The 461373-nt window shown below is 72.0% G+C and carries 386 protein-coding genes, 3 tRNA genes, 3 rRNA genes, 2 pseudogenes and 2 riboswitches (1 of these 396 cut by a window edge); of the genes and pseudogenes, 157 read left to right on the forward strand and 237 right to left on the reverse strand.

Annotated elements, in window-relative coordinates:
* A protein-coding gene (locus tag BJ982_RS34380; protein WP_239123199.1) for an ATP-dependent helicase crosses the window boundary here: on the forward strand, nucleotides 1–1969 show its 3' end. It extends 2936 nt beyond the left edge of the window; only the last 1969 of its 4905 coding nucleotides appear in the window; its start codon lies off the left edge, out of view; the stop codon is at nucleotides 1967–1969.
* A gap of 136 nt (nucleotides 1970–2105) precedes the next feature.
* On the opposite strand, the gene BJ982_RS34385 is transcribed toward BJ982_RS34380, so the two are convergent.
* Both BJ982_RS34385 and BJ982_RS34390 read right to left on the reverse strand, forming a co-directional pair.
* A complete protein-coding gene (locus tag BJ982_RS34385; RefSeq protein WP_203959244.1) occupies nucleotides 2106–2795 on the reverse strand; it encodes a M15 family metallopeptidase in 690 nt (229 codons plus the stop codon).
* A 309-nt stretch (nucleotides 2796–3104) separates the two neighbouring features.
* Entirely contained in the window at nucleotides 3105–4295 is a 1191-nt protein-coding gene (locus BJ982_RS34390; RefSeq protein WP_184887059.1) for an ROK family transcriptional regulator, read from the reverse strand.
* Between the two features lie 215 nt (nucleotides 4296–4510).
* Between BJ982_RS34390 and BJ982_RS34395 the strand changes: the two genes are divergently transcribed.
* From BJ982_RS34395 to BJ982_RS34410, 4 genes are read left to right on the forward strand one after another with little or no spacing between them, the layout of a single operon-like run.
* Entirely contained in the window at nucleotides 4511–5851 is a 1341-nt protein-coding gene (locus BJ982_RS34395; RefSeq protein ID WP_184887061.1) for a sugar ABC transporter substrate-binding protein, read from the forward strand.
* Nucleotides 5852–5853: 2 nt separating this feature from the next.
* On the forward strand, nucleotides 5854–6867 hold the full coding sequence (locus BJ982_RS34400) for a carbohydrate ABC transporter permease (RefSeq protein WP_184887063.1): 1014 nt from the start codon (nucleotides 5854–5856) through the stop codon (nucleotides 6865–6867).
* Nucleotides 6867–7718: a carbohydrate ABC transporter permease gene (locus BJ982_RS34405; protein WP_184887065.1), complete on the forward strand. Its 852-nt coding sequence runs from the start codon at nucleotides 6867–6869 to the stop codon at nucleotides 7716–7718. Before BJ982_RS34400 ends, BJ982_RS34405 begins: the two co-directional genes overlap by 1 nt.
* A gap of 47 nt (nucleotides 7719–7765) precedes the next feature.
* Entirely contained in the window at nucleotides 7766–9247 is a 1482-nt protein-coding gene (locus BJ982_RS34410) for a glycoside hydrolase family 3 protein (protein WP_184887067.1), read from the forward strand.
* A 72-nt stretch (nucleotides 9248–9319) separates the two neighbouring features.
* Here the strand turns inward: BJ982_RS34410 and BJ982_RS34415 are convergent, their stop codons facing one another.
* Nucleotides 9320–10993 (reverse strand): PstS family phosphate ABC transporter substrate-binding protein, encoded by a 1674-nt coding sequence (locus BJ982_RS34415; protein WP_184887069.1) that lies wholly within the window; start codon nucleotides 10991–10993, stop codon nucleotides 9320–9322.
* A 164-nt stretch (nucleotides 10994–11157) separates the two neighbouring features.
* On the reverse strand, nucleotides 11158–12336 hold the full coding sequence (locus BJ982_RS34420; RefSeq protein ID WP_184887071.1) for an ROK family transcriptional regulator: 1179 nt from the start codon (nucleotides 12334–12336) through the stop codon (nucleotides 11158–11160).
* Nucleotides 12337–12547: 211 nt separating this feature from the next.
* On the opposite strand from BJ982_RS34420, the gene BJ982_RS34425 reads away from it, so the two are divergent.
* Genes BJ982_RS34425 through BJ982_RS34435 form a run of 3 tightly spaced genes read left to right on the forward strand, consistent with a single transcriptional unit; the run spans nucleotide 12548 to nucleotide 15733 of the window.
* On the forward strand, nucleotides 12548–14464 hold the full coding sequence (locus tag BJ982_RS34425) for an endonuclease/exonuclease/phosphatase family protein (RefSeq protein ID WP_184887073.1): 1917 nt from the start codon (nucleotides 12548–12550) through the stop codon (nucleotides 14462–14464).
* Nucleotides 14465–14484: 20 nt separating this feature from the next.
* A complete protein-coding gene (locus BJ982_RS34430; RefSeq protein ID WP_184887075.1) occupies nucleotides 14485–14934 on the forward strand; it encodes an RrF2 family transcriptional regulator in 450 nt (149 codons plus the stop codon).
* 7 nt (nucleotides 14935–14941) lie between these two features.
* Nucleotides 14942–15733, forward strand: coding sequence for a DNA-formamidopyrimidine glycosylase family protein (locus BJ982_RS34435; protein WP_184887077.1), 792 nt, complete (start codon nucleotides 14942–14944; stop codon nucleotides 15731–15733).
* 74 nt (nucleotides 15734–15807) lie between these two features.
* Here the strand turns inward: BJ982_RS34435 and BJ982_RS34440 are convergent, their stop codons facing one another.
* The 6 genes from BJ982_RS34440 to BJ982_RS34465 all read right to left on the reverse strand — a co-directional run bounded on the left by BJ982_RS34440 (nucleotide 15808) and on the right by BJ982_RS34465 (nucleotide 22457).
* Entirely contained in the window at nucleotides 15808–16173 is a 366-nt protein-coding gene (locus tag BJ982_RS34440) for a helix-turn-helix domain-containing protein (RefSeq protein WP_184613236.1), read from the reverse strand.
* Nucleotides 16174–16426: 253 nt separating this feature from the next.
* Nucleotides 16427–16924, reverse strand: coding sequence for a CinA family protein (locus BJ982_RS34445; protein WP_184887086.1), 498 nt, complete (start codon nucleotides 16922–16924; stop codon nucleotides 16427–16429).
* A complete protein-coding gene (pgsA, locus tag BJ982_RS34450; RefSeq protein ID WP_184887088.1) occupies nucleotides 16921–17526 on the reverse strand; it encodes a CDP-diacylglycerol--glycerol-3-phosphate 3-phosphatidyltransferase in 606 nt (201 codons plus the stop codon). Before pgsA ends, BJ982_RS34445 begins: the two co-directional genes overlap by 4 nt.
* Nucleotides 17523–18932 (reverse strand): 30S ribosomal protein S12 methylthiotransferase RimO, encoded by a 1410-nt coding sequence (gene rimO / locus BJ982_RS34455; protein ID WP_184887090.1) that lies wholly within the window; start codon nucleotides 18930–18932, stop codon nucleotides 17523–17525. The genes pgsA and rimO overlap by 4 nt, the downstream gene beginning before the upstream one ends.
* 118 nt (nucleotides 18933–19050) lie before the next feature.
* Complete coding sequence (locus BJ982_RS34460; protein ID WP_184887092.1) at nucleotides 19051–19788, reverse strand: helix-turn-helix domain-containing protein; 738 nt, start codon at nucleotides 19786–19788, stop codon at nucleotides 19051–19053.
* A 98-nt stretch (nucleotides 19789–19886) separates the two neighbouring features.
* Entirely contained in the window at nucleotides 19887–22457 is a 2571-nt protein-coding gene (locus BJ982_RS34465) for an FtsK/SpoIIIE family DNA translocase (protein WP_184887094.1), read from the reverse strand.
* A gap of 214 nt (nucleotides 22458–22671) precedes the next feature.
* Between BJ982_RS34465 and BJ982_RS34470 the strand changes: the two genes are divergently transcribed.
* Nucleotides 22672–23613, forward strand: a complete 942-nt coding sequence (locus BJ982_RS34470) for a PfkB family carbohydrate kinase (protein WP_184889756.1) — start codon at nucleotides 22672–22674, stop codon at nucleotides 23611–23613.
* A gap of 51 nt (nucleotides 23614–23664) precedes the next feature.
* Here BJ982_RS34470 and BJ982_RS40755 read toward each other — a convergent pair whose 3' ends face one another.
* The 6 genes from BJ982_RS40755 to dapA form a co-directional block, all read right to left on the reverse strand.
* Nucleotides 23665–24429, reverse strand: a complete 765-nt coding sequence (locus BJ982_RS40755; RefSeq protein ID WP_184887096.1) for an IclR family transcriptional regulator — start codon at nucleotides 24427–24429, stop codon at nucleotides 23665–23667.
* A 43-nt stretch (nucleotides 24430–24472) separates the two neighbouring features.
* Nucleotides 24473–25255: an IclR family transcriptional regulator gene (locus BJ982_RS34480; RefSeq protein WP_184887098.1), complete on the reverse strand. Its 783-nt coding sequence runs from the start codon at nucleotides 25253–25255 to the stop codon at nucleotides 24473–24475.
* Between the two features lie 62 nt (nucleotides 25256–25317).
* A complete protein-coding gene (locus BJ982_RS34485) occupies nucleotides 25318–26085 on the reverse strand; it encodes an NAD-dependent epimerase/dehydratase family protein (RefSeq protein ID WP_184887100.1) in 768 nt (255 codons plus the stop codon).
* Nucleotides 26086–26150: 65 nt separating this feature from the next.
* Nucleotides 26151–26753 (reverse strand): DUF402 domain-containing protein, encoded by a 603-nt coding sequence (locus tag BJ982_RS34490; RefSeq protein ID WP_184887102.1) that lies wholly within the window; start codon nucleotides 26751–26753, stop codon nucleotides 26151–26153.
* Between the two features lie 49 nt (nucleotides 26754–26802).
* A complete protein-coding gene (locus BJ982_RS34495; protein WP_184887104.1) occupies nucleotides 26803–28488 on the reverse strand; it encodes a ribonuclease J in 1686 nt (561 codons plus the stop codon).
* Nucleotides 28489–28699: 211 nt separating this feature from the next.
* The gene (gene dapA / locus BJ982_RS34500) at nucleotides 28700–29614 is read right to left on the reverse strand and encodes a 4-hydroxy-tetrahydrodipicolinate synthase (RefSeq protein WP_184887106.1); all 915 of its coding nucleotides are present in this window, start codon (nucleotides 29612–29614) and stop codon (nucleotides 28700–28702) included.
* Between the two features lie 448 nt (nucleotides 29615–30062).
* Between dapA and BJ982_RS34505 the strand changes: the two genes are divergently transcribed.
* Entirely contained in the window at nucleotides 30063–30803 is a 741-nt protein-coding gene (locus BJ982_RS34505; RefSeq protein WP_184887108.1) for a GntR family transcriptional regulator, read from the forward strand.
* Between the two features lie 95 nt (nucleotides 30804–30898).
* Here BJ982_RS34505 and BJ982_RS34510 read toward each other — a convergent pair whose 3' ends face one another.
* Nucleotides 30899–31744: a DMT family transporter gene (locus tag BJ982_RS34510; RefSeq protein WP_239123197.1), complete on the reverse strand. Its 846-nt coding sequence runs from the start codon at nucleotides 31742–31744 to the stop codon at nucleotides 30899–30901.
* Between the two features lie 235 nt (nucleotides 31745–31979).
* Between BJ982_RS34510 and BJ982_RS34515 the strand changes: the two genes are divergently transcribed.
* From BJ982_RS34515 to BJ982_RS34530, 4 genes are all read left to right on the forward strand, one after another.
* Nucleotides 31980–33398 (forward strand): aminotransferase-like domain-containing protein, encoded by a 1419-nt coding sequence (locus BJ982_RS34515; protein WP_184887112.1) that lies wholly within the window; start codon nucleotides 31980–31982, stop codon nucleotides 33396–33398.
* A 38-nt stretch (nucleotides 33399–33436) separates the two neighbouring features.
* Nucleotides 33437–33982: a CGNR zinc finger domain-containing protein gene (locus tag BJ982_RS34520; RefSeq protein ID WP_184887114.1), complete on the forward strand. Its 546-nt coding sequence runs from the start codon at nucleotides 33437–33439 to the stop codon at nucleotides 33980–33982.
* Between the two features lie 69 nt (nucleotides 33983–34051).
* The gene (locus BJ982_RS34525; protein ID WP_184887116.1) at nucleotides 34052–34627 is read left to right on the forward strand and encodes a GNAT family N-acetyltransferase; all 576 of its coding nucleotides are present in this window, start codon (nucleotides 34052–34054) and stop codon (nucleotides 34625–34627) included.
* 122 nt (nucleotides 34628–34749) lie between these two features.
* Nucleotides 34750–35625: a 1,4-dihydroxy-2-naphthoate polyprenyltransferase gene (locus tag BJ982_RS34530; RefSeq protein ID WP_184887118.1), complete on the forward strand. Its 876-nt coding sequence runs from the start codon at nucleotides 34750–34752 to the stop codon at nucleotides 35623–35625.
* 13 nt (nucleotides 35626–35638) lie between these two features.
* Here the strand turns inward: BJ982_RS34530 and dapB are convergent, their stop codons facing one another.
* The 6 genes from dapB to BJ982_RS34560 all read right to left on the reverse strand — a co-directional run bounded on the left by dapB (nucleotide 35639) and on the right by BJ982_RS34560 (nucleotide 43027).
* Nucleotides 35639–36376 (reverse strand): 4-hydroxy-tetrahydrodipicolinate reductase, encoded by a 738-nt coding sequence (gene dapB, locus BJ982_RS34535; protein WP_184887120.1) that lies wholly within the window; start codon nucleotides 36374–36376, stop codon nucleotides 35639–35641.
* 64 nt (nucleotides 36377–36440) lie between these two features.
* Nucleotides 36441–37751, reverse strand: a complete 1311-nt coding sequence (locus tag BJ982_RS34540; protein WP_184887122.1) for a M16 family metallopeptidase — start codon at nucleotides 37749–37751, stop codon at nucleotides 36441–36443.
* Entirely contained in the window at nucleotides 37748–40072 is a 2325-nt protein-coding gene (locus BJ982_RS34545; protein WP_184887124.1) for a polyribonucleotide nucleotidyltransferase, read from the reverse strand. The genes BJ982_RS34540 and BJ982_RS34545 overlap by 4 nt, the downstream gene beginning before the upstream one ends.
* Nucleotides 40073–40514: 442 nt before the next feature.
* Nucleotides 40515–40784 carry a 30S ribosomal protein S15 gene (gene rpsO / locus BJ982_RS34550; protein WP_184887126.1) on the reverse strand — a complete coding sequence of 90 codons (270 nt, stop codon included), beginning with the start codon at nucleotides 40782–40784 and terminating at the stop codon, nucleotides 40515–40517.
* 172 nt (nucleotides 40785–40956) lie between these two features.
* Nucleotides 40957–41907: a bifunctional riboflavin kinase/FAD synthetase gene (locus BJ982_RS34555; RefSeq protein ID WP_184887128.1), complete on the reverse strand. Its 951-nt coding sequence runs from the start codon at nucleotides 41905–41907 to the stop codon at nucleotides 40957–40959.
* Between the two features lie 163 nt (nucleotides 41908–42070).
* A complete protein-coding gene (locus BJ982_RS34560; RefSeq protein WP_184887131.1) occupies nucleotides 42071–43027 on the reverse strand; it encodes a LysR family transcriptional regulator in 957 nt (318 codons plus the stop codon).
* 290 nt (nucleotides 43028–43317) lie between these two features.
* Here BJ982_RS34560 and BJ982_RS34565 point away from each other — a divergent pair, with 290 nt between their 5' ends.
* Entirely contained in the window at nucleotides 43318–45840 is a 2523-nt protein-coding gene (locus BJ982_RS34565) for a collagenase (protein ID WP_239123192.1), read from the forward strand.
* 86 nt (nucleotides 45841–45926) lie between these two features.
* On the opposite strand, the gene truB is transcribed toward BJ982_RS34565, so the two are convergent.
* From truB to rimP, 8 genes are all read right to left on the reverse strand, one after another.
* Nucleotides 45927–46820 (reverse strand): tRNA pseudouridine(55) synthase TruB, encoded by an 894-nt coding sequence (gene truB / locus BJ982_RS34570; protein ID WP_184887134.1) that lies wholly within the window; start codon nucleotides 46818–46820, stop codon nucleotides 45927–45929.
* Entirely contained in the window at nucleotides 46817–47836 is a 1020-nt protein-coding gene (locus BJ982_RS34575) for a DHH family phosphoesterase (RefSeq protein WP_184887136.1), read from the reverse strand. Before BJ982_RS34575 ends, truB begins: the two co-directional genes overlap by 4 nt.
* Nucleotides 47833–48321 carry a 30S ribosome-binding factor RbfA gene (gene rbfA, locus BJ982_RS34580; RefSeq protein WP_184889760.1) on the reverse strand — a complete coding sequence of 163 codons (489 nt, stop codon included), beginning with the start codon at nucleotides 48319–48321 and terminating at the stop codon, nucleotides 47833–47835. Before rbfA ends, BJ982_RS34575 begins: the two co-directional genes overlap by 4 nt.
* 66 nt (nucleotides 48322–48387) lie before the next feature.
* The gene (locus BJ982_RS34585; protein ID WP_184887138.1) at nucleotides 48388–48687 is read right to left on the reverse strand and encodes a DUF503 domain-containing protein; all 300 of its coding nucleotides are present in this window, start codon (nucleotides 48685–48687) and stop codon (nucleotides 48388–48390) included.
* Nucleotides 48688–48788: 101 nt separating this feature from the next.
* Nucleotides 48789–51992: a translation initiation factor IF-2 gene (infB, locus tag BJ982_RS34590; protein WP_184887139.1), complete on the reverse strand. Its 3204-nt coding sequence runs from the start codon at nucleotides 51990–51992 to the stop codon at nucleotides 48789–48791.
* 151 nt (nucleotides 51993–52143) lie between these two features.
* Entirely contained in the window at nucleotides 52144–52473 is a 330-nt protein-coding gene (locus tag BJ982_RS34595) for a YlxR family protein (RefSeq protein ID WP_311772294.1), read from the reverse strand.
* Nucleotides 52421–53440: a transcription termination factor NusA gene (gene nusA / locus BJ982_RS34600; protein ID WP_203959240.1), complete on the reverse strand. Its 1020-nt coding sequence runs from the start codon at nucleotides 53438–53440 to the stop codon at nucleotides 52421–52423. The genes BJ982_RS34595 and nusA overlap by 53 nt, the downstream gene beginning before the upstream one ends.
* 23 nt (nucleotides 53441–53463) lie before the next feature.
* Nucleotides 53464–54039 (reverse strand): ribosome maturation factor RimP, encoded by a 576-nt coding sequence (gene rimP, locus BJ982_RS34605; protein WP_184887144.1) that lies wholly within the window; start codon nucleotides 54037–54039, stop codon nucleotides 53464–53466.
* 181 nt (nucleotides 54040–54220) lie between these two features.
* Here rimP and BJ982_RS40045 point away from each other — a divergent pair, with 181 nt between their 5' ends.
* From BJ982_RS40045 to BJ982_RS34615, 3 genes are all read left to right on the forward strand, one after another.
* Complete coding sequence (locus BJ982_RS40045; RefSeq protein WP_203959239.1) at nucleotides 54221–54775, forward strand: hypothetical protein; 555 nt, start codon at nucleotides 54221–54223, stop codon at nucleotides 54773–54775.
* The gene (locus BJ982_RS40050; RefSeq protein WP_203959238.1) at nucleotides 54772–55251 is read left to right on the forward strand and encodes a ferritin-like domain-containing protein; all 480 of its coding nucleotides are present in this window, start codon (nucleotides 54772–54774) and stop codon (nucleotides 55249–55251) included. Before BJ982_RS40045 ends, BJ982_RS40050 begins: the two co-directional genes overlap by 4 nt.
* Nucleotides 55252–55330: 79 nt before the next feature.
* Nucleotides 55331–55522: a DUF4236 domain-containing protein gene (locus BJ982_RS34615; protein ID WP_184887146.1), complete on the forward strand. Its 192-nt coding sequence runs from the start codon at nucleotides 55331–55333 to the stop codon at nucleotides 55520–55522.
* 14 nt (nucleotides 55523–55536) lie between these two features.
* Here BJ982_RS34615 and BJ982_RS34620 read toward each other — a convergent pair whose 3' ends face one another.
* Nucleotides 55537–57279, reverse strand: a complete 1743-nt coding sequence (locus BJ982_RS34620; RefSeq protein WP_184887148.1) for a proline--tRNA ligase — start codon at nucleotides 57277–57279, stop codon at nucleotides 55537–55539.
* A gap of 297 nt (nucleotides 57280–57576) precedes the next feature.
* On the opposite strand from BJ982_RS34620, the gene BJ982_RS34625 reads away from it, so the two are divergent.
* The gene (locus BJ982_RS34625; RefSeq protein WP_184887150.1) at nucleotides 57577–58917 is read left to right on the forward strand and encodes an FAD-dependent oxidoreductase; all 1341 of its coding nucleotides are present in this window, start codon (nucleotides 57577–57579) and stop codon (nucleotides 58915–58917) included.
* Between the two features lie 53 nt (nucleotides 58918–58970).
* On the opposite strand, the gene BJ982_RS34630 is transcribed toward BJ982_RS34625, so the two are convergent.
* The 4 genes from BJ982_RS34630 to BJ982_RS34645 all read right to left on the reverse strand — a co-directional run bounded on the left by BJ982_RS34630 (nucleotide 58971) and on the right by BJ982_RS34645 (nucleotide 62633).
* Nucleotides 58971–60158 (reverse strand): DUF6986 family protein, encoded by a 1188-nt coding sequence (locus tag BJ982_RS34630; protein WP_184887152.1) that lies wholly within the window; start codon nucleotides 60156–60158, stop codon nucleotides 58971–58973.
* A gap of 1 nt (nucleotide 60159) precedes the next feature.
* Nucleotides 60160–60840, reverse strand: a complete 681-nt coding sequence (locus BJ982_RS34635) for a copper homeostasis protein CutC (RefSeq protein WP_184887154.1) — start codon at nucleotides 60838–60840, stop codon at nucleotides 60160–60162.
* 160 nt (nucleotides 60841–61000) lie between these two features.
* Nucleotides 61001–61639, reverse strand: coding sequence for a GNAT family N-acetyltransferase (locus BJ982_RS40760; RefSeq protein ID WP_184887155.1), 639 nt, complete (start codon nucleotides 61637–61639; stop codon nucleotides 61001–61003).
* A gap of 244 nt (nucleotides 61640–61883) precedes the next feature.
* Entirely contained in the window at nucleotides 61884–62633 is a 750-nt protein-coding gene (locus tag BJ982_RS34645) for a GntR family transcriptional regulator (RefSeq protein ID WP_184887157.1), read from the reverse strand.
* Between the two features lie 149 nt (nucleotides 62634–62782).
* Here BJ982_RS34645 and BJ982_RS34650 point away from each other — a divergent pair, with 149 nt between their 5' ends.
* Both BJ982_RS34650 and BJ982_RS34655 read left to right on the forward strand, forming a co-directional pair.
* Nucleotides 62783–63121 carry a hypothetical protein gene (locus BJ982_RS34650; protein ID WP_184887159.1) on the forward strand — a complete coding sequence of 113 codons (339 nt, stop codon included), beginning with the start codon at nucleotides 62783–62785 and terminating at the stop codon, nucleotides 63119–63121.
* Between the two features lie 683 nt (nucleotides 63122–63804).
* The gene (locus BJ982_RS34655) at nucleotides 63805–64440 is read left to right on the forward strand and encodes a flavin reductase family protein (protein WP_184887161.1); all 636 of its coding nucleotides are present in this window, start codon (nucleotides 63805–63807) and stop codon (nucleotides 64438–64440) included.
* Nucleotides 64441–64444: 4 nt separating this feature from the next.
* Here the strand turns inward: BJ982_RS34655 and BJ982_RS34660 are convergent, their stop codons facing one another.
* Nucleotides 64445–65284 carry an ATP-grasp domain-containing protein gene (locus tag BJ982_RS34660; RefSeq protein ID WP_239123187.1) on the reverse strand — a complete coding sequence of 280 codons (840 nt, stop codon included), beginning with the start codon at nucleotides 65282–65284 and terminating at the stop codon, nucleotides 64445–64447.
* A gap of 188 nt (nucleotides 65285–65472) precedes the next feature.
* Here BJ982_RS34660 and BJ982_RS34665 point away from each other — a divergent pair, with 188 nt between their 5' ends.
* The gene (locus BJ982_RS34665) at nucleotides 65473–65883 is read left to right on the forward strand and encodes a hypothetical protein (RefSeq protein WP_239123185.1); all 411 of its coding nucleotides are present in this window, start codon (nucleotides 65473–65475) and stop codon (nucleotides 65881–65883) included.
* 9 nt (nucleotides 65884–65892) lie between these two features.
* Here the strand turns inward: BJ982_RS34665 and BJ982_RS34670 are convergent, their stop codons facing one another.
* The 8 genes from BJ982_RS34670 to BJ982_RS34705 all read right to left on the reverse strand — a co-directional run bounded on the left by BJ982_RS34670 (nucleotide 65893) and on the right by BJ982_RS34705 (nucleotide 75029).
* Nucleotides 65893–66831, reverse strand: a complete 939-nt coding sequence (locus tag BJ982_RS34670) for a hypothetical protein (RefSeq protein ID WP_184887165.1) — start codon at nucleotides 66829–66831, stop codon at nucleotides 65893–65895.
* Entirely contained in the window at nucleotides 66828–67736 is a 909-nt protein-coding gene (locus BJ982_RS34675; RefSeq protein ID WP_184887166.1) for a hypothetical protein, read from the reverse strand. The genes BJ982_RS34670 and BJ982_RS34675 overlap by 4 nt, the downstream gene beginning before the upstream one ends.
* Nucleotides 67737–67776: 40 nt before the next feature.
* The gene (locus BJ982_RS34680; RefSeq protein ID WP_184887168.1) at nucleotides 67777–68112 is read right to left on the reverse strand and encodes a PadR family transcriptional regulator; all 336 of its coding nucleotides are present in this window, start codon (nucleotides 68110–68112) and stop codon (nucleotides 67777–67779) included.
* Between the two features lie 33 nt (nucleotides 68113–68145).
* A complete protein-coding gene (locus BJ982_RS34685; RefSeq protein ID WP_184887170.1) occupies nucleotides 68146–69354 on the reverse strand; it encodes an alginate O-acetyltransferase AlgX-related protein in 1209 nt (402 codons plus the stop codon).
* A gap of 2 nt (nucleotides 69355–69356) precedes the next feature.
* Entirely contained in the window at nucleotides 69357–70799 is a 1443-nt protein-coding gene (locus BJ982_RS34690) for an MBOAT family O-acyltransferase (protein ID WP_184887173.1), read from the reverse strand.
* Nucleotides 70800–70919: 120 nt separating this feature from the next.
* The gene (locus BJ982_RS34695) at nucleotides 70920–71834 is read right to left on the reverse strand and encodes an SDR family oxidoreductase (RefSeq protein ID WP_184887175.1); all 915 of its coding nucleotides are present in this window, start codon (nucleotides 71832–71834) and stop codon (nucleotides 70920–70922) included.
* Nucleotides 71835–71973: 139 nt separating this feature from the next.
* A complete protein-coding gene (locus BJ982_RS34700; RefSeq protein WP_184887177.1) occupies nucleotides 71974–73653 on the reverse strand; it encodes a glycoside hydrolase family 3 protein in 1680 nt (559 codons plus the stop codon).
* A 260-nt stretch (nucleotides 73654–73913) separates the two neighbouring features.
* Nucleotides 73914–75029, reverse strand: coding sequence for an acetyl-CoA C-acyltransferase (locus BJ982_RS34705; protein ID WP_184887179.1), 1116 nt, complete (start codon nucleotides 75027–75029; stop codon nucleotides 73914–73916).
* 139 nt (nucleotides 75030–75168) lie between these two features.
* On the opposite strand from BJ982_RS34705, the gene BJ982_RS34710 reads away from it, so the two are divergent.
* The 4 genes from BJ982_RS34710 (at nucleotide 75169) to BJ982_RS34725 (ending at nucleotide 78309) form a co-directional block, all read left to right on the forward strand.
* Entirely contained in the window at nucleotides 75169–75879 is a 711-nt protein-coding gene (locus BJ982_RS34710) for a TetR/AcrR family transcriptional regulator (protein WP_239123184.1), read from the forward strand.
* Nucleotides 75876–76559, forward strand: coding sequence for a DNA alkylation repair protein (locus tag BJ982_RS34715; protein WP_184887183.1), 684 nt, complete (start codon nucleotides 75876–75878; stop codon nucleotides 76557–76559). Before BJ982_RS34710 ends, BJ982_RS34715 begins: the two co-directional genes overlap by 4 nt.
* A 216-nt stretch (nucleotides 76560–76775) precedes the next feature.
* The gene (locus BJ982_RS34720; RefSeq protein WP_184887186.1) at nucleotides 76776–77588 is read left to right on the forward strand and encodes an SAM-dependent methyltransferase; all 813 of its coding nucleotides are present in this window, start codon (nucleotides 76776–76778) and stop codon (nucleotides 77586–77588) included.
* A gap of 88 nt (nucleotides 77589–77676) precedes the next feature.
* On the forward strand, nucleotides 77677–78309 hold the full coding sequence (locus BJ982_RS34725) for a MerR family transcriptional regulator (protein ID WP_184887189.1): 633 nt from the start codon (nucleotides 77677–77679) through the stop codon (nucleotides 78307–78309).
* A 28-nt stretch (nucleotides 78310–78337) separates the two neighbouring features.
* Here BJ982_RS34725 and BJ982_RS34730 read toward each other — a convergent pair whose 3' ends face one another.
* A complete protein-coding gene (locus BJ982_RS34730) occupies nucleotides 78338–79627 on the reverse strand; it encodes an amidohydrolase family protein (RefSeq protein ID WP_184887191.1) in 1290 nt (429 codons plus the stop codon).
* 61 nt (nucleotides 79628–79688) lie between these two features.
* On the opposite strand from BJ982_RS34730, the gene BJ982_RS34735 reads away from it, so the two are divergent.
* The 4 genes from BJ982_RS34735 to BJ982_RS34750 all read left to right on the forward strand — a co-directional run bounded on the left by BJ982_RS34735 (nucleotide 79689) and on the right by BJ982_RS34750 (nucleotide 84975).
* Nucleotides 79689–80234, forward strand: coding sequence for a MarR family winged helix-turn-helix transcriptional regulator (locus BJ982_RS34735; protein ID WP_203959236.1), 546 nt, complete (start codon nucleotides 79689–79691; stop codon nucleotides 80232–80234).
* Between the two features lie 92 nt (nucleotides 80235–80326).
* Nucleotides 80327–81589: a serine hydrolase domain-containing protein gene (locus BJ982_RS34740; protein WP_184887193.1), complete on the forward strand. Its 1263-nt coding sequence runs from the start codon at nucleotides 80327–80329 to the stop codon at nucleotides 81587–81589.
* Nucleotides 81590–81813: 224 nt separating this feature from the next.
* Nucleotides 81814–84483: a serine/threonine-protein kinase gene (locus tag BJ982_RS38745; RefSeq protein WP_203959235.1), complete on the forward strand. Its 2670-nt coding sequence runs from the start codon at nucleotides 81814–81816 to the stop codon at nucleotides 84481–84483.
* 201 nt (nucleotides 84484–84684) lie between these two features.
* A complete protein-coding gene (locus tag BJ982_RS34750; protein ID WP_239123231.1) occupies nucleotides 84685–84975 on the forward strand; it encodes a VOC family protein in 291 nt (96 codons plus the stop codon).
* 47 nt (nucleotides 84976–85022) lie between these two features.
* Here the strand turns inward: BJ982_RS34750 and BJ982_RS40055 are convergent.
* Nucleotides 85023–85391: pseudogene (locus BJ982_RS40055) on the reverse strand (ATP-binding protein); the annotation flags it as partial.
* A 301-nt stretch (nucleotides 85392–85692) separates the two neighbouring features.
* On the opposite strand from BJ982_RS40055, the gene BJ982_RS34755 reads away from it, so the two are divergent.
* Nucleotides 85693–87288, forward strand: a complete 1596-nt coding sequence (locus BJ982_RS34755; protein WP_184887197.1) for an NsdA family TPR-like regulatory protein — start codon at nucleotides 85693–85695, stop codon at nucleotides 87286–87288.
* Nucleotides 87289–87384: 96 nt separating this feature from the next.
* On the opposite strand, the gene BJ982_RS34760 is transcribed toward BJ982_RS34755, so the two are convergent.
* A complete protein-coding gene (locus BJ982_RS34760) occupies nucleotides 87385–89184 on the reverse strand; it encodes a phosphatidylglycerol lysyltransferase domain-containing protein (protein ID WP_311772295.1) in 1800 nt (599 codons plus the stop codon).
* A 177-nt stretch (nucleotides 89185–89361) separates the two neighbouring features.
* Here BJ982_RS34760 and BJ982_RS34765 point away from each other — a divergent pair, with 177 nt between their 5' ends.
* The 4 genes from BJ982_RS34765 to BJ982_RS34780 all read left to right on the forward strand — a co-directional run bounded on the left by BJ982_RS34765 (nucleotide 89362) and on the right by BJ982_RS34780 (nucleotide 95985).
* Nucleotides 89362–90552, forward strand: a complete 1191-nt coding sequence (locus tag BJ982_RS34765) for an alpha/beta hydrolase (RefSeq protein WP_184887201.1) — start codon at nucleotides 89362–89364, stop codon at nucleotides 90550–90552.
* 338 nt (nucleotides 90553–90890) lie between these two features.
* Nucleotides 90891–91595 carry a CHAP domain-containing protein gene (locus BJ982_RS34770; protein WP_184887203.1) on the forward strand — a complete coding sequence of 235 codons (705 nt, stop codon included), beginning with the start codon at nucleotides 90891–90893 and terminating at the stop codon, nucleotides 91593–91595.
* A gap of 167 nt (nucleotides 91596–91762) precedes the next feature.
* Nucleotides 91763–94390 (forward strand): ATP-binding protein, encoded by a 2628-nt coding sequence (locus BJ982_RS40765; RefSeq protein ID WP_184887205.1) that lies wholly within the window; start codon nucleotides 91763–91765, stop codon nucleotides 94388–94390.
* 212 nt (nucleotides 94391–94602) lie between these two features.
* Nucleotides 94603–95985 carry an alkyl sulfatase dimerization domain-containing protein gene (locus BJ982_RS34780; RefSeq protein ID WP_184887207.1) on the forward strand — a complete coding sequence of 461 codons (1383 nt, stop codon included), beginning with the start codon at nucleotides 94603–94605 and terminating at the stop codon, nucleotides 95983–95985.
* On the opposite strand, the gene BJ982_RS34785 is transcribed toward BJ982_RS34780, so the two are convergent.
* From BJ982_RS34785 to dxr, 8 genes are all read right to left on the reverse strand, one after another.
* Nucleotides 95967–96791, reverse strand: coding sequence for an LLM class F420-dependent oxidoreductase (locus BJ982_RS34785; RefSeq protein ID WP_184887209.1), 825 nt, complete (start codon nucleotides 96789–96791; stop codon nucleotides 95967–95969). The genes BJ982_RS34780 and BJ982_RS34785 overlap by 19 nt on opposite strands.
* A gap of 96 nt (nucleotides 96792–96887) precedes the next feature.
* Entirely contained in the window at nucleotides 96888–97274 is a 387-nt protein-coding gene (locus BJ982_RS34790) for a DUF3037 domain-containing protein (protein WP_184887211.1), read from the reverse strand.
* On the reverse strand, nucleotides 97271–98023 hold the full coding sequence (locus BJ982_RS34795) for a HipA family kinase (RefSeq protein WP_184887214.1): 753 nt from the start codon (nucleotides 98021–98023) through the stop codon (nucleotides 97271–97273). The genes BJ982_RS34790 and BJ982_RS34795 overlap by 4 nt, the downstream gene beginning before the upstream one ends.
* A gap of 71 nt (nucleotides 98024–98094) precedes the next feature.
* Entirely contained in the window at nucleotides 98095–98937 is an 843-nt protein-coding gene (locus BJ982_RS34800; RefSeq protein WP_184889767.1) for a GNAT family N-acetyltransferase, read from the reverse strand.
* 47 nt (nucleotides 98938–98984) lie between these two features.
* Complete coding sequence (locus BJ982_RS34805; protein WP_184887216.1) at nucleotides 98985–100571, reverse strand: alpha/beta hydrolase; 1587 nt, start codon at nucleotides 100569–100571, stop codon at nucleotides 98985–98987.
* Nucleotides 100572–100724: 153 nt separating this feature from the next.
* A complete protein-coding gene (locus tag BJ982_RS34810) occupies nucleotides 100725–101828 on the reverse strand; it encodes a PP2C family protein-serine/threonine phosphatase (protein WP_203959234.1) in 1104 nt (367 codons plus the stop codon).
* Between the two features lie 108 nt (nucleotides 101829–101936).
* Complete coding sequence (gene ispG, locus BJ982_RS34815; RefSeq protein WP_184887218.1) at nucleotides 101937–103106, reverse strand: flavodoxin-dependent (E)-4-hydroxy-3-methylbut-2-enyl-diphosphate synthase; 1170 nt, start codon at nucleotides 103104–103106, stop codon at nucleotides 101937–101939.
* Nucleotides 103107–103282: 176 nt separating this feature from the next.
* On the reverse strand, nucleotides 103283–104512 hold the full coding sequence (gene dxr, locus BJ982_RS34820) for a 1-deoxy-D-xylulose-5-phosphate reductoisomerase (protein WP_184887220.1): 1230 nt from the start codon (nucleotides 104510–104512) through the stop codon (nucleotides 103283–103285).
* A gap of 186 nt (nucleotides 104513–104698) precedes the next feature.
* Between dxr and BJ982_RS34825 the strand changes: the two genes are divergently transcribed.
* The gene (locus tag BJ982_RS34825; RefSeq protein WP_239123183.1) at nucleotides 104699–105871 is read left to right on the forward strand and encodes a trypsin-like serine peptidase; all 1173 of its coding nucleotides are present in this window, start codon (nucleotides 104699–104701) and stop codon (nucleotides 105869–105871) included.
* Nucleotides 105872–105922: 51 nt separating this feature from the next.
* Nucleotides 105923–106978 (forward strand): trypsin-like serine peptidase, encoded by a 1056-nt coding sequence (locus tag BJ982_RS34830; protein WP_184887222.1) that lies wholly within the window; start codon nucleotides 105923–105925, stop codon nucleotides 106976–106978.
* Nucleotides 106979–107022: 44 nt separating this feature from the next.
* On the opposite strand, the gene BJ982_RS34835 is transcribed toward BJ982_RS34830, so the two are convergent.
* Nucleotides 107023–108450, reverse strand: a complete 1428-nt coding sequence (locus BJ982_RS34835) for an aldehyde dehydrogenase family protein (RefSeq protein ID WP_184887224.1) — start codon at nucleotides 108448–108450, stop codon at nucleotides 107023–107025.
* Nucleotides 108451–108676: 226 nt separating this feature from the next.
* On the opposite strand from BJ982_RS34835, the gene BJ982_RS34840 reads away from it, so the two are divergent.
* A complete protein-coding gene (locus BJ982_RS34840; RefSeq protein ID WP_184887226.1) occupies nucleotides 108677–109321 on the forward strand; it encodes a TetR/AcrR family transcriptional regulator in 645 nt (214 codons plus the stop codon).
* Here the strand turns inward: BJ982_RS34840 and BJ982_RS34845 are convergent.
* On the reverse strand, nucleotides 109291–110784 hold the full coding sequence (locus tag BJ982_RS34845) for a PucR family transcriptional regulator (RefSeq protein ID WP_239123226.1): 1494 nt from the start codon (nucleotides 110782–110784) through the stop codon (nucleotides 109291–109293). The genes BJ982_RS34840 and BJ982_RS34845 overlap by 31 nt on opposite strands.
* Nucleotides 110785–110935: 151 nt before the next feature.
* Here BJ982_RS34845 and gabT point away from each other — a divergent pair, with 151 nt between their 5' ends.
* Both gabT and BJ982_RS34855 read left to right on the forward strand, forming a co-directional pair.
* Complete coding sequence (gabT, locus tag BJ982_RS34850; protein WP_184887230.1) at nucleotides 110936–112318, forward strand: 4-aminobutyrate--2-oxoglutarate transaminase; 1383 nt, start codon at nucleotides 110936–110938, stop codon at nucleotides 112316–112318.
* A 168-nt stretch (nucleotides 112319–112486) separates the two neighbouring features.
* Complete coding sequence (locus tag BJ982_RS34855; protein ID WP_184887231.1) at nucleotides 112487–112744, forward strand: hypothetical protein; 258 nt, start codon at nucleotides 112487–112489, stop codon at nucleotides 112742–112744.
* Between the two features lie 9 nt (nucleotides 112745–112753).
* On the opposite strand, the gene BJ982_RS34860 is transcribed toward BJ982_RS34855, so the two are convergent.
* From BJ982_RS34860 to BJ982_RS34880, 5 genes are all read right to left on the reverse strand, one after another.
* Nucleotides 112754–114007: a saccharopine dehydrogenase family protein gene (locus BJ982_RS34860; protein ID WP_184887234.1), complete on the reverse strand. Its 1254-nt coding sequence runs from the start codon at nucleotides 114005–114007 to the stop codon at nucleotides 112754–112756.
* Nucleotides 114008–114271: 264 nt separating this feature from the next.
* Nucleotides 114272–115546 carry an extracellular solute-binding protein gene (locus BJ982_RS34865; RefSeq protein ID WP_184887236.1) on the reverse strand — a complete coding sequence of 425 codons (1275 nt, stop codon included), beginning with the start codon at nucleotides 115544–115546 and terminating at the stop codon, nucleotides 114272–114274.
* 110 nt (nucleotides 115547–115656) lie between these two features.
* Nucleotides 115657–117174 carry a CoA-acylating methylmalonate-semialdehyde dehydrogenase gene (locus tag BJ982_RS34870; protein ID WP_239123182.1) on the reverse strand — a complete coding sequence of 506 codons (1518 nt, stop codon included), beginning with the start codon at nucleotides 117172–117174 and terminating at the stop codon, nucleotides 115657–115659.
* Complete coding sequence (locus tag BJ982_RS34875) at nucleotides 117171–118469, reverse strand: aspartate aminotransferase family protein (RefSeq protein ID WP_184887238.1); 1299 nt, start codon at nucleotides 118467–118469, stop codon at nucleotides 117171–117173. The genes BJ982_RS34870 and BJ982_RS34875 overlap by 4 nt, the downstream gene beginning before the upstream one ends.
* A 135-nt stretch (nucleotides 118470–118604) precedes the next feature.
* Entirely contained in the window at nucleotides 118605–120095 is a 1491-nt protein-coding gene (locus tag BJ982_RS34880) for an MFS transporter (RefSeq protein WP_239123181.1), read from the reverse strand.
* A gap of 70 nt (nucleotides 120096–120165) precedes the next feature.
* Between BJ982_RS34880 and BJ982_RS34885 the strand changes: the two genes are divergently transcribed.
* From BJ982_RS34885 to BJ982_RS41060, 5 genes and pseudogenes are all read left to right on the forward strand, one after another.
* A complete protein-coding gene (locus BJ982_RS34885) occupies nucleotides 120166–120966 on the forward strand; it encodes a TetR/AcrR family transcriptional regulator (RefSeq protein ID WP_184887240.1) in 801 nt (266 codons plus the stop codon).
* Nucleotides 120967–121098: 132 nt separating this feature from the next.
* Nucleotides 121099–122709: a PucR family transcriptional regulator gene (locus tag BJ982_RS34890; RefSeq protein WP_184887242.1), complete on the forward strand. Its 1611-nt coding sequence runs from the start codon at nucleotides 121099–121101 to the stop codon at nucleotides 122707–122709.
* Nucleotides 122706–123809, forward strand: a complete 1104-nt coding sequence (locus tag BJ982_RS34895) for a DmpA family aminopeptidase (protein WP_203959233.1) — start codon at nucleotides 122706–122708, stop codon at nucleotides 123807–123809. The genes BJ982_RS34890 and BJ982_RS34895 overlap by 4 nt, the downstream gene beginning before the upstream one ends.
* A 359-nt stretch (nucleotides 123810–124168) precedes the next feature.
* A complete protein-coding gene (locus BJ982_RS34900) occupies nucleotides 124169–125665 on the forward strand; it encodes a phosphodiester glycosidase family protein (protein ID WP_184887244.1) in 1497 nt (498 codons plus the stop codon).
* A 100-nt stretch (nucleotides 125666–125765) separates the two neighbouring features.
* Nucleotides 125766–125882: pseudogene (locus tag BJ982_RS41060) on the forward strand (hypothetical protein); the annotation flags it as partial.
* A 1596-nt stretch (nucleotides 125883–127478) separates the two neighbouring features.
* Here the strand turns inward: BJ982_RS41060 and rrf are convergent.
* From rrf to BJ982_RS34920, 3 genes are all read right to left on the reverse strand, one after another.
* A 5S ribosomal RNA gene (gene rrf / locus BJ982_RS34910) occupies nucleotides 127479–127595 on the reverse strand.
* Between the two features lie 146 nt (nucleotides 127596–127741).
* A 23S ribosomal RNA gene (locus tag BJ982_RS34915) occupies nucleotides 127742–130880 on the reverse strand.
* A gap of 485 nt (nucleotides 130881–131365) precedes the next feature.
* Nucleotides 131366–132885, reverse strand: a 16S ribosomal RNA gene (locus BJ982_RS34920).
* The 16S, 23S and 5S rRNA genes sit together here, the layout of an rRNA operon.
* A gap of 726 nt (nucleotides 132886–133611) precedes the next feature.
* On the opposite strand from BJ982_RS34920, the gene BJ982_RS34925 reads away from it, so the two are divergent.
* Both BJ982_RS34925 and BJ982_RS34930 read left to right on the forward strand, forming a co-directional pair.
* Entirely contained in the window at nucleotides 133612–134550 is a 939-nt protein-coding gene (locus tag BJ982_RS34925; RefSeq protein ID WP_311772296.1) for an AI-2E family transporter, read from the forward strand.
* Nucleotides 134551–134572: 22 nt separating this feature from the next.
* Nucleotides 134573–135241 (forward strand): helix-turn-helix transcriptional regulator, encoded by a 669-nt coding sequence (locus tag BJ982_RS34930; protein ID WP_184887248.1) that lies wholly within the window; start codon nucleotides 134573–134575, stop codon nucleotides 135239–135241.
* Between the two features lie 22 nt (nucleotides 135242–135263).
* On the opposite strand, the gene BJ982_RS34935 is transcribed toward BJ982_RS34930, so the two are convergent.
* From BJ982_RS34935 to BJ982_RS34950, 4 genes are all read right to left on the reverse strand, one after another.
* Nucleotides 135264–136508 carry a glycosyltransferase family protein gene (locus BJ982_RS34935; protein ID WP_184887250.1) on the reverse strand — a complete coding sequence of 415 codons (1245 nt, stop codon included), beginning with the start codon at nucleotides 136506–136508 and terminating at the stop codon, nucleotides 135264–135266.
* Nucleotides 136509–136641: 133 nt separating this feature from the next.
* Nucleotides 136642–138753 carry a fibronectin type III domain-containing protein gene (locus BJ982_RS40770; protein WP_311772297.1) on the reverse strand — a complete coding sequence of 704 codons (2112 nt, stop codon included), beginning with the start codon at nucleotides 138751–138753 and terminating at the stop codon, nucleotides 136642–136644.
* 14 nt (nucleotides 138754–138767) lie between these two features.
* Nucleotides 138768–140117, reverse strand: a complete 1350-nt coding sequence (locus BJ982_RS34945; protein ID WP_184887252.1) for a cellulose binding domain-containing protein — start codon at nucleotides 140115–140117, stop codon at nucleotides 138768–138770.
* Nucleotides 140118–140398: 281 nt separating this feature from the next.
* Complete coding sequence (locus BJ982_RS34950; RefSeq protein WP_203958870.1) at nucleotides 140399–141730, reverse strand: cellulose binding domain-containing protein; 1332 nt, start codon at nucleotides 141728–141730, stop codon at nucleotides 140399–140401.
* A 485-nt stretch (nucleotides 141731–142215) separates the two neighbouring features.
* Between BJ982_RS34950 and BJ982_RS34955 the strand changes: the two genes are divergently transcribed.
* On the forward strand, nucleotides 142216–143427 hold the full coding sequence (locus BJ982_RS34955; protein WP_184887256.1) for a serine hydrolase domain-containing protein: 1212 nt from the start codon (nucleotides 142216–142218) through the stop codon (nucleotides 143425–143427).
* A 104-nt stretch (nucleotides 143428–143531) separates the two neighbouring features.
* Nucleotides 143532–144182 (forward strand): leucine efflux protein LeuE, encoded by a 651-nt coding sequence (gene leuE, locus BJ982_RS34960; protein WP_184889781.1) that lies wholly within the window; start codon nucleotides 143532–143534, stop codon nucleotides 144180–144182.
* 24 nt (nucleotides 144183–144206) lie between these two features.
* On the opposite strand, the gene BJ982_RS34965 is transcribed toward leuE, so the two are convergent.
* The gene (locus tag BJ982_RS34965) at nucleotides 144207–144521 is read right to left on the reverse strand and encodes a luciferase domain-containing protein (protein ID WP_184887258.1); all 315 of its coding nucleotides are present in this window, start codon (nucleotides 144519–144521) and stop codon (nucleotides 144207–144209) included.
* 319 nt (nucleotides 144522–144840) lie between these two features.
* Between BJ982_RS34965 and BJ982_RS34970 the strand changes: the two genes are divergently transcribed.
* From BJ982_RS34970 to BJ982_RS34980, 3 genes are all read left to right on the forward strand, one after another.
* A complete protein-coding gene (locus tag BJ982_RS34970; protein WP_184887260.1) occupies nucleotides 144841–145494 on the forward strand; it encodes a VC0807 family protein in 654 nt (217 codons plus the stop codon).
* 110 nt (nucleotides 145495–145604) lie between these two features.
* Nucleotides 145605–146255, forward strand: coding sequence for a DedA family protein (locus BJ982_RS34975; protein WP_184887262.1), 651 nt, complete (start codon nucleotides 145605–145607; stop codon nucleotides 146253–146255).
* A gap of 142 nt (nucleotides 146256–146397) precedes the next feature.
* Nucleotides 146398–149043, forward strand: a complete 2646-nt coding sequence (locus BJ982_RS34980) for a PEP/pyruvate-binding domain-containing protein (protein WP_184887264.1) — start codon at nucleotides 146398–146400, stop codon at nucleotides 149041–149043.
* Between the two features lie 46 nt (nucleotides 149044–149089).
* Here BJ982_RS34980 and BJ982_RS34985 read toward each other — a convergent pair whose 3' ends face one another.
* Nucleotides 149090–149998, reverse strand: coding sequence for a TIGR03564 family F420-dependent LLM class oxidoreductase (locus BJ982_RS34985; RefSeq protein WP_184887266.1), 909 nt, complete (start codon nucleotides 149996–149998; stop codon nucleotides 149090–149092).
* A gap of 163 nt (nucleotides 149999–150161) precedes the next feature.
* Here BJ982_RS34985 and BJ982_RS34990 point away from each other — a divergent pair, with 163 nt between their 5' ends.
* From BJ982_RS34990 to BJ982_RS35000, 3 genes are all read left to right on the forward strand, one after another.
* The gene (locus BJ982_RS34990) at nucleotides 150162–152267 is read left to right on the forward strand and encodes a hypothetical protein (protein ID WP_184887268.1); all 2106 of its coding nucleotides are present in this window, start codon (nucleotides 150162–150164) and stop codon (nucleotides 152265–152267) included.
* A 96-nt stretch (nucleotides 152268–152363) separates the two neighbouring features.
* Nucleotides 152364–152440 (forward strand) — tRNA-Met (locus BJ982_RS34995).
* 136 nt (nucleotides 152441–152576) lie between these two features.
* Nucleotides 152577–154064 (forward strand): FAD-dependent monooxygenase, encoded by a 1488-nt coding sequence (locus BJ982_RS35000; RefSeq protein WP_184887270.1) that lies wholly within the window; start codon nucleotides 152577–152579, stop codon nucleotides 154062–154064.
* A gap of 43 nt (nucleotides 154065–154107) precedes the next feature.
* Here the strand turns inward: BJ982_RS35000 and BJ982_RS35005 are convergent, their stop codons facing one another.
* From BJ982_RS35005 to BJ982_RS35050, 10 genes are all read right to left on the reverse strand, one after another.
* The gene (locus BJ982_RS35005; RefSeq protein ID WP_184887272.1) at nucleotides 154108–155040 is read right to left on the reverse strand and encodes a ribonuclease Z; all 933 of its coding nucleotides are present in this window, start codon (nucleotides 155038–155040) and stop codon (nucleotides 154108–154110) included.
* Nucleotides 155041–155089: 49 nt separating this feature from the next.
* A complete protein-coding gene (locus BJ982_RS35010) occupies nucleotides 155090–156850 on the reverse strand; it encodes a S9 family peptidase (protein ID WP_184887274.1) in 1761 nt (586 codons plus the stop codon).
* Entirely contained in the window at nucleotides 156820–158649 is a 1830-nt protein-coding gene (locus BJ982_RS35015) for an N-acetylglutaminylglutamine amidotransferase (RefSeq protein WP_184887276.1), read from the reverse strand. Before BJ982_RS35015 ends, BJ982_RS35010 begins: the two co-directional genes overlap by 31 nt.
* Nucleotides 158649–161168: a carboxylate--amine ligase/circularly permuted type 2 ATP-grasp protein gene (locus BJ982_RS35020; protein ID WP_184887278.1), complete on the reverse strand. Its 2520-nt coding sequence runs from the start codon at nucleotides 161166–161168 to the stop codon at nucleotides 158649–158651. Before BJ982_RS35020 ends, BJ982_RS35015 begins: the two co-directional genes overlap by 1 nt.
* A gap of 146 nt (nucleotides 161169–161314) precedes the next feature.
* On the reverse strand, nucleotides 161315–162709 hold the full coding sequence (locus BJ982_RS35025; RefSeq protein WP_184887281.1) for an NAD(P)/FAD-dependent oxidoreductase: 1395 nt from the start codon (nucleotides 162707–162709) through the stop codon (nucleotides 161315–161317).
* Between the two features lie 82 nt (nucleotides 162710–162791).
* Complete coding sequence (locus BJ982_RS35030; RefSeq protein WP_184887283.1) at nucleotides 162792–163649, reverse strand: ABC transporter permease; 858 nt, start codon at nucleotides 163647–163649, stop codon at nucleotides 162792–162794.
* Nucleotides 163646–164500 carry an ABC transporter permease gene (locus tag BJ982_RS35035; protein WP_184887285.1) on the reverse strand — a complete coding sequence of 285 codons (855 nt, stop codon included), beginning with the start codon at nucleotides 164498–164500 and terminating at the stop codon, nucleotides 163646–163648. Before BJ982_RS35035 ends, BJ982_RS35030 begins: the two co-directional genes overlap by 4 nt.
* A gap of 4 nt (nucleotides 164501–164504) precedes the next feature.
* Nucleotides 164505–165767, reverse strand: a complete 1263-nt coding sequence (locus tag BJ982_RS35040) for an ABC transporter substrate-binding protein (RefSeq protein ID WP_184887287.1) — start codon at nucleotides 165765–165767, stop codon at nucleotides 164505–164507.
* The gene (locus BJ982_RS35045; RefSeq protein ID WP_184887289.1) at nucleotides 165748–166926 is read right to left on the reverse strand and encodes an ABC transporter ATP-binding protein; all 1179 of its coding nucleotides are present in this window, start codon (nucleotides 166924–166926) and stop codon (nucleotides 165748–165750) included. Before BJ982_RS35045 ends, BJ982_RS35040 begins: the two co-directional genes overlap by 20 nt.
* A 59-nt stretch (nucleotides 166927–166985) precedes the next feature.
* On the reverse strand, nucleotides 166986–168419 hold the full coding sequence (locus BJ982_RS35050; protein ID WP_184887290.1) for a gamma-aminobutyraldehyde dehydrogenase: 1434 nt from the start codon (nucleotides 168417–168419) through the stop codon (nucleotides 166986–166988).
* Nucleotides 168420–168634: 215 nt separating this feature from the next.
* Between BJ982_RS35050 and BJ982_RS35055 the strand changes: the two genes are divergently transcribed.
* Entirely contained in the window at nucleotides 168635–169138 is a 504-nt protein-coding gene (locus tag BJ982_RS35055; protein ID WP_184887292.1) for an Lrp/AsnC family transcriptional regulator, read from the forward strand.
* Here the strand turns inward: BJ982_RS35055 and BJ982_RS40775 are convergent.
* A complete protein-coding gene (locus BJ982_RS40775) occupies nucleotides 169117–169839 on the reverse strand; it encodes a DivIVA domain-containing protein (protein ID WP_184887294.1) in 723 nt (240 codons plus the stop codon). The two genes, BJ982_RS35055 and BJ982_RS40775, sit on opposite strands and share 22 nt — an antisense overlap.
* A 128-nt stretch (nucleotides 169840–169967) precedes the next feature.
* Between BJ982_RS40775 and BJ982_RS35065 the strand changes: the two genes are divergently transcribed.
* The 3 genes from BJ982_RS35065 to BJ982_RS35075 all read left to right on the forward strand — a co-directional run bounded on the left by BJ982_RS35065 (nucleotide 169968) and on the right by BJ982_RS35075 (nucleotide 172485).
* The gene (locus tag BJ982_RS35065; protein WP_184887296.1) at nucleotides 169968–170813 is read left to right on the forward strand and encodes an ABC transporter ATP-binding protein; all 846 of its coding nucleotides are present in this window, start codon (nucleotides 169968–169970) and stop codon (nucleotides 170811–170813) included.
* A 50-nt stretch (nucleotides 170814–170863) separates the two neighbouring features.
* Entirely contained in the window at nucleotides 170864–171547 is a 684-nt protein-coding gene (locus tag BJ982_RS35070) for a hypothetical protein (RefSeq protein WP_184887298.1), read from the forward strand.
* A 131-nt stretch (nucleotides 171548–171678) separates the two neighbouring features.
* A complete protein-coding gene (locus BJ982_RS35075) occupies nucleotides 171679–172485 on the forward strand; it encodes a methyltransferase domain-containing protein (RefSeq protein WP_184887300.1) in 807 nt (268 codons plus the stop codon).
* Between the two features lie 9 nt (nucleotides 172486–172494).
* Here the strand turns inward: BJ982_RS35075 and rlmN are convergent, their stop codons facing one another.
* Nucleotides 172495–173598 (reverse strand): dual-specificity RNA methyltransferase RlmN, encoded by a 1104-nt coding sequence (gene rlmN / locus BJ982_RS35080; RefSeq protein WP_184887302.1) that lies wholly within the window; start codon nucleotides 173596–173598, stop codon nucleotides 172495–172497.
* Between the two features lie 107 nt (nucleotides 173599–173705).
* On the opposite strand from rlmN, the gene BJ982_RS35085 reads away from it, so the two are divergent.
* A complete protein-coding gene (locus BJ982_RS35085) occupies nucleotides 173706–174743 on the forward strand; it encodes a suppressor of fused domain protein (RefSeq protein ID WP_239122746.1) in 1038 nt (345 codons plus the stop codon).
* 9 nt (nucleotides 174744–174752) lie between these two features.
* Here the strand turns inward: BJ982_RS35085 and BJ982_RS35090 are convergent, their stop codons facing one another.
* The 6 genes from BJ982_RS35090 to BJ982_RS40780 form a co-directional block, all read right to left on the reverse strand.
* A complete protein-coding gene (locus BJ982_RS35090) occupies nucleotides 174753–175826 on the reverse strand; it encodes a phosphatidate cytidylyltransferase (RefSeq protein ID WP_239122745.1) in 1074 nt (357 codons plus the stop codon).
* 231 nt (nucleotides 175827–176057) lie between these two features.
* On the reverse strand, nucleotides 176058–176615 hold the full coding sequence (gene frr, locus BJ982_RS35095; protein WP_184887304.1) for a ribosome recycling factor: 558 nt from the start codon (nucleotides 176613–176615) through the stop codon (nucleotides 176058–176060).
* Nucleotides 176616–176624: 9 nt separating this feature from the next.
* Nucleotides 176625–177323: a UMP kinase gene (gene pyrH, locus BJ982_RS35100; RefSeq protein ID WP_221482426.1), complete on the reverse strand. Its 699-nt coding sequence runs from the start codon at nucleotides 177321–177323 to the stop codon at nucleotides 176625–176627.
* 138 nt (nucleotides 177324–177461) lie between these two features.
* Nucleotides 177462–178295 carry a translation elongation factor Ts gene (tsf, locus tag BJ982_RS35105; RefSeq protein ID WP_184887308.1) on the reverse strand — a complete coding sequence of 278 codons (834 nt, stop codon included), beginning with the start codon at nucleotides 178293–178295 and terminating at the stop codon, nucleotides 177462–177464.
* Nucleotides 178296–178415: 120 nt separating this feature from the next.
* Nucleotides 178416–179390, reverse strand: coding sequence for a 30S ribosomal protein S2 (gene rpsB / locus BJ982_RS35110; protein ID WP_184887310.1), 975 nt, complete (start codon nucleotides 179388–179390; stop codon nucleotides 178416–178418).
* 343 nt (nucleotides 179391–179733) lie between these two features.
* Entirely contained in the window at nucleotides 179734–181533 is a 1800-nt protein-coding gene (locus tag BJ982_RS40780) for a CoA transferase (protein ID WP_311772299.1), read from the reverse strand.
* A 612-nt stretch (nucleotides 181534–182145) separates the two neighbouring features.
* On the opposite strand from BJ982_RS40780, the gene BJ982_RS35120 reads away from it, so the two are divergent.
* A complete protein-coding gene (locus BJ982_RS35120; RefSeq protein ID WP_203958868.1) occupies nucleotides 182146–182508 on the forward strand; it encodes a M23 family metallopeptidase in 363 nt (120 codons plus the stop codon).
* Between the two features lie 56 nt (nucleotides 182509–182564).
* Here the strand turns inward: BJ982_RS35120 and BJ982_RS35125 are convergent, their stop codons facing one another.
* Nucleotides 182565–183011 carry a nitroreductase/quinone reductase family protein gene (locus BJ982_RS35125; protein ID WP_184887312.1) on the reverse strand — a complete coding sequence of 149 codons (447 nt, stop codon included), beginning with the start codon at nucleotides 183009–183011 and terminating at the stop codon, nucleotides 182565–182567.
* 335 nt (nucleotides 183012–183346) lie between these two features.
* Between BJ982_RS35125 and BJ982_RS35130 the strand changes: the two genes are divergently transcribed.
* From BJ982_RS35130 to dprA, 3 genes are all read left to right on the forward strand, one after another.
* Nucleotides 183347–183700, forward strand: coding sequence for a YraN family protein (locus tag BJ982_RS35130; RefSeq protein ID WP_184887314.1), 354 nt, complete (start codon nucleotides 183347–183349; stop codon nucleotides 183698–183700).
* Nucleotides 183701–185242: a YifB family Mg chelatase-like AAA ATPase gene (locus tag BJ982_RS35135; protein WP_184887316.1), complete on the forward strand. Its 1542-nt coding sequence runs from the start codon at nucleotides 183701–183703 to the stop codon at nucleotides 185240–185242.
* A gap of 554 nt (nucleotides 185243–185796) precedes the next feature.
* Nucleotides 185797–186954, forward strand: a complete 1158-nt coding sequence (dprA, locus tag BJ982_RS35140) for a DNA-processing protein DprA (RefSeq protein ID WP_260413906.1) — start codon at nucleotides 185797–185799, stop codon at nucleotides 186952–186954.
* 587 nt (nucleotides 186955–187541) lie between these two features.
* Here dprA and BJ982_RS35145 read toward each other — a convergent pair.
* From BJ982_RS35145 to BJ982_RS35210, 14 genes are all read right to left on the reverse strand, one after another.
* Nucleotides 187542–187865, reverse strand: a complete 324-nt coding sequence (locus BJ982_RS35145; RefSeq protein ID WP_012888569.1) for a DUF2469 domain-containing protein — start codon at nucleotides 187863–187865, stop codon at nucleotides 187542–187544.
* Between the two features lie 39 nt (nucleotides 187866–187904).
* Complete coding sequence (locus BJ982_RS35150) at nucleotides 187905–188600, reverse strand: ribonuclease HII (protein WP_184887318.1); 696 nt, start codon at nucleotides 188598–188600, stop codon at nucleotides 187905–187907.
* Nucleotides 188601–188841: 241 nt separating this feature from the next.
* Complete coding sequence (gene lepB, locus BJ982_RS35155; protein WP_239122744.1) at nucleotides 188842–189369, reverse strand: signal peptidase I; 528 nt, start codon at nucleotides 189367–189369, stop codon at nucleotides 188842–188844.
* Nucleotides 189370–190424: 1055 nt separating this feature from the next.
* A complete protein-coding gene (gene lepB, locus BJ982_RS35160; protein WP_184887320.1) occupies nucleotides 190425–191309 on the reverse strand; it encodes a signal peptidase I in 885 nt (294 codons plus the stop codon).
* Nucleotides 191310–191498: 189 nt separating this feature from the next.
* Nucleotides 191499–191864 (reverse strand): 50S ribosomal protein L19, encoded by a 366-nt coding sequence (gene rplS / locus BJ982_RS35165; RefSeq protein WP_184887322.1) that lies wholly within the window; start codon nucleotides 191862–191864, stop codon nucleotides 191499–191501.
* A 166-nt stretch (nucleotides 191865–192030) separates the two neighbouring features.
* The gene (trmD, locus tag BJ982_RS35170; protein WP_184889796.1) at nucleotides 192031–192816 is read right to left on the reverse strand and encodes a tRNA (guanosine(37)-N1)-methyltransferase TrmD; all 786 of its coding nucleotides are present in this window, start codon (nucleotides 192814–192816) and stop codon (nucleotides 192031–192033) included.
* Nucleotides 192817–192839: 23 nt separating this feature from the next.
* Complete coding sequence (rimM, locus tag BJ982_RS35175; RefSeq protein WP_184887324.1) at nucleotides 192840–193355, reverse strand: ribosome maturation factor RimM; 516 nt, start codon at nucleotides 193353–193355, stop codon at nucleotides 192840–192842.
* A gap of 106 nt (nucleotides 193356–193461) precedes the next feature.
* The gene (locus BJ982_RS35180; RefSeq protein ID WP_184887326.1) at nucleotides 193462–193704 is read right to left on the reverse strand and encodes an RNA-binding protein; all 243 of its coding nucleotides are present in this window, start codon (nucleotides 193702–193704) and stop codon (nucleotides 193462–193464) included.
* A gap of 1 nt (nucleotide 193705) precedes the next feature.
* On the reverse strand, nucleotides 193706–194170 hold the full coding sequence (rpsP, locus tag BJ982_RS35185) for a 30S ribosomal protein S16 (RefSeq protein ID WP_184887328.1): 465 nt from the start codon (nucleotides 194168–194170) through the stop codon (nucleotides 193706–193708).
* A gap of 306 nt (nucleotides 194171–194476) precedes the next feature.
* Nucleotides 194477–196030 carry a signal recognition particle protein gene (gene ffh / locus BJ982_RS35190; protein ID WP_184887330.1) on the reverse strand — a complete coding sequence of 518 codons (1554 nt, stop codon included), beginning with the start codon at nucleotides 196028–196030 and terminating at the stop codon, nucleotides 194477–194479.
* 118 nt (nucleotides 196031–196148) lie between these two features.
* Nucleotides 196149–196742 carry a GTP-binding protein gene (locus tag BJ982_RS35195; RefSeq protein ID WP_184887332.1) on the reverse strand — a complete coding sequence of 198 codons (594 nt, stop codon included), beginning with the start codon at nucleotides 196740–196742 and terminating at the stop codon, nucleotides 196149–196151.
* On the reverse strand, nucleotides 196723–197106 hold the full coding sequence (locus BJ982_RS35200; protein WP_184887334.1) for a DUF742 domain-containing protein: 384 nt from the start codon (nucleotides 197104–197106) through the stop codon (nucleotides 196723–196725). Before BJ982_RS35200 ends, BJ982_RS35195 begins: the two co-directional genes overlap by 20 nt.
* A 5-nt stretch (nucleotides 197107–197111) precedes the next feature.
* Nucleotides 197112–197534, reverse strand: a complete 423-nt coding sequence (locus BJ982_RS35205) for a roadblock/LC7 domain-containing protein (protein WP_184887336.1) — start codon at nucleotides 197532–197534, stop codon at nucleotides 197112–197114.
* The gene (locus BJ982_RS35210) at nucleotides 197531–200650 is read right to left on the reverse strand and encodes a nitrate- and nitrite sensing domain-containing protein (protein ID WP_184887338.1); all 3120 of its coding nucleotides are present in this window, start codon (nucleotides 200648–200650) and stop codon (nucleotides 197531–197533) included. The genes BJ982_RS35205 and BJ982_RS35210 overlap by 4 nt, the downstream gene beginning before the upstream one ends.
* A 434-nt stretch (nucleotides 200651–201084) precedes the next feature.
* Between BJ982_RS35210 and BJ982_RS35215 the strand changes: the two genes are divergently transcribed.
* Genes BJ982_RS35215 through BJ982_RS35235 form a run of 5 tightly spaced genes read left to right on the forward strand, consistent with a single transcriptional unit; the run spans nucleotide 201085 to nucleotide 205523 of the window.
* Entirely contained in the window at nucleotides 201085–202065 is a 981-nt protein-coding gene (locus tag BJ982_RS35215) for an ABC transporter substrate-binding protein (protein WP_239122743.1), read from the forward strand.
* On the forward strand, nucleotides 202062–202835 hold the full coding sequence (locus tag BJ982_RS35220) for an ABC transporter permease (RefSeq protein WP_184887340.1): 774 nt from the start codon (nucleotides 202062–202064) through the stop codon (nucleotides 202833–202835). The genes BJ982_RS35215 and BJ982_RS35220 overlap by 4 nt, the downstream gene beginning before the upstream one ends.
* Nucleotides 202832–203671 carry an ABC transporter permease gene (locus BJ982_RS35225; protein ID WP_184887342.1) on the forward strand — a complete coding sequence of 280 codons (840 nt, stop codon included), beginning with the start codon at nucleotides 202832–202834 and terminating at the stop codon, nucleotides 203669–203671. The genes BJ982_RS35220 and BJ982_RS35225 overlap by 4 nt, the downstream gene beginning before the upstream one ends.
* Nucleotides 203672–203680: 9 nt before the next feature.
* Nucleotides 203681–204463 (forward strand): ABC transporter ATP-binding protein, encoded by a 783-nt coding sequence (locus BJ982_RS35230; RefSeq protein ID WP_184887344.1) that lies wholly within the window; start codon nucleotides 203681–203683, stop codon nucleotides 204461–204463.
* Between the two features lie 52 nt (nucleotides 204464–204515).
* A complete protein-coding gene (locus BJ982_RS35235) occupies nucleotides 204516–205523 on the forward strand; it encodes a methyltransferase (protein WP_184887346.1) in 1008 nt (335 codons plus the stop codon).
* Nucleotides 205524–205557: 34 nt separating this feature from the next.
* On the opposite strand, the gene BJ982_RS35240 is transcribed toward BJ982_RS35235, so the two are convergent.
* From BJ982_RS35240 to BJ982_RS35310, 15 genes are all read right to left on the reverse strand, one after another.
* A complete protein-coding gene (locus BJ982_RS35240) occupies nucleotides 205558–206124 on the reverse strand; it encodes a GTP-binding protein (RefSeq protein ID WP_184607702.1) in 567 nt (188 codons plus the stop codon).
* 10 nt (nucleotides 206125–206134) lie between these two features.
* Nucleotides 206135–206602 carry a DUF742 domain-containing protein gene (locus tag BJ982_RS35245; protein WP_184887348.1) on the reverse strand — a complete coding sequence of 156 codons (468 nt, stop codon included), beginning with the start codon at nucleotides 206600–206602 and terminating at the stop codon, nucleotides 206135–206137.
* Between the two features lie 23 nt (nucleotides 206603–206625).
* The gene (locus tag BJ982_RS35250) at nucleotides 206626–207048 is read right to left on the reverse strand and encodes a roadblock/LC7 domain-containing protein (protein WP_184607704.1); all 423 of its coding nucleotides are present in this window, start codon (nucleotides 207046–207048) and stop codon (nucleotides 206626–206628) included.
* Nucleotides 207045–210179, reverse strand: coding sequence for a sensor histidine kinase (locus tag BJ982_RS40785; protein ID WP_184887350.1), 3135 nt, complete (start codon nucleotides 210177–210179; stop codon nucleotides 207045–207047). The genes BJ982_RS35250 and BJ982_RS40785 overlap by 4 nt, the downstream gene beginning before the upstream one ends.
* Before the next feature lie 702 nt (nucleotides 210180–210881).
* Nucleotides 210882–211472 carry a GTP-binding protein gene (locus BJ982_RS35260; RefSeq protein ID WP_184887352.1) on the reverse strand — a complete coding sequence of 197 codons (591 nt, stop codon included), beginning with the start codon at nucleotides 211470–211472 and terminating at the stop codon, nucleotides 210882–210884.
* Nucleotides 211453–211812: a DUF742 domain-containing protein gene (locus BJ982_RS35265; protein ID WP_184887354.1), complete on the reverse strand. Its 360-nt coding sequence runs from the start codon at nucleotides 211810–211812 to the stop codon at nucleotides 211453–211455. The genes BJ982_RS35260 and BJ982_RS35265 overlap by 20 nt, the downstream gene beginning before the upstream one ends.
* Nucleotides 211812–212234, reverse strand: coding sequence for a roadblock/LC7 domain-containing protein (locus BJ982_RS35270; protein ID WP_184887356.1), 423 nt, complete (start codon nucleotides 212232–212234; stop codon nucleotides 211812–211814). Before BJ982_RS35270 ends, BJ982_RS35265 begins: the two co-directional genes overlap by 1 nt.
* Entirely contained in the window at nucleotides 212231–215518 is a 3288-nt protein-coding gene (locus BJ982_RS40790) for a sensor histidine kinase (protein WP_184887358.1), read from the reverse strand. The genes BJ982_RS35270 and BJ982_RS40790 overlap by 4 nt, the downstream gene beginning before the upstream one ends.
* 332 nt (nucleotides 215519–215850) lie before the next feature.
* Nucleotides 215851–218190 (reverse strand): [protein-PII] uridylyltransferase, encoded by a 2340-nt coding sequence (locus BJ982_RS35280; protein WP_184889800.1) that lies wholly within the window; start codon nucleotides 218188–218190, stop codon nucleotides 215851–215853.
* A gap of 7 nt (nucleotides 218191–218197) precedes the next feature.
* Nucleotides 218198–218536 (reverse strand): P-II family nitrogen regulator, encoded by a 339-nt coding sequence (locus tag BJ982_RS35285; RefSeq protein ID WP_184887360.1) that lies wholly within the window; start codon nucleotides 218534–218536, stop codon nucleotides 218198–218200.
* Nucleotides 218533–219858, reverse strand: a complete 1326-nt coding sequence (locus tag BJ982_RS35290) for an ammonium transporter (protein ID WP_184887362.1) — start codon at nucleotides 219856–219858, stop codon at nucleotides 218533–218535. The genes BJ982_RS35285 and BJ982_RS35290 overlap by 4 nt, the downstream gene beginning before the upstream one ends.
* Nucleotides 219859–220203: 345 nt before the next feature.
* Complete coding sequence (locus BJ982_RS35295) at nucleotides 220204–221139, reverse strand: sigma-70 family RNA polymerase sigma factor (protein WP_239122740.1); 936 nt, start codon at nucleotides 221137–221139, stop codon at nucleotides 220204–220206.
* Between the two features lie 258 nt (nucleotides 221140–221397).
* Nucleotides 221398–222747: a formimidoylglutamate deiminase gene (locus BJ982_RS35300; RefSeq protein WP_184887366.1), complete on the reverse strand. Its 1350-nt coding sequence runs from the start codon at nucleotides 222745–222747 to the stop codon at nucleotides 221398–221400.
* 62 nt (nucleotides 222748–222809) lie between these two features.
* Complete coding sequence (locus tag BJ982_RS35305; RefSeq protein ID WP_184887368.1) at nucleotides 222810–223508, reverse strand: SDR family oxidoreductase; 699 nt, start codon at nucleotides 223506–223508, stop codon at nucleotides 222810–222812.
* Between the two features lie 55 nt (nucleotides 223509–223563).
* Nucleotides 223564–224445 (reverse strand): MurR/RpiR family transcriptional regulator, encoded by an 882-nt coding sequence (locus tag BJ982_RS35310; RefSeq protein ID WP_184887370.1) that lies wholly within the window; start codon nucleotides 224443–224445, stop codon nucleotides 223564–223566.
* Between the two features lie 458 nt (nucleotides 224446–224903).
* Here BJ982_RS35310 and BJ982_RS35315 point away from each other — a divergent pair, with 458 nt between their 5' ends.
* The 4 genes from BJ982_RS35315 (at nucleotide 224904) to BJ982_RS35330 (ending at nucleotide 229914) form a co-directional block, all read left to right on the forward strand.
* The gene (locus tag BJ982_RS35315) at nucleotides 224904–226295 is read left to right on the forward strand and encodes a DUF4331 domain-containing protein (RefSeq protein ID WP_184887372.1); all 1392 of its coding nucleotides are present in this window, start codon (nucleotides 224904–224906) and stop codon (nucleotides 226293–226295) included.
* 91 nt (nucleotides 226296–226386) lie between these two features.
* A complete protein-coding gene (locus BJ982_RS35320; protein ID WP_184887374.1) occupies nucleotides 226387–227700 on the forward strand; it encodes a tetratricopeptide repeat protein in 1314 nt (437 codons plus the stop codon).
* A complete protein-coding gene (locus BJ982_RS35325) occupies nucleotides 227697–229226 on the forward strand; it encodes a nickel/cobalt transporter (RefSeq protein ID WP_203958866.1) in 1530 nt (509 codons plus the stop codon). Before BJ982_RS35320 ends, BJ982_RS35325 begins: the two co-directional genes overlap by 4 nt.
* Nucleotides 229227–229257: 31 nt before the next feature.
* On the forward strand, nucleotides 229258–229914 hold the full coding sequence (locus BJ982_RS35330; RefSeq protein WP_184887376.1) for an alpha/beta hydrolase: 657 nt from the start codon (nucleotides 229258–229260) through the stop codon (nucleotides 229912–229914).
* Between the two features lie 6 nt (nucleotides 229915–229920).
* Here the strand turns inward: BJ982_RS35330 and BJ982_RS35335 are convergent, their stop codons facing one another.
* The 3 genes from BJ982_RS35335 to BJ982_RS35345 are packed head-to-tail and all read right to left on the reverse strand — an operon-like array spanning nucleotide 229921 to nucleotide 231751.
* Nucleotides 229921–230112 (reverse strand): CsbD family protein, encoded by a 192-nt coding sequence (locus BJ982_RS35335; RefSeq protein WP_184887378.1) that lies wholly within the window; start codon nucleotides 230110–230112, stop codon nucleotides 229921–229923.
* A 16-nt stretch (nucleotides 230113–230128) separates the two neighbouring features.
* Entirely contained in the window at nucleotides 230129–230995 is an 867-nt protein-coding gene (locus BJ982_RS35340; RefSeq protein ID WP_239122739.1) for a hypothetical protein, read from the reverse strand.
* 33 nt (nucleotides 230996–231028) lie between these two features.
* Nucleotides 231029–231751, reverse strand: coding sequence for a FadR/GntR family transcriptional regulator (locus BJ982_RS35345; RefSeq protein ID WP_184887380.1), 723 nt, complete (start codon nucleotides 231749–231751; stop codon nucleotides 231029–231031).
* Nucleotides 231752–231895: 144 nt separating this feature from the next.
* Here BJ982_RS35345 and BJ982_RS35350 point away from each other — a divergent pair, with 144 nt between their 5' ends.
* The 7 genes from BJ982_RS35350 to BJ982_RS35380 all read left to right on the forward strand — a co-directional run bounded on the left by BJ982_RS35350 (nucleotide 231896) and on the right by BJ982_RS35380 (nucleotide 239356).
* Nucleotides 231896–233239 (forward strand): glutamine synthetase family protein, encoded by a 1344-nt coding sequence (locus BJ982_RS35350; RefSeq protein WP_184889804.1) that lies wholly within the window; start codon nucleotides 231896–231898, stop codon nucleotides 233237–233239.
* A 2-nt stretch (nucleotides 233240–233241) separates the two neighbouring features.
* Nucleotides 233242–234585 (forward strand): aldehyde dehydrogenase family protein, encoded by a 1344-nt coding sequence (locus BJ982_RS35355; protein WP_184887382.1) that lies wholly within the window; start codon nucleotides 233242–233244, stop codon nucleotides 234583–234585.
* A gap of 28 nt (nucleotides 234586–234613) precedes the next feature.
* Entirely contained in the window at nucleotides 234614–235378 is a 765-nt protein-coding gene (locus tag BJ982_RS35360; protein WP_184887384.1) for a 3-oxoacyl-ACP reductase, read from the forward strand.
* A 9-nt stretch (nucleotides 235379–235387) separates the two neighbouring features.
* Nucleotides 235388–236083, forward strand: coding sequence for a gamma-glutamyl-gamma-aminobutyrate hydrolase family protein (locus BJ982_RS35365; protein WP_184887386.1), 696 nt, complete (start codon nucleotides 235388–235390; stop codon nucleotides 236081–236083).
* A gap of 74 nt (nucleotides 236084–236157) precedes the next feature.
* Nucleotides 236158–236255: riboswitch (glycine riboswitch) on the forward strand.
* Nucleotides 236256–236356, forward strand: a riboswitch (glycine riboswitch). It begins immediately after the preceding riboswitch.
* A 33-nt stretch (nucleotides 236357–236389) separates the two neighbouring features.
* Nucleotides 236390–237481 (forward strand): glycine cleavage system aminomethyltransferase GcvT, encoded by a 1092-nt coding sequence (gene gcvT / locus BJ982_RS35370; RefSeq protein WP_184887388.1) that lies wholly within the window; start codon nucleotides 236390–236392, stop codon nucleotides 237479–237481.
* The gene (gene gcvH, locus BJ982_RS35375) at nucleotides 237478–237867 is read left to right on the forward strand and encodes a glycine cleavage system protein GcvH (RefSeq protein ID WP_184887390.1); all 390 of its coding nucleotides are present in this window, start codon (nucleotides 237478–237480) and stop codon (nucleotides 237865–237867) included. Before gcvT ends, gcvH begins: the two co-directional genes overlap by 4 nt.
* Nucleotides 237868–237979: 112 nt before the next feature.
* On the forward strand, nucleotides 237980–239356 hold the full coding sequence (locus BJ982_RS35380; protein ID WP_184887392.1) for an L-serine ammonia-lyase: 1377 nt from the start codon (nucleotides 237980–237982) through the stop codon (nucleotides 239354–239356).
* Nucleotides 239357–239393: 37 nt separating this feature from the next.
* Here BJ982_RS35380 and BJ982_RS35385 read toward each other — a convergent pair whose 3' ends face one another.
* Nucleotides 239394–240692, reverse strand: a complete 1299-nt coding sequence (locus BJ982_RS35385; RefSeq protein WP_373869600.1) for an MFS transporter — start codon at nucleotides 240690–240692, stop codon at nucleotides 239394–239396.
* A gap of 216 nt (nucleotides 240693–240908) precedes the next feature.
* Here BJ982_RS35385 and BJ982_RS35390 point away from each other — a divergent pair, with 216 nt between their 5' ends.
* A complete protein-coding gene (locus BJ982_RS35390; protein WP_239122737.1) occupies nucleotides 240909–241970 on the forward strand; it encodes a LysR family transcriptional regulator in 1062 nt (353 codons plus the stop codon).
* Between the two features lie 53 nt (nucleotides 241971–242023).
* Here BJ982_RS35390 and BJ982_RS35395 read toward each other — a convergent pair whose 3' ends face one another.
* The 4 genes from BJ982_RS35395 to BJ982_RS35410 all read right to left on the reverse strand — a co-directional run bounded on the left by BJ982_RS35395 (nucleotide 242024) and on the right by BJ982_RS35410 (nucleotide 247989).
* Nucleotides 242024–242215 (reverse strand): DUF397 domain-containing protein, encoded by a 192-nt coding sequence (locus BJ982_RS35395; RefSeq protein WP_184887396.1) that lies wholly within the window; start codon nucleotides 242213–242215, stop codon nucleotides 242024–242026.
* Nucleotide 242216: 1 nt separating this feature from the next.
* A complete protein-coding gene (locus BJ982_RS35400; RefSeq protein ID WP_311772301.1) occupies nucleotides 242217–243161 on the reverse strand; it encodes a helix-turn-helix domain-containing protein in 945 nt (314 codons plus the stop codon).
* A gap of 1749 nt (nucleotides 243162–244910) precedes the next feature.
* Nucleotides 244911–246344 (reverse strand): MFS transporter, encoded by a 1434-nt coding sequence (locus BJ982_RS35405; RefSeq protein ID WP_203958865.1) that lies wholly within the window; start codon nucleotides 246342–246344, stop codon nucleotides 244911–244913.
* Nucleotides 246345–246459: 115 nt separating this feature from the next.
* Nucleotides 246460–247989 (reverse strand): FAD-dependent monooxygenase, encoded by a 1530-nt coding sequence (locus tag BJ982_RS35410; protein WP_184887400.1) that lies wholly within the window; start codon nucleotides 247987–247989, stop codon nucleotides 246460–246462.
* A gap of 482 nt (nucleotides 247990–248471) precedes the next feature.
* Here BJ982_RS35410 and BJ982_RS35415 point away from each other — a divergent pair, with 482 nt between their 5' ends.
* Nucleotides 248472–249059 (forward strand): TetR/AcrR family transcriptional regulator, encoded by a 588-nt coding sequence (locus BJ982_RS35415; RefSeq protein WP_239122736.1) that lies wholly within the window; start codon nucleotides 248472–248474, stop codon nucleotides 249057–249059.
* 51 nt (nucleotides 249060–249110) lie between these two features.
* Here BJ982_RS35415 and BJ982_RS35420 read toward each other — a convergent pair whose 3' ends face one another.
* On the reverse strand, nucleotides 249111–249746 hold the full coding sequence (locus BJ982_RS35420) for a hypothetical protein (protein WP_184887402.1): 636 nt from the start codon (nucleotides 249744–249746) through the stop codon (nucleotides 249111–249113).
* A 403-nt stretch (nucleotides 249747–250149) separates the two neighbouring features.
* On the opposite strand from BJ982_RS35420, the gene BJ982_RS35425 reads away from it, so the two are divergent.
* Both BJ982_RS35425 and BJ982_RS35430 read left to right on the forward strand, forming a co-directional pair.
* Nucleotides 250150–251580, forward strand: coding sequence for a hypothetical protein (locus tag BJ982_RS35425; protein ID WP_184887404.1), 1431 nt, complete (start codon nucleotides 250150–250152; stop codon nucleotides 251578–251580).
* A 42-nt stretch (nucleotides 251581–251622) separates the two neighbouring features.
* Nucleotides 251623–252810: an amino acid deaminase/aldolase gene (locus tag BJ982_RS35430; protein ID WP_184887406.1), complete on the forward strand. Its 1188-nt coding sequence runs from the start codon at nucleotides 251623–251625 to the stop codon at nucleotides 252808–252810.
* Between the two features lie 82 nt (nucleotides 252811–252892).
* On the opposite strand, the gene BJ982_RS35435 is transcribed toward BJ982_RS35430, so the two are convergent.
* Both BJ982_RS35435 and BJ982_RS35445 read right to left on the reverse strand, forming a co-directional pair.
* Nucleotides 252893–254542 carry an NtaA/DmoA family FMN-dependent monooxygenase gene (locus BJ982_RS35435; RefSeq protein WP_239122735.1) on the reverse strand — a complete coding sequence of 550 codons (1650 nt, stop codon included), beginning with the start codon at nucleotides 254540–254542 and terminating at the stop codon, nucleotides 252893–252895.
* Between the two features lie 348 nt (nucleotides 254543–254890).
* A complete protein-coding gene (locus tag BJ982_RS35445; protein WP_184887408.1) occupies nucleotides 254891–255220 on the reverse strand; it encodes a DUF3618 domain-containing protein in 330 nt (109 codons plus the stop codon).
* Nucleotides 255221–255355: 135 nt separating this feature from the next.
* On the opposite strand from BJ982_RS35445, the gene bcp reads away from it, so the two are divergent.
* From bcp to BJ982_RS35475, 6 genes are all read left to right on the forward strand, one after another.
* A complete protein-coding gene (bcp, locus tag BJ982_RS35450; RefSeq protein ID WP_184887410.1) occupies nucleotides 255356–255829 on the forward strand; it encodes a thioredoxin-dependent thiol peroxidase in 474 nt (157 codons plus the stop codon).
* Between the two features lie 54 nt (nucleotides 255830–255883).
* Nucleotides 255884–255957: transfer RNA gene (locus tag BJ982_RS35455), tRNA-Leu, on the forward strand.
* A 334-nt stretch (nucleotides 255958–256291) separates the two neighbouring features.
* Nucleotides 256292–257473 carry a sensor histidine kinase gene (locus tag BJ982_RS35460; protein ID WP_184887412.1) on the forward strand — a complete coding sequence of 394 codons (1182 nt, stop codon included), beginning with the start codon at nucleotides 256292–256294 and terminating at the stop codon, nucleotides 257471–257473.
* Nucleotides 257473–258174: a response regulator transcription factor gene (locus BJ982_RS35465; protein WP_203958864.1), complete on the forward strand. Its 702-nt coding sequence runs from the start codon at nucleotides 257473–257475 to the stop codon at nucleotides 258172–258174. The genes BJ982_RS35460 and BJ982_RS35465 overlap by 1 nt, the downstream gene beginning before the upstream one ends.
* 206 nt (nucleotides 258175–258380) lie before the next feature.
* Nucleotides 258381–259142, forward strand: a complete 762-nt coding sequence (locus tag BJ982_RS35470) for an ABC transporter ATP-binding protein (RefSeq protein WP_203958863.1) — start codon at nucleotides 258381–258383, stop codon at nucleotides 259140–259142.
* 1 nt (nucleotide 259143) lies between these two features.
* Nucleotides 259144–261669 (forward strand): ABC transporter permease, encoded by a 2526-nt coding sequence (locus BJ982_RS35475; RefSeq protein ID WP_184887415.1) that lies wholly within the window; start codon nucleotides 259144–259146, stop codon nucleotides 261667–261669.
* Nucleotides 261670–261743: 74 nt separating this feature from the next.
* Here the strand turns inward: BJ982_RS35475 and BJ982_RS35480 are convergent, their stop codons facing one another.
* From BJ982_RS35480 to BJ982_RS35515, 8 genes are all read right to left on the reverse strand, one after another.
* Nucleotides 261744–262028, reverse strand: a complete 285-nt coding sequence (locus BJ982_RS35480) for an SUKH-4 family immunity protein (protein ID WP_311772302.1) — start codon at nucleotides 262026–262028, stop codon at nucleotides 261744–261746.
* 131 nt (nucleotides 262029–262159) lie between these two features.
* Entirely contained in the window at nucleotides 262160–262744 is a 585-nt protein-coding gene (locus BJ982_RS40105) for a toxin glutamine deamidase domain-containing protein (protein WP_239122734.1), read from the reverse strand.
* A gap of 1489 nt (nucleotides 262745–264233) precedes the next feature.
* On the reverse strand, nucleotides 264234–266030 hold the full coding sequence (locus BJ982_RS35490) for a molybdopterin-dependent oxidoreductase (protein ID WP_239122733.1): 1797 nt from the start codon (nucleotides 266028–266030) through the stop codon (nucleotides 264234–264236).
* Nucleotides 266031–266261: 231 nt separating this feature from the next.
* Nucleotides 266262–266897: an RdgB/HAM1 family non-canonical purine NTP pyrophosphatase gene (rdgB, locus tag BJ982_RS35495; RefSeq protein ID WP_184887419.1), complete on the reverse strand. Its 636-nt coding sequence runs from the start codon at nucleotides 266895–266897 to the stop codon at nucleotides 266262–266264.
* Nucleotides 266898–266946: 49 nt separating this feature from the next.
* Entirely contained in the window at nucleotides 266947–267663 is a 717-nt protein-coding gene (gene rph / locus BJ982_RS35500; protein WP_184887421.1) for a ribonuclease PH, read from the reverse strand.
* 5 nt (nucleotides 267664–267668) lie between these two features.
* Entirely contained in the window at nucleotides 267669–268421 is a 753-nt protein-coding gene (locus BJ982_RS35505) for an MBL fold metallo-hydrolase (RefSeq protein ID WP_184887424.1), read from the reverse strand.
* A 64-nt stretch (nucleotides 268422–268485) separates the two neighbouring features.
* On the reverse strand, nucleotides 268486–269403 hold the full coding sequence (murI, locus tag BJ982_RS35510) for a glutamate racemase (RefSeq protein ID WP_184887426.1): 918 nt from the start codon (nucleotides 269401–269403) through the stop codon (nucleotides 268486–268488).
* An 84-nt stretch (nucleotides 269404–269487) separates the two neighbouring features.
* Nucleotides 269488–270288, reverse strand: coding sequence for a thioesterase family protein (locus tag BJ982_RS35515; protein ID WP_184887428.1), 801 nt, complete (start codon nucleotides 270286–270288; stop codon nucleotides 269488–269490).
* A 255-nt stretch (nucleotides 270289–270543) separates the two neighbouring features.
* Here BJ982_RS35515 and BJ982_RS35520 point away from each other — a divergent pair, with 255 nt between their 5' ends.
* Nucleotides 270544–272331 (forward strand): DUF3352 domain-containing protein, encoded by a 1788-nt coding sequence (locus BJ982_RS35520; RefSeq protein WP_239122732.1) that lies wholly within the window; start codon nucleotides 270544–270546, stop codon nucleotides 272329–272331.
* A 161-nt stretch (nucleotides 272332–272492) separates the two neighbouring features.
* On the opposite strand, the gene BJ982_RS35525 is transcribed toward BJ982_RS35520, so the two are convergent.
* The 5 genes from BJ982_RS35525 to clpS all read right to left on the reverse strand — a co-directional run bounded on the left by BJ982_RS35525 (nucleotide 272493) and on the right by clpS (nucleotide 275249).
* Nucleotides 272493–273440, reverse strand: coding sequence for a PLP-dependent cysteine synthase family protein (locus BJ982_RS35525; protein ID WP_184887432.1), 948 nt, complete (start codon nucleotides 273438–273440; stop codon nucleotides 272493–272495).
* A gap of 2 nt (nucleotides 273441–273442) precedes the next feature.
* Complete coding sequence (locus BJ982_RS35530) at nucleotides 273443–273721, reverse strand: MoaD/ThiS family protein (RefSeq protein WP_184887434.1); 279 nt, start codon at nucleotides 273719–273721, stop codon at nucleotides 273443–273445.
* Between the two features lie 293 nt (nucleotides 273722–274014).
* Nucleotides 274015–274425 carry a M67 family metallopeptidase gene (locus BJ982_RS35535; RefSeq protein ID WP_184887436.1) on the reverse strand — a complete coding sequence of 137 codons (411 nt, stop codon included), beginning with the start codon at nucleotides 274423–274425 and terminating at the stop codon, nucleotides 274015–274017.
* A gap of 9 nt (nucleotides 274426–274434) precedes the next feature.
* Complete coding sequence (locus BJ982_RS35540; protein WP_184887438.1) at nucleotides 274435–274962, reverse strand: DUF2017 domain-containing protein; 528 nt, start codon at nucleotides 274960–274962, stop codon at nucleotides 274435–274437.
* Nucleotides 274959–275249, reverse strand: a complete 291-nt coding sequence (clpS, locus tag BJ982_RS35545) for an ATP-dependent Clp protease adapter ClpS (RefSeq protein ID WP_184887440.1) — start codon at nucleotides 275247–275249, stop codon at nucleotides 274959–274961. Before clpS ends, BJ982_RS35540 begins: the two co-directional genes overlap by 4 nt.
* Before the next feature lie 45 nt (nucleotides 275250–275294).
* Between clpS and BJ982_RS35550 the strand changes: the two genes are divergently transcribed.
* Together BJ982_RS35550 and BJ982_RS35555 are read left to right on the forward strand one after the other, a co-directional pair.
* Nucleotides 275295–276581, forward strand: coding sequence for a nicotinate phosphoribosyltransferase (locus BJ982_RS35550; protein WP_184887442.1), 1287 nt, complete (start codon nucleotides 275295–275297; stop codon nucleotides 276579–276581).
* A gap of 109 nt (nucleotides 276582–276690) precedes the next feature.
* On the forward strand, nucleotides 276691–277266 hold the full coding sequence (locus tag BJ982_RS35555; RefSeq protein ID WP_184887444.1) for an isochorismatase family protein: 576 nt from the start codon (nucleotides 276691–276693) through the stop codon (nucleotides 277264–277266).
* 53 nt (nucleotides 277267–277319) lie between these two features.
* On the opposite strand, the gene BJ982_RS35560 is transcribed toward BJ982_RS35555, so the two are convergent.
* From BJ982_RS35560 to BJ982_RS35580, 5 genes are all read right to left on the reverse strand, one after another.
* On the reverse strand, nucleotides 277320–279077 hold the full coding sequence (locus BJ982_RS35560) for a DEAD/DEAH box helicase (RefSeq protein ID WP_184887446.1): 1758 nt from the start codon (nucleotides 279075–279077) through the stop codon (nucleotides 277320–277322).
* 202 nt (nucleotides 279078–279279) lie between these two features.
* Nucleotides 279280–279969, reverse strand: a complete 690-nt coding sequence (locus tag BJ982_RS35565; RefSeq protein ID WP_184887448.1) for a hypothetical protein — start codon at nucleotides 279967–279969, stop codon at nucleotides 279280–279282.
* A gap of 91 nt (nucleotides 279970–280060) precedes the next feature.
* A complete protein-coding gene (locus BJ982_RS35570) occupies nucleotides 280061–280939 on the reverse strand; it encodes a zinc metalloprotease (RefSeq protein ID WP_239122731.1) in 879 nt (292 codons plus the stop codon).
* A 147-nt stretch (nucleotides 280940–281086) separates the two neighbouring features.
* On the reverse strand, nucleotides 281087–281338 hold the full coding sequence (locus tag BJ982_RS35575; protein WP_184887452.1) for a DUF3039 domain-containing protein: 252 nt from the start codon (nucleotides 281336–281338) through the stop codon (nucleotides 281087–281089).
* A gap of 69 nt (nucleotides 281339–281407) precedes the next feature.
* Entirely contained in the window at nucleotides 281408–282979 is a 1572-nt protein-coding gene (locus BJ982_RS35580) for a DHA2 family efflux MFS transporter permease subunit (protein WP_184887454.1), read from the reverse strand.
* 137 nt (nucleotides 282980–283116) lie between these two features.
* Here BJ982_RS35580 and BJ982_RS35585 point away from each other — a divergent pair, with 137 nt between their 5' ends.
* Nucleotides 283117–283779, forward strand: a complete 663-nt coding sequence (locus tag BJ982_RS35585; RefSeq protein ID WP_184887456.1) for a TetR/AcrR family transcriptional regulator — start codon at nucleotides 283117–283119, stop codon at nucleotides 283777–283779.
* Here the strand turns inward: BJ982_RS35585 and BJ982_RS35590 are convergent.
* On the reverse strand, nucleotides 283722–284300 hold the full coding sequence (locus BJ982_RS35590; RefSeq protein WP_184887458.1) for a YqgE/AlgH family protein: 579 nt from the start codon (nucleotides 284298–284300) through the stop codon (nucleotides 283722–283724). The genes BJ982_RS35585 and BJ982_RS35590 overlap by 58 nt on opposite strands.
* A gap of 184 nt (nucleotides 284301–284484) precedes the next feature.
* On the opposite strand from BJ982_RS35590, the gene BJ982_RS35595 reads away from it, so the two are divergent.
* Nucleotides 284485–285174 (forward strand): hypothetical protein, encoded by a 690-nt coding sequence (locus tag BJ982_RS35595; RefSeq protein WP_184887460.1) that lies wholly within the window; start codon nucleotides 284485–284487, stop codon nucleotides 285172–285174.
* Between the two features lie 24 nt (nucleotides 285175–285198).
* Here the strand turns inward: BJ982_RS35595 and BJ982_RS35600 are convergent, their stop codons facing one another.
* Both BJ982_RS35600 and BJ982_RS35605 read right to left on the reverse strand, forming a co-directional pair.
* Complete coding sequence (locus tag BJ982_RS35600) at nucleotides 285199–286608, reverse strand: NAD-dependent malic enzyme (RefSeq protein WP_184887462.1); 1410 nt, start codon at nucleotides 286606–286608, stop codon at nucleotides 285199–285201.
* 181 nt (nucleotides 286609–286789) lie between these two features.
* Nucleotides 286790–287740 (reverse strand): tetratricopeptide repeat protein, encoded by a 951-nt coding sequence (locus tag BJ982_RS35605; RefSeq protein WP_184887464.1) that lies wholly within the window; start codon nucleotides 287738–287740, stop codon nucleotides 286790–286792.
* A gap of 178 nt (nucleotides 287741–287918) precedes the next feature.
* On the opposite strand from BJ982_RS35605, the gene BJ982_RS35610 reads away from it, so the two are divergent.
* Nucleotides 287919–289640, forward strand: a complete 1722-nt coding sequence (locus BJ982_RS35610; RefSeq protein ID WP_239122730.1) for a S8 family serine peptidase — start codon at nucleotides 287919–287921, stop codon at nucleotides 289638–289640.
* Between the two features lie 35 nt (nucleotides 289641–289675).
* On the opposite strand, the gene BJ982_RS35615 is transcribed toward BJ982_RS35610, so the two are convergent.
* A complete protein-coding gene (locus BJ982_RS35615; protein ID WP_184887468.1) occupies nucleotides 289676–290239 on the reverse strand; it encodes a MarR family winged helix-turn-helix transcriptional regulator in 564 nt (187 codons plus the stop codon).
* 339 nt (nucleotides 290240–290578) lie between these two features.
* On the opposite strand from BJ982_RS35615, the gene BJ982_RS35620 reads away from it, so the two are divergent.
* The 3 genes from BJ982_RS35620 (at nucleotide 290579) to BJ982_RS38750 (ending at nucleotide 294137) form a co-directional block, all read left to right on the forward strand.
* The gene (locus tag BJ982_RS35620) at nucleotides 290579–291943 is read left to right on the forward strand and encodes a hypothetical protein (RefSeq protein WP_184887470.1); all 1365 of its coding nucleotides are present in this window, start codon (nucleotides 290579–290581) and stop codon (nucleotides 291941–291943) included.
* Nucleotides 291944–292115: 172 nt separating this feature from the next.
* Entirely contained in the window at nucleotides 292116–292805 is a 690-nt protein-coding gene (locus tag BJ982_RS35625; RefSeq protein WP_239122729.1) for a DUF4230 domain-containing protein, read from the forward strand.
* A 399-nt stretch (nucleotides 292806–293204) separates the two neighbouring features.
* Entirely contained in the window at nucleotides 293205–294137 is a 933-nt protein-coding gene (locus BJ982_RS38750; protein ID WP_203958862.1) for a helix-turn-helix domain-containing protein, read from the forward strand.
* A gap of 9 nt (nucleotides 294138–294146) precedes the next feature.
* Here BJ982_RS38750 and BJ982_RS35635 read toward each other — a convergent pair whose 3' ends face one another.
* Entirely contained in the window at nucleotides 294147–295334 is a 1188-nt protein-coding gene (locus tag BJ982_RS35635) for an acetyl-CoA C-acetyltransferase (RefSeq protein WP_184889823.1), read from the reverse strand.
* 154 nt (nucleotides 295335–295488) lie between these two features.
* Between BJ982_RS35635 and mce the strand changes: the two genes are divergently transcribed.
* The 3 genes from mce (at nucleotide 295489) to BJ982_RS35650 (ending at nucleotide 298874) form a co-directional block, all read left to right on the forward strand.
* Complete coding sequence (mce, locus tag BJ982_RS35640) at nucleotides 295489–295917, forward strand: methylmalonyl-CoA epimerase (protein WP_184887472.1); 429 nt, start codon at nucleotides 295489–295491, stop codon at nucleotides 295915–295917.
* A gap of 275 nt (nucleotides 295918–296192) precedes the next feature.
* The gene (locus BJ982_RS35645) at nucleotides 296193–297485 is read left to right on the forward strand and encodes a DivIVA domain-containing protein (protein WP_184887474.1); all 1293 of its coding nucleotides are present in this window, start codon (nucleotides 296193–296195) and stop codon (nucleotides 297483–297485) included.
* A 117-nt stretch (nucleotides 297486–297602) separates the two neighbouring features.
* The gene (locus BJ982_RS35650) at nucleotides 297603–298874 is read left to right on the forward strand and encodes an AI-2E family transporter (protein ID WP_184887476.1); all 1272 of its coding nucleotides are present in this window, start codon (nucleotides 297603–297605) and stop codon (nucleotides 298872–298874) included.
* 6 nt (nucleotides 298875–298880) lie between these two features.
* On the opposite strand, the gene BJ982_RS35655 is transcribed toward BJ982_RS35650, so the two are convergent.
* From BJ982_RS35655 to BJ982_RS35670, 4 genes are all read right to left on the reverse strand, one after another.
* Complete coding sequence (locus tag BJ982_RS35655; RefSeq protein WP_184887478.1) at nucleotides 298881–299639, reverse strand: SDR family NAD(P)-dependent oxidoreductase; 759 nt, start codon at nucleotides 299637–299639, stop codon at nucleotides 298881–298883.
* Between the two features lie 67 nt (nucleotides 299640–299706).
* Entirely contained in the window at nucleotides 299707–300411 is a 705-nt protein-coding gene (locus tag BJ982_RS35660; RefSeq protein WP_184887480.1) for an alpha/beta hydrolase, read from the reverse strand.
* Nucleotides 300412–300465: 54 nt separating this feature from the next.
* Entirely contained in the window at nucleotides 300466–300786 is a 321-nt protein-coding gene (locus BJ982_RS35665; RefSeq protein WP_184887482.1) for an Rv1322 family protein, read from the reverse strand.
* Nucleotides 300787–300822: 36 nt separating this feature from the next.
* Entirely contained in the window at nucleotides 300823–302298 is a 1476-nt protein-coding gene (locus BJ982_RS35670; protein ID WP_184887485.1) for a 3-hydroxyacyl-CoA dehydrogenase family protein, read from the reverse strand.
* A 127-nt stretch (nucleotides 302299–302425) separates the two neighbouring features.
* On the opposite strand from BJ982_RS35670, the gene nucS reads away from it, so the two are divergent.
* The 8 genes from nucS to BJ982_RS35710 all read left to right on the forward strand — a co-directional run bounded on the left by nucS (nucleotide 302426) and on the right by BJ982_RS35710 (nucleotide 310862).
* On the forward strand, nucleotides 302426–303085 hold the full coding sequence (nucS, locus tag BJ982_RS35675; protein ID WP_184887486.1) for an endonuclease NucS: 660 nt from the start codon (nucleotides 302426–302428) through the stop codon (nucleotides 303083–303085).
* A 396-nt stretch (nucleotides 303086–303481) separates the two neighbouring features.
* A complete protein-coding gene (locus BJ982_RS35680) occupies nucleotides 303482–304837 on the forward strand; it encodes a glycosyltransferase family 4 protein (RefSeq protein ID WP_239122728.1) in 1356 nt (451 codons plus the stop codon).
* Between the two features lie 93 nt (nucleotides 304838–304930).
* A complete protein-coding gene (locus BJ982_RS35685) occupies nucleotides 304931–305785 on the forward strand; it encodes an ABC transporter ATP-binding protein (protein ID WP_184887488.1) in 855 nt (284 codons plus the stop codon).
* Between the two features lie 57 nt (nucleotides 305786–305842).
* On the forward strand, nucleotides 305843–306694 hold the full coding sequence (locus tag BJ982_RS35690) for an ABC transporter permease (RefSeq protein WP_184887490.1): 852 nt from the start codon (nucleotides 305843–305845) through the stop codon (nucleotides 306692–306694).
* Nucleotides 306652–307935 (forward strand): sensor histidine kinase, encoded by a 1284-nt coding sequence (locus BJ982_RS35695; protein ID WP_184887492.1) that lies wholly within the window; start codon nucleotides 306652–306654, stop codon nucleotides 307933–307935. Before BJ982_RS35690 ends, BJ982_RS35695 begins: the two co-directional genes overlap by 43 nt.
* Complete coding sequence (locus BJ982_RS35700; protein ID WP_184887494.1) at nucleotides 307932–308549, forward strand: response regulator; 618 nt, start codon at nucleotides 307932–307934, stop codon at nucleotides 308547–308549. The genes BJ982_RS35695 and BJ982_RS35700 overlap by 4 nt, the downstream gene beginning before the upstream one ends.
* A 141-nt stretch (nucleotides 308550–308690) precedes the next feature.
* Nucleotides 308691–310178, forward strand: a complete 1488-nt coding sequence (locus tag BJ982_RS35705; RefSeq protein ID WP_184887496.1) for an aldehyde dehydrogenase family protein — start codon at nucleotides 308691–308693, stop codon at nucleotides 310176–310178.
* Between the two features lie 147 nt (nucleotides 310179–310325).
* Nucleotides 310326–310862 carry a TetR/AcrR family transcriptional regulator gene (locus BJ982_RS35710; protein WP_239122727.1) on the forward strand — a complete coding sequence of 179 codons (537 nt, stop codon included), beginning with the start codon at nucleotides 310326–310328 and terminating at the stop codon, nucleotides 310860–310862.
* Between the two features lie 25 nt (nucleotides 310863–310887).
* On the opposite strand, the gene BJ982_RS35715 is transcribed toward BJ982_RS35710, so the two are convergent.
* A complete protein-coding gene (locus BJ982_RS35715) occupies nucleotides 310888–311205 on the reverse strand; it encodes an STAS domain-containing protein (RefSeq protein ID WP_184887498.1) in 318 nt (105 codons plus the stop codon).
* A gap of 160 nt (nucleotides 311206–311365) precedes the next feature.
* Between BJ982_RS35715 and BJ982_RS35720 the strand changes: the two genes are divergently transcribed.
* Nucleotides 311366–311956, forward strand: a complete 591-nt coding sequence (locus tag BJ982_RS35720; RefSeq protein ID WP_184887500.1) for a cob(I)yrinic acid a,c-diamide adenosyltransferase — start codon at nucleotides 311366–311368, stop codon at nucleotides 311954–311956.
* Here the strand turns inward: BJ982_RS35720 and BJ982_RS35725 are convergent.
* The 23 genes from BJ982_RS35725 to thrC all read right to left on the reverse strand — a co-directional run bounded on the left by BJ982_RS35725 (nucleotide 311953) and on the right by thrC (nucleotide 335501).
* Nucleotides 311953–312339: a DUF2550 domain-containing protein gene (locus BJ982_RS35725; RefSeq protein WP_184607793.1), complete on the reverse strand. Its 387-nt coding sequence runs from the start codon at nucleotides 312337–312339 to the stop codon at nucleotides 311953–311955. The two genes, BJ982_RS35720 and BJ982_RS35725, sit on opposite strands and share 4 nt — an antisense overlap.
* 33 nt (nucleotides 312340–312372) lie before the next feature.
* Nucleotides 312373–312774 carry a F0F1 ATP synthase subunit epsilon gene (locus BJ982_RS35730; protein WP_184887502.1) on the reverse strand — a complete coding sequence of 134 codons (402 nt, stop codon included), beginning with the start codon at nucleotides 312772–312774 and terminating at the stop codon, nucleotides 312373–312375.
* 52 nt (nucleotides 312775–312826) lie between these two features.
* Nucleotides 312827–314254: a F0F1 ATP synthase subunit beta gene (gene atpD, locus BJ982_RS35735; RefSeq protein WP_184887505.1), complete on the reverse strand. Its 1428-nt coding sequence runs from the start codon at nucleotides 314252–314254 to the stop codon at nucleotides 312827–312829.
* A 9-nt stretch (nucleotides 314255–314263) separates the two neighbouring features.
* Nucleotides 314264–315166, reverse strand: coding sequence for a F0F1 ATP synthase subunit gamma (locus BJ982_RS35740; RefSeq protein WP_184887507.1), 903 nt, complete (start codon nucleotides 315164–315166; stop codon nucleotides 314264–314266).
* 3 nt (nucleotides 315167–315169) lie between these two features.
* Nucleotides 315170–316822, reverse strand: coding sequence for a F0F1 ATP synthase subunit alpha (gene atpA, locus BJ982_RS35745; RefSeq protein WP_184887510.1), 1653 nt, complete (start codon nucleotides 316820–316822; stop codon nucleotides 315170–315172).
* 40 nt (nucleotides 316823–316862) lie between these two features.
* Complete coding sequence (locus tag BJ982_RS35750) at nucleotides 316863–317672, reverse strand: F0F1 ATP synthase subunit delta (protein ID WP_184887512.1); 810 nt, start codon at nucleotides 317670–317672, stop codon at nucleotides 316863–316865.
* Nucleotides 317672–318211 carry a F0F1 ATP synthase subunit B gene (locus BJ982_RS35755; RefSeq protein ID WP_307784617.1) on the reverse strand — a complete coding sequence of 180 codons (540 nt, stop codon included), beginning with the start codon at nucleotides 318209–318211 and terminating at the stop codon, nucleotides 317672–317674. Before BJ982_RS35755 ends, BJ982_RS35750 begins: the two co-directional genes overlap by 1 nt.
* Nucleotides 318212–318241: 30 nt before the next feature.
* The gene (gene atpE / locus BJ982_RS35760; RefSeq protein WP_184887515.1) at nucleotides 318242–318469 is read right to left on the reverse strand and encodes an ATP synthase F0 subunit C; all 228 of its coding nucleotides are present in this window, start codon (nucleotides 318467–318469) and stop codon (nucleotides 318242–318244) included.
* A 64-nt stretch (nucleotides 318470–318533) separates the two neighbouring features.
* Nucleotides 318534–319325: a F0F1 ATP synthase subunit A gene (atpB, locus tag BJ982_RS35765; RefSeq protein ID WP_184887517.1), complete on the reverse strand. Its 792-nt coding sequence runs from the start codon at nucleotides 319323–319325 to the stop codon at nucleotides 318534–318536.
* 283 nt (nucleotides 319326–319608) lie between these two features.
* Entirely contained in the window at nucleotides 319609–320040 is a 432-nt protein-coding gene (locus BJ982_RS35770) for a Cg1360 family ATP-synthase-associated protein (protein WP_184887519.1), read from the reverse strand.
* Between the two features lie 138 nt (nucleotides 320041–320178).
* Nucleotides 320179–321399 carry a glycosyltransferase family 4 protein gene (locus BJ982_RS35775; protein ID WP_184887521.1) on the reverse strand — a complete coding sequence of 407 codons (1221 nt, stop codon included), beginning with the start codon at nucleotides 321397–321399 and terminating at the stop codon, nucleotides 320179–320181.
* Nucleotides 321400–321459: 60 nt separating this feature from the next.
* Complete coding sequence (gene glyA / locus BJ982_RS35780; RefSeq protein WP_184887523.1) at nucleotides 321460–322776, reverse strand: serine hydroxymethyltransferase; 1317 nt, start codon at nucleotides 322774–322776, stop codon at nucleotides 321460–321462.
* A gap of 103 nt (nucleotides 322777–322879) precedes the next feature.
* A complete protein-coding gene (locus tag BJ982_RS35785) occupies nucleotides 322880–323260 on the reverse strand; it encodes a hypothetical protein (protein ID WP_184607805.1) in 381 nt (126 codons plus the stop codon).
* Nucleotides 323261–323275: 15 nt separating this feature from the next.
* Nucleotides 323276–324838, reverse strand: coding sequence for a hypothetical protein (locus BJ982_RS35790; RefSeq protein ID WP_184887525.1), 1563 nt, complete (start codon nucleotides 324836–324838; stop codon nucleotides 323276–323278).
* Nucleotides 324839–324998: 160 nt separating this feature from the next.
* The gene (locus tag BJ982_RS35795; RefSeq protein ID WP_184887527.1) at nucleotides 324999–325802 is read right to left on the reverse strand and encodes an L-threonylcarbamoyladenylate synthase; all 804 of its coding nucleotides are present in this window, start codon (nucleotides 325800–325802) and stop codon (nucleotides 324999–325001) included.
* A 90-nt stretch (nucleotides 325803–325892) separates the two neighbouring features.
* Nucleotides 325893–326747 (reverse strand): peptide chain release factor N(5)-glutamine methyltransferase, encoded by an 855-nt coding sequence (gene prmC / locus BJ982_RS35800; protein ID WP_184887529.1) that lies wholly within the window; start codon nucleotides 326745–326747, stop codon nucleotides 325893–325895.
* 64 nt (nucleotides 326748–326811) lie between these two features.
* Nucleotides 326812–327864, reverse strand: coding sequence for a peptide chain release factor 1 (prfA, locus tag BJ982_RS35805; protein ID WP_184887531.1), 1053 nt, complete (start codon nucleotides 327862–327864; stop codon nucleotides 326812–326814).
* Nucleotides 327865–327986: 122 nt separating this feature from the next.
* Nucleotides 327987–328205 carry a 50S ribosomal protein L31 gene (rpmE, locus tag BJ982_RS35810; protein ID WP_184607810.1) on the reverse strand — a complete coding sequence of 73 codons (219 nt, stop codon included), beginning with the start codon at nucleotides 328203–328205 and terminating at the stop codon, nucleotides 327987–327989.
* Between the two features lie 302 nt (nucleotides 328206–328507).
* Entirely contained in the window at nucleotides 328508–329149 is a 642-nt protein-coding gene (locus BJ982_RS35815) for a response regulator transcription factor (protein ID WP_184889830.1), read from the reverse strand.
* A gap of 14 nt (nucleotides 329150–329163) precedes the next feature.
* A complete protein-coding gene (locus tag BJ982_RS35820) occupies nucleotides 329164–330456 on the reverse strand; it encodes a sensor histidine kinase (protein WP_203958861.1) in 1293 nt (430 codons plus the stop codon).
* Nucleotides 330457–330673: 217 nt separating this feature from the next.
* On the reverse strand, nucleotides 330674–332653 hold the full coding sequence (rho, locus tag BJ982_RS35825) for a transcription termination factor Rho (RefSeq protein ID WP_184887533.1): 1980 nt from the start codon (nucleotides 332651–332653) through the stop codon (nucleotides 330674–330676).
* Between the two features lie 451 nt (nucleotides 332654–333104).
* Nucleotides 333105–334037 carry a homoserine kinase gene (gene thrB, locus BJ982_RS35830; RefSeq protein WP_184887535.1) on the reverse strand — a complete coding sequence of 311 codons (933 nt, stop codon included), beginning with the start codon at nucleotides 334035–334037 and terminating at the stop codon, nucleotides 333105–333107.
* 405 nt (nucleotides 334038–334442) lie between these two features.
* Nucleotides 334443–335501: a threonine synthase gene (gene thrC / locus BJ982_RS35835; protein WP_184887537.1), complete on the reverse strand. Its 1059-nt coding sequence runs from the start codon at nucleotides 335499–335501 to the stop codon at nucleotides 334443–334445.
* Between the two features lie 398 nt (nucleotides 335502–335899).
* Here thrC and BJ982_RS35840 point away from each other — a divergent pair, with 398 nt between their 5' ends.
* Nucleotides 335900–337489 carry a glycosyltransferase family 2 protein gene (locus BJ982_RS35840; protein ID WP_239122724.1) on the forward strand — a complete coding sequence of 530 codons (1590 nt, stop codon included), beginning with the start codon at nucleotides 335900–335902 and terminating at the stop codon, nucleotides 337487–337489.
* A 27-nt stretch (nucleotides 337490–337516) separates the two neighbouring features.
* Here BJ982_RS35840 and BJ982_RS35845 read toward each other — a convergent pair whose 3' ends face one another.
* The 10 genes from BJ982_RS35845 to BJ982_RS35890 all read right to left on the reverse strand — a co-directional run bounded on the left by BJ982_RS35845 (nucleotide 337517) and on the right by BJ982_RS35890 (nucleotide 347769).
* Nucleotides 337517–339259: a glycosyltransferase family 2 protein gene (locus tag BJ982_RS35845; protein WP_239122723.1), complete on the reverse strand. Its 1743-nt coding sequence runs from the start codon at nucleotides 339257–339259 to the stop codon at nucleotides 337517–337519.
* Nucleotides 339256–340386, reverse strand: coding sequence for a glycosyltransferase (locus BJ982_RS35850; protein ID WP_184887541.1), 1131 nt, complete (start codon nucleotides 340384–340386; stop codon nucleotides 339256–339258). The genes BJ982_RS35845 and BJ982_RS35850 overlap by 4 nt, the downstream gene beginning before the upstream one ends.
* Before the next feature lie 68 nt (nucleotides 340387–340454).
* Nucleotides 340455–341741 (reverse strand): homoserine dehydrogenase, encoded by a 1287-nt coding sequence (locus BJ982_RS35855; RefSeq protein ID WP_184889836.1) that lies wholly within the window; start codon nucleotides 341739–341741, stop codon nucleotides 340455–340457.
* 77 nt (nucleotides 341742–341818) lie between these two features.
* Nucleotides 341819–343201: a diaminopimelate decarboxylase gene (gene lysA, locus BJ982_RS35860; protein ID WP_184887543.1), complete on the reverse strand. Its 1383-nt coding sequence runs from the start codon at nucleotides 343199–343201 to the stop codon at nucleotides 341819–341821.
* Nucleotides 343202–343328: 127 nt separating this feature from the next.
* Nucleotides 343329–344006 (reverse strand): DALR anticodon-binding domain-containing protein, encoded by a 678-nt coding sequence (locus BJ982_RS35865; protein ID WP_275411663.1) that lies wholly within the window; start codon nucleotides 344004–344006, stop codon nucleotides 343329–343331.
* A 791-nt stretch (nucleotides 344007–344797) separates the two neighbouring features.
* Nucleotides 344798–345001: a DUF397 domain-containing protein gene (locus tag BJ982_RS35870; RefSeq protein WP_184887547.1), complete on the reverse strand. Its 204-nt coding sequence runs from the start codon at nucleotides 344999–345001 to the stop codon at nucleotides 344798–344800.
* Entirely contained in the window at nucleotides 345001–345288 is a 288-nt protein-coding gene (locus BJ982_RS35875; RefSeq protein ID WP_184887549.1) for a DUF397 domain-containing protein, read from the reverse strand. The genes BJ982_RS35870 and BJ982_RS35875 overlap by 1 nt, the downstream gene beginning before the upstream one ends.
* A gap of 40 nt (nucleotides 345289–345328) precedes the next feature.
* Nucleotides 345329–345853: a DUF397 domain-containing protein gene (locus BJ982_RS40110; protein WP_260414747.1), complete on the reverse strand. Its 525-nt coding sequence runs from the start codon at nucleotides 345851–345853 to the stop codon at nucleotides 345329–345331.
* A 15-nt stretch (nucleotides 345854–345868) separates the two neighbouring features.
* A complete protein-coding gene (locus tag BJ982_RS35885) occupies nucleotides 345869–346777 on the reverse strand; it encodes a helix-turn-helix domain-containing protein (protein WP_239122722.1) in 909 nt (302 codons plus the stop codon).
* A 41-nt stretch (nucleotides 346778–346818) separates the two neighbouring features.
* Entirely contained in the window at nucleotides 346819–347769 is a 951-nt protein-coding gene (locus BJ982_RS35890) for a GlxA family transcriptional regulator (protein WP_184887554.1), read from the reverse strand.
* Nucleotides 347770–347840: 71 nt separating this feature from the next.
* Here BJ982_RS35890 and BJ982_RS35895 point away from each other — a divergent pair, with 71 nt between their 5' ends.
* A complete protein-coding gene (locus BJ982_RS35895; protein WP_184887556.1) occupies nucleotides 347841–348173 on the forward strand; it encodes a cupin domain-containing protein in 333 nt (110 codons plus the stop codon).
* 72 nt (nucleotides 348174–348245) lie between these two features.
* On the opposite strand, the gene BJ982_RS35900 is transcribed toward BJ982_RS35895, so the two are convergent.
* Both BJ982_RS35900 and BJ982_RS35905 read right to left on the reverse strand, forming a co-directional pair.
* On the reverse strand, nucleotides 348246–348788 hold the full coding sequence (locus tag BJ982_RS35900) for an AAA family ATPase (RefSeq protein WP_203958859.1): 543 nt from the start codon (nucleotides 348786–348788) through the stop codon (nucleotides 348246–348248).
* 5 nt (nucleotides 348789–348793) lie between these two features.
* Nucleotides 348794–350821 (reverse strand): hypothetical protein, encoded by a 2028-nt coding sequence (locus BJ982_RS35905; protein WP_184887558.1) that lies wholly within the window; start codon nucleotides 350819–350821, stop codon nucleotides 348794–348796.
* Between the two features lie 236 nt (nucleotides 350822–351057).
* Here BJ982_RS35905 and BJ982_RS35910 point away from each other — a divergent pair, with 236 nt between their 5' ends.
* Entirely contained in the window at nucleotides 351058–352968 is a 1911-nt protein-coding gene (locus BJ982_RS35910) for an asparagine synthetase B family protein (RefSeq protein ID WP_184887560.1), read from the forward strand.
* A gap of 338 nt (nucleotides 352969–353306) precedes the next feature.
* Nucleotides 353307–354995: a maltose alpha-D-glucosyltransferase gene (treS, locus tag BJ982_RS35915; protein ID WP_184887562.1), complete on the forward strand. Its 1689-nt coding sequence runs from the start codon at nucleotides 353307–353309 to the stop codon at nucleotides 354993–354995.
* Nucleotides 354996–355019: 24 nt separating this feature from the next.
* Here the strand turns inward: treS and BJ982_RS35920 are convergent, their stop codons facing one another.
* The 3 genes from BJ982_RS35920 to BJ982_RS35930 all read right to left on the reverse strand — a co-directional run bounded on the left by BJ982_RS35920 (nucleotide 355020) and on the right by BJ982_RS35930 (nucleotide 358748).
* The gene (locus BJ982_RS35920; RefSeq protein ID WP_239122721.1) at nucleotides 355020–357200 is read right to left on the reverse strand and encodes an FtsX-like permease family protein; all 2181 of its coding nucleotides are present in this window, start codon (nucleotides 357198–357200) and stop codon (nucleotides 355020–355022) included.
* A 226-nt stretch (nucleotides 357201–357426) separates the two neighbouring features.
* Entirely contained in the window at nucleotides 357427–358227 is an 801-nt protein-coding gene (locus tag BJ982_RS35925) for an ABC transporter ATP-binding protein (protein WP_239122720.1), read from the reverse strand.
* 14 nt (nucleotides 358228–358241) lie between these two features.
* Nucleotides 358242–358748, reverse strand: coding sequence for a PadR family transcriptional regulator (locus BJ982_RS35930; RefSeq protein WP_184887564.1), 507 nt, complete (start codon nucleotides 358746–358748; stop codon nucleotides 358242–358244).
* 132 nt (nucleotides 358749–358880) lie between these two features.
* On the opposite strand from BJ982_RS35930, the gene BJ982_RS35935 reads away from it, so the two are divergent.
* From BJ982_RS35935 to BJ982_RS35955, 5 genes are all read left to right on the forward strand, one after another.
* Nucleotides 358881–360140 (forward strand): ABC transporter substrate-binding protein, encoded by a 1260-nt coding sequence (locus tag BJ982_RS35935; RefSeq protein WP_184887566.1) that lies wholly within the window; start codon nucleotides 358881–358883, stop codon nucleotides 360138–360140.
* 99 nt (nucleotides 360141–360239) lie between these two features.
* Nucleotides 360240–361571, forward strand: coding sequence for an ABC transporter substrate-binding protein (locus BJ982_RS35940; RefSeq protein ID WP_184887568.1), 1332 nt, complete (start codon nucleotides 360240–360242; stop codon nucleotides 361569–361571).
* An 11-nt stretch (nucleotides 361572–361582) separates the two neighbouring features.
* Complete coding sequence (locus tag BJ982_RS35945; RefSeq protein ID WP_184887570.1) at nucleotides 361583–363046, forward strand: carbohydrate ABC transporter permease; 1464 nt, start codon at nucleotides 361583–361585, stop codon at nucleotides 363044–363046.
* Nucleotides 363043–363948 carry a carbohydrate ABC transporter permease gene (locus tag BJ982_RS35950; protein WP_184887571.1) on the forward strand — a complete coding sequence of 302 codons (906 nt, stop codon included), beginning with the start codon at nucleotides 363043–363045 and terminating at the stop codon, nucleotides 363946–363948. Before BJ982_RS35945 ends, BJ982_RS35950 begins: the two co-directional genes overlap by 4 nt.
* A 123-nt stretch (nucleotides 363949–364071) precedes the next feature.
* Entirely contained in the window at nucleotides 364072–364749 is a 678-nt protein-coding gene (locus BJ982_RS35955) for a uracil-DNA glycosylase (protein ID WP_184887573.1), read from the forward strand.
* Between the two features lie 92 nt (nucleotides 364750–364841).
* On the opposite strand, the gene pgm is transcribed toward BJ982_RS35955, so the two are convergent.
* Entirely contained in the window at nucleotides 364842–366491 is a 1650-nt protein-coding gene (pgm, locus tag BJ982_RS35960; protein ID WP_184887575.1) for a phosphoglucomutase (alpha-D-glucose-1,6-bisphosphate-dependent), read from the reverse strand.
* A 230-nt stretch (nucleotides 366492–366721) separates the two neighbouring features.
* Between pgm and BJ982_RS35965 the strand changes: the two genes are divergently transcribed.
* The gene (locus tag BJ982_RS35965; RefSeq protein WP_260413917.1) at nucleotides 366722–367495 is read left to right on the forward strand and encodes an SAM-dependent methyltransferase; all 774 of its coding nucleotides are present in this window, start codon (nucleotides 366722–366724) and stop codon (nucleotides 367493–367495) included.
* A 23-nt stretch (nucleotides 367496–367518) separates the two neighbouring features.
* Here the strand turns inward: BJ982_RS35965 and BJ982_RS35970 are convergent, their stop codons facing one another.
* Complete coding sequence (locus BJ982_RS35970) at nucleotides 367519–367812, reverse strand: MTH1187 family thiamine-binding protein (RefSeq protein ID WP_184887578.1); 294 nt, start codon at nucleotides 367810–367812, stop codon at nucleotides 367519–367521.
* The gene (locus BJ982_RS35975) at nucleotides 367813–369093 is read right to left on the reverse strand and encodes a cryptochrome/photolyase family protein (protein WP_239122719.1); all 1281 of its coding nucleotides are present in this window, start codon (nucleotides 369091–369093) and stop codon (nucleotides 367813–367815) included.
* 237 nt (nucleotides 369094–369330) lie between these two features.
* Here BJ982_RS35975 and BJ982_RS35980 point away from each other — a divergent pair, with 237 nt between their 5' ends.
* Complete coding sequence (locus BJ982_RS35980; protein WP_239122718.1) at nucleotides 369331–370302, forward strand: MerR family transcriptional regulator; 972 nt, start codon at nucleotides 369331–369333, stop codon at nucleotides 370300–370302.
* A 39-nt stretch (nucleotides 370303–370341) separates the two neighbouring features.
* Here BJ982_RS35980 and BJ982_RS35985 read toward each other — a convergent pair whose 3' ends face one another.
* The 6 genes from BJ982_RS35985 to BJ982_RS36010 form a co-directional block, all read right to left on the reverse strand.
* Nucleotides 370342–370866 carry an RNA polymerase sigma factor gene (locus tag BJ982_RS35985; RefSeq protein ID WP_184887585.1) on the reverse strand — a complete coding sequence of 175 codons (525 nt, stop codon included), beginning with the start codon at nucleotides 370864–370866 and terminating at the stop codon, nucleotides 370342–370344.
* A gap of 217 nt (nucleotides 370867–371083) precedes the next feature.
* Nucleotides 371084–372814: a malto-oligosyltrehalose trehalohydrolase gene (gene treZ, locus BJ982_RS35990; protein WP_184887586.1), complete on the reverse strand. Its 1731-nt coding sequence runs from the start codon at nucleotides 372812–372814 to the stop codon at nucleotides 371084–371086.
* A 53-nt stretch (nucleotides 372815–372867) separates the two neighbouring features.
* The gene (treY, locus tag BJ982_RS35995; RefSeq protein WP_239122717.1) at nucleotides 372868–375093 is read right to left on the reverse strand and encodes a malto-oligosyltrehalose synthase; all 2226 of its coding nucleotides are present in this window, start codon (nucleotides 375091–375093) and stop codon (nucleotides 372868–372870) included.
* Between the two features lie 70 nt (nucleotides 375094–375163).
* The gene (glgX, locus tag BJ982_RS36000) at nucleotides 375164–377269 is read right to left on the reverse strand and encodes a glycogen debranching protein GlgX (protein ID WP_184887588.1); all 2106 of its coding nucleotides are present in this window, start codon (nucleotides 377267–377269) and stop codon (nucleotides 375164–375166) included.
* 133 nt (nucleotides 377270–377402) lie between these two features.
* Entirely contained in the window at nucleotides 377403–378722 is a 1320-nt protein-coding gene (locus BJ982_RS36005) for a family 8 glycosyl hydrolase (protein ID WP_184887590.1), read from the reverse strand.
* 221 nt (nucleotides 378723–378943) lie between these two features.
* Nucleotides 378944–379252, reverse strand: a complete 309-nt coding sequence (locus BJ982_RS36010; RefSeq protein ID WP_184887592.1) for a hypothetical protein — start codon at nucleotides 379250–379252, stop codon at nucleotides 378944–378946.
* A 412-nt stretch (nucleotides 379253–379664) separates the two neighbouring features.
* On the opposite strand from BJ982_RS36010, the gene BJ982_RS36015 reads away from it, so the two are divergent.
* The 7 genes from BJ982_RS36015 to BJ982_RS36045 all read left to right on the forward strand — a co-directional run bounded on the left by BJ982_RS36015 (nucleotide 379665) and on the right by BJ982_RS36045 (nucleotide 387767).
* The gene (locus BJ982_RS36015; protein ID WP_184887594.1) at nucleotides 379665–380507 is read left to right on the forward strand and encodes a helix-turn-helix domain-containing protein; all 843 of its coding nucleotides are present in this window, start codon (nucleotides 379665–379667) and stop codon (nucleotides 380505–380507) included.
* Between the two features lie 138 nt (nucleotides 380508–380645).
* Nucleotides 380646–380885, forward strand: coding sequence for a DUF397 domain-containing protein (locus BJ982_RS36020; protein ID WP_184887596.1), 240 nt, complete (start codon nucleotides 380646–380648; stop codon nucleotides 380883–380885).
* Between the two features lie 202 nt (nucleotides 380886–381087).
* Nucleotides 381088–381519 (forward strand): large conductance mechanosensitive channel protein MscL, encoded by a 432-nt coding sequence (gene mscL, locus BJ982_RS36025; RefSeq protein ID WP_184887598.1) that lies wholly within the window; start codon nucleotides 381088–381090, stop codon nucleotides 381517–381519.
* 265 nt (nucleotides 381520–381784) lie between these two features.
* Nucleotides 381785–383827, forward strand: coding sequence for a PQQ-dependent sugar dehydrogenase (locus BJ982_RS36030; protein ID WP_184887600.1), 2043 nt, complete (start codon nucleotides 381785–381787; stop codon nucleotides 383825–383827).
* A gap of 78 nt (nucleotides 383828–383905) precedes the next feature.
* Nucleotides 383906–384970 carry an LLM class flavin-dependent oxidoreductase gene (locus BJ982_RS36035; protein WP_184887602.1) on the forward strand — a complete coding sequence of 355 codons (1065 nt, stop codon included), beginning with the start codon at nucleotides 383906–383908 and terminating at the stop codon, nucleotides 384968–384970.
* 160 nt (nucleotides 384971–385130) lie between these two features.
* Nucleotides 385131–386099, forward strand: coding sequence for a serine/threonine-protein kinase (locus BJ982_RS36040; RefSeq protein WP_184887604.1), 969 nt, complete (start codon nucleotides 385131–385133; stop codon nucleotides 386097–386099).
* Between the two features lie 312 nt (nucleotides 386100–386411).
* Nucleotides 386412–387767 carry an ice-binding family protein gene (locus BJ982_RS36045; RefSeq protein WP_184887606.1) on the forward strand — a complete coding sequence of 452 codons (1356 nt, stop codon included), beginning with the start codon at nucleotides 386412–386414 and terminating at the stop codon, nucleotides 387765–387767.
* A gap of 120 nt (nucleotides 387768–387887) precedes the next feature.
* On the opposite strand, the gene BJ982_RS36050 is transcribed toward BJ982_RS36045, so the two are convergent.
* Together BJ982_RS36050 and BJ982_RS36055 are read right to left on the reverse strand one after the other, a co-directional pair.
* Entirely contained in the window at nucleotides 387888–388229 is a 342-nt protein-coding gene (locus BJ982_RS36050; RefSeq protein ID WP_184887608.1) for a DUF6158 family protein, read from the reverse strand.
* A 68-nt stretch (nucleotides 388230–388297) separates the two neighbouring features.
* Nucleotides 388298–389713, reverse strand: a complete 1416-nt coding sequence (locus BJ982_RS36055; protein WP_184887610.1) for a hypothetical protein — start codon at nucleotides 389711–389713, stop codon at nucleotides 388298–388300.
* Nucleotides 389714–389997: 284 nt separating this feature from the next.
* Here BJ982_RS36055 and BJ982_RS36060 point away from each other — a divergent pair, with 284 nt between their 5' ends.
* Nucleotides 389998–390564, forward strand: coding sequence for a C40 family peptidase (locus BJ982_RS36060; RefSeq protein WP_275411662.1), 567 nt, complete (start codon nucleotides 389998–390000; stop codon nucleotides 390562–390564).
* A gap of 6 nt (nucleotides 390565–390570) precedes the next feature.
* On the opposite strand, the gene BJ982_RS36065 is transcribed toward BJ982_RS36060, so the two are convergent.
* Entirely contained in the window at nucleotides 390571–394950 is a 4380-nt protein-coding gene (locus BJ982_RS36065; RefSeq protein WP_239122716.1) for a cation-translocating P-type ATPase, read from the reverse strand.
* Nucleotides 394951–395245: 295 nt separating this feature from the next.
* Between BJ982_RS36065 and BJ982_RS36070 the strand changes: the two genes are divergently transcribed.
* Nucleotides 395246–396919 carry a RecQ family ATP-dependent DNA helicase gene (locus BJ982_RS36070; RefSeq protein ID WP_184887616.1) on the forward strand — a complete coding sequence of 558 codons (1674 nt, stop codon included), beginning with the start codon at nucleotides 395246–395248 and terminating at the stop codon, nucleotides 396917–396919.
* Between the two features lie 43 nt (nucleotides 396920–396962).
* On the opposite strand, the gene BJ982_RS36075 is transcribed toward BJ982_RS36070, so the two are convergent.
* From BJ982_RS36075 to BJ982_RS36095, 5 genes are all read right to left on the reverse strand, one after another.
* Nucleotides 396963–397631 (reverse strand): response regulator, encoded by a 669-nt coding sequence (locus BJ982_RS36075; RefSeq protein ID WP_184887618.1) that lies wholly within the window; start codon nucleotides 397629–397631, stop codon nucleotides 396963–396965.
* Nucleotides 397632–397775: 144 nt separating this feature from the next.
* Nucleotides 397776–398504, reverse strand: a complete 729-nt coding sequence (locus BJ982_RS36080) for a phosphatase PAP2 family protein (protein WP_184887620.1) — start codon at nucleotides 398502–398504, stop codon at nucleotides 397776–397778.
* Nucleotides 398488–399279, reverse strand: a complete 792-nt coding sequence (locus BJ982_RS36085; protein ID WP_239122715.1) for a phosphatase PAP2 family protein — start codon at nucleotides 399277–399279, stop codon at nucleotides 398488–398490. The genes BJ982_RS36080 and BJ982_RS36085 overlap by 17 nt, the downstream gene beginning before the upstream one ends.
* 117 nt (nucleotides 399280–399396) lie before the next feature.
* Nucleotides 399397–400422 (reverse strand): YihY/virulence factor BrkB family protein, encoded by a 1026-nt coding sequence (locus BJ982_RS36090; protein ID WP_184887624.1) that lies wholly within the window; start codon nucleotides 400420–400422, stop codon nucleotides 399397–399399.
* 142 nt (nucleotides 400423–400564) lie between these two features.
* On the reverse strand, nucleotides 400565–401302 hold the full coding sequence (locus tag BJ982_RS36095) for a PP2C family protein-serine/threonine phosphatase (RefSeq protein WP_184887626.1): 738 nt from the start codon (nucleotides 401300–401302) through the stop codon (nucleotides 400565–400567).
* Between the two features lie 126 nt (nucleotides 401303–401428).
* On the opposite strand from BJ982_RS36095, the gene BJ982_RS36100 reads away from it, so the two are divergent.
* Together BJ982_RS36100 and BJ982_RS36105 are read left to right on the forward strand one after the other, a co-directional pair.
* Complete coding sequence (locus BJ982_RS36100; protein WP_239122714.1) at nucleotides 401429–403540, forward strand: N-6 DNA methylase; 2112 nt, start codon at nucleotides 401429–401431, stop codon at nucleotides 403538–403540.
* 39 nt (nucleotides 403541–403579) lie between these two features.
* Nucleotides 403580–404473 carry a serine/threonine-protein kinase gene (locus tag BJ982_RS36105; protein ID WP_184887628.1) on the forward strand — a complete coding sequence of 298 codons (894 nt, stop codon included), beginning with the start codon at nucleotides 403580–403582 and terminating at the stop codon, nucleotides 404471–404473.
* A 28-nt stretch (nucleotides 404474–404501) separates the two neighbouring features.
* Here the strand turns inward: BJ982_RS36105 and BJ982_RS36110 are convergent, their stop codons facing one another.
* The 4 genes from BJ982_RS36110 to BJ982_RS36125 form a co-directional block, all read right to left on the reverse strand.
* Nucleotides 404502–404933 (reverse strand): PIN domain-containing protein, encoded by a 432-nt coding sequence (locus tag BJ982_RS36110; RefSeq protein WP_184887630.1) that lies wholly within the window; start codon nucleotides 404931–404933, stop codon nucleotides 404502–404504.
* The gene (locus tag BJ982_RS36115) at nucleotides 404926–405195 is read right to left on the reverse strand and encodes a hypothetical protein (RefSeq protein ID WP_184887632.1); all 270 of its coding nucleotides are present in this window, start codon (nucleotides 405193–405195) and stop codon (nucleotides 404926–404928) included. The genes BJ982_RS36110 and BJ982_RS36115 overlap by 8 nt, the downstream gene beginning before the upstream one ends.
* A 101-nt stretch (nucleotides 405196–405296) precedes the next feature.
* On the reverse strand, nucleotides 405297–405827 hold the full coding sequence (locus BJ982_RS36120; protein WP_184887634.1) for a MarR family winged helix-turn-helix transcriptional regulator: 531 nt from the start codon (nucleotides 405825–405827) through the stop codon (nucleotides 405297–405299).
* 29 nt (nucleotides 405828–405856) lie between these two features.
* Nucleotides 405857–406402 carry an NADPH-dependent FMN reductase gene (locus BJ982_RS36125; RefSeq protein ID WP_184887636.1) on the reverse strand — a complete coding sequence of 182 codons (546 nt, stop codon included), beginning with the start codon at nucleotides 406400–406402 and terminating at the stop codon, nucleotides 405857–405859.
* Nucleotides 406403–406679: 277 nt separating this feature from the next.
* On the opposite strand from BJ982_RS36125, the gene BJ982_RS36130 reads away from it, so the two are divergent.
* Complete coding sequence (locus tag BJ982_RS36130) at nucleotides 406680–407747, forward strand: FUSC family protein (RefSeq protein ID WP_239122713.1); 1068 nt, start codon at nucleotides 406680–406682, stop codon at nucleotides 407745–407747.
* Between the two features lie 90 nt (nucleotides 407748–407837).
* On the opposite strand, the gene BJ982_RS36135 is transcribed toward BJ982_RS36130, so the two are convergent.
* Nucleotides 407838–409424 (reverse strand): N-acyl-D-amino-acid deacylase family protein, encoded by a 1587-nt coding sequence (locus BJ982_RS36135; protein WP_184889848.1) that lies wholly within the window; start codon nucleotides 409422–409424, stop codon nucleotides 407838–407840.
* A gap of 88 nt (nucleotides 409425–409512) precedes the next feature.
* A complete protein-coding gene (locus BJ982_RS36140; RefSeq protein ID WP_184887641.1) occupies nucleotides 409513–410775 on the reverse strand; it encodes an alanine racemase in 1263 nt (420 codons plus the stop codon).
* Nucleotides 410776–410889: 114 nt separating this feature from the next.
* Here BJ982_RS36140 and BJ982_RS36145 point away from each other — a divergent pair, with 114 nt between their 5' ends.
* Both BJ982_RS36145 and BJ982_RS36150 read left to right on the forward strand, forming a co-directional pair.
* Nucleotides 410890–411291, forward strand: a complete 402-nt coding sequence (locus BJ982_RS36145) for a RidA family protein (protein WP_184607864.1) — start codon at nucleotides 410890–410892, stop codon at nucleotides 411289–411291.
* 77 nt (nucleotides 411292–411368) lie between these two features.
* Nucleotides 411369–412322, forward strand: a complete 954-nt coding sequence (locus BJ982_RS36150; RefSeq protein WP_184887643.1) for an LLM class F420-dependent oxidoreductase — start codon at nucleotides 411369–411371, stop codon at nucleotides 412320–412322.
* 232 nt (nucleotides 412323–412554) lie between these two features.
* Here the strand turns inward: BJ982_RS36150 and BJ982_RS36155 are convergent, their stop codons facing one another.
* From BJ982_RS36155 to BJ982_RS36175, 5 genes are all read right to left on the reverse strand, one after another.
* Nucleotides 412555–413070 (reverse strand): GNAT family N-acetyltransferase, encoded by a 516-nt coding sequence (locus tag BJ982_RS36155; RefSeq protein ID WP_184887645.1) that lies wholly within the window; start codon nucleotides 413068–413070, stop codon nucleotides 412555–412557.
* Nucleotides 413071–413115: 45 nt separating this feature from the next.
* On the reverse strand, nucleotides 413116–414237 hold the full coding sequence (locus BJ982_RS36160) for a hypothetical protein (protein WP_203958858.1): 1122 nt from the start codon (nucleotides 414235–414237) through the stop codon (nucleotides 413116–413118).
* A 58-nt stretch (nucleotides 414238–414295) separates the two neighbouring features.
* Nucleotides 414296–414952, reverse strand: coding sequence for a response regulator (locus BJ982_RS36165; RefSeq protein WP_184887650.1), 657 nt, complete (start codon nucleotides 414950–414952; stop codon nucleotides 414296–414298).
* Nucleotides 414940–416202: a sensor histidine kinase gene (locus tag BJ982_RS36170; protein WP_184887652.1), complete on the reverse strand. Its 1263-nt coding sequence runs from the start codon at nucleotides 416200–416202 to the stop codon at nucleotides 414940–414942. The genes BJ982_RS36165 and BJ982_RS36170 overlap by 13 nt, the downstream gene beginning before the upstream one ends.
* Nucleotides 416203–416268: 66 nt before the next feature.
* Nucleotides 416269–416874 (reverse strand): helix-turn-helix domain-containing protein, encoded by a 606-nt coding sequence (locus tag BJ982_RS36175; RefSeq protein WP_184887654.1) that lies wholly within the window; start codon nucleotides 416872–416874, stop codon nucleotides 416269–416271.
* Nucleotides 416875–416954: 80 nt separating this feature from the next.
* On the opposite strand from BJ982_RS36175, the gene BJ982_RS36180 reads away from it, so the two are divergent.
* The 5 genes from BJ982_RS36180 (at nucleotide 416955) to BJ982_RS36200 (ending at nucleotide 423716) form a co-directional block, all read left to right on the forward strand.
* A complete protein-coding gene (locus tag BJ982_RS36180; protein ID WP_184887656.1) occupies nucleotides 416955–417923 on the forward strand; it encodes an NAD(P)/FAD-dependent oxidoreductase in 969 nt (322 codons plus the stop codon).
* Nucleotides 417924–418142: 219 nt separating this feature from the next.
* Nucleotides 418143–419642, forward strand: coding sequence for an AAA family ATPase (locus BJ982_RS36185; RefSeq protein ID WP_184887658.1), 1500 nt, complete (start codon nucleotides 418143–418145; stop codon nucleotides 419640–419642).
* Nucleotides 419643–419882: 240 nt separating this feature from the next.
* On the forward strand, nucleotides 419883–421124 hold the full coding sequence (locus BJ982_RS36190; protein WP_184887660.1) for a glycosyltransferase 87 family protein: 1242 nt from the start codon (nucleotides 419883–419885) through the stop codon (nucleotides 421122–421124).
* 164 nt (nucleotides 421125–421288) lie between these two features.
* A complete protein-coding gene (locus BJ982_RS36195) occupies nucleotides 421289–422173 on the forward strand; it encodes a decaprenyl-phosphate phosphoribosyltransferase (RefSeq protein WP_203958856.1) in 885 nt (294 codons plus the stop codon).
* Nucleotides 422166–423716 (forward strand): DUF2079 domain-containing protein, encoded by a 1551-nt coding sequence (locus tag BJ982_RS36200; RefSeq protein WP_239122712.1) that lies wholly within the window; start codon nucleotides 422166–422168, stop codon nucleotides 423714–423716. Before BJ982_RS36195 ends, BJ982_RS36200 begins: the two co-directional genes overlap by 8 nt.
* A gap of 13 nt (nucleotides 423717–423729) precedes the next feature.
* On the opposite strand, the gene BJ982_RS36205 is transcribed toward BJ982_RS36200, so the two are convergent.
* On the reverse strand, nucleotides 423730–423906 hold the full coding sequence (locus tag BJ982_RS36205; RefSeq protein WP_184887664.1) for a hypothetical protein: 177 nt from the start codon (nucleotides 423904–423906) through the stop codon (nucleotides 423730–423732).
* 277 nt (nucleotides 423907–424183) lie between these two features.
* Here BJ982_RS36205 and BJ982_RS36210 point away from each other — a divergent pair, with 277 nt between their 5' ends.
* The 3 genes from BJ982_RS36210 (at nucleotide 424184) to BJ982_RS36220 (ending at nucleotide 425254) form a co-directional block, all read left to right on the forward strand.
* Nucleotides 424184–424414, forward strand: a complete 231-nt coding sequence (locus BJ982_RS36210) for a hypothetical protein (protein ID WP_184887666.1) — start codon at nucleotides 424184–424186, stop codon at nucleotides 424412–424414.
* A 6-nt stretch (nucleotides 424415–424420) separates the two neighbouring features.
* A complete protein-coding gene (locus tag BJ982_RS36215) occupies nucleotides 424421–424696 on the forward strand; it encodes a hypothetical protein (RefSeq protein ID WP_184887667.1) in 276 nt (91 codons plus the stop codon).
* A gap of 144 nt (nucleotides 424697–424840) precedes the next feature.
* Nucleotides 424841–425254, forward strand: a complete 414-nt coding sequence (locus tag BJ982_RS36220) for a VOC family protein (protein WP_184887669.1) — start codon at nucleotides 424841–424843, stop codon at nucleotides 425252–425254.
* Nucleotides 425255–425267: 13 nt separating this feature from the next.
* Here BJ982_RS36220 and BJ982_RS36225 read toward each other — a convergent pair whose 3' ends face one another.
* A complete protein-coding gene (locus BJ982_RS36225) occupies nucleotides 425268–426587 on the reverse strand; it encodes a pentapeptide repeat-containing protein (RefSeq protein ID WP_184887671.1) in 1320 nt (439 codons plus the stop codon).
* 971 nt (nucleotides 426588–427558) lie between these two features.
* Between BJ982_RS36225 and BJ982_RS36230 the strand changes: the two genes are divergently transcribed.
* The 3 genes from BJ982_RS36230 (at nucleotide 427559) to BJ982_RS36240 (ending at nucleotide 430533) form a co-directional block, all read left to right on the forward strand.
* On the forward strand, nucleotides 427559–428416 hold the full coding sequence (locus tag BJ982_RS36230) for a hypothetical protein (protein ID WP_184887673.1): 858 nt from the start codon (nucleotides 427559–427561) through the stop codon (nucleotides 428414–428416).
* 406 nt (nucleotides 428417–428822) lie between these two features.
* Nucleotides 428823–430034 (forward strand): pyroglutamyl-peptidase I, encoded by a 1212-nt coding sequence (locus BJ982_RS36235; protein WP_239122711.1) that lies wholly within the window; start codon nucleotides 428823–428825, stop codon nucleotides 430032–430034.
* A 37-nt stretch (nucleotides 430035–430071) separates the two neighbouring features.
* Nucleotides 430072–430533, forward strand: coding sequence for an NUDIX domain-containing protein (locus BJ982_RS36240; protein ID WP_184887677.1), 462 nt, complete (start codon nucleotides 430072–430074; stop codon nucleotides 430531–430533).
* Between the two features lie 132 nt (nucleotides 430534–430665).
* Here the strand turns inward: BJ982_RS36240 and BJ982_RS36245 are convergent, their stop codons facing one another.
* A complete protein-coding gene (locus tag BJ982_RS36245) occupies nucleotides 430666–430866 on the reverse strand; it encodes a hypothetical protein (RefSeq protein WP_184887679.1) in 201 nt (66 codons plus the stop codon).
* A gap of 184 nt (nucleotides 430867–431050) precedes the next feature.
* Here BJ982_RS36245 and BJ982_RS36250 point away from each other — a divergent pair, with 184 nt between their 5' ends.
* The 4 genes from BJ982_RS36250 to BJ982_RS36265 are packed head-to-tail and all read left to right on the forward strand — an operon-like array spanning nucleotide 431051 to nucleotide 438991.
* The gene (locus tag BJ982_RS36250; RefSeq protein ID WP_184887681.1) at nucleotides 431051–432649 is read left to right on the forward strand and encodes a hypothetical protein; all 1599 of its coding nucleotides are present in this window, start codon (nucleotides 431051–431053) and stop codon (nucleotides 432647–432649) included.
* Nucleotides 432646–433422: a hypothetical protein gene (locus BJ982_RS36255; RefSeq protein ID WP_184887683.1), complete on the forward strand. Its 777-nt coding sequence runs from the start codon at nucleotides 432646–432648 to the stop codon at nucleotides 433420–433422. The genes BJ982_RS36250 and BJ982_RS36255 overlap by 4 nt, the downstream gene beginning before the upstream one ends.
* Nucleotides 433419–437864: a coiled-coil domain-containing protein gene (locus BJ982_RS36260; protein ID WP_184887685.1), complete on the forward strand. Its 4446-nt coding sequence runs from the start codon at nucleotides 433419–433421 to the stop codon at nucleotides 437862–437864. Before BJ982_RS36255 ends, BJ982_RS36260 begins: the two co-directional genes overlap by 4 nt.
* Nucleotides 437861–438991: a Wadjet anti-phage system protein JetD domain-containing protein gene (locus tag BJ982_RS36265; RefSeq protein WP_184887687.1), complete on the forward strand. Its 1131-nt coding sequence runs from the start codon at nucleotides 437861–437863 to the stop codon at nucleotides 438989–438991. The genes BJ982_RS36260 and BJ982_RS36265 overlap by 4 nt, the downstream gene beginning before the upstream one ends.
* A gap of 384 nt (nucleotides 438992–439375) precedes the next feature.
* Here the strand turns inward: BJ982_RS36265 and BJ982_RS36270 are convergent, their stop codons facing one another.
* Nucleotides 439376–439870, reverse strand: coding sequence for an NUDIX domain-containing protein (locus tag BJ982_RS36270; protein ID WP_184887689.1), 495 nt, complete (start codon nucleotides 439868–439870; stop codon nucleotides 439376–439378).
* Between the two features lie 223 nt (nucleotides 439871–440093).
* Between BJ982_RS36270 and BJ982_RS36275 the strand changes: the two genes are divergently transcribed.
* Nucleotides 440094–440393 (forward strand): hypothetical protein, encoded by a 300-nt coding sequence (locus BJ982_RS36275; protein ID WP_221482431.1) that lies wholly within the window; start codon nucleotides 440094–440096, stop codon nucleotides 440391–440393.
* 217 nt (nucleotides 440394–440610) lie between these two features.
* On the opposite strand, the gene BJ982_RS36280 is transcribed toward BJ982_RS36275, so the two are convergent.
* A tRNA-Arg gene (locus BJ982_RS36280) sits at nucleotides 440611–440685 on the reverse strand.
* A gap of 125 nt (nucleotides 440686–440810) precedes the next feature.
* Nucleotides 440811–441188 carry a C40 family peptidase gene (locus BJ982_RS40795; protein WP_239122710.1) on the reverse strand — a complete coding sequence of 126 codons (378 nt, stop codon included), beginning with the start codon at nucleotides 441186–441188 and terminating at the stop codon, nucleotides 440811–440813.
* 1176 nt (nucleotides 441189–442364) lie between these two features.
* Between BJ982_RS40795 and BJ982_RS36290 the strand changes: the two genes are divergently transcribed.
* The gene (locus tag BJ982_RS36290; protein ID WP_239122709.1) at nucleotides 442365–442760 is read left to right on the forward strand and encodes a response regulator transcription factor; all 396 of its coding nucleotides are present in this window, start codon (nucleotides 442365–442367) and stop codon (nucleotides 442758–442760) included.
* Nucleotides 442761–442771: 11 nt separating this feature from the next.
* On the opposite strand, the gene BJ982_RS40800 is transcribed toward BJ982_RS36290, so the two are convergent.
* The gene (locus BJ982_RS40800; protein ID WP_275411661.1) at nucleotides 442772–445918 is read right to left on the reverse strand and encodes a helix-turn-helix transcriptional regulator; all 3147 of its coding nucleotides are present in this window, start codon (nucleotides 445916–445918) and stop codon (nucleotides 442772–442774) included.
* 145 nt (nucleotides 445919–446063) lie between these two features.
* Between BJ982_RS40800 and BJ982_RS36305 the strand changes: the two genes are divergently transcribed.
* Both BJ982_RS36305 and BJ982_RS36310 read left to right on the forward strand, forming a co-directional pair.
* A complete protein-coding gene (locus BJ982_RS36305) occupies nucleotides 446064–446690 on the forward strand; it encodes a LysE family translocator (protein ID WP_184887691.1) in 627 nt (208 codons plus the stop codon).
* Nucleotides 446691–446822: 132 nt separating this feature from the next.
* Nucleotides 446823–450710, forward strand: a complete 3888-nt coding sequence (locus BJ982_RS36310; protein WP_184887692.1) for a CHAT domain-containing tetratricopeptide repeat protein — start codon at nucleotides 446823–446825, stop codon at nucleotides 450708–450710.
* Between the two features lie 39 nt (nucleotides 450711–450749).
* On the opposite strand, the gene BJ982_RS36315 is transcribed toward BJ982_RS36310, so the two are convergent.
* Genes BJ982_RS36315 through BJ982_RS36325 form a run of 3 tightly spaced genes read right to left on the reverse strand, consistent with a single transcriptional unit; the run spans nucleotide 450750 to nucleotide 455984 of the window.
* On the reverse strand, nucleotides 450750–451967 hold the full coding sequence (locus BJ982_RS36315) for a hypothetical protein (protein ID WP_184887694.1): 1218 nt from the start codon (nucleotides 451965–451967) through the stop codon (nucleotides 450750–450752).
* Nucleotides 451968–452001: 34 nt separating this feature from the next.
* A complete protein-coding gene (locus BJ982_RS36320; protein ID WP_184887696.1) occupies nucleotides 452002–455304 on the reverse strand; it encodes a DUF4153 domain-containing protein in 3303 nt (1100 codons plus the stop codon).
* Complete coding sequence (locus tag BJ982_RS36325) at nucleotides 455301–455984, reverse strand: response regulator transcription factor (RefSeq protein ID WP_184887698.1); 684 nt, start codon at nucleotides 455982–455984, stop codon at nucleotides 455301–455303. Before BJ982_RS36325 ends, BJ982_RS36320 begins: the two co-directional genes overlap by 4 nt.
* Before the next feature lie 82 nt (nucleotides 455985–456066).
* Here BJ982_RS36325 and BJ982_RS36330 point away from each other — a divergent pair, with 82 nt between their 5' ends.
* Nucleotides 456067–456960: an arylamine N-acetyltransferase family protein gene (locus BJ982_RS36330; protein ID WP_239122708.1), complete on the forward strand. Its 894-nt coding sequence runs from the start codon at nucleotides 456067–456069 to the stop codon at nucleotides 456958–456960.
* Nucleotides 456961–456966: 6 nt separating this feature from the next.
* On the opposite strand, the gene BJ982_RS36335 is transcribed toward BJ982_RS36330, so the two are convergent.
* Nucleotides 456967–458628, reverse strand: a complete 1662-nt coding sequence (locus BJ982_RS36335; RefSeq protein ID WP_239122707.1) for a class I adenylate-forming enzyme family protein — start codon at nucleotides 458626–458628, stop codon at nucleotides 456967–456969.
* Nucleotides 458629–458716: 88 nt separating this feature from the next.
* Nucleotides 458717–459784: a winged helix-turn-helix transcriptional regulator gene (locus BJ982_RS36340; protein ID WP_184887700.1), complete on the reverse strand. Its 1068-nt coding sequence runs from the start codon at nucleotides 459782–459784 to the stop codon at nucleotides 458717–458719.
* A gap of 99 nt (nucleotides 459785–459883) precedes the next feature.
* Between BJ982_RS36340 and BJ982_RS36345 the strand changes: the two genes are divergently transcribed.
* Nucleotides 459884–461320, forward strand: coding sequence for a carotenoid oxygenase family protein (locus tag BJ982_RS36345; RefSeq protein ID WP_203958853.1), 1437 nt, complete (start codon nucleotides 459884–459886; stop codon nucleotides 461318–461320).
* Nucleotides 461321–461373: the final 53 nt, after the last annotated feature.

A 461373-nucleotide genomic window follows, 5' to 3' on the forward strand; every position in this document is an offset into this window, starting at 1 on the left:
GAGTGATCTGGAGGTCGCGCGGCGCGCGATCCGGGTGCGGGTCGCCGGGGTCGAGCAGTGGGCCGCCGTCGAAGACTCGGCCCGGTTGCGGGACGCCCTGGGCGTGCCGCTGCCGGTGGGCGTGCCGCACGCCTTCCTCGAACCTGTGGCCGATCCGCTCGCCGACCTGCTGGCCCGGCACGCCCGCACGCGCGGTCCCTTCCTCGCGGCCACGGCGGCGGCGCGGTTCGGCCTCGGCGTCGCGGTCGTGGCCGACGGGCTGCGGCGGCTCGCGGCGTCCGGCCGGGTGGTGGCGGGTGAGTTCCGGCCGGGCGGCTGGGGCGAGGAGTGGTGCGACGCGGGCGTGCTGCGGCTGCTGCGGCGCCGTTCCCTGGCCCGGCTCCGCAAAGAGGTCGAACCGGTCCCGCCCGAGGCACTCGGGGTGTTCGGGCCCGCCTGGCACGGCGTCACCGACGGGCGCGCCGCCCGGGGCATGGACGCCCTCGTGCACGCCATCGAGCAGCTTCAGGGCGCCGCCGTGCCGGCCTCCGCGCTGGAGACCCTCGTGCTGCCGAGCCGGGTGCCCGGGTACGAGCCGGCCCTGCTGGACGAGCTGACCGCGTCCGGCGAGGTCATCTGGTCGGGGCAGGGGTCGCTGCCGGGCGGGGACGGCTGGGTGGCCCTGTTCTTCGCCGACACCGCCCCGCTGCTGCTGCCGCCTCCCGCCGAGATCACGCTCACTCCCCTGCACGAGAAGGTGCTGGAGGTCCTGGGCGGGGGCGGGGCGCTGTTCTTCCGCGACCTGTCGAGCCGGGTGGGGTCCATGGACGACACCGCGCTCGCGGGCGCGCTGTGGGATCTGGTCTGGTCGGGGCGGGTCTCGGGGGACACGCTGGCGCCGCTGCGGGCGGCGCTCGGGTCCGGGCGGCCCGCCCACCGGGCGACGTCCACGCGCCGGCGCAGGGCCGTGCTGCCGACCCGGTCCGGGCCTCCGACGGTCAGCGGGCGCTGGTGGCTGCTGCCCGAGCCGTCCGCGGATCCGACCCAGCGTGCCCACGCGCGGGCCGAGGTCCTCCTGGAGCGGCACGGCGTGGTCACCAAGGGCGCGGTCGCGGCCGAGCGCCTCACCGAGGGGTTCGCCTCGGTGTACCCGGTCCTGCGCGCGTTCGAAGAGACGGGGCGCTGCCGTCGCGGCTACTTCGTCGAGGGCCTGGGCGGCGCCCAGTTCGCCCTCCCCGGCGCCGTCGACCGCCTCCGCGCCCTGGCCACCACCCTCACCACCCCCCCGCACCGCACCCACCCCGACCAGCCCTCCACCTCCCACGCCTCCCCCGAGGCCGACCGGACCGCCGACTCCGGACGGCCGGCGACCTGGTCGTCCGCCGGCTCACCGCCGTTTCCGGACCCCGGTGCCGCGCTGGCCCGGTACGCCGAGTTCAACCAGACGAGTCCGCCGAGCCCACACGCGCGACATGGCGATGCCGACGCGCGGCGTTCACGGGAACACCCGGATGCGCGAGACCCCGGAGAACACTCCGGCGAGCACCCCGACATGCGGCGTTCCGGTGAGCAACCTGGCGGCCGGGGCACTGGGAAGCCGGTTGACGCGCGGCGGTCTGGGGAGCGGCGGGCGGTGGTGTTGGCGGCGACCGATCCTGCCAACCCGTACGGCGCGGCGCTGGCGTGGCCGGAGCACCCGGGCGAGGTGGGTCACAAGCCGGGGCGCAAGGCGGGCGCGCTGGTGGTCGTCGTGGACGGCCGTCTGGTGCTCTACGTCGAGCGCGGCGGCAAGACCCTGCTGTCCTTCGCCGATGACGAACGCCTGCGCCCTGCCGTCGACGCCCTTGCGCTGGCCGTACGCGACGGCGCCCTCGGCAAGCTCACCGTCGAGAAGGCCGACGGCACGGCGATCATCGACTCTCCCCTCGCCACCGCCCTGGAAGCCGCCGGCTTCCACCCGACCCCCCGCGGCCTCCGCCTCCGCGCCTGACCCTGGTGACGACGGGTCGTGGCGCAGGACCGCCCACCCGACAGGCCGTCGCACAACGCGGCCTCGCCCGGTCGGCCCGCGGTGCGAGATCACGGCCGTCGGGCGACACTCGCCGCGGTTCGTCCCGTCAGGAACTTCAGCGGGACGGAAGGGGCAGGGGGCCGTAGAGGGCGGCGGGGGCGTTGGTGGTGTGGGACCAGTAGCGGTCGCCGTAGGACCAGTGCCACCACTCGGTGGGGTAGTTGACCAGGCCGGCGGCCTCCAGCGCGGCGGCGAGGATCTTGCGGTGGTCGCGTGCCTCGGTGGAGATGCCGGCGGCGGAGGTGTAGCAGGCGCCGTCGCTCTCCTCGGGGGTGGCGTTGACGCGGGTGCCCATGTCGAGAGGCCCGCCGTCCTCGGTGACGAGGGTCAGATCGACGGCGGCCCCGGCTGTGTGCGGGGCGACCTCGATCGGGGAGACGTACCGGCTGGCGGCCGCACGCAACTCGGCGGCGGACATGTGCGGAAACGCGGCCCGCAGTTCCTCCGTGTAGTCGTCGAAGATCCGCTGCTGCAGCGCGGGTGGCCGGTATCCCTCGACCACGAGCAGCCGGTAACCCGGCGGAAGCGCCCGCTGCGCGTCCACCAGGCGGGCCACGACCCCCTCCCGCAGGTAGGCGTGGGCATCGTCCGGAAGACCCTCGCGCGCGGCCGTGTACGCGCCGTCCGGATCGGCCAGCGTCCCGTCCACGGCCAGAACGCCCCGCACATCGACGAGCGGCTCGCCGTTCTCCTGGACGCCGATCGAGGTCACGCGACGGTCAGAGATCAGCACAATGTCATGCACGACGAGCAAGTCTCCCATAGCCCTTTCCCCATACTTCGACCAGAAAGGGTCGACAACCGCCCCACACTCCCACCAGCCGATGGCCATCCCATCCGCACCCACCACCGTCAACACGGAAACGGGGTCCAGCGCAGCGGAAGCGGCCCCTCCCGAACCTGGAAGGCTGGACCGCGGCGTCCCGGGGGGACGGGCTCTGGCGGAAGCGTGACCCGGGGCTCGGTGCGGGCGTGACTCCAGCGTTGGGAGGGCTTGGGCCCGGGGCTCGGTGGAGGCGTGGCCCCGGGGCTCGGTGGGGGTGGACTTGCGGGGTCAGGCGTCGATGGTGTTGGAGAAGACTTCTTCTCTTGCCTGTTCCAGGGCGGCGGTTACGGCGCCGCGGAGGACGGGGTTTCCTTTCACCTCGGTGACGGTGACGCGGGGGCGGCTGGGGCAGATCTCGGCGACGGCCTTTTCGATGCGGTCGGCCAGCGCACGGCCGCCGGCGCGGCCGACGTCGCCGCTGAGCACGACGAGGCCGGGGTCGAGGACCACGGTGACGGCCGCGACGCCGATGGCTAGCCGGCGGGCGAGCTCGTCGAGGAAGTCCTCCTGTCCCGAGGAGACGGCCCCGAAGACGATGTCGGCGGCCGAGGTCTGCGCGGGGCGGGGCCGGGACCCGGGCAGGCCGTGGTAGGTGGCGAGGCCGGTGACGGCCCCGGTGCCGACCAGGCGCTGGAAAGAGCCCGACTGCGGCTCGTTGACGTCTATGGGCAGTGGCTCGCCGGGTACGGGGAGCCAGCCGATCTCGCCGGCCCCGCCGGTGAAGCCTCGGTGCAGCCGGGAGCCGAGCATGACGCCGAGTCCCTGGCCGATTCCAGCCCACAGCAGGACGAAGTCATCGACGCCGCGCGCGGCGCCGTAGGCGTGCTCGGCGAGCGCGGCCAGGTTCACGTCGTTCTCGATCATCACCGATGATCCGAACGTGGCCCGGAGATCGGCCAGCACTCCGGCGTGCCACGAGGGCAGGTCGAAGGAGAACCGGACGTCTCCGGTGCGGGGGTCGACCACGCCGCGCGTCCCGATGACCAGCGCGCGCAGCCGGGACAGGCTGACGTTCGCGTAGTCGCACACGCGGCGCACCGCGTTGTGGACGGTCTTCACGGGTTCACCGCCCTCGCCGGGGTCCACGGTCACCTCGGCGATGATCTCGCCGGTGATGTCCGCGACTCCTGCGGTGACGCTTTCCGGTAGGACCTCCAGCCCCGCGACGTAAGCGCTTGACGGGACCACCGCGTACAGCGCGGCGTTGGGTCCGCGGCCGCCGGGGCGTTCCCCCGAGACGGTCACGAGCCCCCGGTGCTCCAGCCGCGCGAGCAGCTGGCCGGAGGTCACTTTGGAAAGTCCCGTGTACTCCCCGAGTTCGGCCCGGGTCAGCGGGCCTTTGGACAAGAGGAGCTCCAGCGCGGCGCGGTCGTTGAGCTGACGCAGCAGCCGGGGTGTCCCGGGGTGTCGTCTGGGCATGGGGTCGGGCCCCTCTCGTCACGATCCGCTAACGGGCGTTTCTTTTAAGAAAGTTTCTTGTTAGTTTAGCGGCAGTCACCCCGCAGGCAAGCGATCAGGCCTCGGGATGTCCAGCGCAGAGCACGAAATATCGCCTTCACCAGGGACACGTCCAGCGACGTGTGCCTTTAGATGAGCGCGAGCCCGACGCGAAAAAGCCGGGAAGGAGATCCAACGTGAAATTCGGAAAGATCGCTGCCGCGACGGCCACGACCGCCGTTCTAGCCATTGGAGTCGCCGCGTGTGGTGGCAGCGAGGAGCCCGCGCAGTCGCAGGCCCCGCAGGCGTCCGCCTCCGCGTCGTCGGGCCCGAAGTTCGCCGGTCAGAAGCTGACCGTGTGGCGGCTCGGCACGGCCAACGACGTCCAGACGAAGTACATGACCGACCTGAACGCCAAGTTCAAGGAGCAGACGGGCGCGGACGTCGTCACCCAGTACATCCCCTGGCCTGACGCCCAGAAGAAGTGGACGGCCGCGCTCGCGGGCGGCGAGGGCCCCGACGTGACCGAGTTCGGCAATGACCAGGTCGCCGCGTGGGTGGCCCAGGACGCGCTGACGGACATCACCGAGGTCGTCAAGTCCGCTCCGGACTTCCAGCAGATCCCGCAGAACCTCTGGGGTTACGAGACCATCGACGGCAAGATCTATGCCGCGCCGTGGGGGGGCGGCACCCGCGCCGTCCTGTACCGCAAGGACTGGTTCGACGAGCTCGGCATCCAGCCGCCCAAGACCTGGGACGAGCTGGTGGCCGCGGGCAAGAAGATCGTGGAGAAGAAGGGCAAGGACGTCGACGGCTTCGCCTTCAACGGCGGCTCCGACGCCAACATGTCCCTCTCGCCGTTCGTCTGGTCCGCGGGCGGCGACTTCGCCGTCTCCGAGGGCGGCAAGTGGGTCGGCAAGCTCACCGAGCCCGCCTTCAAGGAAGGCTTCCAGTTCTACACCGACCTGGTCGCCAAGAACGCCCTGTCGGGCAAGGGCCGCCTCAGCGACGACTCGGCGGACATCGCCCAGCGCTTCGCCGCCGGCAAGGTCGGCATGTACGTGACCGGTGGCTGGGACATCACCACCATCAAGGAACAGAGCAAGGGCAAGGTCAGCGAGGACAAGATGGCGTTCTTCTCGCTGCCGAACAAGGAGGGCACGGGCCCGGCCCCGGCGTTCCAGGGCGGCAACGACATCGCCGTCTGGAAGGACGCCAAGAACCCCGAGCTCGCGGCCGAGTACGTGAAGCTGGCCGCCGGCAAGGAGTTCGGCACCCGCTACGCCAAGGACGGCGGCCTGCTGCCGCTGTACCCCGAGGCCCTCGCCGAGTACGCGAGCGACCCGATCCAGGCGCCGTTCGCGGAGACCTTCAAGGTCGCCAAGGGCTTCCCGGCCGACCCGAACTGGGCCGAGGCCAATGACACCAAGGCCGTGCTGCAGAACGCGGCGCGCTCGGTCATCGAGGGCAAGAAGGACGTCGACAAGGCCCTGGCCGACGCGAACTCCGAGCTCGAGACGATCCTGAACCAGTCGTAACGATGGCGCAGACGTCAACCATCGCCCGGGGCGGAGGAGAATCCTCCGCCCCGGCGCGGCGCCGTTCTCCGAAGGCGCCGCGCCGGGGCCGCGGACTGCCCGACTGGGCCGTCCCTTACGCGTTCCTGCTGCCGGGGCTGCTGGTCATCGCGGTGCTGCTGCTGTACCCGCTGTACCAGATGATCGACATGTCCTTCCACAAGGTGGGACTGCGGCAGATCCGGCCCAACCCCCAGCCCGCCGAGTTCGTGGGCCTGCAGAACTACACGGACGTGTTCAAGTCCGAGTTGTTCTGGACCTCGCTGCGCAACACCGTGGTCTTCGCCGCGGTCACCGTCGCGCTCACCCTCCTGCTGGGTACGCTGGTCGGGCTGCTGCTGCACAGGCTCGGCAAGAAGATGTCGACCTTCCTGGTCATCGGCATCATGGCCGCCTGGGCGACCCCGCCCACGGCCACGGCCATGATCTGGAAATGGCTGTTCGACTCCGACGCCGGCGTGGCGAACTGGATGCTGAACCAGCTTCCCGACTGGCTCTCGAACGCGCTGTTCGGCCGGTCGGACTGGTCGGGCCAGCCCTGGCTCAACGACGCCATCACCATCTACACGGTGCTGGTCGTGGCGGTGGTCTGGGCCTCGTTCCCGTTCATCGCGGTCTCGGTGCTGGCGGGCCTCAAGGCGATTCCCTCAGAGCTGTACGAGGCCGCCCGCGTGGACGGCTCGTCGCCGTTCCGGACGTTCAGAAAGATCACCTTCCCGCTGCTGAAGCCGATCTTCTCCGTCCTGCTCGTGCTGTCCATCATCTGGGACTTCAAGGTCTTCACGCACCTGTACGTGCTGGCCGGCGGCACGACGAACAGAGACGCGTTCAACCTGCCGATCTGGGCCTACACCGAGGCGTTCAGCGCGCCTCCGAAGATGGGCTTCGGCGCCGCCATCTCGGTCGTCCTGACCGTGATCATGCTCATCATCACGGCCGTGTACGTGCGGCAGATCGTGCGGACGGAGGAGCTGTGATGAACCCCCAGAGCACGAAGCGGATCAAGGCGGGCGGCCTGAACGCGGCCGCGATCGTGATCTTCCTGTTCGCGGTGTTCCCCGTCTACTGGATGGTCGCCACCGCGTTCAAGCCCAACGACGAGATCTTCACGACCCGGTTCATCCCCTTCCCTCTCGCGCCCACCATGGAGCACGTCTCCCGGGTGCTGACCAAGGGCGTGGCCGGTCACTCCATCTGGCAGTACCTGTTCAACAGCGCCGTCGTCGCCCTCGGCACGGTACTGATCGGCGCGATCTTCGCCCTGCTCGCGGCCACCGCCGTGGCGCGCTTCCGCTTCCGGTTCCGCACCAGCTTCCTCATCCTGCTGCTGGTCGTGCAGATGGTGCCGGCGGAGGCGCTGACGATCCCGCTCTTCCTCATGATCAAGCGTCTCGGCATGTACGACCAGCTCGTCGGCCTGATCATCCTGAACATGGGCTTCACGCTGCCGTTCGCGATCTGGATGCTGCGCACCTTCGTCGCCGCGGTGCCCAAGGAACTGGAGGAGGCGGCCGCCATCGACGGCGCCAGCCGCTTCGTCACCTTCTGGAAGGTGCTCTTCCCGCTGGTGGCGCCGGGTCTCGTGGCGACCAGCATCTTCTCGTTCATCACCGCGTGGAACGAGTTCGTCTTCGCGCTGACCCTGATCAACGACCAGGGCAAGTACACGATGCCCGTGGCGTTGCAGTACTTCAGCAGCCAGCGGTCGACGGACTGGGGTGGCATCATGGCCGCCTCGACGCTGATGACCATCCCGGTCATCGTCTTCTTCCTGTTCGTGCAGCGGCGCATGGTCTCCGGACTGGTCGCGGGCGCCGTCAAGGGCTGAGATCCCGAGCCCTTCCCATCTACTGAGCTAAGGAGTCGAATACCGCCATGTCTGAGTTCTCCGCGGGCGCGTCCTCGCAGAGCGAGTTCTCTGTGGACGGCGATCGAGGTCTGGAACGCCTCGCGGCCGGAACGCTGCTCGCGGCCTTCCCCGGCACCACCGCTCCCGACTGGATCCTCCGTGAACTCGCCGACGGCCTCGGCGGGGTCACGCTGTTCGGATTCAACGTCGAGGCGCCCGAGCAACTGGCCGCCCTGTCCCGGCAACTCCGCGACGCGGGCGACCCGGTCATCTCCCTGGACGAGGAAGGAGGCGACGTCACCCGGCTCGCCTATCACGTCGGCAGCCCTTACCCGGGCAACGCGGCGCTCGGCGCCGTCGACGACGTCGAGCTGACCCGCCGGGTGTACCGCGCGATCGGCGACGACCTCGCACGCTGCGGTGTCAATCTGGACATGGCACCCGACGCGGACGTCAACACCGCCGACGACAACCCGGTCATCGGCACCCGTTCGTTCGGGTCCGACACCGACCTGGTGTCGCGGCACACCGTGGCCGCCATCGCGGGCCTGCAGCAGGCGTGCGTGGCGGCCTGCGTCAAGCACTTCCCGGGGCACGGCGCGACCCGGCAGGACTCCCACCTGGAGATCCCCGTGGTCGACGTGCCCCGCGAGGTTCTCTGGGAGCGCGAGCTGGCGCCGTTCAGGGCCGCGATCGCGGCGGGCACGAAGTCGATCATGACTGCCCACGTGCGCGTTCCCTTCCTGACCGGACCGGACCCCGCCACGCTCTCGGCCTCCGCGCTGACCGAGCTCCTCAGGGGCGAGCTCGGGTTCGACGGCGTCGTGATCACCGACGCCCTCGACATGCACGCGATCACCAAGAGTGTGGGCCTGGCCGGCGGCGCGGTCCTCTCGCTGGCCGCCGGGTCCGACCTTCTCTGCCTCGGCCCGCTGCCGACCCGCGAGGACATCCAGGAGGTCAAGGCCGGGATCGTGCGGGCCGTCCGCGAAGGACGGCTGCCGCTCGCGCGCCTGGAGGAGGCCGCCGAGCGCACCGCGCGCCTGCGCTCCTGGTTCACCCAGCCCCCCGAGGAGCCGAGGGACGGCAACGTGATCGGCCTGACCGCCGCCCGCCGCGCGGTCAAGGTGTCCGGCACGGCCGCCCCGCTGGTCAACCCGTTCGTGGTCGAGGTCGACACCCCGCCCACGATCGCCGTCGGCGACGTCCCGTGGGGGTTCGCCCCCTGGCTGCCGGACGCCGAGATCGCCCGGGTCAAGCCCGACGGCGCCGACGCGACCACTCTGCTGGAACGAGCCATCGGCCGTTCGCTCGTCATCGTGGTCAAGGACGCCCACCGCCACCAGGCGAGCCAGGACATCGTCTCGGCGCTGATCGCCGGGCGTCCGGACGCGACCGTCGTCGAGATGGGCCTGCCGATCTGGCGCCCGCCGGCGGCGACCTACATCGCGACCTACGGCGCGGCCCGCGCCAACGCCCAGGCCGCCGCGGAGCTGTTCACCGGCTGACGCGGCCCACCGGCCCGGCCCCGGCGCACATCGGGAGAGGTGAGCGCCGGGGCCGTTCCATGCGCGTCACGTTCACCGCGCGTCGCACAACCGCGCCGTGCAGGGAAAGAATCCGGCGGCACCGACCCGCGTCCCGGCGAGCGCGTTCTCCCCGACGAACTTCAGGAAGCCGTGCTTCAGCGAGCCGGGCTCGGGCGTCTCGCGCGAGTACAGGTACTCCACCGTCCAGAAGGGGTAGCCGGCCGGATCGGAGGGGTCGAAGTTCTGCCCGTCCAGGCTCAGCCCCTGAACGACGGTGTCGCCGCCGCTCTCCTGGCGGAGTGTCCTCAGCACGGACACGTCGGCGTAGCCGATCGCCCCGGGGGTGTTCTTGATCTCCTGGACGACCTTGACGTTCTCGTCGCGCTCGCACCGGATGACGCCGGTCTTCGCCGAACGCCTGTTCTTGCAGTCGTCCGAGGTCAGCGGCGGCTCGGAGCGGCCGCCGAGCACGTACCGCTCGAAGGTCCTGCGGGTGCCGGACTCCCCGCCGCGTCCCACGATCGAGATGGGCAGCGACGCGCGACCGCCGTTGGCCTGACGCCAGGCGGGCACCTGGTTCCAGTCGGTCCAGTCGCCCTTGTAGATCTTGCGGAGGTCCTCGACGCTCAGCGTGGTCAGGCCGACGCCGATGTTCACCACCACCTGGAACACCACGACCGCGATCTTCTGGGTGTACGGCGTCCGGCCCCTGAACTCGCCCATGCCGTCGGCCAGCGCGACCAGCCCGTCGGGCCCGTCCAGGCGGCGGAGTGCCTCGATGGAGCCGTTGGGGACGGTCGTGATCCGCGCGCCGGGGCAGTCCCGCTTGTAGGCGGCCGCGATCGCCGCCATGGTCGGCATGAACGCGCTGGAGCCCTCGATCCGCAGCTCGCCGGACGCGCAGGCGACCACCGTCTCCGGCTGCCGGGGCTGCTGGGCGATCTGGCTCAGCACGAGCACGACGGTCAGCACGCCGGCCAGCGCGCCGGTGACCCGGGGCAGGGTGACGCGGCGCCGCTCCCCCTCGTCCTTGATCAGGCCCGTCTCCTTGAGCCTGCCGCCGTGGCGCAGGCTCTTGGTGACCTCGTCGCTCCTGCTCTCGACCGGCTCACGCAGGACGACGACCAGCTTGGCCATCTGCCCGCGCCCCAGGGACATGCCGTCCAGCCAGACGCCGTACCAGCGGGGCTCCCCCGCGTCCTGCCCGGACGGGGCCCGCAGCAGGCGGCTCATCCTCTCGGTGAGCCGTCCCCGCACGGCGAGGAGGTTGTCGCGGCCGGTCCTCGTGTCCCCCGCGGCGAAGAAGCGCAGGCTGTTGCGCAGCTCCTCCCGCAGATCAGGGGTGCTGGCCTCGGAGATCCTGGCATTCCACACCACCCGCCCGCCGAAGGTGAACGACAGGGGCTTCTGGAAGTCGTCGGGCTCGATGTCGTAGCTGCCGCTGTTGCGGATGCGGATGACCACGACGCTCATCCGGTCCAGCAGGCGCACGACCTGGCGGAGCTGCCGGGGCCCGGAGTCGCTGGGGTCGGCGCCGTCGTGCAACCGTTCCGGCCCGATGCCGATCTTCGAGTTGTACAGCACCCGGAAGCCGAGCCGTTTGCGCCGGACTATCAGGCGGTCGAGGAACGGGGCGGCGACCAGCAGGACGATGCCGAACACCACCGGGCCCGCGCCGCCGAGGAAGTCGACCAGTCGCCCCAGCGCGTCCACCAGGTACCCCATTCCTCGTTACCTGGTTCAATTCTGGTCACAGCACGGCATACACCTCGGCCGATGGCGATCAGTTCACGCGGAGTTCGCCCGCCCGTCACCCGGCGACCTCCCGGCGGCCGCGCGCCGGCCGCCGGGCTCGAACGATCCACGGCACGGCCGGCGCGAGCCGCCGGTCAGGAGGCGAAGAGCTCCTCGCGGGCCTGGTCCAGCGCGGCCAGGATGGCACCGCGCAGCACCGGCCGGACCTTGACCTCGCTCACCACGACCTCGGGGCGGATCGGGCAGATGCGGGCCACCGCCTCCTCGACGCGGTAGGTGAGCGCGGCGCCGCCCGCCCGGCCGACCTCGCCGTTCAGCACGACCAGCGAGGGGTCGAGCACGACGCACACCGAGGCGACGCCGAGCGCCAGGCGGTGCGCCAGATCGTCCAGGAACGCCGAGCCGGCCTCCCCGCCCTCCACGGCCGCGCGGACGGCCTCGGCGCCGGCACGGCCGGGGAAGCCCTGCCGCTCGGCGAGGTCCGCCACCGCCTCCGCGCTGATCAGCGACTGCAGACCGCCCGCCAGCGACGGCAGCCGCCCCGGCAGGGCCTTGACGTCCCCGGCGAGGGGCACGCCCGGCACCGGCAGGTAGCCGATCTCGCCCGCGGTGCCCGAGCGGCCGCGGTGCAGCCTGCCGCCGAGGACGACGGCCAGGCCGACGCCGCGCTCCACCCAGAGCAGGACGAAGTCGTCGACGTTCTTGGCCGCGCCCTCGGACCGCTCGGCGATCGCGGCGAGGTTCACGTCGTTCTCGATCGTGACGGGCCGCCGCAGGTCGCGGGCGAGCGCCTGGTGGCTGCCCTCGTGCCAGCCGGGCAGGTCGAAGGAGAACCGCACGTCACCGCTGCGCGGGTCCACGACACCGGGCGTGCCGATGACGATGCCCTTGAGGCGGGACAGGGCCACCTTGCCCGAACGGCAGGCCTTCACGACCGCGTTGTGGACGAGCGCCACCGGATCGTCGTGGCCATTGGGGGACACCGTCACCTCGGCGACGATTTCCCCGTTGATATCGGCGATCGCGGTCGTCACCGAATCGGGCCCCACATCAAGTCCTGCCACATAGGCAGAAGATGGGATCACTCCGTAAAGGGCCGCATTGGGCCCCCGGTTGCCGGCTTGTTCGCCGACGACCTCCACCAGGCCGCGCTCTTCGAGCCTGGAGAGTGTCTGTGAGGCGGTGACCTTCGACAGACCGGTCATGTCGCCGATCTGTCCCCTGGTCAGCGGGCCCGAGGAGAGCAGCAGCTCCAGCGCGGCCCGGTCGTTGATCTCCCGTAGCAACCTGGGCACGCCAGGACGTCGCTCCATCGCATGCTTTCTTTGTCGTCGGTCCCCGTTGCGTTAATCACAATCCGGTCGACCGGTGTGACACAACCATTCGTCAGTAAAGCTTCCTGCCAGTTTAGCGGCACCGCAGGTGGGGGGCCGCTCGGCCGCGCACCGTCTCCTTCATACCCCACTCTTGCCCCACCGCTCAATTGCCCTCAGGATCACCTATGTCCTTACCGAGGAGCGTTCCATGGCGGAAGCCCCCACCCGATCCCCCTCCGAGACCGCCCTTCCGGGCGCGTTCTCGCCCCTCCTCCGCCGGCACGCGCCCGCCGCCGTGGCGGTCCTCGGCGTGCTGCTTCTGGCCGACCACCTGCGCGTCCTGCTCCCCTCTCTGATCACGCTGTTCGGCCGGGCGGGCGAGACCCCGCCGGAGCGCATGGGCCTGTTCGCGCTCCTGTGGTTCGTCCTCCCGTTCGCCGCGGTCCCGGCCGCCCGGGCCCTGGGCGCGCGGCGGGTCCTCGCGGGCGCCGGGGTGCTGCTGGCCGCCGCCCGGTTGGCGCTCCAGGCCACGGACGGGGGCGCGCCCCAGTTGTACGTGTCGGGGGCGGGCGTCGCCATCGGGATCGCCTTCCTGTACGGCTGCGCGCGGACGCTGCCCCGCGAGGTGGTCCCCGCGGCGCTCGCCGGGGGCCTGGCCGCCTCGACGATCGTCCACCTGCTGCTCGGCCAGATGGACCTGGCGTGGCGCGGGGGCCCGCTCCCCTGGTCGGGTGTCATTCTGGCCTGCGCGGCGCTCCTGGGGTGCCTGTGGGCCCTTCCAGGGCGAAAGGAGGAGCCCGCCCCCGCGAGGCTCTGGTTCGTCTTCGGGCCCGCCCTGGTGCTGACGGGCATGTACCTGGGGACGGCCGGCCTGGCCGACCCGCCCGCGCAGGGCGGGTCCGCGGGGTGGAACGCCGCGGTGGTGAGCGCGATGCTCGCCGTCTGCCAGATCGGGATGGCGTCGCTCGCCGCGCGCCCGCCCGCGCGCTGGTGGGTCCCCGTCGCCCTGCTGCCCCTGTCGGCGGGCCTCGCGATCGTCACCGAGACCGCGGCCCCGGCCGCGCTGACCGCGCTCGCCCTCGGCGCCTGCCTGGGACTCGCGGGGCTGCCCGCCGCCGCCTCGCCGGGCAGGAGCGGCCTGGCCGCGATCGGCGGCATGCTCGTGTTCCTGGTGGCCGTGTTCGCGTACTACGCGGCCTACGACGCCGACCTCGGCTTCCCCAACCGCCTGGTGCCCGGCGCACTGGCCGTCCTGGTCGCCGTCGTGGCCGGGGCCGCCGCCAAGGGCCGGCGGGTGCTCGCGCGGCCACCGCGCGGACGCGGGCCGGTGGTCCTGGCGCTGGCCGTCGCGGCGGCCACGGCCGTGGCGGCGTGGCGGCCCACCCCGCAGGTGCGCACCACGGCCGGACCCGAGTTCACGCTGATCACCTACAACATCCGCATGGGGTTCGGGCTCACGGGAACCCTGGACCTCGACGCGATCGCCGCCTGGGCGCGGACCAGAAACCCCGACGTGGTGCTGCTCAGCGAGGTCGACCGGGGCTGGCTGCTCAACGGCGGCCACGACGGGCTGGCGCGCGTCGCCGCGGGGCTCGGCATGACCTACCGCTTCGCGCCCGCGGCCGACGGCCTGTGGGGCGACGCGATCCTGACGTCGTTGCCGCTGCGCGGGGCCGAGTCCTTCCCGCTCGCCCGCCATGGCCACCCGACCGGCGCGCAGGCGCAGGCCGCGGTGGTCGTCGTGGGCGGCGCCGAGGTGGGCATCCTGAACACCCACCTACAGGCGCCCGCCGGGCAGGCGCCCGAGGCGGCCGCGCTGGCGCGGCGGCTCGCCGAGGGCGCCATCCCGGCGGGGGTCCCCGCCCGGCCCCGGCCCGTGCTGCTCGCCGGCGACCTCAACACCACCCCCGCCGACCCGGAGATGGCCGTGCTGGAGGGCGCGGGGCTCACCGACCCCCTGACGGCACTCGGGGACCCCCCTACCTCCCCGGCCGACGACCCGGTGGAACGGATCGATCACGTACTGCTCGGACGAGGGTTGAGCGTTGTCACGGCAGAGGTTCCCCGCGTACCTTTCTCAGATCATCTGCCTGTTGTGGTGCGGTTGCGCCTAACCACGCTTTAGCAGGCGGGATAATCGACAACATGCGTCTTTCTGCCCGTGTCGACTACGCCCTCCGCGCCGCCGCCGAGCTGGCCGCCTCCGGCAGCGGTCCCACCACCGTGGGCGAGCTCGCCAAGGAACAGGAAATGCCCCCCAAGTATCTGGAGAACATCCTGCTCCAGATGCGCAGGGCCGGACTGGTGCGCGGCCAGCGAGGCCCCGAGGGCGGGTACGTCCTGGCCCGGCCCGCGGCCGAGATCTCACTCGCCGACGTGATCCGCGCCGTGGACGGTCCCCTGGCCAACGTCCGGGGCGAGCGCCCCGAGCACGTCGGCTACCGCGGGGCCGCCCGCTCCCTCCAGCAGGTCTGGATCGCCCTGCGCGCGAGCGAGCGCGCGATCCTGGAGGAGGTCACCTTGGACCAGATCGCCACCGACACCCTGCCCACCCGCGTGATGGAGCTGGCCGCGGACCCCGCGGCCTGGGACTGACCGCTCCATGCCCGAGGGCGACGCCGTCTACCGCACCGGCGCCCGGCTGCGTGCCGCCCTCGACGGACGGGTGCTCACCCGCTCGGACTTCCGCGTGCCCCGGCACGCCACCGCCGACCTGGCGGGCCGTGCCGTCCTCACCACGCTGACCCGCGGGAAACACCTGCTCACACGGGTGGAGGGCGGGCTCACCGTGCACACTCACCTTCGCATGGACGGAAGCTGGCGCGTCCAGGCCGAGGGAACCCCCGTGCGCGCGGGCGACGTCGTCCGCCTCGTCCTCGCCAACGCCCGCTGGCAGGCCGTCGGGATCAAGCTCGGCGTGGTCGACCTGCTGCCCACCGAACGGGAGGACCGGGTCGTGGGCCACCTCGGGCCCGATCTGCTGTCCCCCGCCTGGGACGCCGCGCACGCCGCGACGGCCGCGGGGAACATCGCGGCGCGGCCGGAGGTGACGATCGGTGAGGCGCTGCTGGACCAGCGCAACGTGGCGGGCCTCGGCACCATCTGGCGCGCCGAGACGCTCTATCTGTCCGGGGTCTCCCCGTTCACTCCCGCGGGGGACGTGCCGGACCTGGTGAAGATGATGACGCTCGCCCATCGGCTGCTGGAGGCGAGCAAGGACGACCCGGGAGGCCCGATGACGACGGGCGATCCGCGCCCGGGGAGGCGCCTGTGGGCGTACGGGCGGGCCGGGAGACCGTGCCCGCGCTGCGGAGGACGGATCGTGGGCGGAGAGCTCGGGGCACAGCCGTACGAAAGACTGGTGTTCTACTGCCCCACCTGCCAGCCGCGGTGAGCGGGCGGCGCGCGGGACGACACGGGCCGTCGCGGGACGACCCGCGGGCAGGACCGGAACGGCAGGCCGGGGACCTACGCGGCGACCATGTCCTTGACCTCGGGGAAGCCTTCGAACTCGGGGCCCGAGATCGTGGTGGAGACGGTCTCGGAGATGGGAAGACGCTCGTGCTCGGGCACGTCGGCCAGCACCGGCGCGTGTTGCAGTTCGGCCAGCGCGAACTGGTCGGACACCTCGCGGAGCACCTGCGAAAGAGGCACGCCCAAGGCGCCGCAGATCGACGCGAGCAGCTCCGAGGACGCTTCCTTCTGGCCGCGCTCAACCTCGGACAGGTAGCCCAGTGAGACACGTGCCAGGGTGGAGACCTCTCGCAGGGTGCGTGCCTGCCGCACCCGCAGCCGCCGCAGCACGTCACCGAGCAGCTGACGCAGCAGGACCATCTGTCGCTCCCTCCCGGGCGCAGGGGTCTTCACGACACTCCGCGCGGTCGGTTCGTATCGCCCGTTCTTCGGATGCGCTTCGTACATGCTCCTCGCCGTCATCACTGGTTCGCTCGGCGCCTTCACCGGGCGCGCGCCGGACCTGCTCCTCGCCGTTGGGTCGCGGACCTCACTCACAGCTCCACCGTACCCGCATCGGCCAACACGGCGGCAGACCGTCGGGAGCATGTTCGCTGGTGACGTAACGCGGTAATCATCCGGAATGTTCCCCCACTTCGGGCTCCAGCACACCTCTCAGGAGATCCAAACCCTCCCGCACGGTACCTTTACGGATCTCTTCCCTGGATCCGGAAAGAAGCACCTCACGCCGCCAAAAAGCCTGATCCGGTCCGGCCACAGCGATATAGACCGTGCCGACCGGTTTGCCGTCCTGGGGATCCGGGCCGGCCACGCCGGTCACCGCCAGCCCGTAGGTCGCCCCGGCGAGCCGCCGCACCCCGGCCGCCATGGCCGCGGCGACCTCCGGGTGCACGGCACCCTCCCGATCGAGTAGATCTTCCGGTACCCCCAGCAACCGGGCCTTCAGGTCGGTCGCGTAGGCGATCACCCCGCCCCTGAACGCGGCAGACGCGCCGGCCGGCGTGGTCAGCGCGGCGCCGATCAGCCCGCCGGTCAGGGACTCGGCGACCGCGGCCGTGGCCCTCCTGCGCACCAGGAGGGCCAGCACCCCGGCCGCCAGGGGCGTGCTCACCCGCCGCGCGCCTTCTGGGCCACCCTCCGCAGCCGCACGGCCCTGATCACGTAGTCCACGCCGGTGACCACCGTCACGGCCAGGGCCGGGCCCATCACCGCCCACCGCAGCGGCCCGGGCACCCCCGGCAGGATGTAGAGCGCGATGGCGGCGATCTGCAGGACGGTCTTGACCTTGCCGCCGTAGCTCGCCGGGATGATGCCGTGCCGGATCACCGCGAACCGCAGCCCCGTGACCCCGGCCTCCCTGACCAGGATCGCGCCGGTGACCCACCAGGGCACCTCGGCGAGCAGGGACAGCGTGACCAGCGCGGCGCCGATCAGCGCCTTGTCGGCGATGGGATCGGCGATCTTGCCGAAGTCGGTGATCAGCCCGTAGCGCCGGGCCAGCCAGCCGTCGAGCTGGTCGGTCAGCGACGCCAGCAGGAACACCACCAGCGCCGTCCACCGCCAGCCCGTGCCGTCCACGAACATGCAGACGACGAAGAAGGGGACGACCACGAGCCGGAGCACGGTCAGCACGTTCGCGACGTTCCACGGGCTGACGTACCGAGCCACAGGGGTAGCGATCGGCTCGGCGCCGGTCTCCGGCCGTTGCGTCATGGCGAGGCCTTGATGCGGGCGATCAGGTCGACCCCCTCGGCGTCGACGACCGTGGCGCGCACGATCTGGCCGGGGACCAGCCCGATGCCCTGGACGGTCACCGAGCCGTCCACCTCGGGGCCCTGGTGGGCGGCGCGGCCCTCGTAGCCGCCGTCGCCGAGATCGTCCTCGATGAGGACCTCGACCTCGGTGCCGATGCGTTCCTCCGCGCGCTGGGCGGCCAGCTCGTCCGCGAGGGCGGACAACTCGGCGACGCGGGCGTCGACGACGTCCTGGTCGAGCTTGCCCGGGAACCCGGCGGCCTCGGTGCCCTGCTCGTCGGAGTAGCCGAACACGCCCGCGACGTCCAGCCGCGCCTCCTGCAGGAAGGCGGTCAGCTCGGCGAACTCGCCCTCGGTCTCGCCGGGGAACCCGACGATGAAGTTGGAGCGCACCCCGGCCTCCGGGGCGTGCGACCGGATGGTCTCCAGGAGGTCCAGGAAGCGGCGCGGGTCGCCGAAGCGGCGCATGCGGCGCAGGACGGTGCCGCTGGCGTGCTGGAAGGACAGGTCGAAGTACGGGGCCACACCCGGCGTGCCCGCGATGACCTCAAGGAGGCCCGGGCGCAGCTCGGCGGGCTGCAGGTAGTTCACCCTGACCCGCTCGACGCCCTCGGTGGCCGCCAGCCGCGGCAGCAGCTTCTCCAGGGCGCGAAGGTCGCCGAGGTCCTTGCCGTAGGAGGTGGAGTTCTCGCTGACCAGCACGAGCTCCTTGACCCCGCGCGCGGCGAGCCACTCGGCCTCGGCCAGCAGTTCCTCCGGCCGGCGCGAGACGTAGGCGCCGCGGAAGGCCGGGATGGCGCAGAAGGCGCAGCGCCGGTCGCACCCGGAGGCGAGCTTCAGCGGGGCCATGGGGCCGCCGGAGAGCCGCTTGCGCAGCGCGCGCGGCCCGGTGGCGGGCGCGAGGCCCTCGGGAAGGGTCTCGCCGTGGCCCGGGACGGCCGTGGCGCCCGCGGAGCGCTCGACCGGGGTGATCGGCAGGAGCAGGCGGCGGTCGCGGGGCGTGTGCGGCGTGAGCGCCCGGCCCGCGACGACGTCGTCCAGGCGCGCGCCGATGTCGGTGTAGTCGTCGAAGGAGATGACCGCGGAGGCCTCGGGCAGGGCCTCCGCCAGTTCCTTGCCGTAGCGCTCGGCCATGCACCCCGCGGCCACCACCTTGGCCCCGGAGTCGGCCGCGGCCAGCAGGGTGTTGATCGAGTCCTGCTTCGCCGAGTCGATGAAGCCACAGGTGTTGACGACGACGACGTCGGGATCGTCGTCGTCGAGGCTCCACCCGGCGGCCTCCATGCGCGCGGCGAGCTCCTCGGAGTCGACGTCGTTGCGCGCGCAGCCCAGTGTGATCAGCGATGCGGTTCGGCGGGAAGACATGATGGGCTCTACGGTATCGGGAGTTGGCCTCCTCCGGCGCACTCACCCCGCTCTCACGCGGGCACGACGGCCCCGCGCGGCCGGTGTGGGCGCCCCGGCCGCGCGGGAACGGTCCCGCTCAGCGCGCACCCGGCTCCTCGGGACCGAACGACTTGTGGACGAGCTGGCCGACCTTCCCCGGCACGCCGATGTGCTTGCCGTTGACCGCCAGGTCGACGCCGCCCGCGTTGCCGATCGTCACCCGGACCTCCTTGCGCGCCTTCCAGGTCGAGGTGCGCCCGGCGGGCAGGGTGCCGCGGAACATCTGCTTGCCCTTGCTGTCGCTGACCTCCAGCCAGGACGGCTTGGTGGCCTTGACCTGCAGCGTGACCAGATCGCTCGCCGGTTCGGCGGCCTTGGCGGCCGTCGAGGGCTTGGACGAGGGGGCGGGGGCCTTGGGGACGCCGGCCTTGGGGTCGGGGGCGACGGGGTCGCCGGCGCCGCTCATCACGCGGGCGACGCCGAAGACCGCGACGATGGCGAGGGCGATCGCCATCGCGGTCGACCAGTTGGGGCTGCGGCGCTCGCGGAGTTTGATCGAATTTTCGGCCTGGAAGACGGCCGCCGCGCGCACGGGCCGGGGAACGCCGCCGTGTTCCTCGTCGAACTGGTGCACGATCGCGTCGGGATCGAGCCCGAGGGTCTTGGCGATGTTGCGGACGTGACCCCGGGCGTAGAAGTCGCCTCCGCAGAGCGAGAAGTCGTCCCGCTCGATGGCATAGATGACCGTCTCTCTGATCCGCGTGCGGCCGCTCAGCTGAGCGACCGTCATGCCCGCCGCGTGACGTGCCGCGGCCAGCGTCACTCCAATGCTCATACGTCCCCCTCGCCGTGCACTGCGCTACGCGCCCGTATTCCGACGATGCGTAGTCATTCATATTCAACCAGTAACCGAGGGGATCGGTGGCGGAGGGGTCACTCTCCCCGCAAGTCGGCGAGCAGCCCGGGCAGTTCGTCCGGCTTGACGAGCACCTCGCGGGCCTTGGAGCCCTCGCTCGGGCCGACGACGCTCCTGCTCTCCAGCAGGTCCATCAGGCGCCCGGCCTTGGCGAAGCCCACGCGCAGCTTGCGCTGGAGCATGGAGGTGGAGCCGAACTGGGTGGTGACGATCAGCTCGGCGGCCTGGATCAGCAGGTCGAGGTCGTCGCCGATCTCCTCGTCGATCTCGCGCTTGGCGGTGGCCGCCGCCGAGACGTCGTCGCGGTACTCGGCCTGCATCTGCGACTTGCAGTGCGTGACGACCTCGTGGATCTCCTTCTCGGAGACGAAGGCGTTCTGCAGGCGCATCGGCTTGCTGGCGCCCATGGGCAGGAACAGCGCGTCGCCCTGGCCGACGAGCTTCTCGGCGCCCGGCTGGTCCAGGATGACCCGCGAGTCGGCCAGCGAGGAGGTGGCGAAGGCGAGCCGCGAGGGCACGTTGGCCTTGATCAGGCCGGTGACGACGTCCACCGAGGGGCGCTGGGTGGCGATGACCAGGTGGATGCCCGCGGCCCTGGCGAGCTGGGTGATGCGGACGATCGAGTCCTCGACGTCGCGGGGGGCGACCATCATGAGGTCGGCGAGCTCGTCGATGATCACCAGCAGATAGGGGTACGGCTGGTAGACCCGCTCGCTGCCCGGCGGGGGCACCAGCTTGCCGGCCCGCACCGCCTTGTTGAACTCGTCCACGTGCCGGAAGCCGCTGGCCGCCAGGTCGTCGTATCGGCGGTCCATCTCGCCGACGACCCATTCGAGGGCTTCGGCGGCCTTCTTGGGGTTGGTGATGATCGGGGTGATCAGGTGAGGGATGCCCTCGTAGGAGGACAGCTCGACCCGCTTGGGGTCGACGAGGACCATGCGCACCTCGTCGGGGGTGGCCCGCATCAGGATCGAGGAGATCAGCCCGTTGACGCAGACCGACTTTCCCGCGCCGGTGGCGCCCGCGATGAGCAGGTGGGGCATCTTGGCGAGGTTGGCCACGATGGTGCGGCCCTCGACGTCCTTGCCGAGGCCCACGATCATCGGGTGGTGGTCGGCCTGGGCGACCTGGGAGCGCAGCACGTCGCCGAGGCTGACCAGGTCCTTGTCGGTGTTCGGGATCTCGACGCCGATCGCGGACTTGCCCGGGATCGGGGACAGGATGCGGACGTCGGCCGACTTGACCGCGTAGGCGATGTTCTTGGTGAGCGCGGTGACCTTCTCGACCTTGACCGCCGGCCCGAGCTCGATCTCGTAGCGGGTGACCGTCGGGCCGCGGGTGAAGCCGATCACCTGGGCGTCGATGGAGAACTGTTCGAGGACGCTGGTGAGCGCGTTGACGACGATCGTGTTGGCCTTGGTCTGCGGCTTGGGCGGGGTGCCCTGGCGCAGCGTGCCGACGTCGGGAAGGACGTAGGGGCCCGCCTGCGGGGACAGCACGAGCTGCTCGACCTTGCGCGGCGCGGGCGAGGGGTGCGGGGGCTCGGGGGCCGGCCGCGGCGGCTCCTCCTCCGCGACCTGCTCGTCGATCTGCTCGTCGACGAGGCCGGGGACGATCTCCGGGGAGTGGTCCTCCCGGCCGGGCCTGGCGCCGGGCGCGTCGGCGACCACGGGAGTGTCGTACGGCTTGACGTGATCGCCGCCCTCCGTGCCCTCGGCTCCCTTCGCGTCCTGGGCCGTCTTGCGCGGGCGGCGGGCGGGCTTGCCGGTCTCGCCCGCGGGCTTGCCGCCATCGGCCGGGGACTTCTGGAACAGCATGTGCCGGATCTCGGCGAGCCGCTCGGGCACGCGGTGCACCGGCGTGGCCGTGATCACGAGGACGCCGAACCCGGACAGCAACAGCAGCAGCGGGATGGTCACGAAGGCGGGAAGGATGCTGGAGGGCGGCGCCGAGACGATGAACCCGATCATGCCGCCCGCCGCGGACACCTTGTCCATGCCGTCGGTCTTGGCCGGCCCGGAGGGGTAGGGGGTGGCGTGCGCGACGTGGATGACGCCGAGCAGGCCGGCGAGCAGCGCCGTCCAGCCGATGATCATGCGGTTGGTGTCGGCGTTCTGGTCGGGGTGCCTGAGCAGGCGCCAGGCCACCAGCGCGAGCAGGATCGGCACCGACCAGGCCAGCGAGCCGACCGCGCCGCGCAGGACGGCGTCCACGACCGAGGCGACGGTGCCCTGGGTGGAGCGCCAGGTCATCGCGGCGAGGGCGATGGCCGAGCCGAGGACGGCGAGGCCGAGCCCGTCGCGGCGGTGGGCCGGGTCGAGCTCGCGTGCCTGGTCGCCGAAGGCGCGCGCGGCGGTGCCGATGCCGTTGGCGATGAGCAGCCACACGCCGATGAAGAGCTTCCCGATGACGACGAAGACCCAGCTGATCGGATCCGGCGGCGAGGAGGCGGGACGGCGCGCCTGACGGCTCGGCGTGCGCCCCCCTGTGGCCCGCGCACCCTGTGGCCGCTTGCCGGAGGCCGGGCGGGACGACGTGGACCGCTTCGCCGACCCTTTTGGGGTGCTTTTCGACGTACGGGTGGCCATGCTACCGAGGGTACGCATGAGGCGGGCGCACGCCCGGGAGGCGCGCCGCAGACATCAACGTTCTATGTATTGACGCTCAATTCCATGTAACGGAATGGTAGAGAGCCCGATGGCGCACCGCCTCTGGCGGCGACCCCGCCCCACCGGCTTCGTTTGCATAACGTAGAATCTAGTTTCATTACATGAAACCTAGAGGAGTCCGTTCGTGGATGTGATGGTGGTCGGAGAGCCGCTCGCCGAGTTCTCGGCGCCCGCTCCGCTGACCGAGGCGGACACCTTCCGGCTGTCCTTCTCCGGCGACGCGCTCAACGCCGCCGTCGCCGCCGCCGCGACCGGCGCGCACGTCGCCCTGGTGACGCTGGTGGGCGACGACGAGTTCGGGGAACGGCTCATCGCCTTCGCCGCGTCCCGCGGGGTGGACACGCGCTGGATGCGCAAGGGCCACGGCTCCACCGGCGCCTACGCCGTCGGCGCCGACCCGAGCGGCGAGCGCGCGTTCGCGTACATGCGCTCCGGCAGCGCCGCCTCGCGCATGGGACCCGCCGACGTGGCACGCGCGCCGCTCGCCGAGACCGCCGTCCTGCTGGTCAGCGGCGTCACCGCCGCCCTGTCGGAGTCGTGCGCCGCGGCCGTGCTGCACGCCGCGCGCGCCGTGGACGCCGCCGGGGGCCGGGTCGTCTACGACCCCAACTACCGGGCACGGCTCACCGGCGCCGAGGAGGCCGCGGCGGCGCTGGCGGCCATCGCCCCCGCGACGGCGCTGGTGACCCCTTCCTGTCCCGGCGACAGCCTCCCCCTGCTCGGCACCGGCGACCCGGAGGAGACGGCCCGCGCCTGCCTGGAGCGCGGCGCGCGGGCCGTGGCCGTCACCCGTGGGGCCCACGGGGTGCTGCTCGCCGGCGGCGGCGCGGAACCGGAGCGGATCCCCGCCGTCCCCCCGGCCGCGATCGTCGACCAGACCGGGGCGGGCGACGCGTTCGCGGGCACGGTCGCCGCACGACTCGCCCTCGGGGCCTCCCTGCGCGACGCCGTGCGCGCCGGGACGGCCGCCGCCGCCGTCAACCTGGAGGGCCAGGGCGGCACCGGCCGCGTGGCGACACCCCGGGAGATCGAGCGCCTGCTGGCCGTCGCGACGCCCGGCCCGGTCGCGCCCTGACCTGACCGCCCTGACCCGGCCCGCCCTGACCCGCACAGACCTGCCCGCGGGTCAGCGGGCCCGTGCCGCGGCGGGGGCGCCGAGGGCGGTCGAGACCTCGCGGGCCGCGGCGACCACCTCGGGGGCGAGCCGTTCCAGCGCGTCCCGGTCCATGTCCATCGCCAGCGTGGAGATCGAGATGCCGCCCAGCACGCGGCCGGTGTGGTCGAACACCGCCGCGCCGACGCAGCGGACGCCGGGCTCGTTCTCCTCGTCGTCCACCGCGTACCCGAGCTTCCTGACCTTCCCCAGGTGGGCGAGCAGCTCGTCCACGCCGGTCAGCGTGGCCGGCGTGGACCGGGCCAGGCCCGTGCGCGCGGCGAGGGCGCGCACCTCGTCGTCGCCCAGCTCGGCCAGGACCGCCTTGCCGATCGCCGTGCAGTGCAGCCGCAGGCTCATGCCGACGCGCGAGGGCATCTGGTACGGCCTGCGGCCCTCCAGCTTCTCGACGTAGACGGCCTCGTCACCGCCGAGGATGCCGAAGTGGGTGGTGTAGCCGGTGCGGTCGTGCAGCGCGCGCAGGGCGGCCGACGCCTGCCGCGAAGGGTCGAACCGGCTCATCACCTTGCCGGCCAGGGTGAGGATGCGCGGCCCCGGCTCGTACCCGCCGGCGCCGTCCGGCCGGGCGAACCCCCACTCGACCAGCGACTGCAGGATGCGGTGGACGGTCGACTTGGACACTCCCGTCGCCGCCGCGATGTCGGTGACGCGGTGGTGCTCGGCGATCGCCTCCAGCACCGCCAGCGCCTTGTCGATGGAGCTGCCTTCCCTGACCACGTGCTGAGCCTACTAACAGCGGCCGCCGCCGGGAGCTGCCCGCTCAGCGCGCGCGCACGGCTCCGCGGGCGGCCAGCTCGATGCGGTCGCGCGCCTCCAGCAGGCAGGCGGCGATCTCCTTGTCCCTGCCCGTGGTCAGCCGGGGCACGGGCACCGACACGCTCACCGCGTCGCGGGGCGGCCGCGCGACGTCCAGTGCCACGCCGAAGCAGCGCAGGCCCTCGACGCTCTCCTCGCGGTCCACCGCGTACCCCCGCCTGCGGATCCGCCGCAGGTCGGCCGCGAGCCTGTCCCGGTCGGCGATGGCGTGCCGGGTCGGGCGGGGAAGCTCGGCGGGCAGCAGGCGCGCGACCTCCCCCTCCTCGCGCGCGGCGAGGATCGCCTTGCCGAGCGAGGTGGTGCTGGCGGGCAGCCTGGCGCCGATCCGGGTGAAGGGCCGCAGGGAGTGGCGGGAGGCCCGGGTGGCGAGGTAGACGACGTCGGAGCGGTCCAGCCGGCCCAGGTGGACGGTCTCGCCGGTGGCCTCGGCGAGCCAGTCGAGCGCGTCGCGGGCGAGCTGGACCACCGGGTCGCCGTCGATGTAGGTGGCGCCGACCAGCAGCGCGCGCAGGCCGGCGCGGTACAGGGTGCCGGTGACGTCGGTCTCGATCCAGCCCAGGTCCGCGAGGGTACGCAGCAGCGCGTGGAGGCTGCTCTTGGGGTAGCCGAGCCGCACCTGAAGGTCCGGCAGGTTGTGCAGGCCCGGATTGCGCGCGAAGAAGTCGAGCAGCTCGACGGTGCGCACGGCGGACTTGACGTGCGGCACAGAGGTCTCGCGCTCGGTCATGCAGGCCCTCCTCGCCGCGCCGTTCCCGTCCATTGTCACCACGGGCGTCCCGCCGCGCACGCTCAGCTCTCGACGACCCGGCCGCCGAGCCAGGCGTACTCCGGGTCGCCGGGGTCCAGCTCGGGCAGGTCCCCGGCGTACGCCTCGGCGTCGTCCCGCGGCTCGTATCCGAGCGCGCGTCCCGCGGACAGGTCCCACCAGTTGCGGGTGTTGGCCGACACGCCCCAGACCGCCGCGTAGGTCAGATCGGGCGCGATGAGGCAGGCGTGCACGAGCCGCACCGCGTCGGCCGGGCTGAGCCAGGTGGACAGGGCGCGCGGCAGCGGAGGGCGCGGCGCGAACGTGCCGATGCGCAGCGAGGCCACGCGCATGCCGTACCGGTCGGCGTAGTAGCGGCCGAGCGCCTCGCCGTACGCCTTGCTGACCCCGTAGTGGGAATCCGGGGCGATCGGGGTGTCGGCGGGCACCAGGTCCGCGCGCGGGGTGAAGCCCACCGCGTGGTTGCTGCTCGCGAACACCACCCGCTCGGCCCCGGCCAGCCGCGCGGCCTCGAAGACGCGGTAGGTGCCCTCGATGTTGGCGGTGAGCAGGTCCTCGTGGGAGGCCGCGGTGGAGGGGATGCCGGCCAGGTGGACCACGGCGCCGGCCCCCTCCATGGCCCGCGCCAGCACCGCCGGGTCGGTGACGTCGCCCGTCACCGTCTCGTGCGGGCCGTCCTCGATCGGGACCCGGTCGAGGAGCCGCAGCGCGTGCCCGTACGCCGGCAGCCCCTCGGCCAGGCATCTGCCGATACGACCGGCCGCGCCGGTAACGAGAACTCTTGTCGCCATGCCCAGATTTATAGCGCGATCTTCGCGCGCTGACGGCTCCCCGCGACCCCTTAAGGGGTACACGGTCACAGCACCTCGGCGAGCCAGCGCTCGTGGGCGCCCTCGAACGGGGCCTCGCGCCGGCCGATCGCGGCCATCAGCCGGTCGGCCGAGCGCCGCGCCCCGGCCACGATGTCCTCGGGGTAGCCGTAGCGCACCTGGTGTTCCAGGAACTCGTCCTCGTCGTCCACGAACAGCCGGCCGTCGTGCATGAGCAGGACGTCCAGGTCGAGGTCGGCCATGGTCACCCGGTCGCCGTCCCAGCGGGGGACGGTCGTGATGTCGCAGTAGATCGCGCACTTCCAGGCATGGGAGTTGAACGTCGCGGTCCACCAGGCGTCCCGGGGGAACAGCATGACGAACGCGTGCTCCCACACGACCGGAGGCTCCGAGCCCCGCGCGGCGGGCGTGCCCGGCGGGCAGCCGAGCCAGACGCCGTGCTCGTCCTCCCCCAGCCGCCACGCGTCGTGGTGCCAGTGGAGCGAGCCGTCGTACTTGGTGAAGACGACCTTCGCGGCGGTGCCGGTGACGCCGTCCGCGGCGGCGGAGGCGTACACCGGCGAACCGGCGAGACCGGCGGGGTCTCCCCCGCCGGCGGGCGTGTCGGTGGTCCGGAGGTTCTCGGGCATGCGGCGGCTCCTCGTGCGCGGTTCGGGGGCACGTGAAACCTACGCCGCGTCAGACCTCCACGACCACCGGAATAATCATGGGCCGGCGGCGGTAGGTGTCGCTCACCCAGCGCCCCACGATGCGGCGCGTCACGCGGCGCATCTGCTGCAGGTCGGCGACGCCGTCGGCCGCGGTGTCCTCCAGCGCGGACTCGATCAGCGGGATCACCGAGTCGAACGCCTCGATCTCGATGCCCGACCCACGCGCGTAGATCTCCGGCCCGCCGGTGACCTTGCCCGTCGTCGAGTCGACCACCACGACCACCGAGATGAACCCCTCGTCCCCGAGGATGCGCCGGTCCTTCAGCGCGACGTCGGTGACGGCGCCGACCGAGGAGCCGTCGACGTAGACGTAGCCGCACTGCACCGCGCCGGTGACACGCGCCCTGCCGTCCACCAGGTCGACCACCACGCCGTCCTCGGCGATGACGATGTGGTCGTCGGGGACGCCGGTCAGCGCGGCCAGCTTGGCGTGGGCGCGCATGTGGCGCCACTCGCCGTGCACCGGCATGAAGTTGGACGGCTTGGTCAGGTTGAGGACGTACAGCAGCTCGCCCGCGGCGGCGTGGCCGGAGACGTGCACGGTCGCGTTGCCCTTGTGGATCACGCGGGCGCCCCAGCGGGTGAGCCCGTTGATGACCTTGTTGACGGCGGTCTCGTTGCCCGGCACCAGCGAGGACGCCAGCACGACGGTGTCGCCCTCCGCCACCCGGATCGGATGGTCGCGGTTGGCCATGCGCGACAGCGCGGCCATCGGCTCGCCCTGCGACCCCGTGCAGATGAGCACGACGTCCTCCGGCGGCCACTCCTCGATCTCGCGGGAGTCGACCAGCAGGCCCGGCGGCACGCGCAGGTAGCCGAGCTCGCGGGCCACGCCCATGTTGCGGACCATCGAACGGCCGATCAGCGCGACCTTGCGGCCGTTCTCCTCGGCGGCGTCGAAGATCTGCTGCACCCGGTGGACGTGCGAGGCGAAGCAGGCGACGATGATGCGCTTGGCCGCGCTGCGGAACACCTCGTCGATCACCGGGCTGATGGTGCGCTCGCTCGGCACGAACCCGGGGACCTCGGAGTTGGTGGAGTCCGACATCAGCAGGTCGACGCCCTCGGCGCCGAGCCGGGCGAACCCGCCGAGGTCGGTCAGCCTGCCGTCCAGCGGGAGCTGGTCCATCTTGAAGTCGCCGGTGTGCAGCACGATGCCGGCGGGGGTGCGGAGCGCGACGGCCAGGGCGTCGGGGATCGAGTGGTTGACCGCGAAGAACTCGCACTCGAACGGCCCGAACCGCCGCCGCGTACCCTCGGCGACCTCCACCTTGACCGGCTGGATGCGGTGCTCGGTGAGCTTGCTCTCGATCAGCCCGAGGGTGAGGCGCGAGCCGACCAGCGGGATGTCGGCGCGCTCCCGCAGCAGGTACGGCACGGCGCCGATGTGGTCCTCGTGGGCGTGGGTCAGCACGACGGCCTCGATGTCGTCGAGCCGGTCCCTGATGTACTCGAAGTCGGGCAGGATGAGGTCCACGCCCGGTTGGTCGGGTTCGGGGAACAGCACGCCGCAGTCGACCACCAGCAGGCGGCCGTCGTACTCGAAGACCGCCATGTTGCGGCCGATCTCGCCGAGCCCGCCCAGCGCGACTATGCGCAGGCCGCCCGCCGGAAGCGGCGGGGGCGGTCCAAGCTCGGGATGCGGATGACTCATGCTCTACCCCCGTCCGTACCGGCCCGCCGCCCGCGCACGACTCCCTCGCCGAGCCGTCCGGCGTCCTGCGGACCGTATTCGTTATATCCGTGTTTCAAACCCTTTGTTCCTCCCCACCGCACCGGTGCGCGGCCTGTTGCGATCCTGCCCGTCCGCGCGCCGCCGGCGGGACGCGCGGCGGTCGCGACGCGTCGCCCGAGGGCGCGGGGCGTCAGCCGGGGAGCTTGACGCCGCCCGCGACGAGGTCCTCCCTGAGGGCCGCGATCTCGTCGGCGGTGGCGTTCACCAGCGGCAGGCGCACGGGCCCCCCGTCCCTGCCGAGCAGGGCGAGCGCCGCCTTCGTCGTGATAACGCCCTGGGTGCGGGTCATGATGCCCGCCACGACCGGCAGGAGCCGCCGGTTGATGTCGCGCGCGCCGTCGACGTCGCCGGAACGGTACCGGCGGATCATCTCGGCGAGCTCCGCGCCCACGACGTGCCCCACCACGCTGACGAAGCCGGCCGCGCCGACCGACAGCCAGGGCAGGTTCACGGCGTCGTCGCCCGAGTAGAACGTCAGGCCCGTGGCGGCCATGACCTGGGCGCCGGCGAACAGATCGCCCTTGGCGTCCTTGACGGCGACGATGCGCGGGTGGACGGCGAGGCGCGTCAGCGTCTGGCTGGAGATCGGCGTGGCCGTGCGGCCAGGGATGTCGTACAGCATCACCGGGAGGCCGGTCGCGTCGGCGACGGCGGTGAAGTGCTGGTACAGGCCCTCCTGCGGGGGCTTGTTGTAGTACGGCGTCACCGCGAGCAGGCCGTGCGCGCCCGCGCGCTCGGCGGCCTTCGCCAGCTCGATCGAGTGATGGGTGTCGTTGGTGCCGGCACCGGCCACGACCGTCGCGCGGTCGCCGACGGCCTCCACGACGAGGCGGATGATCTGCTCTTTCTCCGCGTCGGTGGTGGTCGGGGACTCTCCGGTCGTGCCGCTGACGACCAGGCCGTCGTTGTGCTGCTCGTCGACGAGGTAGGTCGCCAGCCGCTGAACGCCTTCGGCGTCCAGGGCGCCGTCGGGGGTGAAGGGGGTGACCATGGCGGTCAGCATGCGGCCGAAAGGCGCGTCGGAGGTTCCTGTTGGCGATGCCATAGAGGGAACGGTACCCGGATCCGGCGGGCCGGTGGACCCCGCCACCCCGGTTCTCCATGCCAGGAGTGTTCGGTGGGATGTGTAGGGCTTTGCCAAAAGATGCCGGGACATGGATAGAGGCCGCCGATATGTGCTCGGGGGTACACACATCGACGACCTCTGTCGTGTTATCGACGGGGCTTACGGGGGTGTTACACGCCTCTGCGGAGAATTTTCCGATCGCTCCGGCCACCCGCCCGCCGACGGCCGCCGCGCCTGCGGCGATCACCACGCCCACCGGCGCAGGTCACGCCTCCCGCCCCCGCGTCCGTCCGCGACACCGCCACTCACGGTCACCACAGAACCACATTTGGTAAAGTTGGCGCTCCAAATCCGGGCCGTTACTCCCCGTTGTCTCATGATTACGGCAAGATAAGAAAACGATCTCGAACGCCCCAGGGATGGTCGGATGACTGGCAACGATCCGGTGTACCTCCGTGTTGTGGAAGAGTTGCGGGCCCAGATAGTCGACGGCACCCTGCCGCCCGGGGCGCCGATCCCTTCGCGCGCGCAGCTCACCCAGCGTTTCCGCGTCGGCGAGACCGCCGCCAGGCATGCCCTCCGGGTGCTCGCGGCCGAGGGCCTGATCATCGGCAGGGTCGGCTCCGGCCACTATGTCCGCGAGAAGTCCGTGCTGTACCCCCTCCAGCGCTCCCGCCACATCGACCACGACGCGCCGTTCGCCGCCGACATGCAGCTCGGCGGCCACCGCGCCACATGGGACTGGCGCAGCGAGCCCGTCAAGGCCGACCGCGAGATCGCCCGGCGCCTGCGCCTCCAGCCCGCCGCCCCCGTCATCCGCACGCGCTACGTCTTCCGCGCCGAGGGCAGGCCCATGCAGCTCGCCACCTCCTACGAGCCCGCCGAGCTGGGTAAAGGACAGGCGGTCGCGGAAGAGGGCACCAACGGCCGCAAGGGCCTCCTGGCCCGCATGTCCGCCGCCGGAGTCAAGATCACCGACATCCGCGAGAGCGTCCACACCCGCGTGCCTCAGCCCACCGAGAGCGACCTGCTCGACATTCCCACCGGGGTGCACGTCCTGCACGTCGAGCGCACCCATTGGGCGGGCGACCGCCCGGTCGAGACCAGCGACGTCGTCGTCCCGGGCGACCGTTTCCGCCTCGTCTACTCCGTCCCCCTCGGCGCCTGACCCCCCGGCGGCGCGCGTGATCCGTTCTGACCGGCTCGCACGGGTCGCCGCGCATTCGGGCATGGCCGGAATCCCTGAGGCGCTCAGCGTGGCGCTCAGGACCGCGCACGCTGTGTCACGGCGACGCACACCAGCACGGCGAGGGCCCCGGCCACCGTGGCGACCTCCAGAGGCTCCTCCAGCAGCAGCCACGCCCACAGCACGGACATCAGCGGCTGCAGCAACTGGGTCTGCCCCGCGCGGGCGATGCCGCCCCTGGCGAGCCCGGCGTACCAGGGGATGAACCCGAGGAACATCGACACCAGCGCCACGTAGGCGAACCCCGCGACCGCCTCCCCCGACGGGTTCGCGGGCATGACCGCCGCGAGCACGGCCGTGACCGGCACCGTGATCGGCGCGGCCAGCACGAGCGCGTGCGAGATCACCTGCCAGCCGGGGGCGTGCCGGGCCAGCCTGCCGCCCTCGGTGTACCCGGCCGCCGCGCACAGCAGGGCCGCCACCAGCAGCAGGTCGGCGCCTGCCAGGCGACCGCCGCCCCGGCTCAGCGTGAAGACGGTCACCGACACGGCGCCGCCCGCGCAGGCGGCCCAGAACAGCGCGCGCGGTCGCTCCCCCGCCCGCAGCACGGCGAACAGCGCGGTCGCCGCGGGCAGCAGGCCGATCACCACGGCGGCGTGCGACACGCTCGCCCCCGCGTCCAGCGCGAGCCCGCTGAACAGCGGGAACCCGAACACCACCCCGGCCGCGATGACCGCGTACGACCCGAGCCGCGCCCGGGGAGGCAGCAGCGGCGCCCTGGCCGCGACCAGGCACACCGCCGCGATGAGCGCGGCGACGGCGGCCCTGCCGATGGCGACGAGGTAGGGGTCGAAACCGCGCATCGCGAACTCGGTGGCCGGAAAGCTCCCGGAGAACGCGATCACCCCGAGCCCGGCCGACACGGTCCCCCGCCACGCGGCCCCGGCAGGCTCCCGCACGGCGCGCGGCGACGTGCGATCGCCCCCCTCGGCGGCGGGGCGGCGTCGCGGGCCGGCACCGCCCGCATCGCCCGGCGGGGAGACCGGCGCTCCCGTGGCAGTGCCCGGGTCATCCGGCGAGTCGACCGGTGGTCCCGCGGCGGTGGCGTGACCGGGGGGCGATACTGCCCAATGAGCGGTAGCGCTATCGTTGTTCTTCATGTCCGACGATAGCAGTATCGCCCGGTTGGCGGCCGAGCTGCGGCGGGAGGCCGACCAGCTCGGGCCCGGCGGGCGGCTGCCGTCCAGCCGGGAGCTGACCCGGCGGCATGGGGTCAGCCCGGTAACCGTCTCGCGGGCGCTGGCCTCGCTCGCCGCCGAGGGACGGGTGGTCACCCGGCCCGGCGTCGGCGCGTTCGTCGCGCCCCGCCCCTCCGTCACGGCAGGTGACGCCGCCGACCTGTCCTGGCAGACGGTGTCCCTGGGCGACAGGTCCGTGGACGACACGGCCGTCAGCGGCCTGCTCACGCCGCCGCCCGAGGGGATCATCCCGCTCACCGGCGGATACCTGCACGCGGGCCTGCGCCCGTCCGCCGCGCTCGCCGCGGCCGCCGCGCGCGCGGTGCGCCGCCCCGACGCCTGGGCGCTCCCGCCGCTGAACGGCCTTGCCGAGCTGCGCCGCTGGTTCGCCACCGAGGTCGGCGGCGGGGTCACCCAGGCGGACGTCCTGATCACCAGCGGCGGCCAGGCCGCGCTGACCCACGCCTTCCGCGCGCTCGCGGCCCCGGGCGGCGCGCTGCTCGTGGAGACGCCGACCTACCCGGGCGCGCTGGCCGCCGCGCGCGCCGCCGGGCTGCGGACGGTGGCCGTCCCCATGGACCACGAGGGAGTGCGCCCCGAGCTGCTGGCCGAGGCGTTCGCCGTCACCGGCGCACGGGTCTTCTACTGCCAGCCCACCCTGCACAACCCCACCGGCGCCGTGCTGCCGGCGGCGCGCAGGGAACAGATCCTCGCGGTCGCCCGGGCCGCGGGCGCGTTCGTCGTCGAGGACGACTACGCCCGCTACCTCGCCACCTCGCCCGTCCCGCCCTCGCTGGTCACCCTGGACGCGCACGGGACCGTGGTCCACGTCAACTCGCTGACCAAGGTCACCGCGCCGAGCCTGCGCGTGGCCGCGGTGATCGCCCGGGGACCGGCGGCGCGGCGGCTGCGGGCCTCCCAGCTCGTCGAGTCGTTCTTCGTGGCCCGCCCCTTGCAGGAGACCGCACTGGAGTTCCTGGGTTCGCCCGGGTGGCGCCGTCACCTGGCGAACGTGTCGGCGCAGATCGAGGCGCGCGGCGCGGCGCTGTCGGCGGCCCTGGCCCGCCACCTGCCCGCCGCCGCCGTCCGTCCGGCGCCGCACGGCGGCCTGCACCTGTGGGTGCGGCTCCCGGACGAGACCGACGAGACCGCGCTGGTCGAGGGCGCGCAGCGCGCCGGGGTGCTGGTGAGCCCGGGCGCGATCTACCACCCCGCCGAGCCCCCGGGGCCCTGCGTCCGGGTCACGCACATCGCCGCGGCGCACGTCGCCGAGCTGACCGAAGGGGTGCGCCGCCTGGGCGCCGCGCTGGACTCCCTCATGGGCGGGCGCCGCGGATGACCACCGAGCGAAACCCTCTACTGCCGTACAGTGGTGTCATGGACGCGCCGGCGGAACTGCTCCGCGACTTCGTCAACACCTACGACGTCGAGAGCGACACCGACGAGCTGGCCTCCCCGGCCGAGCTCGCCCTCTGGCTGCGCGAACACCGGCTGATCGGCGAGGCCGACCGCGCCGTGGACGACGATCTGGCCCTGGCCGTCGGCCTGCGCGAGGGCCTGCGCGCCGCGCTGCGCCCCGGCGCGGACGCCGCGCCCGCCCTCGCGCGGCTGGAGTCCGCGCTCGCCGCCTTCCCCCTGCGGGTCGGGCTGCCCGGCGGCGTCCCCACGCCCGAGCCGGTCGGTGAGGGCGCCGCGCGGGGGCTCGGGCTCGTCGCGGCGGCCGTCCTGCGCGCGCACGCCGACGGCTCCTGGCCCCGCCTGAAGGTGTGCGCCGACGCCACCTGCCAGTGGGCGTTCCTCGACTCCTCCAAGAACCGCTCCCGCTCGTGGTGCTCGATGCGCGTGTGCGGCAACCGCACCAAGACCCGCGCCTACCGCGCCCGCCGCCGCCAGGACTCCCCGTCCCCGGCGGGCTCCCGGTAGATCGACGCGGTTCTCCGCCGCACCGCCGTCCCGGATACGGTGTGGGGCAGAGGAAAGGGGGCTGCCGGTATGGCGGACGTGGGGGTACGGGCCGCGCGGCGCGAGGACGTCCCGGCGGTGACGGCCACCCAGATCAGGGCGTGGAGGTCGGGGTACCGCGGGGTCCTGCCCGACGAGCCCTTGGAGCAGATGACCGGGCCGGCCGCCGAGGAGCTGTGGAGCCGTCAGTGGGAGGAGGCCGTCGTGGCGCCGCCCACGCCGCGCCACCGCGTCCTGGTCGCGGTCGAGAGCGACGATCCGCTCACCGCCCTGGCCGAGGGCGGCGGAGCCGCGCGCGTGGTCGGGCTGGCCTCGCACGCCCCCGCCGAGGATCCCGACCTCGACCCCGCCGTCACGGCCGAGCTGCTCACGCTGCTCGTCGACCCCGACCACACGCGCCTGGGACACGGCAGCCGCCTGCTGAACGCCACCGTCGACCATCTGCGCGAGGACGGCTTCGCCTCCGTCGTCACCTGGGTCTTCGCCGACGACCAGGCCCGGCTCGGCTTCCTGTCCTCGGCGGGGTGGGCGCCGGACGAGGCCGAGCGGGTGCTCGACATGGGCCGCCCGGTGCGCATGCTCCGCCTGGCCACGGACATCAGCTGACCCCGGCGGGGCGGCCCCCGGCGGCGGGTCACGGGACGGCCATGAAATACCCTGCACAGGCGAATTCCCGCCGGAGGCCGGGCGTCCCGTGCCCGGCCACGGATCCGATCGGAGGGACGACGGTGGCGACACCCGCACAGTGGCTCGCCGGGGCACGGCCCCGCACCCTTCCCGCGGCGGTGGTCCCCGTCGTCGTGGGCACGGGCGTGGCGGTGTCCTACGGCGCGGCGGTCTGGTGGCGCGCCCTGCTGGCCCTGCTGGTCTCGCTGATCCTCCAGATCGGCGTGAACTACGCCAACGACTACAGCGACGGCGTGCGGGGCACCGACGAGGCGCGCGTCGGCCCGCTCAGGCTGGTCGGGTCGCGGGTCGCCTCGCCCCGGTCGGTGCTGCTGGCCGCGCTCGGCTGCTTCCTGGCCGCGGCCGTCGCGGGCCTGGTCCTGGTGGTGGCCACCGGGGCCTGGTGGCTGCTGGCCGTCGGCGCGCTGGCGATCGCCGCCGCCTGGTTCTACACCGGGGGCTCGCGTCCCTACGGCTACCGCGCGCTCGGCGAGATCTCGGTGTTCGTGTTCTTCGGCCTGGTGGCCGTGGCCGGCACGACCTACGTCCAGATGGAGCGGCTGCCCTGGCTCGCGGTGGCGGCGGCCGTGCCGGTCGGGCTGCTGGCCTGCGCGCTGCTGGTGGTGAACAACCTGCGCGACATCGTCACCGACGCGCCCGCGGGCAAGCGCACGCTGGCGGTCGTGCTCGGCGACGCCCGCACCCGCGTGCTCTACGTCGTCTGCGTGCTGACGCCGTTCCTGGTGGCGCTGGCCCTGGCGTGGGCGCGGCCGTTCGCGGCGCTCACCGTCCTCGCGCTGCCGCTGGCGCTGGTGCCCGCGAGGACGGTGAAGGACGGCGGCCAGGGCCGCGCGCTGATCGACACGTTGCAGCGGACCGGCCGCCTTCAGCTGGCCTTCGGTGTGCTGTTCACGCTCGGCCTCGCCTTCGCCCTCTGACGGCCGGGGCCGGTCACAGGTCCAGCAGGTGCTCCAGGCCGACGGTGAGGCCGGGCAGCTCGCGCACGCGGCGCACGCCGAGCAGCACGCCGGGCGTGAACGAGGAGCGGTTCATCGTGTCGTGGCGGATCGTGAGGATCTCGCCGTCGCCGCCGAGCAGCACCTCCTGGTGGGCGATCAGGCCCGCCAGGCGCACCCCGTGCACGTGGACCCCTTCGACGTCGGCGCCGCGCGCGCCGGGCAGCTCGGAGCTGGTGGCGTCCGGCATCGCGCCGAGGCCCGCCTTGCGCCGCGCCTCGGCGACCAGCTCGGCGGTGCGCCGCGCCGTGCCCGAGGGGGCGTCCGCCTTGCCCGGGTGGTGCAGCTCGACGATCTCGACCGACTCGAAGTAGCGCGCCGCCTGCTGGGCGAAGTGCATCATCAGCACCGCGGCGATGCCGAAGTTGGGGGCGATGAGGGCGTTGACGCCGGGGTTGTCCGCCAGCCAGCCGCGCACGGCCTGCAGGCGGCCCGCGTCGAAGCCGGTCGTGCCCACCACGGGGTGCACGCCGTGCTCGATGCACCATTTCAGGTTGTCCATGACCACGTCGGGGTGGGTGAAGTCGACCACCACCTCGGCCGCGGCCAGCGACTCGATGGGGTCGCCGGCGTCCACCGCCGCGACGAGCTCCATGTCCTCGGCCGCGTGGACGGCCTTGCAGACTTCGACACCGACGCGCCCGCGGGCGCCCAGAACTCCAACCCTGATCACGACGCCCAAGCGTAGCGGCAAGCCCGGGCTCTCCGGAGAGCGCCCGGGCCGCCGCCCGCTGACGTCAGGCGATGAAGGCGCCGAAGTCCTTGTCGCCGTAGGGGCCGATCACGGCGAGCGTGAGCGGCTGGGAGAGGATCTCGCGCCCGACGGCCGCGATCTCCTCGGGGGTGACGGCCTCGATGCGGGCCAGCACCTCGTCCACCGACATGAGGGTGTCGTAGACGAGCTCGCTCTTGCCGATGCGCGACATGCGCGAGCCGGTGTCCTCCAGGCCGAGGACGAGCCCGCCGCGCATCTGGCCCTTGCCGCGGGCGATCTCCTCCTCGGTGATGCTCTCGGCGACCACGCGGGAGATCTCCTCACGGCAGATCTTCAGCACGTCGTCGATCTTGCCGGGGAGGCATCCGACGTAGACGCCGAACTGGCCGGTGTCGGAGTACTGGGTGGTGTAGCTGTACGCCGAGTAGGCCAGGCCGCGCTTCTCGCGGATCTCCTGGAACAGGCGCGAGGACATGCCGCCGCCGAGCGCGGCGTTGAGCACGCCGAGCGCGAAGCGCCGGTCGTCGGTGCGCGACAGCGCGGTGGTGCCGAGGACCAGGTTGGCCTGCTCGGTGGACCGGTCGACCAGCCGCACCCCCGGGCGCGGCCCGGCCCCCGGCCCCGCCACGCGCGGGAGGACCGGCTCGGCCGTGCCGCCGAGCGCGCCGGCGCGCTCGTAGGCCGCGGCCACCAGCTCCACCACCCGCTCGTGGGAGACGTTCCCGCACACCGACACCACGGTGTACGGGGGCAGGTAGTAGCGCCGGTAGTACTCGGCGATGCGCTCGCGCGAGAGCGTGTTGATCGACTCGACCGAGCCGAGGATCGGCCGGCCGAGCGGGACGTCGCCGTACAGCTCGGCCGAGAACGCCTCGTGCACGGCGTCCGACGGGTCGTCGTCGTGCATGGCGATCTCTTCGAGGATCACCCCGCGCTCGGACTCGACGTCGTCCTCGGTGATCAGGGAGGAGGTCACGACGTCGGCGAGGACGTCGATGGCCAGGGGGAGGTCCTCGTCGAGCACCCGCGCGTAGTAGCAGGTGTACTCCTTGGCGGTGAAGGCGTTGATCTCGCCGCCGATGCCCTCGATCGCCGCGGAGATCTCGAGGGCGTCACGGGTCGGAGTGCCCTTGAACAGCAGGTGTTCGAGGAAGTGGGTGGCCCCCGTGTGCTCGGGGGCCTCGTCGCGGGATCCGATGCCGACCCACATGCCGACCGCCACGGAGCGGACGGTCGGCATGGTCTCGGTCACCACCCGGAGACCGCCGGGGAGTACGGTGCGCCGCACGACCCCGGCGCCGTCCCTGCCGGGGTGCAGAGTCGTGGTCGTCACGAGTTGCGGTCGTCCCGTCCGCCCCGGGTGCGGGTGCGCCGCGGCCGCTCGGCCCGCTCCTCGCGGGGCGCGGACGGCTCGCGGAACTCGGGCTCGGAGCGGCCCGCGCCGTCGCCGTCGCCGGAGGCGCCCTCGGCCTTGGCCGCGGCCTCCTTCTCGATGACCTCGACGGGCACCAGGGACAGCTTGCCGCGCGAGTCGATCTCGGCGATCTCCACCTGGATCTTGTCGCCGACGTTCATGACGTCCTCGACGTTCTCGATGCGCTTGCCGCCGTGCAGCTTGCGGATCTGCGAGACGTGCAGCAGGCCGTCCTTGCCGGGCAGCAGGCTGACGAACGCGCCGAACGCGGCGATCTTGACGACCGTGCCCAGGTAGCGCTCGCCGACCTCCGGCATGTGCGGGTTGGCGATCGAGTTGATCGTGCTGCGCGCGGCCTCCGCCGACGGACCGTCGGTGGCGCCGATGTAGATCGTGCCGTCGTCCTCGATCGTGATCTCGGCGCCGGTGTCGTCCTGGATCTGGTTGATCATCTTGCCCTTGGGGCCGATGACCTCGCCGATCTTGTCGACCGGGACCTTGATCGTGATGATGCGCGGCGCGGTCGGGTTCATCTCGGCCGGGGAGTCGATGGCCTCCTGCATGACCGAGAGGATCGCCAGGCGCGCGGCCCTGGCCTGCTTCAGCGCCCCGGCCAGGACCTCGGCCGGGATGCCGTCCAGCTTGGTGTCGAGCTGGAGCGCGGTGATCAGGTCACGGGTGCCGGCGACCTTGAAGTCCATGTCGCCCATGGCGTCCTCGGCGCCGAGGATGTCGGTGAGCGTCACGTAGGTGCCGTTCTCGCCGATGAGGCCCATCGCGATGCCCGCCACCATGTCCTTCAGCGGGACGCCCGCGTCCAGCAGCGCCATGGTGGAGGCGCAGACCGAGCCCATGCTGGTCGAGCCGTTGGAGCCGAGAGCCTCCGACACCTGGCGGATGGCGTACGGGAACTCCTCGCGGGTCGGCAGCACCGGCAGCAGCGCCCGCTCGGCGAGCGCGCCGTGGCCGATCTCGCGGCGCTTGGGCGAGCCCACCCGGCCGGTCTCACCGGTGGAGTAGGGCGGGAAGTTGTAGTTGTGCATGTACCGCTTGGTGCGCTCGGGGTTGAGCGTGTCGATCATCTGCTCCATGCGCAGCATGTTCAGCGTGGTGATGCCCAGGATCTGGGTCTCGCCGCGCTCGAACAGGGCCGAGCCGTGGACCCTCGGGACCACGTGGACCTCGGCGCTGAGCTGGCGGATGTCCTTGGTGCCCCGGCCGTCGATGCGCACGCCCTCGTTGATCACGCGCTCGCGCATGAGCTTCTTGGTCAGCGTGCGGAACGCGGCGGAGATCTCCTTCTCGCGGCCCTCGAAGTCCGCGCCGAGCTTCTCCAGCGCCAGGGCCTTGACGCGGTCGAGCTCGGTCTCGCGCTCCTTCTTGCCGGCGATGGTCAGCGCCGAGGCCAGCTCGCTCTTCACCGCGCCGGAGACGGCCTCGTAGGCGTCCTCCTGGTAGTCCAGGAAGACCGGGTACTGGGCGGTCTCCTTGGCGGCGACCTCGGCGATCTGGCTCTGGGCCTCGACCAGCACCTTGATGAACGGCTTGGCCGCCTCAAGGCCCTCGGCGACGGTCTCCTCGGTCGGCGCGACCGAGCCCTCGGCGACGAGCCGCAGCGTGTCACGGGTGGACTCGGCCTCGACCATCATGATCGCGACATCGCCGTCCTCCAGCACGCGGCCGGCGACGACCATGTCGAAGGTGGCGCCCTCCAGCTCGGCGTGGGTCGGGAACCCCACCCACTGGCCGTTGATCAGCGCGACGCGGACGCCGCCGATCGGGCCGGAGAAGGGCAGACCCGCGAGCTGCGTGGACAGGCTGGCCGCGTTGATCGCGACCACGTCGTACAGGTGCTCGGGGTTGAGGGCCATCACCGTGGCCACGACCTGGACCTCGTTGCGCAGGCCCTTGACGAAGGACGGGCGCAGCGGACGGTCGATCAGGCGGCAGGTGAGGATGGCGTCCTCGGAGGGACGGCCCTCACGCCGGAAGAACGAGCCGGGGATGCGGCCCGCGGCGTACATCCGCTCCTCGACGTCGACGGTGAGCGGGAAGAAGTCCAAGCCTTCCTTGGGATTCTTGGACGCGGTGGTGGCGGACAGGACCATCGTGTCGTCATCGAGGTACACGACGGCGCTTCCCGCCGCCTGGCGCGCGAGGCGCCCGGTCTCGAACCGGACGGTACGCGTGCCGAACGAGCCGTTGTCGATCACGGCTTCCGTGCTGTGGACACCCTCCACGGGGGACCTCCTCTTGGTCGGCCGCCCGCGTCCGTGCTGTGTCGCGTGCTGTCTCGCGCGCTCAAGGGCACTCGCCGGCCGACCGGGCGTCTTCGCGGTCGGCTCGCTCCTGCCCGGGTCTCTCCGTGATTTCGGTACTGCCCGCTCCCCGTCATGTGCAGCGCCGGTCTTCGATCGAAGCACCCGGGTCGCGCGGCGTCGCGCCGCGTGACATCCGGAAGCCACTACCGAGGACCGGCCCGCAGGCGTCACGGGGACGCGCGTGTGCAGTGCTGTGCGGACGCGGGGCACTTTGTCGGCTGTTCAGTTGTTTATCACGTCAGGCCAGTGTGTGGAGTCGGGGGCGGGTCGCGCTGCGACGCGCCCACCGCGTTCCCCCCTATCAGGGTGGCCTTTGCCCTGGTATGAGAGAGGGAGCGGCGCGCAGCCGCTCCCTTCCACATTATCGGCGCAGGCCGAGCCGCTCGATCAGGGTGCGGTACCGCGTGATGTCCTTGCTCGCGAGGTACTTCAGCAGCCGGCGGCGGCGGCCGACGAGCAGCAGCAGCCCGCGGCGGCTGTGGTGGTCGTGCTTGTGGGTCTTGAGGTGCTCGGTGAGCTCGCTGATGCGCTTGCTCAGCAGCGCGATCTGGACCTCGGGCGACCCGGTGTCACCATCGCCGGTACCGTACTCGGCGATGATCTCCTTCTTGGCGGCGGTGTCGAGCGACAAGGCTCTCCTTAGATCTTCTACGGGCGCACGCGACAATCGGAATGCCGACGAACGACCGTGTGCGCCTACAGTCGCCGTGAGCGGCCGGCGGGCAGCGCGCATCGCGCCGAAACCGAGCCGACACGTCAGGCTACCACCGTGACGGCACCGCCGCGCTCGCCGCGCGCCGGGATCAGCCTGAGAGCAGGCGGCGGGCCTCGTCCACGTCACGGCGCATCTGCTCGATCAGCGCCTCGATGGAGTCGAACTTCACGGTGTCGCGCAGCCGCACGGCGAAGTCGACCACGACGTGGACCCCGTACAGATCGAGGTCGTCGCGGTCGAGGGCGTAGGCCTCGACGGTGCGTTCGACGCCCTCGAAGGTCGGGTTGGTGCCGATGGAGATCGCCGCCGGCCAGCGCTGCCCCTCGTACGGCGAGGGCGACTGGGTGCACTCCAGCCAGCCCGCGTAGACGCCGTCGGCGGGGATCGCGGTGAACGGGGGCGACTCGACGTTGGCTGTCGGGAACCCGAGCAGGGCCCTGCCCCGCTGGTGCCCGCGCACGACCACGCCCTCCACACGGTGCGGGCGGCCGAGGGCCTCGGCGGCGGCCCCGACCTCGCCGTCGGCCAGCCACCGCCGGATCAGGCTGGAGGAGATGGCCTCGCCGTTGCTCACCAGAGGGACGCCCTCGGCGACGAAGTCGTACTTCTCGCCGAGCTGGCGCAGCGTCTCGACGTCGCCCACGGCCTTGTGCCCGAACCGGAAGTTCTCCCCGACGACCACGCCCGCGGCGCGCAGCCGGTCGACCAGGATCGCCTGGACGAACTCGTCGGGGGTCATGCGGGAGAACTCCAGCGTGAACGGCAGCACGCACACGGCGTCCACACCGAGATCGCCGAGCAGTTCCGTGCGGTGACGCGCCGTCGTGAGGCGGGGCGGATGGCTGCCCGGCCTCACCACCTCGTCCGGATGGGGGTCGAACGTGATGACCACGGAGGGGAGCCCCAGGTGCTCCGCCAGGGCCACGGCACGCCGGACCATGCGCTGATGCCCCCGGTGCACACCGTCGAACACCCCGATCGTGACGACGGATCTGCCCCAGTCTCCGGGCACGTCTTGGAGTCCGTGCCAGCCCTGCACCTCAGACCTCGTTCCTGTGCCGATGATCGTGCCCGTTCACCACGCCTGCCGTGCGGGGTGGTTTTCTCCACGGGGTCGAGAGTAGCCCAGCGGGGCGCCGTGGCGAGCACGACCCCGCTCCGGTCCCGTTCCTGGCGCGGCCCGCGGGCGGCTTCTCCGCGCGTCAGGTGAGCGGGTGCACCTCGGGATGGGTGCGCCACCACCGGCTGAAGGCGGGGTTGCCGTCCACGTGGTCGCCGTAGGCGTCGGCCAGGCCCCGGTAGAGGGCGCTCGCGCACGCGGCGCTCAGGCGGTCGCGCCGCCAGGCCACCACGAGCCGGGCGACCTGCGGCTCCCCGGCCAGGGGCCGCACCGACACGCCGGACGGGACCGGCCAGGAGGGGTCGACCAGCCGCACGCCGTGGCCTTCGGCGACCAGCGGGCGCGCCGCGCCGCTGGGGGCGTCGTAGAGCACGCGGGGCTCGTACCCGGCGGCGCGGCAGGAGGCCCGCAGCGCGGCGAGCGACCCGTCGTCGGCGCCCGGCGGGCTGATCCACGCCTCCTCCCTGAGGTCGGCGAGGCTGATCTCCTCCTGGGCGGCCAGCGGGTGCGCGGCCGACAGCGCCACGAAGATCGGGTACCGGGGAACCAGGGTGCGGCTCACCACCGGGGCCACCAGCGTGATGTCGAACCCCTCGATGACGCCGATCAGCGCCGCGTCCAGGTGGCCGCGCGACAACGCCTCGGCCAGCAACGCGGCCGACGGCTCGATGCGCAGGGACACCTCGCGCCCGGGCAGTGCCTCCGACACCCGCCCGACGATGCTCGCCACGCACGCCACGTGCACCGACCCCAGGCGCAGCACGCCGTCGGGGCCGCGGGGCACGCGCAGGTCGCCGAGCAGCGCGTCCACCTCGGCCAGGACGATCCTGGCGCGGGCCACCACCTGGCTGCCGAGGGGCGTCGGCTCGACGCCGGAGCGGCTGCGGACGAACAGCGTGGCGCCGACGAGGTTCTCCAGGTGGTGCAGACGGCTGGTGATGGCCGGCTGGGACAGCCCGAGCCGGGCGGCGGCCCGGGTCACGCTGCCCGTCTCCGCGAGGGCGCAGATCATGCGGAGATGCCGGATCTCAAGGTCCATAAATCCTGATTATGGGCGAATTATTTGGGTTTTTGGGGACCTTTGTTGGACACGGACCGGCAACGCCTTCGCCTCGGACCGGACGCGGCCATAGCCGGAATCTATGAGCGGTTCTATGACGCCCCGCGCGGTTTTGGGGCCAGACTCCGGGCACTGCACGACATCCGGTCTCCGGGCCTGAGCCCCCGGAACCGCCCGGTTCCCCGCCCACCGCATGGGCGGCACGAGCCCACCCCCCGTTTCCTGCGCAACCTCGCGCCTGATGTCCGCATACCCCCCGGAGGTTGTACGTGACGCTCACCCATGCCTGGCGTGTGCCCAGGCTGCTGGCCGTCCCCCTCGTCCTGGCCCTCGGCCTCGCCGTCCAGCCCGCCGCCCCGGCGTCCGCGGCGGCCAGGCCGTCCCCCGCCGCCGTGGCGGGCAAGGACGCCGGACACGTCAGGAAGACCCCCCTCGCGGTCAAGGACCGGCCACCGGTCGGCGCCGCCAAGGACGCCCTGCGCCGCGCCCCCGACGAGCCCGCCGCCGCGCCTGAGCATCCCAGGCCGTCCTCGGCCCGCAAGAGCGCCGCCACGGCCGCCGCGGCCTGCTCGGCGAGCGACTTCACCAGCCGCTCCGGCAGCGCGCTGGTCCAGCAGATCAAGTCCTCGACGACCGACTGCGTCAACACGCTGTTCTCGCTCAGCGGCACCGACGCCTACTACGCGTTCCGTGAGGCGCAGATGACCACGGTCGCGTACGCGCTGCGCGACGGCGCGGTCAACCACCCCGGCGACAACAGCACCGGCCTGGCCCAGCTCGTGCTGTACCTGCGGGCCGGGTACTACGTCCAGTGGTACGACCCCGCCACGGTCGGCACCTACGGGCAGGGGCTGAAGACCGCGATCCAGTCCGCCCTGGACACCTTCTTCGCCGCCTCCCGGGCCTTCACGGTCAGCGACGCCAACGGCGAGGTGCTCGCCGAGGCGATCACGCTCATCGACAGCGCCCAGGAGAACGACCGCTACCTGAACGTCGTCACCCGCGTGCTGAACGGCTACAACAGCTCGTACAACGCGTACTGGTGGATGCTCAACGCGGTCAACAACGTCTACACGGTGCTGTTCCGCGGCCACTACGTGCCCGCGTTCGTGACCAAGGTGCAGTCCGACCCGACGGTGCTGAACACGCTGCGCTCGTTCGCGGTCAACCACCTGGACCTGCTCGGCACCGACAACGCCTACCTGACCTCCAACGCGGGGCGCGAGCTCGGCCGGTTCCTCCAGCACACCGCGATGCAGGCCACCGTGCGGCCGATGGCCAAGGACCTGCTCGGCCGCAGCGCCATCACCGGGCCGTACGCGGCGCTGTGGGTCGGCGTGGCCGAGATGGCCGACGCCTACGACAAGGCCAACTGCGCCTACTACGACGTCTGCGACCTGCAGAACAGGCTCGCGGCGGCCGTGCTGAAGACCACCTACACCTGTAGCCCCAGCATCAAGTTCCGCGCCCAGGACATGACCGCCGCGCAGCTCGCCGACAGCTGCAAGAGCCTGACCAGCCAGGACGCCTACTTCCACGGACTGGTCAATGACGGCGGGCGTCCGGTCGCCAACGACAACAACACCACGATCGAGGTCTGCATCTTCGACTCCAGCACCGACTACCAGACCTACGCCGGGGCGATGTTCGGCATCGACACCAACAACGGCGGCATGTACCTGGAGGGCGACCCGTCGGCGTCCGGTAATCAGCCCCGCTTCATCGCCTACGAGGCGGAATGGGTGCGTCCCACCTTCGAGATCTGGAACCTCAACCACGAGTACACCCACTACCTCGACGGCCGCTTCAACATGTACGGCGACTTCACCGCCGGCATCACCACCCCGACCATCTGGTGGATCGAAGGCTTCGCCGAGTACGTGTCGTACTCCTACCGCAAGGTGACCTACGACGCGGCCATCACCGAGGCCGCGAAGCGGACGTACGCGCTCAGCACGCTGTGGGACACCACCTACTCGCACGACACCACACGCATCTACCGCTGGGGGTACCTCGCCGTCCGGTACATGGTCGAACGGCACCCCTCCGAGCTGTCCACCGTCCTCGGCTACTACCGCGCGGGCAACTGGAACGCCGCGCGGTCCTACCTGACCTCCACCATCGGCAGCCGGTACGACAGCGACTGGCAGACCTGGCTCGCGGCCTGCGCGGCCGGCTCCTGCGCGGGCGGCGGCACCGGCAACCAGGCCCCGGTCGCCCGGTTCACCTACACCACCAACGGGCTCACGGCCACCTTCACCGACGCCTCCACCGACTCCGACGGCGCCATCGCCACGCGCCAGTGGAACTTCGGGGACGGCGGCACCTCCACCGCGGCCACCCCCACGCGGACCTACGCCGCGGCCGGCACCTACACCGTCCAGCTCACCGTCACCGACGACGGCGGGACCTCGGCCACCACCAGCCAGCAGGTCACCGTGACCTCCGGGGGCTCGCAGTTCCCCGAGTGCACGGCCACGCGGACCGACGAGCTCGGCCGTAACTGCCGGCGGAGCAGCCTCTCGGCCACGACCGGGAACTACAAGTACTTCTACCTGAACGTCCCGGCGGGCACGCAGCGGCTGGTCATCACCTCCTCTGGCGGCACCGGCAACGCCGACCTCTACTACAGCCGCTCGTCCTGGGCCACCACCACGGCCTACAGCCAGCGCTCCACGGGCACGGGCAACGCCGAGACGCTGACCATCGCCAACCCGCCCGCCGGATACAACTACATCAGCCTGTACGCGACCCAGGGCTTCTCCGGGGCCGCGATCCGCGTCGAGTACTGATCCGCTCCTCCCCCGCGCCGTCCGAGGCGGGGGATCGCCGGGCCGGGCCTCAGGGTCCGGCCCGGCTTCGCGTGCGCCGGGTCAGGTCATGGGACGAAGACGGCCAGAGCCTTCACCGTCCGGCCGTGCTCCTCCACCAGGGCCAGCAGGTCGCCGTCCGGGCCGAACACGCCGATCGGGCCGCCGCCGAGACCGGCCGCGGGCAGGCGGCCGCCGTGGCCGATCAGCCGGGCCTGGTCCGCCGAGACGTCCATCCGCGGAAAGGCCGCCGCCACCGCCTCGGCCATGGGCAGGATCGCGCAGTCGCCCGCGAGCTGCTCGATGGTGCGGGCCATCGACAGGTCGTAGGGGCCGACGCGGGTCCGGCGCAGGCGGGTCAGATGGCCGCCGACGCCGAGCGCCCGCCCGAGGTCGCGGGCCAGCGAGCGGATGTAGGTGCCGCTGGAGCAGCGCACCGAGGCGTCCACCTCGACGGCCGTCCCCTCGCGGCGCACGGCGGTGACCTCGAAGGCGTGGACGGTGACCGGGCGGGCGGCCAGCTCGACCTCCTCGCCGTCCCTGACGCGCTTGTAGGCGCGCTCGCCGTTCACCTTGATGGCGCTGACCTGCGGCGGGACCTGCGAGATGGGGCCGGTGAGCGCGGCCACCCCCGCGTGCAGCGCCTCGTCGGACACCTGCGCCGCCGAGGTCTCGGACAGGACCTCGCCCTCGGCGTCGTCGGTGTTCGTGGTGACCCCGAGGCGGATCGTCGCGTCGTACCCCTTCTCGGTCAGCGCGAGGTGCCCGAGAAGGCGGGTCGCCTTCTCGACGCCGACGACCAGCACGCCGGTGGCCATCGGGTCCAGCGTGCCCGCGTGGCCGACCCGGCGCGTGCCCGCCAGCCGGCGCAGCTTGCCCACGACATCGTGCGACGTCCACCCGGACGGCTTGTCCACGATGATCAGCCCGCTCGGCGGCGCGGGCGGCCTCGGCCGGGTCACGCCGCGGGCCCGAGCAGGGCGCGCAGCCGCGCGATGGTCCGCTCCGGAGAGTCGTGCGAGGTGAACCCGGCCGCCCGGACGTGGCCGCCGCCGCCCAGCAGCGTGCAGGCGCGGCCGACGTCCACCATGCCCTTGGAGCGGGTGGAGACCTGCCAGGCCCCCTCGTCGTCCTCCTTGAGCACGACCGCGACGTCCGGCTCGTCGGTGCGGCGGATCACGTCGATGATGCCCTCGCACTCGGCGTACGGCAGGCAGTACGCGGCCCGGTCGTCGCGGCGCACGTACGTCCACACCATGCCGTGCCCGCCCGCGGCCTCCTGGTCCAGCGTGGCCCGCTCCAGGGCCGCGGCGAGCACCTTGAGGTAGGCGAACGGGGAACGGTCCCACAGCTCGCGGGCGATCTCGTCGGTGCGCAGGCCCGCCTCCACCAGCCGGGCCGCCATGCGGTGCGCGGCCGGAGTGGTGCAGGAGTGCCGGAAGGAGCCGGTGTCGGTGACCAGGCCGGTGTAGAGGCAGGTGGCGATGTCGCGGTCGAGAGGGCAGCCGAGCCTGCCGAGCAGCTCCTCCACCAGCATGGAGGTGGACGCCGCCGCGGGGTCGACCAGCGGGACGGTGCCGAAGCCGGTGTTGGAGGGGTGGTGGTCGATCACGATCAGCTCCTGGGCCTTGCCGGCGTTCGGCGCGAGCAGGCCCAGACGGTCCACGGTGGGGGTGTCGAAGGTGATCATGAGGTCGGGCTCGGCGGGGTAGTCCTCCGGCTCGGTCAGGAGGTCCTGGCCGGGCAGGTAGCGCAGCAGGCGCGGGACCTCGAACCGGCGGTCGCCGAACGAGGCCGACACCCGCGTGCCCTCGCGCCGCAGGGCCAGGCCCAGGCCGAGCATCGAGCCGAGCGCGTCGCCGTCCGGGCAGACGTGGCAGGCCAGCGCGACCTCCTCGGCTCCCCGGATCAGCTCGCGGGCCCGCCGCCAGTCCGCCTCGCGCACGGCGGGCGTGCCAGGTGCAGTGCCGGTGATCACAGCGCGGAACGCCTCGCCCTCTCGGACGGCTCCTCCACGCCGAGGTCGTCGCCGTCCTCCAGATCCTCGTCCGGCCTGCGGTACGGGTCGGCCTCGCCGGCGTGCACCGCGCCCTCGGCCTTCTTGGCGATCTCCTCGTCCCGGGCGCGCGCCTCGGCGAGCAGCTCGTCCAGGTGGCGGGCGCTGTCGGGCAGGGGGTCGTGGCTGAAGGTCAGCGTCGGAGTGTGCCGCACGCCGGTCTGGCGGCCGACCTCCGAGCGGATGATGCCCTTGGCGCTCTCGAGGGCGGCGGCGGTGTCGGCCCGCTCGGCCTCCGAGCCGAAGACGGTGTAGTAGACCGTCGCGTCGCGGAGGTCGGGGGTGATGCGGGTGTCGGTCACCGTCACGAAACCCAGGCGGGGATCCTTGATCCGCCGCTCCAGCATCTCGGCGACGACCTGCTGAATGCGGTCCGCAAGTTTACGGGCGCGTGCTGCGTCCACGATCGCGCTCCCCCTCTTTGCTCGCTTACTCGCTTAACGGCCCGCGGGAACAGGGACTTCCCGCGGGCCCTAATCTTCGTCCTCGTTGAAGAGCCGATGTCTGGCCGACAGCAACTCGATCTCCGGGTGGAACGCCACCAGCCGCTCACACGCCCGCAACACCTCGTCGCAGTTGGAGGCGGTCGCGGACACCACGGCAACGCCGATCTCGCTACGGCGATGCAGGTCCAGGTGACCGGTCTCGGCCACCGCGACCGCGGGGAACCTGCGGAGCACCTCGGCGATGAGCGGGCGCACCACGGAGCGCTTCTGCTTCAGCGAATGGACGTCGCCGAGCAGGATGTCCAATGTCAGAGCACCTATGTACATGGCCGGCGCCGCGTATCCGGGGGCGAGGGCACGGCGTGGGCGTTCGCGGAGGCCCCGGAGGGACCCCGCGCGGACGCCCGCCGCCGTGCCGTCTCACACCGTCAGACGCGCGGCTTCTCCCGCATCTCGAACGTCTCGATGACGTCGTCGATCTTGATGTCGTTGTATCCGACACCGATACCGCACTCGAAGCCCTCGCGGACCTCGGTCGCGTCGTCCTTGAACCTGCGCAGGGACGACACCGTGAGGTTGTCGGCCACGACGACACCGTCGCGGATGATACGGGCCTTGCTGTTGCGGGTGATCGTGCCCGAGCGGACCAGGCAGCCCGCCACGTTGCCGATCCGCGGGACCTTGAAGACCTCGCGGACCTCGGCCGTGCCGGTCTGGGCCTCCTCGAACTCCGGCTTCAGCATGCCCTTCAGGGCCGCCTCGATCTCCTCGATCGCCTGGTAGATGACCGAGTAGTAGCGGATGTCCACGCCCTCGCGCTCGGCCAGGTCGCGGGCCCGGACCTCCGGGCGCACGTTGAAGCCGATGATGACGGCGTTGTCGTCCGCGATCGCCAGGTTGACGTCGTACTCGGTGATGGCGCCGACCGCGCGGTGGAGCACCCGCAGGCGGACCTCCTCGCCGACGTCGATCTTGAGCAGCGCGTCCTCAAGGGCCTCCACGGAACCGGAGACGTCACCCTTGATGATGAGCTTGAGCTCGTCGGTGGCGCCCTTCTCCATGTCCTTGAAGAGCTCTTCGAGCGTGCGGCGGCGGCTGGACTTCGCCATGTCGGCGATGCGCTGCCGCGCCACGCGCTGCTGGGCGATCTGGCGCGCCATCCGGTCGTCGCTGACGACGATGAAGTTGTCGCCCGCGCTCGGGACGGCCGTCAGGCCCAGCACCAGGACCGGACGCGACGGGTCGGCCTCGGTGACCGGCTGCATGTTGTCGTCGAGCAGGGCACGGACGCGGCCGAACGCCTCGCCACAGACGATCGAGTCGCCGACCCGCAGCGTGCCGCGCTGGACGAGCACCGTGGCCACGGGGCCGCGGCCCTTGTCCAGGTGCGCCTCGATGGCGAGGCCCTGGGCGTCCATCGTCGGGTTGGCGCGCAGGTCGAGCTCGGCGTCCGCCGTGAGCAGGATCGCCTCCAGCAGGTCGTCGATGCCGAGGCCCTGCTTGGCGGAGATGTCCACGAACAGAGTGGAGCCGCCGTACTCTTCGGCCACCAGACCGTACTCGGTGAGCTGGGCCCGCACCTTGTTCGGGTCCGCGCCCTCCTTGTCGATCTTGTTCACCGCGACCACGACCGGCACGTCGGCCGCCTGGGCGTGGTTCAGCGCCTCGATGGTCTGCGGCTTCACGCCGTCGTCCGCGGCGACCACCAGCACGGCGATGTCCGTCGCCTGGGCACCGCGGGCACGCATGGCGGTGAACGCCTCGTGACCCGGGGTGTCGATGAAGGTGATCTTCCGCTCGGCGCCCTCGTGCTCGGTGGCGACCTGGTAGGCGCCGATGTGCTGGGTGATGCCACCGGCCTCGCGGGCCACCACGTTGGTGTTGCGGATGGCGTCCAGCAGCTTGGTCTTACCGTGGTCGACGTGACCCATGACGGTCACGACCGGCGGGCGCGCCTCCAGGTCGGACTCGTCGCCCTCGTCCTCGCCGAACTCGATGTCGAAGGACTCGAGAAGCTCGCGGTCCTCCTCCTCCGGGCTGACGACCTGGATGACGTAGTTGAGCTCGGCGCCCAGGAGCTGCAGGGTCTCCTCGTTCACCGACTGGGTGGCGGTCACCATCTCGCCGAGGTGCAGCATGATCTGCACCAGCGACGCCGGGTTCGCACCGATCTTGTCGGCGAAGTCGGACAGCGAGGCGCCGCGCGGAAGACGCAGGGTCTGGCCGGTGCCACGCGGAACCTGCACGCCGCCGATCGACGGCGCCTGCATGTTGTCGAACTCTTGACGCCTCTGGCGCTTGGACTTGCGGCCACGCGTCGGACGGCCGCCGGGACGCCCGAAGGCTCCCGCCGTGCCACCGCGGCCACGGCCGCCGCCACCGCCGGGACGGCCGGCGAAACCGCCGCCACCGCCACCACCGGGGCCGGCGCCACCCGGGCGACCGGCGCCCGTGCGCGGCCCGGCGAAACCGCCGCCGCCGCCGGGACGGCCCGCGCCGCCACCGCCACCGGGACGTCCGCCGCCGGGACGGCCACCGCCGCCACCGCCGCCGGGACGGCCCGCGCCGCCACCGCCGCCACCGCCCCCACCGGGGCCGAGCGGACGGGAGGGCATCATCATCGGGTTGGGACGGGGACCGCCGGGACGGGGACCGCCCGCGCCGGGCGCACCGGGACGCGGCCCGGCCGCCGGGCCCGGACGCGGGCCTGCCGCACCGGGAGCGCCGGAACGCGCGCCGGGCGGACGCGGCATCGCGCCGTCGCGGGGAGCGCCGTCGCGGCGCGGCTCGCGCGGCGCGCCGTCACGGCGCTCGCGGGGACCACCCTCACGGCCGGGACCACCCTCACGACCGGGACCGCCCTCGCGGCCCGGACGCGGCGGACGCTGGCCCATGCCGCTCGCGGTCGAGGAGAAGGGGTTGTTGCCCGGACGCGGGCCACGCGGGCCCGGCTTCGGAGCCGACGGCCGCGCGGCACCGGGCGTGGGCGCGCCGGAGCGCGGACCACCCGGGCCGCCACCCGGGCCGCCACCGGGACCGGCGGCGGGACGCTGCTGGCCGGGGCCGGGACGGGGGCCGGGCTTCGGGCCGGGACGCGCGCCCGGGGCCGCCGGACGGGGCGCCTCGGACCGAGGCGTGTCGGAACGGGCGGCCTCAGGACGCGGCGCGTCGGTGCGCGGCGCCTCGAACCTGGGGCTCTCGGTGCGCGGAGCTTCCTGCCGCGGGCGCGGGGCCTCCGGGCGCGGCCCGGGAGCCGGGCGCGGGGCCTCCTGCGGAGGCTGCTGGTTGACGTGGGGCATGGGGACGGGCGGACGCGGCGCGACGTTGCCGGGCCCGGGACGCGGCCCGGGACCGGGACGCGGGCCGGGGCGCGGAACCGCCTGGCCGGACGCCGCACCGTTGCCGGCCTGGACGGGGCCTGGCCGGGGGGACGGCTTCTGTGAACCCCTGGAGCCGCCCCTGGAATCGGAGGACCCTCGGGTGAACGCCTCCGTAAGCTTGCGGACCACCGGCGCCTCGATAGTCGAAGACGCCGATCGCACGAACTCGCCCATTTCTTGGAGCTTGGCCATCACGACCTTGCTCTCGACTCCGAACTCCTTGGCGAGCTCGTAGACTCGGACCTTCGCCACTGCACTCCCTAACTCGGCCCGGGAGGCTGTGCCGCCGGACCGTCGCTACTTGTACGTACTCATCGCCGCATGCTCATCAGGCGCTCATCGCTATCTGACCCGCCTATCGACTCGGCGTCCTACATGACAGTTGGTAACCATTCACCCGGTCCTACTCGGCGTCAAGCCCCGCAATACAAGCCCGCACGCTCGACGCGTCGAGCGACCCCGTCGTGCGAAACGCACGCGGGAACGCCCGGCGACGTTCGGCGAGCTCCAGGCAGCGCGGAGCGGGATGCACGTAGGCACCCCGGCCGCGCGACCGCCCTCGCTGGTCGGGAACGATCACGTTCTCGACCACCACCAGGCGGAGCAGCTCGGACTTTACCGTGCGAACCCGGCAGCCCACACATGTTCTGAGAGGGGCCGCCCGGCCACCGTATTCAAGCTTACCTTGTGGAGGCATCGGCGGGACCGACGGCATTGCCCGTATCCCTCGCATCCCCCGGCGGTGTCGCTTGAGTGTCGGGGCGGATGTCGATCCGCCAGCCCGTGAGGCGAGCGGCGAGACGGGCGTTCTGCCCCTCCTTGCCGATCGCGAGGGAGAGCTGGTAGTCGGGCACCGTCACCCGGGCGACGCGACCGTCGAGGTCGACCACTTCCACATGTGAAACCCGGGCGGGCGACAGGGCATTCCCCACGAAATCCGCGGGATCCTCCGACCAGTCGATGATGTCGATCTTCTCGCCGTGCAGTTCGGTCATCACGTTGCGGACCCGCGACCCCATGGGGCCGATGCAGGCGCCCTTGGCGTTGACCCCGCCCCGGCGCGAGCGAACCGCGATCTTGGTGCGATGGCCGGCCTCGCGGGCGATCGCCGCGATCTCGACGGTGCCGTCGGCGATCTCGGGGACCTCCAGGGCGAACAGCTTCTTCACCAGGTTCGGGTGCGTGCGCGACAGCGTGACCGAAGGTCCCTTGTGCCCCTTCTTCACCTGCACGACGTAGCAGCGCAGCCGCTCGCCGTGGACGTACTCCTCGCCGGGGACCTGCTCGGCGTGCGGCAGGATCGCCTCGATCTTGCCCAGGTCGACCAGGACCACCCGCGGGTCCTTGCCCTGCTGGATCACACCCGCGACCAGCTCGCCCTCGCGGCTCGCGAACTCGCCGAAGTTGATCTCGTCCTCGGCGTTCCTCAGCTGCTGCAGGATGACCTGCTTGGCCGTGGTCGCGGCGATGCGGCTGAAGTTGCCCGGAGTGTCGTCGTACTCACGGATGACCTGGCCGTCCTCGTCGAGCTCGGCGGCCCAGATGCTGACGTGCCCTGACTGGCGGTCGAGCTCGGCACGCGCCTTGCCCGCCGCTCCCTCGGTCCGGTGGTACGCGATGAGCAGGGCGTCCTCGATCGCCTTCACGACCAGGTCGAAGGAGATGTCCTTCTCGCGCTCCAGGCTGCGCAGGACGCTCATGTCAATGTCCACAAGGCTCCCCCCTAGCCCTTGCCGCCGTCGCCGCCGGCGTCGTGTTCGTCGTCTTCGTCATCTTCAAGGCCCGGCCCGTCGCCCGGGGCCTCCGGGTCGTCGTCCAGCAGTTCCAGCTCGGCCTCGTCGATCCGGCGGAACTCGACCTGCACCCGCCCCTTGGCGAGCTCGTCCCAGGCGAGCAGGCGCGTCGTGCCTTCCACGGACAGCTTCACCCCCGCGTCGAGGGCCGACAGGACGCGGCCCTCGACCGTGGTGCCGTCGCGCAGGTCGGCCTTCACGAGCCGCCCCCGCGCGCGCCGCCAGTGGCGTGGCTCGGTGAGCGGGCGGTCCACCCCTGGCGAGGTGACCTCCAGGACGTACGGGCCGCCACCCATGACGTCGCTCTCGTCGAGCGCCTTGGACGCCAGCTTGCTGACGTCGGCGAGCTGGTCGAGGCTCACGCCGCCGTCACCGTCCACGATGACGCGCAGCAGCCGCCGCTTGCCCGCGGGCGTGATCGTCACGCCCTCCAGGTCGAGACCCTCCACGGCGACGACGGGTTCGAGAAGCTTGATCAGGCGGTCACGTCGAGCGTCGGCGCCCATGCTGACCTCCCATTGAATATCGGCCGCCCGAAGCGGCGGCCGAAGATGTACCTCGCCCCAACGGTTCACCAGCCTATCGACACCGGGACGCGGAAAGAGCGCCACTCGGACACCCACCCGGTGACGCGCCGTACGATGCTATGTGCCGATCCAGCGAAAGCCGTCATCCACGGGAGGCTCCGTGCGCCAGCGTGCCGTAGCCGTGTCCCGGCGCGCGGTGCTGAGCGGCACCGCCGCGGGCGCGGTCGCCGCCGCCGTCGCGGGCTGCTCCACGGGGCAGCGGGCCGCGACGCCTCCCCGTCCCCTCCCGCCCGACCCCGAGACCGTCCTGCTCACCGAGGTCATCGCCGACAAGGAGCGCATCGTCGCCCTGTACCGCGGGGCCGCCCCGCCGGGGTCGCGGAACGCGGCCGTGCTGCTCGGCTTCCAGCGGCGCCACGAGGCGCATCTGGCCGAGCTGCGCCGCCGCCTGCCGCGGTCGCCCGTGCCCGCCACGCCCACACCGGCCACCCCGTCGCCGTCCGGCTCGCCGCCGGTCCCCTCGTCCTCTTCCTCAGGCTCGGACTCGGGCTCGGACGCGACGGTCTCGATCGGCAGGCTGCGCGAGGCCGAGCGCAAGGCGGCCGCCGCGCGCCCGCGCCAGATCGGCGGCGTCTCGCCGGCCCTCGCGCAGTTGCTCGCCTGCATCGGCGCCTGCGAGGCCGCGCACGTGGCGGCGCTGGCGAGGGTGTCGTGACCGCGCCGCAGGGCCTCGCGGCCCTGAACAAGGCGCTGGACGCCGAGCACGCGGCGGTGTACGCCTACGGGGTCGCGGGCGCGCGCCTGTCCGGCGGGCAGCGCTCCTCGGCCCGGGACGGCTTCAACGCCCATCGCGCGCGGCGCGACCAGCTCCGCGGGCTGATCACGGCGCGGGGCGGCACGCCGTCGGAGTCCGGCGCGGTCTACGCCCTGCCGTTCCCGGTGAACGCCGCCGCCGACGCCGTACGCCTGGCCGCCTTCATCGAGGAGCGGGTGACCGCCGCCTACCTCGAACTGGCCGCCGTCGAGGACGCCGCGCTGCGCCGGCTGGCCGCCCTGGCGATGCAGGAGTGCGCCGTGCGCGGGTACGGCTGGAACCCGCTGATCGCCGACCTGCCCGGCTGGCCCGCGCCCGCGGCGGCCACGCCCGCGCCCACGCAGCCGATGATGCCTCCGCCGGTCTCCCTGGGGTGACGGGCCCGCCGGAATAGCTCCACGTTTGCAGCTCCTGTCCCGGGTAGCTACAGGTCCATCGGACAGCACGGAGGGACAAATGGGCTGGAGTTACCGTAAATCCATAAAGATGGGACCGTTCAGGCTCAACCTCTCGCGCAGCGGCGTCGGGCACAGCTACGGCGGGCGGGGCTTCCGCGTCACCAAGACCGCCGACGGCCGCCGCACCATCACCGTGAACCTGCCCGGCGGCTTCCACTGGCGCAAGACGCTGGGCGGAAGCCGCGGCTGAGCCGCGGCCGCCGATCAGCCGCCGGCGGCGGCCAGCACGCGGCCGGCGGCTTCGGACAGCGGGACCTCCTCCTTGACGCCGGTCGCGCGGTCGCGCAGCTCGGCGACGCCCTGGGAGAGCCCCCTGCCGATGATCAGGATGGTGGGGACGCCCAGCAGCTCGGCGTCCTTGAACTTCACCCCCGGCGAGACGCCCGCGCGGTCGTCGACGAGCACGCGCAGGCCCTTGGCCTCCAGCTCCTCGGCCAGCCTCAGCGCGACCTCGACCTGGTTCTCCTTGCCGGTGCCGACGATGTGGACGTCGGCGGGCGCGACCTCGCGCGGCCAGACCAGGCCGAGCTCGTCGTGCAGCTGCTCGGCGAGGACGGCCACGGCGCGCGAGACGCCCACGCCGTAGGAGCCCATGGTGACGCGGATCGGCTTGCCGTCGGGCCCGAGCGCGTCCAGGCCGGCGGCGTCGGCGTACTTGCGCCCGAGCTGGAAGATGTGGCCGATCTCGATGCCGCGATCGATCGACAGCGGCTCGCCGCAGCGGGGGCAGGCGTCGCCGGCGCGGACCTCGGCGGCCTCGATGGTGCCGTCGGGCTCGAAGTCGCGCCCGGCCACTACGTTCGCCGCGTGCCTGCCCGGCTCGTTGGCGCCGGTGACCCAGGAGGACCCGTCCACGACACGGGGGTCCACCAGGTAGCGGATACCCAGGTCCTTGAGGACCTGCGGGCCGATGTACCCGCGCACGAGACCGGGATTGGCGGCGAAGTCCGCGGCCTCGAAGATCTCGGGGACGCCCGGAGACAGCGCCGCCTCCAGGCGCTTGAAGTCGACCTCGCGGTCGCCGGGCAAGCCGACGATCAGGGTCTCGGTCTCGCCGGAGCCCGGCGTGCGCACCTTGACCACGACGTTCTTCAGCGTGTCCGCGGCGGTGACGCCGAGGCCGTACCGGTCGTTGACCAGGGCGACCAGCGAGTCGATGGTCGGGGTGTCGGGGGTGTCGAGCACTTCGAGCGGCGGGTGCCCGGTGGTGACGGCGCCGGGGGCCCGCGTGACGACGGCCTCGGCGTTGGCGGCGTACCCGCAGGCGTGGCAGGCCACGAAGGTGTCCTCACCGGTGGCGCACGGGGCGAGGAACTCCTCCGAGGCCGAGCCGCCCATGGCGCCCGACATCGCGAAGACGATCTTGTAGCTCATGCCGAGACGGTCGAACAGCTTGATGTACGCCTCGCGGTGCAGTTCGTAGGACCGCTTGAGGCCGTCGTCGTCGAGGTCGAAGGAGTAGCTGTCCTTCATGACGAACTCGCGCCCGCGCAGGATGCCGGCCCGGGGCCGGGCCTCGTCGCGATACTTCGTCTGGATCTGATAAAGGATGACCGGATAGTCCTTGTAGGAGGAGTACTCCCCCTTGACCATGTCGGTGAACAGCTCCTCGTGGGTGGGGCCCAGGAGGTAGTCGGCGCCCTTGCGGTCCTTCAGGCGGAACAACGTGTCGCCGTACTCGGTCCAGCGGCCGGTGGCCTCGTAGTACTCGCGGGGCAGCAGCGCGGGGAACAGGACCTCCTGCCCGCCCATGGCGTTCATCTCTTCGCGCACGACCCGGGTGACGTTCTCAAGGACGATCTTGCCGAGGGGCAGCCACGAGTAGACGCCCGGCGCGACGCGGCGGACGTACCCGGCGCGGACGAGCAGCTTGTGGCTCGGCACCTCCGCGTCCGCCGGATCCTCACGCAGGGTGCGCAGGAACAGGGTGGACATACGCAGCAGCACGGCTACTCCTCGGTCACGGGGGTCGGCAGGTATACAGGTTATCGAGTCCGGGCGTGCGCCATCGCCTCCCGGCGGCCGTCCCCTCCCCGGCGCGCCGCCGCCACCGCCGCCGCGGGACGTCCATAGGCTGGGCAGCGGAGCACACGCGGGCACCCTCCCCCGCCCGGGGCCGCACGAGGTGACCGGACTGCGGCATCTCGATGACCTGCGCCGCGCGGGTCTGGCCGGGGCCACCGTGTTCCGCGACAATCTGCTCCAAGACGACGCGGGGCGTCGAGCCCCGCCTAGGGAGGCCGCATGTCGCTCCGCGTGGCGATCGTGGGATCCGGTCCCGCCGGCATCTACACGGCCGAGGCGTTGACGAAGCAAGCAGGCGAGCCCGTCGAGATCGACGTGCTGGACCGCCTGCCGACCCCGTACGGCCTCGTGCGGTACGGCGTCGCCCCCGACCACACCTCGATCAAGTCGATCGCCGGTTACCTGCGGAGGGTGCTGGAACTGCCCGCCGTCCGGTTCCTCGGCGGGGTCGAGCTCGGCTCGGACGTCTCCGTGGCCGACCTGACCGCCGCCTACGACGCCGTGGTCTACTGCACCGGCGCCATGGTGGACCGCCACCTCGGCATCCCCGGCGAGGACCTCCCCGGCAGCGTGGCCGCCACCGACTTCGTCAACTGGTACTGCGGCCACCCCGACGTGCCGCCGGACACCTTCTCGCTGGACGGACTCGCCGATCCCGACGTCGCGGTGATCGGCGTCGGCAACGTCGCCGTGGACGTCGTCCGCGTCCTGGCCAAGGCCGCCGACGAGCTGCGCTCCACCGACGTCCCGCACGAAGTGCTGGCCCGGCTGGCCAAGAGCCAGGTCAAGGGCATCCACATGATCGGCAGGCGCGGGCCCGAGCACGCCAAGTTCACGCTGAAGGAGCTCCGCGAGCTCGGCGAGCTGACGAACTGCGACGTGCTGGTCCGCCCGGACGAGGCCGGCGCCGGGGAGATCGGCGGCCTGCCGCGGCAGATCCGCGGCAACGTGGAGGTCCTGCGCTCCTGGTCGGCGCGGGCCGCCGCGGGACGTCCCCGCCGCCTGGAGGTCCGGTTCTGGCTGCGCCCGGTCGAGATACTCGGCACCTCCCGCGTGGAGGGCCTGCGGCTGGAGCGCACCCGGCTGGCGGACGGCCGGGTGGTGGGCACCGGCGAGTACGAGACGATCCGGGTGGGCATGGTGCTGCGCTCGGTGGGGTACCAGAGCGTCGCGCTGCCCGGCGTGCCGTTCGACCCCGCGACCATGACCGTGCCGAACGCCGCGGGGCGGGTGGCCGAGGGGCAGTACGTCGCCGGGTGGCTCAAGCGCGGCCCGACCGGCGTCATCGGCACCAACAAGTCCGACGCCGCCGAGACCGTGCGCACCCTGCTGGCCGACCTGGCCGCGCGTCCCGGCCGTCCCGCCCCCGGCCCCCGGCTGGACGAGGTGCTGGCGGCGCGCGGGGTGTCGCCGATCACCTACGACGACTGGCTGGCCATCGAGGGCGCCGAGGCCGCGCTCGCGGCGTCGCTCGGGCGCGGGGAGCACGTCAAGCTGGTCGGGCGCCCGGCCATGCTGGCGGCCTGCGGGCGCACACCCCCGGCCGTGCCGATCACCTGAGGCGCGCCGGGCCATCCGGGCGCGCCGGTCGTGTGCGGCCGGTCGTGTGCGGTTCAGGCCTCGCCGAGCGTCAGTTCCGCGCGGCGCAAGGCGGCCGACAGCGTCCTGATCGTCGCCGGCTCGTCCATGACGCCTCCGGCCGCCTCGTCCCGCCGTTCCTCCCAGGCGCGCACTCGGGCGGCGAAGGCGTCGCGGTGCTCCAGGTGGAAGGCGTACACGGTGGCGTACCTGCTCACCAGGTGCGAGGGGTGCATGTCCCAGCCCTGGGGGAATCCGTGGCGCAGCGAGTGGCGCACGAGGGCGGCGTGTGTCCGCCACAGCGCGTGGACGTCCGGCGTGGCGCCGGAGGCCGGCGAGGCGGCCAGCGAGCCGTCCGACAGCTCCACTCCGGTGCCCGCGAGCGCCACGCGCATCACCTCGCGGGCGTGGTCGCACACCGGGTGGTCCAGGCGCTGCTCGTGCGGCGGCAGGCCGCAGGCGGCGGTGTAGTCGAACACCCCGAAGTGCGCCGCCGCCAGCCGCCCGCCGAGGGAGGCCACGAGGCCGGGCGAGCGTGCCAGGAACATGACGGTCTGCGGCGCCTCGACCTGCATCTCGAACCGCAGCGTCCCCGCGGGCAGGCCGAGGCCCGCCTCCAGCTCGCCCAGGCACGCGGCGAACTGGCCCAGGTACTCCTCCATGAGCACCTTGGGGAACGTGACGGTGAAGCCGTCGGGCAGGCCGCCCGCGTGGGCGAGCACGGCGGTCAGGAAGGCGTCCAGCGTGCGCAGCGAGCGCGCGGGGTCGCCGTCGGCGAAGGACTTGACCCGCAGGCCCCAGCGGCGGGGCAGCGTGCCGCCGGCGCGCATCGCGGCGACCGCCTCGGCCGCCGCCACGGCGTCGGCGTCCTCGCGCTCGCCGGGCGGGACGCCGTACCCGTCCTCGAAGTCGATCCTCAGGTCCTCGACGGGCTCGGCGGCCAGCTTGGCGGCGACGCGGCCCCGCACGTCGGCCGCGAGGTCCCCGCCCATGGGGCCGAAGACGGCGGCCAGGGCGCGGGCGTCGGGGAGGTGGGTCTCCAGCAGGGCGAGGGCACGCTCGCCCCAGGAGCGCACGGTGTGCCGGTCGAAGCGCCCCGCGGGCACGTACACCGTGTGCACGGGCCGCCAGGCGTCCGGCGGGCCCGGGAAGCGCTCACGCTGCCCGGCGAAGGCCGCGGCGAACCCTGCCGGGACCCGCTGCTCGCCGAGCGTGAGGCGCACGTCAGATCGTGTCCACGAGGTGGCGCCACCGGCGCACCAGCGCGGCGTCCACGGGGTGGGACCAGGACTCCCGCACGGCGCTGCCGACGTGGAAGGCCCGCACGCCGTAGTCCAGCAACGGGGGCACCAGGTGGGGCTGCAGGCCGCCGCCCGCGAGGATCAGCGGGGCGTCCCCGGCCTCGGCACGCGCGCGCAGGACGGGCAGCCCGGCGGCGATGCCCGACGGCGCGCCCGAGGTCAACACGGTGGCGAGGTTCGGCAGCAGGCGGACGGCGCGCCAGCTCGCCTGCACGTCGGCGGCGTTGTCCACGGCCCGGTGGAACGTCCAGGGCAGCGGCGTCACCGCCTGGATGAGGGCCTCGGTGGCCGCGAGGTCGACGGCGCCCTCCGCGTCGAGGAAGCCGAAGACGAACCCGGCCGCGCCGGCCTCCGCCAGGGCGCGCACCTCGTGCTCCAGACCTTCCAGCTCCTCTGGACCGACGGTGAAGCCCGCATTGCTCCGGAGCATCACCATCTGGGGCAGCGCGGACTCCTTGGCGATCGCCGCGACGGTCTCCGCCGCGGGGGTCAGCCCGCCGACGGACATGTCGGCAACGATCTCCAAGCGGTCCGCGCCGCCCTCCTCTGCGGCCACGGCGTCGCGCACGTCCAGCGCGATCACCTCAAGCAGCGATCCGGTCATGGGTCCAGAGAGTATCGGACCCTCATGTCCGGAGTTGGACCGCTACCGCCCACAGGCCGTCACCTGTCCGGGATTGGACGGCTAAAGAGGATCTTTCCCAGGTGGGGGATCACATTTTGATATGCCCTGATCTCGCATGGTCGCACCGACGGGACCGGGCTCAGCGGGCGAGCACGTGCGCCGGCACGCGGCGGCGGGCACGCGGCACGGCGTGCGCCGTCGGGTCGGCGGCCCGCTGGAACAGCGCGCCCGACGCCCGGTGCGGCAGGTCCACCGTGCGGACGTGGCGGAAGCCCAGCCCGCGGTAGTAGCCCTGCAGCGCCGGGTTGTCCTTGGAGCAGTCCAGCCGCAGCCACCGCCGCCCGGTGGCGGCCACGCGCAGCGCCGCCCAGTCGAGCAGCGTCTCCCCGAGCCCCAGGCCGGAGAACGCCCGGTTGACGGCGAGTTTGTGCACGTACAGGCCGGTCTCCGGATGGTCGGAGCGGCGCCAGAACTCCGGGTCGGCGTGCCCGTCCAGGGCCACGGTGGCCGCGGGCATCCAGCCCTCGCCGGTGTCCTCGGCTCCGTCCATCACGTACAGGGAACGCTCGGCGATCAGGGGCTCGATCCGGGCGGCGGGGAAGCCGCCGGCCGGCCACTGGCGGATCCCACGGCTGTTGAGCCAGCCCGCCGCCTCCGCGAGCAGCGCGAGGACGCCGGGGAGATCGTCGGGGGTGGCCGTGCGGAGGGTGAGGGAGCTGAGTTCGGCCCGCTGGAGGGTGTTGGAGGAGGAGGACGTGTTGGAGTACTCGGAGTACACGGTTCATCCTTTCGTCGCCGTGGGTGACGCCTCGGGCACGCAGCGTGTCCGATGGGGGGCGTGCGGCTTTCTCAGTGAAGGCCGGTGCGAACGGCGTTCGCCGCAGAGCCGGCGAGCCGGGCGGGTCTCCTGGGCCCGGTGAGCCCGGTGTGCCCGGTCGGCGCGTCAGCCGGAATGCGGCCCCTGCCCGCCCCCACGGCGGGCCCGCGCGGCCGCGTCACCGCGTGGAGCGGCGCGCGCGAGGTCAGCTCAGTTCGAGCTCGTACCTGATCAGATGCTTGTCGGAGGGCAGCACCGACACGGCGACCCGGACCGGGGTGTCATCACGGTCATATCCAACTCGGACATATACGACAACAGGGGTACCAGGTTCGAGCTGCAGGCGCGAGGATTCCTCGGGAGTCGGCATACGTGCGGAGATGTCGTCCACAACGCGGACCTGCCGGTGGCCCAGCTCCTCCAGGACGCGGTTGGCGCCGCGGGTGATGTCCGCGGGGCGCGCGATCTCGGAGTCCCGGACGAGCGCGTGCGGGAAGTAGGAGTCGTTGGTGTTGTAGGGCTGGTCGTCGACGTAACGCAGGCGGCGGCGCACCACGGCGAGGGCGTGCTCCTCCAGCTCAAGCCGGGCGGCGATCTCCTCGGGCGGCCGCACGATGGAGACCTCGATCTCCTGGCCCGGCTTGCGTCCCTCCTTGGTCACGGCCTCGGCGAAGGCCTCCCTGCGCAGCACTCCCGGTGAGGCGCTCAGCTCGTCCTGCGGGCGCATGAGCAGGGCACGGCGATCGCGCACGAAGCTGCCCCGGCGGCGCATCCGCGTGATCAGGCCCTCGTTCTCAAGCTCCGCCAGCGCCAGGCGAACCGTGTTGCGGCTGACCTCATGGCTGTCCATGAGGTCCAACTCGGTGGGCAGCTGGGCACCCGGCCCGAGCTCACCGGAATAGATGGCCCTGCGCAGCTCGCCGGCCACCTGCTGATACAGCGTCGACCGTGCCAAATCTCACCTACGGTTCCGTCCTTTTGTACCTACGAATCTAGACGATCTCGATCTGACAGCAAACAACCCCTTGACCCAAGCGTCTCCACCCCGCATTATCCAAACGTTGGTACAAATCCATCAAAGGGCCGGCGAGGGGGTGAGGGCCTGTGCTGGCGGTCCGAGCGGGCAAGCCGTACCTGCCGTGGCACGATCCGCGCGAGGCGACGCGTCTACTGCGTTACGCGTTGCACCGCGAAGGGTTCACGCACACCTACCAGAGCAGCGGAAACGGCATGTCGGTGCTGTCGGTGACGAGCGAGCTGACCGTCTGGTGCAGGAAGGGATCGTTCGTCTGGAACGAGGACGGCCTCACCGTCACCCATCCGGCGGCCGACCCGGTCGGCGCGGCCCGGCTCGTGACGCGCCATCTGCGAAGGCCCGCCGACGAGCGCCCCGATGAGACGCGGGCGCGCGGCGAGTCGCCTCCCTCAGACTCCGTGCGATGAACGGCGGCCAGGACCCCAACCCTCGCCGGGGTCCTGGTAGCCGCGCCGGGGCGGAACGTGTCCTGGCGGGTCCCCCACGCCCGCCAGGACACGTCTTCCGTATGACCGCCGTTCCCGGCCGTCATCGCTCCACGGGCGGCGCGTCCGCCGTCACGCTCCACGGTCATCCGGCGCGGCGACGCCCGTCAACCCCGGCGATGGGGAATCGGTCCTTCAGGTGAGGAAATTTCCGTCATTTCCGAATGATGGCCCCGGGCGTGTCGCGCGCCCGCGCCCCACCGGCATCGGCGCCCCCGATATCCCCGAATCGGACACCCGTGGGCCCGCGCTCCCGGCGCCTCTCGCGGCGCGCGGAGGCCCCGGCCGGAGTTCTCGGAAAATGCGGTATATCCAACACCGCTCCCCCTCTTGACGGCGCGCGCCCGGCCCCGCCCGCGACATCCCGGCGGATCGCCCCTCCCGTAAAGACGCTGATCACACGGTCGCGCGACCGGGCAGCCCAAGCAAGTGCTTGCCCCGACACGGCCGGCGCGCGCCCGGAACCGGACACCTCACCGGCCTCCACTTCGTCATCCCACGCTTGACCTGAACCAGCGTTGAGGTTGCATGCTGGTCGCGGAGTTCCGGCGGTCCACGGCGCGGAGACAGGCGGGGCCGCGCCACCGAGGGAGGCGAGGACGACGATGAGCACCCCAGCGGCGCGGGTGGCCACGCCGCGCGGTGCGGTCCCGGCCCACGGGCACACCGTGCGCGAGGACACGACCGCTCCCCCGGTCGCCCTGCCGCCCGTCGCGAACGGCCGGCACGACCAGGCGGGCGCCCCGGAGGCCGCGCAGCCCATCGTCGAGCCCCGTCACTTCAGAAACGTGCTCGGCCGGTTCGCCACCGGCGTCGTCGCGATCACGGCCATGGACCCGGCCACCGGCGAGCCCGCCGGCATCGCGGTCAACTCCTTCACCTCGGTGTCCCTCGACCCCCCGCTGGTCGCGTTCTGCGTGGCCCACACCAGCTCCACCTGGCCGCGGCTCAGGCAGGCGGGCCGGGTGTGCGTCAACGTCCTGGCCGACCACCACGAGGACGTCAGCAGGCAGCTCGCCGCCAGGGGCCCGGACAAGTTCGCCGGCCTGGCCTGGACGTCCTCCCCCGGCGGGCATCCTCTCATCGACGAGGCGCTGGCCTGGATCGACTGCTCGATCGAGGCCGAGCACCCGGCCGGAGACCACCTCATCGTGGTCGCCCGCGTCCACGACCTCGGCACGCACGCCGACCGCGGGCCCCTGCTCTTCTTCCGCGGCTCCTACGGCCGGTTCGACGGCTAGGGCCTCACGCCCGCAGGAGCTCGCGCAGGGCGTCGGTGAGGCGGCCCGGGGCCCCGGGCGCGTCGGAGAGGTAGAGGTACGGCTCGGTCAGCTCCAGCTCGATGAGGGCGGGAGTCCCGTCCGGCAGGCGAACCAGGTCCACGCGGGCGTACAGGAGCGGTTCCGCGATCTGGCCGAGGACCTTCTCGGCGAGGGCGACCTGGTCGGGGGCGGGCGTGCGGAGCTCCGCGCCCACATGGTCGGCGCGGGGCCGCGCGGTGCCATGGGCGGCCAGCATGGCGGTGCGGCGGACGGCGTGGCTGAACCGCCCGCCGAAGTACAGCAGGGAGAGCTCGCCCTCCTCCTCCACCATGCGCAGGTAGGGCTGCACCATGGCCGTCCCGCCCTTGGCGGCGATGCGCCCGGCGTGCGCCGCGGCCTCGGACGCCAGGCTCGTGCGGATGGTGTCGCGCGCCCCCGCCGAGACCGCCGGCTTCACGACATACTCCTCGAAGGACGGCGGCCGGAGCTCCTCTCCGGGGCCGACCCAGGTCGTGGGCACGGTCGGGACGCCGGCGGCGGCCAGGGCCCGCAGGTAGGTCTTGTCGGTGTTGCGCTCGATCACCGAGGGCGGGTTCAGCAGCCGCGTCGCGGCCGACGCCCGGCGCGCCCAGGCGATGAACTCCCCGCGCCGCTCCACGTAGTCCCACGTCGAGCGCACCACGGCGGCGTCGAAGGCCTCCCAGACCGCGGCGGGGTCGTCCCAGCGCACCGCGGCCCCGTCGACGCCGGCGTCCCGCCAGTGGGCGAGCATGACGTCCCTGTCGTCGTCCGGGCCGTCGTAGGTGACGTAGGCGATCTTCACGACACTCCATCCCATGAGCTGACATGTCAGTACCGTGAGCATCGTACGGTCATGTCGCCGGGCGAGCCCCGGCGAGCCCGGCGCCCGTCCGGTACCGGTCCGAGGCCCCGGCCAGGGCCGCGCTTTACCCCCGGGGTTCTTCGGGCGGGCACGCGGCGGGTACGAACGTCATGACAGGGGGAATGGTCATGACGAAGATCGCGAAGGTCGTCGCCCTTGCGACAGCAGCCCTGTTCACCATGGTCACCGTCCCGGCCGCGACGGCCATCGCCGCCGTCACCGCCGCGATCCCGGTCGCCGGAGGACCTCCCGGCCCGGAGGAGAAGAGGTCCGTCAGCGCGGAGCAGTACCGGGTCCTCACGTCCCAGTGCCGGTACGCCGACACGGCCGAGGCACGCCGCGCCTGCCGGAAAGAGGTCACCGCGAAGTACGTGATCGGCGCGGCGGCCGCCCCCGACCTCGACTGCCGCACCTACTCCGGCGTGACGGTCTGCGGCACGCTCACCCTGGGCCCGAAGGAACAGCAGTGCGTCGAGCGCTCCGTCTCGCAGGGCCTGGCGTTCCGCCGCGCGGAAGTGGAGTGCTACGCCTTCGCCTGAGCGCGCCCGTCACCACGCCTCCAGGCCGAACTCCGCCTGCGCCCGGTGCTCCATCCGCATGCGCCGTGGCTCGTAGGCGGCGTAGAAGTCCCTGCCGCATTCGAGGTCGGCGAGCGCGGCGGCGATCTCGCGGGCCAGGTACGGCCGCGCGTCCTGCGGGAGCAGCGGCGGCGCGTAGAAGGCCGTCTCCGGGACGCGGTCGTCGGGCTCCTGCATCCGGCGCCCGAGCCGCCTCTCCTCCGCCAGGAAGACGGCCGGTCCCCGGTCGACCAGCGCCGAGGGCGTCGCGGACGGGACGGCGTGACCCGCGCGCCGCAGGCAGGCGGCCATCCGCGCGCCGAGCCGGGTGAGCCGCGGGTCGGTGTCCAGCTCGGCGGCGACGAGCTCCTTGATCCGCGCGTCCGCCTGCGTCAGGTGGTCGTAGCGCGAGGTCACCTTCTTGCCCGTGACGGTCTTGACCGCCTCCGCGTAACAGGCGTCGTCGGCGTCCTGGTAGGCGTGGAGCTGGGTCGGCGAGAGCGCCAGCCGGATCGTCACGTTCGGCTCCAGCGGCTCCTCGACCGGGGCCATGGGGTTCCCGAACTCGCGGGGATAGGCGTAGAGCGCGAACACCCCGAACCCGTACTTCTGCCGGAAGCGGCGCAGCGCCGGGTACTCCCCCATGTCGCGGGCCCGCGCCTCCGCGGCGTCCCGGCGGATGGGGTTGGCGCGCGTGCCCACCGTAGGGACGTACCTGAACCCGTGCCGCCTCATGCAGTCCGCGCGCATCTCCTCCCGCCACGTGGCCGCGTCCCGCCCGCCGCCGTCCCGGGCCGCGCCCGCGTCGCGGAGCTCGGGGACGCCGCACACCGCCAGGACGACCAGGACGGCCGGCAGGAGGCGCGCGGCCCGGCGCGACACCGCGAGCGCGGCCCGCCATCGGGCCGCCCGGCCCGGCACGGGGGTCACAGCAGCACGCGCCGCCGGGCGCGCAGCGGCGCCGCGCCCGCGACGACGATCAGCAGGACGAGCACGCCCAGATGGGACAGCTCCTGACGCCCGTAGAGGACGTACCCGTACCCGCCCACCAGGGCGTTCTCCACGCAGGCGACCACGACCGGCGTCACGGCGAGCGCGGCGGCGACGGCCCAGCGCGGATCGGCCGCGACGCGGCCCGCCCATACCGCCAGGCACAGGAGCACGACCTCCAGGCCGACCCTGGCCATCTCGCGCGCCGATCCGGGCTGCACGGTCAGCCACGAGGACGGGTCGGCGCCCGCCACCAGCGGCGCCACGAGCCACCATCGCCACGTCCGCGTCCTGACCGGGACGCGCCGCGCGGCCAGCGCCAGGAGGCCGAGGAAGGCGAGCGCGTAGGCGGCGACGGGCGCGACCGGGCCCCCGGTGGAGTACAGCGCGGGCAGGCGCCACCAGGCGTCGGGGAAGACCGGCAGCAGCGTCTCGTCCAGCCAGGGACGGCCGAGCACCACGGCGACGACCTTGGCCCCGACCAGCGCCACCAGAAGGAGCGCCGTGCGGATCCTGCCCCGGGTCACGGCCAGCAGCGCCGCCGCCGCCAGCGCCGTCCACACCGGGACCGACCCGGCGTACGGCAGCAGGACGCCCACGTTCATCGCCGCCAGCGCCGTGACGCCGAGGTGCGTGCCGTCCCGGAGGCACGGGACACGGCCCGCGTCGAGGGCGCGCGCCCGCAGACCACCGGCGACCAGGGCCAGCGCCTCACGCGACGAGGGCACGCGGCGGCCGGCGTCGGCGGCGAGCAGCGTGGCGATCATCTCGTCGCCGTGCCCGGCCCGGTGCCCCGGCGGATAGGCGCGCAGCAGCCATCGGTACCGGCGCTCCAGAGGGGTCACGGCGCGCCCGCCGCCCGCGGCCGGGCGCCGCCGGCGGGCGTCACGCCGGCGCCGTCCCGGGGGCGCGGCCGGTGACGATCGCGGCGGCCTTCTGCATGCGGCGGGCCTCGGCGGTGACCACGCCGTCGCCGTGCTCGGTGAGGCGGTAGTAGCGCCGGGGGCGGCCGTCCACGACCTCCTCGTGGTCCAGGACGATCAGGCCGTGCGTGGCCAGCCGGTCGAGGGCGCCGTACAGGGTGCCGACGGGGAGCCTGATGCGGCCCTCGGACAGGTCCAGGACGCGCTTGATGATGCCGTGGCCGTGCAGGGGACCGTCGAGGAGGGCGGCGAGGATGAAGTAGGTCGGCTCGCTCACCGTTGAGGATCCGGTGGCCATGGCCGAGACCATACTTCGGGGCCAGAAGTATGGTCAACCGGGGCCGCCCGCGCGCCGCGGGGCCGCCTTCAGGGCCTTCTCCACCGCGGCGAGCGTCTCGTCGGTCAGCATCTCCCCGTGGCCGCCCGCCCAGTAGCGCTCGACCATCTCGAACACCACCACCTCGGCCTCCCGGAGGTACCCGGCGACCCGCTCGGGACCGGCCCTGACCGGGGCGTCGCTGCGCAGCACGGTGAGGTCGGCGAAGTACGGGGTGATCCACGGCGTGGACTCCCGGGTGAAGGAGTCGCCGACGATCAGGGTCCGCGGCCGGAACAGCGCGGCGCGGGTGGTGGCGTTGGTCACGCGGAAGGCGATCGGCGCGTCCCGGTCGTCCTGGGCGAGGCGGCGCACCCCGTCCCGGTCCAGCCGCCAGCGGGCGGCGTCCTCCCGGCGCGGGGCGCCGAGCAGCCTGCCGAGGTCGCCTTCGCGCGGCGACCGCCCGAGGAAGGTGAGCCGCGTGCCGCCGGCCAGGGCGGGCCGCAGGACGCGGGCCAGCTCCGCGCCGTACAGGGCGGCGGAGCGCTCGCTCCAGTGGCTGTCGGTGCGGAAGTAGGCGGGCTCGCCCGTGTCGCGCTGCAGCCGCAGCAGCGGGGCGCGCAGGTCGAGGTACCCGGGCACGCGGGCGGCCTCCAGCGCGGCCCAGAGCTCCGTCTTGCGGCTCCGCAGGCAGCCCTCGCCGAGGAACCGGTCCGGCAGCTTGTCCGGGGAGACGGTGGTCTTGTCCGGCGCCACGGTGAACACGAACCCGCGTCCGGAGCCGCGCACGATCTCGCCCAGCCTGCGCACGCGGTCCAGGACGCCGGCCGTCGTCCCGGCGGGCCGGCACGCCTCGGCCACGTCGTCGCCGAAGTACAGCCAGCCGTCGCGTCCTTCGATGACCCGGGGGTAGGCGCGGGGGCCGGCGGTCGCGTACGAGGGCGGCTCGCCGAAGAGCCTCTCCGACAGCAGGGTGTGGGCCCGCACGGCCTGCCCGCGCAGGGGCAGATGGTCGACGGCCCACGCCTCGAAGCCGGTCGCGAACCGCCGCGACAGCGCGGGGAAGGCGGCCGGCTCGCGGTTCTCGATCTCGTCGGCCCTGTCCCCGGCGGCGAACGCCACGGCGGGGCCGAAGAAGAAGAGAAGCGCGGCGAGGGCGGCGACGCGGCGGCGACGGCGCGGGGAGGGCGTCCCGGGGGTTCTCGTGAGAGCCGCGGTATCCATGATCAGAACTGGTAGTAGAGGAACGGGCTGAAGGTCCCCGCGGCGACGAGCACACCCGCGTACGGGGCCGCGACGAAGGTCACCGCCGCGCGCGCCGCCGTGACCGCCCACCGCGCCGCGCCGTCCCTGCCGCGCTCCAGCAGCCGTCCGAGGCTTTGCGAGCCGGGCAGCAGCACCACGGTCATCGCGAGGGCCAGGACGACCGTGCGCCGGTGGTCGAGGGAGAACAGCACGAACTCGTCGAGCCCGCCGCCCCGCGCCCCGGCCATCGCCCCGAGCATGCCCGCCGCCTGGGACAGGTCGGCGGACCTGAACAGGACCCACCCGGCGACGACCAGCAGGAAGGTCGCGGCGCGGCGCAGCACCAGGGCGGGGACGCCGCCGGGCGGCCTGTCCCAGCCGAGTGCCCGCTCGGCGACGAGCAGGCCGCCGTGGTACAGGCCCCAGCACAGGAACGTCCAGCCGGCGCCGTGCCAGAAGCCGCACAGCACGAAGATGACCAGCAGGTTGCGGTAGGTGACCGCCGTGCCGCGGCGGTTGCCGCCGAGGGGGATGTAGACGTAGTCGCGGAACCAGCGCGACAGCGAGATGTGCCAGCGCCTCCAGAAGTCGGTGACGGAGTAGGCCGAGTACGGCCGGGCGAAGTTCTCCGGCAACCGGAACCCGAACATCGTGCCCAGGCCGACCGCCATGTCGGAGTACCCGGAGAAGTCGAAGTAGATCTGCACGGTGTAAGTCAGGGCCCCCACCCAGGCGGTGGCGGCGCCGATCTCCCCGCCGGGGACGGCGAACGCGGCGTCGGCGATCGGGGCGACGGTGTCCGCCACGATCACCTTCTTGGCCAGGCCGAGGGCGAAGCGGGGGAAGCCCGCGGCGAGGTCGGCGTACCGGTCGCGCGCGGTGTCGGCGAGCTGGGCGGAGATCTCGTGGTAGCGCACGACCGGGCCCGCGACGAGCTGCGGGAACATCGCGATGTAGGTGACGAACCCGACGAGGCCCCGCTGTGCGGGCCTGCTGCGCCGGTACACGTCCACCACGTAGGAGATGTGGTGGAAGGTGAAGAAGGAGATGCCGATCGGCAGGGCGAGGTCCACGATCGGGCCGTGCCCGAGGCCGAGCACGCTCGACAGCGCGTCGATCTGGCGGCTCGCGAACCCCGCGTACTTCCACACGGCGAGGAGGCCGAGGTCCCAGGCGACCGCCCCCACGAGCACGGTCCTCCGGCCCCGCGCCGAGATCCGCGCGGAGTCGATCGCGATGCCCGCCGCGAAGTTCACCAGGATCGCCGACACCAGTAGCGCCACGTACGGCCCGGCGCCCCAGGCGTAGAAGACCAGGCTGGCCACGGCCACGACACCGTTGCGCAGGCGCCGGGGCGTCGCCCAGTACGCCACGAGGGTGACGGGCATGAAGAACCAGAGGAACAGCGGGGAGGCGAACGACATCGGTGGGCGCTCAGCCCTCGCGGCCGGTCGCGGCCGTTCCCGCGCGCCGTGAAGGGTCGTCGGGCATGCCGGCGACCATACATCGCCTCGCGAAGTATGGTCAAGGTCGCCGGATACGGCTCAGATCGGCGCCACGCCGTACACCGGGTCGGGCATCGGGGCCTCGGCGAGCAGCTTGCCGACCGCCTCGCCGATCTCGTGCAGCTCCCAGCGGGAGCCCTTGTCGACGCCCGGGCCGTGGGTCCAGCCCGTGGCGATGGAGATCATGCCGCCCTCGACCTCGAAGACGCGCCCGGTGACGCCGGAGGACTCGGCCGAGCCCAGCCAGACCACCAGGGGCGCCACGTTGGCCGGGTCCATGACGTCGAAGCCGGACTCGGGCGGGGCCACCATGGAGGCGAACGCCTCCTCGGTCAGGCGGGTGCGGGCCGAGGGCGTGACCGCGTTGACCGTGACGCCGTAGCGGGCCAGCTCGGCGGCGGCGGTGTGCGTCAGCGCGACGATCCCGGCCTTGGCCGCGGCGTAGTTGGCCTGGCCGACGCTGCCGAGCAGCCCGGCGCCGGAGGTGGTGGTGACGACCCGCGCGTCCAGCGTCTCCCCGGCCTTGGCACGCTCCCGCCAGTACGCGGCGGCGTGCCGCAGCGGCAGGAAGTGCCCCTTCAGGTGGACGCGGATCACGTCGTCCCAGTCGTGCTCGGTCATCGAGACGATCATGCGGTCCCGCAGGTAGCCGGCGTTGCCGACGAGCACGTCCAGCCGGCCGAAGGCGCTGACCGCCGTCTTCACGAGCCGCGCCGCGCCCTCCCAGTCGGCCACGTCGTCGCAGTTGGCGACCGCGTCCCCGCCGAAGTCGCGGATCTCCTCGACCACCGCGAGCGCCGGGGCGTTGGAGCGTCCTCCGCCCCGGGTGTCGGTCCCGAGGTCGTTGACGACGACCTTGGCGCCCTGGCGGGCGAACTCCAGGGCGTGCTGCCTTCCGATGCCGCGCCCGGCACCGGTCACCACGACGACGCGTCCCGCACAGATACCGCTCATTCACCGTTCCTTTTCCGGAGCAACCATCGGAGTTTTCCCTGGAAATGGCGATATATGTGGGTAGCTCCGCAACCTCCTGATTCTGCCGGGCACGGCGAGGAGGCGCTCCGTGGCGGAGCGCCTCGCTGCGGGGCCGGGGTCAGGGCGTGACGGGCAGCAGGCCGGTGAGCACCTCGGCGGCGGCCTGGCCGCAGACGCGGGCGGCGCCGTGCGTGGCGATGTGGACCGCGCCGAGGTCGGTGCGCCCCGGCAGGCCCATCTCGACCACGATCGCGTCGGGCCGCGCCGTCAGCAGCCGGTTGAGCGCGTCGGTCTGCCAGGGGTGGCGGTGGGCGTCGCGCACCACCAGCACCAGCGGCCGGTCGGCGGCCGAGCGCAGGACGGTCTCGTCCAGTTCCCCGGCCTCCTCCTCACCGGCGCGGGTCACCGTCGTCCCGGGCAGCAGCTTGCCCAGCGGCTCGCCGACGCCCCACGGCATGTGCTTGTCGATCGCCAGGTTCATCAGGGGCGTCAGCTCCACCACGTGCGGCGCCGCGGCGAGCGGCAGCACGGCCCCGGGGTCGGCGCCGGCGATCCGGATGGCCCGCCGGGCGGCGGCCAGCCCCGGCGGCACGTGCCCGTTCCCGTCCGCGTACCCGGACGAGGGCACACCGTCGAGCAGCGCCGTGGCGCCCGCGTGGCCGTCCAGCCCCACATGCCCGTCCAGGTCCGGAGCGGGAGCCCCGTGCCCGTCCAGCGCCATGGCGGCGGCCGTGTGGCCGTCCAGGTGCGCGCCGAGGGTCAGGGTCTCCCGGACGGCGGCGGGCTCGGGGACGGGGAAGGAGCCGGTCCAGGTGGTGAGGGCCTCGACGCGGCGCGCGGCCTCGGCGAGCCTCTCCTCGGGCATCGTGCCCTCGGCGACCGCGTCGGCGATCGCCTCGCGGATCGTCACCACGACCTCGTCGCCCGCGTTCTCGCCGCCGACGCAGATCAGGTCGGCTCCCGCGGCGACCGCCCGCACGCTGCCGCCGCCGATGCCGTACCGCTCGACGATCGCCGCCATCTCCACGGCGTCGGTGATGGTCACGCCCTGGAAGCCCATCTCGTCCCTGAGCAGGCCGGTGAGGATGCGCGAGCTGAGCGTGGCGGGCAGGTCGGGGTCGTAGGCGTTGACGAGCAGGTGACCCGTCATGATCATCTGGACGCCCTCGGCGATGGCGGCGCGGAACGGGAGCAGCTCCACCTTGTGGAGCTGCTCGAGCGACGCCGCGACCGACGGCAGCCCGTGGTGGGAGTCGACCGCGGTGTCCCCGTGTCCGGGGAAGTGCTTGGCGCAGGCGGCAACGCCCGCCGCCTGGAGCCCCCGTACCCAGGCGGCGGTGTGCCGCGCCACGAGCTCGGGATCGGCGCCGAAGGAGCGCAGGCCGATGACGGGGTTGCGCGGGTTCGAGTTCACGTCGGCGGCGGGCGCGAAGTTGACGTTCACCCCGGAGGCGGCGAGGTCCAGGCCGATGCCGTACGCGATCTTCTCGGTGAGGCCGACGTCGTCGACCACGCCGAGTGCGTAGTTGCCCGGGCGCGAACTGCCGGTGCTGGCCTCCAGCCGGGTGACGTCGCCGGCCTCCTCGTCGATGCCGATGACGGCCTCGGGGCGTTCGGCGCGCAGGGCCGCGGTCAGCTCGGCGAGTTCGGACGGCGTCCCGACGTTCCTGGAGAACAGCACCACGCCCGACAGCCCTTCGCCGAGTCGGCGCCGCAGCCAGTCCGGGGGTGTTCGTCCTTCGAACCCGGGGAGGAGGACCGAATCGGCCAGACGCAGTAGCTGAGGGCTGCGCTTCATGCACTCTCCTCGCCTGGTGGCATCGGCGGCTCGCGCCGGAGGCTCGCAGGACCGTTACGGGGCGCGGCGTCCGCGGAAAGGCATCGCCTCCCCGGGCGCCGTCTCGGACATTTCGACAATCTAATAGGAAACTTTCCTGTTTTCCATACCCACGACCATGGGATTTCGGTGGATGAGAACGCTCCCAAAATTGAGGCAGGCCCCAGATAGTCTCCCGAGGCGGGCCCGGTGGCGCCGGGTGCGGCGGCTCCGCCCAGGGCTCAGAGACGCTCGATGATCGTGACCTCCGCCTGGGATCCGTCCTCGGCCACCTGGAGGCCGTAGCGCCCCCCGGTGCGTTCCAGCTCGTGGAGCAGCGAGGTCAGCGTCCGCGCCCCCGACGCGCCGAGGGCGTCGCCGAGCGCGAGGGCACCGCCGTTGGGGTTGATCCGCTCGGAGTCCACGCCCGTCTCGCGCGCCCAGGCGAGCGGCAGGCAGGCGTAGCCCTCGTCCGCCTCGACGACGTCCAGCCGATCCGCCGCCATACCCGTTCGGTCTAGCGCGCGGGCGGTCGCGGCGGCGAAGGCGGGCGGGGCGGCGGGATCGCAGGCGCGGGCGGACGCGTGGTGGACGCGGGCGCGCGGGTTCAGCCGGTGCGCCCGCACCGCGTCCGCGGAGGCGATCAGCACGGCCGCGGCGCCGTCACAGGGCTCGGCGGTCAGCGCGGCGGTCAGCCTGCCGCCGCCGGCGAACGGCTCCAGGGCGGCCAGCTCGGCGAGGCCGAGGTCCGGCCGGGGGCCCTCGTCGGCGAGCAGGCCGGCGGCCGGGACGACCTCCCGCTCGAAGCGCCACTCGCCGAGGGCGCGGGCCGCGCGCCGGTGGGACCGCACCGCGAACTCCTCCATCTCAAGGCGCGAGACGTCCCACTTCTCGGCGATCGTCTCGGCGGCCCGCAGCGGCGGGAACGCCCGCCCGCCGTACCGGGCCCGCCATCCGCGCGATCCCGCGACCGGCTCGGCGTCCGAGGGCGGGACCATGCTCACGCTGCGCACCCCGCCCGCCACGACCAGCCCCGCGCTCCCGCTCCACACGGCGCGCGCGGCGGCGTGGACGGCCTGCTGGGACGACCCGCCCCGGCGGTCCAGCGTCACGCCGGGCACCTCGGGCGGCATCCCGGCCGCCAGCCAGCACGTCCGCGCGAGGTTGCCCCCCTGCGGCCCCGCGGCGTCGTCGCACCCGAGCACGATCTCGTCCACGGCGGACGGGTCCGCCCCGGTACGATCGATCAGCGCACGGACGACCAGCGCGCCGAGGTCCGCGGGATGCGCCGTGGCCAGGCCCCCGTCCCTGCGGCCGGCGGGGGTGCGCACGGCGCCGATGATGTAGGCCTCGGTCATCCGGGGAACCGCCCTTCCGGTCGTCCGCGCGGTCGAATCGCACCAAGCGCTTGGTCGGCGCGGGAACGCAGTGTGAGCAGGTGACTCGCCATCCGCGTTAGGCGAGCAAGCGATTGCACCGACCCCCATAATGGAGGACGTGAACACCCGAAAGAACTCCGGCGGCGCCTCCGCGGTCGCGACGACGCCCGCGGCCGGCGGCGCCGCGGCCGGGCGCACCGTCCGCCGCGCGGCCTCTTCGGGCTCCGCCTCCGAGCGCCGGGAACATCTGGTGAAGCTCGCCGCCGAGCTCTTCGCCCGCAAGGGCTTCCAGGCCACCACCGTGCGCCAGATCGCCGACGAGGCGGGCATCCTCTCGGGAAGCCTGTACCACCACTTCGACTCCAAGGAGTCGATCGTCGACGAGGTCCTGTCGACGTTCCTCCACGACCTTATCGGGCGCTACCGGTCGGCCCTGGACGGCGGCGGCGACGCCCGCGCGGTGCTGTCGGAGATGGTGCGCATCGGCTTCGGCACCCTGGAGCCGCACCGCGCCGCGATCACGGTGATGCAGAACGACTGGAACTACCTGCGCTCCCTCCCCGGCGACCGCTTCGACTACCTGATCAAGGCCGAGGACGAGGTCGAGCGCATGTGGGTGGGCCAGATCAAGCGCGGCCAGGCCGAGGGCGCGCTGCGCCCGGACGTCGACCCCAAGCTGACCTACCGCATGATCCGCGACGCGATCTGGGTCGCCGTCCGCTGGTTCCGTCCCGGCGGGCGGCTCAACCCCGCGGCCCTCTCCGAGCACTACATCACGGTGCTCTTCGACGGCCTGGCCACGGGCGAACGGACCAGCCACCCCGCATGACCCCGCTCCACAAGGCCGTGCGGCTGGCCCTGACGGAGGCCGCCGACCCGGCCAAGGCCCCCGCCATGCAGGCGTACATGAAGTCGGCCATGCCCTTCCTCGGGGCGCAGGCCGCGCCGAGGCGGGCCGCGGTGAAGCGGGTCTTCGCCGAGCATCGCATCGACACCGCCCCCGAGTGGCGCAGGGCCGTGCTCGCGCTGTGGCGCGACGCCGAGTACCGCGAGGAGCGCTACGCCGCGATCGAGCTGTGCGCCTACCGCTACTACAAGCCCTTCCAGACGCTCTACACGGTCCCCATGTACGAAGAGATGATCGTCACGGGCGCCTGGTGGGACTACGTGGACGAGCTGGCCGTCCACAGGATCGGCGGGCTGCTGCGCGCCTACCCCGACACGATGCGCCCGCTCATGCTGGAGTGGGCGGGCGACCCCGACCTGTGGAAGCGCCGCACGTCGATCCTCTGCCAGAACGCCTTCAAGGACCGCACCGACCTCGGCCTCTTATACGCCTGCATCGAGCCGAGCCTCTCGGACACCGATTTCTTCGCCCGCAAGGCCATCGGCTGGGCCCTGCGCGAGTACGCCAAGACCGACGCGCGCGAGGTGCTCCGGTACGTCACGCTCAAGGGACTGAACGGCCTGAGCCGCCGCGAGGCGCTCAAGAACCTCCCCGTGCGCTGAACCCGCCGCGTCCGCCGTCCGTCGTGAGTACGGCGGGACGGACGGCGGGATGAACGCGGCCCGGACACGGCGCGTGGTCGGCGTCCTGTGACCGTCGAGTGACATCGAGACGAAGACTGGTCACATGATCACTGTGAGCTGGATTCTCGTCTATATTCGGCCGTATGGCGCTGGTCACCCGGCGTGACGTCTCTGACTGCGAGGGCGAGGGCGCGGATGAGCGGAACCGAGAAGGCACCTCCCGGGATCGATCCGAGAACCCCCAGCGTGGCCCGCATGTACGACTACTACCTGGGCGGCAAGGACAACTTCGCCTCCGACCGCGAGGCCGCGGAGAACATCATCAAGCTGTTCCCCAACGCGCGGCGGTTCGCCCGCGACAACCGGGCCTTCCTCAAGCGGGCCGTGCGCCTGCTCGCCGCGTCCGGCATCACCCAGTTCATCGACATCGGCACTGGCCTGCCCACGCAGGAGAACGTCCACCAGGTCGCCGAGCGGGCCGCGCCCGAGGCGCGGGTCGTCTACGTCGACAACGACCCCATCGTGCTCGTGCACGCCCGCGCGCTGCTCGCGGACAGCCCGCGCACCTGCGTCATCGAGGGGGACCTGCGCCATCCCAAGGCCATCCTGGACGACCCGCGGGTCGGCGGGCACCTCGACCTGGACCGGCCCTTCGCGGTGATCCTCTGCGCGATCGTCCACTTCGTCGACGATGACGACGAGGCGGCGAGCATCGTGTCGTACCTGCGCCGCTCGCTGCCCCCCGGCGGCGCGCTCGTGCTGTCGCACGGCTACAAGGGCGTGGTCGACGCCGACGCCGTCGCCCAGGCCCGGGAGATCTACACCCGCACCCGCGGCACGCTCCGGCTCCGCGACCGCGAGACGATCGCCGCCTACTTCGCCGGGCTCGACCTGGTGGACCCCGGCCTCATCCACCTGCGCGAGTGGGCGGACGCCGAGGAGGATCTCGACCCGGCCGCTCCCGGTGCCCTCGCCGGCATCGGCCTGGTCCCGCGGCAGGCGGGCTGAGCCCCGCGCCGCCTCCGGCGCCCCACGGCGATGGCACAACGCCCCCCTATTGGATAGCCAAGCTATCCAGAGAGAGTATCATCGGGGTATGCGGATTTCCCAGCTCAGCGCCGCGTCGGGAGTGCCCATCCCCACGATCAAGTACTACCTGCGCGAGGGCCTGCTCCCGCAGGGCGAGCAGACGGCCGCCACCCGGGCGGAGTACGGCGACCGGCACCTGCGCAGGCTGCGGCTCATCCGCGCACTGCTGGAGGTCGGACGCGTGCCCGTCGCGACGATCCGCGAGATCATCACGGCCGTCGAGGACGAGGACATGCCCCTCCACACCATGCTCGGCACCGCGCACTACGCCCTGGCCTCGCCCGCCGAGCACCCGCCGGGCGACCCCGAGCACGTCCGGGCCCGCGAGCGCGTGGACCGGCTCATCGACGCCGTCGGCTGGGCCGTGCACCCCGAGGCGCCCACCCGCGAGGAGCTGGCGCAGGTGCTCGTCCGGCTCGACCAGCTCGGCATGCCCGCCACGGACGAGGGCCTGCGCGAATACGCCGCCCTGACGATGCGGCTGGTCGCCGAGCACGAGATGGGCAAGATCCCCTTCCACGGCGCCCGCGAGACGGCGGTCGAGTCCCTCGTGGTCGGCACGGTCCTGTACGGCAAGGCGTTCGACGTGCTCAGAAGGCTGGCGCACGAGTCGGAGTCGGCGCGCGTCCTGAGCACCTGACCCGTGCGACGCGCCCGCCCCATGCCGCTCACCCCGTGGCGACGAGGTGCCCCGCCGACTCGGTGAGGGCCGCCAGCAGCGCCGGCACGTCGTGGTGGCACAGCACGCCGTCGCGCTTGACCACCCGCCCGCCCACGAGCACGGTGTCCACCGCGCCGCGGTCGGCGGACAGCACGACCGCGGCGATCGGATCGTGGACCGGGGCCATGCCGAGCGTGTCGGCGCGCAGCAGCACCAGGTCGGCCTGCTTGCCCGGCGTCAGCGACCCGGTCACCTCGCCGAGCCCCGCGACCCGCGCCCCTTCGATCGTCGCCATCCGCAGCACGTCCCCGGTGGTGAAATCCGTGCCGGCCCCCTCGGGCCGCGCCCGCTCCAGCGCGTAGGCCGCCCGCATCACCGAGAACATGTCGCCGGGCCCGCTCGCCACGGTGTCGGCGCCGAGCGCTGTCGGCACGCCGTTGGCGCGGGCGCGGCCGGTCGCGGGGTGGCCGATGCCGAGCTCGGCCTCCACGAACGGCGACACCGAGGCCGTGCCCCCGCTGTCGGCGATGCGCCGGAGCGCGTCGTCGGTGTAGAAGTTCGGGTGCACGAAGGTCGTGCGCGGGCCGAGCAGGTCGTTCTTCACCAGGAACGCCAGCCCCCGCTCGGCGCTCTCGGCGCCGTGCCCGCCCATGTGCACCGACAGCGGGAGGTCCAGGTCACGGGCCAGCCGCCATTCGTGCAGGGCGAGCTCCTCGCCGGCGATCTCGGGGCCGAGCGCGGCCACCGCCATCGACAGCAGGCCGTCGGAGCCGCCGAAATACCGATCGCGGACGCGGCGTCCCTCGGCCGCGAGCCCCTGCGGGCCGCCGTCGCCGCCGTAGCAGTACCCGAACACCGCGCGGATCCCCGACCGCCGCAGGGCGTCCACGACGGCGTCGGTGTGCGCGGGCGTGAGCTGCACGTGCGACCAGTCCAGGAGCGTGGTGACGCCGCCGTCCAGGCACTCCAGCGCGCCGGCGAGGTTGCCGATGTAGGCGTCCTCGGGCCGGTAGCGGGGCGCCAGCTCGCCGAGCACGCGGCCGAGGTACTTGGCGAAGGTGACGTCGGGGGCCACCGAGCGGATGCCGGCCTGCCAGGTGTGCCGATGGGTGTCGACGAACCCGGGCATCACGATGCGGTCCATCGCGTCGATCACCTCGGCGCCGGGTACGTCCGGGAGCGAGGTCTCCACGGCCGCGATCACGCCGTCCTCGACGAGGACGTCACCACTGCGGACCACCGGGACGGGGTCCGGGTCGATGAGGAGCCCATTACGGATCAAAAGAGACGTAGCCATAGCAGGAAAGGTATCTCAAAAGCTTTTACGAAAGCAATATGCGTGAAGGTACTCTTCTCGGGTGCGGCATGAAGGAGACGACGACCGGGACGAGACCGGCGCCCCGCGCCAGGACGAGGTCGACGCCCTGGTCCCCGGCTGGGCGGCCGAGCTGCCCGCCTCGCTGGTGGCCGTCCTGGAGCTCAGCAAGCGCGTCTCGCGCATCGGCGGGCTCCTGGAACAGGCCACGCGCGCCGAGATGGCCGAGCTCGGCCTGACCTACGCCGAGTTCGACGTGCTCGCGGCGCTGCACCGCGCCGGCCCGCCCTACCGCCTCAAGCCCAGCGACCTGACGCGCTCGCTGTTCCTGACCTCCGGTGGCACCAGCAACGTCCTGCAGCGGCTGGCGCGCGCCGGGTACGTCGACCGCGAGGCCGACGCCGGCGACGGCCGCAGCCGCTGGGTCCGTCTCACCGAGGAGGGCCGCCGCGTGGCCGCCACCGCGCTCGACGCCTCCGGCCGCGCCCACTCCGACGTCATGGCCGCCGTCCCGGAGGAGACCGTGCGCAAGGCGGCCGACGCGCTGCGCGAGGTGCTGCTCGTCATCGGACGGCGCCGCGTCCGCTGACCCCGCGGCGGCGCCGCCCGGCCGCCCCGCGCTTGTTAGGCTGAGGCGGCGATCACTTCCCGGAGCGTCCTGGAACAGAGGTGCGTGCGCGCATGACGGCTCAGGGCCACTGCGACCCCCGGTTCGACCGGGTGCGCGAGGTCTTCGACGACAACTTCGCCCAGGGTGAGGAGCTCGGCGCGGCCTTCGCGGTGTACCTGCGCGGGGAGCCGGTGGTGGACCTGTGGGGCGGCGTCGCCGACCGGCACACCGGGCGGCCCTGGGAACCCGAGACGCCCGTGCTCACCTACTCCTGCACGAAGGCCGTCACGGCCACCGTGCTGCTGTGGCTCGCCGAACGCGGCCTGGTCGACCTGCGCGCGCCGGTGGCGAAGGTCTGGCCGGAGTTCGCCGCCCACGGCAAGGACGCGATCACGGTCGAGCGGCTGCTCACCCACGAGGCCGGCCTGCCCGTCGTCGAGCAGGACGTGCCCGTCGGCGAGTTCGAGGACCAGCCCGCCATCGCCGCCCGCCTGGCCGGCCAGGCCCCGCTGTGGACGCCGGGCACCGCGCACGGATATCACGCGCTCACCTTCGGCTTCCTGACCGGCGAGGTGATCCGCCGGGTCACCGGCGCGACCGCCGGCGAGATCGTGGCCCGCGAGATCGCCGGGCCGCGCGGCCTGGACCTGTGGCTCGGCGCGCCGGACGACGTCGCCGCCCGTGCCGCCCGCATGTCGGCCGGCGAGCGGATGCGCGGAACCGACGACTCCCCCGACTCCCCCGACTCCCCTCGCTTCCCCGGCTCGCCAGGCTCTCCCGGTTCCTCTGGCATCCCCGGCTCCCCCGGCGCCCCGGCCGCTCCGGCCAGTTGGCGTGAGGTGGCACGCGACCTGGCCGAGGCGGTGGCGGACAAGGGGAGCCTGATGAACCGGGCCCTCGGCAACCCCAGCCCGAGCAAGCTGAAGGGCGGCGGCAACCACCCGGTCATCATGCGGGCCGGATGGCCCGCCATGGGCATGGTCGCCACGGCCCGAGGCCTGGCCGGGTTCTACCGCGACCTGGTCGCGGGCGAGATCGTCGCGCGCGAGACCCTGCGGGACGGGGTGCGCACCCGGGTCTCGGGACGCGACCGCGTGATGCTCATCGACAGCGCCTTCGGCCTCGGCTACATGCGCCCGTCGATGTACTTCCTCACCCCGCGCAAGGGGGCGGAGACCGCGTTCGGCCACACCGGGCTCGGCGGGTCCCTGGGCCTCGGCGACCCCCGGCGCGGGCTCGCGATGGCGTACACGATGAACCGGATGGTCACCACGGGCCCCGGCGCGCTGCGCGCCTACCGCCTGGCATCGGCCGTCTACGACTGTCTCTCCTGACCCCCTCCGCACCGCCCGCGGCGGGAGTGGTCTACCGGGCTCCCCGCGTGGCGGGCACCGCACGACCTGGCCGAACACCGCCCTGACCTTGACGTATGCTTAACCGGCATACCTAGCGTAACCAAATCGTCACCGCAATGATCTACCAATCTCGTGACATTTGCCGTATCGGGTGAGACCTTCGTCTGGGGAGACGGGAGCATCACCACCTCTGAGGGGAATCGATGAACGCCTGGTCCGTTCCCGGATATCGGGAAGAACGCGTTCTGGGCTCCGGCGGGAGCGGCCGGGTCGTTCTGGCCACCTACGACGAGACCGGCGCCCATGTGGCGATCAAGTATCTGAGCGACGAGCTGAGGTCGGACCCGCGGTTCCTCGCCGCGTTCCGCGAAGAGGCCCGCACGATGGTCGAGATCGACGACCGCAACATCGTGCGCTTCTACGAGTACGTCGAGAGCCCCCTCGGCGCGGCGATCGTGATGGAGCTCGTGGACGGCGTGGCGCTGCGCAAGATCCTCCACGAGCACGGCTCCACGAGCCCGGAGGCCGCGCTGGCCGTGCTCAAGGGCTCCCTCGCCGGGCTGGCGGCGGCGCACGCCCAGGGCATCGTCCACCGTGACTACAAGCCAGAGAACGTCCTGGTCCAGGCCGACGGCTTCAGCAAGCTGGCCGACTTCGGCATCGCCACCCCCGCCGGGCAGCCCGGCAACCCCTCCGGCACACCGTCCTACATGGCCCCCGAGCAGTGGAACGGCGCGCCCGCGAGCCCCGCGACCGACGTCTACGCCGCCACCTGCGTGTTCTTCGAGTGCCTCACCGGCAGGCGGCCCTACCGCGCCGACCACCCGGCCGCCCTGCGGCACCAGCACCAGTCGGCGCCGATCCCCGCCGACGCCGTGCCGAGCTCGGTGCGCTCGCTGGTCTCCCGGGGCTTGGCCAAGAACCCGGCCGACCGGCCCACCACCGCGCGCGCGTTCGTCGGCGAGCTGGAGAACGCGGCGGTGGCCGCGTACGGACCGGAGTGGGAGGAGCGGGGCCGCCGCCACCTGGCGGAGCTGGCCGCGCTGCTGGCGCTGTTCTTCCCGCTGTCGGAGCCGGGCGCGCAGGCCGGGTCCAGCAACGCCGCCTCCTCGCTCGGCCGTTCGCGCGGCCGCGCGCGGGTGCGGCACCTGCCGCGCGTGCTGATCGGCGCGGGCATCCTCACGGTCGGCGTCGTGATCGCGGTGCTGGCCGCCAACCGCGACGGCACCCCCGTGCGGGGCGTCTCGCTGACCGAGCCGACCGCCGGGGCGAAACAGCCTGGCGGCCCTCCGTCGGAGGCGATCGCGCCCACCCCCTCAGAACCCGGCTCAGAATCCGGCTCCGACTCCGGTCCCGCGGTCACGGTGACGCCGAAGTCGTCCACCCCCTCGCCGCCCACCTCCGCCCCGCACACCCCGCCGTCCCCCCAGACGGGCAAGCCCTCCCCCACCACCGGCACGAGCACCAAGCCCTCCCCGACGCACAAGCCGACCCCGAAGCCGACGCCCACGCCGACCCCCAAGCCTCCGACGACGCCCACCCCGACCCCCACGCCGACCCCCACCCGGCTGTCGGTGAGCGACCTCGGCGTCTCCTTCGACGGGCGGACGGCCACCGTGCGGGTGCGCACCACCACCACGGAGAACGTCACCCTGACCGCGCGGTTCACCGAGGGAGCCTCGGCGTCCGGCCTCGGCCCCGGCAGCACCCGCGCGCTCACCCTCGCCGCCCCCGCCACCACCCGCACGCTGACCCTCACCGGCGCCACCTCCTACACCCGGACGCTGGACGGCGGCTTCGAGGCCCCGGCCTGTGGCACCACCGTGGTGCGCCGCGTCGCGGTCTCCACCTCGCCCAAGGCCGCCGGCGGGACCGAGACCAGGACGTTCACCGTGAAGGGCGAGCCGTGCCCGCCGCCGACGGTCGACAACCTGGCGCTGGAGTGGAACGGCGGCACCGCCGAGGTGTCCCTGCGCACGAGCGGGCCCGGCGCCGTGAGCCTCGCCGCCGAGTTCACCCGCAGAGAGGGCGAGAGCGTGGCCAAGGTCGTCGACCGGGCCTCGCGCACGTTCTCCGGCGACACCTCCTACCGGGCCTCGCTGCGCGGGAGCCTCGGCGATGTCGCCTGCGGCAAGGTCGCCTACTTCGGCGTGCGGGTCTCCACGCGGCCGGCCGCCGCCAACGGCGCCCAGACCAAAGAGGTCAGGGTCGCCGGGTCCAAGTGCGCGCCGCCGGCCGTGTCGATCCTCGGCTTCGACGGACGCGCGGTGACGGTCAGGGTCAAGAGCGCGACGCCCGACCCGGTCGCGCTGTCGGCGACGTTCACCCAGACGCTGAGCGGCGGCGAGAGCGGGGGCACCCGCACGGTCGCGCGCCAGGCGACGCTGAGCGGCGGCACCGTCTACGAACGCACCTACACCGTGCGGTTCTCCAGCCCCGAGTGCGGTTACCTGGACACCCGCAAGGTCACGGTGAACGTCAGCTCCGGCCTCGGCTCGGCGAGCGACAGCGCGCGGTGGTCGGACCGGGGCGAGCCGTGCGAGCAGCCGAGCCCGGAGCCGGACGACGAGCCCAGCGACGAGCCCAGCGACGAGCCCTCCGAGGAGCCGAGCGGCGAGCGTCCGAGCGAGCCGGGACGCGCGCCCTCGGCCCAGCCGACCGCCGAGCGGCCTGCGCAACCGAAGCGCACGCCCGCAAGCCGGCCGACCGGCGAACGGCCCAAGGAGAAGGAACCCGCACCCTCAAGCCGTCCGACCGGCGAGCGGCCGGGCAAGCAGGGACACACGTCCTCGAGCGAGCCGACCGGCGAGCGGCCGAAGGAGAGCGGGGCATCCTCGCCCGGCCATGGCCGGCGCCCGCACGACGCCAGGTGAGCCCGGGGGCCGGGGCGACCGGCCCCTGTAGGGGATCCGCCCGCCGGGCGGGTCCCCTTAACGCCCCCCTGAACGGGTGCGCGCCGGGGCGCCGCGCGGGTACGGTCGAGAAGACGATCTACCCCCGTGGAGGCCAGCGTGAGCGCGCACGCCCAGAAGCTCGGCAACGTCCTGATCCCGGTCACCGACCTGGACGAGGCGGTGGCGTTCTACTCGCGCACCCTCGGCCTGGCGGTGAAGTTCCGCGACGGCGACCGCTTCGCCGCGCTGGACGGCGGCGGGGTGACCGTCGCGCTCGCCGCGGGCGGCGAGCAGGTCGCGGGCGCGGTGACGGCGCCCTCGTACAAGGTCGGCGACGTGGCGGAGGCGGTGCGCGACCTGACGGCGGCGGGCGCCGAGGTGGTCTCGGGGCCGGAGACGGGGCCGCACGAGGTCAGGGCCGTGCTGCGCGACCCGTCGGGCAACGTGTTCGTGCTGTACTCCTCCCTCTGAGGGCGCGGCACGACCGGGTCCGGCTCGGCGCGGGCGAACCAGATCGTCTTGCCGGCCCCGCCGGGCAGCGGATCGACGCCCCAGCTGTCGGTGAGGGCGTCCACGATGCGCAGGCCGCGCCCGTGCTCCAGGTCGGCGGCGGCGGCCAGCAGCCGGGGACGTCCCGGGCCGAGGTCGGTGACCGCGCCGACGAGCGCGCCGTGCGCGCGCCGCAGCGTCAGGTGGATCGGGGGCTCGCCGTGGATGAGGGCGTTCGCCAGTAACTCGGTGACCACGACCGTCACGTCGTCGGTCAGGTCGCGCAGGCCCCACTCGGCGAGCGTCACGCGGACCAGCGCGCGGCACGCGGCCGTGGCGCGGGGGTCGGCGGGCAGCTCCCAGCGGGCCTCACGGGGGCGGGTTGGGATGCGGGTCATCACGAATCTCCCTCGCCTTTCGCGTTCAGGGGCGTCGTCTTCGTGACGGCACCGCCCGCGGGTCAGGCGGAACCGGGTAACGGGGCGGACCTTCACCTTCCGGTGGGGGGTGACCGCCCCAACAGGCGCTCAGACGGGGTGCGTCTGTAGCGCGAAGCCCGGGAAAGCGGGCGCGGGCGGTTTCCGGTGGCGGAAACCGGCGCTGTGGTCGCCGATTCCTGACAACCGTGCGTAGCGGAAAGCAGGCTTTGGCTACTCTCGGTGTCGGCGATACGCATCCACGGGGGCCGGGGGGTACGCGATGCCACGTAAGCCGCGCAGTCTCAAGGAAGAGATGGACCGCCTCACCACCGAGTTACGGGAACGTGGGGCGACGTGGGTCGAGATCGCCCAGGAGTACCGGCGCCGCTACCGGCTCAACGCGCGGCAGGCGTTCCGCGAGGCCCACCGGCTCACCCAGGAGCGCGTGGTGGAGCGATGGAAGACCCTCTGGCCCTCCGAGCCGTTCAGCGTCCGCAAGCTGGGCTCGTGGGAGGCGTGGCCCGCGGTCACGGGCAACGAGCCGCCGGTGGCCGGGCTCAACCGGCTCGCCCGCATCTACGGGTGCCGTGCCTGCGATCTGGTGGACGGCGAGGATCACACGGGCTCGGACCCGAACGCGAATGTGCCCCGTAGGCGGGATATCCCCGCCATATCACCCACATCTACCCTCACTTTTAGCGACATTGCGGACATCCTGCCGACGCAACCCTTCCCCGGACCCGCCTCGCCGGGTGAACCGCGTGACCGGGAGTTCGAGCAGCTCGTCCACGCCTTCACGGATTGGGCAACGCAGATGAATCGACGTGACGTTCTCGCCCTCATCGGGGCCGCGGCGACCTCCGCCTACGCCTCGCCGCTGTTCGACCGGCTGGACATCGAGGAGGCGCGGCGCGTCACGATGGCGGTCACCGATCCGAGCCGCGTGGACGACGCCACGGTCGAGCACATCGAAGCCGTGCTGCGGCGCTGCATGCGCCAGGAGGACCTGCTCGGCCCGCAGGCCACCGTGGCCACCGTCCTCGCCCAGCAGACCCTGGTGATGTCCCTGCTGTCGGCGGGGGTGGGCGAGCGCATGCGCGCCAAGGTCCTGTCCCTGCTGGCCGACGTCCGCCGCTGCACGGGCTGGATGCTGTTCAACCTCAACGACTTCCGCGGCGCCGACCACTACTACGCCCAGGCCCGCGACGCGGCGCACCACGCCGACGACGACGCCATGTGCGGCATGGTGCTGGCCAACTGGAGCCAGCTCGCCACCTGGCGGGGCGACCCGCGCCTCGGTGTCGAGCACGCGCTCGGCGCCCTGACCTGGGGGCGGCGCGCCGGCAGCAAACTGCTCACCGCCTACGCCTGCGACGTCGGCGCGCGGGCGTACGCGGCGGTGGTGCGGCGGTCGGCCAAGGCCGAGCGCCGCAAGGACCACACCCGCTGCTTCCGGTCGGTGGACCAGGCGCAGCGCGAGCTGCACGGCGCCGACGCCGGAGATCCGGGGGCGCGCCTGGTCCCCTTCTACGGCCAGGGCCAGTACCTGTCCACCAAGACCGGCTGCCTGCTGGACACCGGCGACCCCGCCAAGGCGCTGGAGGTCGCGGCGGGCGCGGCGGCCGGCATCGACCCGACCTTCGTCCGCAACGTCGCCTACATCCGCCTGAAGACCGCGCAGGCGCACCTCGACCTACGCGACATCGAGCAGGCGTGCGAGGAGCTCGGCGAGGCCGCGCGGCTGGCGCAGCGCAACACCTCGCCCCGGCTGGCGCGGTCGGTCGTGGAGACCCGCGAGAAGCTCAGCCCATGGCAGCGCACCCGCAGCGTCGCGGCGCTGGACGAACACCTGCACGCCGCCCGGCTCATCGCCTGAATTCGCCCGTTACCCGAGACCGGCCGCGTACCATTTCCCGGGATATTTCCGGGGAAGCGCTGGAATCGACAAAAACAACACTGAAACAGTCGTTGATCATGTCATTTCCCGCCCTTCATCTGTAAATGGACCCACGGGCCAGTAACCCGGCCGGGACGCCTTTCCCGGCGGCGTCGATCCGGTGCCGCGACGCCGGCCCCGCCGCCAGGGCGGCACGGGCACGCCGACCGTGAGAAAGGCCTCGGCCTGCAACGCCGCCAGACCGATCCGGGGCAGGGCGCGCGCCGTCGGATACAAAAGGAATCTCGGTTCCCAGGACGGCTGGAACTTCGCGTTGAACCGGTACAGCGACTCGATCTGGAACCAGCGCGACAGGAACAGCAGAACGCCGCGCCAGGCGCGCAGCACCGGCCCGGCGCCGAGCCGTTCCCCCCGCGCCAGCGCCGAGCGGAACATGGCGAAGTTCAGCGAGACGCGGGTGACGCCGAGGAGCGGGGCGGCCTGCAACGTCTTCACGATGAGGAACTCGTTGAGCCCGGGGTCGGCGTCGCGGTCGCGGCGCATGAGATCGAGCGAGATGCCCCCCGTGCCCCAGGGCACGAAGTGCAGCATCGCCCTGACCGCGTCGCCGTGCGCACCGGCCTGGCCCGCCTTGTGCGCCGTGACGATCACGCAGTCGCCGTCCGCCGGGTCGCCGAGACGGCCGAGGGCCATGGAGAAGCCGCGCTCGGTCTCGGCGCCCCGCCAGGACTCGGCCGCCGCGCGGACGCGCCGCCTGTCGTGCGCGCACAGGTCGCGGGCCCGCCGCACCCGGCAGGTGTACCCCGCGCGCTCGGTGCGGTTGACCATCTGGCGGACGTTGCGCATGGCACGGCCCTCCAGCGTGAAGCGGGCCGCCTCGACGACGGCCTCGTCGCCGATCTCCAGCGCCGACAGGCCGGCCTCGCGCGTCCAGACCTCGCCGCCGGTCTCGCTGCAGCCGATGACCGCGGGCACCCAGGCGTGCCGCCCGACCTCCTCCATGAAGCGCCTGATGGCCCCCGGCCACGCCTCCACGTCGCCGATGGGATCGCCGCTGGCCAGCGCGACGCCCGCGACCACGCGGTAGGCCACGACCGCCTTGCCGCTCGGGGAGAAGATCGCGCTCTTGTCGCGCCGCAGCGCGAAGTACCCGAGGGAGTCCTGCGCGCCGTGCCGGTCGAGCAGCGCGCGCAGGCGGCGTTCGTCCTCGCCGCTCAGCGCGGACACCGGGCGTTCCGGGCGCAGTGCCAGGTAGAGCGTGGTGACGGCGGTCAGCGCGCCGAGCCCGGCCAGCGAGAAGTAGACCAGCTCGGCCGTGCGGTCCAGGGAGTAGCGCACCGGCCCCTCCATGCCGGCCAGGCCGAGCAGGACGTGCCGGAGCCGTTCGGCGGGGGACGGGTCGCCGACGATGCTGGACGGGTGGACGTTGACGATCACCCAGCCGACGGCCAGGTCGAGGGAGCCGAGGGCCAGGAAGTTGCCGAGCGCCCGCCAGCGCGACCTCGGGTCGGACAGGGCGTGGAACTCCCGCCGGTCGACCAGGAGCACGACGAACAGGATCAGGCCGATCACCGCCGTGGCGGAGTGCCTCCAGCGCAGCGCCTCGACCAGGGCGCCCAGCGGCAGCAGCACGACCACCGCGCGCCAGGCCCGCGCCTTGCGGCGGCGCAGCGCGTGGGCGAGCATCACGAGCAGCACGCCCACCAGCAGGGACGCGGCGGCGGCCAGGGTGGTGACCGTGCCCGGCAGCACGGCCGCGATGACGCCGACCCGGCTGCGCCGGAAATGCGGGAACACTCCGCGAATGATGTCGATTATCCCGACGCACAGCACCGCGTATCCGGCCGCGGACGGCATCCAGGTACGAGACACCATAAATCGCGGAAGGCGTGTCCGGCGCTTCACATCAGGACACACTAGAGGGTGCGGTCCGTGCTTCGGGCGTCCGAGAAGTGATACATCCTTAACCTGGCCCTATATCGCCTCAGTCAGTTTTGCTGGCACTACCATAAAAGACGCCGCGGAGTGAGACCAAGACCGGGGGACGTTACATTGGGACTCACCTCAATAAAGCTGGAGCTTCTGGTGGGCCTGCTCGCCGTGGTGGGGCTCGTCGCCTCGGTGTGGTGGATATGGCCGCGGCTGAGCGCGCGCACCTGGCCGGCGGTCGCCGGGCGGTTGGCCGTTCTGCTGGGAAACCAGGTCCTGACTTTGGCCACCCTCGGGCTCGTACTCAACAATTATTTCGGCTTTTATGGCACTTGGGAGGATCTGCTCGGCACCGCCGGCGGGCCGACCTCCCCGATCGTGGCCGACCCCGTGGCCCCCGGCGCCCAGGCCCCCGCCCTGGAGCCGACCGGCGGCGTCCAGGTGATCGGCACCACCCACGTCCCCCTGGCCTCCGGCGGCCGGAGCGACGCCGGCGGCCGGCTCCAGGAGGTCGTCATCTCGGGCGCGAGGTCCCGGCTCAGCTCGCCGGCGTTCGTGTACCTGCCGCCGCAGTACTTCGACGAGAAATACGCGAGCACGCGCTTCCCGGTGATCGTCGCGCTGACCGGCTACCCCGGTGACGCGCGCAACCTGGTGACCCGCATGAACATGCCGTTCGTGGCCGCCAAGGCCATCGCGGGGAACGAGATGATCCCCACGATCATGGTGCTGATGCGCCCGACCGTCGCGCCGCCCCGCGACACCGAGTGCGTGGACGTGCCCCGCGGCCCCCAGGCGGAGACGTACTTCACCAAGGACCTGAAGGACGCGATGGCGAGCGGCTTCCGCGTGGGCACCGACGCCGCGAGCTGGGGCATCCTCGGCGCCTCCACGGGCGGCTACTGCGCACTCAAGATCAGCATGCGCCACCCCGAGGCGTACGCCGCGGCCGTCTCGCTGTCGGGCTACCTGAGGCCCCCGATCGACGCCACCACGGGCGACCTGTTCGGCGGCAGCCGCAGGCTCATGCGCGAGAACGACATGATGTGGCGCCTGACCCACCTGCCGCACCCGCCGATCTCGGTGCTGCTGAGCAGCAGCCAGAAGGGCGAGTCCAACTACAAGATGACGCTGGAGTTCCTCGCCGCCGTCCGGCCGCCGATGCGGGCCTCGTCGCTGATCCTGCCGAGCGGGGGCCACAACTTCAACACCTGGAGCCGCGAGGTGCCGCAGGCCCTGCCCTGGCTGGCGCGCCAGCTCCGCGTGCCGGCCCCGGACGTCCCCGTCCAGCCGGCGCCCAGCCCGTCCTCGTGAGGCGTCAGCGCACGACCGCCCCCGCCACCGCGACGGCGTGACGAACGGCGCCGATGTCTGCGGGCATCATGCCGCCGATCAGGTCTCTGGAACATCGGCTATCTGACCGACTTGGTCAACTTTGGGTAAAGAAATCCCATTCCATGCATGACTCGCGCCAGACCGGTTCGGAGCCGGAAACCCCGGCGCCATCGGGCCTCCCGGCCATGAGAACGATCTCTCCACCCCGTGGAAACCGGGACTTGGCCATCTTTTGACCTGCGCTTTTCCTGGCTAACGTCCTGCCTCACACCCGGCGTGCCCCGGCGCCGGCAGGCACAGGAAGGCCCCTCGCTTCCATGACGACCGAACCGTCCACCGAGCTGTCCTCGGAACTCAAGAACATGATCGACCTGCTCAAGTCCCAGCTGGGCTACGGCGAGCAGGGCGGCGGCTACACCAAATACGGTGACTGGTACGGCAAGACCGTCGAGTTCGACTCCGACTACTCGGCCCAGCCCTGGTGCGACATGCTCCTGTCCTGGGCGGCGCACCGGCTCGGCTACGACAAGTGGTTCGGCCAGTTCGCCTACACCCCCGGCCACGCCCGATGGTTCGTCGACCACGACGCCTGGGGTCACACCCCCGAGGTCGGCTCCGTGGTGTTCTACGACTGGAGCGGCTCGGGCACCGTGGACGGCATCGACCACGTGGGCATGGTCATCGCCGTGGACGGCGACACCATCCGCACCATCGAGGGCAACGTCGACGGCGGCCACGTCCGGGAGAAGACCCGCGACCAGACCTACGTCGTCGGGTACGGCTACCCCGAGAAGGTCAAGGCCGCCATGAACGCGAACGCCACGACGTCGCAGACCTCCTTCACCGGCGCCTCCTCCGTGACGCTCGCCGCGGCCGAGACCCCCCTCGCCGCGACGTCCTCGGCCGGCCTGGCCGGGGTGCTGCTCCCCGTGCTGCTGGTCGTCCTCCTCCTCGCCGCCTTGCTCGGCACCGCCCGGCACTCCGTGCGGCGGGCCCGCGCCGGGCGGCCGGCCGCCGGGTGAGACTTCGGGGCGGCCCGCGTCATCCACGGCCGTCCCCCGCGCGAATGGCTTCACGAGCCGATCGCGCGAAAATGGTGACGATGACCATACCCACCGGACCCACCCGGACCCACCCGGCAGCCCCCCGGCGTCCGCCGCCACGCCCCGCCCCGCGCGGGCGGTGAGAGGTGACCGAACACCTCGCCGGCAGGAGCGAGATCCTGCTCCGCTTCGAGGCCGCGCTGCGCGACCCGCCCGTGACGCTGCTCGTCCACGGCGAGGCGGGCATCGGCAAGACGCACCTGCTGGCGGAGACCGAGGAGATGGCCAGGTCCCTAGGCCTGCGAGTGCTCCACGGGCAGGCTCGCGACTTCGGCAGCGGCCTCGCCTACGCCGCGCTCACCGAGGCCCTCGGCCCGCTCCAGGACGACCCGGTCGCGCGCGAGCCGCTGGCCAGGCTCATGGAGGCCATCGACCAGGCCGCGCTCGGCGTCCTCGGCGCCGCGCCCGCCGTGCACACCGCCAACCTGCTGCGCCGCCTGCCGGGACGCACGCTGCTCGCCGTCGACGACCTGCACCTGGCCGACGCCGACACCCTCGGCGTGCTGTCGGTGCTCCCCCGCCGCGTGCCCGGCCTCGTGGTCGCCGGCACCGCCCGGCGCCTGCCCGCCATGGACGCCGACGTCGTCGCCGGGCTGAGCCCGCTGTCGCCGGAGGAGGTCGCCGAGGTGGTGACCGGCCTGCTCGGCCGCGCCCCGAGCGCCTCGCTCGTGCGGCACGTCCACGAGGAGAGCCGCGGCAACCCGTGGTTCGTCCGCGAGGCCGTGCTGACCCTCGTGCAGGGCGGCGCGGTGCAGTCGGCCTACCCGGGCCCGCGCCGGGGCGCGATCCTCGGCCGCCTCTTCCAGCGCGACCGCGGCGGGCGCGGGCTGGCGCGCGTGCTCGCCGCGCTGCGCCGCACCCGGCCCGCCCGCACCGCCGACCTGCCCGCCCTGGCGGAGATCGCCGGGTTGGCCGTGGCCGAGGCGGAGCGCGCGTTCGACGGGCTGGTCGGGGACGGCCTGCTCGTGCCCGCCGACGACGGCGCCTACGAGTTCGCCCACCCGCTGGTCGCCGAGGCCCTGTACGCCGACCTCGGACCGGCCGAGCGCCGCCGGGTGCACGCCCGCATCGCCGGCCTGCTGCACCGCCAGGGCCTGGCCGGCGCGCGCAGCGTCCTGGAATGGGCCTCCCACCTCGCCGAGGGCGGCACGAGCACCGAGGCCCTACCGGCCATGCTGCGCGCCGCCGAGGCGACCCGCTGGACGGCGCCGCTCTCGGCCGGACACTGGTACGGCCGGGCGGCCGAACTGGCCCCGGCGCACGAGCGCGGCGTCCTGCTGGCCCGCGAGGCGCTGTCGTACTGGAAGGGGTCGCGCCCGGTCGACGCGCTGCGGGCCGGCCGCCAGGCCCTCGCCGTGCTGGAGCCGGGACGCCGCCGCACCCGGACCGCCCAGACGATGGTGAACGCCGCGCACTCCATGGGCGGGTACGAGCTGGCGGTGTCGATCGCGGCCGAACACCTGCCGCACGCCGACCACCGGGCCGCGCTGCTCGCCCAGCAGGCGGTGGTGAGCACCCAGCTCGGCGTGGACTCCGGCGCGCTGGTCCGCGAGGCGTGGGCGGCGCTGCCCACCTGCCCGCCCGAAGATCTGGTCATCACGCTCAGCGCCCTGGCGGGCGACTCCCTGATCAAGGGCGACTGGGCGGAGGTCGAGCGCGCGCTCGGCGCCCTGCTGCCGGCGTCCGCGGCGCTGCCGCCCGCAGCCCGGCTGGCCGCGCTGGAGTCCTCCGCGCACATCATGGCCAGCGCCGGGCTCCGCACCCGAACGCTCGGCCTGCTCGCCGAGGCCGAGCAGATCTACCGGGGGCTCGGCTGGCACGACATCGCCGGCCAGCGCGTACGCACGCTGGCCGTGGTGCGCAGGCTGGGTGGCGAGTGGGAGCGGGCGCTGCGCGACCTGCGCTCCGACGCCGTCGCGCTGACCGAGGCGGGGCTGCGCGAGAACGCAGCGCTGCTGCGCAACATCGAGCTGGACATCCTGCTCGACCAGGGACGTTACGACGAGGCCGAGCCGCTGCTCGCCGGCCCGCCGCTCACCTGCGTGCTCCAGATGTCGCTGCGCGCCCTGTTCGCCGCCAGGCGCGCGTTCGGCGTGGGCGACCGTGCGACAGCGCTGCGGCTGGTGGACGAGGCCGTGCGCACGGGACCCACCGACGTCGCCTACCGGGCGCTCGGCTTCCGCACCGCAATGCTCATCATCACGGGCGACGCCGACGGCGCCCGCGCCGCCGCGCTCGCGCTGGACGAGATGGCGGCGGGCGGCACGCCGCGCGCCCGGCTGACGGCCCTGCTCGCCACCGCGGCCGCCTTCCAGGACGCCGAACGCGCCGGGGCCGCGCTGGAGACGGCGCGCGGCGACGGGCTGAAGTTCGAGGAGGCGCACGCCCGGCTCGTCCTCGGCGTCCTCGGGGACGCCCGGCAGCTCGTCCGCGCGCACGCCGTCTTCGGCGAGCTCGGCGCCGTGCCCTGGCGCGACCGCGCGGCCCACCGCCTGCGCGAGGCGGGCCTCGCCCCCGCGCCCTCGGCCGTGCTCACCACCGCGGAGCGCCGCGTGGCGGAGCTGGTCGCGGGCGGGCTGTCCAACCCGCGGATCGCCGAGGAGCTGCACTACAGCCGCAAGACCGTGGAGGTCTACCTGTCGCGCGTGTACGCCAAGACGGGGCTGCGCTCCCGCGTCGAGCTGGCCCTGGCCTACGAGCGCGGCGACATCTGACGGCGATGCGGCGGATCTGACGGCATCCGGCGGCATTCGGCGGCACTCGGCGGCACGGCGGCGGGCGAAGGCTTCCGTGCCCGGTCCGACCGGTGTCCCCCCGGCTCTGACACGGCCCCCGTTCCGCAGGTGTACGCCCATGTCAGGCGGGGGCGGAAGGTGTAGGGAACTCCCTACTGCGACGGCGCGGGGCCCCGGGTGAGGCTGGGCGCATGACGTCACCGATCCTCCACCACGCCGACAGCGTCTGGCGAGGGACGGTGACGCCCGGGGAGGTGCCGCTGGGGGACCTGCGCTCGAGGGGGGTGCAGGAGGTCGCCGAGGGCGTGGTGATGTGGCCCGCCTTCGGCAACGTCTACGGCATCAGGGGCGATGGCGGCCTGGCTCTGTTCGACACCGGCAACGACGTGGACGCGCCTGCCATGCACGCGGCCATGCGGGCCTGGTCGGACGAGCCGGTCCGCTACGCGGTCTTCTCCCACGGCCACCTCGACCACGTCGCGGGCCTCGGCCCGTTCGAGGCGGAGGACGGTCCCCGGCCGGTCGTGATCGCGCACGAGGCCGTCACCCGCCGGTTCGCCCGCTACGCCAGGACGGCCGGCTACAACACGATGGTCAACCAGCGGCAGTACGGCTTCTCCCGGCTGACCTGGCCGGTCTCCCATCGGCAGCCCGACCTCACCTACCGCGACGAGATCAACGTCTCGCTGGGCGACGTGACCTTCGAGATGCGGCACGCGCGCGGCGAGACCGACGACGCGACCTGGGCGTTCCTGCCCGAGCGCGGCGTGCTGCTGACCGGAGACCTGTTCGCCTGGGTGACCCCGAACGCGGGCAACCCGCAGAAGGCCCAGCGTTACCCGGACGAGTGGGCGGTCGCGCTGCGCGCGATGGCGGCGCTGGACGCGGAGGTGCTGCTGCCCGGCCACGGCCTGCCCATCGCCGGGGCCGCCCGCGTGCGCCGGGCGCTCACCGACACGGCCGACTACCTGGACCACCTGGTCGACCGGACCCTGGAGCTGATGAACGCCGGAGCGCGCCTGGACGAGATCGTCCACGCCGTGCGGCCCCCCGAGGCGCTGGCCGGCAGGCCGTACCTGCGGCCGTACCACGACGAGCCGGAGTTCGTCGTGCGCAACATCTGGCGGCTGTACGGCGGCTGGCACGACGGCAACCCCGCCCACCTCAAACCCGCGCCCGACGAGGTGCTGGCCCGCGCGCTGGCGGACCTGTCCGGCGGCGCGCCCGCGCTCGCGGCCCGCGCGGCGACCGCCGCGGCCGAAGGGGACCCGCGGCTCGCGTGCCAGCTCGCCGAGCTGGCCGTGCAGGCCGACCCGGGCGACCACAAGCTGCACGAGATCAGGGCGCGGGTCTACACGCTGCGCGCGCGGCAGGAGGCCTCGATCATGGCGCGCGGCGTCTACACCTGGGCCGCCGCCGAGTCGCGCAGCGTGACCTCCGGCGAGGACCTGCTGGACGTGTACCAGGAGATCGCCGGGGGCCGGGTGTGGTGGGTGCCGCCCGCCGGGCCGGCCCCGGACGCCGCCCCGGACGCTTACCCGGACGCCGCCCCGGGTCAGAGCAGGGACGCGTAGGCGTCCAGGACGGGCAGCACGGCATCGGCGGGGCCGCTCGGCACGGAGCACACGACGTGGCCGACGCCGAGCCCGGCGAGGAACTCCAGCTTGCCCTGGTCGGGGTGCACGCCGAAGGGGATGACCTCGATCGTCGCCGGGTCGCGCCCGGCCTTCTCCGCCGCCTCGCGCAGCGCGGGCATGGCGTCCCTGAGCCCGCCGCCGCCGAGGGGCAGCCACCCGTCGGCGTACTCGGCGATGTGCGCGAACATCTTCGGCCCCGCGCCGCCGCCGAGGTACACCGGCGGCACGCGCGCGGGCTTGGGCCACGACCACGACGGCTCGAACGCGACGTGCTCGCCCGCGAACCCCGCGGCCTCCTCGGTCCACAGGCCCTTCATCGCGAGGACGTGCTCGCGGACGACCTCGCGGCGCCGGTCGTAGGGCACGTGGTGGGACTCCATCTCTTCGGCGTTCCAGCCGAAGCCGGCGCCGAGCGCGAACCGCCCGCCGGACAGCAGGTCGAGCGTGGCCACGGCCTTGGCGGTGGCGATGGGGTCGCGCTGGGCGAGGAGCATGATGCCGGTGCCGACGGTGAGGCGCTCGGTGACGGCCGCCGCGTAGGACAGGGCGACCAGCGGGTCGAGGGTGCGCTTGTACACCTCGGGCAACGGCTGCCCCGAGGGGTGCGGCGTCCGGCGCGAGACGGGGATATGGGTGTGCTCGGGAACCCACAGCGAGACGAGTCCGCGTTCCTCGGCCGCGCGGGCCAGATCGGTGATCGGCATGGACCGGTCGGTGGCGAACATGGTGACGCCGAGCCGCATGAGGCCGTTCCTCTCCTGGTCCTCTTCTGGTCCTCTTCTGGACGAGCCGTGGGCGCGCCGGCCTGGACATCGGTCGGGGACGGATCTCCGGCCAGCTTAGGCCCTGCGCACCAGGCGGTCCATGAGGGTCTCCAGCGCGGCGGCGGGGTCGCAGGTGAGCCCGGCGTGCACGGGCCCGGCCTGCACGATCGTGCTGCGCGGCGCGGTCAGCCACCGGAACCTGCTGCCCAGGGACTGGGCGCGCAGCGCCTCGGACTCCCCCGCGCAGGCCCGCTCGTAGGCCAGCAGCGCCAGGCGGACCTGCCCGGCGTCGGCGTCCTCATCGATGGCCCGCAGCCGCGGCTCGTCCAGCTCGGTGCGCGCGCACAGGTAGTCGCGGGGCTGGCAGTACAGGATCACCCCGGCGTTGATCAGCTCGCCGCGCACCAGGCACGGCACCACCCGGATCACCGCGTACTCGTACACGTCGCGCGCGCCGCTCATCGCGCGACCTCCGGCAGCCAGGCGCGCGGGCCGTGGGCACGGGCGAGCAGGTGGTCGACGTAGGCGTCGCGCACGGCGGCGGGGCCGGCGAAGCCGGGCTCGTCCTCCAGCCACTCGTCGGGGACGAGCGCGGTCACCGCGCGCAGCAGGTCCTCGGTGACCAGGCCCGGCAGCTCGGCGTCGGCCTCCTTGAGCCGCTTGGCGTAGGGCGCCATGATGTGGTCGCGGGCGTCGAAGGGACGCTGCGGGTCGGCCGTGCGCCAGTTGTGGTGGAACCACAGGGCCGCGCCGTGGTCGATGAGCCAGGTGTCGCCGTGCCAGACCAGCAGGTTGGGGTTGCGCCAGCTCCGGTCCACGTTGTGGATCAGCGCGTCGAACCACAGCAGCCGGGAGGCGAAGGCGCGGTCGGGCGACCAGGCGAGGGGGTCGAAGCCGAGCGCGCCGGGCAGGAAGTCGACGCCGAGGTTGTGGCCCTCGCTGGCCTTGAGCAGCTCCTGGATCTCCTGGTCGGGTTCACGCGCGCCGATCTGCGGGTCCAGGTCCACGATCGTGAGGTCAGGGGTGCGCAGGCCGAGCCGCCGCGCCAGCTCCGCGCAGATGATCTCGGCGACGAGCACCCGCCGTCCCTGGCCGGCGCCGCGGAACTTCACGACGTAGGTGCCGAGATCATCGGCCTCGACGACGCCCGGCAGCGACCCGCCCTCCCGCAGCGGGGTCACGTACCGCGTCGCGGTCACCAGTTCGAGCACCCGCCAAGAGTACCGGCGGCGCGGAACCCGCGCGGTGGCGGCGGAACCTCGCCGGAACAGGTCAGAACAGGTCAGAAAAGGACGGACATGAAGGTGTCCACCTCTTTGAAGCCCACCCTGCGGTACGCGGCCCGCGCGGCCACGTTGAAGTCGTTGACGTACAGCGACACCACCGGCGCGAAATGCCGCAGCGTGTGCTCCACGACCGCCGCCATGCCCGCCACGGCGTGCCCCCGGCCGCGCCGGTCCGGGTGGACCCACACGCCCTGGATCTGGCAGACCTGCGGCGTCACCGCCCCCACCTCGGCCTTGAAGACGACCAGGCCGTCCTCGATGCGGGCGTAGGAGCGGCCGATGCGGATCAGCTCGGCCACCCGCGAGCGGTACAGCGCGCCACCGTCCCCGAGGTCGGGCGAGATGCCGACCTCCTCGGTGAACATCGCCACGCAGGCGGGAAGCAGCGTGGCGAACTCCTCGGGGCGCACCTGGCGGACGAGCGGATCGGGCGGCACCGGCGACGGCGAGGAGGTGGCCATGACCGGCTGGGCCCAGCGGATCGCCCGCGCGGGCCCCCAGTACGGCTCCAGGCGCTCCCACAGCTTCTCGACGGCGTCCGCGGGGCCCACGATCGACGAGCACCGGCGGCCCTGCCTGCGGGCGCGGTCGGCGAACGCCTGGACGGCCTCGGGACCCGCGTTGACGGGGACCAGGTTGGCCCCCGAGTAGCAGAGGGCGGTCATCCCGCCACGGGGGCCGAAGCCCCACATCTGCCCGCCGAGGCGCGCCGGGCTGAGCCCGACCGACCGCACCCGGGAGGCGACGAAGACGTTGGCCACCGGGTCGGCGTCGAGGATCGCGAGCACCTCGTCGCGGTCCTGGTCGTCGAGCACGCGCGACGCCGATGTTCGCAGCATCACGGGCTTAGCCTACGCGACCGGGCCGATTTTGGAACGAACCGGCCCTACGGAGCCGCGATCACCTTTCTGAGCCGCAGGTGTCCGTGCCCGCGCGTCATCGGGGGCAGCGGCTTCGGCTCCGGCCCGGCGGCGCACGTCGCGTCGGGCCTGCGACCGGCGTGCCGCTCCGCGCCGCCGGGAAGGCTGCCGTCGCGCAGGTAGGCGGCCAGGTGGCGGTCGACGCAGAGGTTGCCGCCGAGGGACACCCCGTGGTTGCCGCCGCCCTCCCGCAGCAGCCGGGCGCTCGGGAACCGGGCGCGCACCCGCAACGCCCCGGCGTACGGGGTGGCGGCGTCGGAGCGGGACTGCACCAGCAGGATCGGCGGCAGGCCGGCGGACCCGCCGACGCGGACCGGCGGCCCGCCCTTCTCCGGCCAGAAGGCGCACGGCGCGTTGTACCAGGCGTTCTGCCACGCCATGAACGGCGCCTTGGCGTTGACCTTGACCGTGTCCGCCACCCAGCGGCCCCAGTCGCGCGGCCACTCGGCGTCGCGGCACTGCACCGCCAGGTACACGGCGTAGTTGTTCTCGGCGGCGGCGTCGTGGTCGACGTGCTGGCGGTAGGCGTTGACGAGCTGGTCGGCCTGGCCCTTGCGGACGTAGGCGGCGAAGGCACCGGCGAGCTGCGGCCAGACGAGGTCGGTGTAGCCGCCGACGGTGAAGATGTCGTCCAGCTCGCTCGGGCCGACCGGGCCGGACGGCCTGGCGGCGAGGCCGCGGCGCATGCCGGCGTAGGCGGCGGCGACGTCGGCCTCGGCGCGGCCGAGACGGTAGGCGTCGTGGTGGCGGGCCACCCAGGCGAGGAAGTCGTGGTGGCGCCGGTCGAAGGCGTAGTCCTGGGCGATGTTCGCGTCGTACCACACCCCCTCGGGATCGACCACGCTGTCCAGCACGAGCCGCCTGACCCGGGCCGGGAACATCGTGGCGTAGACCGCGCCGAGGTAGGTGCCGTAGGAGTAGCCGAGGTAGCTGATCTTCTGCTCGCCGAGCGCCTGGCGGATCAGGTCCATGTCGCGGGCCGAGTTCTCGGTGGCCATGTGCGGCAGCAGCCACGGCCAGCGCGTGGCACAGGCCTGCGCGTACGCCTGCGCCCTGGCCAGCAGGGCGGCCTCGGCGGCGCGGTCGCCCGGCACCTGGTCGAGGCGCGGGGCGGCGAAGTGCCTCCTCGGGTCGACGCAGGTGAGGGCCGGCTCGCTGGCCCCGACGCCGCGTGGGTCGAAGCCGATCACGTCGTAGCGGGCGGCGACGTCCCTGGGCAGCGCGGCCGCGACGTACCGGGCGAGCGTGATGCCGGACGCTCCGGGGCCGCCCGGGTTGACCAGCAGCACCCCTTCGCCGTTCTGGTCGTGCGAGGCCGAGCCCTTGACGCGGTTGACGGCCAGGGCGATGGCCGGCCCGTCGGGCCGGGAGAAGTCCAGAGGGACCCGCACGGTGCCGCACTCGACCTTCGCCGCCGTCTTCGGCCCGGGGCACGCGCCCCACTCGACCGTGTCACGGGGCGCGGCGGCCGCGTCCCGTGCCCCGGTCGTGAGCCCGGCGACCAGCGCGATCGGCACCGCCGCACTCGCGACCACTCCGAGAACCCGTCTCACCCGTCGCCCTCCTCCGCCTGCTGTGGACCAGAGGCGATGCTCCCGGATGGGACCGTCCGGCAAGCGCCAGGACGAGCAACGTTTACCAATCTGTAGTCATCTGATTGCCAAGGGTAGTCACTGCCCGACGGGGTTCCGCGCGCGGGCGCCGGTTCACAGGCGGCGGATGGCGACCATGGCGGCGTCGTCCTCCAGCCGCCCGCCGACGTGGGCGAGCAGGTCGGCGCGCACGTGCGCGATCAGGGCCTCGGGATCGTCGCCGGGCCAGCGGCAGAGGCGTTCCTCCAGCGGATAGAAGCCTCCCGACGGGCAGCGGGCCTCCACGACGCCGTCGGTGTAGAGCAGGAGGGTGTCGCCCGGCCGGAAGTCGAACGTCTCGATCCGGTAGGCGCCGTCGCCCAGTTCCCCGAGGCCGAGCGGCGGCGAGGGCGCGACCACGTGCAGGGTGGTGACCCGGCCGTCGCGGACCAGCAGGGGCGGAGGGTGGCCGCAGTCGATCAGGTGGAGCACCTGCCGGTCCCCCGGCGCCTCCAGGACGGCCGCGGTGATGAAGTTCTCCGACACCTCCCCGGGCTCCCCGGCGTTCTCCTCAAGGTCGGCGCGGACGCTCTCGTCCAGGTGGCGGGCCACCTCGGGCAGGGCCGCGTGGCGGCGGGCCGCCTCGCGGAACGCGCCGAGCAGCAGCGCCGCGTCCGACACCGAGGGCAACCCCTTGCCCCGGACGTCGCCGATCAGAAGCCGCGCCCCGGTGTTCGCCGGGGCGGCGGCGTACAGGTCGCCGCCGATCTGCGCCTCGCGCTCGGCGGCCAGGTACGTCGAGGCGACCCGCAGCGGACCGAGCCGCGTGGGGAGGGGGCGGAGAAGCGCCTGCTGGGCGGCCTCCGCGATCGAGCGGACGCGCACCAGTTCCTCCTTGTGCCGCTCGCGCACGGCGGCGAACACCACGAGGAAGGTCGAGACCAGCACGAGCGCGGCGAACTGCGCCCGCGCGGCCGGCATGCCGAGCAGGGAGGAGCGGATGTCGAGCAGGATCAGGTCGGCGACGGCGACGACGGCGATCATCGCCGTGCGCCCGGGGCCGGCGGCGGAGGCGGCGACCGCGGGCGCGACGATCAGGAAGGGGCTGAACTGGATGGTCGCCGGGGTGATGAGGTCGGCGATCGTGATCATCACGATCAGCGCGAGCGAGACCACCACCGGGGCCTGGCCGGACTGCCAGGCCCGGCGGGCGCCCGTCCCCCGCCGGCGGAGCCGCACCCTTCCTGGATACACCCACGGAGCCGGAGCCAGGAAGGGTCTGACGCCGCTGACCTGCGGCGACGCGGACGGGCACGGACGAGCACAGACGACCGCGGCCGGGCGCTATCAGCCCACGACGACCTGCGGGCCCGGGGCGTCCTCGTCCTCCAGGTCGACCTCGACGCCCATCTCTTCGGCCAGGCGCAGAGCCTCCTCGATGAGGGTCTCGACGATCTGGGACTCCGGCACGGTCTTGACGACCTCGCCCTTGACGAAGATCTGGCCCTTGCCGTTGCCGGAGGCCACCCCGAGGTCGGCCTCGCGGGCCTCGCCGGGGCCGTTGACGACGCAGCCCATGACCGCGACCCGCAGCGGGACCTTCAGCCCGTCGAGCCCGGCGTGGACCTGCTCGGCCAGGGTGTACACGTCGACCTGGGCGCGCCCGCAGGAGGGGCAGGAGACGATCTCGAGACCGCGCTCGCGCAGGTTGAGCGATTCGAGGATGCCGATGCCGACCTTGACCTCCTCGACGGGAGGGGCCGACAGGGAGACGCGGATCGTGTCGCCGATGCCCTCGGCGAGCAGCGCCCCGAAGGCCACGGCCGACTTGATCGTGCCCTGGAAGGCGGGGCCGGCCTCGGTGACGCCGAGGTGCAGGGGGTAGTCGCACCTGGCGGCGAGCAGGCGGTACGCCTGGATCATGACGACCGGGTCGTGGTGCTTGACCGAGATCTTCAGGTCGCGGAACCCGTGCTCCTCGAACAGCGAGCATTCCCACAGCGCGGACTCCACCAGCGCCTCGGGCGTCGCCTTGCCGTACTTGGCCAGGAGGCGCGGGTCGAGCGAGCCGGCGTTGACGCCGATGCGGATGGAGACGCCGGCGTCGGCGGCGGCCTTGGCGATCTCGCCGACCTTGTCGTCGAACTTCTTGATGTTGCCCGGGTTCACGCGGACGGCCGCGCAGCCGGCGTCGATCGCGGCGAAGACGTACTTGGGCTGGAAGTGGATGTCGGCGATCACGGGGATCTGCGACTTGCGCGCGATGGCGGGCAGGGCGTCGGCGTCGTCCTGCGAGGGCACGGCCACGCGCACGATCTGGCAGCCCGCGGCGGTGAGCTCGGCGATCTGCTGCAGCGTGGCGTTGATGTCGGCGGTCAGCGTGGTGGTCATGGACTGCACCGAAACCGGGGCGTCGCCGCCGACCGGCACGGACCCCACCATGATCCGCCGAGACACCCGCCGCTCGGCGATCGGCTTGCTCCGCACGGAGGGAATGCCCAGATCAACAGATGTCATATGTTCCAGCACCTTGGTCGGTTCGGCAGCGCGCTCAGACGGATCCAGTCTAGGTAACCCTGCGCACCACAGGGTTACGGACACAGAGATACCCATCAAGCGGCCTTGGTCGGCATATGCATGCGGCGTCCCACCTTGGCGCGCCCGCCGCCGGCGTCACGGCCCTATGGCCGATCTCACACCCGGCCGCCCTGAACCCCCGTGAGCTCGCGGGCCCGCGCGCGGGCCCAGGAGTCGGCGGCCAGGACCTCCTCGACCGAGCCGGCCGGGGACACGGTGTGCGCGCCGACGACCGCCTCGATCGTGTCGACGATGCCCGGGAACGGCAGGCGTCCGGCCAGGAAGGCGTCCACGCAGACCTCGTTGGCCGCGTTGTAGACGGCCGGCGCCGTGCCCCCGAGGACGCCGACGTGCCGGGCCAGCGCCACGGCGGGGAACGCCTCGTCGTCCAGCGGCTCGAAGGTCCAGGTGTGGGCCTTGGTCCAGTCGACGGGCCGCGCGGCGCCGGGGACGCGGGCCGGCCAGCCGAGGGTGAGGGAGATGGGCAGCCGCATGTCGGGCGGGCTGGCCTGCGCGATCGTCGAGCCGTCGACGAACTCCACCATCGAGTGGATCACGGACTGCGGGTGGACCACGACGGTGATGCGGTCGAAGGGGATGTCGAACAGCAGGTTCGCCTCGATGACCTCCAGCCCCTTGTTGACCAGCGTGGCGGAGTTCAGGGTGATCACCGGGCCCATGTCCCAGGTGGGGTGCTTGAGCGCCTGCTCGGGCGTGACGTCCTTCAGTTCGGCGCGGGACCGGCCCCGGAAGGGCCCGCCGCTGGCCGTGACGATCAGCCGCCGCACGGCCGCGGGGTCGTGGCCCTCCGGCCCGGCGGCCCACAGGCACTGGGCGATCGCCGAGTGCTCGGAGTCAACGGGCAGGATGCGCCCCGGCCCCGCGGCGCGCTTGACCAGCGGCCCGCCGATGATCAGCGACTCCTTGTTGGCGAGCGCGAGCAGCCGCCCGGCCGACAGCGCCGCCAGCGTGGAGGTGAGCCCGACCGCGCCGGTGATGCCGTTCAGCACGATGTCGCAGGGCCACGCGGCGACCTCGGCGACGCCCTCCGGACCGGCCAGCACCGGGACGCTCCCCACGGCCTCGCGCAGGGCGGGGACGGCGCGCTCGTCGGCGACCGCGACGACCTCGGGCGCGAACCGCTCGACCTGGCGCGCGAGCAGATCGGCCTGGCCGCCGCCCGCGACCAGCCCGGCGACGCGGAAGCGGCCGGGCTCGCGGGCGATGACGTCGAGCGCCTGGGTGCCCACCGAGCCCGTCGAGCCGAGCACGACGATCGACCGGGGCTCGTGCGGCACGGGCGCGGCCGCCCCGATGTCGGCGGGGACGGCGAGTGACGTCTGCATGCCCCCATTATCGCGGGGCGCGTCCCCGCGCACGGCCCGCCCGCGTGACACCACAGCGACAGGTGGGAAAACAGCAGCTCAATGCCCGAATCCCGCTATACCCGTCTCGGCGAATAACGAGAAATGCGGTGATCTGTCGCACTACGGTCGCGCGTCAGACACGGCACCCGACAGCACGAGCCGGGCATGGCGAGGCGCGCCGCGCGTTCCCCCCGCAGGCGCGGCCCTCCGCCCGGCGCGCGCGACCCTCAGGAGGACCCCCGCATGCACCGCACGGCACGACATCTCGCCCCCCTCCTCGCCCTGGCGCCCCTCGCCGCGGCGGGCATCGTGCTCACCGCCCCCGCCGCGGGCGCCGCCAAGCCGCCCGCGGCCCCCGCGCGCGCTCCCCGGCCCATCGTCCACGACGCGGCGGACACCTCCGGCGAGCAGCGCGGCGTCAAGCGGTACTGGACCCCGGCGAAGATGGCCGCGGCCAGGCCGCTGGACCTGGTCCGCACCCGCGGCGGCAGGACGACCGTCGCGCCCGGCGGCCCGGCCGTCGTGAGCCGCGCGGCGGCCGAGCCGTCCACCCCGCCCACCCCCACCCCCTCCGCGACGCCGTCGCCCTCGGCGTCCCCCTCGGGATCCCCCTCTCCCTCCCCCACACCGGTCACGCCCCCGCCCGCCCGCTCCTCCGGCCTGCCGTGGACGTGGGGCGGCGCGATCGGCAAGGCCGAGGGCAGGGTCTTCTTCACCTACCAGGGCCGCAGCGCCTCCTGCTCGGGCACCGCCGTCAGCAGCGCGAACAAGAGCGTCGTCATCACCGCGGGCCACTGCGTGAAGCTCGGCGGCGCCTTCCACACCAACTGGGTGTTCGTCCCCGGCTACGACAACGGCGCCCGCCCGTACGGCACCTGGGTCGCCACCAACCTGCTCACCACCCCGCAGTGGAGCTCCGGCGAGGACATGAACCACGACATGGCCGCCGCCGTCGTCGCGCCCCTGAACGGGCAGCGCCTCACCGACGTGGTCGGCGGGGCGGCGGTGGCGTTCAACCAGCCCCGCGGCCGCCAGACGCACGCCTTCGGCTACCCGGCCGCGAGCCCGTACAACGGCTCCCGGCTGATCTACTGCTCCGGCCGGGTGTTCGACGACTACCTGGTCTCCACCGACCAGGGACTGACCTGCGACATGACCGGAGGCTCCAGCGGCGGGGGCTGGTTCACCGGCTTCGACCCGCGCACCGGGACGGGCACGCTGAACTCGGTGAACAGCTTCAAGTACAACTTCGCCCCGTACTGGATGTTCGGGCCGTACTTCGGCCAGGAGGCCCAGGCCGTCTACACGGCGGCCCAGAACGAGAACGCCGTCACCTGATTTACCGAAAGTGTCCGCGAGGACACGCAGCGTCGTTCACACTCGGGAGCCATGACGCCGATCCTCCCCCTGGTCGCCGCGCTCCCCCTGCTGGCCGGGCTCCTGGGCGCTCCGCCCCGCGGCCCGGCGGCCCCCGGCGACGCCCCGGCCCGTCACGCCTCCGCCCCGGTTACCCGGCCGGGGCCCGCGGGCGTGGTCGCGCACGCCGCCGCGCGCACCCGGAGCGAGCGGCGGCGGGTGCTCGGCTACTGGACGCACCGGCGCATGGCGCGGGCCCTGCCCGCCGACCTGCTCGGCCCGGTGTCCGCGCTCGGCGCCCTGGCCTCCGGCGCGGTCCCGCCGCCGGCGTCCGCCACGCCCGTCCGGCTGCCCGCCCCGCCCTGGCCAGGCGCGGCCCGGCGCCGCGCGAGCGGTGCGCGGGTGGGCACCACCGGGGCGCGCTGGGCGGCGGGCGGCGCGGTGACGCGCACCGTCGGCCGGGTCTTCCTGACCATGCGCGGCGTCGACTTCGTCTGCTCGGCGGGCGCGGTGCGCAGCCGCAACAGGGACGTGGTGGTCACGGCCGGGCACTGCGCGAAGGACGGCGCGGGCGCCTGGGCGGAGAACTGGACGTTCGTGCCGGGCTACGACGCGGGGCGGCGGCCGTACGGGGCGTTCACGGCCCGGCGCGTGCTGGTGCCCGAGCGCTGGTCGCGGCGTGGCGACGACAGCCACGACCTGGCCATGGTGGTGGTGAACCCTTCGGCGCACGGCCACCTGACCGAGGTGGTCGGCGGCCAGGACATCGGGTTCAACCGGCCGCGGGGCCTGCGCGCGTACGGGTTCGGCTTCCCGGCGGACCCGCCCTACGACGGCGAGCACCTGGTGTACTGCGCGGGTGCCCCGCACGGCGACCCGCACGACCAGACATCCGACCAGGGAATGCGCTGCGACCTGACGGCGGGTTCCAGCGGGGGCCCGTGGCTGAGCGCGTTCGACCCCGCGACCGGGCAGGGTGTGATCACCTCGGTGAGCAGTTTCAAGTACAGCGACGACCCCGGCACGATGTACGGCCCCTATTTCGGCGAGGAGGCCAGGCGGCTGTTCGAGACCGCCGAGCGCGCCTGAGGGCCGCCCCGTCCTCCGGAGCGGCCCTCAGGCGCGGGGCAGGGCTAGAGCGTGAGCCCGGTGAGCACCATCACCTTCTCGTAGGTGAAGTCCTCCATGGCCGAGCGCAGGCCCTCGCGGCCCACGCCGGACTCCTTGATGCCGCCGTAGGGCATCTGGTCGGCGCGGTAGGACGGCACGTCGCCGATGATCACGCCGCCGACCTCCAGCTCCTTGCCGGCGCGGAAGGCCAGGCCGAGGTCGCGGGTGAACACCCCCGCCTGCAGGCCGTACTTGGAGTCGTTGACGGCGGCGAACGCCTCGTCCGCCGAGGCCACCGGCTGGATCACCAGCACGGGGCCGAAGACCTCCTCGCAGATCACCTTGGCGCCGGCCGGGACGCCGGCGAGCACGGTGGGGGCGACGGTGGCGCCGTCCCTGCCGCCGCCGGCGAGCACGCGGGCGCCCGCCTCGACGGCCTCGGCGATCCACTGCTCGACCCGCTCGGCGGCCTGCTCGGAGACCAGCGGCCCGACCTGCGTCTTGTCGTCGGTGGGGTCGCCGACGACCAGGGCGTCCACGGCGGCGAGGAGCTTCGGCGTGAAGGCGTCCAGCACGGACTCCTCGACGATGACCCGCTGGACGGCGATGCAGCTCTGCCCGGCCTGGTAGTTGGAGAACAGGGCGATGCGCCCGGCGGCCCAGTCCAGGTCGGCGTCGGCGAGCACCACGGCCGCGGCGTTGCCGCCGAGCTCCAGCGTGACGTGCTTCTGGGGCACCTGCTCCTTGAGGGCGTACCCGACCGGGCCCGAGCCGGTGAAGGAGACCACGGGCAGGCGCGGGTCCTCGACCAGGGCGCCGGCGCGGTCGTTGGGCACGGGCAGCACCGAGAACATGCCCGCGGGCAGGTCGGTCTCGGCGAGCAGCTCGCCGAGCAGCAGCGACGACAGCGGGGTGGCGGGCGCGGGCTTGACGATCACCGGCGCGCCGACCGCGATGGCGGGGGCGACCTTGTGGGCGACGAGGTTCAGCGGGAAGTTGAACGGCGTGATCGCCAGCACCGGGCCGTGCGGCTGGCGCGAGACGTAGGCCAGGCGGCCGGCCGCGGCGGGCTCGGTGTCCAGGCGCTGGACCGCCCCGCTGAAGCGCCGGGTCTCCTCGGCGGCGAAGCGGAAGGTGGAGATCGCGCGGCCGACCTCGCCCCGGGCCCAGAAGATGGGCTTGCCGTTCTCGGCGCTGATCAGCCGGGCGACCTCCTCGGCGCGCTCGGACAGGCGCCGCGCGACGTGGGCCAGGGCCTCGGCGCGCACGTGGATGGGCAGGGCCGCGGCCTCCTTGCGCACCGCGTGCGCGGCGGCGACGGCCTGTTCGGCCTGGTCGGGGTCGGGCACGGATGCGATGCCGACGACCCGGCCGTCGTGAGGGTTGGTCACCGTGAGCTCCGCCTCGCCCCGGGTGGGCGAACCGGCGAGCCAGAAGGGGCGTACGTCCATGTGACGACGGTATGTCACGAAGCTGGCCGGATGCCTACTCCACTGCGGACAAGAGGCGCCGTTGAGCGCTACAATCCGCATAAGAAACGGTACTTCCCCTTTCCATAACGGACATGCCGCAATTTCAGAATGTTTTCTGCTGCATGTCGGTTTGAAGCCTCTGGCACGTGGTTAAGTCCAGATGCGGGCCCGCGCGGGCCCTTGGTGAGAAGGGTCTGGGTCGCTCATGGTTTCGCCGGCGCCGCTCGGTCTCCAAGGGGCGTACGCACTGGGCAACCAGACGTCCCACGACGAGCTACGAAAACGTCTCATCCAGGTCGCGGGTGACCTTCTGCTCACCCATGGGCCCGAGAGCCTCACCGTGCGCCGCATCGCCAGCGAGGCCGGGTGCTCCACCACGGTCGTGTACACGATGTTCGGCAACAAGGAAGGCCTGGCCGAGGCGCTGTACCTGGAGGGCTTCGAGCGGTTCCGCCGCCGGCTCGCCGCGGTGCCGCGCCACCCCGACCCGCTCGAATACCTCACCTCGCTCGGCCCCGCCTACCGCGAGGCGTGCCTGGCCGAGCCCGGCTACTACAGCGTGATGTTCGAGAAGGCGATCCCGGGGTTCGAGCCGAGCGAGCGGGCGCGCACGCTGGCCAGGGCGGCGGTGAACGTCCTGGACCGGGCCATCGCCGACTGCATCTCGGCGGGCTACCTCGTCCCCACCCAGCCGCGTAAGATCGCCGACTGCCTGTGGGCGGCGGCGCAGGGGGCGGTGAGCCTGGAGCGGGCGGGCCACCTGCGCGACGACCGGGTGTACGCCTCGGTGACGCTGGCCGCGATCAGCCGCTACCTGGTTCACAAGGACAGCCTGCCGGTCCCGCTCTGACCCTTCACAGTGGCGCGCTCGGGGGCGGACAGGGCGATCCACAGCTCGGCGCGGGAGGCCGGGTCGTCCAGGTCACGTCCGAGCAGGTCGCCGACGCGGCGCATGCGGTAGCGGAGGGTGTGCCGGTGGACGCCGAGCCGTTGCGCCGCCGCGTCCCAGTGGCCGTTGCACGCCAGGTAGGCCCGCAGCGACTCCACCAAATCGGCGCGGGAGCCGTACTCGCGCAGCGGCGCCAGCAGCGAGGAGGCGAAACCCTCCAGCAGGCCGGGGTCCACCAGTGACAGCAGCCCCTGCCCGGCGAGGTCGGCGAAGCGCATGACGGGCGCGGCCGAGGCCAGCGCGCGCCGCGCCTGGTCGAGCCCCGCGGCGAGCTCCCCGGGTCCGGCGGGGCCGCCGACCCCGACCCGGCCGTGCCCGGCGGCCAGGCCGATCACCCGCTCGGCGTCGTCCTCGGCGGCCAGCGCCACGACCAGCGGCCCCCAGGGCGCGGCGAACGCCGGGAGCGCGTCCTGCAGCGCCTCGGCGTCCCGGGGCTCGCAGGCCAGCACGACCACGGGCCCGGCCGGGAGCTCGTCCGCCACGGACGCCCTTGAACCGGTGGCCCCGTGCGGTCCGGCGGCCTCCAGGATCTCGGCGGCGGAGGCCGCGTCCCCCGCCAGCAGCAGCCGCAGCGCGGCGGTGCGCACGCGGCGCTGGACGGTCAGCCGCGCGCGCCCCTGTTCGAGCGCCAGCGTGAGCAGCGAGCCCGCGGTGTTGACGACGGTGTGGCCGACCGGCGAGAACGGGCGCTCGGCGCCGACGGCGAGGAACCCGCGCACCCGCGGCTGGTCGCCGAGGGGTTGCACGACGACGTGCCAGGACGGCCCGGAGACGGCCAGGCTGGCGGGCGCGCCCGGGGCGCGCAGCCGCCCGATCTCGCGCCCGGCCATCGCGGCCCCCTGGTCGGCGCCCCGCCCGGCGGCGGCGAGGACCATGCCAACGTCGTCGAACAGGGCGGCCCAGCCGTGGATCTCCAGGGCGAGCCGCTCCACCACCGCGGCGGTGCCCGCCTCGCGCAGCGCGGCGCGGGTGAGACGGCCCTGCGCCGTGAAGGCGTCGCTGAGCTCCTCGTACCGCTCGGCGGCGAGCAGCTCGCTGACGGCCTTGCCGATCGCGATGAACGGCGTCTCCCGGGGCACCTCGACCAGCGGGAGCGAGGCCCGTTCCGCCGCCTCGACGAACGCGGGCGGCACGTCCTCGTGGCCGAGACCCACGCCGAAGCCGAGCCCGGCCACCCCGCGGGCGACGAGCCTGGCGACGTAGGGCGCCGCGTCGCCGGGGCCGAGCCGCATGCCGGTGGTCAGCACGAGCTCGTCCCCTTCCAGGAACGGCGTCGGATCCTCCAGCTCGCTCACGGCGACCCACCGCACCGGGCGGTCCAGCACGTCCGCCGCCGCGCGGACGCGCAGGCGCAGCAGTGGCATCGCCGCCACGCGCCGCAGGCTCGGAGCCATCCCGCCCCCAGAAGGACCCTCGAAAACCGTACGCGCTTGTACAACTTGGACAAGCGGCTCGGCCTTATTGTGCCATGTCGCCAGGTCGGCAGCGCGGCGCGGTGGCCGTACGGTCGGAGGCATGAGCACCGAGCGTGACGCACACCGGCCGGACGGGCCCATCGCACACGGCGGCCCCACGCTCCCGCAGGAGCGCCGCCTCCTCACCGAGATCCCCGGACCGCGGTCGCGGGAGATGTTCGCCCGCAAGCAGTCCGCCGTGCCGCCGGGCATCGGCACCACCCTGCCGGTCTTCGTGACCCACGCGGGCGGCGGCGTGCTGGTGGACGCGGACGGCAACTCCCTGATCGACTTCGGCTCCGGCATCGCGGTGACCACGGTCGGCAACGCCGCCCCGCGCGTGGTCGAGCGGGTACGACGGCAGGTCGCCGACTTCACCCACACCTGCTTCATGGTCACGCCGTACGAGTCCTACGTGGAGGTGTGCGAGAAGCTCAACCACCTCACGCCCGGTGACCACGAGAAGCGCACGTTCCTCGTCAACTCCGGCGCCGAGGCCGTGGAGAACGCCGTGAAGGTGGCCCGGCACGCGACCGGCCGCCAGGCCGTCGTGGTGTTCGACCACGGCTACCACGGCCGCACGCTGCTGACGATGACGCTGACGGCCAAGAACATGCCCTACAAGCACCGGTTCGGCCCGTACGCCCCTGAGGTGTACCGGATGCCGATGGCCTACCCGTTCCGCTGGCCCACCGGCCCGGACAACTGCGCCGAGGAGGCCGCGGCCCAGGCGATCGACGCGATCGAGAAGCAGATCGGCGCGTCGAACGTCGCCGCGATCGTGATCGAGCCGATCCAGGGCGAGGGCGGCTTCGTCGTCCCGGCCCAGGGCTTCCTGCCCAGGCTGGCCGAGTTCGCCAAGGCCAACGGCATCGTGTTCGTCGCCGACGAGGTGCAGACCGGCTTCGCCCGCACCGGGCACCTGTTCGCCTGCGAGGACGAGGGCATCGTCCCCGACATCATCTGCACGGCCAAGGGCATCGCCGGCGGCCTGCCGCTCGCCGCGGTCACCGGCAGGGCGGAGCTGCTGGACGCCGTCCACGTCGGCGGCCTCGGCGGCACCTACGGCGGCAACCCGCTGGCCTGCGAGGCGGCGCTGGCCGTGCTGGAGACGATCGAGGCGGACGATCTCGTGGCGCGGGCGCGCCGGATCGGCGACCTGATGCTGCCCCGGCTCGCCGCGCTGGCCGAGCGATGCCCGATCGTGGGCGACGTGCGCGGACGCGGCGCGATGACCGCGATCGAGCTGGTCAAGCCGGGCACCAAGGAGCCGGACCCGGCCGCGACCGGCGAGATCGCCCGGCGCTGCCACGCCGAGGGGTTGGTGGTGCTCACCGCCGGCACCTACGGCAACGTGCTGCGCTTCCTGCCGCCGTTGGCGATCTCCGACGCGCTGCTGGACGAGGGTCTGTCCATCCTGGAGAAGGCCGTCTCCGCCGTTTAGGTGGACCACCGAAGGGGCACCCGGCTTGCTGCCGGGTGCCCCTTTTGTTGTTGTCCGGCGCGTGCGATGCGCGTGATTTAACCCATCCTTGACATCGCACTAGTCGATCACTGAGGGTAATGGAGTTATAACGGTTCGGGTACAAGACATTCGATCAGCGGGAGCGGGATGAGTAGCTGGGATTCGGTGGGAGCCTCACGGCGCTCCTCGACGTTCGACCCCGGCGGCCTGACCGGGCCGCAGCGGGACGGCGACGCCTGCGTGGTGTGCCACAAGAAGTGGCCGCGTCCCCGGATCCGCGTCGGCCGGCTCCCCTCCGGCACGCCGGTGATGGCCTGCGAGGAGTGCGCCAAGGTCCTGCTCCCCGCGGCGCCCGCCCCGCGGCGCCACAAGCCCTCCCCCCACAAGAGGGCCGCGTTCCCCTGAGCGGGGGCGTCAGCTCTCGCGCATCCCCCACGGCGAGCCGTACTCGTTCAGCAGGGCGAGGAACGGCTCCGGCTCGAACGCCTCGGGCCCGAGCACCCCTTGGCCCTTCCACGCCCCGCGCGCCAGCAGCTCCAGCGCGACGACGGGATGCACCGCCGTCTGCCACACCACCGCCTGCGCGCCGTACTCGCGCATCGACCAGGCGTTGTCCACGACGTGGTACAGGTAGACCTCGCGCGGCGCGCCGTCCTTGCCGACGCCCTTGATCCAGGTCCCGGCGCAGGTCTTGCCGCGCATCCGCTCGCCGAGCGTCGCGGGGTCCGGCAGCGACGCGGCCACCACGTCCCGGGGGGACACCTCAAGGCCGCGCACCCGCACCGGCTCGGTGGAGTCCAGCCCGAGCTTGTGCAGCGTGCGCAGCACGTCGATGAACTCGTCGCCGAGACCGTACTTGAACGTCACCTTGCGGGCCTTCACCCAGCGCGGGATCAGCAGCACCTCCTCGTGCTCCACGTTCACGCACTCGACCGGGCCGATGCCCTCGGGGAAGTCGAAGACCTCGGGCTCGCTGAACGGCTCGGTGGTGCGCCAGCCGCCGTCCTCCCAGATCACCGGCGGATTGAGGCACTCCTCGATCGTGGTCCAGATGGAGAAGGTGGGCGCGAACGCCTCCTGCCCGTCCTCGCCCCGGACGACCAGGTTCGCGCCGTCGCGGATGCCGATCTCGTCGATGCTCTCGAACAGGTGGTCGGCGGCGTAGCGGGCGAAGACGTCGGCCAGGCCGGGCTCGACGCCCATGCCGACCAGGGCGAGCAGGCCCTTGGCCTCCCATGCCGCCGACATCGCGAACTGCTCGTCGCCGAGCTTGACGCCGGGCAGCTCGTACGGCCGGCTCGGGTGCGGCCGGGACAGGGACATCGCCATGTCCAGGTAGTGCGCCCCCGCGTTCAGCGCCGCCCGGAACAAGGGCATGTCGAACCGCGGGTCCACGGCGTTGACGAGCACGTCGCAACGGTGCTCGCGCAGGGCGGCCTCCACCGCGGCCTGGTCGGAGGCGTCCAGGCCGATGGCGCTGAAGCGCGGGTCGCGCGGCCCGGAGGCGGTCTGTTTACGGATCTGTTCCGCGGCCTGTCCGCCGGCGACGGCCTCGGCGCGGGCGCGGTCGTAGTCGGCGACGACGATGTGGTCGAAGAAGTCCCGGCGCGCGGCGATCGGGACCACGGCGGACCCGACTCCCCCCGCGCCTACCAGCAGAATGCGCATGCCGAAGACGGTACCAACTGACTGGTCGACCATTCAATATAGGTACGTGGGGAAACACGGGAAATCCTGCGGATTCCAGCGCCTCACCCCCGTCACACCGTCGGAAAGGACGGTCCACCAGCTCCTGGGCCACGCGGGTGCCGGACGGCGGCCCGCGCCGCGAGAAGGCGCTCCGGAGTTGGGGGATGTTCCGGAGCGCCCGGGGCGGAACTCGCCCGGCGGGGGAGCGGGCGAGCCCGCGGTCTTCTCACGCGATGGTCACGATCACCCCGTGGGCCGGACGAGCCGCTGCCACGCGACGGCCCACTCGGCATAGTCGGTGCATTCCCCGTCCCGGCCGCCGCAATCCTTCGACGGGCGGACGGCAAAGCCGACGTCGCGCGGACGGTCGCCGTCCACGTGGTAGGCGTCGCAGATCCGTGCGGCCAGAGCGGCCCGCGCCTCCTTGGCGGCGTCGTCGCCGGGATCCCAGGTGCAACCGCGCGGGTTGGCGGGCGCGAGCCCGTTCCAGGCGGCCGCCTGCTGCTGGGGCTTGCCGGAGATGGTCCAGTCGATCCAGCGGTAGGCGCAGTTGGGCGCCGCCGCCTGCGCGGAGATCATCCAGGAGTCCACCCAGCCGGTGGTCGGCCCCCGCTCGTCCAGGGCCTTGACCGGACGGCCGGCCGCGCGCGCCACGTACCCGGTGTAGGGCAGGGCGCGCACCACGCGCGCCTCGCCGCCGGTGAGGGCCTGCACCGCCTCGACCGGGTTCCTCCAGTACGACCGCCCGCCGGCGGCGTGCTCGCCGAGCAGCGCGAGCGCGGCGTCGAACTGCTGCCGGGTGAGCTGGAAGGGGTTCTTCACGCCCAGCGAAGGCTTGCTCCGCTTGAGTCGCAGCGCGGCGTCGGCGATGGACAGCGGGCCGTCCCTGAGCACGGCCGGGACGGCGCCGGAGTACAGCGCGTCCGCCTTCGGGTGCGGCGACCGGCTCGCGTCGTAGAAGGTCTGGTAGTACCCCCACAGGTACGGCACGCCGTACACCCGGCCGCCGGAGGCGATCGCGGGCTGGGTGCGCAACCATTCGGGGATCTGGTGGTAGCGCGGGATGAGCGAGGTGGTGAGGGCGGCGGCCTTCTTCTCGGCGATCAGCCGGCCCGCCACCTGCGGCGGCGCCGCGACCACGTCGAAGCCGCCCTCGGAGACCAGCTTGTCCAGATCGTCGGCGCCCTGCATGGAGCGCAGGGTGACCCGGCAGCCGGTGTTCCTCTCGAACTCCCCCACCCAGTTGACCGACGAGTCGCTGCCGCCGTACTCGGCGTACCCGCGGTAGGCGACCACGGTCAGCGCGCCCTCACCGCGCCCCGGCGCCGTGCGGGACGGCGAAGGCGAGGCGGAGGACGACGGGGTGACGGACGGGGTGGCGGAGGGCGGGCGCGGCGTGGCCCGCGCCGGGACCACCTGGGCGCGCTGCTCCTGGGCCCCGGTCCCGGCGCCGCACGCGGCGAGCAGCGCCGCGGCCGCGGCCAGCGACGCCGCGCCGGCACTGCGACGTCGTCTCACCTTCGACACCCGGGCCCCCTCGTCGTCACCTTGCGAGCAGCCTAGCCGCCCGCCGCCGGGCGGGTCCCGTGGCGCGGCCCTCCGCGGGAAGGCGGAGGACCGCGCGTGGGCTACTTGTTGGTGGGGAACCCGAGGTTCACGCCGCCATGGCTCGGGTCGGGCCAGCGCGAGGTGACGACCTTGCCGCGCGTGTAGAAGTGGACGCCCTCGGTGCCGTGCACGTGGGTGTCCCCGAACAGCGAGGACTTCCACCCGCCGAAGCTGTAGAACGCCATCGGCACGGGGATCGGCACGTTGACGCCGACCATGCCGACCTCGACCTCGTTCTGGAACCGCCGGGCCGCGCCGCCGTCGTTGGTGAAGACCGCGGTGCCGTTGCCGTACTCGACCTCGTTGATGATCTTCAGCCCCTCCTCGTAGGAGGAGACGCGCACGATCGACAGCACCGGGCCGAAGATCTCGTCCCGGTGGACGACCGTCCCCGGGCGCACGTGGTCGATCACCGTGGGGCCGAGCCAGAACCCGGGGGTCTCGGCCGCCGTCGCCCCGCCCTTGACCGGGGTGTCGCGCCCGTCCACCACGAGCTTGGCGCCCTCGGCGACGGCCGTGTCCAGGTAGGAGGCCACCTTGTCGCGGTGAACGCCGGTGACCAGCGGCCCCATCTGCGACTCGGGGTCGTCCCCCGGGCCGACGGTCAGCGCGCCGACCCGTTCGACGATCTTGCCGACCAGCTCGTCGCCGACCGGGTCCACCGCGACGACGACGGAGATCGCCATGCACCGCTCGCCCGCCGACCCGAAGCCGGCGTTGACGGCGGCGTCCGCCACCAGCTCCAGGTCGGCGTCGGGCAGCACGAGCATGTGGTTCTTGGCGCCGCCGAGCGCCTGCACCCGCTTGCCGTGCCGGGTGCCGGTCTCGTAGACGTACCGGGCGATCGGGGTGGAGCCGACGAACGACACCGCCCGCACGTCCGGGTGCTCCAGCAGCCGGTCCACGGCCGCCTTGTCGCCCTGGACGACGTTGAACACGCCGTCGGGCAGGCCCGCCTCCTTCCACAGCCGGGCCATCAGCAGCGACGCCGACGGGTCGCGCTCGGAGGGCTTGAGGACGAACGCGTTGCCGCAGGCGATGGCGACCGGGTACATCCACATCGGGACCATGGCCGGGAAGTTGAACGGCGTGATCCCGGCCACCACCCCCAGCGGCTGGCGGATCGAGAAGGAGTCGACGCCGGTCGAGACGTTCTCGGAGAAGCCGCCCTTGAGCAGGTGCGGGATGCCGCAGGCGAACTCCACGACCTCAAGGCCGCGCGCCACCTCGCCGAGCGCGTCGGAACGCACCTTGCCGTGCTCGGAGCTGATCAGCTCTGCCAGCTCGCCCCGGTGGGCGTGCATCAGCTCGCGGAACCGGAACAGCACCTGCGTACGCTTCATCAGCGAGGCGTCCCGCCAGGCGGGGAAGGCCGCCGCCGCGGCGGCGACCGCCGCGTCGACCTCCTCGGCCGAGGCCAGGTCCACGTGCCCGGCGACCTCGCCCGTCGCCGGGTCGAAGATCTCCGACCGTCTGCCGGAGCCGCCCGGCGCCTCCGCGCCGCCGATCCAGTGCACGGCCCGCTTGAGCCCCGTCACCTGCCGACCTCCTCGTTGATCGTCTCCAGCGCGGTGACGATGATGCCGAGGCCCTCGCGCGCCTCGTCGTCGGTGAGCGTCAGCGGGGGCGCCATGCGCAGCACGTTGCCGTACAGGCCGCCCTTGCCCGCGAGCAGGCCGAGCTTCTTGGTCTCCTCCATGAACCGGCCGGCCAGCGCGGGCGCGGGGGCGCCGGTGGCGGGGTCCACGAGTTCGAGGGCGAACATCAGGCCCTTGCCGCGGACGTCGCCCACGATCGGCAGCCGGTCCTTGGCCTCGCGCAGCCCGCCGAGCAGGATCTCGCCGGTGACGGCGGCGCGGGACTGCAGGTCGTGGTCGAGGACGTAGTCGAGGGTGGCGTTGGCGGCGGCCATCGAGATCGGGTTGCCGCCGAAGGTCGCCAGGCCGATGGCGTGCGGGCCGTCCATGAGGTCGCCGCGGGCCACCACGCCGCCGACCGCGAAGCCGTTGCCGAGGCCCTTGGCGAAGGTCATCATGTCGGGCGTCATGCCGTGGTTCTGGATGCCGAAGAAGGCCGAGCCGGTGCGGCCCCATCCGGTCTGCACCTCGTCGGAGATGAAGAGGATGCCCTCCTCGTCCAGGACCTCCTTGTACGCCTTGAACAGGCCGTCGGGCGCCATCGTGAACCCGCCCACGCCCTGGATCGGCTCGGCGATGAGCGCGGCCACGTCGTTGGACACGGCCGTGGCGAGCACGTGGCGCAGGTCGGCGACGCAGACGTCGATGTACTCGGCGTCGGACAGGCCGCGGAACTGCGGCAGGTGGCGGTCGGCGCCGTGCAGGAAGTGGACGTTCAGCGGCGAGAGCGCGTTGTTCTTCCAGCTCCGGTTGCTGGTGACGGACAGCGCGCCGAAGCTGCGGCCATGGTAGCTCTGCCGCATGGCGAGCACCTGGTCCGATTTGCGGGCGTAGGTGGCGAGCAGCAGGGCCGTCTCGTTGGCCTCGGTGCCGGAGTTGGTGAAGAAGACCTTGGCGTTCTCGATGCCCGACAGCCTGGCGATCTTCTCGGCCAGTTCGACCTGGCCGCGCAGCAGGTAGACGGTGCTGGTGTGCACCACGCCGGTGGAGAGCTGGCGCTCCACGGCCTCGCGCACCTCGGGCACGTCGTACCCGATCATGTTGGTGAGGATTCCCGCGAAGAAGTCCAGGTAGGTATGGCCCTCTGCGTCGACGACGCGGTTGCCCTTCCCTCGCACGATCTCGATGGGCTCGTCATAGTAGATGGACAACCAGTTGGGCATGACCGCCCGGTGCCGGGCGAAAAGGTCGGACATAACCTGATTATGTCGATTCATCGCCATCGGCCCTACCCCCAACATGTCGGCTTACCGCGAAAACACCTTACACGGTGACAACCCCCATCTTCTGATGTCCTCCTTTCAGGACACCAAGATGTCCTGACATAACGGTCAAGCCGTCCGGCGACGGAGCATCACGTAGGCGAGCACGCCCGCGGCGATCCCGAGCGCGGCGCCCACCCACGCGCCGAAGGACATCGCGGCCACGAACGCCTCCTTGCCCATGCGCACGACGTCCGGGACGCCCGTCGCCAGCGCACCGTCGATGGAGTGCCTGGCCGCGGCCGGGGCGTCCCCGGGCATCCGGGCGGTGTAGACGCCGGCGAGCACGCTGCCGAGGACGGCCACGCTGAGCGCCATGCCGACCTGCTGGACGGTGTCGTTGAGCGCGGAGCCCACCCCCGCGTGCTCGGGCGGCACGGCGCCGAGCAGGGTCGCGTACGCAGCGGGCCCGGCGAGGCCGCCGCCGATCCCCATGATGAGCAGTCCCGTGATCAGCTTGCCGTACCCGTCGGACGGCCCCATGAGGCCGAGGACCACGAACCCGCCCGCCATGACCACCATGCCGGCCGCGATCAGCGCCCGGTTGCTGACCCGCTGCCCGAGCCCCGCGCCGACCGCGTTGAACACCGCCGCCGCCACCGCGTACGGCAGCAGCGCCAGACCGGCCCGCATGGGCCCGTAGCCGAGGACGAACTGCAGGTACTGGGTGAGCATCAGCAGCAGCGCCCCGGTGCCGAAGGACAGCAGCACGACCGAGAACGAGGAGCCGCGGAAGTCGGGGTTGCGGAACAGGTCGAGCGGGATCATGGGATGGTCCGAGCGCCGCTCCCAGAGCACGAAGGCCGCGAGGGCGGCCACGCCGACCGCGACGCCGGCGATGGTGCCGGCCGAGGTCCATCCCGACCGGGGGGCGGCGATCACCGCGTAGATCACGCCGGTCATCCCGATGATCGACAGCACCGCGCCGACCGGGTCGACGCGGCGCGCGGGGGCGCGGGACTCCGGCATCAGCAGCACCGCGGCGACGATGGCGACGATCGCGATGGGCACGTTCAGCAGGAACACCGAGCCCCACCAGTAGTGTTCGAGCAGGAAGCCGCCGAGGGTGGGCCCGGCGATCACGCCGACCATGGCGACGGCGCTCCACGCGGCGAACGCCTTGCGCCGCTCGCTCTCGTCGAAGACCGTGATCACGATCGACAGGGTGCTCGGCATGAGGACGCAGCCGCCGACGCCCATCAGGGCCCGCGCGCCGATGAGCTGCCACGGCTCCTGCGCCAGCGTCGCCACCAGCGAGGCGCCACCGAAGATGGCGAGCCCGATGATGAGGAAGCGCCGCCGTCCGAACCGGTCCGACAGGCTCCCCGCGGTCAGCAGCAGGCCGGCGAACACCAGGATGTAGGCGTCGATGATCCACTGAACGTCCGCGGGAGACGCGCCGAGGTCGCGGATGAGGGAGGGGATCGCCAGGTTCAGCACGGTGTTGTCGACGACGAGCACCAGCAGGCTGACGCACAGCACGCCGAGGATCCACCAGCGGCGCGGGTTCTTCTCGGGCACGTCGCCGGCCCCAAGGTCTCGCACAGTGTTCGATGTCACTCGCACAGCGTACGATACAACCCGAACGGTGTGCGAGTGGTTTTATCCTTGAGTGGACGAAGGAGGCCACGTGGCGACCAAGCCCTACAGGTCGGTCTGGGCCCGCGACACCGCGCCCAAGCCCGGCCGCGAGCAGCCCGCGCTCAGCCGCACGCAGATCGTCCGCGCGGCGATCGAGCTGCTCGACGCCGAGGGCCTGGACTCGCTCAGCATGCGCAGGCTCGGCGCCCGGCTCGGCGCGGGCGCGACCAGCATCTACTGGCACGTCGCCACCAAGGACGACCTGCTGGAGCTGGTCCTCGACGAGGTCTACGCGGAAGACGGGTTCCCCGGGGCGGTCGCGTCCCCGACCTGGCGCGAGGCGGCCACGCGGTTCGCCTACGGCCTGCGCCAGGCCCTGTTCCAGCACCCCTGGGCGGCGCAGCTCGTCTCCGCCATGCCGAGCATCGGGCCGAACGCCCTGAAGGTCATGAACAACCTGATGACCGCCTTCGGGAAGGGCGGCTTCACCGGCAGGACCCTGGACTACGGCGTCGCCGCCGTGGTCGCCTACACCCTGGGCGCCACCACGCCCGAGGTCGGCCTGCTCACCAAGGTGGGCGGCACCGAGGCCGCCGAACAGAAGTGGTACGACGCCATGCAGGAGCAGGTCGAGGTCGCGGCGGCCGACTATCCGGAGCTGCGGTGCCGCTACGCCGGCTACGCCCCCAGCGAGATAGCGACCACGAGGGCGCTCAGCTTCGAGTTCGGGCTGACCTCCATGCTCGACGGGCTGGAAGCCCGGCTGCGCCGCGACGAGGACGGCCGGGAGATCCACAGGGCGGCCGGCGAAGGGGCCGGAACACCCTCCCCCGCCGATCACTCCGCGTGACCGTCACAAGCCTCCGCGAGACCGTTCCCCTGCACCGTCACCGCCGGAACGCCCTCTGACGTACCAGGTGGGAGGCACTGTGTCAGGTAGTGCACCGTCAGTCTTACACCCTGATCGGCTACGCTCGGACATATGCTACCGACCCTGGCCGACGTCCTCGCACTGGACGCCGTCCGCCGAGGCAGCCCGCGCATCGTCGCCGGCGCCGACCGGTTGGACACCCGCGTCCGCTGGGTACACGTCGGCGAGGTCAGCGACATCGCCCACCTCCTGCGTGGCGGGGAGCTGATCCTCACCACGGGGGTCGCACTGCCCGAGGAGCCCGACAAGCTGGCCGACTACATCGCCGACCTCGCCGCCGTCGGCGCCTCCGGCCTCATCGTCGAACTCGGCCGCAGGTTCATCCGCGAGCTGCCCCACGCGGTCGTCGAGTCCGCCGAGCTGCACGGCCTCCCGCTCGTCACGCTCACCCGCGAGACCCCGTTCGTCCAGATCACCGAGTCGGTGCACGCCCGCATCATCGACATCCAGCTCGAAGAGCTGCGCGCCTCCGAGCAGCTGCACGAGGTGTTCACCGAGCTGTCGGTCGAGGGCGCCTCGCCGGCCGAGGTGCTCAGCCAGGTCTCGCGCCTGTCCGCGCGGCCCGCCTTACTGGAGAACCTCGCCCACCAGGTGCTCGCCTGCGAGACCGCCGGCCGCGACACCGGCGTCCTGCTCGCCAACTGGGAGGCGCGCTCGCGCGCGGTCAGCCCCCACGAACGCACCGCCTACGACCCCTCCTCCGGCTGGCTGGTCACCATGGTCGGCGCGCGCGGCCACGACTGGGGGCGGCTCATCATCATCTGCGAGGAGCCGCCCGGCCCCCGCGATGTCGTCCTCGCCGAGCGCGCCGCGACCACCCTCGCCCTCGGCCGCCTCCTGGAGCGCCACCAGGAAAGCCTGGAGCGCCAGGCCCACGGCACGATCATCACCGGCATTCTCACCCACGCCTACGCCGACCCCGACGAGGCCGCCGCCCGGGCTCGCGCGGTGGGCGTGCCCCTCACCGGCAGGAAGCTCATCAGCGTCGTGCTGCGGCTCACCGACGCCGCCGACACCGCGCTCAACCTCCAGGCCCAGCTCGGCGAGCTGGCCGAGGCCGCCGCCGCCGCCTGCCGGGACGCCCGCCTGCCCGCCCTCGTCGGCGCCCTGGACCAGAACCGCGTCGGCGTCCTGCTCCCGCTGCCGCCCCGCACGCCCGCCGAGGCCGCGCTCACCTCGCTGGCCGAGCGCCTGCGCATGGCGTTCGCCACGCCCTTCGTCCTCGCCGCGGGATCGGTCGTCGAGTCGATCAGGGACGTCCGCCGCAGCTTCCTGGAGGCCGAGCAGGTCGCCGAGGCCGCCGCGCGCCAGCCCGACCGCCGCCCCTTCTACCGCCTGCCCGACCTGCGGCTGCGCGGCCTGCTCCACCTCCTGCGCGACGACGCCCGCCTGCAGACCTTCGCCGAGCGCGAGCTCGGCCCCTTACTCGCCCACGACGCCCACCGCGGCGGCGACCTCACCGGCATCCTGCGCACCTACCTCGACGCCGGGCGCAACAAGGCCGTCGCCGCCCAGCGCGCCCACCTGTCGCGCCCGGCCTTCTACGACCGGCTCCGCCGCCTCGAACGCATCCTCGACACCGACCTCGACGACGTCGACTCCTGCTTGTCGCTCCACGTCGCCCTGCTGGCGCTGGAATCATTCAGAAGGGAGACCCGGTGAGCGCGACCGCCATGCGGGCACGTGACCACGGAATCGTCATCGGCGCCGGCACCCCCGGGCCGTACAACGCGATCACCGACGTCACGGGGGTCAGAGTCGGCCACACCACCCTCATCCACGGCGACGGGCCGCGCGTGCGCGGCGAGGGCCCGGTGCGCACCGGCGTCACGATGATCCTCCCGCACGAGGGCTCCGCCTTCGACGAGCCCGTGTACGCGGGCTACCACTGGCTGAACGGCAACGGCGAGATCACCGGCATGGCCTACCTCGACGAGTTCGGCCTGCTCGGCTCGCCGATCGGGCTCACCAACACCGGGTCCGTGGGCGTCGTCCGCGACACCATCGTCGAGCTCGAACTCTCCTCCCGCGACAAGGGACCGCAGGCGTGGTCCCTGCCCGTCGTGGGCGAGACCTGGGACGGCAGGCTCAACGACATCGACGGGCAGCACGTCAAGCCCGAGCACGTCAGGGCCGCCTACGCCGCGGCGACCGGCGGCCCGGTCGCCGAGGGTGCGGTCGGCGGCGGTACCGGCATGATCTGCCACGGCTTCAAGGGCGGCATCGGCACCGCCTCGCGCGTCCTGCCCGAGGCGGACGGCGGCTACACCGTCGGCGTGCTGGTCCAGGCCAACCACGGCATGCGCGATCGCCTCACCGTCAACGGCGTGCCCGTCGGACGCGCGATGGCCGACGTGCCGCGGCCCATGCCGCTCGCGCACGAGGGGGCGGGCTCCATCATCGGCATCGTCGCCACCGACGCCCCGCTGCTCCCCCACCAGTGCCGCAGGCTCGCCCGGCGGGCCGCGCTCGGCGTCGCCCGCACCGGCGGGGCCGGGGAGAACGGCAGCGGCGACGGCTTCGTGTGCTTCGCCACGCACAACCGCGACCTGCCCTCCAACGCCCTCGACGCCGCCCCGCCGCGCACCTTCCCGGTCACGGTCCTGGCCGACGAGTACATCGACCCGCTGTTCTGGGCGACCATCGAGGCCGTCGAGGAGGCCATCGTCAACGTCCTGGTCGCCGCCGAGACCATGACCGGCGCCGACGGCGTCACCGCCCACGGCCTGGACGCCCGGCGCCTCGCCGCCCTGTTGGCCTGACCCTGACCTCACGCGCGAAGGCCCGGGGGCGCACTGCCACCGGGCCTCGTGTAGCGGTATTCGGACAACGGCTCGGCTCCGCCATTCCGGGATGTTGCGGAACGCGCCGCCGCACGTCATCGGGCCAAAACCGGTTCGGCCCCGTTCGCTTTCGCCTTTTCGGCCGCACGAACCGCTTACAGGGCGTGACATAACGGTGCGCATATAGCGGCGAGATAGGACACTGAGGCGATATTTCCCTGATTACGGATGACGCCGGGTTACATTCTCATAGACGTTGGCGTGTTCCCCGGCGCCCGGGCCGCCCCAGCCAAGACCATGGTGCGGCAAGGACGTGATCACCCCCCGGGAGCCTTCGAATGCCGACGCCGCGCCGCCTCACCACCGGTCTCGCCGCTCTGTCCATCCTCGCGACAGGCGCGCCCGTGGCCGCGTCCGCGGAATCGTCAGCCGCCGCGGCGGCTCCCTCCGCCCGCGCCGGGCTGCCGACGACGGCGTTCCCGCTGGGCCCGCGCGCGGTCGCCAAGCAGACGCGCAAGGCCGTCGCCCCCGGGGTCGACCTGTTCACGCTCACCCATGGAAGCGCCACGGACGGCTATACGGTGTCGCTCCTGATGAACGGCAAGGACGTCGGCAAGCGCGCCGACGCCGAGGCGGCGGCGGCCACGGCCGAGGCCGCGGGTTTCCCGGCGACGATCCAGGAGGTCGTCCGCCCGGCGGTCGCCGACTACCGGGAGGGTGTCGGCTATATGGTGCGCCTAGGGTCGTGGTCCCTGAAAGACCGCAAAGAGGCAGATAAAATCGTCAAGCAGCTCAAAGAGGTTGACATCCCGGCGAAGACCGATTTCCTGGGCGATGACGGGATGCAGACCACCGGGCCGTGGGACCTCCGCGTCCTCACCGTCAACCCGCGCGGCTTCCGCGGCAGCTACCGCTCCAGCCTCGGCGTCAGCGTCGCCAAGCGCGAGAAGACGTCCGCGATGGCCAAGCAGGCCAAGGCGCTCGCCGCCGTGAACGGCGGGTTCTTCAACATCCACACCGCCAAGGAGCTCCGCGGGGAGCCCGTCGGCATCTCCGTGGTCGACGGCCGTCTGCTCAGCGAGGCCGTCCCCGGCCGCAGCGCCCTCATCCTCAAGGACCGCACGGCCCGGATCACCGAGCTCAGCACCACCGTCACCGCCGTCTCCTCCGACGGCGAGCGCACCGTCGTGAACGGCGTCAACCGCGCGGCCGAGGCCGACGAGCTCGTCCTGTACACCGAGCAGTTCGGCGCCAAGACCCCCGCCGACGACGGCACCGAGGCCGTCCTCGACGCGACCGGCCAGGTCCTGGAACTGCGCCCCGCCGGCGGAGCCGTCAAGCCCGGAACCCGCGTGCTGCACGGCACCGGCACCATGGCCGACTGGATCTCCTCCCACACCCCCGAGCAGTGGAAGCTGACCATCACCACCAAGGTGAAGGACCTGCGCACCGGCAAGTCCGTCCCCCTCACCCCGCAGACCAGCATCATCGGCGGAGGTGTGGGCCTGGTCCGCAACGGCCGCGAACACATCACCGCTCAGGCCGACGGCCACGCCAACGTCAACATGATCCTCCGCCGCCACCCGCGCACGCTCGCCGGCGTCACCAAGTCCGGCACCCTGATCCTCGCCGTCGTCGACGGCCGCAAGCCCGGCGTCACCGTCGGCGCCTCCATGATCGAAGCCGCCCACCTGATGCTCTGGCTAGGCGCCCGCCAGGCCATCAACCTCGACGGCGGCGGTAGCACCGCCATGATCGTCAACAACAAGGTAGTAAACCACCCCAGCGACGGCCCAGAACGCCCCGTAGGCGACGCCCTCCTCCTCGTCCCCTAGCCCTTCTCCTTGGCACCGCGTCAGCAGAACGCAGCTCGGTGAAGCCCGGCCCCCACAACGGCGCCCAGCCCGGCCCTCCCACAGCACGCGGTGCGTACGGGACTGGATGGCCTACTACGGAGCCTTCTACCGCCATGCGCTGTATCCCCTGATCCATCGCATTAACACCTGTCGGCTGCGATGGATCATGAACAAGTACAAGAAGCTGAGCAACTAGAAGAAGGCCCAAAGGAAGGCGCGTCAGCACCTAGGAAACACAGCCCGAGCCATAGGCGAGGCCCACTTCCCGGCGGAGCACCACAACTCTGCGCCCCTGCTGCTCCGCTTCTCAGGCGCCGCGTCGGCGGGGTGCAGGTCGGCGGAGCCCGGCGCCCATGACGGCGCCCAGCCGACCCTTCAGCAGTACGCGGTGCGAGGAAGGCGCGTCAGCGCCTGGTAAACACAGCCCGAGCCGGAGGCGAGGCCCATTCCCCCGCGCAGCCCCGCATTCACCTCTGAGAGTCCGGCGTTCCGTCCACTGCCACTTCCTGGCACAGCCCTCGTCTTGACAGTCATCTAGCGTTGTCGGAGCCTTCCAGCAGGTGCCGTCTCCGTGCTCTTCCCTTCCGCACTCTTCTCGGTCATGCTCCTTCCGTTCGCGTGCTAGCTTCTCTTCGGCGCCGCGTCGGCGGGACGCAGGTCGGTGGAGCCCGGCGCCCACAACGGCGCCCAGCCGGCCCTCCCGCGGTACGCGGTGCCGGGGGGAAGGCGCGTCAGCGCCTGGAACACAGTCCGAGCCGAGGGCGAGGCCCATTTCCCGGCGCAGCCCCGCAGCCGCTTCCTATCGCCTGTGCAGCCCCGCGTTCACTTGTAAGTGGACCCCGGCATCTGCTCCCGCTTCATGGTCAAGGACATCCGCTTCTGGGTCCAGCTCGTCGTTCGCTCCCACACCACGCCGGCACGCTCTTCTCCGGTTCCCCAGTCCCAGCGCAGCCGCATTCACCTCTCAGAGTCCGGCGTTCCCTCCGCTGCCATCGCCTGGCTCATGCCTCCGAACCTCTCCGCGCTCTTCCCGCTCGAACGCGAGCTTCTCTTCAGCGCCGCGTCGGCGGGGTGCAGGTCGGCGGATCCCGGCGCCCATGACAGCGGCCGACCGGCCGCGTTCTGCGGTACGCGGTGCGAGGGGAAGGCGCGTCAGCGCCTGGGAAACACAGCCCGAGCCGAAGGCGAGGCCCATTCCCCGGCGCAGCCCCGCACTACCTCTCAGAGTCGGCGTTCCCTCCGCCGACCTCATCGCCTTGGCGCATGTCTCCGAACGGCCTCCGAACGCCTCCACGCTCTTTCCGTTCCGCGCTCGCTGTTTCCCCGTTCCGTGCTCTCTCGTTCGGGTGCGAGCTTCTGTTCAGCGCCGCGTCGGCGGGGTGCAGGTCGGCGGAGCCCGGCGTCCATGACGGCGCCCAGCCGGCCCACCCGCAGTACGCGGTGCGAGAGGACGGCGCGTCAGCGCCTGGGAAACACAGCCCGAGCCGGAGGCGAGGCCCGTTCTGAGGCGTGCCTCGGCGTGCTCGTTCTCCTGACAGGCCGGCGGTCGTCGCGGGCAGGGGGGGGCGGGCCGCCGTCAGGGGCGCCGGGATTGACCGACCTGCGTCCCGCCGACGCGGCGCCTGCAACGAAACCCTGCGTGGCGAAGGAGAGAAGTCCCGGAGTTTGTGACAGGAACGCACGAAAGAAAAGTCTCGGAGACCACGAATGAAAAAGTCCTGGAAATGCAGGAAGGGCCACCCGTGGAGCACGAAGCTCCTGGATGGCCCTACCCTGCATTATTCGAAAGATTGTCCGGCGGTGTCCTACTCTCCCACACCGTCCCCGGTGCAGTACCATCGGCGCTGGAAAGCTTAACTTCCGGGTTCGGAATGTAACCGGGTGTTTCCCTTCCGCTAAAACCGCCGTAACCCCGTGAAACAACCAACCGAGCACACCACCCACCAACACACCATTACCGGTGCCTGTTGGTTGGTGTGGGTCTCAGGTTTGATGTCTCTGAGATCACACAGTGGACGCGAGCACCACCCGCACAGCAGCGGGTGTTGTTGCTTTGTGGTCAAGTCCTCGGCCTATTAGTACCGGTCAGCTCCACACCTTACGATGCTTCCACACCCGGCCTATCAACCCAGTCGTCACCTGGGAGCCTTACCCCCCTCACAGGGGTGGGAGACCTCATCTCAAGGCAGGCTTCCCGCTTAGATGCCTTCAGCGGTTATCCCTCCCGAACGTAGCCAACCAGCCATGCCCTTGGCAGAACAACTGGCACACCAGAGGTTCGTCCGTCCCGGTCCTCTCGTACTAGGGACAGCCCCCTTCAAGTCTCCTGCGCGCGCAGCGGATAGGGACCGAACTGTCTCGCGACGTTCTAAACCCAGCTCGCGTACCGCTTTAATGGGCGAACAGCCCAACCCTTGGGACCTACTCCAGCCCCAGGATGCGACGAGCCGACATCGAGGTGCCAAACCATCCCGTCGATATGGACTCTTGGGGAAGATCAGCCTGTTATCCCCGGGGTACCTTTTAGCCGTTGAGCGACGGCGCTTCCACAAGCCACCGCCGGATCACTAGTCCCAGCTTTCGCTCCTGCTCGACCCGTCGGTCTCACAGTCAAGCTCCCTTGTGCACTTACACTCGCCACCTGATTGCCAACCAGGCTGAGGGAACCTTTGGGCGCCTCCGTTACCCTTTAGGAGGCAACCGCCCCAGTTAAACTACCCACCAGACACTGTCCCCCACCCGGATCCACGGGCGCGGGTTAGACATCCAAAACGACCAGAGTGGTATTTCACCAATGACTCCACCACCACTAGCGTGACAGCTTCACCGTCTCCCACCTATCCTACACAAGCCGTCCCAAACACCAATGTCAAGCTGTAGTGAAGGTCCCGGGGTCTTTCCGTCCTGCTGCGCGTAACGAGCATCTTTACTCGTAGTGCAATTTCGCCGGGTCTGCGGTTGAGACAGCGGGGAAGTCGTTACGCCATTCGTGCAGGTCGGAACTTACCCGACAAGGAATTTCGCTACCTTAGGATGGTTATAGTTACCACCGCCGTTTACCGGCGCTTAAGTTCTCACCTTCGCCTGCGTTACCACAAGCTAAGCGGTCCCCTTAACGTTCCGGCACCGGGCAGGCGTCAGTCCGTATACATCGTCTTACGACTTCGCACGGACCTGTGTTTTTAGTAAACAGTCGCTTCCCCCTGGCCACTGCGACCCCCACCAGCTCCGGACGCACGGTCCATCACCAGCGAAGGCCCCCCTTCTCCCGAAGTTACGGGGGCAATTTGCCGAGTTCCTTAACCACAGTTCACCCGATCGCCTCGGTATTCTCTACCTGACCACCTGAGTCGGTTTAGGGTACGGGCCGCCGGCACACTCACTAGAGGCTTTTCTCGGCAGCATGGGATCACCCACTTCACCACAATCGGCTCGGCATCACATCTCAGGATAATAGAGCGCGGATTTGCCTACGCTCCTCCCTACATGCTTACCCCAGGAACAACCATCGCCTGGGATGGGCTACCCTCCTGCGTCACCCCATCGCTTACCTACTACCAGATCAGGCCAGGCGTTCACCCTCACCCACACCCCGAAGGGCGTGAGGGGTTAAGGACCCTTAGTATCACTGGATTCGATATGGGCGCGTGCCCGCGGGTACGGGAATATCAACCCGTTGTCCATCGACTACGCCTGTCGGCCTCGCCTTAGGTCCCGACTTACCCTGGGCGGATTAACCTAGCCCAGGAACCCTTGGTCATCCGGCGCAGAAGTTTCTCACTTCTGATTCGCTACTCATGCCTGCATTCTCACTCGCACAGCCTCCACGATTGGGTCACCCCACCGCTTCACCGGCTGCACGACGCTCCCCTACCCACCCACACACCTGGATGCGACAAAGCCGCACCGGGCTACACGTGTGAGTGCCACGACTTCGGCGGCGTACTTGAGCCCCGCTACATTGTCGGCGCGGAATCACTTGACCAGTGAGCTATTACGCACTCTTTCAAGGGTGGCTGCTTCTAAGCCAACCTCCTGGTTGTCACTGCGACTCCACATCCTTTCCCACTTAGCACACCCTTAGGGGCCTTAGTCGGTGGTCTGGGCTGTTTCCCTCTCGACCACGGAGCTTATCCCCCGCAGTCTCACTGCCACGCTCTCACTTACCGGCATTCGGAGTTTGGCTGACGTCAGTAACCCGGTAAGGCCCATCAGCCATCCAGTGCTCTACCTCCGGCAAGAAACACGCAACGCTGCACCTAAATGCATTTCGGGGAGAACCAGCTATCACGGAGTTTGATTGGCCTTTCACCCCTACACACAGATCATCCCCCAGGTTTTCAACCCTGGTGGGTTCGGTCCTCCACACGGTCTTACCCGCGCTTCAACCTGCCCATGCGTAGATCACTCCGCTTCGGGTCCACAGCATGCGACTACAAACGCCCTATTCAGACTCGCTTTCGCTACGGCTCCCCCACACGGGTTAACCTCGCCACACACCATGACTCGCAGGCTCATTCTTCAAAAGGCACGCAGTCACATCACAACCATCCCGAAGGACGGTTACGCTCCTACGGCTTGTAGGCACACGGTTTCAGGTACTATTTCACGACCCCTCACCGGGGTGCTTTTCACCTTTCCCTCACGGTACTCGTGCACTATCGGTCATCAGGGAGTATTCAGGCTTACCAGGTGGTCCTGGCAGATTCACACAGGATTTCTCGGGCCCCGTGCTACTTGGGATCCCCTCAAGAAGCCGACACGATTTCACCTACCCGGCTCTCACGGTCTACGGCGCCCCTTCCCAGAGGCTTCGGCTATCGCAACGGTTTATCACTCCTCGGGAGAACGGCAGCCCTCCCACGAAGGTCCCACAACCCCACACACGCAACACCTGCCGGCTATCACACGCGCATGGTTTAGCCTCATCCGCTTTCGCTCACCACTACTCACGGAATCACATTTTGTTTTCTCTTCCTACGGGTACTGAGATGTTTCACTTCCCCGCGTTACCACCAACCGCCCTATACATTCAGACGGCGGCGACACCACATGACTGGTGCCAGGTTTCCCCATTCGGACATCCCCGGATCAACGTCTGGTTGGCGACTCCCCGAGGCTTAACGCAGCCTCCCACGTCCTTCATCGGCTCCTGATGCCAAGGCATCCACCGTGTGCCCTAAAAAACTTGGCCACAAAGATGCTCGCGTCCACTATGCAATTCACAAACAACAAACGAGACCACCAGCCCAACCCGCCACCAAACACCCACACCACCCAGCAGCCCAACCCCCCACAACAGAAGGAGAAGAACCAAACGCCGGACACGTGAGCCGGTATGACAGAAGACCGGTCCCGACCGAGAAGAACAACCACCGCACAAGCAACGAGACCGCCACCGCGACCAGACGAAATCCGGTCACCCCAGCGGCCCCGCGCAAACGGCCCGTTCCCTCAGGACCCAACAGTGTGTCCAACCAACCCCGGCCCCGTACCCCGCGGTCCTGAACCCGCTTCCGAAGAAGCAGGCAGTACTGGCAGGTCCCGGATGAACGGGTCTGGTTGAGTAGCCAGTGCTCCACTAATGAGCCGGCCACGCACAGGACGTTCGCCTGTGACCGCAGCCATGGACCCGGTGGTGATGCGCTGGGCGCATCGAGCCGGGCCGGTGCTCCTTAGAAAGGAGGTGATCCAGCCGCACCTTCCGGTACGGCTACCTTGTTACGACTTCGTCCCAATCGCCAGCCCCACCTTCGACCGCTCCCCCCCTTGCGGGTTGGGCCACGGGCTTCGGGTGTTGCCGACTTTCGTGACGTGACGGGCGGTGTGTACAAGGCCCGGGAACGTATTCACCGCAGCATTGCTGATCTGCGATTACTAGCGACTCCGACTTCATGGGGTCGAGTTGCAGACCCCAATCCGAACTGAGATCGGCTTTTAGGGATTCGCTCCGCCTCACGGCCTCGCAACCCTCTGTACCGACCATTGTAGCATGTTTGCAGCCCAAGACATAAGGGGCATGATGACTTGACGTCATCCCCACCTTCCTCCGAGTTGACCCCGGCAGTCTCCCATGAGTCCCCACCACCCCGAAGGGCGCGCTGGCAACATGGAACAAGGGTTGCGCTCGTTGCGGGACTTAACCCAACATCTCACGACACGAGCTGACGACAGCCATGCACCACCTGTCACCCAGTCCAAAGGAGGGCCCTGTCTCCAGAGCTTTCCAGGCGATGTCAAGCCTTGGTAAGGTTCTTCGCGTTGCGTCGAATTAAGCAACATGCTCCGCCGCTTGTGCGGGCCCCCGTCAATTCCTTTGAGTTTTAGCCTTGCGGCCGTACTCCCCAGGCGGGGCGCTTAATGCGTTAGCTACGGCACGGAACCCGTGGAAGGACCCCACACCTAGCGCCCAACGTTTACAGCGTGGACTACCAGGGTATCTAATCCTGTTCGCTCCCCACGCTTTCGCTCCTCAGCGTCAGGTAAGGCCCAGCAAGCCGCCTTCGCCACCGGTGTTCCTCCTGATATCTGCGCATTTCACCGCTACACCAGGAATTCCGCTTGCCCCTACCTACCTCTAGCCAGCCCGTATCCACCGCAGACCCACAGTTAAGCCATGGGCTTTCACGGCAGACGCGACAAGCCACCTACGAGCTCTTTACGCCCAATAATTCCGGACAACGCTCGCGCCCTACGTATTACCGCGGCTGCTGGCACGTAGTTAGCCGGCGCTTCTTGTGCAGGTACACGTCAACTTCGTCCCTGCTGAAAGAGGTTTACAACCCGAAGGCCGTCATCCCCCACGCGGCGTCGCTGCGTCAGGCTTCCGCCCATTGCGCAATATTCCCCACTGCTGCCTCCCGTAGGAGTCTGGGCCGTGTCTCAGTCCCAGTGTGGCCGGTCGCCCTCTCAGGCCGGCTACCCGTCGTCGCCTTGGTAGGCCACTACCCCACCAACAAGCTGATAGGCCGCGAGCCCATCCCCAACCGAAAAAACTTTCCACCCCACACGATGCCACGCAGGGTCTTATCCGGTATTAGACCCGGTTTCCCAGGCTTATCCCGAAGTTGAGGGCAGGTTACTCACGTGTTACTCACCCGTTCGCCGCTCGAGTACCCCGAAGGGCCTTTCCGCTCGACTTGCATGTGTTAAGCACGCCGCCAGCGTTCGTCCTGAGCCAGGATCAAACTCTCCAAACAATGTCTGGAAAAAATCCCGGCGAGCACCCGTCCCACAGGACGCGATGCCAACCAAAGGAATCATCCACCACCACACCCAGAGGCATGGCGGACGGAGGATCATGCATGATTCATGCACTGGCTTTTAACACACTGTTGAGTTCTCAAGAAACGGACGCGTACACCATCACCCGAACCCTGCGACCAGGACCCGAACTCCGGGGCTTCCATCTCGTTTCGCGGTGATCCCGACGCTATCAACCAACCTGACCACCGGCAAACCGGGCCGTTACCGACACCCGCACCAGCACCCAGGCCCTGACCAGCGCCAAGACCCGCACCCCGTCTCCAGGGCAACCCCTCTAACTTACCCAACCTCACCGCACTAGGCAAACGAGACCAGGTAGATCTTTTAACGAGGAGTACCGGCACCACACCTGACCCCAACCCGCGCAACACTCCACCAGGAGCGGTGAGCGGGGTTTGTGTCCGGGCGATGCCGACAACAAAAGATTAGCAGTCTGCGGCGCGCGCTCGATCCATTCCAGGCAACGATCAGGTAGAGGCTTCCGGGCGTAGAGGCATCAAAGTCCCGGCTCGCGGTACACCTGAAGACGTCCCCTAGCGGATCGAGGCACGCTTGAGCGATCGAACGCTTCCCCGGGCGCTGGTCATGCTGCTCGTCGCGCCGCCGCGGCCGTCATCGCGCTCGCCGGCGTCAAGGCGATCGACGCGGTCGTCGGGCCGGTGGTGCTGGCGCTGGTCCTCACGATCGCCGTCTCGCCGATCAGGGCGTGGCTGACGCGCAAGGGCGCGCCCGCCTGGGGTGGCGGTCGCGGTTCCGTTCACGGTCGTCATGGTCTTTCTGTTCGGCATGGTGGCGACGCTGACGGCGGCCGTCGTCGAGCTGGGCCGTGCTGGTCCCGGAGCTACACCGACGAGTTCGGGAGGCTGGCGGCGCAGGCACAGCTCTGGGCGGCGGAGCACGGGATCTCGCCGCAGGTCAACAAGGCGCTGCAGTCGCTCAACCCGGCGCAGATCCTGGAGTTCGCCCAGGGACTGGTCTCCGGCGTGATGGGCGTGCTCACCAGCCTGTTCCTCATGGTGGTGCTGCTGCTGGCGATGAGCCTGGACGCGCCGATCATCTCGCGGGTGATGGCGGCCGCCGCGGCGGAGCGTCCCGCCATGGTGGGCGCGCTGACGACGTTCGCGAGCAAGACCCGGAGATACATCCTGGTCTCGACCATCTTCGGGCTGATCTGTGCGGCACTGGACGTGGTCGCGCTGTACTTCCTTGAGGTGCCGCTCCCCCTGTTGTGGGGTCTGCTGGCGCTGATCACCAACTACATCCCCGAACATCGGGTTCGTGGTGGGGCTCTCGTGCCGCCGGCGCTGCTGGCGCTGCTGACCGGTGGGGTCCGTGGTCTCGTGCTGGTCGTCGTCGCGTACATAGTGATCAACGTCGTGGTCCAGTCGTTCATCCAGCCGAAGTTCCTCGGCGACGCGGTGGGGCTGACGACGACGGCGACGTTCCTGTCGCTGATCATCTGGGCGTGGGTGCTGGGGGCGCTCGGGGCGTTGCTGGCGATCCCGCTGACGTTGCTGGTGCGCGCGGTGCTGATCGACAGCGATCCGGCGGCGAAGTGGACGGGCGCGCTGGTGTCCGGCGAGATCCCGCGGAAGTGAGCCGCCCTCGTAGGCTGGGCGTATGTACGTGGAGTCCCCGCCGCGTCCCGCGCTCGCGGAGCGGGTGGCCTGCCTGTGGACACAGGAGGCCGAGGCGCCGCTGGTGCAGCGGGTGGTGCCGGACGGATGCGTGGACCTGATCTGGGCCCCGGACGGGCCGCATGTCGCGGGGCCGGACACGGGTCCGTACCTGGCGGAGCTTCCTGTGGGCGAGCCGTTCACGGGCCTGCGGTTCAAGCCGGGCGGTGTAGGGGAACTCTTCGGGGTTCCGGTCGCATGGCTGCGCGACCGGCGGGTTCCGGTGGCCGACCTGCCGGGTGTCGAGGTGCGCGGTCCCGACGACCTGCAGCGCGCGGTGGAGAGGCTGCTGCGCGGGACGCCCGGGCCGGACGCGGGGGCCGGTGCGATCGCGGGCGCGCTGCGCCGGGGAAGGGCCGTGGGGGACCTGGCCTGGGATCTCGGCCTCAGCGAGCGGCAGTTGAACCGGCGGTGCGTGCGCGCGTTCGGGTACGGGCCGAAGACGCTGCAGCGGGTGGTGCGGTTCCAGCGGGCGCTGAGGGTCGCGCGGTCGGGCGCGCGGCTGGCCGACGTCGCCGCGACGAGCGGCTACGCCGACCAGGCGCACATGGCGAGGGACGTGCGGCGCCTGGCCGGGGTGTCGATGGGACGGCTGCTGGAGCCGTACGCGTAGACGCGGGACGGGGCGGACCGGGTCAGAGTGAGGCTCCCACGGGAGAGGCCGGCAAGCTGCTGGACACCTGGGACGTCTCGGTGTCGCGGCGCCGTCCCCACGGCATGGCGGCGACCAGGATGGGGAGCAGCACGACGGAGCTGATGGCCCAGGGCGAGTGGAGGATCCACCACCGGTCGTTGTTGAACTGCGTGAGGTACAGGTATCCGACCGCGGCCCAGGTGGAGGTGCCGATGATGGCCGGCCAGGCGAAGCGGGTGGGCCGGGCCACGAGGAACGGCATGAACCACATGAGGTACTGCGCGCCGAGGCGCGGGGTGACGACCATGAAGGCCAGCAGCAGCGCGGTGGTCAGGTCGATGGGGTCGGCGCGGCGCCAGAGGTAGAGGACGACGAGCAGCGTGCCGTAGATCATCCACTGGCCGTAGCGGGCGAGCTCGGCGTCGAGGGTCCAGTCGCCCCCTACCGCGACGGCCGTCCACCCCCATTCGCCGATGATCGGGCGGACGTCCCCGATGGTCTTGATCACTTCGGGGAGCTGGGCGAGCGAGGTGCCCGCGCCGATGGGGAGGGTGGCGAGGAAGAAGATGGGGGCGACGCCCGTGGCGAAGAAGGCGTAGGCGCGGGCGCGCAGGTCGGGCAGGAAGAGCAGCATGCCGGGGACGAGCCAGATCGGCCAGCTCTTGGCGCAGAGGGCGAGGCCCATGAGCAGTCCGGCGATGATCGCGTTACGGACGGGCCTGGACGTCCTGGCGTTGCGGGCGACGACGAAGGCGGCGACGCCGAAGACCAGGGAGACCGGCTCCACCTGGCCGTGCACGGAGGCGACGAGCACGGCCAGGGGGTTGCAGGCGTACTGGAAGGCGCGCAGGCCGGTGTCCTTCCCGCCGGCGAGCTTGCCGACCAGCGGGATGAGGATGATGTCGGCGATGACGGTGACGAGGCGGCCGGCGATCTCCCAGGGGATGTTCATCCACAGGAGTAATCCGTACATGTACGGAATCGTGGGCAGGAAGTGCCAGCCGCCGTTGCTCTCCAGCACAGGATCCCGGTGGGCGAGGATGGCCTCGCCCGCCGGTTTGAAGCTGTTCACGAAGTCGACCGGTTGCCAGGTGTCGACCGCCGACAGCGCCATGATGAGGACGCGGACACCGATCCCGACCGCCAGAGCGACGGCCAGGGACGGTTTCCAGCCCTTCCATTGCGCGACGATCGCCAGCACGACACCTGAGACGAGGACGAACCCCGTGAGGATTGCGTAGTCCATGACGCTCACTAGCCTGCCGGAAGGCAGACCAAACCGACCACTCGGGTACGAAAATTGCCACCATCTATCCAGGGTTGCTCACACAAAGAAGTGTTTGGACTCCAATGGGTGGCGATCGAGTGGCCGGTGTGCGTCATGGCAAGGCGTTCAGGTAGCGACGGTGGTTGGTGGAGAACTCGAATGAGTTGTACTTGTCCCAGTTGATGGACCAGGTCATCAGGCCCCGCAGCCCAGGGTAGACGCCGCGCGGCTTGTAGCTGCCGCAGTTGGTGCCCTTCGCCAGGCAGTCGAACGCCTTCTGGACCTCGGCCACCGAGGTGAAGCCGTTGCCGGCGTACGTGGCGGCGGGCAGGCCGATGGCGACCTGGTCCGGCCGCAGCGCGGGGAACATGTTCGCGGTGTTGCCCGCGACCGGGAAGCCCGCGAGCAGCATGTCGGTCATGGCGATGTGGAAGTCCGAGGTGCCCATGGTGTGGTACTGGTTGTCCAGTCCGGTGATCGGACCCGAATTGTAGTCCTGCACGTGGAGCAGCGTCAGGTCGTTGCGCATCGCGTAGATGACCGGCAGGTAGGCCCCGGCCCTGCGGTCGGCCCCGGTGGTCCCGCCGCCGTAGAACTGGTACCCCAGCTGGACGAAGAACGTCTCGGGCGCCATGGTGAGCGTGAACTTGGAGCCGTACTTGGCCTTCAGCGACTTCAGCGCCGAGATCAGGTTGACGATGACCGGCGAGGTCGGGTTCTTGAAGTCGTTGTCCCCGGCGTCCAGCACCAGCGAGTGGCCCTCGAAGTCGATGTCGAGGCCGTCGAGGCCGTACTTGTCGATGATCGCGCTGACCGAGCTGACGAACTTGTCGCGCGCGGCGGCCGAGGTGAGCTGGACCTGGCCGTTCTGGCCGCCGATCGAGATGAGCACCTTCTTGCCCTTGGCCTGCTTGGCGCGGATGCCGGCGATGAAGTCGGCCTCGCTCTCGACGTTCGGGCACTCGGCGACCGGGCACTGGCTGAACCGGATGTCGCCGGAGGTGACGGAGGTCGGCTCACCGAAGGCGAGCTGGATGATGTCCCAGCTGTCGGGGACGTCGCTCATCTTGATGTAGCCGGAGCCGTTGGCGAACGACGCGTGCAGGTAGCCGACGAGCAGCCGCTTGGGCGGGGTGGTCGGGTCGCCGGACGGGACGCCCGTCACCTCGGCGGACTTGGCGGACTCGCCCGCCGCGTTGGCGGCGCTGACGGCGAACCGGTAGGTCCGGCCGGTGGTCAGGCCGGTGGCGGTGTAGGTGGTGGCGGTGGGCGAGGCGACCTTCACGCCGTCCTGATAGACGTTGTACGAGGTCGCGCCCTGGGACGCCGACCACGACAGCGTGACGGTGGTGGCCGACGTGGTGGTGACCGCCAGCCCCGTGGGCGGGGTGGGCGGCACCGGGTCGGTGGGGGTGGTCGTGGTCACCTCGGCGCTCTTGGCGGACTCGCCGGCCGTGTTGGAGGCGCTGACCGCGAAGCGGTAGGTGGCGCCGGCGGTGAGGCCCGTGGCGACGTACGTGGTCCCGGTGGGCGTGCCGACCCGGGTCCCGTTCTGGTAGATGCTGTAGGACGTGGCGCCCTGGGAGGCGTTCCAGCTCAGCGCGACGCTCGTGGCCGTCCTGGCGGTGATGGCGAGCCCCGTGGGGGTGGCCGGCGGGACGGTCGTGTTGCCGCCGGGGTCGGGCCCGTCGAGGACGATGTCGTCGGCGTTGTAGGCGCCGGTGCCGTACCAGCCGTTGACGTAGACGGTCACCGAGTTCGTGGCGGATCCGGTGGTGAAGGACGTGGTGAGCTGGGCCCAGTTGCCGCCGGGCGTGCCCCAGGTGCTGACGTCGGTGGTGCCGGTGCCGAGCGCGCCGAGGAAGACGTAGCTTCCCCTGACCCATCCGGACAGGCTGTAGGTCGAGGACGGCTTCACCTTGACCACCTGCGAGCACCGGGCGAAGTCGGCGCCGGCGGGGGTGGCCTCAAGCGCGCCGGCGCCTCCGTGGACGGGGGTGGTCACCGCCCGCGCGCCGGACGCGCACGTCCAGCCGCTGAGGCCGTTCTCGAAGCCTGGGTTGGGCAGGATGTTGGCGGCCATGGCCGCGGTGGCGGGCACCACGGCGAGGCCGATGGCGATGCCCGCCGCCGCCACGGCCGCCGTCAGGCGGGACCGGCGGCGGGTGGACGGCGAGCCGCCGGAGGGTGGAGCGGCGGCCTTGGCGCGAAAGAGGCCCGGCAAGCGTGACAGGAAGGTCATCCGTTGTACCCCGCGAAGATTTTGGAGAATTCGTACGGCGATTGGGGGATGTTGGTGCACGAATACAGCGCCCCGGTACAGGCGTTGCGGTCCCGGGTCATCTCCCAGAAGGAGAGCTCGCCCAGGTTCTTGGACTTGGCGAACGCCACGAGTTGCCGGGCGTCGGCCTGGTCGTAGATCCGGCGGTCGTCGTTCTGGCCGAGCATCGGCGTGACGCCGACCATCCGCCAGACCTGGGCATCCGACTTGCCGGGGTAGAGGGATTTGAGTTGGTTGAAGGTGCTTTGTGCTGCTTGGACGGCGGCGTCCCCATAGTCGATGGACCGGTAGTAATCCATGGCCATGACGTTGACGACGTCGACGTCGACCCCGGCGTCGCGCGCGGACCTCACCACGCTCAGCCCGTCGGCGGTGAGGCCCTCCGGGAGCACGGGCAGGGTGAGCGAGACCTTGAGGTCCGGGTGCGTACGCTGCAGGCGCGCGAGCGCCCGCGACCTGCGGTCGACCGAGACGGGATCGGCGGTGGCCGTCCCCTCGACGTCCAGGTCGATGAACTTCAGGTCGTAGGCCCTGACGACCGCGTCGTACTCGGTGAACAGCGCGTTGTCGTCGGTGCACGCCTGGGCGAGCTCGACGCCGGTCGCACCGCCGAAGGAGATCTTCACATCGCCTCCGGCGGCCCTGACGGCGTCGATCTCGTCCTTGGCCCAGGCCTGACGCGGGTCGTAGGCGTTGAACCACATCGCCTTGCAGGCCGAGGCCGTGATGAACGCCAGGGTGAAGTTCTTCAGCCCGGAGGCGGACCTCATCGCGGCGATGCTGGGGGTGGGCCAGGCCCCCATGTCGATGTAGGGGGCGTGGGCCAGCGTCCCCTGGCCGCCGCCCGGAGGGGTGGGAGACGGCGTGGGAGTGGGAGTGTGGGTCGGGGTGGGGGTGGGCGTGGGGGTCGGCCCGCCGGCGCAGGCGCCGCCGTTGAGCGTGCAGCCGGTCGGGTCGCCGGCACCGGTGGCCACCCAGCCGAAGGTGGCCGAGGCCCCGGGCGCCAGCGTGCCGTTGTACTCGCGGTTCTTGAACGTGTAGCGCGAGCCGTCGCGGGTCATGAGCGCGTCCCAGAACGCCCCGGCCGTGGTCCCGGACGGCAGGTCGAAGACGACCGTCCAGCCGTTGAGCGTCGCAGGGCCGGTGTTGGTGATCGTGAACTGACCGTTGTAGCCGCCCGACCAGCTCGACGTCCTGGCGAAGACGGCGGTGTCGGCGTAGGCCGGTCCGGGGACGGCGATCGCGGCGGCGACGGCGAGGGCCGCGGCGGCCGTGGCGGCGAGCCGGACCGCGAGGCGCGGTCTCATGGTGACCTCCGGGGGGTGTGGAGCGAGGTCAAAGCCCCGCACCCCGGGGCGGGCCGGGGCGCGGGGTGTCTGGGGGTGGTGGTGTACGGCCCGCACACCCCGTGGGGGGTCGGGCGTGCGCGGGCCGTACGGCCTAGGCCGCGGCCGGGAGGCGGTCCCGGCTTTGGTCCGCCCGAGCCGGCTCGGTCTTTCACAAGCCGGCCCGGGCCGTTTCCACGCGCCGTGTGCAAGGTGGGGGGTGAGCCGGTACGGCCGGCGCGTGCCGTACCGGCGGTCCTTGGTCAGCCGGCGAAGCCCTTGAAGATGTTGGTGAACTCGTAGGGCGACTGGCTGATGCCGCTGCAGGTCGGCGAGACCTGCCCGTTGGGGCAGCCTCCGTTGTCCCGGCCCACCGACCAGAAGCCGATGCGGCCGACGTGGTTGGACTGGGCGTAGGAGAGCAGCTTGCGGGCGTCCGCCTGGGTGGTGGTCTGCCCGGTGTCGTTCTTGCCGATCATCGGGGTGAGGCCGAGCATTCTCTTGAGCTGGGCGTCGGTCTTGGAGGGCCAGATCGCCCGCATCTGCCCGAGCGTCGCCCCGGCGGCCGAGACCATCGCGTCGCCCCAGTTTCCCGAGTAGCCGAAGTCCATCAGCATCGGGTTGACCAGGACGTTCAGTCCCTTGGCCGCCGCGTCGCCGAGGATCTGCACCGAGAACGGGTCCAGGCCGTAGTCCTGTCCCTGGATGCGCAGCGTGTAGCTGATCACCGTACCGCGTTCGTCCTGGAGCTGCTTGAGCGCCGCGTTGACCTTGCCGGCGTCGATGGATGCCTCGACGTCCACGTCCAGGTAGTTGGTGCCGACGGTGTCGAGCACCTTCTTGTAGGCCGCGAGGAGCTGTGCGGTGGTGCCGCAGGTGTGCTCCAGGTACGGCCCGACGGCGCCGCCGGTGGCGACGATCACCTGGCCGCCCTTGGCCTGCAGGGCGCGGACGTCGTTGATGATGCGCGTGTCGCCGAGCGGGATCGTGCCGCCCCATGCGGGGTTGCACCCGCTGCTGTCGCCCAGCGCGAACGCCAGGGTGAAGTTCTTCACGCCGGTGGCGTTGGACGCGGCGACCAGCGAGGGCGACGACATCGTGATGTCGATGTAGGGCGCGACGAGGACGGAGCCGGTGGGCGGCGTCGACGTGGTCGGCGTGGGGCTCGGCGAGGTGGGGGGCGTGGGGGTGGGGTCGGGGTCGGTGCCTCCGCAGGTGGCGCCGTTGACCTTGCAGTTCACGGGAGCGCCGGTACCGACGCCGACGAAGCCGAAGGTCGCGCTCGCCCCGGGCGCCAGGGAGCCGTTGTACTCGCGGTTCTTGACGCTGTAGTGGCCGTTCGACTGGGTGAGCAGGCCGTCCCAGTAGGCGCCGACCGTGGTTCCGGCCGGCATGTCGAACTCGACGGTCCAGCCGCTGATGGCGCCGGACGTGCCGTTGGTGACCGTGTACTTCCCTTCGAAGCTCCCGCCCGCGGCGGCGACCTTGACGAACGTGGCCGTCAGGGAGGCGGCCTGAGCGCTGAACGGCGCGAAGACCGCGACGAGCAGGCTCACGACTGCGGTGAGGATCAATAAGGGGAAGGTGCGTCGCATGATCGCTCCCATGGCGGCGTAGAGCGGGGCGCACGCGTCCGGTGTGGGGACGCGAGGAGGGCGGTGGCGAGCGCGGCGGCGCGGGCCGTCGTGTGTCCGCAGCTCAGTAGCGGGATCCAGGGGGTGGAGGACGGGGCACTGACGCCTCCGTTGGTCGCTTCTTTTAGGAAAGTTTCCTAAGAGTTGTCGCGATCGTAGCCCCGGGAGAGCGCCGCCACAAGACCCAAACACCACGGTTTGCACGATGGCAGACCGCGTCTGACAAGCCTGACCGGCTGGTCTACCCGCCCGCCTGGAGAGATACGGTCCTTTACGAACCCTGACCGAAGATCCCGTACCGCGCGGCGGCGCCATCACCCTCACAGCCGCGTCACCTCGGGCCGTCCGGGAGGCCATCCACGCCCCGGCGTACAGACCGTCAGAAGCCCCGGTGAGACGGGGCGGATCCATGGACGCGGCGAATCACGAGTGGTTCAGTCGCTTACATGGCGATTCACGGCACCTGTGACCCTCGGTATGCCGAGGTCCACGAGGAATTCGAGCGGAATTTCGAGGAACGCGGAGAGGTAGGAGCCTCCGTGTGCGTCACCATAGACGGCGACACCGTGGTCGACCTGTGGGGCGGCACCGCCGATCCCACGACCGGCACGGAATGGAAACAGGACACGATCGGCCACGTGTGGTCGTGCACGAAGGGCGCCACGGCGCTGTGCGCCCACGTCCTCGCCTCACGGGGCGAGCTGGACGTCAACGCGCCCGTCGTCAAGTACTGGCCGGAGTTCGGCGCCAAGGGCAAGGAAGGCGTGCTCGTCCGGCACCTGCTCACGCACACGGCCGGGTTACCCGCGCTGCGGGCGCCGCTGCCCGGCGGCGCGTTATACGACGCCGCCGCCATGGCCGGGCGCCTGGCCGCCGAGGAGCCGTTCTGGGAACCCGGCACCCGCCAGGGGTATCACGCGCTGACGTTCGGCTTCTTGGTCGGCGAGGTGGTCCGCCGCGTCAGCGGGCGCGGGCTCGGCACGTTCTTCCGCGACGAGGTCGCGGGCCCGCTCGGGCTGGACTTCTGGATCGGGCTTCCCGAGGAGTTCGAACGGCGCGTCGCCCCCACCATCCCGGCTCCCCCGCCGTCGCCCGGCGCGTCCCTGCCGACCTTCTACCAGCGGGCGTTCACCGACCCCGCCTCGATCCAGGCACTGGTGATCGGCAACACCGGCGGCTACATGCTCACGCCGGGAGAGACGGACTCGCGGGCCGCGCACGCCGCGGAGATCGGGGCGGTCGGCGGGATCACCAACGGCCGGGGCCTGGCGGGCCTGTACCGGCCGCTGGCCGTGGGCGGGGGGCTGGTGTCCCCTGACCAGCTCGCGATGATGGGCTCGGTCGCGGCGGCCACCCAGGTGGACGCGGCGCTGCTCGTGCCGACCCGCTGGACGCTGGGCTTCATGAAGGGCACCGACAACCGGCACCTGCCCGGTCCCGACAGCGAGGGGGTGCTGTTGTCGGAGGACGCGTTCGGGCACTCCGGCATGGGGGGCTCGCTCGGATTCGCCGACCCGGTGCCGCGCCTGTCGTTCGGCTACTCGATGAACCTGCAGGGGCCGGGGCTCGGGGTGAACGAGCGGGGGCAGTCCCTCGTGAACGCGGTGTACCGCACGCTCGGATACCAGCAGGCGCACGGGGGCCTCTGGTACCTCTGAGGCGGCCGGGGGCCGGCGGGGAGGAGGGTGCGGCCTGCGCCGAGGGAGCGGGATGCGTCCGTGTATAACGTGATACATCCCTCGTGACTACGGAGCTAGGCCGCATGTTCTTCGGCATCACCAATATCTGGACCTATGTGATCGGGGCCTTCCTGATCATCCTTCTCCCCGGCCCCAATTCCCTCTACGTCCTCACCACCGGCGCCCAGCGCGGCGTCCGCGCCGGTTATCGCGCGGCCGCCGGGGTTTTCGCCGGCGACACCGTCCTGATGGTCCTCTCGTCGGCGGGCGTCGCCTCGCTGCTGCAGTCGACGCCGCCGCTGTTCAACGTGGTCAAGTACGCCGGTGCCGGATACCTGGCCTGGATCGGCCTCGGGATGATCCGCGCGGCGCTGCGCGACCGGCGCGGCGGCGCCGGGCAGGTGCCCGAGGTCACGCCCGTAGCCGACCTCGCCGACCCGTTCAGGAAGGCCCTCACGATCAGTCTGCTGAACCCGAAGGCGATCCTGTTCTTCATCTCGTTCTTCGTGCAGTTCGTGGACCCGCACTACGGGGCGCCCGTGGTGTCGTTCCTGATCCTGGGCGCGATATGTCAGCTGTTCAGCATGCTGTATCTCTCCACGCTGATTTTCGGCGGCGTGTATCTGGCGACCCAGTTCCGGCGGCGCAGGAAGCTGTCGGCCGGGCTGACCTCGGGAGTGGGCGTGCTCTTCGTCGGTTTCGGCGCCAAGCTCGCCACGACGAGCCTGAGCTGAGCGACCGGCGGGCCGGCCACCGCCTCAGCGGTGGCCGGACTCACTTTCCTCGTTGGCCTTCAAGGCCACGCTGACCAGCGAGAGGAACATGTGGGCGTCCGTGCGGTCCTCGATCTCGACCCGGATCCATCCGGCGTTGTGCCCCTCGGTGACGCGGTGCGACCCGGCGAGGACCTTGGCCCATCGGTCGATGACGGGGGTGGTCAGAAGGAGCTCCGCGGTGTGATCGCCCGACATGCGGATGATCTCGCGGCCTCCCGCGTGGAATCTGATGGATCTGCGTGTACGGCTGACGATCAGGTCGGGCCATCGGGTCAACTCGACGGCGACATCGGCCACGCACGCAGCCGACCGAACATGCGTGCGCGAGAGCACTGCCATGTCTTCATGCTCGCGGCCCGAACCTCGTCCGGAAACCCCCCGTTCCCGAACCGTTATCCAATGTTCAATCACCTCGCGGCGCTTCGACATAAGGCCACATGGCCTTGATGATCCATTCAACGGATCTTTTTCATCTTATGACCGAAATAGGCGGCATTCGGCATGGTCAGCCGCCAATGACAGCGATTCACCATTAGCTGCCAGTTTTGGCAATCGACTCCCGGGGTAGGCGCCGAATCTTCAGCGTCGGTTGTCAGCCGCCATCCGTGGGAGCACCATGAGCCATCCGACCTTCACCCTTCCCAGGATCACCGCGCTGCTCAGGCAGGCCGTGCCCAAGCTGCTGGAGGGGGTCGTCGCCCCCCTCGCCGTCTTCTACACCGCCCTGGCCGTGCTCGGCTTCGACGGCGCGCTGATCGCGGCCGTGGCCTGGGTCTACGCCGGCGTGCTCTGGCGGGTCGTCCGCAGGCGTCCCGTGCCCGCCACGATGCTGCTCGCGGCGATCGCCATCACGGCGCGGGCGGCGGTGGGCTGGTGGACGGGCAGCCCCGTGGTGTACCTCGTGCAACCAGAACTCGGCACGATCTGCATCAGCATGGCGTTCCTGGCCTCCGTACGGCTCAACAGGCCGCTGGTCCAGAAGCTCACGCTCGACTACATCCACCTGCCCTCGGCCGTGCTGCGCCACGAGCGCATGCGGCGGTTCTTCGCGCGCATCACGCTGCTGTGGGCGTTCGTGCTGCTGACCAACTCCGCGGTCAGCATCTGGCTGCTCCTGCACCAGTCCGTCGGCACCTACCTGCTGGTCCGCACCGGAGTGGTCGCGGCGATCAGCGGCGTGGCCATCGCCGTCTCGGTCTACGCCTTCCGCCGCGTCCTCGGCCGCCTCCACGCCGACCTGCCGCACCCGCGCGCGATCACCGCAGGCTAGGCGCCCGGTCCCCTACCGGCGCACCGGGGACCGACCCCGACGAAAGTCAGGGATCTCACGAGACTTACGGAGGACGCGGGCGGGCGGGGCGCCTTCCTAGCGTGGGGATCATGTCCCACGCGCTGCTCGATCTGCTGAACGACGTCATGACCTCGCCCTGGGTCTACCTGGCCCTGTTCGCGCTCGCCGCGGTCGACGGGTTCTTCCCCGCGGTGCCGAGCGAGACGGCCGTGATCACCGCGGGGGTGTTCGCCGCCACCGGACGGCCCAACCTGGCGCTGGTGATCCTGGTGTCGGCCCTCGGCGCCTTCGCGGGCGACCACATCTCCTATCTCATCGGACGGTCCTCGGTCGGGCGGCTGCGGCGCGGCAGGCAGGCCGGCGCGGCGTTCGCGTGGGCCTCCAAGGCCCTGGCCGAGCGCGGCGGCATGGTGCTGGTGATCGCGCGCTACATCCCGGGCGGGCGCACGGCCGTGACGCTGACGATGGGGGCCGTGCGGCACCCGCTGCGCTCCTTCTCCCTCTTCGACGGGCTGGCCGCGGGCTCCTGGGCGGTGTACTCGGCGCTGATCGGCTACTTCGGGGGCATGGCGTTCGAGAACGACCCGGTGAAGGGGCTGCTGCTCGGGTTCGGCGTCGCGATGGCGATCGCCGCCACCACCGAGGTCGTCCGCCACCTGCGCCGCCGCCGCTCGGTCCCCGTCGGCGAGGACGGCTCGCGGGAGGCGCTCGCCGAGGCGGGGGCGTCCCGTGAGGGGTAATCCTCAGGGCGGCACGGGAGCGTCACCCCGCGGCGAGTCATTCTGATGGATTTCAACAAGCGATGAGTTTATTGTGGGGTCATACACCGCGAAGCCGGGCGGCCCACGAGGCGCCCGGCGCAGGCCGCAGGGAGAGGGCCCCATGCTCAAGTCCCAGGACGACCGGCCCGGCACCGAGCCCACCGCCGAGCCGCTGGTCATGAAATTTCAGGACATCACGGCGGAGATGCTGCCGCTGGTCGGCGGCAAGGCGGCCAACCTCGGCGTCCTGACCCGTGCCGGGTTCCCGGTGCCGCCCGGCGTCTGCGTGACGACCCACGCCTACCGCCGCGTGACCGCCACCGCGGGCCTGGAGGAAGTGCTCGACGCCCTCGCCGGCGCCGCTCCCGAGGACACCGCCGCGCTCGCCGGGCTGGCCGCGCGGGCCCGCGCCCTCGTGCTCGCCGCGCCCGTCCCCGAGGACGTCGCCGCGGCCGTACGGGCGGGCGCGGACGCCGCGGGGGGCCCGGTGGCCGTGCGGTCCTCCGCCACCGCCGAGGACCTGCCGGACGCGAGCTTCGCCGGGCAGCAGGACACCTACCTCAACGTGACCGGCCCGGAGGCGGTCCTGGAGTCCGTGCGGCGGTGCTGGGCCTCGCTGTGGACCGACCGCGCCGTGGCCTACCGCGCGGCGAACGACGTCGACCACCGCGCCGTCCATCTGGCCGTCGTCGTCCAGCGCATGGTCCCGGCGGAGGTCGCCGGGGTGATGTTCACCGCGAACCCGGTGACCGGCCGCCGCCGCGAGACGGTGATCGACGCCGCGCCCGGCCTCGGCGAGGCCGTGGTGTCCGGGGCCGTCACCCCCGACCGTTTCGTGGTCGGCCCCGACCTGGAGATCACCGAACGCCGTCCCGGCGACACGCCGGTGGCCGTGCGTCCCCTGCCCGGCGGCGGCACGGCGCAGGTCCCCGGCACGCCGGACGGCGGCCTCTGCCTGGAGGACGCGCAGGTCCTGGCGCTGGCCGAACTGGGCGCCCGGGTCGAGGCGCACTACGGCGCCCCGCAGGACACCGAGTGGGCGATCGACGGCTCCGGGGAGCTGTGGCTCACCCAGGCCCGGCCCATCACCACCCTCTACCCGCTGCCCCCGCCCACCGGCGACGACCCCCGGGTGTACTTCTGCGGCAGCCTGGCCCAGGGCCTGCACCGGCCGATCACCCCCATGGGCCTGTCGGCGTTCCGGGTGATGATCCCCTCGGCGGCCGGGCTGTACGGGCTGGACCCGGCGTCCGTGCGCCGGCCGGCGACCCCGGGGATGCGCCTGTTCGTGGACGTGACCGCGGCCCTGCGCCACCCGGTCGGCCGCGCCGTGCTCCCGCGGCTGCTGGACGTCATGGAGGCCCGCTCGGCGGTGGTGCTGCGCGGCGTGGCCGCCGACCCCCGCTTCGGCGTCGTGCGGCGCTCTCCCCTGCCTGCCGTGCGGCGGCTGGTCCGGCTCGCGCTCGCCCACCGGATCCCCGGGCGCGTGGTGCGGGCCCTGGCGCGTCCGGAGGCCGCCGCCGGGCACATCGCCGCGGCCGGTGAGAGGCTGCGCCGCCGGCTGGCCCTGCCCGGCGGGGCGACGGCCCGCGAGCGGCTGGACCACGTGGAGCGCTGCCTGCGCGCGGGCATCGTCCCGGTGATCCCGTCCATCGTGCCGGGGCCGGTGGCCGGGTTCCTGATGCTGGGCCTCGCCGCGCGCCTGCTGCGCGGCAGGACCAGGCCCGGTGAGGTGCAGACCGTGCTGCGCGGGCTGCCGAACAACGTCACGACCGAGATGGACCTGGAGCTGTGGCGCGCCGCCCGCAGGATCCGCGCCGACGAGGCGTCGGTCCGCGCGCTCGCCGGCGCGATCCCGCCGCCCGAGCCGCTGCCGCCCGTGCTGCGCGAGGAGCTCGGCGCGTTTCTGGCCCGCTACGGCCACCGGGCCGTCGCCGAGATCGACCTCGGGCTGCCGCGCTGGTCGGAGGACCCCACCCACGTGCTCGGCGTGCTCGCCAACTACCTGCGCCTCGACGATCCCGCGCTGGCCCCGGACGCCCAGTTCGCCCGGGGCGCGCGCGAGGCGGAGGCGATGGCGGCCCGGCTGGCCCGCAGGGCCGGGCCGGTGCGGGGGGCGGTCGTCCGCTTCGCCCTGCGACGGGCGCGGGCGCTGGCGGGCTACCGCGAGATGCCGAAGTACCACCTGATCGTCGCCTTCGCCGCGCTGCGCGCCCACCTGACGGCGGTGGGCCGCGAACTGGCCGCCGCGGGGACGATCGGCGCGCCGGAGGACGTGTTCATGCTGGGCCTCGACGAAGCGCGGGCGGCGCTCGCGGGCACCGGCCAACGGGAGCTCGTGGCGCGGCGGCGCGCGGAGTACGAGCGCGAGCTGCGGCGCAGGCACGTGCCGCGGGTGCTCCTGTCCGACGGCACCGAGCCCGAGGCCGTCGGGACCGCGCCGCCCGCCGAGGGCGCGCTGACCGGCACGGCCGCCTCGCCCGGCACGGTCACCGGCGTGGCGCGAGTCGTGCTGGACCCGGTGGGGGCGCGCCTGGCGCCCGGCGAGATCCTGGTCGCGCCGTCGACCGACCCCGGCTGGACGCCGCTGTTCCTGACCGCGGGCGGCCTGGTCATGGAGATGGGCGGGGCGAACTCCCACGGCGCGGTGGTGGCCCGCGAGTACGGCATCCCCGCCGTCGTCGGCGTGCCGGGCGCGACCGCGCGGATCTCCACCGGCGACACGATCACCGTGGACGGCACCGGCGGCGCCGTCATCCTCGCCTGACCCGCGCGCGACCCCGGCGCGGGCGGCCACCGCCCGCCCGGGGACGCTAGGCGGCCAGGGAGGCCAGCAGCTCGCGGGTGCGCACGGCGTCCTCGCCCTCGGCGAGCGGCGCGGCGGCGAAGTCGGTGACCCCGCTGTCGGCCAGCGCCCGGATCTGGGCGCGGACCCGCTCCTCGTCGCCCACGATCGCGACGTCGCCGGGACCGGCCGCGCCCTCATGGTCGAGCATGGCGCGGTAGGACGGAAGCTCCCCGTAGAAGGACAGGACCTGGTCGGCGCGCGCCCGGACGCCCGCCTCGTCCCCGGTGACCGCGACCGGCAGCGCGCACACCACGCGCGGGGACGGCCGGCCCGCCGCGCGGGCGGCCTCGGTGATCGCCGGGACGATGTGGCCGGCGACGGTCTTGGGGCCGGTCATCCACAGGATGGTGCCGTCGGCGACCTCGCCGGCCAGGCGCAGCATGCGGGGCCCGAGCGCGGCGAGCAGCACGGGGACGGCACCGGCCCGCGGCGTGGTCAGCTCCATGTGCGCCGTGAGGGTCTCGCCGTCCACGTCGGCGCGCTCGCCGCGCAGCAGGGGCAGCAGCACGTCAAGGTACTCGCGCATGTGGCGGGCCGGCCGGCCGAAGTCGTAGCCGTACATGTCCTCCATGACGACCCGGTGGCTCAGGCCGACGCCGAGCACGAGACGGCCGTCCAGCACGAGGTCGGTGGTGAGGGCCTGCTGGGCGAGGGTGATGGGGTGGCGCGGGTAGGTCGGCACGACTCCCGTGCCGAGCTCGATGCCGGGGACGCGGCGTCCGGCGGCGGCGAGGGCGGTCAGGGCGTCGAGCCCGAAGACGTTGGAGAGCCAGGCCGTCGCGAACCCGTCCGCCGCCGCGGCGGTGACGCGTCGTTCCAGTTCGTCGATCGCGTCCGGGCCCGAAGGCTCGCCGAGCAGCAATCCGATGCGCATGAACCCCACCGATCCGAGTCGAATCCCCTGCGTGGCACGGCCATCGTAACCCCGTCGCGCCGACCGGGACGGCAACGGCGGGCGGGCGGGGGGGCGACGCGCGGACCGGCGTTTCGCGCCGCGTCGGCCACCGCACACGGAGATACCGCCCATAATTGCGCCCATGGTCCGTTCTCGCGCGAGCGAACGGGAGCGGAACGAAAGCTCCGCCTCCTTCACCTGGCTCGCCGGCGCGCTCGGGCCGCGCCCCGGCCGGGGACCGGTCGCCGAGGCGTGGGCCGACACGCGTGACACGATGCGCGAGCCGCGCAACCAGTCCGTCGCCTACCCGACGGACTGGACGTCCGACCCTTGGCTGGCGCGGGGCGCCCGCATCACGGGGGCCGGGATGATCACGCCGTGCTGGGCGCCGCCGGACGGCATCGACGAGTGGACGGCGCCGGACGTGACCGGCCTCGTGGCCGCCTTCGCCTCGGCGGCGCTGAGAACGCGCCCGCAGGCGCCGGCGCGGGAGGTCCCCGGGAACGTTCCCGGCGGCGCGGAGTCGGCGTTCCTGCGCGGGCAGGCCGAGCCCGGCGGCCGCGACGCGGCGGGCCGGGCGCGGGCGCAGCACGTCCGCGCCTGGCTGGGCTGCGCGGTCGGGCCGCTGATCCGCGACGTCCTGCTGAGCGCCGACCCCGACCCCGGCGCGCTCGCCGCGGCCACCGCCGCCCGGCTGGAGACCCCGCGCCGGATCAAGCTGCCGGCGTCGTGGGCGGCGGCGAACCAGTTCTCCGAGAAGTACTTGGACCTGCTGTACAACATGCGGACCGCGCCGGACGGACGGCTGGCGTTCCCGGACGCGGCCGGGGTGAGGATCGGCCAGGGCGAGGGCTGGCGCGAGCACTGGACGTGGCTGAGCCGCGACATCGGCCTCGGCGACCTGCGCGAGGCGCTGCGGGTGGCCGCGCGTCTCATGCGCCGCCCGGCGGTGGTGGAGGGCCTGCTGAGCACGGCGGCCTCGGAGGACCGGCGGCTCGGCATGACGGCCGTGGCGGTCGCGCGGCGCTGGCTGCTCACCCTGCGGGCGATGGCGTGGCTGGAGGAGGCCGCCGGTCAGGAGTGGACGCACGTGCGGCCGCGCGACCTGGCCTGCTTCGCGTTCAACGCGCTCAAACCCGACTGGCCGCGCCGCGTGCTCGGCATCAGCCACCGGTCCAGCGACACCAAGTCCGCGCTGAGCATGACCGACCTGTGGTCGTCCGGCCGGTGCGCCATCGACGCCACCTACGTGCCGTCCTGGGAGACCAACACCGGCATGGTGTGGGGGCTGTTCGGCGCGACGGCCGCGATCGTGCGGGTGCGCTCCCCCGGCTACGAGCGGTCGGCCTGGTGCCTGCGGGAGGCGGAGCTGACCCGCTACCTGGTCGAGCGTTCCGACTTCCTCGCCGAGCGCTGGGTGCTGGACCTGGACCGGCGCGACCTCGGCGCGCTCGACGCCGTCCACTCCTCCGGCGTCGACGACCCGCCGCCTTACGCCCCCGGGGACGCGCCCGCGCGGCGTCCGGCGCCCACGCGCGTGCGGGTGTGGGCGCCCGGGAGCAGGCCGGAGTGGCAGACGGCGATCCTGCGGGCCGGCGCGGCGCTGCGGGTGATCAACACGCTGCTCGCCGACGCCGACCTGACCAACCGGTTCGTCACCGAGTTCCTGCTCGGCGACGCGCACTTCCCCGGCCCCGCACCCGCCGGGCACCCGGACGGCTGGGACGCCTACCGCGCGGTCTTCCGCGAGCTGCAGGAGCTGTCGGGGGGCGCCGAGCCCGCCGTGCGGCTGCCGTGGGGGTACGGCGCCGAGCAGACCGCCCTGGACATGGCCATGTTCCGGCGGCTGCCCGAGCCCCGGCCCGGCGACCTGCGCGACGCGCTGGTGGCCTACGAGTTCCTGCGCAGCGAGTGGCCCATGCTCGCCGGGGACCGGCGGCGGCGCTACCTGGCGGTGGACCTGCGCGCCGTGCGCCGCGAGGAGTGGGAGTCCGACGAGCGCCTGTCCCTGCAGCGGGGCCTGCTGACCGTGCGCGCGCCCGTGCCGGTGTGGATCGTCCAGCACGCCGGCCAGGACGTCGACGGCTGGCCCATCCTCGGGGACCACCCGATCTTCACCGAGCACTTTCCCGGGCAGTTCCCGTGGATGGCCGGCGACCGGCCCGACCGGACGCCGTTCGTCGCGGGCGCCGGGCTGGAGTACTCCCCCGCCCTGACGGCGCTGATCGGGCGGCCGGGGGTCCGGTGAACCGGCGTCGTGGCGACCGCGGGCCGATTCGCCGGGCCCCCGAATCGGCGAAACCGGCGCGGCCACTCCCGGCGGACGGTAGAGTAGAGAAAGCGACGCGGGGTGGAGCAGCTCGGTAGCTCGCTGGGCTCATAACCCAGAGGCCGCAGGTTCAAATCCTGCCCCCGCTACCAAATCGAAAGGCCCGGAGCCGAAAGGTTCCGGGCCTTTCGCATGCGGCGTGGGCACGGCCTTCCGCGTGCGGCTCGGAAGCGGGTCCGCCGGCCGCGCCGGGGCGCCTTTTCCGGTCCGAAATATAATGAGTCTCTGATGCGTGCCGACGCCGACGTGCTCATCGTCGGCGGCGGGCCCACCGGGCTGATGCTGGCCGGTGACCTGGCCGCCGCCGGGGTCTCCTGCGCCGTCGTCGAACGCCGGGACGCGGAGTCCGGCCTCAGCCGGGCCTTCGCCGTGCACGCGCGCACCCTGGAACTGCTCGACGCCCGCGGCATCGCCCGCGATCTGATCGCCCGCGGCCTGCCGATCCCCCGGCTCGCGCCGTTCGGGCTCCAGTTCTTCCGCCTGCCGAGCCGGTTCCCGTACATGCTGGGCGTTCCGCAGTACGAGACCGAACGCGTGCTCGGCGCGCGTGCCCGTGACCTCGGCGCCGAGATCCTGCTGGGCACGGAGATGATCCGCCTGAGCCAGGACGGCGACGGCGTGGACCTGACGGTCCGCGACTCCGGCCGTGAGGAACGCACCCTGCGCGCGCGGTACGTCGTCGGCGCGGACGGCGTGCGCAGCACCGTGCGGCGGGAACTGGGCCTGCCGTTCCCCGGCCGCGCGGCGGTGCGGTCGGTGATGCTCTGCGACGTGCGGTTCGCCGAGCCGCCCCGGGACGCCGTGACCGCCAGGGCCACCGCCGACGGCTTCGTCTTCGCCGTGCCGTTCGGCGACGACTGGTACCGGGTTATCGCCTGGGACCGCGCCGGTCAGCGGGCGGACACGGCGCCGGTGGAGCTGCGGGAGGTGCGCGCGATCACGCGGCGGGTGCTGGGCACGGACTTCGGGATGCACGGTCCGCGCTGGCTCTCGCGGTTCCACAGCGACGAGCGTCAGGCGCCCCGCTACCGCGTGGGCCGGGTCTTCCTCGCCGGCGACGCCGCGCACGCGCACTCCCCGGCGGGCGGCATGGGCATGAACACCGGGCTGCAGGACGCGGTCAACCTCGCCTGGAAGCTCACCGCCGCCGTGCGCGGCTGGGCGCCGGAACGGCTGCTCGACAGCTACCACGCCGAGCGGTATCCGGTCGGGCGGCGGGTGCTGCGCACCAGCGGCGTGATCCTGCGCTGCGCCCTGCTGCGCCCACGCGTCCTGCGCGCGGCCCGCGACGCCGCGCTGCGGGCCGCCACCCATGTCGGCCCGGTCGCGCGGCGCATGGCCGGCGCGGTCTCGGGCATCGACCTCGCCTACCCGGCGCCGCCGGGATCGCATCCCCTCGCGGGCCGGCGCGCCCCGGACGTCCCGCTGGCGGGCGGCACCCCGGGGACGCTGTATCACGCGCTCCGTCCCGGACGGTTCCTGCTCGTGATGCCGCCGGACGCCGTGAGCCCGGCCGCCGTGACCGGCGGATGGGAGGACCGCGTCGACCACGCGATCGCCGGTGGTCCGACGCGGAGGGCCGTGCTGGTGCGGCCGGACGCCTACATCGCCTGGGCCGGCGAGGACGCGCACCCCGGTGCGGTCCGCGCGGCGCTGGAGCGGTGGTGCGGCCCGGCCCGGCCGGTACGGGCACGCCCGGCGGTCCGGTCGCGCTGAGACGCCCGCGCATGGAACGGCCCTGTTACCACGTGCCGGGCCCTCACATCTCCTCCGCCGGGCGGCGCCGGGGCGGCACGGGGACGCGCGCCAGGTCCTCGGCGACCACGATCTCGCCCTCGTAGTGGCGCCGGGCCTCGGCGGCGAACGCCGAAGGGTCGGTGTAGCGCTGGGAGAAGTGGGTGAGCACCAGGCGCCGCACGCCGCACTCCCTGGCCACGCGGGCGGCCTGCCCGGCGGTCAGGTGGCCGAACTCGTGGGCCATGCGGGCGTCCTCCTCCAGGAAGGTCGACTCGATGACCAGCAGGTCGGCGCCGTCGGCGAGCGCGTAGACGCCGTCGCAGAGCCGGGTGTCCATGACGAACGCGAACCGCTGCCCGCGCCGCGGCTCGCTGACCTCCTCGATCGTGACCGTGCGCCCGCCCGCCCGCAGCCGCCCCGCCCGTTGCAGCTCGCCGACCCGCGGGCCGGTGACGCCGTGCGCGGCGAGCCGCTCGGGCAGCATGCGCCGCCCGTCCGGCTCGACCAGGCGGTAGCCGTACGCCTCGACGGGGTGGTCCAGCGGCAGCGCCTCCAGGCGGCCGAACCGTGCCTGCACGATCACGCCGGGGGCGCGCACCGGCTGGGCGATCACGGTGGCGGTCTCGTGGTAGGCGCTGGCGTGCCGCAGCCGGGCGAAGTACTCCGCGCCCGAGGCCGGGAAGTGCGCGTACACCGGGTGGGGCACGCGGTCCAGGCTGGCGCGCTGGATCACGCCGGGCACCCCGAGGCAGTGGTCGCCGTGGAAGTGGGTGATCAGGATGCGGTTGACGTCGGTGGCCGCGACGCCCGCGAGGATCATCTGCCGCTGGGTGCCCTCGCCGGGGTCGAACAGCAGCCCGGCGCCGTCCCACCGCAGCAGGTAGCCGTTGTGGTTGCGGTGCCGGGTGGGCGTCTGGCTTGAGGTTCCGAGGACGACGAGCTCGCGCGTGGACACCTGCGCCACGATAGACGGCCCGCCGGGCGCGCTCGGCGTCCGGCGGCGTTCATGCCGTGAGCCATCTGCCGAGCCAGCCGGTGACGGCGTCCCAGAAGACGACCTTGTTGGCGATCCTGACGGTCTCGTGGCCCTCGTCCTCGAACAGCAGGTACCGGCAGGGGACGCCGCGGGCGGTGGCGGCGGCCACGACCTGCTCGGCCTCGTAAACCGGGACGTTGGTGTCCTGGGCGCCGTGGACGACCAGCAGCGGCGCGCGGAGCCGGTCGAAGGAGTGCAGGGGTGACAGGGCCCGCAGCAGCTCGCGGTCGGCGACCGGGTCGCCGTACTCGCCGACGGCGGCGGCGGCGATCCACGGCTCGGTGTGCGCGTAGAAGGTCGCGAAGTCGGCCATGCCGCACACGTCCACCCCGGCCTTGAAGAGTTCCGGGTAGGTGACCAGGGCGGCGAGGGTGAGGTAGCCGCCGTAGGAGCGGCCCATGCAGGCCAGCCGGGCCGGGTCGGCGACGCCCGTGCGGACCATGTGCGCGGCGCAGTCGGCGACGTCGTCGATGGCGTGGAAGCGCAGGGCGTGGTCGTCGGCGTGCAGGAACGCCTTCCCGAAGCCGGAGGACCCGCGGACGTTCGGCGCGAAGACGCTGACCCCGGCCGCGACGAGCCGGTGGAACAGCGGGTTGAAGGCCGGGCGTTCCTGGCTCTCCGGGCCGCCGTGGAGGTAGATGAGGCACGGCCCGGGGCCGGTGCCCGCGCGGTGCAGCCAGCCGGTCAGCTCCAGGCCGTCCCGGGCGGTGAGCCGCACCAGTTCGGCCGTGGCCCCGCCGGCGAGCGGCTCGTCGCCGGCCAGGCGCTGGTAGCCGCCGGTGGCGAGGTCGCACAGCAGGACGTGCGAGGGCGTGTCCGGGGACTGGGCGGCCAGGACGGCGAGCGTGCCGTCGTAGGACACGCGCACGGAGGTGACCACGTCGGCGGGCGGCCGGGGCAGGGCGCGGACGGCGCCGGTGGGCAGGGAGACGACGTCCAGCTCGGAGCGCCCGGCGACGTTCCAGGCCAGCACCGCCACCCGGCCGTCCAGGCTGACCGAGAACCGGTCGAGGTCGGCGTCGGGCCGCTCGGCCACCACGCGCGGGGCCTCACCGCCGGGCACGGCGACCAGGGCGGCGCGGTCGCGGCCCGCGTCGGAGCGCACGTAGGCGATCTCGCCGTCCGGGGACAGCGCGCCGAGGTCGGTGGTGGGTGGCAGCAGCGGGCGCTCGCCTCCGTCGCGCAGGTCGGCGACGGTCATGTACCGCCCGCCGCGCGGGCCGTGGCGCAACAGGGCGCGGCCGTGGTCGCGGCTGACGGCGACCGGCCACAGCAACGGCGCCTTGGCGATCGTGTCGCGGTGGCCGAGCGCCGGGTCGGCGAGCACGGCCTCGGCCGTGCCCGAGGGGCCGAGCTCGGCGAGGAGCAGGGTGGCGCCGTGCCCGGTCCAGCGGACGAACGCGGCCGAGCCTGGGCCGTCCACCGGCCCGGCGAGCAGGCGGAGGCCGGACCCGTCCGGGCGCACGGCCCAGACCTGGGTGTGCTCTCCTCCGCCGGGCGCGATCTTGACGGCCAGCCATTCGCCGTCCGGCGACCACAGGACGTCGGCGACCGGCTCGGGACCGGTGTCGATGACCCGGGGGCCGGCGCCGCGCAGGGGCTGGACCCAGACGCGCGGGACGCCGTCCCGGTCGCTGACGTAGGCGACGGCGGCGCCGTCCGGGGACAGGGTGGGTGACCCGCAGGTCCATGCGACGTCTACGGCCGTACTCCTCGTGCTTGCAGCCACAGTTCCAGCAGCCCGAGCTGCCACAGGGCGTTGGCGCCGAGCGTGGTCCTGTGGTCGTCGGGCGCGGCGAGCAGTTTCTCCACCATCGCCGGGCGGAACAGACCCCGGGCGCGGGCCTCGGGGGCGGTCAGGGTGTCACGGACCATCTCCAGGAACGGCCCGTGGATGTGGCGGATCGCGGGGACCGGGAAGTACCCTTTGGGCCGGTCGATGACCGCGTCGGGGACGAGCCCGCGCGCCGCCGCCTTCAGGACGCCCTTGCCCCCGGAGGCCAGCTTGAGCTCGGGCGGGCACATGGCGGCCAGCTCGACCAGCTCGTGGTCCAGGAACGGCGTGCGGGCCTCCAGGCCGAACGCCATGGTCATGTTGTCGACCCGCTTGACCGGGTCGTCGGGGAGCATGACGCCGGTGTCCAGGCGCAGCACGGCGTCCAGCGCGGTGTCCGCCCCCGGCGCGGCCAGGTGGTCCCGGACGAACGCCGCGCTCGCGTCGTGGCCGAGCAGGTACTCCGGCTCCAGGATCTCGGCCAGGTCCTCGTGCGGCCGGTCGAAGAACACCTCGGCGTACGCCTCGGCGGCCCCTTCGCGGGGCACGCCCGCGAGCGGCGGGTACCAGTCGTACCCGGCGAACACCTCGTCGGCGCCCTGGCCGGACTGGACGACCTTGACGTGCCGGGACACCTCCTCCGACAGCAGGTGGAAGGCGACGCAGTCGTGGCTGACCATGGGCTCGCTCATGGCCGCGACCGCCCGGCCGAGCGCCGGGAGCAGGCGGGCGTCGTCCACCATGATCTTGTGGTGGTCGGTGCCGAAGTGCCCGGCCACCAGGTCGGAGTAGGCGAACTCGTCCCCGGACTCCCCTCCGGCGGCGTGGAAGCCGACGCTGAAGGTGGCGAGGTCCCGCTGCCCCTCCTCGGCCAGCAGGGCGACGATCAGACTGGAGTCCAGGCCGCCGGACAGCAGGACCCCGACCGGGACGTCGGCGACCATGCGCCGCCGCACCGCCACGCGCAGGGCCTCGCGCACCGCGTCGCGCCAGTCGCCGGCGGTGAACGGCCCGTCCGTCGCCTGGAGCATGTCGAGCTGCCCGGCGAGGGGCGTGTCGTCGCGGGGGCGGGCGAACGGCGGGTTCCAGTAGCGCTCGTCGCGGGTGGCGCCGTCGGGCTCGATCGTGCGGACGGTGGCGGGCGGCAGCTTCTCGACCCCGGTGAGGATCGTGCGGGGCGGCGGCACCACCGAGTGGAACGTCATGTAGTGGTGCAGGGCCACCCGGTCGATGTCGGTGGCGACGCCGCCGCCGGCCAGCAGCGCGGGCAGGGTGGAGGCGAAGCGCAGGCGCGCCGCGTCCCGGGTGACGTACAGGGGTTTGATGCCGAGCCGGTCGCGGCCGAGCACCAGGCGCCCGGTGTCGCGCTCGGCGACGGCGAAGGCGAACATGCCCGCGAACCTCGCGACGCACCGCGGGCCCCAGTGGCGGTACGCCTTGAGCAGCACCTCGGTGTCGGAGGTGGAGTGGAACCGGTGGCCCTCGGCGAGGAGCACCTCGCGCAGCTCCCGGTAGTTGTAGAGGCAGCCGTTGAACACGGCCGTCAGCCCCGCCTCGGGGTCGGTCATGGGCTGGGCGCCGCGCTCCGACAGATCGATGATCTTCAGGCGGCGGTGGCCCAGGGCGACGGGGCCGAGGGACCACAGGCCGGTGCCGTCGGGTCCCCTGGCCGCCATGGACGCCGTCATGCGCTCGACCGCGGCGACGTCGGCCGCGCGGCCGTCGAAGCGGATCTCGCCGCTGAAGCCGCACATCAGCCGGCCTCCTTGGCGAGCCAGGTGTCCTTGGCGCCGCCGCCCTGCGACGAGTTGACGATCATGCTGCCGTACGGGGCGACGCGGGTCAGCGCCGCCCGCGGGACGACGGCGCGGCTGCCCGTGAAGACGAACGCGCGCAGGTCCACCACGTGCGGGCGCATGCCCTCGCCGTCGAAGGTCGGGTGGGTGGACAGTCCGACGGTCTCCTGGGCCACCCACTGCCCGGGATCGGCGAGGATGTCGGCGCGCAGGGCCTCCAGGTCGCGCGGCGAGGCGTCCTCCCCGATGACCACGCCCTTGCCGCCGTAGCCGTCCACCGGTTTGACCACCAGCTCGTCGAGCCGGTCGAGCACCTGCTCACGGTCTTCGGGGTCACGGCACAGGTAGGTGGGGACGTTGGAAAGCAATGGGCGTTCTCCCAGGTAGTAGTCGATGAGCCGGGGCACGTAGCGGTACAGGCTCTTGTCGTCGGCCAAGCCGTTGCCGGGCGCGTTGGCCAGCGTGACGGCGCCGTCCTCCATCGCCTGGAGCAGGGCGTCGCCGAGCGGGCCGCTCAGCAGGTCGTCCTCGGCGATCCTGCGGTACAGCACGTCCACCCGCTCGCCCTTGGCGTACACGGCGCCGTCCCTGACCTCCAGGTCGCCGGGCTCGGCCAGCACCACGCCCATCTCCGCGGCGAGCGTGGCGTGCTCGTAGTGGGCGGGGTCGGCGGGTCCCGAGGTCACGACGGCGAGGCGGTCGCCGTGCGGGGAGGCGTGCAGCAGGGTCTGCCGCAGCAGGCCGATGGTGCCCTCCGGGTCGAGGATGCCCGAGCGGTCCAGCTCGGGGATGGCGTGCGCGGCGACGCGGCGGTTGACGACCGCGTAGGCGATGCCGGAGGGGACGCGCAGGTTGTCCTCCAGGACGACCCAGCGTCCCGCGCCGTCGCGGGCCAGGTCCAGTCCGGCGACCGAGCAGCGGACCACGCCGCCGCGGACGCGGCGTCCGGCGGGCCGGTTCCCCGGGGACTCGTCCACGACCCAGGCGGGCAGCACCCGCTCCTTGATCGCCTCGCGCCTGCCGTAGGCGTCGCGCAGGAACGCCTCCAGGGCGCGGACCCGCTGCGGCATGCCTTCGCGGATCTTGGCCCAGTCGTCGGCGGCGACGAACCTCGGCACCAGGTCCAGGGGCATCCTCTCCTCGCCGTCCGGGGACCGTTCGAGGCGGAAGGTCATGCCGATCTCGCGCATCCGGTCGTCGCGGGCGGTCGCGCGCTCGCGCAGCCCGGCGGGGCCGAGCCGGTCGAGCGTGGTGAACACCGGCTCGTAGGGCCGGCGCACGGTGTTTTCGATCATGGCCTCGTCGCGGTCGGCGTCGTAGCCCTTGAGCAGGGCGGTCACCGCGTCGGCCATCGGGGTGCCGAACCCGGCCGCCCGGCCGGCCGAGCGGGTCTCGGCGACGAGGTGGTCCACGACGTCGGCCAGGGTGCCGCCGCGGCGCACGATGCGGCGCTGGCGGGCCGCCGAGCTGCCCCGGGCCAGGGACTCCTCGGCCAGTTCCGACACCAGTTCCCAGTCGCCGCCGGCCTCCAGCTCGGGACGCAGCCCGGTGATCGTCCGCCTGATCACCTCGGCGGCGGGCCTCGGCGTGCCCTCCTCGGGGTCGATCAGGACGCCTTCCAGACCCGAGCGGGCCGAGCGCCAGGTCGCGGCCCGCACCATCTCCAGGCCGTCCCCCTGGAAGGGCTCGCCGTTCTCGATCGCGCGCAGCTCGCGCAGCACGACCGCGCGGAACAGGCCCGCGAGCAGGACGACGTCCTCGACGCGGGGACAGGCGTCGCACATGCGCAGTTCGACCGTGGGGACGTGCGCGGAGGGCCGGACGTCGAAGTAGATCATCCCCGGGTCCATGATCACTCCGGCGCGCACCAGGTCGGCGACCATCCGGTCGTACTCGGCGGCGGAGGAGAACCGGCGGACCGGGCCGGTGGTGGGCCAGCGCTGCCACACCAGCGTCCGGTAGCTGGCGTACCCGCTGTCGGCGCCGTTCCAGAACGGCGAGCTGGAGCTGAGCGCGAGCAGAGGCGGCAGGCCGCGGGCCACCCGGTGGGCGACCTCGACGGCGACGTCGCGGTCGGCGACGTCCACGTGCACCTGCGCGCCGCAGATGAGCTGCTCGCGGGTGAGGAGCTGGTAGTCCTCCAGCATCTGCTCGTAACGGGCGTCCGGCGAGATCTTCAGCGCGGACGGGTCCACCAGCGGCACCGTGCCCGCCGCGACGATGCCGAGCCCGAGGGGGTCGGCCGCCTCGACGACCGTGCGCCGGAGCGCCGCCAGGTCGTGGCCGAGGTCCTCCAGCCGCACGTAGGGGCGGCTGTTGGACTCGACGACGGACCGGTGCAGCTCCTGCGTGAAGCGGTCGTCCGGCAGCCGCCCGAGCAGGGTGCCCGCGCGTGGCACGAGGTGCCGGGTCTCAAGGTCAACGACGTGGAACTCCTCTTCGACGCCTACCGCGATCGACTCCGTGAGACCCGTCATCCCATCGTCCTTCTCCCGTTTGTCCAGGGGTGTTTCCCGGGGCCCCCTGCCCAGAAAGCAGGTGGATGCACGTCGGGGAGAAGTCTCGAAGTGTGATGTTCGACGCGCCGGGGCCCGCACGGACGGCGCCCGTGCGGGCCCGGCGCTCAGGAGTCGAAGCCGAGCCCCAGCCGGTCCAGCGTGCGCAGCCAGAGGTTGCGCCGCCCTTGATGGGCGTCCGCCTGGGCGATCGACCACCGGGTGAGCTGGATGACGCCCGACCGGATCGGCTCGGGCGGGAACGGCACCGGCTTCTCGCGCACCATCTGCAGCTCGGTGCGCTCGGTCGGCCGCCCCGAGAGCAGGTCCAGCATCACGTTGGCGCCGAACCGGGTGGCGCCCACGCCGAGGCCGGTGTACCCGACCGCGTAGGCCAGGCGCCCCTTGTGCGCCGTGCCGAAGAAGGCGCTGAAGCGGCTGCAGGTGTCGATCACCCCGCCCCAGCGGTGCGTGAACCGCACCCCTTCGAGCTGGGGGAACGTGGTGGAGAAGTGGCCGGCCAGCGTGGCGAAGGTCTCGTCCCGCTGGTCGTACTCCGGCCTGATCTTCCCGCCGTTGAAGTACACCGCGTCGTACCCGCCCCACAGCACGCGGTCGTCCTTGGTCAGCCGGTAGTAGTGGAACTGGTTCCCGCTGTCGCCGATGCCCTGCCGGTTGTGCCAGCCGACCGAGGCGAGCTGGCCGGAGGTGAGCGGCTCGGTCATCAGCGCGTAGTCGTACACCGGCACCAGGAAGTTGCGCAGCCGCCCGAGCAGCGGCGGGAACACACCCGTGCCGAGCGCGACCTTGCCGGCCCGCACCACGCCGTGCGGAGTGGTCAGCTCCAGCGCCGTGCCGTCGTCCCGGAGCGAGCGGACGGGGCTGTGCTCGTGGACGCGGACGCCGAGCGACAGGCACGCCTCGCGCAGGCCCCACGCCAGGCGGGCGGGGTCGAGCATGGCGCAGCCGTCGCGGTCCCACTGCCCGCCGAGATAGGTGGGCGAGTCGACCTCGGCACGGACCTCGGCGGCGTCCAGGAGCCGGGTGTCCATGCCGAGCTCGCGGGCGAGCCCGGCCTCCTCGTCCATCGCGTCGAGCTGCCACGGCTCGGTGGCCACGTTCAGCTCGCCGGTCCGCTCGAAGCCGCAGTCGATGGAGTACTTCGCCACCGCCCGCTCGATCTCGTCGAGGTTCTCCGCGCCGAGGCGGACGAGCGTCGCGATCTCGCGGGGCCAGCGGCTCAGGCCGTTGCCGAGCCCGTGGGTGAGGCTGGCGGCGCAGAACCCGCCGTTGCGGCCGGAGGCGGCCCAGCCGACGCGCCTGCCCTCCAGCAGGACCACGTCGAGGGAGGGGTCGCGCTCCTTGGCCATCAGAGCGGCCCACAGGCCGGAGAACCCGCCGCCGACCACGGCGAGGTCGGCGGTGGTGTCCCCGAAGAGCCGCGGCAGCGGCTCGGGTTTGTCCGGACTGTCCAACCAGTACGGCTTACGCTCCGCGTCAGCCAGTGCTTTCAGCGGATCCACACATTTCACGTCCCAACGAAACGCGTCATTTTGCCCTGGGCCGGGAACGCCGTTCCCGGTGCCAGGCGGGTGTTTCCCGTCTTTACACGCGGCGGCGCGAGGTCACGGTGTTGACGACCGCGATGACCACGCCCACCGCGAAGATGAGGGTGCCGAGGATGTTGACCTGCGGGGGCACGCCGATGCGCACGGCCCCGTAGATCCACAGGGGGAAGGTGATGGTCGCGCCGCTGGTGAACTGCGTGATGACGAAGTCGTCGATCGACAGCGCGAAGGCCAGCAGGGCGCCGGAAACCACGCCGGGCAGGATCATCGGGAACGTGACCCGCCAGAACGTGACCCAGGTGGAGGCGCCGAGGTCGCGCGCGGCCTCCTCGATCGACCCGTCCATGCCGACCACGCGCGCCCGCACGGTCACCGCGACGAACGACACCGAGAACAGCACGTGCGCCAGCACGATCGTCGCGAACCCGGTCTGCACGCCGAGGCTGACGAACAGCGACAGCAGCGAGGCGCCCATGACCAGTTCGGGCGAGGAGATCGCCGCGAACATGATCAGGTTGGTCGGTCCCTGTCCGCGGAACCGGTACCGGCCGAGGGCGATGCCGAGCAGCGTGCCGAGGACCGTGGTGATCAGCGTGGCGAGCAGGCCGATGCCGATGGAGTTCAGCACCGCGGTGGTCAGGTCCGGGTACTCCCCGAGCCGCCCCCACCACTTGAGCGTGAAGCCCTGCCAGGTGACGTTGGACTTGCTCCTGGTGTCGTTGAAACCGAACGCGATCATCACCGCGATCGGGGCGAACAGCCACAGCAGGATCAGCCAGGTGTAGCCGAACAGCAGGCGGTCGCCCCACCGGGTACGGGGCCGGCGGGGGGCGCCGGGCGTGGCCTCTTCCGTGGTGGCCCGCGTGGGGAGCGCCGGGCTCACTGGTCCGCTCATCGCGCCGCCGCCTCCAGAACGTTCTCGGTGCCGAGCGCCTTGGCGTAGACGAAGATGCCGATGAGCATCACGGCCATCAGCGTGAAGGACAGCGCCGCGCCGGCCGGGTAGTCGTTGTTCACGAGGTACTCGGTCTGGATGATGTTGCCGATCATGGTGTTCGCCGGGCCGCCGAGGATCGACGCGTTGACGTAGTCGGAGGTCATGGGCACGAACGTCATCAGAACCCCGGCGAAGACCCCCGGCAGGGAGAGCGGGAGCACGATCTTGGCGAACGACTGGGCCCGCGTGGCGTACAGGTCCTGGGACGCCTCCACGACGCGCGGGTCCACGCGTTCCAGCGCGACGTAGATCGGCAGCACCATGAACGGCAGGTAGTTGTAGGTCAGGCCGCCGATCACCGCCACGGTGGTCGCCAGGATGTGGAAGTCCTGCGGCAGCAGCCCGAGGTCCTTGAGCGGCGCCAGCAGGATGCCGTCGTCGGCGAGCAGGAACTTCCACGACACCGTGCGCAGCACGAACGACACGAAGAACGGCAGCAGCACCAGCAACAGGTAGGTCGACTTGCGCGCGCCGCCCTTGAAGGCGATCCAGTACGCCATGGGATAGGCGAGCACGATCGTCAGGATCGTGCCGGCCAGGCCGTAGACGACCGAGCGCAGGAACTGCGTCTTGTACGCGGCCAGGGTCTGGCCGTAGTTGGCGAAGTGGAAGGTCTGCAGGAAGCCGTTGACGACGTCGCCCTCCATCGTGGAGACCGAGGCCATGTAGACCAGCGGCACCACCAGGAAGATGAGCAGCCACAGCCCGCCGGGAAGGATGAGCAGGTAGGGAACGATCTTGCGTCTCATGGTCCTAGCCCTGGGAGATCGGCTGGAAGATGCCTTCGTAGACCTTCTCCTCGGCGTCCGAGAGGGTCCTGAACGACCGGGTCCTGGCGAGGTCGGCGTCGGAGGGGTAGATCAGCGGGCTGTTCGCCATCAGCTCCAGCGCCTCCTTGTCCTCGCCGGTGGCCGCGGCCGCCTCCTGCCTGACGATGTCCCGCGTCGAGGGCACCGGGGTGATGTAGGTGATGTACTCCGCGAGCGCGGCGGCGATCGGCGGCCGGTACACGTAGTCCATCAGGGCCAGGGCGTCGACCGGGTTGCGCGCCGTCACCGGGATGCACATGTTGTCGGTCCAGATCGAGCCGCCCTCTTGGGGGACGACGAACTTCAGATCACGGCCTTCGGCGATCTGCTGGTAGATGTCGCCCGACCAGGCCATGGTCAGCCAGACGTCGCCGCGGGCCAGCGCGTCCACGTAGTCGTTCTCGTAGTACTTGCGGACGAGCCCGGCGTCGCGCTGCTCCTGGAGCCGTTTCGCGGCCTTCTCCCAGTCCGTCTTACCGGACTTGTCCGGGTCGACGCCGGCGGCGAACATCCCGAAGTTGCCCAGCTCCTGCGAGTCGGACATCATGCCGACCTTGCCCTTGTACCTGGGGTTCCACAGCTCCTCGATGCTGGTGATCTCCCCGTCCACGTACTTCGGGTTGTAGGCGATGCCGGTCAGGCCCGACTGCCAGGGCACCGTGTAGGCGTTGCCGGGGTCGTAGGCCGGGTTCTTGAACTTCGCGCCCACGTTGGCCGCGAAGTTCGGCAGTTCGGAGTGGTCGATCGGGGCGAGGTAGCCGAGCTCCATCGCCTTGGTGAGCTGCAGGCTGTTGGTCATCACCATCAGGTCGAACCCGATGTCCTGGCCGGCGCCGAGCTGCGGCTGGATCTTGCCGAACCAGGTGGGCATCTCCTGGATGGCCTCCTGGTAGGTGACCTGGATGCCGGTGTCCTTGGTGAACGCCTCGATGGTCGGATAGCGCTTGCCGTCCTTGTCGATGTACAACGGCCAGTTCGCCCAGCGCAGCACGCCGTTCCGTTTCTTGCCCGCCCAGTAGGAGGCGACGGGGTCCTTCTCCGGCGTGGCGGCGGCCTTGCGGCCGGGGATGCTGCAGGCGGACAGGGCGAGGGCCGCGGCGGACAGGCCCGCCGCGCGGAAGACCTGCCGCCGGGTCGGGCGCGGGCCGCCGAGGCGGCTCCGCGTCAGCCCGCGGAGCAACGCGGGGTCAGGCGGTGGGCTGGTCATGCGACGCTCGGCTTCCGATCGCGTACGAGTGCTGCGGCTGCCATGACAGCCACACGGACTGACCGCGCTCGGCCGTGATGCTGCTGTCCCTGGCGTTCTGCTCGAAGACCGTGAACTCGGCGCCGCTCGCCAGGTTCACGGCGTAGCTGTTGTAGGTGCCGAGGTAGACGACCTCCGACACCACGCCCCGCACGGCGCTGACGTCCGCCCCGGGCTCGTCGTGGGTGATCCTGATCTTCTCCGGCCGGACGGTCACCTCGACCGTGCCGCCCTCTCGGGTGCCGCCGTCGACCGGCACCAGCACGCGCTGCCCGTCCCCGACCCTGATGACCGCGGTGCCGCCGCCGACCTCGGCCGCCGTGCCGCTCAGCAGGTTGGAGGTCCCGATGAACCCGGCGACGAAGGTGGTCGCGGGCCGCTCGTAGATCTCCCGCGGGCCCGCGAGCTGCTCGACGAGGCCGTCGTTCATGACGGCGATGCGGTCGCTCATGGTGAGCGCCTCGTTCTGGTCGTGGGTCACGTAGACGAAAGTGATGCCGACCTCGCGCTGGATGCGCTTCAGCTCCATCTGCATCGCCTGGCGCAGCTTGAGGTCCAGCGCGCCGAGCGGCTCGTCCAGCAGCAGCGCCCTCGGGTTGTTCACGAGGGCACGGGCCAGGGCCACGCGCTGCTGCTGGCCGCCCGACATCTGCCGGGGCCGCCGCTTCTCGCGGCCGGCGAGGTCGACGATCTCCAGCATCTCGCCGACGCGCCGCTTGATCTCCTCGTCCGGCACGCGCCTGCGCCGCAACCCGAAGGCGACGTTCTCCCACACGTTCATGTGGGGGAACAGCGCGTAGGACTGGAAGACCATGTTCACGTCGCGTTTGTTGGGCGGCACGTCGGTGACGTCCTGCCCGTGCAGGCGCACGGTTCCCCGGGACGGTTCCTCGAACCCGGCGATCATGCGCATGGTGGTGGTCTTGCCGCAGCCGGACGGGCCGAGCATGGAGAAGAACTCTCCCTGGGCGATCGACAGGCTCACGCCCTTGACCGCCCGCACCACCTCACCGTGCGCGGTGTATTCCTTGACGACTCCGTCGAGTTCGATGGCGGGCACCGGGGAGGAGCCGGGGGCGCGCGGGGCGACCGCCTCCTTGCCCGCCTGGGTATCGGTCATACGCAGGCCGTTCCTGTCTGTTCCTTACCCGCGCGCCACCGCCGTGGACGACGCGCGGGTCATTCGCCGATGTAGTGCATGACGTGCTTGACCCGGCTGTAGTCGTGCAGGCTGAAGACCGAGAGGTCCTTGCCGTACCCGGAGTGCTTGAAGCCGCCGTGCGGCATCTCCGACACGAACGGGATGTGGGTGTTCACCCAGACCACGCCGAAGTCCAGCCGCCGCGACAGGCGCATCGCCCGCCCGTGGTCGGAGGTCCACACCGACGCCGACAGGCCGTACTTGACGTCGTTGGCCTTGGCGAGGGCGTCGGCCTCGTCGCTGAAGGTCTGGATGGTGATGACCGGGCCGAACACCTCGGTCTGGATCATCTCGTCGTCCTGGCGCAGGCCGTCGACGACGGTCGGCTCGAACAGGTAACCCTTGTCGCCGACGCGCCTGCCGCCGGTGAGGACCTTGGCGTGGCCGGGGGTGCGCTCCAGGAAGCCCTCGACGCGGGCGAGCTGGGCGGCGTTGTTCAGCGGGCCGTAGTAGGCGTCCTCGGCGCCGTAGGCGCCGGTCCTGGTGGCCGCGGCCGCCTCGGTGAGCGCCGCCGCGAACGGCTCGTGGATGCTCTCGTGGACCAGGACGCGGCAGGCCGCCGTGCAGTCCTGGCCGGCGTTGTAGTAGCCCGCGCCCGCGATCGCCTCGGCGACGGCGGTGATGTCCTTGACGTCCTCGAAGACGACGACCGGGGCCTTGCCGCCGAGCTCCAGGTGCACGCGCTTGACGTCGTCGGCCGCGGACCTCGCGACCTGCATGCCCGCGCCGACCGAGCCGGTGATCGCCACCATGGACGCCGCGGGGTGGCCCACGACGAGCGCGCCGGTCTCGCGGTCGCCGGAGACGACGTTGAACACGCCCGGGGGAAGGACCCCGCCGATGATCTCGGCCATCTTGATCGTCGACACCGGCGTGGTGTCGGACGGCTTGAGCACCACCGTGTTGCCCGCGGCCAGCGCCGGGGCGATCTTCCACACCGCCATCATGAGCGGGTAGTTCCACGGGGTGACCTGGCCGATGACGCCGATCGGCTCGTGGCGGATCACCGAGGTGTGGTCGGCGAGGAACTCCCCGGAGGTCGGGCCCTCCAGCGTGCGGGCGGCTCCGGCGAAGAAGCGGAAGTGGTCGGCCGCGGGCGGGATCTCGTCCTCCGCCATGCGCGCCCGGGGCTTGCCGGTGTTCCGGCACTCGGCCTCGACCAGCTCGTCCGCGCGCGCCTCGATGGCGTCGGCGATCTTCAGCAGGTACCCGGCGCGCTCGCCCGGCGTCGTCTGTCCCCACGACTCGAACGCGGCCACCGCCGCGGCGTAGGCCGCGTCGACGTCCTCCTGACCGGACACCGGCGCCTCAAGATAGGCCTCGCCGGTGCTGGGGTCGATGACATCGGAGAACCGGCCGCTCCTGGCGTCCACGAGCTCGCCGTTGACGAAGTTCTTCAGACGGGTGGTCAACGCCTGACCTCCTCGTAGTGGGCTGAGTTGTCGCGACTCTGACAGGTGCCCGTCGCCACGACAAGGGATTTCGTCGCGAATATATCAAATTGCTACGAAATCGCTTGACAGGCCGCGCCGAGCTGACAACATGTCGCACCAGGACGGCAACACCGCCGGAACGGCCCCGTAACCGGCTCGCCGTAGCGGGACGCGGGCAGGGAGGACGCACGGAGATGACCACGCCGCCGAAAGCGCGACGGGACAACAACCACCACGACGGCCGGTCCGCTCCCGTGGTGCTGGACGATATCTCCAAGCGCATCATCGAGGAACTGCAGGAAGACGGCCGCAAGCCGTACGCCGCGATCGGCAAGGCCGTGGGGCTGTCGGAGGCCGCCGTGCGCCAGCGCGTCCAGCGGCTCCTGGACACCGGGGTGATGCAGATCGTCGCGGTCACCGACCCGCTCACGCTCGGCTTCCCCCGCCAGGCGATGATCGGCATCAAGTGCGAGGGCGACCTGGAGACCGTCGCCGACAACCTGTCGTCCATCGCCGAGATCGACTACGTGGTGCTGACGGCGGGGTCGCTGGACATCATGGTCGAGGTCGTCTGCGAGGGCGACTCACACCTGCTGGAGATCCTCGGCAAGATCCGCGCCATCCCCACCGTCCGCGCCACCGAGACGTTCGTCTACCTCAAGCTTCGCAAACAGACCTACTCCTGGGGCACGCGCTGAGCCTGCGCGGCCGGGCGTTCCGCGTCGTGGCGGTCGAGGACGCCGGCGACCTCGGCCAGGAACGCGTCCACCTCGACCACGGCGTACCCGGGCCTGAACATGACCGTGTCGAACGCCGCCGCCCGCACCTGGTCGCCGGTGAGCGGCCGGTCGGTCGTGCCGCGCAGCGTGGCCACCACGCGGTCCAGGAAGACGTCCACCTGGTCCTCGTCGTACCCCGCGCCGAGCCTGCCCGCGCGGAACAGCACGCGCTCGACCCGGGCGGCCTGCGCCTCCAGCCAGGTCGCGGGTTCCTCGGGGACGGCCTCGGGCGGCGGCATCCGCTGGGCCGGCATTCCGGGCAGCGTCGGCGCGTCCTCCTCGGCCGGGCTCACCGCCGCGGCGCCGAACGTCCCGGCGTGGGGGAAGCCGTGCGGCGCCGGGACGGCGCGAGGGGGCGCCGTCCCGATCGGCGGCCAGGGCATGGCGGCCGGGGCCGGGGCGCGCGCGGCGAGCGTCTCCACCGCCACGAGGAAGGCGTCGAGCGCGTAGTCGACCGCCAGCTCGTTGTAGCCGCCCCGCCTGACCCCGAAGCCCGCCATGCGTATCTCGTCGGGCGTCACCGGTGGCCCCTCCAGCGTTCCCCTGCCAAGAGTGGCCTCGATACGCCGGATCAGGGCGTCGACCTGATCCGGGTCGTATCCGGTGCGTACCGCAAGCACACGTGGAAAGCGGTTCAAGCCGCGTCCTCCCGGTTCACAGCCCCCGCATCCGTCTCGTCTTTCCCATTTTCCGGGCATGACTGCCGGAAATCCAGAAAGTAAGCGAGCAAGGGTAAGCTTTGTGATCTATGCGGCTCGCGAACCTTTCCTTCCGCTACGCCCGCCGCGCCCCCTGGGTGCTGCACGACGTGCGTCTCGACCTGCCACCGGGCACGGTCGCCGAGGTCACGGGCCGCAACGGCGCCGGGAAGTCGACGCTGCTGCGTCTGCTGGCCGGCACGACGCGGCCCACCCGCGGCGCGGTCTCCGGCCGTCCCCCGATCGTCGGGTACGCCCCCGAGATCTTCCCCGTCGAACAGCCGTTCACGGTCAGCGTCTACCTGTCGCAGATGGCCGCCGTCCGGGGCGTCGCCGCTTCCGCGATCGCGCCCTGGGCGGAGCGCCTCGGCATGACACAGCTGCTGGACGTGCCGCTCGGCGACCTGTCCAAGGGCAGCGCGCACAAGGTGGGGCTGGCCCAGGCCCTGCTGGCCCCGCCGGGCCTGCTGGTCATGGACGAGCCGTTCTCCGGCCTGGACGCCCAGACCCGGGCCGAGCTGCCGCGGATCATCGAGGAGGTCGCGGCGGACGGGGGCATCGTGGTGGTCAGCGACCACCAGAGCGGCCTCGCGGAGTATCCCGGGCTGACGCGGCTGGCCGTCGAGCACAACGCCGTCCGGGTCCTCGCGCCCGGCGAGGCGCCGCCGTCCGCCTCCCCTGATCCGCGTCCCGGCGGGCACGCCGCGCTCCCCCACCCCGCGGGCCTCGGCGAGCACGCCGTGCGCGCCTCGGGCACGGCGACGCTCTCGCCGCCGGAGGACGCACCGGCCGCGTCCGGCAAGGCCGTCATCGAGGTGCTCGTCGACGCCGACGAGGCGGAGACGGTCGCGCGCAGGCTCCGCGCCGACGGCTACGACGCGCGCCTGCGCCCATGACAGGCTCATGACACGCCCATGACACCCCCCGCCCACCCCGGAGCAGCGTGATGAAGCCGACCCTGTCGCTCGTCCGGTTCAAGATCAACGCGTACCTGCGGTCGCACCGGATCGTCCAGCCGTTCGTGGGCCTGCTCGCCATCCTGATCATCCTGTACTCGACCCGCGTCCTGGCCGGTCATGAGCTCTCCTCCTACGGCGACTCGGCCGCGCTGCTGGTCCCGGTGTTCGCCTGGGCGGCGCGCGGCCTGCTCGACACCGAGCCGGACGTCCAGCGGCTGATCTCGGTGACGGCCGTGGGACGGCCCGGCCGCGAGGTGGCGAGCGGCCTGCTCGCCTCGGCCGCGGTCAACGTCGTGCTCGCCGCGATCGCCGTGCTCGTGCCGCTCGGCGTCGGGTTCGCCGCCATGCCCGGGGGCTCGGCGGTGCTCGGCGGACTGGCCCTGCACGCGCTGTCGCTGATCACCGGCCTGGCGCTGGGCGCGCTGGCCAGCCGCCCGATCCTGCGCGACCAGGCGACCTCGACGCTGGTCATGCTCGGCGCCTACGTGGCGATGCTGCTGGTCAGCCTGGCCCCCGTGGTCTGGCTGACCGTGCCGCTGATCAGCTGGATCCGCGCCGCGGGAGAGCCGTCCTTCCTGACCGCCTCGCTCCCGGGCCTCGCCGCCGTCACCCTCGCGTGGTGCGCCGCGGCGCTGCTCGTCTACGTGCGCCTCCGCCGCACGAGGCCGTAGCCGAGCCCCCACCCCTCCTCTGGCGGGCCGACCGCATCCATGTGCCGTCTCATATATCAAGACATGTTCGCTCAAATAGTGAGCAGCGGATTAGGCTTCCCCGTAGTCACCCCGCGAGGAGGTTGGTCGCCATGACGTCGCCCGCCGTTTACACCCATGGTCATCACGCATCCGTACTGCGCTCCCACACCTGGCGCACGGCGGAGAACTCGGCCGCGTACCTGCTGCCGCACCTGCGGTCCGGCATGTCGCTGCTCGACGTCGGATGCGGGCCGGGGACCATCACGGCGGACCTCGCCGCGATCGTCGCGCCAGGGCCGGTCACGGCGATCGACGCGGCGGAGGACGTCGTGGCGCGGGCCGGGGAGCTGATGGCGGAGCGGGGTCTCGCGGACGTGCGCTGCGAGGTCGCCGACGTGTACCGGCTGCCCTACGCCGACAGGTCCTTCGACGTCGTCCACGCCCACCAGGTGCTCCAGCACCTGGCCGATCCGGTGGCGGCGCTGGCCGCGATGCGCCGCGTGTGCGCCCCCGGCGGGATCGTCGCCGCGCGCGACTCCGACTACGCCACGTTCACGTGGTACCCCTCGTCCCCCGGCCTGGACGAATGGCTGGACCTGTACCACCGGCTGGCGCGCGCCAACGGCGGCGAGCCCGACGCCGGCCGCCGGCTGCTCTCGTGGGCGCGCCGGGCCGGGTTCACCGACGTCACCGCGACCGGCTCGTCATGGTGCTTCGCCACCCCCGAGGACCGCGCCTGGTGGAGCGGGCTGTGGGCCGAGCGCGTCACGTCCTCCGCCATGGCCGGCCAGGCCATCGCCCAGGGGCTGGCCACCCGCGCCGACCTGGAACGCGTCGCGGACGCCTGGCGCGCGTGGGGCGCGGCCGAGGACGGCTGGTTCTCGGTCCTGCACGGCGAGATCCTCTGCCGGGTCTGACGCGCGGGGCTACCCCTCCGGAGTGGCGGCGGCGAGCTGGCCGCAGGCGCCGTCGATCTCGCGGCCACGGGTGTCGCGGACGGTGACCGCCACGCCGTGGGACTCCAGGCGCCGCACGAACGCGCGCTCGTCCTCGGGCCGGGACGCCGTCCACTTCGAGCCCGGCGTCGGGTTGAGCGGGATCAGGTTGACGTGGACGAGCCGGCCCTTCAGCAGGCGGCCCAGCAGGTCGGCCCGCCACTCGTGGTCGTTGATGTCCTTGATCAGCGCGTACTCGATCGACACGCGGCGCTTGGTCGTGGCCGCGTACCGCCAGGCCGCGGCCAGGACCTCGCCCACCTTCCAGCGGGTGTTGACCGGGACGAGCGTGTCGCGCAGCTCGTCGTCGGGGGCGTGCAGGGAGACGGCCAGCGTCACCGGCAGGCCCTCGGCGGCCAGCTTGTCGATCGCGGGCACGAGGCCGACGGTGGAGACGGTGACGCCGCGCGCCGAGATGCCGAGGCCCTCGGGGGCGGGGTCGGTGATGCGCCGGACGGCGCCGATGACCGCCTTGTAGTTGGCCAGGGGCTCGCCCATGCCCATGAAGACGATGTTGCCGACCCGCCCCGGCCCGCCGGGCACCTCGTCGCGGGCCAGCGCGCGGGCCCCGGCGACGACCTGCTCGACGATCTCGGCCGTCGACATGTTACGGGTCAGCCCGGCCTGGCCGGTGGCGCAGAAGGGGCAGTTCATGCCGCACCCGGCCTGGGACGACACGCACATGGTCACCCGGTCGGGGTAGCGCATCAGCACCGACTCGACCAGCGCGCCGTCGAAGAGCCGCCACAGGGTCTTGCGGGTGGTGCCGCCGTCGCAGGTGATCTCGCGGACCGAGGTGAGCAGGCCGGGCATCAGGTGCGTCAGCAGCCGTTCGCGCGCACTCGCCGGAAGGTCGGTCATGTGCGCGGGGTCGGTGGTCAGCCGCTCGAAGTAGTGGCGGGAGAGCTGCTCGGCGCGGAACGGCTTCTCCCCCAGCTCGGCGACGGCCGCACGCCGCTCGGCCATCGTGAGGTCGGCGAGATGACGGGCTGGTTTCGCACGTCTGGGCGCGACAAAGGTTAGCTCGGCGGACATGTCCTTCTCTTAACAGTTTGCCGGAAGCTGCACTGGACAGCCATTCGTTGTGATCTATTGCGATCCACGGCCGCACGGGAGACGTCCACCGGAAAGGCGGAGAGGCGTTGGGCACCACCGATGTCGTCCTCACCGATACCAGCCCCTATGGCAGTCGCATGGTGACCGTCGAGTACGAGGGGGCGTCCTCGGTAGCTTACCTGCGCGGCGCCGGCGGCGGGATCCACGGGGCCGTATGGCTCGCCAACCATGGACAGGCGCCCTCCTCCGTCGATCTCGACCGGCTCGGCCGCGGCCAGGCCCCCGTCATGCCCCGGGCGCATACCCGTATCCCCGAGGGCACGCCGCCGTTCACGTCCGCCGAGCTGGAAGTGCTCTGGTTCGAGGAGGGCGACGGCGCCGCCCTGTACCGCAACGGTGATCTCCTGGCGGTCATTCCCGGCTGGGCCGACCTGGAGCGGGGCATGCCCGGGTACGCCCGCGACGCGGTCGGCGAGTCGCCGTTCGCCTGGTCTCTGGAGGAGGCGCTGGAAGGGCTCGCGCCGCGCATCGCCAAGGCGCGCTCGTACTGGGAATGGCGGCACGGCGACGGGGCGTGGCGGTCGTTCCAGCAGTTCGCGATGAGCCACCTGGACACCAGAGTGGGGCCGCCCGGGCGGTACTGGGACATCGGCGGCGAGACGCTGCCCACCGTGGGCATCACCGAGCGGCCGCTCGACGAGTACACGGTGCTGTCGACGGTCGGGATGAGCTGCCAGCGCATGCCCACCGTCGAGCAGTACATCGACCGGCCCGACGCCTACGCCCGCGTCGAGCTGGCCGTCGCCACCCGGCACGAACCGGCCGAGGCGGCGCAGCTCTTCCTGTGGCTGGCGCGGTACCCGTGGCACTCGATCACCTGGCTGGGGCACGGCCACACCGCCCGCTGGTACGGCGACGCGGCCGGCTTCCCGCTCGGCCGGAGCTACGCGGGGGTGCTCATGCTGGACACCGTGCCGGGGCTGCCGGACATGTCCGGGTTCGCGTTCGGGGGTGACGAGGTGCGCTGGCTCTGGCTGATCCCGCTGACCGACCACGAGCTGCAGATCGCCGCGGAACGCGGCCACGACTCCCTGGGGCTGTCGCTGCCCGGCAGGATTCCCTGATCCGCGCGTTCAGCCGGGGAGGAAGGCCGCCAGCAGCAGCCATACCGGGACGAGCGTCGCCAGCAGCGAGTCCAGCCGGTCCATCAGCCCGCCGTGCCCCGGGAGCACGCTGCCCATGTCCTTGATGCCGAGATCGCGCTTGATGACCGACTCGACCAGATCGCCGAGCGTGGCGCACACGGCGGCGACCACGCCGATGATCGCGCCCTGCCAGTACTGGCCGTCGAGCAGGAAGCGCATCATGAGCGAGCCGCATAGCACGCAGGCGAGCACCGACCCGGCGAAGCCCTCCCAGGTCTTCTTGGGGCTGATGACCGACATCTTGTGCCTGCCGAACAGAATGCCGGCGAAGTAGCCGCCGATGTCGCTGCACACGGTGACGGCGACGAACAGCACCACCCGGTCGGCGCCGTCCATCTTGGCCAGCATCAGCGGGACGAACCCCGCGATCAGCGACGGGTACACCGCGGTCAGGACGCCGGCGGAGGCGTCCCTGACGTACCCCTCGGCGCCCTGGAACATCCGCGTGGTGAGCAGGACCAGGACGGTCAGCGTGAACGCGCCGAGCAGCCAGATCGGGCCGCCCCAGTAGGCACCGGCGATCATGACGGCGAGCCCGGCGAGCTGCGGCGCCAGCGGCACCCGGATGTCGCGGACGGCCAGGGCACGGACCATCTCGACCGCGCCGACGCCGACCGCCGCGGCGAGGACCAGCAGGAAGAGGGCCTTGACGGTGTAGAGCGTGCCGATGACGGCGGCGCCGAGCGCCAGCCCCACGCCGATCGCGGCCGGAAGGTTGCGGCCGGTGCGGATGCCCCCCGTTCTGGCAGGGGCGGGAGCCGTGCCCGACCCGTTGATCGCGTCCGGCGGCGCCGCCCCGGCCTCGGCGTGCTCCTCGGGCCGCCCCGGCACGTCGCGCGGATCGCCGGGCGCGGGCGAGGCACCGCCCGCCGGCGGCTCCGCGCCCTCGTGCCGCCCGTTGGCCCGCAGGGGATCCGGCCCGTCCGCGGGGCCGAGCGCGCTGCGGACGGCACCCTCCGCCGCGGATGCGCCCGTGTCCGCCGGACGGGGCTCGGGAGTCACGGGCGGACGTTCCCCGGAGCGACGCCCTCGGGCCGGACCGGTGCCGTCCGCCGTCGTACCATCCACTGTCTTCCCACTCTCGTACCGCCGGCCGCGCCGGGCGGCTCACCTCGCCTGATCCGCCGCAGACGGCGGGGAGGGGACGTGGTGGGCCCTGACGCGGCGAGGGCGCCCCACCCACGGCGAGCACCGGAGTGGCAGCGCCCCGACCTGACCGCGGCCGCCGCGCGCTCAGACTTCGAGCAGCTCGGCTTCCTTGTGCTTGAGCAGTTCGTCGATCTTGGCGACGTGCTTCTGGGTGAGGTCGTCGAGCTCCTTCTCGGCGCGGCGCACCTCGTCCTCGCCCGACTCGCCGTCCTTGACCAGCTTGTCGAGGGTCTCCTTGGCGTGACGGCGGATGTTGCGCACCGAGACCCTGCTGCTCTCGGCCTTGTTCCTGGCGACCTTGATGTACTCCTTGCGGCGCTCCTCCGACAGCTCAGGGAACACCACGCGGATCACCGCGCCGTCGTTGCCGGGGTTCACCCCGAGGTCGCTGTCGCGGATGGCCTTCTCGATCGCGGTCATCGAGCCCTTGTCGTAGGGCTGGATGATCACCATGCGGGCCTCGGGAACGTGGAACGAGGCCAGTTGCTGCACCGGAGTGGGAGACCCGTAGTAGTCAACATTGATCTTGTTGAACATGGAGGGGCTGACCCTGCCGGTGCGGATCGCCGCGAAGTCCTCCTTGGCGACCGCGACCGCCTTGTCCATTTTCTCCTCGGCTTCGAGGAGGGTTTCGTCGATCACAGCGGCTCCCTATTTCCCTGCCGGACTCACCAGCGTGCCGATCTTTTCACCGCGGACCGCCCGCAGAATATTGCCCTCGCCCATCAGGTCGAAGACCACGATGGGGAGGCCGTTGTCCATGCACAGGCTGATCGCCGTGGCATCCATGACGCCCAGGCCCCGCGTGAGGACCTCGCTGTAGTCGAGCTGATCGAAGCGGACGGCGTCGGGGTTCTTCCGGGGGTCGGAGTCGTAGACCCCGTCGACCTGGGTTCCCTTGAGCAGCGCCTCGGCGCTGATCTCCAGGGCGCGCTGGGCGGCGCAGGTGTCGGTGGAGAAGAACGGCGAACCGAGGCCGGCACCGAAGATCACCACACGCCCCTTCTCCAGGTGGCGGATGGCCCGCCGCGGGAGAAAAGGCTCGGCGACCTGCTGCATCGTGATGGCGGTCTGGACACGGGTCTCGATGCCCCGCTTCTCCAGGAAGTCCTGCAGGGCGAGGCAGTTGATGACCGTGCCCAGCATGCCCATGTAGTCGGCGCGGGCGCGTTCCATTCCACGCTCCGACAGCGCGGCGCCGCGGAACATGTTGCCCCCGCCGACGACGACGGCGACCTGGACGCCCTCGCGCACGGCCTCCGCGATCGAATCGGCGAGCTTGGCCACCACGACGGGATCGATTCCCAGCGGCTCGGCGCCCGCGAACGCCTCACCGGACAGCTTCAGCATGACACGCTTCCAGCGAAGCGGAAAACTGTATGACTTGTACGACGAAGCCGCCGGTGCAGCGGGTCGTTGGTTCTCCTGCACGGCGGCGGCCTCCTCGGTGACGATTCTCAGCTGGTCGGCTCCCTCTAGGGGCTAAGCCTATGCCTGACCGACCTTATAGCGGACGAAGCCCAGCACCTTCACGCCGGCCTCGGCCGCGTACTTGCCGACCGTCTTCTTCGAGTCCTTGACGAAGGACTGCTCGACCAGGGTGAAGTCCTTGTACCAGCCGTTGATGCGACCGTCGACGATCTTCCCGATGGCGGCCTCCGGCTTGCCCTCCTCGCGGGTCATCTGCTCGAAGACCGTGCGCTCCTTCTCGATCACGTCGGCGGGAACGGCGTTCGGGCTGACGTAGCGCGGGGCCATCGCGGCGGTGTGCTGGGCGATGTCCTTGGCCACCTCGGCGTTCGGGGTGTCGAGCTGGACCAGGACGCCCACGGCCGGAGGAAGCTGCGGGTCGGTCTTGTGCATGTAGGAGGCGATGTAGCCACCCTCCAGCACGGCGAAGCGGCGGATCTCGATCTTCTCGCCGAGCGCGGCGTTGGCCTCGTCGAGGTGCTCCTTGACGCTCTTGCCGTCGAACTCCGAGTCCAGCAGCGCCGGCACGTCGGCCGGACGGGTCGCGAGGACGTGCGCGACGACGCCGGAGGCCAGCTCCTGGAAGCGCTCGCCCTTGGCGACGAAGTCGGTCTCGCAGTTCAGCTCAAGGAGGGCGGCGAGGGCGTCGCCGTCGTGCTTGACGGCCACCAGGCCGTTGGAGGCGGTGCGCGTCTCGCGCTTGCCGACGTCCTTGGCGCCCTTGACGCGGAGGTAGTCGACGGCCTTGTCGAAGTCGCCGTCCGACTCCTCCAGGGCCTTCTTGCAGTCCATCATCCCGGCGGCGGTGAGCTCACGAAGCCGCTTGACGTCGGCCATGTTCACGGAAGCCATTGTCTTTTCCTCGTCGGATCGTCGTGTCGTCGTGGATCGGGTGGGCGCGCCGCCTCAGGCACGCCCACCCGGAAAGAGCCTCACCGGCCGCGCGGCGACCACCGCGCGGCCGTACGTGTCTCAGCCCTGCTGCTGCTCGGTGCCCTCGGCGGTCTCGGGGGCGGCCTCGGCGGCGGCCTCCTCAGCCGGAGCCTCCTCAGCCGGAGCCTCCTCAGCTGCGGCCTCCTCAGCTGCGGCCTCCTGGGCCGGAGCCTCCGGGGCCTCGGCGGGCGCCGCGTCCTGAGCGGTGGCGTCCTGGGCGGGGGCTTCCTCGTCCGAACGCGCGAGCAGCTCGCGCTCCCACTCGGCCAGCGGCTCGGCCGCGGCGGCGCCCGACGGCTTCTCGTCGCCGCGGGTCGCGCCGGCACGGGCCATCAGGCCGTCGGCCACGGCGTCGGCGATCACGCGGGTCAGCAGGCCGACGGCGCGGATCGCGTCGTCGTTGCCCGGGATCGGGTAGTCGACCTCGTCCGGGTCGCAGTTGGTGTCGAGGATGGCGACGACCGGGATGCCGAGCTTGCGGGCCTCGCTGATCCCGATGTGCTCCTTCTTGGTGTCGACGACCCACACCGCGCTCGGAACGCGGGCCATGTCGCGGATACCGCCGAGCGTGCGCTCCAGCTTGTCCTTCTCGCGGCGGCGCATCAGGAGCTCCTTCTTGGTGAGCCCGGAGCCGGCCACGTTGTCGAAGTCGAGCTCCTCCAGCTCCTTCAGGCGCTGGAGCCTCTTGTGCACGGTCGAGAAGTTGGTGAGCATGCCGCCCAGCCAGCGCTGGTTGACGTACGGCATGCCGACCCGCGCGGCCTGCTCGGCGATGGCCTCCTGGGCCTGCTTCTTGGTGCCGATGAACAGGATGGTGCCGCCGTGGGCGACCGTCTCCTTGACGAAGTCATAGGCGCGGTCGATGTAGGACAGCGACTTCTGCAGGTCGATGATGTAGATGCCGTTGCGCTCCGTGAGGATGAAGCGCTTCATCTTCGGGTTCCAGCGACGGGTCTGGTGCCCGAAGTGAACGCCGCTTTCGAGCATCTGCCGCATGGTGACGACGGGGGCCATGTGTATGGTCCTCCTGGTTAGAGCGCCGCGAAGGCGCGTGCCTCGGTTGTCCGCGGAAGCCTGCGGCCTCCGCCCTGACGCCCTGAGTCGTCCTATCCAGGCCACTGACCCGGACCGAGAGGACGATTCGCCTGTGGGCGTGCGAAGTCGGCCCGCCTGACGAGCCACCAAAAAGTGTACCCGGATCCCGGCCACCCGCCGCCCACCCGGCCAACCCTCCCGCACACCCACGCGAGCCTTCACGGCCCTCAACCATGCGGACCTTCACGAACGCTCCACCCCACGAAGCCCCCACTCCCACCCCCACCCCCCGGCCGCGCTCTCACCATGCGGCTTTCTCGGCTCACCAGGTCGGTGGATGCTCGCCTCTGCGGGGTGGGGGCGACGACCAGAAGGGGCTGAGGTCGCCGATGCGGCCCGGAGGGCGGACGTAGGTCAGCCTTCCGTCCGGCCCGTCCATCTCCGCGAGGAAGTCCGACGGGTCCGGATCCGCGGCGCCCTGGCCATCCACACGACCCAGCCCGTCCAGCCACTGTGCCGTCCGGGCGAGGGACAGCTCCGCATGCCAGGAGCCTCCCTCGGCTCTCCGGCGCAGGAGCCCGGCCAGCGCGCCCAGCGCGGCGAGCCAACCCGTGGCATGGTCCAGGACCTGCGCCGGCAGTGGGACCGGGCGCTCGCCGTCCCCGCCCTCCCAGGCGATGCCGCAGGCCATCTGCACCAGGCTGTCGAACCCACGTCGTCCCGCCCACGGCCCGTCCGCCCCGTAAGCGGATATGTCAACACAGACAATGCCCGGCCTGATCGCGGCCAACTCCGCCACGCCGAACCCCAGCGCGGCCAGCGCCCCCGGCCGGTACGCCTGCATGACCACGTCAGCCCCGGCGACGAGGCCGCGGAACGCCGCGGCCCCCTCGGCCGTACGGAGATCGATCTCGCAGGACCTCTTCCCGAACGCGGTCCCGATCACCGCCCCCGGCACCTCCGGAAGGTGCGCCGCCCCCACCCTGAGCACCTCGGCCCCATACGCCGCGAGCACCCGCGCCGCCACCGGCCCCGCGATCACCCTGGTCAAATCCAACACCCGAACCCCCGCAAGAGGCCGCGCTCCCAGCCCTTGAAGCCTCACACCAGAACGCAGGTCCCGGCCCTGTGCCCCGTCACGGAAACACGAGCCCCGGCTCCCGCCTCCCTCGAAGGAGCGTGGCTCCAGATTCCCGACCTGCTCACGCGAACATGGATCCTGGCCCCGATCCCCCTCCCCAAGCCGTGAGCGCATGTCTCGATCCCGCTCCGCCGGATGAGGGTTCGCGTCTCCGTCCCCCTTCTCAGAACGTGGGCACGGGTCCGGCAGCGTCACGGCGGCACGTGCTGTCACCTGTGGGTTCGCCCTACTGATCGAGATCGGTGTGGAGCCGTCATCAATCGCGCCCACTGGGAAGCCGTCGTCCAGGCGTGCCACTCGCACCAGCGGAGTGCCGGCGATCGCACGGGCCTGCGGGTGGGCGCGCCATTCGGCGGGCGAGCGCATGGCCGCCGCGCAACCTCCCTCGTCGATCACCGCCTGCTCCACGTCGGCCGCCGCACGGCGGGCACACGCCGCCACGACGTCCTCACGCGCTGAGCCGAGGGCAAGGCCGAGCGCCCGCAGCGCCGCGTCCCGATGGTGATCGAAGTTGCAGTGCAGGCGAACCCAGCCGTCAGCGGCACGATAGTCCCCCGACAACGGCGCCCACATGGGCGTCGCCTCCCCATCGACCAAGAGATACCGCTCATCCCGAAACGTGACCACCGCCTCCCGCATCCCCACAACCACCGGCCCTACCGACCCACCCCCCGAACCGACCACTCCCCCAGAGCCCTCGGACAGACCGACCGACCCCACAGACCGTCCCCCCGAACCCACGAACCCCCCGGCACCCCCTAGCGGCTCCGTTCGGGCTTCCTCGCGGGCACGCTCCTCCATGATCAGAGCGACGGCCGCCGTCACCGCACCTATCGAGGCGGCTGCGGCCGTTCCGATCCGGAAGTCGGACGGCAGGACCGGGTCGTCGCCTGTCACCTGGACGGCGGGCAGTCGAAGCCCGATCTCGGCCCCGAGTTCCCCGACAAGGTCCGCCGCGGTTCGCAAGCTCTCACGTCTCATGCCGCCGGCACCTGCCCCTCGTCCATGCGCACCCGCCCTGACCTGCGACGTCTGTTTCACAGGCCGGTCGACTGTCTCGTGCACGCTCTCACCGTGTCCTAGGAACGGTTATGCACAGAATCTCGTTCGGCCGACCGCGGGCGACCCGATCGAGGCCAGTGTGCTCCTGTGCCGCGCTTTCCGAACCCGCTCGCCGTGGTGTTCCTGGTCACTCTCGCCGCCGTCCCCGCCACGGTGACGACCATCCGATCACCCGCCGGCCCTGGCCGCACGATCGCCGTCGGCCACGTCGCGGCATGGCCGCCGACCCCGCGATCTTCAGGCCCCGCGACCCCCGCGCCTTCGGCGCACCGCACGACCAAGCCCGACCGCACATCCGCCACGCCCCATGCAGCGGCCGTGGCCCGCTCCGCGCTACGACCCGCCACTCCCCCTTCAGCGGCTCCTGACCACTTCACCGATGACATGCCCACGGCCAAGGAGCTCGCCGCCCTGGCCGGCGATCCTCCATCGACGGAGCGTCCTCGGTGGAGGGCACCCCTCAAGGCCCCTCTACGGGTTCTCCGTCGCTTCTCGCCTCCCGCGGAGCCGTGGCTGGCGGGGCACCGTGGAGTGGATCTCCCGGCGGAGCCGGGGTGGCCGGTGGTCGCGGCGGGCCCGGGAACCGTCGGATACGCCGGTCCGTTCGCGGGCCGGGGCGTCGTGATGATCGTTCATCCGGGAGGACTGCGCACCACGTACCTGCCGGTTCGCGCGTCGGTCCGGCGCGGCCAGGTCGTGAGATCCGGCGACGTCATCGGCGCCGTCGAGCCGACCACCGGCCACTGCCCGGCCTCCTGCCTGCACTGGGGCCTGATCCGCGGCGCCCGCTACCTGGACGCCCTGCTCCTCATCGGTCTCGGACAGGTCCGCCTGCTCCCAAGATGGCAACCCATGACACTCACGGGAACAACGGGCGATCCCTTCCATCAATAGGACCGAACGGCCGCCCCTGCCCCCCCTGCGAAAGACACCAACCCCCTCACGTGCGCTCAGCCGCCGTATTCGATGACCACCAGAGGGATCTCCCGATCGGTGCGGGACTGATGAGCGGCGACTCCCGGATTGCCGGCCTCAAGGATGCCGAACAGGCGCTCACGCTCGGCTCCCCGTGCCGTGGAGGCGGTGCCCTCGAAGGTCTTCACCACGCCGTCCTCGGTCTTGAGTTCGATGGTCACCCGGGGATCGGCGACCAGGTTGTGGTACCACGCCGGGTGAACCGGGGCCGCCATGGCCGAGGCCCACAGGACGATGCGACCGGGCCCGTCGGCGAAGAACGCGAGCGGCGCCGTTCGGGCCCGTCCGCTCCGTGCTCCTGTCGTGGTGAGCAGGACGAGCGGCGTGTCCTTCAGCATCTCGTGCGTGATCTGCCCGTTCCGGGTCCGGAACTCCTCGATGATCGCCCGGTTGAACGCCTGGACATCGTTCGGCATCGACATGTGCCGCTCCTTCGAAGCTCATGGCCGTATCCACGTCTCGATCACCACGCTAAGTCGGCCCGCGCCTGACCTGCGACGTCTTCTCGCGGCGTGGCGATCCGACATCTACGGACGGCGCGGACCGTCCCGCGAGTCGTCCACAACCTCGCACCGGCACTTCGGAAGGGATCATGGGGATCACTCGCCCGAGACGCCGCTGACCTGCGCCATCGCCGTCACCCCCCTTCACGGCCGAGCTCGAAACCGAACGCCGCTCAGCCGACTGTCCACAGAACCGGGTTCTACGGACGAGCCGGCGACCGGAATCGGCGAAGGTCGCTGCCGGAGGTGGTCACATGGCCGCGACACACGAGCTCGGCAGGCACGGCGAGCAGCTCGCCGTCGATTATCTGCGAGCGGCCGGTTACAAGATCCTCGACCGCAACTGGTCCTGCGCCGAGGGCGAGATCGACATTCTCGCCCGGCACGGCTCGGCCCTCGTGGTCGTGGAGGTCAAGACGCGGTCGGGGCGCAGCCACGGCACCGCGTTCGAAGCGGTGACGCCGGCGAAGCTGACACGGCTGCGCATGCTGGCCGCGCGGTGGCTCAGCGGCCAGTCGGAATGGTTCTCCGCGATCCGCATCGACGTGGTCGCGCTGGAGCGCTTCGGCGGAGAGTTCTCCATCCGGCACGACCGGGGGGTGTCGTGAATGGCCGTCGCCCGTACGCGCTGCGTGGCGCTGGTCGGCGTCAGCGGCCACATCGTCGAAGTGGAGGCCGACGTGGGCCATGGCATCGCCGGCGTCAGCCTGATCGGCATGCTGGACACGGCTCTCAGCGAGGCCCGTGACCGTGTCCGCTCCGCGGTGATCAACAGCAGGTACGCCTGGCCCGACGCCCGGGTCACGATCAGCCTGTTCCCGGCCAGTCTCCCGAAGCGTGGAAGCCTCTTCGACCTCGCGATCGCGGTGGCCTTGCTGGGCGCGGCCGGTCTGGTGCCGAGGAAGCCGATCTCCGTGCCGTTCTTCCTGGGTGAGCTGGGGCTGGACGGCTCGGTCCGCCCGGTGCGCGGCATCCTGCCCGCGGTCATGGCGGCGGCCGACGCCGGAGCGCGTTCGGTGGTCGTCCCCATCGCCAACGCGGCCGAGGCCGCCCTGGTCCCGGGCGTGGACGTCATTCCGGTGCTCACCCTCGCCGAACTGGTCGAGTGGCTGCGGACCGGCGATGCCGCCTCCCAGCCCCTCCTGCCCACCCTTCCCGACCCATGGGCCGACAGCTCGTCTCCTGACGAGCCTCCCCTCGACCTCGCCGATGTCGCGGGGCAGGCCACGGCGCGCCGCGCGCTGGAGGTCTGCGCCGCGGGCGGTCACAATCTGTGGATGCTGGGCCAGCCCGGCACGGGCAAGACCATGCTCGCCGAGCGTCTGCCCACGCTCCTGCCTGCCCTGGACCGTGACCAGGCCCTGGAGATCACGGCCATCCACTCGGTGGCGGGCACTCTCCCGGCCGACCGGCCGCTGCTGACCCGCCCGCCCTTCATGGCCCCGCACCACACCGCGACGGTCGCCGCGATCGTCGGAGGCGGAAGCAACGTGATCCGCCCGGGCGCCGTCTCACTGGCCCATCGTGGAGTGCTCTTCCTCGACGAGGCTCCCGAGTTCCCGGCACGTGTCCTCGACTCGCTGCGCCAGCCGATCGAGTCGGGCAAGGTGGTGGTCGCCAGAGCGGCGGGAACCGTCTCCTTCCCGGCCAGGTTCATGCTGGTGCTGGCCGCGAACCCGTGCCCGTGCGCCCGGCCGTCCACCCCCGAGAATCCCTGCCAGTGCACGCCCACCCAGCGGCGCCGTTACCTGGCCCGCCTGTCCGGGCCGCTGGTCGATCGCATCGACGTGAAAGTGCGGCTGGCCCGCTCCACCCGGCGCGAACTGCTGGCGGACCGGCAGTTCATCGAGACCAGCGCCGTCGTGGCGGAGCGGGTGTCGCTGGCGCGCGAGCGCACGCTCAAGCGCCTGACCGGAACACCGTGGACGTGCAACGCCGAGATCCCCACGGCGGCCCTCCACGGCGAGTTCCGCCTCCCGTCCTCCGCGATGGCGCCGCTCTACCGATGCCTGGACACCGGCGAACTCAGCGCCCGCGGACTCGATCGTGTGATCCGCGTCGCCTGGACGCTCGCCGACCTCACCGGCAAGGTCGAACCTGACATCACCGAGAGCAACACCGCCCTCGGCCTCTGGTTGGGGTCGGAATGAACACCCCACCTCTCCACGACGCCCCCGGCACGTACGAAGCCACGGCGCCGGCCGACGGCATAGTCGGCGTTCCCTTCCCTCATTCCGACGTGAAGGGATGGTCGGCCGTCCCAGCAGACAACCAAGGCCACACGCCGACACGAAACGCCCATCGTGACTCCCCCCATGACGAAGGCGAGACCGACTCCACCAGAGACGGAGACGAGGACTCCACATCGGACGAATACCGTGGCGCGACAGGCGATCAAGACCACGGCCTGCTACGTAGCGGAATCCCAGGCTCGGTGACGAACGGCGGCCATGGCTCGGCGGGAGATCACGACCGTGCCCTGGAAGGTGAGGCATCGCTGCCGCATGTCGGACGTGGTCTCTCCGTGGGCGGTGGAGTAGCGGGCGATTCCTGCGCCGGAGAGAAGACTTCTCGTCTCGCCTTGCGCGAGGCGCCGGGGTATGGCCGGCGGGAGGTTGTCGTGGAGGTGGACTGCCTTCAGTGGGACGCCGTACGGCTGGCTCGGGTCACGTTGATGCGGGTGGCCGATGCCGGTGACGGGGTGATGGGTAGGCTCGTCGCCGCGTACGGGCCGGAGGGGGCGCTGGGCCAGGTCCGGCGCGGCCATCTCGATCCGAGCTTCGTCGAAGAGCTTTCCAGTGGGAAGGGGCGCACACCCGATCTCGCGCGCCTGCTGGAGGGCTGGCATGCGCGGCTCATGGCCGCCGATCCGGTGACGGACCTCATCGAGGGTCACCGGCTGGGCGCTCGCCTGATCGTGCCCGGCGACCTCGAATGGCCGAGCCAGCTCGACGATCTGGGGTCCGCGCGGCCGTTCGGCCTGTGGGTGCACGGCAACGCCGATCTCCGCTTCTCCTGCCTGCGGTCGGTGGCCCTGGTCGGGTCCAGGGCGGCCACTCCGTACGGAGCCCATGTGGCCGCGGAGTTCGGCGCCGGTCTCAGCGAGTCGGGGTGGACCGTGATCTCCGGTGGCGCCTACGGCATCGACACCGCGGCGCATCGAGGGGCCCTTGCCGGCGAGGCACAGACGATCGCCGTCCTGGCCAGCGGGACGGACGTCGCCTACCCCGTGGCGAACCACCATCTCTTCGAGGCCATCCGCGCGAGGGGGTTGATCGTCAGCGAGTCGCCGATGGGCGTCCGTCCTACCCGGCCGCGGTTCCTCGTGCGCAATCGGATCATCGCCGCGCTGTCCCGGGGGACGGTCGTCGTCGAAGCCGCCGTACGCAGCGGAGCCCTGAACACGGCCGGCCACGCCGTCGCGCTCAGACGCCACCTCGCCGCCGTGCCCGGCCCGGTGACCTCGGAGAACTCGGTCGGCTGCCACCGGCTCATCCGTCGCGCGGAAGCGGTCTGCGTGACGTCCGCGCGGGACGTCATCGAGCTGGTCGGGGCCATTGGTGACGATCTCGCTCCGGAACCTCGCGGCCCGGTCCTGCCCAGGGACGCCCTGGACGAGGAATCCCGCCAGGTCCTGGAAGCCGTTCCCTCCCGCGCGGGAGCCGGCCCCGCCACGATCGCCCTCGACTCCGGGCTCGACCTGGCAACGACCCTGGCCTGCCTAGGAGCCCTCGCCGCCGCAGGCTACGTCGAACGCACCGACTCCGGCTGGCGCGCCCACCGCCACCCCGAGGTCTCAAACAACCGAATGACCCGAACCAACGGGGGTGATCGCGGTCGTCCCGATCCGGTCCGGCGTTGAAGTGCTGAAGCCAGGCTTCACAATCAGGGTCGCGTCCGCGGTGCCGGCGCTCTCCTCTGGCTGGGCGGATCGTATTACTCCCACCGGTGAGGAGTGGGCCTGGCTGAGTGAGGATCGCAGTACGCGTGGACGTGCCGGTCAGCGAGCAAGATGACCACGCTGCACCCGCCCCCCAGCCGTTGCTGAGCGGGATGCCGCCCACCGACCTGGCCATCGGCGGTGGAATGCCATCGCCGACCCGGACGTGTGGGAGTGGGACACCGCTGCCGACCTGAGCATGAGGCGGGTGGGTGCGGGTGCCGGCATGGGCATCAAGCGGTGGGATACCGTCGCCAGCCCGGACCTACAAGAGCGCGGCACCGCTGCCCAGCTGAGCGTGGGGCTTGGAGTGCGGGTACCGACATGGCCGCCAAGCGGCGGAACGCCGTCGCCAGCCCGGACATATGGGAGCGCGGACCGCTGCCCAGCTGAGCGTGAGGCTGGTGAGTGCGGGTATCGGCCTGGGGTTGTGGTGGTGGGCCGTGGGTGGATTGGGCGTGAGGGTTGGAAGGGGTGGTGGGGGTTGTCGGGGCTGGTGAGGGTGGGTTTTAGTTGGAGAAGCCTTCCTTGGGCATTTCCAGGTCTGGTTTGGCCAGTTCTTCTACGTTGACGTCTTTGAAGGTGACCACGCGGACGTTCTTGACGAAGCGCGCGGGGCGGTACATGTCCCAGACCCAGGCGTCCTGCATCTTGACGTCGAAGAACACGTCGCCGTTCTCGGCGGTGCGCACGTCGAGATCGACGGAGTTGGTCAGATAGAAGCGCCGCTCGGTCTCAACGACATAGGTGAACAAGCCCACCACGTCGCGGTACTCCCGGTAGAGCTGCAACTCCATTTCGGTCTCGTATTTTTCGAGATCCTCTGCGCTCATCCCGGCCCTCCACTTCCCTTCCTCCCCCGGTGCGGCCGATCAGGCGACACCGGCCCCCATTTCATTCTCGCCCATCGCGGTGCCCGCTCCGGACCGCGCCACCGAGTTCACGGTCACAAATGAGAACCGATGATGCGGGCTGGGCCCATGAGCGGCCAGAGCACGGCGATGCGCCGCCGTGACGTACCCCTTGTGCTCGGCGAAGCCGTACTGGGGGTAGAGGTCGTTCAGCGAGGTCATCATGCGGTCCCTCGTCACTTTGGCGACGATGGACGCGGCCGCCACGCACGCCGACACCTGATCACCCTTCCAGACGGCCAGGGACGGCGCGGGCAGGCCCGGCACCGGGAACCCGTCGATCAGAACGTACCCGAGATCGCACTGAAGACCCGCGACGGCCCGCCGCATGCCGGCGATGTTGCACTTGTGCAGGCCGCGTGCGTCGATCTCGTCCGGAGGGATCACCACCACCTTCACCGAGCGCGCGCTGCCGAGGATGCGGTCGTGCAGTTCCTCGCGCCGGGCGGGCGACAGCGCCTTGGAGTCGGCCAGGCCGTCGAGCTCGGAGCGCAGCACCACGGCGGCGACCACCAGCGGACCGGCGCAGGCCCCACGGCCCGCCTCGTCTACCCCGGCGATGGGAGACAGTCCTCGCCGCGCGAGCGCACGCTCATATCCGTAAAGTCCGGAATCGCGGCGCACGATGCTCGGGCGCGGACGGTACAGAACAGTCATAAGCCAAGCGGCACGGAACCCCGCCGCGAGGGGCTGAACCCGCGGGACAGTCGGACCCCCCGGCCGGTGAACGGCGATGCGAGCACGACCATGGCCCAAGCCTACGCCGGATTCGGCGGTACGGGTACGCTATCGCCCCTTTGAGGATCTTCCCCAGCCCCGGCGTCCGCGTCCCGGCACGTCGCGTGACCGCGGACGGCCCTCGGCCAGGCAGGTCACGATCGTCCGCGCCCGGCGCGGGTCAGGGGATCTTGGCGAAGGACTCCGGGACAGGGAGCGTTCTCACCCGGGAGAAGGGCCAGTACAGGGCGAAGGCCCGGCCGATGACGTCGTCGGTGGAGATCGTCCCGTGGTGCTCGTCCTTCATGTAGGCGCGGGAGTCCTCCGAGGCGGCGCGGTGGTCGCCCATGAGCCAGAGGCGGCCCGCGGGCACGGTGACGTCGAACTTCGGCTGCGACGGGAAGTCCTGCGGGTGGAGATAGGAGGTCTCGTCGAGGGCGACGCCGTTGACCGTGACACGGCCGTCGGCGTCACAGCACTTCACCCGGTCCCCGCTGATGCCGATCACGCGCTTGATCGTCGTAGTGCCGTCCCAGCCCTTGAAGACGACCACCTCGCCGCGCCCGATGTCACCGGTGAGCCGGTTGACGACGACCATGTCGTTGACGAGCAGGGTCTCCTCCATGGACTCGGAGGGGATGTAGAAGGAGTCCAGGACGAACACACGCACGAGCACCACGGCGAGCACCCCGGCGAGCACGAGAAGCATCGACTCCCGCCACCCGGATTTCTTACCTTTCTCCTGGGGTGTCTCAGAATCGGTCAGCGGTGTTCCCGGATCGGCCTGCGGCGTCTCGGAATCGGGCGGCGATGTTCCAGGATCGGCCGCTGCCGTCCCGGAATCGGTCAGTGATGTCCCTGTATCGGTCGAGGGCGTCCCGGGATCCGATGGAGCATCGGACTTCGCCATGGCGGGTTCGGCCGTACCGAGGTCGTCGGGCTCAGCCGGATCGGATTCCGCCGTATCGGTGCCGGGCGAACCCGGACCGGCCTGCCGGGAGCCTGGAGGGGGGGAAGCAGTCCCACCGGCAACGGTTTCCTGGAGGGGCGGCTGGACGTCGGACACACCGGAGTCGTCGGATCCGGGTTTCCGGCCGGGGCCGGCTATGCGGCCAGGTCCGGACTCGTGGTCGAGGTCGGGCCCGTGGTCGGGATCAGGCCCGTGGTCAGGCTCGGGCTTGTGGTTGGCGGCGCTCATCGGACTGTGGGGCGGTTCCCGGCGCGAGGGCCGGGAGGCAGTGGCTCTGCCCCGTCTCCTTCGGGTATCTCGGGGGGATGTGCCGGTCGTGGTCCGCGACGATAGCGGGCTTCTGGGGCGAAGCGGATGGCGTGGTGGTCACGAGACAGCGCGAGCCTTGCACGTGACCCTTAAGCGTGATCTTAGGCACGAACCCCTGAGCACAAGCCATGTCCCCCGAACCTGAAGACGAGCCAGAGCGCGAGGCCCGTACGTGAGCCCCGGGGAGGGGCCCGGCCCGTATCTGGACTTTGGACATGAGCCTTGAGCAAGGATCCTGTGCATGGGCCATGAGCACGAGTGCTGAACGCCTGGGCTGGCGCGAGATCGGCGGGGAAGCCGGTGGCGTCGGGGCCGGGTCGTACTGGGGAATGTTCTCCTGGGCGGGTGGCGCGGGCAGGAGGGGCGGGCCGAAGAGGCCGGGGGCCGTTCCCGGTCACGGTGTTCTTGGACGACGTGTTCCTGCCCGGCTGCCCTTGGCCGGGCTTCCCTCGGTCCGACGGGGGCTTCTGGTCAGGGTTTCTTGATCAGAGTTTGGGCTGGGGGAGGGTGTTCTTGGACAGGATTCGGCGGCGGAGGGCCATTACGGGGAAGGCGCCGGCGAAGCCTAGGAGGAGGGGGGTGGTGGAGCCGGCGGCTGTGGCGGCTTTGAGGGCGGGCTGGGTGAAGGTGTCCGGGATGGGGAGGGTGGCGGCGCGGCCGAAGGGCCAGACGACCACGAAGGCGCGGCCGACCACGCTGTCCTTGGGGATGGCGCCGCCGCCGGGGTCGCCCTGGTGGAAGCGGGAGTCCAGCGAGACGGAGCGGTGGTCGCCCATGACCCACAGCCGGTCCTTCTCGACCTTGATCTCGAAGAACTTCTGCGACGGCTGGTCGTCGGGGTAGAGGTACGCCTTCTCTTCGAGGGGCACGCCGTTCACCGTGATGCGCCCCTTGGCGTCACAGCACTTGACGGTGTCGCCGGGGACGCCGATGACGCGCTTGATGTAGTCCTTCTCGCCGGGGACGACGCCGAAGGCGGTGCCCACCCAGCGGAAGAACCCGGCCACCGGGTTGCCGGGCTCGGGCACGTCGACCTCGCTGGCCCAGGAGTCGACGCCGGAGAAGACGACGATGTCGCCGCGCTCGATGTCACGGGTGTGGTAGACGAGCTTGTTGACCAGCACCCTGTCGTTGACGAGCAGGGTGTTCTCCATGGACTCGGAGGGGATGTAGAAGGCCTGGACCACGAAGCTCTTGATGATGAGCGCCAGGAGGAGCGCCACCACGACCAGCACCGGCAGTTCGCGCCAGAACGAGCCCTTCTTCCCCTTGCCGCCCTTGGCAGCCGGCTTGGTTTCTTCCGCGACCACGTCTACCTCGTCCTCGACGGGGCGGCGCGGCCCGCCGGCCCCCTGGCCATCGCTAGTCATCGCTGTCGAGCCTAAATGATGCGCGCTCCGCGCCGTGTCGCCGACTCGGCATGGCGCCCAAAGAACTGGGCGCTCCCGCCCCTTCCGACCAGGCACGACGCCTGCCGTCCCCGGGGCCGCGGGTGCGCGGCGACAGGGAAATGGCCCGCGTCCCTGGGGAGGCGGGCCATTCGACGAGGCTGGCGCGGGCTACTTGCCGGCGGGCAGAGCGTCGCGGCGCTCGCGGATGCGGGCGGCCTTGCCGCGCAGGTCGCGCATGTAGTACAGCTTGGCGCGGCGGACGTCACCACGGGTCACGACGTCGATCTTCTCGATCACCGGGCTGTGGACCGGGAAGGTGCGCTCGACGCCGACGCCGTAGCTGACCTTGCGGACGGTGAAGGTCTCGCGGGCGCCACCGCCCTGGCGGCGGAGCACGAACCCCTTGAAGACCTGGATACGGGACCGGTTGCCTTCGACCACGCGGACGTGGACCTCCAGCGTGTCGCCCGGGCGGAAGCTCGGGACGTCACTGCGTACGGCGGCCTTCTCAAGCTCCTGGATCAGCGTGTGCATGGCAGCGGTTCCTCGTTTTAAGCGAGCACCCGGAGGTCCGCCCGGCCGTGCGCGCGGCACGGCATCGAGGTGGACACGAGCGCTGGGCTGAATACGTCTGGGAGGCCGGGCGTCGCTCTAGCCCGAACCGGCGCGCGCCGACCACGAAACGGTTGACGGCAGCGATTCAGTCTGCCATATCTTCCGGCGGGAAGCGAAACGAAGCCGCGTCGAGGACCTCAAGGTCGCGCTTGTCCAGGTTCTGACGGCCGAGCCTGGCCAGCAGTTCGGGCCTGGTGGCGGCGGTGCGGCGCAGCGCCTCGTCCCGCCGCCAGCGGGCGATCGCGCCGTGGTTGCCGGACAGCAGGATGGGCGGCACCTCGTGGCCGCGCCAGACCGGCGGCTTGGTGTAGACGGGGCCCTCGACGAGGGAGGCCATGGCGCCGGGGGCGAAGGAGTCGTCGGCGACGGAGCCGGCGTTGCCGAGCACGCCGGGCAGCAGGCGCCCGACGGCCTCCACGATGACCAGCACGGCGGCCTCGCCGCCCGCGAGGACGTAGTCGCCGATGCCGACCTCGTCGACGCGCAGCCGGGAGCCGTACTCGGCGACGACGCGGGCATCGATGCCCTCGTAGCGGGCGGGCGCGAACAGCAGCCAGGGCTCCTTGGCGTACTCCAGCGCGACTTCCTGGGTGAAGGGCCGGCCGCTCGGGGTCGGCACGACGAGCCGGGGCACCGCCTCGGCGTCGCCGACGACGGCGTCGATGGCCTCGCTCCACGGCTCGGGTTTCATGACCATGCCGGGGCCGCCGCCGTACGGCGTGTCGTCCACGGTGCGGTGCACGTCGTGCGTCCAGTCGCGGAGCTGGTGGACCCGGATGTCGAGGATGCCCTTGCGGCGCGCCTTGCCGATCAGCGAGACGTCCAGCGGCGCGAAGTACTCCGGGAAGATCGAGATGATGTCCACGCGCATGGGCAGCGCCCGAGGGTCCATGGTCAGCCCGCCTCGTTCAAATCGAGCAGGCCGGGCGGGACGTCGACGACGGCGCGCCCGCCGGGCAGGTCGATCTCGGGGACCATGTTCTTGACGAAGGGGATGAGGACCTCGCCGGACCCGCGCCTGACCACCAGGAGGTCCTGCCCGTGGTGGAGGACGTCGGTGATCTCGCCGACGGGCTCGCCGGCGACGGTGACGACGGCCAGGCCGATGAGCTGGTGGTCGTAGAACTCGTCGGGGTCCTCGGGGACGGGGATGTCGCCGGAGTCGATGACGAGCATGGTGCCGCGCAGGTCCTCGGCGCCGTCGCGGCCGGCGACGCCCTCGAAGCCGAGCAGCAGGATGTTCTTGTGCCACCGCATGGTCTCGACGACGAGCGGGCCCCGGCTCGCGGGGTCGGTGGCGATCGACGTGCCGGGCGCGAAGCGCGTCTCGGGTTCGTCGGTGCGCACTTCGACCGTCACCTCGCCACGGACTCCGTGGGGGCGGCCGATCCGGCCGACGACCAGTTGCACTCGCTGCTCCTCACACAGGGACGGAAATGGCGGAGAACCGCGACAGGGGACCGCCCGGGCTGCCGGGGGTCCCCTGTCCAGAGGGCTCGATGGCCTCTGGGTCTCGTTACCGGGCTTCGTTGAGGTCGAGCAGGTCGACCCGTACGTATTTGCCGTCCGCCAAGGCGTTGATCACAGTGCGCAGCGCCTTGGCCGTACGGCCGCCACGGCCGATGACCTTGCCGAGGTCGTCGGGGTGGACCCGGACCTCCAGGACGCGCCCGGTGCGGATGCGACGGGCGCGCACGAGAACGTCGTCAGGGTGCTCGACGATGCCCTTGACCAGATGCTCGAGGGCTTCCTCAAGCACCTCAGGCCTCGCCTTCCGGCTTCTCCTCCGCGGCCGGCTCGGCCGGGGTCGCGGGGGCGTCGTCGGACTTCACGGTCTTCTTGGCCTTGCGCGGCGTGGTGGCGGTGCCCGTGCCGGTGTCGCCGGACAGAGCCTCCTTGGCCGCGGCCTCGTAGACGGCGTGACGGTCGGGCTTGGCCTCGGCGACCTGCAGCGGCTCCGGGGCGGCCTCGCCCTTGAACTTCTGCCAGTCACCGGTGAGCTTGAAGATCTTCAGCACCGGGTCGGTCGGCTGGGCGCCGACGCCGAGCCAGTACTGCGCCCGCTCGGAGTCCACCTTGATGAACGAGGGGTTCTCCTTGGGGTGGTACAGGCCGATCTCTTCGATCGCACGGCCGTCACGCTTGGTGCGGCTGTCCGCGACCACGATGCGGTACTGCGGGTTGCGGATCATGCCGAGCCGCTTGAGCTTGATCTTGACTGCCACGGGTGTGGTCTCTCCTGGGCTTTGAGCGCGGGTGGACGGGCGTCTCGCCGAGTGGGGCACGACGGGATGACCGCCCGAGGGACAAGCGTGACGCGCGGGGGTGAGAGGGCACCCACGGTCACGGTGTTCCAACATGACATTCTGCCAGATGATCCGGCCGCTTTCCGAATCGGCGCGGTCTCGGACCGTGTCGGAGCCGCGCCGATATGCGGACGGCCCGGCATCACGCCCCGGGACGGTCAGGCGTCATGCCGGGGGACGGCGAACGGTGAGGGGCGCCCAGCACCGGCCAGGCGCCGCCCCACGTCACTTCTGGCCGGGAAAGCGCAGCTTGGAGGGGTCGAAGCCGGGCGGGAGCTCCAAACCGGGAGGCAGCTTGCCGCCGCCGAGGCCGCCGAGGCCGGCCGGAAGCTGCGGAGGCGCGTCGGCGCCGCCGTTCGCGGCCCCCGCCTTGCCGAGCGCGGCCTTGCGCGGGTCGCCGCTGACCCTGCGCCCCTTCTTGGCCTTCTTCTGCGCGGCCTTGCCCTTGCGCCCGCCGGGCATACCGGGGATGCCCATGCCGCCGGCGACCTGCTTCATCATCTTCTGCGCGTCGAAGAAGCGGGTGACCAGGCCGGCGACCTCGGTGACGGTGACGCCGGAGCCGCGCGCGATGCGGGCCCGGCGCGAGCCGTTGATGATCTTGGGGTCCTGGCGCTCGCCGGGGGTCATGGAGCGGATGATGGCGGCGACGCGGTCGAGGTCGCGCTCGTCGACCTGGTTGAGCTGGTCGCGCATCTGCCCCATGCCGGGCATCATGCCGAGCAGGTTCTTGAGCGGGCCCATCTTGCGGACCATCATCATCTGCTCAAGGAAGTCGTCGAGCGTGAACCCGTCGCCGGAGACGAGCTTGCCGGCCATCTTGGCGGCTTCCTGCTCGTCGAAGGTGCGCTGCGCCTGCTCGATCAGGGTGAGGATGTCACCCATGTCGAGGATGCGGCTCGCCATGCGGTCGGGGTGGAAGGCGTCGAAGTCTTCCAGCTTCTCGCCCGTGGAGGCGAACATGATCGGGCGGCCGGTGATGTGCCGCACCGACAGCGCCGCGCCGCCGCGGGCGTCGCCGTCGAGCTTGGTGAGCACGACGCCGTCGAAGCCGACGCCGTCCATGAACGCCTGGGCCGTGGTGACGGCGTCCTGGCCGATCATCGCGTCGACGACGAACAGCACCTCGTCGGGGCTGACGGCGTCGCGGATGTCCGCGGCCTGCCGCATCAGCTCCTGGTCGATGCCGAGGCGGCCCGCGGTGTCGATGATGACGATGTCGTGCTGGCGGCGCCGGGCCTGCTCGATGGAGTCGCGGGCCACGGCGACCGGGTCGCCGACGCCGTTGCCGGGCTCGGGGGCGTAGACGGCGGCCTGCGCGCGCTCGCCGACGACCTGGAGCTGCTGGACGGCGTTGGGCCGCTGGAGGTCGGCGGCGACCAGCATCGGGGCGTGGCCCTGCTCGCGCAGCCAGCGGGCGAGCTTGCCGGCCAGGGTGGTCTTACCGGCGCCCTGGAGGCCGGCGAGCATGATGACGGTCGGCGGGGTCTTGGCGTACCGCAGGCGGCGGGTCTCGCCGCCGAGGATCTGCACCAGCTCGTCATTGACGATCTTGACGACCTGCTGGGCGGGGTTGAGCGCCTGGGAGACCTCGGCCCCGCGGGCCCGCTCCTTGACATGGGACACGAAGTCCCTGACGACCGGCAGCGCGACGTCGGCTTCGAGAAGCGCGATGCGGATCTCTCGGCAGGTCGCGTCGATGTCGGCGTCGGACAGCCTGCCCTTCGACCTGAGGGAGGAGAAGACCGATGTCAGGCGGTCGGAAAGCGTCTCGAACACGTGAAGCCAGCCTCTTGTGTCACGGGTCGTCCGGGGTGAGTGACTCGAACTCCCAGCCTATCCGCTCCTGGGGCCGGTCACGCGAACCCGGCGCCAGGGACGGACGGGCCGGGCCGGGTCAGCCCCTCCACCCGGGGACCGATACCCGCATCGTCAGCGCGTGCTCCACCAGGGCGATCAGCGTGCCCTTGACCGACTCGCGCAGGCGCGCGTCGGTCTTGACGATCGGGATGTGCGGGGAGAGCGTGAGTGCGTCGCGCACCTCCTCCTCGGCGTAGGGGTGCTCGCCGTCCCAGCCGTTGAGGCCGATGACGAAGGGCAGCTTCGCCTCCTCGAAGTAGTCGATGGCGGGGAAGCTGTCGGCCAGGCGCCGGGTGTCGACCAGGACGACGGCGCCGATCGCGCCGCGTACCAGGTCGTCCCACATGAACCAGAACCGGTGCTGGCCGGGGGTGCCGAAGAGATAGAGGATGAGCTCGGTGTCCAGCGACACGCGGCCGAAGTCCATGGCCACGGTGGTGGTGGCCTTCTGCGGGATGAGGCCCAGGTCGTCGATGCCGGCGCTGGCGTCGGTCATGACCGCCTCGGTGGTGAGCGGGACGATCTCGGAGACCGCCCCGACGAAGGTGGTCTTCCCCACGCCGAAGCCGCCCGCGACGACGATCTTCGTCGACGTGAGCGTCCCGCCGCGGCTAGAGCCTGCGAAGTCCACTGAGAACCCTTTCGAGCAGGTTGAAGTCCGGCTGTCCCGCGTCCAGCTGCGGGTGGTGCAACTGGACGAATCCCTCGGCGGCCATGTCCGAGACGAGAACCCGCGCCACGCCGAGGGGGACCCTCAGCAGGGCCGAGATCTCGGCGACCGAACGCACCTGGCGGCACAGCGTGATGATCGCCTGGTACTCCGGAATCAAGCCGGAAATATCTTGATAAGGAGGAATAGTGGAATGCACCAGCGTCTCCATGGCGAGGTGCGACCGCGGCGCCGAGCGCCCGCCCGTGACCGTGAAGGGCCGGACCGGCGAAGAGGGTTCCTGTTGGTAGGGCCGTAAACCGTCCTCCCAGCCCGGACCTCCCATGGACGTCACCGCGGAGACGACGCCTGAAGCTCGGCGCGCACGGCCGGTGTCAGCACCTGACCGGCACGCTCGACCATCAGCGTCATCTGGTAGGCGACCAGACCCATGTCACAGTCCGGCGCGGCGAGCACGGCGAGGCAGGAGCCGTCGCTGACCGACATGATCAACAACAGCCCGCGCTGCATCTCCACCACGGTCTGGGTGACGGGGCCGCCCTCGAAGACGCGGGAGGCGCCCTGCGTCAGGCTGATCAGGCCCGCGGCCACCGCGGCGAGCTGGTCGGCCCTGTCCTTGGGGAAGCCCTCCGAGTAGGCCAGTGGCAGCCCGTCGGAGGACACCACCACCGTGTGCGCCACCCCCGGCACCGACCGGACGAAGTCGGTGATCAGCCAGTTGACTCCGCGGGCCGCCTGACTCAGCTCTCTCACTTGTCCTCCTTATCGCCCTGGGCGCGGCGTGGGTCGCCGTACGCCACCTCGTCCTCGCTGATCTCGCCGCGTGCGACCGCCCGGCCCTGGCGGATGCCCTGCTGGAAGCTGGACAACCGGCTTCGCGCCCGGTCGGGCGAGAGGGCGGGCATGGCGGGAACGGGCGAGGTTGCGGCCTCGGCCGCCGAGGCGGACCCGGGCACCAGATTGGCCTTCGGAACCCGCTTGGGCAGACCGGCGGTGGTGGTCCCGTCCCGTACGGGCTCCTTGACCACGGCCGCGGCCTGCCAACCGGCGTCGGCGGGGTTCTGCCGCCAGACGCCGGTGTCCTCCTTCTCCTCCTGGGCCGGGTCCGCGCGGCGGAACCAGGCGGACTCGACGGAAGCGAAGATGGGCAGGAACTCCTCCTCCTGTTCCATCGGGGACGGCCGCACGGCCGGCAAGGGGCCGGTGACGGCGTCGAGGTCAGAGGCGTCGAAGCGGCGGGACCTCGGGCGGGGCACCGGGTCGGCGGCCGGGCCGGTGGGAGGACCGCCGTAGGCGCCCGCGGACGGGCCGCCGAACAGGCTCGGGCCGGCGGCGGAGCCTCCGGACAGCGGGCCGCCGAACGCGTCGAGGTTCGCCGCCTGCTCCCCCGCGCCGGTCGCCGCCGCCGGGGGCGCGCCGAACGCGGACGGCCCGCGGCCCGGGGCGTCGAACGTCCCCGCGACCGGCTCGCCGAACGCGCCCGTGTCACCGAAGGAGCCGGTATCGCCGAAGGCGCCCGTGTCACCGAAGGAACCGGTGTCACCGAACGCGCCCGTCTCGCCGAAGCCGCCGAGGTTCCCGGACGCGGGCCCGGAGAAGCCGCCGGAGGACGGGCCGGAGAAGCCGCCGCCGGTGGTCGGCCCGAGCGGCCCGGTGCCGGCCGTGCCGTTGGACCCGCCGAAGGGGCCGGTGGGAGAGCCGAACAGGGAGGCGGCCTGCGCGTCGAACGCGGCTCCGCCCTGGGACGCCGAGGCGAACAGGCTGCCGCCGGTCTGTCCCCCGGTCCACGCCGACGCGCCCGCGCCGGCGAGCGCCTGCCCGGAGGCGCCGCCCTGCGCCGGGCCCGCGGCGGAGCCCATGAGCGCCTCGGGCAGCAGCACCATCGCGGTCAGGCCGCCGGAGTCGTGCCGCCTGAGCTGCACCCGGATGCCGTTGCGCAGCGCGAGGCGGCCGACCACGAACAGGCCCATGCGGCGTGACACCGACACGTCCACGACCGGCGGGTTGGCCAGCCGCCAGTTGGTCTGGGTCAGTTCCTCCGGGGTCATGCCGATGCCGGCGTCGGTGATCGAGATCATGACGCCGCCGCCGTCGATGCGGTTGGCCGTGAGGGTCACCCTGGTCTCGCGCGGGGAGAACGAGATGGCGTTCTCGACGAGCTCGGCGAGCAGGTGGATGAGGTCGTTGACGGCCTGGCCGACGATGGAGACCCCGGTGGGGACGTTCATGGCCACGCGCTCGTAGTTCTCGACCTCGGAGAGGGATGCGCGGGCGACGTCGAGCAGCGGGACGGGCTGGCTCCAGCGCCGCGCGGGCTCCTGGCCTGCGAGGACCAGCAGGTTCTCGCTGTTGCGGCGCATGCGGGTGGCGAGGTGGTCGAGCCGGAACAGGTCGCCGAGACGCCGGTCGTCCTGTTCGCCCTGCTCCAGGCCGTCGATCAGGGTGATCTGCCGCTCCACCAGGGTCTGGGTCCTGCGGGAGAGGTTCACGAACATGGCGCTGACGTTGCTGCGCAACTGGGCCTCGTCGCTGGCGAGCCTGACCGCCTCGCGGTGGACCTCGTCGAAGGCGCGGGCGACCTCACCGACCTCGTCGTTGGACATGACGCCGATGGGAGCGACCTCGGGCGGGCCCGTGGTGCCGTCCGACTCGCGGAGCTTCTGCACCAGTTCGGGGAGCCTGCGCCCGGCGATGTCGAGGGCGCCGCCGCGCAGGCGGCGCAGCGGGATGACCAGCGAGCGGGCCATGACGGCGGTGATGGCGAGGACGATGAGCAGGAGCACGACGACGGCGGCGATGTTGACCACGGCCTGGCGCTGGTCCTCGCGGGCCAGCTCGGCGGCCCTGTCGACGATCGCGCGGCTGAGCGTGCGCTGCACGTCGTGCATGCGGTCGAGCCGCTCGCTGGAGGCGTCGAACCAGCCGGTGACGTCGTCGGCGCCGTTCCCGAGCCCGGCGAGCGGCTGGTTCTGGCGGGTCAGCTCAAGTGCGCGGTCGATCTGGGCGGCGGCGACGTCGATCTTCGGGCCGGTGACGGTGTCCTGGTAGGTCTGGCCTTCGGTGAGGGTGGCGCGGAAGAAGAACGCCTGCAGTTCGCTCTCCTGCCGGGCGCGCGCGGCGTTGAAGGCGTCCAGTTCCGCGGGGCTGAAGCGCCCGCCGATCAGGCCGATGCTCAGCAGGCCGCGCTGGCGCGACGCCTGCTCGGCGGCGCGGGTGAGCGAGGCGAGGGCCGAGGCGCTGGCCTCCAGGCCCGAGTCCGTGCCTCCCCTGGCGGTCTCGTCGAACATGGCGAGCACGTCGTCGATGGCCGTGGAGTACTTCTGCAGCGTCGGCAGCGCGGGAAGCTGGGAGTCGGTCACGGTCTGACGCAGGGACCGCAGCTGGGCCAGCCGGTCCAGCAGGCGCGCGAAGGGCTGGCGGCCGCTGTCGCGCAGGGCGGACTCGACCGTGCTCCTGTGGCCGAGCACGAGCTGGATCTGACCGTCGACGGCGCTCTGCTGGTCGCGCAGGAGCTGCCGGATCTGGTTGCCGTGGCGGCCGTTCGCGACGAACCGCACGGAGACGTCGCGTTCGAGGTCGAGCTGGTGGGCGAGATCGCCCAGGGTGGTCACGAACTGTGCCACCGTACGGACGCGCTCGTACTCGGTCGCGCTCTGGATCGAGGTCACCACCCGGAGGCCACCGAGCAGGGCGGCCATCGTGGTGGGAACCAGGATGAGCGCGAGGAGCCGGGTCCGTACCCGCCAGTTGCGCAGCGCGAGCCGGCTTCCCGACGTACGGCGCGGGGCCGCGGCCGTGTCCTTGGTGGAAGGCGTTCGGTCTGCGTCCGGCTCGGTACGGCGACCGCTCTCGATTGTTGCTGTCCTCACTGGTCGCAACCTCTCGCCGGCTGGTCTGCGTAGGGGTGGACGCACTTGACACCTGTGACGCGTGTCAAGTGATGGGCAATCGGTGCATAAGCCTACGAGTACCGCCAATACCCGTGAGTGTTTGGACCGTTCCAAGAAATTATTCCCTTTTTGGAATGAGATTCGGTCATCCACCACAAGGTCACGTCGCCAGTCAGCGGACGTTACGGTCACATCACCGGCAAAGAAGCATTTATACCGTTCCAGGACACCAGACGCAGACATCGACTCGCATCAACGCCCAAAGTGGACTTTTTTACGAGTTTCATGACATAGGCCGCATATGTATGTTAGCGCCGATCTTCCTCCGCTAAGCTTCACGCCGCCGTGCCGGAAACCGCTCCGCGAGCACGTGGCTCGGCCTTCTTCCCCCCCACAACTAAAAGGACACCTCAATGACACGCTTTAGGGGTCGTACCTTCATCGTCGGCGTGGCCGCGATCCTGGCGCTAACAGCGTGCGGCGGTGGATCGGACACCAGTTCGAGTACAGCCGGAGGGCTGGAGAAAACCACGGTCACCCTCGGCGCCATGCCCATCGCCGACGTAGCGGGACTGTACATCGCCATCGAAAGGGGCTTCTTCAAGGAAGAAGGCCTGACGGTGAAGCCCAAGATCATCAACAATGGGGCCGAGGCGCTCCCGCAGCTTCACAGTGGAGCCCTCGACGTCATCATCGGAAACTATTTCACGTTCCTGTCGGCGACGGAGAGGAGTAACGACAAGTTCCGCTTCATCGCCGACATCTACCAGTCCAAGCCCGACGTCTTCCAGATCGTCGTGCCAAAGGACTCCACCGTACAGACTGTCAAGGACCTCAAGGGCAAGAGGATCGCCATCGCCTCGCTTAACAGCATCGGCGAGCTGGCCGTCGCCAACGCCCTGCGCACCGCCGGACTCCATCCGCGCGAGGACGTGAAGTGGGTGCCGATGCCCTTCCCCCAGATGCCCGCCGCGCTGAAGAACGGCTCCCTGGACGCCCTCTGGCTCACCGAGCCCTTCCTCACCGGCGTCCAGCAGGAGCAGGGCGCGCGCAAGGTCACCGACACGATGACCGGAGCGATGGCCGACTTCCCGATCGCCGGCTGGGTCACCTTGGACGAGTGGACCCGGAAGTATCCCAAGACGATGGCCGCGCTCCAGCGGGGCCTGCTCAAGGGCCAGCAGATCGCGGCCTCCGACCGTAAGGCCGTCGAGAAGGTCCTCCCGACCTACACACAGATCAAACCCGAGGTCGCGTCGGTCATCACCCTGGGATCGTTCCCGACCACGCTCACCTCGACCCGCATCCAGCGCGTCGCCGACCTGATGCAGGAGTTCGGGTACCTGACCAAGAAGCTCGACGTCAAGCCGCTCCTGGCTCCGCTCCCGCAGTGACCCGCCGCAGAGTGGCCCGCGGCGCCACCGGCGTCGCGGTCCTGCTCCTCGCCGCCGAGCTGGCCGGGCGCACCGGCCTGGTCGACCGTTCACTGATCCCCCTGATCTCGGAGATCCTCGCCCGCGCCGCCGGGCTGGTGGTGGACCCCCTCTTCCTGGCCGACCTCCAGGGCACTCTGGTCGTCTGGGCGACCGGGCTGCTGGTCGCCGTCGCCATCGCCGTCCCCCTCGGCCTGTTCCTCGGCACCCTCCGGCGCGCGGAGCTGGCCGCGCGCCCGCTGGTGGAGTTCCTGCGGCCCATCCCGTCGGTCGCGCTCCTCCCCCTCATCGCGCTGCTGGTCCCGGACGACGCCGGCATCAAGATCACCGCGGTCGTGTACGCCGCCGCCTGGCCGGTGCTCGTCAACACCATGTACGGCCTGCGCGACGTGGACCCGGTGGCCAAGGAGACCCTGCGCAGCTTCGGCTTCGGACGCCTGGCCGTGCTCATGCGGGTCTGCCTGCCGAGCGCGGCGCCGTTCGTGCTGACCGGAGTGCGGCTGGCCACGGCGATCGGGCTGATCGTCGCGGTCAGCGCCGAGCTCATCACCGGCGGCACCGCGGGGATCGGCACCTTCATGATCCGCGCGGGGTCGGGGATGCGCACCGACCTGGTCCTGGCCGCCGCCCTGTGGGCCGGGATCCTCGGGCTCGTGGCCAACGCCCTGCTGCTGAAGGCGCAGCGCCTGGCGTTCCGCTGGCACGCGGTGACCGCGGAGGCCGCCACATGACCGCGACCGTGACCGCCGCCGCGACGACGGCCTCCCCGGAGCGCGGGAGCCGCCTCACCGGTCTCCTCGCGCGCCTTTGGCTCGTTCCGATCGCGCTCGCCGCCTGGGAGGCCGGCACCCGGCTGGCCGCCTCGGACTACTTCCCGCCCCCCTCGCTCATCCTCGTCCGGGCGCGGGAGCTGTGGTTCTCCGGCCCCGCCGGGCGCCTGTTCCTCACCGACGAGGCCGTCGGCGACTTCCTGCCGAGCCTCGGCCGCATGTTCGGCGGCTGGGCGGTGGCCTGCGTACTCGGCGTCGGCCTCGGCGTGGCCATCGGCCGCTCCCGCGCGCTGGCCGGCTACGTCGACCCGCTGGTGGAGTTCGGCAGGGCGATCCCGCCCCCCGCGCTGGTCCCGCTGTTCATCGTCCTGTTCAAGCTGGGCACCGAGATGCAGGTCGCCACGATCGTCTACGGCGTGATCTGGCCGGTGCTCATCAACGCGATCGACGGGGCCCGCCACGTGGACCGGCTGCACGTGGAGACCGCGCGCGTCTTCCGGCTCGGACGCGTCCAGCGGCTGTTCCGGGTCGTCCTGCCCGCCGCGGGACCGAAGGTCTTCGCGGGGCTGCGGCTCAGCGTCTCGCTGGCCGTCATCCTGATGGTGCTGTCGGAGCTCGTGGGCAGCACCGACGGGATCGGCCACCAGCTCCTCTCCACCCAGCAGAACTTCGACCTCGCCGGCACGTGGAGCGTCATCGTGCTCCTCGGCGTCCTGGGACTCGCGCTGAACGGGGCCTTCCTGGTCCTGGAGCGGCGCGTTCTGTCCTGGCACCTGCGGGCCCGGCAGACAATCTGAGGAATCACCGTGCTCGATGTCGTGAACCTGAGGCACACCTACGGCCAGGGGCCTTCGGCCCACCACGCCCTCGGCGGGATCGACCTGAAGGTCGCCGAAGGGGAGCTGGTGAGCGTGGTCGGGCCCTCCGGCTGCGGGAAGTCCACCCTCCTCCGCTCGATCGCGGGGCTGATCCGGCCCTCCCAGGGGCACATCCGCATCCGTGACAACCACGTCGCGGACGCGCCCGGCGACCTGGCCGTGGTGTTCCAGGACTACAGCCGTTCGCTGTTCCCCTGGATGACGGTCGGCGAGAACGTCGCGCTCCCGCTGCGCCGCCGCGGCATGGACCGCCGGGCGCGCCGCCGCGCCGCGGCCGAGGCGCTGGAGGCCGTGGGCCTCGCCGCCGCGGCGGGCAAGCACCCGTGGGAGCTGTCGGGCGGCATGCAGCAGCGCGTGGCGATCGCCCGCGCGCTGGCCTACCGTCCCGCGCTGCTGCTCATGGACGAACCGTTCGGCTCGGTGGACGCCCAGACGCGCGAGGACCTGGAGGACCTCGTGCTGCAGGTGCGCGAGCTGCACCGCATGACGATCCTGCTGATCACGCACGACATCGACGAGAGCGTGTACGTGGGGGACCGCGTCGTCGTGCTCACCGGCTCGCCGGCGCGGGTCGCCGGCGAGCTGACCGTCGGCCTGCCGTTCCCCCGCGACCAGATCGCCACCCGGCAGCTCCCCGCGTTCGTGCGCCTGCGCGCCGAGGTGGGACGCCTGGTGCGCGCGAAGGACCAGCCCTCCCCTTTCCCTGTCTAGGCATGCCCCCGCCCGGCTTCCCCCCGGGCCGAACCCCACGTCTGGAGTGCACATGACCGAGCCCACGAGCGTCATCCAGCAGATCATCGCCGGTGGATGGCGCCTGTCGGCCCTGAAGACCTTCGTCGAGCTGGACTGCGCCCGCCACCTGGCCGAGGGGCCGCTGCCCGTGCCGGAGCTGGCCGCGCGCGTCGGCGCGCACGCCCCCTCGCTCGGCCGCGTGCTGCGCACGCTCGGCGGCGTCGGCGTGGTGAAGGCCGCCGGTTCCGACGCCTACGCCCTCACCGACGCCGGAGCGCTGCTCATCGAGGGCGCCGAGGGGTCGATGCGCAGCGCGCTGCTGTCCAACATGAACCCGGTGCTGGCCTCGGCCACCAACGAACTGCTCACCGAGACGGTGCGGACCGGCCGGTCGGCGTTCAAGGAGCGGCACGGCGTCCTGTACGACTACCTGTCCGAGAACCCGGAACTGGGCCTGATCTTCAACGACTTCATGACCAACCGGGCGCTGCCGATGGCGCGCGGTGTCACCGAGCGGTACGACTTCTCGGGGATCGGCACGCTCGCCGACGTCGGCGGCGGCCGCGGGCATTTCCTCGCGGCCGTTCTGCGGGCCAACCCGGGCCTGCGTGGCCTGCTGCTGGAGCTGCCGCACGTCCTGCCCGACGCGCGGGCCGCGTTCGAGGAGTGGGGGCTGAGCGGCCGCTGCGAGTTCGTGGCGGGCGACTTCTTCTCCGCCGTGCCGGAGGGCGCCGACGCCTACATGCTGGGCAGCGTCGTCCACAACTGGGACGACAGCGACGCGCTGCGGATCCTCACGACGGTCCGCGCGGCGATGCCCGATCACGGCCGCCTGCTGCTGGTGGAGATCGTGGTGCCGGACGACGACACGCCCCACTACGGCAAGGATCTGGACATCAGGATGATGGGGCTGTTCGGCCAGGGCCGCGAGCGCAGCCGGTCCGAGCACGGCGCGCTGCTGGAGAAGGCGGGCATGGCGATCACCGACGTGGTCCCGCTGCCGGTCGACGCGAGCCTGATCGAGGCCCGGCCCGTCTGACACGTCCCCCGATGGCGGTTCCGGGCCGGGAAGGTCAGCGGCCTCCCCAGCCCGGAACCGCCACCCGCATCGTCAGCGCGTGCTCGACCAATGCGATGAGCGTGGACTTCACCGAGTCCCGCGAGCGGGCGTCCGTGCGGACGAGGGGGATGTGCGGGGCGAGCGTGAGCGCCTCGCGGACCTCCTCGTCGCTGTGCGAATATCTGCCGTCCCAGCCGTTGATGCCGACCACGAACGGGAGCTGGGCCTCCTCGAAGTAGTCGATCGCCGGGAAGCAGTCGGCCAGGCGGCGGGTGTCGACCAGCACGACGGCGCCGATCGCGCCGCGCACCAGGTCGTCCCACATGAACCAGAACCGGTGCTGGCCCGGGGTCCCGAACAGGTAGAGGATCAGGTCCTTGTCCAGCGACACGCGGCCGAAGTCCATGGCCACGGTCGTGGTGGTCTTGTTCGGGGTCAGCCCCAGGTCGTCGATGCCGGCGCTGGCGTCGGTCATGACCGCCTCGGTGGTGAGGGGGACGATCTCCGACACCGCGCCCACGAACGTGGTCTTGCCGACGCCGAAGCCGCCCGCGACGACGATCTTCGTCGACGTGAGCATCCCGGCGGGGCTAGAGCCTGCGAAGTCCACTGAGAACCCTTTCCAGCAGGTTGAGATCAGGCTTGCCCGTTTCCAGCTGCGGGTGGTGCACCTGGACCAGGCCCTCCGCCGCCATGTCGGCGATCACGATGCGCGCCACGCCGAGCGGCATCCGCAGCATCGCGGCGATCTCGGCGACCGACCGCACCTGACGGCACAGCGTGCTGATCGCCTGCTTCTCCGGAGTGAGGGCCGAAAGGTCGGCCTGCGCCGACGTGGCGGAGGAGACCAGGGCCTCCATGGCCAGGGCCGTCCGCGGCGCGACGCGGCCTCCGGTCATGGCGTAGGGCCGGACCAGGGAGCCGCGCTCCGTCGGTTCCGGCGCCGAGTAGGGTCCTGAGGCCGCACCGCCGGCGAACCGGCGGGGGTCCTCCATCTGTGAGTACGACGACCCGCCGCTCAGCGGGTCGCCTTCATCCGTCCAGCCGCGACGTGCCATGGCGTCCTCCTGTCATCGGCGTGTCACCGGGGTTGTGACGCCTGGAGCTCGGCGCGCACGGCCGGGGTCAGCACCTGACCGGCGCGCTCCACCAACAGCGTCATCTGGTACGCCACCAGGCCCATGTCACAGTCGGCCGCGGCGAGCACGGCGAGGCAGGACCCGTCGCTGACCGACATGATCATGAGCAGCCCCCGCTGCATCTCGACCACGGTCTGGGTCACCGCCCCGCCCTCGAAGACGCGGGAGGCGCCCTGGGTGAGGCTGATCAGCCCGGCGGCCACCGCCGCGAGCTGGTCCGCCCTGTCCTTGGGGAATCCTTCCGAGAAGGCCAGGGGCAACCCGTCAGCCGACACCACGACCGTGTGAGCCACGCCAGGGACGTTGTTCACGAAGTCGGTGATCAGCCAGTTGACGCCACGGGCCGCCTGGCTCAGCTCCCTCACGTGTCCTCCTTGTTGCGTTCACCGATTCCATTGGCGGAATGGTCGTCGTTGTTCTCGCCCTTGGCGACGGCCCGGCCTCTGCGCACGCCCTGCTGGAAACTGGACAGCCGGCTGCGCACCCGGTCGGGCGACAGGGACGGCTGGGGCGAGGAGAAGACGGACGGGCCCGGCTCGGCGGAGCCGGGCACGAGGTTCGCCTTCGGCACCCGCTTGGGCAGGCCGGACGAGGTGATGCCGCCGAGCGAGGGGTCGCTCGCCGCCTGTGCCGCGCGCCAGCCGACGTCCCCGGGAGAGGACCAGGCGCGCGAGTCCGCCCCCGGCCGGGCGAGCGCCGCCGGGGCCTCCTCCATGGCGCCGTACCCGTCGTCCTCAGGCACGGGCATCGCCGTCTCCTTCTGGGCCGGCTTGGCGGCCGGATCCGGGTCGTCCGTGCGCCGGAACCAGTCGGACTCCACAGCCGCGAAGATCGGCAGGAACTCCTCCCCCGCCTCGTCCAGCGGGGAGGTGTGGACGGCCGGCAGCGGGCCGGTGTGGTCCATGTCCGGCACGGCCCCGAAGGTGCGTGCCCTCCTGTCCAGCGGGCCGGTCGCCGGGCCCGTCGCCGGGCCGCCTCCGGTGGCGGGCCCGGTGAAGCCGCCGCCGAAGCCGCCGGTGGGAGGCCCGCCGAAGCCGCCGGACGGCGGGCCGGCCGGGCCGCCGGTCACGGGGCCGGTGTGGCCGCCGGAGACGCCGCCCGGGACCGGGCCGGTGTGGCCGGTGGACGGGATGGCGGGCCAGGACGCGGTGTCCTGGTCGGCGAGGTCGGGCCAGGAGTCCTTGGTGCCTCCGGGCGGGGGGACCTCCGCGGGCCACGGGGTGTCGAGCGGCGGGTTGGGGTTGAAGAACCGCTCGAACGGGTCCTGCTCGCCGGGCTCGTCCTTCTGGAACGGCGCGCCCGGCGCCTTGTCGGAGCCCTGGCCCGGCGCGGTGAACAGGTCGCGCTCCGGGCGCTCGAACCCGCCGGCGGGCGCCGGGCGCTCGAAGGGATCGCGTTCGAAGGGGCCGCGCTGGAACGGGCCCCGGTTGACCGGGCCGGGCCCGGCGGAGACGCCGGGGTCGTCGGCGCCGAAGACCGGCGCGCGCATGCCGCGCGAGCCGGACGCGTCGAAGGCGGAGGGAGCGCCGCCGAACCCGGGGGCGCCGCCGAACTGCTGCCCGGTGGTGGGCTCGGCCGCGGGCATGCCCGCGTACTGCGGCGCGCCCGGCGCCGACAGCAGGGATTCGGGCAGCAGCACCATGGCGTTCAGGCCGCCGGCGTCCTGCTGGCGGAGCTGGACGCGGATGTTGTGGCGCAGCGCGAGGCGGCCGACCACGAACAGGCCCATGCGGCGGGACACCGAGACGTCCACGACGGGCGGGTTGGCGAGACGCCAGTTGGCCTCGGCGAGCTCCTCGGCCGACATGCCGATGCCGCTGTCGCTGACCGAGACCATCATGCCGCCGCCGTCGATGCGGTTGCTCGACACCACGACCTTGGTCTCGCGCGAGGAGAAGGAGATGGCGTTCTCGACGAGCTCGGCGACCAGGTGGACGATGTCGTTCACGGCCTGGCCGACGATCGCCGTCCCCGAGGGGACGCGCAGGTCTACCCGCTCGTAGTTCTCGACCTCCGACAGCGCGGCGCGGACGATGTCGACGATCGGCACCGGCTGGCTCCACCGGCGCGCGGTCTCCTGACCGGCGAGGACCAGCAGGTTCTCGCTGTTGCGGCGCATGCGGGTGGCGAGGTGGTCGAGCTTGAACAGGTTGGCGAGACGGTCCTCGTCCTGCTCGCCCTGCTCCAGGCCGTCGATGAGGCTGAGCTGGCGTTCCACCAGGGTCTGGCTGCGGCGGGAGAGGTTGACGAACATCGCGTTGACGTTGCTGCGCAGGCGGGCCTCGTCGCCCGCCATGCGGACCGCTTCGCGGTGGACCTCGTCGAAGGCCCGCGCGACCTCGCCCATCTCGTCGCGTGAGGTGACGCCGATGGGGACGACCTCGGTGGAGGCGTCGGCGCTGGCGCGCAGCCGCTGGACGGTCTGGGGCAGGCGGACGCCGGCGATCTCCAGCGCCTCGGCGCGCAGCCGGCGCAGCGGCCGGATCAGGGAGGTCGCCACCACGGCGGTGATGAGGAGGACGACGAGCAGCAGCACCAGGATGACGGCGCCGGAGATCACCGCTTGACGCTGGGCGTCCTCCTGCAGCGTCCGGCTCTGCTCCACGACCGAGCCGATCATGCGCTCTTCCACCGTGCGCATGCGGTCGGCGGCGGCGGAGGTGGAGGTGTACCAGAGAGTGGTGTCGTCGCGGCGGGTCAGGTCGAGGTCGCGGACCTCCTTGAACTGGCGGAGCTGGGCGAGCGCGAGCGCGCGCATCCAGTCGGCCTTGTCGACCTGCTGGCCGCGGACGGTGGAGTTGTAGAACTTGACGTCCTCCGGCGACGCCTCGGCGAAGAACGTGGCGAGCTGGTTCTCCTGGCGGCTCCAGGATCCGGGGAAGTCGACGAAGTCGTCGTAGGTGAACCCGCCGCCCGGGGTGCCGCGGGTGGCCAGGGCCACGGTCATGATGCCGCGCTGCCGGGCTACCTCTTCCTTGGCGCTGCTGAGGGCGGCCAGGGCGATGCTGTCACCGAACAGGCGCTGGTCCTGGCCGGAGGCGCCGAGCTCGCTCTGCATGGAGCCGAGCACGGTGACGATCCGGGAGTACATACCGAGCGCGGCCCGCGGGGGCACGGAGGCGTCCTGGACGATGCGGGACCTGAGACCGGGCAGACCGTCCAGCCAGCGGCGGATCTGGTCGGCCTCGGCGCGGACGCGGGCGGTGTGGGAGTCGTCGATGGCGGCGACCGCGGTGAGAACCGGCTGCCGGGCCTTGTCGACGACGTCCTGCTGGGCGCGCACCTTCTTGAAGCGCGCCGTGCGGCGGCCTTCGGCGATGTACCACGCCGTCAGGTCGCGTTCCTTGTCGATCTCGTGGATCAGCACGTCGAGCTTCTGCACGAGCGTGGCGACGTCGGTGATGCGCCGGTAGTCCGCCGACGTGCCGACGGCGTCGGCGAGCTGCACACCGCCGAGCGCGACGCCGACCAGCGTCGGGATGATGATGAGGGCCACGAGACGTGATCGGACGCGCCAGTTCTGAAGCCTGAGCCGGCTACCGGCCTTGAGTGTCCGCGGCATGGTCGGGCCGGACCGCTCCGTACGGCCCCCTCGACCTGGGTTGTCCCCAGGGTCTTGTGGTCTCACTGGTTTTCGCAACCTCTCACCGGGCCTGGCGTTTCAGGGGGGTACGTCACGCGCGAGGCGCATGAGACGTCCGAGACATCCATCAGGCGAGGGTTAATTGGAGCACACCCTTACCAGATCGGCCAACAGCACATACAGCTACAAATCTCCCCAAACAAGGCTTCTAAGGGATAAATCGCCCGCGTCGCTTCCGTAACTATGCGGGACGAAATCCGTCACGTCCCTCCGGAGCCGCGTATTCGATCATCAGATCGCGTGCGACGGAGCACTCCCGGCGCACGTCCCCGCCGGGGCCGCCGCCCTCGACGCCGCCGCCGAGGCGAGGGAACGATGATCGTTCACCCAGGTCACGCCCACGTCGCACCGGTGCGGCACCCGCGGCGCCCCGCGAGACGTCCCGCGACAGGACCGGCGAGGCCAGGGCGTACGGGGTGTCGTTCGCCGGCCGCACGGCCTCGATCTTCGCCGGAAAGCGGCAGCACGACGATAACCGGGCCGAAAACCTCGTCCCGCGCTATGTCGCTCCCCTGCGCGGGGTCCGGCACGGCGGGCGCCGTGCCGGAGCCGGCCTCAGTTCGTGCGGCCGTAGACCGACCTGAGAGTGAGCACGTACTCGACCAGCGTGATCAGTGTGGACTTCACCGCGTCCCTGGACCGGGCGTCGGTGCGCACGATCGGGATGTGCGGAGCGAGCGTGAGCGCCTCGCGGACCTCCTGCTCGGCGTGCGGGTAGTGACCGTCCCAGCCATTGATGCCGACCACGAACGGGAGCTGGGCCTCCTCGAAGTAGTCGATCGCCGGGAAGCAGTCGGCCAGGCGCCGGGTGTCCACCAGGACGACCGCGCCGATGGCGCCCCGCACCAGGTCGTCCCACATGAACCAGAACCGGTGCTGACCGGGCGTGCCGAACAGGTACAGGATCAGGTCCTGGTCCAGCGAGAGCCGGCCGAAGTCCATCGCGACCGTGGTGGTGGTCTTGTTCGGAGTCAGCCCCAGGTCGTCGATGCCGGCGCTGGCGTCCGTCATGACCGCCTCGGTGGTCAGCGGGAGGATCTCCGACACCGCCCCGACGAACGTGGTCTTCCCCACGCCGAAGCCACCCGCGACGACGATCTTCGTCGACGTGAGCGACCCGCCGCGGCTAGAGCCTGCGAAGTCCACTGAGAACCCTTTCGAGCAGGTTGTGGTCTGGTTGTCCCTGGTTAAGCCGCGGCAGATGCAGGCGAACCAGACCTTCGTCGGCCATGTCGGCGATCAGCACGCGGGCCACGCCGAGCGGCACCCGCAGCAACGCGGAGATCTCCGCGACCGAACGAACGGAGTGGCACAACATGATGATCGCCTCCTGCTCTGGGGTGAGCAGGGACAAATCATCATTCATTATCGGGGCGGACGAGACGAGTGTTTCCATCGCGAGGTGGTAACTGGGCTCGGCGCGGCCCCCGGTGACGGCGTAGGGACGGAAGAGAGGTTCGTCCTCGGTTCCGTCACCCCCCAGCATCACCGGATCCTGGAGGTCTGAAGCTCAGCGCGCAGGGCCGGGGTGAGCACCTGGCCCGCGCGCTCGACCAGCAGGGTCATCTGATACGCGACCAACCCCATGTCGCAGTCCGGGGACGCCAGCACCGCGAGGCAGGAGCCGTCGCTGATCGCCATCACCAGCAGGATGCCGTACTGCATCTCGACGACCGTCTGCGTCACCCCGCCGCCCTCGAACACGCGCGAGGCCCCCGCCGTGAGGCTCAGCAGACCGGCCGCCACCGCGGCGAGCTGGTCGGCCCGGTCGGCGGGGAACCCCGCCGAGTTGGCCAGCCTGAGTCCGTCGGCCGATACGACGACCGCGTGCGCCACGCCGGGTGTCCCGCTGACGAACTCCGTGATCAGCCAGTCGAACCTGCGTGCCTCGTGACTCAGCTCAATCACGAACCCTCCTCCTCAGCCCGGCCGCCGTCGGCGCCGGCTCCTTCACTGTCACGCGCGGTGGCCTGCGAGATGTCCGCCCGGCCGCGCCGGATGCCCTGCTGGAATCGGGACATCCGCGCCCGCACGAGATCGGCGGAGACGTCCGCGCGGGGAGCGGGCGTCGTCGGCTTGGGCTGTGGCGCCGCGCCTCCCACCGACCCCGGCACGAGGTTGGCCTTCGGCGTGCGCTTCGGCAGACCTGCCGCCGTGATGCCCCCCATGGCGGGATCCTTCACCGCGTCGGCGGCCCGCCATCCGGTGTCCGCCTGCGAGCCCCACGCCGGCGCCGCCGGCTCCGGGCCCGGCTCGGGGGGCGCGGTCGCGGGGACGGACTCCTGTGGTTCCTCCCGCACCCGCTCCCGCGAGGCGGTGACCTCACCGGCGTCGGGACGGCGGAACCACGCGGACTCGACGGCGGCGAAGATCGGCAGGTACTCGTCCCCCTGCTCCAGCGGCGACTCGCCGGAGGCCGTGCTTCCCGGGTTCCCGGTGCTCCCCGTGCTCCCCGTGCTGCCAGAGGTCCTGATGGTCCCCTTGCTCCCCGTCCCGGTGATCCCCGTGCCGGGGTTGCCCGTGCCCGGGCCGGCCGTACCGGGGGTCCCCGTTCCCGCTCTGCTCGCGGCGATCCCCGCGCCTCCCGGGACACCGCTGTTCCCCGGACCGCCCAGACGTGCCGGACCGCCCGGACGCCCCGGACCGTTCAGGTTCCCCGGACCGGGTCTTCCCCGGTCGGCGGGCACCGGCCTGGTCGGCAGGGGCGGCAGCGGCGCGGCGGGGGGCGTCGTGTCGGGCGCGGGGGAGGTAGAAGGGTCGGTCGAGGGTCCCACGGGCCCGAAGACGGGGCCGGTGTTCGACGGCGCCTCGAACGGCGAACGCTGCCGCGCCGGTCCCGTAGCGGGACCCACCGGACCGGTCCCCGGACCGAGCGGACCCGTACCCGGGCCGACCGGGCCCGTGCCGGGACCGAGGGGACCCGTGCCGTGACCGGTCGGACCGGTACCCGGGCCGACCGGACCCGTGCCGGGACCGAGGGGACCTGCGCCGGAACCGACCGGACCCGTGCCCGAGCCGAGCGGCCCGGTCCTGAGGGGCCCGGTGCCGGGGCCGATCGGGCCGGTGCCGGAGCCGACCGGACCGGTACCGGAGCCGACCGGGCCAGTGCCCGAACCGAGCGGGCCGGTGCCGGTCGTGGGGCCCGACGCGCCGGAGAAGCCGCCGGACAGCGGCCCGGTGGGCGTGGGCTCGCCGAACGGGGCGAGCCTGCCGCCGAACGTGGACGGCGCCCCGGGGCCGCCGACGGACGGCGCGGACGCCCCGTCGTTGTAGCCGCGGGCCCCGCCGAGCGCCGGGCCGGTGTCCCCCGCGCCGGGCGCGGGGGCGCGTCCGGGCACCACCGAGATGAGCTGGGGCGGGAACAGGACCATCGCGATCAGCCCGGAGGAGTCGCCCCTGCGGAGCTGGACGCGGATGCCGTGCCGCAGGGCGAGGCGGCCGACCACGAACAGGCCCATGCGGCGCGACACCGACACGTCCACGACGGGCGGGTCGGCGAGCCTGCGGTTGATGTCGGCGATCTCCTCCGGCGTCATGCCGATGCCGGCGTCGCTGACCGCCAGCAGCGCGCCGCCGCCCTCGATCATGCTGCTGGACACGACGACGCGCGTGTTGCCCGGCGAGAACGCGAGGGCGTTCTCGACCAGCTCGGCGACCAGGTGGACCACGTCGTTGGCGGCGTGCCCGGCGACGGCGGCGCTGCGGTGGACCTTGACGTTCACCCGCTCGTAGTCCTCGACCTCCGACAGGGAGGCGCGCACGACGTCGACGAGCTTGGCGGGCTGGCTGCGCTTGCGCGTGGCCTCGTGCCCGGCGAGGACCAGCAGGTTCTCACTGTTGCGCCGCATGCGGGTGGCGAGGTGGTCCAGCTTGAACAGGTCGGCGAGCCGCCCGCCGTCCTGCTCGCCGCGCTCCAGGCCGTCGATGAGGGAGATCTGCCGCTCGACCAGGGTCTGGATGCGCCGGGACAGGTTGACGAACATGGCGTTGACGTTGCCGCGGAGCTGGGACTCCTCGGCGGCCAGGCGCAGGGCCTGGCGGTGCACCTCGTCGAACGCGGTGGCGACCTCGCCGATCTCGTCGTGGCTGCCGATGAGGATCGGCTGGACGTCGGGGGCGTCGGTGGCGTCGCCGGACTCGCGCATGCGGCGCACGACCGCGGGCAGGCGGAACCCGGCGATCTCCAGCGCCTCGGAGCGCAGCCGGCGCAGCGGCCTGACCAGCGAGCGGGCGATGAGGACGGTGGTGGTGAGGACGAGCACGACGAGGGCGAGGATGAGCACGGCGGCGATGATGGCGTTGCGCCGTTCGCCCGACTCCAGCACCGAGGCGCGCGCGGCCAGCGACTCCGAGACCCGTCCCTCGACCTGGCGCAGCAGGTCGATCGTCTTGGTGATGTCGTCGAACCACTGCCTGACCGACAGGCCGCGTCCTCTGGCGTCCTGGATCGCCAGGTTGCGGCTGGCCAGCGCGATGGCCCATGACTTGGTCAGTTCGGCGCGCACGACCTGGGTGCCGCGCAGGGTCTGCGCGAGGTAGCGGCCGTTGTCGGCGCCGGCCTCGGCGTTGAAGGTGGTCATCGCGGCCCGCTGCCGCGACCGTGCGGCGATGAAGTCCTCAAGGGTGTCGGACGTGAACCGCTGCTGGCGCAGCAGGGTGCCGATCAGCATGCCGCGCTGCTGGGACGCCTCTTCCTTGGCGTGGGCCAGGGCGCTGAGGCCGCGGGCGTCGCCGACCAGCTCGGGGTCCTCGCCCATCTGGGTGATCTCGTCGTGCAGCCGCAGGATCGACGCGATGAGGTCGGTGTACTTGGGCGGCTGGTTGCCGGCGCGGATGACGGGGAGCTGGTCCAGGCGGTGTCCGACCTGGAGGGCCGCCTCGGCGGCGCGCAGTCCGTAGCCGTCGTCGATCTCGGCGAGATCCTGCCGCACGGTCGCGATCCCGGCGTCCACGGCGCGGCGCTGTTCCTCCAGGGCCGTCGCCTGCTGACGGGTCACGCGACTCCAGATGCCCATGTCGCGTTCCAACCCCAGCTGCATGCCGAGGTCGCGCAGATGGCCCGCCATCACGGCCTCCGCGGCGTTGCGCTGGTAGGCGGCGACGCTGTCGATCGCCGTGACGACACGCAGGCTCGCGAGCAGCACACCGACGATCGTGGGCACCAGGATGAGCGCGGTCAGGCGCGTGGGCACGCGCCAGTTCCCCAGCGACAGACGGGATGAATTGCTCCGCCCGTGCTGCCCCCCGCCGGACCCCCCCGGGCCGCTGGAACGCTTGTGTCGCTTGGCCCTCAGGCCGTCCCCCGCTCCGGCGAGGAGTGTGGACTTGATCTCGGTATCCGCTGTGCTCACCGCGCCACCCCCCACGATCTTCCATGCATGGATGACGGCATGGCCGATAATTACGTAAGCGGGGACAATTCGACCACAAGGTCGCCAATGCCGTAGCCAGAACCCATCACACTGCACGCAATTGTTATGAATCCTGAAGTGACCTCGAACCCCCCCGACCTGCGCACACACCGTCAGCGCAGAGCCGCGAGCACCTGCCCGCGAACCTGCGCGCGCTGTGCGGCGTCGGTCAGCGGCCGCCCCGACCGGTCGACCACGTAGAAGACGTCAACAGCCTCCGCGCCGAGAGTCTCTACGCGCGCGGCGCGCACGTCAAGGTTGCATTCACCGAAAGCCCGCCCGATTCGCCACAAAAGGCCCGGACGATCATGAGCACGGACCTCTACGACAGTCGCAGTTAGAGACGCGTCATCCACCAGGTTGACGCGCGGCGGTGCGACCGGAACGCGAGCCGGCCTCATTGACCTGCTGCGTCGCGCCAGACGCTGTTCGATGTCCAGCCGCCCGGCGAGCACCAGGCGCAGATCGGCCTCCAGCGTCGCCGGGTCCGGCGGCGCGCCGTACTCCGGCGACACCGAAAATTCGATGACGGCCGTGGAGGCCGCCGAGGCCGCCGACGCGGCCCGCACGACCATGCGGTGCGCCGCCAGCACCCCCGCCGCGCTCCACAGCAGCCCCGGCCGGTCCGGCGCCACCACGGTCACCGCGCCGCCGTGGACCCGCACCGCGCCGCCGCCGTGCCGGGCCAGGGACGCCTGGCGCGGCGACAGGGCCGGAGCGGGCGCGGGCGGGCTGCCCGACAGCACCGAGCGCACCCTGCGGACCAGGTCGGAGACCAGCGACGCCTTCCACGCGTTCCACGCGGCCGGCCCGGTGGCGTTGCCGTCGGCCACGGCGAGCGCGGACAGCAGCTCCAGGACCTCGCGCGTGCCGACCGCCTCGGCGACCCGCGAGATCGTGACGGGATCGTCCAGGTCGCGGCGGGTGGCCGTCTCCGGCAGCAGCAGGTGGTGGCGCACGACGGTGGCCAGCACCCCGACGTCGGCGGGCGGCAGGCCCATGCGCGCGCCGATGTCCCTGGCGACGACCTCGCCGGTCGTGGAATGGTCGCCCGGCCAGCCCTTGCCGACATCGTGCAGCAGGGCGGCGATGAGCAGCAGGTCCGGCCGGGACACCTCACGGGTGAACGACGCCGCGCCCGCCGCCGTCTCGATCAGGTGGCGGTCGACGGTGAAGCGGTGGACCGGGTTGCGCTGCGGGCGGTGCCGCACCCGCTCCCAGTCGGGGATGAGCCGCACGATGACGCCCGCCTGGTCCAGTTCCTCCCACACCGGGACGGCCGCGCGACCGGCGCCCAGCAGCGCCACCAGCGCGTCACGGGCCTCGGCCGGCCAGGGAACGGGCATCGGGGGCGACTGGGCGGCCAGCAGCGCGACCGTGGCGGGGGCCATGGGGAGGCCGGACTCCGCGGCGGCGGCCGCGACCCTGAGCACGAGGACCGGGTCGGTCCTGGGGGTCACGCCGCGGGCGAGCACGACCTCGCCGCCGTGCTCCACCACGCCGTCGGCCAGCGGACGGCGCCCCCGGGGCGCGGGGCCGGTCAGCAGCCGGTCCACGGTGCGCCAGGTGGAGTCGAGGGCGTGCGCGACCGTGCGGCCGGCCTCGGCCAGGCGGCGCATCAGCGCCTCGGCGTCCAGCAGGCCGAGCGCCGCGGCGACGGCGTCCTGTTCCTGGAGCACCAGCCGGTCGGCGCCGCGCGCGGTGACGAGGTGGAGCGCGTGCCGGACGTCCAGCAGGAGCTCGTGGGCCTCACGGGCCCGATGGCCCGGCGCGGAGGCGACCCAGGCGGCGGCCACGGCCTGCATCGCCTGGACGTCGCGCAGGCCGCCGCGGGAGTCCCTGAGGTCGGGTTCCAGCAGGAAGGCCAGCTCGCCGGAGGACTCGGCGCGCTTGTCCGCGGCCTCGCGCAGCTCGGCGAGCCGTCGCCGGGCGTCGGAGCGCCAGCCGGCGAGCACGGCCTCGCGGGCCGCCCTGGTCAGCTCCGGGTCCCCGGCGACGTGCCGGGCCTGGATCAGGCCGAGCACCGCCTTGAGGTCCTCGCGCGCGACCTGGACGGCTTCGTCGACGGTGCGGACGGAGTGGTCGAGGCCGAGCCCGGAGTCCCAGATCGGGTACCAGAGGCGGTCGGCGACGCGGGCGACCTCGTCCTGGCCGCTGTGCAGGAGCACCAGGTCCAGGTCGCTGCCGGGGGCGAGGTCGCCGCGCCCCAGGCTGCCGACCGCGACCAGCGCCAGCCCCGTGCCCGCGTAGGACGGGCAGCCGCCCGGCGCGCCGACGGCGGAGAGCCCGCTCCTGGCTCCCCCGGTCCCGCCGTCCTTACCTTCTTTATTGTCCCTGCCGTCCTTGCCGTACGGCGCGGGGCACGCCGTGCGGAACAGGCCGGTCAGCCAGCGGTCGACGTCCGCGGCCCGCTCCTTGCGGGCCGCGGCGTACGAACGAGCGTCGCCTCTCATCATCCGGTCAGAGGGCCTCCGGCCCGTGCTCCCCGGTGCGGACCCGTACGACGGTGTCCACCGGGACGGACCAGACCTTGCCGTCGCCGATCTTGCCGGTCTGGGCCGCCTTGACGATGACGTCGATGACGTCGTCGGCGTCCTCCTCCTCGGCCAGGACCTCCACCCGCACCTTGGGCACCAGGTCGACCTGGTACTCGGCGCCGCGGTACACCTCGGTGTGGCCGCGCTGGCGGCCGTATCCGCTGGCCTCGCTGACCGTCATGCCCTTGACGCCGAACTGCTCCAGCGCCGCCTTGACGTCGTCGAGCTTGAACGGCTTGATCACCGCCGTGATGAGTCTCATGCCTGCACCTTCTTCGCCGCCGCGGGGACAGGGCCGTTCACGGAGGCGGCGACGCCGGAGGCGTGAACGGAGCCGAGGTCGTAGCCGGTCTCGGCGTGTGTGGTGATGTCGATGCCGGTGACCTCGTCCTCCTGGGTGATCCGGAAGCCCATGGTCTTGTCGATGACCTTCCCGATGATCCAGGCGAGGGCGAAGGAGTAGACGCCGACGACGACGGGACCGGCGATCTGGCGCAGGAGCTGCGTGAGGTCACCGCCGTAGAACAGGCCCTTGGCCTGCGGCTCGATGAACGGGTAGGCGGCGAAGAAGCCGAGCGAGATCGCGCCGATCGCGCCGCCGACCAGGTGGACGCCGACCACGTCGAGGGAGTCGTCGAAGCCGAGCCGGTACTTCAGGCCGACGGCGTAGGCGCAGACGGCTCCGGCGATGGCGCCGATGACCATGGCGGCCCAGGGGTCGACGAAGCCGCAGGCCGGGGTGATGGCGACCAGGCCCGCCACCGCGCCGGAGGCGACGCCGAGCGTGGTGGAGTGCCCGTCACGCAGCTTCTCGACCACGATCCAGGCCCCGGCCGCGACGGCGGTCGCCACCTGGGTGTTCATGAAGGCCAGGCCGGTGGTCTGGTCGACCGCGAGCTCGGAGCCGGCGTTGAAGCCGAACCAGCCGAACCACAGCAAACCGACGCCGAGCAGCACCAGCGTGAGGTTGTGCGGGCGCATGGGGTCCTTGCGCCAGCCGCTGCGCTTGCCGAGCACGAGCGCGAGGGCCAGGCCCGCCGCGCCGGCGTTGACGTGGACGACCGTGCCGCCCGCGAAGTCCTCGATGCCGAGCTGGCCGAGCCAGCCGCCGCCCCACACCCAGTGCGCGACGGGGAAGTAGACGACCGTCGCCCAGACGACCGAGAACACGACCCAGGCGCCGAACTTGGCGCGGTCGGCGATGGCGCCGCTGATCAGGGCGACGGTGATGATGGCGAAGGTGAGCTGGAAGGCCGAGAACACCAGGCTCGGCATGTTGTCGGTGGGCTCCTTGAGCAGGCCCTCGTACACCGAGCCGAACACGCCGTTCAGGCCGATCGCGTCGAGGCCGCCGACGAACTTGTTCAGGATCCCGTCCCCACCGGAGGTGAAGGCGAGCGAGTAGCCGTACAGGACCCAGGCGATGGTCACCGTGACGATGCTGGCGAAGGACATCATCATCATGTTCAGGACGCTCTTGGCCCTGGTCATACCGCCGTAGAAGAACGCGAGGCCCGGCGTCATGAGCAGCACCAGTGCGGTGGCCGCGATCATCCAGGCTGTGGTGCCGCTATCGATCTCCATTCGACGCGACCCTCCTTACAAATGGCGTGGGGCCGATTTCTCCGACAGTGGGCGCTTCAGGGCTGCATTGACCGGCTGCGCACTGACGTAGGCGAAAGCGTGTTCTTCCGCCGTTTCAGGTCTCGACCCGGCGTGTTTCACGTACGTGAAACTCGCGGACACGGTGTTTCGGCCATGTTTCGGATGGATGGTCACTCAGTATGAGTAGGACCGAAAACCGGGACCGCCGGGCACGCCGAACCCACAGGAGGGCCGTATCAGGGCCATGACCTGTGGGAACACGGCGACCGCCCGCGAGGGCGGTCGCCGAGAAGGAGATATGGGGTTGAGGCCGGCCGGACGCGGCTACGCCGCCGTGGCGGCCAGCTTCCGCAGGCGGGCCAGGGCGTCGCGCTCGATGCGGCGCGCGCGGTCGCGGCCGATGCCGTACTTCTCGCCGACCTCGGTCAGCGTGTGCTCACGGCCGTCCACCAGGCCGTAGCGCCAGCGCAGCATCTCGCGGGTCTGGCCCTCCAGCCCGAGCAGCCAGTCCTCCAGGCGCTCGCGCTCCAGCGTGTCAAGGGCCTGCTGCTCGGGGTCGGCCCAGGTCTCGTCGGCGATCATGTCGCCGAGCTCGGTCTCGTCCTCGTCGCCCACGCCGAGCTGCAGCGACACCGGGTCGGAGGCCCAGCGGCGCAGCTCGCGAACCCGCTCGATGGGCAGGTCGAGGATGGTGGCGAGGTCGGCGTCGGTGGGCTCGGCGTCCATCTCGGCCATCATGTCACGCCGCACGCGCATCAGCCGGGTCATCTGCTCGCCCGCGTGGGTCGGCAGGCGCACGGGCCTCGCCTGCTCATGGATCGCGCGGCCCACGGACTGGCGGATCCACCACGTGGCGTAGGTGGAGAACTTGTAGCCCCTGCGGTAGTCGAACTTCTCCACGGCCCTGACCAGGCCCAGGTTCCCCTCCTGGACCAGGTCGATGAGCGGCATGCCCCGCCCGGAGTACTTGCGGGCGACGGCGACGACCAGCCGCAGGTTGGCCTGGATGAACTCGTCCTTGGCGCGCTGGCCCGACACCGCGAGCCGCTCCAGCTCCTCGTCGGTGGCGTCGGACGCCTTCGGCTCGGGCAGCCCGCTGTCCAGAAGCTGCTCGGCGAACAGGCCGGCCTCGATGCGCTTGGCGAGCTCGACCTCCTGCTCCGCGCTGAGAAGCGGCACTCGCCCGATCTCGGCCAGGTAGGTGCCGAGCAGATCTCTCTCGGCGCCCTGCTGCTCCTGCGACCGATTCCCCGTCGGCATCGCCATTACGATGGCCACCTCGTCTCGCCACGCCCGCCGTATGTGCGGATCGGAGTCCGCCCCCGGCAGATCGCCGCGCGGCGTCCTCTCCCCCTCGTCTTGCTCAATCAACGACCAGTCCACGGCAAAGATTCCCTAATGGGATACGACCGGAGAATGGTTTCCAACGTCCTCCTCAGGGATGAGTCGCCCCGTCAATCGGGCCACTATCCCCCCGCTGAACAGGGACGAAAGCGCTGATTAAGTCGCGCAGAATGCTCAGTCGCGGACGGCGGCGATGGCGTCGGCGAGCAGCGTGCCGACGTCCCCGAGCACGTGCCCGCCCTCGACGACCACGCGCCTGCCGCCGGACACGACGGAGTGGACGTCGGAGGCCGTGGCGCCGAAGACGACGCGGTCCACGGCCGAGGCGATGCCGTCTCCCGCGGTGCGGACGGAGTCCAGCCGCACCGACACCAGGTCCGCGCGGGCGCCGGGCACGATGAAGCCCGCGTCGGGGCGCCCGAGCGAGGACTGCCCGACCATCGTGGCCGCCTCCAGCAGCTCGTCGGCCGTCCAGGCGCCGCGCCTGCCGGTGACCAGGCGCTCGTCCAGTTCGACGGCCCTGGCCTCCTCCAGCAGGTCGATGACGGCGTTGCTGTCGGTGCCGACCGTGACCGGCGAGCCCGCGTCGCGCAGCCTGCGCCCGGGGCCGACGCCGTCGGCGAGGTCGCGCTCGGTGGTCGGGCACAGGCACACGTGGGTGGCCGACCCGCCGAGCAGGGCCACGTCCACGTCGCTGAGGTGGGTGGCGTGCACGGCCGTCGTCCTCGGGCCGAGCACGCCGTGCTCGTACAGGACCTGCACGGGCGTCGCGCAGTAGGTGCTCACGCAGTGCTCGTTCTCGGTGCGCCGCTCGGAGACCTGGGTGTGCAGCGGCGCGGCCCTGCGGCGGCCGAAGTCGGCGACCACGGGCATCTGCTCGGGCGGGCAGGCGCGCACCGAGTGGACGGCGGCGCCGATCACGACGTCGTCGGCCCCGGAGTACTGCCCGGCCAGGTCGTCGACGCGCCGCGCCCAGCGGTGCGCGTCGCCGTCGCCGAAGCGGAGCTGGGTGCCGTCCAGCGGCGCGCCGATGCCGGCGGTGAGGTAGCAGGCGTCGAGCAGCGTGATGCGGACGCCCGCGTCCCTGGCGCCCTCGATCAGCGCGTGCCCCATCGCGTTCGGGTCGGCGTACGGCCGGCCGCCCTCGCCGTGGTGGAGGTAGTGGAACTCGCCGACGCCGGTGATGCCCGCGAGCGCCATCTCAGCGAAGGTGGCGCGGGCGAGGGCCAGGTAGGAGTCGGGGTCGAGGCGGGCGGCGACGGCGTACATGCGCGAGCGCCAGCCCGCGAAGCTCACCGCGCCGGACTGCGCCCGGCCGCGCAGGGCCCGGTGGAAGACGTGGGAGTGGGCGTTCGCCAGGCCGGGCAGCGTCAGCCCGGCCAGCCGGATCGCCCCCTTCGGAGGCACGGCGACGCCGGGCGTCACATCGGCGAACCTGCCGCCCTCGACCCGGACGAGCACGCCCTCGACGGTCTCACCGGGGTGCAGCCAGGCCAGCTCGCACCAATAGGTGACGTCGGACACCCCCTCAATGTCTCAGGGGTTAAGTCAAGGCATGTCCATATATAGCCTGATTTTTCCTCACATCATCGGGGACCCGGAGCGGACGCCGGGCGGATCACCACCTCGGTGACGTGCGCGTCGGCGGGCGCGGTCACCGCCGCGAGCACCTGGCCGGCCACCGACGCGGGCGCCAGGTAGCGCTCGGGCTCGAACGCGCCGCCCTCGTGCTCGCGCACGCCGCGCTGCATGTCGGTGGCGATGCGCCCGGGGAAGACGGTGGTGACGCGCAGGCCGTTCTCCTCCTCCTCCAGGCGGAGCACGTCGGCGAAGGCGCGCAGCGCGAACTTGGAGGCGGCGTACGCCCCCCAGCCCGCGTTGGCCCGCAGGCCGGCCCCGGAGTTGATCAGCACGACGTGGCCGCGCGCGGCGCGCAGCGCGGGCAGCAGCAACCGGGTCAGCCCGGCCACGGCCGTGACGTTCACCTCGAACGACTCCCGCCACTGCCGCGGGGGCGCGTCGGCGATCCGCCCGAGCCTGGCCACGCCCGCGCTGTGCACCAGCACGTCCAGCCGGTCGATGCCCTCCACGGCCTCGGCCACCGCCCGGTCGTCGGTGAGCTCCACCGCCCAGGGGCGAGCCCCCAGCTCATCGCACACCGCGCGCAGCGCCGTGCTCTCGCGTCCTCCGAGGATCAACGCGTGCGTGGGCGCCAGGGCACGGGCGATCGCGGCCCCGAGCCCGCGCGAACCTCCGGTGACCAGCGCGACAGGTCGTTCGTCCATGCGCGCCAGCCTAGAGCCCTCGCCGCGGCGGCTCGCGGGCTGACCCGCGGAGTTCTCAGGGACCGAGGAACGCGTTCGTCTCGTCGGTCATGCGGGCGTACTCCTCAAGGCGCGCCCGGGTGCGCAACGGCGCCGCCTCGGCCATCGCCTCCAGCAGCAGCATGGCGACGGCCAGCGGCGCCGCGTGCGAGTCGCACACCACGCGCTCGCGCACCGGCGCGGGCAGCACGACGTCGGCGGGGAACGGCACGTCCGGCCGGTCGGCGATCACGGCGGTGCGGAAGCCCAGCTTGGCGGCGTACTGCAGGGCGTGCACGGCCTCCGACGGGTAGCGGGGCAGCATCACGGCGAGCAGCCACTCCGAACCCGCGCGGCGGGCGGCGTGCAGGCCGTCGGTGAGCTCGGAGCCGCCGTGTACGAGCGGCCGGACGTCGGGGTGGATGCGCCGCGCGTAGTAGGCGAACGTCGTCACGAGGCCGGAGGACACGCGCAGGCCGAGGACCGGCAGCGGCTCGCAGGCGGCGAAAGAGGTGCCGAGCTCCTCGATCCGGTACGCCAGGCCGTCGGCGTTCGGGCCGTGCCCCGCGGCCAGGCGGTCGCGGACCGCCGTCAGGTTGCGGATCTCGCCGTCGATGACCTCGCGCAGGAGCCGGGCCGCGCCCGCGTCGGCCTCCCGGGGGGCCTGGCCGTTCTCCGGCGGGCCGTCGCCGGCCACGACGAGGGGACGCAGCGCGTGGCGGAACTCGGGATATCCGGCGAAGCCGAGGGCCATGGCGAACCGGGTCACCGACGGCTGGCTCACCCCCGCGCGCTCGGCGAGCTCGACGCTCGACAGGAAGGCCGCGTCCGGCAGGTGCTCGCTCAGATAGTGCGCGATGCGCCGTTGGACCGGGGACAGCCGCCTTCCCCGCACCAGCCGTTCGAGCCCCTCCGCCACGTGCCCTCCAGCCCCCGGGGCAGCAACCCCGTGATCGACTCCTCGAACGACGTCCCGCGGTCGCCCTCCGCGATCGGCGTCCGGGTTCCTCAACGCCGCCGAGGCCGTTCGTCATCCCCGTTTCTTCCCCGTGCCCCCCCGATCACCGGCCGGTGTGAATGGCGGCATTCATCCCGAACATCCGAAGCGTACCCGGCACCCTCGGGTGCGGCGCACGATCTCTGCGACGTCCTATTCACGGCGGCCGGCCGCCGTGAATATTCCGCCATTCCGGCGACGCGACCTCGGCCGGGAGCGCTTCACCACGCGTCTCCCGCGCGAAAACCCGTCGGCACTTTCCTTTCCCACCAATCCGATGCCCCTGCGGCCCCGGATAGCGGGATGAGGATCCCGGCCGGACCTCTCCCCATCGCAAGCTCCCGGTCATATCGACCGGCTGCCGAAAGGACCGTGACGACATGGAACTCCGGAGACACCGGCGTGTCCTGATCGCCCTGGGGCTCGCGGGAGCACTGGCCGCCTCCTCGGTCACCCTGCTCGCCCCGGACACCGGCGACGCGTCCTCGCACCGCGAGGCGCCCCTGATCGCCGGGGACCCGCGCAACGACAACACCGACGTCTACGCCTTCACCAGCCCCGACAAACCCGGCACCGTCACGCTCATCGCCAACTGGATCCCCTTCGAGGAACCCGCGGGCGGGCCGAACTTCTACACCTTCGACACCCGGTCCCGCTACAACATCAAGATCGACAACAACGGCAACGGCATGCCGGACGTCACCTACCAGTGGACGTTCCGCGACGAGGACAAGCGCGGCACCTCCACCTTCCTCTACAACAACGGCCCCGTCACCTCGATCGACGACCCGAACCTGCTGTTCCGCCAGCGCTACACGCTCAAGAAGTTCACCGCCAAGGACGGCTGGACGACCGTCGTCAAGGACGGCGTCGTCGCGCCGAGCCACGCCGGCGCCGCCTCGATGCCCGACTACGCCCGGCTGCGCGAGCAGTCCCTCCGCAAGCTGCCGGGCGGCGGCGTCTCGTTCGCCGGGCAGGCCGACGAGGCGTTCTTCCTCGACCTGCGCGTCTTCGACCTCCTCTACGGCGGCGACCTGTCGGAGGTGGGGCAGGACACCACCAAGGGCTACAACGTCCACACCATCGCCATCCAGGTGCCCAAGAACGAGGTCGCGCTGAAGAACGACGCCACGCGCAACCCCGTAATCGGTGTCTGGTCCACCACCGAGAAGTGGAGCCCGAAGGGCTACCGCCAGGTGTCGCGGCTCGGCAACCCGCTGGTCAACGAGGTCGTCGTGCCCGCCGGGCTGAAGGACACCTTCAACGCGATCAGCCCCGACAAGGACGCGGGCATCCCCGCCGTCGTCAAGCGCGTCACCGACCCCGAGCTGCCCAAGCTCATCGAGGGCATCTACAAGATCCCCGCGCCGAAGACGCCGCGCGACGACCTGGCCGAGATCTACCTGACCGGCATCGCCAAGGCCAACGGCCCGATCAAGGCCGACCTCAACTCGCAGATCCTCAACAAGGACGCCGACCCCAAGAAGTTCCGGCCGTCCGAGATGCTGCGCCTCAACCTGGCGATCCCGCCCACGCGTACCCCCAACCGGCTCGGCGTCCTGGCGGGGGACCTCCAGGGCTTCCCCAACGGCCGCCGACTCGGCGACGACGTCCTGGACATCTCGCTGCAGGCCGTCGAAGGGGCCGCGCGCACGGGCAAGCTCGTCCCCGCCCTCGCCGCGGGCGACAAGGTGGACGCCAACGACAAACCGTTCCTGGCGACGTTCCCGTACATCCCGCTGCCGAGCTCGGTGGCGGTCAACCAGCGGTGAACCCCGGGCCGCCGGTTCCTCCCCCGCCTCGGGCGAGAACCGGCGGTCCGCACCGGTCCATCCCTTCGGGAACCATTCAGGAGAGACCACCATGGCCACCACCCGCCTTCGCGGCCGGGTGCGGACGGCGGCCGTCGTGACCGCGGGCGCCGTGGGCGCCGCCCTCGCGGTCACGGCGGCGGCGACCCTGCTCCCGCCCTCCGGCCCGCGCGGCGCCGCCGCGCCCGTCCCCGTCGCCCCGTCCTACGGCGACACGCCCGTCACGTCCGCCGGGCTCGCCCGCACGGTGTCCGGCCTGCGGGACCGGCTCACCCGGCTGCCCAGGGACCACCAGGCGTGGGCGTCCCTCGGCGCCGCCTACGTCCAGCAGGCCAGGGTCACCGCCGACCCGTCCTCCTACGCCCAGGCCGAGGCCGCGCTGCGGCGCGCGGCGTCCCTCGCCCCGGACGACTTCGCCGTCCTCACCGGCCGGGCCGCGCTCGCGGCGGGCCGGCACGAGTTCGCCGAGGCCGTGCGGCTGGCGGACCGGGCCGTCGCCGCCAACCCGTACGGCGCCGCCGCCTACGGCGTGCTGGCCGACGCCCGCACCCAGCTCGGCGACTACGCGCGGGCCTCGCGGGCCGTCGCCCGCATGATGGACCTGCGGCCCGGCGTCGCCTCCTTCACCCGCGCCTCCTACGACGCCGAGCTGCGCGGCGACGCGCGGCGGGCGGGCGCGCTGCTGGAGGCCGCCCTGCACGACGCATCCGCCCCCGAGGACATCGCCTACTGCCAGCACTACCTGGGCGAGCTCGCCCTGCGCGGCGGCGACCTGCGCCGCGCGGACGCGATGTACGCGCGGGCGCTGCGGGCCTACCCCGGGTTCGTGCCCGCCATGGCCGGGCGGGCGCGGGTCGCGGCGTCGCGCGGCGACCTGGAGCGCGCGGCCTCCGGGTACGCCGCCGTGGTCGCCCGGCTTCCCCTCCCCCAGCACGTCGTCGAGTACGGCGAGGTGCTGGAGCGGCTCGGCAGGAGTCCCGCCGCCGCGTGGGAGCTGCTGCGCGCCCAGCGTGAGCTGATGCGCGTGAACGGCGTCCGCGACGACCTCACCTGGGCGGAGTTCGAGGCCGACCACGGCTCCGCCGCCGTGGCCGTACGGCACGCCAGGGCCGAGTACGCGCGCAACCCCAACCTCGCGGCCGCCGACGCGCTCGCCTGGGCGCTGCACAAGGACGGCCGCTCCCGCGAGGCCCTCCGGTACGCGCGCGAGGCCACCTCCACCGGCTGGTGCAACGCGCTGCTCCTCCACCACCGCGGCGTGATCGAACAGGCCCTCGGCCGGAACCCGTCCCCCTCGTTCTCCCGGTCCAAGGCCTGCAATGCCCGCTTCGACCCCACCCTGCCCGCCCTGGCGAGGTTCTCGTGATCGCGATCGTTCTGGCCGCCGTGGTGGCGGCCCATCCCCTGGGCAACTTCACCGTCAACCACTACGACGGGCTGAAGGTGCTGCCCGGCCGGGTCGAGAACACGGCCGTCGTGGACTACGCCGAGCTGCCGACGCTGCAGGCCCGGGCGTCCGTGGACGCCGACGGGTCCGGGGACGCCTCCCCCGCTGAACGCGCCGCCCACGCCGCGACCACGTGCGCGGCGCTCGCCGGGGATCAGCGCCTGGTCGTGGACGGCACGGCGGTCCCGTGGCGGGTCGGCCGGGCCGCGTTCGCCTACGAACCCGGTCAGGGCGGGCTGGAGACCAGCCGGTTGACCTGTTCCCTGTGGGCGCCGGCGCGCGCCGCCGCGTCGGTGTCCTTCACCGACTCCTTCCTCGGCGACCGCATCGGCTGGCGCGAGATCACCGCCGCCGCCGACGGCGTACGGCTCGACCGTCCACCTGTCCCCGCCGAGAGCGTCAGCCGCGAGTTGCGCGCCTACCCGCGGGACCTGCTGTCGGGCGCCCTCGACCAGCGCGCGGTCACCCTGCGCGTGGCACCGTCGAACGCCGTCGCCTCACCTGATCGTTCCCGGGACGCCGCTCCCGGGCCGGGCGACTCGGAGACCGGGCCCGGCGCACCCCGGTTCGACGCCTCGGCGACGCTCGGGATCGGCGGCCCGTTCGGGGATCTGCTCGCCGGGCTCGACCGGATCTTCACCGGCCTCGTCGGCGCCTCCGCGTTGACGGTGCCGCTCGGACTGCTCGCCGTGCTGCTGGCGGTGGTCCTCGGCGCCGGGCACGCGCTGATCCCCGGGCACGGCAAGACGGTCATGGCCGCCTACCTGGCCGGGCGGCGTGGCCGGCCGCGCGACGCCCTGGTCGTCGGCGCGACCGTGACGGCCACGCACACCGCGGGGGTGCTGGTGGTGGGCCTGCTGGTCAGCACGTTCTCCAGCCTGGCCGGAGACTCGATCCTGGCCTGGCTCGGCGTCGCCGGCGGCCTCCTCATCGCCGCCCTCGGCCTCCGCCTCCTCTGGTCCGCCATCCGGACCCGCCGCACCGACGGGTCCGGCCACGGCCATGGGCATGGACACGGCCATGGACACGGCCATGGACACGGCCATGGACACGGGTTCGGACACGGGTTCGGACATGGACATGGGCATGGGCACGGCCATGGGCACGGGCACGGCGGCGGGGACCGTTCCGGGCTGATCGGGTTGGGGGTGGCGGGTGGGCTGGTGCCGAGCCCGTCGGCGCTGATCGTGCTGCTCGGCGCGATGGCGCTCGGCCGCACCTGGTTCGGCGTCGCGCTGGTCGCCGCCTACGGTCTGGGCATGGCCGCGACGCTCACCGCCGTCGGATTCCTGCTGGTCAAGCTCTCGTCCCGCCTGAACCGCCTGGCGACCGCCCGCCGCGGGCTCGCCGCGCGCCTGGCGCGCCTAACCCCCGTGGGCACGGCCACGATGGTCGTCGTCCTGGGCGCCGGCCTCGCCGTACGCGGCTTCGCCGGCGCGGTCTGAGGGTGCGGGGCGGGGCCCTAAGATCGTCGCTATGGGGGCGACCTTGGTGTGGGTACACGGGGGTGCGTGGGCGGAGCGCCACGCGAGTGAGCGGTCGCGCGAGGTTCTCTCCGCTCACGGGCTGCACGTGGTGACGGCCACGCACCGGCTGAGCGGCGAGGCCACCTGGCCCGCGCAACTGGACGACGTGCGGGAGGCCGCGCGTACGGCGCGGGCGGAGCGGCCCGGGGCGCCGGTGCTGGTGGGCGGCCGGTCATCCGGCGGCCACCTGGCGCTCCAGCTCGGCCTGCGCGGCATCGACGCCCCCGACGACGTGGCGGGCGTGATCGCGATCTCGCCGCCCGTCGACCCGCTCGCCGCCGACTGGCCCGAGGCCCGTGCCGCGGGCGGCCCGTGGACGCGGCTCCTCGGCCACGTCCCCACCCCGCTGGACGACGTCACCGCCGACGCGACTCCCGCCAACCACGTCGGCAACGGCGTCCCCGTCCTGCTCGTGCACGGGACCGGCGACACGGTGGTGCCCCCGGCGCAGGCGCTGGACCTGAGCAACGCCCTGCTGGCCTCCGGCCACCCCGTGACGACCTACCTCACCGCCGGCGACCACGACGTCGACCTGACCCGCGACGACGTCCGAACCGTCATCGCGTCCTTCCTCACCGTCCTCGCCGAGACCGCCCTCCCGGTCTGAACGCGGTCAGCGCCGGGCGTACTTCTCGCGGATCTCGGCGGCGGTCTCCTTGATGCGGGTCTCGGTCTGCAGAAGCCGGGCCTCGGCCTCCTCGGTGCGGCCTTCGGCGGCCAGGGTGCGGTTCCCGGTGGTCGCGCCGAGCCGTCGCTTGGCCTTGGCCTTCAGCTCGCGCATCTTCCACTTCTCCAGCAGGCCCATCGGCTGTTCGCCTCCGTCACTTCGGTGGACTGTGCCCCCGCCCACTCCCCTCGGAATCGGAAATGATGCGCGCGGCCACATCACCCCAGGTCGTGGCGGGTGACGTCCTGCCCCGATCGGCGCGCGGCCACGCGGAGGGCAGGTCGTGGCGGCCGGAGACGAACTCCTGCACGGCGATCTTCACCCTGATCACGGGCCGGCGCCAGCGGATCTCGCGGTGCTCGGCCCTCGCCATCTTGACCGGATGTGGCCGGCGCGCGCCGGGCGCGAAGAGCCAGCGCGCCCAGGGGGACCCGGGGCGTGCGAGCCGGAGGGCCCCGAAGATCAGCAGGACCGGCACGAACAGCCCCGCCAGCCCCGTCCAGATCTTGCCCTTGAGCAGCGTCACCACGGCGAGGAACAGGTCGGCGGTCAGCAAGAGCACGGCGGGCCACCGCCCGACGTGGGAGGGGTCGGGCAAGGAGAACGGGCGCATGCCGAGCAGCAGGAGCACCGTCACCGCGACCGCGACGAAGACGGCGTCGACCGATGCCCGCCCTTCCTCGGTCCAGTAGACGTCGCGCAGGTGCAGGATCAGGGCGAACTCGTCGAGCACGAGGGCGGCGCCGACGCCGAACAGGCCGGCCGTCAGCGCGTACCAGCCCGAGGAGAGCCCGGCGACGACGAGCCCGGCGACCCCGCCGAGGAGCATGAGCACGACGCCGAAGACGACGTGGTGGACGTGGACGTCGCCGACGCTGACGTCACGGAACCAGCCGATCCGCGCGCGGATCAGCCGGACGTTGACGCGCGTGAACAGGAACGTGACGATCAGTGCCACCAGGAAGCAGAACAGCGGCAGACGTCCGGTGTCGATGATCCGCTGCTGGAACCAGACTCCCACGTGCATCCCCCATCACCGATGCTACGGCCCCCCTCAGGCGAGAAACGCGCGCAACAGGGCGGCGGTTCCCTCCAAGTGTTCGGCGACGGCCCTTCTGGCGGCCTCGGGGTCGCCGGCGAGGATGGCGTCCACGATGGCGGCGTGCTGGGCGGCGGCGTGGTCGATGTTGGGGCCGAGCACCGGGATCGCGTTGAGCAGGTCGGTCACGCGCAGGCGCGCGTCGGCGCAGGTGGCGGCGAGCAGCGGTGAGCCGGTCAGCTCGGCGATCGCCAGGTGGAAGGCGGTGTCGAGGCGCCGGTAGTCGGCGGGCGCGGCGCCGCCGACCTCCGCGAGCCGCCGGGTCAGCGTGGCGCGCTGCTCGCCGGTGAGCGGGGCGGCGGCCAGCACCTGCGCGGCGCCGCACTCGACGGCCATGCGGAAGGTGAGCGCGTCGGCCAGCTCGGCGGGCCCCATGGCGGCGACGGCGCGGCGCAGGTCGCCGTGCCCGGGCGGCGGCGGCTCGTACAGGACGAACGCCCCGCCGTAGCGTCCGCGCCGCACGTCGAGGTACCCGGCGTCCTGGAGGGCCTTGATGGCCTCGCGGAGCGTGACGCGGCTGATGCCGAGCCGGCCGGCCAGCTCGCGTTCGGGGGGCAGTTTGTCGCCGGTGGGCACGACGCCGAGCTTGATGGCCTGCAGCAGCCGCTCGACGGTCTCTTCGAAGGCGTTGCCCGCCCGCACGGGCCGCAGGACCGCGACGAGCTGCGGCTCCGCCATCACGCCTCCCGTTCTCAGGTCAATGGTTTGATATTAGTCCATTTGTCGGGACGGCTCGGCGAAACCGTTGACGCCAGGGCGCGGCGGGTGCTTGCATGCCTGCAATGGTCTGATTCCATACTTTTGAAGGAAGGGAGCGCCGTGCTGACCGTCGACGAGCTGCGTGACGACGTCTCCGCCGGCCGCGTGGACACCGTGCTCCTCGCCATCACCGACATGCAGGGACGCCTCCAGGGCAAACGGCTGTCCGCCCGGTACTTCCTGGAGCAGGTGCTGGAGCACGCCGCCGAGGGGTGCAACTACCTCCTCGCCGTGGACGTGGACATGAACACGGTCGACGGGTACGCCATGTCGTCCTGGGAACGCGGCTACGGCGACTTCGTCATGCGGCCCGACCTGTCCACGCTGCGCCGGGTGCCCTGGCAGGACGGCACGGTGCTGCTGATGGCGGACGTCCTCTGGGAGGACGGCGGCGACGTCGCCGCCTCGCCGCGCCAGATCCTGCGCGCGCAGCTCGGACGGCTCGCCGAGCGTGGCTGGAAGGCCTACGTCGGCACCGAGCTGGAGTTCGTCGTCTACCGGGACAGCTACGAGGACGCCTGGGGCAAGGCGTACCGCGACCTGACCCCGGCGAACCTCTACAACGTCGACTATTCGCTGCTCGGCGGCGCCCGGGTCGAGCCGCTGCTGCGCCGCGTCCGGCTCGGCATGGAGGGCGCGGGCATGTACGTCGAGTCCGCCAAGGGCGAGTGCAACCTCGGCCAGCACGAGATCGCCTTCCGGTTCGACGAGGCGCTCGCCACCTGCGACAACCACGGCATCTACAAGAACGGCGCCAAGGAGATCGCGGCCCAGGACGGCATGTCGATCACCTTCATGGCCAAGCCGAACCACCGCGAGGGCAATTCCTGCCACATCCACATCTCGCTGCGCACCCCCGAGGGCGACCCGGTGATGGCGGGCGACGGCCCGCACGGCCTGTCCCGGGTCGGGGAGCACTTCATCGCGGGCCAGCTCGCCGCGCTGCGCGAGTTCACGCTGCTGTACGCGCCCAACGTCAACTCCTACAAGAGGTACGTCCCGGGCAGCTTCGCGCCGACGGCGGTCAAGTGGGGCGTGGACAACCGCACGTGCGCGCTGCGCCTGGTCGGCCATGGCCCCTCGCTGCGCGTGGAGAACCGCGTGCCCGGCGGCGACGTGAACCCCTACCTGGCCGTGTCCGGCATGATCGCGGCCGGGTTGCACGGCATCGACCACGAGCTTCCGCTGGAGGAGCCCTTCGGCGGCAACGCCTACGCGGCGGGGGCGGAGACCGTGCCGGCGACGCTGCGGGACGCGCTGGCGCTGTGGCGGTCCTCGGAGATCGCCAAGGCCGCGCTCGGCGAGGAGGTCGTCGAGCACTACGCGAACAACGCCCGCGTCGAGCTGGCCGCCTTCGACGCGGCCGTCACCGACTGGGAGATGTTCCGGGGCTTCGAACGGATGTGACGATGAAGATAATCAACCCGGCCACCGAGGACGTGCTCGCGGACGTCGAGCTCGCGGACGTGGCCGAGACCGATCGCGCGGTGGCGCGGGCCAAGGCGGCCTCCCCGGCGTGGCGGGAGGTCGCGCCCGGCGACCGGGCGCGGCTGCTGCGCCGCTTCGCCGAGCTGGTCGACTCCCACGGCGAAGAGCTGGCGCGCCTGGAGGTCGCCAACGCGGGCCACCCGCTCGGCAACGCCCGCTGGGAGGCGGGCAACGTCCGCGACGTGCTGCACTTCTACGCGGGCGCGCCGGAGCGCAACCACGGCAGGCAGATCCCGGTCGCGGGCGGGGTGGACATCACGTTCGCCGAGCCGCTCGGCGTCGTCGGCGTCATCCTGCCGTGGAACTTCCCCATGGTGATCATGACGTGGGGCGTCGCCCCGGCGCTCGCCGCGGGCAACACGGTGATCGTGAAGCCGGCCGAGTGGACTCCGCTCACCGCCGCGCGGCTGGCCGAGCTGGCGCTGGAAGCCGGCATCCCCGAAGGGGTGCTCCAGGTCCTGCCCGGCGCGGGCGAGGTCGCGGGGGCCCGCCTCGTCGAGCACCCGGACGTGCGAAAGATCGTGTTCACCGGGTCCACCGAGGTCGGCAAGCTGATCGCCGCGAGCGCCGCGCGGACCGTCAAGCGTCTCACGCTGGAGCTCGGCGGCAAGAGCGCCAACGTGGTGTTCGCCGACGCCGACCTGGAGCGGGCCGCCGCGACCGCGCCGTCCGCGGTGTTCGACAACAGCGGGCAGGACTGCTGCGCCCGCTCGCGCGTCCTCGTCCAGCGCCCCGTCCTGGAGGAGTTCCTCGACCGCCTCGGCGCCGCCGTCGCGTCCCTGACCGTGGGCGACCCACTGGACCCCGGCACCGACCTCGGCCCGCTCATCAGCGCCGAGCACCGCGCGCGGGTGGCCTCGTTCGTCACCGGCACGCCGCGCTTCCAGGGCGCCTGCCCGTCCGGCAGGGGCTTCTGGTTCCCGCCGACCGTGCTCACCCACGAGTCGCTGGACGAGCGCGCGTTCACCGAGGAGATCTTCGGCCCGGTGGTCAGCGTGGTGCCGTTCGACGACGAGGCGGACGCCGTGCGCATCGCCAACGACACCGTGTACGGGCTGTCCGGTTCGATCTGGACGCGGGACGTGGGCCGCGCGCTGCGGACGGCCCGGGCGATCGAGTCGGGCAACCTGTCGGTCAACTCCCACTCCTCGGTGCGGTACTGGACGCCGTTCGGCGGTTTCAAGCAGTCCGGCCTGGGCCGGGAGCTCGGCCCCGACGCGCTGGCCGCGTTCACCGAGACCAAGAACGTCTTCATCGCGCACTGACGCACGACCCGTCAAGGAGATCTTCACCATGCAGCGACTGCGTGACCGCGTGGCCGTGATCACGGGCGCCGCGAGCGGCATCGGGCTCGCCACGGCCCGCCGCTTCGCCGAGGAGGGCGCCAGGGTGGTCTGCGCCGACGTGGACGAGGCCGCGGGCGCCAAGGCGGCCGAGGAGGTGGGCGGCCTGTTCGTCCGCGCCGACGTCACCAGCGAGGAGGACGTCGCCCGCATGTTCGAGACGGCCTTCGAGACCTACGGCAGCGTGGACATCGCGTTCAACAACGCGGGCATCTCGCCGCCCGACGACGACTCGATCCTGACCACCGGCATCGAGGCGTGGCGGCGGGTCCAGGACGTCAACCTGACCAGTGTCTACCTGTGCTGCAAGCACGTCATCCCGTACATGCGGCGGCAGGGCAAGGGCTCGATCATCAACACCGCGTCGTTCGTGGCGGTCATGGGCTCGGCGACGTCGCAGATCTCCTACACCGCCTCCAAGGGCGGCGTGCTGGCGATGTCCCGCGAGCTCGGCGTGCAGTTCGCCCGCGAGGGCATCCGGGTGAACGCGCTGTGCCCGGGGCCGGTCAACACGCCGCTGCTCCAGGAGTTGTTCGCCAAGGACCCCGAGCGCGCCCAGCGCCGCCTCGTGCACGTCCCGCTCGGGCGGTTCGCCGAGGCGTCCGAGATCGCCGCCGCGGTCGCGTTCCTGGCCTCGGACGACGCGAGCTTCATCACCGGGGCGGAGTTCCTGGTGGACGGCGGCATCTCCGGCGCGTACGTGACCCCGCTGTAGGAGGGCGCCATGGCACGGCCGGTCATCGGGATCACCTGCTACGTCGAGCGGGCCTCGTTCACCGTGTGGGACGCCCGCGCGGCGCTGCTGCCGTACGACTACGTCGACCGGGTCGCGCGGGCCGGGGGCCAGCCGGTGCTGCTGCCTCCGGCGGGCGACCCGGCGCCGCTGGTGGAGCGGCTGGACGGGCTCATCGTCGCGGGCGGCGGGGACGTGGACCCGTCCCGATACGGTGAGGAGCCGCACGCGCGCACGAGCCACATCAGGGAGTTCCGCGACGCGGCGGAGTTCGAACTGGTCGCCGCGGCGCTGAAGGCCGGGCTGCCGTTCCTCGGCGTCTGCCGGGGCATGCAGGTGCTGAACGTACACCTCGGCGGCACCCTGCACCAGCACCTGCCCGACCTGGTCGGCCACGACGGCCACTCCCCCGCCCCCGGCCGGTACGGCCACCTGCCCGTGCGCCCGGAGGGGGGCAGCAGGCTGGCCGACGTCCTCGGCGCCGACCCCGTCCGGACCGCCCACTACCACCACCAGGCCGTCGCCCGCCTCGGCGCGGGCCTGGTGGTCGCGGCCACGTCCGGCGACGGGGCCGTCGAGGCGGTGGAGCTGCCGGAACTGCCCTTCGCCCTCGCCGTGCAGTGGCATCCGGAGACCGGCGAGGACACCCGCCTGTTCCGAGCGCTGGTGTCGGCCGCCGCCGCCTGACGTGCCCCCCCTGTCGCCACCCCGGTGGGCATGGACAGGCGGGCGTGCGTTGGTAGGGTGGTCGAGAACACCGATGATCCCGTGCGGGAGAGAGTCCTGACATCCGGTCAGGACCCCTGAAGGAGCAAGTCCTCCCCGCGAACCTCACAAGGCAAAGGACCGCGCGGGAAAGGTGATCTCTGGAAAGCAGGTCCCCTCCGGGGGCCTCGCCGAAGGTGAAAGTCCGGCAAAACCCGGGCGAAACTCTCAGGCACCGATGACAGAGGGGGAGGATGCTCTCATCCAATCCTGTCTGAGGTGCGCATCATGTCCAGACCCACACCGCTCCGCGAGGTGCACGAGAGCCTCGGCGCGACGCTCACCGACTTCGCCGGCTGGCTGATGCCGTTGCGCTACGGCAGCGAGTCCGCCGAGCACAACGCGGTGCGCACGGCCGCCGGGCTGTTCGACCTCTCCCACATGGGCGAGATCTTCGTCACCGGCCCGCAGGCCGGGGAGGCGCTCGACCACGCGCTGATCGGCCACCTGTCCGCCCTGGAGCCGGGCCGCGCCCGCTACACCATGATCTGCGCCGCCGACGGCGGCGTCCTGGACGACCTGATCGTCTACCGGCTGGCCGCGGAGGAGTTCCTCGTCGTCGCCAACGCCTCCAACTACCCCAAGGTCGCCGCCGAGCTGACCGAGCGGTCGGCGGACTTCGACGCCGAGGTGGAGGACCGCTCCGACCAGTACGCGCTGGTCGCCGTCCAGGGCCCCCGGTCGCAGGAGATCCTCGCCACGCTCACCGACGCCGACCTGCCCTCGCTGAAGTACTACGCCGGCCTGCCCGCCACGGTCGCCGGGGTGAAGGCCCTCATCGCCCGCACCGGCTACACCGGCGAGGACGGCTTCGAGCTGTTCGTCGCGGCCGGCGACGCCGTCACCCTCTGGCAGGAGCTCACCAAGGCGGGCGACGCGTACGGGCTGCGCCCCGCCGGCCTGTCCGCCCGCGACACGCTCCGGCTCGAAGCCGGCATGCCCCTGTACGGCAACGAGCTGAACGCCGGGCTCACTCCCTTCGACGCGGGCCTCGGCCGCGTCGTACGGTTCGACAAGCCCGGCGACTTCGTCGGCCGCGCGGCCCTCGCGCCGCTGAAGGACATCCCGCCGCGCCGCCGCCTCACCGGGCTCGTCGCGCGGGGCCGCCGAGTGCCACGCCACGGATACCCCGTGGTACGGCTGACTGACGGCACCGTCGTTGGAGAGGTCACCAGCGGCGCACCCTCGCAGTCCCTCGGCAAGCCGATCGCGATGGCCTACGTGGACACGGACGTGTCCGAGGGGCTCGCGGTCGACATCCGTGGAAGCCATGAACCGGTCGACGTGGTTGACCTGCCTTTTTACCGGAGGAGCAAGTGAGCAGCATTCCCGAGGAGCTCAGCTACACCAAGGAGCACGAGTGGATCGCCGGCCTGGAGGACGGCATCACCGTGACCGTGGGCATCACGGCGTACGCCGCCGAGTCGCTGGGTGACGTCGTCTTCGTCCAGCTTCCCGAGGCGGGCGCGACCGTCGAGGCGGGCGACGCCGTGGGCGAGGTCGAGTCCACCAAGTCCGTCAGCGACATCTACGCGCCGGTCAGCGGCGAGGTCATAGAGGTCAACCAGGTCGTCGTGGACGACCCGTCGCTGGTCAACTCCGACCCCTACGGCGACGGCTGGCTGTTCCGCGTGCGCGTCCAGGACACCCCGGAGGACCTGCTCTCCGCCGAGGAGTACGCCACCGTCACCACCGCGGACTCCTGACCTTCGTTCGCCCTCTCCTGGCGGCTCCGGCGGGCCACCGCTCGCCGGAGCGTCCCTTCTCTCGTCACATGTTCCGAAGGTTCGCCACACACGTTCCGAAGGGCACAGATCAATGGCGATCAGCGTCTTCGACCTGTTCAAAATCGGTATAGGTCCGTCCAGCTCCCACACCGGCGGCCCCATGGCCGCCGCCCACAAGTTCGCCAGGGGACTCAAGCAGGACGGGCTCCTGGAGAAGACGGCCCGCGTCGAGGTGATCCTCTACGGTTCCCTGGGCCTGACCGGCAAAGGCCACGGCAGCGACAAGGCGGTCCTGCTCGGCCTGTCCGGCGAGAAGCCCGAGCTCGTCGACGTGGACACCGTGGACGAGCGGCTCGCCGAGATGCGCGCGTCCGGGACGCTCCGGCTGTTCGGCGCCCAGGAGATCCCTTTCGTCGTTGGCGAGCACTGCGTCTTCGAACGCAAGGTCTCGCTGCCGCACCACCCCAACGGCATGCGGTTCACCGCCTTCTCCCCCGAGGGCGACACCCTGCGCGAGAAGGTCTACTACTCGGTGGGCGGCGGGTTCGTCGTCGACGAGAACGCCACCGGCGCCGACCGCATCAAAGCCGACGACACCGAGCTGCCCCACCCGTTCGCCACCGCCGCCGAGCTGCTCAAGCAGTGCGCCGACACCGGCCTGTCGATCTCCGGGCTGATGCTGGAGAACGAGAAGGCGTTCGGCCGCACCGAGGCCGACATCCGCGCCGGCCTGCTCAACCTGTGGCGGGTCATGTCCGAGTGCGTCCGGCGCGGCACCACCAAGGAGGGCGTGCTGCCGGGCGGCCTGAAGGTCAAGCGGCGCGCCAACCAGATGCTGCGGCGGCTGCAGAGCGAGAGCCCCGAGAAGGACCCTCTGCAGACCATGGACTGGGTCACGCTGTTCGCCCTCGCCGTCAACGAGGAGAACGCGGCCGGGGGACGCATCGTCACCGCCCCCACCAACGGCGCCGCCGGCATCATCCCCGCCGTACTGACGTACTACGACCGTTTCGTCCCCAACGCCGATGAGGACGGCGTCATCCGCTTCCTGCTCACCGCCGGGGCGATCGGCGTCCTGTTCAAGGAGAACGCCTCGATCTCCGGCGCGGAGGTCGGCTGCCAGGGCGAGGTCGGCTCCGCCTGCTCCATGGCCGCCGCCGGCCTCACCGAGGCCCTCGGCGGCACCCCCGAGCAGGTCGAGAACGCCGCCGAGATCGGCATCGAGCACAACCTCGGCCTCACCTGCGACCCCATCGGCGGCCTCGTCCAGATCCCCTGCATCGAACGCAACGCGGTCGCCTCCATCAAGGCCATCACCGCCACCCGCATCGCCCTCCGCGGCGACGGCCGCCACTTCGTCAGCCTCGACAAGGCCATCAAGACCATGCGCGACACCGGCCGCGACATGCTCGACAAGTACAAGGAAACCAGCCGCGGCGGCCTCGCCGTCAACGTCATCGAGTGCTGACCGGCGCTCCTCTCCCCCGCAAGCCGGCGGCCCGCGATCAGGAGGCCGCCGTCCCCCGGGCGAACCAGACGGCCGCGGCGGCGCAGACCGCGGCGGCGAGGAGCAACGACAACGCCGTGCCGCTGGGGAGGGCGGCGAGGGAGCCCATGCTGGCGACGCCGAGGGTGGCGCCGGTCTGGCGGACGGCGTTCAGGAGTCCTCCGGCCGCTCCGGCCGTGCCGGGTGGGGCGGTGGCGAGGATGGCGGTGACCAGGGCGGGGAGGGCGAAGGAGACGCCGAGGCCGGTGAGGAGCAGGCCCACGGCGTGCCAGCCGTAACCTGCTCCGGCCCAGGAGGCCCAGCCGAGTGCCGTGCCGCCCGCGGTGAGCAGGCCGAGGCCGGCGAGGATGGGCGGGCGGGGGCCGACGCGAGCCACGATGCGGCCGGTGAGCGGTGGGTTGAGGACAAACGGCAAGGTGAGGGGCAGGAAGGTCAGGCCGCTGGTGAGGGCGCTGAGTCCGTGCTCGCGCTGGAACAGCAACGGCAGGACGAACAGGTTCCCGTTGAGGGCGAAGGTGACCGCCGCGCCCGCCGCCAGCGTCACCCGCACGCCGCGCCCGCGCAGCAGCTCCCGGTGGAGCACCGGGGCCGTACTCCGCCGTTCCAGGGTCGCGAAGACGGCGCCCGCCAGCACCGTGACCGTCCCCGAGATCGCCGCGTGGGCCCAGGAGCGCGCGCCGGCGGCGATGAGCGTGTCGGTCAGCAGCGCGAGCGCGGCGCAGACGGCGAGCTGGGCGGGCCAGTGGATGCGCCGGTCGCCGCGCGGGGCGCGAATCGACCGGCCCGCCGTCAGCGCGAGCACCAGCACCGTGAGCGGCACGTTGACCAGGAAGACGGCCCGCCAGCCCGCCAGGTCCACCAGGAGGCCCCCGGCGACGGGCCCCGCCGCCACCGCCGAACCGCTGATCGCCGCCCAGGCCGCCACGGCGCGGGTGCGCGCTGCCGGGTCCGGGTACAGCCAGGCGATCAGCGCCATCGAGGCGGGCACGCAGGCGGCCCCGGCGGCGCCGAGGACCGCCCGCAGCGCGACCAGGACGGGCAGGGTCGGGGCTGTCGCCGACAGCAGCGAGACGAGGCCGAAGACGACGATCCCGGCGCGGAACACGCGGTGCGCGCCGTAACGGTCGGCGACGGCGCCGGCCGACAGCAGCAGGGCGCCGAACACCACGGTGTATCCGGTGGTGGCCCACTGCAGCCCTGCCATCGAGGCGTGCAGCGACGCGGCAAGGTCCGGCTCAGCGACCGACAGCACGGTCATGTCCAGCAACACCATGAAATATCCGAGCGAGATGCCCACCAGGACGGCCGGGCGACGTCCCCGCCGGGCCGTTACTCGGCGCGTTCCGTTCGTAGGGTGTCCCCACCCTGTCCCCGCGCCCGGTGTCGCGTCCGCGTGGGAGGAGGTGTCAGTGGTCATGCCGTCCACTGTGCGGACCCGGCCGTGCCGCCTCCACCGGCCCGGCCGCAGGACTCGTGCGGAAATTCCGAACGCTCCGCGTGAGTTCGTCCTGACATGGAACTACGCCAGTTGCGGACGTTCGAGGCGGTCGTCCGGCACCGGACGGTGACCGACGCCGCCGTCGCCCTGGAGCTGTCCCCCTCCAGTGTCTCGGAGCAGGTCCGCACCCTGGAGAGGTCGCTCGGGGTGGCGCTGTTCGAACGCACCCCCAAGGGCATGCGCCTGACCGGAGCGGGCGAACGGCTGCTGAGCTGGACCGGCCGCCTGCTCGACCAGGCCGAGCAAGCACGCAGAGAAGTCACCGGCCAGGCCCGCGCACTCCGCCTGGGCGCCCTGGAGACGATCGCCGCCACCCACGTACCCGGCGTCCTGACCCGACTCGCCGCACGCCGCCGGGACCGCGAAGCCATCCCCGTCACGAACCACGGCCGACCGCCCGGCACGCACCGCCCGGACACCGAAGTACCGGCGACCCCCAGCACAAGCCACAACGAACCACTCCCTGTAAGCCGCCCGGACGCCGAAGTTCGGGTGACCGCCGGCACTAGCCGCGACGAAAGGCTTCTAGTAAGCCGCCCGGACGCAGAGGTTCAGGTCACCCCCGGCACAAGCCGCGACGACCTGCTCGCCGCCGTGGCCACGGAACGGCTGGACGCGGCGCTGCTGCTCGACGCCGGCGACGCCCTGGGAGACCTCGGATTCGCGGCCCCGCCCGCGCCGCTGACGTTCGTGGACGTCGGCACGGTGCCGCTCGCCCTCGTCGCCGCCCCCGGCCACCTGCTGACCGCGAGCGCCCACGTGGTCCCCGGCGACCTCGCCGGTGAGCGCCTCCTGGTCAACGTGCCCGCCTGCTCCTTCTGGATGGCCGCCGACAGGATCATCGGCCCCGGCCCCGAACGCGTACGGGCGGGCAGCGTCGCGGTGATGCGCGCCTGGGCCGAACAAGGACTCGGCCTCGCCCTACTCCCGGAATTCGCCGTATCCGACTCCCTGAAGAACGGCACCCTCATCCGGCTTCCCCTGACCACCCCGGACCTGAGCCTGCGCCTCGTCTGGCGTTCCGACCGGGAAGACCTCCCCGGCCTACGCGACCTCCTGTACGCCGCAAGCGCGTGACCCGTACGGGTCAGTCCCCTCAACGACCGAGGGAACTGACCACGCCCGGCATTTCAGCCACGGACAGCGTCGTCCTTTAGTCCGGTCAGGAAGGCCGCCCACCCAGCTGGGCTCACCGTCACGACAGGGTTGCTCGGCAGCTTGCTGTCCCGCACACCGATGAGGTTCGAGATGTTCGACGCAACCTCCACGCACTCCCCCGCATCCCCGCTGTAGCTGCTCTTACGCCACTGCGCGCCGCTCATGTCATGCGTCAAATCGGTTCACCGCTTCCTCGATGAGTCGGACGGACTCCTTAAACGGTACGGCTTCAGCCCGGATTGCGTCATACTTCCGAATCAGATCAGTGATCATCTGGCGATCGTCGAAGGTACGGCCGACAGGCTGGGCATCCGTATATGCGGCATAGCACATTCCGTTTCGCTCGGCTATGACGAACCCACCCATCAGGCCGCAGTGCGGGCGCGCCGCGTAGGGCACGAGCTGGATCGTCACGTGGGGATACTCAGCCACTTCCAGCAAGTGAAGCAGTTGCTCCCGCATAGTCTTCGCGTCAGCGATGTGATCACGCGTCACTTCCTCATCGATAACCACATTCAGAGACGGCGGCTGGTCACGGTACAGAATCGACTGCCGCTGCATGCGGTTCGCAACGCGCTCCTCGACTTGTTCGGAAGTGACCCCAGGCCAGGTGGAGAGAATGCGGTGAGCGTAAGCCTGCGTTTGGAGCAGACCCGGGACGAGCATGGGCTGCCAGGTTCGCAGGACCGTCGCGCACTCTTCCTCCTCTAGCCAGGGGCGGAGGTATTCGGGGGCCTTGTGCCAAGTAGTGGCCATGTAGAGGCGGAGCATGGTGCCGTCCAGGGCGAAGGTGCGGTCGCAGAGTTCGGCGAACTGTTTCGACGGGGGGCGCTTGGCCCTCTCGACCAGGTTGATCATGGAGTCGGAGTAGCCGAGGCGCTCGGCCAGTTGCCGCTGGCTCATGTGCGCCGCCTCGCGGTGGCGGCGCAACTCGAAGGCGAAGAGGGCTCTCGGGGACTCGTGCGGGTCTATCTCTTTGCCGGGGGACAAATTACACCTACCCATCCAAGTCAAACGTTCTAAGCTGCTCGCTTCAGGTTCCCCACAGAATCGCCGACCAGGTCTGTAGACACGGTGTGCTTCCGTTTCGACACTCACTGTAGCCGCCATCCGGCAGCCTTGGAGAAGGAATTTCCGAAGTCACGGGACGACAGTGCCGTCGTTGGGAGGATTTTCGGCAGGACCGCCAGACGAAAAGGCCGGGAAAGCGAACCGGCCCTCGGCGCGTATCACCGAGGGCCTTGAATCCTTGTGCCGACCACCGGCTTCATCCGTATCATCTCGCATAAGTAATCCCGACGAGCCTTACGGTGAGGTTGATGGACGGCTTACAGCGCAGGCGGCGTATCTCATCGCCTCGTCCCCGCGGCAGGTCCGTCCGCCTGGCGGCCGACCGTCATCGATTGAGGCGGGTCGATCCAGGCCAGGCCGGCCAGACGCGTCGCTGGTCCGCACAATGGTGGGCCACGATCGTGAGCATCCTCGCAGGACTCTGCTCGCTCCCCGCGCTCGCGCTCTCGGTTCAGTCGATCAGGATGAGCCAGGAGCAACAGGCGTACGATCGCGCCGAGAAGACCAAGGAGCAGCAGGCCGCCGACTACGAGAAGCGTGCGGCTTTCGCGCGGAATGTCACAGCGAACGGGGGACTGCCAGGCGATCCCCTTGACACGACCTACCGCATTCGAAATGCCAACAGGGCTACCGTACAAGTGTGGATCACGTATGCCGTCGGCGGGAAGCAACGAGTTCAGGCTGTCCGAATAGCGCCATGCTCAGAGGGATTGTATTCATTGCGCACTCAGGCATCAATACCCGAGGATCGCCTCTTGGATTTATCGGGAGGGCCTTACCTGGTCAACGCAGCCGATGACCGAAAGCTGTGGGAAGTCGGCGAAGCACCGTCGGACGCGCACCCATCCGACCTGGACGATTCACAATGGGGCGGATATACCCACACATTGAGAAAGACAAGCCGCGTCTCCCCCTGCCGGTCATGAAGTCACATCATCTATCGTCCACCACGCGGCCGTCGCCCCAGGGGCCGTTTTCTCTTCCTCAGCCGCCGCACCTCGAAGAACCGCGCGGTTGTGAGTGTGGAGCTGAAGGCTTTGGATTGGAAGAGGTATAGGAGCCCACCCGTGCAGGACCGATCCGGTCGGCCGCCGTTAGCCCACCCACTAGTACGCACCAATAGAGCGCCGACAGACGCTAAGTCCGACATGTGATCCGAGCGCGCTCCGGCACCGCTCTTCCGCGCGCTCCCGCACTGCCCCGCTCGATGGCCGCGCAGTCCTGGGGTGGGCTAACGGCGAGCAACCACGACGGACCCGCACCTGTGGGCTCAACACACCTTAACCAACCCAATAGTCACCAGATGGCTTGTGGTGGCGGTTATGTGCGTGAAGTCGCACGAGTGCCACCGGAATACGGCGGAAACGGGCCGCTCTTGATCGCCGGTCGTTGAACTCTGACTTCACGCTGGTTATTCATGGTTTCGGGGGTTTGGGTCCCTCCTCCCCGACTACCAAGGGAAGATCATCAAGTTCAACGAGCTGCCGGCCAACCGCGTCATTTACGCGACCGCGCAGGACATCACGGACGCTGCCAACGCCATCGCCACCGACTGCCACCCCGTCGACCTCGATGACCTGGCCACCATCTCGCTCTACATCACCCACGTCATCCGCCGGTTCGGCAACTGGATCCTCACCCTGACCCCGCCCGCCGCCAACCCCACCACCCGACTCGACCTCGAGTCCCAAGTCCTCTTCGCCCCATAGCCGGCGGCTCGCTCGCCGCTACGGGTGTGCCTCGGCATCGAAGGGCTGCGGATGAGCCAGCAGGCCTACGCCGAGCGGCTCAAGACGTGAGCCGACTGGGAAGAGCTGTCAGCGGCGGCTCACTGACCGCTTGACCTCCTGGCTGTTCGGCTCGGACGCCCGTCGGTGTCCGGGCCGCGGTCAGCCACAGGCCGGTGAACACGGCGCAGGCCAGCGTCACGGCACCCGCCGCGAGAAAGGCGCTGTCGAGACCGGATTCGAAGGAGGCGCCGCCGGACTCCCGCGTGTGGACGATCGCCCCGAGCACCGCCACGCCGAGCACCGCGCCGATCTGCCGGGTGGTGCTGCTGACGCCCGAGGCGAGGCCGCCCTCCTGCGGGCTGACCGCCTGGATGGCGGCCCCGGTCAGCGGCGACATGGTGAGAGCGAACCCGATGCCGACGACCGCCAGCCGCCACCACACGTCGCCGTAGCCGGTATCGGCGTGGACGTAACCCAGCGCCACCAGCCCCAGCCCGGCCAGCGCCAGGCCGATGCCGGCGACGACGCGGAAGCCGTACCTGGCCGCGAACCGGCCCGCGTACGGGCTGACGATCACCATGGCCAGCGAGACGGGCAGGGTCCGCAGCCCGGCGACCAGGATCGAAGTGCCCTGGACGTAGACGAAGAACTGGGAGAAGAAGAACGACGACCCCATCAACGCGAACCCGACCACGGCCATCGCCGTGTTGGACACCGTGAACAGCCGCTGCCGGAACAGCCGCAGCGGCAGCATCGGCGTCGACACACGGCCCTCGACCACGACGAACGCGGCCAGGAGCACCAGTCCGGCGGCGAAGCCGCCCAGGATCACCGGCGAGGTCCAGCCTCGGGAACCGCCCTCGATCAGGCCGTAGGTCACAGCGCCCACGCCCGCGGCGGACAGGACCGTGCCGGGGACGTCGATCGGCGGCGCGCTCGGGTTGCGGGACTCCCCCAGCACGCGCAGCCCCGCCAGCAGCAGGACCGCCCCGATGGGCACGTTGACCAGGAAGATGGCGGGCCAGCCGAAGGACTCCACCAGGATCCCGCCCGCCAGCGGTCCGGCGGCCAGGCCGATGCCGCTGAACCCGGCCCACAACCCGATCGCTCTGACGCGCTCCCTCGGGGCGGGATACGCGGCGGCGAGCAGCGCCAGTGAGGCGGGGCTCAGCGCCGCGGCCCCGACGCCCTGCAGCACCCGCCCGGCGATCAGCCAGCCGATGGAGGGCGCGAGCGAACACACCACCGACGCGGCCGTGAACACCACCACCCCGGCCAGGAACACCCGCCTGCGGCCGAACCGGTCGGCGAAGACGCCGCCCGACAGCAGCAGCATGGCCACCAGCAGCACGTAGGCGTCGACGATCCACTGCAGGCCGGTCAGCCCGGTGTGGAGCCGCTGCTGCATGTCGGGCAGGGCCGCGCCGACGATCGTGTTGTCGAGCAGCACCATGAACTGACCTGCGCAGGTCAGGGTGAGCAACGCTTTCACGCGAATCCCTCCTGGAGCAGTCAATGACCGGTCTCACGCTTTGAACGCGGTCAACGACCAGGTGATGGGGGCACGCCGAGTGCCGCTTTCTCGGGGCCCGTAGTCGCGGCCGAGGTCAGCGTGTGCCGAACCAGTTGGAGAGTGCTCCTCGTAGCGCAGGCGTGGCTGTTGCGGCGGGTTCGTCGATGGGTGCGGCCCAGGCGATGTGGGCGTCTGGGCGGATCAGCAGGGCGTCGGCAGGTCGCCGGTCGGTCTTGGCGGTGTGGACGTCGACGCGCTGCCCCCAGTCGCGGGCGGCCTCGCGCAGGTCGGAGCGGTCGGCGAGGTCGAGGAGGATGGGCCGGGCGGGGTGCAGAAGGTCGGCGACGCTGGTGACGCCCTGGTCGGTGTGCAGGGCGAGGTCGGGGGCGAAGGTGCCGGTCAGCGGGTGGTGGCCGGTGCCGGGCATGAGGTAGCGGACGTCGGTTCCGGCGACCATGGCTCCCATGCGGCGCAGCGGCTGCTCGTCGGTGAGCAGTTCCTGGAACATCTCGCGGAGCGCTTCGGCGGCCTGGTCGTGCCCGCGGCGCAGCGCCACCTGGGCGCGGGTGTGCAGCATGGTGCGGGCGCCGGCGAGGTGGCGTTCGTCGTGGTAGGTGTCCAGCAGGCCGGGCGGTGCCCAGCCGTGCAGGTCGGCGGCCAGCTTCCAGGCCAGGTTTACCGCGTCCAGCATGCCCGCGTTGAGTGCCACGCCGGTGGCCGGGAACAGGTGCGCCGCGTCCCCGGCCACCATGATGCGCCCGGCCCGGTAGCACTCGGCCTGGCGGGCCTTGAAGGTGAAGCGCGACAGCCGCGTCGATCCGGCCAGGGGCAGGTCCGCGCCGAGCACGCGGCGGATGCTGTCCTGAAGTTCGGTGAGGGTCATCGGGACGTCGTCGTCGTACTCGGTGCTCTCGTCCTCGATGGTGTAAAGGGAGACGCTCGTGGCGCCGGGTGAGGAGCCGAGGCCGAACAGGCCGTGGTCGGTGCGGGTGAAACCGGCGCGGATCGTGCCGAAGCCGGGGACGCCGAGATCGCCGTTGCCGAGCACGGTGACCTCGCCGGGCAGGGTGACCTGGGCCAGCCGGTTGACCTCCGGGTAGACGGTGCCGGGGAAGCCGATACCGGCCCGGTCACGGACGCGGCTGCGCGCGCCGTCGCAGCCCACCAGGTAGCGGGCGCTCACCTGGTACGGCCCGTCCGGGCCCCGTACGTCCACCGTCACTCCTGCGTCGTCCTGGTTCACCCCGGTCACCTCGTGCCCGCGCCGTACGTCCACGCCGAGCTCGCCGGCGCGTTCGTCGAGCAGCCGCTCCAGGTGCTGCTGCGGCAGCGGCAGCGCGTGCAGCGGCGGATCCGCCAGCCGGGTGAAGTCCAGGTGCACCCCGCCGAACGGGAATCGGGGTGCCGGGACAGGGCCGGGGCAGGCGGCCTGGAAGCGTTCCAGCAGGCCCCGGTAGCGCAGCAGCGCCAGGATCTGCCCGCTGAGACCTCCGGCCTTGGGGGTGTCGCGGCGGTGCGGGTGCCGTTCCAGCACCAGCGGCCGCACTCCGGCCAAGCTCAGTTCGATCGCCAGCATGAGGCCGGTCGGTCCGGCGCCCACAATGATCACGTCGGCGTTCTTCATCAGTCGCTTTCCTTGCAATCTGTCGTTGTCCGCGATTCAGGCATGTCATTCGCGCGCCGTTCTGCCGGTTCTGTGCCTGCGCTGACGATCTCCTGCACGGCTTGGACGAAGGAGTCTTTGGTCCCGACGCGCATCCACCGAGGCCTGCGGTGGTGCGATGGTGGGTGTCGTCTGGCCGGGAGGGATCGTGATGTGCCGCATGTCGGTTTCAGAGGTCGACGACGGTGGAGGTCGTCCACGACGACGGCGCCTGAGGCGATGATCGCGGCTGCTCGGGCATGGGATGCGGCACGGTCAGGTCAGGGAGGCCAGGCATCACGCGATCGTCTTCTTCTCATGAGGTGGCGATGGTGTGGTGAAGAACATCGGGCCAGGTGGCCTGGCCGTTCTTATCGGCACGGAACGTCCCGTACCGATAGATGATGCCCAAGACGGACGTCCACTGTCAAGTACGGAACGTTCCGTACCGATAAGGTGTCGGTATGACCGACACGCCCCACCGTCGCGGTGCCGACCGGACCGAGGACATCATGCGGGCCACGCTGGAGCTCGGCCAGGAGATCGGCTACGCCAAACTGAGCATGGAGGCGGTCGCCGCCCGTGCGGGCGCCGGCAAGCAGACCCTCTACCGCCGTTGGCCGTCCAAGGCAGCCCTGCTGTTCGACTCGCTGTTGTCGGTGAACGGGCCCGCCCTGGACTACCCCGACACCGGCGACATCGTGGCCGACTTGCGCGCCCAGATCCACTCGGCCGTTGACCTGCTGGCCCGGCCACCCGTCGGCCCTCTGTTCAAGGCCCTGATCGGCGAGGCCCAGCACGATCCCCAGATCGCCGCCGCACTCAACGAGCGCTTCATCGCCCCCCAGGCGGACAAGACCGTCGCCCGCTTGAAGACGGCCCGCGACCAGGGTCAACTGTCGCCCGCCTTCGTCCTCGACCTGGCCATGGCGATCCTGTCCGGCCCGCTGTACTTCCAGCTCCTGATCACCCAAGAACCACTGACTCATGAGTACGTCGACCGGATCCTCGACGCCCTCCTCACCGGGATCGGCCCCACCCACGCATATTGACGTCCCGCGTCAGACCCGCCCGCACGCTCAAGATCGGTCGCTCGCCCGCCGTCAGGCGCGCCGGGCCCGCCACAGTGTCCACGCCATCCAGAGGGCGCCGGCCATGGTGAGGGCGCCGTGCGCGATGCGCAGCGCATCTGTGCTGAAGAACTGTGGGATGAACAGGGCGAAGGCGGCGGCGAGGGGCACGGCGCTCCAGCGGGGCAGGGTGCCGGAGCGCCAGATGGCGATGGCGGCCATCACCGTGCCGACGCCGAGCAGGAGCAGTCCGGCCGCGAACGTGGTGACCGCCACCGGCTGGTAGCGGAACTCGTCCACCAGCTGGAGCAGTGAGGGGTCGCCGTCCCGGACGGCGCGGGCGGCGATGACGTTCAGGGCGAAGTCCTCGGCGCCGTAGTAGGGGAGGGTGAGCCCCGCGCCGATCATGGTGACGACCAGGGCGCGCAGGCTGCCGGGGCGGTTCAGCAGCAGGTGGACGGCCAGGAGCCCCAGCGTGAGCAGGATGAACCCGACCATGGCGAACATGTGCGCCGCGACCCAGGCCGGGGAGCCGATGGCCTGGGCGCCCGCCATGGACGATTCGTCGGAGTACGGCCGGACCAGCGGATAGAGCAGGAACAGGACGCCGGCCACCGCGAAGGCGACGGCGCCGGGACGGACACGAGGCATGGTGAGAGAGGCGTTCACGAGCGGTTCCTTATGAGTCCTGGTGAGGCGAGGGGTTTGGGGTGAATGGGCCGCTTGAGCCCGACCGGAGGGGACGTTCGGTTCGGCATTCCGACGTGAGAGCAATGCTCTCGATTTAGAACAGCTGTGTCAAGGCGGTGTACTGCTCTCCGGTTAGCATGTGAGGCCCGTCATCCCCCCGAGGAGGTTCGCGGTGTTTCCGGGTTCGGCGTCCGATGCAGGTGGTCCGACGCCCGGAAGAGCCCCCGAACCCGGCGGCCTACCGCCCTCGACGCCGGGCGACGCGGCTCCGTCCGCGCGGACGCAGACCGGACGATCTACACGGACGCAGAGTGGACAGTCCGCACAGACGCAGAGTGGATGGTCTGGTGGGACGGGCGCGGAGCGGGTTTCGCGCGACGGGATGGCCGCCGAGGGCCGTCCTCGCGGGACCGGGCCGGGGAACGCGGGCCGGTTCGTGCGGGCGCACTGGGTGTTCCTGGTCGCGGTGGCGGCCGGGGCGGTGGTGCGACTGGTCGCGGTGCTGGGGTATCGGCCCGCGCTGTGGTTCTGGGCGGACTCGTTCACCTACGTCAACGCGGCCCTCGACCCGCAGCCGCTGGAGTCGCGCCCGTCCGGCTACTCGCTGTTCCTGTGGGCGCTCCAGCCGTTCCAGAGCTTCACCGCCGTCGTGGTGGTCCAGCACCTGCTGGGCCTCGCCACGGCGGCCTGCGTCTACGCGCTGCTGCGCCGGCGCGGCGGGCTGCCCGGTTGGGGCGCGACGCCGGCCGCCGTCCCGGTGCTGCTCGACGCGCACATGGTGCAACTGGAGCACCTGGTGATGGCCGACCTGCTGTTCACGTTCCTGGTGACGGCGGGGGTGACCGTGCTGCTGTGGAGGCCGCGCCCGGCGGCGTGGACGGCCGCCGCCGGGGGTCTGCTGCTGACGGCGGCCACGCTCACCCGCACGGTCGGGCTCGCGGTGCTCATCGTCGCCCTGGTCGCCCTGGTCGTCGCGCGGGCCGGGGTGCGGGCGGTCGTGGCGGCGGCGCTGGCCTCGGCGGTGGGGCTCGGCGGGTACGCGGCCTGGTTCCACGCCGAGCACGGGAGCTACGGCCTCGGCCAGAGCAACGTGTGGCTGTGGGCCCGCACGATGACCTTCGCCGACTGCGCGAAGATCCGGCCCACCGGCGAGGAGAAGGTCCTGTGCCCGGCGGACCCGCCCGGTGCCCGTCCCGCGCCGCCGGTCTACATCTGGGACTCCGGGTCGCCGCTCGCCAAGGTGAAGAAGGACGCCGACCGCGAGCGGCTCTCGGGCGCGTTCGCCAAGGAGGCGATCCTGGCGCAGCCGCTGGATTTCCTGCTCACCGGCGTGAGGGACGCCCTCTGGAGCTTCGAGTGGACCCGCCGCGTGTACCCGACGCCCGGCCCGCAGAGCGCCTACGTCTTCCCGCCCTCGGTGAAGCCGTTCACCGACAAGATCGCCTCATCCGGCCGTACCGCGCCCGAGCTCACGACGGCGTACCAGGGTGAGCGCGGCGACACCGTGGTCGCCGAGCCCTACGCCGGCTGGATCCGCGCCTACCAGGAGCAGGGCTACGTCCGGGGCCCGCTGCTCGCGGCCCTGATGCTCGCCGGGCTGGTCGCGGTCGTCATGCGATGGCGCCGGCTCGGCGGCCCCGCCCTGCTCCCCTGGGCCACGGCGGTCACCCTTCTGGTCCTGCCGCCCCTGATCGCCGCCTTCGACCACCGCTACGTCGTCCCGGTGCTTCCCATGGCCTGCCTCGCGGCGGGCCTCGCCTTCACCCGCCGGTCCCGATCGCCGGCCGGGGAGGACGGCGTGACAACCTCATAACGTGACCTAGGCTCACGTTCGCCGGGTGCCTAGACTCGCGACATGGACGAACGCCGGCGTTACGATCGCGCCACCGCCGATCTGGAGCCGCCGCTGGCGATCCTGGACATGGACGCGTTGCGGGCGAACGCCGCCGGCATGGTGGACAGGGCGCGTGGGAAGCCGATCCGGCTCGCGAGCAAATCGATCCGCTGCCGGGAGGTCCTGCGGCGGGTGCTCCGCATCGACGGCTTCCGGGGGATCATGGCGTTCACGCTGCCCGAGGCGCTGTGGCTGGCCGCCGACGGGTTCACCGACATCCTGGTGGCCTACCCGACGGCCGACGGGGCGGCCCTGGCCGCGCTGGCGGGCGACGTGCGGGCGGCCCGCGAGATCACGGTGATGGCCGACAGCGTCGAACACCTGGACTTCATCGAGAAGGCGGTCGGCGGAGTGCCCGATCGCCAGCAGATCCGGATATGTCTGGACGTCGATGCGGGGTTCACCGCCTTCGGCGGCAGGTTCCGCGCCGGAGCCCTGCGCTCCCCCGTCCGAGAGCCCGCCGACGCCGTGGCGCTGGCCGCCACGACCGCCGGGCGTCCCGGCCTGCGCCTCACCGGCCTCATGGCGTACGAGGCGCAGATCGCGGGGGTCGGCGACCGGGTGCCGGGGCCGTACGGGCGGGTCGTCCGGCTGATGCAGGAGCGGTCGCGGCGCGAGCTGGCCGTGCGCAGGGGCCGCGTGGTCCAGGCCGTCCGGCGGATCGCCGACCTGGAGTTCGTCAACGGCGGCGGCACCGGCTCGGTCGAGAAGACCGCGCGCGAGAAGGCCGTCACCGAGATCGCGGCGGGCTCCGGCCTCTACCACCCGCGCCTGTTCGACTTCTACCGAAACTTCACCGGCCGCCCGGCCGCCCTGTTCGCGCTGCCGGTGGTCCGCAGGCCCGCGCCGGACGTCGTCACCGTGCTCGGCGGCGGGTACCACGCGTCCGGCTCGCCCGGCGCCTCGCGGCTGCCGCAGCCGTACCTGCCGGCCGGGCTGCGGTACGACCCGCGGGAAGGCGCGGGCGAGGTGCAGACGCCGCTGCTCGGCCCGGCGGCCCGGGACCTCGGGATCGGGGACCGGGTGTGGTTCCGCCACGCCAAGGCGGGCGAGATGTGCGAGCGCTTCGACGCGCTGCACCTGGTCGAGGGCGACCGCGTCACCGAGACCGTGCCGACCTACCGGGGCGAGGGCAAGACCTTCCTGTGAGGCCGGGGCCGTCACGCCCGGTCCCCACGCCGGGTCCGTGCGGCCGGTCAGGTGGCGGGGCCGGGCAGGTGACGAAAGCCGGTCAGGTGGTCTGCCGGGTGCGGGGGGCGGTGAGACCGAGGTGGTCGCGGAGGGTCGGGCCGGAGTAGTCGGCGCGGAACACGCCCTTCTCCTGCAGCAGCGGGACGACCTTGTCCACCAGGTCGTCCAGACCGGTGGGCGTGAGGTGCGGGACGAAGATGAACCCGTCGGAGGCGTCGGTCTGCACGAACAGGTCGATCGCGTCGGCGACCGAGCGCGGCGTGCCGATGAAGGTCTGCCGGGCGGACAGCTCGATGACCAGGTCGCGGATGGACAGGCGCTTCTCCTCGGCCAGCGCGCGCCACTTGGCCACGGTCGCGCTCCGGTCGCCGCGGAACTGGGCGCGTCCCTTGGACACGCCGACCTCCAGGTCCGGGTCGACGTCGGGCAGCGGGCCGTCGGGGTCGTACGCCGACAGGTCGCGGCCCCAGATCCCTTCGAGGTAGGAGATCGCGGTCTGCGGGCTGACCTGCGCCCGCCGGATCTCGGCCGCCCGCTCGGCCGCCTCCTCCTCGGTGTCGCCGAGCACGTAGGTCACCGCGGGCAGGATCTTCAGGTCTTCGGGACGCCTGCCGTGGCCGGCGAGCCTGCGCTTGACGTCGCGGTAGAACGCGCGGCCGTCCTCCAGCGTGCTGTGCCGGCTGAAGATGACGTCGGCGTCGGACGCGGCGAACTCGCGGCCCTCGTCGGAGTCCCCGGCCTGGATGATCACCGGATGGCCCTGCGGCCCGCGCGGGACGTTGAAGCGGCCGGAGATGTCGAAGTGGCGGTCCCGGTGCCGGAACTCTCCGACGCCGCCGTCGCGGACGAACGCGCCCGTGCCGGCGTCGGCGGTGACGGCGTCCTGCGCCCAGGAGTCCCACAGCTCGCGCGCGGTGCGCAGGAACTCGGCGGCCCTGGTGTACCTGTCGGCCTCGTCGAGGAAGCCGCCGCGGCGGAAGTTCTCGCCGGTGAAGGCGTCGTAGCTGGTCACGACGTTCCACGCGGCCCGGCCGCCGCTCAGGTGGTCCAGTGAGGCGAGCCGCCGCGCCACCTCGTACGGCTCGTTGAAGGTGGAGTTCACGGTGGCGGCCAGGCCGAGGTGGGTGGTGACGGCGGCCAGTGCCGACAGCACGGTGAGCGACTCGGGGCGGCCGACCACGTCCAGGTCGTGGATGCGGCCCTTCATCTCGCGCAGCCGCAGACCTTCCGCCAGGAAGAAGAAGTCGAACTTCCCGCGCTCGGCGGTCCTGGCCAGGTGCGTGAAGGACGCGAAGTCGATCTGGCTTCCGGCGCGCGGGTCCGACCAGACCGTGGTGTTGTTGACGCCGGGGAAGTGCGCGGCGAGGTGGATCTGCTTGGTCACGAGGTTCTCCTTGGACTCCGGTGCGGACGTCTCAGGCGCCGGGCCCGCTTCCGGCTTGGCGCCGGCCTTGACGATGTCGTCGAAGTCGTCCTTCACCGACCGCGCGGTGACGGGCGGGCGATCCGCGGGTCCAGCAGCGGGGCAGACCAAGCCGACAGCGAGGTTGACCAGGACGAACACGAGCGCGGCGAACACCACCAGGCCCTGGACGACGGGGATGTCCTGGGTGGTCACCGCGAGCGCCGTCACCCGGCCGAGGCCGGCGCGCGAGAACACGGTCTCGGTGACGACCGAGCCGGCCGGCACGTTGCCGACGACCAGGCCCGCGACCGTGATCCGTGTCCCGGCCCACGAGGAGCGCGACGGGATCGCTGGGAAGCATGTAGAGGATGGCGAAGGAGACCGTGAACGAGGCCCAGAGCACGAAGGCGGCCTGGGCGAGCCTGCGGGCGAAGTACCGCCACAGCTCCGCTCGGCCGGGCTCCGACGTCACTCGTCCTCCTGGCGCGCCCAATTTTCCTACTTATCCTACCGGGAGGATAGGAAAGCGCCACGGCATGGTCAAGGGATCGCGTGGAGGGAATGCGCACACGCGTCACGGCGGGCCCGCGCCGAGGGGACCCGCCTGGCGGAAATATCAGGAAAAGACGGGCGTCAGCCGCGCCGGCGGCGGCGCAGCATCGCGATCGCCGCGCCGACCACCACGACGGCGCCCACGCCGATGAGGAGCGGGGCCAGGTTCGCCGCGGCCCGCTCGTCGCGCCACGCCTCGTCGCCGGAGTAGGGCTCGCGCGCCGGGCCGAGGCCCACCGCCTCGCGGGCCGAGGCGATCACCTGCTCGGCGTTGGCCTTGACCTTGGCGACGCCGCGCTCGGCGACGCGCTTGGGGCTGACACGATCCACGATGGCGTCCACGGTGACAGCCAGCTCCGCCCTGCTGCGCTCGATCCGGCGTTCGAGCGCCTCGGGGTCGGTGTCCGCCATGGCGATCCCCTTCTCTTCGTCCCGCACGGGCCGCGCCGCGCCCACGGCGGCCGTTCGCGTCCCGGCATTTCAAGCGATCAGTCTCTCAGGTGGCGCCACCGCCCGGCACGGGGGGCGTGCCGGTAGGTTGGTGCCGTGACACAGACGAGACTCGAGCCCGGCGACGCCGCACCCGACTTCATCTTGCCCGATTCCACGGGCCAGGAGGTCGGCCTCAAGTCCCTGCGCGGCACCCGGGTCATCCTCTACTTCTACCCCGCGGCGATGACGCCCGGGTGCACCAAGCAGGCCTGCGACTTCCGCGACAGCCTGCAGAGCCTCGCGGCGGCGGGCTTCGCCGTGCTCGGTGTGTCCAAGGACACCCCGCAGAAGCTGGCCAAGTTCGCCGAGCGCGACGCGCTGAACTTCCCCTTGCTGTCCGACCCCGACCTGGCCGTCCACCAGGCGTACGGCGCCTACGGCGAGAAGACCATGTACGGGAAGACGACGGTCGGGGTGTTGCGGTCGACGTTCGTCATCGACGCCGACGGCAAGATCGAGAAGGCGCTCTACAACGTGAAGGCCACGGGGCACGTCGCCCGCCTGCGCAAAGATCTCGGACTCGAATAACCGGTACGGCGACCGCCCGGCGCTCAACTATTATGGCGCATGCCGTAAAAGCCCGGGGTCGTAGCCCAATGGCAGGAGGCACAGGTTTTAGGTACCTGACAGTGTGGGTTCGAATCCCACCGACCCCACTCCGGCCCGGGCAACAGGAGAGCCGCCTCCACCTGAGTGGAGGCGGCCCGGCCGTGTCAGCCCGCTGGGCATGGGGCGTCTGGCGTCGGAAGGGCGAATTGCTCAGGGGCCCCCGGGGCCGCGTGGCTCATCCCCCTTGCCACGCGACCCGTCGTCTTTGCTCCCCGGCATCACAATCTCCCTTTACTCACCCGAAGGTGGCTCCCACCGACAACTATCCCTTAGGCCCCGTAAGCGGGCTGTAAGCGGTTTTGTCCCGTACGACCAGGGTCGTAGACCGAGATCCCTCTTCAGAGGGAAGGGGGATGAGCTGCGCGTACGTAGGGTTGGGGCGTGTTCGGACGATTGCGCGCCCTGACAGCGCGCCACAGCCGCGTGGCGAACGCGCTCCTGCTCGTTCCGCTGATCGTTCTGAGCCTGATCTCCGCCGAGGCGTACTCCCGCACGACGGCGTTCCCGGGCGGCGTCCGCCTCACCGTGGCGTCCTACCTCGGCCTGTCGGCCCTGCTCATCGCGCCACTGCTCTGGCGGCGCACCCGTCCCGTGCTGACCTTCGCCGCCGTCTCCGCCGTCGCCTTCGCGCAGTGGCTCATGCGCGTCGACGTGGTGCCCGCCGACCTCGCCGTCCTCGTGGCCATGTACGGCGTCGTGTCCCGGTGCGCGCTGCGCTGGGCCATCCCGGCCGGCCTGGTCGCCGAACTCGGCGCGTGCCTGGCCCTCGTGCGGTGGCAGGGCCCCACGTTCGGCGCCTACGCCTCCATCTCGATGTTCGTGGTGGCCCCCTGGGTCGGCGGCATCTACGCGAGCGTGCGGCGCCGCTACCTGGAAAGCCTGGAGGAACGGGCGATGCGCGCCGAGCGCGAGCGCGACCAGCAGGCCCGCATCGCCGCCGCCGCCGAACGGGCCCGCATCGCCCGCGAACTGCACGACGTCGTCGCCCACAACGTCAGCGTCATGATCGTCCAGGCCGACGGCGCCGGGTACACCATGGACAGCGACCCCGAGAAGGCCCGCCGCGCCGTGCAGACCATCTCCAGCACCGGGCGGCAGGCGCTGGCCGAGATGCGCCGCCTCGTCGGCGTGCTGCGCGAGGACGCGGGGCCGGAGGAGGACTACGCGCCCCAGCCCGGCGTCGCGGAGCTGGACGACCTGGTCGCCCAGATCAGGCGCTCGGGGCTGCCGGTCGAGTTCACGGTCAGGGGAACCAGCCGCGACCTGCCGGAAGGCGAGCAGCTCGTGATCTACCGCATCGTCCAGGAGGCCCTCACGAACGCGCTCAAACACGGTGGCCCGGGTGCCCGCGCCACCGTCGAGATGGAGTACGGTGCCCGGGAGATCCAGCTGCGGGTCACCGACGACGGGCGCGGCGCGGCGGCGCCCGCGGGCGTCGCCGGGCACGGGCTGATCGGCATGCGCGAGCGCGTCGCCATGTACGACGGCAGCGTCAAGGCCTCCCCGCGGCCGGGAGGCGGGTTCCAGGTGGCCGTGCGGCTCCCGGTGAGCAGGGCGGCGTGATGACCGACGATGGGGGCGGCGGCGTGACCATCAGAGTGGTGCTGGTCGACGACCAGGAGCTCGTCCGCGCCGGGTTCCGCATGGTCCTCGGCGCCCAGCAGGACATCGAGGTCGTCGGCGAGGCGCCCGACGGCGACGCCGCCGTCCGCCTGCTCGGCTCGCTGGCGGCCGACGTCGTGCTCATGGACGTGCGCATGCCCCGCATGGACGGCGTCGAGGCCACCCGGCTCGTCACGGCACTGCCCGAACCACCCAAAGTGCTCATCCTCACCACGTTCGACCTGGACGAATACGCCTTCGCCGCGCTCAAGGCCGGCGCCTCGGGGTTCCTCCTCAAGGACGTCCCGCCGTCCGACCTGATCAGCGCGATCCACTCCGTGCACGCCGGGGACGCCGTGGTCGCCCCCAGCACCACCCGGCGGCTGCTGGAGCGCTTCACCGCCCACCTGCCCGGCAAAACCGCCCCCGAGCCCGAGGCGCTGCGCAGGCTCACCGCCCGCGAGCGCGAGGTCCTCGTGATGGTCGGCCGGGGCATGTCCAACGCCGAGATCGCCGGCCGTCTCGCGCTCGCCGAGGCCACCGTCAAGACCCACCTCGGCCGCGTCCTCGCCAAGCTCGGCGTCCGCGACCGCGCCCAGGCCGTCGTCTACGCCTACGAGACCGGCCTGATCACGCCGTACGGCGGCGCCGCCGGCCGGTGACGCGCCCGCTCGGCGCCCCCGGCCGGTGACCGGCGCCGCTCAACCTTTCGGCCGAGTTCGAGGTACTTCAGGGGTCGCACACCGCCCGCCGGGCCAGTCCCCGGGCGTACGGGAAGTCCGTCCCCAGGGCTCATGGAACCCGGCTCCCGCGGCCATAGCGTTGAGATCACTGCAGATCAACGCTTTCCCGCTTCAAGGAGCCAGATGTGACCATCACCGGAGAAGAAGCCCTCCGCCGGGCCGCGCCGGCGGCCGTCGTCGCGCGCGGCGTGACGAAGGTCTACGGCCAGGGCGACGCGGCCGTGCACGCGCTGCGCGGCGTGGACGTCGGGTTCGAGACCGGAGCCTTCACGGCGATCATGGGTCCGTCGGGCTCCGGCAAGTCCACGTTGATGCACTGCCTGGCCGGGCTGGACAGCGTCACCGAAGGCGAGGTGCGCGTCGGCGACGTCGACATCACCCGGTTGAACGACAAGCAGCTCACCATGCTGCGCCGCGAGCGGGTCGGGTTCATCTTCCAGGCGTTCAACCTGCTGCCCACGCTGTCGGCCGAGCAGAACATCCTGCTCCCGCTGGACATCGCGGGCCGCCAGGCCGACCCCGAGCTGTTCAAGGTCGTGATCCGCACCGTCGGGCTCGGCGACCGGCTGAAGCACAGGCCGAGCGAGCTGTCGGGCGGCCAGCAGCAGCGCGTCGCGGTGGCCCGCGCCCTGATCAGCAAGCCGCAGGTCATCTTCGCCGACGAGCCGACCGGCAACCTCGACTCCCGCAGCGGCGCCGAGGTGCTGTCCTTCCTGCGGACCTCGGTGCGCGAGCTGGGCCAGACCATCGTCATGGTCACCCACGACCCCGTCGCCGCCTCCTACGCCGACCGCGTGGTGTTCCTCCGGGACGGCATGCTGGTGACCGAGCTCACCCACCCCTCCCCGCAGAGCGTGCTCGACACGCTGATGAAGCTGGAGGGCTGAGGTGCTCAAGAGCACTCTGGCCGGGCTGCGCGCGCACAAGCTGCGGCTCCTGCTCACCTCCCTCGCCATCACGCTCGGCGTGGGCTTCATCGCGGGCACGTTCGTGCTCACCGACACGATCCAGTCCGACGTCACCCAGCGGATCGCCGCCTCCGCCGACAAGGTGGACGTCGCGGTGCTGCCCGCCCGCCCCGACGGCGAGTCGCCGGGCCGGCTGGGCTCCGGAGACCTGGAGAAGGTCCGCGGCGTGACCGGCGTCGCCGACGCGCAGGGCGTCGTCCAGGGCGAGGCCCCGCTGATCGGCAAGGACGGCAAGGTCGTCGGCGACTTCCCCACCGCGGGCGTCTCCATCGTCACCGGCAGGCTCGCCCGCACGACCATCACCTCCGGCGTCGCGCCCACCGCGGCCGACCAGGTGGTCCTCGACGAGAACACCGCCAAGACCCGCGACTTCAAGATCGGCGACACCGTCCGCGTCCTCGGCCGCGACGGCAAGCCCAAATCCTTCCGCGTGGTCGGCCTGTTCGACGTGGGCGTCGACCAGCGGATGGCCATGACCGGCGCCGTCGGGTTCACCGGCGCGACCGCGCAGGCCATGACCGGCGAGAAAGGCTTCGCCGAGATCGACGTCGCCGCCGCGCCCGGCGTGACGCCGCAGACCCTGAAGGCGTCCGTCACCGCCGCGCTCGGCGGGGCGGGCCACAAGGTGCGCACCGGGCAGGAACTGGTGGACGAACTGGCCAAGGCCAACGGCGCGGACATGCAGTTCATCACCATCGGCCTGCTGATGTTCGGCGTGGTCGCGATGCTCGTGGCGGCGCTCGTCATCTACAACACGTTCAACATCCTGATCGCCCAGCGCAGCCGCGAGCTGGCGCTGCTGCGCTGCATCGGCGCCACCCGCAAGCAGGTCTTCGGCTCGGTGCTGCTGGAGTCCGTGGTCGTCGGGATCATCTCCTCGGCGCTCGGCCTGCTGGTCGGCTACGGGCTCGGAGCCGGCGCCATCGCCGTGGCCGGGGCCATGGGGCAGGACCTGCCCGTGGTCGGCGTGTCCCTCGCGCCGAGGACCATCGCGCTCGCGCTCGCCATCGGCGTGCTCGTCACCGTCGGCGCCGCCCTGCTGCCCGCCCGGACGGCCACCCGCGTCGCGCCCATCGCCGCGCTGCGCAGCCAGACCGACGAGCAGACCTTCCGCGCCGGCGTGCTGCGGACGGTGTTCGCCGCGCTGTTCCTGATCGCCGGCGTCGGCGCCACGGCCGCAGGCGTCATGGCCACGCCCGGCCCAGAGGCCCTGTTCATCGTCATGGCCGGCGGGGCGCTGACCTTCTGCGCGGTGCTCATCCTCGGGCCCGTCATCGTCAAGCCGCTCAGCGCGTTCGCGGGGTGGCTGCCCGCCAAGCTGGCGGGCGTGCCCGGCAGGCTCGCCGTCGACAACGCGCGGCGCAACCCCAAGCGGTCCGCCACCACGACGATCGCGCTGACGATCGGCGTGACGCTGATGACGCTCATCTCCGTCATCACCGCCACCACCCGGGCGACGATCTCCGCCCAGCTCGACGACCAGTTCCCCGTCGACTACATGGTCATGTCGCAGGGCTCCCTCACCGACCGCGACGCCCCGGCCGGCGTGCCGCCGGAGCTCGCCACCGCCCTGCGCGCCCGGCCCGAGCTCGCCTCGGTGGTACAGATCCGCCAGAGCGACGCGCGGGTCAACGGCGGGCGCTCCGAGTACCAGGTCGGCACCTTCGAAGGGCCCTACAAGGCCGTGGCCGCCAAGGGCACCACGCAGGGGTTCACCGGCTCCACCGCCATGCTGAGCACGAGCGCGGCCAAGGAACTCGGCGTCTCCCCCGGCGGCACGCTCGCGCTCGCCACCCCCAAGGGCGGAACCGTCGACGTCAAGGTCATCGCGACCTTCGAGGACTCGGCGCCGCTGCCCGCCATCACCGTGCCCGCCGCCGGGTTCGCCACGTGGTTCGGCGCCATGAACGACGAGCAGGTGCTCGTCAACGCCAAGGACGGCGTCGGCGCCGTGGCGTCCAGGAAGGCCGTCGAGGCCGCGGCGCAGGCGTTCCCCGCCGCGAAGGTGCTCAGCTCCACCGAGATCCGCGGCCAGTTCGACGACATGCTCGACACCATGCTCATGGTGATCTCGGGGCTCCTCGGCCTGGCGATCCTCATCTCGCTGCTCGGCATCGCCAACACCCTCAGCCTGTCGGTGCACGAACGCACCCGGGAGTCGGCGCTGCTGCGCGCCCTCGGCCTGACCCGGCCGCAGCTCCGGCGCATGCTGTCGCTGGAGGCGCTGATCATGGGCCTGATCGGGGCCATCGTCGGCGTCGTCCTCGGCGGGGCCTTCGGCTGGGCCGCCACGCAGACGCTCGTGGAGGACGTCCTGTTCCGCGTGCCGGTCACCCAGGTCCTGCTCTTCGTCGCCCTCTCCGGCCTCGCCGGAGTCCTCGCCGCCCTCCTCCCCGGCCGCCGCGCCGCCCGCGCCTCCATCGTCACCTCCCTAGCAAGCACCTAACCCGTGACACGACACCGGCCGGGACGCCTCTAACGAGTGCCGTCCCGGCCGGTGTCGTCCGCGCTCTGAGTCCTTCATCCCGGGCGATGGGACCGCCACTCTTCCGCCACCTCTTCCGGAGTGAGCAGGGGACGGATCGACAGCTCACCCGTCAGACCGTCGATGACCGCGCACCCACCCCCGGCGACATCCGGAAGCACGGACGGATCCTCGTTCTCCGGCCCCCTGGCCCAGGCGACGTACCCACCGTCAAAGGCGTGCAGCCCCACCTCGGTGGCCTGGTCCGCGGCCAACGGCCCATTGAAATACTCCTCGGCCAACGCCCGCACCTGCTCCACCGACATCCCCAACGCACTCACCACGACACCATCCCTGACTCCCCCACCGAACCTTCCGCCCCGCACCCACTCACCGCGCCCCCCTGCCCGCGCCACTCATGAGCTCCTGGCGTCAGCCGCCCTTCATCGCGACCTCCCCGCCGCTCATTCGGTCACAGTCGTCTCCCCCGGCGGTCGATCGCCACGCAGAACACTCCGGTGACCGCGCCCCGTGGCGGGTCCACGGAGGCGTGCCCGCGTTGGCCGTCCACCCAGACGACCTCACCCGCGCTGTTCAGGGCGTTCCAGGCGTGGGCGCCTCCCGAGGACCAGCGGGTGACCAGGACGGCCGCCGCGCCAGGCCCGCCCGCCCGCAGCCGCCGCGCGATGGCCGTGTACGCCCGGCGGCCCTGCCCGACGTACTCGAACCGGTGCCCCAGCCACCGCTCGGCCCGCGCCACCCCGCCCGCCTCCCCCGCCAGCGAGGGCCTGCCGAGCCGGTCGTACTCGGGCAGGCGCGCCGCGGCCACGGCCGGTTCGCCATGCCAGGTGGAGATCACCGCGAGCGCGCAGTCCACCGCGTTGGTGGCCCGGAACGGATCCTCGGCAGGCCCTTCGCCGTTGACCAGGCGGATCCAGATGCCGCGCGGGTCGGCGAAACGGGCTCCCTCAGGGAGCGCCTGACACAGGTCACGTTGCAGCTCGGGGTCGGGCCAGACCAGCCCTCCCGGCGTGCCGTACGGCCTGCTCGCGTCCAACCGGGCCGGACGCCCCCGCGTCTCGAACCAGTCATCCGCCGGAGCTTGCCACCCAGACGGAGCCGACCCCCCGGAATGCGCCGACCATTCTGACAAACCCGGCCTATCCGAGTGAGCCGGCCACTTTGACGCCCCCGGCCACTCGGCCGAAGCGGACCGCTCGTCGGACGCCGACCCACCAGACGCAGGCAACCATTCGGGTGGACCCGACCACTCCGCCGAAGCCGACCATTGAGTCGGCGCCGACCACTCGGCCGAAGCCGGCCATTCGGTCGGTGTCGGCCATTCGGACGGTGTTGACCACTCGGCGGAAGCGGAACGTTCGGGTGGGGTGGACCACTCGGTCGGCTTCGACCACTCGGTCGAAGCGAACCGTTCGGGTCGAGTGGACCATTCTGACGGAGCTGACCCTTCTTTCGATGCGGGCCGGTCGGTCGTCGGCCCGTCCAATCCATCCAGGCCGCGGGGCAGGCTCGGTGTACCGGTAGTCACGCTCGGGACCGGTGGCACGGCGGGCGGTCGAGTCTCTGATGGCGGCGAGGCCGTCTCCGACCGGAACGACGGCGTTCGTGCCCCCTCTGGAGCCACGCCGGACCGACCCGCCTCCGTCGCGGACCGGAACGAGGGCACCCCCGACCGCCGGGACACCCCTCCGGCCCGGCCAGACGATCCCCCGCCGGCTCGCGGCACTTCCGGATGCACCGCCGATGGATCCACGTGAGACGGACGCACTCCCGGCCAAGGTGACGACACCCCGATACCGGCACCGCCCCCGCCCCCCACACCGCCCCCGACGCCGGCTCCGGCTCCGGGCGCGTCCGCTCGGAGCGGCGGCTGTCTCTCTGACCGGGGCGGCGAGATCTCTGGTGAAGGAGGCTGTGGTGCGGGAGCGTGCTGGAGCGGGCCGGCGTTGGGCGTGTGCGAGGTCGGAAGGGATGGTGGTGGTGATGGTTCGTGGACGGTGACGGCGCGGGCGGGCGGACGCCATTCGCCCGGCGACGCCTCGGCCGCCAGCTCGTAGTCGCGCCAGCGGACACCGTCGGCGGTGACGACGGGGTTGTACCCCGCGCGTGCGGCGCGCCGCGACACCCCTGCCCGCGACGGCACGCCGTTATCGGTCCCGGTCATGTGTTCCCCCGTGTGTATGGCCGGACGACGCCGATCGTAGGCGGCGACACCCACGCACCACCGCCAATCCACCGCCCAACCTGGAACCACCGATCTGGCCTCCACCGCCCGCGCAGTAACCCAACGATTGCGCGAGCCAGAACACCTCCCCCTGCCGAGCCCCGTACCCCTGCCCGTACCGCACCGCCGTGCTCACTCCCCGCGATCCCACCCCAGAACTCCCGGCCTACGGCGACACCCTCCACGGTCCCGCCCAGCTGAACCCTCCACCGGGCCTAGCGCACAGCACCGCCACCACTCACCGCGATTCCACCCATGACTCCCGCCCCGGCGGATGGGACGTGTAGTGATGGGGCGTCAGTTACTTCACGACTATGAGGATGGAGTGCCAGCCGGCGGCGCCGTCGGGGATTACGGGGGCGTAGTCGGGGGTTTGGGTGTAGCCGGTGGTGTCGGTGGCGCGCACCTCGATGGTGTGTTCGCCGGGGGTGGCGTTCCAGCCGTCGAGGACCCACTGGCGCCAGGTGTCGATGCCGGGCACGTCCGCCAGGCGGGCCTGCTGCCAGGGGCCCTTGTCGACGCGTACCTCGACGGCGTCGATGCCCTTGTGCTGGGCCCAGGCCACGCCCGCGATGGGGGTGGGGCCGGGCGGGATGGTCGAACCGCCCCGGGGCAGGTCGATCCGGGACTGGGTTTTGATGGGGCCCTTGGCCGCCCAGCCGCGTTCGGTCCAGTACGCCTCGTCGCGGTCGTAGCGGGTCACCTTGATCTCGGTGATCCACTTGGTCGCCGACACGTACCCGTAGAGCCCGGGGACGACCTGGCGGACGGGGAAGCCGTGGGACAGGGGCAGCGCCTCGCCGTTCATGCCGACGGCGAGCAGCGCGTCGCGGCCGTCCATGACGACGTCCACGGGCGTGCCGGACGTCCAGCCGTCGGAGGACATCGAGAGGAGCATGTCGGCGCCGGACCGCAGGCCGGCCTCGCGCAGCAGGGCGGCGAGGCTCGCGCCGAGCCAGCGGGCGTTGCCGACGTACTGCCCGCCGACGTCGTTGGACACGCAGGTCAGCGTGACGTCGGCCTCGGTGAGCGGCCGGCGTACGAGCTGGTCGAAGGTGATCTCGACCGGTCGGTCCACCATGCCGTGGATCTTCAGCTTCCAGGTCTTGGGGTCCACCTGGGGCAGGATCAGCGCGGTGTCGACGCGGTAGAAGTCCCGGTTAGGGGTGACGAACGGGCCGAGGTCCTTGAGGCGCAGGTCCGCACCCGCGGGGATGGGCGGGAGCGCCTTGGCGGGCCTGGGCAGCGCCACCTTGGCCCGCGCCGTACCGACGTCAAGCCGCCCCCCGAGGACCTGCCCCACCAGCCCCCCGACCCCGGCCACGACCACACCTGCGGCGACACCCGTAAGCAGCCCACGCCGGTCGAACTGAGGAGGCTCACCCCCAGCCCGCATGACAACGGGCCGCACATCAACGGGCCGCACATCTGCGAGAGGCAGATCCGCAGCAGGCGCATCGGCGAGAGGCACACCGGCGGGACGGTTTTCGCCCCGCATGTCGGCAGAGTGCCGCTCCGCCCGGACGCCCCCAGGCCACTCCCCCGCCCGCACATCGGCAGCACCCTCACCCTCCCGCAGGTCGGCAGCACCCTCACCCTCCCGCAGGTCGGCGGGGCCCTCCGTCCGGACGTCGACGGGGGGCTTCTGCGTGTTGTTTGGGGCGGTTTGGGGGTTGTTGTTGGCTTGGGGTGAGGGGAGGAAGCCGGTTGGCCAGGTGCGGTGGGTGAGGGAGCGGAGGGACCAGGCGGCTGTGGCGGCGCCCAGGAGAGACGGGAGGACGTCGAGGGGGGCGGCGTCGGGGCGGGTGGCCGCGGCGGTGGCGCCCAGGGCGCCGAAGGCCAGGAGGGCGGTGCTCGCCCAACCCGGGCGGGTGCGGGCCAGCAGGCCGAGCGCGGCCGCGACCAGGGCGAGAACGATCACGATGCCGCCGATGAGCACGATCTTGTCGCTGGACCCGAACGTCCTGATCGCCCAGTCCTTCACGGCCTGCGGCGTGTGGTCCACCGTGGCGTCGCCGACCGCGATGACCGGCGCGGCCTTGGGGCTGACCAGCCCGGCGACGAGCTGTCCGACGCCGAGGGCCACGGCGCCCGCCACCAGGCCGAGCAGCGCGGCGGCCCACGCGTCCGCCCGCGAGCCAGTTCCCGTTTCCGTCGCGCGCGACCGCGTTCCCTGGTCCGTCGCGCCCGACCCTGTTTCGTCGTCCCTCGCGCGCGACCGCGTACCCTGGTCCGTCGCGTGCGACCCCGTTTCGTCGTCCCTCGCGCGCGACCCCGGTCCCTTTTCCGTCACACAGTGAACGCTACGCCCGAACTGGCCCGCGGATTCTTACGCCCCGGTGACGGGACGCTGGGTGCCGAGGAGGTCGTGCAGGACGGGTACGAGTGCGCGGAAGGCTCGGCCTCGGTGGCTGATGGCGTCCTTTTCGGGGGCGGACATCTCGGCGGTGGTGCGGGTCTCCTCGTCCGGTACGAAGATCGGGTCGTAGCCGAACCCGTTCGTGCCGCGCGAGGAGTGGATCACCGCGCCGCGCAGGACACCCTCGACCACGCGTTCCTCGCCGGAGGGCAGGGCGGCGGCGGCCGCGCAGGCGAAGTGCGCGGCCCTGCGCCCGTCGGGGACGTCGGAGATCTGGGCGAGCAGGAGCCGCAGGTTGGCGGCGTCGTCGCCGTGGGACCCCGACCAGCGGGCGGAGAACACCCCCGGCATGCCGTTCAGGGCGTCGACGCAGAGGCCGGAGTCGTCGGCGACGGCGGGCAGCCCGCTGGCCGAGGCGACGGCGTGCGCCTTGAGCAGCGCGTTCTCGGCGAAGGTGAGGCCGGTCTCGGCGACCTCGCCGATCTGGGGGAACTCTTCGAGGCCGATCAGCTCGATCTTCTCGTCGGCCTCGGCCAGGATGCGGCGCAGTTCGAGGATCTTGCCCTGGTTGCGCGTGGCGAGCACGACGCGGGCGACGGCGCTCATGACAGGACCTGCCACTGGAGCGCGGTGAGCTCCGCGGGGGCGACGGCGGTCATGACAGGGCCTGCCGCTGGAGCGTGGTGAGCTCGGCGCAGCCGGTCGCGGCGAGGTCGAGCAGGCCGTCGAGCGCGGCGCGGTCGAAGGGGACGCCCTCGGCGGTGCCCTGGACCTCGACGAAGTCGCCGGCGCCGGTCATGACGACGTTCATGTCGGTCTCGGCGGCGACGTCCTCGGTGTAGCACAGGTCGAGCAGGGAGGTGTGGCCGACGACGCCGACGGAGACCGCGGCGACCGAGTTGACGAGCGGCTCGCCGGGGCACAGCTTGCGCGCGCGCATCCAGGCGACGGCGTCGGCGAGCGCGACGTAGGCGCCGGTGATGGCGGCGGTGCGCGTGCCGCCGTCGGCCTGCAGGACGTCGCAGTCGAGCACGATGGAGTTCTCGCCGAGGGCCTTGTAGTCGACGCAGGCGCGCAGGGACCGGCCGATGAGCCGGGAGATCTCGTGCGTGCGCCCGCCGATCTTGCCGCGCACGGATTCACGGTCGCTGCGGGTGTTGGTGGACCGGGGCAGCATGGCGTACTCGGCGGTGATCCAGCCGAGGCCGCTGCCCCTGCGCCACCGGGGCACGCTGTCCTGCACCGAGGCGGCGCACAGCACCTTGGTGCGCCCGAACTCCACGAGGACCGAACCTTCGGCGTGGGCCAGCCAGTCACGGGTGATGGTGACGGGCCGGAGCTGGTCGGGCCTACGCCCGTCTTCACGTGCCATGAGGCTCACCTTAGGTCATGCACGGCCCCGCTCCGCGCCAGTTCCATGGGGCCGTCGAACCCGCCGGCGGCGGCGTCGGCGAGCACGTCCGCGGGGTCGTACCAGGGCACCAGGTGGGTGAGGACGAGGGTGCCCACGCCGGCGCGGGCGGCGTGCTCGGCCGCCTGCCTGCCGCTCAGGTGCAGGCCCTTGGGGTTGCCGGGACGGTCGCGGAAGGACGCCTCGCACAGCAGGAGGTCGGCCCCGGCGGCGAGGTCGACCAGTTCGGCGCTCTCGCCGGTGTCCGCGGAGTACGCCACCGAGCGCCCGCCGTGGGAGACGCGGAAGCCGTAGGTCTCCACGGGGTGGTTCATGAGGGCGGCCGTCATCTCGAAGGGGCCGACCGTGAACGAGCCCGGCGCGAGGGGCGTGAAGGCGAACGCGGTGTCCAGGGCGGGTTCGTCGTCCATGCCGTAGGCGGCGGCGAGGCGGCGCGGCGCGGCGGAGGGGGCGTGGACGGGGACGCGCGGCAGCGGACCGTCCGGGGAGTAGGTGCGCACGACGTGGTAGGCGCACATGTCCAGGCAGTGGTCGGCGTGCAGGTGCGACAGGCAGATGGCGTCGACGTCGTAGAGGCCGATGTGGCGCTGCAGGGCCCCGAGGGAACCGTTGCCGAAGTCGATCAGCATGCGGAAGCCCTCGGCCTCCAGCAGATAGCAGGACGCGGGACTGTCCGGGCCGGGAAAGCTTCCCGAGCATCCGACGATCGTCAGCTTCACGGCCTTCTCCCTCACCTTGCTCGCTGGATTCGCTGCGACTCGCCGGGCCCGCCGGCCCTGGCGGCTATCCCGGGTGGCCGGGCGCGGCGAGGACCTCCTCGCCCAGCGTCTCGCCGACCAGGGCGCTCTCCACGTCCGCGATCTCGGGGCCGAGGAACCGCCGCCCCAGCTCGGCGAACAGGGCGCCGTCGCCGGTGGCGCGGAACCTGTGCCGGGGACTGCGGCCGTTGCCCTGGCTGGTCAGCCCGCGGTCGTGGAGGACGCGGAAGACGTCCTTGGCGGTCTCGTCCGCGCTGGACACCAGCGTCACCCCCTCGCCCATGACGTAGGAGATGGCGCCGGCGAGCAGCGGGTAGTGGGTGCATCCGAGGATGAGCGTGTCGCAACCCTCCTCGATCACCGGCCGGAGGTAGGCGCGGGCGACCTCGATGAGCTCCTCGCTCATCGTCTCGCCGCGTTCCACGAACTCGACCAGGCGTGGGGCGGCCACGCCGGTGAGCCGGACGTCGGGGGCGGCGGCGAAGGCGTCGTTGTAGGCCATGGAGTCGATGGTGGCCCGGGTGGCGATCACGCCGACCCGGCCGTTCCTGGTGGCCCGCACGGCGCGGCGCGTGGCGGGCTGGATCACCTCCACGACGGGGACGTCGTAGCGTTCCCTGGCGTCCCTGAGCACGGCCGCGCTGGCGCTGTTGCAGGCGATGACCAGCATCTTCACGTTGTGCTCGACGAGGTGGTCCATCACCTGCAGGGCGTAGGCGCGCACTTCGGCGATGCGCTTGGGCCCGTACGGCTGGCGCGCGGTGTCGGCGACGTAGAGGATCGGCTCGGCGGGGAGCTGGTCGATGATCGCGCGCGCGACGGTGAGGCCGCCGACACCGCTGTCGAAGATCCCGATGGCGGGCTCACCGTGGCCGATGTCCTCACCGGAGGACTCCGTGACGCTGACCCACGGCGCGTGGGCGACGCTCCCTATGTCCGACATGTTTCCCAAGGTTAGGGGACCGTGGTCAATCGCTCCCGGTAAGAATGCTCACACCGCGGTAATCGTCGGCGATGATCGCCGGGATCAGGTCCCGTCGCCCCGGCCCAGGCGGGCGAGCTGGCGCGACTGGGCGACCAGGTTGCCCGCCGCGTCCCAGACCTCCACGTCCTCGTCGAACCATCCGTCCCTGATCAGCCGGCCCGAGCCGATGAGCGTGAGCCAGCCGGGCGCGGGCAGGGCGCGCAGGTGCCAGGTGAGCTCGACGGTCGGCGACCAGCCGCGGGCGCCCGCGGAGAAGGCGACCGGCGGCAGGGCGTCCACGGCGAGGGCGAGGACGAAGGGGTCGGGGTCCTGGGGCTCGGACAGGCGGAAGTAGGCGCGCGACTCGGGCCGGCCGGTGGGCGTGCCGGTGAACCAGCCGACGGTGGGCGGGTCGTAGCGCAGTTCCATGCGTTCGCTCAGCGTCATGCCGGACTCGGGTCGGGGGTCGGGCAGCGCCAGGCAGTCCTCGACGGGCGGCATGGCGACGGCGGGGGTTCCCGTCCACGTGGCCGGGGCGCCGTCCAGGGTGGCGGTGGTGACGAGCGTGTCGAGGCAGGCGTCGCCGTCGCGGACGAGGGTGGCGCGGGTCACGGTGGTGGTCCTGCCGGTCCTGAGCGGCTCCAGCACGACGCGGGCGGGGCCGGGGAGGGCGGCCTTGAGGAACTGGGCGGAGGTCGAGACGGGGTGGGGGTGGGGTGAGGCGTCGGCGACCGCGCGCAGGAGCGTGGCCATCAGGTAGCCGCCGTTGAGGGGGCCGCCGATGGAGTAGCCGGGGTCGAGGCACACGTCGTAGGTGGTCTCGTCGACCCGGATGGCCTGTGTCGCCTCGTCGAACTTGGTCATGGGCTCCCCGCGCTCCGTACCGAATGTTGTTCTGGGATCCCTCACTCTAGCGAGGGCGCCCGGTCGTGCGCCGGGGGGACGGGGGCGGCTGCGGAGGGTGACTTCCGAAAAAACGCTACTTATCCGACAGAAAGCGTCTTGCAAGCCGCTCGCTACCGGGACGATCTACTCTCATGACGCAATCCCGTGAGACAGCGAGAGTGGACCATGCCTGATCAACCGCAGCCGCCATATCCTTTCAACCAGGATCCCGACGTGACGGTGCATTACCGGACGCCCGGCTCCGGACCCACCCCGGCTGCGTACGACCAGCAGTACGGCGCGGGCCCGGCTCAGGGCGGCCACCCCCCGCAGGGCGGCTATGCCCAGCAGGGCGGCTACCCCCAGCAAGGGGGTTACCCCCAGCAGGGCGGCCCTGCCCCGCAGGGCGGCTACGCCCCGCAGCCCGGCGCTCAGGGCGGGTACGGCCAGCCCCAGCCCGGCGGTTACACCCAGCCGTATGGTTCCACGTCCTCCCAGCAGGGCGGATACGACCAGGCGTACGGGTACGGCGCCGCGCCGGCCGCCCAGCCCGGCTGGCAGGGTGGTGAGCTCGGGCCTCCGATGCCGCCGCCGCCCACGGCGAGGAAGCGGCGTGGCGGCTGGATTTTCGCGGTGATCGCGGCCGTCGTGGTGGCCTTGATCGGCGGCGGCGGCGTGTACGCCATGAACCTGCTCAGCGGCGGCGGCGCCCAGCCCGAGGACGTGCTGCCCGGCGACTCCCTGGTGTACATGCGGGTGGACCTCGACCCGTCCGCGACCCAGAAGCTGGCGCTGTTCAACCTGGCCAGGAAGTTCCCCGCGACGCGGGACAGCTTCTCCGGGGACGACCCGCGCAAGGCGCTGTTCGAGCTGCTGGGCAAGGGCGGCGCCGTCGACGGCGTGGACTACGCCCGCGACGTCCAGCCCTGGCTCGGCGACCGCGTGGGCCTCGCGCTGCGGGCCCCGGCCGGCGGGCAGGCCGAGCCCGAGGTCGTGCTGGCCGTCCAGGTCACCGACGAGGCCGCCGCGCGCGCCGGCATCGCCAAGCTCGACAAGGACAAGGCCATGAGCGGCCTCGCCTTCCGCGAGGGTTACGCGATCATGGCCAAGTCGCAGGAGGCGGCCGACCGGTACACCGCCGGGTCGCCGCTGTCGGCCGCCGCGGGCTTCGCCGCCGACCTCGAACGCCTCGGCGAGCCGGGCGTGCTCTCGTTCTGGGGCGACATGGGCAAGATCTCGAAGCTCGTGCCGTCGGAGGAGCGCGAGGCGCTCGGCCTGGTCCAGAACATGCGCGTCGCCGGCGCCCTGCGCTTCGACGGCGCCTACGCCGAGCTGACGGCCGTCTCCAGCGGCGGCCCCGCCTCCTCCCCCGGCGAGCCCGGCCGGATCGCCGACCTGCCCGCCTCCACGGTCGGCGCGCTGTCGATCTCCGGGCTCGGCGACATGGTCGCCAAGCAGTGGCCGACGCTGCTGAAGAGCCTGCAGTCCGCCGCGGGCTCCCAGGGCGGCGACTTCGTGGCCATGGCCCGCCAGGCCTACGGCATCTCGCTGCCCGACGACGTGGTGACGCTGCTGGGCAAGAACCTCACCGTGGCCGTCGACGAGCAGGGCCTGGACGGCGACATCCCGAACGTCGGCGCGGTGCTCACCACGGACGCGGCCAAGGCCAAGGAGATCGTCGGCCGGCTGGAGCAGGCCGTCGCGGCCTCGGGCACCACGGCGCCGCAGATCGCCAAGGTCGAGGCGGACGGGCGGCTCGTGCTGGCCAGCACGCAGGACTACGCGGCCAAGCTGGGCCAGGACGGCACGCTGGGCGACAGCGAGACCTTCAGGACGGCCGTCCCCGACGCGGACTCGGCGACCACCGCCTTCTACGTCGACCTGGACAAGATCGAGAAGTACTACCTGAACTCGGTGCAGGGCGACGAGCGGGCGAGCCTGCAGACGCTGAAGGCCGTGGGGATCAGCGGCAGGCAGTCCGGCGACACCGGCACCTTCAGCCTGCGGGTGCTGTTCAACTGACCTCCTGACCCGGCGCCCGGGACAGGCCACGCACGGCGAGGGCCGCCACCCCTTACGGGTGGCGGCCCTTGACGTCTCTCACGGGCGGGGACCAGGCCCCTACGCCTTTCGCGGCCGGGAACCAGGCCTCTGCCTGCTTCGCGGCCGGGGACCACACGCCCCTACGCCCAGAGCTGGCCCTCCAGACGGTCCTCCGCCTCGTCCAGGGTGCCCTCGTAGGCGCCCGTGGACAGGTACTTCCAGCCGCCGTCGGCCACGATGAACGCGATGTCGGCGCGCTCGCCCGCCTTCACCGCCTTGGCCGCCATGCCGAGCGCCGCGTGCAGCGCGCATCCGGTGGAGATGCCCGCGAAGATGCCCTCGGCGGCGAGCAGCTCGCGCGTGCGCCGCAGGGCGTCGGCGGAGGTCACCGAGAACCGGGTGGTGAGGACGTCGGCGTCGTAGATCTCGGGGATGAAGCCCTCGTCCACGTTGCGCAGGCCGTACACCAGCTCGCCGTACCGGGGCTCGGCGGCGACGATCTGGACGCCGGGCACCCGCTCGCGCAGGAACCTCCCGACCCCCATGAGCGTGCCGGTGGTGCCGAGCCCGGCCACGAAGTGGGTGATGGACGGCAGGTCCTCCAGGAGCTCCGGGCCGGTGGACTCGTAGTGGGACCGCCAGTTGGCCGGGTTGCCGTACTGGTACAGCATCACCCAGGAGGGGTTCTCGGCGGCCAGCCCCTTGGCGACGCGGACCGCCTCGTTGGAGCCGCCCGCCGCCGGCGAGGAGATGATCTCGGCGCCCCACATGCGCAGAAGCTGGCGGCGCTCCTCGGAGGTGTTCTCCGGCATGACGCAGATCAGCTTGTAGCCCTTGAGCCGGGCCGACATGGCCAGCGAGATGCCGGTGTTGCCCGAGGTGGGCTCCAGGATCGTGCAACCGGGAGTGAGCAGGCCGTCCTTCTCGGCCTGCTCGATCATCCACAGCGCCGGGCGGTCCTTGACCGAGCCGGTCGGGTTGCGGTCCTCCAGCTTCGCCCACACCCGGACCTCGGGAGACGGGGACAGGCGCGGCAGGCCCACCAGCGGCGTGCGCCCGACCGATTCGATCAGCGAGTCGAAGCGCATGGCTAGCGCGCGCCGCCGGCCACGGCGGGCAGCACGGTCACGGTGTCGCCGTCCGACACGGGGGTGTCGAGCCCGCCGAGGAACCGGACGTCCTCGTCGTTGAGGTAGACGTTGACGAAGCGCCGCAGTCCGGAGTCGTCGACGATGCGCTCCTTGATGCCGGGGTGGCGGCTCTCCAGGTCACCGATCAGGTCGGACAGCGTCGCACCGGCGCCGGTGACGGACTTCTCGCCGCCGGTGTAGGTGCGGAGGATGGTCGGAATGCGAACCTCGATGGCCATCGCGGGTCATTCTCCTTGGTTCAGTGGTCGTGACGGGGCGCTCCAACGGGTGCGAACACGCGCTGGCGGGGCGGGATTCCTGAGTTCGGGACGCTATCGGGAGACGATCAGGAACAGTCGTAGACCACGGCACAGGGAGTGTGGCCGAAAAGGTGCGTCCGCACGGGCGACGAATGCCCGGGGCGCACCCCGGCGCTCCCGAAATCCGGGTCAATCGTCAGCATGTTCCCAACTCTACAGCGTCCGCGGATTCGGGCCGATGGCCCCGGACCATCGCGGACGCCTCCCCCGGATCAGGAGGGAACGATCGTCACCTCTTCTTCGGTGACCACACCGTCCAGGATCCGGTAGGACCGGAACTGCACCTCGTCGGCGTCCGCGGTGGACACGAGCACGTAGTGGGCGTTCGGCTCGGAGGCGTAGGAGATGTCCGTGCGCGAGGGGTAGGCCTCGGTCGCGGTGTGGGAGTGGTAGACGACCACGGGCTCCTCGTCGCGGTCGTCCATCTCACGCCAGACGCGGAACTGCTCCATGGAGTCGAAACGGTAGAAGGTGGGCGAGCACTCGGCGTTCTCCATGGGGATGAAACGCTCCGGGCGGTCGGAGCCGGCCGGCCCGGCGATCACTCCGCACGCCTCGTCCGGATGATCGGCCCGCGCGTGGGCGATGATCTTGTCGACCAGCTCCCGTGAGATCGTCAGCATGCCTGGAAGTTACCAAAGGGCCCGGACCAGTGTGTCCTGCAGGTAGGTCAGCCAGTCGTAGGTCACGTACGCCGGGTAGCGCGGGTCGTCCTCGGCCATGTCGGCCAGTTCCTCGTGGATGTCCTCGGTGACCTCCAGGCGGACGCCGAGCGCGAGCCGGACATCGTTCAGCGCGCGCAGCCACGCCTGCCCCTGCTCCTGGGTGAGACGGATGTCACCCTGCTCCGCGGTCTCCAGCAGGGTCTCGGCGTCGGCGCGCTTGCCCTCGCGCAGCGTGGCCTCGGTGTAGCGGCGGAACTCGGCCGAGGCCTTCTCGTCGTCGGCGTACGCCGAGGGGAACAGGCGGGCGAGCACGGGGTCGGAGGGCTCCTCGGCCGCGCCGATGCCGAGCGCGCGCTCCAGCGGGTCCTGGCCGGTCGCGCCCGGCTCCACCAGCCCGAGGACCTGCGACACCAGCGAGCGCAGGATCGCGGCCTCCCCCGCGTCCAGCGCGATCGTCACGCCGCCGTCGCGCCCGGCGCTGAACCCCACGCTCACGCCGAGTCCCGCTGGACGGTGGCCCACAGGCCGTAGGAGTGCAGGATCTGCACGTCGCGTTCCATCTCCTCCCGGGTGCCGCTCGCCACGACGGCCCTCCCCTTGTGGTGCACGTCGAGCATGAGCTTCTCGGCCTTCTCACGGGGATAGCCGAAAACGGTCTGGAAGACGTAGGTCACGTAGGACATCAGGTTGACCGGGTCGTTCCAGACGATCGTCAGCCAGGGAAGATCGGGCCGGACGTCCATCGACGGACGTGCGACCTCAGCCGGCGCGGTACTACCCACACTCCCATCCTGCCCTAACCCGGTCGTAGTCTTCGACTTGTGAAGATGGGCATGAGCAGCGCGTTGCTGACCGATCACTATGAGCTGACGATGGTGCAGGCGGCGCTCGCCGGCGGCACGGCCCATCGGCGCTCGGTGTTCGAGGTGTTCGCCCGCCACCTGCCCGGGGGGCGCAGGTACGGCGTCGTGGCCGGCACCGGCCGCCTGCTGGACCTGCTCGCCGACTATCGCTTCGGCGACGCCGAGCTCGCCCATCTGCGCGAGAACCGGGTCGTGGACGAACGGACGCTGGACTTCCTCGCCTCCTACCGGTTCTCCGGCGACATCCGGGGCTACCCGGAGGGCGAATGCTACTTCCCCGGCTCGCCGATCATGGTGGTTGAGTCGACGTTCGCCGAGGCCGTGCTGCTGGAGACGCTGATTCTCTCGGTGCTCAACCACGACTCGGCGGTCGCCTCCGCGGCCTCGCGCATGGCGCAGGCCGCCGGCGGGCGGCCGCTCATCGAGATGGGCTCGCGGCGCACCCACGAGATCGCGGCCGTCTCGGCGGCCAGGGCCGCCTACATCGCCGGCTTCTCCTCCACCTCCAACCTGATGGCCGGGCATCTGTACGGGGTGCCGACCACAGGCACCGCCGCGCACGCCTTCACCCTGCTGCACGACTCCGAGTACGACGCCTTCCAGGCGCAGATCGACTCCCTCGGGCCCGAGACCACCCTCCTGGTCGACACCTACGACGTCGCCAAGGCGGTGCGCACGGCGGTGGAGCTGGCCGGGCCCCGGCTCGGGGCGGTCCGCATCGACTCCGGCGACCTGGCCGTGGCCGCGCACGAGGTGCGGCAGATGCTGGACGGGCTCGGCGCCACCACCACCCGCATCGTCGTCACCAGCGACCTGGACGAGTACGCCATCGCCGCGCTCGCCGCCGCGCCCGTCGACGGGTACGGCGTCGGCACCTCGGTCGTCACCGGCTCCGGGGTGCCGACCGCCGCCATGGTCTACAAGCTCGTCGCCCGCGAGGACGCCGACGGCGTGCTCCGGCCGGTGGCCAAGAAGTCGGTCGGCAAGCCGAGCAAGGGCGGCAGGAAGGACGCCTTCCGCGCGCTGCGGGACGGCGTCGCGACCGCCGAGCTGGTCACCACCCCGCCCGGCGCGCCCGCTCCCGCCGAGGCGCGTCCTCTGCTGCGCGACCTGGTCCGGGGCGGCGAGATCGTGGGACGCGAACCGCTGGCCGCCGCCCGCGACCGTCACCTGGCCTCCACCGCCGAGCTGCCCGTCCCGGCCCGCCAGCTCTCCCACGGCGATCCCGTGATCCCCACGGTGTTCTCATGAGCCCCCGGCGCACGCCCTCGGGAGGGCGGGGCGCCTGTCCTGACTTCTCCACCAATCCCCTGAAGGCCCGGCGCCAAGGCGCCCGGCCGTGCGAGTGAGGCGGTTCCCGATGAAGACCAGCCTGGTGATCGTGGACGTGCAGAACGACTTCTGCGAGGGCGGCAGCCTGGCCGTGGCGGGCGGCGCGGGCGTGGCGGCGGCGATCGGGCCGCACGCCGCCGCCGGGTCGTACGACCACGTGGTGGCCACCCGCGACTACCACGTCGACCCCGGGAGCCATTTCTCCGCGCACCCGGACTACGTCGAGAGCTGGCCGGCCCACTGCGTCGTGGGCACCGCGGGCGCCGCGTTCCACCCCGCGCTGGACACCTCGGCGGTCGAGGAGGTCTTCAGCAAGGGCAGGGACAGCGCGGCCTACAGCGGCTTCGAGGGGCGCGGCGAGGACGGCGCCGGCCTGGCCGACTGGCTGCGGGCGCGGGGCGTGGAGGCGGTGGACGTGGTGGGCATCGCCACCGACCACTGCGTGCGCGCCACCGCCCTCGACGCCGCCGCGAACGGCTTCACCGTCCGCGTGCTGCTCGACCTCACCGCCGGGGTGTCCCCGGCGACGACCGAGACCGCGCTCGCCCAACTGGAGGCGGCGGGCGTGACCCTCGTCGGCACGCCGGTCCTCGGAACGCCCTGAACCCCGGGCCGGCCGTCACCCCTGCCGGTCCGGAGCCGTAGTGGTAGCCAGGCCTAGCGGGAGCGCTGGGTGGCCCACTTGCGGATGGTCTCGATGCGCTGGCGGATCTGCTCGGCGCCGGCCTGCGCGACCGGGGGGCCGCCGCAGGCCCGGCGCAGCTCGGCGTGGATGACGCCGTGCGGCTGGCCGGTGCGGTGGTTCCAGGCGCCGACGAGGCCGTTGAGCTCCTTGCGCAGGGCCGCGATCTCTTCGTGCGGGCTCAGCGCGGGCTCGGGGCGGGGGTCGGCGGCCTTGCGCCGCCGGGCCGCCTGCTGGTCGGCCTGGTGCTTGCGCAGCAGCACCGCGACCTGGTCGGGCTCCAGCAGACCGGGCAGGCCCAGGAAGTCCTCCTCCTCGGGGGAGCCGGGCTCGGCGGCCGTGCCGAACTCGCCGCCGTCGAACAGCACACGGTCGAACGTGGCCGACGCCTCGACGGTCTCGAACGGCAGCTCGTCCCCGAGGACGTCCGGGTTGTCCTTCTTCTGCCGGGCCTCGTCGACCAGGAAGTCGTCGAGGCCGTCCTCGGGGGGCTTGCGGTCCAGGACGTGGTCGCGCTGGGCCTCCATCTCGCCGGCCAGGCCCATGAGCGTGGGCACGGAGGGCAGGAACACCGACGCCGTCTCGCCCCGGCGGCGGGCGCGGACGAAGCGGCCCACGGCCTGGGCGAAGAACAACGGCGTGGAGACGCTGGTGGCGTAGACGCCGACCGCGAGCCGGGGGATGTCCACGCCCTCGGAGACCATGCGGACCGCGACCAGCCAGCGCTCCTCGGAGACGCTGAACTGCTTGATCTTGTCGGAGGCGCCCGGATCGTCGGAGAGGACCACGGTCGCGCCCTGGCCGGTGATGGCCCGCAGGAGCTTGGCGTACGCGCGGGCGGCCTCGTGGTCGGAGGCGATGACCATGGCCCCGGCGTCGGGCACGCCCCGGCGGACCTCGGTGAGCCGGCGGTCGGCCGCGCGCAGGACCTGGGTGATCCAGTCGCCCTTGGCGTCGAGCGCGGCCCGCCAGGCCTGGCCGAGCTGGTCCTTGGTCAGCGGGGTGCCGAGGGTGGCGGTGATCTCGTCGCCCGCGCGGGTGCGCCAGCGCATCTCGCCGGCGTAGGCGAGGAAGATGACCGGGCGGACGACGCCGTCCGCCAGCGCAGGGGCGTAGCCGTAGTCGTAGTCGGAGACGCTGCGGCGGACCCCCTCGCCGTCCTCGGCGTAGGTGACGAACGGGATGGGGTTGGTGTCGGAGCGGAACGGGGTGCCGGTGAGGGCGAGCCGCCGGGCGGCGGGCTCGAACGCCTCGCGCACGCCGTCGCCCCAGGACTTCGCGTCGCCGGCGTGGTGGATCTCGTCGAAGATCACCAGGGTCCTGCGGTACTCGGTGCGGGAGCGGTGCAGCGCGGGGTGCATCGAGACCTGGGCGTAGGTGACCGCGACGCCGGTGTAGTCGCGGGAGGTGGCGCCCTGGCTGTTCTTGAACTCCGGGTCGATGGCGATGCCGACCCGGCCCGCCGCGTCGGCCCACTGGCGCTTGAGGTGTTCGGTGGGGGTGACGATCGTCACCCGCTGGACCACCCCGCGGGCGAGCAGTTCGCTGGCGATGCGCAGGGCGTAGGTGGTCTTGCCGGCGCCGGGGGTCGCCACCGTGAGGAAGTCACGGGGCTCGCGGCGGAAGTAGAGGTCGAACGCCTCCTGCTGCCAGGCGCGCAGCTTGGGCGCGGTGCCCCAGGCGGCGCGGTCGGGATAGGACGGTGACAGGTGGGACGCGGCGAACGAGCTCACCCCGCCCTCCTTCCCGGACGGCCCCGGCGGGCCGGGCCCTCGTCGTTCACATCGTCACGCTCGTGTCTGTCCCTCACAGTGAAGTCACCATAGCCGGGCCGACGGACAAACGCGCCGACGCCCGGGGAATCCCGGCCGGCGCGCCCGGCCCCCGCGAGATCGCCGGCGCCGCCCTCCTTGGCGACGACCAGGGCATTCGGCGCTAGCGCAGCCCGTTGACCACGGCGTCGATTTCGGCGCGCCGTCGAGCGTCGTCCGGTTGCGCGAGGCCGACGACGACCACGCTCCTGCCGTCCTTGGTGAGAAGTGTCACCCGCAGGTACGACGGCCGGTTGACCACGTCGGTGTACGTCGCGCGGAGCGCGCGCGAATGCCCGGTGTACCCGCCGACGCTGAGCCAGCGGTCGTCGACGACCTCGACGGTGTCCCCGTGCAGCAGCAGCCGTCCGTACAGGTCGGCGAGGCCGATCGCGGCGGCCCTCGGGCCCAGGGCGGCCACCGCGTCGCTCGCGTTCCCGGGCCTGGTCATGACGAGCGCGCCGTCGTCCACGCCCGCCACGGAGGTGAAGCCGGTCACCGGGGGGACCACCCGCGGGGTCCATCCGCCGGGCAGGGGGTAGCGCACGCCCGCGACGGCGTCGGCGACCGCGGGCGGCGTCTCGGGGGAGCCCAGGGCGGTCACGGCGACCGCGACGGCGCCCGCCACCAGCGCCGCGCCGAGCGCAACCGCCACGGCCAGCAGGGCCGTGCGACGGGCCCACGAGGGCATCGCGACCCGCGACGGAGGCGCGGGCCTGCCGTACACGCGGGCCGAGGGCGGTAAGCCCTCCTCGTCCGGCGGGGGCCACACCGCATCGCCGTACGGCCGCCGTCCCGTGCGGTGTTCCTCCACGCCGCCTCCTCCCGGTGCACTGAGTATCGCCACCGGAGGCGCCCATCCGTCAACGAGCGCGGGCATTCTGACGTGAACCCGCGCGGCCGGGTCAGGCGGCGGAGGCGCGGTAGGCGGCCCACATCTCGCGCATGCGGACGGCCTGGCCCGCGGTGAACCGCGACATGCAGCGGTCGTGGGAGTAGTCCATGAAGTTGTGGAACGGGTCCTCACCGCCGCCGGGGCAGGTGTCCTTCTGGGCGGGGCAGCCCTGCGTGGGCATGGCTTCGGGCGGGGTGTCCTCGATGGAGTCCCCGGGCGGGGCGCAGCCGTTCTCGAAGGTGTGCAGCAGGCCGAACCAGTGGCCGATCTCGTGCACGGCGGTGTACCCCTGGGAGAAGTCGCGCAGGGAGCCTCCGGGCAGGCTGCGCCAGTCGATGACCACGCCGTCGTTGGCGGGCCTGTCGCCGTACCAGTGCGGGTAGGTCGCGTAGCCGAGCACCAGCTCGCCGAGCTGGGCGACGTACAGGTTGAGCGTCTCGGGGCCGCCCTTGCGCAGGTGCTGCTTCATGGCGGCCTCACTGACCAGGGGACGGCGGAACCACAAGGGGTTGGCGGTGTGCGTCACGCCGCGCAGGTCGAACCTGATGCCGGTGTCCACGCCGCCGAGCCGCCCGCCGTAGGCGGCGTTGAGCGTCTCGACCTGCGCCGTGATCGCGGCGGCGGGGACGACCTGCCGTCCGTCGGTGACGACGTGGACCCACAGGGGCACGGAGGTGGGGGTGGGCTCGCGCCGGATCCCGGGCGGTGCCGCGAGCCTGCGGCGCATGCCGTCGAGCATGCGGGCGGCGTCGGCCTGGTCCAGGGGGTGCGGCTCGGCGCGGCGCGGTCCGGCAACGGCGGCGCGGGAGCGTTCGCAGGAGCGGCCCGTGTCCGCGCGCGCGGCGCCGGACAGGCCGCCCCGCGGAGCCGGGCCCGCGAAGGAAACCACGCACGCCAAAGCAACGGCCACCGCCCGCCGCACCATGCACTCCCCCGTCGTCGCAGGTCAGAGTGACGACGCTAGTCGCAGTGCGCGTGATCGCCGGGGAACAACACACCCCTGCCGGCGGCGCGGCGCGCGGGCCGCGCGCCCGGCTCAGGCGTCGGGCTGCCCGCCCTTGGGGAGCCCCTCGTAGATCTCTTTGCACTCGGGGCACACCGGGTACTTCTTCGGGTCGCGGCTCGGCACCCAGATTTTGCCGCAGAGCGCCCGGATCGGCACGCCGGTCACCATGCTCTCGGTGATCTTGTTCTTGTCGGCGTAGTGGGAGAACCGCTCGTGGTCTCCTTCGTCACCATGCGAGAGGTTCGGCCGTACTTCGCTCTCTGGCAGGATCTTCGTGCTCACGGGACAAGAGTCTACGGGCGTGCCGGTACGGCCCGCGAAGCAGCGAGCCGTACCGGGGGGCGCGGGCGGTCAGCCGACGTGGACCGGAGCGCCCTCGGTCTTGCGGCCGGCCCTGACGAACAGGGCGAGCACGGCGGCCAGCACGGCGACCGCGACGCTGACGCCGAAGCCGAAGTGCATGCCGTCGAGGAAGGACAGATGGGCGGCCTGGGTCAGCGCGTCCGCGACCGGCTCGGGGGTGCCGGGGGGAACGGGCGCGACGCCGAGGGCGACCACGCTGCTCATCGCGTCCACCTGGCCGGGCTGGACGGGGATCTTGACGGCGGCGAGGTGGCCGGGCAGGACGTCCGCCACCTTGCCGGTGATGAGCGCGCCGAGCACGGCGGTGCCGAGCGAGCCGCCGACCTGCATGGCCGACTGCTGCATGCCCCCGGCGACGCCGCTGAGCCGCTCGGGCGCGTTGCCGACGATGACCTCGGTGGCGCCGACCATGACCGGCGACAGGCCGAAGGCGAGCAGCGCGAAGGGGATCGCGGTGTCGACGTAGCCGGCGTCGATGCCGAGGCGGGAGAGCAGGAACATCGAGACGGCGGTGATCATCATGCCGGCCGCGATCGGGATCTTCGGCCCGAACCTGGTCAGCAGGGCGCCGGCGAGCGGTGAGGCGACGATCATTCCCGCGCTCATGGGCAGCATGCGCATGCCCGACTCCAGCGGGGACAGGCCGTGCACGCCCTGGAAGAAGAACGTGAGGAAGAACATCGCGCCGAACATCGAGAACGCCATGAGGACCATCAGGGCCGTGCCGATGGAGACCGACGCGCTGCTGAACAGGCTCAGCGGCAGCAGCGGCTCGGAGGCGCGGGTCTGCCAGAAGAGGAACACCGCTCCGAGGACGACCGCCCCCGCGAGGAAGCCGAGGGTCTTGGCGTCGGACCACCCGTACTCCGGCGCCTTGATGATCGCCCAGACCAGGCAGAACATGGCGCCGGACAGCAGCACCACCCCCGGAAGATCGATCTTGGAGAGCGACTCGGCCCGGCTTTCCTTGATCACCCAGATGCCCACGATCAGCGCCACGACGCCGACGGGCACGTTGATGAAGAAGACCGACTGCCAGCTCACGTTCTCGACCAGCAGGCCGCCGACGATCGGGCCCGCCGCGCTCGACACGCCGATCGCGGCTCCCCAGATGCCGATCGCCATGTTGAGCCTCTCCGCCGGGAACGCCGCGCGCAGCAGCGCGAGGGCGGCCGGCTGGAGCAGCGCGCCGAAGAGGCCCTGCAGAACCCGGAAGGTGATCAGCATGCCGACCGAGGAGCTGAGGCCGATCGCGAGCGAGGTCAGGGCGAACCCGGCGATGCCCACCAGGAACACCGACTTGTGCCCGAACAGGTCGCCGAGCTTGCCCGCGGTGATGAGAAAGACCGCCAGAGCGAGCAGGTAGCCGCTGGTGACCCATTGCAGGTCGGAGAGCGACGCCCCCAGATCCTTGCCGATCACCGGGTTGGCGATGGCGACGACCGTGCCGTCGAGCATCACCATGATCACGCCGAGTGCGACTGCCAGCAAGGTCAGCCACGGATGGCCGTGGCCGCGGCGGGCGGGCGCGTCGCTGGGCGCCGCCAGCGCATGAGCCATGGAAGGGTCCCCCTGATTCGTCCAGTGGTCAACGAGCCGTAATTTATGGCAGTCAATGACAGATGACAAACGCTTTTATACGACACATCATGACTTGTGGCAGTATATGAAGTGAACGTCTCGGAGGAGGAGTAGGGGTGGGTCTAAGGGAGCGGAAGAAGCATCAGACCCGGCGGGCGCTGCTCGACGTCGCCTTCGAACTGTTCGCCGCCCAAGGCTACGAGGCGACCACGATCGACCAGATAGCGGCCGCGGTCGACGTCTCGCCGCGCACCTTCTTCCGCTACTTCGGCGGCAAGGAGGACCTGGCCCTCGACTACACCGCCGAGTACGAGGCCCTGGTCACCTCGGCGCTCGCGGCGCGCCCGGAGGACGAGCCGCCGTTCCGGGCGCTGGTCAACGCCTACCGCTCGTTCATCCACGAGATGCGCCGCACCGCGGGCGAGGAGGCCGAGCGCTTCGTCCTCCAGCGGCAGGTCATCGAGCGCAACCCGCACCTGTTCACGGCCGGCCTCGCCCGCATGACCGCCGTCGAGGCCAAGCTGACCGCGGAGATCGCGCGGCGCCAGGGCACCGACCCCGCCACCGATCCGCGCCCGCGGCTGCTGGTGGCCTTCGTCACGGCGGCGATCCGCGTGGGGTTCGAGTGCGACACCGCCGCACCCCCCACGCCGCCGGAGCTCTTCGGCAACCTCGAACGCGCGCTGTCGCTCACCGAGGAGGCGCTGGACCCCTCCTGGTGTCAGTTCAGCTTGGGATCGTCCGGGCAGGTCGCCACGAAGGCCAGTTCCCCCGGCTGACGCCGCAGCACCGACCGCCACAGGTTCGCCGGGCGGGAGTCGAAGGTGTCGCCGGGCTCGGCCTCCACGACGTACCACGAACCCTCGCGGATCTCGGCCTCCAGCTGGCCGGCGGTCCACCCGGCGTACCCGGCGAAGATCCGCATCTGGGTGATCTCGCCCGCGAGGATCTCCGGAGGCGCGTCCAGGTCCACGGTGCCGAGCTTGGAGACCGCCGAGCCGTCGGCGTGCAGCCTGCGCCACCCGAGGGGCTCCTGCCCGCTCGGCACCGAGGCCAGCGCCAGCGCGCTGTCGGTCTGCACCGGGCCGCCCTCGAACAGCACCGGGGGGCCGCTGACCAGAGGGTCCCACGAAGGGAGCACCTGGTTGACCGTGACCTCGCTCGGCCGGTTGAGCATCACGCCGAGGGTCCCCCCGTCCTCGTCGTGTTCGAGGATCAGAACGACGCCGCGCCGGAAGTTCGGATCGTCCAGCAGTGGCGTCGCCACCAGCAGCCCGCCGACGTAGATCGCCTCCGCCATGCATCCATCATGACGCGTGATGCCCCGAATGCGCGCCCACCCCCCGCCACTCCGCGCGCACTCGGCCTGCTCGGCCCCGGCATGTTACTTTAGGTAGGCGTACAGGCACTCTCCGTGTCAGATTCCCGGCATGGCGGGCCGTGCGCGCCCAGCACACGGCAGTGAGCAAAGGGAGAGAGCCCACATGAACCGCCTCATCCTCGTGGCGCTCATGGCGGTGGGCGTGGCCGTGGGGGTCCCCGCCACGCGCACCTCCCACGCCGCCGGCATCGGCGACGACGACCGCGACCGCGGCGCCCGCGTCGACGTCCGCGTCTCGCGGGTGCAGTGTCCCTCCAGCAAGGCCGAGGTCGTCATGACCGCCCCCCGCGACCACGGCACCGCCGAATACTCCGTGTACCGCGGCGACACGCTGGTGCGCAACGGCCTGCTCTGGCCGGGCGTCCAGCGCACGATCTCGGTGTACGTCGAGCCGCGCTCCACCGAGCGCATCGGCGTCACCGTCGCCGGCGAGGGCACCCGGCGCTACCAGGTCTGGTCGCGGTGCGACCTGCAGGAGCAGTCCTACGCCGAGTACCGCGAGTCCACCTACAGCGAGAGCTCCGAGGACGAGGAGCGCGGCGCCGGCGGGCACCGCGCCGAGAGCAGGCGGCCCTACCACTACAACCCGCTGATCCGCCCGTCCTACCGCGACCGCCTGCCGTACACCGGGCCGCCCGCCGACCTGTGGGGCAAGGTGGCCACGGCGGGAGGTCTGGTGATCTTCGGCGTGATGCTCTGGTACGTGGGCCTGGTCTGGCCGCGGCGCGCGCCCGCCGAGCCGCTCCTGCGCCCGCGCCCGCCGCAGGCCCCGCGCCGCCGCCCGGGCCCGTGACCCGGCGGCGGCCCGCGCTCCCGCCTACGCCTCGGTGAAGCCGCGGGCCTTGCCGCCCGCGGACTCCCGCACCGCCGCCGCCACCGTGGTCGCGACGTCGGGGTGGAAGACGCTGGGGATGATGTAGTTCGGCCCGAGCTCCTCCACCGACACCACCTTGGCCAGGGCGTTGGCCGCGGCGAGCAGCATGGCCTCGGTGACCGTGCGCGACTGGGCGTCCAGCAGGCCGCGGAAGACGCCGGGGAAGGCCAGCACGTTGTTGATCTGGTTGGGGTAGTCGGAGCGGCCGGTGGCGACCACGGCGGCGTGCTCCCTGGCGTCGTCGGGCGAGACCTCCGGCTCGGGGTTGGCGAGCGCGAACACCACGGCGGACTCGGCCATCGTCGCGATGTCGTCCCCGGTGAGGATGCCCGGCGCCGAGACGCCGATGAAGACGTCCGCGCCCTTGATCGCGCCGCGCAGGTCGCCGCCGTACCCCTCGGTGTTGGTGTTCTCGGCGATCCAGCGCAGCGAGACGTCCAGGTCGTCGCGGCCGAGGTGGACGGCGCCGAGGTAGTCGCAGACGATCACGTTGCGGGCCCCGGCGGCGAGCAGCAGGCGCAGCACGGCCGTGCCCGCCGCCCCCGCGCCCGCCAGGGTGATGCGGACGTCGGGCAGGGACTTGCCCACGACGCGCAGCGCGTTGGTCAGGGCGGCCAGCACGCAGATCGCGGTGCCGTGCTGGTCGTCGTGGAAGACCGGGATGTCCAGCAGCTCGCGCAGCCGCCGCTCCACCTCGAAGCAGCGCGGCGCCGAGATGTCCTCCAGGTTGATGCCGCCGAAGCCGGGCGCGATGGCGCGGACGATCTCGACGATCGTGTCGACGTCCTGGGTGTCCAGGCAGATGGGCCAGGCGTCGATGCCGGCGAAGCGCTTGAACAGCGCGGCCTTGCCCTCCATGACGGGCAGCGCCGCCGAGGGGCCGATGTTGCCGAGGCCGAGCACCGCGGAGCCGTCGGTGACGACCGCGACCGAGTTGCGCTTGATCGTCAGGCGGCGGGCGTCCTCGGGGTTGCGCGCGATGGCGAGGGAGACCCGCGCGACGCCCGGGGTGTAGGCCATCGACAGCTCGTCACGGGTGCGCAGCGGGACCTTGGACTGCATCTCGATCTTGCCGCCGAGGTGCATGAGGAAGGTGCGGTCGCTGACCTTGTGCAGGACGACGCCCTCCACGGCGTCGAGCGCGTCGACGATGGCCTGCGCGTGCTCGGTGTCCTTGGCGGCGCAGGTGACGTCGATGCGGAGCTTCTCGTGACCGGCGTTGGTCACGTCGAGGGCGGTGACCACACCGCCCGCGTTCTCCACGGCGTGGGTGAGCTGGCTGACGGCCTTGCCGCCCGCCGGGACCTCGAGTCTGACGGTGATCGAGTACGACACACTCGGCACGGTGGCCACGGGAATCCGCTCCTTTGCGGTACTTCAGATCCGCGCGCTCGGGTGTCCGGGGACGTGCATCCGGCTCGCCTGTCCCTCTGAAGGGCGCGGGGGCTTCCATCGTGCCAGACGCGGCCGGGCGGTTCCGCCACGCCCGGCACGCCGCCCGAGCCGTAGGGGTGACGGCTCGGGTGGCGAAGGCTCAGAACAGGGCGCTCGCGAGGGCCCTGCGCGCCTTGGCAACCGAGGGGTCGTCCGGGGGCAGGGCGTCGAAGAGGCCGAGCAGGTGGCGGCGGGCACGGTCGCGGTCGTCGCCGAAGGTGCGGCGGACGAGCGCGACGAGCCGGTCGAACGCCTCGTCCACCTTGCCGCCGAGCACCTCGATGTCGGCCGCCTCCGTCTGGGCCTCCACGTCGGCGGGCTCCTCGGACGCCCGGCGCAGGACGGCCGAGGGGTCCAGGCCCTGGGTGCGACGGACCAGGCCGACGCCGGCGAGGCCGATCTTGGCGTCCAGGTCGGCCGGGGAGCGGGCGAGCAGCCGCTCGTAGGCCGCGGCGGCGGCGTCGAGGTCGCCGTCCTCGACGGCCTTCTCGGCGGCGAGCAGGTCGGGGTCGACGGCGGGGGCCTGCGGCTCCTCGCCCCCTTCCTCGCCGGGCGGGGGGAGGTACTGGGCGAGGGCCGCCATGAGCTGGTCGAGCCACTGCCGCACCTGGGCCTCGGGCAGCGCGCCCTGGAACCCGGTGACGGCCTGGCCCTGGAAGACCGCGAGGACGGTGGGGATGCTCTGCACCTGCAGGGCGCCGGCGATCTGGGGGTTCTTGTCGACGTCGACCTTGGCGAGCACCCAACGGCCCGCGGCCTCCGCGGCGAGCTTTTCGAGGATCGGGCTGAGCTGCTTGCACGGCTGGCACCAGGTCGCCCACAGGTCGAGGACGACCGGGGTGCGCATGGAGCGCTCGATGACCTCGGTCGGGAAGGTGTCGTCGGTGACGTCGATCACCGCCGGGCCCGCCGGGGCGGCGGGGCCGCCTCCGGCCGCCGCCTGCGCCGCGGCCGCCTCACGGCGGGCCTGGGCTTCCAGTGCCTGCTTGCGGGCGCCGAGGTCCACGGCCCCCTGCAACGATGCCGGTCGAGTGAAGTCCGCTGGGCTCATAGTCCAATCCTGCCGCATCCCGCGTGTGCTCAGGGTCGCGGACCACCAGGTGCCGGACGCGTTCGCCGCGCGCCACCGAATGTCACGCCTTCGTCGCGGAAATCTCTCGGAACTGTCGTGGCGCGCGGTTATCGCCAACGATGGGCTCGGCATGACTTCAGCTCGCGTGGAGGTGGGTGTGAAACGCGTCATCGTGGTCTCCGCCGCTGCCGCCGTGTTCGCCGCGACCGTGGCGTTCCCGGCCCAGGCCGTTCCTACGACGGCCGAACCGGCGGCGACGACCCAGTACGTCGTCCTCTACAAGGACGGCGCCCCGGCGGCCGACGCCCAGAAGGCGATACAGGCCGCGGGCGGCACGATCGTCAAGGTGAACGCGGCCGTGGGCCTGGCCACCGTGACCACCGCGAACCCCGGCTTCGCCGCGGCGGTGACCGGGAGCGCGGCCATCGACGGCGTCGCCCACGACCGTCCCATCGGCAGCGTCCCCAAGGCGGCCAGGACGTCGCAGGCGGTCCAGCGGGCCGTCCAGTCCAAGGCGGTCGAGAAGGCGGGCCGGGGTGAGGGCGGTCCGCTCAGGCACGGCCGGTCGGTGAAGGCCGAGCCGCTGTCGGACCTGCAGTGGGACCTGCGGCAGATCCACGCCGACGAGGCGCACAAGTACGAACAGGGCGACCGCGGCGTCCTGGTCGGCGTCGCCGACACCGGGATCGACGGCTCGCACCCGGACATCGCGCCCAACTTCGACCGTAGGCTGAGCCGCAACTTCACCGTCGACATCCCCTACGACGCCAACGGCGCCGTGGTCGACGGGCCCTGCGAGGACGAGCCGGACCGGTCCTGCGACGACCCCAACGACGTCGACGAGGACGGCCACGGGACGCACGTCGCGTCCTCGATCGCCTCGCCGATCAACAAGCTCGGCATCGCGGGCGTGGCGCCCAAGGTGACGCTGGTCAACCTGCGGGCCGGCCAGGACTCCGGCTACTTCTTCCTGCAGCCGAGCGTGGACGCGCTGACCTACGCGGGCGACATCGGCGTCGACGTGCTCAACATGAGCTACTACATCGACCCCTGGCTGTTCAACTGCGCCGACAACCCCGCCGACTCCCCCGCCGACCAGGCCGAGCAGCGGACCGTCATCCGGGCCACCCAGCGCGCGCTGGACTACGCCCACCGCAGGGGCGTCACGCTGGTCTCCGCCGCGGGCAACGGCGCGACGGACTACACCAAGACCATCGTCGACACCGGCAGCCCGGACTTCGCGAGCGAGCCCGGCGAGGCGCCGCGCAGCCGCACGATCCCGCCGAGCTGCGTCTCCATGCCGAGCGAGGGCGAGCACGTCATCGCGGTGTCCTCGACCGGCGTCAGCAAGCGCAAGGCGTACTACTCCGACTACGGCGACGGGTACGTCGACGTGGCCTCCCCCGGCGGCGACGTATACGACACCCCCGGCAACACCCGGGACGTCACCAAGGCGACGCTGGCCGCGTATCCGAAGGCGCTCGCGGTCGCCAACGGCGAGATCGACGCCAACGGCGACCCGACCGTGAACTACGTCGTGAAGGACTGCGACGGCGCCACCTGCGGCTACTACCAGTACCTGCAGGGCACCTCGATGGCCTCGCCCCGCGCGACCGGCGTCGCGGCGCTGATCGTCGCCCGGTACGGCCACCGCGACCCGCGCCACGGCGGCAAGACGCTGTCCCCGGCCGTCGTCGAGACCGTCCTCAAGGCCACGGCCACCAGGACGGCCTGCCCGAACCCGCCCGCGTACACCTACACCCGCGTCCTGCCCACCGGGCAGACCGTCACCGCCACCCACACGTGCGAGGGCGGCCGGGCGTCCAACGGCTTCTACGGCAAGGGCATCGTCGACGCCCTGCGCGCCGTGGGCCGCTAGCCGGGGTCACACCCGGCCACGTCTCCCGGGCCGGATCACCGCGGGCCCGCGCCCCGGTGGTCCGGCCCGGCCGCGTCCTCGGCCCCGTCGAAGTCGCCCGCCGCCACGCGCAGCGTGCGCAGCATGGCGAACATCTCGGCGAGGTCGGACTCGGCGTACATGTCCATGAAGAAGCCGGCCTTCATGAGGTCGGCGGTGGCGCGGCCGACCGCCTCCCGTCCCTTGACGGTGATCTCGGCGAGCACCCCGCGCCCGTCCCGGGGGTTTCGCCTGCGCAGGACGAGCCCGGCGCGCTCCAGCCGGTCCACCGTGTTGGTCACGCTGGTGGGGTGGACCATGAGCCGCTCGCCGATGCGCGACAGCGGCAGCGAGCCGGTCCTGCTGAAGGTCAGCAGCACCAGGGCCTCGTAGCGCGCGAAGGTCAAGTCGTGCGGTTTGAGCAGCGTGTCCAGTTGCCCGAGCAGGATCTGGTGCGCTCTCATGATCGATGTCACGGCCGCCATGGCGGAGGACGGCCCGAAGTGGACGCGCCACGTCTCCGCGGCGCGTTCGATGGGGTCGAAAGGCAGATTCAGCGGCTTCGGTACACCGGTGGACACACCGCTACGCTAGCGCCTGCGCGGACCGCCTGACGCAGGGTGACCGACCTCCACGGGTTCCCCAAGAACCGGGACGACAAACATCACGCTCCGTTATGGTTGACGTCTCAAGAGGTGAGGCGCGGCAAAGCCCGGTCCAAACATGGGGAAGGCCGCGCCGGCGACGCGAGGCACGCCCAGGCGAGCCCGTGGACGTCCGGCGCCGGCCGATGGATCGGGCACGGGGGCCAGGGGGGCCGGCACCGGTGCCGAGAGCGCCGCTCACCAGGCACGGGGGGTCCGTTATGAAGAGCATGTGCGCACGGGCGGCGCGGCCGGTGGTCCGGCCCGCGCGGGTCCGTGCTTGAGCAGAGGGGCGTTTCACGCGAGGAGCTGAAGCACAGCGCGCTCGTGGCGGTAGGAATACTGCTCGCGCTGGGCCTGCTCGCGGCGTGGAGCGTCCTGGTTCCCGGCGTCTCCGCCTGGGAGAACGTCGTGGTCGCGGTGATCGGCTCGCTACGGCTGACCGGGCCGGTCGCGGCGGCCTTCGCCGCCTGGGTGGCCGTGCGCGGACGCCGCGCGGCGCCCCGGTGTGCGCCGGGCGCCTGGCGGGTGCTGAGGGCGCCGCTGGCGATCCTGGCCGTCGTGACGGGGTCCTTCGGCGCGACGGTGACGCTGATCGCCATGAAGGCGTTCGTGACCGAGCAGGCGGGCCATCTGGCGCCCACGGGGCTGGCGGTGGGGGCCGCGGGGCTCGGGCTGTACGCGATGCTCGGATGGGTCGCCGGCTGGGCCCTGCCCTGGCCGGTCACCCCGCCGCTGGCGGGCGTCGCCGCCTACGGCCTGCTGACGGCGCTGCCGCAGGCGTCTGCCTGGGCGGCGAGGCTCGCGCCGGTCACCGCCGGGCCGTACGACCCGTTCGAGGGGCTGAGCCGGACGGCGTTCGCCGGCCAGGCGCTGTGGCTGCTCGGCCTCACCGCCGCCCTGCTGCTGGTCTGGGCGGCCGTGGTCACCGGGCGCGCGTGGGCCGTGGCCGCCGCGCTGCTGGCCGTCCTGGCGGCGGGCACGGGCATGACGCGGCTGCTCGCCGAGCCCGGGGCCGTGGCGGCGAGCGCGCCCACGACCTCCGCCTGCCAGCAATGGCCGATCACCGTCTGCGTCCGTCCGGGCGCGCGGGGCGGGCTGACCGAGCTGAGCGCGGCGTTCACCACCCTCGCCGCCCGCCTGACCGGCACGCCGGGCGCGTTCTCGCGGGTGGAGCAGCGCTCGCCCGCCGACACCGGCCTGCCCGCGCCGGGCGTGGTGCCGATCCACGTCGACGACCTCACGCCCGGGTTCGCGGCGCGGGCCGCCGGCGCGTTCGTCGAACGGCTGGCCCGGCCGTGCGGGGGCGCGCCCGGGGAGGGCTACCGCGCGATCGTGACGGCGTGGCTGCGCGGCGACCCGCTGCCGAGCGGCCCGCTGCCCGGCCATCAGGCGGCGGCCTCGTGGTTCTCCGGCCTGACCGAGAGCCAGCGCCGCGACTGGCTGCGCATGTTCTACACCGACTTCGCGACGTGCGGGCTGAAGGCGTCGCATTTCGGCGGAGGGGCCGCGGCGCACGCGGCCGGGCGCCGGGCGATGACGGCTCCCCTGCCGCCGCGCAGGACGACGGCGGGGTATCCCGCGGGCTCGCCCGTGCCCGGTCCTCCCTATCCGACCACGCCGAATCCGACCAGCCCGTAACCGGCCGCCCTCGGCCGGGCCACCCCGGCCACCCCGGCCACGCCGTATCCGCGCACGCCAGGCCGCCGGCGTGCGCGGGCGGACGACACCCCTGGTGCGGGCGGGGATCCGCGCCGATGCCGGGTGCCGCCCATGATGTGAGAAAGGTCGCATCCCGGGAAGGAGACGGGACGTGAACCGTCAGACGTCGACCCCCCAGACCGTGCCCGGCGCCGAACCGGTGGAACGCCGCCGCAGGCGCGGATGGCGCCTGCTCGCGGGCGTGCTCACGGTGCTGGTCCTGCTCGTCGTGGCCGCCCGGCTCACCTGGTCGTACCTCGACCCCTTCGGCGAGACGACCGTGGACCGCAGCCAGCCGGTGCTGCTGCAGTCCATCCAGAACATGAGCCGCTTCGAGGCCGCCAGCGGCAACTTCCAGGTCATCGTGGACCTGGAGAAGGACGCCGCGTTCCTGCCCGACGCGATCAAGGGCTCGCGCACCCTGTTCGTCGGCGCCGGCAGCGTGGACGCCTACGTCGACTTCTCCGGCCTGCCCCGCGACGCGATCACCGTCTCCGCCGACCGCACCGAGGTGAGCGTGCGGCTGCCGCGCGCGCAACTGGAGAAGACCAACCTCGACAACAAGAAGTCCTACGTGTACGCCCAGCAGCGCGGCATCCTGGACCGCGTCCAGGAGATGCTGTCCAGCTCGCCGCGTAACCAGCAGGAGCTGTACGTCCTGGCCGAGAAGAAGATCGCCGAGGCCGCCCTGGCGAGCGATCTGCGCGCCCGCGCCGACCAGAACACCAAGCTGATGCTGGAGGGAATGCTGAAGTCCCTCGGTTTCACCAAGGTCACGGTGAAGTTCGCCGACGAGCGCTGACGCCGGCCGCCACCCCCGCGCACCGGAGGTCACGGCAGGAGCGGGGCCGGATCCGCGAGAAGGACCCGGCCCCGGTCCGCCGTCCCGCCGATGGGTCCGGCGGGCCCCCGTGCCCGGTCACCGAAACGGTCTCCCCCGTCTGCGCGGCCGCTCCGGCGCCCCGTTCCCCGTTCGAGGCGCCCCTTCGCCGCGCCGGATGCGTTCCGGCGGCCCTGGCATGCGTAAGGTTTGCAGTGTCCTGTGATCCCTGGCAATGAAATGTGCGGGGATGGGATGCTGGGATGCTGAAATCCACCATGAGCTGCACCGTTCGCTGACCTGCTGGGACAGGGATGGGACAGTCCTCTCACAGCGCTCCGGGGTCCGGCGGCGGCTCTTCCCCTGAGATGTGAGGGAACGATGACGCGTTCACGCGAAGCGGAGCAGTTCGCCGCGCGGCTCCGGATGCTCAAGGATCGGGCAGACCTCAGTTTCGAGGAACTGGCCCGGCGCACCGGGATCAGCCGGTCGAGCCTCCACCGCTACTGTTCCGGCGCCAAGCTCCCTCCCGGCTACGGCACCGCGCACACCATCGCCAAGGCGTGCGGCGCGAGCGGCGAGGAGCTCAGGGAGCTGCACAAGGCGTGGGCGCTCGCCGACGCGGCGCGCTCCGCGTCGTCCCCCGGGGAACGGGAGATCCCGGAGGACGGGGACGAGCCGCGGGCGGAGGAGACCGGACAGGCACCGCCCCCGGACGACGGCCGGACCGCCGACGAGGTCCCGGACGAGGGCGCGGACGCGGGCACGGCGCCGGTGGAGGACTACGCCGACGGCAGGACGGGCCAGGACACGGGCGCGGCGCCCGAGCCGGTGGCCACCGCGCCCCCGCCCCGCGTGCGCCGCCGCGTGCTGTTACCCGTGCTGATCGCCGTCGCCTCGGCGGCGGTCACCGCCACCGCGTTCACCGTGCTGCGCGACTCCGGCACACGCCCGCCCGCCGGGCCCACGATCCTGGGAGGCTGGACCTCCTCCCCCAAGGCCGTCCCCATCCGCGTCTACAACGCCGAGGCCGGCTGCAGGGACCGCGAGGACCACGTCCCCGCCTGCAGCCTCGGCCTGGCCCGCGACCCGCGACGCAAGTACGAGGCCGCCAACGTGGTCGGCCGCCGCGTCTGGCACGACGACGTGGTGTACGCCGACTGCCTGCTCTATGACGGCACCCGGGTGATCGACGAGTTCGGGGTCGCCACCACCCGGTGGTTCCGCGTGCGCCTGGACGGGGCGCCCGGCGGCGTGGCCTGGCTCCCCGCCGTGCGCACCATGGACGGCCCGGCGCTGCCGACCTGCGCCTGACCCCGGGCCTCAGGCGGACGGGACGGTGATGATCAGGGCGTCGCCCTGGCCGCCGCCTCCGCACAGGCCCGCCGCGCCGGTGCCTCCGCCCCTGCGCCGCAGCTCGTGGGCGAGGGTCAGGACGATCCTCGCCCCGGACGCGCCGATGGGGTGACCGAGCGCGATGCCGCCGCCGTTGACGTTCACCTTGTCCTGCGGCAGGCCGAGCTCCTTCGCCGACTGGAGCACGACCGCGGCGAACGCCTCGTTGATCTCGACGAGGTCGAGGTCGTCGGTGGTGAGGCCCTGCTTGCCGAGCGCGTGGCGGATGGCGTTGGCCGGCTGGGACTGCAGCGAGTTGTCCGGGCCCGCGACGTTGCCGTGCGCGCCGATCTCGGCGAGCCAGGTCAGCCCCAGTTCCTCGGCCTTGGCCCTGGACATGACCACGACCGCGCAGGCCCCGTCGGAGATCTGCGAGGCGGACCCCGCGGTGATCGTGCCGTCCTTGGCGAAGGCGGGGCGCAGCCGGGCCAGGCCCTCGGCGGTGGTGTCGGCGCGCACGCCCTCGTCGGTGGCGAAGACGACCGGGTCGCCCTTGCGCTGGGGCAGGGTCACCGGGACGATCTCGTCGTCGAACCGGCCGTCCTTGACGGCCGCGGCGGCGAGTTGGTGGGAACGGGCCGAGAAGGCGTCCTGCTCCTCGCGGCCGAGGCCGAGGCGGGTGTTGTGCCGTTCGGTGGACTCGCCCATCGAGACCTGGTCGAACACGTCGGTGAGGCCGTCCAGGGCCATCGCGTCGAGCACCTCGGCCCCGCCGTACTTCACGCCCTTGCGCAGGCCGGGCAGCAGGTGGGGGGCGTTGGTCATCGACTCCATGCCGCCGGCGACCACGATGTCGAACTCGCCGGCGCGGATGAGCTGGTCGGCCAGGGCGATGGCGTCGAGGCCGGACAGGCAGACCTTGTTGATCGTGAGCGAGGGGACGGTCATCGGGATGCCGGCCTTCACGGCGGCCTGGCGGGAGGGGATCTGCCCCGCGCCGGCCTGGAGGACCTGGCCCATGATGACGTACTGCACCTGATCGGGGGACACGCCGGACCGCTCCAGCGCGGCTTTGATCACCACGCCGCCCAGCTCGACGGCGGACATGCCCGACAGTGCGCCGAGCAGCCTGCCGATGGGTGTGCGGGCCCCCGCCACGATGACGGATCGCGACATGCGGGACGGGATGGCGGAAGAACTGGACACCAGGGCCTCCATGATGGGGTCGTAGGCGACTTTGCCACCATACCCAGGACGGCCCGCACGGCTTTCGGGAGGTCTCACGGCGAGACGCCGCGCGGCGGGACCCGACACGCAGGGAGGACACGCAATGCTGCTGAGAATCGACCATGTGGGCATCGCCTGCGAGAATCTCGACGAGAAGATCGCGTACTACGAGGCGACCTTCGGCGTGACCGTCGTCAGCCGTGAGGTCAACGAGGAGCAAGGGGTGAAGGAAGCCATGTTGCACGTGGCCGACGGCGAGGGGGGCGGCTCCTACATCCAGTTGCTGGAACCCCTGGGCCCCGACACCCCGGTGGGCAAGTTCCTGGCCAAGCGCGGCGAGGGGCTCCACCACATCGCCTACGGTGTCCGCGACATCACGGCGGCAATGGAGCAGATCGGCGGCTCAGGGGTGCGTTTGCTGGACGAGCGTCCCCGTCACGGCGCAATGGGCACCTCAATCGCGTTTCTTCATCCAAAGGACGTGGGAGGAGTCTTGACAGAGCTGGTCGAGTCCCCTCCGCGGCCGTCCTAGCAGACGAAACTTAACAATGGCTAATTCGTAACAAGTCACGCAGAAAGCCGGACGGGACCTCCAATTCGGCACCACCGGAGTACGCTGGCCTATCACCGGACGTGGTTCCCGCGCCATGGACGGGCGAGCCGAGCACGATCACCCGAGGGCCGCTGTCGCGAGCCCCGGGTCACCGTGCCCGAGCGCGCGCGGTCATTGGTAGCGGGTTCCCCGCCTCGGATGTCCGCCCCCCGTCCGGCCCGTGTAGCCGTCTCGACAACCCAGGATCGAGCCTCATGCAGTCCGACATCGACGCCCAGCTGAACAATTTCTTCGAAGACGCCCCCACGCGGGAATTCGACGTGGTTCTCCGTGGTTACGACCGGCACCAGGTTCACGACCACCTCAAGCAACTCGACACCGAGCTGCGCCAGGCGCGCGAGCAACTCGCCGCCTCCCAGCGCGATCTTTCCGATTCTCAGCGCCAGCTCCAGGAACAGGAACGCCCGACTTATTCCGGGCTCGGCGCCCGGATCGAGCAGCTCCTGCGCCTCGCGGAGGAGCAGGCGACCGAGCTGGTCCAGGCGGCCAGGGCCGAGGCCAACGAGATCAAGGCCGCCGCCAAGGTGGACGCGGCGGACACCCGGGCCGCGGCGGAGAACGAGGCCGCGGACAAGCGGGCGCTGGCCACGCGCGAGGCCGATGAGATGCGCACCACGGCGGAGCGCGAGGCCGAAGAGATCCGTTCGACCGCCAAGCGCGAGGCCGACGAGCTGACCTCCACCACGGAACGTGAGGTCGCCAAGCTCCGGGCCACCGCCGACCACGAGGTCGCCGAGAAGCGCGCCGACGCCGAGCGCGAGATCGCCAAGCTGCGCACCACCACCGAGCGTGAGGTGGCCCAGCTCCGGGCCTCCACCAAGCGTGAGCGCGACGAGGTCCTCACCACCGCCAAGCGCCAGGCCGACGAGATGCGGGCCCAGGCCCAGCGGGTCCTTGAGGAGTCCGAGGCCAAGCGCGCCCAGGACGAGGCGGAGTTCGAGATCCAGCTCGCCGCGCGCCGCGAGGAGGCCGAGCGCCAGGAGTCGGAGCGCCACGCCACCGCCCAGGCCGCCACGCAGAAGCTGGTCGCCGAGGCCGAGCAGCGCGCCGCCACCGCCGAGCAGCGCGCCTCCAAGGCCACCCAGCAGGCCGAGCAGACCCGCCGCGAGGCCGACACCCACGCCAAGCAGCTTCTGGCGAACGCCCGCAAGAACGCCGACCAGCTCGTGGCGGAGGCCAAGTCCAGCGCCGAGTCGATCGTCTCGGACGCCAAGGCCGAGGCCGAGCGCAACAGGACCGTCGCCCAGCGCCAGGTGGACGAGCTGACCCGCCAGCGGGACAGCATCACGAGCCACCTCGCCCAGCTCCGCCAGCTTCTCGGCGGCGCGGCGCTGCCGGGCATGGACGACGCGCCGGCGGTCTCCGCTCCTCCGGCCAAGCCCGCCCTCCCGGCCACGCCGGCCCCGAGCGAGAAGCCGGCCCCCGCGCCGGCCGCGCAGCGCGCCTCGGCGTCCGCCGAGGACGAGTCCGAGTGGTGGCAGGAGTAATCACCGGGGTTCCACCACATCAGGGGCGTCAGGACTGCTGACGGGAGAGCCTGGCGATCATCATGGTCGCTAGGCTCTCCTGTGTTGTCCGCGCCATCATGACGCCGAGGAGCAGTCGTGACCGATACCGCCCCGGACGCGGTGTCCCGTCCGGGAACACCCGCCAGGCCGGGTCCCTCGGCGCCCGCGCGTGCCGCCAGGGAGGCCGACGACGACCCGGGCGAGGTGACCGACGTCCTGCCGGGCGTCCCCGGCCCGGCGCGTCCCGGCGACCCGCCCGCCCCGCGTCCCGCCCCGAGACGGCCGGCGGCGGACGCCGTCGAGGAGCGCGCGGAGGCCGCCCCGTACGGCGTGCCGGGCAAGCCGTTCGCCCGCGGCCCGTTCCTGTGGGGGCTCACGGCCGCGCTCGGCGTGCTGACGGCGTGGGGGCTGGCGCAGGCCCTGATCAGCGCGCGCAGCGTGATCGTGATGATCGTGGTGGCGGCGTTCCTCGCGGTCGGGCTGAACCCCGTCGTCGAGGGCCTGCGGCGGTGGGGGCTCGGCCGCCGCGCGGCGATCTCGATCGTCTTCCTCGGCGTGATCGTCATGTTCGGGCTGTTCGGCCTGGCGATCGTCCCGCCCGTGAGCCAGGAGGCCAGCGACTTCGTGGGCGCGGTGCCCGGCTACGTGCAGGATCTGCTGGCCAACCCGACGATCAAGCGGCTGGACGCCGACTACCAGATCCTCGCCAACGTGCGCGACTACATCACCAGCGGAGGTCTCGGCGCGACGGTGGCCGGGGGCATCCTGGGCGCCGGAGCCGTCGTGCTGGACGCGTTCTTCTCGGGGCTGACGCTGCTGGTGCTCACCCTGTACTTCCTGGGCTCGCTCCCCTCCATCAGGGAGTATCTGCTGCGGCTGGTGCCCGCCACCCGCCGTCCGCGCACGGCGGCGATCGGGGACGAGATCCTGGCGGGGATCGGCGGCTACGTGGCGGGCAACGTGCTGATCTCGGTGATCGCGGGCGCGCTGTCGTGGCTGTTCCTGACCGTCGCGGGCGCGAAGTACGCGCTGGCGCTCGCGCTCGTGGTGGCGGTGACGGACCTGATCCCGCTGGTGGGGGCGACGGTGGGCGCCGTGCTGGTGAGCGCGGTCGGGTTCCTGCAGTCCACGACGCTCGGCGTCGCCTGCGCGATCTTCTTCATCGTCTACCAGCAGATCGAGAACTACGTCATCTACCCGCGCGTGATGCGCAGGTCGGTGGACGTCGCGCCGGCGGTGACGGTGATCGCCGCGCTGTTCGGCGGCGCGCTGCTCGGGGCGGTCGGGGCGCTGCTGGCCATCCCCGTCGCCGCGGCGGTGGCGCTGATCCTGCGCGAGGTCGTGCTGCCCCGCCAGGCCGGGCTGTGAGGGCGCTCAGGCGGCGGTGAGGCCGCCGTCGATGAACAGCACCTGCCCGGTCATGTAGGACGAGGCGTCGGCGGCGAGGAACACGGCGGGGCCGGCCATCTCCTCGGGAGTGCCCCAGCGGCCCATGGGCACGCCCGCGATCGTCGCCTTGCCGGCGTTCTCGTCCTCCCACAGGACGCGGTTGAGGTCGGTGGCGGTCCAGCCGGGGCACAGGGCGTTGACGCGGACGCCGCTGCCCGCCCATTCCAGCGCCAGCGACTTGGTCAGCGCCACGACGCCCGCCTTGGCCGCCGCGTACGGGGCCATGAACGGCGCGCCCTGGGCCGCGACCGACGCCACGTTGATCACCGAGCCGGAGCCGCGCTCCAGCAGGTGGGGGGCGAGGGCGTGGCACACGGCCATCGCCGAGTCGAGGTTGAGCCTCATGAGCTTGTCCCAGCCCGACAGGCGCAGGTCCTTGAACGGCACGATGAAGTTGGAGCCGCCGGCGTTGTTCACGACGACGTCCACGTGGCCGAGCCGCTCGACGGCCTCCCGCGCGGCCGTGCCGGCGGCGTCGCGGTCGGACAGGTCGCACGCGATGACGTGCGCGCGGCGGCCGAGCGCCTCGACCTCGCGCGCGACCTCGGCCAGGGCGTCGCGCGACCGGGCGACGAGCGCGACGTCCGCCCCGGCGGCGGCGTAGGCGAGCGCGATGGCCCGGCCGATCCCCCGCGACGCCCCGGTGACGAGCGCGCCGCGCCCGGAAAGATCGAACGCCTGCACGGCATGCCTCCTCGCTACGACCGAACAAGATTCTACGGACGTCGCCGGACGGCGCAAGGCGCGCCGGTCACACCTCGGCCTGCACGGGATGCGCGGCCGGGTTCACCCGCTTGACGATCTCGTTCAGCACGACGCGGACGTACGGCTCGCCGACCCACAGGTGCTTGGCGCCCTCCACGCCGACCACCTCCGCCTGGGGGACCCGGGCGAAGCGCCGGCGCGCCTCCTCGGGCCTGAGGTAGTCGTCGAACTCGGGCACCAGCGCGACCAGGGGCCGTCCGAACGCGGCCCAGGCGTCCAGGTCGGCGTCACCGGCCCGCTTCAGCGGCGGCGACAGCAGGATCGCGCCCTGGACCAGCGGGTCGTGTCCCCACTTCAGCGCCAGCTCGGTGCCGAACGACCAGCCGAGCAGCCACGGGTTCGGCAGGTCGTGGAACTCGGCGTACTCCAGGGCGGCGGCGACGTCGAACCGCTCCCCCTCGCCCTCGTCGAAGGCCCCCTCGGATCTCCCTCGATCCGAGGCCGTGCCGCGGGTGTTGAAGCGCAGCACCGCGAGGTCCGCCAGCGCGGGCAGCCGGTAGGACGCCTTGCGCAGCACGTGGCTGTCCATCATGCCCGCCGCCGTCGGCAGCGGGTGCAGGCAGATCAGCGTGGCGGCGGGACGGCCCTCGGGCGGCGAGGCCAGCTCGCCCACCAGTGTGAGCCCGTCCGCCGTGTGCAGCTCGATGTCCTCCCGTACGGCGGGCAGGACCGTCGACGCGCGAATCTCCAAACGACTACTCCTCGAAGAACCCCGGCGGGCGCCGGGCGTGCGTGCGGGCGGGGCTCAGTACCGCGTGCGCCCGGGCCCGCGGTCGGCGCGCTTGCGCCAGCACGCGGTGTGCCAGTGACGCCGCTCCCCCTCGCCGCCCGTCCAGTTGGGCCAGCTCACGATGTGCGGGAGCCCCGCCCTGATCTCCTGGTCGCAGCCCGGGCAGCGGTAGGTCTTGTCCGAGCCGGCGCCGGAGACCAGGCGGACCTTCCACTCTCCGTCCGGCCCCTCCTCCACCCGGTCCATGCCGTGCAGAGCGCCGTCCAGAGGCCGCGCGGGCGCGGCACGGCCACCCCTGTCCCAGGGGTCCATGCGGCGGGCGCGCCGGGGGCTCATATCGACACGAACGCCAGATCGCCGGATCTTCTTCCGTCACCTGTCCTCGACACGGGAGATCCCGGCGGTGACGAGCCGGTCGAGCAGGGGCGCCGGGGCGAACGAGGGTTCCCGGTACTCGGCGTACAGCGCGCGCAGGCCGTCGCGCACGGTCCGCGGGCCGATCGCGGCGAGCGTCTCGAACGGCCCGGCGGGATAGCCGCAGCCGAGCCGCATCGCGGTGTCGATGTCGGCGGCCGAGGCGTAGCCGGAGTCGTACATGCGGACGGCGTCGTTCAGGTACGGGTACAGCAGCGCGTCCACCACGAACCCGGCGCGGTCGGCGGTGGCGACCGGGGCGCGGCCGAGCGCGCGGACCAGGCGGGCCGCCGCCTCGGCCGCCGCGGGAGCGGTGAGCACGGTGGAGACGACCTCGGCGACCCGCTCGCCCACCGGGTGCAGCCCCACCAGGCGCTCGGGGTGGGGCAGCCGGGCGGCGTGCTCGACGACCGGGGTGCTGGACAGGGCGAGCACCAGGTCGGCCTGTCCGACCTCCACGATCTTGTACCCGGCCGCCGACACCTCCCCGGCCAGGGCGCCGGTGCCGTCGCCGATCACGGCCACCGTGACGTCGCCGGGCGCCGGCTCGGCCCGCTCGGGCGCGCTCTCGCCGCCGCCGTCGTGGACGTGGAAGCCGCGCCCGCTCTTGCGGCCGAGCAGCCCGGCGGTCACCAGTTCGCGCAGGATCGGCGCGGGCGCGTGCACGCGGTCGCGGCTCTCCTGGAAGAGCACCTCGCAGACCTCGTGCGAGACGTCCAGGCCGATCAGGTCGAGCAGCGCGAACGGGCCCATGGGGAACCCGGCGCCGAGCCGCATCGCCGTGTCGATGTCGTCGCGGGTGGCGACGCCGAGCTCCAGCAGGGTCGCGGCGTGGTTGAGGTAGCCGAGCAACAGGCGGTTGACGACGAACCCGGCGCGGTCTCCCACGGTCACCGGGGTCTTGCCGAGACGCCGGGCCAGCCCGGCGACGTCCTCGGCCACGCCCTCGCCGGTGACGACGGTGCGCACGACCTCGACGAGCTTCATCACGGGCGCGGGGTTGAAGAAGTGCATGCCGACGACCCGGCCGGGGCGCTCGGTGGCGGCGGCGACGGCGGTCACCGACAGGGAGGAGGTGTTGGTGGCGAGGATCGCGTCCGGCCGGCAGACCCGGTCCAGGTCGGTGAACAGGGCGTGCTTGTAGTCCATGACCTCGGGGATCGCCTCGATCACCAGGTCGGCGTCGCGCAGGTCGTCCAGCGAGCCGGTGAAGGTGATGCGGTCGAGGATGGCCTGGCGGCCCGCCTCGTCGAGCCTGCCCCTGCTCACCGCGCGCCCGGTGGAGCGCTCGACGTGCCCGCGCCCGCGTTCGAGCGCCTGGGCGTCGACCTCGACGCCGGCGACGCGCAGCCCCGCGCGGGCGAACACCTCGGCGATGCCGGCTCCCATGGTCCCCAGCCCGACGACACCCACCGTCTCAAACGTCCGTGACATCCGGCCCTCCTCTCGCCCGCCAGTCTCCCAGAGCCCCGCACGCCATCTCAAAACGCCCCACCCGTCGGGGCGGAGGTCCGCCCGACGGCGCCCGGCGACCCCCGCACGGGCGGTAGGGTTGGCGGTCATGCGGCTGGTCATCGCGCGGTGCAGCGTGGATTACGTGGGTCGGCTGACGGCGCACCTTCCTATGGCGCCCCGGCTGATCCTGATCAAGGCGGACGGCTCGGTGTCCATTCACTCCGACGACCGTGCGTTCAAGCCGCTCAACTGGATGAACCCCCCGTGCAGGCTGCGCGAGGAGGACGGCGGCTGGACGGTCACGCACGGCAAGACCGGCGAGCAGCTCATCGTCACCATCGAGGAGATCCTGCACGACTCCAGCCACGAGCTGGGCGTCGACCCGGGCCTGCGCAAGGACGGCGTCGAGGCCCATCTGCAGGAGTTGCTGGCCGAGCACATCGAGACCCTGGGCGAGGGGTGGACCCTCATCCGCAGGGAGTACCCGACCGCGATCGGCCCGGTGGACATCCTGTGCCGTGACGACCACGGCGGCACGGTCGCCGTCGAGATCAAGAGGCGCGGCGAGATCGACGGGGTCGAGCAGCTCACGCGCTACCTCGAACTGCTCAACCGCGACCCGCTGATCGCCCCGGTCAAGGGCGTCTTCGCCGCGCAGGAGATCAGGCCCCAGGCCCGCGTGCTGGCCGCCGACCGCGGCATCGGCTGCGTCACGCTCGACTACGACGCCCTGCGCGGCATCGAGCGCACCGACACCCTCTTCTGACCTCCGGCCCTCGGGCTCTCAACCTCCGCCCCTCGGACTTCTGACCACGGGCCCGCAGACCGGGCCCGGCTTCCGCGCGGGGTCGCGCTCTGTGTCGTCCATCACCGGACGTTCTCCTGCGAACACGCGGATAACGCGCAATCCGGCGTACCCGAATATCGTTCAGATCGATGACGGCATAACGCGGCCGATGATCGGGCACGCCGTTTCCCCCCGGCGATTCGCCGCTCTGCCGACGCGCGCAGCGATCTTGACCGGCCATGGTCTCATCGCACCATCTGCCCGACATTAGGGGCGATACACCGCAATATTCGTTCTAAAGAGTAACGATCCAAGTACGTAGTGAATTTTTCTGAAAAAATCGCAACTTTTTAGGCACTTAGTGGCGTCTAGATCATGAACAAGGGGAGTTGGCACGGGGAACGCTCGCCGGACTTCCGCGGCATCGACGACTTCATGACACAGGGGGCGCTCAGCGTGATCAGGAGGGTGATCAGGAAGGCGCGCCGGACCCCGGCGCAGGCGGCGGTGGGGCTGCTGGAACTGATCAACCGCAGGCGCGCGCGCAAGACGCCGTCCCGCGACGCGGGCACGGTGCGCATCCTGCTGCTGCACGCCTACGGCATGGGCGGGACGATCAGGACGGTGCTCAACCTGGCCGGCCACCTCGCCAAGGACCGCGACGTCGAGATCGTCAGCCTGGTGCGCACCAACGAGGACCCGTTCTTCCCCTGGCCGCCGGGCGTGCGGGTGCGGTTCCTCGACGACAGGACGGTCCCGCGCGGCCGGTTCGCCGAGTTCCTCGCCCGCCGGCCGACCCGGCTGGTGCCGAAGGAGGAGAAGGCGTACCACACCATGAACCTGCTCACCGACCTGCGGCTCGTCCGCTTCCTGCGGTCGCTGCGCGGCGGCGTGCTGATCGGGACTCGGCCCTCGTTCAACCTGGTCATGAGCCTGTTCGCCCCGCCGGAGGTCATCACCGTCGGCCAGGAGCACGTCACCCACGAGTCGCACGGCCCGGAGATCCAGGCCCTGATCAAGCGGCGCTACGGCAGGCTCGACGCCTTCGCCACCCTCACCGAGGCCGACAGGAAGGCGTACGCCAAGGCGCTGAAGGCGAACCCGCCCGGACGGCTCCTCCGCATCCCCAACGCGATCCCCGACCTGGCCGGGGACGTCTCCACGCTGTCGGAGAAGGTCGTCGTCGCCATCGGCCGCATCGTGTGGGTGAAGGGCTTCGACCGCCTGGTCAACGCCTGGAAGACGGTCGCCGAGTCGCACCCGGACTGGGTGCTGCGCATCTACGGCGCCGGGACCCCCGAGCGCGAGGAGCGGCTGCGTGCCCGCATCGACGAGGCGGGGCTGTCGGACAAGGTCTTCCTGATGGGCAGCACCCCCGACATCGGCGTCGAGCTGTCCAAGTCGTCGATCTACGCCGTCAGCTCCCGCTACGAGGGATTCGGGATGACCATCCTGGAGGCCATGAGCAAGGGCGTGCCGGTGGCCAGCTTCAACTGCCCGCACGGCCCCAAGGAGATCATCACCGACGGGCACGACGGGCTGCTCATCCGCTCCAAGAAGGCCGTGGCGCTGGGCGACGGCATCTGCCGCCTGATCGAGGACGAGACCCTGCGGCGGCAGCTCGGGGCCAACGCGCTGCAGACCGCCGCGAACTACCATATGGACGTGATCGGCCCGCGCTGGACCGCCGTGCTGGACGAGCTCGCCGGAACCGCGCCCCGCTCCTCCTGAGGCCCCGTTCCGCGGGTGTCCACCGAACGGTGGACACCCGGTTCGACCTGCCGGTGGTGCCGGAAAAGAGCCTGTCGCCGCGATGATTGCCGCATGAATCGGACAGCGGTGAGCGTACGCGGCCTTACCAAGCGGTACGGGGACGTCCGCGCGGTGGACGGCATCGATCTGCAGATCGGCGTGGGCGAGGTGTTCGCGATCCTCGGGCCCAACGGCGCGGGCAAGTCGACGACCGTGGAAATCCTGGAGGGGTACCGGCGGCGCGACGCCGGGGAGGTCAGCGTGCTCGGCACCGACCCCGGGCGCCCCACCCGGCTCTGGCGCAGCAGGATCGGCATCGTCCTGCAGACGGCGAACGACGTGGCCGAGCTGACGGTCCGCGAGACCGTGCGCCACTTCGCCTCCCTCTACCCCGCCCCGAGGGACCCCGACGAGGTGATCGCGCACGTCGGGCTGGCCGAGAAGGCGGGGACGCGGCTGCGGCGGCTCTCCGGCGGCCAGCGGCGGCGGGTCGACGTCGCGCTCGGCGTGATCGGCGACCCCGAGCTGCTGTTCCTGGACGAGCCGACCACCGGCTTCGACCCCGAGGCGCGCCGGCGGTTCTGGGAGCTGATCCAGGGCCTGGCCGACGAGGGCACGACCATCGTCCTCACGACGCACTACCTCGACGAGGCCGAGGCGCTCGCCGACCGGGTCGCCGTCATCGCCGCGGGCCGCATCGTGGCCGAGGGCGAGCCCGCCACGCTCGGCGGGCGCGCGACGGCCAGGGCCAAGGTGACCTGGCTGGAGGACGGCGAGCGCCGGCGCGTCGAGACCGCCACCCCGACCGCGACGGTCATGGAGCTCACCGCCCGCTTCGACGGCGAGGTGCCCGAGCTGACCGTGACGCGCCCCTCCCTGGAGGACGTCTACCTGGGGCTCATCGGCTCCGCCCACGACGGCGCCTGACGCGCCCGCCGGCCCGTCCTCCCCCGAACCCGCCCCTTCCCACCGTCAGAGGTTTCCATGAGCGACACCGTCGCGCCCCCCGCGGCCACGGCCACCGCGCGGACGCCCCACCCGCTGCCCTCGGTCCTCGCGACCGGGTGGTCCAGGGCCGCCGCCGAGACCAGGATGTTCTTCCGCGAGAAGGACGCGGTGATCTTCACCTTCGCCTTCCCGATCATCCTGCTCGTGATCTTCGGTTCCATCTTCCAGGGGCACGTCAACAGCCAGATCACCGTCTCCCAGCTCTACGCCGCCGGGCTGATCGGCGCGGGCGTCATGAGCACCAGCTTCCAGTCCCTCGGCGTGGGCATCGCGGTCGACCGGGAGGACGGCACGCTCAAGCGCCTCGCCGGCACTCCGATGCCGCGGGCCGCCTACTTCCTCGGCAAGATCCTCAACGTCCTGCTGCTGTCGCTGCTGGAGGTCGCGATCCTGCTGGCCGTCGGCGTGGCGCTGTACGACCTGGAGCTCCCGACCGCGGCCGGGAACTGGGTGACCTTCGCCTGGGTGTTCCTGCTCGGCGTCACGGCCTCCTCACTGCTCGGCATCGCGGTCAGCACCCTGCCGAGGTCGGCCAAGAGCGCGACCGCGGTGATCAGCCTGCCGTTCGTGGTGCTGCAGTTCATCTCCGGGGTGTTCATCCCGTTCAACCAGCTTCCCGACTGGCTGATCAAGGTGGCCTCGTTCCTCCCGCTCAAGTGGATGTGCCAGGGTTTCCGTTCGGTGTTCCTGGGAGACGCGGGGGCGTCCCTGGAGCCGGCGAAGTCCTATGAACTGGACCGTGTCGCGCTCGTCCTGGGCGCGTGGGTCATCGGAGGTCTGGTGCTGTGCCTGACGACGTTCCGCTGGAAGGGCCGCCGCGACGGCTGACGCCGCGCATGGCGCGCGGGGACGCCTGGGTCGTGCTGCCCGGCTGGGAGTTCCTGTTCCTGGTCGCATTGTCGGTGACGGTGACGTTCGTGGTGTGGGACGGCGGGCCCACCTCGTCCAAGGCGGCGGCGGTGCTGCTGCTCATGGCCTGCGCGATCGCCTACCTGCTGTTCGGGCGGCGGGCGATCCGCGCCGACCGGAGCGCCACGCGCGAGGGCCTGCTCTATCTCGGCATCGCCTTCGCCACCTTCGTCCCCGCCACCGTCATCGTCCCCTCCTCCTCGTTCGCGCTGTTCGGGCTCTGCCCGCAGATGTTCATGCTGCTGCGCTCGGGGTGGGCGCTGGTGGCGGTGGTGGGCCTGAACCTGTGCCCCGCGATCCGCTTCCTCCTCCAGCCCGGCGTGACCCGGCATGAGCTGGCCGGGTTCGTCACCACCAGCGCGATCGCGATCACGTTCTCGCTGGTGTTCGGCCCGTGGGTCCTACGGATCATCGACCAGAGCGCCGAACGGGCCGAGCTGATCGAGGAGCTGCGGGCCAGCCGGGCGGAGGTGGAGCGGCTCTCGCGGGAGCGGGGCGCCCTGGCCGAGCGGCAGCGGCTGGCCGGGGAGATCCACGACACGCTGGCCCAGGGGTTCACCAGCATCATCATGCTGATCCAGGCCGCCGAGGCGCAGGCCGACCCCTCGCGCCACCTGGCGCTCGCCGTGCGCACCGCGCGGGAGAACCTGGAGGAGGCCCGGGGGCTGATCGCCGCGCTCACCCCGGGCCCGCTGGACGGCTCCACGCTGGAGGAGGCGCTCGGCAGGATCGCCGCGCGGCTCGGCGAGGAGCTCGGGGCGCCGGTCACGTTCACCGCCGAGGGGGCCTCGCGCCCGATCGCGCCCGGCCTGGAGGTCGTCCTCATCCGCGCCGCCCAGGAGGCGCTGGCCAACGTGCGCAAGCACGCGGCGGCCTCCTCGGCCCAGGTGACGCTGCAGTACGGTGAGCGCGAGGTCGTCCTGCGCGTCCGCGACGACGGGACCGGCTTCGACGGCGCCGCCCTGGACGCCGCGCCCGCGCACCTGGCGGACGCCACCGAGGGACGCGGGTACGGCCTGCGGGCCATGCGGTCCCGCGTGGAGCAGGCCGGAGGCACGCTGCGCGTACGGACGGCGCCCGGGGAGGGCGCCGAGCTGACCGTCCGGCTTCCCCACGAGCCGGAGAACCCCCAGGAACCGGAGGAGGAGTCCCCCGCGTGATACGCGTGCTGATCGTCGACGACCACCCCGTCGTCCGTGAGGGCCTGCGCGGCATGCTGGAGGCCGACCCCGGCATCGGCGTGGCCGGGGAGGCCGGGTCCGGCGAGGAGTCCGTGGCGATGGCGCGCGAGCTGGACCCCGACGTGATCCTGATGGACCTGCGCATGCCCGGGGGCGACGGCGTCGCGGCCATCGAGCGCATCCTCGCCGACCGGCCGCGCAGCCGCGTGATCGTCCTCACCACCTACGAGACCGACCAGGACATCGTGCGCGCCGTCGAGGCCGGCGCGGCGGGCTATCTGCTGAAGGACACCGCGCGCGCCGACCTCGTCGCCGCCGTGTTCGCCGCCGCGCGCGGCGAGACCGTGCTGTCGCCGTCGGTCGCCACGCGGCTGGTCACGCGGATGCGCGCGCCCGCGGCCGAGTCGCTGTCCCGGCGCGAGACCGAGGTGCTGGCGCTGGTCGCGCGGGGGCTGACCAACGCCGAGATCGGCAGGAGCCTGTTCATCAGCGAGGCGACGGTGAAGACCCACCTGCTGCGCGTCTTCGGCAAGCTCGGCGTCTCCGACCGCACCGCGGCCGTCACCACCGCGCTGGCCCGCGGCCTGCTGTGATCGCACGGCCGTGCTCGTCATCGTGCTCGTCACCGTCCGTACGGAGCTAGGGTTGCGGCAGATCCCGCGGAGGTGGACGATCGAGGTCCCGGAGCCCGGCTCCCGCACCGGCCGCCGCGGCGAGCGCCGAGAGGAACCAGCATGTCAACGGCCACCGAGCATCGGACCTTCGACTCCCTGAACCCCGCCACCGGCACGGTCGTCGGCTCCCATCCGATCCACGACGCCGCCGCCGTGCGCGCGGCCGTGCGCGACGCGGGCGAGGCGGCGCGGTGGTGGGCGCGGCTCGGCCACGCCGAGCGCAGGCGCCGGTTGCTGGACTTCAAGGCCGTCCTCACCCGCGAGCTGCACCGCGTCGCGAACCTCATCCACGAGGAGACCGGCAAGCCCGTCGGCGACGCGACGCTGGAGACGGTGCTCGCGATCGTCCACCTCGACTGGGCGGCGCGCAACGCGCGCAAGGTGCTCGGGCCGCGCCGGGTCTCCCCCGGCCTGATCTCGGTCAACATGGCGGCCACGCTGGAGTACCTGCCGCTCGGCGTGGTCGGCGTGATCGGCCCGTGGAACTACCCGCTCTTCACGCCCATGGGCTCGATCGGGTACGCGCTGGCGGCCGGGAACGCCGTGGTGTTCAAGCCCAGCGAGCTGACCCCGGGCGTGGGCGTGCTGCTGGCGGAGCTGTTCGCCGAGAGCGTCCCCGAACACCGGGTGCTCCAGGTCGTGACCGGCCTCGGCGAGACCGGCGCCGCGCTCGCCGCCGACCCCGGCGTCGGGAAGATCGCCTTCACCGGCTCGACCGCGACGGCCAAGCGGGTCATGGCGGCCTGCGCGGCGAACCTCACCCCGATCGTCGCCGAGTGCGGCGGCAAGGACGCCCTGATCGTCGATGCCGGCGCCGACGTCGCCGCCGCGGCCGACGCCGCGCTGTGGGGCGCGATGTCCAACGCCGGGCAGACCTGCGTGGGCGTGGAGCGCGTGTACGTCGTGGACGCCGTGTACGAGGCGTTCATGCGCGAGCTCACCACGCGGGCCGAGGGGCTGCGCGGCGGCGAGCACTACGGGCCGATCACCATGCCGTCCCAGACCGAGATCATCCGGCGGCACGTCGACGACGCCCTCGCCCGGGGCGGCACGGCCGTGGTCGGCGGCGCCGGGTCCGTGCGGCCCCCGTACGTCGATCCGGTGGTGCTGACCGGGGTGCCCGAGGATTCGAGCGCCGTCCGCGAGGAGACCTTCGGGCCCACCATCACCGTGACCAGGGTGGCGACCGCCGAGGAGGCCCTGCAGAAGGCCAACGCCGCGGCCTACGGCCTGGGCGGCACCGTCTTCTCCGGCGACCCGCGCCGCGCGATGGAGCTGGCCCGCGCGATGCTCACCGGCATGACGGCCATCAATTCGGTCATCTCGTTCGCGGGCGTGCCCGCGCTGCCGTTCGGCGGCGTCGGCGACTCGGGGTTCGGGCGCATCCACGGGGCCGACGGGTTGCGCGAGTTCACGCGCGCCAAGGCGATCACGCGGCAGCGATTCCCTCTGCCGGGGATGAAAATCACGTCGTTCTCCCGGACTCCCGCGGAGCTGCAGCGTCTTGTGAAAATGGTCACTATTCTGCATGGACGACGCAAGAGCTAGTTGTCCTGATACTTCCCCAAAAACGATCTTGCGTCCATAATGATGGGTTCCTACGGCCAGCAGGACGCGAGGTGGGACTTGGCGACCGGACGTGACTACCGCGGGATGACGGCGGAGCAGCGATTAGCCGACCGCAAGGAACGCTTGATGAGCGCGGCGTACACATTGTTCGCCGGAGCGGGATTCAACGCCACCACGATCGAACGGTTGTGCGCCGCGGCCCGCATCTCCAATCGGGCGTTCTACGAGTGCTTCACCGGGCGCGAGGACCTGATGCGCGCGGTCTACGACCGGTGCGTCGAGGAGACGCTGCAGGCGGTGGCCAAGGCCATCGGCGAGGCCCCACCCGACGCCGACAGCCGGATCCTGGCGGGCATCGCCACCTACATCACCTTCGTCACCCGGGACCGGCGCCGCGCGAAGATCATGCATCTGGAGGCGCGAAGGGCCGGGGACATCCTGACCCCGCACCGCCAGCGCGCGGTCACCGGCTTCACCCAGGTGATCGAGGAGACTCTCGGCGAACTGCCCGGCGCTCCGCCCGGACGGCTTCACCTGCTCTCCCTCGCCCTGGTCGGCGCGATCCAGGAACTGCTCATCGAATGGGTGCTCGCCGACGTCAAGCCCCCGCTTGAGGACCTGATCGACACGGCCGTCCACATCTTCCGCAGCTCCTTCGGCTGAGCGCTCCCCCGCTCCCGGCTCGCGCTCACGCCACGGCGGCCGGGGACAGCTCGACCTTCAGGACGCGGTGCAGACGGGTGATCGCGAGCACGCGCATGACCCGCGGCGGCACTCCGCGAAGGACCAGGCGGCGCTCGGCGCGCAGCGCCCGGCGGTGGGTCCCGACCAGCACCCCGAGGCCCGCCGAGTCGATCATCTCCAGGCCCGACAGATCGACGATCATGTCGCCCACACCCGACTCGACCGCCGCGTGCAGCCGCGGCCGCAGCGTGGCCACCGTGCTCCCGTCCAGACGCGACCCCACGTCCACCACCTGGCACCTGTGACCGCACCGGCTCGGCATGCCGCCTCCTCCTGTCAGACGGCCCTCACGGGCCGCAGCGGTCCCCTGCCCACCAGAACCCGTCCCATGCCTGCCCGCCCGCCTCAGAATCGCGCAGAGGCCCCCCGGGGCCCGTCCCCGGCCCTCGGGCGGGCGCGGGCCGGAGGGTTACGCTGGCCGCATGACGCGCGCTGACAACGACAAGCCCGTAGTCCTCTCGACCATCTACACGCGTGCGGGAGACGACGGCACCACGACGCTCGGCGACATGAGCCGCACGCGCAAGACCGACCCGCGGCTCGCCGCCTACGCCGACGTGGAGGAGGCCAACGCGGCGATCGGCGTGGCGATCTCGATGGGCGACCTGGATCCGGAGATCGCCGAGGTGCTGACCCTGGTGCAGAACGAGATGTTCGACCTCGGCGCCGACCTGTGCGCCCCGGTGCGAGAGGCCCCGGAGTTCCCGCCGCTGCGCGTGGAGCAGTCCTACATCGACCGGCTGGAAGCCCAGTGCGACCGCTTCAACGCCGACCTGCGCCCGCTGCGCAGCTTCATCCTCCCCGGCGGCGCGCCCGGCACCGCCCTGCTGCACGTCGCCCGCACGGTGGTCCGCCGCGCCGAACGCACGACCTGGGCGGCCCTGGAGGCCCACGAGGACGTCAACCCGCTCACGGCCAAGTACCTCAACCGCCTGAGCGACCTGCTCTTCATCCTCTGCCGCACCGCCGCCCACGGCGACGAACTCCTCTGGAAGCCCGGCGGCACCCGCTAGGCGGCATCCAAGTGAGCGCTGGGGGGCGCGGATTCGACCCAGGCGAGGAAGCCGGTGAGGGCGTCCTCGCTCATGGCGAGGGAGACGCCGGCGCAGTCGACCGTCCAGTAGCCGGCCGGGCCGTCCCCGCCGGCCAGGGGACGACGGGTGGAAACGGTGAGGCCGCGCCTCGCGATCGCGTGGCGCGGCCTCAGTCGCAGTCCGAGAAAGGGAATCCAGTGGAGCTCCCCGCCCGCGTAGCGGGCGACTCCGCTCCGCCAGGCCCGGTTGCCCGTTCGGAGGCTGCATACGACATTGCCCCGGGAGCGGGCGAGCAGCACGCCCCGGAGGACGAGCAGGGCGGCGATCACCGCAACGCTTATCAAGATGTCCAGCGCCGCCATGGTCGCCCCCCAAAGCTCATTTTCGTCTGTCTATCAAACCTCTTCGCCGGCCGCACGCAGACGAGCCCGGGCGCGCTTGGCCTCGACCTGCGCCGTGGTGTCCTCGCCGTCGGCACCGACCGACGCGAGCGCGCGCTGGAGCGCGTCGCGGGCCGCCGCCACGTCCACCTCGGAGCCGAGCTCGGCCGTCTCGGCCAGGACCGAGACGTCGTTGTTGGCGACGGAGATGAACCCGCCGTGAACGGCCGCGTTCACGTCCCCGCCGTCGCTGCGCTTGATGCGAAGGACGCCGCCGTCCACGAGGACACCGAGAACGGGGGCGTGGTTCGGCATAATACCGATCTCGCCCTCCACGGTCTTGGCAATCACCATGTCGGCCTCGCCGGACCAGATCTCACGTTCCGGCGACACGACGCCGATGCGGAGCTTTGCCATCACACACCTTCCTCGGACGCCGGCACGGCCGCGCCGTGCCGGCATCCCGTTGTCAGCGGCCCAGTTCCTTCGCCTTGGCGATGGCCTGGTCGATGCCGCCGACCATGAAGAACGCCTGCTCGGGCAGGTGGTCGTACTCGCCCTCGCACAGGCCCTTGAAGGAGCGGATCGTGTCCTCCACGTCGACGAACTCACCCGGCTGGCCGGTGAACGCCTCGGCGGCGTACATCGGGTGCGACAGGAAGCGCTCGATGCGGCGGGCCCGCTGGACGACGACCTTGTCCTCTTCGGAGAGCTCGTCGATGCCCAGGATCGCGATGATGTCCTGGAGCTCGCGGTACTTCTGCAGGATCCGCTTGGTCTCCTGGGCGACCCGGTAGTGCTCCTCGCCCACGATCGTGGGGTCGAGGATGCGGGAGCTGGAGTCGAGCGGGTCCACCGCGGGGTAGATGCCCTTCTCCGAGATCGGCCGGGACAGAACGGTCTGCGCGTCGAGGTGCGCGAACGCGTTGTGCGGGGCCGGGTCGGTGATGTCGTCCGCGGGCACGTAGATCGCCTGCATCGAGGTGATCGAGTGACCGCGGGTGGAGGTGATGCGCTCCTGCAGAACGCCCATCTCGTCGGCCAGGGTCGGCTGGTAACCCACCGCGGACGGCATGCGGCCGAGCAGGGTGGACACCTCGGAACCGGCCTGGGTGAACCGGAAGATGTTGTCGATGAAGAGCAGAACGTCCTGCTTCTCGACGTCGCGGAAGTACTCGGCCATGGTCAGCGCGGACAGCGCGACCCGCAGACGGGTGCCCGGAGGCTCGTCCATCTGGCCGAACACCAGCGCGGTGTCCTTGAGGACGTCGGCCTCCTCCATCTCCAGCCAGAGGTCGTTGCCCTCACGGGTGCGCTCGCCGACGCCGGCGAACACCGACGTGCCGGAGAACTTCAGCGCGACCCGGCGGATCATCTCCTGGATGAGGACGGTCTTGCCGACGCCCGCGCCGCCGAACAGGCCGATCTTGCCACCCTTGACGTACGGGGTGAGCAGGTCGATGACCTTGATGCCGGTGGGCAGCATCTCGGTGCGGGACTCCAGCTGGTCGAACGGCGGGGACGGGCGGTGGATACCCCACCGCTCGCTCACCTGCAGCGACGCCTTGTCGGTGTCCAGCGGCTCGCCCAGGGCGTTCCACACGTGGCCCTTGACGACCTCGCCGACCGGCACCGAGATGGGGCCGCCGGTGTCGTTGACGGCGACCCCGCGCACGAGGCCGTCGGTGGGCTGCATCGAGATGGCGCGGACCAGGTTGTCGCCGAGGTGCTGGGCGACCTCCAGCGTCAGCGTCTTGGCCTCGCCCGCGATGGTGACCTCGGTGGTGAGGGCGTTGTAGATATCCGGCATCGCCTCCACGGGGAACTCCACGTCGACGACGGGGCCCGTGACGCGCGCCACGCGACCTACGGCGGTCGCGACGGTCTCAGCGGTCATTGTGGTTTCTCACTCTTTCCCCGCGGAGGCGTCGGCCAGCGCGTTCGCGCCACCGACGATCTCGCTGATTTCCTGGGTGATCTCGGCCTGGCGCGCCTGGTTCATCCGCTGGGTGAACACGCGGATGAGCTCATTGGCGTTGTCGGTCGCCGACTTCATCGCGCGGCGACGCGCGGCGTGCTCGGAAGCGGCCGACTGGAGCAGCGCGTTGAAGATGCGCGACTCGATGTAGCGCGGCAGGAGCTGGTTCAGCACCTCGCCCGCCGTCGGCTCGAACTCGTAGTACGGCAGCGGCCCACCGGCAGGTTCCTCGGTGGTCTCCTCGACCTCCAGCGGGAGGACGCGCTTCACCTGGACCTGCTGCGTGAGCATCGAGACGAACTCGGTGTACACGATGTGGATCTCGTCGATGCCGTTCTGGTCCTCGAACGAGGCGACCAGGGCGTCGGCGATCTCCTTGGCGTGGGCGTAGAGCGGGCTGTCGGAGAAGCCCGACCACTCCCCGCTCATGCTCCGGTCGCGGAAGCGGTGCCAGGTGATGCCCTTGCGGCCCACGACGAACGGCTTGACCTGCAGGCCGCGTCCCCGGAGGTGACCGGCAAGCGCCTCGGCCTCGCGCAGGATGTTGGCGTTGAAGCCGCCGGCGAAGCCGCGGTCGCTGGTGACGATCAGGACCCCGGCGCTGGAGGGCTTCTCCTTGGCCACGGTCAGCGGGTGGTCGATGTCGGCGGAGTTGCTGAGGACCGCCGACACCGCGCGCGTGATCTCGCGCTCGTACGGGACCGCGGCCTCCATGCGCTGCTGCGCCTTCACGATGCGCGAGGAGGCGATCAGCTCCTGCGCACGCGTGATCTTGGCCGTGGACTTGACCGAGCGGATGCGCCGCCGCAGCAGTCTTAGCTGGGCACCCATGGGCTACTGCTTCTCGGCCGTCGGACGGACGTGCTTGACGACCTTCTCCTGGCCGACCTCGTCGGCCTCGAGCGGAGCCACCGGCTCGTCCTTGACGAGCAGCTCGCCGGAGGAGGTCTGGAACGTCTTCTTGAATTCCGTGATCGCCTCCTTGAGCGTGGTGACGGTGTCGTCGTTGATCTCACCGGTCTCGCGGAGGCCGTCGAGGACGCCCTTGTACTTCGTCGCGATGTAGTCGAGGAACTCGGCCTCGAAGCGGGCGATGTCCTCCAGCGGGACGTCGTCCAGCTCGCCGCTGGTGCCGGCCCACACCGAGACGACCTCGCGCTCCACCGGGTACGGCGAGTACTGCGGCTGCTTGAGCAGCTCGACCAGGCGGGCGCCGCGTTCGAGCTGGGCGCGGGAGGCCGCGTCCAGGTCGGAGGCGAAGGCCGCGAAGGCCTCAAGGTCGCGGTACTGCGACAGCGACAGGCGCAGCGTGCCGGCGACCTTGCGCATCGCCTTGATCTGCGCCGAGCCGCCGACCCGGGAGACCGAGACACCGACGTTGATCGCCGGGCGGACGCCGGCGTTGAACAGGTCGGTCTCCAGGAAGCACTGGCCGTCGGTGATGGAGATGACGTTGGTCGGGATGAACGCCGACACGTCGTTGCCCTTGGTCTCGATGATCGGCAGGCCGGTCATCGAGCCGGCGCCCATGTCGTTCGACAGCTTGGCGCAGCGCTCCAGCAGACGGGAGTGCAAGTAGAACACGTCGCCCGGGAACGCCTCGCGGCCCGGCGGGCGGCGCAGCAGCAGGGACACGGCGCGGTAGGCGTCGGCCTGCTTGCTGAGGTCGTCGAAGACGATGAGCACGTGCTTGCCCTGGTACATCCAGTGCTGGCCGATGGCCGAGCCGGTGTAGGGGGCGATGTACTTGAAGCCGGCCGCGTCGGAGGCGGGGGCGGCGACGATGGTGGTGTACTCCAGGGCGCCGGCCTCTTCGAGGCGGGCGCGCACCTGCGCGATCGTGGAGCCCTTCTGGCCGATCGCGACGTAGACGCAGCGGACCTGCTTGGTGGGGTCGCCGCTGGCCCAGTTCTCGCGCTGGTTGAGGATCGTGTCCACGGCGATCGCGGTCTTGCCGGTGCCGCGGTCGCCGATGATGAGCTGGCGCTGGCCGCGGCCGATCGGCGTCATGGCGTCGATCGCCTTGATGCCGGTCTGCAGGGGCTCCTTCACCGGCTGGCGCTGGACCACCGAGGGGGCCTGCAGCTCCAGCGGACGGCGGGTCTCGGCCTCGATCGGGCCCTTGCCGTCCAGCGGGTTGCCCAGCGCGTCGACGACGCGGCCGAGGAAGGCGTCGCCGACCGGCGCGGACAGGACCTCACCCGTCCGGCGGACCGACTGGCCCTCTTCGATGCCGCTGAAGTCGCCCAGGATAACGGCACCGATCTCCCGGACGTCCAGGTTCAGTGCCAGGCCACGCGTGCCGTCCTCGAACTCAAGCAGCTCGTTCGCCATCGCCGAGGGAAGGCCGGAGATGTGGGCGATGCCGTCGCCGGCATCGACGACGGTCCCGATCTCCTCTCGGGCTGCCCCTTCCGGCTCGTACGCCTGGACGAAGCGCTCAAGCGCGTTCCGGATCTCGTCCGGCCGGATCGTCAGCTCCGCCATCTCTCTTCAGTCTCCCTAATCATCGGCCGCCCTGACTCTGCTAGCCGGCCAACCGGCGGCGGACTTCTTCAATACGTCCTGCGATCGTGGTGTCGATCAACTCATCGCCCAGACGGACGGAGAATCCACCGATCACCTTTGGGTCCACCTCGACGTTCAGGTGGACGTCGCGACCGTACGTGGTGCGCAACCAGGCGGCGAGGCGCTGCCGCTGCGCGTCGGTCAGCGGAACCGCGCTGCGCACCACGGCGACAAATTGCTGTCGCTGCTCCGCCACGAGCTGGATGTACGCATCCAGCCCCCGTTCCAAGCTACGTCCTCTGGGGTAGAGCGCAAGCTGCGTGACCAGCCGCAACGTGGACGGGGCCACCTTGTCGCCGAGCAGGTCGGCCAGCAGGCCGCGCTTGGCCTCGGCCGGCACCGCCGGGTCGGCCAGCGCGTGGCGCAGCTCGGGGTTGGCCTCGACGATGCGGCCGAAGCGGAAGAGCTCGTCCTCCACATCGTCGAGCCTGCCCTGGGACTCGGCCTCGGCGACCGAGGCGATGACGCTGAGCCGCTCCAGCGCGTCGGCGAGGTCGACGGACTTCGACCACTTGACGGAGACGGCCGCCACGACCGTCTCCAGGGCGGCGTCGCTGATCCTGCCGCCCAGCAGGGACCGCACGACCTCGTCCTTCCGCGCCGCGGGGCGGGCGGGGTCGGCGAGGTTGCGGCGGAGCCCGTGCTCGCGGTCGAGCAGCACGGAGACCGCCAGCAGGTCCTCGGCCACGCGGCCGAGGTCGGCCGTGCCGGCGACCGCGTTGAAGCGCTCCTCGACCTCGGCGAGCGAGCTACGGCTCAGGCCTCTCATCAGCGCACCGCCGCCCCGTCCGCGGACTCCAGCTCCGTGAGGAAGCGGTCCACGACCCGGCTCTGGCGCGCCTCGTCCTCAAGGGACTCGCCGACGATGCGGCCGGCCAGCTCGGTGGCCAGGCGGCCGAGCTCGGCCTGCAGCTGGGCGAACGCCTGCCGGCGGTCGGCCTCGATCTGCGCGTGCGCGGTCTCGATCAGGCGCCGGGCCTCGGCCTGGGCCTCCACACGCAGGTCGGCCTTGATCTGCGCGGCCTGCTCGCGGGCCTCTTCCCGCAGCCGGGCCGCGTCGTGCCGGGCCTCGTCCAGCTTGGCGCGGTACTCCTCCAGCGTGCGCTGGGCCGCGGCCTGGGCCTCCTCGGCCCGCTTCAGTCCGCCTTCGATGGCGTCGGCCCGCATCTCCAGGGTCTTCTGGAGCCGGGGCACCAAGAGCCGGCCGACGAAGAACAGGACCAGCAGGAACGCGAACCCGCCGATCGCCATCTCCGCCAGGTCGGGCAGGAGAGGGTTGGGTGCTTCCTCTGCCGCTAGCAGATACACAATTGCCACCTTCCGCCAGGGAGGGTCGCGTCAGGCCCGGAAGGCGAACGCGAGCGCGATACCGATGAGGGCGAGCGCCTCGGCGAACACGAAGCCCAGGATCATGTTCTGGCGGATCAGACCGTAGGCCTCCGGCTGGCGGGCGATGGCCTGCACGCCCTGACCGAAGATGATGCCGATGCCGATGCCGGGGCCGATCGCGGCGAGGCCGTAGCCGATGGAGCCGAGGTTGCCGGTCACTTCAGCGAGGACAGACATGCGTGTTTCCTTTTCTATCGACCAGTGGAACGTCCACCGGGGTTAGGACGGACTGTGGAATCTCTCAGTGCGCGGCGTGGAGCGCGTCGTTGATGTACATCGCCGCCAGCAGCGCGAAGACGTAGGCCTGCAGCGCCTGGATGAAGAGCTCGAAGGCGGTGAGCAGGATCGTCATGAGAACTCCGAGCACGCCGAGCGGGGCGCCGAGCGGCGTCAGCTTGACGAACAGGAAGTGCCAGCCGACCTCGGAGAACAGGGCCACGATCAGGTGCCCGGCCATCATGGTGGCGAAGAGCCGCACGGCGTGGGTGATGTGGCGCAGGAAGAACGTCGAGACCAGCTCGATCGGGGCGACCAGGAAGTAGATCCATCCGGGGAGGCCCGGGGGGAACATCACGTTCTTGAAGAAGCCGATGGGACCCTGGTGCTTGATGCCCAGGTACATCACCAGCAGCCAGATACCGAGGGACAGGATCGCCGGATAACCGATGCGCGACATGACCGGGAACTGGATGAAGATGACCGAGCCGAACAGGTTCATGATCCACACGAACAGGAACAGCGTGAACAGCAGCGGCATCCACCGGTCGCTGTCCTTGCCGAGGTTCGGCCTGGCGATCTGGTCGCGGACGAACTCGTAGGCGAGCTCACCGACGTTCTGCACGCCGCGCGGCACCAGCTTCGGCCGCGAGAAGGCGAAGAAGGAGAAGACCACGACCACGAGCACGGCGATCAGCGCGTAGAGCGCGGGCTTGTTGAACCATGCCTGACCTTCGACGATCGGCGGCCAGTCGAAAAGGCCCAACCCCGGAGCTTGGAACTCATCGGAGGCGAGAGGCGTCAGCGTGGCGCTCACTCGTCGTTCCCTTCGTCGTGATGATCGGTCAAGAGGCCCTCCGGTGGCCGCGGGTAGGAGAGGCCCGCCGGAGAAGAAGTGTGAAGAGGGCGAGGAGGCCAGGACTCGATGGCACAGGCGAACGTTCCCCTGCCGCGCACGCGACAATAGCAGGCGTGGCCGTGACTAGTCATATCGAGCCAGCCTCGCGAGGCCGTGGCCTCAGGCGCTCGGCGATGACCGGTCCCGCCCCGTCTGCCAAGGCGAGTGTAGGGCAAGTTCGCTGAGGTCAGAACGCGACGCGTCACGTCCGCTTCTCCTCGACCACGCCCGGGACCTTCACAGTGGGGTCGACATAGAGGATCTTGAGTTTGAGGAAGCCGCGCGCCTCGCCGATGGTCCAGCAGATCGTGCACGCGATGACGGTGAGGGTGAAGGCCCCCGGGTGCCACACGGTGGCGTCCGCGAAGTACTCCAGCGTCACGGCCAGCAGCAGGATCTTCGTCAGGAAGGTGCCGAGGGCCGCGGCCATCATCATGGTGGGCGAGACGCGCGCCGCGTAGGTCACCGCGATGAGGCTGATGGTGAAGAAGGCCGCCACGACCAGCACGCCGATGCCCGCGCCGAGCGCTCCCTTGGCGCCCTCGGCGACCGCCGCGGCGACGACGGCTATCAGCCCGGCCAGCGCCGCCGGCATCGCGGCCGCCCGGAGAATCTGGAGGTCGTTGGCCTGCATCGGTGCTCCAAAGAACAGTTGTCAAGCGAGCGATTGCTACCTCGCGAGGCGGGTCTTACCCGCCCTTGCTAGTGAAAGGTATCACAAGCTCATGAAGGAGCGCCTTTACCTGGGCTTTCGGGGAGGTGAACGGATGTTTCAGCCGGTCGCGGCGGTGGCGCGCGAGGTGCCCTCGGCGACCGGCGGGTCCGCCGGGCCCGAGCCCGGGCCGGGGCCGCGCCGCGAGGAGTGCGCCCCTCCCTTGCCGCGCCCCGAGCGCCACCGCGGCAGCCCCATGAGCAGCAGCACGATTATGGCGAACAGCACGACGAGCGGGAAGACGATCAGCGGCACGCCGCCCACCGAGAAGCCGACGACCGTGGCGGCGAACAGGAACGACCACGCGTACATGATCAGCACGGTGCGGCGGTGGGAGTGCCCGATCTGCAGCAGGCGGTGGTGCAGGTGGCCGCGGTCGGGCGCGAGCGGCGACTTGCCGTGCGAGGTGCGCCGGATCACCGCCATGACCAGGTCGGCCAGCGGGAGCACCATCACCGCGAGCGGCAGCAGGATCGGCAGCACGACGGGGAACCGGTTGATGTCCTCGGAGGCTCCCCGGTAGTCGACGGTGCCGGTCACCGTGACGACGGAGGTGGCGAGCACGAGGCCGATGAGCATGGCCCCGGTGTCCCCCATGAAGATCTTGGACGGGTGGAAGTTGTGCGGCAGGAAGCCCAGGCACATGCCGATCAGGATCGCCGTGATCGCCGCCGTGACGCTCAGCCGCCCCTGCTCCAGGCTGTCGGTCAGCGCGATCGTCCACACGAACGTCGCCATCGCGGCGATGCCGACGATGCCCGCGGCCAGGCCGTCCAGGCCGTCCACGAAGTTGACGGCGTTGATGGCGACCACCACGACGAGGATCGTGATGACGGTCTGCAGCGTGCTGTCGAGGCTCACGGTGTTGCCGTTCGGCAGCGGCACCCACAGCAGCGTCAGCTTGAACGCCACGAGCAGACCGGCGGCGGCGATCTGCCCGCCCAGCTTGACCAGGGCGTCCATGCCCCACCAGTCGTCCAGGAAGCCGGTGAGCACGATGACGCCGCCCGCGAGCGCCAGCGCGATGACGGTCTGGCCCTCACCCACCGTGGGGTCGGCGAGAGTGGCCCCGATATGGTCGAGGCGGCTCGCGACGAACAGCCCGGCCAGCATGCCGGCGTACATCGCCAGGCCGCCGAGGCGCGGGGTGCGGACGGTGTGCACGTCGCGCTCGCGGATCTCCGGCGCGGCGCCGATGCGGAGCGCGAACACCCTGACCAGGGGGACCAGCAGGTAAGTGACCGCCGCCGCCACCAGCGCTATGAGTGTGTATTCGCGCACGTACCTAGTTTCCCGGATTGTCCGGTCGCCTGGGACCGGAAAACTGTACAGAACCGCACATTAACCCCGTGGATATGCCGGATGACACCGTGTGAGCCGCGTCACCCGCTCGGCCACCGACGTTATCGCACCTGGATCGCCCACCGCGTGCGCCACCATCGACGCGATCTCCTTCATCTCCGTCACCCCCATGCCCTGCGTGGTCACGCACGGCGTGCCGAGCCGGATGCCCGACGTCACCGCCGGAGGCCGCGGATCGTAGGGGATCGCGTTGCGGTTGAGAGTGATCTTCGCACGGGCGCAGGCCCGTTCCGCATCGGCCCCCGACACCCCCAGCGGACGCAGGTCGACGAGCGCCAGATGGGTGTCGGTGCCGCCCGAGACCGGGCGCATCCCCTCCGCCGCGAGCGCCTCCGCCAGCTCCCGGGCGTTCGCCACCACCCGCCCGGCGTACGCGCGGAACTCCGGCCGGGCGGCCTCGCCGAACGCCACCGCCTTGGCCGCGATCGCGTGCATCAGCGGCCCGCCCTGCGTGAACGGGAACACCGCGCGGTCGACACGTGAGGCCAGCTCCTCGGTGCACAGGATCGCCCCGCCCCGCGGCCCCCGCAGCGCCTTGTGCGTGGTGAACGTCACGACGTCGGCGTGCGGGACCGGCGAGGGCACCGCGCCGCCCGCCACCAGGCCGATCGTGTGCGCGACGTCCGCGAGCAGCCACGCGCCCACCTCGTCGGCGATGCCGCGGAACACCGCGAAGTCGATCAGCCGGGGGTAGGCGGTCGCCCCGCAGACGATCAGCTTGGGCCGGTGGCGCAGCGCCAGGTCGCGCACCTCGTCGTAGTCGATGGTCTCGGTGTCGCGCCGCACGCCGTACGCCACCACGTCGAACCAGCGGCCCGAGAAGTTGACCTTCGAGCCGTGCGTCAGGTGGCCGCCGTGGGACAGCGCCATGGCCAGCATGGTGTCGCCCGGCCGCAGCAGCGCGGCGTACGCGGCGAGGTTCGCGGACGCGCCCGAATGGGGCTGCACGTTGGCGTGGTCGGCGCCGAACAGCGCCGTGGCCCGGTCGATGGCCAGCCGCTCCGCCCGGTCCACGACCTCGCAGCCGCCGTAGTAGCGCCTGCCCGGATAGCCCTCGGCGTACTTGTTGGTCAGCGTGGAGCCGAGCGCCGCCATCACCGCGGGGGAGGTGAAGTTCTCGCTGGCGATGAGCTGGAGGCCGTCCCTGAGCCGCTCGACCTCGTCCAGCAGGACGCGCGCGACCTCGGGATCCTCGCGGCACAGCTCCGCGAAGTCGGCGCCGTAGAAGGCGTCGCCGTCGCACTCGGGCGCGCCGCCGGGCCGGCGCGGTTCGTGGCCGGGTCCTTTCGCCGCCATGGCTCGATCACCGTTCCCTTCCTCGCGCGGGAAGCGCGCGAGGACCACCGATCTCCCCACTGTATGTCCCGGTATGTCGCGGCGCGCCGCCGCGGGCAGCGGGTCAGTTGTAGGCGTGCGGGGCCGACGAGGCGACCGGCACCCAGCGGGGGGTGTCCGCGGCCTGGTCGCTGATCGCGGTCAGGACGGCCTGGCGGTACATGCCGAGGCGGGTGCGCCACTCCCCCATGTCCTGGACATACCGCTCGGCGACGGGGGCGTCCCAGACGTCGCGGCTGCGCGCCATCTGGTACGCCTTGTCCAGCGAGCCGGTGAGCCCCTCCAGCAGCGGAAGGGCCTGCTGCCACAGGTCCACGAGCTTCTGGTACTCGGGGTTGAAGCGCCAGCTCGTCGCCTGCCCGTCCAGGCCGAGCGGGTCGGAGGTGGACGCGGGCGGCGTCTCCCCCGGCTGGAGGGGCTTGGGCGCGGGCGGATCTGCGTACATGTCGGACAGCCCTCCTTACGAACCGGACGACGAGGACCGGTACCCGTCCGGACCCGGACCATACCCCGGAGGCGGCGGCGGGCCCTCGGACGCGTCGTCGCCGTACGGGCCGGCCGGGTGCTCGCCGGGGGCGCTGAGATCGCCGGGGCGGGGCGGATGATCCGTGGCCAGATGGACGCCCGAGTGGATCTGTGACGAGGGACCTACGGCGCTCTCAGGGGCCGCTGGAGCCTGGTCGGCGGCGGCCCCGCCGGACGCGGCGGCTGCGGCGGCGCCCCCGTCGGGCGGCAACGGCGCCGAGGGCTTCGCCGATCCCGACGGATCATCGGGCCGGATGGATCCCATCGGGCCGTCGGCTCGCGGGTGGCCGGGCTGCGCGTCGTCGGGCGGGACGACGACCGGCTGCTCCATGGGCGGGATCTTGTCCATGTTCCGCGACAGCCAGTCCAGATGCTCCTGGCTCGGCGGGTCCATGGTCACCTCGACCACGCGGACGCCGTCCACGTCGATCACGCGCGTGCGCTCGCTCGTGGTGTCGATGTCATTGGAGTTGTCCGGCGCCGGGGTGTCGAGCCCGCCGTCTCCCCCGCCCTGCGGCGCGCCCGCGTACGGCTCCACGTACTGCGGTCTGCCGCCCTTGGGCGAGTCATCCTGCTTGGGCGCCGGATCACCCTTGGGCTCGGGATCCGCTTTGGGAGCGGAGTCACCCTTGGGCGCCGAGTCACCCTTGGGCTCAGGGTCCGCCTTGGGCGCCGAGTCATGCTTCGGGGCCTCATGCTTGGGCGCGTCGTGCTGGGGCGCCTCGTGGTTGGGGGCCTCGTGTTTCGGGGTGTCGTGCTTGGGGGCGTCCTGCTTGTCCGCCTGGGGCGGCTCGACCTTGTGCGTGTTCTCCTTCTTCGGGGGATCGCCCTTGTCACCCTTGGGCGCGTCGTCCTTGTCCCCCTTCGGGGCGGGGTGGTCTACCTGCTTGTCTTTGGAGTCGGGCTTGTCGGGCCCGTCGTGCTTCTCCGGCTTGTGGTCCTGGGGAGCGTCGTTCTTGTCGGTCTTGTCCGACGTCGGCGGCGGGGGCTGCTTCTCGGGCTTGTCGTGCTTCTCGGGCTTGTCCTTGTTCTGGGAGTCCGAGGTGGGAGCGCCGTTCTTGTCGCTCTTATCGCCCTTGTCGCCCTTGTCCTTCTTGGACGTGTGGTCCTTGTCGGCCTTGTCGTCCTTGTGGGCGTCCTGCTTCTCGGGCGCCTTCTGCTTCATGGTCTTCGGCCCGGCGTCCGGCTCCTTCTGCTTCTCTTTCTTCTCCAGAAGGACCAGGCGGGCGGTGACGTCCTTGACCAGGGTGTCCCCGGCGTCGGCCACCTGGGCCGGCCGGTGCGTCGCGGGAACGGAAAGGCCCGCCGCGCCGGTGAGCCGGGCGATGCGCGACTCGACCGTCCGCATCTGATGCCCCGCGCGCCCGACCTCGGCCAGGAGCTCGCGGACCAGCTTGGGGTCCATGCCGTCCAGCTTGCCCATGGGCGTCTCCCCTTGCTCGTGGTCGCGCTCCGCCGGCCCGCTCGACAGGGAAGGGCCGCGCCCTGCCGCAGCCATGCTCCCTCGTCACGGCCCGTCACTCAAGAGCGCGGACGCGCTTCACGGTAACGTCGGCGCCCGCCCGCGCGGCCCGGCGATAGCCACACGGCATGATTCACGGTCACCCCGGTGTGACAGGGCGCACGGCGGGACGCGGCGCCCTCGCGGGCGCCCCGGCTCAGGCCTCGCCGTCCGCCTTCTGAGCGCGCCCGGCCGTCTCCGGCTTCTCGGAGCTCTCGTCCTTGTCCCGCTTCTCGGCCTTCTCGTCGGCCGGAGCCTTCTCGTCCACCGGGGCCTTCTCCTCCACCGGGGCCGTCTCGGGCTCGGGCTCCGGGTCGGCGTCGGTGGCGATGTATCCGACGATCGCCCGCAGCTTGTCGACCGGGATCGCGCCCTTGCGCAGCACGCGGGGCACCGGGGTGGTGAGGTCGAGGATCGTGGACGGGACGTTCTCCGTGAGAGGCCCGGCCTCCAGGTAGACGCCGACCGCCTCCCCGAGCATGGCCTCGGCCTCGGCCGCGGTCCTGGCGGGCGGGGCGCCGGAGATGTTGGCGCTGCTGACCGCCATGGGGCCGGTCTCTTTCAGCAGTTCGAGCGCGACGGCGTGCAGCGGCATGCGGACCGCGACGGTGCCCTTCGTCTCGCCGAGGTCCCAGGTCAGGGACCGGCCGGCCTTGCAGATCAGGGTGAGCGGGCCGGGCCAGAAGGCGTCGATGAGGTCCTGCCCGTAGACGCCGAGGTCCTCGATCAGGGCGGTGGCGGCGCGCACGGTGCCGACCAGGACCGGGACGGGCATGTCCCTGCCGCGCCCCTTGGTCTCCAGCAGTTTCCCCACGGAGTAGTGCGTGAAGGCGTCGGCGCCGAGGCCGTAGACCGTGTCGGTCGGGAGCACGACCAGCTCGCCCGCGCGGATCGCGGCCGCGGCGTCGGCGAGACCGGCCGCGCGCTCCTCGCTGTTGGAAAGGTCATAACGTCGGATCACGACTCGTCATCCTCCCATGTCGGACGGGCCGTCCCGCCAGGGGCGTCGCGCACGGACCGCGTCCCCGTCGGCGTTCCCGTCATCGTGGCCTCATTCCTGGCCGAAACGGGCGGTGACGAAGCGGTCGCGCCCGGCGAGATCGGTGTGGTCGCGGGTGTCGCGCCACCCGCGTTCCTCGGAGAACTCCAGGTACACCGACGAGCCCTGCTGGTCGGCGTGCTCGACCGCGACCAGCCCGCCGGGACGCAGCAGCCGCCGTGCCGTCCGCTCCACGGCGCGCACCTCGTCCAGGCCGTCCTCACCCGAGCCGTACAGGGCGCGGGAGGGGTCGTAGTCGCGCACCTCGGGGTCGCGGGGGATGGCGCCGGGCGGGATGTACGGCGGGTTGGAGATCACCAGGTCCACGCGGCCGTCGAGCTCCGGCAGGCAGTCGGACAGGTCCTCGGGGTGGAGGGACACCCGGCCCTGGCCGTGCTCGACGATGTTGCGCTTGGCCCAGCCGTAGGCGACCGGATCGACCTCGACCGCGTGGACCTGGGCGAGCGCGACCTCCTGGGCGATCGACAGCGCGATGGCCCCGGAGCCGGTGCCGAGGTCGACGACGACGGGCGAGGCGACGTCCATCTCGCGCAGGCGGTCGATCGCCCAGCCCGCGACGACCTCGGTCTCGGGTCTCGGGACGAAGACGCCGGGGCCGACGTCCAGGGACAGGTACCGGAAGTAGGCGCGGCCGGTGATGTGCTGGAGCGGCTCGCGGGCCTCGCGCCGGGCGATGCCCTCCCAGAACAGGGCGTCGAACTCCGCGTCGGGCACGGTGTGGAGCTGGCCACGCCGGACGCCGTGGACGAACGCCGCGATCTCCTCGGCGTCGGTCCGCGGTGAGGGAACCCCCGCCTCGGCCAGCCGGGCGGTGGCGAGCGCTATCTCGTCCATCAGCAAGGTCATGGCAGTTTTCGCGATTTTCGTGATCTGTCTCGTTCTGGGCGGGCGGCGGGTCGGCGGGCGCGGGTCACGCGTGGGCGGCGAGCTTCTCCGCCATCTCGGCGTCGAGGAGCGCTTGGATGACCGCGGAGAGCTCGCCGTCGAGCACCTGGTCGAGGTTGTACGCCTTGAACCCCACCCGGTGGTCGGAGATGCGGTTCTCGGGGAAATTGTAGGTGCGGACGCGCTCGGAACGGTCGACCGTGCGCACCTGGGACTTGCGCTCGGCCGAGGCGGCGGCGTCGGCCTGCTCCTGGGCGATGGCCAGCAGCCGGGCGCGCAGGATGCGCAGCGCCGACTCCTTGTTCTGGAGCTGGCTCTTCTCGTTCTGGCAGGACACCACGACGCCGGTGGGCACGTGCGTGATGCGCACCGCCGAGTCGGTGGTGTTGACGCTCTGGCCGCCGGGCCCCGAGCTGCGGAACACGTCGATGCGCAGGTCGTTCGGGTCGATCTGGACGTCGACCTCCTCGGCCTCGGGGTACACCAGAACGCCGGCGGCGGAGGTGTGGATGCGGCCCTGGGACTCGGTGACCGGCACGCGCTGCACGCGGTGGACGCCGCCCTCGAACTTCAGCCGCGACCAGACGCCGTCGGCGCCCTTGCCCTTCATCGCCACCGTCACGTCCTTGTAGCCGCCGAGGTCGGACTGCTGGGCGTCGATGATCTCGGTCTTCCAGCCCTCGCGCTCGGCGTAGCGCAGGTACATGCGCAGAAGGTCACCCGCGAACAGCGCGGACTCCTCGCCGCCCTCGCCCGCCTTGATCTCCATGATGATGTCCTTGTCATCGTTGGGATCGCGCGGGATGAGCAGGTGCTTGAGCCGCTCCTCCAGCGGGGACACCCGGGCCTCCAGCTCGGCCATCTCGTCTGCGAAGCCGGCGTCCTCGGCGGCGAGCTCACGGGCGGCCTCCAGATCGTCGCGCACGCCCTCCAGCTCGCGGTAGACGGCGACGATGGGCGTGAGCTGGGCGTAGCGCCTGCCGAGGGTGCGCGCCTGGTTCTGGTCGGCGTGCACGGCGGGATCGGCGAGCTTGACCTCCAGCTCGGCGTGCTCGGCGAGCAACTCGTCCAGGTTCACCGTGCGACCTTCTTCCTACGTGACGTGCTTCGTGGCGAGAAACCGGGCCTTCATCAAGAACGCCGACCCGGGCACGCCCCCGTCGCATGGGGGACGCTTCCGGGCCGGCGCTGCTTGCCGGGCTACTTGCTCGCGGGCTTCTTGCCGAAACGCTTCTCGAAGCGGGCCACCCGGCCGCCGGTGTCCAGGATCTTCTGCTTGCCCGTGTAGAACGGGTGGCAGGCGGAGCAGACGTCGGCGTGGATCACGCCGTTCTTCGCGGTGCTCCGGGTGGTGAAGCTGCTGCCGCAGCTGCAGGTCACCTGCGTGGTGCCGTACTGCGGGTGAATGTCGGGCTTCATCTCATTCCTCTCTGGGCGCGGCCGCCGGGTCGCCATCGCTCACGGTCGGGGTGACGCGCGGGCGGGCGTGAACCGGAACCGCCATGGGTCGGCTACCAGTGTGCCAGATCCTGTAACCGCGCCAGGCCATCGTCCATTCCCGCGCCCGGTCCCGGCGGACTCGGGACACCGGCCGTCGGCGGAGCCGTCGGCATACGGTCATCACGATGTTACGGAGTTAACCAATTAAAGCCCCACATTTGGGGAAAAGCCGGGCTGTGACCGTGATTCCCGGTAGGAACACACCGTGGGGACGCCTCGCCCTAGACGCGGCCGAGGTAGGCGAGGACGGCGAGGACCCTGCGGTGGTCGTCGGGCGTGGGGTCGAGCCCCAGTTTGCCGAAGATCCCCGAGATGTGTTTCTCGACCGCCCCCTCGGTGATCCCGAGACGCCCCGCGATCGCGTTGTTGGACCGCCCCTCGGCCATGAGCCCGAGGACCTCTGACTCCCGGCCGGTCAGCGACCCGACCGGCTCGCGGCGGCGGCTCAGCAACTGGACGACGACCTCCGGGTCGATCACGGTGCCGCCGGCGGCGACCCTGCGCACGGCGTCGAGGAACTCCTCGACGTCGGCCACGCGCTCCTTGAGCAGGTAGCCGACGGCCGCGGCGCCGCGGCCGATCAGCTCGGTGGCGTACCGCTCCTCGACGTACTGCGACAGCACCAGCACCGGGAGCCCCGGCACCAGGGCGCGGGCGGACAGCGCGGCCCGCAGCCCCTCGTCGGTGTGGCTCGGCGGCATGCGGACGTCGACCACGGCGAGGTCGGGCCGGTGCTCGCGCACGGCGTCGACGAGCCCCGGGCCGTCGCCGACCGTGGCGACCGTGGTGATGCCCCCGTCGGCGAGGAGCCTGGCGAGGCCCTCGCGCAGCAGCACCGAATCTTCGGCGATCACGACCCGCATCGCGCGCGCTTCCGTCACCACTCGTACGGTAGCCGCGCCCGGACGACCGTGGGGCCGCCCGGCGGGCTCTCGATGGTCAGCGTGCCGTCGATGGTCGCCGCGCGGTCGGCCAGCCCCGCCAGGCCGCCGCCGGGGACGGCCTCGGCGCCGCCGATCCCGTTGTCGCGCACCTCCACGACCACCCGGTGGCCCTCCCGTCCCACCAGCACCGACGCCTCGGTGGCGACCGAGTGCTTGGCGACGTTGGCCAGCGACTCGGCGACGATGAAGTACGCGATGCTCTCGACCGCGGCGGGCGGGCGCTCGTCCAGCTCGACCACGACGTCCACGCGGTTCGGCGCCCGCGCGGCCAGCGCCGACAGGGCGGCGTCCAGGCCCCGGTCGGTCAGGATGGCCGGGTAGATGCCCCGCGCGAGGTCGCGCAGCTCGGCGATCGCGGCCTTGGCGTCGGCGTGGGCGCGGGCGAGCAGCTCCCTGGCCTCCTCGGGCGCGGAGTCGAACTTCGCCTGGGCCCTGCCGAGCTCCATCGCCACCGACAGCAGCCGCTGCTGGGCCCCGTCGTGCAGGTCACGCTCGATCCTGCGCCGCTCGGCCTCGGCGGCGTCCACTCCCCTGGCCCGGCTGGCCCGCAGGTGCCTGACCCGCGCCTCGTCCCCGGGGCCGAGCAGCGCGACGGCGAGCAGGCCGTGCAGCCAGGCCATGCCCCGCGTGACGTACAGCGTGACCACCAGCGCCGCGACCCCGCAGAGCGCCCAGGGCAGCGAACCGGGCAGGGAGTCGATCACGAGGCCGTCGCTGATCACCGTGATGTCGCCGGACAGCACCACCACCGGCTGGGCGAGCAGCCCGATCGCGCACGACCACAGCGTCAGGGAGACCAGGAACTCGCTCAGGCCGAGCGGGAACAGCAGCAGCAGGTAGCCGAGGTCCTTCCAGGTGGCGGGGTCGCCGATCAGCCAGCCGAGATGCCGCACCAACCCCGACTCCGGCCTCGGCCGGTAGGGATCGGGGATGACGACGCCGAACGCCAGGCGCAGCACCCGCCGCTCCAGCATGGCGCCGCCACGCCACAACAGCATCGCCAGCAACAGCAGCGGCAGCCCGGCCCACACGATGACCAGCGCGAGCGCCGTGGAGAGCCCCACGGCGAGGATCACGAACCAGGCGGTGCCCGTGGCGAAGCCGGCCACGAGGAGGTACGGCACCGCGCGCCACGTCATCGGGTCGATCAGCAGCCCCAGCGGGCCGTACGGCCCGAGCGGGACGCGGTGGCGCAACGGCCGGCGCGCCGTCGCATCGACGGTCATTCGCGTGTCCTCCGGTCGAACGTCGGCCGCGTGGTGCGCGTCGGCCCTGACGTCACGAGCCTCCCAAGCCGCGGGGCGCCGCGCCATGGAGCGGGCGTCACCCGTTGCCGTAGGGCTGGCCCCACCCCCAGGACGCGGGCACGGCGAAGGCGGGCATGGCGAGGGCGGCGGGCCGGTGTGGCCCGCCGCCCTGTCATGCGCCTGCCGGCGCGGGAGGTCAGTCGCGGTCGGAGCTGACCGTGGTCTTCTGGACCTGGAGCAGGAACTCGGCGTTGGACTGCGTCTCGCGCATCTTCTCCAGCAGGAGCTCCAGCGCCTGCTGCATGTCGAGCGCGTGGAGCACCCGGCGCAGCTTCCAGACGATCTGCAACTCGTCCCGGGACAGCAGGATCTCCTCCTTGCGGGTGCCGGACGCGTCGACGTCCACCGCGGGGAAGATACGCTTGTCGGCCAGGGACCTGTTGAGCTTCAGCTCGGCGTTGCCGGTGCCCTTGAACTCCTCGAAGATGACCTCGTCCATCTTGGAGCCGGTCTCGACCAGCGCCGTGGCGAGGATCGTCAGCGAGCCGCCGTTCTCGATGTTGCGGGCCGCGCCGAAGAACCGCTTCGGCGGGTACAGCGCGGTCGAATCGACACCACCGGACAGGATGCGCCCGGAGGCCGGGGCCGCCAGGTTGTAGGCACGGCCGAGGCGGGTGATGGAGTCGAGCAGCACCACGACGTCGTGACCGAGCTCCACCAGCCGCTTGGCGCGCTCGATGGCGAGCTCGGCGACCGTGGTGTGGTCCTCGGCGGGACGGTCGAAGGTCGAGTGGATGACCTCGCCCTTCACCGAGCGCTGCATGTCGGTGACCTCTTCCGGCCGCTCGTCGACGAGGACGACCATGAGGTGGCACTCGGGGTTGTTGCGCGTGATCGCGTTGGCGATCGCCTGGAGGACCATCGTCTTACCGGCCTTGGGCGGCGAGACGATCAGACCGCGCTGGCCCTTGCCGATGGGGGCGACCAGGTCGATGATGCGCGTGGTGAGGATGTTGGGGTCGGTCTCCAGCCTCAGGCGCTCCTGCGGGTAGAGCGGCGTCAGCTTGGTGAAGTCCGGCCGGTTGCGCGACTGCTCGGGGTCCATGCCGTTGACCGTGTCGAGCCGCACGAGCGCGTTGAACTTCTCGCGGCGCTCGCCGTCGCGGGGCTGGCGGACCGCTCCGGTGATCACGTCGCCCTTGCGCAGGCCGTTGCGGCGGATCTGCGCCAGCGAGACGTACACGTCGTTCGCGCCGGGCAGGTAGCCGCTGGTGCGCACGAACGCGTAGTTGTCGAGGATGTCGAGGATGCCCGCGATGGGGATCAGGACGTCGTCGTCGCCGATCACCGGCTCGTTGCCGTCGAAGCGGTCACGGCCCCGGCGGTTGCGCTCCCTGAACCGGCCGCGGCGTCCGCGACGGTCGTCGTCGCCCTGCGGGTCGCCGCCGCGCGGGTCGCCGCCGCGCGGGTCGCGGTCACGCCCCTGGGCCTGGTCGCGGTCACGGTCACGGTCGCGGTCGCGGCCCTGCGCCTGGTCACGGGACTGCTCGCGCCCCTGCGGGCGGGTGTCGCCCGCGTCGGCGGCCCGCTGCTCAGGACGGCTGTTGTCGCCGCGGTTGTCGGGACGGTTGTCGCCGCGCTCGCGGCGCTCGCCCCGGCTGCGGCGCTCGCGGCGGGACTCGGCGCGCTCGGGGCGCGCTTCCGGCTGGACGGCCTGGGCGGGCTCGGCGGCCACGGCGGCGGGGGCGGCCTGCTCGGCGGGCTGCGCCTCGGCGGCCGGGGCGCGCTCCTCGCGCACTTCGGCGACGGTCTCGGCGGGCGCCGGGCGGGAACGTTCCCGCCGGGTGCGGGTGGGGCGCTCGGCCGCCGGCTCCGCCGTGACGGCGGAAGCGACGGGGGCCGGCGCGGCGGCGGGGGCCTCGGCGGCGGGAGAGGCACCGTCGGCGGAAACGCCCTGCTTCTCCTGGATGGCCGCGATGAGCTGGCTCTTGCGCATCCGCCCCGTCCCGCTGATGCCCAGGCTCGACGCGAGAGCCTGCAACTCGGGCAGCACCATGGCCGCGAGGCCGGTGCCGGAGCGACGGCGCGGCCGGGCCGCGGCGCGGGTGGGGGTGTCGCCGGCGACCGGCGACACTGTGCCGGTGGCGTCGGAGAGGAGTTCGGTGGTGTCGCTCAACTAAAAGGTCCTTCCCAGGGGTCGGGCGTCGGCCACGATCAGCCAGGCGTCCCGGTGGTGCGACCCGGCGGGACAGACCGGGTCGGGCTGGACGAACTTCTAAGGTGTCGGGAAGCCGGTGCGTCGAACCGGCACAGAGCCGTCACCGTCGAGATTCGCGAGCCGTTGGGGGCCCGGGGGTCGCCCCCCGGCTGGTTACCGCCGACCAGATGTCGATGCCAGTCGAACGCGCATGTCCCCGATTACGCCGCTTCTCGACACGCCAACCGGATGTGGACCAACCGGAGGCGATGAATTCGGGAAGCCCGCTGAGCGGCCCGCGTCTGACGACACGAGGCGCGATCCAGCGATGTATGGCTGACAAGCACGCACCCGCAACGGGGGCATCTGGTGCGGCTATCAGCCTAACATCACCAGCGCACACTGCTATTCCCTGAAGGTCGAAGATGCATCAGCGTGTCTCGGGAAATTGAACGGCCGCACCGGATCGGTCGACGTCCAATGGCTGGATGTGCCAGTCATTACCCACTTCCGACGCGATCAAATCATGGGTATCCGGCGTTCCGAACACGAGAACCGTCGGACCGGCCCCCGATACGACCGCGGGAACGCCCGCCACGCGCAGACGTTGTACCAGATCGGCCGTGCCCGGCATGGCAGGCGCGCGGTAGGCCTGGTGCAAACGATCTTCTGTGGCGGCCAGCAGAACCTCGCTCCGCGGACACTGGGTCAGCGCCGCGATGAGCAGGGCGGCGCGTCCGGCGTTCGCGGCCGCGTCGGCGTGCGGTACGTCCTTCGGCAGGAGCCCGCGCGCCGTCTCGGTGGAAAGCCGGGTTCTCGGCACGAACACCACTGGTCGGACGCCCCCGTGCGGGCTCAGTTCCAGCTTACGCGGCCTTCCGGACAGCTCCGTCCACGCGATGGTGAGGCCGCCGGAAAGGCACGGCGCGACGTTGTCCGGATGGCCCTCCATCTCGGTGGCCAGCGCGAACACCTCGTCGTCCGTCAGGGCGTCCGCGCCGAGCGCGCGGGCGGCGAGCAGCCCCGCGCAGATCGCCGCCGAGGACGACCCGAGGCCGCGCGCGTGCGGGATGCGGTTGTGACAGCGCAGCCGGATGCCGCGCGGCTGGGGCACGCCCGCCCGGTCGTAGGCGGCCCGCATCGCCCTGACGATCAGGTGACCCTCGCCGAGATCGAGCTCGCCGGCGCCTTCCCCCTCGACGGAGACCTGGACCGAGCGCGCGGCCGGGGAACCGCCCACGTCGTCGTGGACGCTCGCCTCGATCTCGTCGTACAGCGCGAGGGCCAGCCCGAGCGAGTCGAAGCCGGGCCCGAGATTGGCACTGGTGGCGGGCACGCGGACGACGACGCTGCTCGATGCCATGCGGTTCCTCGGATTCATGTGGGTCATGGGGAAAAAGTGATCTCGGTGGCGCCGAGACCCGTATTGAGCGATTCACGAGCGCCCGTGAGCGATTCACGCTCATGAACGATTCACGAACGCCGTTTCCCGGGGCTTTCCGGGCCGGCCCCAGGGGGCCACCGGTCGCGGCCCGGGGGCGAACGCCGTCGTTCCCGGGGTGACGCCCGCGAGGACAGGGGTCACCGGGCGAGGGTCTCGGGGGGCGTCCAGAAACTCGCGGCCGCCTTTGGCCCGCGCTCCCCCGCGCATCCCGTGCCCGGCACCGGAGACCGGCGGCCCTGCCGGTCCTTCCCGTGCGCATCCGGGTGTCGCCGGACATGATGCCGGGTCGGGCGGGATTCGTCCAGAGGTAGGGCGGCGGGCGCGTCAGGCCAGTTCGAGCGCGCCCGCGGCGGCGAAGGCGTCGACGGGGATCGTCAGCGGGGTCGGCGCCCCGGAGATGGCCCAGTCGGGGTCCTTGAGGCCGTTGCCGGTGACCGTGCAGACGACGCGCTCGCCGTGCCGCAGCATGCCCTGCTCGTGGGCCTGGAGCAGGCCGGCCACGCTCGCGGCCGAGGCCAGCTCGACGAACACGCCCTCCTCCTGCGCGAGCAGCTTGTACGCCGCGGCGATCTGGCGGTCGGTGACGGCCTGGATGGCGCCGCCGGACTCGTCGCGGGCCGCCTCGGCGAGCCGCCAGGACGCCGGGTTGCCGATGCGGATGGCCGTGGCGATCGTGTGCGGGTGGGTGACCGGGGCGCCCTGGACGATGGGCGCGGCGCCGCTGGCCTGGAAGCCGAGCATGCGCGGGGTGCGGGTGGCGACGCCGTCGCGGGCGTACTCGCGGTAGCCCATCCAGTAGGCGGAGATGTTGCCCGCGTTGCCGACGGGGATGCAGTGGACGTCCGGCGCGTCGCCGAGGGCGTCGACGATCTCGAACGCGGCGGTCTTCTGTCCCTGGAGCCGGTGGGGGTTCACCGAGTTGACCAGGGCGATCGGGAAGTTCTCCGCGAGCTTCCTGGTCATTTCGAGGCAGTCGTCGAAGGAGCCGTCGACCTGGAGCAGCTTGGCGCCGTGCACGAGGGCCTGGGCCAGCTTGCCCATGGCGATCTTGCCGCGCGGCACCAGGACCGCGCAGGTGAGCCCGGCGCGTACGGCGTAGGCCGCGGCGGAGGCGCTGGTGTTGCCCGTGGAAGCGCAGATGACGGCCTTGGCGCCCTCTTCGACCGCCTTGCTGATGGCCACGGTCATGCCCCGGTCCTTGAAGCTGCCGGTGGGGTTGAGGCCCTCGACCTTGAGGCTGACCTCGCAGCCGGTGAGGTCGGACAGGCGCCGCGCGGGAACGAGCGGCGTACCCCCCTCCAGCAGGGTGACCACGGGCGTCGTCGTGGTCACGGGGAGCCTGTCACGGTATTCCTCGATGAGGCCACGCCATGCCCTGAACATCGTCGCTCCTCCCGCGCCCGGCCGGGCGATCGTCGCACGGCGGCGCGTAACCATGGGTCCGCTACCAGCGGTATCAGGACACCGAGTCTACGGGGACGCCCACGGCGCCGCGTCCGTTGTCCACAGGCTGGACGGGCGTTTCCCCGCCACCCGCGAGCTTCGCGCCACTCGCGGAACGTCCGGCGGGGAGAACTTCGGATCGCTCATCACTTCGGAAAAGCCTGTACAACTCACTCTTTACCGCCATTTACCAATAAATGGGAAAGGCGCGCATGATCGACGGGATCGCGGGAAAGGTGCGTCCGCCACCGCCCTCCCGCACGCTCTTACGAAGCTCTCAGGATCCTTGGGTAGGGTCGGCACCCGGCGGCGAAGCGAACCGACGAAGGAGCACCACCGTGCCCGTCTCCCCGCGGACGGGACCGGCGACCACCGGTCTCGACCAGGGAAAGCCCACGACCCGTGGCCGAGGCGACCGGCCCAGGATCCGCCACAACGACTACTCCCCGCTCGTCCCACCCCCGCTCGGCGGCTGGAAGCCCGAGCTGCCGGTGAGCGTGGTCATCCCGGCCCACGGCGGACAGCACCGGCTCGACCTCACGCTCGCCGCCCTCGCCGCGCAGACCTACCCGGCCGGGCTGCTTGAGGTCATCGTCGTCGACGACGGCAGCGAGCCGCCCCTGCGCCTGCCGGCCGACCGCCCCGAGAACACCCGGCTCGTGCCCGCCGCGCCCGGCGGCTGGGGGACGGCGCACGCCCTCAACACCGGCGCCGCCCACGCCGAGGGCGCGATCATCCAGCGCCTCGACTCCGACATGGTGATCTACCGCGAGCACATCGAGGCGCTGGCGCGCTGGCACCACCTCACCGACTACGTCGTCACCATCGGCGCCAAGGTCTTCCTGGAGGAGCCGCCGCTCACCGCCGCGCAGGTGCGCGCCGCCGTGGCCGCGGGCGACCTGGACTCGCTCTTCGACATCGCGGCGGCGATCCCCAGCAGCACCGAGGCGACGATCCGCCGCCTGGACGGGCTGCGCGCCAGCAAGAACCCCTACCACGTCTGCACCGGCCCCACCGTGTCGCTGCGGCGCGACCTGTTCCGCGCGGCCGGGGGCCTGGACCCCGCGGTGCTGCGGGGCGAGGACACCGAGTTCGCCTACCGCCTGGCGACGCGCGGCGCCGTCTTCGTCCCCGACATGGCGGCCTGTGCCGTCCACCTGGGCATCCCCGCCCAGCGCCTCGACCCCGACGCCACCGTGCGCGTGGTCGCGCCCTTCCTCGCCCAGCGGGTGCCGCTGCGCCGCGACCTGCGCAAGGAGCGCGGCAGGCGCTGGCTGGTCCCCTACGTCGAGGTCGTGCTGGACGCCACGGGGCGCGCCGAGCCGGAGGTCCGCGCGGCCGTCGGCGCGGCGCTGAACGGCGGCCTGCCCGACGTCACGGTTACGCTGCTCGGGCCGTGGGCGTCGCTCACCGAGGGCCGTCACCCCGTGCTCGGCGACCCGCACTTCGAGGCGCGGCTGATCCGCGAGCAGTTCCGGCACGACCCCGCCGTCACCCTGGCCGCAGAGGCGCCGCGCGACCCCGCACCCGTCCCGTTCCGCTACACCGGTCCCGTGGACGTCCCCCTGGCGCGCCGCTCCCTGGAACAGATGATCAAGACACTGTCCGAGACCCGGGCAGGACTGCTGGTGGTCGAGTTCCCCGACGGCCGCACCGCCCGCCTCGAACGCACCGAGGCGGTGAACCGCGCCCGCCTGCTCGCCGCGGAAGGCGAGGACCTCGCCGAGGTCATCGCGCTGACCCACGGCGTACGGCACGCGTCGTCCGCGGAGTACTGGCCCTCCCCCGCCAAGGACGACGGACCCCAGCAGACCCCGCGACGTCCCGCCGACGGCGACGGCCGGCCCCCCCGAGACGGCGCCCCCTCCACACCCGGAGCCCCGGAGAAGCTGGTCAAAAGGCTGAGAACGGCCCTACGCGGCCGCTGAGGCCCCACCTGCCGTCCGAGGCGCCCGTCAGGCGCCCTGGTCGTCGGCGGGTTCCGGCGGGCCGGTCCGGCGGGCCGAGATGCGTTTGATCACTGTGCGGAAGCGGCTCGCCTTGAGCCGGGCGACCTCCCTGCGCAGGCCGCCCACCTCGCGCCGCAGGTCGACGGCGGACTTGCGCCACCGCCCCGCCTCCTCGCGCCACTTGGCGATCTGGCCGCGCAGGCGCTCGGCCTCCTTGGTGAGCCTGGCGATCTCCGCTTCGGCCTCCAGGCGCGCCCGGTAGGACATGCGGCGGCCCTTGATCTGCGGCGCCTGCCCGGCGGGCACGAACCCCAGGGTCTCGCCGTCGGTCCACAGCGTCCCGTACACCTCGTCCACGAGGTCGTCCAGGGCGTCCGGGGCGTTCCAGGTCCCCGCAGCCTCCTCCGTCTCCGGAGCCTCCGAAGTCGTGGGGGCCCCCGGGGTCATCGAGGTGCCGGACGTCGCGGCGGTGAGCTCTGCGCGTTCGAAGGCGGAGCGCCGTTCCAGGCGGGCCGTGACCAGGCCCTGCGGCCCTTCGGCGAGCAGGACGCCGACCAGCCCGTGGTCGCCCTCGACGGCCAGGTCGAGGAGCCGGGCGAGGCTGTCCTCCCCCGGCACCCACCCCGCGGGCAGCCGCAGCCGGTACGGCGCGAGGCGCGCGGGCTCGGCGGCGGCGAACCGCACCCGCGCGTCGTGGGCGTAGTGGCCGCGCAGCAGCGTGAGGTCGAGCCGGGGATCGCTCAGCGGGGCCCTGCGGTCGGGCGTGAGGGTGTCCCAGGGCCCGGCGAGCACCACCGACACGTCGGGGACGGTGCCGGCGAGCACGGCGTCCACGGTCGCGCGCGTCTCGTCGTACCCCTCGGCCGCCACCAGGACGTCGAGATAGGGCACCTTCCACTGACGGGTGGGGTGGCCGCGCAGCCAGCGGTAGTGGGGGATGCGGTCGCCGATGAGCGCGTGGCTGACCCGGTCGATGCGCTCCTTGTCGCGCATCCGCATGGACGGCCCCAGGTGGTAGCCCTTGGCCAGCGGCTCGGGGACGAACACCGCCCCGGCCTGGGCGAGCCGGTAGCCCATCTCGGTGTCCTGGCCGAGGGGGAGGTCGACGTCCATCGGGCCGGCCCGCTCGATCAGGCGCCTGCCGACCGACGTCGCGCCGCCGACGTGCAGGCTGAAGGCCCGGCTCGGCGCCTGCGTGAGCCCGCGGGTGCGCCCGACCAGGTCGACCAGCCATTCGTGCGGCTCGGCGGGCTCGAACAGCTCGGCCAGGTCCTTGCCCGCCGCGACGACCTCGGGCGCGGGCAGCGCGGCCGTGGTGAAGCGCAGGTAGCTCGTGACGACGAGGTAGGGGGCGAGGTGGTGCCAGCGCATGTGGGCCTCGACCTCGCGGGGGTCGGCGACCACGTCGGAGTCGAGCCAGTGGACGACGTCGCCGGTCGCCGCGGCCAGGCCGGCGTTGCGCGCGTCGGCCCTGCCGGGGGTGTCGCAGACGATCAGCCGCGTGCCCGCGGGACGGATCAGCGGCAGGCGCAGCGCGGGGCTGCTGCCGTTGTCGACAACGATGACGTCCAGCAGCTCGGCAGGGTAGGTCTGGGCGGCGAGGGCGGCCAGGGCCAGGTCGAGCTTGTCCTGCGCGCCGTGCGCGGGGATGACCACGCTGACCCGCAGGGTGGGGGTCCAGGCGCCGAGCGCGGGCGGGTCGAGCACGGTGTAGTCGTTGCCGCGCACGTGCCGGGCCATGGGGGTCATGGGGCTTCCAGGACGAGGCTCGGCCGGAAGCCGCGCCACTGGTTGGTCGCCACGCGCAGGAAGTGCGCCAGGGGGAGCTGCCAGGTGTGGTCGGCGGCGATGGTGCGCCGCAGCACGTAGCCCAGCCCTTGGGTGCGGTAGATGCGGGCCCCGGCGGCGTGGGCGGTCTTGAGGAACTGGGCGTCCACGCCCCGCGCCACCCCCTCGAAACCGCCGATCTCCTGAAACTTCGCCCGAGCGAGGAAGATCGTACCGCCGGCCACGTGATCCGACCAGATCTCGCTGGTGTAGTCCGTGCGGCGCACCGTGACGCGGAGCGGCTCCAGGTAGAAGAACTCCGCCGCCGTCCCCACGATGTCGGCCCCGCTATAGGACCGCGCCATGATCAGGTCGGCCAGGTGCTCCGGGGAGTACCAGTCGTCGTCGTCCCACTTGGCGATCTCGTCGCCCGACGCCATGTCCGCCGCCCGGTCGAGCACCTCGCCGAACGGCGTGGCGGCGTCCGCCTCGCGCACCGTCACCGGCAGGGGGAACGACTCCAGCGCCCGCCGCACGTCCGGGTGCGCGGACGGGACGCCGTGCAGGCCGAGCACGACCTCGACGTCCACGTGCCGCTGGCGGGCGATCTGGCCGAGCGCCGCGCCGAGCAGCTCGGGTCGCTTGCTGGACATGACCACGCTGACCTTGGGCACGGCCCCGGCGGGGCCGCGCAGGGCGAGGCGGCGCAGGCGCAGGCTGTGCTCCTCGCGCCGCAGATCGCTCACCGAGCGCACGGACGCGTCACGGGGCCCGGGCGCCCAGGAGGTGAGCGTGACGGCCAGGTCGGGGGCGGCCTCCTTGAACCAGGAGGGCGCCTCGTCGGCGTACACCGGCACGCCGGCCGCCGCGAGGCCCAGCACCGTCCTCAGCACCGTCTCCGGCGTCGCCTGCCGCTCCCCGGCGCGGACGTCCGGCCAGCGGACGCGCAGCCCCTCCAGAGGGCGCAGGCCCGCGACGGCGGCGGCCGTCAGCGGGAGGTCGGCCGCCTCGCCGCCGAGCACGGGACGCCCGTCCCGGAAGGCCAGGTCGGCGGGGCCTTCCGCGGGCGTACGCGTGTAGCCGAGCGGTGTCGGGTCACCCTCTGCCACCGCACTCCCTTCGAAGATCGCCCTCCGCGGGGGGCGGAGGGCCGGCCGGGCGCGCGCCCGGCCGGTGATCAGGAAGATTCCTCGCCCTCGACGCGCATCACGCTCGTCACGTCGCGGACGATGTCCAGCTCGCGCAGCCCGGAGATCGTCGCCGACAGCGCCGCGTCGGTGGCCCGGTGGGTGACCAGCACGAGCTGGGCGTCGTCGCCGTGCCCCTCCTGCCGGACGATCCGGATGGACACGTCGTGCTTGGCGAAGATCTCGGCGACCGTGGCGAGGACGCCCGGCTTGTCCGCGACGTCCAGCGAGACGTGGTAGCGCGTCACGGTCTCACCCATCGGATGGACGGCCAGGTCGGCGTACGTCGACTCCTGCGGGCCGTGCACCCCGGCGATCCGGTTGCGCGCCACGGCGACGATGTCGCCCAGCACCGCCGACGCGGTGGGCGCGCCGCCGGCGCCCTTGCCGTAGAACATGAGCTGGCCCGCCGACTCGGCCTCCACGAACACCGCGTTGTAGGCCTCGCGCACGCCCGCCAGGGGGTGGGTCCTCGGGATCATCGCCGGGTGGACGCGCACGCCGACCGAGCGGCCGTCGTCGGAGCGGGCACAGATCGCCAGCAGCTTGATGACGTAGCCCATGGCCTTGGCGCTGGCGACGTCGGTGGCGGTGATCTCGGTGATGCCCTCGCGGTGGACATCGGCGGCGGTCACCCGGGTGTGGAAGGCGAGCCCGGCGAGGATGGCGGCCTTGGCGGCGGCGTCGAAGCCCTCGACGTCGGCGGTCGGGTCGGCCTCGGCGTACCCCAGGGACTGGGCCTCCTCCAGGGCGTCGGTGAACGACGCGCCCGTGGTGTCCATCTTGTCCAGGATGTAGTTGGTGGTGCCGTTGACGATGCCGAGCACGCGCCGGACCCGGTCGCCGGCGAGGGACTCGCGCAGCGGGCGCAGCAGCGGGATCGCCCCCGCCACGCTGGCCTCGTAGTACAGGTCGCCGCCGTGCCGCTTGGCCGCGCCGTGGACCGTCGCGCCGTCCTCGGCGAGCAGCGCCTTGTTGGCCGTGACGATCGCCTTGCCGTCCGCCAGCGCCGCCAGCATGAGCGAGCGCGCGGGCTCGATGCCGCCGATCACCTCGACCACGATGTCGACGTCGTCCCGGGCCACCAGCGCCTCGGCGTCCGTGGTGAGCAGGGAAGGGTCCACCTCGCTGTCGCGCTTGCGGCCGAGGCGGCGCACCGCGACCCCGGCCAGCTCCAGCGGCGCGCCGATGCGGGCGGCCAGGTCGTCGGCCTGCTCGTGCAGCAGGCGCACGACCTGCGAGCCGACGACGCCGCAGCCGAGCAGCGCGACCCTCAGCGGACGGCCGGAGTCGCCCGGCCGCTCGTGCCGTCCGCGCTGCTCGTGGCGCGGCTCCTCGGCCCCCTCGACCGGTTTCACACTTGCCCCCTCAGGAGATCGTCCTCGGTTTCGCGGTGGACGATCACGCGGGACACGCCGTCCCGCACGGCCACCACGGCGGGCTTGGGCAGGTAGTTGTAATTGTTGGCCAGCGAACGGCAGTAGGCGCCGGTCGCCGGGAGCGCCAGAAGGTCGCCGACGGCGAGATCCTCGGGCAGCCAGGCGTCGCGCACGACGATGTCGCCGCTCTCGCAGTGCTTGCCGACCACGCGGGACAGCACCCCGGGCGCGTCGCTGGCCCGGGAGGCCAGCACGCAGGTGTACTCCGCGCCGTACAGGGCGGTGCGCAGGTTGTCGCTCATGCCGCCGTCCACGCTGACGTAGGAGCGGAGGCCCTCGACGTCCTTGATCGTGCCGACCTCGTAGAGCGTGACGCCGCTGGGGCCGGCGATGGCGCGCCCGGGCTCGACCGTGAGGCCGGGGACGGGCAGGCCGGCGTCGTCGCACACCCGGGCCACGATCTCACGCAGGCTGTCCGCCACGACCTTGATGTCCGGCGGGTCGTCGCCCCTGACGTAGGCGATGCCGTACCCGCCGCCGAGGTCCAGCTCGGGGAGCACGACGCCGTGCTCCTCCTTGACCTGCGTCAGCAGCACGGCCAGGCGCCGGGCGGCGACCTCGAAGCCCGCGGTGTCGAAGATCTGCGAGCCGATGTGGGAGTGCAGGCCGACCAGTTCGAGCTGGGGCAGGGCCAGAACGCGGCGCACGGCCTCGGCGGCGGCCCCGCTGTTCAGCGACAGGCCGAACTTCTGGTCGTCGTGGGCCGTGGCGATGAACTCGTGCGTGTGCGCCTCGACCCCGGTGGTCACCCGGATCTGCACCTGGGCGCGGACGTCCAGCTTCTCGGCCAGATAGCCGACGCGGGCGATCTCGTCGAAGGAGTCGACGACGATGCGGCCGACCCCGGCGCGCAGCGCCGTCTCCAGCTCGGCGTACGACTTGTTGTTGCCGTGCAGGGCGATGCGCTCGGGCGGGAAGCCGACCGAGAGTGCCACGGCGAGCTCGCCGCTGGTGCAGACGTCCAGGCCGAGGCCCTCCTGGTCGACCCAGCGGGCGACCTCTCTGCACAGGAACGCCTTGCCCGCGTAGTAGACGTGGCCGCCGTCGAAGGCGGCCTTGTAGTCGCGGCAGCGCGAGCGGAAGTCGTCCTCGTCGACGACGTAGAGCGGGGTACCGTACTCGCGGGCCAGATCGCGGACGTCCACGCCGGCGATCGTGACCGCCCCGTCCGCGCGGCCGGACGTTCGCGGCCAGACGGCGGGGTCGAGCGTGTTGAGGTCGGCCGGGGGCCGCGGCGGGCGCTCCTCGTGCGGCACCTCGGCATGGCGGTCACCGGCGGGATGGGCGAATCGACTCACCCGAACGAGGCTATCCGACCTCGTGATCCTCCCGCGCCTTGTCCCAATCCGCGAGACGGGCCTGTGGAAGATCTCCGGACGTTGAGGGCCTACGGCGCACCCCTTCCTGGGATTTGCCCGATTTTTTTCATATTTTGCCCGGAGGGGTCACCCCTAGCGCCGCCAGCCCCTCACCCAAGGTCTTCCGCACGGCCGCCGCCATCCACACCCGCGCCACATGAACCACTCCAGCGCTCTCGTCCCCCTTCGGAAGCGGCCCCGCCCCCTCGAAGGCATCGTGATACGCCTCGGCCAGCCGCACCAGAAAAGCGACCCTCCCCTGCTCCGGCCTCCGCCTCCCACCCACGGGCCTCTCCTCACCGGTCCTGCTGGCGACCTCGGCGAGGGTCCTCAGCACACGCCGGTCCCGTGGGTCGTCCAGCGCCTCGGGACGGAACGGGCCGCGCACTCCGAGGTCCCCGGCCCAACGGAGCACATTGCCGGCCCGGACGTAGGCGTATCTGACGACGAAGCCGGGATTGCCCCAGTCCCTGGGCCGGTCAGGCCAGGGCTCGTCTCCATGGTCATCCCGCACACCTACATCGGCCACCACGTCCACCCACGCCGGCACGCCTACAGCCGCCGACTCCTCCCCCATTCCCTCCCCGAGAACGTCCCGCACGACCTCACCCGGCTCAGCGACCTCGATGACCAGCAACCCGTCCGGCCGTACCTCCACCGCGACGACCCCCGCCAACGCCCGAACCCGCGCCGCGAGCTCCTCCCCCACCCCCGGCGCGTCCTCAAGCCCCCGGCTCAGCGCCACAGCCGAAACGTAGGTGGCCCCCCGCTCCCAAGTCCCCCGAGGCACCGGCGGCGCCCCCAGCACCTCCCACAACGCCCACACACCCACGCCCGCAGACTAGCGTCCCGCCTTCCTCCCACTCCGGGCCCGGCGTTCAAGGGTGACCACGACTGGCGCGGTACGGGCGGAGTTACTCGGCCTCGACCACTGACAAGAATTCTTATGGCCGTAGTGATCTGTTGTGGCTGGGGTGAGTTATCCCACCCGTGCAGGTCCGTCGTGGTCGCTCGCCGCGAGCCCACCCTTGAAGCCTGGGCCTGCGGCGAGAATGACAGGTGGTCGGTTCACCTGGGTGACCACAACGACGCGGTACGGGCGGGGCTACTCAACCGCGACCACTTACAAGAATTCTCATGGCCGTAGTGATGCTGTATGGCTGAGGTGAGTTATCCCACCCGTGCGGGTCCGTCGTGGTCACTCGCCGTGAGCCCACCCTTGAAGTCCGGGCCTGCGGCGAGAGCGACGTTGCTCCGTTGTCCTGCACCGCTCGCTCTCACGCCACAGCACAACCCACGCTGCAGACCAACGTTCGGCTTCCCTCGCGCCGCAGGCCCAGCCTTCAAGAGCTGGCCGGCCGTCCTCTCGCCGCAGGCCCGGCGTTCAAGGGTGGGCTCACGGTGATCAACCACGACGGACCCGCACGGGTGGGAGAACTCACCCCAGCCCAAAAAGATCACCACGGTCCTGAGAATGCTGTTCACGAGCCCTTTGATCACAAGGTCAGCGCCTCGCGCAACGCTCACACGGCTGCGTCAAACGAGCGGTCCTTCCTTGAGTCCGCCGACGAAGGCGCGCCATACATCGGTATCGAGGACCAATACAGCCCCATCCGGCCTCTTGCCGTCCCGAACGGCTCGAACGCCGCCCGTCGAGCATGCCACCTCGACGCAGTTCTGCCCTTCGCCGCCCCAGGAACTCTTCCGCCAGGCGACGCACGCGAAATCGGATGCGGACATCACACCCCTCCTGCTGCCACTGAGAAGCGGAGGAGCCACTCTGCGGGTGGGTCGAACTCGCGATTCATGACGCCCATCCAGAAGGCGAGGTACTCATCGGGAGTGAATGAGAGCGCCGGGCCCTCCGGATCTTTGGAGTCCCGGACGAGAACACGGTCGGCCTGGATGTCCACGACGACGCAGTTCCCGTTCTCCGTGCTGAAACTCGATTTGTGCCCTGCGCCGCCGCCTGGAGTGGTGTGAGTGTAGGTCGGCACCTCAAGTGGTGTCGCCTTCTCGAGTTCCATCAGACATCTCCTTGGGGTAAGTCCACGATGAGCCTGGCAATCAGGCCGGTGAATCGGGTTCGGATAAGTGTCCGTCCTTGAGTCCGCCGATGAAGTCGTGCCATTCCTTCGTGTCGCTAAGCATTATGACGCCATTGGGATTCTTGCTGTCCCGGAGAGCGTGAACACCCTCCGCCGAGTCCGCCACCTCGACACAGTCTTGACCGTTTCCACTCCGAGAGCTCTCTTCCACCAGACAACATGCGGCAGATCCATCACCGGCGTCTCCTCTCTGGCAATCGACCACAGGATCAACCAACTGCCCGATGAAACGACAGGACTCATCCGGGTCCCACGCCTTCGCGCGGAGATGGTCGAACGCCAGCGTATAACGATAGACGCCCGCTTCCTTCTCGACATAGAGGCTTCCTGTTAGGTTTTCGAGAAATACGACATCGGCATCCGCCGCCTCCGGGAACTCAAATGTCGAGAAGGTGCCACTTGTGGCGGTATGAGCTCCCGCACTGAAAGGCAGTACCTGAAGCGTGATGTTGGATAACTGAGCCCTGCTCCGCCGGCGGAGCAGGTGGCGTTCGCGAGATCAGCAGTGGGCGTGGAGGGCGGCGATCAGCCACTGGAAGGCCGGGATGGCTGATGGGGAGGACGTACCGCCGTTGAGGAGTTCCAGGAGTTGCCAGTACCGTTCCACGCGGGCGTCCGCGAGAAGTTCCAGCCGTTCGCGTAGTTCCACGCGTTCCGAGGCCGGCAGATAGGGGCTGACGATCTCGTTCAGGACCGTCTTGCCCTGGGACGACTCGGGGGTGATCCCGTCGGCCAGTGCGCGGCCGGCGAGGGTCACCACGGCCGGGTAGAGGCCGGGACGCCACTCCGGGGCCCAGCCGTCGCCGGAGCCGGTGACGACCATCTGGCGGATCTTGCGCTGGAAGTCCTCGTCGGCGACCAGGCCCGCCAGTTCGATCCACGCGTCCACCCTCTCGGGCGACGGATCGTCGGGCATCTCGCGCATCCAGTCGGCGATGACGATCGCGTCGGGGCTCAGCCCCACTCCCTCGGTCACGCGCGTCACGAAGTCGTCGATGATCTGCCTGCGCTCGCGCACGGACAGGCGTGCCAGTTCGTTCATGAGAACCATCTCCTTCGCGGTCCCGCCGCGCGCGGCCACCGTGCTCAGCACGGCGCGGCGCAGTCGCAGGGCCCTGATCTCGGCGTCCAGTGCCTTGACGTGGGCGTCGGCGACCTGCGCGATCGTCGCCCGCCGTGCGAGCACGTCGCGGACGGCGTCCAGACCGAGACCCAGGTCGCGCAGGGTCTTCACCAGGTCGCACCGGGCCACCGCCCGGGAGTCGTACAGCCGGTACCCGCCGGCGGACCGCCCGCTCGGCGGCAGTACCCCCGCGTCCGACCAGAACCGCACCGTCCGCGCCGCCACCCCCACCCGCCGCGCCAGTTCCCCGACCGTGTAAAGCCGCTCGTCCTCGCCCACGGGCACCCACCCTGCACCTTCCACCCGCTGACAGCTCAAGTCGGTCGTCATCGTGGCTCGGCGCGGAACGCGCGGCGGTAGGCGCCCGGGGTTGTGCCGAGGGTGGTGAGGAAGCGCCTGCGGAGGTTGGTGGCCGAGGAGAGGCCGACGCGGCGGGCGACGGCGTCCAAGGGCAGGTCGGAGGATTCCAGCAGGTCGCGGGCCGTCGCGATCCGCTGGGCGAGCAGCCACTGTCCGGGGCTGGTGCCGAGTTGGTCGGCGAACCGCCGGGCCAGGGTACGCGCGGAGACGCCCGCGTGCGCGGCCATGGCCTCCGTGGTCAGCGGTTCGCCGAGCCGCCTCGCGGCCCACTCCAGCAGCGGCGCGAGCGTGCCGTCGATCTGTGCCGGGTGGGGCGGCGCGGAGTACTGCGACTGGCCGCCTTCGCGGTGGGGTGGCATGACCATGGTCCGTGCGACGTGCGCGGCGTACCGCGCGCCCTGGTCGCTGCGGAGCAGGTGCATGCACAGGTCGAAGCCTGCGCCGGCGCCGGCGCTGGTGGCCACGTCACCGTGGTCCACGTACAGCACGTCCGGATCGACCCGGATGTGGGGGAAGCGCGCGGCGAGGTCGTCCGCCAGCGCCCAGTGCGTGGTCGCCTCCCGTCCGTCCAGCAGGCCGACGTGCGCGAGCGCGAAGGCGCCGGAACAGATGCTGACCACCCGCGCTCCGCGGGAGTGCGCGTGGCGCAGCGCCTCGACCACGGCAGGTGAGGGCGGCTCGCCGGCGGGCAGCCAGCCCGGGACGACCACGGTGTCCGCCCGGTCGAGGGCGTCCAGGCCGTCGGTCACGAGCATGTCGTAGCCGGCGTACGTCGCGACCGGGCCGGGGCGCTCCGCGCACACGCCGAAGACGTACCGCTTCGGGAGTCCTGGCCGCTCGATGCCGAACACCTGGGCCACGCAGGCCAGTTCGAAGGTCGACTGCGGGGGGCGGACGAGCGCCGCCATGCGGTGCATGGCAGGAAAGTACCGCAGGATGTCTTTTCTGACACTCGGCGGTGCGACGGCCGGCCCACGAGGCTGAGCCCATGACGACAGAACAGAACGCGCCCGCCTACGAGTGGTCCGCCGTCCAGGACGCCCCGGTCCGGGAACTCTTCCCGGGCATCCGCCTGCGCCCGCTGTGGAAAGGCGGCAACGGCGCGCAGGCCCTTGTGCTGGAGATGGACGCGAACACGTGCTGGCAGGGAATCGACGTCCACGACCCGGGCCCCGAGGAGGTCTTCGTGGTCTCCGGCGTCTTCAACGACGGGACCCGCGACTACCCGGCCGGCTCCTTCATCCACGCCTCCGCAGGGACCTCCCACGTCCCGCAGACGACGACCGGCTGCACGCTGTTCCTTTTCTACCCGGAAGGCTAGATCACTGCTGGTCACCCGGCATCACGGCCGACCGCCGTCTCCGTCTCTCCCAGCGGACCGCATGACAGACGGCTACTGAGCCGGGCCGGGGCGTAGGGAGGGCAGCCAGTCGTCGGCCTCTCGCGGGGAGGTGAAGTGGATGACGTGGAGGTGGGCGAAGCGGGGGTCGTGGACGCGGGTGTCGATGTCGGAGTGGCGGGTGGCGTGCTGGGTCCATGCCCACCAGGCCGGGTGGTCGGGGCTGAACCATTCGCGCCAGGTTTCCACGTTGCCGCCGAAGACGCGCTCGCGGAGCAGGGTCCTGCGCAGGGAGCGGCGGAGGACGCGAGGCATGATCACGGATCTGGGGTAGTCGAGCCAGATCACCGTGTCGGCGCGGGTCCAGAGGAGGTCGCGGACCTCCGGGTATCCGAACGAGTCGAAGACCCAGCCGGAGGTGGAGGCGATCTCGGCCACGCGCCGGGCGAATTGAGGGTCTGTCGCCCACTTCGGCCCGGTGAACCGCAGGGCGTCCAGTTCGTGGCACGGGAGCCGGAGCCGGGTCGCGACGGCCCGCGCCAGGGTGGTCTTCCCGGCTCCGCTGATACCGGCGACGAGGACGCGTCGCATGGGCATGGTGGTCAGATCATCGCCAGGGGTTCCGCCGGGGTGTGGCCCGTCACGTGGGACGAGGAGAGGAGCCGTTCGGTCGCGGCGGGGCGGAGGCGGACGTAGGAGTAGCGGTCGGCGGAGTAGACGCGGACGCCGTCCGTGCGGCACTGGCGCATGAGGGTCTCGTCCCATTCCTCCGAGAGATCGGCGATGCCGAGGGCCGTGAGGGCCTGGCGGCGGGCGAGGATGGTGCCTCCGGTCACTTCGGGGAGGAACCGGTGTTCGGTGCCGGGGGCGTGGAGCAGGGTGGTCCCGGCGCCGAGAATGTGGGCGTAGTAGGACGACTTCCCGATGATCTCGGCGTCCACGGCCGCGAAGTAGCGGACGAGGTCCGCGAGATAGTGCTCGCCGTACAGGTCGCGCGGGTCCAGGACGGCGACCAGGTCGCCGTCGGCGAGGCCGAGCGCCCGGTCCAGGGCCGCGCCCCTGGTGAGCGCCCCGCCCGTCTCTCGTACGATGACGTCGCCGCCGTGCACCGCCGCCGCGGCCTTCTCGACGGCGGCGGCGTCCACCCCTTCGGCGACGATCACGAGCTGGCCGGGGGCGTGCACCTGGTGCCGGAGCTGGGCGAGCACGTGATCGAGCTCGGCCGGGTCCGAGACGGCGGTGATCGCGGTGACGGCCCCGGCGTTCCGCAGCGAGGGCAGGCCGGCGGCGTCGAGGATCGGGTCGAGCAGCGGGGTCACGGGCACGGTGGCCCGCCAGGCGAGGTGCGCCTCGGCCGCCGACTGGTCGTCGGCCGCGAGGTACTCCCGCACCGAGGTGAGCGCGCCCCGCAGGGACTCCTCATCGGTGGGCACGGGAGCGGTGAGCTGCATGAGCGGGGTACCGCAGGCGGACAGTTCCTCCACGGTGCGCGCGTCGGCGTCCGGCCCGGCGACCACCAGCGACACCGAGCGGTAGACCGTCAGCAGGTCGTCGTAGGTCGTCTTGTCGTCCGACAACGGCCGCCAGGGAGCGTCCGCCGAGGCGCCCGCGGGGAGAAGGGATTCCGGGAAGCCGGCGGGAAGGTCGCCCTGGAGGGCCGTCCCGAGAAGGCCGACGCCCGCGCGGCCGGCCGCGGAGGGGGTCTGGTTGTGGACGCGGGGCTGGACGGACAGGGGGAGGACGGCCACGCGGTCGTGGCGGAGGGCGGCCCGCCATTCGCGGGCGCGGGCCTCCGAGGTGGCGAGGACCTGGTCGAAGTAGGACGCCACGGGAGCGCTGTGGGAGAGCGGGCCACCGGAGTGCCAGAAGATCGTGCGGATGCCGCGGCGGCCGCACTCCTCGGTCAGGTCGCGTAGGCCGCGCGTGCGCCCGGCGAGTTCTTCGAGCCAGCGGCCGCCGTTGCCCTGCAGGGGGCCGGGTTGGACGGACTCGACGAACAGCAGGTGGGGACGGTGCTGGTCGAGCATGGCGCGCCAGTTGTCGGGGCCGAAGTTGGTGACCTGCCGCCATTCGTAGCGGAACAGCGCCTCCGAGCGGCGGTCGACGATGGCCGCGACGGTGAGGTGCGGCCGGGTGAGCGGTCCCTTGGGGACGGCGAAGCCCTCGGCCATCGGCGCGGACACGTCGGGCCCGGCGGTGGCGGGGGCCACGGGCTGGACGGCGGGGGGCTGGGCGAGCGGGGTGGGAGCGAAGTCGGAGCGCTTGGGCGCCGGGCGCTTCCTCACGGGCGCCCGCAGCGTCTTCGCGACCTCGCCGGGCTTCTTGGTGTGGATGGCGTCGCCGAGCTTGGACCACCGGCTCTCCTGCACCGACTCCAGGCGCCACAGGGCGACCTCGGTCTGGTACTTCTGCTCGGCGAGGTTCTTGGCGAGCTGGGCCGCCTGCCGCTCGGTGCTCTTGAGCCGGGCCTCGGCCTCCTTCAGCCGGGTGAGCGCCTCGGCTTCCGAGGTCGCGGCGGCGGCGAGACGTGCCTGGTAGTCGGCCAGCAGCCGGGCGAGTTCCGCGGCGTCCCGCGCCGCCGACACGGCCGCCTCCAGTGCCTGCCGGGTGCTCTCCAACTCTTCGCTCAATGCCATCACCGTGTCCCCAGAGCCGTCGAGGAAGAATAATCGCAGATCTCCACCGACCATCTCGAACCAGAACCAATCAGGTGTGTGCGACTTCCGTCTCTCCGCCCCCTCATGAACCCGCGAATGCCACATCACCGGACGGCCGGTGATCGGTCCCGCCGGACCACGACCCTTCGGACATGTGTGACTCCGTACACTCGGCAGGTACTCGCTGCGGTGCTGAGGGGAGACGACCGGTGCGCAAGGGGAAGTGGCCTGAGTACGCGGCACGGCCGTACGTCTGCGGCGCCATCGGGGCCTACGACCCGGGCAGGCTGGCGGTGCTGGCGAACGCGGGCCCCCCGGTGCGGGAGGCGCACCGCTCCCCCGGCGCCGCGCTGTTCGCCTCCGCGCCGCTGACGCCGTACGCGGGCACCGGGTCGTACCGCGACCGGGACCCGGCGGGCGGTCAGGCGGGTGCCGCGCTGAGCTCGGTCCCGTTCCGCGAGGACCTCCTCCCGGCCACGGGGGCCGACGTCAGCCCGCACGCCGGCGCGAACGGGAGCCGGACGGCCCCGGACGCGGCCGGGCCGACGGGACACGGAACGGCCGAGACCGGTCCAGGCACGGCGGCCGAGACCCGTTTCGCGGGGACCGGGACCGGTGTGGGCCCTGGGGGCGAGGCGCGGTTCGCGTGGGGTGAGCGGCGGCCGGACCAGGCCGTGCCCTGGCTCGCGGTGGCCGAGACGTACGAGGCGCCGGGGCTGATCGACGAGCGGGACGCCGTCACGCTGCACACCGGGGCGTTCGGGCTGGTGGACGTGTACTACCTGGCCGACGGGGACGCCGTCTACTTCGCGGGGAACATCGAACCGCTGCTGGCGCTGGCCAGGCGGCCGTACGAGGTGGACTGGGACGCCTGGGCGGCGATACTCAGGCTGACCTACCCCCTGCTGGAGGCGACGCCGTACCGGGAGGTCAAGAGGCTGCCCGGCTCCACGGCGCTGATCTGGTCGCGCGCCGCCCAGAAGATCACCGTGGAGAGGCACGCCCCCCGCTGGGTGCGCCAGGAGCCCTTCGACCGGGGCGTGACGGCCGGCGACATGGTGGCGCTGCTGCACGAGGCGCTCAAGCCGTACGACGACCGGGCGCTGCTGGTGCCGGTGAGCGGCGGGTACGACTCGCGGCTGCTGGCCTCGATCGTCAAGGCGCGCGGGATCGACGTCGAGTCGTGGACGACGAGCCCGGACGACGGCCTGGACAACGACATCGACTTCGCCCGCATCGTGACCCGCGAGCTCGGCATCTCGCACCGGATCGTGCCGCAGGACCCGGCGGCCTACCCGGATGAGGCGCGCTGGGCGGCGCGCAGGCTGGAGTACCTGACCAGCCACCACGCCTGGTACTCCCCGTTCGCCCGCGAAGTGCACGCCGCGGGACGCCCGATCGTGGACGGCCTGGCGGGCGGCCCGCTGATGAAGAACTTCCTGATCACCGCGGACGCCGTGGGCGCGGGCACCACCGGGGACCGTCAGGCGGCCCTGCTCGCCGCGCTGGCCACCGGCGAGCCGCACATGCCGCTGCTGTCCGAGCCCGCCCTGGCGTTCGTCGAGGACCGGGTGGGGGCGGCGTTCGCGCAGGCCACCTCGATGCTGCGCGGGCACAGGTCGGAGCTGCCGCTGAGCGTGCTGCACACCCGCACGGCCCGGGGCATCGCGCGCTCCCCGGTGAACCTGGTCGGCCCGGAGGTGACGCCGGTCTTCCCGTTCCTGCACCCGGACTTCTTCGACGCGGCCCTGTCGGTGCCCGTGGAGCGCAAGGAGGGCGGCAGGTTCTACCGGGAGATCCTCCAGGCGGCGAACCCGCGCGTGGCGTCGCTGCCGTCCACCAACGGCGCGCTGCCGCACCGGCGGGTGCCGCTGCGCTCGGCGGGGCCCGTCGCCCGGGAGTGGAACCACCGGATGCTGGTCCGGGCGGCCGAGGCCGTCCCGAGCCTGATGTCGGGCCCGATGCTGGACACGATCGCGAAGGGCCCGGACGCGCTCACGGCGTTCGGCTCGTGGAACTCGCGGTTCTGGCTGCGCGGACTGGTACTTTTCGGCTCCTGGCTCACCGACTACGGGGACGTGCTCGGCGACCTCACGCCGCCGTGGGACGAACGGCCGTGAAACCGTCTCACGATCCGGACGGCGGCGCCTAAGTCGGCGACACACTGCGTGCATGTCTCATTACGTGAGACTTCGCGGGAAGGATGGGGTTTTACGCGGTTGCGACACCGGGTTTCCCTTGCGCGCAAAGGATTACGTGGTTGCCACGCTGAGCGACGATTGCTGATCTACCCCGGACGTCCCTAATGGGCTGCTAGTCTTCCGCGAAACAGCGCCGAAACACACGCCGCGCACCAACACCCCTGAGGTGGCGGCGTCTGCGCGGTAGCCGCGGGGTAGACGGCTACACCGGCGTAATACCCCGTTTGCATGTCCACTCTCCCAATGCGAGCGAACATATGAGCGCTTCACCCTGCCCGGAATCTGTTTCCGAGGACTTCGTGTCGTCCGACCCGCTCTGGTACAAGCGGGCGGTGTTCTACGAGGTGCTGGTCCGGGGCTTCCGTGATTCCAACGGGGACGGCACCGGTGACCTGCGCGGCCTGATCGAGAAACTCGACTACCTGCAATGGCTCGGCGTCGACTGCCTGTGGCTGCTGCCGCTGTACGAGTCGCCGCTGCGCGACGGCGGGTACGACATCGCCGACTACATGAAGATCCTCCGGGAGTTCGGTGACCTGGCGGACTTCGTGGAGCTCATCGAGGAGGCGCACAAGCGGGGCCTCCGGATCATCACCGACCTGGTGATGAACCACACCAGCGACCGCCACCCGTGGTTCCAGGCGTCCCGGCACGACCCGTCCGGCCCCTACGGGGACTTCTACGTGTGGTCGGACGACCCGACCCGGTACCCCGACGCGCCGATCATCTTCATCGGCGCCGAGGACTCCAACTGGACCTACGACCCGATCAGGGGCCAGTACTACTGGCACAGGTTCTTCCACCACCAGCCGGACCTGAACTACGAGAACCCGGCCGTCCAGGACGCCATGCTGGAGGTCCTGCGGTTCTGGCTCGACCTCGGCATCGACGGCTTCCGCCTCGACGCGGTCCCCTACCTGTTCGAGCGGGACGGCACCGCGTGCTCGGGCCTGCCGGAGACGCACGCCTACCTCAAGCGGGTCAGGGCCGAGGTCGACCGCCTCTACCCGGACCGGGTGCTGCTGGCCGAGGCCAACGGCTGGCCCGAGGACGTCGTGGAGTACTTCGGGGACGCCGCGGTCGGCGGCGACGAGTGCCACATGGCGTTCCACTTCCCGCTCATGCCGCGCATCTTCATGGCCGTGCGCCGCGAGTCGCGCGAGCCGATCTCCGAGATCATGTCCCGCACGCCGAAGATCCCGGAAACCGCCCAGTGGGGCATCTTCCTCCGCAACCACGACGAGCTCACGCTGGAGACCGTCACCGAGGAAGAGCGCGACTACATGCACGCCGAGTACGCCAAGGACCCGCGCATGCGCGCCTACCTGGGCATCCGGCGCCGTCTCGCCCCGCTGCTGGAGAACCAGCGCGACCAGATCGAGCTGTTCACCGCGCTGCTGCTGTCCATGCCGGGCTCCCCGGTCATGTACTACGGCGACGAGATCGGCATGGGCGACAACATATGGCTGGAGGACCGGGACTCGGTCCGCACGCCGATGCAGTGGAGCCCGGACCGCAACGCCGGGTTCTCCGGCGGCGACCCCGGCCGCCTGTACCTGCCCGTCGTCATGGACCCGATCTACGGCTACCAGGCCGTCAACGTCGAGGCCCAGATGAAGAACTCCGGCTCGCTGCTGCACTTCACGCGGCAGATGCTGGAGGTGCGGCGGCGGCACCCGGTGTTCGGCACCGGCGCCTACACCGAGCTGTGGTCGCCGAACTACAGCGTGCTGGCGTTCGTCAGGGAGGAAGGGGACGACCGCATGCTGTGCGTCAACAACCTCTCCAAGCACCCGCAGCCGGTCGAGCTGGACCTGCGCAGGTTCGCCGGGCTGACCCCGGTGGAGTGCCGGGGCGACGTGGCCTTCCCGGCGATCGGCGATCTGCCGTACCTGCTCACGCTGCCCGGGCACGGCTTCTACTGGTTCTCGCTCACCGAGCGCTGAGCGCCGACCCCGCGGCCGGCCGCCTCAGCGCGGCGTGACCGGCACGCGGGCGCGCGCGGCGCCGCGGGCGGGGATGACCGCCACCAGGAGGGACGCGCCGATGGCCGCCAGCGCCGTGACCAGCAGCGTCACGGCGCTCGGCGGGCTTCCGATGCCGGCTCCGATGCCGCTGGCGACGCCCTGCAGGTCGATCAGGCCGGGTGACACGGCGGCCCCGGCGAGCGCGCCCGCGGCGACGCCGAGCACCGCGGGCAGCCCGATCCCCGTCACGAGGGTGGCCATCACCTGGCGCGGGGTCAGGCCCATCGCCTTGAGCACCGCGAGGTCGAGGGCGTGGTCGCGCAGCCCGATCGCGCTGGCCGTGAGCATCGTGGCCAGCCCGAGCAGCGCCAGCACCGCCACCAGCGCGACGATGATCACGCGGATCACCGCGAGACGGGCCGCCGGGTTCACGGCCTGGGCGACCTCCAGCCCCTGCTCCTGGAGGCGGGCGCGGACGGCCGCCGGGTCGGCCCCTGGGCGCAGCACCACGCCGTAGAACTGCGGCGGCAGCGCGTCCTTGGGGGCGAGGCTGTCCAGCGCGACCGACAGCACCTCGCCGTCCTGCTCCGGCTCCAGCACCCGCCCGACGATCCGCACGTTCAGCGGAGTGCCGCCGATCGTCAGCCGCGTCCGGTCGCCGATGCGCACGTTGAGCAGGTCGAGCAGGCCCTGCCCGGCCACGGCCTCCCCGCGCGCCCGGAACGGGCGGCCCTCGACCACCGAGAACGGGTACGGCTCGCTCGCCATGCCGAGGGCGCGGGTGCGCACGGTGCGCGTCTGCCCCGGGACGAGCGCGTCGACCTCCGTCCCCGGGTAGGACGCGACCACGTCCGGGTCGGCCGACGTCAGGCGGTCGGCGGCCTCGGAGGACAGGCCGCCCGGCCGCACGGTCAGCGCGGCGGCCTGGCCCACCCGCTCGGGATGCTCCTCGAACGCGTCCAGCGTGGCCCAGCAGCCCAGGCCGATGGCGATCATCATCATGGGGATCGCCAGCCCGAACGTCGTCAGCAGCGCAGGGAGCCTGCGCGTGAAGGCGTCCCTCGCGCCGAGCACCAGCGCGGGCGGCAGGCGCACCAGCAGGGCGAGGCGGGCCATGCGCGACAGGTGGCCGCGCGGCGGCGACGCGGGGGCCGCGGGGATCGGCGGGGTACGGCCGCCGCGCCAGGCCGGCAGCCACACCGCGACCAGCACCACCAGCGCCGCGCCGCAGGTGATCGCCACCAGCGGCGCGGAGGAGAGCGGGACCACCGCCGCCTGAGTGGACACCGTGATCAGCCGGCCGCACAGCACGCCGAGCGCCACCCCGGCCAGCCCGAGCGCGCCGTGTTCGGCGAGGAGCATGCGGACCACCTGGCGCCGGGTGAAGCCCAGCGACTTCAGCGTCGCGATGTCGCGCTGCTGGGTCAGCACGCGGCCGCCCGTCGCGTTGGCGATGGCCAGCGCCGCCGCCACCAGCCCCACCACGCCGAACAGGCCGAGCAGCACGCCGAGCAGCCGGTTGTCCAGCTCCATCGACGCCCGCACCTCGCGCCAGGTCGTCGCCCGCTGCACCTGCCCCGCAAGGACGGTGGTCGTGCGCTGGACGACCAGGGAGCTGGCGTCCGGGTCGGCCAGCCGCAGGCCGGTGACGGTCTCACTGCGGCCCTCGGCGGGCTCCACCTGGTCGAGCGTGCCGGGCAGCGTCCAGGCCAGGCCCGGGGTCCACTCGGGGTAGAAGCCCTGGTCACCGCTCTCGGCGAGGCCGGTCACCGTGAGCGCGTGGTCGGCGCCGTTCAGGCCGACCACGGGGAACGGCGAGCCGGGGCGCAGGCCGAGCGCCAGCGCGAACGACCGCTCGACGACCACGCCCGCCGGGGCGCCCGGGTCCAGCCAGCGGCCCTCGCGGACCACCGGACGTCCCACCGGCGGGAGCACCGCGGACATCTCCTGGAGCGCGACGGGGGTCTTCTTGCCGCCCTGGGTCAGGGTGGCGGGCGCGCTGCGGTAGGGGCCGGCGACGTCGGTCACGCCGTCGATCGCCTTGAGCGCGGCCGGGTCGGGCGCGTCCTTGGTGTGGATCCAGACGTGCGCGCCGTTGCCCTGGGTGAACAGGCCACGCCACGGGTTGGTGCCGTCCTCCAGCAGCGTCGCCCCGGTGACCAGCGCCGCCACGATCCCCGCCACCGCCAGCACCGTCAGCGCCGCCTGCCCCCGCCGAGCCCGCAGATCAGCACGAATCCACCTACGTTGAGCTGTGTTTATGGCGCTCTCTCCGTTCGCGCGGCGTGAGGGCGCCCTTGAGCCGGCGCTCTTCCGCCGTCCCGCGCAAGGGATCGTTCCTCACCCTTGCGCGGGACGGCTCCAGAGCACCGGCGCGCCCTCACGCGGCTTGCTGGGATGGTGGGCATCTTCAGCCCCGGAGTTCTATGACCTTGCCGGGGCCAGAGCCGGGGTCGGGGTCTGGGCGGGGCTTGGGGCGGCGGGGTGAGGTTATGGCGCCGTCGTCGGCGATCTGGCCGTCCAGGAGGGTGACGAGGCGGTCGGCGAGGGCGGCGACGCGGGCGTCGTGGGTGACCATGACGATGGTCTGGCCCTGGCGGTGCACCTCGCCGAGCAGGCGGAGGACGTCGCGGGTGTTGCGGCTGTCGAGGTTGCCGGTGGGCTCGTCGGCCAGCAGCAGGCGGGGCTGGTTGGCGAGGGCGCGGGCCAGCGCCACGCGCTGCTGCTCGCCGCCGGAGAGCTGGGCGGGCGAGGCGTCGGCCTTGCCGGACAGGCCGAGCTCGCCGAGCAGGTACTCGCGGCGCTCGCGGGCGTGCCGGGGCGAGGAGCCGCCGAGCAGCGCGGGCAGCTCGACGTTGTCGGCGACGGTCATGTTGGCGACCAGGTTGAAGAACTGGAACACGAAGCCGATCTTGCGGCGGCGCAGGATCGCCCAGCCGCTCTCGGTGAGGGTGTCGGCCCGCTCGCCGTCCACCCAGATCTCGCCGCTGGTGCGGGTGTCGAGGCCGCCGAGCATGTGGACGAGCGTGGACTTGCCGGACCCGGACGGCCCCATGACGGCGACGAACTCGCCGGGGTCCACCCGCAGGTCCACGCCGCGCACGGCGGGCACCGGCAGGCCACCGGTCTGGTAGATCTTCACCAGGTTGACGGCCCGGACGACAGGACCGGCCGCACTCGGCTCTTCCGCGGGGCTCACGGGCTCGATCACCACTTCTCGTACGTCTACGCGAGCTCTTCCTGGCAACGTTCCAGCCAGTCGAGGTCGGCCTGGAGGTGCAGCATGGCGCCCTCGATCAGCAGGTGCGCCGCGCGGTTGTCCTGGTCGGTCCGCTCGGCGAGTTCTACCAGATCGCGCATGATAGCGAGGTAGTGGCGGCGCTGCCGGTTGATCAGTGCCATGCGGTCGGCCATGCCGGTCATGGGGGCGAGCACGAGCTTCATGAAGAACTCGTCCCTGACCCTCGGCCCCTCGGACGGCGACTCGACCCACTCGTCGAGGGCCTCGCGGCCCGCGGCGGTGCAGTAGTAGACCTTCTTGTTCGGGCGGTTGGACTGCTCCACGTCCACGCCGCGCACCAGGCCGTCCTTCTCCAGGCGGCCGAGCGTGACGTAGATCTGCCCGATGTTGGGAGAGGGATAGGCGCTGCCGAAGATCTGCTCAAGCGCCTGTTTGAGTTCGTACCCGTGGGCAGGTTCCTTCGCCAGGAGCGCCAGCAGCGGCAGCCGCACGCCCCACCTCCCTCGGGCTTCGACGTTACCTGAGCGTTACGAGGTAATCCGTTGACGGTCACCTTACCGCTATGCATAACATGCATGCATCTACATAACACGCATGTAACCTGATCAAAACCCGGAGGACACGTGCGGCCTCTCGCTCCCCTGCTGCTGGCGGCGCTACTGCTCGCCGGCTGCGTGGGGGGCGGCGAGCGCGAGGGGGGCCGGGCCGGGAACACGGACGGCACCGGGCCCATCACCTTCGCGACCGGCCGCGACACGACCGCCTACCTGCGGCCGCTGATCGCCGAGTGGAACCGCCGCCGCCCCAAGGAGCCGGTCAGCCTGCTCGAACTCCCGGAGGCGGCCGACGAGCAGCGCGCCCAGATGGTCGCCAACCTCCAGGCGAGGAGCGACCGCTACGACGTGCTCGGCCTGGACGTCGTGTGGACCGCCGAGTTCGCCGACGCCGGGTGGATCGTTCCCCTCGACCGCGGCACGTTCCCCCTCGACCGCTTCCTGCGGCCGGTGGTCGACACCGCCGTCTACAACGACAAGCTCTACGCGGTGCCCTACACCAGCAACGCGGGGCTGCTCTACTACCGCAAGGACATCCTGGACCGCGAACATCTCAAGCCGCCCAAGACCTGGGCCGAGCTGCGCGACCAGGCGATGCGCCTCGGCGAGAAGTACGGGCTGGACGGGTACGCGGGCCAGTTCCTGCCGTACGAGGGGCTGACCGTCAACTTCGCCGAGGCCGTGCAGTCGGCCGGCGGCGAGATCCTCAGCCCGGACGGCGCCCGGGTGACCCTGGACCTCGGCACCGCCAGGACCGGCCTGGACTTCCTGGTCGGGGGCCTGCGCGAGGGGTGGATCCCCCAGGAGGCGCTGACCTACAAGGAGGAGGAGGCACGCCTGGCGTTCCAGGAGGGCAGGCTGCTCTTCGCCCGCAACTGGCCGCACGCCTACGGGCCCGCCACGCGATCCGCCATCGCCGGGAAGTTCGGCGTGACGCGGCTGCCCGGCCTCGACGGGCCGGGGTCCAGCTCGCTCGGCGGCCTCAACCTGGCCATCAGCGCGTACTCCCGGCACCAGAAGTCGGCGCTGGACTTCATCCGGTACTTCACCGGGCTCGCGAACGAGCGCCGTGTGCTCACCGAAGGCTCCTTCCCCCCGGTGTGGTCGGAGCTGTACGACGACCCCGCGCTGATCAAGCGGTATCCATATCTGCCCGTGCTCAAGGCCAGCATCATGTCCGCGCGGCCGAGACCGGCGACCTCCGACTACGACCAGGTCAGCCTGGCCATATCGAGTGCCGTCTCCGACGCGCTCGACTTCCGCAAACCCAGCGACGAGACCGTCGCCGCGCTGAAGCAGGAGCTCGGCGAGATCATCCGCACCCCATAGACCCCCGGGGGTCCGTCCCCCGGTCATCGTTACGAACCACTTTCCTTCCTTCACTAACTCATCCGCATATTTCGGGGGCTTCACCAGGAGGTAAGCACCATGCGTGTCAGAACGACTGCGGTGGTGGCCGGGCTCATGCTCGCGGCGGCCGCGTGTGGCGGCGGATCGGACGGCACCGGCGCGGCGCCGTCGGCGTCCGCGGGCGGCGGCAGCGCGCCGGCCGCCCTGCCGTTGCAGGGCGTCAGCATCGAGGTCGCGGCCAAGTGGACCGGCGAGGAGCAGGAGAACTTCCAGAAGGTGATCGACGCCTTCCAGGCCAAGACCGGCGCCAAGGTCACCTACGCCTCGACGGGGGAGGACACCGGCGCCTACCTCGGCCCGCGCATCCAGGGCGGCAACCCGCCGGACGTCGCGATCCTGCCGCAGCCGGGCCTCGTGCAGCAGTACGCCGACCAGAAGGCGCTCAAGCCGCTGTCCACCGAGGTCCAGAAGCAGATCGACCAGAACTACACCCCGTACTGGAAGGAGCTGGGCTCGGCCGGCGGCCAGGTGTACGGCGTGCTGGTGAAGGCCGCGCACAAGTCGCTGGTCTGGTACCGCCAGCCCGCCTTCGACGACGCGGGCGCCCAGCCGGCGACCACGTGGGACGACCTGGTCGGCAAGACAGCCCAGTCGCTCGCCGACTCCGGGACCGCCCCGTTCGCGCTCTGCGGCGCCTCGGGCTGGACGCTGACCGACCTGTTCGAGAACATCTACCTGTCCAGCGCGGGGCCGGAGAACTACGACAAGCTCTCCAAGCACGAGATCCCCTGGACCGACGCCACGGTGAAGACCGCGCTGGAGAAGATGGCCCAGATCTTCTCCAAGAAGGACTTCATGGCCGGCGGCGCCTCGGGCGCCCTGCAGACCGACTTCCCCACCTGTGTCACGCAGGTCTACGGCGAGAAGAAGGCCGCCATGGTGATCGAGGCGGACTTCGTCGCGGTCTCGGTCGCCCAGTCCGGCGCCAAGGTGGGCGAGGACGCCAAGATCATGCCGTTCCCGCCGGCGGGCTCCACGCCTCCGGTCGTGCTCGGCGGTGACGTCGCCGTCGCGCTCAAGGACGGCAAGGGCGCGATGGCCCTGCTGGAGTACCTGGCCTCGGCGGAGGGCGGCTCGGTCTGGGCCAAGCAGCCCGGCTACCTGTCCCCCAACCGCAACGTGTCCCCCGACAACTACCCCGACGCGCTGACCAAGCAGCTCGCGCAGACGATCATCTCCGCGGGCGAGGCGGTCCGGTATGACATGTCGGACCTGGCGCCCAGCGCCTTCGGCGGCACCGACGGCAAGGGCGAGTGGAAGCACCTCCAGGACTTCGTGCGCAACCCCTCCGACGTGAAGGGCACCCAGGAGAAGCTCGAGGCCGACGCCGCGAAGGCCTGGAAGAAGTAGGGACGGCGGCCGTGACCGAACGGTTGGACGGCCCGCAGACCCCGCGCGGCGACGGCGACGTCGCCCGCGGGGCCTCCCCCGGACCGGACGAGACCCCCCAGCCACCGCCCCCGGCGTCCTCCGGCGCCGGCGGGGACGACGCCACGAACACCGTCCCGCCCGCCGCGCCGGCGAGGACCACCAGGTCGGGCAATCTCGGGCCCTCTCCCAAGGTGGCCCTGGCCTTCCTGGTCCCGGCGTTCGTCATCCTCGGCGCGTGGGTGGTCTACCCGATCATCTACTCGATCGTCCGCAGCCTGTACGACGCCAACGGCGACGGGTTCGTCGGCCTCGGCAACTACGCGTCCATCTTCAGCGACTCGGGCACGCTCACCACGATCAGGAACAACCTGATCTGGGTGGTCGTGGCGCCCAGCCTGGTCACCGCGCTCGGCCTGCTGTTCGCGGTGCTCACCGAGCGCGTCCGCTGGGCGACGGCGTTCAAGCTGGTCGTGTTCATGCCCATGGCGGTGTCGCTGCTGGCCTCCGGGGTCATCTTCCGGCTCGTCTACGAGCAGGACCCCGACCGGGGCGCGGCCAACGCGATCATCACCTCGGTGCACGACGTGTTCGCCTCCAGCAGCGGCTACCCGGGGGCGCGCCCGCGCGAGAACGACCAGGCGCCCGCCGTCCTGGACAAGGGCGCGGTCGTCACCCGCCAGCAGGCCCAGCCCGGCGCGCAGGTGACGATCCCGCTGGTCGGCCTGAAGGCCGAGGCCCTGCCCGCGCAGGCCGCCGCCGCCAAGCCCGCCACCACGGCGCCGGGCGAGCTGGCGGGAACGGTCTGGCTGGACTTCACCCCGGGCGGCGGCACGGCGAACCGGATCGACGGCGACGAGAAGGGGATGCCGGACGTCACCGTGGAGGCCGTCTCCGGCGGCCAGGTCAAGGCGACCACGACCACGGCGGCCGACGGCACCTTCCACTTCTCCGAGTTGCCCGCCGGGTCCTACCAGCTGCGGCTGCCGCGGGAGAACTTCGCCCAGCCGTTCGCGGGGGCGACCTGGCTCGGCCCCACGCTGATCACGCCGGCCATCATCGGCGCGTTCATCTGGGTGTGGGCCGGGTTCGCCATGGTGCTGATCGCGGCGGGCCTGTCGGCCATCCCGCGCGACGCGCTGGAGGCGGCCCGCATCGACGGCGCGACCGAGTGGCAGGTGTTCCGCCGCATCACCATCCCGCTGCTGTCGCCGGTGCTGCTCGTCGTGCTGGTGACGATGATCATCAACACCTTGAAGGTCTTCGACCTGGTGTTCGTCATCGCCCCCGGGTCCGCCCAGCCGCAGGCCAACGTGATCGCGCTGGAGATGTGGCGCGTCTCGTTCGGCGGCGGCGGCAACCAGGGACTCGGCAGCGCGCTCGCGATCTTCCTGCTCGTGCTCGTCCTGCCCTTCATGGCCATCAACATCCGGCGGTTCCGGAGGGAGCAGGCATGACGACGCTCACGGCGTCCCCCACCTCGCCCACGAACCCGGGTGCGGGGTCGCTCCGCCGCGGGGCGCTGTCCCGGGTCGTCGACCGGGTCGGGGGCGGGCTGGTCCAGGTCGTCCTCATCGTGCTCGGCCTGTTCTGGCTGGTCCCCACGCTGGGGCTGCTGGTGGTGTCGCTGCGCGCCGACGCCGACAACAACTCCAGCGGCTGGTGGACGGTGTTCGCCAAGCCGGCGCAGATCACGTTCGACAACTACTCCCACCTGCTGTCCACCGGCTTCACCTCGTCGTTCTGGAACACCGTGGCGATCACGGTGCCCGCGACGATCCTGGTCATCGGCTTCGCCGCCATGGCGGCCTACGCCTTCGCCTGGATCGAGTTCCCCGGGCGCGACCTGCTGTTCCTGGTGGTCGTGGCATTGCTGGTGGTGCCGGTCCAGATCGCGCTGATCCCGATCGCCAAGATGTACGGGGCGCTCGGGATCTTCGGCACGATCCCCGGCGTGGTGCTGTTCCACACGGCCTTCGGGCTCCCGTTCGCGATCTTCCTGTTGCGCAACTTCTTCGTCGGCATCCCCAAGGAGCTGCTGGAGGCCGCGCGCATGGACGGCGCCGCGGAGTGGAAGATCTTCGCGACCGTGGTGTTCCCGCTGGCCAAGCCCGCGGTCGCCTCACTCGGCATCTTCCAGTTCCTGTGGGTGTGGAACGACCTGCTGGTCGCGCTCGTGTTCGCCGACACCAACGCGCAGCCGATGACCAAGGCGCTGCAGTCCCAGATGCGCCAGTTCGGTACCAACGTGGACATCCTCGCGCCGGGAGCCTTCCTGTCGCTGATCATCCCCCTGGTGCTCTTCTTCGCGTTCCAGCGCTACTTCGTGCAGGGCCTGCTCGCGGGCTCGGTCAAGTAGCGGTCACGGGTGCCCGTCTCGCGGGGGCAGGCGGGCACCCGGCGTCCCGGACGGCTACGGAAAGCCGGGGGCGGTGCCGCCGGTCGGCGTCCGGTTGTCGGCCGTCACGGCTAGGATCCCGGCATGACCGGTCGTCCATTACATGAAGTCGTCGAATCGGGGTGGGCAACCGCCCTGGAGCCGGTCGCCGAGCGCATCTCCGCGCTGGGCGACTTCCTCAGGCAAGAGATCGCCGAGGGCCGGCAATATCTCCCCGCGGGCGCGAACGTCCTGCGGGCGTTCCAGCAGCCGTTCGACCAGGTGCGCGTGCTCATCGTCGGGCAGGATCCCTATCCCACCCCCGGTCACGCCATCGGCCTGAGCTTCGCCGTCGCGCCGGACGTCCGCCCCCTGCCGGGCAGCCTGGTCAACATCTTCAAGGAGTACGCCGCCGACCTCGGCTACCCTCCCCCGTCCAACGGCGACCTGACTCCGTGGACCGACCAGGGCGTGCTGCTGCTCAACAGGGCGCTCACCGTCGCGCCCGGCAAGCCCGCCTCCCACCGGGGCAAGGGCTGGGAAGAGGTCACCGAGCAGGCCATCCGCGCGCTCGTCGCCCGCGGCGGCCCGCTGGTGGCCATCCTGTGGGGGCGTGACGCCCGGTCGCTCAAGCCCCTGCTCGGCGCGGTGCCGGCCATCGAGTCGGCCCACCCGAGCCCGCTGTCGGCGCGCAGCGGCTTCTTCGGCAGCCGCCCGTTCAGCCGCGCCAACGACCTGCTCACCCAGCAGGGGGCCAACCCCGTGGAGTGGAAGCTTCCCTGACCGGACGCCGCCGGCGCGCCCGCCGATCGGGGCGGGCGCGCCGGGTGTCACCTCGGGCGGCTTGAGGGCGTCTCCGCCTCCTGCGCGCGCGTTCAGGCCCCGGCGCGCCGCAGCGCCGCGGCGACCAGCGTGCGGGCCTCGTCCTGCACGAGGGCCAGGTGGTCGGGGCCCTGGAACGACTCGGCGTAGATCTTGTAGACGTCCTCGGTGCCCGACGGGCGCGCGGCGAACCAGGCGCTCTCGGTGGACACCTTGAGCCCGCCGAGCGGGGCGCCGTTGCCGGGCGCCGCGGTCCGCACGTCGGTGACCGGCTCTCCGGCGAGCGTCCCCGCGGTGACGTCCTCGGCGGACAGCCGCGCCAGCGCGGCCTTCTGCGCGCGGGTGGCGGGCGCGTCGACGCGGGCGTAGGCGGGGGCGCCGAACCGGCCCACGAGCCCGGCGTACAGCTCGCTCGGGGTCTCGCCGGTCACCGCGACGATCTCGGAGGCCAGCAGGGCGAGGATGATGCCGTCCTTGTCGGTGGTCCACACCGAGCCGTCGCGCCGCAGGAACGACGCGCCCGCGCTCTCCTCGCCGCCGAAGCCGAGCGAGCCGTCGAGCAGCCCGCCGACGAACCACTTGAACCCGACCGGCACCTCATGCAGCTCGCGGCCGAGGTCGGCGGCCACCCGGTCGATCATGCCGCTGCTCACCATGGTCTTGCCGACCCGGGCGCCGGCCGGCCAGCCGGGGCGGTGGTTCCACAGGTAGGAGATGGCGACGGCGAGGTAGTGGTTGGGGTTGAGCAGCCCGCCGTCGGGGGTGACGATGCCGTGCCGGTCGGCGTCGGCGTCGTTGCCGGTGGCCACCTGGTAGGCCGAGCGGCCGGCGATCAGGGACGCCATCGCGTGCGGCGACGAGCAGTCCATGCGGATCTTGCCGTCCCAGTCCAGGGTCATGAACCGCCAGGTCGGGTCGACGGCGGGGTTGACCACGGTGAGGTCCAGGCGGTGCCGCTCGGCGATCTCGCCCCAGTAGGCGACGCTCGCGCCGCCGAGGGGGTCGGCCCCGATGCGCACGGAGGCGCCGCGGACCGCGTCCAGGTCGACGACGGCGGGCAGGTCGTCGACGTAGGAGCCGAGGAAGTCGTACCGGCCGGTGGTGTCGGCCGCGAGCGCCCGCGCGTAGGGGACGCGCCTGACCTCCTTGAGCCCCTCGGCGATCAGCGTGTTCGCGCGGTCCTGGATCCAGGAGGTGGCGTCGGTGTCGGCGGGGCCGCCGTTCGGCGGGTTGTACTTGTAGCCGCCGTCGGAGGGCGGGTTGTGGGAGGGCGTCACCACGACGCCGTCCGCCAGGCCCGAGGCACGGCCCCGGTTGTGGGTGAGGATGGCGTGGGAGACCGCGGGGGTCGGGGTGTAGCCGTCCCGGGAGTCGATGAGCACGGTGACGCCGTTGGCGGCGAAGACCTCCAGCGCGGTGACCCGGGCGGGCTCCGACAGCGCGTGGGTGTCGACGCCGAGGAACAGCGGGCCGTCCACGCCCTGCCGGGCGCGGTACTCGCAGATGGCCTGGCTGGTGGCCGCGATGTGGTCCTCGTTGAAGGCCGTGTCGAGGGAGGAGCCGCGATGGCCCGAGGTGCCGAAGGACACCCGCTGCTCCGGGCGGCCAGGGTCGGGGTGCAGGGCGTAGTACGCCGTCACGAGACGGGGCACATCGACCAGGTCGGACGCCTGCGCCGGCTTGCCGGCGCGCTCGTGCACCATGAGAACTCCCTCGTCACACGCTTGTTCCGCTGCGGTGGCACTACCCTCGGCCGGTCCGGTTCATACGGATATCAGAACCCGGGCCGGGGCCGATGCTACTCAGCCGGAGGGGGCGCACCGAACCCCCACCTAACGGCACGCCGAAAATTCGGCACTGATCCGACCTGCTGTGTCGCACTAGGTTGGGAGGATTCCCGATTCGGGCCACCGGCCGGAACCGTGAGGAGGAGATGCGCGTGACCACGGCACTCGACGCCCTCGACGTCCGCACGCCCAATCCGGCCCGCGTCTACGACTACATGCTCGGCGGCAAGGACAACTTCGCGGCCGACCGCGAGGCGGCCGAGCAGGTCTCCCGGCTGTTCCCCGAGTCCCGGGACGGCGTCCGCCACAACCGCCTGTTCCTCGGCAACGCCGTCCGGTACCTCGCCGGGGAGTGCGGGATCCGCCAGTTCGTGGACATCGGCGCGGGGCTGCCCACCCAGGACAACGTGCACCAGGTCGCCCAGGCGGTCGCGCGGGACGCGCGCACCGTGTACGTGGACAACGACCCGGTGGTGTGCGTGCACGGCCGCGCGCTGCTGGCGAACACCGACACCGTCGCCATGATCGACGGGGACGTCCGCGCGCCCGGCGACATCCGCGACAAGGTGACCAGGACCGGCCTCATCGACTGGAACCGGCCGGTCGGTCTGCTCATGGTGGCGATCCTGCACTTCGTCGAGGAGCCCGGGGAGCACGTGGCCATGCTGCGCGACCTGCTCGCCCCGGGCAGCCACCTGGTGATCACCCACCTCAGCACGACGCCGGAGCGCGCCGCCGACATGGCCCGGCTGCGGGAGCTCTACGCGCGGTCCGGCATCACGCTGGTGCCGCGCGGCGTCGCGGAGATCGAGCGCCTGTTCGGCGACTTCGAGCCCGTGGACCAGCGGCGCTTCGTCTTCCCCGACATCGCCGCGCGCATCGCCCGGCTCGGCTGGGGCGGCGTGGCCCGCAAGCGCTGACCCCGTACCGCCCGGCAGCGGGCTCAGGCGCCGAGGTGGCGTTCCAGGGACTCCATCTTCGCCGTCATCGCGTCGGAGACGCCGGGGCGGACGTCGGCCTTCAGCACCAGGCTGACGCGCGGGGCGACCTCGGCGACGGCCTCCACGGCGCGTTTGACGACGTCCATCACCTCGTCCCACTCGCCCTCGACGGTGGTGAACATGGCGTCGGTCCTGTTGGGCAGGCCGCTGTCGCGGACGACGCGCACGGCGCGGGCCACGGGCCCGGCGACGTCCTCGCCGACGCCGAGCGGGGTCACGGAGAATGCGATGATCATCTATCCATTGTCGGGGGTCGGCAGCGGCGCCGGGTATCCGGGGACCTTGGGCGCCGCCTTCCACGGCTCGTGGATCAGTGAGGCGGGGAGCGCGGCCAGCTCCGGGACGTGGCGGCGGACGTAGTCGCCGTCCGGGTCGAACCTGCGAGCCTGGCGCAGAGGGTTGAGCGCCCGGTTCGGCCGGGTGTCGTTGCCCGTCCCCGCGACCCACTGCCAGTTGCCCCAGTTGTTGGCGACGTCCCCGTCCAGGAGCAGGTCGGCGAAGTGCTCGCCGCCCACCCGCCAGTGGATTCCGAGCCGCTTGGTGAGGTACGAGCCGACGATGAGGCGGGCGCGGTTGTGCATCCACCCCTCGGTCCGGAGCTGGCGCATGCCCGCGTCCACGATGGGCACTCCGGTCATGCCCGCGCGCCAGGCGTCGGCGGCGTGCCCGTCCTCGCTCCAGTCCACCCGGCGCGGCCGGTAATCGCGGCGCGGCAGGTCGGGAAAGGCCAGGGCCACCTGGTGGAAGAAGTCGCGCCAGCAGAGCTGCCTGACGAACGCCTCGGCGCCGGGGTAGCCGGTCGCCCGGGCGGCGACCTCCCCGGGTGAGACGCACCCGAACCGCAGGTAGGGGCTGAGCATGGACGTCCGGTCCTCGGCGAGCTCGTCGTGGCCGTCCGCGTAGTCGGCGAGGCAGAGCTTGAGCCACAGGTCCAGCCGCCTGCGCGCGACGGTCTCGCCGCCGCGCAGGTGCCCGTACGGGCCGCGCGGCCCCGGCGGAAGCCCGCCGGGCTCGATTCCCGGCGGCAGCCGCACCAGCGGGGGCGGGCCCGTCACCTGCCGGTGCCCGGCGTCGCGCCAGGCCCGCCAGTACGGCGTGAACACCCGGTAGTGGTCGCCGCCGGCGGGCCGCAGCAGGCCGGGCGGGACGACGGTGACGCCCGGGAAGAGCCGGAAGTCGAGGCGGTGCGCGGCGCATTCGCGCTCCAGCCGCCGCTCGCGCGCCCGCGCGTACGCGCTCACGTCCGCCGAGGCCCAGATCGCGGACGCCCTCGTCTCGCCCGCCACGCGGAGCGCCTCGGCCACCGGGTCGCCGTGCCGTACGACCAGGTCGCCGCCGAGGTCGCGCAGGGATGCGCGCAGGTCCTCCAGCGCCTCCACCAGGAAGCCCGCCCGGTGGCGCGGGCGGATGGCCGGGTCCGCGACGAACAGCGGCACGACGTGCCGGGCCCGCGCGCACGCCTCCACCAGGGCCGGGTGGTCGTGCACCCGCAGGTCCCGATTGTGGAGAATGATCACTGTGTCCGGATGGTCCACGTCAGGGAATTCGGTCGTGCCGCCGGGAACGGTTGCGTCCGGAGCGCGGTTTCTCGCCGAAGTACCCGGTGAAGGGGTCCGGACGATGTCCGGCGCCTGGCAGGCTGGTAGCGCCCGGCGACGCCCGTGGCCCCGGACACGGACGGGGCGACCGGGACGGCCGGGGGCCGGTTACGGCCACGGGACCGTGCGGGACGGACGAGCGGACAGGACGCGGTGGTGAGCGGGGAGCGCGCGGAGGAGGGACCGAGCTACGGCATCGGAGCCGTGGCCCGGCGGCTCGGCGTGCCCGCGCCCACCTTGCGCACCTGGAACGCGCGGTACGGCATCGGCCCGAGCCGTCGCAGCGCGGGGGGCCACCGCCGCTACGACACGGGTGACCTGCTGCGCCTTGAGGAGATGAACCGGCTGGTCAAGGCGGGCATGCCGCCCTCCGAGGCCGCCCAGCTGGCCCTCGGCGCACGGCCGGAGGCGGCGGCGTCGTCCTTGGCCGCGCCCTCGCGCACGGACGGCCCGCCCGCTGTGGAGGGGGCTCCGGCGGCGCCCGGCCGGCCCTCGCGGGAACGCCCGGACCGGCAGGGGGCGGCGCCGAGCGCCGTCACGCTGGCCAGGGCCGCGCTCAACCTGGACGTGCAGGCCGTGGCCCAGGGCCTGGAGGCGGCCCTCGACGGGCACGGGGTGGCCTGGACGTGGGAGCGGCTGGCGCTGCCGGTCTTCGACGCGATCATGCGCAGGCAGGCCGGCACCGGGGCGGGCGTCGAGATCGAGCACATGTTCTCCGAGCGGCTCCTCAGCGCGCTCAGCCACCGCACCGGCAGGCCCGCCGGCCCGGCGCATCCCCGTCCGATCCTGCTGGCCTGCGCGCAGGACGAGCAGCACAGCCTTCCGGTGTACGCGCTGGCCGCCACGCTGACCACGACGCTGGCCCTGGAGACCCGGGTGCTCGGCCCGCGCACCCCGCACGCGGCGCTCGGGGACGCCATGCGGCGCCTCGGGCCGCTGGCCGTGTTCGTCTGGTCGCAGCTCCGCGAGACGGGGGACCCCGCGCCGCTGGGAACGCTGCCCGCGCTGCGCCCCGCGTCCCGGGTGCTCGTCGGCGGCCCGGGCTGGTGGCCGGGCCTGCCCGCGGGGGTCACCCACGTGAGGTCCCTGCGCGAGGCCGTGGCGGAGGTCCACGCCACCCTCGGCTGACAGGCGGCCGGACACGGCGCCGGGCGGCCGGGCATCCGGTCAGGCGGCGCGGGCGGACAGGACCGAGGACAGGCGGTGCAGGCCGCGCGCCGTGCGGGCCTTGACGGTGCCCAGGGGGATGTGGAGCCGCTCGGCGATCTCGCGCTGGGTCAGGTCGCCGTAGTAGGCCAGCTCGATGGCCTCGCGCTGCGGCCCGGGGAGCACGGCGAGCGCCCGCAGCACCTGGTCGCGCCGCCCGAGCGCGTCGGCCGTCTCGCGCCCGTCGGCGCCGCCCGGTTCGCCGACGCTGTCGAGGGGGACGGTGACCGGCACGCGGGCCCGCAGGTGGTCGATGGCGCGCTTGCGGGCGATGCCGAGGATCCACGCCTCCAGGCTGCGCTCGGGGTCGTAGCGGCGCCGTGACCGCCACACCTCGGAGAACACGACCTGCCGCACGTCCTCGACGTCCTGGGCGGGCACGAGCCTGCGCAGGTAGCCGGTGATCAGAGCCGCGTGGGCGCGCAGGCATTCCGCGAGGGCGTCGTCGTCGCCGCCCGCGAGCCGCTCGCCCAGTGTGCCTGCCATACGCCGCTCCCCGTCTCCCAAAAACTTACTCAAAACCTATTCATATCCGGAACGGCGACGGGAAAGCAACCCGGACCCGCCAAACGGGGGGCACGCGTCGGCCAAGGTTCGTCCAGCGCACGCGAGCACCTGGCCACGAGGCGGACACGCGAACGATCCGGCCGGGAGATCCACCGGCCGGATCGTGAAGAGCCCACGGCCACCCGTGGGCGCGGGATCAGGAGGGGTCGAGAACCGCGAGCGAGCGCGGCGGCAGCGTGGTGCCCTCGGAGGTCGCCGTGACGGCGTCAGAGGCGAGCAGGACCCGCCCGGTCACCGGAACGGTCACGGGGGCCTCACCGAGGTTGGCCGCCACGCGCAGCGGCCCGCGGTGGACGACGATCCAGCGGCCCTCCTCGCTGAACTCGGCCGATACCCGGTCCAGGCGGGGGTCGGCCAGGGCCGGCTGTGCCTTGCGCAGCGCGATGAGGTCGCAGTACCAGGCGAGGACCTCGCGGTGGCCGGGCTCGGCGGGCTCGGTCCAGTCGAGCTTCGACCGGTGGAAGGTCGCCTCGTCCTGCGGGTCGGGGGCCGTGGCGCCCCAGTCGTCGTAGCCGAACCCGACGAACTCCCGCTCACGGCGCTCGCCCTCGTCCTGCGCCAGGTGCGGTTCGACGTGGTCGGTGAAGAACAGGAACGGCGTGCTCGCCCCCCACTCCTCCCCCATGAACAGCATGGGCGTGAACGGCGAGGTGAGCAGCAGCCCCGCGCCGAGCTTCAGCGCGTCGGCCGGCAGCCGGTCGCCGGCCGCGCGGTTGCCGATCTGGTCATGGTTCTGCACGCAGCACACGAAGCGGTGGCCCGGGACGCGCAGGCGGTCCACCGGCCGCCCGTGCCCGCGCCCCCGGAAGCTGGAGTAGGTGCCGTCGTGGAAATAGGCGTGGGTCAGCACCTTGGCCAGCGCGCCCATCGACCCGAAGTCGCCGTAGTAGCCGTGGCGCTCGCCGCTGACCGCCGCGTGCAGCGCGTGGTGCACGTCGTCGTTCCACGCGGCGGCCAGGCCGTACCCGCCGGCGTCGCGCGGGGTGACCAGCCGGGGATCGTTCATGTCGGCCTCGGCGATCAGCGTGAGCGGCCGGCCGAGCGCCGTGGACAGCGCGTCCACCTCGGTGGCGAGCTCCTCCAGGAAGTGGACGGCCCGGTTGTCGTGCAGCGCGTGCACGGCGTCCAGCCGCAGGCCGTCGATGTGGTAGTCGCGCAGCCACTGCACCGCGTTGCCGATGAAGTAGCGGCGCACCTCGTCGGAGTGCCTGCCGTCGAGGTTGACGGCCTGCCCCCAGAAGGACGACGCCGACTCGTGGAAGTAGGGCCCGAACGGGGCCAGGAAGTTCCCCGACGGCCCGAGGTGGTTGTAGACCACGTCGAGCAGCACGCCGAGGCCCGCGCGGTGGCAGGCGTCCACGAACCGCTTCAGGCCGTCGGGCCCGCCGTACTCCTCGTGCACGGCGTACAGGTCGACACCGTCGTACCCCCAGTTGTGGCGGCCCGGCACCGGCGGGACCGGCATCAGCTCGACGAAGTCGACGCCGAGGTCCACCAGGTGGCCGATGCGGCCCGCCGCCGCGTCGAAGGTGCCCTCCGGGGTGAACGTGCCGACGTGCACCTCGTAGATCACCGAGCCGGGCAGGGCGCGCCCGCGCCACCCCCGGTCGTTCCACGGGAAGCGGTCGTGGTCGTAGAGCCGGCTCGGCCCGAACACACCGGACGGCTGGCGGCGCGTCCTCGGGTCGGGGAACGCCTCGCCGCCGTCCACGCTGAAGGCGTAGTCGGTGTCGTGCCCGGCGCCGGCCACCTGCGCCGTCCACCAGCCGTCCCGGCCGCGGGTCATCGCGTGCCGCTCGGTCTTGCCGGCGTCGATGTGGATCTCGACCTCGACCCGGTCCGCCGTCGGCGCCCACACCTCGAACATGTTCCTCCCGCCTTCATGGAAGCGTGCCGTCAGCCGTGCGGACGGCCCGAGGCCTACTCTCTTTCCAGGAGCGCCACGGGATAACGCGCCAGCAGGTGAGCGTACGGGACCCGGCCGGTGTGCGGGACACCGGTGAGGACGTCGCGCCAGCGTCCCCGCGGCAGGCCGACGGGCGCGCAACCCCAGCCGCCGCGGCGTTCCAGCCCGGCGGGCAGGCGGGTGACCACGACCACCGCGCGCTCGCCCCGCGCGAAGGCCACCGAGTGGTCCCGGCCGATGCCCTCGGTGTCCAGCGGGACGTACGGCAGGTCCTCGCCGACGCGGGCGCGCAGCCGCAGCGCCGAGGCGGTGACCAGCAGCTTGGCGGCGTCCCAGCTGTCGGCGCCGGGCCCGCCGAGCAGCGAGCGGCGGTAGGCGAAGTCGACCGGACGCCGGTTGTCGGGGTCCACCAGTGAGAAGTCCGTGGTCTCGCAGCCCTGGTAGACGTCGGGGATGCCCGGCATCATGAGCTGCACGAGCTTCTGGCCGAGGGAGTTGGCGCGGGCGTACCGGTCGACGCGCTCGGTGAACGCCGCCACCGAGGGGCCGCACACCTCGATCGCCCGCGCCGCGAACTCGCGGACGCCCTGCTCGTAGGACGGGTCGGGGTCGGCCCACGAGATCGAGGTCTTGGCCTCGCGGGCGGCCTTGGCCAGGAAGTCGGCGAACCGGCCGGCGTCGATGGGCCAGGCGGCCATCAGGTTCTGCCAGGCCAGGTAGTCCAGCTTGGGGTCGAAGGAGACCTGGGCCGTCCATCCGGCGACGGCCTCGGCCCACTCGGCGGGCAGCTCCGACAGCACGGCGAGCCGGGCGCGGACGTCCTCGGAGCGCTTGGTGTCGTGGGTCGAGAGCGTGGTCATCGTGTGCGGCGCCATGCCCTCGCAGTAGCGGTGGAACCGGTCGGGCGACACCCAGAAGTGGTCCGGCTCGCCGCCGACCTCGTTGAGGCAGGCCAGCGGGTACCAGCGGTACAGGGCGGTGTCCTCCACGCCCTTGGCCATGACCGGCCCGCAGGTCTGCTGGAACCGCACGACCGTCTCCGGCGGGCCGTACAGGACCAGGTCGGCGGCCTTGGCGACCGCCTCGGGGTTCGTCCTCGCGGACGCGGCCTCGGCGGCGGCGCGGACGATGCGCAGCGTCTCCTCGGGGTGCTCCTCGCCGGGCACGGCGTAGGCGCGGTAGACCGGCATGGCCGCGAGCAGCTCGACGAACGCCTCGCGCAGCTCCGGCACCTCGCGGGTGAGGCGGTCGACCTCGCCGGTGAAGAACCGCTCCAGCACCTGCTTCTTCGCCTCGTCGCGGACGGCGTCGTAGTCGGGCGGGAAGCCGGTGTGCCGGACGAAGACGTCCAGCAGCGGCTCCTCCCCGTCCGGGTCGACGAACAGGCGGGTCACCATGTTCAGCGCGTCGTAGCCGGTCGTGCCCTCGCACGCCCAGTCGCCGGGCAACCGTTCGTCCTCGACCAGGATCTTCTCGGCGACCGTCCACACCGGGGCGCGCCCGCGCAGCCGGGCCAGGTAGCCGCGCGGGTCGGCGAGCCCGTCGGGATGGTCCACGCGCAGGCCCGTGACCAGTCCCTCGTCCACCAGCCGCAGGATGACCTCGTGCGTGGCCTCGAACACCTCCGGGTCCTCGGCGCGCAGGCCGATCAGCGACGAGACGTCGAAGAAGCGGCGGTAGCCGGGGGCGTCCCGCCAGGAGACCAGGCGGTAGAACTGGTCGGCGGGCCGCCCGTCGCCGCGCAGCGGGTATTCGTGGTCGTGGTAGCGCAGGACGTCGCCGTCCGCCACGACCTCCGCCTCGGGGTCGGCGCCGGGGCCGAGGACGGGCAGCGCCACCTGGCCGCCGATCCAGTCGAGGTCGAACCACCGGGCCGAGGCGGCGCCCGGCCCGTGCCGCAGCACGTCCCACAACCGGGCGTTGCCGGACTCGGGGACCGGGATCGTCATGTGGTTCGGCACGATGTCCGCCACGATCGGCAGCCCCCGCGCGGCCAGCCGGCGCAGCCCGGCCATGCCGCCGAACTCCTCGCGGACGCGGGAGTGGTCGGTGACGTCGTAGCCGTGCCGGGAATCCGGCGCCGCCTGGAGGATCGGCGAGAGGTACAGGTGGCTCACGCCGAGCTCGGCCAGGTAGGAGGTGAGCTCGGCCGCCTCGGCGAAGCCGAAGTCCGGGGTGAGCTGCAGCCGGTAGGTCGCCGTGGGCCTCACCGGCGCCTGGGGCTTCACGGGGTCGGTCACGTCGTTCCTTCCGGGAGAGTCGGGCCTCCGGCGAGGCGGCCGTGCGGTCGTGTGGTGGAGCGGCCGGGGGTCAGGCGCGGCGCAGCACGCGGACCGAGCGGCCCGCCACCGGCACCTCGTCGCCCGCGCGGTAGAGCGCGGAGTCGACGCTGATGGGCACCGCGGTGTCGATCTCGGGCATCCACGCCTCGCCGAAGTCCTTGGGGATCGTGAACTCGATCGTGTCGTGGTAGGCGTTGAACATCAGCAGGAACGAGTCGTCCACGATGCGGCGCCCGCGCCGGTCCGGCTCGGTGATGGCCTCGCCGTTCAGGAAGACGCACAGCGACTTGGCGTACCCGTTGTGCCAGTCGGCGTCGGTCATCTCGACGCCCGCGGGCGTGAGCCAGGCGATGTCGGTCAGCTCGTCGCCGGACCCGCGCACCGCGCGGCCGTAGAAGAACCGCCTGCGCCGGAACACCGGGTGGTCGCGCCGCAGCCGGGCCAGCTGCTGGGTGAACTCCAGCAGCAGCCAGTTCTCGCGGACGTCGGACCAGTCGACCCAGCTGATCTCGTTGTCCTGGCAGTAGGCGTTGTTGTTGCCGCCCTGGGTGCGCCCGAGCTCGTCGCCGTGCGAGAGCATGGGCACGCCCTGCGACAGGAACAGCGTGGCCAGGAAGTTGCGCTTCTGCTGCTCGCGCAGCGCCTCGACCGCGACCCCGGCCTGGCCCTCCTCGCCGCAGTTCCAGGACCGGTTGTCGTCGGTGCCGTCGCGGTTGCCCTCGCCGTTGGCCTCGTTGTGCTTGGTGTTGTACGACACCAGGTCGCGCAGGGTGAAACCGTCGTGGCAGGTCACGAAGTTGATCGACGCGGCGGGGCGGCGGCTGTCGTCCTGGTAGAGGTCGCTGGAGCCGGTGAGGCGCGAGGCGAATTCCGGCAGCGCGGCGGGCTCGCCGCGCCACAGGTCGCGGATCGTGTCGCGGTAGCGGCCGTTCCACTCCGTCCACCGGGGCGGGAAGTTGCCCACCTGGTAGCCGCCGGGGCCGACGTCCCACGGCTCGGCGATGAGCTTGACCTGGCTGAGCACCGGGTCCTGCTGGACGAGGTCGAAGAACGCCGACAGCCGGTCCACCTCGTGCAGCTCGCGGGCCAGGGTGGCCGCGAGGTCGAAGCGGAAGCCGTCCACGTGCATCTCGATGACCCAGTACCGCAGGGAGTCCATGATGAGCTGCAGCGTGTGCGGCGAGCGCATCAGCAGGCTGTTGCCGGTGCCGGTCGTGTCCATGTAGTAGCGCTGGTCGTCGTCCACGAGCCGGTAGTACGACTTGTTGTCGATGCCGCGCATGCTGAGCGTCGGCCCGAGGTGGTTGCCCTCGGCGGTGTGGTTGTAGACGACGTCGAGGATGACCTCGATGTTGGCCTCGTGCAGGGCCTTGACCATCGCCTTGAACTCCAGCACCTGCCCGCCGAGCTCCCCGGAGCTGGAGTAGGCGTTGTGCGGGGCGAAGAAGCCGATGGTGTTGTAGCCCCAGTAGTTGGTCAGGCCGCGCTGCTGGAGCGTGTCGTCGGTGACGAACTGGTGCACGGGCATCAGCTCGACCGCGGTGACCCCGAGACCGGTCAGATGGTCGATGATCTCCGGGTGCCCGAGCGCGGCGTAGGTGCCGCGGATGCGCTCGGGGATGCGGGGATGCTGGATGGTCAGCCCGCGGACGTGCGCCTCGTAGATGACCGTGTCGTGGTACGGCGTCGCGGGCGGACGGTCGTGCCCCCAGCCGAAGAACGGGTTGACCACGACGGACTTCGGCACGTGAGCCGCGGAGTCCGAGTCGTCACGGCTGTCCGGCTCGCCGAAGCGGTAGCCGTACACGGCCTGGTCCCACCGCACCCCGCCCTCGATGGCCTTGGCGTACGGGTCCAGCAGGAGCTTGTTGGGGTTGCAGCGGTGTCCGCGCGCAGGGTCGTAGAGCCCGTGGACGCGATAGCCGTACCGCTGCCCCGGGCCTATGCCCGGAAGGTATCCGTGCCAGACGAAGCCCTCGATCTCGGTGAGCTCGACACGTCTCTCCTTCCCTGCGTCGTCGAACAGGCAGAGCTCCACGCGCTCGCCCACTTCTGTATAGAGCGCGAAGTTCGTCCCCGCGCCGTCATATGTAGCCCCGAGCGGATAGGGATCGCCGGGCCAAGTTTCGATCATGTCACCACCCGGATAGGGGTTTGCCCCCATGTTCCCCGACCATGCACGCCGAAGCGGCAGTGTGTGCCAGGCTACTCGACCGGACCCGTGGGAAGCGGCCCGGACACTCGGCCGGAAACACGACCGTCACACGTCAGGGCGTCCACGAGTTGCCGCTGACGACCAGCATGACCTGGAGCTGGACGGTGGCCGCGTAGTAGTCGGACGGCACGACGGGCGTGCGGGCCATCTTCGCCCAGAGGGCGTCGAGCCATGCCTGGGCGCCGGGGTCGGACATGGCCGCGACGGCGAAGGGGGCGAAGAACGCCGGCTCCTCCCCCTCGTCGATGGGGGCGCCCTTGAGCGTGTAGCCGGCCGCGATCCTGTCCGGGTCTCCGCCGGTCGCGCGCCTGATCCAGGCGCTCATCGCGCGGGCGGCGGCGCGCGAGGCCGGGTCGCCGGCGGTGACGGCGTCGGCGCCGATCCGCCACGGGTCCCGGCAGGCGTTCCAGTAGTACGCGCCGTCGTGGGCGTCCTCCAGCACCTGGCCCGGCGCGGGCCTCGGGGCGGTGCCGGTGGCGACGACGTAGTCGGCGAGCAGCCCGGTCCGCGGGGCGTACCTGGCCTGCTGGGCGGCGATCAGGCGCTGGTGCGCGGCCCTGATCTCGTCCCAGGCCGGGTCGCCGGTCGCCTTGGCGAACGCGCGGAAGCGGTCGAGGAGCCAGTCGGAGGAGCGGGTGACGTAGTACGTCGGGTCGCCGGGCGTGCTCCAGTCGCCGAGGCGGGTCAGGCGCGTGCGGGGGTTGATCTCGCTCGCCTTGATCGCGTCGATGTGCCGGATCGCCAGGCTCCGGTAGTCGTGGACGCCGGCGCTCCCCCACTGGCGGTCGGCCAGCAGCAGGGCGTAGGCCACATCGAGGTCGCCGTCGGTCGCCGAGTCCGAGCCGTTGACGCTGCGGCACCGCGAGTCCTGCTCGGCCGCGAGAAGGTCGTGGTCGTTCACCGACGGATGGGCGAGCATGTAGGCGACCATGCCGTCGAAGGCCGTCCTGGCCTCCGGGTCGGCCCCGGCCATCGTCGCCAGGATCACCATGCCGTAGCCCTGCGCCTCGGCGACGTACGGGTGGTCGGCGTCGGGCGAGATCACCTGGTACCAGCCGTGGCCGCAGTTCCGCTTGAGGAACGCCTTCTTCCACCGGGTGTAGTGGGCGACGACCGCGCGGTCGAGGTCCTCGCGCGGCGCCGAGGGGGTCAGCGTCCCGGCCGCGTACGGGAACCGGTGGCCGCCGAACGGGACGGCCGGGCCCGGCGTCACGGCGCCGCCCCGGGAGGGCGCCCCGGCGTCCCGGGAGGGCGTGGCGGGGGCGTGCGCGCAGCCCGCCGCCGCGGCGAGCACGGCGGCAAGCAGGGTGGCGAGCAGGGTGGCGAGCAGGGTGGCGCGGACCTGGCGGCGGAGACCGGCGGAACCCAGCACCTGGGGCGTCCTCTCCTCAAGCGGCGTGTTCGGGCGGGAAGATGGGCGGGTCGTAGGCGTCGGGAAAGGTTCTTAAGGTCCCGTGACCATAGCGGCATTCTCCCGTGGGCGTGACCGGGCACCGGCGGCCCGCCGTTCGGCCAGACTGGTCCGCGCAGTTCGAAGCGGCGACCAGACCCCGGTACGGCCCGGCCGTACCGGGCCGCCGGACGCCGGCGCCGTCAGGCGCTTCGCCCGCGCCGCGGCGGCTCGAAGAAGTTGAGCAGCCCGTCCCCCTTGCAGGTGCGGCACGCCCGGCCGCCCTCCCCCTTGCCGTCGCCCCCGCAGGTGCAGCAGACGACCACCCGGTCGAACCGGGGGTCGCGGTAGACGTGCCGGGTGCGGTGGCGGCTGATCGCCCAGCCCTGCACCAGCGCGAACCCGTCGATCTCGGCGAACAGCGCGTCGCTGAGCTCCCAGTGCCGGGCCAGCGCCTGCGCGCGGATGAGCGCCCACAGGTTCGCCGTGAGCCCGGCCGGACCGACATTCATAGAGGATCGTCCTCTCGCTCCCTGATGGTCGAGTGGTCTCCAGGGACGGCCCGGCGCCCCGCACCGCTCCGTCACGACACGCGCCCTGCGGCGCCCGGCCCCCGCGCCCCCGTCGGCGCGGCATCCCCCCGCCCCGCGGGCCGGCGTCCTTCGGGCGAGGGTCCGGCTCGGCCCGGGGACGTCCGCCCGGTCAGGGGCTAACCTTCTGTTTACCCTGCTTCGTGCTAAAGGCAACCGCCAATGGCAATTGCCAGAGAAGTCTCTCCGGTTGGACAGCCTCGGTGATTCGCGCGTGCCGATCCCGCGGCCAATACGCTGGACTGTGACCACGCGTGCCTTACCGGCGCGGCGATCCCGGCCCGCCGCGCGGCGTCGCGTCCCCGCGCACGACGACAGGAAGAGGTGAGCGCCGATGGCCAACCCGACCCTGCGGCGCCGCCAGCTCGCCACGAGGCTGCGCGAGCTCCGCAAGGACGCCGGGATGAGCATCGAGGACGCCGCCCAGCGCCTGGAGTGCTCGCCCGCCAAGATCAGCAGGATCGAGACGGGCCGGCGCGGCGTGATCCCCCGGGACGTGCGCGACCTGTGCCTGATCTACGGCGCGGACCAGGCCGAGACCGAGAGCCTGATGCGCATGGCCCGCGAGGCGAGGCAGCCGGGGTGGTGGCAGACCTACGACGACCCCGACTTCCGCCTCTACATAGGGCTGGAGACCGAGGCGTCCGCCATCACCGTCTACGACACCTGCGCGGTGCCGGGAATCCTGCAGACCGCCGAATACGCGCGCGCGATAATCAGGGCGGTGCTGCCCGAGATCGATGAGGGCGTTCTCAGGGAACGCGTCGAGACGCGCATGAAAAGGCAGGGGATCCTGCGGCAGGCGTCGCCGCCGCGCCATCTCGTCATTCTCGACGAATCGGTGCTGCACCGCCCCGTGGGCGGCGCCGCGGTGATGCGCGCCCAGTTGGAGCGGGTCGTGGAATGGACGCGGCTGCCGCACGTCAGCGTGCGGGTGATCCCGTTCTCCGTGGGGGCGCACATGGGATTCAACAGCGCGTTCACGCTGCTGGAGATGAGCGACCCCGGGCTCTCCGACATCGCCTACGTCGAGTCGATCACGCGCGCCGAATACCTGGAGAAGCCCTCCGAGCTGGCCATCTGCCGGGAGGCCGCGCACCGCCTGACGGCGCTCGCCCTCGGGCCCGAGGCGTCCGCCGCCCGCATCGCCGAGGTCAACAGAACCTACGCCGGCTGACCGGCCGTCCGGGGCCGACGGCGCGCTCCGGCCCGGCGGTCCGGCGCGGTCCTATTGACGATCATGAGATGGGATACTGCCGATGATGGATCGCCATCGCGGTGAGCCATGTCATGCCCGGCACCGTCAGGGGAATCAATGAGGTTTTCTTCAACCGCGTATTTTCCCGCGGTCGAGTGGCGCACGGCCGCTCGCTGTACCACCAAGAATTGTGTCGAGGTCGCGATCGTGGACGGGTTGATAGCCGTACGCGACTCGAAGGACCCCGCGAATCCTGCGCTGCTCTACACCGAGAGTGAATGGCAGGTCTTCATCGACGGCGCCAAGAACGGCGAATTCGATGTGCAGAGCCTCAAGAGGCCGTCGGGCGAAAACTGACCCGCGCCGGGGCGGACCGGCAGGGCCCGCCCCGGCCTTTGGCGCCGGCCCATCCCCCACGGCCGCCGCCCGACGAGACGCCAAGGGGCGCCGGGGGGTATATCGTCTCCGCCGGGGAAGTGGTGCGCACCGGCCGGTTTTGCCCCGAACCTCGGGGGGAGCCGGACGCTTCGCAGATCAACGCTCTCCGGAGGACTCAGCAATGGGCGGATTCAGGAAGTTCCTGATGCGCGGCAATCTCGTGGAACTGGCCGTCGCGGTCGTGGTCGGCGCCACGTTCAGCGGGCTGGTGCAGGCGCTGGTCGCCGACCTGATCACCCCGTTGATCGCCGCCGTCACCGGCGGCCGCAAGCCCGACTTCTCGCAGTACACCTTCACGGTCAACGGCGCCGTGTTCAAGTACGGCGACTTCGTCAACCACCTGCTGACGTTCCTCATCATCGCCGCGGTCATCTATTGGCTGGTCGTGATGCCGATGACGCGGCTGATCGCCTTCTTCGACCGGGACAAGAAGAGCACCGAGAAGCAGTGCCCGGAATGCCGCAGCGACATCCCGGTGGACGCGCGCCGCTGCGCCTTCTGCACCGTCGAGCTGAGCGCCGCCGTCCCGGCGAACGACCGCCCGCCGGCCTGACCGCCGGGCTTCGCGCCCCGCTCGCGCGCGCGTCACGAGGGGTGCCGCCGAGGTGACCGGACATCGATGTCCGGAATTTCCTCGCGGCACCTTTCGCATGTCAGAGACCCGATGTATTTTCCGGCCAGAACCTTGACCAGAGCCGCCTCCGTGCCATCACGGGCGGTCATAGCACTTAAACAGCCACAAACAGCTATGCATCCAGTTCTGACCACGAGGTTGACCACAAGATAAGTCCAATTTTTCCCAGGCCCAGGAGGTCTCCATGCGCACCCCCCACCCTTGGCCGCGCGGCCTCGGCTGCGTCGCCGTCACCCTCGCCGCCCTGCTGGTGGCCGCGCCCCCGGCCGGCGCCGCCGAGGACTACCAGGCCGAGGACGGCGCCGTCTCGCAGGGCGGCGTCTTCACCACCTACACCGGGTACACCGGCAGGGGCTACGTCGACTACCTCGACATGACGGGCGGCTTCGTCCAGCTCTACGTCACCGCCGCCACCGCCGGGACCGTCGGCCTGACCTACCGGTACGCCAACGGGACCACCGGCGACCTGCCGCTCGACATCACCGTCAACGGCGTCCCGGCCGCCTCCGGCGTGTCGTTCCCGCCGACCGGCGGCTGGGGAACCTGGCAGACCAGGACGGTCAACGCCACGCTGAAGGCCGGCACCAACAAGGTGCGCGCCATCGCCACCACCGCGGGCGGCGGCCCCAACCTGGACCGGCTCACCGTCGCCGAGCCCATCGACACCCAGCCGCCCACCACACCCGGCGCGCCGTCCTGCTCCGGCGTCACCGCCAACTCCCTCACCCTGACGTGGGGCGCCGCCACCGACGACACCGGAGTCGTCGCCTACGACATCCTCCACGACGCCGCCAAGCTCGCGGAGGCCCCGGGGAACACCACCTCCAAGCAGCTCACCGGGCTCTCGCCCGCCACCGAGTACCGCCTGTCGGTGCGGGCCCGCGACGCGGCCGGCAACGTCTCGGCCCGCAGTACGCAGGCCGTCTGCACGACCGAGCCCGGCTCCGACAGCGAGCCCCCCACCGCGCCCTCCGGCCTCGCGGTCTCCCAGGTCGGCACGACCAGCGCGCGGCTGAGCTGGAACGCCTCCACCGACAACGTGGGCGTGACCGCGTACGAGGTCAGGAGCGGCTCCAATGTGTACGCCACCGTGACCGGCGCGCCGCCCCCGACCAGTACCACCGTCACCGGCCTGGCCTGCGACAGCCCCTACTCGCTGACCGTGGTCGCCAGGGACGCGGCGCAGAACACCTCCCCGCCGAGCACCGGCGTGTCGTTCCGGACGTCGCCCTGCTCCACTGACGGCGGCATCCCCTCCGGCATCACCACCATCTCCACCGGCTGGTCGATCCCGTGGGGCACCGCCTTCCTGCCGGACGGGCAGTCGGCCCTGGTGACCGAGCGCGACACCTTCCGCGTCCACAAGGTGGCGCTCGACGGGACGCGCACGCAGGTCGGCACCGTGCCGAACGCGGTGAGCACCGGCGGCGAGGGCGGCCTCATGGGCGTGGCCGTGGACCCCGCGTGGGCGACCAACCACTACGTGTACTTCATGCACACCGCCTCGGAGGGCAACCGGATCGCCCGGATGACCTACGACGGCACCGGCCTGTCCACGTACACCGTCCTGGTGCAGGGCATCACCAAGAACACCTACCACGACGGCGGGCGCCTCGCCTTCGGGCCGGACGGCTACCTGTACGCGACCACCGGCGACGCGCTGAACGGCAACAACGCGCAGGACAGGAACTCGCTGAACGGCAAGATCCTCAGAATGACCACCAGCGGAGCCCCGGCCCCGGGCAACCCGTGGGGCACGCTGGTCTACTCCATGGGGCACCGCAACCCGCAGGGCCTGGCCTTCGACCGCAACGGCCGGCTGTGGGAGGCGGAGTTCGGCAACAACCTCCAGGACGAGCTGAACCTCATCACGCCCGGCGCCAACTACGGCTGGCCGACCTGTGAAGGCGCCTGCGACGTCGCGGGCATGACCAACCCGAAGGCGACGTGGCCGACGTCGCAGGCGTCACCGAGCGGCATCGCGATCGTCCGCAACGTGATCTACATGGCCGCGCAGCGGGGCGAGCGGCTGTGGCGGATCCCGATCAACGGCGATTCCGATACGGTCGGCACTCCGGCCGCCTACTACGTCGGCACCTACGGCCGCCTGCGGACCGTCACCAAGGTGCCCGGCGCCGACCAGCTCTGGCTGTCCACCACCAACGCCGACAACGCCGGACGCGAGCCGGCGGGCTCGGACAAGATCTTCCGGGTCACGATCACCTAGCCCCGGCCCGGCCCCGGGCGCCGCGCCGGCGGTGCCCGGGGCCGGAATAGCCGTCACACGGGCAGGGTTGTCCGGAAAATGACCGATGAGATCCGTGGTGTGGCCCGTGGCGAGTCGACCGTCCCGCTCTCGATCCTGGACCTGGCGACCGTCGGCGCGGGCGACACGCCGTCCGGCGCGCTCCGGACGACGACGGAGCTGGCGCGGCGCGCGGAGGAATGGGGTTACCACCGGTTCTGGGTGGCCGAGCACCACGGCATGCCGAGCGTGGCCAGCTCCTCCCCCGCCGTGATCCTGGCCCATCTGGGCGCCGGCACGCGGAGCATCCGGCTCGGCTCGGGCGGCGTGATGCTCCCGAACCACGCGCCGCTCATCGTGGCCGAGCAGTTCGGCACCCTGCACGCCCTGCACCCCGGGCGCATCGACCTCGGCCTCGGCCGCGCCCCCGGCACCGACCAGGCGACGGCCCGCGCGCTGCGCCGCAGGGCGACCCCGGACGCCGACGACTTCCCCGAGCAGCTCGCCGAGCTCGTCGCCTTCCTCGACGACACCTACGAGGCCGGCCCGCGGGGCCCGCGCATCCGCGCCGTGCCCGGCGAGGCGAGCGCGCCCGGGTCCGGGCGCCCGCCGATCTGGCTGCTCGGATCCAGCGGGTTCAGCGCGGGGCTGGCCGCGCTGCTCGGCCTGCCGTTCGCCTTCGCCCACCACTTCAGCTCCGCCAACACGATCCCCGCCCTGGAGCTGTACCGCTCGCGGTTCGAGCCGTCCGCCGTGCTGGACAAGCCGTACGCGATGATCGGCGTGAGCGCGGTGGCGGCGGACACCGGCGCGGAGGCGCTGCGGCGGGCGCGCACCGGGGCGCTCGGCATGCTGCGCCTGCGGCGGGGCATGCCCGCGCCGCTGCCCACGCCCGAGGAGGCCGAGGCGTACCCCTACAGTCCCGCCGAGGAGCAGTTCGTCCGCGACTGGCTCGGCAACGTCGTGCACGGCGACCCGGGGACGGTGCGGGCGGGCCTGGACGCGCTGCGCGAGCGCACCGGGGCGGACGAGCTGATGATCACCACGGGCGTCCACGGCGGCGAGGCCAGGATCCGCTCCTACGGGCTGATCGCCGAGGCGTACGGCATGACCAAGGAGCTCTGACAGAGACCTTTCTTCGCATGGATTATGTCCGTAATATCGGACCCACCCGCGAGAACATTCATGCGTAGCGTCTGCCGACCCGGAAGTAACGCCGAACAATGTGCTGGGAGCGCTCCCAATCCCGTCCCGACTCGTCTGACCCCTCCGGGGCCGGTGGTCGGTGAACCCCCATGACTCGGGGGCCGTGCGTGAGGGCGACGTGCTCACGCGCCGGTACCGGCTCGTCGAGCAGATAGCCTCCGGCGGGACGTCCGCGATCTGGCGCGCCTTCGACCAGTCGTTGCACCGCACCGTCGCGATCAAGGTGCTGGACGGCGACCACCGCGCGATCCGCAGGGAGGCGCGGGCGACCGCCCGGCTGCTCCACCACGACGCGATCGAGGTGTACGACTACGGCGAGACGATCACCGCCGCCGGACGGCCCGCCGCCTACGTCGTGATGCGGCTGCTGGACGGGCGGGCCCTGTCCGAGCGGATCGCCGAGGGACCGCTGCCGTGGCGCGAGGCCGCGACCGTCGGCGCGAGGGTCGCGCGGGTGCTGGAGGCCGCCCACCGGCGCGGCATCGTCCACCGCGACGTCACCGCCGAGAACGTCCTGCTCACACCGGAGGGCGCCAAGCTGCTCGATTTCGGGCTCGCGGCGTTCGTGGGCGAGCACGCCGGCCCCCGGGTCCCCGGCACGCCGCCGTACGCCGCGCCCGAGCGGCTCACGGCGGGCGGCTTCCACCCCGCCGTGGACGTGTACGCCCTCGGCGTGCTCGTCTACCAGATGCTCACCGGGGTCCCCCCGCGCCCCGTGGACGAGGCGGGCGGGGGGCGCGGGACGCCGGGCCCGCGCCACGGCGCGCGTACCGGGACGCCCGGCATGCCCCGTACCGGGACGCCCGAGGTGCCGCCCGAGCTGACCGCCCTGTGCGCGGCGTGCGTGGCGGGGAACCCCGCCGAGCGGCCGGCCGCCGGGCACGTGGCCGAGGTGCTCACGCGCGCGCTCGACGCGCCGCCGATCGAGGTCCGGGACACGGCCATCTGGATCCGGCGCGTGCGGACGGCCGCCGCCGGCTCGGCGCTGCTGTCGGCCTCGGCCGCCGCGCTCCTCTGGCTGGCCAACGCGCTCGGCTCGCTCGCTTAAGTACCGTTTCCGCGAATCACCGGACCGGCACGCCCTTTTTCGCCGCGCCAACGCCCGCGTAATGCCATTCAAACGGGATATCCCGCACGGCGATAATCCGATCGAACGGACATTTCCCATTTGTCCGCACATGGAGCTTGATTCAAACTTTCCGCATGTCGGATAACGATCACAACGGCGGAGATCAGTACGGTTGGATGTCGGGACGCATTATCGGCAATGCGTTTTCACATGGCAATACCAACAGCAAAGGACCGCTTCATGAATCATGCCAGTCGGCCTCGTGTCGGGGCGCGACATATCGTTCGTTCCTTGCTGGCGGCGGCTCTCACGGCGACCGTCGCGGTGTGGGTCGTCGCCGCGGCGCCCGGCTCCGCCGGCGCGGCGGCACAGCCGGTCCCGGTGCCGCTCGGCGCCGCCGCGGGCTTCGCCGTTCTGGCGGGGACGTCCGTGACCAACACCGGCACCTCGGCCATCACCGGAGACGTCGGCGTCGCCCCCGGGAGCACGGTCACGGGACTCACGCCCCCGAGCATCGTGAACGGGATCATCCACATCAACGACGCGGCCGCGACCCAGGCGCAGACGGCCCTGGCCACGGCGTTCGCCGACGTCACCTCGCGCCCTTCGACCGGGACCATCCCCCCGGCGCTCGGCGGCCGGACGCTGCCCCCCGGCGTCTACACGTCCACGGGCGGCCCGTTCACGCTGAGCGGCGAGCTGACCCTGGACGCGAAGGGAGACCCGAACGCGGTCTTCGTCATCCGCGGATCGAGCCTCACCGTGGCGGCGCACGGCACGGTCACCCTGGCCGGCGGGGCGCGGGCCTGCAACGTGTTCCTGGCCCTCACCAGGACCGCGACCCTGTACGCGGGAGCCAGGCTGCGCGGCAACGTGCTGCTCGTGCCCGCGACCACGGGCGGCATCGTGGTGGGCACCGGCGCCACGGTGGAGGGCAGGCTGCTGGCCGGCCCGCACGCCGCCGTGACGCTCGCCGGGGACACCGTCACCGCGCCCCGCGGATGCGCGACCGGCAAGAACACGACCGTCACGGTGACGTTCTCCTGCAGCGGGACGGGGCCCGGCCGGCCGCTGAGCCTGAACGCGATCGTGCGCTCCGCCAACGGCCCGGTCGCCTCCGGCCAGGTGCGGTTCACCAGTGACGGCGCCGCGCTCGGCACGGCGCAGCTCAACTCCTCCGGCCGGGCGACGCTCGCCGACCCGAACCTGACCGAGGGCATCCACCGGATCGTGGCCACGTTCGAGGGCACGCCCGAGTTCGACCCGGCCACCTCACAGGCCCTGGAACTGCCCGTCGGCCCCGGCGGCAGATGCCCGGAGGAGTGCGAGCGCGACCACGGCCGTCATGAGAAGGCCGAGGCCGAGGCGGTGGACGAGCAGAACCCGCGGACGGTGCGCAAGGACCGCCACAACCGGCACCATCGCCACCACAAGGACCACGGCAAGCTGGTGACGGTGCAGACGCTGCACACGCTCGACGGAGTGTTCGGCGAGGACGACCACCACGGCCACCACGGCCACCACGGCTCGGGGTCCCACCACGGCCACGGGCCGAAGGGCCACCAGCACTACCAGAAGCCGTACCAGAAGCCGCGCTACCACAAGTACTACAAGGCGCCGCGCCCGCGCGTCGCCGTCACCGGCTGATCTGGGCCCGTGACGTCCACGGGGCCCGTCCGACCGAGTCGGACGGGCCCCTTACGTGACGGATGAACATGTCCGGGCGTGCCCCGGCCGCCGGGCGGCCGCTTCGCGCCCGCTTCGGGTCTAGTCGTCGCCCGCTCCGGGCGCGCTCTGCGCCTGCTCCACGCCTGCTCCGGGCGTACTCCGCGGCTGCTCCACGCCTGCTCCGGGCCTGCTCCGCGGCTGCTCCACGCCTGCTTCGGGCCTGCTCTGCGCCTGCTCCGCGACCGCGTCCCTCTCCGGCGGCGGCGCGTCTCCTCTCGCGCGCCGGTCGAACTCCTCCTCCAGTTGCCGGGTGCGGACGGCATGGTCGTCCAGGTCGTCGTCGGAGCCGCGCAGCAGGGTCTCCATCCAGGACTCCTCGAGCTCTCGGAGCTCGTCGCGCAGATCTCGCACGCTCAGGTTTCGCGGATTGACTCTGTTCATGACTCCACCCTGTACCCGGTCGGACGAATCCGTCACCCCCTATCAAAGCGGGATATCTCACACTCTCTTTATACGAATCCGGCGTCCTTGCCCAGGTCAGCGCCGGTATCCGGCCCCGCGCGGTCCCGCGCGGCCCGGCCCGGCGCGCCGCCCCGGGCGAGCGTCAGCCCCGCCGCCAGCGCGGCGAACGGCACCGCCGCCAGCACGTACCGATGGTCGAAATCGGCCGTCATCGCGGGCGCCAGCAGCAGGCCGGCGCCCATCGCCCACGCCGTCAGCACGCCGAGGCGCCACCCGCGCCGCAGGACCACCCCGGCGAGGCCGGCGCCCAGCAGCACCGCGAGCAGCGGGCCCGGCATCCGCGCCCACCGCTGGTAGACGACCATCGCCCCGGCGTACGGCCGGACGACCTCCGTCCCCGGCCGCCCCTCCTCGTAGTCGCGGGCGATCGCGTCCGCCCGCAGGTCACCCTTGACTCGGTAGGTCGGCGGCGTGGTGCGCGTGGCGGCGAACTCGTACGCCCGCAGGTGCGCGGCCGAGGGGTGGGGCAGCCGGGTCCAGGCGAACGCCTTGACGGTGTCGCCGAGCACCGTCGCGAGGTAGTCGAAGGGCTGGGCGGCGATGGCCCGCAGCGCGAAGGCGCGCGTGAGCTCGTTGGCCTGGTCGGTGAACATGGGCCGGTCGCGCACCGGCGAGCCGGGCGACCAGATGTACCGGGAGGCCGCGACCCTGCGGTCCACCGGCTCCGTGGGGCACAGCCAGGCCTCCGAGGGCGGCGGTTCGATCGTGGCGCAGTCGGCGAAGCTCATCGTCCTGGCCCAGAGGAACGTGCCGTCGGCGCTGCTCAGCGCGAAGCTGCCCTGCTCGGCCCTGTACCAGGTCGCGTACGCGCCGAGCGGCAGCGCCATGGCGGCCGAGGCCGCCGCCACGCCGCGCCACCCCACCCGGCGCAGCAGCAGGCAGGCCACGGCGACCACCAGGAGCGGCACCCCGACCGTCCGCAGCACCGCCGCGCAGCCGAGCAGCAGCCCGGCGGCGAGGCCCCACGGGACGGTGAGCGCCGGGCGCCACAGCAGGATCGCGGCCGCCGCCACCAGCAGCGCGGTGAACAGCGTGTCCGCCATGACCATGTGTTCGAGCTGGATCTGGTAGGCGTCGAAGAGCACGGGCGCGGCGAGCAGGGTGGCGCCCCAGCCGGGCAGGCCGTGGCGCCGCAGGACCGCGTAGACCAGGACGGCCGACAGCAGGCCGAGCAGGTGCTGCGCGGCGACGACGAGCGCGGTGCTGTGGAACGGCTCCAGCAGCCACAGGAACAGCGAGTACCCGGAGCTGCGGGAACGGCTCGGCCACAGCTGGAGCGCCCCGGCCACGTAGCTGTAGGAGTCGCCGTCGAACCAGATCGCCGGCCGGTACCCGAGCATCGCGACCAGCCGCAGCAGGGCCGCGGCGAGCAGCGCGCCGCCGAACAGGAGGTGCCCTCGCACGGGGGGGGGAGCGGCGCGGGAAACAGGCGCGGGGCGCGGAGGTCGATCACCGGCCTTCTCCAGGATTCGGCGGCACCAGCGTCTCCGAGGCTACCGACGCGTGACCGGTGCGAACCGCTTTCTCATGATTCCCCCAGCCGGCGCGCTCCGGCACGGTAGGTGATCGCCACAGCTCAGTGGAGCATGCCATGCGTACATTGCGTGACATTTCACGAGATCTACGCACCCATCCCTCGGGCGATGAGAATCGTAAGGGCGGACACCGGAGGGAACGGGGGTTCCACGTGCGGCGTGCTGTCCGGCTGGCGCTCGCGGGCGGCGTCCTCGTCCTCGCGGCGGGATCGGCGCCCCTCGTCGTCGCGAAGGAGCCGAACCGGCTGGTGGCGATCGCCAGTGCCATCGAGGACGGGCAGCGGCAGAGCCGGTGGGCGGGCGGGGCGATCCCCTACGTCTGGGGCGGCGGGCACGCCAAGCTGCCCGGACCCTCGCGCGGCACCTGCCTCGGCTACCACGGCTCCATCCGTCCCTGCCCGGCCGCCACCACCACCGGCCTGGACTGCTCGGGGCTGGCCCGCTGGGTGTACCACCTGGCGTTCAAGGAGGACGTGCTCGGCCCCGGGAACACCGACGACCACCTGCGCCGCCTGCGCAAGGTGCCGGCCAGGGCGGCCAGGCCCGGCGACCTGGTGTTCTACGGCAAGGTGCGCAAACGGTCGGTCAGGACCCATCACGTGGGCATCTACGTCGGCGACGGCATGATGATCAACGCGCTGCGGACGGGCACCACCATCAGGACCGACCCCGTGGACATCCTCCCCGACCTGGCGGGCTACTACCGCTACGAGCGGTGAGGCGGCTCACGCCTCCGCCGGCACCGGCGCGGCGGCGCGGGCCCGCCTGACCAGGTCCTGCGCGACCGGGCCCAGGTAGGTGGCGGCGGCGGCGCAGCCGAGCGCGATGGACCAGCCCACCGGCCCGAGCGGACGGCTGCCGAAGAACGTGCTCACCCCCGGCACCGACACCACCACGACCAGCATGACCAGGGACGCCAGCGTCGCGGCCACCACGACCCGGTCGCGCCCGCCCTGCGCCACGGTCTGGAAGAGCTGCGCCGCCACCAGCGCGACCAGCCCGATCGTGTTGGCCCGCGCCTGCGTGCCGGTCAGCCGCCCGGCGGCCCAGGCCGCGATCGCGGCGCTCGCGGTCACGGCCGAGCGCAGGTAGATGTCGCGGGTCAGCGACTCGCCGAGCGACGCCTCCGGGCCCTCGGCCAGCAGCTTGTCGGGGTCGGTCGAGGCGGGCGGGCGCACGGCCACCGCCAGGGCCGGCGCCATGTCGGTGAGCAGGTTCACCAGCAGGAGCTGGCGGGCGTTCAGGGCGCTGCCGCCCGCCAGCAGGCCGGTCCCCACCGTGAAGACGATCTCGCCGACGTTGCCGCCGAGCAGGATGCTGAGCGCGTCGCGCACCGAGCTCCACATGGCCCGGCCCTCGACGATCGCGTCCACGATGGTCTCGATGCGGTCGTCGGTCACGACGAGGTCGGCGGCGGCGCGGGCGGCGGGCGTGGCGCGCGAGCCGAGCGCGATGCCGACGTCGGCCATGCGGATCGCGGGGGCGTCGTTGGCGCCGTCGCCGGTGACCGCCACGACCTCCCCGGCCCTGCGCAGGCAGGTGACGATCCGCGCCTTGTGCGCGGGGGTGGCGCGGGCGAAGACGGCCACCTCGGGCAGCACCTTGGTCAGCGACTCGTCGTCCATCTCCTCCAGCTCGGGGCCGGTCATCACGCGCCCGCCGTCCAGCGCGTCCAGCTCCACGGCGATGGCCTCGGCGGTGCTCGGATGGTCGCCGGTCACCATGACGACGCGCACGCCGGCGCGGGCGAGGCGGCGCACGCTCTCCGCGGCGGTCGGGCGCACCGGGTCTGCCAGGCCGAGGAACCCGAGGAAGCACAGCTCGTCCACGCGCGACTCGTCCAGGTCGCCGCGGTCGGAGGCGCGGCGCTCGGCCACCGCGAGCACGCGGTAGCCCTGGCGCGCCAGCCGGTCGACCTCGTCCTCCAGCGCGCGCCGCGCCGCCTCGTCCAGCGGCGCCGGCGTGCCGTCCCTCAGCACCCGGTCGCAGCGGGTGAGCAGGATCTCCGGAGCGCCCTTCACGGTGAGGAGCTGTCCCTGGCCCGTGGCGCCGAGCACGGCGTGGTAGCCGCGCCCGGGCTCGAAGGGCATCACGTCGACCCGCTCCCAGCGGTCCAGCCCGTCGCCCGGGGTCACGCCGATCTTCTCGGCGCCGTCGAGGACCGCGCGGTCGGTGGGGTGGGCGATCACGCGGCCTCCGCCGGTGCGCGGGCTGGCCCGCACGGCGGCGGCGAGGACACGCCGCAGCCGGTCGTCCACCCGCTCGACGGAGGCGCCGCGCCACCCGTCGGAGATGTACCTGAGCCGGATGCGGCCCTCGGTCAGCGTGCCGGTCTTGTCGAAGCACAGCACGTTGACCCGGCCGAGGGCCTCGATCGTGGAGGGGTTGCGCACCAGCGCGGCCCGCTTGGACAGCCGCCGCGCCGCCGCGAGCTCGGCCAGCGTCGCGACGAACGGCAGCCCCTCGGGCACCGCGGCCACGGTCAGGCTGACCGCCGGGGTGAGGGCGGAGGCCAGGGGGCGCCCGCGCAGCAGGTCGGTGAGCAGCAGCACGACGCCCGCGGCGATCGAGGCGGGCAGGATGCGGCGGCTCAGCTCGCGCAGCCGCAGCTCGACGCCCGTGGGCGGGCTGGGCTCGGCGGCCAGCCGCGCGCTGCGCCCGGCCTCGGTCATGTCGCCGGTCGCGACGATGACCGCCCGCGCGCTGCCCGCCGCGACCGTGGTGCCCTGGTAGACCATCGAGGCGCGGTCGGCGACCGCCGCGGCGACCGTCGGCGCGGCGCTCTTGGTGACGAGCTGCGACTCCCCGGTGAGCGTCGACTCGTCGACCTCCAGGCCGTCCGCTTTGATCACCCGCGCGTCGGCGGGGACGGCGTCCCCGGCGCGCAGCTCGATCACGTCGCCGGGGGCGAGGTCGTCCTTGGTGGCGGACACGACGCCGTCAGGGCGGCGCAGGCGCACGCGGACCTCGGTCGCCTCGGTGAGGCGGTGCAGCGCCCGGTCGGCGCGGAAGCGCTGCACGCCGCCGAGCAGCGCGTTCGTCAGCATCACCACGCTGATCATCACCGCGTCGAGCACCGACCCGACCAGGGCCGAGATCGCCGCCCCGGCCGCGAGCGCGGGGGTGAGCGGGTTCGCCAGCTCCTCGGCGGTCGTGCGCGCGAGCGAGCGGGGCCGCGCCTCCGTGGTCCCGGCCGAGGTCCGGCGCCGTCCGGCGTCGTCGCCGGAGATGCCGTCGGCGGAGGACCCGAGCAGCGCCAGCACCTCCTTGACGGACATGGCGTGCCAGGGGGTGACGTCGGCGGGCGCCGGCACGGGCACGCGGGCGGCGGCGCGCCCGGCCCATTCCCCGAGGGCGACGGCGGTCAGCGAGACGACCGCGTCCAGCACGTACGCCCGGTGCAGGGCCGTGGCCTCCGGCCCGGCGACGGCCAGCAGGCCTCCGACGACCGCGGCGACGGCGCCGAGCCGCACGCCGTTGGTGCTCGCCCGCACCGCCCGGGGCAGGCAGCTCAGGATCAGGTGGACGCCGGACGGCCCGGTGACGACGTCGGCGTCCCACGGCAGGGCTCCGTCCGCGCCGGGCACGCCGACGCCGATGTCGGCCCCGGCCAGCGCCCGGCCGGCGCCCCGCGCCACCACCACCACGCCGTGGCCGCGCGCCTGCAGGCCGGCCACGTGCGCGGCGAGGTCCCCGGGCGGGAGCACCTCGCCGACGGCGAAGCGGCGGGCGACGGCCTCGTCCCCGGCCAGCAGGACCGTCCCCGCGGCCTTCGCGGCGGCGACGATGGCCTCGGCCAGCGGCTCGGCCTCGCGGGCCAGCCCGGCGATCGCGACCGGCGTCCCGTCCCTGCGCACCTCCAGGGCCCGCAGGCCGCGTTCCCGCCACACGGCGGCGTCCCCGGAGGGCAGGCGGTCCAGGTCGGCGAGCGGGGCGACCGACCACCCCTGCCCGTCCCCCGCCGCGCCGGGGTCGGACAGGTCGATCAAGGCGTAGAGCCGGGCGTACAGCTCGCCGGTCTTCAGGTCGTCGGCGAGGGGTTCCACGCGGTCGATCGTCCACGCGCCGGTGGTGAGCACGGCGGCGTCCAGGATCACGGTGTCGGCCCGGTCCATGAGGCGCAGGACCGCGGCGTCGAGGACGAGCGCGTCGCGGGCGGCCAGCGCGCGCCCGGTCACCCCGGCGAACGCGTCGCGGGCCAGGCCGGCGATCTTCGGCGTGGCGGCGACGAGGAGGGACAGGGCCCGGCGCCCGTGCGGGGTGAGCAGCCGGGCCGCCCCGTAGACGGCGAGGGTGGCCGGGCCCGCGATCTGCCCGTACTTCTCCGCGGGGCCGTGCGGCAGACGTCCGGGGCGCGGCCCGGTCGCGGCCCCGATGTGGCGGTAGGCGCCCGGCGTCGCGGCCAGCCGCTCCTGCGCCCGCAGCCATGAGGCCCGTACGGCCCTGGCCTCCACGTACCGGCACAGCGACGACGCCGCCTGCGCCACCACCCCGAGCGGGCGCGCGGTGAGCGCCTGGGTGGTCAGCGTGAAGGCCGTGAAGAGGGCTTCGGCGGGGGCGCGGCCGAGGCGGTCCTCGGCGGCCTGGCGCGTGAACGGGGTCGAGGCGGCCAGATTCCCCAAGGCCGGCACGAGCGGGTCCAGGGCGCGGACCCTGGCGACCTGCCCGGCGACGGCGACCCCGGCGGCGGCGACGGTCGCCGCGAGGCGGACCGCCGCGCTCGCGTGCCGCTCCACGGGTCCAGCCGGAGGCCGTGGCGCCTCCCGCGGGCGGGGGTCCATCTCCTCGACGACCGCCGTCAGCTTCTCGGCATCCGCGCCGCCGGGCGCCAGGCCGGCGAAGACGCGGCCGAGGCGGCCGTTGACCTCGGCCCGCTCGACGCCGGGCACCGCGCGGAGCCGCTTCTCCAGGGCGGCCGCCGCCTTCTCGGTGCCCGGCCCGCCGATGCCGTAGAGCTCGACGTGGACACCGCCGGGGCACGGGACGGCCCTGCGGGGAGGCGGCGGAAGGAGAGTCCCCAGGGGACCGGGCAGCGCGGTCCGCAGGAGGAAGGCGGAGGAGGCCAGCACGTGGCTCAGCGCCGTACGGCTCACCAGCGGGCGCACCCCATCACCCCTCCACGCGGCAGGGGGGCACCTGGAAGCGCGGCCGCGAACGACCAGGTCGGACGCGGCCCGCGGCGGCCGGTCGGCCGTCCCCGACACTGTTCCTCCCTGTGCGACCGCATAAACCCGGACGGTCGTACAACGCCTGAATCGCCCGGTCTTCCGGGCGTGGCGGCCGTGCGCGGCCGGCAGGCGTAAGGGGCCGGTCCGGGGGCACGGGGACGGGGCGGCAGGCCACGGCCGCCCGCCGGCGCCCGGAAAGGACGGCGGCACGTGAGGCGGGGAGCGGGGTGTCATGGGACTTCGGAAGTCGGCCGGCGACTGGGTCGGCAAGGTGCGCGCGGGGCGGCGGCTGAGCGCGGTCGCCCGCCGGACGTTCGGCTGGCGCGAGCTGCGGCCCGGACAGCGGGAGGCCATGGAGTGCCTGCTCGCCGGGCAGGACGTGCTGCTGGTGATGCCCACGGGCGGCGGGAAGTCGGCGGTGTACCAGGTGCCCGCGCTGCTCATCGACGGCCCGACGGTGGTGGTGTCGCCCCTGATCGCCCTGCAGCGCGACCAGGTCGCCGGGCTGGCCGCGGCCGACGCGGGCGGCGCGGTCGCGGTGAACTCGGCGCAGCCCGACCGCGCGGGCGGCGCCTCGCTGGACCGGGTGCGCGCCGGCGACGCCGAGTTCGTCTTCCTGTCCCCCGAGCAGCTCGCCAAGCCGGAGGTGATCGACCGGCTGCGCGCCGCGCGCCCCTCGCTGATCGCCATCGACGAGGCGCACTGCGTGTCGGCGTGGGGGCACGACTTCCGACCCGACTACCTGCGGCTCGGCCAGGCGATCGAACGGCTCGGGCACCCGCCGGTGGTCGCGCTGACCGCGACGGCCGCGCCGATGGTGCGCGACGACATCATCGAGGCGCTCGGGCTGTCCGGCGCGAAGGTGATCGTCCGCGGCTTCGACCGGCCGAACATCCACCTGGAGGTGCGCAGGTTCGTCACCAAGGAGGACAAGCGCCGCGCGCTGATCGAGGACGCCGCCGCCCGCCCCGGCCTCGGCCTGGTGTACGTCGCGACGCGGCGCGCCGCCGAGGAGTACGCGGAGGCGCTGCGTGAGGCCGGGCGGCGCGCCGAGTCCTACCACGCGGGCATGAAGCCCGCCGACCGGCACCGGGTGCACGGGCTGTTCCGCGACGGCGCCGTGGACGTCGTCGTCGCCACCTCGGCGTTCGGGATGGGCATCGACAAGCCCGACGTCCGGTACGTGCTGCACTCCGACCCGCCGGACTCGCCGGACTCCTACTACCAGGAGATCGGCCGGGCGGGCCGGGACGGGGAGCCCGCGGAAGCCGTCCTGTTCTACCGGCCGGAGGACCTCGGCGTGCGCCGGTTCTTCGCCGGAGGGCGGGCCGACGAGGAGCTGCTGCTGCGCGTGGCGACGCTGGTGAGCGAGCACGGCGGCGCCGTCCCCGCCCGGGAGCTGCGCGAGCTGCTGGACATCGGGCCCTCGCGCCTGACCGGCGTGGTCAACCTGCTGGAGCGGGTGGGGGCCGTCACGCTCACCGACCGCGGCGACCTGCGTCCCCTGCCCGACGGGCCGGACCCGGAGCGCGCGGCGGCCGAGGCGGCCGGGCTGGACGACACGCGGCGGCGGGTGGACGAGTCCAGGATCGAGATGATGCGCGGCTACGCCGAGACGACGGGATGCCGCAGGCGGGCGCTGCTGGAGTACTTCGGCGAGCCGTACGAGCGGGCGTGCGGCAACTGCGACACCTGCCGCGCGGGCGCGGCGTCCACGCCGCCGGCCGGGCGGGCGGAGGAGGGGCCGTTCCCGATGCACGCCAACGTGGTCCACAAGGAGTGGGGTGCGGGTGTGGTGATGAGCCGCGACCCCGACCGGGTCACGGTGCTGTTCGAGGAGGTCGGGTACAAGACCCTCTCGCTGGCGGCGGTGCGGCGCGACGACCTGCTGGTCCTGGCGTCCTGAGCCCGCGCGGAAGCCGGTCCCCCGATGACCGGCACGGCCCCGTCTACGGCTGGAAGCGGTAGCCCATTCCCGGCTCGGTGAGCAGGTGGCGCGGGTGGGCGGGGTCGGCCTCCAGCTTGCGCCGGAGCTGCACCATGTACTGCCGCAGGTAGTGCGTCTCCTTCACGTAGTTGCTCCCCCAGACCTCGGTGAGCAGGCGGCGCTGGCTGATCAGCTTGCCCGGGTTGCGCAGCAGGATCGTCAGCAGGTGCCACTCGGTGGGCGTGAGCCGCACGCCGCCCGAGACCGTCTTGGCGACCAGGTCGACGACGTGGTCGCCGACGGGGATCTCGGCCAGTTCCTCGTCCTGCGTGGCCGCGCGCCGGGTGACGGCGCGGATCCTGGCGAGGAGTTCGTCGATCCCGAACGGTTTGGTCACGTAGTCATCGGCGCCCGCGTCCAGCGCGTCCACCTTGTCGGCGCTGCCGGACCTGCCGGACAGCACGATGATCGGCACCTTGGTCCAGCCCCGCAGCCCGTGGATCACGTCCACGCCGTCGATGTCGGGAAGGCCCAGGTCCAGCACGACCAGGTCGGGGTGCCACCCGGCGGCCTGGCGCAGCGCGGTGCCGCCGTCCCTGGCCACCTCGACCTCGTAGTGCCGCGCGAGGAGGTTGATGCGCAGGGCCCGCAATAGCTGGGGTTCGTCGTCAACGACGAGAATCTTGGTCATACGCCGCCCGCTCTGAAGTAATTCGGCAGAGTGAGGATCATAGTCAAGCCGCTCCCCCGAAGTCTCCTCTGGGTGGAGGGTGCGGCGTTTCCCCTCAGCCGATCGTGCCCGAGCGGGCGGCGTACGCCTGGTCGGACCCCGGAGCTACCGGGCGCCCACCGCGCGTCCTCGCCCGCCGGGGAAGAGCGGCGTGCCGAGCACGGCGTAGCCGACGACGGCCACGCACGCGAACCCGAGCAGCAGGCCCCACGTCACGTCCGTGAGGTGGTGCATGCCCCGGTACAGGCGCGAGGCCGCGACGATGAGCGGGCCCGCGAGCCCGAGACCCCACCACAGCGCCTTGAGCAGGGCGTGGCGGTGGGTGTGCAGGGCCAGGACCAGTGCCATGCCGCAGTAGAAGCCCACGGCGGCGCTGGTGTGACCGGAGGGGAAGCTGGAGGTCGGCGGCGCGGGGTCCAGGTGGTGGACCTGGGGGCGCGGCCGGTCGATGAACACGGTGGCCTGCAGGAACACCAGCGACTGCGACCACACGGCGAGGATGATGAAGATCGACTCACGCCAGCGGTGGAAGACCAGCCGGAAGGTGATCGCGGCGATCGCGGTGAGCACCACGATCACCGGCGTGTCCGACAGCATGGACCCGTAGTGCGTGAGGGTGTTGAACAGGGACGTGCGGTCCTGCTCCAGCCCCTGGTTGACCGCGAGCTCGCCCGCCACCTCGCTGTGCAGCGGCCTGGTGATCAGCCACCCGACGCCGTCGGTGACGAGCGCGAGCAGCACGACGGGGAGTAAGAGAAGTCGCGCGGCCCATGCCGCGGTGGAGGACCACCGGGAGCCGTCCGCGGTCCTGACCTGACTAGCCTCCGTGACCATGCTCTCTTCCCTTCGGGGATATCTCTTCCTTGGCCTCCGGTTCCACACCCTCGCGGTGCGGCGCGGCGGGACGGCGGCCGATCTCACGACGCCATGTCTCGAAGGCCGCGGTCGTGGCGGCGATCACCGCCACGCCGAGCACGATGCCCGCCGTCACGTCGCTGACCCAGTGCACCCCGAGGGCGACCCGCGTGTAGGCGACGCCGGCGACGATCACCCCGGCGACGGCCCAGGCGATCGTCCGCTGTCTGCCGCGGAGCATGGGCAGGATCAGCAGGACCATCACCCCGGCGCCCAGGGTGGCGTTGAGGGCGTGGCCGGACGGGAATGACGAGCCCGGCGCGATGGCCACGGGGTCGGGCAGGTGCGGCCGGGCGCGCGCGACGGCCACCTTCAGCGCCAGCCCGAGCAGCCCGCCGACGGCGATCGTGGTGACCGCCCACGCGGCGAGCCGCGGCGCGCGCCGCCACACCAGGTACACCGCGGCCAGGCCGACGACCACGCGCCAGACCTCGGGGGCGAAGACGTGTGTCCAGATCTGCAGGGCCAGCACCCAGCCGGGCCGGCCGACCGCGAAGGCGTGCAGGTCACGGGCGACGCTCTCGTCCAGGTCGTTCAGCGGCCCGAAGGAGGTCTGGACCAGGACGAGCAGCAGCGTGAACGGCACCAGGACCAGGAAGACCGCGCCGGAGGCGAGCGTGAGCCGGAGCCCGAGCCGTCTCTCGCGGTCGAACCGCTTGCCGAACCAGCCGCCCGTTCCACCTGGCCTCTCCACCGTGTCCGGCCCGGCTTCGTTGCCTTTGATGCTCTTGATCCCTTTGTTTCCCCGGTCCGCCCCGCGCGTCAGGCCGTCACGGCGCGAACCGACATGATCACCGTACGTACTCATCGCTCACCCTACCTCCGCCGCCTGCCTGACCTCGGACATCTCCACGCCACGCGCGTGCGGCCCGGCCGGGTCGCCCGCCGGTCCCGGGTCCGGCGTGGCGGGCCGCCCCACGCCGCCGCGGCAGGCCTCCAACTGCGCGGCGAAGGACAGGCCGAGGAACAGCGCCACCGAGCTGAGCAGGGACCACAACATGAGCGCCATGACCGCGGTCAGCGGGCCGTAGGTCTGGCCGAAGGAGCCGGACCTCTCCACGTACAGCGACAGGCCCCAGCTGAAGACCGTCCACAGCGCCAGCGCCACGATGGCGCCGCCCGCGAGCCAGGTGTGCCCGGGCTGCCTGCGGCGGGGCGCGGCGCGGAACAGGACAGAGGCCGACAGCACGGCAAGCAGGAATCCGGCCGGCCAGCGCAGCAGCGTCCACGCGGTGAGGGCCGTGCCGCTCCAGTGGTACACCTCGGCGAACGCGCGGCCGAGGCCCGCGCCGCCGACCAGGATGATGAAGCCCAGCGTCATGAACGACCCGGCGGTGACCGCCATGACCATCGCCTTCAGGTACTTGTGGCGGAAGGGGCTGTCGCGTTCGACGCCGTAGATGCGGTTGGCGCCCCGTTCGACCTGGGCCATGGCCGTGGTCAGCCCGACCACCGCGGTCAGCAGGCCGAACCACAGGGCGATGGCGCCCCCGTCGTCGGCGTGGCGGCGGCTGACCTCCAGCGCGTCCCTGACCACCTGCGCGCCGGACACGGGCGCGAACCGGTGGATGGTCAGTTCGAGGACGCGGCCGAGCCGCTCCTGGTGCAGGACGGAGCTGAGCCCCACGACGGCGATGACGCCGGGGATCACCGACAGGCAGATCTGGAAGGCCAGCGCCCGGGAATGGCTGAAGCCGTCCCCGTAGCGGAAGCGGACGATCGAGTCGCGGACGAGGTGCCAGCCGCCGTAGCGGCGCAGCGTGGCCCACGCGTCGTCGGCGTCGAGCTCCTCGCCGGTCATCGACCGGGTCTCGGGCACCGTGTTGGCGGTTCCCACCGGTCAGCCCTCCACCGCGCGCGGGACGCGCGGCACGGCGGGTGCGCCGTTCGGCGCCTCAGCGATCACTCCGGACATGGCAGTGCGTGCTACCCGGAAAGTCGCTATTTGAACGGGTTTTGCGGATGTAAGCCGCCGCGCCCTACGCGCCGGCCGTGACCTCCGCGACCACGCAGCTGATGTTGTCCGGCCCGCCGCCCTCCTTGGCGAGGTCGATCAGCCGCTGGGCCGCGACCCCGAGGTCGCCGCCCGCGCTCAGCGTCTCGTGCAGGGCCGCCGCGCCGACGACGCCGCTCAGGCCGTCCGAGCAGATGAGGTAGCGGTCGCCCGCGTAGGCCTCGCGCATCGACAGGTCGGGCTCGACCGAGCCGCTGCCGCCGAGCGCGCGCATGAGCAGCGACCTGCGCGGATGCGCCGCCGCCTGCTCGGCGGTCATCTGCCCGTCGTCCACGAGGGACTGGACGAGGGTGTGATCGCGGGTGATCTGGTAAAGGTATCCGTCGCGGAGCATGTAGCCGCGGGAGTCGCCGATGTGGGCGAGGGCGAACCGCCTGCCGTCCCAGAGCATGGCCGTGAGGGTGGTGCCCATGCCGGTGAGCTTGGGGTCGCGGTCCGCCATGTCCCTGAGCCTGCGGTCCGCCTCGGCGATGGTGGTGCCCAGGGCGCCGAGCACGTCGGACCCGGGCGGGTCGCCGTCGAGGACGGACAGGGTGGCGATGACCGTCGCGCTCGCCACCTCGCCGTGGCTGTGCCCACCCATGCCGTCGGCGACGGCGAGCAGCCGGGGCCCGGCGTACACCGAGTCCTCGTTGCGCTGGCGGCGGAGGCCGACGTCGGTGCGAGCCGCGTAACGCAGCGTGAGCGTCGCGTTGTTCGACATGGCCTCAGTAAATCATTGGTTGAATCACTTCACAAGCATCTAATTCGTGGAGCGCAGCGGCATGGTGGACTAATCTGACCGTGGGGACGCGGTGGCCCCTTCGGTGAGCAGGGAGATGTGCGACAAATGGGACACGACGCCATGGTGAACGCGGGCGACATCGCCCGGCTCGCCGACGTCGGCCGCGCCGCCGTGAGCAACTGGCGGCGCCGCCACGACGACTTCCCGCAACCCGTCGGCGGCACGGCGGCGAGCCCGCTGTTCTCCCTTCCCGAGGTCGAGGACTGGCTCCGCCGTAACGGCAAATCGTACGAGATGTCGCTCGGCGACCGGGTGTGGCAGCGGGTGCGGGCCTCCGGCGACGACCTGCGCCTCGGCGACCGGGTCGGCTGCGCGGGCGCCTTCCTGCTCTACCTGCACCGCGACCCCGGCGGCTGGAAGCGGCTCTCCACCTCCCCCGACCCCGTCGCCCTGCTGCCCGAGGCCGCCGCCACCGCCACTGCCGACCTCCCCGTCCCCGCCGCCTGGGACCTGATCGACGCCCGCCTGTACCACCTCCTCGCCGACCTCGCCGCCGAGCAGGGCCCCGCGTCCGCGTTCGAGCTGCTCTGCGAACGGTACGCCGAGGCCCACTCGCGGCGGCTCGCGGTGACCCGCCCCGAGATCGCCGGCCTGCTCGCCCGCCTCGCCCGGCACGACCTGGAGGACCTGGTGGACGGCCCGCTTCCCGGCGACGCCGCCGAGAACGGCCCGGTTCCCGGCGCCTCCGAGGAGAGCTCGGTTCCCGGCGATGCCCCCGAGGACGGCGAACCGGCGGCGCCCACGGTGCTGGACCCTGCCTGCGGCATCGGCGAGCTGCTGCTGCCCCTCGCCGGCGCCCGCGTACTCGGGCAGGAGGTCGGCGAGACCGCGGCCCTGCTCACCGCCGTGCGCCTGCTGCTGCGCGACACCCGCGCCGAGATCGTCGCCGGAGACTCGCTCCGGCTGGACGGCTTCCCCCGCCTGCGCGCCGACGCCGTCGTCTGCGACCCGCCGTTCAACGAGCGCGCCTGGGGCTACGAGGACCTGACCGCCGACCCCCGCTGGGAGTACGGCCTGCCGCCGCGCGGCGAGCCCGAGCTGGCCTGGGTGCAGCACTGCCTGGCCCACGTGCGCCCCGGCGGGCTGGTCGCGATCCTCATGCCCCCGGCCGCCGCGAGCCGCCGTCCCGGCAAGCGGATCCGGGGCAACCTGCTGCGCGCGGGCGCGCTGCGGGCCGTGGTCACGCTGCAGGCGGGCGGGCCCGACCTGTGGCTGCTGCGCCGGCCGCGGCTCGGCGACGCGCCGCCGTCGCAGGTGCTGCTGATGGACGCCGCCTCCCCCACGGCGCGGGAGGCGTCCGTACCGGGGTTTTCCGCACCGCCGTCCCCGCCCGGGGAGGACGGCCCCGCCGCCGTGGAGGCCGCCTGGCGCGCCTTCACGGCCGACCCCGGCAAGCCGCCGCCCGGCCACTGCCGCACGGTCCGCATCATCGACCTGCTGGACGACGAGGTGGACCTCGCCCCGGCGCGTCACCTGCCGCTGCTCGCCGACGACGAGGACCCGGCCGCGGTGTTCGTCACGACCGCCGAGCGTTTCCGCGCCCTGGCCGCCGCGCTGCCGGACGCGCCTCCCGCGCTCGACGCCCTCCCTCGGCCGCTGGACCTGCCGAGCACGACCATCGGCGAGCTGGTCAAGGCGGGCCTGCTCACCGTCCACCAGGGACCGCCCCGGATGCCCGCGGACGAGGGCACGGCGCCCGTGCTGACCGCGGCCGACCTCACCGCGGGAGGCGCCCCGACCGGGCGCGGCTCCCCCGGCCCCGGCGCGGTCACGATCCAGGCCGGGGACGTGGTCGCCGCGGGCGTCACCGGCGACGGCGCGGCCCGCACGATCACCGAGGGCGGCGCGATGCTCGGACCGCAGCTCTACCTCTACCGGGTGGACCCCGACCGCCTGGACCCCGACTTCCTGGCCGGCTGCCTGCGGTACGCGGGCGTGTGGGCGACCTCCCGCTCCCACCCGGGGGCGAGCCGCGTCGACGCGCGCCGGGTGCGCATCCCCCGGCTCTCCCTGGCCGAGCAGCGGGTGTACGGCGCGGCGTTCCGCCGGCTCGTCGAACTGGAGGACCGGCTGCGCGAGACGGCCGCGCTGGGCGAGGCGCTCATCCGGTTAGGCTTTGACGGACTGGTCGGCGGACATCTGCGGCCCAGCGGCTGAGGGTGTATTTTTCCCCCGATAGATCATCAGGAGGGGCGAATGGTCATCGGCGACCGCTATGTCCTTGACGACCTGCCCCTCGGCCAGGGCGGCATGGGCGCGGTCTACGCCGGGCACGACAAGCACCTCGACCGTCGTGTCGCGGTGAAGTTCCTGCGGTTCCCCGGCGGGCCCGACGCCGAGCTGGAACAGCGCTTCATGCGCGAGGCTCGTATCCTCGCCCGGCTCGAACACCCCGGGGCGCCCGTCCTGTACGACTTCGGCACCTTCGACCAGCGTCTCTTCCAGATCCTCCAGTTCATCGACGGTGTCACCGTCGCCGACCTGGTCAGCGAGCACGGCCCGCTGCCCGTCCCCTGGGCCGCCGCCATCACCGCCCAGGCGTGCGCCGTGCTCTCCGCCGCGCACTCCCTGTCGATCTGCCACCGCGACCTCAAGCCGACCAACCTGATGCTGTGCCCCGACGGCAGCGTCAAGGTGCTCGACTTCGGCCTCGCCATGGTGCGCGAGGCGGACGTCACCCAGTTCACCCGCATCGGGCAAATCCTCGGCACCCCCGCCTACATGGCGCCCGAGCAGATCCAGCGCGGCCTGGCGAGCCCGCGCAGCGACCTGTACGCCCTCGGCTGCGTCCTGCACGAGATGCTCACCGGCCGCCAGCTCTTCGTCGGCCCCACCGAGTACGCCGTCTTCGAGAAACAGGTCAACGAGCGCCCGCCCGCCGTCCCCGGCGCCCCCGCCCCGCTGAACCGCCTCATCGCCGACCTCCTGGAAAAGGACCCCGGCGCCCGCCCCGCCGACGCCGTCACCCTGTACGACCGCCTCACCCCTTTCGCCACCGACCTCCCCCTGCTCCCCGGCTTCCTCACCCCACCCTCGACCTCCAGCCCCGGCCGCATGTACGCCCGCATCCTCGGCCGCGTCCTCCCCTGACCCGCCTCATGACGCGTCCGCTCTTCTCTTAAGCGTCTGGGTCGGCGATCTCTATGACGTGCAGCCGCTCGTCCGTGGCCTGGGACGGCTGCTGCCACTTGGCGGCGTCCAGGGTGAGGATGGGGCAGACCGCGACGTCGGCGATGGCGGCCACGTGCGCGTCGAAGATGTCCAGGCCGGTGGTGGCCATCATGTCGGTGAGCTTGGCGGCCTGGAGTACACCGTCGAGCGGGGCGACGGTGGCGCCATCGAACGCGGCCAGGCCGGTGAGGAGAGCTTGGGCGTCCGGTGCGCCCCGGCTGCCCGCCAGCGCGCCGGCGACGGCCAGCGCGGGAACGACCAGCGGCTGGCCGGCCTGGTCCAGGCCCTGCAGAAGGCCGATCAGATCGGCGTCTCCGCGTGCGACGTCGCCGAGGACACTGCTGTCGAGGATGTACGGGGTAGGGGTGAAGTCACTCACCGGACGCCTTGGGGAGACCGTGGTCGGCGAGCTGGCGGTTCACGTGAGCCATCATGCGGGCCACGCGAGCGGGGTCGGCCTCTCGGGCGCGCTCGCGGAGCAGGGCGAGCGCACGCTGGTCCGCGAGGCGTTTCGCCGCGATGGCGTCGTTGAAGACGGCGGCCACGCTGGTGGCTTTGCCGGTCTCGACGAGGTGTTCGGCGTATTCCACGACCTCGGGGTCCACGGTGATGGTGATGCGAGCTTTCCTGTCTCCGCTCATACCCCGGATCATACTCGGCGTGCGGCACGCCTATCCTGAGAACGCGGGAAGGCGCGGGCCGTCAGCACGGCCCGCGCGCCCTGCCGAACCCGCCTCAGCCGCTACAGATTCGCAGAAGGACGCCAGGTTCCCGATCCCGGATGTCTGCTGGAAGCTTCCGGCGTCTGGCCCACGTCCGAGGAGGCGAGAGTGTCCAGTACGTTCTCGAAGATTTTCTGGAGTTGGTGGACCTGGTCGGGGGTGAGCTGGTCGAACAGGGCCCGCCGGACTTCCTCGACGTGGCCGGGGGCGGCTGCCGCCAGTGCGGCGAAGCCCTCGGGGGTCAGGGTGGCGACGTTGGTGCGGGCGTCGCCGGGGCGTTTGCGGCGGGTGACCCAGCCCTGGGCCTCCAGTTTGGCGACCGCGTGGGAGAGCCTGCTCGGTGAGGAGCGGACCAGGCGGGCGAGGTCGGTCATCGTCATCGCCCGCCCGGGCGCCTCGGAGAGCATGGCGAGGATCATGTAGTAGGTGTGCGGCATGCCGGCGTCGCGCTGGAGCTGCCGGTCCAGCGACTCGTGCAGCAGCCGCGACGCCCACAGGAAGGTGCGCCACGCCCGCTGCTCGTCCTCGTCCAGCCACCGCGTCTCACCCACACGCCAAGTCTAGCCATTTGGTTGAGCGTTCAATTGAGTTGTGGCGAGGACACCGTGAGCGGGGAGACGCGCAGGCGGCCCAGCGCCGCGCGAAGGGTCTCACGCGAGGCCGGGTGAACGATCCGGCCGCCGGCGTCGAAGACGGCCGTCCCGGCGGGGGCCACGAGCTCGGCGGAGTGGACCGAGGCGCCGGCGGCGCCGAGCGCCCGGTGCAGGACGGTCTGGGTCCACATCGACTCGTAGGGGCGCAGGCCGCACGTCACCACCACGACCGGCTTGCCGAGCAGCGGCCAGGCGCCGTGCGCGGACGACGTCCACTCCAGGGCGTGCACGAGCTCCTGCGGCAGCACGCTGTGGGCCGGGGCGGCGATGATCGCGCCGTCGGCCGCGGTGAGGGCCTGGCAGAGGTCGCGCACCGGCGGCGGGATCTCCCCGTCCGAGACGGGCGGCACGCGGTCAAGCCCCTCCCAGATCCACAGGTCCGCGGGCGCGGGCAGTTCCGCGCCCGCCGCCTCCAGCAGCCCGCGGACGTACGCCCCGGAGAGCAGGCTGCCCGCGATGCCGACGATCTTCATGGTCCCCCCAGCGTCCCGCGCGCCATTGCGCGTCACCGATCGAGTCGATCACTCGCAGGACGGCTGCCCGGGAGAACGGCGGACGAACATGATCGCGGCACTGCGTCCGATCCGTTATCCGGGATATGTGCGCCCGGCCACGCGACGGTCATCGGTCACTCTGAGGCATCAGAGCAGGCACAACGGACAAATGGCGATTTGCACCAGTAAGATGCCTGCCCTGAGGGATCCCGGCGATTCGGAGGAGAACGTGCGGCGCCGAGTGCGGAGGCTCGCATTGAGAGCGCCCTCGATCTTCCAGTGCGCGGCCGCGGCCTCCGTGGCGTGGGTCGTGGCCAAGGAGCTCCTCGGACATCCCCGGCCGTTCTTCGCGCCGATCGCGGTCGTGATCTGCATCGGGGTCGCGCTCGGCCGCCGGGTGCGCCGCATGCTGGAGATGGTCGTCGGCGTCGGGCTCGGCATCGGCGTCGGAGACCTGATCATCGCGCGGATCGGCTCGGGGGCGTGGCAGATCGCGCTGGTCGTGGCGTTCGCGATGGCGGTGGCCGTGCTGCTCGACGAGGGGCCGGTGATCGCCCTGCAGGCGGGGTCGTCGGCCGTGCTGGTCGCCACGCTGCTCCCTCCGTCCGGCACCGGCGGCGCCGACCGCATGGTGGACGCGTTCGTCGGCGGGTTCGTGGCGATGGCCGCCGTGGCACTGCTGCCCGCCGACCCGGTCGCGCTGGTGCACCGGCACGGGCGCGTGGTCCTGGACGCGCTGGCCGACGCCCTGGAGGGGGCCGCCGAGGCCATCGCCGGGCGGGACGTCGCGCGCGCCGCCGACGCGCTGGACAAGGCGCGCGGGTCACAGGCCGCCGTCGAACGGCTGCGCGACGCGCTCCAGACCGGGCGCGAGACGGCCGTCCTGAGCCCCCTGCGGTGGCACACGCGCGGCAGGCTGGCCCGCTACCAGGAGGCCGGCGTCCACATCGACCACGCCCTGCGCAACACCCGCGTGCTCCTGCGCCGCACGCTCGCGGCGCTGCGGGACGGCGAGCCGATGCCCGGGGAGCTGACCGCCCATCTGCACGGCCTGGCCGACGCGGCACGGCTGCTGGGCGAGGAGCTGGCCGCCGGGGCGCCGTCCGAGGGCGCGCGGCGGGCGGCGCTGGCCGTGGCCGCGCACGAGGACACCGCCCCGGCGTCCGGCGGCTTCTCCACCGGCGTCGTCACCGCCCAGCTCAGGTCCATCACCGTGGACCTGCTCGTCGCGACCGGCCTGGACCGCGACACGGCGATGGCGTCCCTGCCCGCGGCGCACGGAACCGTAGAGGAGCGCGAGCAGGAAGCTCCCCGAGCCGACTGACCCGCGGGGTCGGCCGGAAGGCCGTGGCCGGGCGACACGTGGGCTCCCGGCGACTGCCGAACCACTCGCACGGCGGCTTCGGCGACGTGGTCAGCGGGCGCGGGCGCCCTCGGGGGTGCGGCGCAGGGCGCGGCCGGGGAGGGCGCCCGTGGGGCGGCCGTCGGAGATGACGGCCACGCCGCCGACGAAGACGTGCGGGATGCCGTCGGGCGTGCGGCGGGGGTCCTCGAAGGTGGCGGTGTCGGCGACGGCCTCGGGGTCGAAGAGGACGAGGTCGGCGTGGTACCCGGCGCGCACGAAGCCGCGCCGCTCCAGCCTCAGGCGCCGGGCGGCGCGCCCGCTGAGGTGGGCGACGCATTCCTCCAAGGTGAGGACGCCTTCGTCGCGGACGTAGTGGCCGAGGTAGCGGGCGAACGTGCCCCAGGCGCGCGGGTGCGGGCGGGCGCCGGTCAGCAGGCCGTCGCTGCCCCCGGTGTGCGCCGGGTGCCGCATGATGGCCCGCACGTTCTCCTCGTCGCCGACCAGTTGCAGGATCGTGGTGCCGAGCTCGTCGTCGAGGAGCTGGTCGCGGAACACCTCGAACGGCGCGCGGCCGGACTCCGCGGCGAGGTCGGCGATCGTGCGCCCGGCACGGACGGCGAGGGCGGGCGAGCGGGTGCCGGAGATCTGGATGGTGGCCCAGTCCACCGGCACGCCGTGGCAGCCGTCGGAGCCGGTCTCCTCCAGGTCGTGCCGCACGCGGGCGGCGGCGTCCGGGTCGCGCAGCCGGGCCAGCGTGGCGGCGGGCCCGCCCTCGGAGGCCCAGCTCGGCAGCAGCGCGGCCAGGGTGGTGGAGCCGGGCAGGTAGGGGTAGGTGTCGAGGGTGATGTCGCGGCCCTCGGCGATGGCCGCGTCGAGCAGGTCCAGCAGGTCCTGGGCGCGCCCGGCGTTGACGCCGAAGTTCATGGTCGCGTGGGCGAGGTGCAGCGGGCAGCCGGATTCGCGCGACACCGCGACCATCTCGGCGTAGGCGTCGAGGGCCCCGGCGCCGTAGGAGCGGTGGTGCGGCGAGTAGTAGCCGCCGTGCCGGGCGACGACCGCGCACAGCTCGGTCAGCTCGCGGGTGCCCGCGTACATGCCCGGCGTATAGGTGAGCCCGCTGGACATGCCGACCGCGCCCTCCCGCATCGCGGTGGCGACCAGCTCCTTCTGGCGCCGCAGCTCGTCCTCGGTGGCCAGGCGGGCGTCCCAGCCCATGACGAGCGCGCGCACCGTCCCCTGGGGCACCAGGTAGCAGGCGTTGACGGCGATGCCCTGGTCGAGCCGGTCGAGGTATTCGCCGACCGTGCGCCAGTTCCAGTCGAAGCCGTCCGGGTCGCCGTTCCACCCGGCGATCTGGCGGCGGAGCTGCGCGAGCGTGTCGTCGTCCACGGGCGCGTACGACAGGCCGTCCTGGCCCAGCACCTCGCAGGTGACGCCCTGGGCGACCTTGGCGAGGTGCGCGGGCTCGGTGAGCAGGGCGAGGTCGGAGTGGGCGTGCATGTCGACGAAGCCGGGCGCGAGCACCAGCCCGTCGGCGGGCAGGACGCGCCGCCCGTCGGCGACGGCCCTCCCCAGCGGGTCGAGGGCGGTGACGCGGCCGCCGGTGACCGTGACGTCCGCGGCGTAGGCGGGGGCGCCGGTGCCGTCGGCGACCATGGCCCCGCGCACGACCAGGCCGGTGGTACCCGGCCGTCGTCCGGCTGCGTCGCTCACCGCTCACATCCCTTCGGGAAGGCGCCCCGGTTCAGAAGAAGGTTCTCACGAGGTCCACGACCCGGGGCTCGGCGGCGTCCACGTCGTCGACCACGGGGATGAGCGTCCACTTGTCCAGGGCGGTGCAGGGGTGGGACAGGCCGAGGCGCACGATGTCGCCGCAGTCCAGCTCGGAGGCCGGGTCCAGCTCCAGGAAGGTGTGCTGGTCCTTGAGCGAGGTGACCCTGGCCCCGCGCAGGGCCGCCGTGCCGGGCAGGCCGCGCGCCGCCTGCGGGACCGGCAGGTCCTCGTCGAACGGCAGGTCCCGCTTGCCCGCGTCCAGCAGCGCCAGCCCGGGTTCCGGGCGCGAGATCACCCGCGCCCAGCCGTGCATGGCCGACCGCAGCGGCCCGGGGCCGGTCCCGCGCGAGAACGGCGAGATGTGGCGGTAGAAGCCGTCGTCGTGGACGACGTAGGCCCCCGAGCGCAGCACCACACGGCCGTGCAGCCCGCCGAGGACGTCCACCACCTGGTCGAAGTAGGCGCTGCCGCCGGCGGTGAGGACCGGCTCGTCCACCTCGTAGGGCAGCTCGCCGTGCAGGACGGCCATGCGCTTGAGGAACGCCCCGACCGCGCCGGTACTGGACGGGGACGCGTCGTGGCCGATCGCGCCCTCGTACCCGGCGAGCCCGGCGAGCCGCAGCGTGGGCGCGGCGCGGACCGCCGCGGCGACGGCCCTGGCCTCCTCCTCGTCCCTGACCCCGGTACGGCCGCCGGGCGCGCCGAGCTCCACGCAGACGTCCACGGGCCGCTCGGCGCCCGCCTCGCGCAGCGCGGCGTCCATGATCTCGACGGTGCGGCGGGAGTCGGCCCAGCACAGGAACGAGAAGGCGGGGTCGCCGTCGAGCTGGGCGGCGACCCAGGCCGTGCCGAGCGGGTCGAGCAGGCCGGCGGCCAGCATGAGCCGGCCGACGCCGAAGGCGCGCGCGACGCGGAGCTGCGGCAGGTTCGCCAGCGTGAGGCCCCAGGCCCCCGCGGCGAACTGGCGCTCCCACAGCGCCGGGGCCATCGTGGTCTTGCCGTGCGGGGCCAGCGACACTCCCGCCTCGGAGGTCCAGGCCGCCATCGTGGCGAGGTTGTGCTCGATCGCGCGCCGTTCGAGGGTGAGCAGGGGCGTGCCGAACCCGGTGAGCGCCGGGCGGCCGGCGAGGAACTCCCCGGCCGTGACGCCGGAGAGGCCGGGCGGCGCGGCCTTGAAGCGCCAGTCGAGCGGTTCGTCGCGCAGCGCGGCGACGGCGGCGGTGTCGATGAGCACGGGGCCTCCTCGAAGGGCGGCGGCGGGCGGGCGGCGGTTCGTGGCCCGCCAAGTGATCTGCGCTATTTTCTACCCGCCATGCCTAAGCGTGGGAAGCCGATCTTGGGAGACGTCATGAGCGACAAGACCGCGATCCGCACCGACGGCGCGCCCGCGCCCGCGTGGGTGTTCTCGCAGGGGGTGCGCAAGGGCCCGCTGCTGCAGGTGTCCGGCCAGGGCCCGCAGGACCCGGCGACCGGCGAGTACGTGCACCCGGGCGACGTGGTCGCCCAGACGCGCAGGACGCTGGAGAACGTCAAGGCCATCCTGGAGGCCGGGGGCGCGAGCGTCGAGGACGTCGTGATGTTCCGCGTGTACCTCACCAAGCGCGAGGACTTCCCGCTGATGAACGAGGCGTACTCGGCGTTCGTCCAGGAGAACTGCCCGAGCGGGGTGCTGCCGTGCCGCACGACGGTCTTCGTCGGCCTGCCGCACGAGGCGATGCTGGTGGAGATCGACGCGCTGGCGTCCGTCTGACCCACGGCGCGCGGTCCCGTTTGCCCAGGGGTCTCGGGGTATGGCACCCATATACCCGAGTACCCCAGGAGGCGACGATGACCACCTTCGGCTACTTCCTCTCCAGCGAGGAGCACGGGCCGCGTGAGCTCGTCCGCCAGGCCAGGCTCGCCGAGCGGGCCGGCTTCGAGGCGCTGTGGATCTCCGACCACTACCACCCGTGGGTGGACGAGCAGGGGCAGAGCCCGTTCGTCTGGACGGTGATCGGAGCGCTCGCCGAGGCCACCTCGCTGCCGATCACGACCGCCGTCACCTGTCCGCTGGTCCGCGTGCACCCGGCCGTCGTCGCGCAGGCCGCCGCGACCAGCGCCGTGATCACCGAGGGCCGCTTCCGGCTCGGCGTCGGCACGGGCGAGGCGCTCAACGAGCACATCACCGACTCGCGGTGGCCTCCGGCCGCCGAGCGCCTGGAGATGCTGGAGGAGGCGATCGGGCTGATGCGCGAGCTGTGGAGCGGGGAGCTGGTCACCCACCGCGGCCGGCACTACTCCGTGGACACCGCCCGCGTCTACACGCGGCCCGACACGCCGCCGCCGGTGTACATCTCGGGCTTCGGCCCGAAGGCGGTGGACCTGGCCGGCCGGGTCGGTGACGGCTACATCCTCACCGGCCCGAGCGCCGAGCTGATCGAGAAGTTCCACGAGTCCGGCGGGCAGGGCAAGCCCGTGCAGGGCGGGCTCAAGGTCTGTTACGACGAGGACGCCGGCCGGGCGCGCAAGACCGTGCACCGCCTGTGGCCCAACCAGGGCATCACGGGCGAGGCATCGCAGATCCTGCCGCTGCCCCGGCACTTCGAGCAGCTCGCCGAGATCGTCACCGAGGAGCAGGCCACGGCGGCCAGCCCGTGCGGCCCGGACCCCGAGGAGCACGCCGAGGCCATCAGGAAGTACGTGGACGCGGGCTTCGACGAGGTCTACGTGAACCAGATCGGCCCCAACCAGGAGGCGTTCTTCGAGTTCTACGCCCGCGAGGTGCTGCCCCGGCTGCGCTAGGCGGGCACGCCCGCAGACCGGTGCCGGCCCTCGGGTTTATCCGTCCACGCAGGGGCAGACGCCTCTCACCCGGCGGGCGAGCCGACGGGCCACCCCAGAAGGTGAGGGAGACCCGTGATCTTCCCGGAGACCAGGCACGAAGAGCGCGACGACGCGCAGGACGCCCCTATGAGCCCGCTCTGGTCCCGGCTCGGCTGGGAATGACGCCACGCCCGGCTCCGCGCCGTCGCGGCTAGTCCCGCGGCTCGCGCCACTCGGCGTCGAGAAGGCTCATGTTGATCGTCGACCACCATTGGCCGCCGGCCAGTGTGGTCTCGCGGAGCACGCCCTCGCGGCGGAAGCCGAGCCGCTCGTACAGGCGGATCGCGCCGGCGTTGTGCGGGTAGACGCCGAGGTCCACGCGATGGACCTGCAGTTCCTCGAACGCCAGCCGCAGGGCGGCGCGGATGATCGCCGCGCCGTGGCCGCGGCCCTGGCCCGAGGGCGCGACCAGGACCAGGCCGATCCTCGCCGACCAGCCCCGCCGGTCCGGGAGCACGATGAGGTGCGCGACCGGTGTGCCGTCCGCCTCGGTGCCGACGATGACGTGCCTGGCGGGGTCGGCGGCGTGGGCGTCGACCAGTTGGTCCGGCGTGAAGGGCCAGGTGAAGCCGGAGTTCCCCGACCAGGTGGCCAGGGCGTGCGGCCCGTCCACCCAGGAGGCGATGACGGCGGCGTCCCCGGGCTCGAAGCCACGAAAAGCGATCACTCCGTCATATCTACCAAATCACCGCGGCATCGTCCGGGGGGGGCGTCACCGTAGCGTGGAGGCGACGACCTTCGGCCGGCCCGCGCCGAGGAAGAAGACGCCCGGGAATCCCTTGGTCTCGAACCCGGCGCTGCGGTTGCGGCGCAGCCGGGACCCTTCGATCGCCAGCGTGCCGGTGCGGTCGTTGCTGACGAAGAACACCGCGCCGCCGCCCTCGCGCGCGGAGTCGTCCTCGACGACCGACCCGGCGATCCGCACGCTGAAGCGGTTGCCGTCGGTGTAGATCGCCCCGCCGCTGCCGCCGCCGGGGGTGCCGGAGCGGGCCGGGTTGGCGCCGCGGCCGACCGCCTTGTTGCGGGTCATGACGCTGTTGAGGATCACCCAGGACACGCCGATGCTGCTCAGCGCCCCGCCGTTGGAGCAGACGCCGTTCTCGAAGGTGCTGCCGGTCACGAAGACGGGCTGGTCGCGGTACTGGTCGAGCACGCGGACGGCGGCGCCGCCGACGTCCGGGCCCGTGGCGTCGCACCGGTTGCGGGCGAACCGCGTGTTGACGATCTTCAGGCGCCCGCCCCGGACGAAGAGCGCCCCGCCGCCTCCCCCCTCGGCCCGCAGCCCGGTCGCGTTCCCGTCGGCCAGCGTGATGTTCTGGACGGTGAGCCGGGGCCGCGCCTGGTCGTCACAGTGCGAGGTGGTCCACCCCTGCGCCTTGTCGCAGGTGTTCATGTAGAGGACGCGGCGCTTGCCGCCGCCGCTGAGCGTGACGGTGCCGCCGCCGTCCAGCACCACGTCGGGGCGGGCGTTGACCACCTTGGCGGTGTCCCGCATCGTGATCGTGACCGGGCGTGACCCGCAGCGGAAGACGATGACCCCGCCGGCCGCCACGGCCCGGACCACGGCCTGGGAGGTGCAGCTCGCGGGCGTGCCGTCGCCGATCACCCGGTTCGGGCGCGAGACGTCGGCGGCGCGTGCCTCGGCGGGCACGGGCGCACGGCCGCCCGGGTTGCCCGGCCGCGCCGCGAGGGCGCCCCGCGGCGCGGAGGCGTGCGCGGAGCCCCGCGTCTGCGCCGATCCGGCTCCGCCGGTCACCGCGGCGACCGGCACGGCGACCGCCATGGGGACCGACGTGATCGTGGCCACGAGGGGGGCCGCCCACCTGATTCGCACGCGGCCGATGCTACTGCGCCGCATGTGGCTGGATTTCCGGAATACAGGTATTCGCCGGTCAGGTCCGGCGGCCGTCCTCCAGGTAGTGCAGGACGGCGGCCACGCGGCGGTCGGTGCGGTCGGTCGGGGCCAGGTCGAGCTTGGCGAAGATGTTGCGGATGTGCTTGTGCACGGCGCCCTCGCTGACGAACAGCTTCTCGGCGATGGCCGTGTTGCCGAGCCCCTCGGCCATCAGCGCCAGCACGTCCAGCTCGCGCGGGCTGAGCCGGTCCAGCCGGTTGTCCGGCCGGGTGCGGGACAGCAACTGCGCGACGACCTCCGGGTCGATGGCCGTGCCCCCGCCCGCCACGCGGTGCAGCGCGGTGAGGAACTCCGCGACCCGCCCCACCCGCTCCTTGAGCAGGTAGCCCAGCCGCGCGCTGCCGTGCGCGAGCAGATCGGTGGCGAACGCCTGCTCCACGTAGGCCGACAGCACCAGCACGGCCAGCTCCGGGCGGCGGCGCCTGGCCTCGACGGCGGCGACGATGCCCTCGTCGGTGTGGGTCGGCGGCATGCGGACGTCGACGATGGCGACGTCCGGCGCGTGGGCGTCCACGGCGGCCAGGAACCCGTCCGCGTCGGAGGCGGTGGCCACGACGTCGAGCGACTCGGCGCGCAGCAGCAGCGCCAGCCCCTCGCGCAGCAGGGGGTCGTCCTCGGCGATCACGATCCGCATGGCAGGCTCACCTTCAAGATGGTCGGTCCCCCCGGGGGGCTGGTCAGCGTGAACGTCCCGTCGTGCGCCTCGGCCCGGCGGCGGATCCCCCCGAGCCCGGACCCGGCGCGCTCGTCGGCGCCGCCGTGGCCGTCGTCGGTGACCCGCAGGCGCAGCCGCTCGCCGTCACCGTGGACGGCGACGGAGACGCGCCGGGCCCCGCTGTGCCTGGCGACGTTGGTGAGGGCCTCGGCCACCACGAAGTAGGCGGTGGCCTCCACCGACACGGCGCACCTGCCCGGCAGGTCGGCGGTGACCGTGCAGGGCACCGGGCAGGCGGCGGCCAGCCCGGTGAGCGCGTCGGCCAGGCTCCGGTCCTCCAGCACCGGAGGCAGGATCGTGCGCACCACCGCGCGCAGCTCGGCCAGGGCCTGCTCCGCGGCCCCCTGGGCGCGGTCGAGGATCTCCCCGGCGGCGGCGGGGTCACGGGCGACCGCTCGGCGCGCCGCGCCGAGCAGGACGGTGACCGCCACCAGCCGGTTCTGGGTGCCGTCGTGCAGCGACCGCTCGATGCGCCGCAACTCGGCGGCGTGCGCGTCCAGCGCCGCCGCCCGCGTCGCGGTCAGGTGGGCCACCCGCAGCGCCAGGTCGGCGCCGGCGTCGGCGGCCAGCAGCCGCCGCCCCGGCCATGCCTGCAGCCGGGCCAGGCCCGGCAGAGCAAGGACGCAGACCGCGATCCAGCCCACGCCGAGCGCGGCAACAGCGGTGGCGCTGAGCTGGTCGTCCACCACCCAGAGGTTCATGGCGCTGTCGGCGATCTCCTCCGGCGGCGCGAGGCGCCACCAGAGAGGGAGGCTCAGGTCGCGTATGGCGCCGAACGGCAGCGTGAAGCCGATCAGGCCGAGCAGCAGGCCGAGGCTCGCGTGGATCGCCATCCAGCCCAGTTCCCTGCGCACGGCGCGGTCCGCCAGGGCGGCGCGCAGCCCGCGCGGTGTGGGCGCCGGGCCGATCACCTCCGGGCCCCAGCGGGAGAGCCGCGCCCGCTCGCGGTCGGTGACGACGCGCAGGGCGCGCAGGGCGGCGGGCGCCATGAGCAGTCCCACCCCGGCGAGACAGAGCACCGCGGTGACGGCCAGCAGGAGCATCACGAACAGCGCCAGCGTCGCGGTTCCCGCCCCTCCGATGAGATGTTCGAGCGCGTCCAGGGTGGCTTGGGAGAGGGCGCGCGCACTCCATCGTCGGGCGCGCCCGCCCCGTGCGTGGGTCCGCATCCTCAGATCTTGCCTCAGGCGGGGCCGCGCCGCGCCGGCCGTGAACCACACCCGGTAAGAGCGGGCTCACCGCGGGTGGTCCGGCTCGCGGTCCGCTCTCGTGCGCGCGCGCAGGTGGGCGCGCTCGCCCTGCCTGCCGAACAGGCTGAGGAACTCGACCGGTTCGTCGTCGGCGGCGCCGAACCAGTGCGGCAGGCGGGTGTCGAACTCGGCGGCCTCGCCGGGCGAGAGCACGAGATCCTGTTCGCCGAGCACGAGCCGCAGCCGTCCGTTGAGCACGTAGAGCCATTCGTAGCCCTCGTGGGTCTGCGGGTCGGGTTCTCCCTGGCCGCGGCCGGCCGGGATGACCAGCTTGTACGCCTGGATGCCGCCCGCCCTGCGGGTCAGGGGCAGCATGGTCATGCCGTGCCGGGTGATCGGGCGCAGGTGGATGCGCGGGTCGCCGGTCGGCGGGGCGTCCACCAGCTCGTCCAAGGTGACGCCGTGCGCCTTGGCCAGCGGGAGCAGCAGTTCGAGCGTCGGCTTCCGCGCGCCGGACTCCAGCCGCGACAGGGTGCTGACCGAGATGCCCGTCGCGGCGGACAGGTCGGCCAGCGTGGTCTCGCGCCGTCGTCGCAGCGCGCGCAGCCGGGGACCGACCGCGCCGAGCGCGCGATCCAGGTCGTCGCCCATATCCGACATGTTGCCATATCAGCAACAAGGCTTGCCACTACGAAGGGTGGGAGCGCAGAGTCGTCGTGGAGGTGGTCACGGTGACCGATCTGCGAGAAGACGGCTACGACGTGGTGGTGGCGGGCGGCGGAGCCGCCGGGTTGAACGGGGCGCTGATGCTCGCGCGGGCGCGCCGCTCGGTGGTGGTGATCGACGGGGGCGCGCCGCGCAACGCCCCCGCCGAGGGCGTGCACGGCCTGCTGGGCAGGGAAGGCACGCCGCCGGCCGAGTTGCTGGAGCGCGGGCGGGAGGAGGTGCGCGGCTACGGCGGCCAGGTGGTGTCCGGCGAGATCCGGACCGTGACCCGTGACGGCGGCGGCTTCGCGGTCACGCTGGCCGACGGCCGCGTCACCCGAGCGCGCCGGCTGCTGGTGGCCACCGGGCTGGTGGACGAGCTACCGGACCTGCCGGGACTGCGGGACCGCTGGGGCCGGGACGTGCTGCACTGCCCGTACTGCCACGGGTGGGAGGTCCGCGACCGGGCCATCGGCGTACTGGGCGGCGGTCCGCTGTCCGTCCACCAGGCCCTGCTGTTCCGGCAGTTGAGCGACGACGTCACGTTCTTCTCCCACACCGGGCCGCCGGCCGGGGAGGACGCCGAGAAGCTGGCCGCGCGCGGCGTCCGCGTGGTGGACGGCGAGGTCGCGGCCCTGGAGGTCGCCGGCGACCGTCTCACCGGCGTGCGACTGCGGGACGGCACGGTGGTCGGCCGCGAGGCGCTGGCGGTCTCGCCGCGCATGGTGGCGCGCGCCGGCTTCCTCGCAGGGCTCGGGCTGCGGCCGGCGGAGCATCCGAGCGGGGGCGGCGAGCACATCCCCGCCGACGCGACCGGCCGTACCGAGGCGCCGGGGGTGTGGGTGGCGGGCAACGTCACCGACCTGACCGCCCAGGTCGGCACCTCGGCGGCGGCGGGCGCGCTGGCCGGGGCCCACATCAACGCCGACCTGGTGGCCGAGGAGACGAGCCGGGCGGTGGCCGCCCACCGGGAGCGGGCGAAGGCACGCCTCTAGCCCGGCGGGCGGCCCTTTCCGGACTCAGGGGGCGGGTGCCGGGGGAGATATGTTCCAGGCGAATAAGCCCATTCGATGGCCCTATAGCCTTTCAGTATGAGTTGCGGCGTTACGTGGCTTTACGGCGTTTCACCTGTTCACCCGCCACACCCCTGCCGTCCGGGTCAATAGACCGGACAATCCCCAGCAATACCGGCTTAAATCTGCCAATGTGAGCGTATGGATCTCAACGACGCCAAGGGGCTGGCGCGGGCACTCAACGAACTGTTGAAGAACGCCGGTCAGGCGATCGATGCGGCACGCGAGACACCCGAGCTCATCGCGCGGGTCACGGGCCACCTGGGCTGCGAGCTCAACCACGTCGTCAACGTCGTCAGCACGTTTCCGGGCTGGGAGCACGTCAACCTCCAGCGCGGCCTGGACGCCTACCTGGCCGCGCACACCCCCGACGCCGAGTGGTTCGGCATCAGCGGTCATGGCCGCGAGCACGAGGAGTTCGTGAACATGCTGGCCGGCCTCGCCCGGGGCTGGGAGCGCTACGAACCCGGCGCGGTCGACTACGCGACCGCCGCGATAGGACCAGACGAGACCACCGAGGTCATCTCGCTCGGCCTCGTACTGACCCGGGCGCCGGACGGCGGCCCGGTCGTGGTCGGCCTGCGCGGGTCCCAGGACCACCACGGCCCCCAGTGCCAGGTGGTCGTCCTCGCCCCCGACCGGCCGAGCGCCACCGCCACCCGCGACGAGATCGAGCGGCTGATGCGCGAGCACGACATCTACCGGGGCCAGGTGCTCTCCTTCATGTGGAGCGAGCACCGCGGCAACGACCTCGTCACCTTCCTGCCCCGCCCCGACCTGCCCGCCGACCAGGTGATCCTGCCCGAGGGCGTGCTCGCGGGCATCGAGCGGCACATCGTGGGCATCGCCGAGCACGCCGTCCGCCTGCGCGAGCACGGCCAGCACCTCAAGCGCGGCCTGCTCCTGCACGGCCCGCCCGGCACCGGCAAGACCCACACCGTCCGCTACCTGCTGGGACGGATGCGCGAGTGCACGGTGATCATCGTCACCGGCACCGCGATCAGGTACGTGGCCCAGGCCGCCGGGCTCGCCAGGCGGCTGCAGCCCGCCATCCTCGTCCTGGAGGACGTGGACCTGGTCGCCCAGGACCGGGGCCTGGACGAGACCGGCAACCCGCTGCTGTTCTCGCTGCTCGACGCGATGGACGGGGTCGGGGCCGACGCCGACGTCACGTTCGTGCTCACCACCAACCGCGCCGAGGTCCTGGAGCGCGCGCTGGCCGACCGTCCCGGCCGGGTGGACCTGGCCGTCGAGATCCCCAAACCGGACGAGGACGGCCGCGCGGCGCTCATGCGCCTGTACGCGCGGGGCCTGACGCTCCGGGCCGACCTCGGACCGATCGTGGCCAAGACGGAGGGCGCCACGGCGTCGTTCTTCAAGGAACTGCTGCGCCGCGCCGTGCTCGACGCGCTGCGCGCCGGCGAGACCGCCCCCGTCGTGACCGACGAGCACCTCGGCCGTGCCCTGGAGGACATGCTCGACGAACGCGAGTCCCTGACCAGGTCGCTGCTCGGCTCGGGAGAGCACGTCTCCGGCGACCAGCCCTTCGGCGACGGCTTCGGCTACGGCGGCCCGCACGGCCACGGGGACCCCTCCCCCGGAGGCTCGTCCAGCGCCTTCATCGGCTTCTACGAACCGTGACCCCGCCGGGCCGGTCGCGGCCGGGTCACGCGGCCGGCGGCCGAGCGGCCTGAAGAGGACAGCAGGGATCTGACCAGGGCTTGCGCGTCCTTTAGATGCGACCTTCGGGCCATTCGCCGTTCTCGCCGCGCCGGGACCGATAGCATCGCGACGCGCGGCCGGTCTCGCCCCGGCTCCCCCGCGGGGCCGATTCGCCGTCCCGGCATGTGATGTCCATCCGAGGTGAGTAGGTTCCGGCGCGTGCGAGACGTGGCTGATCCGCGAAGGGCGATACCCGGCACGGCCCTGACCATGACCTGGCTCTGGCTGGCCACCCGGGCGTTCCTGCTGCTCACGGTGCTCGACATCGTGCCGCTCTTCCGCACCGTCACCTGGGACGTCACCGGCGTCTACCACGGCTGGCACGAGACCATGCTCCGCGGCGGCTTCCCGGTCGACGACGTCACCTGGCAGTACCCTCCGGCCGCCGCGCTGATCATCATGGCCCCGTCCATGCTGCCCTTCTCCTACCTCGGCGGCTTCCTGGTCATCACCGTGGCCTTCGACGCGCTGACCATGGCGTCCCTCCTGCGCGTGCCCGCCGGCGAGGAGGGCCGCACGCGCGTGGGCGCCTGGGTGTGGCTCGCCGGGGTGCCGCTGCTCGGCCCGGTGGTGTACGCCCGGTACGACCTGCTGGTCACCGCGCTGGCGGTGTCCGGCCTCCTGCAGGCGCGGGCGTCCGCGGCGCGCGGAGGGCTGGCGCTCGGGGTGGCGGCGGGGCTGAAGCTGTGGCCCGCGCTGGCGCTGATCGGCATGCCGCGCGGCCAGGAGACCCGCCGCGCGCTCGCCGGGGCGGCGGCGGGCGGCGCGGTCTCGACCCTGCTGATGATGCTGGCGCTGGACGGCGGCCTCGGCTTTCTCACCGCCCAGCAGGACCGGGGCGTCGAGGTCGAGTCGGTCTGGGCGCTGGCCTTCCACGTCGCCCGGTGGTTCGGCTGGCCGGGCATGGTCAGCTACAGCTACGGGTCGATGGAGATGATCGGCCCGTACGCCGAGGCGGCCGGCCGCGTGTCCCTGGCCGCCACGCTGCTCGGCCTGGGCTGGCTGGTCCTCTGGCGTGTCCGCGCCCGCACCTGGACCGCGGCCACGCCCTACGACGCGGCCCTCGCCGCCGTGCTGATCTTCGTGGTCACCAGCCGTGTGATCAGCCCGCAGTACCTGGTGTGGCTGGTGGGCCTGGCCGCGGTGTGCCTGACCGTGCGCGCCTCCACCCAGCGGCCGGTGGCCGTCCTGGCGCTCGCCGCCACGGCGGTGACGATGCTGGAGTTCCCGACGCTGTTCGAGGACGTCCAGCAGAGCACGCCGCTCGGGGTGACGGTGCTGGTCGTGCGCAACGGCCTGCTGGTGGCCGCGACCACCGTGTCGTGCCTGCGGCTGTGGCGGGCGACCGTCCCGGGCGCCGTGAGCGCCCGCCCCCGGGACCCCGGCCTCGCCACCGCCTGACCATGAACCGACCGGCCCCGCAATTGCCCCGATTTATCGCCTTATCGGCTGATATATCGGCTCAATTCAATGTTAATCTTGGTCTTCTTCCGTGGTTACCGGCAAACGAAAACCGTGCTGAGCGGCCCAGGCGGGACCCGACGACCCCAGGGAGACCTTCATTCGTGGGCGCGACGCAGATCGGAAGAAAGACCACCGGACCCTCCCTCACGTCCGGTCTGCTGCGCACCGCCCGTCCGCGGCAGTGGCCCAAGAACCTGCTGGTCGCCGCCGCCCCCGTCGCGGCCGGCGCCCACGACGGGACGACGCTCGCGGCCACCGGCGTGGCGCTGGCCGTCTTCTGCCTGGCGGCGCCCGCGGTGTACTTCCTCAACGACGTGCTCGACGCCGGCCGGGACCGCCTGCACCCGGTCAGGCGATTACGCCCGATCGCCGCCGGGACGGTGCCCGAGCCGGTCGCGCTCGCCTCCTCCGCCGTCCTCGCGCTCGCCGCCCTGGCCCTCGCCGCCGCCTGGCGCCTGGAGGCCGCCGGGGTGATCGCCCTCTACTTGCTGGTCAACGGGCTGTACTGCCTCAAGCTCAAACACGTCCCGATCATCGAGCTGGCCACCGTGGCGAGCGGATTCCTGCTGCGGGCCGTCTTCGGCGGGGTGATGGCGGGGCTGGCGCTGTCGCAGTGGTTCCTCATCGTGGTCGGGTCCGCCGCGCTGTTCATGGTGGCGGGCAAGCGCTCCTCGGAGCTGGCGACGCTCGGCCCCAAGGCCGCCTCGACCCGGCCGGGCCTCGCGCACTACTCCCCCGGTTACCTGCGGTACGTGTGGCAGGCGTCCGGGACGGTCGCGATGACCACCTACTGCCTGTGGGCGTTCGAACTCCCCGGCCGCCAGCTCACCGTCGTCCCCCTCGCCCTGGCGTTCCTCCGGTACGGCTGGCACGTGGACCGCGGCGAGGCCGGCGAACCGGAGACGGTCGTGCTCAAAGACCGATGGCTGCTCGGGCTGGCCCTCGCGTGGGCGGTCCTCTTCGTAGTGGGGACGGCGCGTGTCTGAACGCATGGAAGAGACGGCGGCCGTCACCGAGCGCCGCGAACCGGCCGGCGCCGTGCGCGCGGCCACGCGAGACCTGGTGGGACGGCTGCGCGCCCTGCCGCGTCCCTCGCCGCGCGCCCGGCACGTCATCTCGCTGACCGCGATCGTCCTGGCCGCGACCGCCGTCTACGCGCAGCTCGGCCTGGTCAGGTTCGACCTGTACCGGGCGACCAGCCTGGACCTGACGCTCTTCGACCAGGTGGTGCGCGGCTTCTCGCACTTCAGCGCGCCGACGAGCCCGCTGCGGGGGTTCACCCTGGACAAGGGGATGGACTTCAACCAGCTCGGCGAGCACTTCTCCCCGATCCTCGCCGTCCTGGCCCCGCTGTACTGGATCTACGACGGCCCCGAGACGCTGATCGTCGCCCAGGCGGCGCTGTTCGCGCTGGCGATCCCGCCGCTGTGGGTGTTCACCCGGCGCGTGCTCGGCACCGGGCCCGCCTACCTCGTCGTCGTCGCCTACGCGCTCTCGTGGCCGCTGGCACGGGCGATGAACTTCGACTTCCACGAGGCGGCCTTCGCGCCGCTGATCACCGCCGTGATGATCGAGCGGTTCAGCGCGGGCAGGCACGGCCACGTCCTCACGGCGGCCGCGGCGTTGCTGCTGGTCAAAGAGGACATGGGACTCATGGTCGCCGGGTTCGGCGCCTACGTCGTGACACGGGGGCGGCGGCTCGACGGCGTCACCTACATCGCGGCCGGCGTGGGCTACACCCTGTACGCCCGGGCGCTGATGATCCCGGCCGTGGGCGGCGACCCGGCGATGTACTGGGCGTACGGCCAGTTCGGCCCGGACCTGCCGCACGCCGTGCTCAAGGCCGTGACCGACCCCCTCAACACCCTCGGCACGCTGATCAGCCCGCAGGTGAAGCTCGACACCTGGGCGTTCCTGCTGTGGCCGACGCTGCTGCTGTGCCTGCTCTCGCCGCTCACGCTGATGGCGGTGCCGCAGTTGCTGGAGCGCATGCTGTCCGACCGCCTGCACTGGTGGATCACCGACTTCCACCACAGCGCCTTCACCGTGGTCGTGCTGCTGTGCGCGGGCGTGGACGGCGCCGCGCGGCTCGGCCGCCTGCTGCGCCGCCGCAAGGAGGTCCCCGAGCGGTGGACGGCGCTGATCTGGGCGACGGGCGTCTGCCTGGTCGCGGTCACGCTCGTGCCCCGCTTCCCGCTCGACCAGCTCATCCGGCCGGAGTTCTACGAGAGGAAACCGGACGTGGCCGCGGCGGAGCAGGCGGTGGCCGCGGTGCCGTCCGGCGTCCTCGTGGAGGCCGTGAACCACGTCGGGCCGCACCTGTCCGCCCGCACGACCACCCTGCTGTGGACCGACAAGCAGCCCGCGGCGCCCTGGATCGTCGCCGACACCGACCGCTTCGCCTACCCGTGGGGCTCGGTCGACCGGCAGCGGCAGCGGGTCGAGGAACTGATGACGCTCGGCTACCAGGTCGTCTTCGCGCGCGAGGGATACGTGGTGCTCCACCGCCCCGGGACGGCTCCACCGTGACGCCCGCGCGGGGCTAGGTGACGAGTGCCGTCACGGCGAAGAACAGGTACAGGAACCCGCCCGCCGACACCACCACGCCCGCGACGACCGGCGCCCAGGACGCCAGCGCCGCCACGCCCCGGACGGCCCGCGGGACCGCGCCCGGCTGGCCGCCTTCGGCCGGCAGAGGTGCGGGCAGGGGTTCCGGCACTACTGGCCCGGCGAGGCGGGCTCGGAGCCGGCCTACTACCCCGTGCTGCCCACCGACGAGACCTGGGCCGACGGCGACCGCGACGTCATGTGCACCGTCTACGACCCCCAGGGCAAGCTGAAGGAGTCGATGCTTCCTCCCAGGTGAGGCGGACCTGCCGTGACATGGGGAAAGTGCTTGCCGAGCGTTTGATCTCACGCGGCGTGGCCGCCCTCCGGCGGGGCACGTCAATCCTTGGATCATTCACGAATGGCGTGACCGGTTCGGGGAGGCGAGCGTGGCTGACGGGCCGCAGGAGATGGTGGTGTTCTCCATCGAGAAGGAAGGCCGCCGGCTCCGCTACGCGGCCGGTCCCGGCTATGAGGGCGCGCTGCCCGAGGACGTCGACGAGCCGGATGTGCTCGTGCGGGTCGGCAGCGCCTCCCCGGACCCCGACGGGGGATATCGCGTTCAGCTGACCTGCCTGCCGCTCGACGGCGTGCTGATCATTCGACCGTCCGAGGGGTGAGGCGCGATGGAACTCAGCAGGAACTTCTGGCTGAACGCGCCGAGAGGTGGCATCTTCACGATCAACAACTGGGGCAACATGCACCGGAGGTCGTTCGTCGTGGTCGTCGCCTGCGAGGCCAGGAACGGCGACACGGGCAACCCGGACCGGTTCCAGGGAGACGCGTGGCCGGTGGTCGTCGGATGCATAGCCCCCAACGAGGGCTTCCTGCAGTTCACCCTGTGGTGGTACGGCAACTTCCCCCGGCTGAACATCTTCACCGACGCCTTTCTCTTCGCCTGATCCCGCGTCGGCTCCGGGTGGCCGCTCCTCGTGATGTGCCCTATGACCCGCGAGTCTCTACCGCGGCGCGATGCGCGGGACCCGTCGCCGGCAGCCGCGCGTTCTTCCAGGATCGGCCTCCGGCACCACCCAAAGGAGGATCTCATGGCCTCGCTTCTCAACCCGTACCTCAACTTTCCCGGCACCGCGCGGCAGGCCATGGAGTTCTACGAGAGCGTCTTCGGTGGCACGCTCTCGGTGAACACCTTCGGCGACTTCGGCGCCCCGGACACCGAACTGGCCGACAAGATCATGCACAGCACGCTCGAAACCCGCGGCGGCTTCACGCTGATGGCCTCCGACCTGCCGCCTGACATGGAATACACCCCCGGCACCAACATCTCGGTGAGCCTCAGCGGCGAGGACGCCGACGAACTGCGCGACTACTGGGAGAAGCTCTCCGCGGGCGGCCTGGTCACCGTCCCCCTGGAGAGGCAGATGTGGGGCGACGAGTTCGGGTCCTGCGTGGACCGGTTCGGCATCCCCTGGATGGTCGACATCACCGCGCCGCGTACCTGAGGCGCGCCGGCGCCTACTGGCGCGACAGCGTCCGGGTGACCGCGGCGACGATGGTGATCGCCAGCAGCCATCCGGCCGCGATGAGCCCGTAGCCGACCCACGCCGCGCCGCCGGTCGGCCGGAACGCGCCCTGCTGCCCGAAGTCGACGACCGGCAGCAGAAGGTCCAGCGCGTACATCACGGGACTGAAGACCAGGCCCTTGCCGGCCTCCGCGGGCGGCGGGTGGCTCGCGAAGAACACCGCACCCGCCGCCAGCAGCACCGCCAGCCAGGCCGCGGCGCGCAGCGGCCGGTAACCGTAGCCGACGGTCAGGTCCTGCAGGTGCCCCCAGAGCCGGGGCAGCGGGCCGACCGTGCCGCGCCGGCGCCGCTGCTTGGCGAGCAGGACGGTCCGGGCGTCCACGTCCAGCCCGAGACGGCGGTAGGTGGCCGCGAGCTGCTCGTAGGCGTGAGGCAGGAAGCCGGCCGGGTCCCGGGCGAGCCAGTCCAGGCGCCGGGCGGCGGGCAGGTGGGGTTCGAGGGCCTGATAGACGAGGCCGTCCTGGCTGAGCGTCGCCGGCCAGGTCTCGCGGGCGTCCCGGATGACCCCGACGCGGGCGTGCCGCAGGTCCACGTGGCCGTCCACGGGTGCGGTCACCGGCAGGACGAACTCGTCCGCCTTGAGGTGACGGGCCCGCAGCGCGACGCCGCCGGGGTTGCCGAGGTGCGCCTCCTTGAAACAGACCTTGCTGCGCACGTCGGCGAACGACAGATCGATCTTGCCGTCCACGGCGAAGCCCTCACAGCAGTTCATGATCGCGCCGACCGTCAGGTCCATCGCGCTGAGCGCGGTCCGGCCGGGATTGCTGAGCGCGGCGCCCTCGAACAGCACCGAACCGCCGACGTTCGCCCGTTTGATGTCGAGCCGTCCCCGGCAGCTGAACGGAATCCCGTCGCGCCGCGGGCGCGCCACGAAGTCCGTGCCGACCTGCAGGCCCGTGGCGTCCAGCCCCTCCAGCCGCGAGCCGTCCAGGATCACCGCGCCGCTGATGCGCGCCCCCGGCAGCACGGTGGGGCCGGTGACCGTGCAGTCGGCCAGCACGAGGCTGCCCTCGATCTGCGCGGTGGTGGCGTCCAGCCCGGGAAAGGAGCAGGTCACCAAGGTGAACTGGCGTAATCGGGCGCCGTAGAGGTTGATCGCCTCATCGAAGTCACAGTCCTCCAGGCGGATGTGATGGCGCACCTCGGTGAAGCGCAGGTCGAAATGGCCGACGACGCGCGCATTGTGGACGTACAGCGCCGGTACCAACACCGACCCCGCCTCCTGCGCCCCGACCAGCAACGGCCGCAACACACCAGCCCGAATCGTCCGATCCGCCCACCCCCCAAGATCAACCCGCCCCCCGCCTCCAAACGCCTCCCAAACCGCCTTCTCCCCCGCACTAAGCTCACCCATCACCCCCAAATCCTCCCCCCACCCACCCCCTCTGCCCAGCCCTCACCCGCCCAGCCCTCACCGCGCCAGCCCCACCGGCCCAACCCTCACCCCGCCAGCACTGCCCCTCTCGACTCCCAATCGCCCGTCCTAATCCCTGCCAACTCTCACCCTCCAACTCCTCACCGCCAGCCCCATCCCGCCCGTTCCGCTACCAGCTCACCCCTCCGGCCGTATCCCTCTCGACCTCACTGACCAGCCCTGTTCCCGCCAGCCTCATCTCCGCCGGTTCGTCCTTGCCCTTTCTCCACGCCGACCCCATCCCCATGACCTCATCCCTGGCTGTCCTATCCCATTGGCCCTATCCACCAGCGCCCTGTGCCCGTGGGGCTCTGTATCCATAGGCCTTGTCCTCTTCTTGCGGCCGCCCCGCATGGGTGCCGCTCGCACGCACGCCCCGTCCGCGCCGGCCCTCCGCGCGAGCAGACCGCCTCCCACCGACCTCGGTGCCACTCGCCGGCAACCGCTCCACGGCGGACATGCCGGACGCGAGGAACTCGAATGCATCCCGCACCTCCCGCCACTTCGTTTCTGACGGCGGCGAACAGCCTCGTGAGACATTTCACGTATTTGATCTCCAGACTCCCGCACACCCTCGGTAATTTCCTACCTGGATGCCATAAATCGAGGCGGCAATAGTCCGCTCGACAGACTTTGGAACCGGCCAGAACCCGCGATCTACCAGCGGCGCTGCCATCGTGGCAAAAAGCGGTCAGCAATATTGTCAGGACCCGGACATCGGCCGACACTCATCGACATGAGGCGCGATCCCCACCAATGGAGGCGCAATGAGCCGAGCCATCCTCAAAACTGCTAGACGCCCGAAACCGATGATCCGGCGCCTGATATCAGCCGCCATCGGAATCCTCACCGTGGCCGTCCTCACCGCGCCACCCGCCATCGCCCTGGCCCTGCCCACCCCGAAGGATTTCGTGTCGAACCTCGACCTGGAATGCTTCAAGACCAGCCCCTACCAGCCGCCGGCCGTCACGCTCACGCTGCGGCACCTCAACCCCGTCCTCGGCCACCTGCCGACCGAGCAGGTCACCCTCGGCCCGCGCGAGCAGTTGTGCGTGCCGGTCGCCAAGAACAACGCCCTCCCGCCGACCCCGGTGCTGCAGTTCATCAGGTTCGTCGACCTGGCCTGCTACCGGATCAAGGGCGCCACGGCGAACACGCAACTCGTGCTCAGCCACCTCAACCCGGTGCTCCAGACCCTGCCGCGACAGCAGGTCACCCTGACCTCGCCCCAGCATCTCTGCGTGCCCGTCGCCAAGAACGACGTGACACCTCCCCCCGAGGTCCTGTCGCTGGTCTCACACATCGACCTCAAGTGCTACGACATCACCCCGAACACGCCGATGAACCGGCAACTGGGGCTGCGGCAGCTCAATCCGCTCCTCGTCGACCGGATCCCCGCGCACGCCGCCCAGGTCACCGCGGCCCAGCAGCTCTGCGTGCCGGTCTTCAAGGCGGGAGACACCGTCCCGAGCGCCGTGTTCAACATCCTCAGGTGGATCGACCTGGAGAAGTACGACATCCTCACCTCGACGACGCCAACGATCTCCCTGACCCTGCGCCACCTCAACCCGGTGCTCGGCCATCTCCCACCCGAGCAGGCGACCCTGTCCAGCGCCGTCCAGCTCGCCGTCCCCGTCGCCAAGAACGGCCAGTTCCCCCCGAGCTGACCTGACATGACCATCGGGCCCCGGCGGCCCAAGACAACGCGGCCCTACCCGTCCCGCACCGTCCCTCCCCGCCGGGGCCCACCCGTGCGCCCCACCCAACGCCACCCCCGGCCCCAATAGGCAACTCACCAGGACAACCGAGACACCCGCAAGCACCATTAACGCCTGTCCGATTCACTCCCTTCCGGGCTTACGTTGTGCCGGCACAGAAGACCAGAGTGGAAGTGCTGCGGGAGGCATCCCACTACAACGTCGGCATTTCACATCTCGGCTCGTAAATCTCTATTGTCACGATTCGCCGAGGGATGGACACTTGTGGCTTGACCGTTGCCGGCCGGACAAAGGAATCCGAGTGCGAGGGCTGCGCGCAAGGCTGACCGTATGCGTCGTCTCGATGATCGCTGGCGTGGCGTCGGCCACGGCACCCGCGCTCGCCGCGGAGACCACGGGATGTGCGGACACGTCGATACCGCTCACCGTCGAGGAGCAGCGCCTCGCCGGCGCCGTACCGCAAGAGATCCTGCGGCGCTCCGGCTTCGACTCGGCGGCCCCCCGGTTCGCGCGTGCCCTGTGCGGGGCGAGGTCGTACCGCCAGGCGGAACAGGTCATCACCACGCATGGGCAGCGACTGTGGCAGCGCGCGGTCGACCGGGCGCAGGGACGCGGCGCGCCGGGCGGCGACCTGAGCCGGGACGACGACCGGCCGCTGTACTGGGCACGGCTCGGGTTGACCGGCGCGCTACGGCAGTGGCGGCCCGCGTTCGACCTCACCGACGCCGGACGCGCGACGCTGCTCGACCGCCTGGAGCGCGGCTCCCGCGGCCAGGAGGCCATCCGCTTCCCCGCCGGGAAGGGCGTGCGGCGGGTACTGGTCACCGGCTTCGACCCGTTCACCCTGGACCGGGACATCCGCATCAGCAACCCGTCCGGCGCCAACGCACTGGCGCTGGACGGCACGACCGTACGGACGGACGCGGGCCTCGTCAGGATCGAGACGGCCGTGTTCCCGGTCCGCTGGGGCGACTTCGCGCGCGGCGCGGTGGAACGGGCGCTGCGCCCGCACCTGCCGCAGGTGGACCTTTTCACCACCGTCAGCCAGGGCCGCCCCGGCCGCTTCGACGTCGAGCGCTTCAACGGAGCCTGGCGGGGAGGCTTCCCCGACAACGAGAACCTGTCCTCGACGGGGCCGATCCCGGTGTCCGACCCCGCCTCCCAGCCCCATTGGACGGTGACCACGCTCCCGTACCAGGCGATCGTGGCCGCTCCGACGGGCCGCTTCCCCGTGTACGACAACACCCAGGTGACCGAGATCCCGGCGGGCGCGACCACCCCCGTGGTACGTCCCGACGGCCCCACCGAGGGCTCCTCCGCCCGCAGCGGCAGCGGCGGCGACTACCTCTCCAACGAGATCGCCTACCGTGCGACCCTCCTCCGCGACCGCCTCCACCTGAACATCCCCGGCGGCCACGTCCACACCCCGGTCCTCCAGTTCGGCCCCGACAACACCGACCCGAAGACCGGCACGATCACCGACCCCGACTTCCTCCAGAACCGCCACGACATCATCACCCAAGCCCGCGCCATCATCCTCACCGCAGCCACACAAAAACGCCCATAGTCTCCCGCGACATCAACGGCCCCGGTAGGTCACGGAGATGGGTATAGCCGCGCACATAGCAAGGCTTCGGGCCGTCGTCGGCCATGAGCTGCTGCTCCTGCCATCGGTGTCGGTCCTGCCCGTCGATGAGGACGGCCGTTTGCTGCTGGTCCGCCACGCAGGCCACGACGACGGGTGGGGCGTCCTCGGCGGCGCCATCGAGCCAGGCGAGTCACCCGCCGCCGCAGCCGTCCGCGAGGCCCGCGAGGAGATCGGCGCCGACATCCGGCTGACACGCCTCCTGGACACCCTCGGCGGCCCCGACTACGAGGTCACCTACCCCAACGGCGACCGCGCCGCCTACATCACCACCGTCTACGAGGCCCACATCACCCAAGGCTCCCCCACCCCCACCGACGGCGAACTCACCGAACTCGCCTGGTTCCCCCCACAAGACCTCCCCGCCCTACCGCTGAGCAATTTCGCCCGCGCCCTACTCCAAGCAACCCACCACCTCTGACCACAGCCGGAGGCCACGAGTTGGTGTCGCCGGTCCGGACACGTACGCCGAACGCTCGGGTCTGAGGTCCTTGGGCATCACCCGACGCGGGTGGAGTCCATGATTCAGCTGGTCTCCCAGGTCTGGCCGCCATCAGGTGCCGGCCCCGTCGACGAAACGGCCGACAACCGGAACGGGATCGAGACCGCGCCTGCTTTTGACCCAGCAAATGGACCACTCATCCAGCTTTGCGACAAATGTCCGGACCGTCGTGCCATCGAAGTCCTTGATGGGCAGCGTGAGCGTGTCGAAACTGCCCGCGCCGTCGAAGAAGCCGCACGCGACAGCTGCCACGCGCGGGAGGCTTCCGGGTCTTGCTGATCCGCGATCGAAATACGACCGTAGAAGCTGAAATCCATGAAGATGCAGGCGTGTCTCAGAAAGGATGATGTCTCCGGCTGCCCGCCTCACCGGCTAATCTCACCCGCTAGACACTCTCGGTTACCAAATGGGTACCGAAGTGTATGAAAGGGGATGAGTGGACGAGCTCTTCGACCTGGCCGGCGGCACCGCCGTGTCCAGGTCAACGACTTCGGCGGAACTCTCGGTCTTCGACCGTACCTTTCCCGCGCGGGTCGCGGTGCTCATGCGCTCCCGACCGATCATGGAAGCGATCGTCGCCGCGAACCGGCAGGACTGGCCGGCCGCAACCTACGACGTGACGACGTTCGCCCTTGCCGCGATCGATCTGGTCATTGCCCAGCAGGGCTTCGCGGAGGAAGCCACCTACGACGACCTTGTTGACGGACTCACCACGCTCGCCCGCCGTACCGCACCGGAGCGGCCGGCATCAGAACACCGTCGCGTCGGTGCGTACACAGTTGACGCTCTCCTGAACCGGGGCGAGCGCGAGGCACCGTTCACCTACCGAATCAGCGACTTCACTAACGAGGCCAAGAACCACCAGCGGCGGCAGGTACAGTTCCGGCTGCTCATCGAGCGAGAGGACCCGGCACGTGGCGAGGTTGTCCTCAACGCTACCCGCGACGCCATCAATGCGCTGGTCGGTGGGCTGGAGTTCGATGTCGAAGACGAGCAGGTCGCCAACGAGGTGCTCCTGGAACGCCAGCTGGCCAAAGGCGCGTTCGACGCTGCGGAACGCGCCGCGGTCCGGGCACGGCTGCTGTCTGTGTCGCTCGCCAAGGACCTCCACGAGCTGATCAAGAACACCCGGCGGGATCTGCGTGCCGTCATCCAGGAGTGGGCAACGGCCGTTCCGCAACGTCTGTCCACGGCCCGGGAACACATCGCGGGCCGGATGGAGGCCGAGCACCGCTTGCTCGCCAAGGTCCGCGAGTCGCTGGAATCCGACGACCAGCAGGTCACCATGGCGGCGGCCCGGATCGCTGCACTGCTCACCGAATGCTCGCGCCGGCACGACGCGCTGCACCGACAGGTCATCGCCGCCCGAAGCGTGTTCCTGGAGGAGCAGGATCGGCAGACGTTCCGGCCACCGGCAATGGGGTACCTGCCCGACATCAGCGGCGAGATCCTCACCCCGCTGCTCGGCATGGACAGTGAGACCGCCCTGGTGGTCACCGACAGATGGCTGTCGGATGTCACCGGTCCCCGCCCTCCGAGACTGCCCAGGCTGTACCGGCTGGTTTACGACCTGTGGGCCGTCCGCGACTCCACAGACGACGATCGTGACCTCGACGACGATGACGAGGCGGGAGACCCGGATCCGCCGACGATCGGACCGGACATCATGGACGCCGCGCGGCGGGTCGTCGTCAGGACCGGCCTGCCCGCTCGGCTGTCGGCGCTGCTCGCCGATGCCCTGACCGATCCCGGCTTGGACAGCGGCACCGACCGGCAGCGGGCCGCCGAGATCCTTGCGTTGGCCGCGCTGTGGTGCTTCGCACCCGAGCAGACCGATACCGAGCACACCACATCGGTCGACCTGACCACACGAATTCTGGGGCCCCGCGCTGTAGCGGACGCCGACGGCCTGAAGCTCAATCTGCCGGGATGGGACGGCGACGACCTGATCATCGTCCCGCATCCCGACGCCCTGGAGACCGCCCACCCACAACCGGTCACCGACCACCCCTGGATGCCCTCGGAGACGCGATGACCCTGACGCAGAACGATCACATCGACATCGGGACCCTCATCGCGTACGCGATACAACCCACCCAACGCCCCGGCCGCAGCCAGGAATATCGCCGAGTGCTCGGCCGGTACCGCACCGAATCAGACTTCCGCGTCGCCGCCGATGCCGTGCTGCAGGGACTACACGCCCGCGCTCTGTCCGACGGCGACTTCGGGCTCGTCCTCGGTGTCAGTCCCGAGTCTCCGTTCGCCTACCGGGTCGGCGACATGCCCAACGCCGGGCACCGGATCGGGCGCCTGATGGCCGGCCTCGTGCTGGTCGGCGTGGCCGCCCACGCCTATCCCACCCCGGCCGACCTGGAGGAGGAACGGATCCGCCGGGTCGCGGACGTCGAGTTCGAGCAGTGGATGCGCACGATGTGTGAACGCCTACAGGAACACGACGCTGCCGGCGAGCCGGTACCCGACGACGGCCTGAACGAGGCGTGGCGGACCTATCACGAGATGCCTTCTACACTCGTCGGCGACAAGGGCCGCAGCTCCGGACGGCTGTCGCCCAAGTGCACCCTGTACTGGGTCCGCAATGTCCTCGGATGGCTCGTGGAGCATGGCATGGCCCGCGCCGACAGCACCGGCGGAACCTGGATGCTCACCGAGAGGTTCCGCGTGCAGGTCAAGGACATGGCCGGTGAACCCGCGTACACCTTCCTGGCGGACATTGCCCGACGGCCACAGGCTCGGTCGTCGAGCCCGACAGTCCAGCCGGTCGGTGCGGATGACGAGGAGCGGGTGTGACCTACCATCTGGCCGCGTTCCGGCTTCACTCGATCGGGGAGAGATCGGCTCGCTTCACCGACGTCACGCTTGACTTAACCGGCCCGGATGGTGACAGTAGCCACCCCGCCGACTCAGTCATCTGGCTGAGGAACGGCGGCGGCAAGTCCTCGTTGTTGTCGTTGTTCTACGCGCTGCTGTTGCCGAGAGCTGTCGACTTCATGGGGCGAACGGTGAAACGCAGCCTCACCGACTACGTCGACAGCGGCGACACCGCACACACCGTCGCGGCGTGGCATCCCTCCACCTCGGACACGTTGGACGGCTCGCCGGACCGCGTCCTCATCACCGGCGTGGTCTACGAATGGTGCGACCTACGCCGTCCGGCCGACGCCGACCGCGCCCGGGACCGGCTCGACACGACCTTTTACGCGTTCTACGCCGTGCCGGGCGTACTCGACCTACACGCGCTTCCCATCCTCGACGCAACAAACGCGCCCCGACGTCGGGCGGCCTACGTCGCAGCCTTGAAGGAATATGCGGCGACCTATCCACAAGCCATGGATCTGGTCGCGACCGAGAAGCAACACGAGTGGACGACCGCGCTGACGAGCCGGGGCCTCGACCCGGCGCTGTTTCGCACCCAGAAGCAGATGAACCATGTCGAGGGCGGCGTGGAGGACATGTTCCGGTTCTCGTCCGCCCGCGAGTTCATCGACCTGCTCATCGACCTCACGGTCGCGCCGGAGGACGCGATCAGCGTCGCCGAGCGCCTGGCCTCGATTGCGTCGCTGCTGGCGACCAAGCCCGCCAAGACGGCCGAGCGTGACTTCTGCCTCGACTCGGCAACAGGTCTGGACCGCACTCACGTCTGCCAGCAGGAGGTCGACGCATCAGCGCTCGCCGTCCAACAGGCCGCCGACGAGGCAGCCAGACTGTCCGCAACCTTCGCGGCGGCGGTCACGCAGGCGAACAATCAGATCGAGGTACTCGCCGCGCAGCGCGACGCCATCGAGAAGCGCCGCGCTGCGGCAGTGACCGAGGGCGGCGCCGCGTACGAGCTCGTCTACCTGTACGAGGAACGCGCCGCCCAGATCCGGCTGGGTACCGCGCAGGACGAACTCAGCAAGGCCGACACCGCCGTCAGCGATGCCGCCGAACTCATCGCCGCCTGGGAAGCCGCCGGACATCTGGCGGAGAAGAAGGAACTGCAGGATGCGCTGGAGCGCACGCGCCGCGAGGCCGGCGAGGAACGCGAACGCACCGCGCCAATGCGGCACGAGCACGATGAACACACCGCTCGCCTGCGAACCCGCCTGCTCACACTCGTCGACGCCCATGAGACCACGGTGGCGATGGCCACCAAAGCCGCCACGAAAGCGAGGGCAGACGTCGAGGCCCACCGTGCAGCGGCGAAGAAGGCCGGCCAGGACGCACAGGCCGCCGACAAGGAAGCGGCGACCGCGACCGCCCACCTGGGGGAGCTGGACGCGGACCTACGCACGGCCGTCCGCGACGGCGTGCTTCCGAGCGAGCAGACCGACCCGACCGAGCATGACGCCGTTCTCGCCGAACAGCACGCCACCCTCGCGGGCATTCTTGACGAGATTCAGAGCCGTCGTGAGCAACGACCGGCGCTTCGGCGTGCTCTGACAGACACACTCGCCACGCTGGCGGGTGAGCACGTTCGGCTCGACGGGGAGCGGGCCCGGCTCGTGGAGGAGCGTACCGCGTTCGCCGAACGCGCATCCACGCTCGTCGCACGCGGACGTGTACAGGATCTGACCGAATCCACCGGCGAGGCGCCCGCAGACCTCTGGGCGGAGGCGGACACCCTGACCCGCCGGTTGTCCGACGCGATCGTCGGCACCGACGTGGCGCTGGTGCGGCTGGAAGCCGAACGCGTCGACGACCAGCGCATCCTCGACGTCCACGCGCGCACCGGACTGCTGCCCACCACCCTGGACGCCGAACAGGTCCAAGCCATTCTGGCCGAGCACAGCGTCATGGCCGAGACCGGCTGGGCACACCTGCGCACGCTGCTGCCCGGTACACGCCTGCTGGAGACGGTCACGGACCCGGACCTCGCGCGCCTCGGCGTCGGTCTCGTCATCCCCACTGCTCAGGCCGACGCCGCCGCGAGCGTGCTGGCCGGCGTCGATACGGCGACCACAGCACTCGTCGGCGTCTACACCGCGCAGGCCGCCGCCGCGATCGTCGGCTCCCCCAGTACGGACCCCGGCATAGTCGCTCCGGTATGGACCGCACTGCATCGCGGCTTGGTGGACCCGGCCTGGGCCGAAGGAGCCGTGCGCCAGGTCACGACCCGCGCCGAGGCATACGAGGAGCAGCAGGGTCGCTTGGCCGAGGCACGTGAAACCGACCGGGCACTGCTCCGCGAGCTCACCGACCTGCTCAGCGACTGCCCCGCCGGACACCTCGACAGCCTCAGCGGCCGCATCGACGACCTTGACAACACCCTGCTTAAGGTGGCCGCCGCACTCGAACAAGCCCGCACGGACCTCGCCGAACTCGACGAGGCGGAGGCGAAGGACGCCTCGATAGCGCAGCAGATCCAACGCCAGATCTCCGACATCGAGAAGTTCCGCTCCCGCCTGTCCAGCCTCATCCACAAGATGGAGGCAGCCGTGTCCTGGCGTAGCGAGCTCGCCGAGGCCGAGTCCCGAGCCAAGGACGCCCACGACCTGGCCGTGCGCCACGCGGAAAACGCAGACCGGGCGCTCGACGATGCCACCGAGCAAAGCAGAATCGCCGATGTCGAGGGCAGGACCGCCAACACATACCGCAGCGAGGCGGCCGGCTTGGCATTCCTCGACTCTGCACCAGACGTTACCGACGATCCGGCGGTGTCCCTTGATGTCCTTCGCGCTCGGCGTCAGGAGGCCGAGCGCGCCTGGCAGGTCCAGGCATCCCAGTCCGTACTCGCCGAGCGAGAACGCACCCTCGCCGCTTCACTCGCGTCCCACGAACAGGCCCTCACCGCGGTCAGTGCCGAAACCTGTGAACATGCCAGCGCCCTGCTCAGCACCGCAGAGGGACAGACCAAGCCCGCCCGGGCCGTGGCCCTGGCCGCGGCCCGAGGGGCGGAGAAGGAGGCAGTAAGCCGTGAGGCCCGCGCCGCCGGCGACATCGAACAGCACTCGGCGACGCTCAAAAGGATCCGGGCGCGACGCACCGATCCGCCGAAGCGGGCACTACCTGTCGAACCAACCACAGCGGAGCAGGCCGACAATCTGGCTGCCGAATACGACGGGATCGGTCAAGCCTGCGTCGAGAGGCGAACAATCGCAGAGGGCGAAATCCGCGACCTTGAGGGTAAGCAAGGCGAATACCGGAGTCGGGCTACGGCGTTCGAGTTGCTCGCCGACGGTCTCCCGGACCCGGCCGACCAAGTCATCGCGCCGTTCGCCGGGAGCGAGGACGAGGCGAAGATCCACAAGCAGGCGGTCATGGCTGCGCTGCGCGGCGCGGAAAAGCGGGCAAGCGACGCGGCAGTCTCCCGGGCGAACGCGGTCGGGGACCTACGGACAACAGGAAGCAGGTACCCGGGCGTCGCCACACCCGCGAAGGACCGCGTCCTCCACGACAATGAGGAGGTGCTGGCCGAGCACGCGGGAACACTGGCCAAGCAGCTCAGGCTGCGCGCCGATATGATCAACGGGGAACTGGCCGACATCGCCGAGGACCAGTCGATCGTGACCGGTTCTCTAGCCCGCCTCGTCTCGAACACCCTCGATACCCTGCGTAAGGCCGAACGGTACTCACGAGTGGCAACGAAGACCGGAGGCTGGGCCGGGAAACAGATGCTCCGAATTGCCTTCGAACCCCCCGCGAGCGACGCGGACCTTCGCACCTACGTCACCCGGGTCGTGGAGCGGCGCATCGCCGACGGCGTCAAGCCGGAAGGACTGCCACTGCTCAAGGACGCCGTTCACGAGGCAGCCGGCATCAGGGGCTTCACTGTCAAGGTTCTCAAACCCGCCCTGGATCTGGTGCCCACGACCGAGGACATCACCCGGCTCGGCAAATGGTCCGGTGGAGAGAAGCTGACCGTCTGCGTCGCGCTCTACTGCACCATCGCGGCCCTGCGCGCTGTAAATGCCGGGCGCCGGGATCGCTCGGGCGGCGTACTGCTGCTCGACAATCCGATCGGCCGCGCCTCACACGGCAGCCTCGTCGGCCTCCAGCGAGCCGTCGCCGCCGCTCACAAAGTTCAGCTCGTGTACACCACAGGGGTGAAAGACCCCGACGCCGTATCCCGGTTCCCCAACGTCATCCGGCTGGACAACAGACCGGGTCGCACCCGGAACCGCCGTTACATCGTCCCGGACGGCACCCTCGCCGACGCATCCGATCAGCGACTCATCACCGGAGTCCGCGTCGCACACGACGAATCGCCCAGCGGTGCTGGGAACCACGCTCCGACGGACGCGTTGACATGACCGACCTCAATGAGCTCATTGCCGCCTACGTCGCCGGGCAGCCGACCAGCCGTGTCCGGGTCGACGGCCTCCTACGGCACGTCACCGCAGCCGACCCGACGCTCGTCGGCGACCCGACAGCACGGGCACGGCTTGCCACCGTCCTGACCCACCTCGCCGAAGCGGGCGCCGTCGTGCTGCCGAAGGCACGCTCCGGCTGGGACGATCGAACGAAACCGCCCCTGCCGCTTTGGGTCGGCAAGCCGACGAAGACTCGTCCGACCCGCGTGACCCCGACGCCGCGCGTCTGGCCTCAACCGCTGGAAGCAGCCGCCGCAATCGCCACCCGACCGGACGAACACCAGCTCCTCGATAAGATCGCTAAATGGCTGCAGAACAACCCCGGCGCTGAGCCCGTTCCTCTCGAAGAACGCTCGCTGGAAATCTTCGACGATGAGAAGGCACTCGGCGTGGAGATGACCAAACGGCTGTTCACCACGGGCACGCTGACTCTCGAACTCCTGGCGTGCTATCCGACTCCCATCCCCTTCCCCTCCCAGCACATTCATGGAACGGGTCCGACAAAGCTGCTGGTGGCGGAGAACAACGCGACGTTCCATTCGCTTTTACAGGCCGCCCGGCAACTCGACCCCGATGTTCGCCCGGACCTGCACATCGGATGGGGCTGCGGCAATCAGTTCCCCACCTCCATCACCGCCGTACCCCTGCTCGACCCCGCGCCGACCGCCCTGTACTACGTAGGTGACCTCGACGTCGCTGGACTGCGCATCGCCGTCAATGCTGCCGCGACGGCGAACGCTCACCGGCTGCCGCCACTTCAACCGGCGGTTGCTCTGTATGACTGGCTGCTCGCTCACGGCGCTCCTCGCCTGGACAAGTCGAACATCGGTGTTACGGATCCCAGCCCGCTCGTCGCGTGGATACCGGAGAAGTTGCGCGAGACGATCGCGGATCTTGTCCGTAAGCGGCAGCGCATCCCTCAAGAGGCTCTTGGCCTCCGCGTCCTACGTGACAATCCGGATCTGCTTCTTCGAGGCGTCGAAGCGGCCGACGATGTCCGTGCCGGGCGCCACCTGCCTGTACCGATTGTGGTTGACGGGGCACAGTCGGCGACGGCCCATCGGTGATCTGACGCACTCATGGTCGAGTCGGCCAAACACAACATCGGCAACAACGACCACGCCAGTGGCCTGCTCGGCGATCTTTACGATCGCATCCACAACCAGCCGTCCCCGTACTTCTACGAGGAAACCGACCAGAGCCCGCCGCGGCTACCTACCGCGCGCCCCACTGGGCGACGACGCCCGGAGCCGAACCCCAAGCGGATACCTGCCGTCTGGCCGACGTTGGAGTCCCCGACGCTGGGCTGCACCCATGCCGGTTTCACCCCGCCTGCCAGTCCTTGGACTCGGTGTCCTGTCCGGTCGCGCATCAACTCGACCGGCCGCTGACCGTGGCGCTCGCCGGCCGCGACAGCGACGCCGAGCTACAAGCCCGCACATGGATCTGGGCTACGGGCGCAGGCGGCGGAGGCCGTCCTCCAGATAGGCGGTGCGGCCGGCGTCTGCCGCCGAGATCGCCGCGTTCATCCTTCGCGCCAGACCTGGCAGCAGGAGCTTGTCCAGATCCGCGGGGCGAACGAATGCATACTCGTCGAGTTCCTCGGGCTGCAAACGTAGCGTCGCGATTTGGGAATCGGTGAGCACGCCTGCGTTGAAGACGAACATCAGCCCGGCGTCCCACGGCGGTGCCGGTGGCACCCAGTCGACACATGCGAGCCCACCCACCAGCGGCGCGATGCCCAACTCCTCCTGCAATTCACGGAGCAAGGCACTGACGGGGGACTCTCCCGCCTCGACGATTCCGCCGGGGATGTCCCAGTCGTCCTTGTAGACCGGGTGCACGACAAGCACCCGCCCCTCGTGGTCTCGGAGCAATGCGCCTGCCGCGGCACGAAGGCGCGGTACGGAGGCAACAAAGGCCAGGTATGACGCGGAGTCGCTCATGACGGCTCCGACACTATGAGCGGCGCAAGGCCTGGCGCCGGTGTATCTGCAAATCTTCTCGTACACCGCTGGGGAGGACGCCACCAGCCCACCGGAAGGGAAAGACGGCGTGTCGCCCCCGACCTGTTCGTACCCTGAGGCAGTCCCTACCGGCTCTCCCGACACCCATCTGATCATTCTTCGCGGGAACTCCGGCTCTGGGAAGACCAGCGTCGCCCGTGCCATGCGGACGGCCTATGGCCGCGGCCTGGCGCTGGTCGGCCAAGACGTCGTACGCCGGGAACTGCTTCGCAAGCGAAAGGCCAAACCCGAGCAGCTCGCCATCCTGGAAGCGCGACCGCCGCGGCAGGACCACGCGGAAGAGTTGCTCGACCGACTCCCCCACCTGACCGCCAACCTCGCCGACGCTCCTGAAGAACTCGAGCACAAGCTGGTTCGAGATCTTCCACTTGGAGGTCCGCTACGACGCCCACGCGAACACCACCCTGATCCGGGTCACGATGGACAGCGACACGATCAGTGACATCGTCAGCCTGAGCGAGAGGGTAGTAAGCAGCCCGTCACCATCAGGCAGGCCTCAAGCATCCGTGATCGAAGCCGACACCAGCTCAGGTGACCGCGAGCAGGCCTGCCCGCCTATGGCCTCGACCTCCGATGACAGCCAAGCAACGATCCCATATAACGCAAAAACGGGCACCTTCGCCCCGAGATGGGGTAGATGCCCGTAGCGCAGATCTGGTTGGTGCCCCCTGCAGGATTCGAACCTGCGCACCCGGCTCCGGAGGCCGGTGCTCTATCCCCTGAGCTAAGGGGGCTCAACGAGTGATAAGGCTACCAGCATCTGGATGTTGTCCGTCACCCGGAATGGGGATCGTGATCACGGGGTGCCTGTGGCCGGGGCGGTGGGGTGCGGTGCCGGCCACAGGCCCGGGTGGCGGGGCTATGGCGTTGGGCGGATGGCGCCTCGGTAGTGGGAGCGGTAGTACGGGGAGTGGAGGAAGTCGACTTTGCGGACTACGTCGCCGGTCTTGGGGGCGTGGATCATGATGCCGTTCTTGAGGTAGACGCCGACGTGGGTCGGTGCACCGGTGGCTCCGCCGAAGAAGACGAGGTCGCCTGGGCGGAGTCGGGAGAGGGGGATCTTGGCGCCTCGGGTGAACTGGCTGCCGGTGTAGTGCGGGAGCGAGACTCCCGCGCGGGACCAGGCGTAGAGGGCCAGGCCGGAGCAGTCGAAGCCGCCGCGTGTCGCACCCGCCGACGATCCCCCTCCCCAGACATACGGCTTCCCAAGCTGCCGGAGCGCTACTGACGCCGCCACCACCCCGGCCGCCCGCCGTGAGGAGGCACCCGAACCACCCCCACGGCGACCCGAGCCCGAGCCATCTCCACGACCCGAGCCATCTCCACCATGACTGGTGCCGGAAATCTCATGGTCGTTAGGTGCGGCGGTGTCGTGGGGGTTGTTCGGTGACGCGGTGGGTGCTGGTTGCGGGTTGCTGAGGGTCGGGAGGCGTTTTAAGAGGGGTGCGGGTGTGAGGGCGAGCTTGGTGGTGCCGGCAACGGGGCTGGTCAATGGAGGAAGTGGGGCTCGTCCTGCGTCTTGGTGAGGGGCGGGATGTCTGTCCGTGTTCTTTGCGGGGCTCGTCTCCTTCCTCGTGCTCCTCGTCTCGGCCTTCGTTCGGCTTGTGTGCTTCCTCGCGGGGCTCGTCTCGTCGTTTGTGGGGCTTGTCTTGGTGTTGTGGGTGGTTCGGAGGGGCGGCTTGTCGTTGAGGGGTTTGGGGAGTGGGCGGTGGGAGGTCCAGATGACTCCGGTCGGGACGAGAGCGATTTGGTGGGTGTGGCGGGGGGTGGCGCATAGGGGTGGTGTGAGGTGGAGTCGTCGGAGGGTGTGGGAGAGGCGTGGAAGGTCGGGGAGGGAGAGGGCGGTGGGCCAGCGGAGCTGGACACAGCGGCCGAGCTGTAGGCGCGGAAGGGCGTCGCCGGCGCCCGCCGACAGGGCGGCTCCCGTGACAAGGGCGGTGGTCACGAGCATTGTGATCATGAGTGTCCTCCTGGCTCGATGAGGCGTCGGAGCTCAGGATCACGCTGCGGGCGGTGCGGCTGGGGAGCCGAAAGCGGTTCTGTGGATTAGCTGGTCGGGCGGATACTCGGGCTGCGTGAAGGATCGTCGCCTGAGCTGGGACGATGAGGAATTCGCTTGTTGGGCGGCCCGGGGATCTGTGGATAACCGCCCAGCTCTACACCGTCCTTGCTTCACGCGGCCACACTGATTGCCCGGCGGAAGCTAGTAGACGACGTCCGTGGACAGGACCTCCTGGGCTCGCCTGCCCGTACTTACGTGTGGCTGGAAGACGCGACAGGTGAGGTACACCATGCGTGGTCGTGAGTGCGGGTGACCGAACGGAGGGGAAACGGGAAGCTTGTGGTCAATGTGATCGAGGGAAAGTTCGGGAAGTGCTCGCGGGCGGCTCTGGGAAGAGTTAGCCTCGCGGCCGTGGATGAGCTTCTGGGGCGCGTGCTGATCGTGGACGACGATGAGGTGATTCGGGAGCTCATCGCCGTGAACCTCAATCTGGAAGGGTTCCAGGTCGAGACGGCCACCGACGGGCAGGACTGTCTCGATCGGGTGCTTGCGGTCCAGCCGGACGTGATCACGTTGGACGTGATGATGCCGCGTCTCGACGGCTGGATGACGGCCACCAAGCTGCGCGCCGACGAGCGCACCAGCCATATCAAGATCATGATGATCACGGCCCGCGCCCAGGAGGACGACAAGAAGAGGGGCCTGGCCATCGGTGTCGACGCCTACCTCACCAAACCGTTCGATCCTGCGGAGCTCATCGAAATCGTGAGAGATCTGGCCCTGTCCGCCCGTACCCGGAGCTCATGAGTACCGGTAGCTCAGGTGGTCAGGCCCTCTTGGTGGGCGTAGGCGGCGGCTTGGGTGCGGGAGGAGACGCCTAGTTTGGCGAGGATGTTCGAGACGTGGACGCTTGCGGTCTTCTGGGCGATGAAGAGGCGGTCGGCGATCTCGCGGTTGGACAGGCCGGTGGCGACGAGGGCGAGGACTTCCTGCTCGCGGGCGGTCAGCGTGCTCGCAGGGCCGGAGGAGTGGGCCGGCGGAGCGGGGGCGTCGCCGTCGGCCGGGACTGAGAGGTCGTCGGACGGCGGGGACGGCGTGGGGAAGCGGGCCCGGCGGCCGAGTTCGGTGAGGGCGTGGGTGAGTGGCGCGGCGCCGAGCGCGGTGGCGGTGGTCAGGGCCTGCCGCCATTCGGTGAGCGCCGATTCGCGGTCGCCGGTGGACAGCAGGGCCTCGGCGAGCCGCCAGCGGGAGCGGGCCAGCTCGTAGACGGCCCCGTAGTCGAACGCCTCGACCACGACCCGCCACAGGACGGGGTCGGCGACGCCCTGGGCGCGCCGCCATTCGGCCTCGGCGCGAGCCAGCCATGCCTGCCCTTCGACGCCGATGGGGCCGCGGGTGCCGGAGCCGGGGCCGAGAGTGGTCGCGGTGCGGGCGCGTCGTAGCAGGTCGTCGGCTTCGGGGCCGCTCTCGCCGAGATCCGCCAGGGCCCACAGGCCGGTGGCGCAGATGCGGATTAGGGCGGGGTCGAAGGGCTCCAGCATCGGGATGATCACGCGGATGTGGTCGATCGCGGCCCGGGGGTCGCCGTTCCAGAGGGCGTGCTCGGCCACGAGCGCCCGGACGATCTGGGCGACGAACTCGTCGTCCCAGAAGGGCTTCAGCCAGGCGAGGCGCTCCTCGACGATCGGGTCGCCGCGCGCCACCTCGATGAACAAGGCATACCCCGACAGACGGGCCTCGGGCAGCCTGCCGACGCGCACCGCGAAACCGGCCGCGACGGCGGCGGCCTGCTTCCAGTCGCCGCCCGTGTAGTCGATGAGCAGGCGCAGGAAGCTGAGATCGGTGCCGTACACGCTCCAGGAGAGACCGGTCTCGCGGGCGAGCCGCACGCCGCGGTCGGCGGTGACCTCGGCGGCGGCGAGGCTGCCGCGCTCGTACTGCACCCGGGCGTGGTGGAAGATGGCGCGCAGGTCTATGGACAGGTCGCCGGAGCGGATGGCGCTCGCCTCGGCGAGGAGCCGCTCGGCGCGCTCGGTGTCGCCGTCGATGTCGGCGACCGTGGCGAGGCTGATGAGCGCGCTGGACTCGGCGTCGTGGACCCCTGCCGCACGCGCCACCCGCAGGGCGCGCCCGCAGAGCTCTTCGACCTCGTCGTGCCGCGTGGACCACAGCAGGGTGCGCGCGTAGGTGGCCAGCGCCCTGGCGTGCACGCGAGGGTCACCCCCGGCAGAGGCGGACGGGGCGGCGGCGACGGCGACGGCGGACATCGTGGCGTGGGCAGGAGTGGTGGCAAGGGGAGATGAGGGCGGCGTTTCGGGTGAATCCGCCGCTCGGAGTCGGCCGACCGTGGTCTCCGGCGCGCCGACAGGCGAAGCGGCGGCGGGCGAAGCGGCGGCGGGACGGGAGGACAGGTCGGGTGGAGCACCGGGTCGCCCGGTGGTCGTCTCTCGGCCAATGGTCGTCTCTTGCCCGGTGGGAGAGGCTATGGGGAAGGGGGTGCATTCTGAGGTGGCGAGGGTGACGGCGGACTTGGCGGCGTCTATGGCGGCGGCGGGCTCGTCGGCGTCGGTCAGGTAGTAGGCCAGGCGTTCCCACAGCTCGGCGGTCGGGGTCTCGGTCGCGAGCAGCTCGCGCATCTGGTTGACCGCGCGGTGCGGGTCGCCGCTCTCTTCGGCCGCGGCGGCCGACAGCAGCCCCAGCCGTACGCGGGAGATGCCGGCGACGCGCTCGGCGTCCGGGACGCGGTGCCACAGGGCGAGCGCCTGGTCGTAGTGTCTGTGGGCCTCGGCGGGGGCGCCCAGGCTCTCGGCGCGGCGGCCGGCCTCGACGGAGGCGGCGAGGGCGCCGGGCAGATCGTGGGCCGCGAGGTAGTGGTAGGCGAGCTCGGCCGGGGATCCGTCCAGCAGGCGGGTGAACTCGCCGTGCAGCCGGGTGCGCTCGCCCGGCAGCAGGTCAGTGTAGACGGCCTCCTGGAGGAGAGCGTGCCGGAAGGCGTACCCGTCGCCGTCGGGCAGGAGCACGCCGCGGGAGACGATCTCACGCATGGCCTCTTCGAGCCCGGGGTCGTCCAGGCCCGACACCTTCAGGAGAAGGGCGTGGTCGACGCGGCGGCCCGCGACGGCGGCGGCGCGCAGCACCCGCTGCGCGGGGTCGGACAGCTTCTCGACCCGGGCGAGCAGCAGGCCCGCCAGGCCGTACGGCAGCCCCTCCGCGGCGAGCAGTTCCTCGGCGTAGAACGGGTTGCCCTCGGCGCGGTCGATGATGTCGCCGATCACCTTGGCGTCGGCGCCGCCGAGGGCCACGAGGTGGTCGGACATCTCGCCGTCGCCGAGCGGCCCGAGCGCCAGGGCGGTGACGGAGGGAAGCCGTCGCAGCTCGGCGAGCAGGGGCCGGAGCGGATGCCGCCGGTGCAGGTCGTCCGTGCGGTAGGTGCCGATGAGGCAGACGCGCTCGCGCTGGAGCATGCGGCTGAGGAACACCAGCAGGTCGCGGGTGGATCTGTCCGCCCAGTGGAGGTCTTCGAGCACGAACAGGACGGGTCTAGCCTCGGAGACCTCGGAGAGGAAGGCCAGCGCGGAGCCGAAGAGCTGCTGCTGGGCCAGGCCGGAGCCCGCCTCGGGCTCGGGGTCGGCAGAGCCGCCGGGCACGAGCCTGCGGAGCATGGGCCTGGCGTCGATCGCCTGGGCGAGGCCCGGGTCGTCGCTGGCGCCGCGCAGCGCGTCGGCGAGCGGCAGGTACGGCAGCGCGTCGCCCAGCTCGGCGCACTGGCCGACCAGGACCGCGAAGCCCCGCGCGCGGGCGTGGGCCATGATCTCGGTGACGAGACGGGTCTTGCCGATGCCGGCGTCACCGCCGATCACGGCGACGCCCGACCGCCCGTCGGTGGCGGATTCGAGGACGCCCGACAGACGGTCGAGCTCTCGCGACCGTCCGATCAGGGGATTCTGCGCCTCACGCCACGCCACACCCGTGAGTATTACACGCCCCTCCGACACTCCCGGATCGGCGAACCCCCCGCGCCCGGTAGGGAAGGAACCGGTGCAATTGGATCCGAAAGCGGGGCCGAAATGGCTCTCGGCACAGGAGAGGCCCGCGCCTAGGGTCGAGGGCATGATCGCCCCCTCGACCCTGGTCGTCTTCTCCCTGGCCGCGCTCGCGCTCGTGGCCGTCCCTGGTCCGAACGCGCTCTACATCACCGCCCGGGGCATCGCCCAGGGGCGTGCGGCGGCCATCGCCTCGGCGGTCGGCGTCGAGACCGGCACGCTGGTGCACATCGCCGCCGCCTCGGCGGGCCTCTCCTACCTGATCGCCCGGTCGGCCGCCGCCTTCACCGCCGTGAAGTGGGCCGGGGTCGCCTACCTTGTCTACCTCGGCGTCCGCACGCTGGCCGACCGGGGACACCAGGCCGGGCAGGCCGCCACGCCCCAGCCTCTCCCCCGCGTGTTCCTGGAGGGCGTCGTCGTCAACGTGCTGAACCCCAAGGTGATCCTGTTCTTCCTCGCCTTCCTGCCGCAGTTCGTCGACCCCGCCGCCGGCTCCCCCGCGTTGCAGATCATCGTGCTGGGCCTGACCCTGCTGGCGTTCGGCATCGTCACCGACCTGGTGTACGCCGTGGGCGCGAGCATGCTGAGCCGGGCCATGCGCCGCCGGAGCGGCCTGCTCAGATACATCAGCGGATTCGTCTACCTCGGCCTCGGCGTCGCCACCGCCCTGACCGGCGGCGCCCGCTCCCACTGAGCCATCGGGATGCGGACCGAACAGGCCTGGGAACGGCGACGTGCGGATGTGGCGGCCATATCCGTCGAATCCCCGCCTTGGCTCCAAGAGTGGCACTACTCTCGCGTTCGGTTCATGGGCAGAGGAGGGTGCATGGCAGAGGGTGAAGATCACTTAGCGTTCGTACGCGCCCGGCTCCAGCGGGTCGCCGCCACCCGAGATCTCTCGCCGGTGTTGGACCGGGCCGCGCTGGTCGAAGCCGAGCGCCTCGCCACGAGCCTCCCCGACGACGGGGCCGGCCACGAAGCCCTGTACCTGCTCGGCTGGCTGCATTTCTACCGTTACCTGGGCCTGCCCAAGGAGCGGAGCCGCACCGATCTGATCACGGCGATCGCCATGTTCACCCCCTGCTTCATCACCGGTCACGGCGACCTGCCCGAGGCACTGCTGCCCGTCCTGGCCGATCAGACGGCCCCAGCGGTGGAGGAGCTTCTCCACCATGTGTCCGAATGCACGGATCCGGCCTTGACGTCAGGGCTGGTCCGGCTGTCGCAACGCGTCTGGGCCGCCACGCCGGACGACCATCCCGACCGTGCCGTGCGGCTGTCCCATCTAGCGAGTGCCCTGCTCGCCCGGTTCCATGAGACCCAGGCGATGAAGGACCTCGACCGCGCCATCGAGACATGCCACCGGGCGCTGTCCACCATCCCCATCGCCGAACCCGCTCGCGCCGCCATCTTGTCCGACCTGGCCAACGCGCTGTTCACCCGGTTCCGGCGCGCCGGGACGTCGATGGACCTCGACCACGCCATCGAAAGATCCCGTGAGGCGCTCACCATCACCCCGTCCGATCACGCGCTTCGCACCACCATCCTGTTCCATCTGGCGCAGGGACTGCAGAGCCGTTTCGAGCACGCCGGGGCCGTGACCGACCTGGACGACGCGGTGCGGGCCGGCCGCGAGGCGCTGGTCACCGCCGACGCCTGGTCCCCCGGCCGCATCGTGTGCCTGGCCGCTCTGGGGGGCACGCTGCTCGTCCGGTTCCAGCTCACCGGGGCCATGAGCGATCTGGACGAGGCGACAGAGAAGTGCCGCCAGGCGACGGCCGACGCCTCGCCCGGCGATCCCCACCTCGCTTTGTACCTGTCCACCCTGGGGAACGCACTGCGGAACCGGTTCACGCGCACTCAAGCGATGGCGGATCTGAACAATGCCCTCGAAGCCGGTCGTCAGGCGCTCGCCATCGCCCCGCAGGATCACCCCCACCACGCCACATGCCTGTCCGGCCTGGCAGGGTCGCTGTTCGCCCGGTTCCAGCGCACCGGCGTCATGGCCGACCTGGACGAGACGATCGGGGCCCAACAGCGAGCGCTGGCGGCCACCCCCGCCGGAAACCCGAACCATGCCCGGTTCCTGGCTAATCTGGGATACGCGCTCCGCGCGCGGTTCGAACACACCGGGGCCATGACCGACCTGGACGAGGCGATCGAGACGGGACGCGAGGCGGTGTCCGCCATCCCACCCGGCCATATCGAGTACCCCGGGATCCTGACCAACTTGACATTCACGCTGCTGGTGCGTTTCGAACGCACCGGGAGAACGGCCGATCTCGACGAGGCGGTCGAAGCCGGCCGCCAGGCGCTGGCCGCCTGCCCGTCCGGCCATGTCCAGGGCGCCGGGATCCTCTCCAACCTGGGGAACGCGCTGCGAGCCCGCTTCAACCACACGGGATCGACGACCGACTTGAACGCGGCGATCCACGTCACTAGGCGAGCGGTGTCCGCCACCCCGGCCGACAGCCCTGATCAGGCGGGATTCCTTTCCAACCTGGGCGCCGTCCTATGGGCGCGGTTCGAGCGCACCGGTATCTTGGCGGATCTGGACGAGGCGATCGAAGCCGGTCGGCAGGCCGTGGCCACCAGTCCCGCCGACCATCCCTGCCGTGCCATGTTCCTGTCCAACCTCGGCTATATGCTGCTGCTGCGCTTCGGGCGCACCAAGGGCACAACCGACCTGGAGGAGTCCGTCGAGGCCGCCCGCGAGGCGGTGACCGCCACCCCGCCCGGCCACATCGAGCATCCTGGGCGCCTGTCCAACCTGGCGGGCTCGCTGCAGGCCCGGTTCAAGCGAACCGGGACCGTGTCGGATCTGGATGACGCGATCGAGGCCGCGGGCCGTGCGGTGGCCGCCACCCCTGCCGACAGCCCTCATCGCGCCAAACGACTGCTCAATCTGGGTCACGTGCTGAAAGATCGATGCCGGCGGACCGGGACGGTGAGGGACCTGGACGCGGCGGTGTCGGCCTACGCGGACGCCGTGGCACTCGCCCCGGCTGCGGCGTCGCTTCGTGTCCAGGCGGCCCGGGCCGGCGCCCTCCTGGCCGCCTCGTCATGGCCGGGTATGGCCGCCGGCCTGTTGGAGCAGGCGGTCCTGTTGTTGCCGCAGATCGCCTCGCGGCGGCTGGAACGGCCGGATCAGCAGCACGCGCTAGGCGAGTTCGCCGGATTGGGCGCCGCCGCGGCCGCACTGGCGCTGTCCGACCCGGGAACGCCTGCGGGCGAACGGCCGTGGCGGGCGTTGCGGCTGCTGGAGGCGGCGCGGGCGGTCCTGCTCAGCCAGGCGCTCCACACCCGCAGCGACCTGACCGACCTGCACGCCCGTCACCCTGAGCTGGCAGCGCGGTTCGTCGACCTGCGCGACCTGCTGGACCGGCCCACCGATCCCGATGGAACGACGCCCATCCCCGCGACGACGGCCGGGCGCGGCGAGCGGAACCCGCGAGACCGCATCCGGGCGGCCGAGGAGTTCGCCGCGCTGCTGGAACACATCCGCCACCTGGAAGGGTTCGTCTCCTTCGCCCTTCCTCCGAGCGTCGATGAACTGGCGGCCCAGGCCGCCTCAGGGCCGGTGGTGGTGTTCAACGTCAGCGACCGCCGCGGCGACGCGCTGCTGCTCACGTCCGGCGGCCTCACCGCGATCGAGTTGCCCGGCCTCACCACCACCGCCGTGGCCACCCGTGTCCACGCCTTCCACCGGGCCCTGCCCGCGACCACCGCGCCCGACGTCCCCCCGGCTGGGCGGATCGGCGCCCAAGACGTGATCGCGAAGACCTTGGCCTGGTTGTGGGACGCGGTCGCCGGACCGGTGCTGGGCGCGCTGGGCCACCATGGCGCACCCGCGCCGGGCGAGGAGTGGCCGCGAGTGTGGTGGGCGCCGGGCGGGGTCCTCGGCCTGCTGCCCGTCCACGCCGCCGGCCACCACGCCGACCCCCCTGGCCCAGGACGGCGTACGGTCCTGGACCGGGTCGTCTCCTCCTACACACCTACCGTGACCGCCCTGCGCCACGCCCGTCAGCGCGCTGGCACCCGCGCTCCGGCGGCGACGCGGGACCTGATCGTAGGCATGCCCACCACCCCCGGCCTGCCCGGCCAAGGACTCCTGCCCAACGTGCCCGCCGAGATCGCCAAGGTCCGCGCCCGCCTCCCCCACGCCGTAATCCTGACCGCCCCCACCGCACCCTCGGACCCCACGCCGGTCGCACCTCACGGCGCCGGCCCGGTTCCCACCGCCGCGAACGTCCTGACGCACCTGAACGGCTGCGCGATCGCGCACTTCGCCTGCCACGGGGTCAGCGACCCCGTCGACCCCTCCAACAGCCGCCTGCTCCTCCACGACCACGAAAGCGATCCGCTCACCGTGGCCGCGCTGGCGCCCCTCACCTTGGACCACGCCCGCCTGGCCTACCTGTCCGCCTGTAACACCGCCTTGACGTCCGCGAACACGCTGGCGGACGAGGCCATCCATCTCGCCTCGGCCTTCCAGTTGGCCGGGTTCCCGCATGTCATCGGCACCCTATGGCAGATCAACGATCGGCTGGCCGCCACCATCGCCAACGCCTTCTACACCGGGCTGACCACCCGCGACGGAACCCTGGACACCGCCAGGGCCGCCCACGCTCTGCACGATGCCGTGCGTGCCGCCCGCGACCGCCACCCGGCCGATCCCTCATTGTGGGCTGCCCACATCCACGTGGGGGGCTGACGACCGGGCCCCGACGATCGCCAGGTGCGTCCGAGAGGGTTACGGGCGGAGCGCCAGGGCGGTGGGGATGCGGTTGAGGACGTTGTAGGGGACGAGGCCGTAGGCGTGGAAGTCGACGGCGTCGCCGCCGGCGGCTCTGACGGCGCGGACCTTGGCGGCGAGGCGGTCCTCGGAGTCGGTGTCGGGGCGGCCGGGACGTAGCACCACCCGCAGCTCGCGGTCGTTGCCCACCGAGCGGCGGTACGCGCCGACGTCGTCGGCCACCCGGGCGGCGTCCCTGGCGTAGGCGAGCACGCCGAAGGACGGCACCAGGTCGCCGAGCGCGACCAGGTCCACGCCGAACTGCCAGGCGTCGTGCGCCGCGAGCCCCGCCGGGGGCAGGCCGTCGGCGTACCCCTTGGCGTGCCCGGTGCCGTCCACGAAGGTGAGCCGCGAGCCCTCGCCCGCCACGGCGGAGGAGACCTCGCTGACCAGGGACGTCACGGTCTCGGAGCGGGCGCGGGCGTAGGCCACGACCTCCGGGCCCGCGTAGGCGGTGAGCGCCGCACGGGTGACCTCGCCCTGCGCGGGCGGGTCGCCGTCCAGCACGCCGCCGACGATCCTCGCGCACTCCTCCCGCGCGACCTCGGCCTTGACGCCGAGGTCGGTGGCCCGCCGCATGCACCAGCCGCAGAAGCACAGGCCGAGCAGGAACTCGTCCATGGGGCCGAGCGGGACGTACGACCGTTCCAGCCGGTAGCCGTGGGCGAACGTCCCGAAGTGGAGGGACTCGGCGACGACGCTGCTCACCCCTTGGCGGGCCACGGCCCTGGCGAGCGCGACCGCGTACCGCCGCACGTCGGGCTGCGCCGGGCACAGCGCCCCGGGCGAGCCCCTGCCGCCGAAGCAGTCCTGCACGGTGAGGTCGAGGTTGGCCAGGCCGAGCGTGACGTTGTTCAGGAACACCGCCCAGCCGTGCAGGGGCATGCCACGGTCGGCGGCGGCCTCGCGCAGCGCGGCCAGCGGCTCGTCGGCCGCGCCCGGCTGCACGGGCGGCGTCAGGCGCAGGCCGGCGAACAGGTCCTCGGGCGGAGGGAAGTGGACGCCGTCGGAGCGGAGGGTCACCCGCGAGGCGCCGTGGGGGGTGATGTCGCGGGCGGCGTGGGAGGCGACGGCCACGGTGACCTCGCGCACGCCGTACCCGGCGATCCTGTCGAGGACCTCACGGGCGCCTTCGTCCCTGACATCCTCGACATGGACGTGTACCGAACCCTCCAACGCAGCCGTGCCTTTCAGGGTGCCCGCTGTCTGACTATGTCCCAGGCGACCCTATATCTTCACAGCTGAGCAGAGACCGGTCCAGCAAAGGTCGGGCATGGAGCGATTCGCGGGCCTCGCGGCGGGCGAGGTTCCAGCCGTTCCACGGGTCGGCCTTGCCGTACCTGGACGCGGCGGCCATCTCCTCCAGCAGGCAGCTCCGGGCCGGCTCGGGCAGCCGGTCCACGGCGGGCACGGCCTCGGCGCCGAGGTCGCCGAGGTAGTCGATGTCGAGCCGTGCGACGCCCCGCTTGTCGATCTGGCTTTCGGCGACGCGCAGGTCGGGGTTCCAGGCGGCGAAGAGCACCATCGTCAGGGCGGTGACGAGCACGAGCGTGCGGGGCAGCCAGGACGCGCCGCGCCGCGCCATCCGCAGCGCGCCGGCGGCCAGGACGAGCGCGAACACCGCGCCGAGCCACCAGATCGCCGCGACCACCGAGGCACGCAGCCGCGACAGCCCGTAGGCGTCGATGTACAGGTCGAGGCGGTGCAGGGCGGAGGCGAGGACGACCATGGTGAGCGCGCACAGCAGGCCGAGCAGCCCGGCGAGCGCCCAGCGCGCGCGGCCCTCGGGGGCCAGCAGCCCGGCCGCGACCGCGACGATGGCGAGCACGAAGACGCTCACCGCGACCAGCTCGAAGAAGCCGGACCTGGCGTACTCGGCGTAGGTCAGCCCGGCCGTCTGGACGACCTTGCGGTTGCCGCCGAACAGCGTCGTGATCTGCACGGTCACGAACGCGAGGAACAGCAGGTTCACCGCCACCAGCGGGGTCGTCCACAGCGTGGGGTTGACCCGCCTGCGCCGGGCCCGCACCCGCGGCTCGGCCACCGGGCGCAGCGCGACGAGCGTGGCTCCGGCGACGAGCGCGGCGAACAGGACGAACACCAGCAGGCGGAACGGCAGGGTGGCGGCCCAGTCGGGGGCGGTGAACAGGCGTTCCACGAACGAGGAGAAGACCGCGTCCGCGGAGGCGAACAGCAGCCCGAACAGCAGGATCAGGACCAGCGACAGGGCCAGCCCGGCGGCCACCGGCCCGAGACGGCGGCGGTCGATCGTCTTGAACGGCTTGGCAAGGAACCACGGGACCGGCGGGAGCGCGAGCAGGACCGACATCCCTCCCCTGACGACCCCGAGCCAGCTCCGCCCGCCGCCGGAGACGGCCAGCGCCGCCATGGCGAAGCCGGCGAGGATCATGGGGCCGACCAGCCAGTCGCCGTCCCGGAACAACGCCACCGCCACCAGCGAGTACGCCAGCAGGCCGAACGCCGCCGTCCACGGGGTGACGCGCCGGCGGGCCCACGGCAGGACGGCCGCGCCCACGGCGATCGCCACCAGCACGAACCCGAGGCCGGGCCTGCTCTCCGGCAGCGTGATCGCGGCGAAGAGGCCGACGACCGCCGCGAGCGCGGGGACGAACCTGGGCGTGTCCGGCAGGGTCGGGCGCGGCAGCAGGGGCGGCGGCACGTAGACCTCGCCGGGCCGCGCCCCGCCGTGGTCCGGCGGCGCGGTGGCCTCCGACGATCGGGCACTGCGGTAACTCAGTGACGCGCCCAGCACCGTGCCTCCCGCGGAGAAGAGCAGCGTCGCCACGACCCCGTAGCCGCCGCCGAAGAAGTAGACGAGGAAGAACGCCAGCGAGACGCCGACGACGAACCCCCACACCAGGCCCAGCAGGCCGCCGGCGAAGCTCTTCCCCCATCGCGTGGCGGCCTGGGGAGTGCGCTCGGACGGGCGGTAGGGAGCCCGCAGCACGGGATACGGCGGCGGTGGCGGCATGGCGTACCCTTCCGGGCCCGGGTACCGCGACGGCCCCGCGGCCGGGGGCCCGGCGGGGCCGGGCACGGCTCCGGAGCCGGCGGTGGCGGGGGTTTCGGCCTCCCGGACGGCCGGGGCGCCCGTCTGCCCGCCCGCCGGCTCCGGGACGGCCGGGGCTCCCGGGTCCCGCCCAGGTGTGGTGGCGGAAACCTCGGCGGCCGCCGGGGCGGAGACGACGGCAGGGGTGGCTTCCCGGGCGTGAGAGAGGGGCGCGACGCGGACGTCCGAGGTGCTGGAGGCGGTGGTGCCCGCCGCTACGCGCGGCTCGCCGTGGCCGGGCTCTCGGCCTTGGCCGTGGCCGGCCCCGGTGCCCTCGGAGAGTTCGCGCGGCCCGTGTGCCGCGCGAAGCCCTGAAACGGACGCGGGGGCGAGGGCGGAAGTGGAGACCGAGGATGGAGCGGGGGCGAGGGCGGAAGCGGACGCAGAGGATGGAGCGGGGGTGCGGATGGACGCAGGGGGCGGTGGGGGGTCGGCGGGGGCCGGCATGGTGGTGGTCCTTTCCGGGAGGTCGACCACCATGTGGCAGCCGGTCGGCGTGTCGGCGACCTTGATCGAGCCGCCGTGCACTTCGACGATCTCTTTCACGATGGCCAGCCCCAGCCCGGCCCCGCCCGCGTCGGCCGCGCGGGCCGCGTCCAGGCGGGAGAAGCGCTCGAAGACGCGGGGCCGCTCCGGCTCGGGGATGCCGGGCCCTTCGTCGGTCACGCGGAGCCGCACCCCCGTGCCCTCGGCGCGTGCCCGGACCCGCACCCGGCCGCCCGGCGGGCTGTGCCGGACGCCGTTGTCGAGCAGGTTGGCGAGCACCTGGGCGAGCAGCGCCGGGTCGGCGTGGACGCCGAGCCCCGCGGGCACGTCGCAGGTCAGCGCCACGTCGTCCCGTTTCAGGGCGGCCTCGCGGACCGCCTGGCCGCAGAGCCCCGCCAGTTCCACGGGCTCGCGTTCGATGGACCGGGACCCGGAGTCCAGGCGGGACAGATCGAGGAGCTGGGCGACCAGCCGGCCGAGCCGCTGGGTCTGGGCGAGCGCGGTGCTCAGCGTCGCCGGGTCGGGCGCGGAGACGCCGTCCACGACGTTCTCCAGCACGGCCTGCAGCCCGGCGATGGGCGTGCGCAGCTCGTGGCTCACGTTGGCCACGAGCTCGCGCCGCTGCCGGTCCACCTCGCCGAGGTCGGCGGCCATGGCGTTGAAGGCGCGGGCCAGCTCGCCGACCTCGTCGCGGGAGGTGGCGCTGACGCGCATGCCGTAGCGGCCCTTGGCGATGGTCTGGGCGGCGGCGGCCATCTCGCGCAGCGGCAGCGTCATGCCCCGGCCGAGGAGCTGGACCATGCCGACGCTGAGCAGCGCGGCCAGGCCCATGCGGGTGACGGCGTCCACGCCGAGCGCGCGGCCGTACTCGTTGATGGCGAACGCGGTGGCGACCGCGAGCAGGATGACGAGCCCGAGCTTGATCTTGATGCGGCCGAGGAAGTCGAGGGGTCTCATGGCCGCACCAGGGCGTAGCCGACGCCGTGCACGGTGCGGACGACGCCCGCGCCGAGCTTGCGGCGCAGCGCCCGCACGTGGCTGTCGACGGTCCGCGTCGCGGCGGCCTCGGAGAAGCCCCATATGTCGGAGAGCAGCCGATCGCGCTCGAAGACGTGCCCGGGGCGTTCGGCGAGCCGCCGCAGGAGGTCGAACTCGGTGCGGGTGAGCTGGGCCTCCGTGCCGCGGACGAACACCCGGCGCTCGGCGGTGTTGATCTCGACGTCACCCACCCGGATCACCGTGTCCTCGTGGACGAGCTGGGCGGCGCGGTCCACGCGGCGCAGCAGCGCGTGGATCCTGGCCACCAGCTCGCGCATGCTGAACGGCTTGGTCAGGTAGTCGTCGGCGCCGACGCCGAGCCCCACGAGCACGTCGGTCTCCTCGGCGAGCGCGGTGAGCATCAGCACCGGCACCGGGCGGGCGGCCTGCATGCGGCGGCAGACCTCCAGGCCGTCCAGTCCCGGCAGCAGCCGGTCGAGGATCACCAGGTCGGGCTCGGCCCTGCCGTACGCGGCCAGCGCCTCCTCGCCGTCACCGGCGACGCGGACGTCGAAGCCCTCGGCGCCGAGCCGGTCGCGCACGGCCAGCGCGATGGTGGTGTCGTCCTCTACCACGAGAATGCGTCGCTGGTCAGTCACGTCGAGAAGCCTAGGACGGGCCCGTGCAGACAATCCCTGGCGAAATGTGTAGATCTTATGCAGGGCTTGGTTAGCTTGGCCGGTGACCGATTCTCTGGACGCGACCATGACGCCCATGGCGCCCCTGGCTCCGCGGTATCTGCGGCGTCTCGGGCTGGACGACCTCACCGGCCCGCCGAGCCCCGAGTCCCTCGCCCGCCTGCACCGCGCGCACGTCGAACGGGTGCCGTACGAGACGTTCCACATCTGGCTGAGGCATCCGACGACCGTGGACGCCGTGGAGTCCGCCGGCCGCGTGCTGCGCGGCAGGGGCGGCTACTGCTACCACCTCAACGGCGCGCTGGCGCTGCTGCTGGAGGCGCTGGGGTACCAGGTGACCCGGCACATGGCCGGGGTGCAGGGCTCGGCCGACGACCCGGCGGGCGCCCGGGGCAACCATCTGGCGCTCACGGTGTCCGGCCTGCCGACCGCGGCCAACCCGGGCGGCGGGTGGCTGGTGGACGTGGGGCTCGGGGACGGGCCGCACGAGCCGGTGCCGCTGGTCGAGGGCGTACACCGGCAGGGCGGGTTCGCGTACGGGCTGCGGCCCTCGGCGGCCGAGCCGGGCGGCTGGCGCCTGGAGCACGACCCGTCGGGCAGCTTCCTCGGCATGGACCTGCGGCCGGGCGCCGTGCCGATGCCGGCGTTCACGGCGAAGCACGAGGAGCTGTCCACCTCGCCGGCCTCGTCGTTCATGAAGGCGCTGTGCGTGCAGCGGCGCGACGCGGCCGGGGCGGACACCCTGCGCGGCCTGGTGCTGACCAGGATCGGCTCGGGCGCGACACGCATGACGCTGCCGACCTCGCGCGACTATTTCGAGGCGCTGGCCGACGTCTTCGGCCTCACCCTGGAGGACGTGGACCCGCGCGAGAAGGACGCGCTGTGGGAGCGGCTGAGCGAGGCGCACGAGAGCTGGCTCGCCGCCACGGTGTCCTGAGCGGGTTCAGAGCCGGTCGCGCAGCTCCCGTTTGAGGATCTTGCCGACCGCGTTGCGCGGCAGACCCTCCACGATCTGCAGCCGTTCGGGCAGCTTGTAGGAGGCGAGGCCCTTGTCGCGCAGGAAGGAGACCAGCGCGGGGAGGTCGACGTCGTCCCGGGGCACGACCACCGCGCACACCCTCTCCCCCAGCACCTCGTCCGGGTACCCCACGATGGCGACCTCCATCACGGCGGGGTGCCCGGCGAGCAGGCCCTCCAGCTCGGCGGCGGAGATGTTGGCGCCGCCCCGGATGATCAGGTCCTTCGTGCGGTCCACGTACCGCAGGTACCGCCCGCCGGGCCCGGCGATCTCGAAGACGTCCCCGGTGACCAGGTAGCCGTCCTCGTCGAACGGATCGGCCGCGGCCGTGCCGGGCAGGTAGCCGGCGAAGACCGTCGGCCCGGACAGGCGCAGCTCGCCGGGCCGCCCCGGCTCGGTGATCTCTTCTCCCGACGAGGGGTCCACGAGCTTCACGCGGGTGGCGGCGAGCGTGCCGGGCCAGTCGCCCGCGGCGCCGGGCCTGGGGAAGAACCGGGCGCGCTCCTCGGGGTCGGGGATGTTCACCGGGTCGGACAGCAGGGCGATGCCCTCGTTGGAGCCGAAGAAGTTGATGATGGCGATGCCGTGGCGTTCCTGCCAGCCCTTGACCATCCACGGCGGCAGCGGCGCCGAGCCGGAGCCGATGCGCGTCAGCGACGCGATGTCGTAGCGCTCCAGCATCTCGGGCTTCTGCAACAGCATGGTGAGCAGGGCCGGCGGGGCGAGGGTGTAGGTGACGCGCTCCTCGGCGATCTGGTCGAGGTAGACGAGAAGGTCGAAGGGGTGGTGCTGGACCAGCACGAACCCGGCGCGCAGCCAGGGCAGGAAGACGCCGCCGATGCCCGCCATGTTGACCATGGGGAAGGGGTTGAGCACGACGTCGTCGCCGGTGAGCGCGGGAGCCGCGGTGGTGGTGTTCTCGACGGCGAACCAGTCGTAGTGGCAGCGGGGCACGCCCTTCGGGGTGGCCTCGGTGCCGGAGGTCCAGCAGATCGTCACGCAGTCGTTGGGGTCGGTCTCCAGCCCCTTGAGGTGCGCCGCGAGCACGGCCGGGTCGGCGGTGGCGGTCTCCAGGTCCCGCGCCGGGTCGCCCCAGGCCAGGACGACCGGGGGCGCGGGGACCTCCAGCCTGCGGACGATCTCGGCGTTCTCGCGGTCGCCCACCCGGTCGGCGGTGACGAACACCTTGACGCCGGCCATGGTGATCACCTGGGTGAGCTCGTACTCGCGGTACTGCACGGGCAGCGGGGTGATCACGGCGCCGATCCTGGCCGCGGCCAGGAAGGTCACGGCCAGCTCCACGCTGTTCGGGAGCTGGACCGCCACCACGTCGCCCGCCGCGGCGCCGGACTCCAGCAGGACCGCGGCGATCCTGTCCACCTCGACGTCGAGCTCGGCCCACGACAGGCGACGGACCGCGCCGTCCATCAGGCTCGGCTTGTTCGGCGGGTCCACGATCGCGACGGCGCCCGGCCGCGCCGCGACCTTGTCCCGGAACAGCCGGTCGACGGTGTCTCCGGTCCACCAGCCGTCACCGGTGTACTGCTCGACACGCTCGTGCGGGTGCAGCCCCATCGCGACTCCCATCGCAGGATGGGCCGACACTATGGATCCCGAAGCGGGCGGGTCAATGGGTCCGGCGAGATCTTCACCGAGCCGACTCCGACGCCGGAATTCAGCCCCGATCGGGGGTGGCGGACAGGTCGAAACGGACCTCGCGGCGCGCCAGCACCTCGTCGCAGTGCCGGCACTGGAGCACCGGGCGCAGCGGCGATCCGCACGGCTTGTGCGTGATGTCCAGATCGGACCCCTCGGGCCCGGGGAGCTCACGCTGGCCCCAGTACACGAGGAACGCGAAGACCTCGAAGAACGCCAGCCCCCGGTCGGTGAGACGGTACTGGCGGCCGGTGGCGGGCTGGAGCGCACCGAGCTCGACGAACCGCTTGAGCCGGTCGGTGAGCACCGAGGGCGCGATGCCGAGCTCGTTCTGGAAGTCCACGAACCGCCGCACGCCGAGGAAGGCCGCCGCGAGGACGCTGGTGCTCCAGCGGTCACCGAGGATCTCCAGCGACGACGGCAGGTAACCGAGGAAGTCGGTGCGGACGTCGCCGCGCGCGGTGGTGCGGCGGTGCTGGCGGGCCAGGCCGATCCGGGAGAACGTGGCCAGGGGGCCGCGCTCGGTGTGGGTGTCGCGGGCTGTCATCGGCTTGTGGCAGGACCCGCAGGCCAGGTAGGGGTGGGCGTCGTGGCCGCAGGAGTGGTGGATCAGCGGCGGCAGGTCCGCGCGGCCGGCCCAGTCGCGCTCCCAGCTGTAGATGGCGACGAGCAGGGACCACAGCCGCAGGCCGGCGTCGCTGAGCCGGTACTCCAGGCGGGTGCGGCCGTCGCGGTACGCCTGCTGGACGAAGATGCCGTTCTCGACGAGCTCTTTCAGGCGGGCCGCGAGGACGGACTCGGAGATGCCGAGCTCGTCGCGCCAGCCGGCGAACGTGCGGATGCGGAGCAGGAACGCCCGCTGGAGGATCAGCAGGACCCAGCGGTCGCCGAGGATGGACAGCGCCCGCCCGATGCCGCTGAGCTCGGGCGCCCCCTCGGTTCCTGGTCCGCCGATCGTGGTCTCGCCCGCGGGGGCGCCGTCGGCGGCGTTCCCCTCGGGCGCGTCGATCGGGTCGACGGCGCTCACCCCCCGTCCGGCCGCGACGCGGGTGGCCCCGACCTCGGCCGGTGTTTCCTTGGTCTTCACCGCGCCCACTTTAAACACCGCCGGTGAACGGCGGGCCATGGTCGCGCGTTGACTGGCTGACTTTCTTTATCATAGTTTCCTGGAATGAGGGAACAACCGATGGCGGCCGCGACGGTCCTGGACCAGTCCGGCGAGCCGAATCCCTATCTCCTCGGCGTGTACGCGCCGGTACATGAGGAGATCACCGCCGGGGACCTCACGGTCGTCGGCGAGATCCCGCGCGACCTGAACGGGGTCTACCTGCGCAACGGGCCCAACGCGCGCCACCCGGCGCACGGCCGCTACCACTGGTTCGACGGCGACGGCATGGTCCACGCCATGCACTTCGAGAACGGCACGGCCCGCTACCGCAACCGGTACGTCCGCACCCGCGCCTTCGACGCCGAGTCCGCCGCCGGCAGGTCGCTGTGGACGGGCGTCATGGAGAACCCCAAGGGCAACCCCTTCGGCAACAGCCGCGGGATCAACCTGAAGGACTCCGCCAACACCGACCTGATCTTCCACCGGGGCAAGGTGCTGGCCACCTGGTACCTGTGCGGCTCGCCGTACGCCCTGGACCCGCTGTCCCTGGAGACCCTCGGAGCCGAGACCTTCCTGGACACGCTGACCGGCGACTTCATGGCCCACCCCAAGGCCGACGAGCGCACCGGCGAGCTGTTCTGGTTCGACTACGGCCCGCGCCCGCCGTACCTGCGCTACGGCGTCGTCGGCGCGGGCGGGACGGTGGAGCACCTCGTCGAGATCGACCTGCCGGGGGCGCGCCTGCCGCACGACATGGCGATCACCGAGAACCACGCGGTGCTGATGGACCTGCCGCTGTTCCAGGACCAGGACGCGGCGCGGCACGGACGGTACAAGCTGACCTTCGACCGCGGACTGCCCTCGCGCTTCGGGGTGATCCCCCGGCGGGGCGCGGCCGGGGACGTCCGCTGGTTCGAGGCCAAGCCCTGCTACATCTACCACGTGGTCAACGCCTGGGAGTCCGGAGACGAGATCGTCATGGACGTGTGCCGGGTGTCGCGCCCGGCCCCCAGCGGCTCCGGCAGCCCGCTGTCGCGCATGCTGTCGTACCTCAAGCTGGACGCCCGCTTGTACCGGTACCGCTTCGACCTGCGCACCGGGCGGACGTCGGAGGGGTTCGTGGACGAGGAGCAGAACACCGAGTTCCCCTCGATCGACACCCGCAGGACCGGGTACGCCACGCGGTACGCGTACAACGTGACCGTGAAGAAGGCCGACACCAACCTGTTCGACGGCATCGTCCGGTACGACAACGTGACCGGCGAGCGGCAGCACCACCGCTTCGGCGAACACCGCTACGGCAGCGAGGCCCCCTTCGCGCCCCGCGACGGCGCCACCGGCGAGGACGACGGCTACCTGGTCACCTTCGTCACCGACGAACGCGAGGGGACCTCGGAGGTACAGATCCTGTCCGCCGCCGATCTCACGGCCGGGCCTCTCGCCCGTGTCCTGCTCCCCCGGCGGGTGCCGCTAGGATTCCACGCCACCTGGGTGCGCGCGGACCAGCTCAGGTGAACCGCATCACCGAATGCGGGGGGCGGCGTCCGCACGGGCTCTGGTAGGTCCGG

Source organism: Sphaerisporangium siamense, from assembly GCF_014205275.1.
Lineage (GTDB): Bacteria > Actinomycetota > Actinomycetes > Streptosporangiales > Streptosporangiaceae > Sphaerisporangium > Sphaerisporangium siamense.

What these genes read in the sequence shown, in the direction of transcription:
- BJ982_RS34515 (WP_184887112.1), top strand. Translation starts at nt 31,980, where the DNA reads ATGTCCGACGATAGCAGTATCGCCCGGTTGGCGGCCGAGCTGCGGCGG.
- BJ982_RS36305 (WP_184887691.1), top strand. Translation starts at nt 446,064, where the DNA reads ATGATCGCCCCCTCGACCCTGGTCGTCTTCTCCCTGGCCGCGCTCGCG.
- BJ982_RS35790 (WP_184887525.1), bottom strand. Translation starts at nt 324,838, where the DNA reads ATGGCTGCGGCAGGGCGCGGCCCTTCCCTGTCGAGCGGGCCGGCGGAG.
- BJ982_RS36150 (WP_184887643.1), top strand. Translation starts at nt 411,369, where the DNA reads ATGACCACCTTCGGCTACTTCCTCTCCAGCGAGGAGCACGGGCCGCGT.
- BJ982_RS35770 (WP_184887519.1), bottom strand. Translation starts at nt 320,040, where the DNA reads ATGCAGGCCAACGACCTCCAGATTCTCCGGGCGGCCGCGATGCCGGCG.
- BJ982_RS40780 (WP_311772299.1), bottom strand. Translation starts at nt 181,533, where the DNA reads ATGAGACGTGAGAGCTTGCGAACCGCGGCGGACCTTGTCGGGGAACTC.
- BJ982_RS36010 (WP_184887592.1), bottom strand. Translation starts at nt 379,252, where the DNA reads ATGAATGTCGGTCCGGCCGGGCTCACGGCGAACCTGTGGGCGCTCATC.
- BJ982_RS36175 (WP_184887654.1), bottom strand. Translation starts at nt 416,874, where the DNA reads ATGGGCGACGACCTGGATCGCGCGCTCGGCGCGGTCGGTCCCCGGCTG.
- BJ982_RS35515 (WP_184887428.1), bottom strand. Translation starts at nt 270,288, where the DNA reads ATGACCAAGTTCGACGAGGCGACACAGGCCATCCGGGTCGACGAGACC.
- BJ982_RS35315 (WP_184887372.1), top strand. Translation starts at nt 224,904, where the DNA reads ATGGAACTCCGGAGACACCGGCGTGTCCTGATCGCCCTGGGGCTCGCG.
- BJ982_RS36095 (WP_184887626.1), bottom strand. Translation starts at nt 401,302, where the DNA reads ATGTCGAACAACGCGACGCTCACGCTGCGTTACGCGGCTCGCACCGAC.
- BJ982_RS35020 (WP_184887278.1), bottom strand. Translation starts at nt 161,168, where the DNA reads ATGACGGGTCTCACGGAGTCGATCGCGGTAGGCGTCGAAGAGGAGTTC.
- BJ982_RS34860 (WP_184887234.1), bottom strand. Translation starts at nt 114,007, where the DNA reads ATGCGCATTCTGCTGGTAGGCGCGGGGGGAGTCGGGTCCGCCGTGGTC.
- treS (WP_184887562.1), top strand. Translation starts at nt 353,307, where the DNA reads ATGAGCGCTTCACCCTGCCCGGAATCTGTTTCCGAGGACTTCGTGTCG.
- BJ982_RS35465 (WP_203958864.1), top strand. Translation starts at nt 257,473, where the DNA reads ATGACCGACGATGGGGGCGGCGGCGTGACCATCAGAGTGGTGCTGGTC.
- BJ982_RS34435 (WP_184887077.1), top strand. Translation starts at nt 14,942, where the DNA reads ATGCCCGAGGGCGACGCCGTCTACCGCACCGGCGCCCGGCTGCGTGCC.
- BJ982_RS35125 (WP_184887312.1), bottom strand. Translation starts at nt 183,011, where the DNA reads ATGTCGATGCCGAACGATGTCCAGGCGTTCAACCGGGCGATCATCGAG.
- BJ982_RS36030 (WP_184887600.1), top strand. Translation starts at nt 381,785, where the DNA reads ATGCGCACCCCCCACCCTTGGCCGCGCGGCCTCGGCTGCGTCGCCGTC.
- BJ982_RS35820 (WP_203958861.1), bottom strand. Translation starts at nt 330,456, where the DNA reads ATGACCGTCGATGCGACGGCGCGCCGGCCGTTGCGCCACCGCGTCCCG.
- BJ982_RS34730 (WP_184887191.1), bottom strand. Translation starts at nt 79,627, where the DNA reads ATGGCTACGTCTCTTTTGATCCGTAATGGGCTCCTCATCGACCCGGAC.
- BJ982_RS34740 (WP_184887193.1), top strand. Translation starts at nt 80,327, where the DNA reads ATGACGGCTCAGGGCCACTGCGACCCCCGGTTCGACCGGGTGCGCGAG.
- atpA (WP_184887510.1), bottom strand. Translation starts at nt 316,822, where the DNA reads ATGGCGGAGCTGACGATCCGGCCGGACGAGATCCGGAACGCGCTTGAG.
- BJ982_RS36265 (WP_184887687.1), top strand. Translation starts at nt 437,861, where the DNA reads ATGACCGACCTCAATGAGCTCATTGCCGCCTACGTCGCCGGGCAGCCG.
- BJ982_RS35580 (WP_184887454.1), bottom strand. Translation starts at nt 282,979, where the DNA reads ATGGCTCATGCGCTGGCGGCGCCCAGCGACGCGCCCGCCCGCCGCGGC.
- BJ982_RS35395 (WP_184887396.1), bottom strand. Translation starts at nt 242,215, where the DNA reads ATGAGCGGCGCGCAGTGGCGTAAGAGCAGCTACAGCGGGGATGCGGGG.
- BJ982_RS35285 (WP_184887360.1), bottom strand. Translation starts at nt 218,536, where the DNA reads ATGAGACTCATCACGGCGGTGATCAAGCCGTTCAAGCTCGACGACGTC.
- BJ982_RS34720 (WP_184887186.1), top strand. Translation starts at nt 76,776, where the DNA reads ATGAGCGGAACCGAGAAGGCACCTCCCGGGATCGATCCGAGAACCCCC.
- BJ982_RS34975 (WP_184887262.1), top strand. Translation starts at nt 145,605, where the DNA reads ATGTCCCACGCGCTGCTCGATCTGCTGAACGACGTCATGACCTCGCCC.
- BJ982_RS36310 (WP_184887692.1), top strand. Translation starts at nt 446,823, where the DNA reads ATGGCAGAGGGTGAAGATCACTTAGCGTTCGTACGCGCCCGGCTCCAG.
- BJ982_RS35870 (WP_184887547.1), bottom strand. Translation starts at nt 345,001, where the DNA reads ATGTCCGCATCCGATTTCGCGTGCGTCGCCTGGCGGAAGAGTTCCTGG.
- BJ982_RS34715 (WP_184887183.1), top strand. Translation starts at nt 75,876, where the DNA reads ATGACCCCGCTCCACAAGGCCGTGCGGCTGGCCCTGACGGAGGCCGCC.
- BJ982_RS35530 (WP_184887434.1), bottom strand. Translation starts at nt 273,721, where the DNA reads ATGGCCATCGAGGTTCGCATTCCGACCATCCTCCGCACCTACACCGGC.
- atpD (WP_184887505.1), bottom strand. Translation starts at nt 314,254, where the DNA reads ATGACCGCTGAGACCGTCGCGACCGCCGTAGGTCGCGTGGCGCGCGTC.
- dprA (WP_260413906.1), top strand. Translation starts at nt 185,797, where the DNA reads ATGGGTAGGCTCGTCGCCGCGTACGGGCCGGAGGGGGCGCTGGGCCAG.
- BJ982_RS35645 (WP_184887474.1), top strand. Translation starts at nt 296,193, where the DNA reads ATGCAGTCCGACATCGACGCCCAGCTGAACAATTTCTTCGAAGACGCC.
- nusA (WP_203959240.1), bottom strand. Translation starts at nt 53,440, where the DNA reads ATGAGCGTCCTGCGCAGCCTGGAGCGCGAGAAGGACATCTCCTTCGAC.
- BJ982_RS35845 (WP_239122723.1), bottom strand. Translation starts at nt 339,259, where the DNA reads ATGACCCCCATGGCCCGGCACGTGCGCGGCAACGACTACACCGTGCTC.
- BJ982_RS36345 (WP_203958853.1), top strand. Translation starts at nt 459,884, where the DNA reads ATGGCGGCCGCGACGGTCCTGGACCAGTCCGGCGAGCCGAATCCCTAT.
- BJ982_RS35970 (WP_184887578.1), bottom strand. Translation starts at nt 367,812, where the DNA reads ATGATCATCGCATTCTCCGTGACCCCGCTCGGCGTCGGCGAGGACGTC.
- BJ982_RS35445 (WP_184887408.1), bottom strand. Translation starts at nt 255,220, where the DNA reads ATGGCGGACACCGACCCCGAGGCGCTCGAACGCCGGATCGAGCGCAGC.
- prmC (WP_184887529.1), bottom strand. Translation starts at nt 326,747, where the DNA reads ATGACCTTGCTGATGGACGAGATAGCGCTCGCCACCGCCCGGCTGGCC.
- BJ982_RS34945 (WP_184887252.1), bottom strand. Translation starts at nt 140,117, where the DNA reads ATGAGACCGCGCCTCGCGGTCCGGCTCGCCGCCACGGCCGCCGCGGCC.
- BJ982_RS34520 (WP_184887114.1), top strand. Translation starts at nt 33,437, where the DNA reads ATGGACGCGCCGGCGGAACTGCTCCGCGACTTCGTCAACACCTACGAC.
- BJ982_RS35430 (WP_184887406.1), top strand. Translation starts at nt 251,623, where the DNA reads ATGGACGAACGCCGGCGTTACGATCGCGCCACCGCCGATCTGGAGCCG.
- BJ982_RS35425 (WP_184887404.1), top strand. Translation starts at nt 250,150, where the DNA reads ATGGCCGCCGAGGGCCGTCCTCGCGGGACCGGGCCGGGGAACGCGGGC.
- BJ982_RS35235 (WP_184887346.1), top strand. Translation starts at nt 204,516, where the DNA reads ATGACCGAGCCCACGAGCGTCATCCAGCAGATCATCGCCGGTGGATGG.
- BJ982_RS34495 (WP_184887104.1), bottom strand. Translation starts at nt 28,488, where the DNA reads ATGAGTCATCCGCATCCCGAGCTTGGACCGCCCCCGCCGCTTCCGGCG.
- BJ982_RS35040 (WP_184887287.1), bottom strand. Translation starts at nt 165,767, where the DNA reads ATGACCAGCCCACCGCCTGACCCCGCGTTGCTCCGCGGGCTGACGCGG.
- BJ982_RS34990 (WP_184887268.1), top strand. Translation starts at nt 150,162, where the DNA reads ATGGTCCGTTCTCGCGCGAGCGAACGGGAGCGGAACGAAAGCTCCGCC.
- BJ982_RS36035 (WP_184887602.1), top strand. Translation starts at nt 383,906, where the DNA reads ATGACCGATGAGATCCGTGGTGTGGCCCGTGGCGAGTCGACCGTCCCG.
- BJ982_RS35150 (WP_184887318.1), bottom strand. Translation starts at nt 188,600, where the DNA reads ATGACTGTTCTGTACCGTCCGCGCCCGAGCATCGTGCGCCGCGATTCC.
- thrC (WP_184887537.1), bottom strand. Translation starts at nt 335,501, where the DNA reads ATGTTCAGGGCATGGCGTGGCCTCATCGAGGAATACCGTGACAGGCTC.
- murI (WP_184887426.1), bottom strand. Translation starts at nt 269,403, where the DNA reads ATGTCGGACATAGGGAGCGTCGCCCACGCGCCGTGGGTCAGCGTCACG.
- thrB (WP_184887535.1), bottom strand. Translation starts at nt 334,037, where the DNA reads ATGGCATCGAGCAGCGTCGTCGTCCGCGTGCCCGCCACCAGTGCCAAT.
- mscL (WP_184887598.1), top strand. Translation starts at nt 381,088, where the DNA reads ATGGGCGGATTCAGGAAGTTCCTGATGCGCGGCAATCTCGTGGAACTG.
- BJ982_RS35635 (WP_184889823.1), bottom strand. Translation starts at nt 295,334, where the DNA reads ATGTCGCGATCCGTCATCGTGGCGGGGGCCCGCACACCCATCGGCAGG.
- BJ982_RS35525 (WP_184887432.1), bottom strand. Translation starts at nt 273,440, where the DNA reads ATGCGCTTCGACTCGCTGATCGAATCGGTCGGGCGCACGCCGCTGGTG.
- BJ982_RS35355 (WP_184887382.1), top strand. Translation starts at nt 233,242, where the DNA reads ATGAAGATAATCAACCCGGCCACCGAGGACGTGCTCGCGGACGTCGAG.
- BJ982_RS35415 (WP_239122736.1), top strand. Translation starts at nt 248,472, where the DNA reads ATGACCGACACGCCCCACCGTCGCGGTGCCGACCGGACCGAGGACATC.
- BJ982_RS34505 (WP_184887108.1), top strand. Translation starts at nt 30,063, where the DNA reads ATGACTGGCAACGATCCGGTGTACCTCCGTGTTGTGGAAGAGTTGCGG.
- BJ982_RS34890 (WP_184887242.1), top strand. Translation starts at nt 121,099, where the DNA reads ATGCTACCGACCCTGGCCGACGTCCTCGCACTGGACGCCGTCCGCCGA.
- BJ982_RS36270 (WP_184887689.1), bottom strand. Translation starts at nt 439,870, where the DNA reads ATGAGCGACTCCGCGTCATACCTGGCCTTTGTTGCCTCCGTACCGCGC.
- BJ982_RS34440 (WP_184613236.1), bottom strand. Translation starts at nt 16,173, where the DNA reads ATGGTCCTGCTGCGTCAGCTGCTCGGTGACGTGCTGCGGCGGCTGCGG.
- BJ982_RS35365 (WP_184887386.1), top strand. Translation starts at nt 235,388, where the DNA reads ATGGCACGGCCGGTCATCGGGATCACCTGCTACGTCGAGCGGGCCTCG.
- BJ982_RS34430 (WP_184887075.1), top strand. Translation starts at nt 14,485, where the DNA reads ATGCGTCTTTCTGCCCGTGTCGACTACGCCCTCCGCGCCGCCGCCGAG.
- BJ982_RS35555 (WP_184887444.1), top strand. Translation starts at nt 276,691, where the DNA reads ATGAAGACCAGCCTGGTGATCGTGGACGTGCAGAACGACTTCTGCGAG.
- BJ982_RS35950 (WP_184887571.1), top strand. Translation starts at nt 363,043, where the DNA reads ATGACGACGCTCACGGCGTCCCCCACCTCGCCCACGAACCCGGGTGCG.
- BJ982_RS34840 (WP_184887226.1), top strand. Translation starts at nt 108,677, where the DNA reads ATGGTTTCGCCGGCGCCGCTCGGTCTCCAAGGGGCGTACGCACTGGGC.
- BJ982_RS34460 (WP_184887092.1), bottom strand. Translation starts at nt 19,788, where the DNA reads ATGAGCATTGGAGTGACGCTGGCCGCGGCACGTCACGCGGCGGGCATG.
- BJ982_RS36145 (WP_184607864.1), top strand. Translation starts at nt 410,890, where the DNA reads ATGAGCGACAAGACCGCGATCCGCACCGACGGCGCGCCCGCGCCCGCG.
- BJ982_RS35680 (WP_239122728.1), top strand. Translation starts at nt 303,482, where the DNA reads ATGAACAAGGGGAGTTGGCACGGGGAACGCTCGCCGGACTTCCGCGGC.
- BJ982_RS34490 (WP_184887102.1), bottom strand. Translation starts at nt 26,753, where the DNA reads ATGCCCGAGAACCTCCGGACCACCGACACGCCCGCCGGCGGGGGAGAC.
- BJ982_RS34785 (WP_184887209.1), bottom strand. Translation starts at nt 96,791, where the DNA reads ATGCGGCTCGGCGTCACCATGTTCGCCACCGACCGGTCCATGCCGATC.
- BJ982_RS34420 (WP_184887071.1), bottom strand. Translation starts at nt 12,336, where the DNA reads ATGGAGCGACGTCCTGGCGTGCCCAGGTTGCTACGGGAGATCAACGAC.
- BJ982_RS34985 (WP_184887266.1), bottom strand. Translation starts at nt 149,998, where the DNA reads ATGCGCATCGGATTGCTGCTCGGCGAGCCTTCGGGCCCGGACGCGATC.
- BJ982_RS36020 (WP_184887596.1), top strand. Translation starts at nt 380,646, where the DNA reads ATGAGGTTTTCTTCAACCGCGTATTTTCCCGCGGTCGAGTGGCGCACG.
- BJ982_RS34970 (WP_184887260.1), top strand. Translation starts at nt 144,841, where the DNA reads ATGAGCCATCCGACCTTCACCCTTCCCAGGATCACCGCGCTGCTCAGG.
- BJ982_RS35750 (WP_184887512.1), bottom strand. Translation starts at nt 317,672, where the DNA reads ATGAGAGGCCTGAGCCGTAGCTCGCTCGCCGAGGTCGAGGAGCGCTTC.
- BJ982_RS34770 (WP_184887203.1), top strand. Translation starts at nt 90,891, where the DNA reads ATGACGACCGAACCGTCCACCGAGCTGTCCTCGGAACTCAAGAACATG.
- BJ982_RS35665 (WP_184887482.1), bottom strand. Translation starts at nt 300,786, where the DNA reads ATGAGCCCCCGGCGCGCCCGCCGCATGGACCCCTGGGACAGGGGTGGC.
- BJ982_RS35240 (WP_184607702.1), bottom strand. Translation starts at nt 206,124, where the DNA reads ATGCTCACGTCGACGAAGATCGTCGTCGCGGGCGGCTTCGGCGTCGGC.
- BJ982_RS35720 (WP_184887500.1), top strand. Translation starts at nt 311,366, where the DNA reads ATGACGCGCGCTGACAACGACAAGCCCGTAGTCCTCTCGACCATCTAC.
- BJ982_RS34485 (WP_184887100.1), bottom strand. Translation starts at nt 26,085, where the DNA reads ATGGCGACAAGAGTTCTCGTTACCGGCGCGGCCGGTCGTATCGGCAGA.
- BJ982_RS35985 (WP_184887585.1), bottom strand. Translation starts at nt 370,866, where the DNA reads ATGGCAGGCACACTGGGCGAGCGGCTCGCGGGCGGCGACGACGACGCC.
- nucS (WP_184887486.1), top strand. Translation starts at nt 302,426, where the DNA reads ATGCGGCTGGTCATCGCGCGGTGCAGCGTGGATTACGTGGGTCGGCTG.
- BJ982_RS34665 (WP_239123185.1), top strand. Translation starts at nt 65,473, where the DNA reads ATGACGAAGATCGCGAAGGTCGTCGCCCTTGCGACAGCAGCCCTGTTC.
- BJ982_RS34415 (WP_184887069.1), bottom strand. Translation starts at nt 10,993, where the DNA reads ATGGGGTACCTGGTGGACGCGCTGGGGCGACTGGTCGACTTCCTCGGC.
- BJ982_RS34410 (WP_184887067.1), top strand. Translation starts at nt 7,766, where the DNA reads ATGTCTGAGTTCTCCGCGGGCGCGTCCTCGCAGAGCGAGTTCTCTGTG.
- BJ982_RS34425 (WP_184887073.1), top strand. Translation starts at nt 12,548, where the DNA reads ATGGCGGAAGCCCCCACCCGATCCCCCTCCGAGACCGCCCTTCCGGGC.
- BJ982_RS35380 (WP_184887392.1), top strand. Translation starts at nt 237,980, where the DNA reads ATGGCGATCAGCGTCTTCGACCTGTTCAAAATCGGTATAGGTCCGTCC.
- rplS (WP_184887322.1), bottom strand. Translation starts at nt 191,864, where the DNA reads ATGCACACGCTGATCCAGGAGCTTGAGAAGGCCGCCGTACGCAGTGAC.
- BJ982_RS34755 (WP_184887197.1), top strand. Translation starts at nt 85,693, where the DNA reads ATGCCACGTAAGCCGCGCAGTCTCAAGGAAGAGATGGACCGCCTCACC.
- BJ982_RS34900 (WP_184887244.1), top strand. Translation starts at nt 124,169, where the DNA reads ATGCCGACGCCGCGCCGCCTCACCACCGGTCTCGCCGCTCTGTCCATC.
- BJ982_RS35280 (WP_184889800.1), bottom strand. Translation starts at nt 218,190, where the DNA reads ATGAGAGGCGACGCTCGTTCGTACGCCGCGGCCCGCAAGGAGCGGGCC.
- gabT (WP_184887230.1), top strand. Translation starts at nt 110,936, where the DNA reads ATGAGCACCGAGCGTGACGCACACCGGCCGGACGGGCCCATCGCACAC.
- BJ982_RS35145 (WP_012888569.1), bottom strand. Translation starts at nt 187,865, where the DNA reads ATGAGCGCAGAGGATCTCGAAAAATACGAGACCGAAATGGAGTTGCAG.
- BJ982_RS34980 (WP_184887264.1), top strand. Translation starts at nt 146,398, where the DNA reads ATGCTCAAGTCCCAGGACGACCGGCCCGGCACCGAGCCCACCGCCGAG.
- BJ982_RS36125 (WP_184887636.1), bottom strand. Translation starts at nt 406,402, where the DNA reads ATGAAGATCGTCGGCATCGCGGGCAGCCTGCTCTCCGGGGCGTACGTC.
- BJ982_RS34935 (WP_184887250.1), bottom strand. Translation starts at nt 136,508, where the DNA reads ATGGACTACGCAATCCTCACGGGGTTCGTCCTCGTCTCAGGTGTCGTG.
- BJ982_RS34635 (WP_184887154.1), bottom strand. Translation starts at nt 60,840, where the DNA reads ATGACCGGATCGCTGCTTGAGGTGATCGCGCTGGACGTGCGCGACGCC.
- BJ982_RS34480 (WP_184887098.1), bottom strand. Translation starts at nt 25,255, where the DNA reads ATGACCGAGCGCGAGACCTCTGTGCCGCACGTCAAGTCCGCCGTGCGC.
- BJ982_RS38745 (WP_203959235.1), top strand. Translation starts at nt 81,814, where the DNA reads ATGAACGCCTGGTCCGTTCCCGGATATCGGGAAGAACGCGTTCTGGGC.
- BJ982_RS34845 (WP_239123226.1), bottom strand. Translation starts at nt 110,784, where the DNA reads ATGCCACTGCTGCGCCTGCGCGTCCGCGCGGCGGCGGACGTGCTGGAC.
- BJ982_RS35055 (WP_184887292.1), top strand. Translation starts at nt 168,635, where the DNA reads ATGACCACGCCGCCGAAAGCGCGACGGGACAACAACCACCACGACGGC.
- BJ982_RS34800 (WP_184889767.1), bottom strand. Translation starts at nt 98,937, where the DNA reads ATGCTGCGAACATCGGCGTCGCGCGTGCTCGACGACCAGGACCGCGAC.
- BJ982_RS35900 (WP_203958859.1), bottom strand. Translation starts at nt 348,788, where the DNA reads ATGCCCATGCGACGCGTCCTCGTCGCCGGTATCAGCGGAGCCGGGAAG.
- BJ982_RS34780 (WP_184887207.1), top strand. Translation starts at nt 94,603, where the DNA reads ATGACGTCACCGATCCTCCACCACGCCGACAGCGTCTGGCGAGGGACG.
- BJ982_RS35535 (WP_184887436.1), bottom strand. Translation starts at nt 274,425, where the DNA reads ATGCTGACGATCTCACGGGAGCTGGTCGACAAGATCATCGCCCACGCG.
- leuE (WP_184889781.1), top strand. Translation starts at nt 143,532, where the DNA reads ATGTTCTTCGGCATCACCAATATCTGGACCTATGTGATCGGGGCCTTC.
- BJ982_RS36075 (WP_184887618.1), bottom strand. Translation starts at nt 397,631, where the DNA reads ATGACCAAGATTCTCGTCGTTGACGACGAACCCCAGCTATTGCGGGCC.
- BJ982_RS35035 (WP_184887285.1), bottom strand. Translation starts at nt 164,500, where the DNA reads ATGAGACGCAAGATCGTTCCCTACCTGCTCATCCTTCCCGGCGGGCTG.
- atpE (WP_184887515.1), bottom strand. Translation starts at nt 318,469, where the DNA reads ATGTCTGTCCTCGCTGAAGTGACCGGCAACCTCGGCTCCATCGGCTAC.
- BJ982_RS34760 (WP_311772295.1), bottom strand. Translation starts at nt 89,184, where the DNA reads ATGGTGTCTCGTACCTGGATGCCGTCCGCGGCCGGATACGCGGTGCTG.
- rpsB (WP_184887310.1), bottom strand. Translation starts at nt 179,390, where the DNA reads ATGGCCCCCGTCGTCACCATGCGGCAGATGCTCGAAAGCGGCGTTCAC.
- BJ982_RS35590 (WP_184887458.1), bottom strand. Translation starts at nt 284,300, where the DNA reads ATGGCGGAGGCGATCTACGTCGGCGGGCTGCTGGTGGCGACGCCACTG.
- BJ982_RS35345 (WP_184887380.1), bottom strand. Translation starts at nt 231,751, where the DNA reads ATGGCGGAGCCGCAGCTCGTCGCGGTCCTGCGGCCCGTGCGGGCGGGC.
- BJ982_RS35245 (WP_184887348.1), bottom strand. Translation starts at nt 206,602, where the DNA reads ATGGCACGTCGCGGCTGGACGGATGAAGGCGACCCGCTGAGCGGCGGG.
- rimP (WP_184887144.1), bottom strand. Translation starts at nt 54,039, where the DNA reads ATGGGCGCCGACGCTCGACGTGACCGCCTGATCAAGCTTCTCGAACCC.
- BJ982_RS35685 (WP_184887488.1), top strand. Translation starts at nt 304,931, where the DNA reads ATGAATCGGACAGCGGTGAGCGTACGCGGCCTTACCAAGCGGTACGGG.
- BJ982_RS36100 (WP_239122714.1), top strand. Translation starts at nt 401,429, where the DNA reads ATGGGACACGACGCCATGGTGAACGCGGGCGACATCGCCCGGCTCGCC.
- BJ982_RS36015 (WP_184887594.1), top strand. Translation starts at nt 379,665, where the DNA reads ATGGCCAACCCGACCCTGCGGCGCCGCCAGCTCGCCACGAGGCTGCGC.
- BJ982_RS34390 (WP_184887059.1), bottom strand. Translation starts at nt 4,295, where the DNA reads ATGCCCAGACGACACCCCGGGACACCCCGGCTGCTGCGTCAGCTCAAC.
- BJ982_RS35785 (WP_184607805.1), bottom strand. Translation starts at nt 323,260, where the DNA reads ATGTACGCAGATCCGCCCGCGCCCAAGCCCCTCCAGCCGGGGGAGACG.
- BJ982_RS36335 (WP_239122707.1), bottom strand. Translation starts at nt 458,628, where the DNA reads ATGGGAGTCGCGATGGGGCTGCACCCGCACGAGCGTGTCGAGCAGTAC.
- BJ982_RS34405 (WP_184887065.1), top strand. Translation starts at nt 6,867, where the DNA reads ATGAACCCCCAGAGCACGAAGCGGATCAAGGCGGGCGGCCTGAACGCG.
- BJ982_RS34560 (WP_184887131.1), bottom strand. Translation starts at nt 43,027, where the DNA reads ATGGACCTTGAGATCCGGCATCTCCGCATGATCTGCGCCCTCGCGGAG.
- BJ982_RS35595 (WP_184887460.1), top strand. Translation starts at nt 284,485, where the DNA reads ATGAACCGCCTCATCCTCGTGGCGCTCATGGCGGTGGGCGTGGCCGTG.
- BJ982_RS35605 (WP_184887464.1), bottom strand. Translation starts at nt 287,740, where the DNA reads ATGAGCCCAGCGGACTTCACTCGACCGGCATCGTTGCAGGGGGCCGTG.
- BJ982_RS36320 (WP_184887696.1), bottom strand. Translation starts at nt 455,304, where the DNA reads ATGAGACCCCTCGACTTCCTCGGCCGCATCAAGATCAAGCTCGGGCTC.
- BJ982_RS34705 (WP_184887179.1), bottom strand. Translation starts at nt 75,029, where the DNA reads ATGACCGAGGCCTACATCATCGGCGCCGTGCGCACCCCCGCCGGCCGC.
- BJ982_RS36255 (WP_184887683.1), top strand. Translation starts at nt 432,646, where the DNA reads ATGACCCTGACGCAGAACGATCACATCGACATCGGGACCCTCATCGCG.
- BJ982_RS35045 (WP_184887289.1), bottom strand. Translation starts at nt 166,926, where the DNA reads ATGACCGATACCCAGGCGGGCAAGGAGGCGGTCGCCCCGCGCGCCCCC.
- BJ982_RS34685 (WP_184887170.1), bottom strand. Translation starts at nt 69,354, where the DNA reads ATGGATACCGCGGCTCTCACGAGAACCCCCGGGACGCCCTCCCCGCGC.
- BJ982_RS35215 (WP_239122743.1), top strand. Translation starts at nt 201,085, where the DNA reads ATGACACGCTTTAGGGGTCGTACCTTCATCGTCGGCGTGGCCGCGATC.
- BJ982_RS34465 (WP_184887094.1), bottom strand. Translation starts at nt 22,457, where the DNA reads ATGGCCACCCGTACGTCGAAAAGCACCCCAAAAGGGTCGGCGAAGCGG.
- rlmN (WP_184887302.1), bottom strand. Translation starts at nt 173,598, where the DNA reads ATGTCCGCCGAGCTAACCTTTGTCGCGCCCAGACGTGCGAAACCAGCC.
- BJ982_RS36185 (WP_184887658.1), top strand. Translation starts at nt 418,143, where the DNA reads ATGGATCTCAACGACGCCAAGGGGCTGGCGCGGGCACTCAACGAACTG.
- mce (WP_184887472.1), top strand. Translation starts at nt 295,489, where the DNA reads ATGCTGCTGAGAATCGACCATGTGGGCATCGCCTGCGAGAATCTCGAC.
- BJ982_RS35200 (WP_184887334.1), bottom strand. Translation starts at nt 197,106, where the DNA reads ATGGGAGGTCCGGGCTGGGAGGACGGTTTACGGCCCTACCAACAGGAA.
- BJ982_RS36230 (WP_184887673.1), top strand. Translation starts at nt 427,559, where the DNA reads ATGATCCGGCGCCTGATATCAGCCGCCATCGGAATCCTCACCGTGGCC.
- BJ982_RS34695 (WP_184887175.1), bottom strand. Translation starts at nt 71,834, where the DNA reads ATGAGCGGTATCTGTGCGGGACGCGTCGTCGTGGTGACCGGTGCCGGG.
- BJ982_RS35955 (WP_184887573.1), top strand. Translation starts at nt 364,072, where the DNA reads ATGACCGGTCGTCCATTACATGAAGTCGTCGAATCGGGGTGGGCAACC.
- BJ982_RS35690 (WP_184887490.1), top strand. Translation starts at nt 305,843, where the DNA reads ATGAGCGACACCGTCGCGCCCCCCGCGGCCACGGCCACCGCGCGGACG.
- BJ982_RS34615 (WP_184887146.1), top strand. Translation starts at nt 55,331, where the DNA reads ATGGGCTGGAGTTACCGTAAATCCATAAAGATGGGACCGTTCAGGCTC.
- rdgB (WP_184887419.1), bottom strand. Translation starts at nt 266,897, where the DNA reads ATGAGCGCCGTCGCCCGCGTCGTGCTCGCCACGCGCAACCAGGGCAAG.
- BJ982_RS35715 (WP_184887498.1), bottom strand. Translation starts at nt 311,205, where the DNA reads ATGCCGAGCCGGTGCGGTCACAGGTGCCAGGTGGTGGACGTGGGGTCG.
- BJ982_RS35895 (WP_184887556.1), top strand. Translation starts at nt 347,841, where the DNA reads ATGACGACAGAACAGAACGCGCCCGCCTACGAGTGGTCCGCCGTCCAG.
- BJ982_RS36220 (WP_184887669.1), top strand. Translation starts at nt 424,841, where the DNA reads ATGGCCTCGCTTCTCAACCCGTACCTCAACTTTCCCGGCACCGCGCGG.
- BJ982_RS35265 (WP_184887354.1), bottom strand. Translation starts at nt 211,812, where the DNA reads ATGCTGGGGGGTGACGGAACCGAGGACGAACCTCTCTTCCGTCCCTAC.
- BJ982_RS34830 (WP_184887222.1), top strand. Translation starts at nt 105,923, where the DNA reads ATGACGCCGATCCTCCCCCTGGTCGCCGCGCTCCCCCTGCTGGCCGGG.
- BJ982_RS34400 (WP_184887063.1), top strand. Translation starts at nt 5,854, where the DNA reads ATGGCGCAGACGTCAACCATCGCCCGGGGCGGAGGAGAATCCTCCGCC.
- BJ982_RS34875 (WP_184887238.1), bottom strand. Translation starts at nt 118,469, where the DNA reads ATGTCCGACCTTTTCGCCCGGCACCGGGCGGTCATGCCCAACTGGTTG.
- BJ982_RS36275 (WP_221482431.1), top strand. Translation starts at nt 440,094, where the DNA reads ATGCGGACGGCCTATGGCCGCGGCCTGGCGCTGGTCGGCCAAGACGTC.
- BJ982_RS35705 (WP_184887496.1), top strand. Translation starts at nt 308,691, where the DNA reads ATGTCAACGGCCACCGAGCATCGGACCTTCGACTCCCTGAACCCCGCC.
- BJ982_RS34655 (WP_184887161.1), top strand. Translation starts at nt 63,805, where the DNA reads ATGAGCACCCCAGCGGCGCGGGTGGCCACGCCGCGCGGTGCGGTCCCG.
- BJ982_RS34930 (WP_184887248.1), top strand. Translation starts at nt 134,573, where the DNA reads ATGTACGTGGAGTCCCCGCCGCGTCCCGCGCTCGCGGAGCGGGTGGCC.
- pyrH (WP_221482426.1), bottom strand. Translation starts at nt 177,323, where the DNA reads ATGCTGAAGCTGTCCGGTGAGGCGTTCGCGGGCGCCGAGCCGCTGGGA.
- BJ982_RS35070 (WP_184887298.1), top strand. Translation starts at nt 170,864, where the DNA reads ATGAAGCCGACCCTGTCGCTCGTCCGGTTCAAGATCAACGCGTACCTG.
- BJ982_RS34585 (WP_184887138.1), bottom strand. Translation starts at nt 48,687, where the DNA reads ATGTACATAGGTGCTCTGACATTGGACATCCTGCTCGGCGACGTCCAT.
- tsf (WP_184887308.1), bottom strand. Translation starts at nt 178,295, where the DNA reads ATGGCTTCCGTGAACATGGCCGACGTCAAGCGGCTTCGTGAGCTCACC.
- BJ982_RS35670 (WP_184887485.1), bottom strand. Translation starts at nt 302,298, where the DNA reads ATGTCACGGACGTTTGAGACGGTGGGTGTCGTCGGGCTGGGGACCATG.
- BJ982_RS35030 (WP_184887283.1), bottom strand. Translation starts at nt 163,649, where the DNA reads ATGAGCGGACCAGTGAGCCCGGCGCTCCCCACGCGGGCCACCACGGAA.
- gcvT (WP_184887388.1), top strand. Translation starts at nt 236,390, where the DNA reads ATGTCCAGACCCACACCGCTCCGCGAGGTGCACGAGAGCCTCGGCGCG.
- BJ982_RS35135 (WP_184887316.1), top strand. Translation starts at nt 183,701, where the DNA reads ATGGCCGTCGCCCGTACGCGCTGCGTGGCGCTGGTCGGCGTCAGCGGC.
- BJ982_RS36050 (WP_184887608.1), bottom strand. Translation starts at nt 388,229, where the DNA reads ATGAACAGAGTCAATCCGCGAAACCTGAGCGTGCGAGATCTGCGCGAC.
- BJ982_RS35710 (WP_239122727.1), top strand. Translation starts at nt 310,326, where the DNA reads ATGAGCGCGGCGTACACATTGTTCGCCGGAGCGGGATTCAACGCCACC.
- BJ982_RS35225 (WP_184887342.1), top strand. Translation starts at nt 202,832, where the DNA reads ATGACCGCGACCGTGACCGCCGCCGCGACGACGGCCTCCCCGGAGCGC.
- BJ982_RS35130 (WP_184887314.1), top strand. Translation starts at nt 183,347, where the DNA reads ATGGCCGCGACACACGAGCTCGGCAGGCACGGCGAGCAGCTCGCCGTC.
- BJ982_RS35290 (WP_184887362.1), bottom strand. Translation starts at nt 219,858, where the DNA reads ATGGAGATCGATAGCGGCACCACAGCCTGGATGATCGCGGCCACCGCA.
- ispG (WP_184887218.1), bottom strand. Translation starts at nt 103,106, where the DNA reads ATGACATCTGTTGATCTGGGCATTCCCTCCGTGCGGAGCAAGCCGATC.
- BJ982_RS34680 (WP_184887168.1), bottom strand. Translation starts at nt 68,112, where the DNA reads ATGGCCACCGGATCCTCAACGGTGAGCGAGCCGACCTACTTCATCCTC.
- BJ982_RS34955 (WP_184887256.1), top strand. Translation starts at nt 142,216, where the DNA reads ATGGCGATTCACGGCACCTGTGACCCTCGGTATGCCGAGGTCCACGAG.
- BJ982_RS34855 (WP_184887231.1), top strand. Translation starts at nt 112,487, where the DNA reads ATGAGTAGCTGGGATTCGGTGGGAGCCTCACGGCGCTCCTCGACGTTC.
- BJ982_RS36115 (WP_184887632.1), bottom strand. Translation starts at nt 405,195, where the DNA reads ATGAGCGGAGACAGGAAAGCTCGCATCACCATCACCGTGGACCCCGAG.
- BJ982_RS35000 (WP_184887270.1), top strand. Translation starts at nt 152,577, where the DNA reads ATGCGTGCCGACGCCGACGTGCTCATCGTCGGCGGCGGGCCCACCGGG.
- BJ982_RS35410 (WP_184887400.1), bottom strand. Translation starts at nt 247,989, where the DNA reads ATGAAGAACGCCGACGTGATCATTGTGGGCGCCGGACCGACCGGCCTC.
- rph (WP_184887421.1), bottom strand. Translation starts at nt 267,663, where the DNA reads ATGGCACGTGAAGACGGGCGTAGGCCCGACCAGCTCCGGCCCGTCACC.
- BJ982_RS34700 (WP_184887177.1), bottom strand. Translation starts at nt 73,653, where the DNA reads ATGAAGCGCAGCCCTCAGCTACTGCGTCTGGCCGATTCGGTCCTCCTC.
- lepB (WP_184887320.1), bottom strand. Translation starts at nt 191,309, where the DNA reads ATGACTAGCGATGGCCAGGGGGCCGGCGGGCCGCGCCGCCCCGTCGAG.
- BJ982_RS35335 (WP_184887378.1), bottom strand. Translation starts at nt 230,112, where the DNA reads ATGGGCCTGCTGGAGAAGTGGAAGATGCGCGAGCTGAAGGCCAAGGCC.
- rpmE (WP_184607810.1), bottom strand. Translation starts at nt 328,205, where the DNA reads ATGAAGCCCGACATTCACCCGCAGTACGGCACCACGCAGGTGACCTGC.
- BJ982_RS35330 (WP_184887376.1), top strand. Translation starts at nt 229,258, where the DNA reads ATGGGGGCGACCTTGGTGTGGGTACACGGGGGTGCGTGGGCGGAGCGC.
- glgX (WP_184887588.1), bottom strand. Translation starts at nt 377,269, where the DNA reads ATGATCGAAACTTGGCCCGGCGATCCCTATCCGCTCGGGGCTACATAT.
- pgm (WP_184887575.1), bottom strand. Translation starts at nt 366,491, where the DNA reads ATGGTGCACGAGCGCGCCGGCAAGCCGGCGCAGGCGTCCGACCTGGTC.
- BJ982_RS34625 (WP_184887150.1), top strand. Translation starts at nt 57,577, where the DNA reads ATGTCGCTCCGCGTGGCGATCGTGGGATCCGGTCCCGCCGGCATCTAC.
- BJ982_RS35295 (WP_239122740.1), bottom strand. Translation starts at nt 221,139, where the DNA reads ATGCCGACGGGGAATCGGTCGCAGGAGCAGCAGGGCGCCGAGAGAGAT.
- BJ982_RS36135 (WP_184889848.1), bottom strand. Translation starts at nt 409,424, where the DNA reads ATGGTCGCCGACGGCACCGGCGCCCCCGCCTACGCCGCGGACGTCACG.
- pgsA (WP_184887088.1), bottom strand. Translation starts at nt 17,526, where the DNA reads ATGACGCAACGGCCGGAGACCGGCGCCGAGCCGATCGCTACCCCTGTG.
- BJ982_RS35890 (WP_184887554.1), bottom strand. Translation starts at nt 347,769, where the DNA reads ATGCACCGCATGGCGGCGCTCGTCCGCCCCCCGCAGTCGACCTTCGAA.
- BJ982_RS34690 (WP_184887173.1), bottom strand. Translation starts at nt 70,799, where the DNA reads ATGTCGTTCGCCTCCCCGCTGTTCCTCTGGTTCTTCATGCCCGTCACC.
- BJ982_RS35065 (WP_184887296.1), top strand. Translation starts at nt 169,968, where the DNA reads ATGCGGCTCGCGAACCTTTCCTTCCGCTACGCCCGCCGCGCCCCCTGG.
- BJ982_RS34835 (WP_184887224.1), bottom strand. Translation starts at nt 108,450, where the DNA reads ATGGACGTACGCCCCTTCTGGCTCGCCGGTTCGCCCACCCGGGGCGAG.
- BJ982_RS35400 (WP_311772301.1), bottom strand. Translation starts at nt 243,161, where the DNA reads ATGGCGGCTACAGTGAGTGTCGAAACGGAAGCACACCGTGTCTACAGA.
- BJ982_RS36080 (WP_184887620.1), bottom strand. Translation starts at nt 398,504, where the DNA reads ATGGTCACGGAGGCTAGTCAGGTCAGGACCGCGGACGGCTCCCGGTGG.
- BJ982_RS34950 (WP_203958870.1), bottom strand. Translation starts at nt 141,730, where the DNA reads ATGCGACGCACCTTCCCCTTATTGATCCTCACCGCAGTCGTGAGCCTG.
- dxr (WP_184887220.1), bottom strand. Translation starts at nt 104,512, where the DNA reads ATGCAGACGTCACTCGCCGTCCCCGCCGACATCGGGGCGGCCGCGCCC.
- BJ982_RS34470 (WP_184889756.1), top strand. Translation starts at nt 22,672, where the DNA reads ATGGTGGTCGGAGAGCCGCTCGCCGAGTTCTCGGCGCCCGCTCCGCTG.
- BJ982_RS36215 (WP_184887667.1), top strand. Translation starts at nt 424,421, where the DNA reads ATGGAACTCAGCAGGAACTTCTGGCTGAACGCGCCGAGAGGTGGCATC.
- glyA (WP_184887523.1), bottom strand. Translation starts at nt 322,776, where the DNA reads ATGGCGGCGAAAGGACCCGGCCACGAACCGCGCCGGCCCGGCGGCGCG.
- lepB (WP_239122744.1), bottom strand. Translation starts at nt 189,369, where the DNA reads ATGCTTCTCGTGCTCGCCGGGGTGCTCGCCGTGGTGCTCGTGCGTGTG.
- BJ982_RS35390 (WP_239122737.1), top strand. Translation starts at nt 240,909, where the DNA reads ATGGAACTACGCCAGTTGCGGACGTTCGAGGCGGTCGTCCGGCACCGG.
- BJ982_RS35940 (WP_184887568.1), top strand. Translation starts at nt 360,240, where the DNA reads ATGCGTGTCAGAACGACTGCGGTGGTGGCCGGGCTCATGCTCGCGGCG.
- dapA (WP_184887106.1), bottom strand. Translation starts at nt 29,614, where the DNA reads ATGGCATCGCCAACAGGAACCTCCGACGCGCCTTTCGGCCGCATGCTG.
- BJ982_RS35305 (WP_184887368.1), bottom strand. Translation starts at nt 223,508, where the DNA reads ATGGACGAACGACCTGTCGCGCTGGTCACCGGAGGTTCGCGCGGGCTC.
- BJ982_RS35360 (WP_184887384.1), top strand. Translation starts at nt 234,614, where the DNA reads ATGCAGCGACTGCGTGACCGCGTGGCCGTGATCACGGGCGCCGCGAGC.
- BJ982_RS35730 (WP_184887502.1), bottom strand. Translation starts at nt 312,774, where the DNA reads ATGGCAAAGCTCCGCATCGGCGTCGTGTCGCCGGAACGTGAGATCTGG.
- BJ982_RS35875 (WP_184887549.1), bottom strand. Translation starts at nt 345,288, where the DNA reads ATGGAACTCGAGAAGGCGACACCACTTGAGGTGCCGACCTACACTCAC.
- BJ982_RS34525 (WP_184887116.1), top strand. Translation starts at nt 34,052, where the DNA reads ATGGCGGACGTGGGGGTACGGGCCGCGCGGCGCGAGGACGTCCCGGCG.
- BJ982_RS35320 (WP_184887374.1), top strand. Translation starts at nt 226,387, where the DNA reads ATGGCCACCACCCGCCTTCGCGGCCGGGTGCGGACGGCGGCCGTCGTG.
- BJ982_RS36165 (WP_184887650.1), bottom strand. Translation starts at nt 414,952, where the DNA reads ATGCGGATCGTGATCGCCGAGGACGACCCCCTGCTGCGCGAGGGGCTG.
- BJ982_RS35725 (WP_184607793.1), bottom strand. Translation starts at nt 312,339, where the DNA reads ATGGCGGCGCTGGACATCTTGATAAGCGTTGCGGTGATCGCCGCCCTG.
- BJ982_RS36070 (WP_184887616.1), top strand. Translation starts at nt 395,246, where the DNA reads ATGGGACTTCGGAAGTCGGCCGGCGACTGGGTCGGCAAGGTGCGCGCG.
- BJ982_RS35015 (WP_184887276.1), bottom strand. Translation starts at nt 158,649, where the DNA reads ATGTGCGGCTTCAGCGGCGAGATCCGCTTCGACGGCCGCGCGGCCGAC.
- BJ982_RS35075 (WP_184887300.1), top strand. Translation starts at nt 171,679, where the DNA reads ATGACGTCGCCCGCCGTTTACACCCATGGTCATCACGCATCCGTACTG.
- BJ982_RS35550 (WP_184887442.1), top strand. Translation starts at nt 275,295, where the DNA reads ATGGGCATGAGCAGCGCGTTGCTGACCGATCACTATGAGCTGACGATG.
- trmD (WP_184889796.1), bottom strand. Translation starts at nt 192,816, where the DNA reads ATGCGCGTGGACATCATCTCGATCTTCCCGGAGTACTTCGCGCCGCTG.
- BJ982_RS35740 (WP_184887507.1), bottom strand. Translation starts at nt 315,166, where the DNA reads ATGGGTGCCCAGCTAAGACTGCTGCGGCGGCGCATCCGCTCGGTCAAG.
- BJ982_RS34825 (WP_239123183.1), top strand. Translation starts at nt 104,699, where the DNA reads ATGGCGAGGCGCGCCGCGCGTTCCCCCCGCAGGCGCGGCCCTCCGCCC.
- BJ982_RS36105 (WP_184887628.1), top strand. Translation starts at nt 403,580, where the DNA reads ATGGTCATCGGCGACCGCTATGTCCTTGACGACCTGCCCCTCGGCCAG.
- BJ982_RS38750 (WP_203958862.1), top strand. Translation starts at nt 293,205, where the DNA reads ATGACGCGTTCACGCGAAGCGGAGCAGTTCGCCGCGCGGCTCCGGATG.
- BJ982_RS34725 (WP_184887189.1), top strand. Translation starts at nt 77,677, where the DNA reads ATGCGGATTTCCCAGCTCAGCGCCGCGTCGGGAGTGCCCATCCCCACG.
- rimO (WP_184887090.1), bottom strand. Translation starts at nt 18,932, where the DNA reads ATGTCTTCCCGCCGAACCGCATCGCTGATCACACTGGGCTGCGCGCGC.
- treZ (WP_184887586.1), bottom strand. Translation starts at nt 372,814, where the DNA reads ATGTTCGAGGTGTGGGCGCCGACGGCGGACCGGGTCGAGGTCGAGATC.
- BJ982_RS35965 (WP_260413917.1), top strand. Translation starts at nt 366,722, where the DNA reads ATGCGCGTGACCACGGCACTCGACGCCCTCGACGTCCGCACGCCCAAT.
- BJ982_RS34595 (WP_311772294.1), bottom strand. Translation starts at nt 52,473, where the DNA reads ATGCGAGGGATACGGGCAATGCCGTCGGTCCCGCCGATGCCTCCACAA.
- BJ982_RS35815 (WP_184889830.1), bottom strand. Translation starts at nt 329,149, where the DNA reads ATGCGGGTCGTGATCGCCGAAGATTCGGTGCTGCTGCGCGAGGGCCTC.
- BJ982_RS34790 (WP_184887211.1), bottom strand. Translation starts at nt 97,274, where the DNA reads ATGAGCGGCGCGCGCGACGTGTACGAGTACGCGGTGATCCGGGTGGTG.
- BJ982_RS36170 (WP_184887652.1), bottom strand. Translation starts at nt 416,202, where the DNA reads ATGCGGACCCACGCACGGGGCGGGCGCGCCCGACGATGGAGTGCGCGC.
- BJ982_RS36240 (WP_184887677.1), top strand. Translation starts at nt 430,072, where the DNA reads ATGGGTATAGCCGCGCACATAGCAAGGCTTCGGGCCGTCGTCGGCCAT.